426 protein-coding genes, 3 tRNA genes and 3 pseudogenes (2 of these 432 only partly in view) are annotated in these 454,079 nt (G+C 70.6%); 249 read left to right on the top strand and 183 right to left on the bottom strand.

Going from position 1 to position 454,079, the window contains the following annotated elements:
* Positions 1 to 367, bottom strand: partial view of a helix-turn-helix transcriptional regulator gene (locus tag JIAGA_RS0103365; RefSeq protein ID WP_084469440.1) — the start only. Its footprint begins 479 nt before the window's first position; only the first 367 of its 846 coding nucleotides appear in the window; it begins with the start codon at positions 365 to 367; its stop codon lies beyond the left edge, outside the window.
* Between the two features lie 159 nt (positions 368 to 526).
* Here JIAGA_RS0103365 and JIAGA_RS32725 point away from each other — a divergent pair, with 159 nt between their 5' ends.
* From JIAGA_RS32725 to JIAGA_RS36320, 5 genes and pseudogenes are all read left to right on the top strand, one after another.
* Positions 527 to 2,122, top strand: coding sequence for a serine/threonine-protein kinase (locus tag JIAGA_RS32725; RefSeq protein ID WP_051425649.1), 1,596 nt, complete (start codon positions 527 to 529; stop codon positions 2,120 to 2,122).
* 92 nt (positions 2,123 to 2,214) lie between these two features.
* The gene (locus tag JIAGA_RS0103375; protein WP_026874575.1) at positions 2,215 to 2,826 is read left to right on the top strand and encodes a DUF47 domain-containing protein; all 612 of its coding nucleotides are present in this window, start codon (positions 2,215 to 2,217) and stop codon (positions 2,824 to 2,826) included.
* Positions 2,827 to 2,830: 4 nt separating this feature from the next.
* Positions 2,831 to 3,838, top strand: a complete 1,008-nt coding sequence (locus JIAGA_RS0103380) for an inorganic phosphate transporter (RefSeq protein ID WP_026874576.1) — start codon at positions 2,831 to 2,833, stop codon at positions 3,836 to 3,838.
* A 552-nt stretch (positions 3,839 to 4,390) separates the two neighbouring features.
* A pseudogene (locus JIAGA_RS27295) lies at positions 4,391 to 7,849 on the top strand (ThuA domain-containing protein); the annotation flags it as partial.
* A 45-nt stretch (positions 7,850 to 7,894) separates the two neighbouring features.
* Positions 7,895 to 9,349: pseudogene (locus JIAGA_RS36320) on the top strand (3-keto-alpha-glucoside-1,2-lyase-like domain-containing protein); the annotation flags it as partial.
* A 99-nt stretch (positions 9,350 to 9,448) separates the two neighbouring features.
* Here JIAGA_RS36320 and pstB read toward each other — a convergent pair.
* The 12 genes from pstB to JIAGA_RS27310 form a co-directional block, all read right to left on the bottom strand.
* Positions 9,449 to 10,228, bottom strand: coding sequence for a phosphate ABC transporter ATP-binding protein PstB (gene pstB, locus JIAGA_RS0103390; RefSeq protein WP_026874577.1), 780 nt, complete (start codon positions 10,226 to 10,228; stop codon positions 9,449 to 9,451).
* A gap of 17 nt (positions 10,229 to 10,245) precedes the next feature.
* Positions 10,246 to 11,346, bottom strand: coding sequence for a phosphate ABC transporter permease PstA (gene pstA / locus JIAGA_RS0103395; RefSeq protein ID WP_026874578.1), 1,101 nt, complete (start codon positions 11,344 to 11,346; stop codon positions 10,246 to 10,248).
* Positions 11,346 to 12,299: a phosphate ABC transporter permease subunit PstC gene (gene pstC / locus JIAGA_RS0103400; protein WP_026874579.1), complete on the bottom strand. Its 954-nt coding sequence runs from the start codon at positions 12,297 to 12,299 to the stop codon at positions 11,346 to 11,348. The genes pstA and pstC overlap by 1 nt, the downstream gene beginning before the upstream one ends.
* 121 nt (positions 12,300 to 12,420) lie before the next feature.
* On the bottom strand, positions 12,421 to 13,569 hold the full coding sequence (gene pstS, locus JIAGA_RS0103405) for a phosphate ABC transporter substrate-binding protein PstS (protein WP_035812037.1): 1,149 nt from the start codon (positions 13,567 to 13,569) through the stop codon (positions 12,421 to 12,423).
* Positions 13,570 to 13,784: 215 nt separating this feature from the next.
* Positions 13,785 to 14,678, bottom strand: a complete 894-nt coding sequence (locus tag JIAGA_RS0103410) for an NUDIX hydrolase (RefSeq protein WP_035813342.1) — start codon at positions 14,676 to 14,678, stop codon at positions 13,785 to 13,787.
* Complete coding sequence (locus JIAGA_RS34260) at positions 14,675 to 16,228, bottom strand: CYTH and CHAD domain-containing protein (protein ID WP_051425652.1); 1,554 nt, start codon at positions 16,226 to 16,228, stop codon at positions 14,675 to 14,677. The genes JIAGA_RS0103410 and JIAGA_RS34260 overlap by 4 nt, the downstream gene beginning before the upstream one ends.
* A complete protein-coding gene (locus tag JIAGA_RS27305) occupies positions 16,225 to 18,303 on the bottom strand; it encodes an RNA degradosome polyphosphate kinase (RefSeq protein ID WP_051425653.1) in 2,079 nt (692 codons plus the stop codon). Before JIAGA_RS27305 ends, JIAGA_RS34260 begins: the two co-directional genes overlap by 4 nt.
* Positions 18,304 to 18,363: 60 nt before the next feature.
* Positions 18,364 to 18,753, bottom strand: coding sequence for a type II toxin-antitoxin system VapC family toxin (locus JIAGA_RS0103425; RefSeq protein WP_026874582.1), 390 nt, complete (start codon positions 18,751 to 18,753; stop codon positions 18,364 to 18,366).
* Positions 18,750 to 18,977, bottom strand: a complete 228-nt coding sequence (locus JIAGA_RS0103430; RefSeq protein WP_026874583.1) for a type II toxin-antitoxin system Phd/YefM family antitoxin — start codon at positions 18,975 to 18,977, stop codon at positions 18,750 to 18,752. Before JIAGA_RS0103430 ends, JIAGA_RS0103425 begins: the two co-directional genes overlap by 4 nt.
* A gap of 157 nt (positions 18,978 to 19,134) precedes the next feature.
* On the bottom strand, positions 19,135 to 20,061 hold the full coding sequence (mshD, locus tag JIAGA_RS0103435; RefSeq protein WP_026874584.1) for a mycothiol synthase: 927 nt from the start codon (positions 20,059 to 20,061) through the stop codon (positions 19,135 to 19,137).
* Positions 20,058 to 20,423, bottom strand: coding sequence for an alpha/beta fold hydrolase (locus tag JIAGA_RS33635; RefSeq protein WP_084469444.1), 366 nt, complete (start codon positions 20,421 to 20,423; stop codon positions 20,058 to 20,060). The genes mshD and JIAGA_RS33635 overlap by 4 nt, the downstream gene beginning before the upstream one ends.
* A 74-nt stretch (positions 20,424 to 20,497) precedes the next feature.
* A complete protein-coding gene (locus tag JIAGA_RS27310) occupies positions 20,498 to 21,271 on the bottom strand; it encodes a response regulator transcription factor (protein WP_035812039.1) in 774 nt (257 codons plus the stop codon).
* Between the two features lie 92 nt (positions 21,272 to 21,363).
* On the opposite strand from JIAGA_RS27310, the gene JIAGA_RS27315 reads away from it, so the two are divergent.
* The 7 genes from JIAGA_RS27315 to JIAGA_RS0103480 all read left to right on the top strand — a co-directional run bounded on the left by JIAGA_RS27315 (position 21,364) and on the right by JIAGA_RS0103480 (position 25,797).
* Positions 21,364 to 22,230 carry an alpha/beta hydrolase gene (locus tag JIAGA_RS27315; protein WP_084469445.1) on the top strand — a complete coding sequence of 289 codons (867 nt, stop codon included), beginning with the start codon at positions 21,364 to 21,366 and terminating at the stop codon, positions 22,228 to 22,230.
* Positions 22,231 to 22,238: 8 nt separating this feature from the next.
* A complete protein-coding gene (locus tag JIAGA_RS27320) occupies positions 22,239 to 22,532 on the top strand; it encodes a MoaD/ThiS family protein (protein WP_211239493.1) in 294 nt (97 codons plus the stop codon).
* Between the two features lie 84 nt (positions 22,533 to 22,616).
* Complete coding sequence (locus JIAGA_RS0103455) at positions 22,617 to 23,477, top strand: hypothetical protein (RefSeq protein ID WP_157552638.1); 861 nt, start codon at positions 22,617 to 22,619, stop codon at positions 23,475 to 23,477.
* A gap of 54 nt (positions 23,478 to 23,531) precedes the next feature.
* Positions 23,532 to 23,945: a thioredoxin domain-containing protein gene (locus JIAGA_RS0103460; protein ID WP_026874586.1), complete on the top strand. Its 414-nt coding sequence runs from the start codon at positions 23,532 to 23,534 to the stop codon at positions 23,943 to 23,945.
* 261 nt (positions 23,946 to 24,206) lie between these two features.
* A complete protein-coding gene (locus tag JIAGA_RS27325; protein ID WP_035812041.1) occupies positions 24,207 to 24,650 on the top strand; it encodes a DUF4395 domain-containing protein in 444 nt (147 codons plus the stop codon).
* Positions 24,647 to 25,495 carry a sulfurtransferase gene (locus tag JIAGA_RS0103475; protein ID WP_026874587.1) on the top strand — a complete coding sequence of 283 codons (849 nt, stop codon included), beginning with the start codon at positions 24,647 to 24,649 and terminating at the stop codon, positions 25,493 to 25,495. The genes JIAGA_RS27325 and JIAGA_RS0103475 overlap by 4 nt, the downstream gene beginning before the upstream one ends.
* 5 nt (positions 25,496 to 25,500) lie before the next feature.
* Positions 25,501 to 25,797: a DUF1416 domain-containing protein gene (locus tag JIAGA_RS0103480; RefSeq protein ID WP_026874588.1), complete on the top strand. Its 297-nt coding sequence runs from the start codon at positions 25,501 to 25,503 to the stop codon at positions 25,795 to 25,797.
* Between the two features lie 177 nt (positions 25,798 to 25,974).
* Here the strand turns inward: JIAGA_RS0103480 and JIAGA_RS0103485 are convergent, their stop codons facing one another.
* Positions 25,975 to 26,337 carry a DsrE family protein gene (locus JIAGA_RS0103485; protein WP_026874589.1) on the bottom strand — a complete coding sequence of 121 codons (363 nt, stop codon included), beginning with the start codon at positions 26,335 to 26,337 and terminating at the stop codon, positions 25,975 to 25,977.
* A 156-nt stretch (positions 26,338 to 26,493) separates the two neighbouring features.
* Here JIAGA_RS0103485 and JIAGA_RS0103495 point away from each other — a divergent pair, with 156 nt between their 5' ends.
* The gene (locus JIAGA_RS0103495) at positions 26,494 to 27,012 is read left to right on the top strand and encodes a heme-binding beta-barrel domain-containing protein (RefSeq protein WP_026874590.1); all 519 of its coding nucleotides are present in this window, start codon (positions 26,494 to 26,496) and stop codon (positions 27,010 to 27,012) included.
* 53 nt (positions 27,013 to 27,065) lie between these two features.
* Positions 27,066 to 28,070: a CAF17-like 4Fe-4S cluster assembly/insertion protein YgfZ gene (gene ygfZ, locus JIAGA_RS27330; RefSeq protein WP_051425656.1), complete on the top strand. Its 1,005-nt coding sequence runs from the start codon at positions 27,066 to 27,068 to the stop codon at positions 28,068 to 28,070.
* On the opposite strand, the gene dtd is transcribed toward ygfZ, so the two are convergent.
* Entirely contained in the window at positions 28,033 to 28,464 is a 432-nt protein-coding gene (gene dtd / locus JIAGA_RS0103505) for a D-aminoacyl-tRNA deacylase (RefSeq protein WP_026874591.1), read from the bottom strand. The two genes, ygfZ and dtd, sit on opposite strands and share 38 nt — an antisense overlap.
* Before the next feature lie 89 nt (positions 28,465 to 28,553).
* Here dtd and JIAGA_RS0103510 point away from each other — a divergent pair, with 89 nt between their 5' ends.
* The 6 genes from JIAGA_RS0103510 (at position 28,554) to JIAGA_RS0103535 (ending at position 33,151) form a co-directional block, all read left to right on the top strand.
* A complete protein-coding gene (locus JIAGA_RS0103510) occupies positions 28,554 to 29,306 on the top strand; it encodes an SDR family NAD(P)-dependent oxidoreductase (protein ID WP_026874592.1) in 753 nt (250 codons plus the stop codon).
* Positions 29,307 to 29,390: 84 nt separating this feature from the next.
* Positions 29,391 to 30,344: an asparaginase gene (locus tag JIAGA_RS0103515; RefSeq protein WP_026874593.1), complete on the top strand. Its 954-nt coding sequence runs from the start codon at positions 29,391 to 29,393 to the stop codon at positions 30,342 to 30,344.
* A gap of 70 nt (positions 30,345 to 30,414) precedes the next feature.
* On the top strand, positions 30,415 to 31,731 hold the full coding sequence (locus tag JIAGA_RS0103520; protein WP_026874594.1) for a glycoside hydrolase family 15 protein: 1,317 nt from the start codon (positions 30,415 to 30,417) through the stop codon (positions 31,729 to 31,731).
* Positions 31,732 to 31,865: 134 nt separating this feature from the next.
* A complete protein-coding gene (locus JIAGA_RS27335) occupies positions 31,866 to 32,255 on the top strand; it encodes a helix-turn-helix domain-containing protein (RefSeq protein WP_035812042.1) in 390 nt (129 codons plus the stop codon).
* Positions 32,256 to 32,261: 6 nt separating this feature from the next.
* The gene (locus tag JIAGA_RS0103530) at positions 32,262 to 32,723 is read left to right on the top strand and encodes a hypothetical protein (protein WP_026874595.1); all 462 of its coding nucleotides are present in this window, start codon (positions 32,262 to 32,264) and stop codon (positions 32,721 to 32,723) included.
* Positions 32,724 to 32,815: 92 nt separating this feature from the next.
* Positions 32,816 to 33,151, top strand: coding sequence for a DUF2516 family protein (locus JIAGA_RS0103535; protein WP_026874596.1), 336 nt, complete (start codon positions 32,816 to 32,818; stop codon positions 33,149 to 33,151).
* A gap of 34 nt (positions 33,152 to 33,185) precedes the next feature.
* On the opposite strand, the gene JIAGA_RS0103540 is transcribed toward JIAGA_RS0103535, so the two are convergent.
* Positions 33,186 to 34,607 carry a Cpe/LpqF family protein gene (locus JIAGA_RS0103540; protein ID WP_035813354.1) on the bottom strand — a complete coding sequence of 474 codons (1,422 nt, stop codon included), beginning with the start codon at positions 34,605 to 34,607 and terminating at the stop codon, positions 33,186 to 33,188.
* A gap of 334 nt (positions 34,608 to 34,941) precedes the next feature.
* Between JIAGA_RS0103540 and JIAGA_RS27340 the strand changes: the two genes are divergently transcribed.
* Positions 34,942 to 37,494: an ATP-dependent Clp protease ATP-binding subunit gene (locus tag JIAGA_RS27340; protein WP_035812044.1), complete on the top strand. Its 2,553-nt coding sequence runs from the start codon at positions 34,942 to 34,944 to the stop codon at positions 37,492 to 37,494.
* A 175-nt stretch (positions 37,495 to 37,669) separates the two neighbouring features.
* Here the strand turns inward: JIAGA_RS27340 and JIAGA_RS0103555 are convergent, their stop codons facing one another.
* Positions 37,670 to 38,065, bottom strand: coding sequence for a hypothetical protein (locus tag JIAGA_RS0103555; protein WP_157552641.1), 396 nt, complete (start codon positions 38,063 to 38,065; stop codon positions 37,670 to 37,672).
* 325 nt (positions 38,066 to 38,390) lie between these two features.
* Here JIAGA_RS0103555 and JIAGA_RS0103560 point away from each other — a divergent pair, with 325 nt between their 5' ends.
* Positions 38,391 to 39,134: an HAD-IIA family hydrolase gene (locus JIAGA_RS0103560; protein WP_051426576.1), complete on the top strand. Its 744-nt coding sequence runs from the start codon at positions 38,391 to 38,393 to the stop codon at positions 39,132 to 39,134.
* 63 nt (positions 39,135 to 39,197) lie between these two features.
* Here the strand turns inward: JIAGA_RS0103560 and JIAGA_RS0103565 are convergent, their stop codons facing one another.
* From JIAGA_RS0103565 to JIAGA_RS0103580, 4 genes are all read right to left on the bottom strand, one after another.
* Positions 39,198 to 40,913 (bottom strand): serine hydrolase domain-containing protein, encoded by a 1,716-nt coding sequence (locus tag JIAGA_RS0103565; RefSeq protein ID WP_211239495.1) that lies wholly within the window; start codon positions 40,911 to 40,913, stop codon positions 39,198 to 39,200.
* A gap of 20 nt (positions 40,914 to 40,933) precedes the next feature.
* Positions 40,934 to 42,247: an exo-beta-N-acetylmuramidase NamZ family protein gene (locus JIAGA_RS0103570; RefSeq protein ID WP_035812045.1), complete on the bottom strand. Its 1,314-nt coding sequence runs from the start codon at positions 42,245 to 42,247 to the stop codon at positions 40,934 to 40,936.
* Between the two features lie 55 nt (positions 42,248 to 42,302).
* Positions 42,303 to 44,144 carry a glycoside hydrolase family 3 protein gene (locus JIAGA_RS0103575; RefSeq protein WP_035812046.1) on the bottom strand — a complete coding sequence of 614 codons (1,842 nt, stop codon included), beginning with the start codon at positions 44,142 to 44,144 and terminating at the stop codon, positions 42,303 to 42,305.
* Positions 44,145 to 44,291: 147 nt separating this feature from the next.
* Positions 44,292 to 45,149: an HhH-GPD family protein gene (locus JIAGA_RS0103580; protein ID WP_035812049.1), complete on the bottom strand. Its 858-nt coding sequence runs from the start codon at positions 45,147 to 45,149 to the stop codon at positions 44,292 to 44,294.
* Positions 45,150 to 45,441: 292 nt separating this feature from the next.
* Here JIAGA_RS0103580 and JIAGA_RS0103585 point away from each other — a divergent pair, with 292 nt between their 5' ends.
* Entirely contained in the window at positions 45,442 to 46,647 is a 1,206-nt protein-coding gene (locus JIAGA_RS0103585; RefSeq protein WP_026874604.1) for a hypothetical protein, read from the top strand.
* 149 nt (positions 46,648 to 46,796) lie between these two features.
* Here the strand turns inward: JIAGA_RS0103585 and disA are convergent, their stop codons facing one another.
* From disA to JIAGA_RS0103600, 3 genes are all read right to left on the bottom strand, one after another.
* On the bottom strand, positions 46,797 to 47,855 hold the full coding sequence (gene disA / locus JIAGA_RS0103590; RefSeq protein WP_026874605.1) for a DNA integrity scanning diadenylate cyclase DisA: 1,059 nt from the start codon (positions 47,853 to 47,855) through the stop codon (positions 46,797 to 46,799).
* 221 nt (positions 47,856 to 48,076) lie between these two features.
* Positions 48,077 to 49,432 (bottom strand): DNA repair protein RadA, encoded by a 1,356-nt coding sequence (radA, locus tag JIAGA_RS0103595; protein ID WP_026874606.1) that lies wholly within the window; start codon positions 49,430 to 49,432, stop codon positions 48,077 to 48,079.
* A gap of 52 nt (positions 49,433 to 49,484) precedes the next feature.
* Positions 49,485 to 50,189 (bottom strand): class I SAM-dependent methyltransferase, encoded by a 705-nt coding sequence (locus tag JIAGA_RS0103600; protein WP_026874607.1) that lies wholly within the window; start codon positions 50,187 to 50,189, stop codon positions 49,485 to 49,487.
* A gap of 277 nt (positions 50,190 to 50,466) precedes the next feature.
* Here JIAGA_RS0103600 and JIAGA_RS32730 point away from each other — a divergent pair, with 277 nt between their 5' ends.
* Positions 50,467 to 51,984 (top strand): LPXTG cell wall anchor domain-containing protein, encoded by a 1,518-nt coding sequence (locus tag JIAGA_RS32730; RefSeq protein WP_157552644.1) that lies wholly within the window; start codon positions 50,467 to 50,469, stop codon positions 51,982 to 51,984.
* A gap of 684 nt (positions 51,985 to 52,668) precedes the next feature.
* Here the strand turns inward: JIAGA_RS32730 and JIAGA_RS0103610 are convergent.
* Positions 52,669 to 53,436, bottom strand: a complete 768-nt coding sequence (locus JIAGA_RS0103610) for a DUF3109 family protein (RefSeq protein ID WP_026874608.1) — start codon at positions 53,434 to 53,436, stop codon at positions 52,669 to 52,671.
* A gap of 52 nt (positions 53,437 to 53,488) precedes the next feature.
* Here JIAGA_RS0103610 and JIAGA_RS0103615 point away from each other — a divergent pair, with 52 nt between their 5' ends.
* The 16 genes from JIAGA_RS0103615 (at position 53,489) to JIAGA_RS0103700 (ending at position 71,420) form a co-directional block, all read left to right on the top strand.
* Positions 53,489 to 54,448: a Ppx/GppA phosphatase family protein gene (locus JIAGA_RS0103615; RefSeq protein ID WP_026874609.1), complete on the top strand. Its 960-nt coding sequence runs from the start codon at positions 53,489 to 53,491 to the stop codon at positions 54,446 to 54,448.
* A gap of 78 nt (positions 54,449 to 54,526) precedes the next feature.
* Positions 54,527 to 55,366: a M15 family metallopeptidase gene (locus tag JIAGA_RS32735; protein ID WP_157552647.1), complete on the top strand. Its 840-nt coding sequence runs from the start codon at positions 54,527 to 54,529 to the stop codon at positions 55,364 to 55,366.
* Between the two features lie 17 nt (positions 55,367 to 55,383).
* Positions 55,384 to 56,808, top strand: coding sequence for a recombinase family protein (locus JIAGA_RS32740; protein WP_051425664.1), 1,425 nt, complete (start codon positions 55,384 to 55,386; stop codon positions 56,806 to 56,808).
* A gap of 1,460 nt (positions 56,809 to 58,268) precedes the next feature.
* The gene (locus JIAGA_RS35875; RefSeq protein WP_281172660.1) at positions 58,269 to 58,391 is read left to right on the top strand and encodes a hypothetical protein; all 123 of its coding nucleotides are present in this window, start codon (positions 58,269 to 58,271) and stop codon (positions 58,389 to 58,391) included.
* On the top strand, positions 58,378 to 59,466 hold the full coding sequence (locus JIAGA_RS0103635) for an AAA family ATPase (RefSeq protein ID WP_157552650.1): 1,089 nt from the start codon (positions 58,378 to 58,380) through the stop codon (positions 59,464 to 59,466). Before JIAGA_RS35875 ends, JIAGA_RS0103635 begins: the two co-directional genes overlap by 14 nt.
* A 91-nt stretch (positions 59,467 to 59,557) precedes the next feature.
* Positions 59,558 to 60,127 carry a hypothetical protein gene (locus tag JIAGA_RS0103640; RefSeq protein WP_026874611.1) on the top strand — a complete coding sequence of 190 codons (570 nt, stop codon included), beginning with the start codon at positions 59,558 to 59,560 and terminating at the stop codon, positions 60,125 to 60,127.
* Between the two features lie 246 nt (positions 60,128 to 60,373).
* Positions 60,374 to 60,802 carry a hypothetical protein gene (locus tag JIAGA_RS34265; protein WP_157552653.1) on the top strand — a complete coding sequence of 143 codons (429 nt, stop codon included), beginning with the start codon at positions 60,374 to 60,376 and terminating at the stop codon, positions 60,800 to 60,802.
* 95 nt (positions 60,803 to 60,897) lie between these two features.
* Positions 60,898 to 61,308, top strand: a complete 411-nt coding sequence (locus tag JIAGA_RS0103650) for a hypothetical protein (protein WP_026874612.1) — start codon at positions 60,898 to 60,900, stop codon at positions 61,306 to 61,308.
* Positions 61,305 to 61,745 (top strand): hypothetical protein, encoded by a 441-nt coding sequence (locus JIAGA_RS0103655; protein WP_157552656.1) that lies wholly within the window; start codon positions 61,305 to 61,307, stop codon positions 61,743 to 61,745. The genes JIAGA_RS0103650 and JIAGA_RS0103655 overlap by 4 nt, the downstream gene beginning before the upstream one ends.
* A gap of 1 nt (position 61,746) precedes the next feature.
* A complete protein-coding gene (locus tag JIAGA_RS0103660; protein WP_026874614.1) occupies positions 61,747 to 61,992 on the top strand; it encodes a hypothetical protein in 246 nt (81 codons plus the stop codon).
* A gap of 480 nt (positions 61,993 to 62,472) precedes the next feature.
* Positions 62,473 to 67,719, top strand: a complete 5,247-nt coding sequence (locus JIAGA_RS0103665) for a hypothetical protein (protein ID WP_026874615.1) — start codon at positions 62,473 to 62,475, stop codon at positions 67,717 to 67,719.
* Entirely contained in the window at positions 67,719 to 68,624 is a 906-nt protein-coding gene (locus JIAGA_RS34270) for a hypothetical protein (protein ID WP_157552659.1), read from the top strand. Before JIAGA_RS0103665 ends, JIAGA_RS34270 begins: the two co-directional genes overlap by 1 nt.
* Positions 68,625 to 68,839: 215 nt before the next feature.
* Positions 68,840 to 70,204 (top strand): PKD domain-containing protein, encoded by a 1,365-nt coding sequence (locus JIAGA_RS0103680; RefSeq protein ID WP_157552661.1) that lies wholly within the window; start codon positions 68,840 to 68,842, stop codon positions 70,202 to 70,204.
* 8 nt (positions 70,205 to 70,212) lie between these two features.
* Positions 70,213 to 70,335, top strand: a complete 123-nt coding sequence (locus JIAGA_RS35880; RefSeq protein ID WP_281172661.1) for a hypothetical protein — start codon at positions 70,213 to 70,215, stop codon at positions 70,333 to 70,335.
* A gap of 627 nt (positions 70,336 to 70,962) precedes the next feature.
* Entirely contained in the window at positions 70,963 to 71,160 is a 198-nt protein-coding gene (locus JIAGA_RS0103695) for a hypothetical protein (RefSeq protein ID WP_157552664.1), read from the top strand.
* Positions 71,157 to 71,420: a hypothetical protein gene (locus JIAGA_RS0103700; RefSeq protein ID WP_026874619.1), complete on the top strand. Its 264-nt coding sequence runs from the start codon at positions 71,157 to 71,159 to the stop codon at positions 71,418 to 71,420. The genes JIAGA_RS0103695 and JIAGA_RS0103700 overlap by 4 nt, the downstream gene beginning before the upstream one ends.
* Before the next feature lie 93 nt (positions 71,421 to 71,513).
* Here JIAGA_RS0103700 and JIAGA_RS27370 read toward each other — a convergent pair whose 3' ends face one another.
* The 4 genes from JIAGA_RS27370 to JIAGA_RS34275 all read right to left on the bottom strand — a co-directional run bounded on the left by JIAGA_RS27370 (position 71,514) and on the right by JIAGA_RS34275 (position 73,088).
* The gene (locus JIAGA_RS27370) at positions 71,514 to 71,780 is read right to left on the bottom strand and encodes a hypothetical protein (RefSeq protein ID WP_035812053.1); all 267 of its coding nucleotides are present in this window, start codon (positions 71,778 to 71,780) and stop codon (positions 71,514 to 71,516) included.
* Positions 71,781 to 71,821: 41 nt separating this feature from the next.
* Positions 71,822 to 72,022 carry a hypothetical protein gene (locus JIAGA_RS0103710; RefSeq protein ID WP_026874620.1) on the bottom strand — a complete coding sequence of 67 codons (201 nt, stop codon included), beginning with the start codon at positions 72,020 to 72,022 and terminating at the stop codon, positions 71,822 to 71,824.
* Positions 72,023 to 72,247: 225 nt separating this feature from the next.
* The gene (locus JIAGA_RS27375; RefSeq protein WP_051425666.1) at positions 72,248 to 72,865 is read right to left on the bottom strand and encodes a tyrosine-type recombinase/integrase; all 618 of its coding nucleotides are present in this window, start codon (positions 72,863 to 72,865) and stop codon (positions 72,248 to 72,250) included.
* 85 nt (positions 72,866 to 72,950) lie between these two features.
* The gene (locus tag JIAGA_RS34275) at positions 72,951 to 73,088 is read right to left on the bottom strand and encodes a hypothetical protein (protein WP_157552667.1); all 138 of its coding nucleotides are present in this window, start codon (positions 73,086 to 73,088) and stop codon (positions 72,951 to 72,953) included.
* A 229-nt stretch (positions 73,089 to 73,317) separates the two neighbouring features.
* On the opposite strand from JIAGA_RS34275, the gene JIAGA_RS27380 reads away from it, so the two are divergent.
* A complete protein-coding gene (locus JIAGA_RS27380) occupies positions 73,318 to 74,202 on the top strand; it encodes a sugar phosphate isomerase/epimerase family protein (protein WP_425402776.1) in 885 nt (294 codons plus the stop codon).
* Between the two features lie 115 nt (positions 74,203 to 74,317).
* Here JIAGA_RS27380 and JIAGA_RS27385 read toward each other — a convergent pair whose 3' ends face one another.
* Positions 74,318 to 74,809 (bottom strand): hypothetical protein, encoded by a 492-nt coding sequence (locus JIAGA_RS27385; RefSeq protein WP_035812056.1) that lies wholly within the window; start codon positions 74,807 to 74,809, stop codon positions 74,318 to 74,320.
* Positions 74,810 to 75,276: 467 nt separating this feature from the next.
* Between JIAGA_RS27385 and JIAGA_RS0103735 the strand changes: the two genes are divergently transcribed.
* The 10 genes from JIAGA_RS0103735 (at position 75,277) to JIAGA_RS27395 (ending at position 83,376) form a co-directional block, all read left to right on the top strand.
* Positions 75,277 to 75,909, top strand: coding sequence for a TetR/AcrR family transcriptional regulator (locus tag JIAGA_RS0103735; protein WP_026874621.1), 633 nt, complete (start codon positions 75,277 to 75,279; stop codon positions 75,907 to 75,909).
* Between the two features lie 145 nt (positions 75,910 to 76,054).
* A complete protein-coding gene (locus JIAGA_RS0103740) occupies positions 76,055 to 76,813 on the top strand; it encodes an ABC transporter ATP-binding protein (RefSeq protein WP_026874622.1) in 759 nt (252 codons plus the stop codon).
* Positions 76,810 to 77,538 carry an ABC transporter permease gene (locus JIAGA_RS0103745; protein ID WP_026874623.1) on the top strand — a complete coding sequence of 243 codons (729 nt, stop codon included), beginning with the start codon at positions 76,810 to 76,812 and terminating at the stop codon, positions 77,536 to 77,538. The genes JIAGA_RS0103740 and JIAGA_RS0103745 overlap by 4 nt, the downstream gene beginning before the upstream one ends.
* A gap of 110 nt (positions 77,539 to 77,648) precedes the next feature.
* On the top strand, positions 77,649 to 78,578 hold the full coding sequence (locus tag JIAGA_RS0103750) for a proline dehydrogenase family protein (RefSeq protein WP_026874624.1): 930 nt from the start codon (positions 77,649 to 77,651) through the stop codon (positions 78,576 to 78,578).
* Positions 78,575 to 79,381 carry a pyrroline-5-carboxylate reductase gene (gene proC, locus JIAGA_RS0103755; protein ID WP_035812058.1) on the top strand — a complete coding sequence of 269 codons (807 nt, stop codon included), beginning with the start codon at positions 78,575 to 78,577 and terminating at the stop codon, positions 79,379 to 79,381. The genes JIAGA_RS0103750 and proC overlap by 4 nt, the downstream gene beginning before the upstream one ends.
* Positions 79,382 to 79,388: 7 nt before the next feature.
* On the top strand, positions 79,389 to 80,564 hold the full coding sequence (locus tag JIAGA_RS0103760) for an acetoin utilization protein AcuC (RefSeq protein WP_026874626.1): 1,176 nt from the start codon (positions 79,389 to 79,391) through the stop codon (positions 80,562 to 80,564).
* A 335-nt stretch (positions 80,565 to 80,899) separates the two neighbouring features.
* Complete coding sequence (locus JIAGA_RS0103765; RefSeq protein ID WP_026874627.1) at positions 80,900 to 81,118, top strand: helix-turn-helix domain-containing protein; 219 nt, start codon at positions 80,900 to 80,902, stop codon at positions 81,116 to 81,118.
* A gap of 151 nt (positions 81,119 to 81,269) precedes the next feature.
* Positions 81,270 to 81,371, top strand: a complete 102-nt coding sequence (locus JIAGA_RS33640; protein ID WP_074946526.1) for a 30S ribosomal protein bS22 — start codon at positions 81,270 to 81,272, stop codon at positions 81,369 to 81,371.
* Between the two features lie 63 nt (positions 81,372 to 81,434).
* Positions 81,435 to 82,469, top strand: a complete 1,035-nt coding sequence (locus tag JIAGA_RS36325; protein WP_211239497.1) for an NAD-dependent epimerase/dehydratase family protein — start codon at positions 81,435 to 81,437, stop codon at positions 82,467 to 82,469.
* Complete coding sequence (locus tag JIAGA_RS27395) at positions 82,459 to 83,376, top strand: lysophospholipid acyltransferase family protein (RefSeq protein ID WP_084469448.1); 918 nt, start codon at positions 82,459 to 82,461, stop codon at positions 83,374 to 83,376. Before JIAGA_RS36325 ends, JIAGA_RS27395 begins: the two co-directional genes overlap by 11 nt.
* 14 nt (positions 83,377 to 83,390) lie before the next feature.
* On the opposite strand, the gene JIAGA_RS0103780 is transcribed toward JIAGA_RS27395, so the two are convergent.
* Positions 83,391 to 84,260 (bottom strand): HAD family hydrolase, encoded by an 870-nt coding sequence (locus tag JIAGA_RS0103780; protein WP_026874628.1) that lies wholly within the window; start codon positions 84,258 to 84,260, stop codon positions 83,391 to 83,393.
* Between the two features lie 55 nt (positions 84,261 to 84,315).
* Here JIAGA_RS0103780 and JIAGA_RS0103785 point away from each other — a divergent pair, with 55 nt between their 5' ends.
* The 16 genes from JIAGA_RS0103785 (at position 84,316) to ccsB (ending at position 100,220) form a co-directional block, all read left to right on the top strand.
* Complete coding sequence (locus JIAGA_RS0103785; RefSeq protein WP_026874629.1) at positions 84,316 to 84,561, top strand: glutaredoxin family protein; 246 nt, start codon at positions 84,316 to 84,318, stop codon at positions 84,559 to 84,561.
* Positions 84,562 to 84,757: 196 nt separating this feature from the next.
* On the top strand, positions 84,758 to 85,492 hold the full coding sequence (locus tag JIAGA_RS27400) for a redox-sensing transcriptional repressor Rex (protein ID WP_051425667.1): 735 nt from the start codon (positions 84,758 to 84,760) through the stop codon (positions 85,490 to 85,492).
* Positions 85,489 to 86,871: a glutamyl-tRNA reductase gene (locus tag JIAGA_RS27405; RefSeq protein WP_035812061.1), complete on the top strand. Its 1,383-nt coding sequence runs from the start codon at positions 85,489 to 85,491 to the stop codon at positions 86,869 to 86,871. The genes JIAGA_RS27400 and JIAGA_RS27405 overlap by 4 nt, the downstream gene beginning before the upstream one ends.
* Positions 86,868 to 87,815 carry a hydroxymethylbilane synthase gene (gene hemC, locus JIAGA_RS0103800; RefSeq protein ID WP_026874630.1) on the top strand — a complete coding sequence of 316 codons (948 nt, stop codon included), beginning with the start codon at positions 86,868 to 86,870 and terminating at the stop codon, positions 87,813 to 87,815. The genes JIAGA_RS27405 and hemC overlap by 4 nt, the downstream gene beginning before the upstream one ends.
* A gap of 14 nt (positions 87,816 to 87,829) precedes the next feature.
* Positions 87,830 to 89,440 carry a bifunctional uroporphyrinogen-III C-methyltransferase/uroporphyrinogen-III synthase gene (locus JIAGA_RS27410; protein WP_035812063.1) on the top strand — a complete coding sequence of 537 codons (1,611 nt, stop codon included), beginning with the start codon at positions 87,830 to 87,832 and terminating at the stop codon, positions 89,438 to 89,440.
* Between the two features lie 87 nt (positions 89,441 to 89,527).
* On the top strand, positions 89,528 to 90,511 hold the full coding sequence (gene hemB, locus JIAGA_RS0103810; RefSeq protein WP_026874631.1) for a porphobilinogen synthase: 984 nt from the start codon (positions 89,528 to 89,530) through the stop codon (positions 90,509 to 90,511).
* 62 nt (positions 90,512 to 90,573) lie between these two features.
* Positions 90,574 to 92,103 carry a sodium-dependent transporter gene (locus JIAGA_RS0103815; protein WP_026874632.1) on the top strand — a complete coding sequence of 510 codons (1,530 nt, stop codon included), beginning with the start codon at positions 90,574 to 90,576 and terminating at the stop codon, positions 92,101 to 92,103.
* Positions 92,100 to 92,222, top strand: a complete 123-nt coding sequence (locus tag JIAGA_RS33645; RefSeq protein WP_084469449.1) for a methionine/alanine import family NSS transporter small subunit — start codon at positions 92,100 to 92,102, stop codon at positions 92,220 to 92,222. The genes JIAGA_RS0103815 and JIAGA_RS33645 overlap by 4 nt, the downstream gene beginning before the upstream one ends.
* Positions 92,223 to 92,288: 66 nt before the next feature.
* On the top strand, positions 92,289 to 92,744 hold the full coding sequence (locus JIAGA_RS0103825; protein ID WP_084469450.1) for a Fur family transcriptional regulator: 456 nt from the start codon (positions 92,289 to 92,291) through the stop codon (positions 92,742 to 92,744).
* Between the two features lie 13 nt (positions 92,745 to 92,757).
* On the top strand, positions 92,758 to 94,206 hold the full coding sequence (locus tag JIAGA_RS0103830; RefSeq protein WP_026874634.1) for a catalase: 1,449 nt from the start codon (positions 92,758 to 92,760) through the stop codon (positions 94,204 to 94,206).
* Between the two features lie 80 nt (positions 94,207 to 94,286).
* Positions 94,287 to 95,603 carry a glutamate-1-semialdehyde 2,1-aminomutase gene (gene hemL, locus JIAGA_RS0103835; protein ID WP_026874635.1) on the top strand — a complete coding sequence of 439 codons (1,317 nt, stop codon included), beginning with the start codon at positions 94,287 to 94,289 and terminating at the stop codon, positions 95,601 to 95,603.
* Positions 95,600 to 96,247, top strand: a complete 648-nt coding sequence (locus JIAGA_RS0103840; RefSeq protein WP_026874636.1) for a histidine phosphatase family protein — start codon at positions 95,600 to 95,602, stop codon at positions 96,245 to 96,247. Before hemL ends, JIAGA_RS0103840 begins: the two co-directional genes overlap by 4 nt.
* Complete coding sequence (locus JIAGA_RS27415; RefSeq protein ID WP_035812064.1) at positions 96,247 to 96,849, top strand: TlpA family protein disulfide reductase; 603 nt, start codon at positions 96,247 to 96,249, stop codon at positions 96,847 to 96,849. Before JIAGA_RS0103840 ends, JIAGA_RS27415 begins: the two co-directional genes overlap by 1 nt.
* Entirely contained in the window at positions 96,846 to 97,589 is a 744-nt protein-coding gene (locus JIAGA_RS0103850; RefSeq protein ID WP_026874637.1) for a cytochrome c biogenesis CcdA family protein, read from the top strand. Before JIAGA_RS27415 ends, JIAGA_RS0103850 begins: the two co-directional genes overlap by 4 nt.
* Positions 97,590 to 97,602: 13 nt before the next feature.
* Positions 97,603 to 99,222: a cytochrome c biogenesis protein ResB gene (resB, locus tag JIAGA_RS27420; RefSeq protein ID WP_051425669.1), complete on the top strand. Its 1,620-nt coding sequence runs from the start codon at positions 97,603 to 97,605 to the stop codon at positions 99,220 to 99,222.
* Positions 99,222 to 100,220: a c-type cytochrome biogenesis protein CcsB gene (ccsB, locus tag JIAGA_RS0103860; protein ID WP_026874638.1), complete on the top strand. Its 999-nt coding sequence runs from the start codon at positions 99,222 to 99,224 to the stop codon at positions 100,218 to 100,220. The genes resB and ccsB overlap by 1 nt, the downstream gene beginning before the upstream one ends.
* A 16-nt stretch (positions 100,221 to 100,236) precedes the next feature.
* On the opposite strand, the gene JIAGA_RS0103865 is transcribed toward ccsB, so the two are convergent.
* Both JIAGA_RS0103865 and JIAGA_RS27425 read right to left on the bottom strand, forming a co-directional pair.
* Complete coding sequence (locus JIAGA_RS0103865) at positions 100,237 to 101,061, bottom strand: alpha/beta fold hydrolase (protein WP_026874639.1); 825 nt, start codon at positions 101,059 to 101,061, stop codon at positions 100,237 to 100,239.
* A 12-nt stretch (positions 101,062 to 101,073) separates the two neighbouring features.
* Entirely contained in the window at positions 101,074 to 101,520 is a 447-nt protein-coding gene (locus tag JIAGA_RS27425) for a PLD nuclease N-terminal domain-containing protein (RefSeq protein ID WP_084469451.1), read from the bottom strand.
* A gap of 357 nt (positions 101,521 to 101,877) precedes the next feature.
* Between JIAGA_RS27425 and JIAGA_RS0103880 the strand changes: the two genes are divergently transcribed.
* The 3 genes from JIAGA_RS0103880 (at position 101,878) to JIAGA_RS0103890 (ending at position 103,857) form a co-directional block, all read left to right on the top strand.
* The gene (locus JIAGA_RS0103880; RefSeq protein WP_026874640.1) at positions 101,878 to 102,348 is read left to right on the top strand and encodes an Lrp/AsnC family transcriptional regulator; all 471 of its coding nucleotides are present in this window, start codon (positions 101,878 to 101,880) and stop codon (positions 102,346 to 102,348) included.
* Positions 102,349 to 102,433: 85 nt separating this feature from the next.
* Entirely contained in the window at positions 102,434 to 102,904 is a 471-nt protein-coding gene (locus JIAGA_RS0103885; protein WP_026874641.1) for a Dps family protein, read from the top strand.
* The gene (locus tag JIAGA_RS0103890) at positions 102,901 to 103,857 is read left to right on the top strand and encodes a threonine ammonia-lyase (RefSeq protein ID WP_026874642.1); all 957 of its coding nucleotides are present in this window, start codon (positions 102,901 to 102,903) and stop codon (positions 103,855 to 103,857) included. The genes JIAGA_RS0103885 and JIAGA_RS0103890 overlap by 4 nt, the downstream gene beginning before the upstream one ends.
* Before the next feature lie 22 nt (positions 103,858 to 103,879).
* On the opposite strand, the gene JIAGA_RS0103895 is transcribed toward JIAGA_RS0103890, so the two are convergent.
* Positions 103,880 to 104,776 (bottom strand): LysR family transcriptional regulator, encoded by an 897-nt coding sequence (locus tag JIAGA_RS0103895; protein WP_026874643.1) that lies wholly within the window; start codon positions 104,774 to 104,776, stop codon positions 103,880 to 103,882.
* A gap of 137 nt (positions 104,777 to 104,913) precedes the next feature.
* Between JIAGA_RS0103895 and JIAGA_RS0103900 the strand changes: the two genes are divergently transcribed.
* Entirely contained in the window at positions 104,914 to 106,113 is a 1,200-nt protein-coding gene (locus tag JIAGA_RS0103900) for an MFS transporter (RefSeq protein ID WP_026874644.1), read from the top strand.
* On the opposite strand, the gene JIAGA_RS0103905 is transcribed toward JIAGA_RS0103900, so the two are convergent.
* Both JIAGA_RS0103905 and JIAGA_RS34280 read right to left on the bottom strand, forming a co-directional pair.
* Entirely contained in the window at positions 106,085 to 108,475 is a 2,391-nt protein-coding gene (locus tag JIAGA_RS0103905) for a helicase C-terminal domain-containing protein (RefSeq protein WP_026874645.1), read from the bottom strand. The genes JIAGA_RS0103900 and JIAGA_RS0103905 overlap by 29 nt on opposite strands.
* A 49-nt stretch (positions 108,476 to 108,524) precedes the next feature.
* Positions 108,525 to 108,665, bottom strand: coding sequence for a hypothetical protein (locus JIAGA_RS34280; protein WP_157552670.1), 141 nt, complete (start codon positions 108,663 to 108,665; stop codon positions 108,525 to 108,527).
* A 113-nt stretch (positions 108,666 to 108,778) separates the two neighbouring features.
* On the opposite strand from JIAGA_RS34280, the gene JIAGA_RS27430 reads away from it, so the two are divergent.
* Positions 108,779 to 110,083, top strand: a complete 1,305-nt coding sequence (locus JIAGA_RS27430; RefSeq protein WP_157552673.1) for an MFS transporter — start codon at positions 108,779 to 108,781, stop codon at positions 110,081 to 110,083.
* On the opposite strand, the gene JIAGA_RS33650 is transcribed toward JIAGA_RS27430, so the two are convergent.
* Both JIAGA_RS33650 and JIAGA_RS0103925 read right to left on the bottom strand, forming a co-directional pair.
* On the bottom strand, positions 110,080 to 111,321 hold the full coding sequence (locus JIAGA_RS33650; protein WP_026874646.1) for a S8 family peptidase: 1,242 nt from the start codon (positions 111,319 to 111,321) through the stop codon (positions 110,080 to 110,082). The genes JIAGA_RS27430 and JIAGA_RS33650 overlap by 4 nt on opposite strands.
* 150 nt (positions 111,322 to 111,471) lie before the next feature.
* Positions 111,472 to 112,695, bottom strand: a complete 1,224-nt coding sequence (locus JIAGA_RS0103925) for a S8/S53 family peptidase (RefSeq protein ID WP_026874647.1) — start codon at positions 112,693 to 112,695, stop codon at positions 111,472 to 111,474.
* Positions 112,696 to 113,192: 497 nt separating this feature from the next.
* Between JIAGA_RS0103925 and JIAGA_RS0103930 the strand changes: the two genes are divergently transcribed.
* From JIAGA_RS0103930 to JIAGA_RS32750, 3 genes are all read left to right on the top strand, one after another.
* Complete coding sequence (locus JIAGA_RS0103930; protein ID WP_051425675.1) at positions 113,193 to 115,352, top strand: CHAT domain-containing protein; 2,160 nt, start codon at positions 113,193 to 113,195, stop codon at positions 115,350 to 115,352.
* Positions 115,353 to 115,430: 78 nt separating this feature from the next.
* The gene (locus JIAGA_RS0103935; protein ID WP_026874649.1) at positions 115,431 to 116,045 is read left to right on the top strand and encodes an HAD family hydrolase; all 615 of its coding nucleotides are present in this window, start codon (positions 115,431 to 115,433) and stop codon (positions 116,043 to 116,045) included.
* Between the two features lie 193 nt (positions 116,046 to 116,238).
* Positions 116,239 to 118,074, top strand: coding sequence for an HNH endonuclease signature motif containing protein (locus JIAGA_RS32750; RefSeq protein WP_026874650.1), 1,836 nt, complete (start codon positions 116,239 to 116,241; stop codon positions 118,072 to 118,074).
* 7 nt (positions 118,075 to 118,081) lie between these two features.
* Here JIAGA_RS32750 and JIAGA_RS0103945 read toward each other — a convergent pair whose 3' ends face one another.
* Together JIAGA_RS0103945 and JIAGA_RS0103950 are read right to left on the bottom strand one after the other, a co-directional pair.
* The gene (locus JIAGA_RS0103945; RefSeq protein WP_051425677.1) at positions 118,082 to 118,450 is read right to left on the bottom strand and encodes a DUF3037 domain-containing protein; all 369 of its coding nucleotides are present in this window, start codon (positions 118,448 to 118,450) and stop codon (positions 118,082 to 118,084) included.
* On the bottom strand, positions 118,447 to 119,238 hold the full coding sequence (locus JIAGA_RS0103950; RefSeq protein ID WP_051425679.1) for a HipA family kinase: 792 nt from the start codon (positions 119,236 to 119,238) through the stop codon (positions 118,447 to 118,449). The genes JIAGA_RS0103945 and JIAGA_RS0103950 overlap by 4 nt, the downstream gene beginning before the upstream one ends.
* 130 nt (positions 119,239 to 119,368) lie before the next feature.
* On the opposite strand from JIAGA_RS0103950, the gene JIAGA_RS36065 reads away from it, so the two are divergent.
* Positions 119,369 to 119,752 (top strand): cold shock domain-containing protein, encoded by a 384-nt coding sequence (locus tag JIAGA_RS36065; RefSeq protein WP_026874653.1) that lies wholly within the window; start codon positions 119,369 to 119,371, stop codon positions 119,750 to 119,752.
* A gap of 4 nt (positions 119,753 to 119,756) precedes the next feature.
* Here JIAGA_RS36065 and JIAGA_RS27440 read toward each other — a convergent pair whose 3' ends face one another.
* Positions 119,757 to 121,184, bottom strand: a complete 1,428-nt coding sequence (locus JIAGA_RS27440; protein ID WP_211239498.1) for an MFS transporter — start codon at positions 121,182 to 121,184, stop codon at positions 119,757 to 119,759.
* A gap of 98 nt (positions 121,185 to 121,282) precedes the next feature.
* Between JIAGA_RS27440 and JIAGA_RS27445 the strand changes: the two genes are divergently transcribed.
* Complete coding sequence (locus tag JIAGA_RS27445) at positions 121,283 to 122,056, top strand: DUF3027 domain-containing protein (protein ID WP_051425681.1); 774 nt, start codon at positions 121,283 to 121,285, stop codon at positions 122,054 to 122,056.
* A gap of 14 nt (positions 122,057 to 122,070) precedes the next feature.
* On the top strand, positions 122,071 to 125,553 hold the full coding sequence (locus JIAGA_RS27450; protein ID WP_051425682.1) for a sacsin N-terminal ATP-binding-like domain-containing protein: 3,483 nt from the start codon (positions 122,071 to 122,073) through the stop codon (positions 125,551 to 125,553).
* 887 nt (positions 125,554 to 126,440) lie between these two features.
* Here the strand turns inward: JIAGA_RS27450 and JIAGA_RS0103980 are convergent.
* From JIAGA_RS0103980 to JIAGA_RS0103990, 3 genes are read right to left on the bottom strand one after another with little or no spacing between them, the layout of a single operon-like run.
* Positions 126,441 to 127,496 carry a hypothetical protein gene (locus JIAGA_RS0103980; protein WP_026874655.1) on the bottom strand — a complete coding sequence of 352 codons (1,056 nt, stop codon included), beginning with the start codon at positions 127,494 to 127,496 and terminating at the stop codon, positions 126,441 to 126,443.
* Positions 127,487 to 128,077: a dienelactone hydrolase family protein gene (locus JIAGA_RS0103985; protein ID WP_026874656.1), complete on the bottom strand. Its 591-nt coding sequence runs from the start codon at positions 128,075 to 128,077 to the stop codon at positions 127,487 to 127,489. Before JIAGA_RS0103985 ends, JIAGA_RS0103980 begins: the two co-directional genes overlap by 10 nt.
* A gap of 37 nt (positions 128,078 to 128,114) precedes the next feature.
* A complete protein-coding gene (locus JIAGA_RS0103990) occupies positions 128,115 to 129,566 on the bottom strand; it encodes an NCS2 family permease (RefSeq protein ID WP_026874657.1) in 1,452 nt (483 codons plus the stop codon).
* Positions 129,567 to 129,690: 124 nt separating this feature from the next.
* On the opposite strand from JIAGA_RS0103990, the gene JIAGA_RS34285 reads away from it, so the two are divergent.
* The 4 genes from JIAGA_RS34285 (at position 129,691) to thpR (ending at position 133,111) form a co-directional block, all read left to right on the top strand.
* A complete protein-coding gene (locus tag JIAGA_RS34285) occupies positions 129,691 to 130,560 on the top strand; it encodes a DUF2530 domain-containing protein (RefSeq protein WP_157552676.1) in 870 nt (289 codons plus the stop codon).
* A gap of 159 nt (positions 130,561 to 130,719) precedes the next feature.
* A complete protein-coding gene (locus JIAGA_RS0104000; protein WP_245597109.1) occupies positions 130,720 to 131,199 on the top strand; it encodes a MarR family winged helix-turn-helix transcriptional regulator in 480 nt (159 codons plus the stop codon).
* A 53-nt stretch (positions 131,200 to 131,252) separates the two neighbouring features.
* A complete protein-coding gene (locus tag JIAGA_RS27460; protein ID WP_245597110.1) occupies positions 131,253 to 132,548 on the top strand; it encodes an MFS transporter in 1,296 nt (431 codons plus the stop codon).
* Positions 132,545 to 133,111 carry an RNA 2',3'-cyclic phosphodiesterase gene (gene thpR, locus JIAGA_RS0104010; protein ID WP_026874659.1) on the top strand — a complete coding sequence of 189 codons (567 nt, stop codon included), beginning with the start codon at positions 132,545 to 132,547 and terminating at the stop codon, positions 133,109 to 133,111. Before JIAGA_RS27460 ends, thpR begins: the two co-directional genes overlap by 4 nt.
* Positions 133,112 to 133,618: 507 nt before the next feature.
* On the opposite strand, the gene serC is transcribed toward thpR, so the two are convergent.
* Together serC and JIAGA_RS0104025 are read right to left on the bottom strand one after the other, a co-directional pair.
* Entirely contained in the window at positions 133,619 to 134,746 is a 1,128-nt protein-coding gene (gene serC, locus JIAGA_RS0104020) for a phosphoserine transaminase (RefSeq protein ID WP_026874660.1), read from the bottom strand.
* A 139-nt stretch (positions 134,747 to 134,885) separates the two neighbouring features.
* Entirely contained in the window at positions 134,886 to 135,992 is a 1,107-nt protein-coding gene (locus JIAGA_RS0104025; RefSeq protein WP_026874661.1) for a citrate synthase 2, read from the bottom strand.
* Between the two features lie 143 nt (positions 135,993 to 136,135).
* Here JIAGA_RS0104025 and pdxH point away from each other — a divergent pair, with 143 nt between their 5' ends.
* On the top strand, positions 136,136 to 136,774 hold the full coding sequence (gene pdxH / locus JIAGA_RS0104030) for a pyridoxamine 5'-phosphate oxidase (protein WP_211239499.1): 639 nt from the start codon (positions 136,136 to 136,138) through the stop codon (positions 136,772 to 136,774).
* 325 nt (positions 136,775 to 137,099) lie between these two features.
* On the opposite strand, the gene JIAGA_RS0104035 is transcribed toward pdxH, so the two are convergent.
* The gene (locus JIAGA_RS0104035; RefSeq protein ID WP_026874663.1) at positions 137,100 to 137,789 is read right to left on the bottom strand and encodes a hypothetical protein; all 690 of its coding nucleotides are present in this window, start codon (positions 137,787 to 137,789) and stop codon (positions 137,100 to 137,102) included.
* A 60-nt stretch (positions 137,790 to 137,849) separates the two neighbouring features.
* Between JIAGA_RS0104035 and nagA the strand changes: the two genes are divergently transcribed.
* Entirely contained in the window at positions 137,850 to 138,983 is a 1,134-nt protein-coding gene (gene nagA / locus JIAGA_RS0104040; RefSeq protein WP_026874664.1) for an N-acetylglucosamine-6-phosphate deacetylase, read from the top strand.
* A gap of 21 nt (positions 138,984 to 139,004) precedes the next feature.
* On the opposite strand, the gene JIAGA_RS27465 is transcribed toward nagA, so the two are convergent.
* Positions 139,005 to 139,289 (bottom strand): hypothetical protein, encoded by a 285-nt coding sequence (locus JIAGA_RS27465; protein WP_035812069.1) that lies wholly within the window; start codon positions 139,287 to 139,289, stop codon positions 139,005 to 139,007.
* Positions 139,286 to 140,086, bottom strand: coding sequence for a ParA family protein (locus tag JIAGA_RS27470; protein WP_051425684.1), 801 nt, complete (start codon positions 140,084 to 140,086; stop codon positions 139,286 to 139,288). Before JIAGA_RS27470 ends, JIAGA_RS27465 begins: the two co-directional genes overlap by 4 nt.
* Before the next feature lie 212 nt (positions 140,087 to 140,298).
* Here JIAGA_RS27470 and JIAGA_RS0104050 point away from each other — a divergent pair, with 212 nt between their 5' ends.
* Together JIAGA_RS0104050 and JIAGA_RS0104055 are read left to right on the top strand one after the other, a co-directional pair.
* Complete coding sequence (locus JIAGA_RS0104050; RefSeq protein WP_026874665.1) at positions 140,299 to 140,982, top strand: iron-dependent transcriptional repressor DtxR; 684 nt, start codon at positions 140,299 to 140,301, stop codon at positions 140,980 to 140,982.
* Positions 140,979 to 141,299: a rhodanese-like domain-containing protein gene (locus JIAGA_RS0104055; protein WP_026874666.1), complete on the top strand. Its 321-nt coding sequence runs from the start codon at positions 140,979 to 140,981 to the stop codon at positions 141,297 to 141,299. Before JIAGA_RS0104050 ends, JIAGA_RS0104055 begins: the two co-directional genes overlap by 4 nt.
* Before the next feature lie 17 nt (positions 141,300 to 141,316).
* Here JIAGA_RS0104055 and JIAGA_RS0104060 read toward each other — a convergent pair whose 3' ends face one another.
* The 4 genes from JIAGA_RS0104060 to JIAGA_RS0104075 form a co-directional block, all read right to left on the bottom strand.
* Complete coding sequence (locus JIAGA_RS0104060; RefSeq protein WP_026874667.1) at positions 141,317 to 141,583, bottom strand: hypothetical protein; 267 nt, start codon at positions 141,581 to 141,583, stop codon at positions 141,317 to 141,319.
* A gap of 76 nt (positions 141,584 to 141,659) precedes the next feature.
* Positions 141,660 to 142,604 carry a ribose-phosphate diphosphokinase gene (locus JIAGA_RS0104065; RefSeq protein ID WP_026874668.1) on the bottom strand — a complete coding sequence of 315 codons (945 nt, stop codon included), beginning with the start codon at positions 142,602 to 142,604 and terminating at the stop codon, positions 141,660 to 141,662.
* Positions 142,605 to 142,617: 13 nt separating this feature from the next.
* Positions 142,618 to 143,091 carry a MarR family winged helix-turn-helix transcriptional regulator gene (locus tag JIAGA_RS0104070; protein ID WP_026874669.1) on the bottom strand — a complete coding sequence of 158 codons (474 nt, stop codon included), beginning with the start codon at positions 143,089 to 143,091 and terminating at the stop codon, positions 142,618 to 142,620.
* A gap of 83 nt (positions 143,092 to 143,174) precedes the next feature.
* Positions 143,175 to 143,714, bottom strand: a complete 540-nt coding sequence (locus JIAGA_RS0104075) for a GNAT family N-acetyltransferase (protein WP_051425686.1) — start codon at positions 143,712 to 143,714, stop codon at positions 143,175 to 143,177.
* 100 nt (positions 143,715 to 143,814) lie between these two features.
* Between JIAGA_RS0104075 and JIAGA_RS0104080 the strand changes: the two genes are divergently transcribed.
* Positions 143,815 to 144,153 (top strand): hypothetical protein, encoded by a 339-nt coding sequence (locus JIAGA_RS0104080; protein WP_051425688.1) that lies wholly within the window; start codon positions 143,815 to 143,817, stop codon positions 144,151 to 144,153.
* Between the two features lie 4 nt (positions 144,154 to 144,157).
* Here JIAGA_RS0104080 and JIAGA_RS0104085 read toward each other — a convergent pair whose 3' ends face one another.
* Together JIAGA_RS0104085 and JIAGA_RS0104090 are read right to left on the bottom strand one after the other, a co-directional pair.
* Positions 144,158 to 144,580, bottom strand: coding sequence for an Hsp20/alpha crystallin family protein (locus JIAGA_RS0104085; protein ID WP_026874672.1), 423 nt, complete (start codon positions 144,578 to 144,580; stop codon positions 144,158 to 144,160).
* Positions 144,581 to 144,689: 109 nt separating this feature from the next.
* Complete coding sequence (locus tag JIAGA_RS0104090) at positions 144,690 to 145,565, bottom strand: class I SAM-dependent methyltransferase (RefSeq protein WP_026874673.1); 876 nt, start codon at positions 145,563 to 145,565, stop codon at positions 144,690 to 144,692.
* 265 nt (positions 145,566 to 145,830) lie between these two features.
* On the opposite strand from JIAGA_RS0104090, the gene JIAGA_RS0104095 reads away from it, so the two are divergent.
* Genes JIAGA_RS0104095 through JIAGA_RS27475 form a run of 4 tightly spaced genes read left to right on the top strand, consistent with a single transcriptional unit; the run spans position 145,831 to position 149,867 of the window.
* Entirely contained in the window at positions 145,831 to 146,919 is a 1,089-nt protein-coding gene (locus tag JIAGA_RS0104095; protein ID WP_084469456.1) for a FecCD family ABC transporter permease, read from the top strand.
* 1 nt (position 146,920) lies between these two features.
* Positions 146,921 to 147,709: an ABC transporter ATP-binding protein gene (locus JIAGA_RS0104100; RefSeq protein ID WP_026874675.1), complete on the top strand. Its 789-nt coding sequence runs from the start codon at positions 146,921 to 146,923 to the stop codon at positions 147,707 to 147,709.
* A complete protein-coding gene (locus JIAGA_RS0104105) occupies positions 147,706 to 148,692 on the top strand; it encodes an ABC transporter substrate-binding protein (protein ID WP_026874676.1) in 987 nt (328 codons plus the stop codon). The genes JIAGA_RS0104100 and JIAGA_RS0104105 overlap by 4 nt, the downstream gene beginning before the upstream one ends.
* The gene (locus tag JIAGA_RS27475) at positions 148,689 to 149,867 is read left to right on the top strand and encodes an MFS transporter (protein ID WP_035812073.1); all 1,179 of its coding nucleotides are present in this window, start codon (positions 148,689 to 148,691) and stop codon (positions 149,865 to 149,867) included. The genes JIAGA_RS0104105 and JIAGA_RS27475 overlap by 4 nt, the downstream gene beginning before the upstream one ends.
* Before the next feature lie 300 nt (positions 149,868 to 150,167).
* Here JIAGA_RS27475 and JIAGA_RS0104115 read toward each other — a convergent pair whose 3' ends face one another.
* Positions 150,168 to 150,374: an FmdB family zinc ribbon protein gene (locus JIAGA_RS0104115; protein WP_026874677.1), complete on the bottom strand. Its 207-nt coding sequence runs from the start codon at positions 150,372 to 150,374 to the stop codon at positions 150,168 to 150,170.
* Between the two features lie 71 nt (positions 150,375 to 150,445).
* On the opposite strand from JIAGA_RS0104115, the gene JIAGA_RS0104120 reads away from it, so the two are divergent.
* Positions 150,446 to 151,804 carry a dihydrolipoyl dehydrogenase family protein gene (locus tag JIAGA_RS0104120; protein WP_026874678.1) on the top strand — a complete coding sequence of 453 codons (1,359 nt, stop codon included), beginning with the start codon at positions 150,446 to 150,448 and terminating at the stop codon, positions 151,802 to 151,804.
* Positions 151,805 to 151,832: 28 nt separating this feature from the next.
* On the opposite strand, the gene JIAGA_RS32760 is transcribed toward JIAGA_RS0104120, so the two are convergent.
* Positions 151,833 to 153,002 carry a M23 family metallopeptidase gene (locus JIAGA_RS32760; RefSeq protein ID WP_211239500.1) on the bottom strand — a complete coding sequence of 390 codons (1,170 nt, stop codon included), beginning with the start codon at positions 153,000 to 153,002 and terminating at the stop codon, positions 151,833 to 151,835.
* A gap of 142 nt (positions 153,003 to 153,144) precedes the next feature.
* Here JIAGA_RS32760 and JIAGA_RS0104130 point away from each other — a divergent pair, with 142 nt between their 5' ends.
* From JIAGA_RS0104130 to JIAGA_RS0104140, 3 genes are all read left to right on the top strand, one after another.
* Positions 153,145 to 153,708 carry a helix-turn-helix transcriptional regulator gene (locus tag JIAGA_RS0104130; protein WP_026874680.1) on the top strand — a complete coding sequence of 188 codons (564 nt, stop codon included), beginning with the start codon at positions 153,145 to 153,147 and terminating at the stop codon, positions 153,706 to 153,708.
* A 184-nt stretch (positions 153,709 to 153,892) separates the two neighbouring features.
* Positions 153,893 to 157,831 carry an AAA domain-containing protein gene (locus tag JIAGA_RS0104135; RefSeq protein ID WP_157552679.1) on the top strand — a complete coding sequence of 1,313 codons (3,939 nt, stop codon included), beginning with the start codon at positions 153,893 to 153,895 and terminating at the stop codon, positions 157,829 to 157,831.
* Positions 157,832 to 157,967: 136 nt separating this feature from the next.
* A complete protein-coding gene (locus JIAGA_RS0104140) occupies positions 157,968 to 158,792 on the top strand; it encodes an endonuclease/exonuclease/phosphatase family protein (RefSeq protein WP_035813394.1) in 825 nt (274 codons plus the stop codon).
* A 106-nt stretch (positions 158,793 to 158,898) separates the two neighbouring features.
* Here the strand turns inward: JIAGA_RS0104140 and JIAGA_RS0104145 are convergent, their stop codons facing one another.
* A complete protein-coding gene (locus JIAGA_RS0104145) occupies positions 158,899 to 159,276 on the bottom strand; it encodes an MmcQ/YjbR family DNA-binding protein (protein ID WP_211239501.1) in 378 nt (125 codons plus the stop codon).
* Between the two features lie 87 nt (positions 159,277 to 159,363).
* Here JIAGA_RS0104145 and JIAGA_RS0104150 point away from each other — a divergent pair, with 87 nt between their 5' ends.
* Complete coding sequence (locus tag JIAGA_RS0104150) at positions 159,364 to 159,762, top strand: VOC family protein (RefSeq protein ID WP_026874684.1); 399 nt, start codon at positions 159,364 to 159,366, stop codon at positions 159,760 to 159,762.
* On the opposite strand, the gene JIAGA_RS27485 is transcribed toward JIAGA_RS0104150, so the two are convergent.
* Complete coding sequence (locus tag JIAGA_RS27485) at positions 159,759 to 160,406, bottom strand: TetR family transcriptional regulator (RefSeq protein WP_051426580.1); 648 nt, start codon at positions 160,404 to 160,406, stop codon at positions 159,759 to 159,761. The two genes, JIAGA_RS0104150 and JIAGA_RS27485, sit on opposite strands and share 4 nt — an antisense overlap.
* Before the next feature lie 157 nt (positions 160,407 to 160,563).
* On the opposite strand from JIAGA_RS27485, the gene JIAGA_RS0104160 reads away from it, so the two are divergent.
* Entirely contained in the window at positions 160,564 to 161,637 is a 1,074-nt protein-coding gene (locus JIAGA_RS0104160; protein ID WP_051425691.1) for a ferredoxin reductase, read from the top strand.
* A gap of 130 nt (positions 161,638 to 161,767) precedes the next feature.
* The gene (locus tag JIAGA_RS27490) at positions 161,768 to 162,907 is read left to right on the top strand and encodes a fatty acid desaturase family protein (protein WP_051426581.1); all 1,140 of its coding nucleotides are present in this window, start codon (positions 161,768 to 161,770) and stop codon (positions 162,905 to 162,907) included.
* 73 nt (positions 162,908 to 162,980) lie between these two features.
* On the opposite strand, the gene JIAGA_RS0104170 is transcribed toward JIAGA_RS27490, so the two are convergent.
* The 3 genes from JIAGA_RS0104170 to JIAGA_RS27495 form a co-directional block, all read right to left on the bottom strand.
* On the bottom strand, positions 162,981 to 163,946 hold the full coding sequence (locus tag JIAGA_RS0104170) for an IS481 family transposase (protein WP_084469459.1): 966 nt from the start codon (positions 163,944 to 163,946) through the stop codon (positions 162,981 to 162,983).
* Between the two features lie 108 nt (positions 163,947 to 164,054).
* A complete protein-coding gene (locus JIAGA_RS0104175; RefSeq protein ID WP_026874687.1) occupies positions 164,055 to 164,741 on the bottom strand; it encodes a helix-turn-helix transcriptional regulator in 687 nt (228 codons plus the stop codon).
* Positions 164,742 to 164,778: 37 nt separating this feature from the next.
* Positions 164,779 to 165,615, bottom strand: coding sequence for a helix-turn-helix domain-containing protein (locus JIAGA_RS27495; protein WP_051425693.1), 837 nt, complete (start codon positions 165,613 to 165,615; stop codon positions 164,779 to 164,781).
* 180 nt (positions 165,616 to 165,795) lie between these two features.
* Between JIAGA_RS27495 and JIAGA_RS0104185 the strand changes: the two genes are divergently transcribed.
* Positions 165,796 to 166,614: a phytanoyl-CoA dioxygenase family protein gene (locus tag JIAGA_RS0104185; protein WP_026874688.1), complete on the top strand. Its 819-nt coding sequence runs from the start codon at positions 165,796 to 165,798 to the stop codon at positions 166,612 to 166,614.
* On the opposite strand, the gene JIAGA_RS0104190 is transcribed toward JIAGA_RS0104185, so the two are convergent.
* The gene (locus JIAGA_RS0104190) at positions 166,602 to 167,447 is read right to left on the bottom strand and encodes an isocitrate lyase/PEP mutase family protein (protein WP_026874689.1); all 846 of its coding nucleotides are present in this window, start codon (positions 167,445 to 167,447) and stop codon (positions 166,602 to 166,604) included. The genes JIAGA_RS0104185 and JIAGA_RS0104190 overlap by 13 nt on opposite strands.
* A gap of 13 nt (positions 167,448 to 167,460) precedes the next feature.
* Positions 167,461 to 167,901, bottom strand: a complete 441-nt coding sequence (locus JIAGA_RS27500) for a nuclear transport factor 2 family protein (RefSeq protein WP_051425695.1) — start codon at positions 167,899 to 167,901, stop codon at positions 167,461 to 167,463.
* Between the two features lie 103 nt (positions 167,902 to 168,004).
* Here JIAGA_RS27500 and JIAGA_RS0104200 point away from each other — a divergent pair, with 103 nt between their 5' ends.
* The 4 genes from JIAGA_RS0104200 (at position 168,005) to JIAGA_RS0104215 (ending at position 171,022) form a co-directional block, all read left to right on the top strand.
* Positions 168,005 to 168,508 (top strand): winged helix-turn-helix transcriptional regulator, encoded by a 504-nt coding sequence (locus JIAGA_RS0104200; RefSeq protein ID WP_026874690.1) that lies wholly within the window; start codon positions 168,005 to 168,007, stop codon positions 168,506 to 168,508.
* Complete coding sequence (locus JIAGA_RS0104205; protein WP_026874691.1) at positions 168,505 to 169,749, top strand: NAD(P)/FAD-dependent oxidoreductase; 1,245 nt, start codon at positions 168,505 to 168,507, stop codon at positions 169,747 to 169,749. Before JIAGA_RS0104200 ends, JIAGA_RS0104205 begins: the two co-directional genes overlap by 4 nt.
* A gap of 6 nt (positions 169,750 to 169,755) precedes the next feature.
* Entirely contained in the window at positions 169,756 to 170,181 is a 426-nt protein-coding gene (locus JIAGA_RS0104210) for a nitroreductase family deazaflavin-dependent oxidoreductase (protein ID WP_026874692.1), read from the top strand.
* A 64-nt stretch (positions 170,182 to 170,245) separates the two neighbouring features.
* Positions 170,246 to 171,022, top strand: coding sequence for an SDR family NAD(P)-dependent oxidoreductase (locus tag JIAGA_RS0104215; RefSeq protein ID WP_026874693.1), 777 nt, complete (start codon positions 170,246 to 170,248; stop codon positions 171,020 to 171,022).
* Between the two features lie 9 nt (positions 171,023 to 171,031).
* On the opposite strand, the gene JIAGA_RS0104220 is transcribed toward JIAGA_RS0104215, so the two are convergent.
* Entirely contained in the window at positions 171,032 to 171,376 is a 345-nt protein-coding gene (locus JIAGA_RS0104220; RefSeq protein ID WP_245597250.1) for a YciI family protein, read from the bottom strand.
* 60 nt (positions 171,377 to 171,436) lie between these two features.
* Here JIAGA_RS0104220 and JIAGA_RS0104225 point away from each other — a divergent pair, with 60 nt between their 5' ends.
* From JIAGA_RS0104225 to JIAGA_RS0104240, 4 genes are all read left to right on the top strand, one after another.
* Positions 171,437 to 171,961, top strand: coding sequence for a hypothetical protein (locus tag JIAGA_RS0104225; protein ID WP_026874695.1), 525 nt, complete (start codon positions 171,437 to 171,439; stop codon positions 171,959 to 171,961).
* A gap of 632 nt (positions 171,962 to 172,593) precedes the next feature.
* Positions 172,594 to 173,205, top strand: coding sequence for an ArsR/SmtB family transcription factor (locus JIAGA_RS0104230; RefSeq protein ID WP_035812076.1), 612 nt, complete (start codon positions 172,594 to 172,596; stop codon positions 173,203 to 173,205).
* On the top strand, positions 173,205 to 173,924 hold the full coding sequence (locus JIAGA_RS0104235) for an SRPBCC family protein (protein ID WP_035812079.1): 720 nt from the start codon (positions 173,205 to 173,207) through the stop codon (positions 173,922 to 173,924). The genes JIAGA_RS0104230 and JIAGA_RS0104235 overlap by 1 nt, the downstream gene beginning before the upstream one ends.
* A gap of 9 nt (positions 173,925 to 173,933) precedes the next feature.
* Positions 173,934 to 174,500, top strand: a complete 567-nt coding sequence (locus tag JIAGA_RS0104240) for a putative glycolipid-binding domain-containing protein (protein WP_035812081.1) — start codon at positions 173,934 to 173,936, stop codon at positions 174,498 to 174,500.
* Here the strand turns inward: JIAGA_RS0104240 and JIAGA_RS0104245 are convergent.
* Positions 174,463 to 177,741, bottom strand: coding sequence for an ATP-binding protein (locus JIAGA_RS0104245; RefSeq protein ID WP_026874699.1), 3,279 nt, complete (start codon positions 177,739 to 177,741; stop codon positions 174,463 to 174,465). The genes JIAGA_RS0104240 and JIAGA_RS0104245 overlap by 38 nt on opposite strands.
* A gap of 100 nt (positions 177,742 to 177,841) precedes the next feature.
* Here JIAGA_RS0104245 and JIAGA_RS0104250 point away from each other — a divergent pair, with 100 nt between their 5' ends.
* On the top strand, positions 177,842 to 178,717 hold the full coding sequence (locus JIAGA_RS0104250; protein ID WP_026874700.1) for an NAD(P)-dependent oxidoreductase: 876 nt from the start codon (positions 177,842 to 177,844) through the stop codon (positions 178,715 to 178,717).
* Positions 178,718 to 178,741: 24 nt separating this feature from the next.
* Here the strand turns inward: JIAGA_RS0104250 and JIAGA_RS0104255 are convergent, their stop codons facing one another.
* On the bottom strand, positions 178,742 to 179,200 hold the full coding sequence (locus tag JIAGA_RS0104255) for an SRPBCC family protein (RefSeq protein WP_026874701.1): 459 nt from the start codon (positions 179,198 to 179,200) through the stop codon (positions 178,742 to 178,744).
* A 115-nt stretch (positions 179,201 to 179,315) separates the two neighbouring features.
* Between JIAGA_RS0104255 and JIAGA_RS0104260 the strand changes: the two genes are divergently transcribed.
* Entirely contained in the window at positions 179,316 to 180,341 is a 1,026-nt protein-coding gene (locus tag JIAGA_RS0104260; RefSeq protein WP_026874702.1) for a DNA topoisomerase IB, read from the top strand.
* A gap of 54 nt (positions 180,342 to 180,395) precedes the next feature.
* Here the strand turns inward: JIAGA_RS0104260 and JIAGA_RS0104265 are convergent, their stop codons facing one another.
* Complete coding sequence (locus JIAGA_RS0104265; protein WP_026874703.1) at positions 180,396 to 181,268, bottom strand: LLM class F420-dependent oxidoreductase; 873 nt, start codon at positions 181,266 to 181,268, stop codon at positions 180,396 to 180,398.
* 163 nt (positions 181,269 to 181,431) lie between these two features.
* Here JIAGA_RS0104265 and JIAGA_RS0104270 point away from each other — a divergent pair, with 163 nt between their 5' ends.
* On the top strand, positions 181,432 to 182,010 hold the full coding sequence (locus JIAGA_RS0104270) for a TetR/AcrR family transcriptional regulator (protein ID WP_026874704.1): 579 nt from the start codon (positions 181,432 to 181,434) through the stop codon (positions 182,008 to 182,010).
* A gap of 15 nt (positions 182,011 to 182,025) precedes the next feature.
* Here JIAGA_RS0104270 and JIAGA_RS0104275 read toward each other — a convergent pair whose 3' ends face one another.
* Complete coding sequence (locus JIAGA_RS0104275; RefSeq protein WP_051425700.1) at positions 182,026 to 182,673, bottom strand: DUF6518 family protein; 648 nt, start codon at positions 182,671 to 182,673, stop codon at positions 182,026 to 182,028.
* A 35-nt stretch (positions 182,674 to 182,708) separates the two neighbouring features.
* Positions 182,709 to 183,215 carry a YfcE family phosphodiesterase gene (locus JIAGA_RS0104280; RefSeq protein WP_026874706.1) on the bottom strand — a complete coding sequence of 169 codons (507 nt, stop codon included), beginning with the start codon at positions 183,213 to 183,215 and terminating at the stop codon, positions 182,709 to 182,711.
* Between the two features lie 573 nt (positions 183,216 to 183,788).
* On the opposite strand from JIAGA_RS0104280, the gene JIAGA_RS33660 reads away from it, so the two are divergent.
* The 3 genes from JIAGA_RS33660 to JIAGA_RS0104300 are packed head-to-tail and all read left to right on the top strand — an operon-like array spanning position 183,789 to position 188,051.
* Entirely contained in the window at positions 183,789 to 184,181 is a 393-nt protein-coding gene (locus tag JIAGA_RS33660) for a MerR family transcriptional regulator (protein ID WP_084469460.1), read from the top strand.
* Positions 184,141 to 185,088, top strand: a complete 948-nt coding sequence (locus JIAGA_RS27510; protein WP_035812083.1) for an aldo/keto reductase — start codon at positions 184,141 to 184,143, stop codon at positions 185,086 to 185,088. The genes JIAGA_RS33660 and JIAGA_RS27510 overlap by 41 nt, the downstream gene beginning before the upstream one ends.
* Positions 185,085 to 188,051: a glycoside hydrolase family 2 TIM barrel-domain containing protein gene (locus JIAGA_RS0104300; protein WP_026874707.1), complete on the top strand. Its 2,967-nt coding sequence runs from the start codon at positions 185,085 to 185,087 to the stop codon at positions 188,049 to 188,051. The genes JIAGA_RS27510 and JIAGA_RS0104300 overlap by 4 nt, the downstream gene beginning before the upstream one ends.
* 24 nt (positions 188,052 to 188,075) lie before the next feature.
* Here the strand turns inward: JIAGA_RS0104300 and JIAGA_RS0104305 are convergent, their stop codons facing one another.
* Genes JIAGA_RS0104305 through JIAGA_RS0104315 form a run of 3 tightly spaced genes read right to left on the bottom strand, consistent with a single transcriptional unit; the run spans position 188,076 to position 192,584 of the window.
* Positions 188,076 to 189,338, bottom strand: a complete 1,263-nt coding sequence (locus tag JIAGA_RS0104305) for a four-carbon acid sugar kinase family protein (RefSeq protein WP_026874708.1) — start codon at positions 189,336 to 189,338, stop codon at positions 188,076 to 188,078.
* The gene (locus JIAGA_RS0104310) at positions 189,331 to 190,587 is read right to left on the bottom strand and encodes a RuBisCO large subunit C-terminal-like domain-containing protein (protein WP_026874709.1); all 1,257 of its coding nucleotides are present in this window, start codon (positions 190,585 to 190,587) and stop codon (positions 189,331 to 189,333) included. Before JIAGA_RS0104310 ends, JIAGA_RS0104305 begins: the two co-directional genes overlap by 8 nt.
* Before the next feature lie 5 nt (positions 190,588 to 190,592).
* Positions 190,593 to 192,584, bottom strand: a complete 1,992-nt coding sequence (locus JIAGA_RS0104315; protein ID WP_026874710.1) for a glycoside hydrolase family 127 protein — start codon at positions 192,582 to 192,584, stop codon at positions 190,593 to 190,595.
* Positions 192,585 to 192,821: 237 nt separating this feature from the next.
* Between JIAGA_RS0104315 and JIAGA_RS0104320 the strand changes: the two genes are divergently transcribed.
* From JIAGA_RS0104320 to JIAGA_RS0104335, 4 genes are read left to right on the top strand one after another with little or no spacing between them, the layout of a single operon-like run.
* The gene (locus JIAGA_RS0104320; protein WP_026874711.1) at positions 192,822 to 194,138 is read left to right on the top strand and encodes an ABC transporter substrate-binding protein; all 1,317 of its coding nucleotides are present in this window, start codon (positions 192,822 to 192,824) and stop codon (positions 194,136 to 194,138) included.
* A 38-nt stretch (positions 194,139 to 194,176) separates the two neighbouring features.
* Positions 194,177 to 195,058 carry a carbohydrate ABC transporter permease gene (locus JIAGA_RS0104325; RefSeq protein ID WP_026874712.1) on the top strand — a complete coding sequence of 294 codons (882 nt, stop codon included), beginning with the start codon at positions 194,177 to 194,179 and terminating at the stop codon, positions 195,056 to 195,058.
* A gap of 1 nt (position 195,059) precedes the next feature.
* Entirely contained in the window at positions 195,060 to 195,974 is a 915-nt protein-coding gene (locus tag JIAGA_RS0104330) for a carbohydrate ABC transporter permease (RefSeq protein WP_026874713.1), read from the top strand.
* Between the two features lie 4 nt (positions 195,975 to 195,978).
* Complete coding sequence (locus JIAGA_RS0104335) at positions 195,979 to 196,641, top strand: aspartate/glutamate racemase family protein (RefSeq protein WP_026874714.1); 663 nt, start codon at positions 195,979 to 195,981, stop codon at positions 196,639 to 196,641.
* Between the two features lie 321 nt (positions 196,642 to 196,962).
* On the opposite strand, the gene JIAGA_RS0104340 is transcribed toward JIAGA_RS0104335, so the two are convergent.
* Both JIAGA_RS0104340 and JIAGA_RS0104345 read right to left on the bottom strand, forming a co-directional pair.
* Complete coding sequence (locus tag JIAGA_RS0104340) at positions 196,963 to 197,877, bottom strand: sugar-binding transcriptional regulator (RefSeq protein WP_211239503.1); 915 nt, start codon at positions 197,875 to 197,877, stop codon at positions 196,963 to 196,965.
* 188 nt (positions 197,878 to 198,065) lie between these two features.
* Positions 198,066 to 200,663 (bottom strand): alpha-L-rhamnosidase, encoded by a 2,598-nt coding sequence (locus JIAGA_RS0104345; RefSeq protein ID WP_026874716.1) that lies wholly within the window; start codon positions 200,661 to 200,663, stop codon positions 198,066 to 198,068.
* Positions 200,664 to 200,776: 113 nt separating this feature from the next.
* Here JIAGA_RS0104345 and JIAGA_RS0104350 point away from each other — a divergent pair, with 113 nt between their 5' ends.
* A complete protein-coding gene (locus JIAGA_RS0104350) occupies positions 200,777 to 201,604 on the top strand; it encodes an NAD-dependent epimerase/dehydratase family protein (protein WP_026874717.1) in 828 nt (275 codons plus the stop codon).
* Between the two features lie 25 nt (positions 201,605 to 201,629).
* On the opposite strand, the gene JIAGA_RS27515 is transcribed toward JIAGA_RS0104350, so the two are convergent.
* A complete protein-coding gene (locus JIAGA_RS27515; RefSeq protein WP_051425702.1) occupies positions 201,630 to 202,628 on the bottom strand; it encodes a glycoside hydrolase family protein in 999 nt (332 codons plus the stop codon).
* A 163-nt stretch (positions 202,629 to 202,791) separates the two neighbouring features.
* On the opposite strand from JIAGA_RS27515, the gene JIAGA_RS27520 reads away from it, so the two are divergent.
* A complete protein-coding gene (locus tag JIAGA_RS27520) occupies positions 202,792 to 204,801 on the top strand; it encodes a hypothetical protein (protein WP_051425704.1) in 2,010 nt (669 codons plus the stop codon).
* A gap of 430 nt (positions 204,802 to 205,231) precedes the next feature.
* Here the strand turns inward: JIAGA_RS27520 and JIAGA_RS0104365 are convergent, their stop codons facing one another.
* From JIAGA_RS0104365 to JIAGA_RS0104385, 5 genes are read right to left on the bottom strand one after another with little or no spacing between them, the layout of a single operon-like run.
* On the bottom strand, positions 205,232 to 205,552 hold the full coding sequence (locus JIAGA_RS0104365; RefSeq protein WP_026874718.1) for a type II toxin-antitoxin system PemK/MazF family toxin: 321 nt from the start codon (positions 205,550 to 205,552) through the stop codon (positions 205,232 to 205,234).
* Positions 205,546 to 205,746 carry a hypothetical protein gene (locus JIAGA_RS0104370; RefSeq protein WP_026874719.1) on the bottom strand — a complete coding sequence of 67 codons (201 nt, stop codon included), beginning with the start codon at positions 205,744 to 205,746 and terminating at the stop codon, positions 205,546 to 205,548. Before JIAGA_RS0104370 ends, JIAGA_RS0104365 begins: the two co-directional genes overlap by 7 nt.
* A gap of 58 nt (positions 205,747 to 205,804) precedes the next feature.
* Positions 205,805 to 206,692, bottom strand: coding sequence for a carbohydrate ABC transporter permease (locus JIAGA_RS0104375; protein WP_211239504.1), 888 nt, complete (start codon positions 206,690 to 206,692; stop codon positions 205,805 to 205,807).
* Complete coding sequence (locus JIAGA_RS0104380) at positions 206,689 to 207,642, bottom strand: carbohydrate ABC transporter permease (protein ID WP_051425706.1); 954 nt, start codon at positions 207,640 to 207,642, stop codon at positions 206,689 to 206,691. Before JIAGA_RS0104380 ends, JIAGA_RS0104375 begins: the two co-directional genes overlap by 4 nt.
* Positions 207,643 to 207,700: 58 nt before the next feature.
* Positions 207,701 to 208,939: an ABC transporter substrate-binding protein gene (locus JIAGA_RS0104385; RefSeq protein ID WP_169738817.1), complete on the bottom strand. Its 1,239-nt coding sequence runs from the start codon at positions 208,937 to 208,939 to the stop codon at positions 207,701 to 207,703.
* A gap of 159 nt (positions 208,940 to 209,098) precedes the next feature.
* Between JIAGA_RS0104385 and JIAGA_RS0104390 the strand changes: the two genes are divergently transcribed.
* Both JIAGA_RS0104390 and JIAGA_RS0104395 read left to right on the top strand, forming a co-directional pair.
* Positions 209,099 to 210,604 carry an apiosidase-like domain-containing protein gene (locus JIAGA_RS0104390; protein WP_026874723.1) on the top strand — a complete coding sequence of 502 codons (1,506 nt, stop codon included), beginning with the start codon at positions 209,099 to 209,101 and terminating at the stop codon, positions 210,602 to 210,604.
* A 1-nt stretch (position 210,605) separates the two neighbouring features.
* Positions 210,606 to 212,699 carry a beta-galactosidase gene (locus JIAGA_RS0104395; RefSeq protein ID WP_084469463.1) on the top strand — a complete coding sequence of 698 codons (2,094 nt, stop codon included), beginning with the start codon at positions 210,606 to 210,608 and terminating at the stop codon, positions 212,697 to 212,699.
* Here the strand turns inward: JIAGA_RS0104395 and JIAGA_RS27525 are convergent.
* The 6 genes from JIAGA_RS27525 to JIAGA_RS0104425 are packed head-to-tail and all read right to left on the bottom strand — an operon-like array spanning position 212,656 to position 219,122.
* Positions 212,656 to 214,425: a D-apionate lactonase family protein gene (locus JIAGA_RS27525; RefSeq protein WP_051425708.1), complete on the bottom strand. Its 1,770-nt coding sequence runs from the start codon at positions 214,423 to 214,425 to the stop codon at positions 212,656 to 212,658. The genes JIAGA_RS0104395 and JIAGA_RS27525 overlap by 44 nt on opposite strands.
* A 4-nt stretch (positions 214,426 to 214,429) precedes the next feature.
* A complete protein-coding gene (locus tag JIAGA_RS0104405) occupies positions 214,430 to 215,320 on the bottom strand; it encodes a phosphogluconate dehydrogenase C-terminal domain-containing protein (RefSeq protein WP_051425710.1) in 891 nt (296 codons plus the stop codon).
* A complete protein-coding gene (locus JIAGA_RS0104410) occupies positions 215,317 to 216,111 on the bottom strand; it encodes a sugar phosphate isomerase/epimerase family protein (RefSeq protein ID WP_026874726.1) in 795 nt (264 codons plus the stop codon). Before JIAGA_RS0104410 ends, JIAGA_RS0104405 begins: the two co-directional genes overlap by 4 nt.
* Positions 216,108 to 216,902 (bottom strand): triose-phosphate isomerase family protein, encoded by a 795-nt coding sequence (locus JIAGA_RS0104415; RefSeq protein ID WP_026874727.1) that lies wholly within the window; start codon positions 216,900 to 216,902, stop codon positions 216,108 to 216,110. Before JIAGA_RS0104415 ends, JIAGA_RS0104410 begins: the two co-directional genes overlap by 4 nt.
* The gene (locus JIAGA_RS0104420) at positions 216,902 to 217,372 is read right to left on the bottom strand and encodes a ribose-5-phosphate isomerase (protein WP_026874728.1); all 471 of its coding nucleotides are present in this window, start codon (positions 217,370 to 217,372) and stop codon (positions 216,902 to 216,904) included. Before JIAGA_RS0104420 ends, JIAGA_RS0104415 begins: the two co-directional genes overlap by 1 nt.
* Position 217,373: 1 nt before the next feature.
* Positions 217,374 to 219,122 (bottom strand): dihydroxyacetone kinase family protein, encoded by a 1,749-nt coding sequence (locus JIAGA_RS0104425; RefSeq protein ID WP_026874729.1) that lies wholly within the window; start codon positions 219,120 to 219,122, stop codon positions 217,374 to 217,376.
* Between the two features lie 94 nt (positions 219,123 to 219,216).
* Here JIAGA_RS0104425 and JIAGA_RS0104430 point away from each other — a divergent pair, with 94 nt between their 5' ends.
* Both JIAGA_RS0104430 and JIAGA_RS0104435 read left to right on the top strand, forming a co-directional pair.
* Entirely contained in the window at positions 219,217 to 219,957 is a 741-nt protein-coding gene (locus tag JIAGA_RS0104430; protein WP_026874730.1) for a FadR/GntR family transcriptional regulator, read from the top strand.
* An 81-nt stretch (positions 219,958 to 220,038) separates the two neighbouring features.
* Complete coding sequence (locus tag JIAGA_RS0104435; protein ID WP_026874731.1) at positions 220,039 to 220,629, top strand: dihydrofolate reductase family protein; 591 nt, start codon at positions 220,039 to 220,041, stop codon at positions 220,627 to 220,629.
* Between the two features lie 107 nt (positions 220,630 to 220,736).
* Here the strand turns inward: JIAGA_RS0104435 and JIAGA_RS0104440 are convergent, their stop codons facing one another.
* On the bottom strand, positions 220,737 to 221,732 hold the full coding sequence (locus tag JIAGA_RS0104440; RefSeq protein ID WP_026874732.1) for a YdcF family protein: 996 nt from the start codon (positions 221,730 to 221,732) through the stop codon (positions 220,737 to 220,739).
* Positions 221,733 to 221,854: 122 nt separating this feature from the next.
* Here JIAGA_RS0104440 and JIAGA_RS34290 point away from each other — a divergent pair, with 122 nt between their 5' ends.
* Entirely contained in the window at positions 221,855 to 221,995 is a 141-nt protein-coding gene (locus JIAGA_RS34290) for a hypothetical protein (RefSeq protein ID WP_157552681.1), read from the top strand.
* 35 nt (positions 221,996 to 222,030) lie between these two features.
* A pseudogene (locus JIAGA_RS36070) lies at positions 222,031 to 222,120 on the top strand (tautomerase family protein); the annotation flags it as partial.
* 44 nt (positions 222,121 to 222,164) lie between these two features.
* Here the strand turns inward: JIAGA_RS36070 and JIAGA_RS0104450 are convergent.
* The 4 genes from JIAGA_RS0104450 to JIAGA_RS0104465 form a co-directional block, all read right to left on the bottom strand.
* Positions 222,165 to 223,100, bottom strand: coding sequence for an aldo/keto reductase (locus JIAGA_RS0104450; RefSeq protein ID WP_026874733.1), 936 nt, complete (start codon positions 223,098 to 223,100; stop codon positions 222,165 to 222,167).
* A gap of 65 nt (positions 223,101 to 223,165) precedes the next feature.
* Positions 223,166 to 223,615, bottom strand: a complete 450-nt coding sequence (locus tag JIAGA_RS0104455; RefSeq protein WP_026874734.1) for a YdeI/OmpD-associated family protein — start codon at positions 223,613 to 223,615, stop codon at positions 223,166 to 223,168.
* Positions 223,616 to 223,641: 26 nt separating this feature from the next.
* Positions 223,642 to 225,399 (bottom strand): arginine--tRNA ligase, encoded by a 1,758-nt coding sequence (gene argS / locus JIAGA_RS0104460; RefSeq protein WP_051425714.1) that lies wholly within the window; start codon positions 225,397 to 225,399, stop codon positions 223,642 to 223,644.
* Positions 225,400 to 225,492: 93 nt separating this feature from the next.
* Positions 225,493 to 226,233: an SDR family oxidoreductase gene (locus tag JIAGA_RS0104465; protein ID WP_026874736.1), complete on the bottom strand. Its 741-nt coding sequence runs from the start codon at positions 226,231 to 226,233 to the stop codon at positions 225,493 to 225,495.
* 101 nt (positions 226,234 to 226,334) lie between these two features.
* Between JIAGA_RS0104465 and JIAGA_RS27530 the strand changes: the two genes are divergently transcribed.
* The 4 genes from JIAGA_RS27530 (at position 226,335) to JIAGA_RS0104485 (ending at position 232,644) form a co-directional block, all read left to right on the top strand.
* Positions 226,335 to 226,943, top strand: coding sequence for a TetR/AcrR family transcriptional regulator (locus JIAGA_RS27530; RefSeq protein ID WP_035813409.1), 609 nt, complete (start codon positions 226,335 to 226,337; stop codon positions 226,941 to 226,943).
* A gap of 256 nt (positions 226,944 to 227,199) precedes the next feature.
* Positions 227,200 to 231,798: a lamin tail domain-containing protein gene (locus JIAGA_RS0104475; RefSeq protein ID WP_026874737.1), complete on the top strand. Its 4,599-nt coding sequence runs from the start codon at positions 227,200 to 227,202 to the stop codon at positions 231,796 to 231,798.
* A 97-nt stretch (positions 231,799 to 231,895) separates the two neighbouring features.
* The gene (locus tag JIAGA_RS0104480; RefSeq protein ID WP_026874738.1) at positions 231,896 to 232,192 is read left to right on the top strand and encodes a transcriptional regulator; all 297 of its coding nucleotides are present in this window, start codon (positions 231,896 to 231,898) and stop codon (positions 232,190 to 232,192) included.
* Between the two features lie 2 nt (positions 232,193 to 232,194).
* Positions 232,195 to 232,644 (top strand): type II toxin-antitoxin system VapC family toxin, encoded by a 450-nt coding sequence (locus JIAGA_RS0104485; protein ID WP_026874739.1) that lies wholly within the window; start codon positions 232,195 to 232,197, stop codon positions 232,642 to 232,644.
* Here the strand turns inward: JIAGA_RS0104485 and JIAGA_RS0104490 are convergent.
* The 4 genes from JIAGA_RS0104490 to JIAGA_RS0104505 all read right to left on the bottom strand — a co-directional run bounded on the left by JIAGA_RS0104490 (position 232,641) and on the right by JIAGA_RS0104505 (position 239,772).
* Positions 232,641 to 233,396: a class I SAM-dependent methyltransferase gene (locus tag JIAGA_RS0104490; protein WP_026874740.1), complete on the bottom strand. Its 756-nt coding sequence runs from the start codon at positions 233,394 to 233,396 to the stop codon at positions 232,641 to 232,643. The two genes, JIAGA_RS0104485 and JIAGA_RS0104490, sit on opposite strands and share 4 nt — an antisense overlap.
* A gap of 182 nt (positions 233,397 to 233,578) precedes the next feature.
* Positions 233,579 to 237,103, bottom strand: a complete 3,525-nt coding sequence (locus JIAGA_RS32765) for a phosphodiester glycosidase family protein (RefSeq protein WP_051425716.1) — start codon at positions 237,101 to 237,103, stop codon at positions 233,579 to 233,581.
* Between the two features lie 366 nt (positions 237,104 to 237,469).
* A complete protein-coding gene (locus JIAGA_RS27540) occupies positions 237,470 to 238,696 on the bottom strand; it encodes an MFS transporter (protein ID WP_051425718.1) in 1,227 nt (408 codons plus the stop codon).
* Positions 238,693 to 239,772: a flavin-containing monooxygenase gene (locus JIAGA_RS0104505; RefSeq protein ID WP_035813413.1), complete on the bottom strand. Its 1,080-nt coding sequence runs from the start codon at positions 239,770 to 239,772 to the stop codon at positions 238,693 to 238,695. Before JIAGA_RS0104505 ends, JIAGA_RS27540 begins: the two co-directional genes overlap by 4 nt.
* A 64-nt stretch (positions 239,773 to 239,836) precedes the next feature.
* Between JIAGA_RS0104505 and JIAGA_RS0104510 the strand changes: the two genes are divergently transcribed.
* The 5 genes from JIAGA_RS0104510 (at position 239,837) to JIAGA_RS34300 (ending at position 242,385) form a co-directional block, all read left to right on the top strand.
* On the top strand, positions 239,837 to 240,181 hold the full coding sequence (locus JIAGA_RS0104510; protein WP_211239506.1) for an ArsR/SmtB family transcription factor: 345 nt from the start codon (positions 239,837 to 239,839) through the stop codon (positions 240,179 to 240,181).
* 79 nt (positions 240,182 to 240,260) lie between these two features.
* Positions 240,261 to 240,488: a hypothetical protein gene (locus JIAGA_RS0104515; protein ID WP_026874743.1), complete on the top strand. Its 228-nt coding sequence runs from the start codon at positions 240,261 to 240,263 to the stop codon at positions 240,486 to 240,488.
* Positions 240,489 to 240,511: 23 nt separating this feature from the next.
* Positions 240,512 to 241,861, top strand: a complete 1,350-nt coding sequence (locus JIAGA_RS0104520) for an NADH-quinone oxidoreductase subunit D (protein WP_035813415.1) — start codon at positions 240,512 to 240,514, stop codon at positions 241,859 to 241,861.
* On the top strand, positions 241,858 to 242,127 hold the full coding sequence (locus tag JIAGA_RS27545) for a DUF6343 family protein (RefSeq protein ID WP_157552684.1): 270 nt from the start codon (positions 241,858 to 241,860) through the stop codon (positions 242,125 to 242,127). Before JIAGA_RS0104520 ends, JIAGA_RS27545 begins: the two co-directional genes overlap by 4 nt.
* Before the next feature lie 111 nt (positions 242,128 to 242,238).
* A complete protein-coding gene (locus JIAGA_RS34300) occupies positions 242,239 to 242,385 on the top strand; it encodes a hypothetical protein (RefSeq protein ID WP_157552687.1) in 147 nt (48 codons plus the stop codon).
* Between the two features lie 371 nt (positions 242,386 to 242,756).
* Here JIAGA_RS34300 and JIAGA_RS0104535 read toward each other — a convergent pair whose 3' ends face one another.
* The 9 genes from JIAGA_RS0104535 to JIAGA_RS0104575 all read right to left on the bottom strand — a co-directional run bounded on the left by JIAGA_RS0104535 (position 242,757) and on the right by JIAGA_RS0104575 (position 248,568).
* Positions 242,757 to 243,881, bottom strand: coding sequence for a site-specific integrase (locus JIAGA_RS0104535; protein ID WP_026874745.1), 1,125 nt, complete (start codon positions 243,879 to 243,881; stop codon positions 242,757 to 242,759).
* Positions 243,881 to 244,090, bottom strand: coding sequence for an excisionase family DNA-binding protein (locus JIAGA_RS0104540; protein ID WP_026874746.1), 210 nt, complete (start codon positions 244,088 to 244,090; stop codon positions 243,881 to 243,883). Before JIAGA_RS0104540 ends, JIAGA_RS0104535 begins: the two co-directional genes overlap by 1 nt.
* Positions 244,091 to 244,145: 55 nt before the next feature.
* Positions 244,146 to 245,573 (bottom strand): replication initiator, encoded by a 1,428-nt coding sequence (locus JIAGA_RS27550; RefSeq protein WP_051425720.1) that lies wholly within the window; start codon positions 245,571 to 245,573, stop codon positions 244,146 to 244,148.
* Positions 245,570 to 247,045: an FtsK/SpoIIIE domain-containing protein gene (locus JIAGA_RS27555; protein ID WP_051425722.1), complete on the bottom strand. Its 1,476-nt coding sequence runs from the start codon at positions 247,043 to 247,045 to the stop codon at positions 245,570 to 245,572. Before JIAGA_RS27555 ends, JIAGA_RS27550 begins: the two co-directional genes overlap by 4 nt.
* Entirely contained in the window at positions 247,042 to 247,200 is a 159-nt protein-coding gene (locus JIAGA_RS34305; RefSeq protein ID WP_157552690.1) for a hypothetical protein, read from the bottom strand. Before JIAGA_RS34305 ends, JIAGA_RS27555 begins: the two co-directional genes overlap by 4 nt.
* A complete protein-coding gene (locus tag JIAGA_RS0104560; RefSeq protein ID WP_026874747.1) occupies positions 247,200 to 247,394 on the bottom strand; it encodes a hypothetical protein in 195 nt (64 codons plus the stop codon). The genes JIAGA_RS34305 and JIAGA_RS0104560 overlap by 1 nt, the downstream gene beginning before the upstream one ends.
* Complete coding sequence (locus JIAGA_RS34310; RefSeq protein ID WP_157552693.1) at positions 247,391 to 247,555, bottom strand: hypothetical protein; 165 nt, start codon at positions 247,553 to 247,555, stop codon at positions 247,391 to 247,393. The genes JIAGA_RS0104560 and JIAGA_RS34310 overlap by 4 nt, the downstream gene beginning before the upstream one ends.
* A gap of 87 nt (positions 247,556 to 247,642) precedes the next feature.
* Positions 247,643 to 248,170 (bottom strand): hypothetical protein, encoded by a 528-nt coding sequence (locus JIAGA_RS0104570; protein WP_026874748.1) that lies wholly within the window; start codon positions 248,168 to 248,170, stop codon positions 247,643 to 247,645.
* A 2-nt stretch (positions 248,171 to 248,172) separates the two neighbouring features.
* The gene (locus tag JIAGA_RS0104575) at positions 248,173 to 248,568 is read right to left on the bottom strand and encodes a hypothetical protein (RefSeq protein ID WP_026874749.1); all 396 of its coding nucleotides are present in this window, start codon (positions 248,566 to 248,568) and stop codon (positions 248,173 to 248,175) included.
* A gap of 203 nt (positions 248,569 to 248,771) precedes the next feature.
* Between JIAGA_RS0104575 and JIAGA_RS0104580 the strand changes: the two genes are divergently transcribed.
* The 3 genes from JIAGA_RS0104580 to JIAGA_RS0104590 all read left to right on the top strand — a co-directional run bounded on the left by JIAGA_RS0104580 (position 248,772) and on the right by JIAGA_RS0104590 (position 251,002).
* Positions 248,772 to 249,101 (top strand): winged helix-turn-helix domain-containing protein, encoded by a 330-nt coding sequence (locus tag JIAGA_RS0104580; RefSeq protein WP_026874750.1) that lies wholly within the window; start codon positions 248,772 to 248,774, stop codon positions 249,099 to 249,101.
* A gap of 126 nt (positions 249,102 to 249,227) precedes the next feature.
* Entirely contained in the window at positions 249,228 to 250,442 is a 1,215-nt protein-coding gene (locus JIAGA_RS0104585; RefSeq protein WP_026874751.1) for a helix-turn-helix domain-containing protein, read from the top strand.
* Positions 250,439 to 251,002 carry a flavoprotein gene (locus JIAGA_RS0104590; RefSeq protein WP_026874752.1) on the top strand — a complete coding sequence of 188 codons (564 nt, stop codon included), beginning with the start codon at positions 250,439 to 250,441 and terminating at the stop codon, positions 251,000 to 251,002. Before JIAGA_RS0104585 ends, JIAGA_RS0104590 begins: the two co-directional genes overlap by 4 nt.
* A 35-nt stretch (positions 251,003 to 251,037) precedes the next feature.
* Here the strand turns inward: JIAGA_RS0104590 and JIAGA_RS34315 are convergent, their stop codons facing one another.
* From JIAGA_RS34315 to JIAGA_RS0104625, 6 genes are all read right to left on the bottom strand, one after another.
* Positions 251,038 to 252,486: a hypothetical protein gene (locus JIAGA_RS34315; RefSeq protein ID WP_157552702.1), complete on the bottom strand. Its 1,449-nt coding sequence runs from the start codon at positions 252,484 to 252,486 to the stop codon at positions 251,038 to 251,040.
* A 1,049-nt stretch (positions 252,487 to 253,535) separates the two neighbouring features.
* Positions 253,536 to 253,859 (bottom strand): hypothetical protein, encoded by a 324-nt coding sequence (locus JIAGA_RS0104605; RefSeq protein ID WP_026874754.1) that lies wholly within the window; start codon positions 253,857 to 253,859, stop codon positions 253,536 to 253,538.
* Positions 253,856 to 254,143 (bottom strand): hypothetical protein, encoded by a 288-nt coding sequence (locus JIAGA_RS0104610; protein ID WP_051425723.1) that lies wholly within the window; start codon positions 254,141 to 254,143, stop codon positions 253,856 to 253,858. Before JIAGA_RS0104610 ends, JIAGA_RS0104605 begins: the two co-directional genes overlap by 4 nt.
* A 59-nt stretch (positions 254,144 to 254,202) precedes the next feature.
* Positions 254,203 to 254,496: a hypothetical protein gene (locus JIAGA_RS0104615; RefSeq protein ID WP_026874756.1), complete on the bottom strand. Its 294-nt coding sequence runs from the start codon at positions 254,494 to 254,496 to the stop codon at positions 254,203 to 254,205.
* Positions 254,493 to 255,044 (bottom strand): hypothetical protein, encoded by a 552-nt coding sequence (locus tag JIAGA_RS0104620; protein ID WP_026874757.1) that lies wholly within the window; start codon positions 255,042 to 255,044, stop codon positions 254,493 to 254,495. Before JIAGA_RS0104620 ends, JIAGA_RS0104615 begins: the two co-directional genes overlap by 4 nt.
* A gap of 288 nt (positions 255,045 to 255,332) precedes the next feature.
* Positions 255,333 to 255,405 (bottom strand) — tRNA-Arg (locus JIAGA_RS0104625).
* A 71-nt stretch (positions 255,406 to 255,476) separates the two neighbouring features.
* On the opposite strand from JIAGA_RS0104625, the gene JIAGA_RS0104630 reads away from it, so the two are divergent.
* Positions 255,477 to 256,454: a pirin family protein gene (locus JIAGA_RS0104630; protein ID WP_026874758.1), complete on the top strand. Its 978-nt coding sequence runs from the start codon at positions 255,477 to 255,479 to the stop codon at positions 256,452 to 256,454.
* Between the two features lie 72 nt (positions 256,455 to 256,526).
* On the opposite strand, the gene trpS (JIAGA_RS0104635) is transcribed toward JIAGA_RS0104630, so the two are convergent.
* Positions 256,527 to 257,579: a tryptophan--tRNA ligase gene (gene trpS / locus JIAGA_RS0104635; protein WP_026874759.1), complete on the bottom strand. Its 1,053-nt coding sequence runs from the start codon at positions 257,577 to 257,579 to the stop codon at positions 256,527 to 256,529.
* Between the two features lie 146 nt (positions 257,580 to 257,725).
* Complete coding sequence (locus JIAGA_RS0104640) at positions 257,726 to 258,268, bottom strand: hypothetical protein (protein ID WP_026874760.1); 543 nt, start codon at positions 258,266 to 258,268, stop codon at positions 257,726 to 257,728.
* Positions 258,269 to 258,482: 214 nt separating this feature from the next.
* Between JIAGA_RS0104640 and JIAGA_RS0104645 the strand changes: the two genes are divergently transcribed.
* The 3 genes from JIAGA_RS0104645 to JIAGA_RS34885 all read left to right on the top strand — a co-directional run bounded on the left by JIAGA_RS0104645 (position 258,483) and on the right by JIAGA_RS34885 (position 263,315).
* Entirely contained in the window at positions 258,483 to 262,589 is a 4,107-nt protein-coding gene (locus JIAGA_RS0104645; RefSeq protein WP_026874761.1) for a DUF4011 domain-containing protein, read from the top strand.
* Between the two features lie 89 nt (positions 262,590 to 262,678).
* The gene (locus tag JIAGA_RS27560) at positions 262,679 to 263,167 is read left to right on the top strand and encodes a CBS domain-containing protein (protein WP_051425725.1); all 489 of its coding nucleotides are present in this window, start codon (positions 262,679 to 262,681) and stop codon (positions 263,165 to 263,167) included.
* A gap of 10 nt (positions 263,168 to 263,177) precedes the next feature.
* Positions 263,178 to 263,315, top strand: a complete 138-nt coding sequence (locus JIAGA_RS34885; RefSeq protein ID WP_169738818.1) for a hypothetical protein — start codon at positions 263,178 to 263,180, stop codon at positions 263,313 to 263,315.
* 154 nt (positions 263,316 to 263,469) lie between these two features.
* On the opposite strand, the gene mscL is transcribed toward JIAGA_RS34885, so the two are convergent.
* The 5 genes from mscL to JIAGA_RS0104680 form a co-directional block, all read right to left on the bottom strand.
* Complete coding sequence (gene mscL / locus JIAGA_RS0104660) at positions 263,470 to 263,859, bottom strand: large conductance mechanosensitive channel protein MscL (protein WP_026874762.1); 390 nt, start codon at positions 263,857 to 263,859, stop codon at positions 263,470 to 263,472.
* A 75-nt stretch (positions 263,860 to 263,934) separates the two neighbouring features.
* Complete coding sequence (gene cpaB, locus JIAGA_RS0104665; RefSeq protein WP_051425726.1) at positions 263,935 to 264,561, bottom strand: Flp pilus assembly protein CpaB; 627 nt, start codon at positions 264,559 to 264,561, stop codon at positions 263,935 to 263,937.
* Between the two features lie 182 nt (positions 264,562 to 264,743).
* Entirely contained in the window at positions 264,744 to 265,109 is a 366-nt protein-coding gene (locus JIAGA_RS36075) for an FmdB family zinc ribbon protein (protein ID WP_084470200.1), read from the bottom strand.
* A gap of 118 nt (positions 265,110 to 265,227) precedes the next feature.
* The gene (locus JIAGA_RS27565) at positions 265,228 to 265,797 is read right to left on the bottom strand and encodes a hypothetical protein (protein ID WP_035812091.1); all 570 of its coding nucleotides are present in this window, start codon (positions 265,795 to 265,797) and stop codon (positions 265,228 to 265,230) included.
* Positions 265,794 to 266,378, bottom strand: coding sequence for a hypothetical protein (locus tag JIAGA_RS0104680; protein ID WP_026874765.1), 585 nt, complete (start codon positions 266,376 to 266,378; stop codon positions 265,794 to 265,796). Before JIAGA_RS0104680 ends, JIAGA_RS27565 begins: the two co-directional genes overlap by 4 nt.
* A gap of 148 nt (positions 266,379 to 266,526) precedes the next feature.
* On the opposite strand from JIAGA_RS0104680, the gene JIAGA_RS0104685 reads away from it, so the two are divergent.
* Positions 266,527 to 269,112 carry a penicillin acylase family protein gene (locus JIAGA_RS0104685; protein WP_026874766.1) on the top strand — a complete coding sequence of 862 codons (2,586 nt, stop codon included), beginning with the start codon at positions 266,527 to 266,529 and terminating at the stop codon, positions 269,110 to 269,112.
* A 245-nt stretch (positions 269,113 to 269,357) separates the two neighbouring features.
* On the opposite strand, the gene JIAGA_RS0104690 is transcribed toward JIAGA_RS0104685, so the two are convergent.
* The gene (locus tag JIAGA_RS0104690; RefSeq protein WP_211239508.1) at positions 269,358 to 269,945 is read right to left on the bottom strand and encodes a 5-formyltetrahydrofolate cyclo-ligase; all 588 of its coding nucleotides are present in this window, start codon (positions 269,943 to 269,945) and stop codon (positions 269,358 to 269,360) included.
* 81 nt (positions 269,946 to 270,026) lie between these two features.
* On the opposite strand from JIAGA_RS0104690, the gene galU reads away from it, so the two are divergent.
* From galU to JIAGA_RS0104735, 9 genes are all read left to right on the top strand, one after another.
* Positions 270,027 to 270,971, top strand: coding sequence for a UTP--glucose-1-phosphate uridylyltransferase GalU (gene galU, locus JIAGA_RS0104695; RefSeq protein ID WP_051425728.1), 945 nt, complete (start codon positions 270,027 to 270,029; stop codon positions 270,969 to 270,971).
* Positions 270,968 to 272,194, top strand: coding sequence for a molybdotransferase-like divisome protein Glp (gene glp, locus JIAGA_RS0104700; protein ID WP_026874769.1), 1,227 nt, complete (start codon positions 270,968 to 270,970; stop codon positions 272,192 to 272,194). The genes galU and glp overlap by 4 nt, the downstream gene beginning before the upstream one ends.
* Before the next feature lie 44 nt (positions 272,195 to 272,238).
* Complete coding sequence (moaC, locus tag JIAGA_RS0104705; RefSeq protein ID WP_157552705.1) at positions 272,239 to 272,667, top strand: cyclic pyranopterin monophosphate synthase MoaC; 429 nt, start codon at positions 272,239 to 272,241, stop codon at positions 272,665 to 272,667.
* On the top strand, positions 272,664 to 273,209 hold the full coding sequence (locus JIAGA_RS27570; RefSeq protein WP_051426583.1) for a MogA/MoaB family molybdenum cofactor biosynthesis protein: 546 nt from the start codon (positions 272,664 to 272,666) through the stop codon (positions 273,207 to 273,209). Before moaC ends, JIAGA_RS27570 begins: the two co-directional genes overlap by 4 nt.
* Entirely contained in the window at positions 273,206 to 273,826 is a 621-nt protein-coding gene (locus JIAGA_RS0104715; protein ID WP_211239509.1) for a GNAT family N-acetyltransferase, read from the top strand. The genes JIAGA_RS27570 and JIAGA_RS0104715 overlap by 4 nt, the downstream gene beginning before the upstream one ends.
* Positions 273,827 to 273,954: 128 nt before the next feature.
* Positions 273,955 to 274,587: a YceI family protein gene (locus tag JIAGA_RS0104720; RefSeq protein ID WP_026874772.1), complete on the top strand. Its 633-nt coding sequence runs from the start codon at positions 273,955 to 273,957 to the stop codon at positions 274,585 to 274,587.
* Between the two features lie 140 nt (positions 274,588 to 274,727).
* A complete protein-coding gene (gene sepX / locus JIAGA_RS0104725; RefSeq protein WP_483790125.1) occupies positions 274,728 to 275,633 on the top strand; it encodes a divisome protein SepX/GlpR in 906 nt (301 codons plus the stop codon).
* 67 nt (positions 275,634 to 275,700) lie between these two features.
* A tRNA-Ala gene (locus tag JIAGA_RS0104730) sits at positions 275,701 to 275,773 on the top strand.
* 136 nt (positions 275,774 to 275,909) lie between these two features.
* Complete coding sequence (locus JIAGA_RS0104735; RefSeq protein ID WP_157552707.1) at positions 275,910 to 276,500, top strand: hypothetical protein; 591 nt, start codon at positions 275,910 to 275,912, stop codon at positions 276,498 to 276,500.
* A gap of 321 nt (positions 276,501 to 276,821) precedes the next feature.
* Here the strand turns inward: JIAGA_RS0104735 and JIAGA_RS27575 are convergent, their stop codons facing one another.
* Entirely contained in the window at positions 276,822 to 277,343 is a 522-nt protein-coding gene (locus tag JIAGA_RS27575; protein WP_157552709.1) for a hypothetical protein, read from the bottom strand.
* Positions 277,344 to 277,658: 315 nt separating this feature from the next.
* Between JIAGA_RS27575 and JIAGA_RS0104750 the strand changes: the two genes are divergently transcribed.
* Genes JIAGA_RS0104750 through JIAGA_RS0104765 form a run of 4 tightly spaced genes read left to right on the top strand, consistent with a single transcriptional unit; the run spans position 277,659 to position 293,921 of the window.
* Entirely contained in the window at positions 277,659 to 280,580 is a 2,922-nt protein-coding gene (locus JIAGA_RS0104750; protein ID WP_051425730.1) for a helicase-related protein, read from the top strand.
* A complete protein-coding gene (locus JIAGA_RS0104755; RefSeq protein WP_026874778.1) occupies positions 280,581 to 285,224 on the top strand; it encodes an Eco57I restriction-modification methylase domain-containing protein in 4,644 nt (1,547 codons plus the stop codon). It begins immediately after the preceding gene.
* On the top strand, positions 285,221 to 291,688 hold the full coding sequence (locus JIAGA_RS27580; RefSeq protein WP_035812094.1) for a DEAD/DEAH box helicase: 6,468 nt from the start codon (positions 285,221 to 285,223) through the stop codon (positions 291,686 to 291,688). Before JIAGA_RS0104755 ends, JIAGA_RS27580 begins: the two co-directional genes overlap by 4 nt.
* Positions 291,689 to 291,692: 4 nt before the next feature.
* A complete protein-coding gene (locus JIAGA_RS0104765; RefSeq protein WP_026874779.1) occupies positions 291,693 to 293,921 on the top strand; it encodes a 3'-5' exonuclease in 2,229 nt (742 codons plus the stop codon).
* Positions 293,922 to 294,073: 152 nt separating this feature from the next.
* On the opposite strand, the gene JIAGA_RS0104770 is transcribed toward JIAGA_RS0104765, so the two are convergent.
* Positions 294,074 to 294,865 (bottom strand): GTP pyrophosphokinase, encoded by a 792-nt coding sequence (locus JIAGA_RS0104770; protein WP_084469470.1) that lies wholly within the window; start codon positions 294,863 to 294,865, stop codon positions 294,074 to 294,076.
* Between the two features lie 119 nt (positions 294,866 to 294,984).
* Here JIAGA_RS0104770 and JIAGA_RS0104775 point away from each other — a divergent pair, with 119 nt between their 5' ends.
* The gene (locus JIAGA_RS0104775) at positions 294,985 to 296,112 is read left to right on the top strand and encodes a hypothetical protein (RefSeq protein WP_157552711.1); all 1,128 of its coding nucleotides are present in this window, start codon (positions 294,985 to 294,987) and stop codon (positions 296,110 to 296,112) included.
* Positions 296,109 to 296,651: a hypothetical protein gene (locus JIAGA_RS0104780; RefSeq protein WP_026874782.1), complete on the top strand. Its 543-nt coding sequence runs from the start codon at positions 296,109 to 296,111 to the stop codon at positions 296,649 to 296,651. The genes JIAGA_RS0104775 and JIAGA_RS0104780 overlap by 4 nt, the downstream gene beginning before the upstream one ends.
* Before the next feature lie 169 nt (positions 296,652 to 296,820).
* Here the strand turns inward: JIAGA_RS0104780 and JIAGA_RS0104785 are convergent, their stop codons facing one another.
* Positions 296,821 to 297,003, bottom strand: a complete 183-nt coding sequence (locus JIAGA_RS0104785; protein ID WP_026874783.1) for a hypothetical protein — start codon at positions 297,001 to 297,003, stop codon at positions 296,821 to 296,823.
* 347 nt (positions 297,004 to 297,350) lie between these two features.
* On the opposite strand from JIAGA_RS0104785, the gene JIAGA_RS0104790 reads away from it, so the two are divergent.
* A complete protein-coding gene (locus JIAGA_RS0104790) occupies positions 297,351 to 300,713 on the top strand; it encodes a DEAD/DEAH box helicase (protein ID WP_051425731.1) in 3,363 nt (1,120 codons plus the stop codon).
* A 109-nt stretch (positions 300,714 to 300,822) separates the two neighbouring features.
* Here JIAGA_RS0104790 and JIAGA_RS0104795 read toward each other — a convergent pair whose 3' ends face one another.
* Together JIAGA_RS0104795 and JIAGA_RS0104800 are read right to left on the bottom strand one after the other, a co-directional pair.
* Positions 300,823 to 301,581 carry an ABC transporter permease gene (locus JIAGA_RS0104795; protein ID WP_026874785.1) on the bottom strand — a complete coding sequence of 253 codons (759 nt, stop codon included), beginning with the start codon at positions 301,579 to 301,581 and terminating at the stop codon, positions 300,823 to 300,825.
* Positions 301,578 to 302,459, bottom strand: a complete 882-nt coding sequence (locus tag JIAGA_RS0104800; protein ID WP_035812096.1) for an ABC transporter ATP-binding protein — start codon at positions 302,457 to 302,459, stop codon at positions 301,578 to 301,580. Before JIAGA_RS0104800 ends, JIAGA_RS0104795 begins: the two co-directional genes overlap by 4 nt.
* A gap of 51 nt (positions 302,460 to 302,510) precedes the next feature.
* Between JIAGA_RS0104800 and JIAGA_RS27585 the strand changes: the two genes are divergently transcribed.
* The 3 genes from JIAGA_RS27585 to JIAGA_RS0104815 are packed head-to-tail and all read left to right on the top strand — an operon-like array spanning position 302,511 to position 304,429.
* Complete coding sequence (locus tag JIAGA_RS27585) at positions 302,511 to 303,287, top strand: TetR/AcrR family transcriptional regulator (protein ID WP_051425732.1); 777 nt, start codon at positions 302,511 to 302,513, stop codon at positions 303,285 to 303,287.
* Between the two features lie 33 nt (positions 303,288 to 303,320).
* Positions 303,321 to 303,776: an ArsR/SmtB family transcription factor gene (locus JIAGA_RS27590; RefSeq protein ID WP_084469471.1), complete on the top strand. Its 456-nt coding sequence runs from the start codon at positions 303,321 to 303,323 to the stop codon at positions 303,774 to 303,776.
* Positions 303,773 to 304,429: an SRPBCC family protein gene (locus JIAGA_RS0104815; RefSeq protein ID WP_026874787.1), complete on the top strand. Its 657-nt coding sequence runs from the start codon at positions 303,773 to 303,775 to the stop codon at positions 304,427 to 304,429. Before JIAGA_RS27590 ends, JIAGA_RS0104815 begins: the two co-directional genes overlap by 4 nt.
* Before the next feature lie 77 nt (positions 304,430 to 304,506).
* On the opposite strand, the gene JIAGA_RS0104820 is transcribed toward JIAGA_RS0104815, so the two are convergent.
* On the bottom strand, positions 304,507 to 305,904 hold the full coding sequence (locus tag JIAGA_RS0104820) for a DUF2252 domain-containing protein (protein WP_026874788.1): 1,398 nt from the start codon (positions 305,902 to 305,904) through the stop codon (positions 304,507 to 304,509).
* 111 nt (positions 305,905 to 306,015) lie between these two features.
* On the opposite strand from JIAGA_RS0104820, the gene JIAGA_RS0104825 reads away from it, so the two are divergent.
* On the top strand, positions 306,016 to 307,254 hold the full coding sequence (locus JIAGA_RS0104825) for an MFS transporter (protein ID WP_026874789.1): 1,239 nt from the start codon (positions 306,016 to 306,018) through the stop codon (positions 307,252 to 307,254).
* Between the two features lie 263 nt (positions 307,255 to 307,517).
* A complete protein-coding gene (locus JIAGA_RS0104830; protein ID WP_026874790.1) occupies positions 307,518 to 308,105 on the top strand; it encodes a TMEM165/GDT1 family protein in 588 nt (195 codons plus the stop codon).
* Positions 308,106 to 308,151: 46 nt separating this feature from the next.
* On the opposite strand, the gene JIAGA_RS27595 is transcribed toward JIAGA_RS0104830, so the two are convergent.
* The gene (locus tag JIAGA_RS27595) at positions 308,152 to 309,735 is read right to left on the bottom strand and encodes a dolichyl-phosphate-mannose--protein mannosyltransferase (RefSeq protein WP_051425734.1); all 1,584 of its coding nucleotides are present in this window, start codon (positions 309,733 to 309,735) and stop codon (positions 308,152 to 308,154) included.
* Positions 309,736 to 309,827: 92 nt separating this feature from the next.
* On the opposite strand from JIAGA_RS27595, the gene rsmI reads away from it, so the two are divergent.
* Positions 309,828 to 310,703, top strand: coding sequence for a 16S rRNA (cytidine(1402)-2'-O)-methyltransferase (rsmI, locus tag JIAGA_RS0104840; RefSeq protein WP_026874791.1), 876 nt, complete (start codon positions 309,828 to 309,830; stop codon positions 310,701 to 310,703).
* Positions 310,704 to 310,839: 136 nt separating this feature from the next.
* Here the strand turns inward: rsmI and JIAGA_RS0104845 are convergent, their stop codons facing one another.
* The 3 genes from JIAGA_RS0104845 to JIAGA_RS0104855 all read right to left on the bottom strand — a co-directional run bounded on the left by JIAGA_RS0104845 (position 310,840) and on the right by JIAGA_RS0104855 (position 312,680).
* Positions 310,840 to 311,160 (bottom strand): hypothetical protein, encoded by a 321-nt coding sequence (locus JIAGA_RS0104845; protein ID WP_026874792.1) that lies wholly within the window; start codon positions 311,158 to 311,160, stop codon positions 310,840 to 310,842.
* A 183-nt stretch (positions 311,161 to 311,343) separates the two neighbouring features.
* Positions 311,344 to 312,270: a M56 family metallopeptidase gene (locus JIAGA_RS0104850; RefSeq protein WP_026874793.1), complete on the bottom strand. Its 927-nt coding sequence runs from the start codon at positions 312,268 to 312,270 to the stop codon at positions 311,344 to 311,346.
* Entirely contained in the window at positions 312,267 to 312,680 is a 414-nt protein-coding gene (locus JIAGA_RS0104855; RefSeq protein ID WP_026874794.1) for a BlaI/MecI/CopY family transcriptional regulator, read from the bottom strand. The genes JIAGA_RS0104850 and JIAGA_RS0104855 overlap by 4 nt, the downstream gene beginning before the upstream one ends.
* Before the next feature lie 84 nt (positions 312,681 to 312,764).
* On the opposite strand from JIAGA_RS0104855, the gene JIAGA_RS0104860 reads away from it, so the two are divergent.
* The 4 genes from JIAGA_RS0104860 (at position 312,765) to JIAGA_RS0104875 (ending at position 317,293) form a co-directional block, all read left to right on the top strand.
* A complete protein-coding gene (locus tag JIAGA_RS0104860; protein ID WP_026874795.1) occupies positions 312,765 to 314,252 on the top strand; it encodes a cytochrome ubiquinol oxidase subunit I in 1,488 nt (495 codons plus the stop codon).
* Positions 314,253 to 314,263: 11 nt separating this feature from the next.
* Positions 314,264 to 315,262 carry a cytochrome d ubiquinol oxidase subunit II gene (gene cydB, locus JIAGA_RS0104865; RefSeq protein WP_026874796.1) on the top strand — a complete coding sequence of 333 codons (999 nt, stop codon included), beginning with the start codon at positions 314,264 to 314,266 and terminating at the stop codon, positions 315,260 to 315,262.
* A 70-nt stretch (positions 315,263 to 315,332) separates the two neighbouring features.
* Positions 315,333 to 316,958 carry a Na+/H+ antiporter gene (locus JIAGA_RS0104870; RefSeq protein ID WP_026874797.1) on the top strand — a complete coding sequence of 542 codons (1,626 nt, stop codon included), beginning with the start codon at positions 315,333 to 315,335 and terminating at the stop codon, positions 316,956 to 316,958.
* An 86-nt stretch (positions 316,959 to 317,044) separates the two neighbouring features.
* On the top strand, positions 317,045 to 317,293 hold the full coding sequence (locus JIAGA_RS0104875) for a hypothetical protein (protein WP_026874798.1): 249 nt from the start codon (positions 317,045 to 317,047) through the stop codon (positions 317,291 to 317,293).
* 7 nt (positions 317,294 to 317,300) lie between these two features.
* Here the strand turns inward: JIAGA_RS0104875 and JIAGA_RS0104880 are convergent, their stop codons facing one another.
* Positions 317,301 to 317,723 carry a PRC-barrel domain-containing protein gene (locus JIAGA_RS0104880; RefSeq protein ID WP_026874799.1) on the bottom strand — a complete coding sequence of 141 codons (423 nt, stop codon included), beginning with the start codon at positions 317,721 to 317,723 and terminating at the stop codon, positions 317,301 to 317,303.
* Between the two features lie 113 nt (positions 317,724 to 317,836).
* Between JIAGA_RS0104880 and JIAGA_RS0104885 the strand changes: the two genes are divergently transcribed.
* From JIAGA_RS0104885 to JIAGA_RS0104905, 5 genes are all read left to right on the top strand, one after another.
* The gene (locus JIAGA_RS0104885; RefSeq protein WP_026874800.1) at positions 317,837 to 318,178 is read left to right on the top strand and encodes a DUF3140 domain-containing protein; all 342 of its coding nucleotides are present in this window, start codon (positions 317,837 to 317,839) and stop codon (positions 318,176 to 318,178) included.
* A 115-nt stretch (positions 318,179 to 318,293) separates the two neighbouring features.
* Positions 318,294 to 318,488, top strand: coding sequence for a hypothetical protein (locus JIAGA_RS34320; RefSeq protein WP_157552713.1), 195 nt, complete (start codon positions 318,294 to 318,296; stop codon positions 318,486 to 318,488).
* A 292-nt stretch (positions 318,489 to 318,780) separates the two neighbouring features.
* On the top strand, positions 318,781 to 320,037 hold the full coding sequence (locus JIAGA_RS0104895; protein WP_157552716.1) for a YncE family protein: 1,257 nt from the start codon (positions 318,781 to 318,783) through the stop codon (positions 320,035 to 320,037).
* Positions 320,038 to 320,066: 29 nt separating this feature from the next.
* The gene (gene ligD, locus JIAGA_RS0104900; protein ID WP_026874802.1) at positions 320,067 to 321,281 is read left to right on the top strand and encodes a non-homologous end-joining DNA ligase; all 1,215 of its coding nucleotides are present in this window, start codon (positions 320,067 to 320,069) and stop codon (positions 321,279 to 321,281) included.
* 141 nt (positions 321,282 to 321,422) lie between these two features.
* Positions 321,423 to 322,289: an LLM class flavin-dependent oxidoreductase gene (locus JIAGA_RS0104905; RefSeq protein ID WP_026874803.1), complete on the top strand. Its 867-nt coding sequence runs from the start codon at positions 321,423 to 321,425 to the stop codon at positions 322,287 to 322,289.
* A gap of 61 nt (positions 322,290 to 322,350) precedes the next feature.
* On the opposite strand, the gene JIAGA_RS0104910 is transcribed toward JIAGA_RS0104905, so the two are convergent.
* Positions 322,351 to 323,583, bottom strand: a complete 1,233-nt coding sequence (locus JIAGA_RS0104910; RefSeq protein WP_035812102.1) for an MFS transporter — start codon at positions 323,581 to 323,583, stop codon at positions 322,351 to 322,353.
* Between the two features lie 68 nt (positions 323,584 to 323,651).
* Between JIAGA_RS0104910 and JIAGA_RS0104915 the strand changes: the two genes are divergently transcribed.
* The 7 genes from JIAGA_RS0104915 to JIAGA_RS27600 all read left to right on the top strand — a co-directional run bounded on the left by JIAGA_RS0104915 (position 323,652) and on the right by JIAGA_RS27600 (position 331,151).
* A complete protein-coding gene (locus JIAGA_RS0104915) occupies positions 323,652 to 324,650 on the top strand; it encodes an ArsR/SmtB family transcription factor (RefSeq protein WP_026874805.1) in 999 nt (332 codons plus the stop codon).
* Positions 324,651 to 324,723: 73 nt separating this feature from the next.
* Positions 324,724 to 326,313, top strand: coding sequence for a methionine--tRNA ligase (gene metG, locus JIAGA_RS0104920; RefSeq protein ID WP_026874806.1), 1,590 nt, complete (start codon positions 324,724 to 324,726; stop codon positions 326,311 to 326,313).
* Positions 326,314 to 326,317: 4 nt separating this feature from the next.
* On the top strand, positions 326,318 to 327,205 hold the full coding sequence (locus JIAGA_RS0104925) for a TatD family hydrolase (protein WP_026874807.1): 888 nt from the start codon (positions 326,318 to 326,320) through the stop codon (positions 327,203 to 327,205).
* A 341-nt stretch (positions 327,206 to 327,546) separates the two neighbouring features.
* A complete protein-coding gene (locus JIAGA_RS0104930) occupies positions 327,547 to 328,692 on the top strand; it encodes a resuscitation-promoting factor (RefSeq protein ID WP_035812104.1) in 1,146 nt (381 codons plus the stop codon).
* A gap of 39 nt (positions 328,693 to 328,731) precedes the next feature.
* Positions 328,732 to 329,604, top strand: a complete 873-nt coding sequence (rsmA, locus tag JIAGA_RS0104935) for a 16S rRNA (adenine(1518)-N(6)/adenine(1519)-N(6))-dimethyltransferase RsmA (RefSeq protein WP_026874809.1) — start codon at positions 328,732 to 328,734, stop codon at positions 329,602 to 329,604.
* A gap of 27 nt (positions 329,605 to 329,631) precedes the next feature.
* Entirely contained in the window at positions 329,632 to 330,546 is a 915-nt protein-coding gene (locus tag JIAGA_RS0104940; protein WP_026874810.1) for a 4-(cytidine 5'-diphospho)-2-C-methyl-D-erythritol kinase, read from the top strand.
* A gap of 140 nt (positions 330,547 to 330,686) precedes the next feature.
* The gene (locus tag JIAGA_RS27600) at positions 330,687 to 331,151 is read left to right on the top strand and encodes a cytidine/deoxycytidylate deaminase family protein (protein WP_051425737.1); all 465 of its coding nucleotides are present in this window, start codon (positions 330,687 to 330,689) and stop codon (positions 331,149 to 331,151) included.
* Between the two features lie 46 nt (positions 331,152 to 331,197).
* Here JIAGA_RS27600 and JIAGA_RS0104950 read toward each other — a convergent pair whose 3' ends face one another.
* The gene (locus tag JIAGA_RS0104950) at positions 331,198 to 331,656 is read right to left on the bottom strand and encodes a MarR family winged helix-turn-helix transcriptional regulator (protein WP_026874811.1); all 459 of its coding nucleotides are present in this window, start codon (positions 331,654 to 331,656) and stop codon (positions 331,198 to 331,200) included.
* Positions 331,657 to 331,715: 59 nt separating this feature from the next.
* Here JIAGA_RS0104950 and JIAGA_RS0104955 point away from each other — a divergent pair, with 59 nt between their 5' ends.
* On the top strand, positions 331,716 to 331,931 hold the full coding sequence (locus tag JIAGA_RS0104955) for a hypothetical protein (protein WP_026874812.1): 216 nt from the start codon (positions 331,716 to 331,718) through the stop codon (positions 331,929 to 331,931).
* A 15-nt stretch (positions 331,932 to 331,946) separates the two neighbouring features.
* Positions 331,947 to 333,698 carry an ABC-F family ATP-binding cassette domain-containing protein gene (locus JIAGA_RS0104960; RefSeq protein ID WP_026874813.1) on the top strand — a complete coding sequence of 584 codons (1,752 nt, stop codon included), beginning with the start codon at positions 331,947 to 331,949 and terminating at the stop codon, positions 333,696 to 333,698.
* A 156-nt stretch (positions 333,699 to 333,854) separates the two neighbouring features.
* On the opposite strand, the gene JIAGA_RS27605 is transcribed toward JIAGA_RS0104960, so the two are convergent.
* Positions 333,855 to 334,529, bottom strand: a complete 675-nt coding sequence (locus JIAGA_RS27605; RefSeq protein WP_211239511.1) for a M23 family metallopeptidase — start codon at positions 334,527 to 334,529, stop codon at positions 333,855 to 333,857.
* 539 nt (positions 334,530 to 335,068) lie between these two features.
* On the opposite strand from JIAGA_RS27605, the gene JIAGA_RS0104970 reads away from it, so the two are divergent.
* The 4 genes from JIAGA_RS0104970 to sucD all read left to right on the top strand — a co-directional run bounded on the left by JIAGA_RS0104970 (position 335,069) and on the right by sucD (position 341,284).
* Positions 335,069 to 335,482, top strand: coding sequence for a cobalamin B12-binding domain-containing protein (locus JIAGA_RS0104970; protein WP_026874814.1), 414 nt, complete (start codon positions 335,069 to 335,071; stop codon positions 335,480 to 335,482).
* Positions 335,483 to 335,735: 253 nt separating this feature from the next.
* The gene (locus JIAGA_RS0104975) at positions 335,736 to 339,062 is read left to right on the top strand and encodes a phosphodiester glycosidase family protein (RefSeq protein ID WP_211239512.1); all 3,327 of its coding nucleotides are present in this window, start codon (positions 335,736 to 335,738) and stop codon (positions 339,060 to 339,062) included.
* A 120-nt stretch (positions 339,063 to 339,182) separates the two neighbouring features.
* Entirely contained in the window at positions 339,183 to 340,370 is a 1,188-nt protein-coding gene (gene sucC / locus JIAGA_RS0104980; RefSeq protein WP_026874816.1) for an ADP-forming succinate--CoA ligase subunit beta, read from the top strand.
* Positions 340,371 to 340,384: 14 nt separating this feature from the next.
* A complete protein-coding gene (gene sucD / locus JIAGA_RS0104985; protein WP_026874817.1) occupies positions 340,385 to 341,284 on the top strand; it encodes a succinate--CoA ligase subunit alpha in 900 nt (299 codons plus the stop codon).
* A 65-nt stretch (positions 341,285 to 341,349) separates the two neighbouring features.
* Here sucD and JIAGA_RS36440 read toward each other — a convergent pair whose 3' ends face one another.
* The gene (locus tag JIAGA_RS36440) at positions 341,350 to 341,805 is read right to left on the bottom strand and encodes a hypothetical protein (RefSeq protein ID WP_211239513.1); all 456 of its coding nucleotides are present in this window, start codon (positions 341,803 to 341,805) and stop codon (positions 341,350 to 341,352) included.
* 39 nt (positions 341,806 to 341,844) lie between these two features.
* Between JIAGA_RS36440 and JIAGA_RS35175 the strand changes: the two genes are divergently transcribed.
* The gene (locus tag JIAGA_RS35175) at positions 341,845 to 342,402 is read left to right on the top strand and encodes a hypothetical protein (RefSeq protein ID WP_211239514.1); all 558 of its coding nucleotides are present in this window, start codon (positions 341,845 to 341,847) and stop codon (positions 342,400 to 342,402) included.
* Positions 342,403 to 342,463: 61 nt separating this feature from the next.
* Positions 342,464 to 343,051 (top strand): dihydrofolate reductase family protein, encoded by a 588-nt coding sequence (locus JIAGA_RS0104995; RefSeq protein WP_026874818.1) that lies wholly within the window; start codon positions 342,464 to 342,466, stop codon positions 343,049 to 343,051.
* A gap of 15 nt (positions 343,052 to 343,066) precedes the next feature.
* On the opposite strand, the gene kynU is transcribed toward JIAGA_RS0104995, so the two are convergent.
* Genes kynU through JIAGA_RS32770 form a run of 4 tightly spaced genes read right to left on the bottom strand, consistent with a single transcriptional unit; the run spans position 343,067 to position 347,797 of the window.
* The gene (gene kynU, locus JIAGA_RS0105000; protein WP_035812106.1) at positions 343,067 to 344,302 is read right to left on the bottom strand and encodes a kynureninase; all 1,236 of its coding nucleotides are present in this window, start codon (positions 344,300 to 344,302) and stop codon (positions 343,067 to 343,069) included.
* A 29-nt stretch (positions 344,303 to 344,331) separates the two neighbouring features.
* Positions 344,332 to 345,840 (bottom strand): hypothetical protein, encoded by a 1,509-nt coding sequence (locus JIAGA_RS0105005; RefSeq protein ID WP_026874820.1) that lies wholly within the window; start codon positions 345,838 to 345,840, stop codon positions 344,332 to 344,334.
* On the bottom strand, positions 345,837 to 346,343 hold the full coding sequence (locus tag JIAGA_RS0105010) for an RNA polymerase sigma factor (RefSeq protein ID WP_035812108.1): 507 nt from the start codon (positions 346,341 to 346,343) through the stop codon (positions 345,837 to 345,839). Before JIAGA_RS0105010 ends, JIAGA_RS0105005 begins: the two co-directional genes overlap by 4 nt.
* 5 nt (positions 346,344 to 346,348) lie before the next feature.
* Positions 346,349 to 347,797, bottom strand: a complete 1,449-nt coding sequence (locus JIAGA_RS32770) for a hypothetical protein (RefSeq protein WP_026874822.1) — start codon at positions 347,795 to 347,797, stop codon at positions 346,349 to 346,351.
* A gap of 187 nt (positions 347,798 to 347,984) precedes the next feature.
* On the opposite strand from JIAGA_RS32770, the gene JIAGA_RS0105020 reads away from it, so the two are divergent.
* The 10 genes from JIAGA_RS0105020 (at position 347,985) to JIAGA_RS32775 (ending at position 357,736) form a co-directional block, all read left to right on the top strand.
* Positions 347,985 to 349,388 carry a cell division protein PerM gene (locus JIAGA_RS0105020; protein ID WP_026874823.1) on the top strand — a complete coding sequence of 468 codons (1,404 nt, stop codon included), beginning with the start codon at positions 347,985 to 347,987 and terminating at the stop codon, positions 349,386 to 349,388.
* Positions 349,389 to 349,593: 205 nt separating this feature from the next.
* Positions 349,594 to 350,196 carry a phosphoribosylglycinamide formyltransferase gene (gene purN, locus JIAGA_RS0105025; RefSeq protein ID WP_035812110.1) on the top strand — a complete coding sequence of 201 codons (603 nt, stop codon included), beginning with the start codon at positions 349,594 to 349,596 and terminating at the stop codon, positions 350,194 to 350,196.
* On the top strand, positions 350,193 to 351,755 hold the full coding sequence (purH, locus tag JIAGA_RS0105030; protein ID WP_026874825.1) for a bifunctional phosphoribosylaminoimidazolecarboxamide formyltransferase/IMP cyclohydrolase: 1,563 nt from the start codon (positions 350,193 to 350,195) through the stop codon (positions 351,753 to 351,755). Before purN ends, purH begins: the two co-directional genes overlap by 4 nt.
* A 155-nt stretch (positions 351,756 to 351,910) precedes the next feature.
* The gene (locus tag JIAGA_RS34890; protein WP_169738820.1) at positions 351,911 to 352,087 is read left to right on the top strand and encodes a DUF5302 domain-containing protein; all 177 of its coding nucleotides are present in this window, start codon (positions 351,911 to 351,913) and stop codon (positions 352,085 to 352,087) included.
* A gap of 24 nt (positions 352,088 to 352,111) precedes the next feature.
* Positions 352,112 to 352,981 carry a bifunctional methylenetetrahydrofolate dehydrogenase/methenyltetrahydrofolate cyclohydrolase gene (locus JIAGA_RS0105040; protein ID WP_026874826.1) on the top strand — a complete coding sequence of 290 codons (870 nt, stop codon included), beginning with the start codon at positions 352,112 to 352,114 and terminating at the stop codon, positions 352,979 to 352,981.
* A gap of 73 nt (positions 352,982 to 353,054) precedes the next feature.
* Positions 353,055 to 354,182, top strand: a complete 1,128-nt coding sequence (locus JIAGA_RS0105045; RefSeq protein ID WP_026874827.1) for a citrate/2-methylcitrate synthase — start codon at positions 353,055 to 353,057, stop codon at positions 354,180 to 354,182.
* On the top strand, positions 354,179 to 354,532 hold the full coding sequence (locus JIAGA_RS27625) for a DUF3017 domain-containing protein (RefSeq protein ID WP_211239515.1): 354 nt from the start codon (positions 354,179 to 354,181) through the stop codon (positions 354,530 to 354,532). Before JIAGA_RS0105045 ends, JIAGA_RS27625 begins: the two co-directional genes overlap by 4 nt.
* 77 nt (positions 354,533 to 354,609) lie before the next feature.
* On the top strand, positions 354,610 to 355,596 hold the full coding sequence (locus tag JIAGA_RS0105055) for a malate dehydrogenase (RefSeq protein ID WP_026874828.1): 987 nt from the start codon (positions 354,610 to 354,612) through the stop codon (positions 355,594 to 355,596).
* A 64-nt stretch (positions 355,597 to 355,660) separates the two neighbouring features.
* Entirely contained in the window at positions 355,661 to 356,878 is a 1,218-nt protein-coding gene (locus JIAGA_RS0105060; protein WP_026874829.1) for an NADP-dependent isocitrate dehydrogenase, read from the top strand.
* A 231-nt stretch (positions 356,879 to 357,109) separates the two neighbouring features.
* Positions 357,110 to 357,736, top strand: a complete 627-nt coding sequence (locus JIAGA_RS32775) for a hypothetical protein (protein ID WP_051425741.1) — start codon at positions 357,110 to 357,112, stop codon at positions 357,734 to 357,736.
* On the opposite strand, the gene JIAGA_RS27635 is transcribed toward JIAGA_RS32775, so the two are convergent.
* The 6 genes from JIAGA_RS27635 to JIAGA_RS0105095 form a co-directional block, all read right to left on the bottom strand.
* Complete coding sequence (locus tag JIAGA_RS27635) at positions 357,717 to 358,844, bottom strand: glycoside hydrolase family 183 protein (RefSeq protein ID WP_084469473.1); 1,128 nt, start codon at positions 358,842 to 358,844, stop codon at positions 357,717 to 357,719. The genes JIAGA_RS32775 and JIAGA_RS27635 overlap by 20 nt on opposite strands.
* A 163-nt stretch (positions 358,845 to 359,007) precedes the next feature.
* A complete protein-coding gene (locus JIAGA_RS0105075) occupies positions 359,008 to 360,006 on the bottom strand; it encodes a substrate-binding domain-containing protein (protein WP_026874830.1) in 999 nt (332 codons plus the stop codon).
* A 182-nt stretch (positions 360,007 to 360,188) separates the two neighbouring features.
* Positions 360,189 to 361,286, bottom strand: a complete 1,098-nt coding sequence (locus JIAGA_RS0105080) for a glycoside hydrolase family 172 protein (protein WP_211239517.1) — start codon at positions 361,284 to 361,286, stop codon at positions 360,189 to 360,191.
* A gap of 44 nt (positions 361,287 to 361,330) precedes the next feature.
* Positions 361,331 to 362,218, bottom strand: a complete 888-nt coding sequence (locus JIAGA_RS0105085) for a carbohydrate ABC transporter permease (RefSeq protein ID WP_026874832.1) — start codon at positions 362,216 to 362,218, stop codon at positions 361,331 to 361,333.
* Positions 362,208 to 363,185, bottom strand: coding sequence for a carbohydrate ABC transporter permease (locus JIAGA_RS27640; RefSeq protein WP_035812113.1), 978 nt, complete (start codon positions 363,183 to 363,185; stop codon positions 362,208 to 362,210). The genes JIAGA_RS0105085 and JIAGA_RS27640 overlap by 11 nt, the downstream gene beginning before the upstream one ends.
* The gene (locus tag JIAGA_RS0105095) at positions 363,182 to 364,537 is read right to left on the bottom strand and encodes an ABC transporter substrate-binding protein (protein WP_211239518.1); all 1,356 of its coding nucleotides are present in this window, start codon (positions 364,535 to 364,537) and stop codon (positions 363,182 to 363,184) included. The genes JIAGA_RS27640 and JIAGA_RS0105095 overlap by 4 nt, the downstream gene beginning before the upstream one ends.
* 208 nt (positions 364,538 to 364,745) lie before the next feature.
* On the opposite strand from JIAGA_RS0105095, the gene JIAGA_RS0105100 reads away from it, so the two are divergent.
* From JIAGA_RS0105100 to JIAGA_RS0105110, 3 genes are all read left to right on the top strand, one after another.
* On the top strand, positions 364,746 to 366,155 hold the full coding sequence (locus tag JIAGA_RS0105100; RefSeq protein ID WP_026874834.1) for an L-fucose/L-arabinose isomerase family protein: 1,410 nt from the start codon (positions 364,746 to 364,748) through the stop codon (positions 366,153 to 366,155).
* A gap of 76 nt (positions 366,156 to 366,231) precedes the next feature.
* On the top strand, positions 366,232 to 367,710 hold the full coding sequence (locus JIAGA_RS0105105) for an FGGY-family carbohydrate kinase (RefSeq protein WP_026874835.1): 1,479 nt from the start codon (positions 366,232 to 366,234) through the stop codon (positions 367,708 to 367,710).
* Between the two features lie 50 nt (positions 367,711 to 367,760).
* A complete protein-coding gene (locus tag JIAGA_RS0105110; RefSeq protein WP_026874836.1) occupies positions 367,761 to 370,367 on the top strand; it encodes a tetratricopeptide repeat protein in 2,607 nt (868 codons plus the stop codon).
* Positions 370,368 to 370,427: 60 nt separating this feature from the next.
* Here JIAGA_RS0105110 and JIAGA_RS0105115 read toward each other — a convergent pair whose 3' ends face one another.
* Both JIAGA_RS0105115 and JIAGA_RS27645 read right to left on the bottom strand, forming a co-directional pair.
* The gene (locus tag JIAGA_RS0105115; RefSeq protein WP_026874837.1) at positions 370,428 to 370,754 is read right to left on the bottom strand and encodes a hypothetical protein; all 327 of its coding nucleotides are present in this window, start codon (positions 370,752 to 370,754) and stop codon (positions 370,428 to 370,430) included.
* Positions 370,755 to 371,390: 636 nt separating this feature from the next.
* A complete protein-coding gene (locus tag JIAGA_RS27645; protein ID WP_035812115.1) occupies positions 371,391 to 372,344 on the bottom strand; it encodes a siderophore-interacting protein in 954 nt (317 codons plus the stop codon).
* 204 nt (positions 372,345 to 372,548) lie between these two features.
* On the opposite strand from JIAGA_RS27645, the gene JIAGA_RS32780 reads away from it, so the two are divergent.
* A complete protein-coding gene (locus JIAGA_RS32780; protein WP_051425743.1) occupies positions 372,549 to 373,010 on the top strand; it encodes a GNAT family N-acetyltransferase in 462 nt (153 codons plus the stop codon).
* A 125-nt stretch (positions 373,011 to 373,135) separates the two neighbouring features.
* On the opposite strand, the gene JIAGA_RS0105130 is transcribed toward JIAGA_RS32780, so the two are convergent.
* The 6 genes from JIAGA_RS0105130 to pgm form a co-directional block, all read right to left on the bottom strand.
* A complete protein-coding gene (locus tag JIAGA_RS0105130) occupies positions 373,136 to 374,047 on the bottom strand; it encodes an aldose 1-epimerase family protein (protein ID WP_026874838.1) in 912 nt (303 codons plus the stop codon).
* Complete coding sequence (galK, locus tag JIAGA_RS27655; RefSeq protein ID WP_051425744.1) at positions 374,044 to 375,171, bottom strand: galactokinase; 1,128 nt, start codon at positions 375,169 to 375,171, stop codon at positions 374,044 to 374,046. The genes JIAGA_RS0105130 and galK overlap by 4 nt, the downstream gene beginning before the upstream one ends.
* Positions 375,150 to 376,106 carry a UDP-glucose 4-epimerase GalE gene (gene galE, locus JIAGA_RS0105140; protein WP_026874839.1) on the bottom strand — a complete coding sequence of 319 codons (957 nt, stop codon included), beginning with the start codon at positions 376,104 to 376,106 and terminating at the stop codon, positions 375,150 to 375,152. Before galE ends, galK begins: the two co-directional genes overlap by 22 nt.
* A gap of 49 nt (positions 376,107 to 376,155) precedes the next feature.
* Positions 376,156 to 377,238 carry a galactose-1-phosphate uridylyltransferase gene (galT, locus tag JIAGA_RS0105145; protein ID WP_026874840.1) on the bottom strand — a complete coding sequence of 361 codons (1,083 nt, stop codon included), beginning with the start codon at positions 377,236 to 377,238 and terminating at the stop codon, positions 376,156 to 376,158.
* Positions 377,235 to 378,026, bottom strand: coding sequence for a DeoR/GlpR family DNA-binding transcription regulator (locus JIAGA_RS0105150; RefSeq protein WP_026874841.1), 792 nt, complete (start codon positions 378,024 to 378,026; stop codon positions 377,235 to 377,237). The genes galT and JIAGA_RS0105150 overlap by 4 nt, the downstream gene beginning before the upstream one ends.
* 211 nt (positions 378,027 to 378,237) lie before the next feature.
* Positions 378,238 to 379,902: a phosphoglucomutase (alpha-D-glucose-1,6-bisphosphate-dependent) gene (gene pgm / locus JIAGA_RS0105155; protein ID WP_245597115.1), complete on the bottom strand. Its 1,665-nt coding sequence runs from the start codon at positions 379,900 to 379,902 to the stop codon at positions 378,238 to 378,240.
* Positions 379,903 to 380,010: 108 nt separating this feature from the next.
* On the opposite strand from pgm, the gene JIAGA_RS27660 reads away from it, so the two are divergent.
* The 4 genes from JIAGA_RS27660 to JIAGA_RS27665 all read left to right on the top strand — a co-directional run bounded on the left by JIAGA_RS27660 (position 380,011) and on the right by JIAGA_RS27665 (position 384,093).
* A complete protein-coding gene (locus JIAGA_RS27660; protein ID WP_051425745.1) occupies positions 380,011 to 381,405 on the top strand; it encodes a hemolysin family protein in 1,395 nt (464 codons plus the stop codon).
* Positions 381,406 to 381,468: 63 nt separating this feature from the next.
* A complete protein-coding gene (trpS, locus tag JIAGA_RS0105165; protein ID WP_035813454.1) occupies positions 381,469 to 382,479 on the top strand; it encodes a tryptophan--tRNA ligase in 1,011 nt (336 codons plus the stop codon).
* A gap of 4 nt (positions 382,480 to 382,483) precedes the next feature.
* Entirely contained in the window at positions 382,484 to 383,035 is a 552-nt protein-coding gene (locus tag JIAGA_RS0105170) for a 2'-5' RNA ligase family protein (RefSeq protein WP_026874844.1), read from the top strand.
* Positions 383,032 to 384,093 (top strand): YihY/virulence factor BrkB family protein, encoded by a 1,062-nt coding sequence (locus JIAGA_RS27665; protein ID WP_051425746.1) that lies wholly within the window; start codon positions 383,032 to 383,034, stop codon positions 384,091 to 384,093. Before JIAGA_RS0105170 ends, JIAGA_RS27665 begins: the two co-directional genes overlap by 4 nt.
* A 100-nt stretch (positions 384,094 to 384,193) precedes the next feature.
* Here JIAGA_RS27665 and JIAGA_RS27670 read toward each other — a convergent pair whose 3' ends face one another.
* Positions 384,194 to 385,351, bottom strand: a complete 1,158-nt coding sequence (locus JIAGA_RS27670; protein ID WP_169738821.1) for a D-alanyl-D-alanine carboxypeptidase family protein — start codon at positions 385,349 to 385,351, stop codon at positions 384,194 to 384,196.
* A 103-nt stretch (positions 385,352 to 385,454) separates the two neighbouring features.
* Positions 385,455 to 385,955, bottom strand: a complete 501-nt coding sequence (locus JIAGA_RS0105185; protein WP_026874846.1) for a MarR family winged helix-turn-helix transcriptional regulator — start codon at positions 385,953 to 385,955, stop codon at positions 385,455 to 385,457.
* 96 nt (positions 385,956 to 386,051) lie between these two features.
* Between JIAGA_RS0105185 and JIAGA_RS0105190 the strand changes: the two genes are divergently transcribed.
* The 4 genes from JIAGA_RS0105190 to JIAGA_RS0105205 all read left to right on the top strand — a co-directional run bounded on the left by JIAGA_RS0105190 (position 386,052) and on the right by JIAGA_RS0105205 (position 389,351).
* Positions 386,052 to 386,807, top strand: coding sequence for a trans-aconitate 2-methyltransferase (locus JIAGA_RS0105190; protein ID WP_026874847.1), 756 nt, complete (start codon positions 386,052 to 386,054; stop codon positions 386,805 to 386,807).
* A gap of 100 nt (positions 386,808 to 386,907) precedes the next feature.
* Positions 386,908 to 387,942, top strand: a complete 1,035-nt coding sequence (locus JIAGA_RS0105195) for a fatty acid desaturase family protein (RefSeq protein ID WP_026874848.1) — start codon at positions 386,908 to 386,910, stop codon at positions 387,940 to 387,942.
* A 65-nt stretch (positions 387,943 to 388,007) separates the two neighbouring features.
* Positions 388,008 to 388,568, top strand: a complete 561-nt coding sequence (locus tag JIAGA_RS0105200) for a DinB family protein (protein WP_026874849.1) — start codon at positions 388,008 to 388,010, stop codon at positions 388,566 to 388,568.
* 117 nt (positions 388,569 to 388,685) lie between these two features.
* Entirely contained in the window at positions 388,686 to 389,351 is a 666-nt protein-coding gene (locus tag JIAGA_RS0105205) for a hypothetical protein (protein WP_026874850.1), read from the top strand.
* Positions 389,352 to 389,364: 13 nt separating this feature from the next.
* Here the strand turns inward: JIAGA_RS0105205 and JIAGA_RS0105210 are convergent, their stop codons facing one another.
* Positions 389,365 to 390,021, bottom strand: a complete 657-nt coding sequence (locus tag JIAGA_RS0105210) for a TetR/AcrR family transcriptional regulator (RefSeq protein WP_211239520.1) — start codon at positions 390,019 to 390,021, stop codon at positions 389,365 to 389,367.
* Positions 390,022 to 390,046: 25 nt separating this feature from the next.
* Complete coding sequence (locus JIAGA_RS0105215) at positions 390,047 to 391,045, bottom strand: acyl-CoA desaturase (protein WP_026874852.1); 999 nt, start codon at positions 391,043 to 391,045, stop codon at positions 390,047 to 390,049.
* A 208-nt stretch (positions 391,046 to 391,253) separates the two neighbouring features.
* On the opposite strand from JIAGA_RS0105215, the gene JIAGA_RS0105220 reads away from it, so the two are divergent.
* The 17 genes from JIAGA_RS0105220 to JIAGA_RS27700 all read left to right on the top strand — a co-directional run bounded on the left by JIAGA_RS0105220 (position 391,254) and on the right by JIAGA_RS27700 (position 405,668).
* The gene (locus JIAGA_RS0105220) at positions 391,254 to 392,057 is read left to right on the top strand and encodes a hypothetical protein (protein WP_026874853.1); all 804 of its coding nucleotides are present in this window, start codon (positions 391,254 to 391,256) and stop codon (positions 392,055 to 392,057) included.
* Between the two features lie 40 nt (positions 392,058 to 392,097).
* Positions 392,098 to 392,168 (top strand) — tRNA-Gln (locus JIAGA_RS0105225).
* A gap of 130 nt (positions 392,169 to 392,298) precedes the next feature.
* Complete coding sequence (gene glmU / locus JIAGA_RS0105230; RefSeq protein WP_026874854.1) at positions 392,299 to 393,756, top strand: bifunctional UDP-N-acetylglucosamine diphosphorylase/glucosamine-1-phosphate N-acetyltransferase GlmU; 1,458 nt, start codon at positions 392,299 to 392,301, stop codon at positions 393,754 to 393,756.
* Positions 393,753 to 394,733 (top strand): ribose-phosphate diphosphokinase, encoded by a 981-nt coding sequence (locus JIAGA_RS0105235; RefSeq protein ID WP_026874855.1) that lies wholly within the window; start codon positions 393,753 to 393,755, stop codon positions 394,731 to 394,733. Before glmU ends, JIAGA_RS0105235 begins: the two co-directional genes overlap by 4 nt.
* Before the next feature lie 283 nt (positions 394,734 to 395,016).
* A complete protein-coding gene (locus JIAGA_RS27675; protein ID WP_035813459.1) occupies positions 395,017 to 395,658 on the top strand; it encodes a 50S ribosomal protein L25/general stress protein Ctc in 642 nt (213 codons plus the stop codon).
* A gap of 75 nt (positions 395,659 to 395,733) precedes the next feature.
* Positions 395,734 to 396,318 (top strand): aminoacyl-tRNA hydrolase, encoded by a 585-nt coding sequence (pth, locus tag JIAGA_RS0105245; RefSeq protein WP_026874856.1) that lies wholly within the window; start codon positions 395,734 to 395,736, stop codon positions 396,316 to 396,318.
* Positions 396,319 to 396,467: 149 nt separating this feature from the next.
* The gene (locus JIAGA_RS27680) at positions 396,468 to 398,003 is read left to right on the top strand and encodes an exopolysaccharide biosynthesis polyprenyl glycosylphosphotransferase (protein ID WP_084469478.1); all 1,536 of its coding nucleotides are present in this window, start codon (positions 396,468 to 396,470) and stop codon (positions 398,001 to 398,003) included.
* Positions 398,004 to 398,032: 29 nt separating this feature from the next.
* Complete coding sequence (gene rfbD, locus JIAGA_RS0105255) at positions 398,033 to 398,917, top strand: dTDP-4-dehydrorhamnose reductase (RefSeq protein WP_026874857.1); 885 nt, start codon at positions 398,033 to 398,035, stop codon at positions 398,915 to 398,917.
* Between the two features lie 207 nt (positions 398,918 to 399,124).
* Positions 399,125 to 399,931, top strand: coding sequence for a 3'(2'),5'-bisphosphate nucleotidase CysQ (locus JIAGA_RS27685; RefSeq protein ID WP_051425749.1), 807 nt, complete (start codon positions 399,125 to 399,127; stop codon positions 399,929 to 399,931).
* Positions 399,928 to 400,836: a sulfate adenylyltransferase subunit CysD gene (gene cysD / locus JIAGA_RS0105265; RefSeq protein ID WP_026874858.1), complete on the top strand. Its 909-nt coding sequence runs from the start codon at positions 399,928 to 399,930 to the stop codon at positions 400,834 to 400,836. The genes JIAGA_RS27685 and cysD overlap by 4 nt, the downstream gene beginning before the upstream one ends.
* Positions 400,837 to 400,838: 2 nt before the next feature.
* Positions 400,839 to 402,089 carry a sulfate adenylyltransferase subunit CysN gene (gene cysN, locus JIAGA_RS0105270; protein WP_035812118.1) on the top strand — a complete coding sequence of 417 codons (1,251 nt, stop codon included), beginning with the start codon at positions 400,839 to 400,841 and terminating at the stop codon, positions 402,087 to 402,089.
* 74 nt (positions 402,090 to 402,163) lie between these two features.
* Positions 402,164 to 402,427 (top strand): PqqD family protein, encoded by a 264-nt coding sequence (locus tag JIAGA_RS0105275; RefSeq protein WP_026874859.1) that lies wholly within the window; start codon positions 402,164 to 402,166, stop codon positions 402,425 to 402,427.
* Between the two features lie 105 nt (positions 402,428 to 402,532).
* Positions 402,533 to 402,667, top strand: coding sequence for a lasso RiPP family leader peptide-containing protein (locus JIAGA_RS36335; protein ID WP_157552719.1), 135 nt, complete (start codon positions 402,533 to 402,535; stop codon positions 402,665 to 402,667).
* 163 nt (positions 402,668 to 402,830) lie between these two features.
* A complete protein-coding gene (locus JIAGA_RS34330; protein ID WP_157552722.1) occupies positions 402,831 to 402,971 on the top strand; it encodes a lasso RiPP family leader peptide-containing protein in 141 nt (46 codons plus the stop codon).
* 200 nt (positions 402,972 to 403,171) lie between these two features.
* On the top strand, positions 403,172 to 404,245 hold the full coding sequence (locus JIAGA_RS27690) for an asparagine synthase-related protein (protein ID WP_157552725.1): 1,074 nt from the start codon (positions 403,172 to 403,174) through the stop codon (positions 404,243 to 404,245).
* Positions 404,242 to 404,697, top strand: a complete 456-nt coding sequence (locus JIAGA_RS32785; RefSeq protein WP_051425750.1) for a lasso peptide biosynthesis B2 protein — start codon at positions 404,242 to 404,244, stop codon at positions 404,695 to 404,697. The genes JIAGA_RS27690 and JIAGA_RS32785 overlap by 4 nt, the downstream gene beginning before the upstream one ends.
* Entirely contained in the window at positions 404,694 to 405,668 is a 975-nt protein-coding gene (locus tag JIAGA_RS27700; RefSeq protein ID WP_051425751.1) for a phosphoenolpyruvate carboxykinase (ATP), read from the top strand. Before JIAGA_RS32785 ends, JIAGA_RS27700 begins: the two co-directional genes overlap by 4 nt.
* A gap of 107 nt (positions 405,669 to 405,775) precedes the next feature.
* Here JIAGA_RS27700 and JIAGA_RS0105305 read toward each other — a convergent pair whose 3' ends face one another.
* The 5 genes from JIAGA_RS0105305 to JIAGA_RS27710 all read right to left on the bottom strand — a co-directional run bounded on the left by JIAGA_RS0105305 (position 405,776) and on the right by JIAGA_RS27710 (position 410,780).
* On the bottom strand, positions 405,776 to 406,189 hold the full coding sequence (locus JIAGA_RS0105305) for a hypothetical protein (protein WP_026874860.1): 414 nt from the start codon (positions 406,187 to 406,189) through the stop codon (positions 405,776 to 405,778).
* Between the two features lie 113 nt (positions 406,190 to 406,302).
* The gene (locus tag JIAGA_RS0105310) at positions 406,303 to 406,989 is read right to left on the bottom strand and encodes a GH25 family lysozyme (RefSeq protein WP_026874861.1); all 687 of its coding nucleotides are present in this window, start codon (positions 406,987 to 406,989) and stop codon (positions 406,303 to 406,305) included.
* A gap of 64 nt (positions 406,990 to 407,053) precedes the next feature.
* Complete coding sequence (locus JIAGA_RS27705) at positions 407,054 to 407,668, bottom strand: HD domain-containing protein (RefSeq protein ID WP_211239521.1); 615 nt, start codon at positions 407,666 to 407,668, stop codon at positions 407,054 to 407,056.
* A 77-nt stretch (positions 407,669 to 407,745) separates the two neighbouring features.
* On the bottom strand, positions 407,746 to 409,695 hold the full coding sequence (locus JIAGA_RS0105320; protein ID WP_211239522.1) for an ABC transporter ATP-binding protein: 1,950 nt from the start codon (positions 409,693 to 409,695) through the stop codon (positions 407,746 to 407,748).
* Positions 409,692 to 410,780, bottom strand: coding sequence for a nucleotidyltransferase domain-containing protein (locus JIAGA_RS27710; protein WP_169738824.1), 1,089 nt, complete (start codon positions 410,778 to 410,780; stop codon positions 409,692 to 409,694). Before JIAGA_RS27710 ends, JIAGA_RS0105320 begins: the two co-directional genes overlap by 4 nt.
* Positions 410,781 to 410,959: 179 nt before the next feature.
* On the opposite strand from JIAGA_RS27710, the gene JIAGA_RS0105330 reads away from it, so the two are divergent.
* Positions 410,960 to 411,484 carry a YdcF family protein gene (locus JIAGA_RS0105330; RefSeq protein ID WP_026874863.1) on the top strand — a complete coding sequence of 175 codons (525 nt, stop codon included), beginning with the start codon at positions 410,960 to 410,962 and terminating at the stop codon, positions 411,482 to 411,484.
* 33 nt (positions 411,485 to 411,517) lie between these two features.
* Here JIAGA_RS0105330 and JIAGA_RS27715 read toward each other — a convergent pair whose 3' ends face one another.
* Positions 411,518 to 411,841 carry a hypothetical protein gene (locus tag JIAGA_RS27715; protein WP_051425754.1) on the bottom strand — a complete coding sequence of 108 codons (324 nt, stop codon included), beginning with the start codon at positions 411,839 to 411,841 and terminating at the stop codon, positions 411,518 to 411,520.
* Between the two features lie 566 nt (positions 411,842 to 412,407).
* Between JIAGA_RS27715 and JIAGA_RS0105340 the strand changes: the two genes are divergently transcribed.
* The 6 genes from JIAGA_RS0105340 (at position 412,408) to JIAGA_RS0105365 (ending at position 418,286) form a co-directional block, all read left to right on the top strand.
* A complete protein-coding gene (locus JIAGA_RS0105340) occupies positions 412,408 to 412,812 on the top strand; it encodes a VOC family protein (RefSeq protein ID WP_157552728.1) in 405 nt (134 codons plus the stop codon).
* Positions 412,813 to 412,941: 129 nt separating this feature from the next.
* Positions 412,942 to 413,970, top strand: coding sequence for an NAD-dependent epimerase/dehydratase family protein (locus JIAGA_RS0105345; RefSeq protein WP_245597117.1), 1,029 nt, complete (start codon positions 412,942 to 412,944; stop codon positions 413,968 to 413,970).
* Complete coding sequence (locus JIAGA_RS0105350) at positions 413,967 to 415,196, top strand: class I SAM-dependent methyltransferase (protein WP_026874866.1); 1,230 nt, start codon at positions 413,967 to 413,969, stop codon at positions 415,194 to 415,196. The genes JIAGA_RS0105345 and JIAGA_RS0105350 overlap by 4 nt, the downstream gene beginning before the upstream one ends.
* A 24-nt stretch (positions 415,197 to 415,220) precedes the next feature.
* Positions 415,221 to 416,003, top strand: a complete 783-nt coding sequence (locus JIAGA_RS0105355) for a glycosyltransferase family protein (protein WP_026874867.1) — start codon at positions 415,221 to 415,223, stop codon at positions 416,001 to 416,003.
* Positions 416,000 to 416,638 (top strand): PIG-L family deacetylase, encoded by a 639-nt coding sequence (locus tag JIAGA_RS0105360; RefSeq protein WP_026874868.1) that lies wholly within the window; start codon positions 416,000 to 416,002, stop codon positions 416,636 to 416,638. Before JIAGA_RS0105355 ends, JIAGA_RS0105360 begins: the two co-directional genes overlap by 4 nt.
* A gap of 58 nt (positions 416,639 to 416,696) precedes the next feature.
* Positions 416,697 to 418,286: an HNH endonuclease signature motif containing protein gene (locus tag JIAGA_RS0105365; protein ID WP_026874869.1), complete on the top strand. Its 1,590-nt coding sequence runs from the start codon at positions 416,697 to 416,699 to the stop codon at positions 418,284 to 418,286.
* 3 nt (positions 418,287 to 418,289) lie between these two features.
* Here JIAGA_RS0105365 and JIAGA_RS27720 read toward each other — a convergent pair whose 3' ends face one another.
* Entirely contained in the window at positions 418,290 to 419,777 is a 1,488-nt protein-coding gene (locus JIAGA_RS27720; RefSeq protein WP_051425755.1) for an O-antigen ligase family protein, read from the bottom strand.
* Positions 419,777 to 420,781, bottom strand: coding sequence for a YveK family protein (locus JIAGA_RS0105375; RefSeq protein ID WP_026874870.1), 1,005 nt, complete (start codon positions 420,779 to 420,781; stop codon positions 419,777 to 419,779). Before JIAGA_RS0105375 ends, JIAGA_RS27720 begins: the two co-directional genes overlap by 1 nt.
* Positions 420,782 to 420,923: 142 nt before the next feature.
* Here JIAGA_RS0105375 and JIAGA_RS0105380 point away from each other — a divergent pair, with 142 nt between their 5' ends.
* From JIAGA_RS0105380 to JIAGA_RS36085, 6 genes are all read left to right on the top strand, one after another.
* A complete protein-coding gene (locus JIAGA_RS0105380; protein ID WP_026874871.1) occupies positions 420,924 to 422,213 on the top strand; it encodes a polysaccharide pyruvyl transferase family protein in 1,290 nt (429 codons plus the stop codon).
* Complete coding sequence (locus JIAGA_RS0105385) at positions 422,210 to 423,457, top strand: Coenzyme F420 hydrogenase/dehydrogenase, beta subunit C-terminal domain (RefSeq protein WP_026874872.1); 1,248 nt, start codon at positions 422,210 to 422,212, stop codon at positions 423,455 to 423,457. Before JIAGA_RS0105380 ends, JIAGA_RS0105385 begins: the two co-directional genes overlap by 4 nt.
* Entirely contained in the window at positions 423,457 to 424,302 is an 846-nt protein-coding gene (locus tag JIAGA_RS0105390; protein ID WP_026874873.1) for a glycosyltransferase family 2 protein, read from the top strand. Before JIAGA_RS0105385 ends, JIAGA_RS0105390 begins: the two co-directional genes overlap by 1 nt.
* On the top strand, positions 424,296 to 425,240 hold the full coding sequence (locus JIAGA_RS0105395) for a glycosyltransferase family 2 protein (protein ID WP_084469482.1): 945 nt from the start codon (positions 424,296 to 424,298) through the stop codon (positions 425,238 to 425,240). The genes JIAGA_RS0105390 and JIAGA_RS0105395 overlap by 7 nt, the downstream gene beginning before the upstream one ends.
* A gap of 65 nt (positions 425,241 to 425,305) precedes the next feature.
* Positions 425,306 to 426,445: a DUF222 domain-containing protein gene (locus JIAGA_RS0105400; protein ID WP_026874875.1), complete on the top strand. Its 1,140-nt coding sequence runs from the start codon at positions 425,306 to 425,308 to the stop codon at positions 426,443 to 426,445.
* A complete protein-coding gene (locus tag JIAGA_RS36085; RefSeq protein WP_342673689.1) occupies positions 426,414 to 427,070 on the top strand; it encodes a methyltransferase domain-containing protein in 657 nt (218 codons plus the stop codon). The genes JIAGA_RS0105400 and JIAGA_RS36085 overlap by 32 nt, the downstream gene beginning before the upstream one ends.
* Here JIAGA_RS36085 and JIAGA_RS0105405 read toward each other — a convergent pair.
* From JIAGA_RS0105405 to JIAGA_RS27730, 9 genes are all read right to left on the bottom strand, one after another.
* Positions 427,028 to 428,911 (bottom strand): asparagine synthase-related protein, encoded by a 1,884-nt coding sequence (locus JIAGA_RS0105405; RefSeq protein ID WP_026874876.1) that lies wholly within the window; start codon positions 428,909 to 428,911, stop codon positions 427,028 to 427,030. The two genes, JIAGA_RS36085 and JIAGA_RS0105405, sit on opposite strands and share 43 nt — an antisense overlap.
* Positions 428,912 to 429,004: 93 nt before the next feature.
* Positions 429,005 to 430,198, bottom strand: coding sequence for a right-handed parallel beta-helix repeat-containing protein (locus JIAGA_RS0105410; RefSeq protein ID WP_026874877.1), 1,194 nt, complete (start codon positions 430,196 to 430,198; stop codon positions 429,005 to 429,007).
* 4 nt (positions 430,199 to 430,202) lie between these two features.
* Complete coding sequence (locus tag JIAGA_RS0105415; RefSeq protein ID WP_084469484.1) at positions 430,203 to 431,924, bottom strand: oligosaccharide flippase family protein; 1,722 nt, start codon at positions 431,922 to 431,924, stop codon at positions 430,203 to 430,205.
* Positions 431,875 to 434,559 carry a beta-xylosidase family glycoside hydrolase gene (locus tag JIAGA_RS34335; protein WP_157552731.1) on the bottom strand — a complete coding sequence of 895 codons (2,685 nt, stop codon included), beginning with the start codon at positions 434,557 to 434,559 and terminating at the stop codon, positions 431,875 to 431,877. The genes JIAGA_RS0105415 and JIAGA_RS34335 overlap by 50 nt, the downstream gene beginning before the upstream one ends.
* A complete protein-coding gene (locus JIAGA_RS27725; RefSeq protein ID WP_169738825.1) occupies positions 434,556 to 435,515 on the bottom strand; it encodes a glycosyltransferase family 2 protein in 960 nt (319 codons plus the stop codon). Before JIAGA_RS27725 ends, JIAGA_RS34335 begins: the two co-directional genes overlap by 4 nt.
* A gap of 13 nt (positions 435,516 to 435,528) precedes the next feature.
* Positions 435,529 to 436,668, bottom strand: a complete 1,140-nt coding sequence (locus JIAGA_RS0105435; RefSeq protein WP_051425757.1) for a class I SAM-dependent methyltransferase — start codon at positions 436,666 to 436,668, stop codon at positions 435,529 to 435,531.
* On the bottom strand, positions 436,665 to 437,858 hold the full coding sequence (locus tag JIAGA_RS0105440) for a class I SAM-dependent methyltransferase (protein WP_026874881.1): 1,194 nt from the start codon (positions 437,856 to 437,858) through the stop codon (positions 436,665 to 436,667). Before JIAGA_RS0105440 ends, JIAGA_RS0105435 begins: the two co-directional genes overlap by 4 nt.
* Positions 437,855 to 439,069: a glycosyltransferase family 4 protein gene (locus JIAGA_RS0105445; RefSeq protein WP_051425758.1), complete on the bottom strand. Its 1,215-nt coding sequence runs from the start codon at positions 439,067 to 439,069 to the stop codon at positions 437,855 to 437,857. Before JIAGA_RS0105445 ends, JIAGA_RS0105440 begins: the two co-directional genes overlap by 4 nt.
* Before the next feature lie 41 nt (positions 439,070 to 439,110).
* A complete protein-coding gene (locus tag JIAGA_RS27730; protein WP_157552734.1) occupies positions 439,111 to 439,608 on the bottom strand; it encodes a hypothetical protein in 498 nt (165 codons plus the stop codon).
* 120 nt (positions 439,609 to 439,728) lie between these two features.
* On the opposite strand from JIAGA_RS27730, the gene JIAGA_RS0105455 reads away from it, so the two are divergent.
* The 3 genes from JIAGA_RS0105455 to JIAGA_RS0105465 are packed head-to-tail and all read left to right on the top strand — an operon-like array spanning position 439,729 to position 441,523.
* A complete protein-coding gene (locus JIAGA_RS0105455; protein ID WP_084469489.1) occupies positions 439,729 to 440,010 on the top strand; it encodes a PqqD family protein in 282 nt (93 codons plus the stop codon).
* Complete coding sequence (locus JIAGA_RS35180; protein ID WP_211239523.1) at positions 440,007 to 440,699, top strand: hypothetical protein; 693 nt, start codon at positions 440,007 to 440,009, stop codon at positions 440,697 to 440,699. Before JIAGA_RS0105455 ends, JIAGA_RS35180 begins: the two co-directional genes overlap by 4 nt.
* Positions 440,696 to 441,523 (top strand): glycosyltransferase family 2 protein, encoded by an 828-nt coding sequence (locus JIAGA_RS0105465; RefSeq protein WP_026874886.1) that lies wholly within the window; start codon positions 440,696 to 440,698, stop codon positions 441,521 to 441,523. The genes JIAGA_RS35180 and JIAGA_RS0105465 overlap by 4 nt, the downstream gene beginning before the upstream one ends.
* 193 nt (positions 441,524 to 441,716) lie before the next feature.
* Here the strand turns inward: JIAGA_RS0105465 and JIAGA_RS0105470 are convergent, their stop codons facing one another.
* From JIAGA_RS0105470 to JIAGA_RS0105485, 4 genes are all read right to left on the bottom strand, one after another.
* Positions 441,717 to 442,061, bottom strand: coding sequence for a hypothetical protein (locus JIAGA_RS0105470; RefSeq protein WP_026874887.1), 345 nt, complete (start codon positions 442,059 to 442,061; stop codon positions 441,717 to 441,719).
* Positions 442,062 to 442,144: 83 nt separating this feature from the next.
* Positions 442,145 to 442,969, bottom strand: coding sequence for a lysyl oxidase family protein (locus JIAGA_RS27735; RefSeq protein WP_157552736.1), 825 nt, complete (start codon positions 442,967 to 442,969; stop codon positions 442,145 to 442,147).
* Positions 442,970 to 443,032: 63 nt separating this feature from the next.
* The gene (locus JIAGA_RS0105480; RefSeq protein ID WP_026874888.1) at positions 443,033 to 443,866 is read right to left on the bottom strand and encodes an ABC transporter permease; all 834 of its coding nucleotides are present in this window, start codon (positions 443,864 to 443,866) and stop codon (positions 443,033 to 443,035) included.
* Positions 443,863 to 444,828: a daunorubicin resistance protein DrrA family ABC transporter ATP-binding protein gene (locus tag JIAGA_RS0105485; RefSeq protein ID WP_026874889.1), complete on the bottom strand. Its 966-nt coding sequence runs from the start codon at positions 444,826 to 444,828 to the stop codon at positions 443,863 to 443,865. The genes JIAGA_RS0105480 and JIAGA_RS0105485 overlap by 4 nt, the downstream gene beginning before the upstream one ends.
* A 92-nt stretch (positions 444,829 to 444,920) precedes the next feature.
* Between JIAGA_RS0105485 and JIAGA_RS0105490 the strand changes: the two genes are divergently transcribed.
* Complete coding sequence (locus JIAGA_RS0105490; RefSeq protein ID WP_026874890.1) at positions 444,921 to 445,658, top strand: TetR/AcrR family transcriptional regulator; 738 nt, start codon at positions 444,921 to 444,923, stop codon at positions 445,656 to 445,658.
* On the opposite strand, the gene JIAGA_RS0105495 is transcribed toward JIAGA_RS0105490, so the two are convergent.
* The 5 genes from JIAGA_RS0105495 to JIAGA_RS32800 all read right to left on the bottom strand — a co-directional run bounded on the left by JIAGA_RS0105495 (position 445,648) and on the right by JIAGA_RS32800 (position 450,152).
* Complete coding sequence (locus JIAGA_RS0105495; RefSeq protein ID WP_157552739.1) at positions 445,648 to 445,845, bottom strand: hypothetical protein; 198 nt, start codon at positions 445,843 to 445,845, stop codon at positions 445,648 to 445,650. The genes JIAGA_RS0105490 and JIAGA_RS0105495 overlap by 11 nt on opposite strands.
* A 121-nt stretch (positions 445,846 to 445,966) precedes the next feature.
* On the bottom strand, positions 445,967 to 447,181 hold the full coding sequence (fdhA, locus tag JIAGA_RS0105500; protein ID WP_026874892.1) for a formaldehyde dehydrogenase, glutathione-independent: 1,215 nt from the start codon (positions 447,179 to 447,181) through the stop codon (positions 445,967 to 445,969).
* Between the two features lie 175 nt (positions 447,182 to 447,356).
* The gene (locus JIAGA_RS32790) at positions 447,357 to 448,151 is read right to left on the bottom strand and encodes a hypothetical protein (RefSeq protein ID WP_157552742.1); all 795 of its coding nucleotides are present in this window, start codon (positions 448,149 to 448,151) and stop codon (positions 447,357 to 447,359) included.
* A 95-nt stretch (positions 448,152 to 448,246) separates the two neighbouring features.
* A complete protein-coding gene (gene cysC / locus JIAGA_RS33690; protein WP_211239524.1) occupies positions 448,247 to 449,521 on the bottom strand; it encodes an adenylyl-sulfate kinase in 1,275 nt (424 codons plus the stop codon).
* 10 nt (positions 449,522 to 449,531) lie between these two features.
* Positions 449,532 to 450,152: a TetR/AcrR family transcriptional regulator gene (locus JIAGA_RS32800; RefSeq protein WP_051425762.1), complete on the bottom strand. Its 621-nt coding sequence runs from the start codon at positions 450,150 to 450,152 to the stop codon at positions 449,532 to 449,534.
* 115 nt (positions 450,153 to 450,267) lie between these two features.
* Between JIAGA_RS32800 and JIAGA_RS0105520 the strand changes: the two genes are divergently transcribed.
* A complete protein-coding gene (locus JIAGA_RS0105520; protein WP_026874893.1) occupies positions 450,268 to 450,612 on the top strand; it encodes a PPOX class F420-dependent oxidoreductase in 345 nt (114 codons plus the stop codon).
* A gap of 2 nt (positions 450,613 to 450,614) precedes the next feature.
* Here JIAGA_RS0105520 and JIAGA_RS0105525 read toward each other — a convergent pair whose 3' ends face one another.
* On the bottom strand, positions 450,615 to 451,274 hold the full coding sequence (locus JIAGA_RS0105525; RefSeq protein WP_026874894.1) for an SDR family oxidoreductase: 660 nt from the start codon (positions 451,272 to 451,274) through the stop codon (positions 450,615 to 450,617).
* Between the two features lie 163 nt (positions 451,275 to 451,437).
* Between JIAGA_RS0105525 and tdh the strand changes: the two genes are divergently transcribed.
* The 4 genes from tdh to JIAGA_RS27755 form a co-directional block, all read left to right on the top strand.
* The gene (tdh, locus tag JIAGA_RS0105530) at positions 451,438 to 452,469 is read left to right on the top strand and encodes an L-threonine 3-dehydrogenase (RefSeq protein WP_026874895.1); all 1,032 of its coding nucleotides are present in this window, start codon (positions 451,438 to 451,440) and stop codon (positions 452,467 to 452,469) included.
* A 22-nt stretch (positions 452,470 to 452,491) separates the two neighbouring features.
* The gene (locus JIAGA_RS0105535; RefSeq protein WP_026874896.1) at positions 452,492 to 453,673 is read left to right on the top strand and encodes a glycine C-acetyltransferase; all 1,182 of its coding nucleotides are present in this window, start codon (positions 452,492 to 452,494) and stop codon (positions 453,671 to 453,673) included.
* Positions 453,674 to 453,746: 73 nt separating this feature from the next.
* Entirely contained in the window at positions 453,747 to 454,016 is a 270-nt protein-coding gene (locus tag JIAGA_RS0105540; RefSeq protein WP_157552745.1) for a hypothetical protein, read from the top strand.
* Positions 454,013 to 454,079: the beginning of a type II toxin-antitoxin system VapC family toxin gene (locus JIAGA_RS27755; protein ID WP_051425763.1), read on the top strand. The gene runs 332 nt beyond the window's last position; the window shows 67 of its 399 coding nt (coding positions 1-67); it begins with the start codon at positions 454,013 to 454,015; its stop codon lies off the right edge, out of view. The genes JIAGA_RS0105540 and JIAGA_RS27755 overlap by 4 nt, the downstream gene beginning before the upstream one ends.

A 454,079-nucleotide genomic window follows, 5' to 3' on the forward strand; every position in this document is an offset into this window, starting at 1 on the left:
CCTCGTCGGCGGTGAGGGTGAGCGGCCGCTGACCGGTGGGGTCGATGACGTACCCGCCCTGCGGCCCGCTGGTGGCCCGGATCGGGACGCCGGCCTGCTGCAGCGCCATGACGTCCCGTTTGATGGTGCGCGCCGAGACACCGAGCCGGTCGGCGAGCCAGGATGACGTCCGGCCCTGACCGCCGGCCGCCCTCAGTTCCTTCGTGAGCGTGTCGAGCCGGCTGGAGCGATTGACCGCGCGCCCCAACGCGTCGGAGACCTGTGTGGACGGCGGCAGCCCGGGGCGCCGAGGGTGCGGCAAGCGCGACGGCGCCGTCGCGCCGTCCGGGTCGTCGTGCTGAGCCGTCGCCTGGCCCTGGCTCCCCATCGGGTCGTCCTCCCATGGCCGCGCCTGGACCGGCGCGGCCGAACCACCATGATCGATACCGATGTACATAGCAAAGCAGACGGCCGGCCCCGACGTGCGGCTATACGTCGGCGCGCCTCGCACCAGGTGCGAATCCACGCCGTCGGTTACCGTCTACCTGTGAACGCAAGGCCGGCCGAACTCACCCAGATCGGCCCGTACCGGGTCCACCGCCAGATCGGCGAGGGCGGCATGGGTGTGGTGTACCTGGGATCCGCGCCGGACGGCCGCCAGGTGGCCATCAAGACCCTGCGGCCGTGGCTGGTCGGTGGCGCTGACGGCCGCCGCCGGTTCGAGCGCGAGGTCTCTACCCTCGTGCGGGTCCGCGGCCCGCGGGTGGCCGAGGTCCTGGACGCTGACGTCACCGCCGACCCGCCCTACGTCGTCACCCGGTTCGTCGATGGGGTACCGCTCACCCGGCTGGTGGCCGAGCACGAACCCCTGCACGGCAGCGATCTGCACCGGGTGGCCACCGGCCTGCTCGAGGCGCTGCGCTCGGTGCACGCCGGGGGCGTCGTCCACCGCGACGTCAAACCCGGCAACGTCCTGGTGACCTCCGATGGCCCAGTACTCATCGACTTCGGCATCGCGCACGCGGCCGAAGACACCCGGCTCACCGCCACCGGCTTCATCTCCGGAACCCCCGGCTACCTGGCGCCGGAAACCGTCATCGGCCAGAACCCGACACCGGCCACCGACGTACACGGCTGGGCGGCCACCGTCACCTACGCCGCGACCGGTCGCCCGCCATACGGCTACGGCCCCGACATCGCGGTGCTCGACCGTATCCGCCGCGGAGAACACGACCTCAGCGGTGTCGAGCCGGGTCTCGCGTCGGTGCTTGCCATGGCGCTGGAGGTCGACCCCGTCCGCCGCCTCGGCGTCGAGGCGGCCCTGACGATGCTGGCCGGGCCCGACGCCGCCGCGACGATGGCCATGCCTCCGGTGCCGCCGCCGGCCGAACCCGCCACCGACCCGGCCCTCGCCGCCACCGACGAGACCCCGGTCGTCACCGACGACACCGCGGCGACGGCGGCCTTCCCGCCAGTGCCGCCGCCATCACTGACCACGCGACCGGCAGGGCCTCCGCCTGCCCGCCCGGCCGCGCCGCCGCCACCTCCTCCGGCTCCATCGCCGCCGCGCGACCCCGGGGTGTGGCGGTCCCGGACGGCGCTGGTTCTCACCGGCCTGCTCGTCGCGCTGATCGCCGCGTGGGCGCCGTACGCCGGCGCCGTCGCCGGGCTCGGGATGTTGCTGCTCGGCCGCGTCACGTGGCGGATCCGCCGGCGGTTGTTCGAACGGCGTGAGCTGCGTGGGCAGCACCGCGGCGACCCCTTCCTCGCCGCGCTGGCCTCGCCGTGGGACCTGCTCGCATCCATCGGGCCGTGCGTCGGACAACTGGTGGTGGGGGCGGCCGGCGCGGTTGCCGTCGGCGGCCTGGTCGGCCTGACCGACGTGGGCGGTCTGCGAACCCCATATCTGGCCGGGGCGGTCGTGGGCACACTGCTGCTGTGGTGGGGACCGGGCACGGTGCGATCGCGGCACGGTCTGGCGAGTGTCGTGGCGCCGCTCGATCGAGCGCCGCGGACGGCGTGGGTGGTGCTCGGTGTGCTCGCGCTGGCCGTGTGCGCCGCCATGCTGAGCTGGGAGTCGCTGGGCACGGCGTGGTGGCCGGCCGACGGCCCGCCGAGTTTCGCCGAAGGATGGTTCAGCTGATGATCCACAGGTGGAACCCGGTGCGTGGCACGCGTCACACACTGTTCACCGTCTAGCATTCCATCGTTCGCCAACTCCGGCAGAGGAGCGTCGTGCGTTTATCTCCGCGAGACAACGCCTTCTTCGATCTGTTCGCCGCATCCGCACGCAACGTCCGCGACGGCGTCCACCTGCTGTCCGAGGCTCTTGCTTCCGATGCCGACCGGCCCGCCATCGCGATCCGGCTCAAGGAGGTCGAGCACCAGGGCGACGAGCACACGCACGAGATCATTCGCCGGGTGAACTCCACGTTCGTCACGCCGTTCGACCGTGAGGACATCTACCGCCTGGCCGGCGGCCTCGACGACGTGCTCGACGACGTCGAGGCCGCTCTCGACCTGATGGTCCTGTACCGGGTGGGCGATCTGCCCACCGGAGTGGGCGACCTCGCCGACGTCCTGGGCCGGGCCGCCGACCTGACCGCCGACGCGATGCCGAGGCTGCGCACCCCCAGCGACCTCAGTGACTACTGGATCGAGGTGAACCGGCTGGAGAACCAGGCCGACCAGGACTATCGGCGGCTGCTGGCGCGCATCTTCTCCGGCGAGTACGACGCGCTGACCGTGCACAAGCTCAAGGACGTGGTCGATACGCTGGAGTCGGCGGTCGACGGCTTCGAGACCGTCGCGAACATCGTCGAGCAGATAGCCATCAAGGAGTCGTGAGCCCGTGGAGCTCGCGCTCATCATCACGGTCATCGTCGTCGCTCTGTCCTTCGACTACACCAACGGCTTCCACGACGCGGCCAACGCGATCGCCACGTCCGTCTCCACCCGCGCACTGACGCCGCGTGCCGCGCTGATCATGGCGGCGACGATGAACCTCATCGGCGCGTTCCTCGGCACCGGCGTGGCACAGACCGTCGGTGCCGGCATCATCGAGGCGCCACAGGGCGACGGCGGACTGCTGGTGGTGCTCGCGGCCCTGCTCGGCGCCATCACCTGGAACCTCATCACCTGGTGGTTCGGTCTGCCGTCGTCGTCCTCGCACGCGCTGATCGGCGGCCTGATCGGTGCCGCGCTGGCGTCGATGAACGACGTCAAGTGGGATGGCATCCTCGACAAGGTCGTCATCCCCATGGTGGCGTCGCCCCTGGTCGGTTTCCTCCTCGCGTTCCTTCTCATGACCGCCATCCAATGGACCTTCCGGCGCGCCCACCCGGGCCGGGTCAACCGCGGCTTCCGGGTGGCGCAGACGCTGAGCGCGGCGGCGATGGCGCTCGGGCACGGGCTGCAGGACGCGCAGAAGACGATGGGCGTCATCACCCTGGCGCTGGTGGTCGGGGGGTACCAGAGCGGCTTCGACGTCCAGTGGTGGGTCATCGTGGCGGCGGCGTCGGCGCTGGCGCTCGGCACCTACGCGGGTGGCTGGCGCATCATGCGCACTCTGGGGCGGCGCATCGTCCACCTCGACCCGCCGATGGGCTTCGCAGCGGAGGCGGTGGCCTCAGGGGTGCTCTACACGACGGCCTTCGCGTTCCACGCCCCGATCTCCACGACGCACACCATCACCTCCGCGGTCATGGGCGTCGGTGCCACCCGGCGGCTGTCCGCGGTGCGTTGGGGTGTCGCGGGGAACATCGTCACCGCATGGGTGCTGACCATCCCGATGGCCGGCCTGGTGGCGGCGGGCTGCTACTGGCTGCTGCACATCCTCCCGGGCCTGAGTTCGATCTGAGGCGCGCCGGCTCCTTCGGCTCTCCGGGGACGTGCGGCGCCCGGCGCCCAGGTGGTCTGCTGTCAGCTACCACGATGCATGACAACGCTCCGAGCGTGCCGTGTCGTGCGGCCCGGCCGAGCTGGGCGAGGCGATGATCAGGTGACCGCTCGCGCTGAGTTGGTGTGTCGAGGTCATCTGATCGTGGCCGGTCCACATGCTGGAGACGATCAGGTGACCGGGCACGCACCGTCCCCGCGTGCGGTCGTCACCTGATCGTCGCCACTGACCTGATCAGGTGACCCATCGACGATCAGGTGGCAGTCGCGGCACCGGGCGACCGGGCATGGCGTCGCGGTCGGCGGGTGACAGGCTGCTCGGCGCCGACCGGATTCGGCGAATTGCGCGATGGATCACGTTGATCCCTTGACAGCGGGGACTGATCACGGCCACCCTCTCAGAGGGTAAGCGCTTTCCACATCCTGACGCCGACGTTGGATGGAGTACCGAATGCGCCGATCGAGCCTGTTGGCAGCCCTGGGTGCGAGTTCCCTGGTCATACCCCTGGCCGGAATCCAGGCCGCCGGGGCCGAAGACCCCGGTGTCGAAGTCCCCGCCGCCGAGACAACCGAGACGACCGAGACCGACGAGACGATCGAGGCCGGCTTCCGGGCCCTGGTCTTCTCGAAGGTCACCGGCGACGCGCACGAGTCGATCCCGGCCGGCCAGGCGGCCATCGAGCAGCTCGGTGTCGATCACGACTTCGAGGTCGTGCTCGCCGACGACACCGTCCTCTTCAACGACGCCGACCTCGCCACCTTCGACGTCGTCGTCTTCAACAACACGCACTCCACGGCGGACAGCGGCGACCTGCTGTCCGCTGAGGAGCGCGAGGCGTTCACCCGGTACATCCAGGACGGCGGAGGCTACGTCGGACTGCACTCCGCGGCCGACTCCGAACCGACGTGGGAGTGGTACGGGGGACTGGTCGGGGCACGCGTCTCCAGCCATCCCGAGTACGCCGAGACCGGCGGCACCCATCCCGGCCGGGTCACGGTGCTCGACCAGGTCCACCCGTCCACGCAGGAGCTGCCGCAGTTGTGGGAGCGCTCGGAGGGGTGGCTCAACCTGGAGCCGAACCCGACCGGTGACGTCCACGTCCTGGCCGAGGTGAAGCAGCGCGACGGCATCCCCGACATGGACACCGGCGTGCACCACCCGTTCTCCTGGTGTCAGGTCTACGACGGCGGCCGGTCCTGGTACACCGCCGGCGGGCATGCCGCCGCCGCGTTCGAGGAACCTGCCTTCGTGGGCCATCTGCTCGGCGGCATCCAGTGGGCGGCCGGCGCCGTGCCCGGCGACTGCGGAGCCACCGACGAGGACAGCTTCGCGATCACCCAGCTCACCGATGATCTGGCCGACCCGTTCGAGCTCGAGGTGACACCGGACCGCCGGGTCGTCTACATCCAGCGCACCGGGCAGATCAAGATGATCGACCAGGAGACGCTGGAGGTCAGGACCATCGGGGACCTCGAGCTGGGGCTCAGCACGGCCCGGCACTCCGACGGCCTGACCGGCTTCGCTCTCGACCCGGATTTCGCCGACAACGGCTGGTTGTACGTGATGTACTCCGACCCCGACGTCGCGCAGATCAACATCTCCAGGCTCACCTTCGACTTCGAGGCGGACCTGCTGGACATGGAGTCCGAGCAGCGCCTGCTGGAGTTCCCGACCTGGCGCAACGTAGGCCTGGCCAACGTGCACATGGGCGGTGCGGTCGAGTTCGGACCGGACGGCAGCCTCTACGCGTCGATGGGCGACAACACCGACTTCTCCCAGTCGGGGAACTTCGCGCCCATCGACGAGCGGCCCGACCGCGCTCCGTGGGATGCGCAGGCCACCTCCGCGAACACCAACGACCTGCGCGGCAAGGTGATCCGGATCGTCCCGACGGACGACGGCGGCTACGAGATCCCCGAGGGCAACCTGTTCCCGCCGGAGACCTCCGACCCGGAGCTGACCCGGCCGGAGATCTTCGCGATGGGCTTCCGCAACCCGTTCCGGATGACCGTCGACCAGCAGACCGGCGACGTGCTCGTGGCCGACTACGGCCCGGACGCCACCCAGCCCAACCCGAACCGTGGGCCGGAGGGCATGGTCGAGTGGAACGTGGTCAGTGAGGCCGGCAACTACGGCTGGCCGCACTGCGTCGGCAACAACATCCCGTACATCGACTACGACTTCGCCACCGGGCAGTCCGGCGAGCCGTTCGACTGCGCCGGCGGACCGGTCAACGACTCCCCGCACAACACCGGCCTGCAGCAGCTCCCGCCGGTCCAGGAGGCCTACGTCTGGTACTCCTACCAGCAGTCGCCGAACTTCCCCGAGCTCGGCGCGGGTGGCGCGGGTCCGATGAGCGGCCCGGTGTACGACTATGACCCGGAGCTGGAGTCGGACACGAAGTTCCCCGAGTACTACGACGGGAAGTGGTTCGTCTTCGAGTACGCGCGGCACTTCTACAAGACCATCACCCGCGTGGAGGAGGACCTGGCGTTCGAGAACGAGGAGTTCGACCCGGTGGCAGCCGGCGACCTGCTGGCGATCAACCCGTTCCTCGACTCCACGACCTTCCGCGGTCCCTTCGACGCGACGTTCGGCCCGGACGGCTCTCTGTACGTCATCGACTTCGGCTCCGGCAGCGGTGCCGGCCGCGGCGACGTGAACGAGGGCGCCGGGATCTACCGGATCGACTACGTCGGCGGCGACCGGCCACCCGTCGTCCAGGCGTCCGGAACGCCGACGTCGGGGCAACTGCCGCTCACCGTCGAGTTCTCCAGCGAGGGGACCAACCACCCGGCCGGGCTGCCGATGACCTATCACTGGTCCTTCGGCGACGGTGCCACCTCGGACGAGCCGAACCCGTCACACACGTACACCGAAGCGGGCAACTACACGGCGCTGCTGACGGTCACCGACAGCAGGGACCGCAGCTCCGTCGCGGCGGTCCGGATCTCGGCCGGGAACAGCGCACCGGAGGTGGACTTCAGCTGGCCGCCGCACGGCGGCTTCTACGACTGGGGTGACAACGTCGCCTACGACGTGACGGTGCAGGATGCCGAGGACGGGAGCACCGCGGACGGGTCGATCGCCTGCGACAGCATCGTCATCGGTGCGCTGCTCGGCCACGACCAGCACCAGCACCCGCTGGACAACTACCCGAACTGCACCGGCACCATCCCCACCATCACCGACGGCGGGCACGGGCTGGACACCAACCTCTACTACGTCCTGGAAGCAACGTTCACCGACGCGGGTGCGCCGGGCGTCCAACCGCTCACCAGCGGTGATTCGGTCCGGCTCAACCCGAAGCGGATGGAGGCGGAGCACTTCGCCGCCTCCGAGGGCGTCACCGTCTACGCCCGTCCGCAGGCCAGTGCCGGGGCGCGGCTCGGTGACATCACCGACGGCGACTGGATCCGGTTCGACCCGGTGAACCTGACCAACATCGACTCCCTCACGGTGGGCGCGTCCTCCGGCGGCCTCGGCGGCACCATCGAGGTGCGCCGCGACAGTCCCGACGGCGAGCTGCTCGGATCGGTCGACGTGCCGGTCACGGGCAACTACGACACCGTCGTCGAACGGACCGGCGATCTCACCGATCCGGGCGACACGTTCCCTCTGTATCTGGTGTTCCGCAACGACGAGTGGGCCTCCGGCGGTCCGGACCTGCTGGCTCTGGACTGGCTGCGGTTCAACGGCGCCGGTGTCACCGACCGGAGCGGCCCGCAGGTGACGGTCGAGGCGACGCCGGAGCAGGGTGAGGCACCGCTCGAGGTCACCTTCACCGGCTCGGCCACCAGCCCCGAGGGCGCCGCGATCACCGGGTACTCCTGGGACTTCGGCGACGGCGCCACCGCGGACGAGGCGAACGCCACGCACACCTACGCCGAACCCGGCGAGTACCTCGCGGTGCTGACGGTCACCGACGACGAGGGCCGGACCGGCTCGGCCGGCGTGCACATCACGGTCACGGAGCCACTGCCGGAGTGCCACGACGAGGGCGTGGACGAGTTCGACGCCGAGGCCCTGGATCTCGGCTGCTGGTCGTCGATCGTCCGCCACGACCCCGAGGGGTACCAGCTGTCGGACGGACAGCTGGTGCTGCCGACGGCGCACGGCGACATGACCGGGTCGCAGACGGACGCCCCGAACCTGATCATGCGGCCGGCGCCGGGCACCGCGTGGGAGGCCACCACCCGCGTCAGCATCGAGGCGAGCACTGCATTCCAGCAGGCCGGTCTGGTGCTGCACGCCGGCGACGACGACTTCGCGAAGGCGGTGGTGATGGCTCGTCCGGACGGCACCCGGAGGATGTCCTTCTTCACCGTCGCGGCCGGGCAGGAACGCAACACCGCCGCGGACTACGTGGCCCTGCCCTCCGATTTCCCGACCACCTTCGACCTGCGACTGACCAGCGACGGCCTGCAGGTGACAGCGTCGTACTCGGTCGACGGGGAGGAATGGACGCCGCTGGGCCGGCCGTACGGGCTGAGCAGCGGGCCGGCGTGGAACGTCGGGCTGGCCGCGATGTCCGGTGGAGGCGGCGACCCGAACATCCCGGTCGTGGACGCGTCGTTCGACTGGTTCCGGCTCACCGGGGCCGAGCCCCAGGTGTGCCCGGAGCCGGAGCCGCCGGCAGGCTTCACCTCGCTGTGGGACGGCCAGACACTCGACGGCTGGCAGATGGTGGGCAACGGATCGTTCACCGTCACGTCGGACTGCACGCTCATGAGCCGGGGCTCCGGTGGCCTGCTGTGGTACACGCCGGAGGCGTTCGGCGATTTCCACCTGCAGCTGAAGTACCGGATGAACAACCCGACCGACAACTCCGGTGTCTTCACGCGCTTCCCGGCGCCGGTGGACTGGGAAGGGCCGTGGGTTCGTCAGCCGGACGACAGCGTGCGCGGCTACGAAGTGCAGATCGAGGACAACCCGAACGGCGGTGACCCGCAGAAGACCGGCTCGATCTACAACTTCGCCACCATCACCGACGTGCTGGCGAATCCGATCGGGGAGTGGAACACCTACGAGATCCGGGCGGTGGGCCAGACGTACACGGTGACCCTCAACGGTGAGGTCGTGAACACCTACACCGGGGACGGCAGCCGGGACCTACTGGGCCACATCGGGTTCCAGAACCACCACGACGGCTCCGACGTGGAGTTCCGGGACGTGTGGATCGCCGACGTCGAGCCGTCGGCGTGCCCGGAGCCCGACACCCGGGAGACGGTCGTGGTGGGCGGTGTCGACAGCGGCGTACCCAACCGGGTCACCGCCGACGGCTGCACCATCAACGACCTCATCGACGACGAACGCGTCTGGGAGTCGCATGGTGCGTTCGTCCGCCACGTCGACGAGGTCGCGGCGCAGTTGGTTGCCGACGGCGTCATCGACGATCGGGAACGCGGCCGGATCGTGCGAGCCGCGGCGCAGTCCGGGACCGGGCGAGGAGCGGTGCCCCGGGTGAGGTGACCCCGTCGGCACAATGAGCGCCGGCCGCTTCGCCACGCCGCAGCGTGGTGGAGCGGCCGGCGTGTCGGCGCCCAGCCGCCGAACGACCGAGGCGGCCGATCAGCCGAAGCGGCCGGAGACGTAGTCCTCGGTGGCCTTCATCCCGGGGTTGGTGAAGATCTTCGTGGTGTCGTCCATCTCGATCAGCTTGCCCGGCTTGCCGGTGCCGGCGATGTTGAAGAACGCCGTGCGGTCGCTGACCCGGGCCGCCTGCTGCATGTTGTGCGTCACGATGACGATCGTGTAGTTCTGCTTCAGCTCGCCGATGAGGTCCTCGATGGCCAGCGTCGAGATCGGGTCCAGCGCCGAGCACGGCTCGTCCATGAGCAGCACCTCCGGCTGGACGGCGATGGCGCGGGCGATGCACAGGCGCTGCTGCTGGCCGCCGGAGAGGCCGGAACCGGGCTTCTCGAGGCGGTCCTTCACCTCGTTCCAGAGGTTGGCGCCCTTCAGCGACCGCTCGACGACGTCGTCGGCCTCCGACTTGCGCATCCGGGTGCTGTTGAGCTTCATGCCGGCCAGGACGTTGTCGCGGATCGACATGGTGGGGAACGGGTTGGGCCGCTGGAACACCATGCCGACCTGGCGCCGGACGGTGACCGGGTCGACGTTCGGGGCGTAGAGGTCCTCGCCGTCGAGCATGACCTTGCCCTCGACGCGGGCACCCGGGATGACCTCGTGCATCCGGTTGAGGGTCCGGATGAAGGTCGACTTGCCGCAGCCGGACGGCCCGATGAAGGCGGTGACGGAGCGGGCCTCGATCGCCATCGACACTCCCTCGACCGCGAGGAAGCTGCCGTAGTAGACGTTGAGGTCGCCGACGTCGATGCGCTTGGACATGTGGAGGATCCCTTGCTCTAGCGTCCGGTCTTCGGGGCGAACAGGCGGGCGATCAGCCGCGCGATCAGGTTGAGCAGCATCACGATCAGCACGAGCGTGAGCGCTGCCGCCCAGGCCCGGTCGAAGCTCGGTTGCGGGACCGAACCCGACAACGGCCGCATCGCCTGACTGTAAACGTAGGCCGGCAGCGACATCATCCAGTCGGAAAACGGATTGCTGTTGATCGACGACGTGAAGCCGGCGGTGACGATCAACGGTGCGGTCTCGCCGACGACGCGGGCGATGGACAGCGTGATGCCGCTGGCGATGCCGGAGATGGCCGTCGGCACCACCACCTTGACGATGGTGCGCCACTTCGGGACGCCCAGCGCGTACGCGGCCTCCCGCAGCTCGTTCGGCACGATCCGCAGCATCTCCTCGCTGGAGCGCACCACGACCGGGATCATCAGGACCGACAGTGCGACGGCACCGGCGAAGCCGTTTCGGGTGCCGACGCCGAACAGCACCGCGAACAGCGCGGCGGCGAACAGGCCGGCCACGATGGACGGGATGCCGGTCATGACGTCGACGAAGAACGTGATGTAACGGGCCAGCCGGCCGCGGCCGTACTCCACCAGGTAGATGGAGGTCAGCAGGCCGATCGGTACCGAGATCAGGGTGGCCAGGCCGGTGATCAGGAAGGTGCCGAGCAACGCGTGGTAGGCGCCGCCGATGAAGGCCGCCTCACCGTCGACGGCTTGCTGGTCGTTGAGGCCGGTCACGTTGCGCATGGACGTGGTGAGGAAGTCCAGGCTGAACCGGGCCATACCGTTGTCGACGACCGACCAGGCGACGGAGATCAGCGGGATCAGCGCCAGCCCGAACGCCGTGTAGACGAGCGTGGTGACCAGCTTGTCGGTGGCCTTGCGCCGGCCCTCGACGACCCCGGAGACCGCGGTGTTGGCCACCGCGAAGATCACGACGGCGAACGCGACGAACATCGCCCACGAGAAGCCGATGACGGCCGACAGCCCGGCGCCGGCGGCCACCGAGGCCGCCAGCACGATCGGCGTCGTGGCCCGGGGCAGCTGGTTGTGTGCCAGCGAGCTGGTGGTGGGGGTCCTGGTGTCGACGCTCATCAGTTGGCCCCCGAGAATTCCTTGCGCCGCGACACGATCCAGCGCGCGAACATGTTGACCGCCAGCGTGATGGCGAACAGCACCAGGCCGGCGGCGATGAGGGTGTTCGTCTTCAACCCCGAGGACTCGGGGAAGTCCAGCGCGATCTCGGCGGCGATGGTGTTGTTGCCGCTGGTGACCATGGACCAGGTGAAGCCGCCGGTCGACAGCACCATGGCGACGGCCATGGTCTCGCCGAGGGCCCGGCCCAGGCCGAGCATGATGCCGCTGATGATGCCGGGGCGCCCGAACGGCAGCACCGCCATCCGGATCATCTCCCACCGGGTGGCGCCCAGGGCGAGCGCCGCCTCCTGGTGCAGCGTCGGAGTCTGCAGGAACACCTCGCGGGAGATGGCGGTGATGATCGGCAGGATCATGACCGCGAGCACGACGCCGGCGGTGAGCATGGTGCGGCCGGTGGCCGAGGCGGGACCGGCGAAGATCGGGATGAAGCCGAAGTTGTCGGCCAGCCACACCCAGGCACCCTGGACCCGCGGAGCCAGCCACTGGATGCCCCAGAGGCCGTAGACGACGCTCGGGATGGCCGCCAGCAGGTCGACGACGTAGCCGAGGCCCTGCGCCATGCGGCGGGGCGCGTAGTGCGAGATGAACAGCGCGATGCCCAGCGCCAGCGGGGTGGCGACGATGAGCGCGATGATGGCCGCGGCCAGCGTGCCGAAGACCAGCGGCCAGACGTAGGAGAAAAAGCCTTCGCCGCCGTCGATCTCCGACGCGTCGGCCTGGAACGCCGGCAGCGCCTCGACGATCAGGAACGCAGCGACGCCGGCGAGCACGACGAGGATCAGCACGCCGGCGGTCCGGGTGGACCAGGTGAAGATCCGGTCGCCGGGGCGGGTCTTCGCCCGGGGTGTGTCGGACGCTTGCCGCGGCGGCGGGTTCGCGGTGGTGGTCACGTGGTCAGCTCCAGGTCGTGGAGATCACTCGGGTCATCCGGACACACCGCCGCGCCGGTCGGTCCACCCCGAGGGGCGAACCGGCCGGCGCGTCGGATTCCGGTCGGGCACGAACAGGGTCTCAGCCGACCTCGATGGCTTCGACGACGGCCTGAACCTCCGCCTGCAGCTCCGGCGAGATGGGCGCCGAGCCGGCCGCTTCGGCGGCCGCCTGCTGGCCCTCGTCGCTGGCCATGTAGCCGACCATGCCCTTCACCAGGTTGCCGGTGTTCTCGTCCGCGTAGGCGGTGCAGACCACCGTGTACGAGATCAGGACGATCGGGTAGGCACCGGACTCGGTGGTGTCCCGAGCCAGCTCGATGACGATGTCGTTGTCGGCCCGGCCCTCGGCGCGCGGCGAGGCGTCGACGACGGCGGCGGCGGCCTCCGCGGAGTACTCGACGAACTCCTCGCCGACACCGATGGCGGCGGTGGTGCGGTCACCGACCGCCGCGGCGCTGGCGTAGCCGATGGTGCCCTCGGCGGCGTCCACCGCCTGCAGCACGCCAGGCGTCTGGGCGCCGGCCTCACCCGGCAGCCCCGCCGGCCAGTCACCGCTGACCTCGTGGGGCCAGGCCGACGGCGCGGCCGCGGCCAGGTACTCGACGAAGTTCTCGGTGGTGCCGGACTCGTCGGAGCGATGCACCGGCGTGATGGCGAGGTCCGGAAGCGTCGCCTCCGGGTTGTCCGCCGCGATGGCCGGGTCGTTCCAGTTCGTGATGGTGCCGCCGAAGATGTTCGCCAGCGTCTCCGGGCCGAGCTGGAGGTTCTCCACGCCCGGGAGGTTGTACGGCACCGCGATCGGGTCGATGAACAGCGGCAGGTCGACGGCCGGGGCGCCGCACGCGGTCTCGGCGGCGGCCAGCTCTTCCTCGTCGAGGGCGGCGTCGGAGCCGGCGAAGGCGACCGCGCCGGAGGTGAACTGCTCGCGCCCGGCGCCGGAGCCCTCGGGTGCATAGTTGACGGTCACGTCCGGGTTCTGCTGCTGGAACCCGGCGATCCAGGCCTGCATGGCGGATTCCTGCGAGCTCGCGCCCGCACCGTTCAGGTTGCCGGACAGCTCGCTGGTGGTCTCGCTGCCGCCGTCGCCACCGGAACCTTCTGTCTCCGAGGACTCCGTGCTGTCGTCCGTGCTTGTGTCGGGGTCCGAACCACAAGCGGCCAGCACCATGGCTGCTGCACCGACCATGGCGACCGGCGCCAGCCGGCGGCGCGCAATGCTGAGGTTCACGTCTGGTGTCCTTCCTGGACCTATTCGTCCTTGCGTAACGCTAGAAACGTAGGTTTCCGAGATGACGCCGTGACCCGCCCCGAGTGAACGAGGAATGAACGGATGGCGCAGAGAAATCGACGTCTCCCTGACGTTGTGATGGCGGTCACGTGAACGGGCCGAGTGTCCGGTTGCGGTGAGGTCACGAACCGCCGCTGAGGGTGGTCACGGCACGGTCACGCCGCGTCGAGGCGGTGCCGGTCGACCGCGACCACGGCGCCGTCGTCATCGTGGTGCAGAACGGCGAACTCGGAGGGTTCCAGGGTGTCGCCGGGCTCGGCTCCGGCGGCCTCGAACAGCACGGGCAACAGCGGGCGATGCGAGCACACCAGCGCCGGCCCGTCGGCCAGCAGCGTGCGGATGAGATCGCCGGTCGGCTGTGCCGCGGATCCGGTGCGCAGGCTCTCCTCGGCCAGCGACGGCTCGAGCTCGAGCGTGACGCGGTGCTGCCGCGCGTAGGGCCGCACCGTGTCGACGCACCGCACGGCGTCGCTGGAGAGCACGCGGGACGGCGCCAGCGCGGCGAGCACCGGCACCAGGGCCGCGGCCTGGCGCTGGCCCGAGGCCGACAGCGGCCGCTCGATGTCCGGGCCGGACCAGTCGGGGCGGCGGACGGCCTGGGCATGCCGCAACAGCACCAACGGTGTGGTGCGCACCGGGGCTGCCAGGGCGGCACGTGCCAGGTCGGCGTCACGTTCGTACGTCAGACGCTGCAGAGCGTCCTCGACCGGCAGGAAGACGACCTCGTCGACCTCGTCGTCCGGTTCGCGTGGACCGGCGGTGGCGTCGGCCTCGGCCAGCCAGTAGTGCACGAGCTTGGGTCGGCCCGCCACGTCGTAGCCCTGTGTGGGGAGCCGGCGCCCCAGCCGGACTTGATGGCCGGTCTCCTCCCACACCTCGCGCGCCGCGGCGGCGAGTGGATGCTCGCCACGGTCGACCTTGCCCTTGGGCAGTGACCAGTCGTCGTACTTGGGCCGGTGGACGAGGCAGATCTCCAGGTCACCCGGTCGCTTGCCCGTCCGCCACATCACCGCCCCCGCGGCGACGACGGTGCCGCGGCGCGGGCTCACGTGGCAAGCCACCGGCGCCACTTGGCCCGCCGTACCCGCGGCCACACCTCGGCGAACCGCTCCCGCGCGGCATGGACGTGGCTCCGCTCCAGCGAGGCGAGCACGCCCAGCGCGAACGCGGCGTCGGACGACGCCTGGTCGGAGTTGGCCAGTTCACGGGCGGCGGCGGCCGCCTGAGCCGCGTCCTGGTGCTCGCCGAGGATGTCGGTGAGCTTCTCCACCTGCTTGGCGAACGCCGCGGCGTCGTCACCCATGGTCGGTGCGACCGCTTCCGCGGCGTACCGGGTCCGTTTGGCCGCCAGCCGGGCGGCGTGCCACTGCTCGTCCGGAGAGTCGTCCGCCAGCTCGGCCGCGGCGTCGTCCAGCCGGCGCCACGCCTTGTCGACCAGAGGTGGCAGGACCTCGCGGGCGGGGCGTTCGGCGTCGGTGCGGACGCGGGGGCGGTCGGCAGCCCGGACGAGCTGGTGCTGCAACGAGAGGTACCGGCGGGAGTCGAGCAGTTCCCCGATATGCGAGCGGGCGTCGGCGACCTTGCCGCCCAGCACCTCCGCCAGCACCAGCCGGACCTCGGCGGCGGGCAGGTCGGGCGGCAGGTCGTCGCAGTGCCGCTCGAGCCGTTCGCGGAGCACGTCGCCTTCGCGCACCGTGCCGAGGCTACGGGCGAACCAGGCCAGCTCGACGCGCAGCTGCTCTGCCCACGCCTTGCCGAGCAGCGGCCGGAACGTGCGCAGGCCGCTGCGCAGCCGGCGGGCCGCGACGCGCAACTGGTGCACCGCTTCGGCGTCGTCGGGATCGCGCCGGAACGCGATGTCGGCCGCGCGCAGAGCCCGGATGTGCTTGGCCAGATACGCCACCAGGGTGTCGCGGGCCGGGTCCTTCGGTCGCGGCGAGGCGGGTTCCGGCACCTCCGGGGGCGCGGCGGCGTTCGGTCCCAGCGCCCGCACCGCCTTGGCGACGAACTCGCCGCCCACGGCGCCGGCACCGCTCAGCTCGGCGGCGACGGCGTCGACCAGCGGGCCACCGGCGCGTTCCTCCAGTTCCAGCTCGCGGAATCGGGCCGCGACGGCGCCGTCGGTGCCGACGACGTGCACGGTGTCGTCGACCAGCTCGGCGACGTCGGCGTCGGCGGACCGGATGAGCTGACGGACCCGGGTGGTCCGCAGCGTGGACACCAGGCCGAGGGGCGCGTCGCGGACGATCACCCGGACGATCGCGGCCAGCCCCGGCGGCGGGTCGCCCGGCACGTCCAGCGGCAGCCGGACCTCGTCGCGTGCGCCCGGGCGATGGGGATCGACGGGGAGCTTGAGGTGCCACCCGTCGTCGTCGCCGCCGTGGGCGACCCTGCGGCGCAGCGTGATGCCCTCACGGGCCAGCCTCAGATCAGGAGTGTCGTAGTACGCCGATTCCAGCTCGACCTCGCCGAGATCGTCGATGGCGGTAACGCCCGGCAGCGCGGACAGGTCGGGGATGTGGAACAGGCCGTGCACGCGGAACTTCTGCTCGACCTCACGGACGGTGCGTGGTCGGGCGGTCTGCTCCGCACGGCTCACGTGGTGGCCTTCCGCCGCTGCTTGCGTTCGATCAGTACCCGTTGCAGATCGGTCAGCGGTTGGCCGTCGTCGGTGCTGTGTACCCGCTGCCAGGTGCCGTCGGACAGCAGGCGCCAGGACGCCGTGCCGGGATCGAAGGCGAGGTCGAACAGCCCGTCCAGCTCCTGCAGGTGTTCCGGCCGGCGCAGCCGCACCAGCGCCTCGACCCGGCGGTCGAGGTTGCGGTGCATGAGGTCGGCCGAACCGATCCAGTGCTCGATGTCGCCACCGTTCTCGAACGCGAAGATGCGCGAGTGCTCGAGGAACCGGCCGAGGACGCTGCGGACCCGGACGTTCTCGGAGAGGCCGGGCACGCCGGCGCGCAGGCTGCAGATGCCGCGCACCCAGATGTCGACCGGCACGCCGGCCGTGGACGCGTCGTACAGCGCGTCGATGATGGTCTCGTCGACGAGACTGTTGAGCTTGAACCGGATCCGCGCGGGCCGGCCGGCCAGGTGGTGCTCGATCTCGCGGTGGATCCGCTCGACGATGCCGTTGCGCAGGTAGTGCGGCGCCACCAGCAGCCGCTGGTACTGCGACTCCAGCGAGTACCCCGACAACGTGTTGAACAGGTGGTTGAGGTCTTCGGCCACCTGCTCGTCGGCGGTCAGCAGGCCGAGGTCCTCGTAGAGCCGCGCTGTGCGCGGGTGGTAGTTGCCGGTGCCGATGTGGCTGTACCGGCGGATGGTGCCGCCGGCTTCGTCGCGCACCACCAGGCACAGCTTGCAGTGCGTCTTCAGCCCGACCAGGCCGTAGACGACGTGGACACCGGCCTGCTCCAGCTTGCGCGCCCAGGTGATGTTCGCCTGCTCGTCGAAGCGCGCCTTGATCTCGACGACGGCGAGCACCTGCTTGCCGGCCTCGGCGGCGTCGATGAGGGCGTCGACGATGGGGGAGTCGCCGCTGGTGCGGTAGAGCGTCTGCTTGATGCCCAGCACCCGCGGGTCGGCCGCGGCCTGCTCGACGAAGCGCTGCACGCTGGTGGAGAAGGAATCGTACGGGTGGTGCACCAGCACGTCGGCCTTCGAGATGGCGGCGAACATGTCGGCCGGCGACGCAGACTCGACGTCGCGCAGGTCGCGGTGCGTGGCCGGCAGGAACGGCCGGTACCGCAACTCGGCCCGGTCGAGGTCGGCGATGGCGTGCAGCCCGGTGAGGTCGAGCGGGCCGGGCAGCGCGAACGTCTCGCCGTCGTTGACCCCCAGTTCGCGCTGCAGCAGGTGGAGCACATGCGGGTCGACCGTCTCGTCGATCTCCAACCGGACCGCCGGGCCGAAGCGGCGCCGCATCAACTCCCGCTCCATGGCGGTGAGCAGGTTCTCGGCGTCGTCCTCCTCGACCTCGACGTCCTCGTTGCGAGTGACCCGGAACGTGTGGTGCTGCAGCACCTCCATGCCGGGGAACAGCTGGGACAGGTGCGCGGCGATGACGTCCTCGAGCGGCACGAAGCGCTGCTCGGCCACCGGCAGGAAGCGCGGGAAGTTGGGCGGCACCTTGACCCGGGCGAAGTGCTCGGTGTCGTTGCGCGGGTTGCGCACCACGACGGCGAGGTTCAGCGACAGCCCGGAGATGTACGGGAACGGGTGCGCCGGGTCGACCGCCAGCGGCGTCAGCACGGGGAAGATCCGCTCGCTGAACAGCCGGCGCAGCCGCACGTGCTCGGCGTCGTCGAGATCGTCCCAGCGGGCGATGTCGATGCCCTCCTTCACCAGCGCCGGCAGCACCTCGCTGCGGAAGCACTGGGTCTGCCGGGCCATCAGCTCACGAGTGCGGTCCAGCGTGCGCTCCAGCACCTCGCGAGGCATCAGACCGCCCGCGGACGGGAACGCGACACCGGCGGCGATGCGGCGCTTCAGGCCGGCCACCCGGATCATGTAGAACTCATCGAGGTTGCTGGAGAAGATCGCCAGGAAGCGGGCGCGTTCGAGCAGCGGGAGATCGGGATCCTCGGCCAGCTCCAGCACCCTGGTGTTGAAGGCGAGCCAGGACAGTTCCCGGTCGAGGTACCGCTCCTCCGGTGTGATCGGCTCGGCCATGAGACAAATGCTGACACGTTCGGGTTAACGGACGGTAGCTAGGCCCGTGACCGATTCGGCCTATCGCCCGGTGACGACCGGCTCGCCGTAACGCAGAAGGGTCTGATCGAGCGTGACCAGACGCATGTTCTCGGCTCGAGCCTGGGCCACCAGCAGGCGATCGAACGGGTCGCTGTGTATCGGCTCGAGGGTCGCCACGTCCAGCACATGCGGCCCACGGACGTCGAGTTCGCTATAACCGGCCTCGATGGCGCCGTAGCGGAGCCGGCTCGCGTCCACGTCGAAGTCCGCCCGCCCGAGAGCTGTCTTGATGACGATTTCCCAGATCGAGACGACGCTGAACGCCAGCTCGTTCTCCTCATCGGTCAGAACCTCCCGCAGCCGCGACGACATGCGCGCGTCGTCGCGCGCCGCCCACAGGAGTATGTGCGTGTCCAGGAGGTATCTCATGTCTCCGAGCCGGTGAAGCCAGCCTCGATCTGCTCGGCGAACATGTCGTCGAAGTCGTCCGGCACCGGCGGGACCGACCGCAGGAATCCCAGTCTCCGATTCTGTGGCGGCTCCGTGATCGGGATGACGCGAGCGACCGGCTTGCCGGCCTTGGCGATGATGAACTCCTCGTGCACGAGCCGCGAGAGGTGTGTCTTGGCGTCGTGGATGTTGACCGTCTTCATGAGGCCTCCCCTCGCTGAGCCGAACTAACTACTTAGTTCACTCTAGCACCGCCGCTCCACCCCATACTCCCGTTGATCTTGGAGAAAGGGCGGAATCAACCGGACGAATCGGGCCGCGATTCCTCCATTACTCCAAGATCAACGGGGAGGGCCCGCGTCAGCCGCGGCGGTAGGCGACGTCGACGGCGTGACGGCCGAAGCCCAGCTTCTCGTAGAGCCGGACCGCCGCGGCGTTGTCGCCCTCGACGTAGAGCGTGACGGTGCGCACCGCGGCGGTCTCGGCGAGGTACCGCAGGCCGGCGACGGTGAGCACGGCCCCCAGCCCCCGCCCGTGCGCAGCCGGCGAGACACCGAGGACGTACACCTCGCCGATCGGCTCGTCGGTGCCGGCAGCGGCGGGGTTGGGGTCGTGCGGATGCACCTTCGTCCAGTGGAAACCCAGCAGCTCACCGGCGTCGTCCACGGCCAGCAGGAAACCCGCCGGGTCGAAGCCGGGTTCCGCCTCGGCAGCTCGGATGTCGTCGAGCGTCTGCCCGCCCTGCTCCGGATGCCAGCTGAACGCGGCGTTGTTCACCGCGAGCCAGGCTGCCTCGTCCTGGCCGGGAACGAACGACCGCAGCCGGACGCCGCCGGGCAGCGGCGGGTCGGGCAGCGGCTCCGTGCCGGGCCCGACGCCGCGGCGCAGTTGCAGCAGCTCGCGGGCACGGTCCAGGCCATGCCGGCTGGCCAGCGCGGCCGCGGCCGGGTGGTCGCCGTGCGACCACACCCACAGCTCGCCCGGCACCGCCGCCAGCAGGTCGGCCAGCAGCCGGCCGCCGATGCCCTGCCGGCGCCGCGCTGGGTCGACGACGAGCTCGGCCGCCAGCCGGTCGCCCTGCCGGGCCGCGTAGGCCGCGCCGGCGAGCGAGCCGTCCACCGTCGCCGTCAGCGCCACCGTCGTCGTGCCGCCGGGCGCCGCCGGCCACAGGTCGTCGGAGAACGGCGCTGCGCCGTCGGCGGCCCGGGCCCGATCGGCCAGAGCGGTGAGCTCGGGCAGAACCGCGACGTCGAATGAAGTGGACCGGTCGACCCGCACCGTGTTCAGCCCTCGGCCGGCGGCGCCTGCGCGGCTCGCCGCACCGGTGCCACCGTGGCCACCGGTTCCTTCGTCAGGAAGTCCAGGATCAGGGTGTTGACCAGTTCCGGCTTCTCCTGCGTCAGGAAGTGCGAGGTGCCCGGGACGACCGCCAGCTCCGCGTTCGGCATCGCGATGTACATCTCGTCGGCGGTGTGCCCGTGTGCGCGCAGATCCGGCGTGTAGACGCGGACCCGTTCGGCCAGCGCGCCGACGTTCGGCTCGAACCACCGGGCGTCGACCATGCCGCCGTGCAGCAGTACGAACGGGTCACCCGAGCCGTGGACGTCGTACCAGATCCGGGTCGGCCCTACCTGCACGTGATCAGCCATGTGGCCACGCCCCTTCGCCGCGTCCCTTCGAGACGACCCTAACCGCAGCGGGTGGCGTCGAGGCGGCTTCGCGGTCAGTCGGCCATGAAAGCGGCGCGCACCCGCTCGGCGGTGTCGTCGTCGGCGCCCTCCGGCTCAGGCAGCGCGACGTTGGCCGCCGACCGCGGGGACCGGCCCTGTTGCGGCGGGACGAAGCGGTAGCCGACGTTGCGGACGGTGCCGATCAGCGCGTCGTGGTCGGCGCCGAGCTTCGCCCGCAGACGCCGCACATGGACGTCGACCGTTCGGGTACCACCGAAGTAGTCGTAGCCCCACACCTCTTGAAGGAGCTGAGCGCGGGTGAAAACGCGGCCGGGATGCTGAGCCAGGAACTTGAGGAGCTCGAACTCCTTGTACGTCAGGTCGAGTGTGCGCCGGGCCACCTTGGCGGTGTAGGTGGCCTCGTCGATGACGAGGTCGCCGGAGCGGATCTCGTCCGGTGCGTCGTCGCCGACGGCGGCCAGGCGGCCTTGAGCGAGCCGCAGCCGCGCCTCCACCTCGGCCGGACCGGCGGAGTCGAGCAGGACGTCGTCGATGCCCCACTCGGCCGTGACGGCGGCCAGTCCGCCCTCGGTGACGATGGCCATCAGCGGTACATCGATGCCGGTGGTGCGGATGAGCCGAGTCAGGCCACGAGCCTGCGAGAGGTCGCGGCGAGCATCGACGGCGACGATGTCGCCGGTGGGCGCGTCCACGAGCGCGGAGGCCTCGGCCGGCAGCACCCGGACGTCGTGCAGGAGGAAACCCAAGGCAGGCAGGACCTCTGCGGACGGCTGCAGAGAGTTGGTCAGCAAGACGATGGTTGCCATGGTGCGACCTCCCGGCCTGATGAGTCCCATCGAACGCACAAGGGACCTGTCGGCGTCGTCGCCCAGGTCCCTCGTGGGGAAGAATAGCGGACATGTTGGGCCGTTTCCTCCGTCGCACTCCTGACGACGCCCCTCCCGGGGCCGGTGACGCGCGCCCGGCGGCGGTCCGGAGGCTGCTGGCGGCCGACGGAACGCTGCTGTACGCGCACCATTTCCGCCGCCGCGACGACGCCGCCGACGGCGGCGGACGTGGTGGTGGCGACGGTGGTGGCGACGATTTCGCCGTCGTCGTCGCCCACGGGTTCACCCAGAGCTCGCGCAGCCCGCAGATGAAGCGCATCGCCGGGTGGCTGAGCCAGCACGCCGGGGTGGTCCTGCTCGACCTGCGCGGCCACGGCCGTTCCCGCGGCCACTCCACGCTGGGCTGGCGCGAGGTCCTCGACATGGACGCCGCTGTCGGCTGGGCGCGCGCGTTGGGCTACCGGCGGGTCGCCACGCTCGGGTTCTCGCTGGGTTCAGCGGTCGCCATCCGGCACGCGGCCCTGCACCGCGGCGTCGACGCCGTCGCAGCGGTCAGCGTTCCGGGCGAGTGGCACTATCGCGGCACCGCGGCCATGCGCACGCTGCACCGGCTCATCCTGACCAGGCCCGGACGGGGCGTGCTGCGGCTGGCCCGGCGCACCCGGGTCTCGCCGGCCGGCTGGTCCACGCCCGACCCCATCGACGCGCGGGCCGCGGCCGCTGAGGTCGACGTCCCGCTGCTGGTGGTGCACGGCGACCGCGACGACTACTTCCCCCTGCACCACGCCTGGCAGGTCCACATGGCCGCCGCCCGGGGTGACCTCTGGCTGGAGCGCGGGTTCGGCCACGCCGAGGCCGGCGCCACCGAGTCGCTGGTGTCGCGCATCGGCGGCTGGCTGGACCAGCAGACCCGGCGGGTCGCCGCGGTCGAGGTGTGAGGCGGCCGGTGGCACAGGTGCGGTTGCGCTACTGGGCGGCGTTGCGGGCAGCGGCCGGCACGTCGTCACAGGTGGTGGAGGCGGAGACGCTCGCGCAGGCGTTGGGTGCGGCGCGCGCGGCGCACGCCGGCAGCCCGCGGTTCGCCGCCGTCCTGGACATCTGCTCCGTGGTGGTCGACGGCACCCCGGCGGGCGCCCGCGACCACGCCGGCATCGCACTGCGGGACGGTTCGGTGGTCGAGTTGCTCCCACCGTTCGCGGGCGGGAGCGGCGGAGCGGTCAGCCGGCCCTCGACGCGGTGACCGTGATCGGGGAGGTCCGCGACTGTTGTCGAGTTGTTGTCATTTCGGCCCAGGTGTGCCGCGCGCGTCTGGAAGCATTCAGATGTGCCCTCCCTCCAAGCCTCGCTGGCCGTCGCTGCCCTATCGGGCGTGCTGGCCCTCGCGTCGGCGTCCGGGAGCACTCTGCTGGCCGGCGGCGTCGCGCTCGTCGTCCTGATCTTCACGCTGGGCGCGGTGTCCGCGGCCCGGGTCCCGGCGGCCCGGTGGTCCGCCGCGGTGGCCGTCGCTGCCGCCGGTGGCGCGCTGGCATGGACGTGGGCCGATGAGACCTCGGACCTGACGCCCATCGCCGCGCTGCTGGCGCCGACCCTGCTGGTCTCGATCGTGGTCCAGCTGTTGCGCCAGGACGGACGTGCCCGTCTCACCGCGTCGCTGGCGTACTCCGTCACCGCCTGCGTGCTCGCTGTCCTTCCCGTGTGCTGGCTGGCCCTGCACGCCTCGCCCGACGGCCACTACGCCGTCGCGCTGGCGCTGCTCGGCGTCGGCGCGGTCGGCCTGACCGAAGTGGTGCCCATCTCACGGGCGGTGCGCCGGCTCATCGGCGTGCTGGTCGCGGCGGTCGGAACCGGGGTGCTGGTGTTGACCACCGGCTGGGTGTCCGAGGCCGTCCCGGCGGTCAGTGCCGTCGTCGTGGCCACGTTCGCCGGGCTGATGGCGGCGGTCTCGTTCGCGGCGGTGGACCGGCTGGCCGAGGAGTTCAGGCCGCAGCCGGTCCCGGTGTCGGTGAGCGTGGGCGAACCAGCCGGCGCGGACGACGGCTCGTCCGATCCCGGTGACGGCGTCGCCGCGGACCCGGGCGCCGCGCTGCCGCGTGGAGCCGCCGCGTTCCTCCCGCTGCGGGTCAGCCTCCCGTTCGTCGCCGCCGCCCCGGCCGCGTACGTGCTGGGCCGCATCTTCGTCGGCTGACTCACCTGCCGTCACCGGGAATCGGGCGCGCCGGGCGAGGCGTTGTCACCGGATGTGACAGGAGTGTTGATCGTCGTCGGCGTGCTGGCCGCGGCCTCGGTGTTCGGGCTGTGGTGGCGGCGTCGCGACGGACGCGTGGTGGAGGCGACGGTGAACGAGCAGCGACTCGGGCCGACGGAGCTCGGGACCGACCTGGGCTCGCGGGCAACGCTGGTGCAGTTCTCCACGGCGTTCTGCCAGCCGTGCCGGGCGGCGCGGGCCACCCTGTCCCACGTCGCGCGCGAGACCGACGGCGTCGTCCACGTCGAGATCGACGCCGAGCACCATCTCGACCTCGTCCGCCGGCTCGACATCCTGCGCACCCCGACCACGCTGGTGCTCGATTCCAGCGGCCGGGTGGTCCGGCGGGCCAGCGGCGCACCGCGACTGGCGGAGGTGCGGGCGGCGTTGCCGGCGCTGCCGGCCTGAGATTTCCGGCCATTTGGTCGCAGCGTGAGACGGACTGTCTCACGATCTGATCTGCACGGTGACGGCGGTGCAGCTTGCCCCTACTCTCGTGCCTATGTTCCGCACCGAGCTCTGGAAGCGCCGCGCCATCGACTTCGGTCGCGCCGCGTCCATGCTCTGTCGCATCTCCTGACAGGGAACGGCCGCGCCGTATTCGCCGGCGCTGATCACCCCTTCCGTTCCTGACGCACGTCTCACGTTCCGTCCCACGTCAGGAGGACCATGCCGAGCAGAATCGACCCACGCGGCCAGCGCTTCGCGGCCGCTGTCACCACGCTCGTCCTCGCGATCGTCCTGGTGACCGGCAGCGGCTGGCTGCTGGCCGCCCAGGGAGTCGTGTTCGCGGCCGGCGCGTTCGCCGGGCCGGCCCGCTCGCCGTACGGGCTGCTCTTCGCGCGCCTGGTCCGACCGCGGCTCGGACCGCCGGTCGAACTCGAGGACGCCGCACCGCCGCGATTCGCCCAGGCCGTGGGCCTGGCGTTCGCCGTCGTCGGGGTCGTCGGGTTCGCCTCCGGGCTGACCGTGCTCGGCTACGTCGCTGCCGGGGCCGCCCTTGCGGCGGCGTTCCTGAACGCTGCCTTCGGCTTCTGCCTGGGCTGTGAGCTGTACCTCGCCTACCGGCGTCTGTCCCCATCCCAACCCAACCCCACGGAGGTCGCGCCATGAGCCGCGAGTCCAGCCTCGTCTCGGCCGATTGGGTCGAGCAGAACCTCGACAACCCGAAGGTGGTGCTCGTCGAGGTCGACGAGGACACCGCCGCGTACGACAAGAACCACATCCGCGGTGCGGTGAAGGTCAACTGGTCCACCGACCTGCGGGACCCGGTGCGTCGTGACTTCGTCAGCAAGGAGCAGTTCGAGGCGCTCCTGAGCGGCCTGGGCATCTCGAACGACGACACCGTCGTCCTCTACGGCGGCAACAACAACTGGTTCGCCGCCTACGCGTACTGGTACTTCAAGGTCTACGGCCACGGCGACGTCCGCCTGCTCGACGGCGGCCGCAAGATCTGGGAGCTGGAGAGCCGCGAGCTCGTCGACACCGTCCCGGACCGCCCGGCCACCACCTACACCGCCTCGGACCCGGACAACTCCATCCGCGCCTTCCGCGACGAGGTCATCGCCGCCATCGGCGCGCAGAACCTCGTCGACGTCCGCTCGCCCGACGAGTACGCCGGCCGGCTGCTGGCCCCGGCCCACCTGCCGCAGGAGGTCTCGCAGGTCGCCGGGCACATCCCGACCGCGGCCAACGTCCCGTGGAGCAAGGCGGCCAACGACGACGGCACGTTCCGCTCCGACGACGAGCTGCGCCAGATCTACGGCGACGCCGGTGTCGACTTCGGCAAGGACACCATCGCGTACTGCCGCATCGGCGAGCGCTCCTCGCACACGTGGTTCGTGCTGCGGGAGATCCTCGGTGTGCAGAACGTGAAGAACTACGACGGCTCGTGGACCGAGTACGGCTCGCTCGTGGGCGTGCCGGTCGCCACCGGCGACGAGCCCGGGACGGTCTGATCGCGATGTGCGGAGCAACCACCGGCGGCGTGTCCCTCGACGGCGTCGACGTCTCGAAGCAGACCGTGATCCAGGGCGTCGTGCACCATGACGACGCACCGCTGGCCGGCGCGTACGTCCGGCTGCTCGACGCCACGGGCGAGTTCACCGCCGAGGTGCCGACCAGCGTCACCGGCCAGTTCCGGTTCTTCGCCGCGCCCGGCACCTGGACGCTGCGGACGCTGGCGCCCGGCGCCCAGCCCGTCGACCGCGCCGTGGTCGCCCAGTTAGGCATCACCGAGGTGGACGTCCGCGTCGCCTGAGCGCCCCCGAACGGGGTCGGCTACCGCCGGCCCCGTTCCGCTCTCCGCCGCCCCCACTCCCCGTTGATCTTGGAGTAACTACGGTATTGCTGGGCGATTTGCCCGATTGATTCCGCGCTTACTCCAAGATCAACGGGAAGTGGGGGGTGTCGGCTGGGTGACTGCGGCTGTCCGACGTCAGTAGACGAGGGCGCGGACGCCGTCGGCCATGATCTCCTCGACGAAGGTGGGCGCACCGGCGATCCGGACCCCGGGGATGACGTCGCCGGGGCCGATGTCGCGCCGCGCCGCGCACTGCGTGCACAGGGTGACGGTGCCGCCGGCGATCAATGCGTCCAGCAGGTCGGGAAGCGGTGCCGCGTGCGGCAGCGAGAACTCGGCCGCCCGGCCGGGCAGTGCGAACCACGCGGATTCGCCGGTCAGCCACAGCGATACGGTCGCGCCCGCGGCCAGCGCGGTCGACGCGACGGTGAATGCCTGCGAGCACCGCTCCGGGGCGTCCGAGCCGGCAGTGACCTTGACCACGAGCGTGCGATCCATGGGACGCAAGACTATGCCGCCCGGAGCCGACCAGTAGACTCTGTTCCGTGCTCGAACTCGTCTTCACCAGCATCCTGATCCTGGTCGCCGCCGCAGCCGGGCTGATGGCCGTGTTCGTGGTGTACAAGCTGTACAAGGGCCAGGCCTGACCACGCCGTGATCGAGATCCCGGACGACCTTCACCCGGCGTGCCTGCCCATCGCATGGCTGCTCGGCCGCTGGGAGGGCGCCGGCGTCGGCGACTACCCGACCATCGAGGCGTTCCGGTTCGGCCAGGAGGTCGAATTCACCTACGTCCCGGGCAAGCCGTTCCTCTCCTACACCAGCCGCAGCTGGATTCTCGACGACGACGGCAACCTCGTCCGGCCGGCGGCCCGTGAGACGGGGTACTGGCGGCCGCAGGAGAACGACGAGATCGAGGTGCTGCTGACGCACCCGACGGGGTTCGTCGAGATCTACATCGGTCAGATCGAGCCGGCCAAGGTCGAGATCGCGACCCGTGGCGTGCTGAAGACCGAGACGGCCAAGGACTACCGCACCGGCCACCGGCTCTACGGCCTGGTCAACGGCGCGTTGATGTACGTCTACGAGATGTCGGCCATGGGGCACGAACTGCAGCCGCACCTGTCCGCTGAGTTGAAGCGGGTGGCCGGAGCCTCCGACGCGCGGGACTAGCGACCCCGAGGCCCGAGGGATGGTTCCGGCCGCATCGGGTGTTCGATAGGAGCATGGAGTCCTACCGCAGCCCACTGCTCGAGCGGCCCGGCGCCGTCGAGGCCACCGAGCCGGACACGGGTGTCGCGGCGCATTACGGCGACCCGTTCCGTGAGCAGCGCCGGCTGGCCGGCGGGGACGGCGCCGTCGACCTCTCGCACCGCGGTGTCGTCCGGGTGAGCGGGCCGGACCGGCTGACCTGGCTGCACCAGCTCCTCACTCAGCACGTCGAGCGCCTCGAGCCGCACCGCGGCACGTCGGCGCTTGTCCTCGACGCTCATGGCCGGGTCGAGCACGCCCTGTACGGGGTCGACGACGGCGACGCCTTCTGGTTCCACGTCGAGCCGGGCACCACGGCGGGTCTCGCCGGCTACCTGGAGTCGATGAAGTTCTGGTCCCAGGTCGAGGTGGCCGACGTCACCGCCGACTACGCCGTCGTGTGGGAGCCGGTCACGTCGCCGGCCGACGGGTACCTCAGCCGGGTCACCGACCGGGGTCGCGACGTCTTCCTGCCGCGCGCGGAACTCGCCGGGTACGTCGAGGAGCCCGCGGGCGTCTGGGCGTACGAAGCGCTGCGCATCGAGGCGCACGAGCCGCGGCTGGGTCTCGAGACCGACGAGCGCACCATCCCGCACGAAGTCGGCTGGATCGGCACCGCCGTCCACCTCGACAAGGGTTGCTACCGCGGGCAGGAGACGGTCGCGCGCGTACACACGCTGGGCCGGCCGCCGCGCCGCCTGGTCATGCTGCACCTGGACGGGTCGGTCGACCACCTGCCCGACCACGGTGACCCCGTCGAGCTGGACGGCCGCACGGTCGGCACCGTCGGGTCGGCGGCCCGGCACCACGAGCTCGGGCCGATCGCCCTCGCCGTCGTCAAACGGAACACCCCCACCGACGCCGAGCTGCTCGCCGGTGGTGTCGCCGCCGCTCAGGAGGTCGTCGTCGACCCCGAGGCCGGGCTGCACGTGCGCGCCCAGCTCACGCCTCCAGGATCAGCGTCACCGGGCCGTCGTTGACGAGGCTGACCTGCATGTCGGCGCCGAACTCGCCGGTCTCGACCTGGGCGCCCAACCCGCGCAAGGCGGCGACGAACTCGCCGACGAGCGGCTCGGACACCGGGCCGGGCGCGGCCGCACCCCACGACGGCCGGCGCCCCTTTGCGGTGTCGGCGTACAGGGTGAACTGGCTGACGACGAGCAGCGGGGCGCCGACGTCGGAGGCCGAGCGTTCGCCGTCGAGAATGCGCAGCCCCCACACCTTCCGCGCGAGCTTCGCCGCCGTCGCGGCGTCGTCGTCGTGCGTGACGCCCACCAGGACCAGCAGTCCCTGACCGTCGGGATCGACGGCGCCGACGACCTCGCCGCCGACCTGGACCGACGCTGACGTCACCCGCTGCACCACTGCGCGCATGCCACCGAATCCTGCCAGTTCCCACCGACAGGTAGCGCCGCGTCCGATTGCCGCCAGCGTCGCGCCCGGTGTCCACGCAGGATCGAGGCATGAACACAACAACGACGCGGCTCACCGCTCGGGCCGCGATGATCATCGGAGGCAGCAGGGGCATCGGCGCGGCAGTGGCGCGTCGCTTGGCGAGCGAGGGCGCCGATGTCGCCTTCACCTACCGCGACGGCGCCGAGGCGGCTGCCGCGCTGGTCGCCGAGATCGAGGCCGCCGGACGGCGCGCACTGGCGATCCGCGCCGACAGCGCCGACGCCACTGCGGTGCACTCCGCCGTCGACACCGCGGCCGACCAGTTCGGCCGATTGGACGTGCTGGTCATCAACGCCGCGCTGTACCCCGTCGCCCCGATCGACGAGATCGGTTTGGAGGAGTTCGACCGCACCATCGCCGTCAACGTCCGGGGGCCGTTCGTCGCCGCGACGGCCGCGGCACGCCACCTCACCGACGGCGGCAGCATCGTCACCATCGGCAGTAACGTGGCAGAACGCATGCCCTTCCCGGGGCTCGGGCTCTACACGCTGAGCAAGACGGCACTGGTCGGGCTGACCAAGGGGCTGGCCCGCGATCTGGGCGGGCGGGGGATCCGGGCCAATCTGGTGCACCCCGGCCCCACCGACACCGAACTCAATCCCGCCGACGGGCCGTACGCGGACACCATCCGCAGCTTCACCGCGCTCGGCCGGTACGCCGAGCCGGCCGAGATCGCCGCCACCGTCGCCCATCTGGCCAGTGACGACGCCCGATACATCACCGGGGCGTCGTTGATGGTGGACGGCGGCTTCACGGTCTGACCGATTCGACCAGGTTCCACCCCCGCGGGCGCTCGGCGTGACAGGATCGACGGCGGCGTATCGGCGCGGGTCGAGGAGAGCGAGATGCACGCGGGCAGGGCGGTCCTGGTGGCGGAGGTGGTGCGGTCCGGACTGGTGGAGTCCCGGCACCATGGCACGGTCGTGGGGTTGGCCAGTGACGGCTCCCTGGCGTTCCAGGGCGGCCGTGCGGGCCACCCCATGTACCCGCGCTCGGCCAACAAACCGGCGCAGGCCGCCGCGATGGTGCGGCTGGGCCTGCCGCTCGACGGGGAACTGCTCGCGCTCGCCGCCGCCAGCCACTCCGGCGAGACCTTCCACCAGGACGGGGTGCGGCGCATCCTGGCCCAGGCCGGCCTGGGCCAGGGCGCACTGCGCAACACCCCGGGCTGGCCCATCGACCCGACGGTCATGGTCGAGTACGTGCGGTCCGGTGGCGCCCCGTCGTCGCTGGCGGCCGACTGCTCCGGCAAGCATGCGGCCATGCTGCTGACCTGCGTCGTCAACGGCTGGCCGACCGACGGCTACCTGAACGCCGAGCATCCGCTGCAGCGGGCCGTCCACGACACCGTCGCCGAGCTGGCCGGTGAGGCCATCGCCCACGCCGGCGTCGACGGGTGTGGCGCACCGCTGTTCGCGCTGACGCCGGGCGGACTGGCCCGGATGTTCCGCTCCCTCGCCACCGCCGCGCCCGGGACCCCGGAGCGCCGCGTCGTCGATGCGATCCAGACCCACCCGGAGTACACCAGCGGCACCACCCGCGACGAAGCCGAGCTGATCAACGGTGTGCCCGGACTGTTCTGCAAGGGCGGCGCGGACGCGGTCATGGCGGCCGCGCTGGACGACGGGCGGGCGGTCGCGGTGAAGATCGACGACGGTGGATCGCGGGCTCGGACGGTGGTGCTGGTGGCGGCGCTGCAGAAGCTCGGGGTCGAGGCGCCGGTGTTGGAGAAGCTGGCCACGGCGCCGGTCCTGGGCGGCGGCATCCCCGTCGGGGAGATCCGCGCCGCACTGCCCTGACGAACGGCGGGCGTCCACGGCGTGACACCGCGGCAAACGACAGCCGTCCCGGACCACGTACCCTTGTATCGTGCGTTCGTCCCGCCGCCTCCGATGGCGCATCGGACTTCCGGCGGTGATCATCGTCATCGCCGCCCTCAGCCTGGCCCCCTCCCGGGGGACTGTGCTGGATCTGCGCGCATCCGGCGCCATCGTCGAGCCGGGCGGCACCGTCGCTACCGTGCCGGCGGAGACCACCGAGACATTCATCCCCGGCACGAGCGTGCTGTCCTCGGCCGACCGCACCGATCCCGCCGTCGCGCAGCAAATCGAGGACGACCGCGACTGGCTCGCCGACGGCCACGTGCCGGGCGCCGGCACCCCGTATGCCGGCATGGCCGAACGCTCGCTACTCGACCTGCGGGTGCTGACGTCGGCATCCGGGGCGCTCATGGCGGCACCGGTCACCGCGTGGCGGCACGTCTGGCCGCGGGACGCGTCGTTCGCGGTGGCCGCCTACGCCGCCACCGGTCACCACGACGACGCCGCCGACGTGCTCGGCTTCCTGGCCCGGGTGGCGCCGGCCGACGGGCAGTGGGAGGCGCGGTACCTCGCCGACGGGTCCGGCACCCCCGACGACCGCCCCAAACAGCTCGACGGCACCGGCTGGGTGCTCTGGGCGGTCTGGATGTTCGCCGAGACGGCCGCCGACCAGGCACAGGCCGACGAGGTGCTCGAGCTGATGAGGCCCTCGGTGGTGGCGTCCGCTGACGCGATCATGGCCGAGCTGGGCGAGGACGGGCTGCCGGCGCCGTCGTCGGACTACTGGGAGAAGCGGGAGTCCGAGCTGACGCTGGGGGTGGCGGCACCGATGTCGCTGGGCCTGCGCGCCGCCGCCGCGCTGGCGCCCCGGTTGGGCGTCGACGCGACGGAGTGGAGCGCCGCCGCCCGCCGGCTCGACCAGGCCATCGAGGACGAGTTCGGCGCGCACGGCTACCCGCGCACGGTTCCCGACGGCGGCGCCGACGCGGCCGTCTCGTTCCTCGCCCCGCCGTTCGCACCGGCCACGCCGCAGGTCAGCGATGCCGTCCGCGAGACCGAGAGCGCCCTGCTGGTCCCCAACGGCGGCCACCGTCCGGGTGAGGCGTGGCGCAAGGACGTCGACGTCGCGTGGACCCCGGAGACCGGGCTGCTGGCACTGGCGCTGGCTGGCACCGGCGACCGCGAGGACGCCGAGCGGCTGCTGACGTTCCTCGACACCTACCGCACGCCGCTGGGTTCACTGCCGGAGAAGGTCGACTCGGAGGCCAAGCCGGCCTCCGTCGCGCCGTTGGCGTGGACGTCGTCGCTGGTGCTGCTCACGCTGGCGCAGCTGGAGGGCGGCCTGCCCGTCGTCCCCGCCGCCTGACCCGGAAATGATCACGTTCGGCATGGGTGTTCCCGCTCCTCGACGCATGCTTGCCTGGTGAAGCGGGAACACGCCTGAGCGCAGGCGCTAGCCACTGTTTGCATCTGCTTGCTCTTGTTAGCTACAGTCGAGGCATGACACGGCCCGGCATCGGCGAGTTCCTGAAGGAGCAGCGCCGCACCGCGCAACTGTCGCTGCGTCAGCTCGCCGACCTGGCCGGCGTGAGCAACCCCTACCTGAGTCAGATCGAGCGCGGCCTGCGCAAACCATCGGCCGAGGTGCTCCAGCAGCTGGCCAAGGCGCTGCGCATCTCGTCCGAGGCGCTCTACGTCCGGGCCGGCCTGCTGGACGAACCCAGCGGCGACCACGAGGTCGAGGACGCCATCCTCGCCGACCCGGTCCTCGACGAGCAGCAGAAGCGCGCGCTGCTCGACGTCTACCGATCGTTCCGTGCCGCCAAGCTCGGCCTGGACGCAACGTCGGGTTCCGACGCCACCAGCGACATTCCGAACCCGGAGAGGTGAATCATCATGCCCACCACGCCCACCACCGACCGCAAGCCCGTCTACGCTGTCGCCGGCGCCGCTGACGCCGCCGTCGCGGCCCTGCGTGAACTGCCGGCCAAGGTCTCCGAGGCCGTCGCCGACGACAAGCTGCGCGACGAGTTCCGCAGCCGCTTCGCCGAGCTCCCGGCCGACGTCAAGGCGTTCCGCGCCGGCTTCCCCGACCTGCTGCTGCAGGCCCAGTCGAAGGCGTCCGACCTGCCGCAGCGGGTTCGCGAGATGCTCAACCAGGCCGGTCGCGAGGCCGGCAAGGCCTACGAGGAGTGGGCCCTGCGCGGCGAGGGTGTCGTGACCCGGCTGCGCGGCCAGTACGGCCCGGCCGTCGACGGGGCCATCGCCTCGGTGCGCGGCCGTGTGGCCGACGCCGCCGACGAGGTCGCGGAGGCCACCGAGAAGGCCGCCGACGATCTCCAGGCGAAGAAGGGTTGACCCGCCCGAGATGACAACCGCCCGGCGCCGAGGAGGCGCCGGGCAGTTGTCGATCATGTCCGGATCGCCGCACGGTCACGTACAGTGGACGCGTGGACGGTTTCGGGAACTTCCAATCCGGGCTGATGCTGCTGCTGGGCGTGGCCGCGCTGGCGTTGAAGGGCTACGCCTTCATCGACGCTGTCCGGGTCCCCACCCAGTCCTTTCCCGCCGCCGGGAAGCTGACGAAGCCGATCTGGCTTGGCATCCTCGGCGTGGCGGTGCTGGTCGAGATCGCCGTGTTCCCGGCGCCCCTGTTCTTCGTCAACCTGCTGGGTGTCGTGGGCGCCGCGGTGTACCTCGTCGACGTCCGCCCGGCGGTCCGGGCCATCGGCGGCGGCGGGCGGCGCGACTCCAACACCCACGACGGCCCTTACGGGCCCTGGTAGGCCACCGGCTCCTGGCCGCCGGCCGGGACGCCGATTACTCCTCGGAGAGCAGCCGGAATGCGTCCTCGGCCAGCGAGAAGAACGCCGCATGGTCGGCCAGGGCCGCTTCGTCCGGCGCCGCGGCCTGCATGACGTAGACGAACCGCTCGCCGTCCTCCCGCTCGCCGTACCACGAGCCGGTGACGACGCCCGGGGCGCTGCCGCCCTTGTAGGCCACGTAAGGCCAGGCCGACTCGTCGATGGTCACGCCCCGGTTGTGGCCGAGGATCGTGCGCAGCATCTGCGCATCCGCTGGATCGGCGTCGGGACCCTCGCCGTCGTGCAAGGACGCCAGCACCGCGCAGATGTCCCTGGCCGAGCCGAACCAGTCGACGCCGAAGGTCCAGGCAGGATCGTCGACGTCGCGAGCTGACACCGTCAGTGCCCCGTCCGGCATCGCCCCGAGGAGGTCCCGGCGTTCGTCGGGGCCCGCGGCCTGCCAGTCGTCACGCAGGTCGTCCGGCCCCCAGCCGATGGTGAAGAAGTCGCGGGTGGTCAGGAAGGGCACGTTGCGGGCCGGGTCCGCGTGACCCATCTGCGCCATCGCCGTCTCGACGGCGTCCCGGCCGACCAGCTCGGTGAGCAGGTCCGACGCGGTGTTGTCGCTGATCGCGATCATGCCGGCGGCGGCCTGTGCCACGGACACCTGGGCGCCGTCGGGTTCGTTCTGTAGCTCCCCGGACGGCAGGCTGCGGGTGTCGGGGGTGATGGTCAGCTGGTCGTCCCAGCGAGCCTGGCCGGTGTGGACGGCCTGGGCGACAGCGCCCAGCACGTACAGCTTGAAGATGGAGGCCATCGGACGGGGCTGGGCGGAGTCGATCTCGGCGATTGGCTCGCACGTGTCGTCGTCGCCGACCCGGGCGGCGAGCAGGCTGACGTCGGCGTCCAGGCCGGTGAGCCGCTCGTGGACCTCCGCCCACGACTCCGCCGGGGCCGTGGTCGCGCCGGTGTCCGGCTGGAAGAACAGCGCGCTGATCGCACCGTCGTCGTCGACGGAGATGACCATGCGCCACGGCTCGCCGCTGCCGTCGTGCAGCCGGACGACGGCGTCCGCGCCGGCCTCGTCGACGTCGACGGGCCGCCACGGGCCGGCCGGGCGGAGTTGGTCGAACACCGCGGGGATGTCCTCCGCCGGGACCTCGCCGAGGAACACGTCGGCGAAGTGCTCTTCGGCTTGCGCCGGGGACGGGCCGGTGTCGGCGGCCAGCTGGTCGAGCACCCACTGGGCCTGCCGGCCGGCGGGCGAGTCCGGCAGCACGACCGGCGGCGCGACGGTGGCGGTGCCCTCGGTGGCGAAGGGCTGGCTGGGGGCGGGGTCAGACCCCGCGCCGCCGTCGTGAGTGCAGCCGGTGACGGCCAGGCCGAGGGCTGCCGCGACCGCGAGCGTCCGGGCGGCCGACGGCGACGACCGACGCATCCGGACCGCACCGCGCACTCGCCCACCCCGCCGTCGTCGACTCCGATCCCCGCCTGCCACCCTACGAAAAGGAGCCCCGGACGGCTGCCGGTGGCGCGCCACCGGCAGGCCGGTACGCTTCGCCAGCAGCGAACGAGAGGCTCCAGGGGCCTTTGGGGTGGAACATCGGGTACCAAGCATGGTGTTCTTGCAGGCACGGTAAGTACGACATCCGCCGCCGTCTCGATCCCGCCGTACCGCACGGGAGAGTGGCGGGCGACGGATATAGCATCGAGTGAGTCAGATGTGGAGCTCCCCGTCTCCACAGCCGACCGCTCGGCAAGGAGCGCCACTGATGTTCGAGAGGTTCACCGACCGCGCGAGGCGCGTTGTCGTCCTGGCCCAAGAAGAGGCCAGGATGCTCAACCACAACTACATCGGCACCGAGCACATCCTTCTCGGACTCATCCACGAGGGCGAGGGTGTGGCGGCGAAGGCGCTCGAGAGTCTCGGCATCTCGCTCGAGGCCGTGCGTCAACAGGTCGAGGAGATCATCGGCCAGGGGCAGCAGGCACCCAGCGGGCACATCCCGTTCACGCCGCGTGCCAAGAAGGTGCTGGAGCTGAGCCTGCGCGAGGCGCTCCAGCTCGGCCACAACTACATCGGCACCGAGCACATCCTTCTCGGACTCATCCGCGAGGGCGAGGGCGTCGCCGCCCAGGTCCTGGTGAAGCTCGGGGCCGATCTCAATCGGGTCCGGCAGCAGGTCATCCAGCTGCTTTCCGGCTACCAGGGCGGCAAGGAAGCGGCGACGGCCGGCGGCGGCCCACAGGGTGAGGCGCCGTCCAGCTCGCTCGTTCTCGACCAGTTCGGCCGCAACCTGACCCAGGCTGCTCGTGAGGGCAAGCTCGACCCGGTCATCGGCCGCGAGAAGGAGATCGAGCGGGTCATGCAGGTGCTGTCCCGCCGCACCAAGAACAACCCGGTGCTGATCGGCGAGCCCGGCGTCGGCAAGACCGCCGTCGTCGAGGGGCTGTCACAGGCCATCGTCAAGGGCGAGGTGCCTGAGACGCTGAAGGACCGGCACGTCTACACGCTCGACCTCGGTGCCCTGGTCGCCGGTTCGCGCTACCGCGGTGACTTCGAGGAGCGGTTGAAGAAGGTCCTGAAGGAGATCCGTACCCGCGGCGACATCATCCTGTTCATCGACGAGATCCACACGCTGGTGGGTGCCGGTGCCGCCGAGGGCGCCATCGACGCTGCGTCGATCCTGAAGCCGATGCTGGCCCGGGGCGAGCTGCAGACCATCGGCGCCACCACGCTCGACGAGTACCGCAAGTACGTCGAGAAGGACGCCGCCCTGGAGCGCCGCTTCCAGCCCATCCAGGTGCAGGAGCCCACGCTCGCGCACACCATCGAGATCCTCAAGGGGCTGCGCGACCGGTACGAGGCGCACCACCGAGTGTCCATCACCGACGGTGCCCTGGTGGCGGCGGCTCAGCTGGCCGACCGCTACATCTCCGACCGGTACCTGCCGGACAAGGCCATCGACCTCATCGACGAGGCCGGCGCCCGGCTGCGCATCCGCCGCATGACCGCACCGCCGGACCTGCGCGAGTTCGACGACCGCATCGCCGACGTCCGCCGCGAGAAGGAGTCCGCGATCGACTCGCAGGACTTCGAGAAGGCCGCGTCGCTGCGCGACAAGGAGAAGCAGCTCATCGCGCAGAAGATCGAGCGCGAGAAGCAGTGGAAGGCCGGCGACCTCGACGTCGTCGCCGAGGTCGACGACGAGCTGATCGCGGAGGTGCTGGCGTTCTCCACCGGCATCCCGGTCTTCAAGCTCACCGAGGAGGAGACCTCCCGGCTGCTGCACATGGAGGACGAGCTCCACAAGCGGATCATCGGCCAGGAGGACGCCATCTCGGCGCTGTCCAAGTCGATCCGCCGTACCCGCGCCGGCCTGAAGGACCCGAAGCGTCCGGGTGGTTCGTTCATCTTCGCCGGCCCGTCCGGTGTCGGTAAGACGGAGCTGTCCAAGACGCTCGCGGAGTTCCTGTTCGGTGACGAGTCGGCGCTGATCCAGCTCGACATGAGCGAGTTCTCCGAGAAGCACACCGTCTCGCGGCTGTTCGGCTCCCCGCCTGGCTACGTCGGGTACGAGGAAGGTGGCCAGCTGACTGAGAAGGTGCGACGGCGTCCGTTCTCGGTCGTGCTCTTCGACGAGGTCGAGAAGGCCCACCCGGACATCTTCAACTCGCTGTTGCAGGTGCTCGAGGACGGCCGGCTGACCGACGCGCAGGGCCGGGTCGTCGACTTCAAGAACACCGTGATCATCATGACCACGAACCTGGGTACCCGCGACATCGCCAAGGGTGTCAACCTCGGGTTCTCGGCGGGCGACGACGTCGGCGGCAGCTACGACCGGATGAAGGCGAAGGTCACCGAGGAGCTCAAGCAGCACTTCCGGCCGGAGTTCCTCAACCGTGTCGACGACATCGTGGTGTTCCACCAGCTGACCCAGGACGAGGTGCTGCGCATCGTCGACCTGCGGATCGCCGAGCTGGACGAGCGCCTGCGCGACAAGGACATGGGCCTGGAGCTGACCCAGTCGGCCAAGGAGCTGCTGGCCAAGCACGGGTTCGACCCCGTCCTGGGTGCCCGGCCGCTGCGCCGGACCATCCAGCGCGAGATCGAGGACACGCTGTCGGAGAAGATCCTGTTCGGCGAGCTCAAGGCCGGCGAGATCGTGCTGATCGACGTCGAGAGCGAGGGCCCCGGCGCCGGTACCACGTTCAGCTTCGCCGGAAGCCCCAAGTCCGAGCTGCCCGAGGCGCCGGCACCGGTCGCTGCCGGTGCGTCCGGTTCCACGGGAGGCACGTCCAAGCACGACAAGGCGCCGTCGTAAGGCGTCAAGGCCTTACCACAGAGAACGGCCCCGCCCCCGGACTCCGGTCCGGACGGCGGGGCGGTTCTCTGTTCGTCGGGCGAACTCCCGCTTCACCAGGCAAGCATTCCTGGGGAAGCGGGAGCAGCCATGCCGAACGTGATCATTTCCACCGAAGTGGAGAGGCGGATCGAGCTCAGCCGAACTCGATGTCGCACTCCTCGCTGACCTGGTCAGAGATGTTCTGCATCCGTGTGTCCATGTCCGCGTACTGCTCCATGCCTTCGAGCGACGCCGGGTCCTCGGGGTCGATCTCGGTGAACGCCTGGAACGCCTCGGCGGCGTACTCCCAGTCGCCCTGGACGTCGTCCGGAGCGGCGTCGGCGATCTCGTTCATCCGGTCCGCGAGGTCCTGCATCACGTCGGAGTTCTCGGGGTCGGTCGGGTCACCGCTGAGGGCGGAGGAGAAGTCCTCCTCGGTGTCGGTGATCAGGTCGCAGTACTCGGAGCTGTCGTCGCCACCGCAGGCGGTGAGCGCCAGCGCCATGGCGCCCGCGCCGAGCACGGAAACGGTCCTGGTGAATCGGCTCATTTAGTCGAACTCCTGAAAATAGTCCTCGTCACAAACGAGCTTCCCGGCGAAAGAAATCGACCCGGGAAGCCTCGTTGGACACTACCTGATCCACATCGGCGCCCCGGGCTGTTCAGTGTGCTTGCCGGTGATTGTCCGGTGCCGGGGGTGTGGGGATGGTCACGTCGGCTGTAAGTGTCTGATCCGGCCCGGTATCGCGAATGCCGCGAATGGGGTCGAATGATGCCATGTCCGGCTCATATGGCGGCCGCAGCCGCGGGCGTCGTCGTCGCCACCTTAGAGTGGCAGGGTGAGTAACCGTGAGATCGAGTGCTGGCTGACCGACATGGACGGCGTCCTCGTGCACGAGGACCGCGTCATCCCGGGTGCACCGGAGTTCCTGCAGCGGCTGGTCGACCGGGAACGCCGGTTCCTCGTCCTGACGAACAACTCGATCTACACGCCGCGTGATCTCCAGGCCCGGTTGGCCCGTTCTTCCGGTATCGATCTACCGGAGGAGGCCATCTGGACCTCCGCGCTCGCGACCGCCCAGTTCCTCGACGACCAGCACCCGCGCGGCTCGGCGTACGTCATCGGCGAGGCGGGTCTCACCACCGCGTTGCACGACATCGGCTATGTGCTCACCGACCGCAAGCCCGACTACGTCGTGCTGGGCGAGACCCGCACCTACTCGTTCGAGGCGATCACCCGGGCGATCCGGCTGATCGGTGACGGCGCCCGGTTCATCGCCACCAACCCCGACTCCACCGGTCCGTCGGCCGACGGTCCGCTGCCGGCCACCGGGGCGGTCGCCGCGCTCATCACGCGGGCCACCAACCAGGAGCCCTACTACGTCGGCAAGCCGAACCCGATGATGTTCCGCAGCGCCATGAACCGCATCGAGGCGCACTCGGAGACCACCGCCATGGTCGGCGACCGGATGGACACCGACGTCGTCGCCGGCATGGAGGCCGGGCTGCGCACGTACCTCGTCATGACCGGTTCGACCCGTCGCGACCAGGTCGAGCGTTACCCGTACCAGCCCAACCACGTCGTCAACTCGATCGCCGACCTGATCGACCTCATCTGACCGGGGTGATCGACAGGGGGCCGCTACCCCAAGAGCGGTAGCAACGCCCTGTCGATCACCGGGTCAGGACGACGCCAGGTTCCAGCCGTCGGCCTCGAAGCGCTCCGGGCTCCGCTCGCCGTGGAACGTCGGCAATCCGCGGGTCCGCAGCACGACGCCGTCGACGTACACGCCGCGGCCCTGGTACAGGTTGTCGGTCGTGTACCGCCAGCGCAGGACGGCCTCACCGTCGACATCCGAGAACTCGGCCCGGGCGCTCCACCACTGCCGGCCCTGATGGCCGCTGACGGTGCCGGCGTCGGCGTCGATGCGCTCGCCGCCCCGGCGGGCGGTGAACGGCACCGGCGACCAGGAGGCGCCGTCGTCGGTGGAGATCTCCAGTGTCAGCGGGTCGGTCGACTCGGTGTCCACGAAGAGGTCGAACAGCAGCGTCGAGTTCCCGTTCAGCTGGACCGGCAGGCTCAGCGTCGAGGTGCGGGCATCGCCCTCATGTGCCCGCCACGCATCGTCACCGGAACGCGGCGACACCGACAGCGCGTAGCCGAGCTCGTGTGCGACCGCGCGCCGGGCCGGGTTGATCGAGCCCCAGCTCCGGGACGGGTGCACCCGGTTGGACAGCAGGATCACGAACGAGCGCGACTGCGGATCGATGACCATGCTTGTTCCGGTGTACCCGGTGTGCCCGGCCGACGACGGCGACGCGAGCGCGTCCATGTACCACCGCTGGCCCAGCTCGAAACCGAGCCCATGAGCGTTCCCGGGGTAGGCGGTGTTCTCGTCGGTGAGCATCGCCTCGACGGTGTCCTGGCGCAGGATCCGCTCGCCGCCGTAGGCGCCGCCGTTGAGGATCGCCTGCGCCAGCAGCGCCAGGTCCTGCGCTGTTCCGAAGACGCCGGCGTGACCGGCCACCCCGCCCAGCGACCACGCGTTCTCGTCGTGGACCTCGCCGTGCACCATCCCGCGAGGCGGGGCCGCCTGGTACTCCGTCGCGGCGATCCGCGGCAGCAGCTCCGGGTCCGGGTTGTAGCCGGTGTCGACCATCCCCAGCGGCTCCGTGATGCCCTCGCGCACCAGGATGTCCAGCGGCTGCCCGCTGACCTCCTCCGCCACCAGCCCCGCGGTGATCATGTTCAGGTCGGAGTACAGGTAGGTGGTGTCCGGCGGGTTCGCCGGCGTGGTGGCGAGGACGGCGTCGATGCGGGCCTCGGGCGTCGGCCAGTCACGCCACAGCGGCAGCCACGACACCAGGCCGCTGGTGTGGGTGAGCAGGTGCCGCATCGTGATGTCCTGCTTGCCGTGGGCGGCGAACGCGGGCAGGTAGTCCGCGACGGGGGCGTCCAGGTCGATTCGGCCGGCCTCCACCTGCTGCAGCACCACGATGGTGGTGAACAGCTTCGAGACCGAGGCGAGGTCGTAGATGGTGTCGGGCGCGGTGGGCACCCACTCGTCGCGGGGCAGCTCGGTGCCGTCGCCGTCGGCGTAACGGAGCGCCCAACCGCTGGCTTCGTGTGCCACCACCTGCCCGTCGTGTGCGGCCAGCACGACGGCGCCGGCATACAGCGGGTGCGCGGCGCCGGGTGCGACCTCGGTGTACGAGGCGGCGGCGTCGACCAGGGCCTGGATGCGGTCGGCGTCGAGACCGACGTCCCCGGGGGCGGCCTGGCCGAGCACCGTCCGCGGCGACATGAACCCGTCGTGCGGGCGGTCGAACCGGCCGGCGTCGGGGTCGGCGCCGGCGGGGACGCCGCCCGCCAGCAGTGCGGTGGTGAGCGCTGCCACGACAGCGACCCTAGCCCGGCTCATCGACGGCCCCGGTACAGCAGGTACTGCTGGCGCAGCCGGTCGAACTCGGCCAGCTCGTCCTGCCAGGACGCGACGATTTCGTCGGCCGACGCGCCCGCGTCCACCATGATCCGCAGCCGGTCCGACCCGTGGAGCAGGTGGATGAAGCCGTCACTGGTGCCGCCCCCGCGCCAGGAGAAGTCATCCGGGTAGCGATGCTTGAGCGTGGTCAGCATGGTGACCCCGGTGCGGACCGCGTCGAACTTAGCCGGGTCGGTGAGGTGCAGTTGGACGCCGCCGCAGACCTGTCGGGTGAACTTGCTGAATGTCGGGACGAAGTAGGCCTCGCGGAAGTCGACGCCGGGCAGGTCGGCGCCGTTGAGGTCGTCGGCCCAGTGGTAGGTGCCGTACGGCGCGCCGATGAACTCGAACGGGCGGGTGGTGCCGCGGCCCTCCGACGCGGCGGTGCCTTCGAACAGGCAGGTCCCCACGTAGGCGACGGCGGTGTCCGGCGTCGGCATGTTCGGGCTCGGCGGTACCCACGGCAGGCCGGTCTCGGCGTACAGGGAGTCCGGCCGCCACCGGCGCATCGTCACGATCTCCAGCTCCTCGACGACGGCGCCGGCGTCGTCGGGCAGGAACTCGGCATTGAACAGCTGGGCCAGCTCCCCGACCGTCATGCCGTGCTGCTGCACGATGTAGCGCTGTCCGATGCCGGACTCGTAACCGGGGCGCAGCATGGGGCCGGCGGCGCTCCCGCCGATCGGGTTGGGCCGGTCGAGCACCACGAATTTCAGGCCCATCCGGGCGGCGGCCCGCATCGCCGACCACATGGTCCAGATGTAGGTGTAGAACCTCGCACCGACGTCCTGGATGTCGAAGACCACGACCTCGACATCGGCCTCGGCGAACATCCGCATGAAGCCCGCTTCCTGGGCACCATACGCGTCGTAGACGGTGACGCCCGTGCGGGGGTCTATGGTGGTCTCCTCGGCCTCGCCGGCCTGCGCGGAGCCGCGGAAGCCGTGCTCGGGACCGAACACGCCGACGATGTTCACGGCGCCGGAGGCGACCATGCTGTCGACGATGTGCGAGGCGTCGGCCAGGATGCCGGTCGGGTTCGAGATCACACCGACCCGGTGCCCGCTGAGCGCGCTCCAGCCGTCCGCGGCCCACTGCTGGGCGCCGGTGAGTACGCCCCTTCCGGCGCTGGTGCTCTGGGCCGAGGACGTGCCGGCGGCGGCGGACGCGGTTCCGGCGGCGGTCACGGCGCCGAGACCTGCGGTCGCTGCGCCCCATCCGGCTCGGGCGATGAACTGGCGGCGGTCCATGAGCGGCTCCTCGGGAGTCGGCGGATGGTGGGATGGACGTACGGGAGGACGTAGATCACCACGCGAGGCCGGTTCCGATCGGGTAGAGCACTGAGGCGTCGGCGGCGGGGACGTCGACCGGCAGCCGGCCGGCGGGCGAGATCTCCCCGGTGATGATCTTGGCGACGCTGCGCATCGAGACCGTCGTCGAGGAGTAGGCCGCCAGGAAGCCGGCGGACTCCGGCAGGTACGCAACGTCGTAGGGGTTGCGGACCGCGACGGCGGTGACCGGCGCGCCGGTCGCCGTCACCTCACGCACCAGCCGCTGCTGCCGGCCCTGCGGGTCGGTCGCCGTGGTGTCCGCGGCATTGGACGTGACGACGACGGTGAGGTCGTGGCTGCCCGCGGCCTGGACGGCGGCGGCGATGCTGGCGTCACTGGGCCGGGTACCGCTGGCGATGACGTCGACAGTGGCGCCTCGCTCACGCAGCGCGGCGGCGAGGTCGTTGCCGGCGGCCGTGTTGGCGGTGACGACGCTGACCGAGGTGCCCTCGGCGGTGACCGGCAGGATCGGTGCGCCGTCGCCGCCGGTGTTGCGCAGTGCCGTGACGGTGGGGTCGGTGATCCGCTCGGCGGCGATCCGGTGCGCCCGGTTGCCCACCACGCGGTCGACGGCGGCGACCTTGACGAAGGGGTCCTCGACGATGCCGCGCCGCCATTTCAGTTCCAGCACCCGCGTGACGCTCTCGTCGAGCCGCTGCTCGCTGATCTCGCCGCTGCGCACGGCGTTCAGCACCGCCTGGTACATGACGTCCATCTCGCCGTCCTCGGGCACCAACAGCTGGTCGACGCCGGCCAGCAGGGCCAGCACCGGGACTCGGTCCGGCCCGAAGTGCTCACGGATGGCGTCCATGTTGAGCGCGTCGGTGATGACGACGCCGTCGTAGCCCAGCTCGCCGCGCAGCAGGTCGGTGATGATCGGGCGGGACAGCGTGGCCGGGATGCCGGATGGGTCCAGACTGTCGACCACGATGTGCGCGGTCATGATGACGTCGATGCCGGCGTCGATGGCGGCCTGGAACGGCGGCACGTCGATGGTCTCCCACTCCTGCCGGGTGTGGTCGATCTCCGGCACCCCGTAGTGGCTGTCGGTGGTGGTGTCGCCGTGCCCGGGGAAGTGCTTGGCGGCAGCCGCGACGCCCTCGCCGCGCTGGTAACCGGCGACCTGAGCGACGACGAAGTCGGCGGCGAGCTGGGGATCGGAGCTGAAGCTGCGGACTCCGATGACGGGGTTGTCCGGGTTGACGTTGACGTCGGCGACCGGTGCGAAGTTCTGGTTGATGCCGACGGCGCGCAGCTCGCGGGCGGTGATGCGGGCCGCTTCCCGCGCGGCGTTCGTGCTACCGCCCGCGGCGAGTGCCTGGGCACCGGGGAACTGGGTCGCCGGCGCCGGCATCCGCGCGACGATGCCCGTCTCCTGGTCCGCCGAGATGAGCAGCGGCGGGCCGCCGTCGTCGGTGGCGGTGGCCTGCAGGCCGTTGGACAGCCCCGCGACCTGCCTGGGGTTGCTGACGTTGCCGGACCACGCGAAGTAGATGACGCCACCGAGGTGATACTTGTCGACCACCTCGGCCGGCGTGTCCACGCCGTAGGCGGCCTGGTTCAGCGCGGCCTCGGCCGGGGTCACCGTGGTCGCGTCGGTGCCGTAGACGTGGGTGACGAACAGCTGGCCGACTTTCTCCTCCAGCGTCATCCGGGCCAGCTGGTCGGCGGCGTACTCGGCCGCGGAGTCCGCAGCAGAGGGCGCGGTGCCGGCGTTCGGTGCCGGTTCGGCCAGGACGGCGCCCGGCGAGGCCAGTAACGCGGCACCCGCGACCGCGAACGAACGCAGAACGCGACGGCGGTGAATCGGGGACATGCGGGGCCTCCCCAGGGGTAGGCGGTTGCCGTTTTCAACGGACCGGCTTGTGGCGGAACGTAGCGAAATGATTACCGTCGGTCAAGGGTGGTCACATCGGCAGGACGATGCTTCGCCGGTGGGCGCCCTGCCAGAGGCGCCGATGGGTCAGCCGACCGGCAGCCGGAACAGGTCGTCGTCCAGCGGCTCGACCAGGCCGTCGGCGACCAGTCCGTCCAGGGCGCGCTCCCGCTGGACCGCCACCGGCCACGCGTCGTCCAGGCGGACCTTGGGCACTGGTCCGGCAGCGTCGCGCAGCACCGCCATCAGCCGGCCGCGGGCCTGCCGGTCGGTGCCGTGCCAGGCCTGTCCGCGCCGGGGTGGGCCGTCGTCGGGCCGCGATCCGCCGAGCCGCCAAGCGCAGTCGGTGCTGACCGGGCAGCCGTCACAGCGTGGTGACCGGGCGGTGCAGACCAGCGCGCCCAGCTCCATGACCGCGACGGCCCAGGTGGGTGCGTCCTCGGGCGGGAGCAGGCTCTCGGCCAGCCGGCGTTCCGCTGCCGTCGTCGACGGGGGCGGGTACTGGGTTCCGTTCACGGTTCGGGCCAGCACCCGGCGGACATTGGTGTCGAGGACCGCGTGCCGGGCGCCGAAGGCGAACGACGCCACCGCGGCGGCCGTGTACTCGCCGACCCCGGGCAGCGCGAGCAGGTCCTCGTAGCTCGACGGCACTCGGCCCGCGTGTGCGTCGACGATGGCCCGGGCGGCGGAGTGCAGGCGAAGCGCGCGGCGCGGGTAGCCCAGACGGCCCCAGGCGCGGATGGCCTCGCCGGGCTCCGCTGACGCCAGCCCGGCCGGCTCCGGCCAGCGGACCATCCACTCCCGCCACACCGGGAGGACCCGCGCGACCGGGGTCTGCTGCAGCATGATCTCGCTCACCAGGACCCCCCACGGAGTCCGGTCCGCCGCGCGCCAGGGCAGCTCGCGCGCATTCGCGGCGTACCAGGACATGACGGCGGCGTGCATCAAACGCGATTCTACGAGCTGCGCCTCGGGTGCTCGGCACTCGGCACCCCCGGAGAATGCCGCAGGGCAGACGACACCGGCAATGACGCTCAGGCGGGTCAAAAAGGGCGGTAGCGCATAAATGAGCTTCGTGCCGATAGCGATGCGAATGACCTGGCCGCAGACTTCGTGATGTCCGTTGACTCATCGCTCGTCTGAAAGTTAGCGTCTTCGCCGTGTGATCAACACGCACATCCGATAAAGCTGGCCGAGTCCATTTTGGCTGGAAAAGAGAATCGAAAGAGGAGTACGTATGACTTGTGGAACGGCTGACAGGCGGCGCTCCCGCCGAACTGCGGTCAAGGCGGTCGCGGGCGTCGCCGGTGCCGCTCTGGCCGTCACCACCGCCGGGTTCCAGGCGCAGGCGGCCGAGGCCGGCCAGGACGCGCGCCAGGACGGCGACTTCCGGATCGCCGCCGACGGCTACTACGCCACCGCTCGGGTCGCCACAGCCGGAAACGCTCTGATCCCGGTGCCGGTCCCCGAGGTCGACGCGCACGTCACCGTCGGTCAGATCGAGTCCGAGGCGAACTCCGCCGGTATCGAGGGCGAGGACGAGGGCGTCCACTCGCGCGCGTTCGGCACCATCGCGAGCGTCGGCGGCGCCGGCGCCGAGTTCGACGTGCCGTACCTGGTCGAGCAGGTCGCGCTGCCGGAGGAGGCCGAGTCGGCCAGCTACGGTGTGCACGACGTCGAGGTGCCGATCGTGGGCACGCTCAGCGCCATCTCCGGTGAGGTCAAGGCCAACTGGAACAACGACCTGGTGACCGAGGGTGCGCCGGGCGGCGTGCTCACCTCGCTGTACTCGGGCGTCGGCCAGGTCGACCTCCTCCACGTCGACGACCTCGGGCCGGTCACCGAGCTGCTGCCGATCGAGCTGCCCGCCGGGAGCCCGCTGATGACCGTCGGCGCAGGCCAGCTCCTGCAGGAGACCGGCACGTTCCCGAAGGACGACGGCACCCTGGGCGCCTACGCCGAGGTCAGCGGCCGGTTCGCCGACCTCAGCATCCTCGGCGGCGCCGCCGAGGGCGGCATCTCCCTCGGCTTCGCCGGCGCCGACGACGGTGACACCCCGAACGCCTGGGGCCGTCTCGAGGCCACCGGCGAGCCGGGCGGCGCGTCGTTCGACTACGAGCTGCCGGCGCTGGAGCTGCACGTCGCAGACGAGGAGGTCATCGACGTCGAGCCGGGCTTCGACGAAACCATCGACCTGGGCGGGGTCTCGGTGAACCTCAACTTCGCCGACTACCGCGAGGACGACACCGTCATCGCCGAGGACGGCACCGCCGCGGCGGCCTCCGGTGGCGGCCTGTCCGTGCGGATCACCCTCAGCGTCGAGGTGCCGGTCGTGGGCGAGGTCGAGATCGGTAGCGCCGAGGTCGGCCTGCTGAGCTTCCCCGAGCTGAGCGTCGAGGTTCCCGAGGGCGGCATCTCCGAGCCGGTCATCCTCGAGAACTGAGTCGATCAAGACATGGCGGCACCACCCACCGCCGTGGGTGCCCGAAGGCTCGTGGCCGAGGGCATCGCGTGAAGTGAACACCGCTTGTGGGTCCGCACCCCGACCAGGGGAGCGGGCCCACAAGCTCGTTCCCGGGCTGTCGGGGCGAGTCAGACGTAGCGTTCGAGGATGCTGGACTCGGCCAGCCGGGACAGGCCCTCGCGGACGCTGCGGGCGCGGCTCTCGCCGACGCCGTCGACGGCCTGGAGGTCGTCGACGCTGGCAGCCAAAAGCTTCTGCAGGCCGCCGAAGTGCTCGACCAGGCGGTCGATGACGCTGTCGGGCAGCCGTGGCACGCGGGCCAGGAGCCGGAACCCGCGCGGGCTGACCGCGGCGTCGAGCTGCTCGCCTCCGCCGGGGAACCCGAGCGACCGGGCCACGGCTCCGAGGTCCAGGAGGTCGGCACCGGACAGCGTGTCGAGTGCGCTGATGGCCTCGTCGAGGCTGCGCCTGCGCCGCCCGGACGGTGCCGGCAGGTAGTCGCGGATGACCAGCTCGCGGTCGGTGTCGACGCCGGCGACGAGCTCGTCGAGCTGGAGGCTGAGCAGCCGGCCGTCGGTACCCAACTCGACGACGTAGCCGTCGATCTCGACGGAAATGCGCCGGACCATCTCCAGCCGCTGCGCGACGGCGACGACGTCGCGGACGGTGACGAGATCCTCGATCTCGAGCGCGGACAGCGTGCCGGAGACCTCGTCGAGGCGCAGCTTGTACCGCTCCAGCGTGGCCAGCGCCTGGTTGGCGCGGGAGAGGATCTGGCCGGCGTCTTCCAGCACGTACCGGATGTCGTCGACATAGATGGCCACGATGCGCATCGACTGACTGACCGAGATGACAGGGAAACCTGTCTGCTTGGCGACACGTTCGGCGGTGCGGTGGCGCGTGCCGGACTCGGTGGTGGGGATGGACGGGTCGGGCACCAGCTGGGTGGCGGCCTTGAGGATCTTGGTACAGTCGCGGTCGACGACGATGGCACCGTCCATCTTGGCCAGCTCACGCAACCGGGTGGCGCTGAACTCGACGTCGAGGGAGAAGCCTCCGGTGCTCATGGCCTCGATGGTCTTGTCGTAGCCGAGCACCACGAGGGCACCGGTGCGCCCGCGCAGAATGCGCTCCAGGCCTTCGCGCAGGGCTGTGCCAGGCGCTACAGCTGCCAGAGCCAGGCGCAACTTCGCATCGGCGCCGGCTCGATCGTTGCCTTGCACGTGACCCCTGTCGTGACCTGACGGCTTTCGTGGAATTCAGTGTACGGGCGCTCAGCGCCGCGCCGCGGTGGGACGGCAGACGACGCTGGGTTGAACAGTCTAGGGCGTTTCGTGCCCTTCTGTGGCGACGAACGCGTCAATACAACACAACGAATCAGGTGCCGGCGAGCGAAATCATGGCCGCATCAGGCCACGCCACCGACGGCCGCGGCGAGCGCCTGGCCGACATCGGCCACTTCGATGACCTTGATGCCGGCCGGCACCGGACCGGGGTCGGCCGGAACGAGCGCCGTCGTGAAGCCCATGCGTTCGGCCTCGGCCAACCGTCGTTGCAGGCCGACGACACGGCGGATCTCGCCTGCCAGACCGACCTCGCCGAGCGCGGTGAGCGCCGGCGGCAGTGGCCGGCCGGACGCGGCGCTGGCCACGGCGAGCATCATGGCGAGATCGGCGGAGGGCTCAGTCAGCTTGGCCCCGCCGACGGTGGATGTATAGACGTCGCTGCTGCTCAGCCGGACATTGCCACGGCGTTCGAGCACTGCCAGCACCATGGCCACACGGGAGGAGTCCAGCCCGCTGTTCGCCCGCCGCGGCGTGGCCAACGCGGAGGTGGCGACCAACGCTTGCACCTCGCCCAGCAGTGGCCGGCGCCCCTCGAGCGTCACCGTGATGCAGGTGCCCGGCACCGGGGCGGCGTGCCGTGACAGGAACAGCCCGGTGGGGTCGGCCAGCGAGCTGATGCCGGTGTCGGTGAGGTCGAAGCAGCCGACCTCGTCAGCCGGGCCGTAGCGGTTCTTGATGGTGCGCACGAGCCGCAGCCGCGAATGGCGGTCGCCCTCGAACTGCAGGACCACGTCGACCAGGTGCTCGAGCACCCGCGGGCCGGCGATGCCGCCGTCCTTGGTGACGTGACCCACCAGGATGGTGGCGATGCCGCGTTCCTTGGCCACCCGGATCATCGCCGCCGCGACCTCGCGGACCTGGGTGACCCCGCCCGCCGCGCCGTCGGTCGCCGGGTTGGAGACCGTCTGCACCGAGTCGAGCACGATCAGCGACGGCTGCACCGCCTCCACGTGCCCCAGCACCGCCGACAGGTCGGTCTCGGACGCCAGGTACAGATGGTCGGCCAGTGCGCCCGTGCGCTCGGCCCGCAGCCGGACCTGGGAGGCGGACTCCTCACCGGTGACGTAGAGGGCGCGGCCCGCTTCGTGCGCCCAGCGCGCGCTCACATCCAGCAGCAGCGTCGACTTGCCGACGCCCGGCTCGCCGGCCAGCAGGATGACGGCACCCTGGACCAGCCCGCCGCCGAGCGCACGGTCGAACTCGCCCACACCGGTGGGCCGCGACCGCGCCACCTCGAGGCCGACCGCCGCGATGGGTCGCGCCGCCTCGGCTACCGGGCCGGCGGCGACGGCACCGGCCCGTGGCGCGCCGGCAGCCTCGACGGTGCCCCAGGCCTGGCACTCACCGCAGCGGCCGACCCATTTCGCCGTCGTCCAGCCGCACTCGCCGCACCGGAAGATCTGTGCTGCCTTCGCCATGCCTCGAACCGTAGCCTGGCCGTCCGACAACGTGGCGCGAACGCCGTCGTCGTCAGAAGCGGCGCCAGAACAGGTTGACCGCGTAGTCGACGGAGCTGCCCGAATGCTCAGCGAGTATGGCGTCCGCGGTGTCGGGTGCGAACTCGATGCGTACGACCGCCTCGAAGGTCCGCCGGTCGGGCATCGCCCAGCGCATCTCCAGGGACTCGCGGTGCCATCCCTGACGGGCCCAGAACCGTTCGACGGCGGCGGCGTCGTAATCGGGCAGGCCGGTGCGGAACCAGCGGCCGAACGTCGAGCGGGTGGCGTCGTTGTCGATGACGAACGCCGTGCCGCCGTGCCGCATCACCCGCGACAGTTCCGCCAGCCCGGGCTCGCAGCCCGGGCCGAAGAAGTACGCCCACCGCGCGTGCGCGACGTCCACCGTCGCCGGCGGCACGGGCAGCGCCTGCGCGGTGCCGCGCAGCACGGTGATCCGGGAGCGGGCGTCGGCCGGCAACTCACCCAGCCGCCGCTCCGCCCGCTTGAGCAGTGGGCGGTGCGGCTCGACCCCCGTGACGCGGCGGGCGTCCGCGGCGAACCATGGCAGGTGGAACCCGGAGCCGCAGCCGATGTCGAGCACGTCGAGCCCGCGCCAGTCGTGCAGGCGGCGCATCGCGGCCTCGATGACGCCGTCGGGATCGACGCCGCGGTTCTCCTGCTCGTACACGTCCGGGTAGGTCCAGATGTTCGGACTGGGGATGACATCACGGCGCACGGCCCAAGGATCGCAGAACCCGGACACTGGAGAACTCGAGGGGCAACTGCCGGCAATCGCTGACGCCGTGAGTGAATTCGGGCAGATGGTGCTATCTGCTGACCGGACGCCCAAACAATGCAAACTGGAAAGATTACTACCGGGGGCCTGTCAGCTATGTGAATGACCTTTTGTAGAGTACCTTGACACGTCTGGTCAGGGCGTCGAATGTACTCCCTGGCGGGCACCCAGAAAACAGGTTGCCTGGGGTAACACTTTCCATGATTTGAGGAGAATTGTGTTGAAGACAGTGCTGCGTGGCGCCGTTGTTGCCGGCGCTGCGCTCGCCGCCTGTTTCGCGCTCAGCGTCCCGGCGGCTTCCGCTGAGGAGCGGGAGGGGGTTGAGCTCCCCAACGAAATCACGAACGTGGAGGAGGCCAACGGCCTTCTCGACCAGCTGGGTCTCGGCGAGATCAACGTCGGCAACAGCCTCTGCGCGCTGCCGTGGCTGTGGCAGGGACCGTTCAACATCTTCGTCGGTGGCCAGGATGCCTACTACGAGGCCTGCAATGGCAACACGGGCATCTCGATCGGCGATGGCATCAACGTCCTGAACAACGGGGCCGACTCGTACGGTGACGGCATCAACGTCCTCAACAACACGTGCGCCGCGCCGTGGCTCTGGCAGGGCCCGGCCAACGGTGGCGTCGAGGACCAGGCCGCCTACTACGTGGTCTGCAACACCGAGGACACCACCTACGGCGACGGCATCAACGTGCTCAACGGCGCGTGCGCGCTGCCGTGGCTGTGGCAGGGTCCGGCGAACGTGTTCGTCGAGGGCCAGGAGGCGACCTACGTCGCCTGCAACAGCGACGGCACGACGTACGGCGACGGCGTCAACGTGGGCAACAACGTCTGCGCGCTGCCGTGGCTGTGGCAGGGCCCGGTCAACGGCTTCACCGATGGCCAGTCCGCTCACTACGCGGCCTGCAACAACAACGGCACGCTGACGGGTGACGGCGCGAACCTGCTGAACAACGTCTGCGCCGCGCCGTGGCTGTGGCAGGGCCCGGTCAACGCGCTGCTCGGTGAGCAGGAAGCGCACTACACCGCCTGCAGCGGCACCGAGGCACCGACGGCTGATGGCCTGCTGGCCGGTCTGCTCTCCGGCGACGGTGGCAGCCTGAACGTCCTCAACGACGCCTGCGTCCTGCCGTGGCTCTGGCAGGGTCCGATCAACGCGGTGATCGACAGCCAGTCGGCGTACTACACCGCTTGCGACGGACGCGCCGAGGCCGAGGTCGAGGTCGATGGGACCGAGGTCGAGGTCGACGGCGTTGAGGTTGACGGCGTCGAGGTCGAGGTTGACGGCGTTGAGGTTGACGGCGTTGAGGTCGAGGTCGATGGGACCGAGGTTGACGGCGTTGAGGTCGACGGCGTCGAGGTCGAGGTCGATGGGACCGAGGTCGACGGCGTTGAGGTTGACGGCGTCGAGGTCGAGGTGGACGGTACTGAGGTCGACGGGACCGAGGTCGACGGCACCGAGGTCGACGGGACCGAGACCGATGGCACTGAGACCGACGGCACCGAGACCGACGGGACCGAGACCGACGGCACCGAGACCGACGGCACCGAGACCGACGGGACCGAGACCGACGGCACCGAGACCGACGGCACCGAGGACGGCTCCGGCGACGGCGAGACCCTGCCGGACACCGGCTTCGCCTCCAGCCAGGTGCTGTTCATGGGCATCGTCCTGATGCTCGCCGGTGGGGTGGCGGCGTTCGCCGTCAGCCGGCGCAGCGCTCAGGTCTGAGGCTCGTCAGTGACGCGGTAACTCCCCTGTAGAGGTCGCCGGACCCGACCGTGATGGTCGGGTCCGGCGGCCTTTCGCGTTGTCCGCAGTGGGCAGCGGATGCCGGGGCGCAGATCCGTCGTCCTGCCCCGTATCCCGACGCGGGCAGCACGGTCCGCGCCACGGTCACCTGAGCCCTGACCGGACCGCCCCGCCGCCTCCCGCGGCGCTCCCGTGTTGATCTTGGACTAATCGCGGAATCAATCGGACATTTCACCCTGTGGTTGCGCGATCTCTCCAAGATCAACGCAGGGAAGGGAGGCGGGAGCATGGGCGGGCCCGGATGCGGAGTCGTGTCGACCCCGTTCACCGCGCCGACTCACGGCCACGCCGCGAGAGCCTGCCTCGTCGCACGTGCGGCGACCGTCACGTCGTCGTTCCCGGTGGCGCCTAACGGGCAGATGGCTGCGCCTACTGTGCACCCTTCGGGTCACGTCACTCGCCGCGCGGTCGAACTCTGGCGCGTCAACCGTCCGGTATGGCCCCGAGGCGAGTGACGTGTGACCCGCAGCCCGCTATGTGGCCCCGGCGACGGCTCACAGGGCGGCGGCAGCGGCGACCGACGGCCTCGGACTCCTGCAGGCGCTCTCCCGCTTCACCAGGCAAGCATCCATGGTGGAGAGGGAACACCCATGGTGGACGTGATCATTTCGGGGCGGGGTCAGGTGGGGTGGCGGCGGCGGTCGCGGGGTGCACCAGGAGGGGGAGCTGGGCGGCCATGAACGCCTCGCAGTGCCGTGCCAGTTCGTCGTAGGCCTTGTCGCCGATCAGCGCCCGCAGTTCCGGCTCGTTCGACACGTACACCGGCCGTGCGCCGACGTGCGCCTCGGTGGCCGTGGTGCAGTACCAGTCCATGTCATGCCCGCCGGGGCCCCAGCCGGCGCGGTCGTACTCGCCGATGGTGATCTCGAGGTAGGTGCTGCCGTCGGGCCGTTCGGCCTCGCGGTAGGCCCGCCGGATCGGCAGCTGCCAGCACACGTCGGGCTTGGTCTCCAGCGGGTGCTTTCCGACGCTCAGGGCGTACGCGTGCAGCGCGCAGCCGGTGCCGCCGGCGAAGCCCGGCCGGTTGTGGAACACGCAGGCGCCGTCGACGACGCGGGTCTTGCGCTCGCCGTCCTCGTCCGTCTCGACCACCCCGCCGCGCAGGCCGTCCTCGCGCAGGTGCCAGATGTCCGGACCCAGCTGCAGGGCGGCGGCACGGACGCGCTTCTCGTCGTCCTCATCGGAGAAGTGGGCGCCGTGTGTGCAGCATCCGTCGTCGGGGCGCTCGGCGTAGATGCCCGGACAGCCCTGGCCGAAGATGCACGTCCAGCGTGATGTGAGCCAGGTGAGGTCGCAGCGCACGACCTGGCCGTCGTCGGCGGGATCGGTGAACTCGACCCAGCCCCGGGCACCCTGCGTCCTCAGCTCCACCCCATCGAGAGTACGAGCGCGGCGGCCGTACGACACGGGTATCGTCGACTCCGTGCGCATGGGTGTGCTCGACGTCGGCTCCAATACCGTTCACCTGCTGCTGGTCGACGCTCACCGGGGCGCTCGGCCGCTGCCGGTGTACAAGCAGAAGACCGACCTGCGGCTGGTCGAGCTGCTCGACAAGTCCGGCTCCATCGGCAAACAGGGGGCTCAGCGGCTGGTCGAGTGCTGCCAGAGCGCGGTCGAGGTCGCCGAGGACAAGGGCGCCACGTCCATGCTGGCCTTCGCGACGTCGGCGCTGCGGGAGGCCGTCAACGGCACCGCGGTGCTCGACCAGGTGCGTGAGAAGGCCGGTGTCGACCTGCAGATCCTGTCCGGCGAGGACGAGGCGCGGCTCACCTTCCTGGCGGTCCGGCGCTGGTACGGCTGGTCCAGTGGCCGGCTGCTCAGTTTCGACATCGGTGGCGGCTCGCTGGAGCTGGCGGCGGGCATCGACGAGGATCCCGACGTGGCCGTGTCGCTGCCGCTCGGGGCGGCCCGGCTCACCCGTGACTGGTTCAGCGAGGACCCGCCGTCCAAGGACGAGGTCCGGGCGCTGCGCCGGCACGTGCGGGCCGAGATCGCCTCGATCGTGGGCAGCGTCAGCCGCTACGGCGACCCCGACCAGGCGGTCGCGTCCAGCAAGACCTTCCGGTCCCTCGCCCGGGTGGCCGGTGCCGCGCCGTCGGGTGACGGCCCGTACGTTCGCCGCACCTTGAGCAGGGACGACGTCGAGGCTCTGGTGAAGAAGCTGGGTTCTATGCCGGCGGCGGACCGGGCCAAGCTGCAGGGGGTGTCGGCCGGCCGGGCGGAGCAGTTGCTCGCCGGCGCGATCGTCGCCGACGCCGCCATGGATCTCTTCGACGTCGACTCGGTCGACGTGTGCCCGTGGGCACTGCGTGAGGGCGTCATCCTGCGCCGGCTGGACCAGATCGAGGGGGCCGGTTTCGGCGAATCGGACGAATCGGGTTAGAGTCGTCTGGCCGTTATCGTGCTGTGACCTGTCCTGGCCCTGACGTGGCCCTGACCTGACCCCGGAGGACCACCGCTCGTGCCAGCTCGACACGCCGCAGGTCGACGCGGCGGCCGCATCTCGAGGCACAAGCGGCGTCCCGCACCGCGCCTGTTGCGCTTCGTGCTGCCCGTCGCCGGCGCCGGCGCGGCCGCCGGTGCCGCCGTGGGGGTCACGACACTTCCCGCGCTCCCCGCCGACTCCACGGCCGCGATCGCGCCGGTGTCGCCCGTCCCGTTCGAGGTGGAGGGACTACGCGAGGAGGCCGCGGGCGACGCCGCTCGCTCCGACGACCGCGGCACCCCCTCCCCGCAGGCGGGCTCCGGCCCAGCCGCCACGCCGGCGCCCACCCCGACGCCGTCGGTCCCGGCCGCGCCGGCTCCGGCTCCCACGCCGGCGCCGACCCCGGCACCGACCCCCACGCCCACCGGGTTCCCGCCCGTCGAGGGTTGCGCGGCCACCGTCCCCGGCGACGACGTCGCCAACGGCGAGCTGGGCGACGAACACCTGTGCCCCATCGGAGAGGGCCATGAACTGCAGCCGGACGCGGCAGCGGCCTTCCTGGCGCTCGACGCCCACTACCGCGCCGAGACCGGCGAGAGCCTGGTGGCCTGCCTCACCGACTCCTACCGCAGCTACGAGGCGCAGGTGGACGTCGCCAACCGCAAGCCCGGGCTGGCCGCGGCGCCCGGCACCAGCAAGCACGGCTGGGGCCTCGCCGTCGACGTCGGCTGCGGCGCGAACTCCTTCGACGGCCAGCTGTACGGCTGGCTCGACGCCACGGCCGACGACTTCGGATGGCACAATCCCGGCTGGGCCCGGCCCGGCGGCTCCAACCCCGAGCCCTGGCACTGGGAATACTCTTCGAGCGGCGAGTAGCGCTACGCTCTCATGCCATGACTCCAAAGGTCAAGCACCAAAGCGGAACTATTCGAGCCTACGCCAGGATCTCGAAGCGCACCGACGAGTCCCAGTCGGTTGAACAGCAGCGATACAAGATCGAGCGCTGGCGGGACTACCACCACGAGGGCGAGGCCATCGAGTGGTACGTGGACGAAGGCGTGTCCGCCTCCAAGAAGGTGCGACGGCCCGAGCGTGAGCGCCTGACCGCAGAGCTGGGGCAGGGCGACGTGCTCGTGGCGCTCAAGGTGGACCGCTTGGCGCGGTCCGTCGGTGACCTCCTGGACATTGTGAAGCGCGCCGATGAGGTTGGCGCTTCCGTGGTGTTCGTAGATCAGCAGATCGACACGCGAGGCCCATACGGCAAGTTCACTCTGACTCTGCTGGCGGCACTGGCTGAACTCGAAGCCGGCATCATCCGGGAGCGGGTCAAGGGTGCCATCGAGACCTTCGACCGCGACGGCCGACACGGCTACGGGCGGCTGCCCTTCGGCTTCCGCAGTGTGCGCGACGACGTGAAGGGGTGGCTCGTGGTGCGGCCACACCCGGACGAAGGGCCACGGCTTCGGGATGCAGTGCTGCGGATCATTGACGGCGCGTCAGTCAACGGTGAAGCGCTCAGCCTCGGTATCCCACAGGTGAACCTGTGGAAGCTGGTGCGCAACCCCAGGCTCTACGGACGCGGGCCGTCAGGTCGCGTCGACAAGGACGCAGCACTCATCACCATGAGCCAATGGCAGACGCTACAGCGGCGCCTGGAGCAATCCGCACCACAGCGACGACAGGGCAGCAAGGCACCGGGCTACGGCCCGGTGTTCTTCTGCCACCACTGCGACAAGCGGCTCTACCTCAACCAGTCCATGCGTCCCCACCGTGGCGGCACGTACCTGTGCGCCGGCAACCACAAGCTCAGGGCCAGCATCCTCCGAGATGTGGCAGACCAGTTCGTCGAAGACTGGTTCCTCGGCTTCTACGGGGCAGCGCCGGTCATCAAGACCGAGCGCGACGAGCAAGAGCCAGACGACACCATCGAGCAGCTAGCCGAGATCGACGTTGAGATCGATGAGTGCTTCGCCGCCATGCGCAACAGGCCGGCTGACAGGCCGGCCCTCATGGAGCAGGTGGAGACCCTGGAGCGCAGGAAGACCGAGCTACAGCAGGGCAAGCCCAAGGGTGAGATGCGCCTCGTGCACCACGGGACCATGGCCAAGCACTGGGCGGAGTCCGACGACGACTACCGAGTGCATCTCATGCGCCAGGTGATGCGGGTCGTGGTGCACCCAGCATCAGCACCCCAGCGGCTCGTGGTCGAAGACAAGGAGTGGCCGCAGGCCACCAACGAGGAGCTGGAGCGCAAGGGCTTCGGTCTAGAGCTGTCCGTAGATGAGCAGGGCAGGACGATTGCCACTCAGACCCGCTGAAGCCAAGGCTCTTGAAGTGCTCAAGACGGACTCAATGGGGTGGGCGCTTTGCGCCATCCGCGCCTGAATCCCTACCGACTCAGTGGGTATTGCCCTGCATCCATGGTCATGAGCCAAGCATCTGTACGCACCTGACGTGCTTCTGAGGCCAAGCTGTACCGCTTCTGTCTGGAAGCGGTAGCCATGCGCCATGCACATATGGGTGCCTGGTGCCCAATAGCCAGAGCGGTACCATTTCCTGGCTGCTGTGCCCCTGGCCTGGGTGTTCGCCCCCTGGCAGGGCGCCGGCTGGTTGGCCGGCGCTGGTGGGAGCCTGCGGCTTTCGGCCTCGCGAGCAGGGGTCTTGACCCCCCGTTGCTTAATCCGGCGCCGGCCTTCTCATACTGAGCGCAGATCCAAATGCGCGTTAAATTTTGGGTTCTGGACCCCCGCATCCAGCCCCCCAACTACCCCCGAACGGGCGTCAAACAGCCCTGCAATATGGGGTCCGAACTGGGGGGTAGTTTTCGCTAGGCCACCGTTGGGTTCAGGGTGGCTTTAGGGGTTGGGTTCATTGGACTCTGGCGAGGCGCCTGTGGGCGCCTCCATGGCGCCCTGGACTACAGCGCATCGTTGCCCCACGACGCGCCTACGGCGATGCTGGTGACGCACTCATGCGCTACTGCGCTGAAGCGTTCCGGCGACGGGAAGAGATGTCAGCGACAAGGCAAAGCTACCGAGGCCCTAGGTCTAGGCCCTTGGCTGAAGCTATGGGCCGCCCTTCGGGGGCGGGCCGCTGAGGTCACCTGTTCTCATCGGGTCGCCGGCTCCGCGAAGCGGTCTCGGCGTGGCGATGGCTCCAGGACTCCTAGTGCCTAGCCCGTACCGTTCTTCCGTCGCTGCAAGCCGACGGCCGCGCCAGCGGACGGCGGCGTACTGAGAACTTAGAGCGCCGCGTCAGCGGAGCATGGCGTCGGGGCGTCGGCGAAGCCGGTTCCCCGTGACCATGGGCGCCGTCCGGCGCGCTATGGCTCTAGAGCCAGGTCCTGGGTCATGGCCAAAGCGCGCCTACGGGCGCGGGGCGCCCTTCGGCGCTGGCATAGAGCCTTGGGGGACCATGCGGCGGCAGGGCGCGGACTCCGGCGAAAGCCGGCCTCGCGGTGCGCCGATGCATGGCTCTAGAGCCATAGAGCCTAGGTGTCCCCGGGGCTTGTCCCCGGCCCTATATATAGGGGACACGGGGACAACGGGGACACGGGGACAAGCCTCGATCGGGCCGCCAAGATCTTTACAAATCTCTGCCGCCGCTGTGGCTCCGTGGGGCCGCCCGTCGCTGCACTTCGCCACCCATGACGTTGTTTCAACGACAAGCTCTATGGGCGCGACCTGGGCCTTTACCAGCAACGATGTCGGTTGCGGGCGCAGTTAGCACTCCTGGAGAATGGTGTCAAGAGGCAGGCAAGAGGGAGGGACTCACGCTCATGACCACCGCGATTCTGGACTACCCGCCCGAGGCGGTCCACGCCGTGAAGGAAGCCGAGGCGCTGGTGCGCTCGATGTACCGCCGCATCCTTCGGGAGGAGACCGCGCGTGCTGAACGGTGAGACGCTCATCGTGCCAGACCTGGCGGCGCCGATTAGGGCTTCCAGCGTGGAGCCATTCCCCACCCTGTGGGAGGCCGCGACGATGGCCATGTCCAGCCCGGAGCCACTGGTTCCCGGCTTCGTATCCGGTGCCTTGACACAGTTCGTCGGGCCGCCGAAGGCGGCGAAGAGCATCGGCGCCTGTGAGCTGATCCGCGCCGCCCTGACGGACACGGCGTTCTTCGACGTGCCGCTTAACTGGCGCATCGAGCGGGTGCTTTTGCTGACCACGGACCCCGGCGCCGAACGCGAGTACGCAGACCGCCTGGTGTCCGGTGGGGTGCCGGTGGAGTCGCTCGACAACCTTCTGACGGCCCGTGCGCCACGAGGCGCCACGCGTCAGGAACTGGACGAGATCAAGGCGAAGCTGGAGATGGTCGGCGTCGGGCCGGGAACCCTGGTGATCCTGGACCACTACGGCGGTCTAGTCGAGGAGCAAGTGTCGGACCCGTCCAAGACGGGGCCGGCCACGACGTTCCTGATCGAGTTGACCGATCTGGGTTGTGTGGTCGTGTTCCTGCATCACAGCTCCGAGAAGATCGGAGACCACGGCCAGACCAAGTACGGCATGGGCTCGACCTACATCAAGGCTGCTGTTCGCCAGTGGACCACCTTCAGGACCAAGAAGGAGACGTTCATCGTCAGGGGCAGCTCGCAGAGCGGCGAGCAGGCCGAGGCGGTCCGACGGTGGGTGACCCCCGGCATACCCAACACGTCTCTTGACCACGCCGCCGTTGACGGGACTGGCGCTCAGGGCGGGTCTCGACCCCGCCTCTCCGGCGCCCTGGCCGAGGCCTGCTTCTGGGTAGTCGAGAACCACGCCGAGAAGAGCAACGCTGAGATTGGTCAACTGGTCGCCGCCGAGCATCCCGGCATCTCCAAGGGCGTCGATAAGGCCCGATCCATAAGCAAGGGCCTGTCCGAGAAGAAGTTGCTCGGGAAGTACTTGCATCGCGTTGACGGTCGCCTCACCTGGCGACCGGAGTATGCCGAGGAAGCCAAGCGCGGCGGCTACGTCCAGCCCTCCGCCGCCTGACCATCAAGCACGGACCAACACCTGAGTGAGCAGAGCGTGTGACCCGCGCCGGTCCCACGGACACGTAACCCGAGTGAACGGATAACAGAAAATGGTCTTCCACTCCTACCTGTTCGACAGTGCGAAGTTCACCACCTGGTTCACGGCATTCGTGGACCCGTCCAACCACGTTGAGTGGGTCGAGCGGTGGGCCGCTCGTGGCCACGAGATCGAGCACTTCCCGACTTGGGCTGACCGGGTGACCAAGGGCATCCATGACGCCGCCTACGGCCAGCGTTACACGGTGCGCATGGATGCGGCACAGATCATGTGGAACTGGGTTGTCTTTAACCCGAGCGTCGTGCACGCCTGGGGTTGCCCAGACGAAGGCTGCGGTGCGGGGGACAAGCCGTACTCCTCGGGCAAGATGATCAACCCGCTTCGGCGGGTGGTGCGGGACGAGATCCGCAAAGTCAACGGTGACAAGAAAATCATGGTGGACGGGAAGCAGGTTCGCCTGGCGAACATGAACCTGGAAGTGCCGCTCAGCTACCTGGCTGTGAATGGCGAGACCATAGCGGAGACCGCCGATGCAGTCGCCTCGTATCAGAACGACTCTCTGAAGACCATTGTCCGCAGTGACCGGCATCGAGAAGAACGGCTCAACGCCGGAAGACTGTAACGCATATCACATAGAAAGTTTGGGGATTTCCGGGCGATTCCCAGAATCCTGGACCCTATGTATAAGTAGAGGGATCGAAGTGCTCCGCCCCGCTCTAGGCGTTGTAGTGCTTCGGTCCCTCTCCCTATGCCCGGTGCAGATCAGTCACGCAAAGGCGTGGCGTCCCGGCCCTGCCCGAGTAGAAGTCCGGATTGAGCGCGTCAGGATTCCTCCGTCCATGGCGCCGGCACTGATTGGAGAAGGCCCATGACGCATGACGAAACCCGAGAGCCAGCGGAAAGGCTAACGGCACTTCGACATGAAGACCGGGTGGCCCCGGATGATGTTATTGAGCAATACGCAAAGAGCGTGTTTGAGAGCATCCCGGTTGCCGAGGGCGAACCACTCACTGATTGGAACGACCCTCGCGCAGCTCGTTTCCGCCGAGCTGTGGCCGCTGAAGCCAATCGCAAGGGCAGGGCGAATCGCCGTGCTCGTGAGGCTGAGGCGCAGGTGCAAGCCCTGAGGCAAGAACTCGAATCAGCCTACGGGCTAATCGAGCAGACCGGCGCCAATTACAGGGCGCTGGAAGAGCGATACAAGGCGCTCTATGTCGAGCACGGAATGTTGCTCGCACAGCAGGACCAGGACGAAGGCGACGGCGACAGCCAGTCGCCCGCCGCCTCCCTGGACTGATCCCCATGAACCTCCCCAGCCCCCGTCTCTTCGGGTGGGCGCGGGGCTGGGGAACTCCACATCCGAAATCACCCGAGACACCCGAAGGAGTAGCAGTGACCGCGTTCAACGAGATCTATCAGGACGTTCCAGAGGACTTCGAGCTGAGCGAGTTGGAGCAGGCTCAGGCCGCGAGCATCCAGCAGATGGAGCGGGAGCTGGCCGAGCTGAAAGCCCAGGCTGCGAACCCGGCGACGGGTGCCGTGGAGCAGCCCGCCCAGCGGGACGACAGCGCCCGTGAGGCGGCCCTAGAGGCCCTGGGTAATGCCAGGACCCGCGAAGAGCAGCGCGCCGCCGTAGCGGCCTACAACGCCGCCGTAGCGCCGTCCAAGGCCCCTGTGGTGCCCCGGTTCAGCAGCCCTGCTGAGGCCCGGCAGTTCGCAGAGGTCCAGGACGGCGAGACTAAAGACGAGTACTACGCCCGACTGCGTAGCGCTGGCCTGGCGACGGGCGGTTACGTCGCATGAGCGTTGCTGTTGTCATCAAGCGCGGCATGAACAAGTCGACGTTGGCGCTCACCTTCGCAGACGAGGACGAGGCGCGAGCGTTTGTCGCCATGAGCCGGGGAACGACCAAGCTCACGAAGAAGGGCTATGACGGTGGCCCTGTCGACTTCGTCGAGGTCGTCACTCCTGATGAATATGGCGAGCTGACAGGACAGAGCGATTTCGTGGCCAATCTTGCCGCCCGCAAGGCGGCTAATGCGAAGGCCAATGCCGAGGCGGAGAAGCAGCGCCAGGCCGACAAGGCCGAGCGCGTGCGCAAGCGCGCCGACGATGAGCGTCAGGCGAAGCTCGATGAGCTGATCGAGAAGAAGCGGGCCACCGAGGCAGAGGAGTTTGAAGCGAAGCTCCGCAAGGAAGCCGAGGCCGAGCTGGCCAAGATTGAGAAGGCGGCGAAGTGAGATGCCTGACATCATCACGGGCAGGCCATCCCCGATGGATGACAAGTTCATCGCGGGTGCTCGGGCTGAACGCATCCAAGCTCAGGTTGATGCCGCCCGGTACACCCAGGCTGATCTCAACAGGGCTGCCGTCAAGGCGTGGAACGACGCCATCGATGCCGCTATCGAGGTCGTAGGCCGTGACGGTGGCTATGCAACTGCGGTGGCCTTCTCGAAGGCCGTCAATGTCCTGCGAGTGAACCCGTGAATGGCCTTGTTGCCCGTACGGGTGCCTGGCTGCTGGGAATGGCGCTAGCCAATGCGGCTGAAGACCGTGCCGCGCTCCGCCGGGACGGTTACGTCGCTGCCGTGGATGACGCTCTAGAAGTGGTCGCCACGGGTGAAAGCCGCCGAGAGATCATCGAGGATCTTCGAGCGCTCCGGGCGGAGGTTGCGCAGTGAGCAACCCAGCGCCCATTGAGGACATCGAGACCTGGCGCCAGTTCCGCAGGATTCAGAAGGCGCAAGAGCGCTACGAATGGGAACAGCGGAATTGGCGGATGGCTCGCCTAGCCGAATATTTGGGTTACGAGGTTCCTCGTGCGACGCCTGACGAGATATGGCATGAAATCTGCGGGGATCATCCCGAGGACGACTTGCCGCCAAAGCTAGATCTAGCTGACTGAACACCGGGGAAGCCCGCCACAAATAGTGGCGGGCTTTCTCATTACACCCGGATAGGATTTCAATGGCTACACGCCACAACACCTGGTGGGCCGACCGTGTCGGCGAAGCCGCTGCCGCTACGACCAGCAGCACGAGCCCTCAGCCGAACTACGGCGTGGCGTGGACCATTGGCACGTCCACGTTGCTGACCCCCACTCAGCGCGAGCAGGCAATCAACGCCATGCAGACGGTGGCCCAGACCGAGGCCACACGCCAGGCGTACCTGAACAACATGTTCGGCTGGATGATGAACCTTTCCAGCCAGGTGAACGGACCGCGTAAGCGGTCGTTCTTCGAGCGCGTCAGGGACACTGCCGGGGATCTGGTCGGCGGCGTGGGCGACGTGGTTGGCGGTGCCGTGGATGCGGTGCGGTCTCTCAACGATCAGCAGAACCGCTTTATGGGCACTGAGGATGAGTACGAGCAGGCCCGTGAGTGGGCCGGCTCCGGCCTTGGTGCCGGCATGGAGGCGTACGAGCGCTATGTCGGTGAGCCTGTCGAGCGGGGTCTTTCGGTCCCGCTTCAGCTCGGGAACGTGCTCGATGAGGTGCAGAAGTCCGAAAGCTGGGCTGATTCGTTCGAAGCGTGGCTTCAGGCTGAGACCTACGCCGAAGCGTGGCGCCGGACCGAGGATTCGACGTTCGGCCAGTCGGTGGCGGACATGTTCGTCAAGCCCGAGGTCCGCGAGGCTGGCTACGAAGGCGGCTTCGGTGAGGATGGCTTGCCGATAGATGCCACGTACCGCGAGCTGCGCGAGAGCGACACCGCCTACAACCTCACCAGTGGTACGGCGGACTTCCTTCAAGAGTGGTTCACGGACCCCCTGACCGTGGCCACGGCCGGTGTCGGCCGTGTGCGTGCGTACGTCAAGGGCGACCTGGACCGACTGCCGCGAGGTAGCGCCGCCACCATACGGCGCATCGTGGGCGCTCCGGATGAGGCACTGGAGGAGCTGCGTTCCCGGAGGTTCGTCAACCCCGTGGCAGCCAGAGCACTCCAGCTTAGAGAGCAGGTGGGCCAGCTTCGTGACCGGGTACGCGCCGGGGAGCTGGACCAGACCGGACTGATCGAACAGGTGCAGGCGTTTCGGCACGACCCCACAGCCGCAGCCCTGTTCCACGACCTGTCGACTGCCCGGAAGTGGGATGAGGCGAACCTGGCCTACGTCGATGAGTTCGACGACGACGTGTTCTACCACGGCGTTGGTGCACTGCTCGGATCTCCGACTGCCATTGACAAGCTACGGGCCGCCTTCGGCGACCGTGGCCGACAGATCGCCCAGCAGATCGACAACCTCAGCGACACTCGCATCCCTCAGCTCGATGACGAGGTTCGCCTTGCTGAAGCGGCCTGGGAGGAAGCGGCTACCAACCCGAACCTGTCGGGCTTCCAGCGCTACGAGCGCATGTTCACGGCGGAAAAGGATCTCGCGACCCTTCGCCGTGAAGGCGGCATGCTCAATGAGCAACTGGATGAGTACGACTCGCATCGCCGATTCTTGGCGGCGGTTGATGACCGTGTCGCCCAGGCGTCCACCAGCATGGTGCCCCGTGCCTCTCAGGAAGCTGGAGACATCGTCGGCGGCGTCGCCGCCCACACATACCGCAGTGGCCCGAACGGCAAGGCTCACACGTACGTCAAGGTGAAGTCGGGGTTCCTCCGGAACCGGCCGGGCGTCATGGACCTGTCGCGCAACATCTGGCAGCCGGCTGACAACTACCTAGGCGAGGCGTTCGCCATCGGTGGGCAGAAGGCCGTCGACAACCTGGCAGCCGCCACTGACGGTGGCCTCGACATCGACCTGTGGCGTCGGGACATGCTGAACAAGGCTGCCTCCGCCTCCACTGATGTGGAGCGGCGCACCATCGCCGGTCAGGTCGAGATGGCCGGCATTGAGCTGGTGGCTCGCAAGCACGGGCTCACCCCTGGTGATGCCCGCCAGATCGCCAGCATGTACAACCGCCGCCGTGGTGAGTTGTTCGCTGACATTGAGCGTCAGCACACGGAGAACCGCGCCTACAGCGCAGCAGCCAGTGACGACCCGATCAGGTACTCGTACAACAACAACAACACCGAAGAGACCATTGAGCTTCCGCTGACGCTCACGCAGCTCAAGAACTACCACGTGCCGATGGACCTTAAGGCCCTCGACAACATCCTGACCCAGCACGGCGGCGGCTTCCGTGGCCAGCTTGCCCGTGGTGGCGAGATGGCCGACTGGGCGATGAACATCTTCAATTCCTACTGGAAGCCCTTGGTTCTGTTCCGTGGCGGCTACGTGGTGCGCAACGTGTCGGACGAGATGATCCGTGGCGTTGCTGCCGCCAACACCTTGATGGTGATTCCCGACGCGGTGAAGGCCGGAACTATCGGCCTGGTCAACCTGCCGATCCGTGCGGCCAACCGGGTATCTCGGACGTGGAACGCGATGGAGCGGCGGCGTTACCGCCGCCGACAGGCGCAGGACCCTCTGTTGGTGCGTGAGGGCACCGAGGATGCCTACGAGATCAACACGTCTCGCCTGCCCTCGGTGGAGAAGAACCTTGCCGGGGTCGAGCGCTGGACCCAGCGGCGCCTAGGCGCCGAGGTTGGCGGCAAGAGGCTGCCCAAGGCACCAGCCATCATCACCAAGCTCAACGCAGCCATGGAGTCCGGGGAGACGTTCGCCTACGACCTGGCTTCCAACCGAGTGCGCAACGTTGACACGGTCACTCCGCTCGACGTGGGCGAAGCCGTAGTGCAGGACGTCACTGGCGTGGCCCGCTTCGCCGATGATCACGCAGACCTGCTGTCGCACGCCGATGGCGTGCTCATGGTGACCCCCGTCAAGGATGGGTTCAGGGTCAACGTGGGCCGTCGTGGCGCTCGCTATGCCCGCTTGTTCGGCACGGTGGATCAGCTCGGTTCCCGGTCCGGCACGGTCAAGGGTCGTAGCGGCGCGAAGATCGAGCACGCGGGAGCGTTCGAACAGGGTGTTGGTGACGTCTTCCGGACGGTCGCCAGCTCCGCACCGTTCCACAAGACGATGGTCTCCAGCTATGAGTCTGAGCTGAAGCGTCTACGCACTGAAGCTCGTGGCTTCTCCTCCACCATCGGGGACCAGGAGCACGCCGCCAACTGGCTGCGGATCATCAACGATCAGCTCCGCCCGGACCCTGCGGTCCGTGCTCGCCTTGAGGGTAAAGACCTGGCCACCTGGGTGAAGGGTGAAGGCCGGGACCACGCCGCCCGCATCAAGTGGCGCAGTGCGAAGCCTGACATCTGGCAACAGGAGCTTGATGCCAGTATCGACACCTTGCTGCCCACCGAAGCCCTCCGGGCGAAGGTGGCCACCGGGGAGCCGATCACCGAGGTGGACCTCCAGCACATCATCGATCAGCGGTTCGACGTGGCGCCCAAAGCCGTGGACTCTACGGCTGTGGACATGGCCGTTGGTGGCCGGCTGTCTCGGTCTGTGGCGTCCGCTCGGGACAAGGTCTACAACTGGATTGCGACCATTCCAACGGACTCCCTGGTTCGGCACCCGTTCTTCAACCGCATGTACCGAAACCGGCTGAAGGCTGCTGCTGACCAGCTTGAGGCTGGCCAGACCATCGGCAAGGAAACGCTCCAGATTATGGAGCGGCAGGCCCGCGAGTACGCGCTACGCCAGACCCGGCGGTACATGTTCGCCGGAGACGAGATGTCCGGGCTGACCCACACCCTGCGGCACCTGACGGTGTTCCAGGGCGCCTGGGCAGAATCGCTCCAGCGGTACGCACGCATCATCAGCGAGCGTCCCGAGCAGTTCGTGAGGCTCTACACCAACGGCTGGCAACAGCTCGATGACAACGGCTTCGTTGAGTTCGTCGACCAGAACGGCCTCGGCAAGGACGACCCGGACCACGGGGACCTGGACTACATCAGGATTCCCGGCGCCGGCAACGTGCTGAAGTTCATGGACAAGCTGGTGCCGGGGGACCAGTCGGCAGCGGCGGAGATCTTCGAGACGTTCAGCATCAACAAGAACGGCCTCAACACCGTTCTGCAAGGTGACCCGTGGTGGCTGCCCGGTGCGCACCCGTGGGTACAAGCGCCGGCTACGTTCATGCTGGCGGATCACCCGGACTTGGCAGACGAGAACTCCTTCTCGTCGTTCATGTACAAGTACCTGCTCCCCACCGGCCCGGCGTCGCTTCAGAAGACGCTGTTCCCGGCCGCCTGGATGACGGAGACGTTCCGGTACTTCAAGGGTGCCAACGATCCGGTCTTCAACCGGATGACCCTGACCAGGGTGCACCAGCAGCGCTACAACGATTGGGTAGCCAACGGTCGCCAAGGCCCAGAACCGGACTTCCAAGAGTCCCTGGACATCGGCAAGGGTGCGCAAGCGGCCTGGATCGCTGCCCGGTTCATGTCGCCGGCCTCGTTCAACCCCGAGGTCAAGGGCCAGATGTTCATTGACATGGCCAATCAGGTCCAGTCCGAACACGGCTTCGGTGAAGGGGGCTTCAAGGCGTACCTGGATCTGGCCGGTGACGACCAGGCCATCTGGTGGACGGCCACGACACAGAACAACTCTGGCGTGCCCGCCACATCGGCGGGCTTCCGCCAGTCCGAGCGGTACAAGGACCTGATCGCCAAGAACCCTGAGCTTGGCCTGGCCCTCGTCGGTCTCGATGCAGAGACGGACGAGTTCAACTACCAGGTGTACCGGCACCAGACCGAGACACCGATCTCCGACCTCAGCGACCAGAAGCACCGCGAAGCCCTCGGGCCAGAGGCGGTGGTGACTGCCACCGAGGAACGCCAAGGTTGGGCTGAGTGGAAGCGTTGGAACGTCAAGATCGACGCTGAGCTTGCCGCTCGTGGCCTGCAATCTGTGGACCAACGCGGCGCCGAGGATCTGAAGCTGATCAAGGCCGGCATCCGTGGCGAGCTGGCATCTACGTATCCCGGCTGGCGTGACGCCATGTCCCAGTTCGACACCGACCGCACCTACGGCATCGTCCGGTCCATCAGGTCGATCATCGAAAGTGGCGACGCGCCAGACCGTCCCGACTGGGACGGCTGGGCGGAGTTTGTGGACTGGGAGGCGCGTATCGGCGCCGAGCTTGATGCTCGTTTCATGGCGGGCGGATCTCGCAGCATCGAGCACAACGACAACGCGGACTTGCTTTTCGCTTACAACACCGGAGTTGGCCAAATCAAGCTGGCTAACCTGATGTTTGCGGAGGCGATGGACCGAGTCCTACCGGAGCACAACATGACACTTGGATCGGGTATCTAATGGATTTCACCCCTGGCGGCGGCCTCACCTATACGGGGGATGCCGACTTAGAGAACTACATCAGCCAGTATGCGGCGACCTTAGGCCCGGCGCCTATCGAAGAGAGTCCTTTCAAGACGGAATTGGCAGAACGCTGGGCACGCTACTGGGCACCTAAACCGAACATTCCGATGTCGCCTCGGTACAGCTACCGACGTCCAGGGAATCCAGGCTTCGGCGTCCTGGCGGAGTCGAAGCCTGGCGGCAAGCGCACCGGCAGCTTGAAGGGCCAGCAGGACTTCTACGTGGAGCGCGAGCGAGGCGGCAAGGAAGGCGGTTCGCTCAAGGGTGTCGACACCAAGGCCCCTGATCGAACAAGACTGCAAGCCCTCGCGGACCGGTTCTTTGGTCGCCCAGCGACACCAACGGAAGTGTCCGAGTTCTGGGGCATGGGCCTGCTGGACCTGGATGCGGCAGGCACCATTGGTGCAGACCCCAAGGACCCCTGGCACTGGCTCGAAGCTCGTGCCGCTCAGCAGGAAGCTGACCGCGCCAAGGCGGAGAAAGGGTCTGGCCCTCGGACCGAGACTCAGGTGCAGCGCACCATCAACCTCACTGATCCAGTCACCGCTGGGACCGTGGTTGATGTGACCCTGCGGAACGTCCTCGGCCGCCGCGCTACCTACGAAGAGCGCCAGCAGTTCCTGTCGACGTTGCGTGAACAGGAGGAGTCCAGCCCCGGCATCACAACCACGTCGTACGAGTACGACGGTGAGCAAGGTACTCCGGTCTCCGTGTCGTCTACGACGACGGGCGGCGCCCCGGACGCCGGCACGGCTGCTCAGGCTTGGGCCGATGAGGAACACATGGAAGAGCAGCAAGCGGTTCTGGCTGCGTCGTATCTCGACGTCTTGAAGGGCCTGTGATGGACCTCGATCTAAGGGACCCTGTCGTTGCCCGCGCCGTTGTCACGGCTGGCCTTGCTCACGAGTTAGGCCGCTGGCCTACCAAAGAGGAGATTAAGGCCACGGTGTTGACCTACCTCATCAACAACTGACCTAGCTCACCAGAAAGCCCCGGAGATCCACCACTCTCCGGGGCTTTTCCATGCCCGAAAACAATTTCGAATTGAGTTCATCACATGGCTTTCAGAAACGCTGGCGCGACTCCTGTATCGAGCGTCGTCTCTTCTGTCCAGATTACCCTAGGCTCCAATATTCAGCCGGGTGACATCATCACAGTTGGCGCTAGTTGGCAGGGTAACCACACCTCCAGCACTGGCCTCAACATCTCATCGTCCAATGCTGGAGACTTTGAGGACCTCTCGGGCTGGCAAATCATTGGGTCTGGTGCCGCTCGCCAAGTCTTCAGACGAGTTGCCATCGCCGGGGACGCCAACTCCACCATCACCATCTCCACCAACGGTGGCACGACTGGCCGGGTCATTGCCTTCTACCACGCGGCCAGTGGCCTTGATTCGACTGCGACGCCGGTTGTGGCCGGCTCTGGTGGAAGCTCGGGCACGGTCCTCGACTTCCCGAGTGCCCAGCCAACGGAAGGCTGGTCTGGGGGAACCGCTGTCTACCTGGGGATGTACACCGTCACCAGCGGTGGGCAGCCGACGTTCGACGTCGGCTCGTCCGGCACCACAATGCGCGCTCAGGGAACCACCGTCCATGGTTCGGGTAGCAATTCGGCGGCGCTGGTTGCTGACAAGACGTTCACTGGTGACGCGCAGATTCCCAGCGTCACAATGGATTCGGACATCGCAGTACAGAACCGCCTTCAGCTGGTCATCCTCTACCTGGAGAGTGGCGTTCCGAAGCCCATCGCCAACGCCGGCCCGGATCAGAACGTTGCCGCAGGCGCCACCGTCAACCTGGATGGCTCGGCTACCGCCAATGGCGGTGCTGGCGCACCGTACACGTGGCAGTGGACCCAGCTCTCCGGGCCGGCCGTCACGCTGAACGACCCCACGGCGGAGAACCCCAGCTTCACTGCACCCGCCGTGTCCAGCTCGGTGGTTCTCCAGCTCATCGCCACTGATGCGGGCGCCGTCGCCTCTGACCCCGCCACGGTCACCATCAACGTGCTGGGCGCTGAGGACACGGCGTACCCGAACGCTGACGTGACCGTGGCGAACTGGACGCCGAGCACAGGCAGCACCATCTGGCCGGTTCTCTCGGACGGCACTGACACCACGTACGCCACGAGTGCAGAGAACCCCAACGGTCAACTGCTTCGAGTCGGGATGTCTGAACTGACAGACCCGACGTCACCCGACGTCGTCAACCTGACGGTGCGGGCGCGTAAGCGAAGCGCCAGCAGCGGAACGCTGACGGTTCAGCTGATTGAGGGTGCCAGCACGGTGCGAGCCACGCTGCTCAACGCGCCGCTCCCCGACACCTTCTCCTCGATCCAGCTCAACATCACCCCTGCTGAGTACGACACGGTGACGGACTGGAATGACGTCGACGTGGTCCTGAGTGTTGAGGCGGCTGCGTGATGGGGACCGTGGACCTGAGCCAGTTCGTCCTTACAGTGACCAGGGCCGATGAAGAGCCTGCGGCCACCGTCGATCTGTCGCAGTTCATCATCACCGTTACCCCTGCGACAAGCGACGAGGCGGAGTCGTGAACCTCGTCCAGTACTGCGAGACGCACCGGTCCCCGCACTGCAAGCCGTCCAAGTGTCCTGACGTGCGGCTGTACCACTGGCAACCCCTCACCCAGCATGAGGCGAAGTGCCAGGGTCCGCACTGCTCCAAGACCTTCACGGCCTACCGCTCGACGGCGAAGTACCACGCACCTGCCTGCCGTCAGGCGGCCTACCGAGTCAAGCCGCGGTTGTCACGCTAAGACCCCTGGAATCGGCTGCCGGGTACTCGCGTGCCCGGCAGCTCCGCCAGGCCCCACCTGACCCCAGGGAGCGCCGGAAACAGGGGGTCTGCTCCCGACTTAGCGTTACGCCACTATCCCGGAGGGCAGCTCATGAATCGCAAGCTCTCGATGCCGGCCCAGCAGCTCCGCGACTTCGCCGAGTACCTGAGTGTCCCCGTCCGTGAGGACGGGGCGCTCGTCGTCTGTGCCGAGCTGTGTAGGCCGCCCAGGTGCGGCCACCAAAAGCTCAACGTAACGCCCATGGAGGGAAGCAATGATCAGCGGAGTTCTGCACTGTCCACCAGCCACCCCTTGCTGCCGGTGCGGGGAGGAGATCCAGGGCAGGGCGCGGATGGACGGACGGAGTCCGATCCATGCGTCGTGCGTGACCCTGAACGAGTGGAACCAGGCCCTCAGGGCCGGCCTGTGGTGGCCGACACCGACGCCCAAGCCGGTGGGAGTGCCGACGTTCTCGTGGCACGTCGAGGACTACGACGCCACATGGGTCAGTGGTTCGCCCACTGGCGAACCTCCCGAGGAGCCTGACGACGTTGCCTATGACGAGGAGCTGATCGCCGCATGAGCAAGCACGCGCCACTCGACGCGGTGCCGAAGCACCGCCAGGTGTTCCTGGTGCGCTGGGTCCTGCCCGGCAGGACCACTCAAGTGAGTTGGTACGGAACCGAGCACTTCGCCAGAGAGCGCGTCAAGTGGGTAACTGATCCCAGCCGTGGCGGTGAGGCCGCCGTCTACACGGCGGACGTTGGGACGTGGATGGCACTGGAGCACGCTCCAGATGCCGACCCCACCGGAAGGAACTTCCGGATGGGAAGAGCGGTGTAACTGGCCCCTGCACCCTTGGCGGCGCTAGGTCGTAGCGTCGTGCCCTGAGAGGCCATACGCACGGGGGCGGAGGCCTGGGGCGGTGGGTGGGCATCAACGGGTGAGGTCGCCTTGCCTCAGGATGCGCCACACGTCCGATGCCCGCACCCACGCCAAGTCATCGGCGCCCTGATGACCAGCGCCTTCGATCTTGACCATGACGTGTGTCTGCGTCCAACGGATGGCAACTGCCGGTCGGTAGTGCACGCCGTTGGCCTCGTTGATCAGGCGAACGATGACGGGTATGTGGCCCTGGTTGCGTGGAGGCACGCCCTGTGGCGGCATCTCCTCGTTCGCATAGTAGAAGTTCGGCGTGGGCACTAGGCCAGAGTAGAACTGGTGTTCGATCCCTGGCCAATGGATCAGCAGACCTCTTCAAGGAACACGACGGCCACCCAGTCATGGAACGGGCGGTCGGGCGGGTAGTTCGTCTTCATGGCGTCAACGACGAACTCACCGCCGTATTGCTCGAAGCCGTCGCACATGAGACGGCGTTCCCCGTCCGAGGCGTGGTCCCACAGGTCCATGAGCATGCTCGCGAACAGCATTTCGCTCTCGCTCATGGGTGGGGTGCTCGGTGGCGGTGGCGGGGTGCGTTCCGCCTCGATGACGCAGCCCGACAATGCCAGGACAGCAAGCGCTGTCACGAACCCCCGTGCCTTCATGATGCCCCCCAGCTCATGAACGGATGACCCACGCTACAGCGCAGGTCGGACAGAACGTAGACGACGAAGAGCCCCGCCCGGTTTACCGCCGGGCGGGGCCTTCTTTGCATTCAGGGTCTGCGGTCAGGCCGTCTGCCAGTCACGAGCGCGCATCGTCTGCACAACATCGGTAGGGCGAAGGTGGTCGACGTACCTACTCGTGATGGCCAGCGAGGCATGACCAAGCTGGCGCTGGATGCTGTGCACCGGGGTCCCGGTCTCAGCCATGTCGAACGCCAGGCTGTGGCGTAGCCCGTGCGGGTGCACCCTCTTGGCGATCCCGGCCTTCATGCCGAGCTTGGCCAGTGCTGCCCGGACGTAGCGGGGCGACATCAGGTCGCCCACGTGGCCCTTCGAGTAGCTGGCGAACACCGGGTGCCGGTGCGTCAGCCCGAGCTGTGCCCTGCGGTCCAGCCACGCCTGGATCAGGGATGCCGAGTACGGGTCGATCCCCACGAGACGGGACTTGCCGCCCTTCCCGTTGCGCACGCGGACGGTGCCCGCGTCCAAGTCCACGTCCTTGGGCAGTAGCGCCAGGGCCTCAGAGATCCGGAGCCCGGAGCCGTAGAGCGTGGCCACCAGGGCACGAAGCCGGACACCGGAGTTGCTACGCCGGGAGGCGGCGCCCAGCAGGGCGCCAACCTCGGCACGGGTCAACGGTTCCGGTGGGAACCGCATGCCCTTGTTCGACGGCGGGGTCATGGCTACCTCCCGATCAGTGAGGCGGCGACGAACGCCGCCATGCTGATGAAGACGAGGGCCAGGAGCAGGAGCGCAAAGTCCCGGTTCATCGCTTCAGGTCCTGGAAGGAGACCCGACGGCGCGGCTCCGGCGGTCCAGCCGCTTCGGGGGACCGGGCGAACTCGTCTAGCAGGTAGTACTCGTCGTCGTGCTCAGGTGCGTCGATGGGGAATACTGCGGACACGGCTGCCTCCCGTAAGGCGGTCGAGGGAGCCAGCGGGGGTGCTTCCCCGCTGGCCTCCCGCTCCGCTCGAAGGCAATCCCAAATGCTGGCACTGGGAATACGACGAGAGCCTGCTGCCCTGAGGTTCCCCCGCCTGCGGCGAACTCCTGCCGCGAGCGCGGCCCGGGCGACCCCCGCGCCGCTTACGCTTGGGAGCGTGTCCGAACTGCGCCAGAGTGCTTCCGGGGTGCTGCGCGTTCCCGAATCGCCGGTGGGGCTGTCTACGGCGTCGGTGTACCCGCAGGGAGTCGCGACCGCCTTCGAGATGGCGGCGTCGCTGGGTTACGACGGCGTAGAGCTGATGGTCTGGACCGACCCGGTCAGCCAGGACATCGACCAGGTCCACGATCTGGCGCAGCGCTACGGCATGCCGGTGCTGTCGGTGCACGCGCCGTGCCTGCTGATCACCCAGCGGGTGTGGTCGCCGGACCCGATGCAGCGGCTCACCCGCTCGCTGGAGGCGGCCAGGCGGCTCGGCTCGTCCACCGTCGTCGTCCACCCGCCCTTTCGCTGGCAGCGCGAGTACGCACGCAACTTCGTGGAGACGGTGGCGCGGCTGGAGGACGAGTCCGGCGTCACCATCGCGGTCGAGAACATGTACCCCTGGCGTGCGGCCGGCCGCGAGGTGGCCGCGTACGCGCCGGACTGGGACCCCACAGACGAGGACTACCGGCACATCACGCTCGATCTGTCGCACGCCGCGGTGGCCGGCATGGATTCACTGGAGATGGCCGAGTCGCTGGGCGACCGGCTCAGTCACGTGCACATGACCGACGGCACCGGCTCGTCGCGTGACGAGCACCTGATCCCGGGGCGCGGCAAGCAGCCGTGTTCGGCACTGCTGGAGCGGTTGGCCCGCATCGAGTGGTCCGGGGCGGTCATCCTCGAAGTGACCACCCGCCGGGCGCGCAGCACCGCGGAGCGCGAGGCGGATCTCGCCGAGGCATTGGCGTTCACCCGGCTCAACCTCGCCGCGTCGGTGCAGACGGCGTTCGCCGTCGGCCCCGACGGCACGGCTCAGATGGTCGCGCGGGCACGCGAACGCGCCGAAGGCGGCATGACCTCCGGCGCGTGAACAAGCGCCGCCGAGCAGCACGGGGGAGATTGCCGCAGGAGAATGCGGTCGGGCAACCTCCGCCCCGTGCTCTCAGCTGTCAGGCGTCGAACACCTGGACGGTGTCAGGCAGGGTTCAGTTGCCCTGCGGGAGCAGCTGCGTGCCCTCGGGCAGCAGGTCGAGCAGCTCCTGCTCGGTCAGCTCGTCCAGAGCAACACCCTCCGGCAGCAGCTCGGTCAGCTGCTCCTGCATGTCGGCCGGGATCTCCTCCGAGCCGTTGCAGGCCTCGTACTCGCCGTACTGGCTGCCCAGCAGGATGTTGAACGGGCCCTGCCAGAACCACGGCAGGATGCAGGCGTTGTCGCCGATGCTGCTGCCCTCGGTGTCCTCAGCGGCACCGTTGCAGGCCGAGTACGACCCGTCCTGGTTCTCGACCAGGAAGTTGATCGGGCCCTGCCAGAACCAGGGCAGGACGCAGGCGTTGTTCAGGATGTCGACCTCGGGCAGCGCGTCGGTGCCCGGGACCTCGACACGGTCGGAGCCGGTAGCGGAGGCCGTAGCCCCGAAGCCGACGCAGGCCGCGAAGGCGACGCCAGCGACGAGAGCGCCGCGCAGTACGTTCTTCACAACAATACTCCTCGAATGATCACACTGTGTTGCGGGCGGATGGTGCCGTGATGCGCATCAGCACGACAGCTTTGACGGGTCGAGCGCCTATGTCAAGCGTGTTGTCGGAGAGTCACCTCATTGGTGTGACAGGTCTGGTCGGATGTTTCTTCCCGCCGCCGGATTTCGGCCGCCCGAACTGCTGTGTCCTGCGGGTTTGATGCCACCAGTCCCAGTCTGGGGTGGTTTGCGGTGCGCGTTGGTCATTATCTGACGGCTGTCGGGAATGTGCCGAACCGGCTGCCCAAGCAAAGGCACGTTCCAGAACACCGAATTTCGGTGAGAAAGGGTTCGATCGGCACATTGAGGAGTTCTCGTAGCAGGTGCGGAATCGGGCGGCGCTGGATGACGTGTCGCGGCCGGTTGACGCGACGGTGCTGGCAGCGGCAGATTCATCGCATGCTGAATTGTGTGCCGGTGGGGCCGTCGTGACGAGCGAGCCGAGCCGTCGGAAGGGCCGGCCGGCTGGGCGCGGGCGCGCGGGCCGGCGTCGCGGCGCGCCGGACACTCGCGGCGAAATCCTGGCTGCCGCCCGTGCCCAGTTCGGCGAGCTCGGCTACGACGGTGCCACGGTCCGGGGCATCGCCGGTGCGGCGGGTGTCGATCCGGCTCTCGTGCACCACTATTTCGGTGCCAAGGAGAAGCTCTTCCTGGCCGCCATGGAGATCCCGTTCGACCCGGCGATCATCAGCGAGCGCATCGCCGACGACTCCGTCGGCATGGGCATCGGCGAGCGGGCGATCCGCACCTTTCTCGGCGTCTGGGGCGATCCCGCCGCGCGGGCGCCCATTCTGGCGATGCTCCGCTCGGCGATGCGGCACGAGGCCGCGGCCACGCTGCTTCGTCAGTTCATCACCCGGGCCATCCTCGGCCGGGTGCTGGTGGCGTTCGACGGCATTCCCAGCGGGCCGCTGCGGGCCGAGGCGCTGGCGTCGCACCTGATCGGCCTGGCCATCGTCCGGTACGTGGTGAAGCTCGAGCCGATCGCGTCGGTGTCGGACGAGGAGCTCATCGCTCTGGTGGCCCCCGTGCTGCAGCAGTACTACGACGGCGCCTTCTGAGGTTCCGCGCACCCCGTCGCCAGCGTTGATCTTGGAGTAACCGCGGAAACTTCGTCCGATTCGCCGGATTGATTCCGCGAATATTCCAAGATCAACGGGAGGGAGGGCGTTGACGGCTGCCTTGTGCATGCGCGATATTCAACACATGATGAATTACGCTTCGAACGCCGCCGCGCCACCGGCGGTGCGGATCCGTGGGCTGCGCGTGGTCCGCGGTGCCCGCACGGTGCTGGACGACTTCGGGCTGCAGGTCCGCCCCGGCACCCTGACGGGCCTGCTCGGGCCCTCGGGGTCAGGCAAATCGACGCTGATGCGCGCCATCGTCGGCGTGCAGAAGGTGGCCGGCGGGACCGTCGAGGTCCTCGGCCGCCAGGCCGGTACGCGGGAGCTACGCGACCGGGTCGCCTACGTCACCCAGGCTCCCAGCGTGTATGCCGACCTCACCGTCCGGCAGAACCTGCGCTATTACGCCCGGGGGCTGGGGGCTCCGGCCGCGGACGTCGATCGCGCCGTCGACCAGGTCGACCTGGCCTCCCACGCCGACCACCTGGTCGGCCGGCTCTCCGGTGGCCAGCGCTCGCGGGTGTCGCTGGCGACGGCCCTGCTGGGAGAGCCGGAGCTCCTAGTGCTCGACGAACCGACCGTGGGGCTCGACCCGGTGTTGCGGGTCCAGTTGTGGGAGCTGTTCCACCGCCTCGCCGCCGACGGCGCCACGCTGCTGGTGTCCAGCCACGTCATGGACGAGGCGGAACGCTGCGAGCGGCTCGTCATGCTGCGCGAGGGTGCGCTGTTGGCCGACGACACCCTGGCCGGCCTGCTGGCCCGCACCGGCGCGGCCGACGCCGAAGGTGCCTTCCTGGAGCTGATCGAGAAGGCGGAGACGACAGAGGAGAGCGGCCGATGAGCCCGCGCATCACCGTGGCCACGGCCACCCGGGTGCTCCAGCAGTTGCGCCACGATCCGCGGACCATCGCGCTGATGCTCGTGGTCCCGAGCCTGCTCATGGCCCTGCTGTGGTGGATCTACGACGGCGGGCCGCTGTTCGACCGGATCGGGCCGGCGCTGCTGGCGATCTTCCCGTTCCTGGTCATGTTCCTCGTGACATCCATCGCGACCCTGCGCGAACGCACGTCCGGAACGCTGGAACGGCTGCTCTCCATGCCCACCGGCAAGCTGGACTTCCTGCTCGGGTACGCGCTGGCGTTCGGCACCGTCGCGCTGGTCCAGGCGATCGTCACGTCGTCGGTGGCGGTCGGCCTGCTGGACCTGCAGACCGCCGGCCCCACCTGGGTGCTGGTCGCGGTCGCGGTGTTCGACGCCCTCCTCGGCGTCGCGCTCGGCCTGTTCGTCAGCGCCTTCGCGTCGACGGAGTTCCAGGTGGTCCAGTTCATGCCGGCGCTGGTCCTGCCGCAGTTCCTGCTGTGCGGCCTGCTGGTGCCGCGCGACCAGCTGCCCGACGTCCTGGAGGTCGTCTCCGACGTGCTCCCACTGTCCTACGCGGTGGACGCGATGAACGAGGTGCAGGCGTACACCGACCCGGCCGTCTGGGCGCAGCTGGGCGTCGTGCTGGGCTTCTCGGTCGCGCTGCTCGCCCTCGGCGCCGCGACGCTGCGCCGCCGTACCGACTGACGTCCGGGGTTCCGGCAAGGCGTGCCGTACCCTGGCGGAGTCCGTGCGGAGCGCAACTGTCGTCCCCGAGGCGACGGACGTGAGGAGAGGGCACCGACGTGGCAGGATCCATGGTGCGGTCGGCGTTGCTGGGTGCGTCGCACAGCGACCGGTTGCGGCTCGCGGTGGAGCGGTTCCCACTGACCCGTAATCTGGTCGAGCGGTACGTGGCGGGCACCGAGCAGGCCGACGCGGTCCGCGTCGCCGGTGACCTCGTCGACGACGGGCTGACGGTGACCATCGACCATCTCGGCGAGGACACCCTCGACCGGTCGCAGGCCACGGCGGTCGCGCAGGCCTACGTGTCGCTGCTCGAGGCGGTGCAGAAGAACGAGTTCGGCGCGGACGTCGAGGTGTCGGTCAAGCTGTCAGCGGTCGGGCAGGCACTGCCCGGCGACGGCGAGGCCATCGCTCTGGACAACGCACGGCAGATCTGCCAGGCCGCGGCCGACGCCGGCACCACGGTGACCCTCGACATGGAGAATCACACCACCACCGACTCCACCCTCGGCATCCTGCGCGAGCTGCGGCAGGACTTCCCGAGCACGGGCGCGGTACTGCAGGCGTACCTCAGGCGCACCGAGGCCGACTGCCGCGACCTGGCGCACGAGGGCTCGCGGGTGCGGCTGTGCAAGGGCGCCTACAACGAGCCCGAGAGCGTGGCCTTCCAGGACCGCGGCGAGGTCGACCGGTCCTACGTGCGCTGCATGAAGGTGCTGTTCGGCGGCGAGGGCTACCCGATGATCGCCACCCACGACCCCCGGCTGGTCGAGATCGCCGGGTCGCTGGCCGCCCGCCACCGCCGGGAACAGGGCAGCTACGAGTACCAGATGCTCTACGGCATCCGGCCGCGCGAGCAGCGCCGGCTGGTCCGCGCCGGCGAGAAGGTCCGCGTGTACGTCCCCTACGGCCAGGAGTGGTACGGCTACCTCGTCCGGCGGCTGGCGGAGAAACCGGCCAACCTGGCGTTCTTCCTTCGATCGGTGGCGAGCAAGAAATGACGACTGCGATCCTCGGGGCCGGAGTCATGGGCGAGGCCCTGCTGTCCGGCCTGGTGCAGGCCGGGCGGCAGGTCTCCGAACTCCTGGTCACCGACCGGCGGCCGGAGCGCGCGGCCGAGCTGACCGAGCGGTACGGCGTCGAGGTGGTCACCAACCCCACCGCGGTGAAGCGCGCCGACACCGTCGTCATCGTGGTGAAGCCGCAGGACATGGGTTCCCTGCTGGACGAGGTCGCCGAGGCTGCCCGGCCCGGTCAGCTGTTCGTGTCGCTGGCAGCCGGCATCACCACCGCCTACATCGAGTCCCGGCTGCCCAGCGGAGTGGCCGTCGTCCGGGTGATGCCCAACACCCCGGCGCTGGTCGACGAGGGCATGGCGGCCATCTCCGCCGGCTCCCACTGCGACGAGGCCCACCTCCGCGAGGCCGAGGACCTCATGCGCTCCACCGGCAAGGTGCTACGGGTGCCGGAGAAGCAGCAGGATGCCGTCACAGCGATCTCCGGCTCCGGTCCGGCGTACGTCTTCTACGTCGTCGAGGCGATGATCGAGGCCGGCGTGCACATGGGCCTGCCACGGGCCACCGCGACCGAGTTCGTCGTGCAGACGCTGGTCGGCTCGGCCAAACTGCTGCGCGAGACCGGTGAACACCCGACCGTCCTGCGGGAGCGGGTGACGTCGCCGGGCGGCACCACGGCGGCGGCGCTGCGGCTGCTGGAAGAGGGCCGCGTGCGGGCGGACTTCCTGGCCGCGATGGAGGCCGCGAGGGATCGCTCGCGCGAACTGTCCTCGGGCGAGCCCGTGTGACGTCACCATGACGCACGCCGTGCACGTCGCCTGGGACGAGTCGCTGACCAGCTACGACTTCGGGGACGGACATCCGCTGAACCCGTTGCGAGTCGACCTGACCATCCGGCTCGCGCGCGAGCTGGGTGTGCTGGACCGCCCAGGTGTGCACGTCGCCGCGCCGCAGCCGGCCGACGACGCCAGCCTCCGCACGGTGCACACGTCCGACTACATCGCGGCGGTGCGCGCGGCCGAACCGCACACCGTCGACGTCGCGCACGGGCTCGGCACCACGGACGACCCCTGCTTCGCCGGCATGCACGACGCCAGTGCGCTGGTGGCGGGCGGCACCATCGAGGCGGCGCGGGCAGTGTGGTCCGGCACGGCCAGCCACGGCGTGAACGTGGCCGGTGGCCTGCACCACGCCATGCCGTCCGCTGCGTCCGGGTTCTGCGTCTACAACGACCCGGCGCTGGGCATCCGGGCGCTGCTCGATGCCGGCGCCGAGCGGGTCGCGTACGTCGACGTGGACGTCCACCACGGTGACGGCGTCCAGGCGGTGTTCTACGACGACCCCCGGGTGCTGACCATCAGCCTGCACGAGTCACCGCGGACGCTGTTCCCGGGCACCGGCTACCCGGAGGAGACCGGCGGTCCGGGCGCGGAGGGCAGTGCCGTGAACGTCGCGCTGCCGCCCGGCACCACCGACCGGGGCTGGCTGCGTGCCTTCCACGCCGTCGTGCCGCCGCTGCTGCGTACGTGGCGTCCGCAGATCCTCGTCACGCAGCACGGCTGCGACAGCCACGTCGAGGACCCGCTGGCGCATCTCGCCCTCACTGTCGACGGGCAGCGCGAGTCGTACCGGCTGCTGCACGAGCTGGCGCACGAGCTGTGCGACGGGCGCTGGGTCGCCACCGGTGGCGGCGGCTACGCGCTCATCGAGGTGGTGCCTCGGGCATGGACCCACCTGCTGGCCATCGCCGCGGAGAGCCCGATCGACCCGGCGACGGCCACCCCGCAGGCCTGGCGCGACCACGTCATGGCCCGCTACGCCCGCCGCGCCCCGTCGCGGATGACCGACGGCGCGGAGCTGTCGTTCCCCGACTGGTCGGACGGATACGACCCCGCCGACTGGCTGGACAAGGCCGTCGTCGCCACCCGCACCGCCGTCTTCCCCCTGCACGGCATCGACCCGTCCTTCTGAACCGGCGGGCGGGCCTGAGCCGGGCGAGACCGCCGCGCCGTGGCGCCGCCGCCAAGCAAGCCGTCGGGTGAGGGATGCCGGCCAGGGGTTCGGTCGGGCATCGGGGGTGAGGGACGAGCCCCCGCGGGCGGGGACGGCATTCCTCACCCGACGGCGCAACCAGCGGCACCACGAGCGACCAAACATCACGAGAACGGATCAATCCGGGCGGGCGGCGAGTTCACTTCCCCATCCCCCTTTCCCATCCGTCACATCCGCCACTACCATCGAGGTCAGTAGCGATGCCGACCACGCGCGCCCGACCAATGGCGACGCCGGCACGTCGTGGAGGGGCGATGACGACCAACGGACCGGAAGCACCACTCGGAGAGGTGCGCTTCCTCACCGTCGCCGAGGTGGCGACGGCCATGAGGGTGTCGAAGATGACGGTGTATCGCCTGGTCCATGCCGGCACGTTGCCCGCGGTCCAGGTGGGCCGGTCCTTCCGCATCCCCGAGAGCGCGGTGCACGAGTACCTGCGCGAGTCGTATGTGCGGGGCATGCAGGCCGGCTGAAACATCACGATTGGACGACGCACCGGACCTGCCGGGTACTCTTACGCCAGTGCGCGCGCCCGTCGTGCGTGGCAGGTACCAGTCCGCGGGCCACGTCAACGGCCGGCGAGTGGACAACCGACTGACCGTTATTGACGAGTGAGGGTGCCCTGTGGGCTCTGTGATCAAGAAGCGCCGTAAGCGGATGGCGAAGAAGAAGCACCGTAAGCTCCTGCGCCGCACGCGAGTGCAGCGTCGCCGCATGGGCAAGTAAGCAGCTACACGCGGGCTTCGTGCCCGCACTCGGGGGAGTACGCGCGGCGGAGAGCGGGGCACGGTGTCCAGGGTCGTGATGGTCGTCGGGGTAGCCCGGTACCTGGGCGCCCGGCTGGCCGAGCTGCTCTCCGCCGATCCCGAGGTCGAGCGGGTCGTCGGCGTCGACGTCGTCGAGCCGGCCGAGAGCATCGGGTCCGCCGAGTTCGTGCGCGCCGACATCCGCACGTCCGACATCGGCCGCGCCATCCGGCGGACCGCGCCGGACACCGTCGTCCACATGAACATCCTGGCCACCCGGGCCGACGCCGGTGGCCGGGCGCCGCAGAAAGAGATCAACGTCATCGGCACCATGCAGCTGCTGGCCGCCTGCCAGCGCTCGGAGTCGGTGCGCAAGGTCGTGGTGAAGTCGTCCACGGCGGTGTACGGCGCCGGGCCGAACGCGCCGGCGCTGTTCTCCGAGGACATGGTGCCCGGGGTGTCCGTGCGGGGCGGCTACGAGAAGGACGCCGGTGAGGTCGAGGCGTACGTGCGCGGGTTCTCCCGTCGCCGTCCCGACGTCGACGTCACCATCCTGCGCTTCGCCAACGTGCTCGGCCCGACCATCCGCACGGCGCTGTCGGAGTACTTCGTGTTGCCCGTCGTGCCGGTGGCGCTTGGCCGCGATCCGCGGTTCCAGCTGGTGCACGAGCGGGACTGTCTCGACGCGCTGCGGCTGGCCACGGTCGCCGAGCGCCCCGGCATCTTCAACGTCGCCGGTGACGGCTTCCTGGTGCTGAGCCAGGCGCTGCGCCGCGCGGGCCGGCCGGCGCTGCCGCTGCCTACCCTCGGCACCCCGCTGGTCGGCGGGATGCTGCGGCGCACCGGGGTGGCCGACATGGACGCGGCCATGGTGAGGTTCCTCACGCACGGCCGTGGCGTGGACACCGGCCGGATGCGTGCCAGGCTCGGCTTCGAGCCGGCGTACAGCACTCTCGCGACGTTCGACGCGTTCGCCGCCGCGCGCGCCCAGGGCGGGCTGCTCGACCGCGACCGGGTGCGCACCGTCGAGCAGACGGTGCGCGGCGTGCTCACCGGGGAGGCCGGCCATGGCCGATGACCCCCAACTGACCGGCGCGGTCGACCGCGTCGCCACCTCCATCGGCCGGGTGCTGCGTGACCGACTCGGCGTCGATGCCGGCCAGCTCGACAAGCTGGTCGATTTCGTCGGCCGCCGGCTCACCGGTGACTTCGAGGTCGACGCCTTCGGTTTCGACGAGGAACTGACCGAGACGGTCCTGCTGCCGGTGCTGCGGCCGCTGTACCGGCACTGGTTCCGGGTCGACGTGCGCGGCATCGAGAACATCCCGGATGCCGGCTCCGCGCTGGTGGCCGCCAACCACTCCGGCACCGTCCCGCTGGACTCGCTGATGACCCAGCTGGCCGTCCACGACGAGCATCCCCGGCACCGTCATCTGCGCACGCTCGGAGCCACGCTGGTGTTCCAGCTTCCGGTCGTCTCCGACCTGGCGCGAAAGGGCGGCTCCACCCTGGCCTGCAACGAGGACGTCGAGGCGCTGCTGGCCGCCGGTGAGCTGGTGGGGGTCTGGCCGGAGGGGTTCAAGGGCGTCGGCAAGCCGTTCTCGGAGCGGTACAAGTTGCAGCGGTTCGGCCGCGGCGGCTTCGTCTCGGCGGCGCTTCGCACCGGAACGCCGATCGTGCCGTGCTCCATCGTCGGGGCCGAGGAGATCTACCCGATGATCGGCAACGCCGACTATCTGGCCCGGTTACTGGGGCTGCCGTACTTCCCGGTCACGCCGACGTTCCCGTGGCTCGGGCCGCTCGGGCTGGTGCCGTTGCCGTCGAAGTGGATCATCGAGTTCGGCGAGCCCATCCGCACCGACGAGTACCCGCCCGGTGCCGCCGACGACCCCATGGTGGTCTTCGAGCTCACCGACCAGGTGCGCGACACCATCCAGCGCACGCTCACCGAGCTGCGCGAGCTGCGCGGCCCCGCCTTCGGCTGACCTCGGCGGCCGGCTCAGCGGCGTTTGCGTGCCGCGACGATGCCGAGTGCCGCGCCGGCGACGGCGCCGGTTCCGGCCGCGATGCCCAGGGTGGCGTTGCGCCGGCGGCCCCGGTAGTCGCGAATGCGCCAGCCGTGCTTGCGGGCGTGCCGGCGCAGCCGCCGGTCCGGGTTGACCGCGCACGGGAAGCCGACCAACGAGAGCATCGGGATGTCGTTGGCGGAGTCGCTGTAGGCCGAGCAGCGGGCGAGGGTGAGGTCTTCGCGGGCGGCGAGCGAGCGCACCGCCGCCGCCTTGTCCTCGCCGTGGAGCAGGTCGCCGACCAGCCGGCCGGTGTAGTGGCCGTCGACGTGTTCGGCGACGGTGCCCAGGGCGCCGGTCAGCCCGAGCCGCCGGGCGATGATGGTGGCCACCTCGACCGGCGCAGCCGTCACCAGCCAGACCCGTTGCCCTTGGTCGATGTGGAGCTGGGCGATGGCTTGGGTGCCGGGCCAGATCTTGTCGGCCATGCGTTCCTCGAAGATCTCCTCGGCCACGTCGGACAGCTCCGCAACGGAGCGGCCGGCGATGAACGTCAGTGCCGCCGCCCGTGCCTCGACGATGTGGTCGGGATCCTCCGCGCCCAGCATGAACTGCAGCTGCTGCCGGCCGAAGCGCACGATGTCGCTGGTGCGCAGCAGGTCGCGCGCGTGCATGCCGCGGGCGAGGTAGAACAGCGAGGCACCGCGCAGGAGGGTGTTGTCGAGGTCGAAGAAGGCCGCGGCGCGGGCATCGGACGGCAGCTCGATACCGGCGATGGCCTCGGCCGTGCTGGCGGCGGCGTCGGCGCGCGCATCGGTGTCCGCCGCGCCGGTGCGGCGCCAGCGGGTACGCAGCCACGCCATGGTCGCCCAGCCTAGCGGCGCCCGGCCCGTCCCCGCCCGCCACTACTCTGGAGTCATGACCGAGCCGGTGCGGGTGCTGTTACTGGGCCGTCCGGGCTGCCATTTGTGTGACGATGCTCGCGTTGTGGTCGAACAGGTCTGCGCCGATCTCGGCGTCGGCTGGGAGGAGCGCAGCATCGTCGGCGACCCGGAGCTGGAGCGCCGCTATGGCGAACAGATCCCGGTGACCTTCGTCGACGGTGCTCAGCACGACTTTTGGCGGGTGGACCCGGATCGGCTGCGCCGGGCGCTGACGGTGTGACCGGCAACGGGGCCCTTAGCATCTCTGCGTCACCGGCGCCCGGCGGGGGCCCATATAGAGCATTCAGGCCGGAACAGCAACTTTGTGCATCCGTTCACAAGTGGCCTAGGGTAGAGCGCATCGTACGTTCTGCCGGTGCGGGTTCGACACCCGCCCCCTGACTGTCGCTATCCGCGCCGGCCTACCGGGGAGTGTCGTGACCCGAAACAGCCGCCCGTCGTCCGCGCCGACACCAGCCGCAGCGCCGCCGCGCGGCGTGCCGGAGGCGACGGTCGCGCGGCTCCCGCTCTACCTTCGGGCGCTCACCACGTTGGCCGAGCGGGGCATCGCCACCGTCTCGTCCGAGGAGCTGGCCACCTCCGCCGGCGTCAACTCCGCGAAGCTGCGCAAGGACCTGTCCTACCTGGGTTCCTACGGCACCCGGGGGGTCGGCTACGAGGTCGACTTCCTGCGGCATCAGATCTCCCGCGAGATCGGGCTGACGCAGGACTGGGCCGTGGTCATCGTCGGCATCGGTAACCTCGGCCACGCGCTGGCCAACTACGGCGGTTTCGCCTCGCGAGGTTTCCGCATCGCCGCGCTGGTCGACGCCGACCCGAACCGGGTGGGCGAGCTGGTTGCCGGGCTGCACGTCCGGCACGCCGACGAGCTCGAGCAGGTCATCGACGAGCTCGGTGTCTCCATCGGCGTAGTCGCCACCCCGGCCCGGGCCGCTCAGCTGGTCTGCGACCGGCTGGTCGCGGCCGGCGTCACCAGCATCCTCAACTTCGCACCGGCCATCGTCCAGGTGCCGGAGGGCGTCGACCTGCGCAAGGTCGACCTCTCCACCGAGCTGCAGATCCTCGCGTACCACGAGCAGCGCAAGAACGGCGCGGCACTGGCCCTGACGGCCGAGCAGGCCGCCGAGCTGGCCGAGGCGGTGAACGGATGAGCGTGCTGGCTATCGGCGTGTCGCATCGCAGCGCGCCGGTCGAGGTACTCGAGAGCGTCGCGCTGGACCGTCAGGGCGTCACGAAGCTGCTCGACGACGTCCCCTCCTCGGACGAGATCGCCGAGGCCGTCGTGGTGGCCACCTGCAACCGGCTCGAGCTGTACCTCGACACCGCCACCTTCCACGGCGGCGTCGAGGATGCCAGCGCGCTGCTGTCGCTGCACACCGGCGCCCCGATCGAGCTGCTGACTCCGTACCTCTACGTGCACTACGGCGATCGTGCGGTCTCCCACCTGTTCCACGTCGTCAGCGGCCTGGACTCCATGGTGGTCGGCGAGGCGCAGATCCTCGGCCAGGTCCGCGACGCGTTCCGGCTGGCGCAGACCTCCGGTGCCACCGGGCGGGTGCTGACCGAGCTGTTCCAGAGCGCACTGCGGGTCGGCAAGCGCGCCCACGCCGAAACCGGCATCGACGCGGCCGGCCGGTCCCTGGTCACGTTGGGCCTGGCCAGCGTGCTGCCCGAGGTGGGCGCCGAGGGCTGGTCCACCGGACAGGTCGGCGGGTCGTCCTGGCGCGAGCTGGTGCACGGCGCGCGGGCGCTGGTGATCGGCGCCGGGTCCATGGCCGCGCTGGCAGCGGCAACCCTGCAGCGTGAGGGCGTCGACGTCGTCGTCGCCAACCGGACGCTGGGCCACGGCGCCGGGCTCGCCGACGCCGTCGGCGGCCGCGCGGTGCCCATGAGCGAGATCCCCACGGTCCTCGACGACGTCGACCTGGTGCTGTCGTGCACCGGTGCGGCCGGCGTGGTGCTGCCGTACGACACCGTCGCCGACGCGATGTCCCGCCGGGGCGGCCGCCCGCTCGGCATCGTCGACCTGGCGCTGCCGCATGACGTGGATGCCGGCGTGGCCGAGCTGCCCGGTGTCGTCCTCGCCGACCTCGCCCGCCTCAGCACCGCCGCGGACGACGACGTCACCGACGCGCGGTCCATGGCCGACGACGTCGCCGCCGTGCGGGCCATCGTCACCGACGAGGTCGCCGCGTTCGCGTCCGCCCGGCGGGCCGCGCAGGTGGCACCCACCGTCGTCGCGCTGCGGTCCATGGCCGACGACGTCGTCGACACCGAGCTGACCCGGATGTCCGGTCGCCTTCCCGAACTCGACGAGCGCACCCGCGCTGAGGTCGCCCGGACGGTCCGGCGGGTGGTCGACAAGCTCCTGCACCAGCCCACCGTCCGCGTCAAGGAACTGGCCGCGCAGCCCGACGGCGCGTCCTACGAGGCCGCGCTGCGCGAGCTGTTCGCCCTCGACCGCCGCGCCATCGACGCGGTGGCCAAGCCCGACCCGGTCACCGACACGGAGGGGAGCACGAAGACATGAACACCGATCCCTCCACGGCGACGCTACGGCTCGGTACCCGGGGCAGTGCCCTCGCCATGGCACAGGCCGGGACGATCGCGGCGGCGTTGCGTGCGCGTGGCCACGAGGTCGAGCTGGTCGAGATCACCACCAAGGGCGACGTCTCACGGGCGCCGCTGGACCGCATCGGCGGCACCGGTGTGTTCGTCACCGCGCTGCGCGACGCACTGCTGGACGGGCGCGTCGACCTCGCCGTGCACTCCCTGAAGGACCTTCCCACGGCTCCGGCCGACGGTTTGGTCGTCGCCGCGGTCCCGGCGCGCGAGGACCCACGCGACGCGCTGTGCGCCCGCGACGGTCTCAAGCTCTCCGACCTGCCGTCCGGTGCCCAGGTCGGCACCGGCTCGCCACGCCGAGAGGCGCAGTTGCGGGCACTCGGGCTGGGGCTGGACGTCGTCGGGCTGCGCGGCAACGTCGACACCCGGCTGGGCAAGGTGGCCGACGGTTCGCTCGACGCCGTGGTGCTGGCCAGGGCCGGGCTGGCCCGGCTGGGCCGACTCGACTCCGTCACCGAGGTGCTCGATCCCATGCAGATGCTGCCGGCACCGGGCCAGGGTGCGCTGGCCGTCGAGTGCCGGACCGACCGGGACGAGCTCGTCGACGCCCTGGCCGTGCTCGACGACCCCGCCTCCCGGGCGGCGGTCACCGCAGAACGCTCCCTCCTCGCCGTGCTCGAGGCCGGTTGTACCGCTCCCGTGGGGGCGTACGCCGAGGCGGCCGAGGGTGAAGATGGCCTCGAGCTCTACATCCGGGCCGTCGTGGCATCCCGCGACGGTGCGATGAGTATCCGCAAGTCAGCTACTGGAACCGTCGAGGGGGCCGAACGACTCGGGCGTGAGCTCGCGCGCGAGCTGCTCGACGACGGCGCCGGGGCAGTCATCGATGCCGGGGATCCGGCGTCGTAGGAGGAGATAGTCACGTGACCACTCCGCGACGTGCGCAGCAGCGCACCGAAGAAGGTGGCGTCGCGTTCGTCGGCGCCGGTCCCGGCGACCCGGGGCTGCTCACGCTCCGGGCGGTCGAGGTGCTCGGTGGGGCCGACGTCGTCGTCATCGACGAACCGGCGCACCGCGCGATGCTCAGCCACGCGCCCGGGATCGTCGAGGTTGTCGACGTCAGCGCCGACGACGAAGGCGCCACCCTGACCGCGGCGGCGCGTGGGCGCCGCCTCGTACAGGCCGCCAAGGGGGGACGACGGGTGGTGCGGCTGCTCGGCGGCGACCCGTTCATCCACGCCACCGGCGCCGACGAAGCGCTCGCCTGCGTCAAGGCCGGTATCCCGTTCGAACTGGTCGCCGGTGTCGCGACAGCCACCTCGGTGGCGGCGCACGCCGGCATCCCGCTGGTGACGGGCCGTCGGCGCAGCGTCGAGATCCTCGACGTCGGCGGCAAGATCGACCTGCGGTCCTGTACCGCCGACACCATCCTGCTGACCGGTGTCACCGAGCAGCTCGGGCCCGTCGCCGACGCGCTGGTCGACGCCGGCCGGGTGCCGTCCACCCCGGTGGCGGTGGTGACCTCCGGCAGCACCGTCGAACAGCAGACCATCGTGTCCACGCTGGCCGACGTGGCGGCGGACACCAAGGCCGCCAAGGTGCAAGGGCCGTTCGTCGTCGTCATCGGCGACACCGTCGAGCACCGCGACGCGCTCTCGTGGTTCGAGACGAAGGCGCTGTTCGGCTGGCGGGTCCTGGTGCCGAGGACGAAGGAGCAGGCCGGCGTGCTGTCCACGGCGCTGCGTCGCTCCGGCGCGGTGCCGGAAGAGGTGCCCACCATCTCCGTCGAGCCGCCGCGCAACCCGCAGCAGATCGACAAGGCCGTGCGCGGCATGGTCGAGGGCCGCTATGAGTGGATCGCGTTCACCTCGGTGAACGCACTGCGCGCGGTCAAGGAGAAGCTGACCGCGTACGGGCTGGACGCCCGGGCGCTGTCCGGGCTGAAGGTCGCGGCGGTCGGTGAGAAGACCGCCGAGGCACTGCGGGCCTGGGGCATCGAGCCGGACCTGGTGCCGTCGGGGGAGCAGTCCGCGCTCGGGCTGCTCGCCGACTGGCCGCCGTACGACGAGGTGCTCGACCCGATCAACCGGGTGTTCCTGCCCCGCGCCGACATCGCCACCGAGACGCTGGCGGCCGGGCTGGCCGAGATGGGCTGGGAGGTCGACGACGTGACGGCGTACCGGACGGTGCGCGCCGCGCCGCCGCCGGCCGAGACCCGTGACGCGATCAAGACCGGTAAGTTCGACGCGGTCGCGTTCACGTCGTCGTCGACGGTGCGCAATCTGGTCGGCATCGCCGGCAAGCCGCACGCGTCCACCGTCGTCGCCTGCATCGGTCCGGCGACGGCGAAGACGGCCGAGGAGCACGGCCTGCGGGTCGACGTGCTGGCTCCAGAGCCGTCCATCGAGGCGCTGGCCGAGGCGCTGGCGCAGTTCGGGGCGGCGCGCCGGCAGGCGCTGGTCGATGCCGGCGATCCGGTGCTCAAGCCGTCGCAGCGGCGGCGTGCGTCCGCCCGCCGCAAGAGCGCGCAGTAGTTCGGAAATGATCACGTTGCGTTGGGGTGTTCCCGCTTCACCAGGAATGCAGGCATGGTGAAGCGGGAGGGAGCATACTTGACTTCCATGGGTTTCCCGGAGGTCCGGCCGCGGCGGCTGCGCCGCAATCCGGCGATGCGGCGGCTGGTCGCCGAGACGTCGCTGGAACCGCGGCACCTGGTGCTGCCGATGTTCGTCCGCGAGGGCGCCACCGAACCGCGCCCTATCCGCTCCATGCCGGGCGTCGTGCAACACACCATGGAGTCGCTGCGCAAGGCCGCACTGGAGGCGGTCGAGGCCGGCGTGGGCGGGCTGATGCTGTTCGCCATCCCCGAGCGCAAGGACGCCGTCGGCTCCGGCGGCGTCGATCCCAAGGGCCCGCTCAACGCCGCCATCCGTGAGGTGATCGCCGAGGTCGGCGACGCCACGGTCGTCATGGCCGACCTGTGCCTCGACGAGTTCACCGACCACGGGCACTGCGGCGTCCTGGCCTCCGACGGCACTGTCGACAACGACGCGACCCTCGAGGTGTACGGCCGGATGGCCGTGGCCCAGGCCGAGGCCGGTGTCCACGTCGTCGGACCCAGCGGCATGATGGACGGCCAGGTGGGGGTTGTGCGGCACGCGCTGGACGCGGCCGGTCACACCGACGTCGCCATCCTCGCCTACGCCGCCAAGTACTCGTCGGCGTTCTACGGGCCGTTCCGCGACGCGGTCGAGTCCTCGCTCAGCGGCGACCGCCAGACCTATCAGCAGGATCCCGCCAACGGCTACGAGGCCCTGCGCGAGACCGCTCTCGACGTCGCCGAGGGCGCCGACATGGTGATGGTCAAGCCCGCCATGTCGTACCTCGACGTGCTGGCCCGCGTGCGGGACGCCGTCGACGTGCCGGTGGCGGCGTACCAGATCTCGGGTGAGTACGCGATGATCCAGGCCGCGGCGGAGCGGGGCTGGATCGACCTCGACCGGGCCGTGCTGGAGTCGTTGACGTCCATCCGCCGGGCCGGCGCCGACATCGTCCTCACGTACTGGGCCGTCGATGTCGCCCAGCGGCTGCGGGCACGCGCGTGAGGGCTTCCCCGCTGTCGTAGGGTCCCGCTAATCTCGGACGCAACCTCGCCGAGGGAGTGTGCATGCAACAGCAACGGGAGCAATGGGGCACCCGGGCCGGATTTCTCATGGCGGCCGTCGGGTCGGCGATCGGCCTGGGCAACATCTGGCGGTTCCCCTATGTCGCGTACGAGAACGGTGGCGGCGCGTTCCTACTGCCGTACCTGGTGGCGCTGCTCACCGCCGGCATACCGCTGCTGGTCCTTGAATACGCCATCGGACACCGGTTCCACGGCTCACCGCCGCTGGCCTTCCGTCGCCTGCACCGACGGGCGACGGTGCTCGGCTGGTGGCAGGTGGCCATCTGTTTCGTCATCGCGGCCTATTACGCGGTCATCATCGCCTGGGCAGTGCGTTACGCCGGGTTCTCGGTCCGGCAGGACTGGGGCGACGACCCGGAGGCGTTCCTGCTCGGCGATTTCCTGCAAGTCGGCGACGCAGGGTGGGTGACGTCATACGTCTCGGGCGTGCTCTGGCCGCTGGTGGCCGTGTGGGTGTTCGTGCTGGTGGTGCTCGCGCTGGGGATCCGGCGCGGCATCGAGCGGGCCAACCGCATCTTCATCCCGCTCCTCGTGGTGCTCTTCCTTGTGTTGGTCGGCCGCGCGCTCTTCCTCGACGGGGCCAGCCAGGGCCTGGACGCGCTGTTCTCGCCGGACTGGGACGCCATCACCGACGGCGGCGTGTGGGTGGCCGCGTACGGGCAGATCTTCTTCTCCCTGTCGGTCGGGTTCGGCATCATGATCACCTACGCCTCGCATCTGCACCGCCGGTCCGACCTCACCGGCTCCGCCTTGGTGGCGGGGTTCGCCAACAGCTCGTTCGAGATCCTGGCCGGCATCGGTGTCTTCGCCACGCTTGGCTTCATGGCGGCGGCCAGCGGGGTCGCGGTCGGTGACGTCGCGCAATCCGGGATCGGCCTGGCGTTCATCGCCTTCCCGCAGATCATCTCCACGCTGACGAGCGGGGCCGGCGTTTTCGGCGTGCTGTTCTTCGCGTCGCTGGTCATCGCCGGCGTCACGTCTCTGATCAGCATCGTGCAGGTCGTGGTCTCGGCCGTGCAGGACCGGACCGGTATGGCGAGGGTCCCGGCGGTGCTCTCCGTGGGTGGCGCGGTGGCGCTGGTGTCCATCCTGCTGTTCCCGACGGCGCAGGGGCTGCACTATCTCGATCTCGCCGACCACTTCATCAACCAGTACGGCATCGCGCTCGCGGCACTGGCCGTCGTCATCGTCGTCGCCTGGGTGCTGCGCCGCCTGCCCATGTTCCAAGCCCATGCCAACCTCACGTCGACCGTGCGGCTCGGCGTGTGGTGGCAGATCGTCCTCGGCCTGGTGACGCCGGTGGTGCTGGGCTGGATGATGTGGGACAGCCTGCGGCAGGAGTTCGAGGAGAACTACGGCGGTTACTCCGACGGCTTCCTCCTCGTCGTGGGCTGGGGTGTTGCCATCGGTGCCATCCTCGTCGCCCTGCTGCTGTCGTTGGTGCCCTGGCGCGGACGTGACGAGTTCGTGCCGGCTGAGCTCGACGCCGTCGGCGGGAAGGAGCGAGCATGAGCACCGGAGCCGTTGTGATGCTGATCATCGCCATCCTGATCGTGTGGGGCGGCTTGGGCGCGAGCATCGCCCACCTGCGCCGCCACCCGGACCCTGGGCCGCCGGACGTCGAGGCGTAACCGGACATCCCGCCTGGATCTAGCCGCTTACTTGACTGATTCCAGAAAAGGGTCGAAGATCGTCGGGTGACCACCGACGAGCAGCTGCGCGACGATGCCGCGGCGCGGCTGCGCGCCGCGGGCCTGCGGGTCACTGCTCCTCGGGTCGGCGTCCTGGTGGCGCTGGAGCGCGAGTCGCACGCCGACGCCGACACCGTCGCCAGGCAGGTCCGCGCCTCGCTCGGCGCGGTGTCCACTCAAGCCGTCTACGACGTGCTGCACGCGCTCACCGAGGCGCGGCTGCTGCGGCGTATCGAACCGGCCGGGTCCCCGGCACGCTACGAGACCCGCGTCGGCGACAACCACCATCACATGGTCTGCCGGGGCTGCGGCGTCATCGTCGACGTCGACTGCTCCGGTGCGGCGCCGTGCCTGGTGCCCGCGCACGCTCACGGCTTCGACATCGACGAGGCCGAGGTGACGTTCTGGGGGCGCTGCCCGTCGTGCCAGGCGTCGCAGGACCACCCGAAAGACCACTCGTAAAAGAGGAGAACGGATGAGCTCCACCCCGCACACGACCACGAACTCCGGCGCCCCGGTCGCCAGCGACGCCCACTCGCTGACCGTCGGCCCCAACGGCCCGATCGTCCTGCACGACCACTACCTCGTCGAGAAGCTGGCCCAGTTCAACCGTGAGCGGGTGCCCGAGCGGGTCGTTCACGCCAAGGGCGGCGGCGCCTTCGGTGTGCTGGAGGTCACCGAGGATGTCAGCCAGTTCACCAAGGCCGCGCTCTTCCAGCCCGGTGCGCGGACCGAGGCGCTGGCTCGGTTCTCGTCCGTCGCGGGTGAGCAGGGCAGCCCGGACACCTGGCGCGACCCCCGCGGTTTCGCGCTGAAGTTCTACACCCCCGAGGGCAACTACGACGTCGTCGGCAACAACACGCCCGTGTTCTTCCTGCGCGACACCATCAAGTTCCCCGACTTCATCCGTTCCCAGAAGCGCCTGCCGGGCTCCAACCTGCGCGACCACGACATGCAGTGGGACTTCTGGACGCTGTCGCCGGAGAGCGCGCACCAGGTCACCTGGCTGATGGGCGACCGCGGCCTGCCGCGCACCTGGCGCAACATGGACGGCTTCGGCTCGCACACCTACCAGTGGATCAACGCCGCGGGCGAGCGGTTCTGGGTCAAGTACCACTTCCGGACCGACCAGGGCCACGAGTTCCTGACCCAGGCCGACGCCGACCGCATCGCCGGTGAGGATGCCGACCACCACATCCGCGACCTCTACGAGTCCATCAACCGCGGCGAGCACCCGTCCTGGACGGTGCACGTGCAGGTCATGCCCTACGCCGACGCCGCCGACTACCGGTTCAACCCGTTCGACCTGACGAAGGTGTGGCCGAAGGGCGACTACCCGCTGATCAAGGTCGGCACGCTGCGGCTGGACCGCAACCCGGAGAACTACTTCGCGCAGATCGAGCAGGCGGCGTTCGAGCCGAGCAATTTCGTGCCCGGCATCGCCGCCAGCCCGGACAAGATGCTGCTGGGCCGCATCTTCTCCTACGCCGACGCGCACCGGTACCGCATCGGGACGAACTACGCCCAACTGCCGGTCAACGCGCCCAAGGCCGAGGTGAACTCGTACTCCAAGGACGGCGCCATGCGGTTCTCGTACGCCGCTGCCGACCGGCCGGTGTACGCGCCGAACTCGCTTGGAGGACCAGCAGCGGTCCCGTCCTTGGTCGGCGACGCCGGGTGGGAGTCCGACGGCGAGCTGGTGCGTGCCGCGGCCACCCTCCACGCCGAGGACGACGACTTCGGCCAGGCCGGCACCCTCGTGCGCGAGGTGCTCGACGACGCCGCCCGGGACCGTCTGGTGGGCAACATCGCCGGCCACGTCGGCCAGGTGACGTCCGACGAGCTGCGCCAGCGCGTCTACGCCTACTGGCGCAGCGTCGACGAGACCCTGGGCAAGCGCGTCGAGGAGGCCGTCGGCCGCTGACCGTCGTGCCCGTCCCGCCCGGCGCCGGGCGGGACGGGGGTGGCGAGCAAGGCGTCCGTCCAGCTTGCGAGAATGAGCCGGTGACCTACGACGACGTACCGCGTAGTGCGGAGCTGTTCGGCCGTGCGCAGTCCGTGACGCCCGGCGGGGTCAATTCCCCGGTGCGGGCGTTCCGGGCTGTGGGCGGGACGCCGCGGTTCATGGAGAAGGGCGCAGGCCCCTACCTCTACGACGTCGACGGCCGCGAATACGTCGACCTCGTCGGCTCGTGGGGGCCGATGATCCTCGGCCACGCGCACCCCGCCGTCGTCGACGCGATCCGGGCCCAGGTGGAGCGTGGGACGTCGTTCGGCACCCCCACCCGGCCGGAGGTGGAGCTGGCCGAGGAGATCGTCGCGCGGACCAGCATCGAGCAGGTGCGGCTGGTGTCCAGTGGCACCGAGGCGACCATGAGCGCCATTCGGCTGGCCCGCGGCGCCACCGGCCGCGCCAAGATCGTGAAGTTCGCCGGCCACTACCACGGTCACGTCGACGCGCTGCTGGCGTCGGCGGGCAGCGGCGTGGCCACGTTCGCCCTGCCCGACACGCCCGGCGTCACCGGTGCGTCGGCGGGCGACACCATCGTGCTGCCGTACAACGACACCGCCGCGGTGAAGGCGGCGTTCGCCGAGTACGGCGACCAGATCGCCGCCGTCATCGCCGAAGCCGCGGCCGGCAACATGGGTGCCGTCCCGCCGGCCGACGGCTTCAACGCGTTCCTGCTCGACACCGCGCACCAGCACGGCGCGCTGCTCGTCCTCGACGAGGTCATGACCGGCTTCCGGGTGTCGCGCTCCGGCTGGCACGGCCTGGACGGCGTCACCCCCGACATCACCACGTTCGGCAAGGTCATGGGCGGCGGGTTCCCGGCCGCGGCGTTCGGTGGCCGGGCCGAGGTCATGCAGCTGCTCGCCCCGGCCGGCCCTGTCTATCAGGCCGGCACGCTCTCCGGGAACCCGGTGGCGACGACGGCGGGCCTGACCACGCTGCGGCTGGCCGACGCCGACGTCTACGCCCACCTCGACGCCACGGCGAAGACCATCGGCGGCCTCGTCGGCGAGGCTCTCACCGCGGCCGGGGTGCCGCACGTCGTCCAGTACGCCGGCAACCTGTTCAGCGTCTTCTTCGTCGACGGCGACGGCCCGGTCACCGACTTCGCTGCGGCCAAGCGCACCAGCACCCCGCGGTTCGGCGCATTCTTCAACTCCATGCTCGCGGCCGGCGTGTACCTGCCGCCGTCGGCTTTCGAGGCGTGGTTCGTCAGTGCCGCGCACGACGACCGCGCGCTCGACCGGATCGCCCAGGCGCTGCCGGCCGCCGCCGCGGCCGCTGCCTCCGCCCCGGAGGTGGCGTCGTGACCGAGACGACGAAGGTGCACCTGCTGCGCCACGGTGAGGTGCACAACCCGTCCAAGGTGCTGTACGGACGACTGGCCGGGTACCACCTGTCCGAACTGGGCCAGGCCATGGCGCAGCGGGTCGCCGACACCGTCGCCGAGCGCGACATCGTCCGGCTGGTCAGCTCGCCGCTGGAGCGGGCCCGCGAGACCGCCGCGCCGATCGCCGAGACGCTGGGCCTCGAGGTGCAGGTGGACGACCGCCTGCTCGAGGCGCTCAATGTTTTCGAGGGGCTCACGTTCGGTGTGGGCGACGGTTCGATGCGCCACCCCCGGCACTGGCGCAACCTGCGCAACCCGTTCCGGCCGTCGTGGGGTGAGCCGTACCGCGACATCGCCGCTCGCATGCTCGTGGCGATGTCCGACGCCCGGCGCGAGGCCGCCGGGCACGAGGTCCTGCTGGTGTCGCACCAGTTGCCCATCTGGACCGTCCGCAGCGCCATCGAGGGCCGGCGGCTCTGGCACGACCCGCGCCGCCGCGAGTGCTCGCTGGCCAGCCTGACCACCGTTACGTACGAGGGCGACACCATCGTGTCGGTCGCCTACACCGAGCCCGCCGGCGACCTCCTGCCCCGGGTCGGCAAGCCGTTCTCGGCAGGTGCCTGATGCGCCGCCTGGTCACCTGCACGGCCGCCGTCGTCCTGCTGGTGGCCGGCTGCACCGACGGCCAGGTCGAGCGCAGCGACAACGCCGACCAGGCCGGCTACATCGCCGGTGACGGCGCCATCAGCATCTACGATCCCGCCGACCGGCAGCAGGCACCGGAGTTCGGCGGCGAGCTGCTGGACGGCAGCAGGTTCGAGCTCGCCGACGCGGCGGGTGACGTCGTCGTCCTCAACGTCTGGGGCTCGTGGTGCCCGCCGTGCCGCAAGGAGGCACCGGACCTGCAGGCGGTACACGAGTCGGTGGCCTCCGAGGGCGTCCGGTTCGTCGGCGTGAACGTCCGCGACCCGAGCAAGCGGGCCGCGGAGGCGTTCGAGGACGAGTTCGGCATCACCTACCCGAGCGTCTACGACCCCAAGAGCGAAGCACTGCTGGCGTTCCGCGACACCGTCCCGCCGCAGGCCATCCCGAGCACGCTGGTGATCGACCGGGACGGCCGGATCGCCGCGCGGGTTCTCGGCCCCATCGGCGAGGCGTCGTTGCGCGACATCGTCACCGAGGTCGCCGCGGAGGGATCCGCTGAGGGGCCCGCTGAGCGCACGTGAACACCTTCGGCGACACTGTCCTGACCGGTTCGCTGGCGCTGGCCATACCGGTTGCGGCGCTGGCCGGGCTGGTGTCGTTCCTGTCGCCGTGTGTGCTCCCCCTGGTGCCCGGCTACCTCGGCTACGTCACCGGGTTGTCCGGCGCGGAGCTGGCCTCCGGGCGGCGTGGCCGCCTGGTGCTCGGGGTCAGCCTGTTCATCATCGGCTTCAGTGCGGTGTTCGTCTCGTTCGGCCTGCTCTTCGGCGGGCTGGGCAGTCTCCTGTTCGAACACGGCGACGTCATCATGCGGGTGCTCGGGGTGGTCACCATCGTGCTGGGGTTGGTGTTCGCAGGGTGGCTGCCGGGGCTGTCGCGCGACTGGCGCATCGAGCGCAGCCCGGCCGTCGGGCTGGCGGGCGCCCCACTGCTCGGTGTGGTCTTCGGGCTGGGCTGGACGCCGTGCATGGGGCCCACTCTCGCCGCGGTGCAGACGCTCGCCCTGAGCGAGGCCAGCGCCGGTCGCGGCGCCTTGCTGTCGTTCGCCTACTGTGTGGGGCTGGGACTGCCGTTCCTGGCCGCGGCGCTCGCCTACCAGCGGGCCACCCGATGGTTCCGGTGGGTGCGCCGGCACCAGCAGGCCGTGATGCGCGCCGGCGGGGTCATGCTCATCGTGCTGGGGGTGTTGCTGGTGACCGGGCTGTGGAGCGAGCTGATGGCGTCCATGCAGGGCTGGATCAGTGGCTTCGAGGTGGCGGTCTAGGGATGTGGGGTCGATGACGACGCAGACCGATGCACGGCCGCCGGTGGACAAGCGCCCGCCGCCGCTGAGCGGGTTCGAGCTGGCCCGCTGGGCGTGGCGGCAGCTCACGTCCATGCGGGTCGCGCTGATCCTGCTGTTCCTGCTCGCCGTGGCGGCCATCCCGGGCTCGGTGATCCCGCAGAGCGACGTCAACCCGCTCCAGGTCCGCGATTTCCGCGCTCGCAACCCCACCCTGTCGGAGTGGTACGACCGCTTCGGGCTGTTCGACGTCTTCTCCGCGCCCTGGTTCGCCGCCATCTATCTGGCTCTCCTGGTGTCGCTGGTCGGCTGCATCCTGCCGCGCAGCTGGCAGCACTGGAAGGCGGTCCGGGCGCAGCCGCCGAAGGCGCCACGCCGGCTGGCCCGGATGCCTGCCTACCGACGGGTGGAGGTCGACGCGACGCCGGAGGAGGTGCTCGCCGTCGCCCGCGCCGAACTGCGGTCGCGGCGCTACCGGGTGCGCCGGCGCCCCGACGACCCGGACGCCGCGGGCGAGAGCGACGCCGTCGCCGGCGAGATCGGGCACCTGCGCGAGACCGGGAACCTCGTCTTCCACCTGTCCGTCGTGGTGGTGCTGCTCGCGGTGGCCCTGGGCGGCCTGTTCAGCTACCGCGCGACGGTGCTGGTGCCGGAGGGCTCCGGTTTCACCAACCAGGTCATCCAGTTCGACAGCCTGTCCGCCGGTGCCCTGTTCGACACCGCCGACCTGCCGCCGTTCTCCATGGACGTCGACTCCTTCCGCATGGAGTTCCTCGAGGACGGCCCGCAGCGTGGCCAGGCGGACGAGTTCGAGGCGACGGTCACGCTGGTGCCCGAGCCGGGTGCGGACCCGGAGACCCACACCATCCGGGTCAACGAGCCGCTGGACATCGACGGAACCTCCGTGCACATCCTGAACCCCGGCTATGCGCCGGCGTTCACCGTGCGCTCCGCCGACGGGACGGTGCTCGCCGACGGCCCGGTGCCGTTCCTGCCCGAAGACGGGAGCTTCACCTCCACCGGCGTGGTCAAGGTCGAGGTGCCGCCCGAGATCGGCGACGACATCGGCATCCAGGGGTACTTCCTGCCGACGGCCGTCGTCGACGAACGCGGGCCGCGCTCGGTCTTCCCCGGCGCACGCAACCCGGCCGTCTTCTTCACCGCCTACCACGGCGACCTCGGCCTGGACGACGGCCAGCCGCAGTCGGTGTACCGGCTCGACCTCACCGACATGGAGCAGTACGAGCAGGACGGCGAGCCGTTCCGGGCGGCGCTGTCCGCCGGCGAGACCGTGGAGCTGCCCGACGGCAACTTCATTACCTTCGACGGCTACGTGACCTGGGTGAATCTGCAGATCGGCCGCAACTCCGGCCGCGAGATCGCGCTCATCGGCGCCGTCGCCGCCGTCATCGGGTTGATGGGCTCGTTGTACGTGCGCCGCCGCCGGGCCTGGGTGCGTGCCAGCGTCGGCGCGGAGGGGCGTACCGTGGTCGAGGTCGCTGGGCTGCACCGCACCGAAGGCTCGGGCGCGGACCGGCTCACCGACGAGATCGGTGCCGTCACCGATGGCCTGCTGCTGCGCCTGAACGGCGCGGAAGGGGAGAGGGAGAGCTGATGGACCTCGACGCCGTCGCCGAGTGGAGCCGCTACGTCGTCTCCCTCGCGGTCTTCGCGTACTTGGCCGCTTGGTTGGCGTTCTGTGCCGAAGCAGGTCAGCGCAGCCGCATCCGGCGCGCGCTCGAGGCGCCGGCGGCCGCCCCGGCGGCGGAGCTCGTCGGGGTCGGAACGGGCGCTGACAGCCGGCCGGCCGCCGGCTCGGGCGGCGCCGACGCACCGGCTCGTGTGCCCGACGGGCTGACCGAGCGTGCCGACCGCACCGGCCGCACCGGGCGGGCGCTGCTGGTGCTGGCCACCGTGGTGCTTGCCGCCGGCGTGGTCATGCGTGGGGTGGGCACCGGCCGCACGCCGTGGGGCAACATGTACGAGTTCTCCATCACGGGAGCGCTCGTCGCGTCCGTCGTCTTCCTCGTACTGGCCCGCACCGTGGTGGGCCGCGCGGTCGCCGTCTGGGCAGTTCTGCTGATCTTCGTGACCCTGGGGCTGGCCGTCACCCTGCTGTACGTGCCGCCGGGCCCGCTGGTGCCGGCCCTGCGCTCGTATTGGCTGGTCGTGCACGTGGGCGCCGCGGTGGTCGCGTTCGGCCTGTTCACCGTCTCCGCCGTCACCAGCGCCCTGCAGATCGTCTCCGAGCGGTCGGCCAAGCGCGGCCGCACCACCGGCTTCGGGGCCTCCCTCCCGGATTCGGGCACCCTCGACCGGCTGAGCTACCGGCTCACCGCCATCGCGTTCCCCATCTGGACGTTCGGTCCGCTCATCCTCGGCGCCATCTGGGCCGAGGTCTCGTGGGGACGATACTGGGGCTGGGACCCCAAGGAGGTGTGGGCGCTGATCACCTGGCTCGCCTACGCCGCTTATCTGCACGCCCGTGCTACCGCCGGCTGGAAGGGCTCGAAGGCGTCCGTGGTGTCGCTGGTGGGTTACGGGACGGTCCTGTTCAGCTACTTCGGCGTGAACATCTTCTTCAACGGCCTGCACTCGTACGGCGGCCTGTGACCTCGCTCCGTCGCCGCTAGGCGGTCGCGACGCCGGCGAACAGGTGCGAGAGCAGCTGCGCGGGCGCGTCCTCCTGCAGGAGGTGCCCGGCGTCGTCGACCCAGTGCAGCTCGGACTGGGGGATGCGTTCGTGCAACCAGGTGCCGTACTCCGGCGGCAGGATGCGGTCCTCGCGTCCCCAGAGCAGCTTCACCGGCACGGTGATCTGGCCGAGTCGCGCCTCGTAGGGGCGGGTGTCGGACTCCGAGAGCTGGCGGTACTGCCGGTAGTACGCCGCTTGCCCGTCCGGCCCGAGCCACGGTGCGAGGTATGCCCTGCGCACCTCGGGGCGGAACCCGAGGTGGGTGGCGTTGTCGAGGTGGCTGGCGACGAGGGCCTCGTGGGCATAGCCCGGTAGCTGGTCGAAGACGTCGGGGTGGGTGCGCATCAGCTTGAACAGGCCGCGTTCCCACGCGCCGCCGCTGACCGCGTCGAAGATCGTGAGGTCGCGGTACGCGGCTCCTTCGAGGAGTAGCGCCCGCAGGACGATGGCACCGCCGATGTCGTTGGCGACCACGCTGGGGCTGCTGATCTGCCAGTGGGCGAGCAGTTCCACGAACCGGCGTGCCTGCGCGGCCAGGGTGAGATCCTGGCCCTCGCTCTGCTCAGACTGCCCGTAGCCGAGGTGGTCGAAGACGAAGACGGTGCGCTTCTGGGCGAGCGCCGGCGCGATGTCGCGCCAGAGGAACGAGGAGTACGGCGTGCCGTGCACCAGGACGATGGGGTCCTCCCCGTCGCCGAAGCGTGCCCACCGGATGACTCCGCCGGCTGCCTCGAACTCCTCGGGCAGTGTCCAGCTCACGGAAGCCCTGGCTCAGCGAGGGTCGTCGTCGTCATCGCTGCCGTGGCGGGATTCGTCCTCCCGCTTACGCAGCTCGGCGTCCTTGCGTTCCTGCTCGGTCATGGGTTCGTCCGCGGGCTTGTCGGTGCCGCGCATCCGCTGTTCCCGGCGGCGCAGGTCGGCCTCCCACTCGCCGAGCATCTTCTCGTGCTTGGTGTCGATGTCGCGCAGCTGCCGGAGGAACTCGGGATCGTCGTCGGGAGCGACCGGACGGCTGGGTGGCGGGACCGGGCGGCGCTGCTCGCGGGCCTTGCCGATGGCCAGCCACAACAGCGGCCCGACAAGGGGTATCAGGACGATGATGGCGACCCAGATGAAGCGGTTCAGCGACCGGAACCTGGCGGAGTCGGTCTGCAGGCAGTCGATCAGCGCATAGACGAGCAGCGCGATCGCCACCACGATTGGTAGTACCCGACCCACCGTGCGACCTCCCCGGCTGATGTACTTCCGTGCCACCAGCCTAGGTGAGCGGCCGGTCGGCACGCACCCCGGTCGTGATCCGATCAGCCGAACAACCGGCGGCGGGGTCGCTCACCGGTCCGGGCGGCGGCCGCCCGGCGGGCCATCTCCGCCTCGCGGCGGAGGTCGTCGAGACGGGCCTTGGCGAGCTCCAGGCTGTACAACAATGCTCCTCAGGGAAAAATGCGAGAATATCTAAGGCAGAACGCCTCATTGCCTTTAGATTCTAAATTACGGCCACGTAACAGATCAATCTCAGGACGGGTGATGCTCACCACGTCGCCGGCCCACCGAAGCGCACTGCGAGGATGGAGCGTCATGGACACGGTGGATGCGCGTTTGGTAGCGGCGTTGCGAGCCAACGGCCGCGCCTCCTATGCCGAGCTCGGGCGGCTGGTCGGGCTGTCCGGGCCGAGCATCCAGGAGCGGGTTCGGCGGCTGGAGGAGCGCGGCGTCATCACCGGCTACCGGGCCACGGTCAACCCGACGGCGCTCGGGCTCGGCCTGACCGCCTTGATCGGACTGGTGTTGTCGGACTCGGCCGGGCACGACGAGGTCGGAGCTCGGCTCGAGGACGTTCCCGAGGTCGAGGACTGCTGGTTCATCGCCGGCGACGAGGCATACATGCTCAAAGTGCGGGTGAGCGACGTCGAAGGGCTCGAGCGGTTGCTCGGCCGGCTGGTACGGATCGAAGGCGTCGCGCGCACCCGCACCACGCTGATCATCTCCACCCGCTTCGAGGACCGGCAGGTGGCCGCCGCCGACGAAGAACTGGTCGCGAGCTCCTGACGCGTCTCGGCGTGGGATGGTGGGTAACGGGTTCGTTGTTGTACCGCACGGGTACCAGCGGGCACCACGACACGAGGGAGGGGTCATGCCCACCATCAACAGTCCGTTGCCGGAAGACGCCCACAAGGTCGTGACCGAGGCACTGCGGGACGCGCTCATCGACCTCGTCGACCTGTCCCTGCTGGGCAAGCAGGCACACTGGAACGTCACCGGCCCGAGGTTCCGCACCATCCACTTCCAGCTCGACGAGGTCGTCGACACGGCCCGCAAGCACGCCGACGTCGTCGCCGAGCGGTCGGCCACGATCGGCAGCCCGGCGGACGGCCGCGCCGAGACCATCGCGCGCGACTCGCGGATCACGCGCCTCGACGCCGGCTGGTTGCGTGACGACGACGTCGTGGCCGCGTTCATCAGCCTCTACGAAGGCGTCATCGCCAGGATGCGCCAGCGCGCCCAGGACGTCGAGCAGGCCGACGCCGTCAGCAACAACATCCTGCTCGACGTGGTCGAGGAGCTGGAGAAGCAGTACTGGATGTGGCAGGCCGAGCGGTCGTGACGGGCTTGGTCACGATCGACGATGTCCGCGCGGCGGCCGGCCGGCTCGACGGCGTCGCCGTGCGCACGCCGCTGTTGCCGGCCGCGTGGGCCGGCGGTGAGCTGTGGCTGAAGCCGGAGGGCCTGCAGGCCACCGGCGCGTTCAAGCTGCGCGGTGCGTTCAACGCCGTCGCCCTGCTCGACGACGACGAACGCGCCCGAGGCGTCGTCACCCACTCCAGCGGCAACCACGCCCAGGCGCTGGCCTGGGCGGCGAAGGCGCAGGGCATCGCGGCCACGGTCGTGATGCCCGACGCGGCCGCGCCGGTCAAGGTCGCGGCCACGCGGGAACTGGGTGCCGAGGTCGTCATGGTGCCGCCGGCGGAGCGGGACAGCCGCGTCGAGGAACTGCGCGCACAGCGCGGCCTGACGTTCATCTCGCCGTTCGACCACCCGGGTGTGATCGCCGGCGCCGGCACCGTGGGCCTCGAGATCGCCGCGGACGAGCCGAAGATCGACACCGTCCTGGTGCCGGTCGGCGGCGGCGGGCTGATCTCGGGTATCGCCGTCGCGATGGCGGCCGCGGCACCGAGCGCCCGCGTCGTCGCCGTCGAGCCCGAGCTCGCTGCGGACCTGGCCGAGAGCCTCGCGCGCGGCGAGCGGGTCCGCTGGGACCCGGCCGACACCTACCGGACCATCGCCGACGGCGTTCGGTTGCCGGTGGTGGGCGAGCTGACGTGGCGGCACATCCAGGCGTACGTCGACGAGGTCGTGACGGTGCCCGAGGACGCCATCCTGGCGGCGATGTCCACCATCGCCACCCGCGCCCGCGTGGTCGCCGAGCCCACCGGGGCGCTTGCCACAGCGGCGTTCCTGGCCGATCCGGGCCGGTTCGGCCGTGCGGTGGCGGTGGTGTCGGGCGGCAACGCGGACCCGGCGCTGCTGGCGTCGGTTCTCACGGCTGCTCGAGCGTGAACCCTTCGTCCAGCCAGTGTCGTCACGGGAGAGCCTGGCGCAGGGTCGAGGTGAATTCCTCGACCCGGGCGTCCTGCCGGTCGGCCCGCCAGGTGACGCCGAGTGCCGTCTCCGGGAGGCCGCGGACCGGCACGAACGCGATGTCCGGGCGGCGGTTGTAGGCGGCGGTTGCCGCGCACAGCAGCATTCCACCCCGTCCGGACGCCACCTGGGTGAGTCCTTCCTGCACGGTCGTGGCGCGGCCACGGGTGCGGATGCGCGCGCCGCTCGGTGTCACTGCCGGGGTGTGCACGCGACGCCAGTAGTCGGGTGCGGGTCCGACGATCGCCACCAACGGCACCTCGGACAGGTCGTCGGCGTCGATCTCGTGGCGCCGCGCCCACGGGTGTCCGGCCGCCAGCGCCAGAGTCTGCGGTTCGCGGGAGAAGACGAGGCCGGTGGTGAGCTCGGGTTCCTCTACCGGCAGGAGGACCACGGCAACGTCGATCCGGCCCGCCAGGAGGTCGGAGAACGGATCGGCGAGCGGCAGTTCCTTGAGGTCGACGCTCGGATGCGGGTGCTGCTCCTGGAACCGCGCGAGAGCGAGCGCGACCGGCTCGTACACGGCGCCCTGGAAACCAATCCGCAGCGGCGGCTGGGAGCGGTGCGCTTCGAGCCGGGTCTGCTCGAACGCTCGCGCCAAGGCGGCGTAGGCCGGCCGGAGGCTGGTCAGGAAGTCCTCGCCGAGGGGTGTGAGCCGGACCCGTCTGCTGGTGCGTTCGACCAGGGGCGCCCCGACGCGGCGTTCGAGTGAACGCAGCAGCTGGCTCACCCGGCTCTGTGAGACGTACAGCTGCTCGGCGGTGCGGCCGAAGTGCAGTTGCTCGGCGAGCACGAGGAAGCACTGCAGCTCGCGGGCCGGTAGGTCCGGGACGGTCACGATCGCCCTTCGGTGCGGTGGCGGCTTGGCGGCATGCTCACCGATTCCGATGACCGGCGTGCATCGATGAGCCTAGGTCATCGATTGGTGAGCGATTCGCCGTTGTTCCGCCGGCCGCCGACACGTGGACTGTGGCCATGTCCCGGACCACCGAGCCCCTGGCCGCCGCCCGCGAACCCGAACCCGAACCCGGCCAGGACCGCTGGCCCGCGGTCGCGATCGCCGCGCTGGCCACCTTCACCGTCGTCGCAGCCGAGATGATGCCCGTCGGTCTGCTCACGCCCATCGGGTCCGCGTTGGGGGAGTCCGAGGGGACCGTCGGACTGTCGCTGACCCTCACCGGACTCGCTGCCGCGGTGACGGCGCCGCTCGTCCCGGTGGTGATCGGCCGGGCCGACCGCCGGACCGTGCTCGTGGCGCTGATGGTGGCGTTGTCGCTCGCCAACGCGCTGACGGCGCTCGCGCCGACATTCCCGGTCATGGCGGTGGCCCGGGTCCTGCTCGGTGTCACCATGGGCGCCGTGTGGGCTCTGGCTGCCGGGCTCGCGCCGCGCCTGGTCCGGGAGCGCTCGGCAGGCTTGGCCACGACCGTGGTCTTCAGCGGGATAGCCGTCGCGTCGGTCCTGGGGGTGCCGGTCGGCACGTATCTCGGCGCGGCGGCCGGCTGGCGGGCGGCGTTCTGGGCGCTGGCCGCGCTGGGTCTGCTCGTGGCCGCGGCCATGGCGGTCTGCTTCCCGGCGCTGCCCGGGGCGCGCGGGCTGCGGCTGCGCGGCGTCCCGGGCCTGCTGCGCATCCCAGCGGTGACGACCGGCCTCGTCCTGACCGCCCTGCTGGTCACCGGGCACTTCGCCGCCTACACGTACGTGCGACCGGTGCTGGAGACCTTCGGCGGCATCGGTGCGGCGACCCTGGGAACGCTGCTCGTCGTCTACGGCGTCTTCGGCGTCGCCGGGAACTTCGCCGCCGGCCCGCGCGCCGCTCGCCGGCCGCGCCGGGTCGTCGTCGTTCTGGCCGGAACTCTGCTCGTCAGCTTGGCCACCGTGCCATGGCTGGGGACGACGGCGTTCGGCGCCGGGGCGCTGCTGGCCGTCTGGGGACTGGCGTACGGGGGTGTGTCGGTCAGCACGCAGGCGTGGATGGCGCGGGCCGCGCCGCGCGAACTCGGCACCGCCCTGTGGGTCGGCGTTTTCAACGCCAGCATCGCGGCGGGGGCGTTCGCCGGCGGTGCGATGTTCGACGCGCACGGCGCCAGGGCGGTGGTGTGGACGGCCGCGGGGCTCGTCGCCCTGGCGCTGGTGACCGGGACGCTCACGCGTCTACCGGGGCGACCCCGCTGATGCGGTGCACCGCGAACGACCTGACCTCGCCGCTGCGGTGGTCGAACGCGGACAGCCAGCCGCCTTCGAGCCGGGCGGGGTCGACCAGCCGCTCGGTGGTGGCGCCGTGGTGGTCGACATAGCCGATCCAGACGGTGGTGCCGGACTCCAGCGCCTGGCGCAGGTCGGCGAGCGTGGCGGCGGCGCCGGTGCGCCCGAGCCGGCCCGGTGCGGCGTCCGGTGGGCGTTCGGCGCGCGAACGGTCGCCGGCCCGCAGCGCTCGGACGGCCGCGCCCAGCAGCGTCTCCTCCGGTGCCGACAGCTCCGCGAACGGCGGCCGCGGAGTCTGGCGGGTGACCGCCCGCCGTGGTTCGGAACGTCCGATCACGATGGAACCGTCGGCAGCCTCCGGCACCGGGCTGAACCCGATCTGCCGCAGCCGCTCCACCAGGGTGTTCGGCGGCAGCGACGACGCGAGCACCGTGGGTGCGAGTCGCCGCAGGCCCAGGCTCGACGACCGCGGCTCGGCCATGATGGCGGCCAGGACAGCGTGGTCGTCGCAGCGGACGAAGGACTGCGCGCTGCCCACCCGCAGTTGCCCGTGCGTCCGCGCGACGTCGTCGACGAGGTACGTCAGTGGTTGCGGCACCGGGGTGCGGGAGATGGCGGCGAGGAACTCGTGCACATCGGCGGCGGTGCGGCCGGCGTCCAGGGCCCGGCGCAGCGATCCGGTGGTGAACCGGTGCACGGACGCGCCGCCACGGCTCTCGACGTCGGAGATCAGCGTCAGTTCGCGCTCGAGGTCGGAGCGCAGCGGCCCGGGCGCGACGGCGGTCAGGTCGGCCTGGAGCAGCACGTGGTCCAGTGGCTGCGGCAGGCTGGTGCGCACGGCGTCGGCGGCGGCCGCGACGGCCTTGTCGTCACCGCGTCCGGCCAGCAGCGGCCGGGCGAACGACGCCAGCGCGCCCATGCCGGTGAGGCCGAGCTGCTCCGCCTCTCGCAGTGTCCAGCGCACGAGGTCGTCACGGAACCGGCCGCCGCGCCGCGGACGGCGCCACTGCAGGGCGGCGAGCACGCCGACGAGGTCCGGCGCCGATCCCGCGGGCAGTTCGGCCAGTTCGCCGAGGGCCAGCCGGCGGTACTCCGGCGCGGCCGGACGTTCCAGATCGCGCCCGAGCGGCGCCACCGGCCGGTCGCGCTCGTCGCGGCTGCCGGCGAGGCCCGCCACCCGGCTGGTCGTCAGCCACGCCTGGGCCAGGGCCGCCCAGCGCCGGGCTGGTTCCTCCCGTTGCCAGGCGTCGAACTCCGGCGTGGGCAGCCACACCTCGTCGATGTCGTCGCTGATGGCCAGGAGTCCGGCCGCGAAGGCGACCTCGGCTATCAGCGCCGCGCCCGCCTCGTCGGTGTCGAGGAGCTCCGGCAGCCTGCGCAGGTCACGTACCCCCAGCCCACCGGTGCGCAGCACTGGTGGCGGCTCGGCCGCCCAGGTGTTCAGGAGCAGCTCCACCTTGCGGACCACGTCGAACGCGCCGGCGCCGGCCGTGCGGTCGACGATGTCGGGGGTGCGCTCGGTGACCGCCGGCCGCGGCGGCGACGTCAGCACGTCGGTGTGGACGCCGCCGCGCAGGTACAGCGCGACCTCGCGGGGCAGCACCACGGTGGCGGAGTCGACCGGCACCAGTAGACCGACCGCGAGCAGCAGGTCGATCGCCGTACGGGCGGTCTCCCGGTCGACCTCGCGCATGGCGTCGTCGATGCGGCCGGTCGGAGGGCCCGGTGTCAGCGCGGCGAGGGCCGAGCGGGCGTCGTCGGTCAGTGTGTCCAGCAGGGCACCGAGCGTGGCCGGGTCGGCCAGGTACGCGGCCAGCGCCTCGGCGGCAGCGCCGTGGTCGCCGTTGGACGGCAGCCCGAGGCCGCGCATGATGGTGGTGAGCCGGCTGGGCGACAGCGCCAGCAGCGCCTGCCGGGCCGGCGGCCCGAGCCCGGCCGGGTGCGGGCCGAGGATCTCCCGCACGATGTGCGGCACCCGGAGGTCGTCGTCGCGGCCCCACAGCAGCGCCTGCGTGCGCAGTGCCGTGACGGCGTCACCGACGGGGCCGGTCGCGGTTCCAGACATGGGCAGGGCCGTGCGAACGTCGTCGGCGGACACCGGCACCGGCAGCACGACGAGCGCGTCGAGCACCTGCAGGGTGAACCGGTCGAGCCGGTCCAGGGCGCGCACCGTCGACGCGCGGGTGGTGGCCCGGGCGGCGAGCTGGCCGACGTCGACCGGGACGGGGGCGAGCAGGTCGGGCCGGGCGCGCAGCAGTGCGGCCAGCTCGTCGTCGGCCCGTGCGCGCAAGTCTTCGGCGAGGCTGCGCACGGGTGTGTCGTTCCCGCTCATCCGCTCTACGGTACGGCGTTCATCAGGCGTGACGCGACCTGCGGTGCGCTCAGAGCTTGCGCAGACGCTCCAAGAGCTCGGCGCCGCGCGACGCCGCCTCGGCTCGCGCTTCGCTGTCCGCCGCCCGCAGCTCCTCCGTGATGTCGGGGTCTACAGGCACCTCGAGTGGTTTGCGTCGCTCGACCGTCACATGCTGGACATTACCGGGCACAGCCACGGACGGCCAAGGCGCCGCCCGCGCTCCGGCGCGCCGTTGTGGGGTCCCGTTGTGCATTTCCGCAATGTCCGATTCACTGTGCGACCGTGACACCGGGTCAGACACCGACGAACTCCAGAAGGCCACTCAACCCCCGCCAGGCACGGCACCGCTACCTCATCCTGCTCGGCCTGCGCTGGCTGCCGTCGGGAATGCTGCTGCCGGTCCTTACCCTGCTGCCGCTGGAGCGCGGGCTGACGCTGTCACAGCTGGGGCAGGCCGCGGCCGTCCAGGGCCTGGTCGTGTTCCTGATCGAACTGCCCACCGGCGGACTCTCCGACTCCCTGGGACGCAAACCCGTCCTGGTCGCATCGGGCATCGTGAGCCTCGGCGGCTTCGCCCTCATCTACACCGCCGACTCGTTCCTCCTGTTCGCCGTGGCGTTCGCCGTCCAGGGCATCTACCGCGCCTTGGACAGCGGGCCGCTGGAGGCCTGGTACGTCGACACCGTCCTGGCACACGACCCGGACGCCGACATCTCCGGTGGGCTGTCCGGCGGTGGTGTCGTCGCGAGCATCGCCATCGGCGGCGGGGCGCTGCTGGCCGGCGGCCTGGTCGCGCTGGACCCGTGGTCCTCGGTGGAGGCACTGGCCGTCCCCGTCATCGTCGCCGCCGTGTTCCGCGCCGTCTCCGTCGTCGCCACCATCGCCCTGCTCCACGAGGCCAAGCCGAGGACCGGCTGGGCTGCGACCTCGGCCGCGGTGCGCGATGTACCACGTGTGATCGTCGGCGGTCTGCGCCTGCTGCGCCGTTCCAAGGTCCTCCAGGTGCTGATCTGGGTCGAAGTGGTGTGGGGCTTCGGAATGGTGGCCATGGAGTCGCTCACCCCCATCCACCTGGCCGACATCGTGTCCAACGCGGACGATGCCGCCGCCATCATGGGCCCGGTCAACTCGGCCGCGTGGGTGGCGTCGGCCGTGGGCGCCTGGCTCGCCGCGGTCGCGGCGCGCCGGGTGGGCGCCGCGCGAGCCGCGATGGCCCTGCACGTCCTGCTCGGCGCGGCCGTGGTCGGCATCGCGCTGTCAGCCGGCGCGGTCGGGTTGATCATCGCGTTCCTGGTGGGCTACATCGCGAACGGTGCTGTCACCCCGTTGCACATGACGATGCTCCATGAGCGCGCAACCAGCGAGAACCGGGTCACGATCGTGTCCGTCGGTTCCATGGCCGGCCAGGCTGCCGGTTCGCTGGGCCTGATCGCGCTCACCGCCGTGGCCGACGGTGCTTCCGTCGCCGCCGCGATGGGGCTCGGCGGGCTCGCCCTCGCGTTGTGCGCTCTGCTGTACCTACCCGTCCGCCGGGACGACCGGCGCGCCGGCCGATCGGACCGGCGCGATCTGAAGGCGTCGAGTTAGCCGTCCTGTCCGGGGAGCGCCCGGGGTCCGATGCCGGTGACGGCCGCCGTGGCGGCGTCGGCCAGCACGGCGTCGCGGGCCGCCGGTGCGTCCACGTCGTCCTCGATCATGCGCCGGGCGATCATCCCGGCCACCACTGGGGTGGCGAAGGACGTGCCGGACCAGATCGCGTGGCCCTGGGTGAACTCGACCGACAACTCGGAGCCGAGATACTCGTAGCTCCCGTTCGGGTACGGCACGGTGACGTTGTCACCGACGGCGTAGACGTCAACCCACTCGCCGTGGTTCGACCAGTCTGCGCGGGCCGAGCCGTCCGTGGTGAGCCCACCGACACCGGTCACCCAGTCGAACGCGGCCGGCCAGAACTCGTCGTCCGTGCTGTTGTTGCCGGCCGCGGCGACGAGGACGGTGTCGGGGTGGTCGGTCAGCACGTCGTCGCGCAGTGCCGCGAACGCTACCGGCGGTTCGGCCTCCCGGGTGTACGCGCCCGCCTGCAGGCTGATAACGCTCGCACCGGAGCGCGCGGCGGCGGCGACCGCCTGCGCCACCGAGACCTCGTCGACGGCGCCACCGACGGCGCAGCTGCTCACGTGCACCGTGGTGGACTCCGCACCGGTGACGGCGAGCAGGCGCGCGGTCGCGGCGGTCCCGTGCCCGCCGTACGGCTCGATGATCGTCGTGTCCTGGACGTGGACGAGATCGTCGGGCTCGGAATCCGGGGCCACCGCGCTGAACCGGGCGTACGCGGAATCGTCGGCGACGGTGGCCGAGAAGCCGGTGTCGACGACGGCGACATGCGCGCGGCCGGTGCCGCGCGGTTCGGGGAGGTCGGTGACCGGGCCGTGCCAGGGCAGCGGCTCGGTGGCCGGGCACAGTCGCACGTAAGCGTGGGCGTCGAGGACGTGGTTCGGTGTGAGGACACCGTCGCCCAGCGTGGCCGCGAGCGTGTCAGCCAGCTCTGCGGCGTCCCGGTCGCCCACGTGCAGCACCCGCAGGCTGGGGAGCGGGCTGGTCACCCGCTCGGGGCGCTCCAGGCCGGTGTTCGCGAAGGCCGCCAGCACCAGGTCGAGGTCGGTGCCGCGGCACAGCAGTTCGCCGTGCTTGTACATGTATTCGACCCGGTCGCGGGCGTCGTTCCAGCGAACGCCGAGCCGGAACCGGCGGCCCCGGGAGCGCTTCTCGGCATTGATCTCGAGCCGACGGACCTCGCCGGCCAGCCGCTTTCGCGGGTCGAACATCGGCTGGCTGATGCCTGCCGCGCTGGCGTCGGCGGTCGAGTCGGAACGCTGCGGTATGGGGACCCCCTGCTGGGCCGGCGGCCGGATACGTCACGAAACGTACCGGCCGCCGAACCGTTGATCAAGGGGCCAATCGCGATGGTGGACGCGTCAGAGGATCAGCCGCGGGCCGGTCTCCGGCAGCGCCCCGATCGCCGCCTCCTGCAGCACGATGTGCCGAGCCACCCGCGCGTCGACGTCACGTTCGACCATCCGGCGTGCGATCAGACCAGCGACCACGGGGGTCGCGAACGACGTGCCCGACCACACCGCGTGCCCGTTGGTGAAGGCCGCCGAGGTCTTGTCGACGTACGTGTACGTCCCGTTCGGGAATGGGACGAGGGCGCTCTCACCCGAGACGTACGCGTCGACCCAGTAGCCGAAGTTCGACCACGACGTGCGCGCGTCGCCGCCGCGGGTCAGCGAGCCCACGGCCGTGGTCCAGCTGTACGCCGCCGGCCAGAACGGCACGTCCGTTCCGTGGTTACCGGCCGCGGCGACGACCACCGTCTGCGGATGCCGGCTGAGCACCCGCCGGTAGAACATGTCGAACGCCTTCGGGGTGTTGCCGGGGCGTGCGTAGAGGCCGGCCTGCACGCTGACGACGTCGACGCCGGCCCGCACGACGCGTTCCAGGTCCGCGACGATGGCCAGCTCGTCGACCGCGCCGCCGATCAGACAGTCTCGCACCTCCACACTCACCGACCGGGAACCGGAGACCGCGAGCAGCCGGGCAGTCGCCGCGGTGCCGTGTCCGCCGTAGGGCTGGATCCGGTCGGTGCCCGGCGCGTAGACGTCGTCGTCGACCTCGTACGTGCGGACCGCCGAGAACCGCTCGAAGCCGGACTCCTTCGCGAGATCGGGAAGGAAACCGGTGTCGATGACGGCTACTCGCGCATCGCCAGGGCCTATTGGCTCGCCAAGTTCCGGAATGGGCCCATACGCGGCCAACGGCTCGGTCGCGGGACACATCACGGCGTGGGACTGAGCATCCAGGACGTGGTTGGGCGCCACGATCCGCTCGTCGCCCAGCGACTCGGCCAGTTTGTCGGCGACCTCGGCGGCATCCGTCTCGGAAACGTGGAGGATGACCAGGCCGACGGGTCCTTCTAAAACTTCAGGCCGGTCGAGGCGCAGTTCCTCGAACGCGGCCAGCACGACATCGAGATCTCGCTCATCACAGATCAGCTGGCCCTGACGATAGAGGTACTCGATCTCGGTCTCGTCGCGATTCCACCGTGCGGCGAGCTCGAACCCCCGGTCCTTCGAGCGGCGAGCGCTGTTTTCCCGTAAGCGCTCGAACTCCAGGTGTAGCCGTTCGCGGTCGTGTTGCATCGGATTCCCCCTACCGTGATTCGGACAAACGACTACATGTCTAGCATCAGCACGTGGGCACCGGAAGTACGACGACGACATCGGGCGCGGCCGACCTGCCCAGTCTTGCCATGTCGCATCCTCGGGACGCCCGTCGTCGAGCAGAGGACCTGCTGCGCAGAGGCGCATCGGGCCTCGATCTGACGTTCGCTCTCCAAGCGCTCGCCATCGTCGAACGTGAGGAGGGGCGGACATCGCACGCCATCGCAGCCGCGCGTCGTGGCATCGCTGTCAGCCGTCGAAACAAGCTCACGGCCAGGGAATCCGACCTTGAGGCGAGTCTTGGTACGATTCTTTGCCTTGCCGGGAAAAGGGCATCTGCGCTACGCGCATTCGAGCGCGCATTGGCGTCGACCGATGACTCTGAACGAGCACGGATTCTCGTCCGGCGGAGTGGCGCACTCCTTCATCTCGGTGAGTTTGCCTGGGCCCTCCGGGATGGGTGCGACGCAGCAAAGATGCTGGCTCGTGACGGCGAAGTCACCTGGGAAGCTGGTGCCCGGGCCAACATCGCGTATGCCTTGCATGGCCTGGGTCAATACACCGAAGCTGACAGCCAACTCGCACTGGCCCAGAACCTTGCTCGGAGGGGGCAGCAGGACTATGTCGCCGCGATTATCGTCAACAACCGCGGTGACAACGCGCACCGCCGCGGTGATCTTCCTCGCGCGCTGCGGCTGTTCTATGAAGCGAGAGAGCAGTTCGAACAGCTTGGCGTCGTGCCGCCGGAGGTGGTGCGGGACCTGGCCGTCGTCCAGTTGGCGGCGGGGTTGACCGAGGACGCCGCAGCCACCGCCGACGAGATGGTGGCCAGGCTGGAGAGCACCCGTGACGCCGCCCTGCGCAGGGCGGACGGGTTCATCGCGGCCGCCATCGTGCACCTGGCCGCCGGCAATCCCGAGCGGGCCGTCGACCTCGCCAGACGTGCCGCCCGGTCCAGCGCGCGGCAGGGGCACGTCGACGCCGAGCGGCACGCACGCGTCGTCGTCCTCAGGGCGCAGGCGGCCACCGGGAAGGTCACCAAGCGCCATGCGAAGGCCGCCGCCGAGCTGGCGGCGGAGCTGACCGATCGGTATTCGTCCGAGCGGTTGGACGCTCTGGTGCTGGCCGGACGCATGGCGCTCACGGCCGGGCTGCCCGAGCTGGCGGCGCAGAATCTGCGGACCGCCGCGGCTGCCCGTCACCGCGGGTCGGCGTTGCGCCGGGCTTCGGCGTGGTACGCGCAGGCGCTGCTGGCCGACCAGCAGGGCGACCGGCGCGGCATGCTGGCCGCGTGTGCGCGCGGGCTGGACGTGCTCGATGCGCATGCGGTGTCGTTGGGCGCCACCGAGCTGCGGGCCCGGGCCACCGTGCACGGCACCGACCTGGCGATCCTGGCGACCCGTCGCGTGGCGTTGGACGGGACAGCGCGTGAGCTGCTGCGCTGGACGGAGCGGTGGCGCGGCACCCTGCATTCGCTGCCGTGGCCGGACGCCCGGTCCGACGGCGAGTTGGCGGCCGAGTTGGGCCGGCTGCGGTCGGTGGAGAGTGTGCTCGGCACGGGCGGCGACTCCGAGGCCGAGCGGCGCCGGGTGGAGGAGCGTATCCGCCGGCACGTGCACGGCCGGGCGGGCGACAGCACCGGCCGAAGGCGACGGTTCGGCGTCGGCGAACTGCTCGACACGCTGGGCGATCGGACGCTGGTGAGCATCGTCGGCGTCAAGGGCGAGCGGTTCCACCTGGTCGTGGCCAGGAACGGGCGGCTGCGGCACCTGGTCGCGGGGCGGGTCGCCGGTGCGCTGGAGGAGGTCGAGTACGCCCGGTTCGCGCTGCGGGGTGCGGCACTGGCAGCCGACGTCGTCGCCGGCCCGCTGCTCGCCGCGGCCGAACCCGGCCTCGCCCGGCTACAGGAGACCATGCTCGGCCCGGTGGCCGCCGAGCTCGGCGACGGCCCGGTGGTGCTGGTCCCGCCGTCGACGATGCAGGCGATCCCGTGGGGTGCGTTGCCGGCGTTGCGGGACCGGGACGTCACCGTCGCCCCGTCGGCGGCGGCCTGGCTGCGGGCCCGTACCAGTGCGCCGCCGGTACGCCAGCGGGTCGCGCTGATCGCCGGCGCCGATCTCGCGTCCTCCGGTGCCGAGGTGGGTGTGCTGGCCAGCACCTATCCGGACGCGACGGTGCTGGCCGGCGACGGCGCTACGGCTGACGCCGCCCTGGCCGCGCTCGACGGCGCGTGGCTGGCACACATCGGAGCGCATGGGCGGTTCCGCGGCGACAATCCCATGTTCTCGGCGCTGGAGCTGTCCGACGGGCCGTTGACGGTGTTCGACCTGGAGCGGCTGGCCGCGCCGCCGTACCGGCTGCTCCTGACCGCCTGTGAGTCCGGGGTCGGCTCGCCCACCGGGGCGGACGAACTGCTCGGTTTCACGACGTCGCTGTCGGCGTTGGGCACCGCGGGCCTGCTGGCCAGTGTCGTCCCCGTCAGTGACGCCGCGAGCGTCGACCTCAGCCTGACGGTGCACGAGCGGCTACGGGCCGGCGACGACCTCAGTGCCGCCCTGCTCGCGGCGCGGCGGTCGGCGTCCGACCCGCGTGGCCGGGCGACGGCGTGGGCGTTCCTGGCACTCGGCGCGGCGTGACGGTGGGTGAACAACGGATGTCACCAAGAGTGATCCGCATTACACGAATGTCATCAATCCACGCGTATGGTGACTCGGATGGGCCTCGTGATCGGATTCGACCTCGATCTGACGCTGGTCGATTCTGCTGACGGCATCGTGGCATCGATGACGGAGGCCGCCCGGCGTGTCGGCACCACGATCGAGCCCCAGGACCTCCGGCCGCTGATCGGCCTCCCGCTCGACGTCACGATGCGCACGTTCCTCGATGAGCAACGCGCCGAGGAAGCCAAGCACATCTACCGGGCCATTTACCCCGAGATCGGCATCCCCGCCACGAAGGCGCTGCCCGGCACGGCCGAGGCGATCGACGCCATCCACCACCACCGCGGCAAGGTCATCGTCGTCAGCGCGAAAATCGAGTCGGCGGTGCGGGCGGTACTTGCCCACGTCGGCCTGCCGGTCGACGACGTCATCGGTGAGCGCTTCGCCGAGACGAAGGGCGCCGCACTGCGCGAACGCGACGCCGACGTCTATGTCGGCGACCACCCCGGCGACATGATCGGTGCCCGCTCCGCCGGCGTCTACGCCATCGGAGTCACCACCGGCTCGCACGACCCCGTGGCGCTGCGCGAGGCCGGCGCCGATGTCGTCTTCACCGACCTGCTCGACTTCCCGTACTGGCTCGACGACTTCGTCGGCAACCCGACCTGAGCCGCGGTGGCCTCGGCCTGCGGACGGTATCCGTCGGCCGGGGCCGTTTGGATGAAGCTGCCCCGCGACGTTGTCGGTGGGGGCTGTTAGGGTCGTTCGTATGTTCGGAAACGGCGGTCTGGGTGGTGCGTTGCGGCATGCTGGCCCTGCGGCGGCGGGTCTGGTTGCCCTCGACCCACAGACGGGGGCATGGGTGAGTTTCGACCCCGGCGAGCTGCCCGACGGTGACGCCGATGTGGCTGGTGGCATGTTGCCGGACGGGGTTCTCGACGACGAGTTGACCGCCCTGCTCGACGAGCACGCGCGCGAGCCGGCGCCGGTGGAGGAGACGCCTGCGGGGCCGGGGCTGGCGCAGGTCCTGGCCGGAGTGCAGGTGGGGGTGGTGTCGACGTATGAGGTGGTGGAGGCGGTCGCGGGATGGGCCCGGTTGATCGCGTGGGCGCAGGCCGGGCAGGCGGCGGCGGTGGCGGAGCTGACCACCCGCCCGGAGCTGCGGCCCGATGAGTGCGGGTACCGGTCGGTGAACCCGGTGTCGAACACTGCGGTCGAGGTGGCCGCGCGCACCATGTCCACGGTGCGGCAGGCGGAGAACCTGGTCGGGCACGCGGTGCAGCTGGTGCGCGACTTCCCCGCCACCCACCAGGTCCTGGCGGGCGGGGTGATCGATGAGCGCCGCGCGAAGGTGATCACCGCCGAGCTGGGCGGACAGGACAAAGACGTGCGGCGGCGGGTGGAGGCGGCGGTGCTGCCGGTGGCGCCGGTGCTGGACTCGGTGGCGCTGCGCCGCCGCATCCAGCAGGTGTTGCACGAGTTGGCGCCGGTCCAGACCGAGCAGCGGTGCCGGGAAGCCAGGCAGCGGCGCGAGGTCACGGTCACCCCGGCACCGGATGCGATGGCCTATCTGGAGGCGTTCCTGCCCGCGGAGGATGCGATGGCGGTGAAGACGGTCCTGGACGCCGCGGCCGGCACCCTGAAACGCCGCGACCGTGCCGCCGGGCAGGGGGTGCGTACGGCGGCGCAGTGTCGCGCGGACGCGCTCGCGGCGCTGGCCTGGGCGGCGCTGGACACCCAACACATCGGCCCCGGTCCCTGCCCCGGCGGCAACCCGGACTCGCGTGGGGTACCGGGCCCGGTCACGTCCACGGCGCCGGAACCACGCCCAGCCCCGAGACTGGCCTCGCCGCCGGGTCCCGGGCAGGTCGCGCCCGGAGCGTCGGGCACGGCCGCGGCGGGGATGATGCATCGGCCCGGCTGTCCCTGCCGCTGCGACCGTGGACACGACACCTCCGAGACGCCGGAGCTCACACAGGCAGACGCCGGCGCCGCACCGCCACCGCCGGGTGCGGCGGGACCACCGCAGCCGGGTGAGGCTGGCGTGTCGTTGCCGGGCATGGCCGGCCCCTCCTTGCCGCGGGAGGGGGTGGCGATTCCGCTCGCGTCGGCTCAGGGGCGGGCGGTGGCGGTGCAGGTGACGTTCCCGTTCGGGTCACTGGCCGGGCTCGCCGACGAGCCCGCGCACCTGGACGGCTACGGCCCCATCCCCGCCCCCATCGCCCGGCACCTGGCCGCCGCCGGGGTCTGGCAGTGGGTGGCCACTGACCCGGCCAGCGGCCGCTACGTCGACCACGGCCACACCCGCTACCGACCCTCCCGGGCACTCATCGAGCAGGTCGTGCTGCGCGACCGGACCTGCCGGACCCCCGGCTGCCACCGCTCAGCATCCCGCTGCGACATCGACCACGTCGTCGCCCACGCCGCCGGCGGCCCCACGGCGGCGTGCAACTGTCAGGCGTTGTGCCGGACACATCACCTGCTCAAACACCGCGGCCGCTGGCACGTGCGGCAGGGTCCCGACGGTGTCACCGTGTGGACCAGCCCCACCGGGCACACCTACCGCAAACCACCCGAAACCGTCGGCCCCACCGGCCCCGACCACCCGGCCGCGCAACGAACCGGGCCCGACACCGCCGGCGACCAGAGCGACCACGCCGGCCCGCCACCCGATCCGGACGACACGCCACCGTACTGACCGCGGTTCACCGCACCAGGCGGTCTATCAGGCGGGCCAGCTCGGCCGCGGGGTCCTCCGTCAGCCCGGCGTGCACGGGCCCGGTCTGGACGATGGTGCTGCGCGGCGCGGTGAGCCAGCGGAACCGCTCGCCCGGCGCGGTGGCGGCAAGCGGGCCGGTGGGTGCCGCGCAGCTCTCGGCGAACGCCTGAACGGCGTCCACGATTGCCTCGACATCGGCCTGCGGGTCGAGTGCTCGCAGGCGGTCGTGGTCGACGTGTACGGCGGCGTCCAGGTAGCCGGAACGCTGGCTGTAGACGATCACTCCGACGTTGACGAACTCGGCCCGCTCGACCCGCGGCACCACGCGCAGCACGGCGTACTCGAACGGGATCATGCGGCAACCGCCGGCAGCCAGGAGGCCGACGCCGCGGCTCGGGCAGCCAAGTGGTCGACGTACAGCTCGCGGACCTGCGCGACCGACACGGTGCCCGGCGCCTCGGGCAGCCACGCATCCGGGACGATCGCCAGGATCTGCTCCAGCAGCTCGCGCGTCACCAGTGGCGCCAGCTCGGCGTCGACGGCGGCAAGGTGGCCGGCCGCGTGCCCGAGGACGTGGTCGTCGATGGGGTAGGGGCGGACCGCGAACGCCTCGGCGCCCGGCCACGTGTGCTGGAACAGCAGCGCGGCGCCGTGGTCGATGGCCCACAGCTCACCGTGCCAGGTCAGCAGGTTCGGGTTACGCCAGCTGCGGTCGACGTTGACGGTGAGGGCGTCCAGCCACAACACGCGGGCGGCGTCAACGACGTCTGCCGGACGGCTTCGGCCGTCGTACCCGAGCGCTCGCGGCAGGAAATCCATGCCGAGGTTGGTTCCGACGCTGGCCAACAGCAGCGCCTGGATCTCCGGATCCGGTTCGCGCCGCGCGATGGCCTCGTCGAGGTCGGCGAAGACGAGGTCGGGAACCCGCACGCCGAGCCGGCGGCCCAGCTCGCCGACGACGATCTCCGCCACCAGGGTCTTCGGGCCCTGCCCGGCGCCGCTGAACTTGACGACGTAGGTGCCGAGATCGTCGGCCTCCACCAGCCCCGGCAACGAGCCGCCCTCGCGCAGCGGCTCGACGTATCGCACCGCCCGCACTCGGCGCAATGCGGCGACCGGTGCCGAGATCGGAATGTCGACCATGAATGTCGACGGTACGTCATGGATTGATCGCCCCCGGAGAGGCCAGCGGACCGCTGTCGGCCTTAGTCTTGGTGGCGTCTCCCGGTGACGGGAGGAATGTCCGAGTACCCCGACATGAACGAGGTCTGCCGTGCCAACGGGCAAGGTCAAGTTTTTCGACACCGAGAAGGGCTTCGGCTTCCTCTCGAAGGACGACGGCGGCGACGTCTTCGTCCATTCGTCCGCGCTTCCTGCCGGTGTGACCGCCCTCAAGCCCGGCCAGCGGGTCGAGTTCGGCGTGGCCGAGGGCCGGCGGGGCGAACAAGCCCTCTCGGTGCGGGTGCTGGACCCGCTGCCGTCGGTGTCGGCGGCCACCCGCAAGAAGCCCGACGACATGGTCACCATCGTCGAAGACCTCATCAAGCTGCTCGATGGCCTGTCGAACACGTACCGGCGCGGCCGGCACCCGGAGCAGAAGACGTCGCGGAAGGTGGCGACCGTCCTGCGTGCCGTCGCCGACGACCTCGACCTCTGACCCGCTAGGACGGAGGGGCCGCGGGCGGGGGTGACACCGGCGGGACCGGGGCTTCCGGTCGCGGACGGGCCCGGACCGCCAGCACCAGGCCGGCCACCATGACGAGCGCCGCGACCGTCATGCCGACCCACGGGATCAGCGGCAGGACGATGCCGACCCCGCCACCGACCACCCAGCCGAGCTGCAGCAGGGTCTCGGACCGGGCGAAGGCGTTGGACCGGTTCTTCTCCGGTACGTCGCGCTGCACGATCGCATCCAGCGACAGGCGCCCGAGCTGCTGGGCGAACCCGGCCGCGAGGCCGACCAGCACCACGGTGAGCAGGCTCCAGTAGATCGCGGTGACGGCGGCGGTGACGGCGGCGAACCCGACCAGCACCAGCACGGCGCGGTCCGGGCTGCGAGCTTGGACGAGCGCGCCGACGGACGACCCCGCGGTGCTGCCCAGCCACGCGGCCGCGGCCACGATGCCGAGCAGGACGATGTCGTCGAGCCCGGCGACGGGCTCCTCGCGCAGCACGAACGCCATGAACATGGTGAGGAAGCCGGACATCCACCGCAGCGCCGCGTTGGCCCGCAGCGCGCGCACCACGCTGGTGCCAACCCGGAACTTCCCGGAGCCGTTCTCGCCGCCGTCGGACAGGGACGCCGGGGCCTCGCCGACGGACAGATCCACCTGCTTCGGCAGCAGGATGGCCAGCACCGTCGTGCCGACGTAGGCGAAGAACGCCGCTCGCAACGGCCAGTCGTCGCCGATCTGGGCCAGCAGGATGCCCACCGGCGCGCCCACCGCCGTACCGAACGTCGCGGCCAGCTGCAGCCGCGAGTTCGCGGCGACCAGGGTCCAGCCCTCCGGCAGCAGCCGGGGGACAGCCGCGGCGCGGGTGACGGCATACGCCTTCTGCCCGACCAACACGCCCAGTGCCGCCGGATAGAGCCAGACGCCGCCGTCCATGACGGCGTCGGCCGCCACCCACGCGAGGAAGCCGCGGCCGGCGGCGGTGAACCCGATCGCCCAGCGGCGGCCGTGGCTGAACCGGTCGAGGAACGGGCCGAGAACCGGGGCGACGACGGCGAACGGCGCCATGGTGAGCGCCAGGTACAGCGCGACGTTGCCGCGCGCCTCGGTGGTGGAGACGGAGAAGAACAGCGTGCCGGCCAGCGCGACGGTGACGAGGGCGTCGGCGAACGCACTGGCGGCGTTGAGTTCGATGAGCCGGGACAGGCCGGTCTTGCCGGCGCCCTTGGATTCGGCGGCCTGATGCAGCCGGTTGGCGCTGACCTTCGCCGCCCGGGACGTGCCGGCGGCGGCGGTGCGAGCTGCCCTGGCGGATGCGCCGGCCGCGCGGCGGAACTTCTGTGAGCGGCCCGGCCGCGCCGGATCACCGGCGCCGCCCCCTTCGGGCGCGCCGTCCGGCGGATCGGTCTGTGGCACACACCCATCCAACCGCATGCCGGTTCCCGGGCCGGACCCTGACCCGCCGGTGGACACCGAGTGTCGATCATGGCTGGAGTTTGCGAGAATCACTGTTCGTGAGCCCCGCATCGACCCGTTCCCGGGCATCCAAGGCCGACACCGTCCTCGTCCAGGCCGTCGACGACGCGCGCGCGGCCGCCGTCGACGTCGGCAGTACCGATGCCGTCGGTGACCTCATCGGGCACGACGCCGAGGGCGACCGCATCGTCACCCACTACTTCAGCTGCCTGCTGCCCGGCTACGTCGGCTGGCGCTGGGCGGTCACGCTCACCCGCGCGTCGCGGTCCAAGGCGGTCACGGTCAGCGAGTGTGTCCTGTTGCCGGGCGCCGACGCCGTCCTCGCCCCGGCCTGGGTGCCGTGGGAGGAGCGGGTCAAGCCCGAGGACCTCGGTCCCGGCGACCTGCTGCCCGTGTCGGAGGACGACTACCGGGTCGAGCCGGGCTACGTCACACCCAGCGATCAGGACACCCTCGAGGTGGTCCGCGACCTCGGGCTCGGCCGCGAGTGGGTGCTGTCTCGCGAGGGCCGTGACGACACCGCGCGGCGGTGGTACGAGGGCGACACCGGCCCGGGCACCGAGATCGCGAAGGCCGCGCCGGGGCGCTGCGGCACCTGCGGCTTCGCGGCACCGCTGGCCGGTTCGCTCGGCGCCGGCTTCGGTGTGTGCACCAACGAGCGCACCCCGTTCGACGGCCGGGTGGTCGCCCACGGCCATGGCTGCGGCGGTCACACCGACGTGCGGCTGCCGGCGCCGTCCGAGGACACACCGGAGCCGGTGGTGGACACCCTGAGCTACGAACTGGTCCCGCTGGAGCTCGACCAGTCCTGATCCCGGGCCGGCCTGTGGACGTCTTCGGTACCGCCGCGCTGCGCGACCGGGTCGTCGCCGCCTGGACGGCCTCGCCGGCCCGGTTCCGTGAGGACGCCAACGCCGAGGAAGAGCTGGCCCGCGGCGCCTACCGCGACCGGGTGGTCGTCGAGCTCGCCCAGAACGCCGCCGACGCGGGCAGGCGTGCCGGCCGTCCGGCGCGCCTGCTGCTGCGGCTCGGCAGTGGCTCCCTGCTTGCCGCCAACACCGGGGTGCCGGTGGACGCCGCCGGGGTGGAGGGCCTGTCGACGCTGCGTGCGTCCACGAAGCGTGACGGCGACACGGTCGGGCGGTTCGGCGTCGGTTTCGCGGCCGTGCTGGCAGTCACGGACGATCCCCGGATGTACACGGCCAGCGGTGCCGGGGTGCGCTGGTCCCGCGCCGACGCGCAAGCCACGGCCGCGGCGGTTCCCGGCCTGGCCGGCGAGCTGGAGCTGCGCGGGCACGCCGTCCCGGTGCTGCGGCTGCCGTTCGCGGCGCAGGACCCGGCTGCGGTGCCGCCCGGCTACGACACCGCCGTCGTGCTGCCGTTGCGCGACGACGCGGCGGCCCGGCTGGTCCGCCGGCTTCTCGACGACGTCGACGATGCCCTCCTGTTGGCGTTGCCGGACCTGGCAGAGGTGACCGTCGACGTCGACGGCGCCGCCCGCACGATCGGCGCCCAGCCGCCTGAAACGCGCCCGGACGGGCTGGTGCAACGGCGCATCGGGGACCGCACCTGGTGGCTGAGCACGCATTCCGGCGTCGCCGCGGACGACCTGCTGGCCGATCGGCCGTTCGAGGAGCGGTCCCGGCCGGCCTGGTCGGTCACCGTCGCGGTGCCGGTCGAACACGGTACCGTCGGCGCGCTGCCGTCGTCGGTCGCTGGTGTCCTCCACGCACCCACCCCGACCGACGACCGCACCGATCTGCCGGCGCTGGTCATCGCCGGCCTGCCGCTGGATTCCTCCCGGCGACGGGTGGCCTCCGGTCCGCTGACCGATCACCTGGTCGATCGGATCGGGGAGGCGTACGCGGCGCTCGTCGCCGCATTGGCTCCGGCGGTGGGGCCCGCGGCGGCCGACCTGGTCCCCGGGCCACTCGGCGTGGACGCCGTCGACGCTCAGCTGCACCGGGCCGTTCGTGCGGCTCTGGCCGCCACGCCGTTCGTCCCCGCCGTCGACGGCGGTTCGCTCCGACCCGTCGAGGTCCGGCTGGTCGACGGTCTGACCCGGGTCGGCGACGTGGCCATCCTGGCCCGCGCGGTCCCCGGACTGCCGGCACGGTCATGGTGGCGCGACGATGTCCCGCCCGGCCTGGGCGCCACCGTGACGCCGTTGGCCGATGTCGTGGATGACCTGGCCGGACTCGACCTGGATCCGGCCGGGTGGCGGGCACTGTACGACGAGTTGGACGGTTCGGACCCGGAGGCGCTCGGTGCGCTGCCGGTGCCGCTGGCCGACGGCCGCGTGGTCCGCGGGCCGCGCGGGCTGCTGCTGCCCGGCGACGTCGACCCGCTGCTGCTGGCGCCGTTCCGGTTGCGTGTCGTCGCAGCCGACGCCGTCCACCCGCTGCTGGGCCGGCTGGGCGCCGTGGCGGCCACGGCGGCGTCGGTGCTGCGCGATCCGATGGTCCAGAGCGCCGTCGACTCGGAGCGGGCCGTCGACGCGGTGCTGAGCCTGGTCGCCGAATCCGGCCTGACCTGGCAGGACGAGCCGTGGCTGGCTGAGCTGGCGCTACCGGACGCCACCGGCGAGCTCGGGCCGGCCCGTGATTTGCTGCTGCCGGGCTCAGCCATGCTGGCCGTGCTCGACGCCGACCCGGACGAGTTCACCGTGGCCACCGACCTGGTGACGCGGTTCGGCCCGGCGGTCCTGCGTGCGGTCGGGGTACGCGACGGATTCGCCGTGGTCCGTGACACCGATGTGCCGCTGGACCCGGACACCGAGCACGACCTCGACGCCGAGGACGCCTGGATCGACACGGCGCTGCGGCGGGCGGGCGCCCGGCCGGCCGAGGCATACATCGCCGAGTTCCAGGCGGTCGCCGACCTCGACCTCGTCCGCGACGACGCCTGGCCCGACGTCCTGAGCTGGCTGGCCGCTGACCCCGACACCCGCGCCGCCGTCGTGGAACCGGCGCTGATCACCCTGGTCGACGGCACCCGGCGAGCGGTTCCGTCGTACACGTCGTGGTGGCTGCGCCATCACGCCGTGGTCGACGGATGCCCGCTGAACCGTCTGAGCCTGCCGGACGCCGACCCCGCGATCCGGGCGCTGCTCCCGGTGGCCCGCGTTCCGGTCGACGACGTGTTCGCCGCCGCCGTCGGGCTGGTGCGCACCCTGGCCGACGCCGACCCCAACGGGCTGCTGGAGCAGCTGGCGGAGGCCGACCTGTCGCTCGCGGCGCCGGACCTGGCCGCCGTCTACGCTGACCTGGCTCGCCGCGACCCGTCGACGGTGTGGCCCCCGGATCGGCTGCGGGTGCTGTACGGTGCCGGCAGCCGGGTGGTACCCGCCGAGGAGGCCGTGGTCTGCGACGGCCCGCACTGGCTGCAGCTGGGCCTGAGCGGCGTGGTACGGGCCCCGCGGAACTGGCCGAGGTGCTCGACGCCGACCTGGCCGCCGACGTCGTGGACGTCGAGGTGTCCGCGGGTGGGCGCCCGCAACCGGTTCCGACCGCAGCCGCGCTCGTACTGGGCGCGCCGCCCGAGACGTACGTCGAGCACGACGACCTCCGTGTCGGTGGCGTCGACGTCGACTGGTGGGTCGACGGTGAGGTCGTCCACGCGGCGACGGCGGACGGCCTGGCTCGCGGGCTGGCGTGGGTGGCCGGGCGCTGGGACCGGCGCTGGTTGCTCGCCGAGGCGCTCAGCGAGCCCGGTGATCTGCCGCGGCTGCTGGTCGAGAACGCCTACGAGTAGCGCCGCCGCGCCATCCCTGCGGCGGTCAGAAGCGGCGGCCGCCGCCGGAGCGCCGCGACGACCGCCGGCTGGACCCACCGCCGAAGCTGCTGCGCCGTCGGCTGGACCCACCGCCGAAGCCGCCACCGGACCCGCCGCGGCGGTTGCGGTTGTTCGACGAGGACTCCGCCATCGCCGAGCTGATGCCACGGCCCACCGAGCGGGTGAGCCGGGCCAGCCGAGCCCGCGGCCGCCGCGCCGCCCGGCGGCTCCACAGGTCGCTGCGGGCGCGGGTGTGGTCGTCGTGCGGGAAGCGCCAGTAGCTGCCGCCGCCGGACCAGTAGCCCTCGATGTAGGCGACCAGGTCCTCGCCGGCCTCCCAGTAGCTGCGGTCGCCGGCCCGGCGGGCGGCCGGGGCCTGCGCGGTGTCGAGGCGGCCGGCGCACTCGTCGCAGACCGGCACCTCGCGTTCGGCGCCGTCGGAGGGAGTCCACTGCCGGCGCTGGGTGCTGGGGCCGTGCCGCGGGTCGAAGAAGCACGGCGGCGTCGGCTCCGGGACCGGCCTGCCCTCCTGTAGGGCGGCCAGACACGCCAGCTTGTAGCGGGCGGTCCCCAGCAGCGATGTGACGGCCTGGATGTCGGTGTCGCCCGTCAGCTTGTCCAACCGGTGCCGGGCCTTCTCGACGGTGTCGAGGACCTCGCGGCTGAGCTTCGACTGCTCGATGTCGGCCGTGGTGGGCAACTCGGACACCCGCTGTGACAGCTCGATGACCTCTTCGTTCAGCATCGGGCGCACGACGTCGAGGTGACGCTGCTCCTCGGCCTGGCGACGGCGGCGGGCGGACAGAGCGGTGCCGCCCCACCAGAGCCCGGCCACACCGGCCGCACCGCCGGCCCAGGGCGCGGCGTCGACGTAGAACGGATGGTCGACCTCGGAGGCACGCTCGATGAACCGCTCGATCATGGGGCCGTAGGACGGTGCGCAGCAGTCGACGGACTGGTCGAGGGCGTCCTCGACGTAGTACGTCGGCCCGTCCTCGCTGTGCTGGACGGCGTTGAAGCCGCGCCCCTCCCAGGAAGAGTCGGCGACCGTTATGACCGCGTAGACGCCGTCGACACCAACCCGGTCGTACAGCTGGGACGCCAGCTCCTCGCCCTCCCACAGCATCTCGCTGCCGGCCATGCTCTCCACGTCGCGCGGGTCGAGGGCGGCCGCCGGGACGACGGCGATGCGCATCTCGACCGGGGCCTCTGCGGCGGCGTCGTCGAGTTGGCTCTCCCACTCCGGGTCGAGCTCGTCGGCGACCTCCGGATCCACCCACACCCCGGGTCCGCCCAGCTGCAAGGCCACCTCGTCCAGGTACCGCTCGACGTCGGCCTCGCTGGCGGTGGCCGGCGATGTGGCGACGAAGGCTGCGGCCAAGGCGGTGGCCACGGTGGCCGTGACGGCGAGGCGGGTGAGAGTCATCGGCGGGCTCCGGCCAGACGTTCACGGCAGGCCGCGCAGACCGGCACCTCGCGGGCCCGGCCGCCGGGCGGCGTGTACATCCAGTCGGTCACCGACACTCCATGACGCTGGTCGAAGAAGCAGTCAGCGCGTCGCGTCGGCAGCGGCTGACCGGCCAGGCGCGCTCTGCCGCACGCCAAACGCCACCGACCGTACTCGACGGTGGCCCGGACCGCACGCAGCACGGTGTCGTCAGGTGTGCCGTCCACCGCCGGCCCGGCCTCGGCATACGCGTCCATGGCGGCCTGGACGTCGGCCGCCACCGCGGGGTCGTCGACGGGCAGATCCGCGGCGTCGAGCTCCTCGCCGAACCGGGTGACGTCCTCGCGGGCCAGCTGCCGCCGGTCGGCCAGCGAGTCGGCTTCGTCGTCGAGGACGTCGAACGACGGGCGGTACAGCGCCTGCCCCGCGGCGCCATCCGGCTGCCGCGACCGCCGGCGGCGCCACCACAGCAACGCGCCGGCCAGCGCCGCGAGGACCGCGACGACCACCAGCACCGGGACCAGCCAGCCACCGGAACCGTCCTCGGCCGGCTCACCGGGCAGGCCGAGCTCGGTGAGCACGTCGTCGAGGATGGCGACCTGCTGCGATCGAGTGTGCCGGCCGACCGCGGCGTCGAGGGCCGGACCGACCGGCGCGTCGACGCCCACGGCCATGCCGTAGCTGCCCGCCCCGCCGAACACCGCGAGATAGACGCCGTCCGGGGCGCCGGCGTCGGCGAGCGCGTCGAGGAACGCCCGACCCCGCTCGTCGTTGGTGTCGCCCGGCAGGTCCGACAGCGCGGTGGCCGGCACGACCGCGACGTACGTGGGCGGCTCCTGCTCGTCCACCCGCTCGGTGAGCCGGGCGGCGTCGTCCGCGGAGACGATCGAGGACTGACTCGGGTCGACGTAGACCGGGGCGGACTCCCAGCCGGCGAGCACGTCGGCAACGTGGCCGTCGGCAGGAGCGGGCGACGCGGCCCATGCCGTCGCGGCGAGCGTGAGCAGCGCCGCCGTGAAGGTCAGCCGCATGCCGCGAGGAACTCCAGCGCGCGGCGGTTCATCGTGGCGGCCGCCTCAGGGTGATGCTCCTTCGGCAGTGAGGTGTCGGCGAACAGGTGCGAGGAGACGCCCGGGTACGAGAAGTAGTGGTACGACGCGCCGGCCGCGCTGACCGTCTCGGCGAACTCGTCGTTGAGCTCGGCTTCCCGGAACGGGTCCTCCTCGCCCTCGTGCACCTGCACCGGCACCGACGACGGCCACAGCTCGGCTCCGATGGCGCGCAGCGGCACCGAGCCGTGGAACAGCAGCGCGCCGCGGGCACCGGGGCGGGTGGCGGCCAGCAGGGTGGCCGGCAGCACGCCGTTGGAGTAGCCGGCGTAGACGACGTCGGGCCGCAGCCCGTCCATCGCGGCAGTGGCACGGCGCAGCAGCTCCGGCAGCCCGCCGTAGGACTCGAAGAACTCGAACGCGGCGTCGTAGTCGTCGAACACCGCGCCGCCGTAGAGGTCGGGAACGTGCACCACGTGGCCGGCCTGCCGCCACTCCTCGGCAGTCTGCAACACACCGGGACGCAGCCCGAGGACGGAGTGGAAAAGCACGATCTCGCTCATGGTCTCAGGTTGTATCAGCCGGCTCCGACACCCGGGGTCAGCTCACGCCGAGCAGGTCCTCGATCGGCGCGATGGCGAAGTAGACCACGAACATCGCCGCCACCACCCACAGCAGCGGGTGCACCTGGCGGGCCTTGCCGCGGGCGGCCTTGATGATGACGTACGCGAGGAAGCCCGCCCCGATGCCGGTGCTGATGGAGTACGTGAACGGCATCAGCGCGATGGTCAGGAAGGCCGGGATGGCCAGCTCCAGGTCGTCCCACGGGATCTCGCGCACCTGGGTCATCATCAGGAGTCCGACGAGCACCAGCGCCGGCGCGGCCGCCTCGTTCGGCACCATGGCGACCAACGGCGCCAGGAACGTCGCCAGCAGGAAGCACACGCCGGTGACGACACTGGCCAGGCCGGTGCGGGCACCCTCACCGACACCCGACGCGGACTCGATGTAGGAGGTGTTGCTGGACACCGACGCGGCCCCGCCGGCCGCGGCGGCCACCGAGTCGACCACGAGGATCTGCGTGGTCCGCGGCGGGTTGCCGTTCTCGTCGAGCAGCCCGCCCTCGGCGCCGACGGCCACCATGGTCCCCATCGTGTCGAAGAAGTCGGCCAGCATCAGCGTGAACACGAACAGCAGGACGCTGACCACGCCGACCGCTTCCCACGAGCCCAGCAGGCTGAACTCGCCCAGCAGCCCGAAGTCCGGCACGTCGACGATCTGGTCCGGCACCTGCGGGGCGTTGAGGTTCCAGCCGTTCGGGTTCTCCGCCGACGGGCCCAGGTCGGCCACAGTCTCGACGATCACGGCCAGGACGGCCGTGCCGACGATGGTCCACAGGATCGCGCCGCGGATCTTCAACGCGTACAGCACCAAGACCGCGATCAGGCCGGCGCAGAACACCGCGACCGGCAGCGTCGTCAGCGAGCCGCCCTCGCCCATGCCGATGGGCGGTGACGGGGAGCCGGTCGAGCGGACGAATCCCGCGTTCACGAAGCCGACCAGCGCGATGAACAGGCCGATCCCGACGCTGATGGCGGTCTTGAGGTGCCGGGGAACCGCGCCGAAGACCGCCTGCCGGAACCCGGTCAGCACCAGCACCAGGATGAGCAGGCCTTCCAGCACCACCAGGCCCATCGCGTCGGCCCACGTCATCTGGCTGGCCAGCCCGAACGCCACGAACGCGTTGAGCCCCAGCCCGGCCGCGAGAGCGAGCGGATAGTTCGCGACCACGCCCATCGCGATCGTCAGGACACCCGCGACCAGCGCCGTGGTCGCCGCGACCGCCGCCAGGTCCGGTGCGTCGCCGCCGCCGAGGAAGGCGCCGTCGACATCCGGGACGGTGCCGATGATCAGCGGGTTCAGCACGATGATGTACGCCATCGTGAAGAACGTGACGAGGCCGCCGCGGACCTCCCGGCCGACGCTGGAACCCCGTGCGGTGATCTTGAAATACCGGTCCAGAGCCGAGGTCTCGGTGGTGGACTGGGGCATGGGGCTCCTCCGGGTGCTCGCGGTGGTGTCGCGGCGAGAATGCCAGAAGATCGCTTCGTGACGTGAGGCAGCTGACGATCGATTGGCTCGCCGTGCCGGGGCGGGCAGGACTAGCCTGGGTGACATGGGGAGACGGCGACGGCGTACCGAAGCGGCGCCCGAGGTCGAGCCGGACGAGGTCAAGCCGCTCGACGTCGACGGTGTTCGCACCGTCGCCGTCCTGACCATTCTCTGGGCGGTCGCGTTCGTCCTGCTCGCGTTGCGCATGGATTCCCTCGAGGCCGAGGGCCGCGGCTGGTGGCTGTGGACGTGCCTGGCTGGTGTCGGGCTCGGGCTGCTCGGGCTGGAGTACACCCGCAAACGGCGGGACGCGATCAACGAGCCCGAAGATGAGGAACAGTTCGACGCCGGACGACACGACGCCGAACCGGTCGAGGCCGAACCGGTCGAGACCGAAGCGGTGACGCGCCCCATCGACACCGGCGCTGACCTGCCGCCCGTCCGTACACGCACGGACCTGCCGCCGGTGCGCGACACCCGCGCCGATCTCCCGCCGGTCGATGGACCGGAACCGGGTCCGACCTATGGGCCGACCACGCGCCCCGGTCCGGCGGGCCCCGAGCGTCCGACCGACCCGGGCCGCACCGCCGATTCCGGTGCTGATCGGCCGGCCGGCGGCGAGCGCCCGCGGACTCCCGATCGTCCCTCCATGGACGATCGCCCGGCGTCCCGTGACTCGTCCCCGCCGACCGGCCGCAATCGAACGGTCCGCCAAGGCAGCGGATCCGAGCTCTTCGGCGACCTCGGGGTCGGCGCGACCCCACCGTCCGGCACTCCGTCCGGCGCTCCGTCCGGAGACGACGAGCCGCTCCTCGACACCACGTTGAGCGGTCGTCGTGCCCGCGATGACGACAAGGCCGAGGAGATCGACGAGATCACCGAGGGCGGGACGCAGTACCGCGGCCGCCGCGCCCGGCGCTCCGACACGGCCTGAACAGCGCGTTTTCGAATCGTGAAGCCCGAGGCCGGCGCTCGGGGCGGTCATGCCTGCCGTGGCCCGACCGCCAGGTCTGTCAACCGCCCCGCTGTGCCAGGAGCGTCATAGTGTTATGCGACTGGAACTTAGCAAGGGTAATGAGTTAACCTAAGCAAAGTGTCAGCTGCGAAGATCTCTCCCACCCCGCCGCCGGCCCGGTCCGGGTCGGTGAAGCCGCGTACCCAGGCCGGCCTCGCCAGCTCGTTGCGCATCGCGGTCGGCCGCTTGAGCCGGCGCATCCGCAACGAACGCGAGGACGACTCCCTCACCCTCAATCAGCTCTCCGCCCTGGGCGTGCTCGAACGCAAGGGCCCCATGCCGGTCGGTGAGCTCGCCGCGTGTGAGCGGGTACGCCCGCCGTCCATGACCCGCACCGTCTCCGCGCTGGAGGAACTCGGGCTCGTCGTCCGGGGGCCCCAGCCGGCCGACCGGCGGGTCGCCGTCGTCCGTATCACCGAAGCCGGGCTCGCCCGCACCGCCGCCGACCGCAAGCGGCGCGACGCCTGGCTGACACATCGGCTGCGCGAGCTCTCGCCGGACGAGCGTGAGCGCCTGCGTGCCGCGCTGCCCGTGCTCGAGAAGCTGGCGGGCCTGTGAGCCCGACATTCAGCTCCCTCCGGCACCGTGATTACCGGCTGTACTGGTCGAGCATGTTCCTGTCCAACGTCGGCACCTGGATGCAGCGCATCGCCCAGGACTGGCTGGTGCTGGTGGTGCTCGGCGGCGGCGCGCAAGCGGTGGGCATCACCACGGGCCTGCAGTTCCTGCCGTTCCTGCTGGTCGCGCCGTTCGGCGGGCTGCTCGCCGACCGGTTCCCCAAGCGCAACCTGCTGATCGTCACCAACGCGTTCCTCGGCCTGGTCGGCCTGGTGCTCGGTGTGCTCACGCTGACCGGCCTGGCCCAGATCTGGCACGTCTACGTGCTGGCGTTCCTGCTCGGCGTTGGTACGGCGCTGGACAACCCGTCCCGGCAGGCGTTCGTCTCCGAGCTGGTGCAGAAGGACGACCTCACCAACGCCGTCGCACTCAACAGCGCTTCGTTCAACGCCGCGCGGCTGATCGGCCCGGCGCTCGCTGGCGTGCTGATCGGGCTGATCGGCACCGGCTGGGTGTTCATCCTCAACGGCGCCTCCTTCATCTCACCCATCCTGGCGCTGATCCTGCTGCGCCGGCACGTCGACCGGCCGGTGCGCGAGCAGGGAAAGACGGGGACGTACTCGCAGCTGCGCGAGGGCGTGCGGTACGTGCGGTCCCGGCCGGACCTGATCATGGTCTTGACCATCATGTTCGGGCTCGGCACGTTCGGCATGAACTTCCAGATGACGATGGCGCTGATGGCCACCGACGTCTACGGCAAGGGCTCCAGTGAGTACGGCCTGCTCGGCTCCGTGATGGCCATCGGCACGCTGTCCGGTGCGCTGATCGCGGCCCGCCGGCGGGTGCCACGCCGACGGCTCGTCGTCGGTGGCGCCGTGGTGTTCGGCCTGTTCGAGATCCTCTCCGGCCTGATGCCGTCGTACACGCTCTTCGCCATCTCGCTGGTGCCGGTCGGCGTCATCGCCATGACCGTCATGACGGCGGCCAACGCGTACGTCCAGACGACGGTGCCGCAGTACGTCCGCGGCCGGGTCATGTCGCTGTACATGATGATCTTCATGGGCGGTACGCCTGCCGGCGCGCCGGTCATCGGCTTCGTCGCCGACGCGTTCGGCGCACGCTGGTCGCTGCTCGGCGGCGGCATCCTCACCGTGCTGTTCGCACTCGGCGCGCTGGTTCTGCTGGCACCCAAGAGTGGCGTGGTGGTGCGCACCCGGCTGCGTCCGCGGCCCGGGCTGGTCGTCGTCACCCGGCCGGTGAACACCGAACAGCCGGCGCCGGCGGACCCCGCCCGCGCACCGGTGGCGGCACCGCCGGCGGCGCGCAGTCCGGTGAAGTCCGCGCCGTGAGGCTGTTCGCCGCCGCGGTGCCGCCACCCGACGCCGTCGACCACCTGGTGCGGGCTCTGGGCCCGGTCCGGGCGCGCGACCACGACCGGCGGCTGCGTTGGGCCGAGCCCGCGGGGTGGCACGTCACCCTGGCGTTCTACGGCGAGGTCGGCGACGGGCTGCTGGCCGGCCTGAGCGAGCGGATCGGCCGTGCGGCCGGCCGGCACCCGCGCGCACAGGTGCGGTTCTCGGGCGCCGGGCGGTTCGGCGCGGCGGTGCTGTGGGTGGGCGTCCACGGCGACACCGAGGTGCTGCGCCGGCTGGCCCGGTCGACGATCGCGGCCGGCCGACGCGCGGGCGTCCGGCACGAGCCCGGTCGGACCCGGCAGCGGTTCCGGCCCCACCTCACGCTGGCGAGGTCGCGGCAACCCACGGATCTGCGGCCGTACGTCGAAGGGCTGGCGGACTACGCCGGTCCGGTGTGGACCATGAACGAGGTCACCCTGCTGTGCTCGCATCCCGGGCCGGTGGGCGTCGGGCCACGGTACGAGGCGATGGGCCGGTTCCCGCTGGCCGCTCGCTGACCGGAACGGTCAGAACAGGGTGGCGACCGCCACGACGACCAGCATCACGATCAATGTCGCCGTCACCAGTTGGCGGGTGGTCTTCGGCCGCACCGCCGCCCCCTCTCCACGCTTCCCGCGCTCAGCGTACGCGCCCGCCGCCGGCCGGTGATCGACGGGACCGGCGGCGACGCCGGAGACGCGGCGGATGCGATCACCCGACGGCGTTGACCACGAGGATGACTGGTGATCATCGCGGTGTGGACTTCATCGGCAAAGGAGCATGGTCGAGCCTGCGAGCTGCTCAGATGCTGGTAGCCGGAGCGGAATTCGCCGCCCACGCGGCCCATTCGCAGAGGACCGAACGGATGATCCCCAGCACCAGGTCACACACTCTATGGTGGTCTCAGGAACACGACGGGGGAATAAAAAGGTTCCAGCCGATGGCGGAACCAAACAACGCGCCCGGCCGCTGACGCGAATCGCGGCCGGGCGTTGTTTTGTGTCTCGCGCCGGGCGGGAGCCGCCTCAGCGGCCGAGCTCCTCCACGACGAAGTCGATGCACCCGGTGAGCGCTTCCACGTCGGCGGGGTCGACCGCGGGGAACATGGCGACCCGCAGCTGGTTGCGGCCGAGCTTGCGATACGGCTCCACGTCGACGATGCCGTTGGCCCGCAGCACCTTGGCGACGGCGGCGGCGTCGACGGCGTCGTCGAAGTCGATGGTGCCGACCACCAGCGACCGGGCATCGGCGTCGGTGACGTACGGCGTCGCGTACGGGCTCTTCTCCGCCCAGCTGTACAGGTGGTTCGACGAGGCCGTGGTGCGGCCTACCGCGAACTCCAGACCGCCCTGGCCGTTGAGCCAGTCCAGCTGGTCGGCCAGCAGGAAGAGGGTGGCCACGGCCGGGGTGTTGTACGTCTGGTCCTTGCGCGAGTTGTCGACGGCGGTCGGCAGGTCGAGGAACGCCGGGACGTACCGGTCGGTGGCCGCGATCTCCTCGACCCGGGCCGCTGCTGCCGGCGAGAACGCGGCGACCCACAGTCCCCCGTCGGCAGCGAAGTTCTTCTGCGGCGCGAAGTAGTAGACGTCGGCCTGCGAGACGTCGACAGGCAGGCCGCCTGCGCCGCTGGTGGCGTCGACCAGCACGAGAGCGTCGTCCGCGGCGCCCGCGACCCGGCGCACCGGCGCCATGACACCGGTGGAGGTCTCGTTGTGCGGCCACGCGTAGACGTCGACGCCGTCCTCGGCCGCCGGCTGCGGCAGCGAGCCGGGCTCGGCCTTGACCACGGCGGGCTCGTCCAGCCACGGCGCGGTCTTGGTGACGGTGGCGAACTTCGACGAGAACTCGCCGAAGGACAGGTGCTGTGCGCGCCGGCGGACCAGCCCGAAGGCGGCGGCGTCCCAGAAGGCCGTGGTGCCGCCGTTGCCCAGGATCACCTCGTAGCCATCCGGCAGCCCGAGCAGCTCGGCGACGCCCTCGCGGACGCGGTGCACGAGATTCTTGACCGGTGCCTGCCGGTGCGAGGTGCCCATGACCTCGCTGCCGCGGGCGGCGAGGGCGGCCAGGGCCTCGGGCCGCACCTTGCTCGGCCCGGAGCCGAAACGGCCGTCGGCGGGCTTGAGGTGGTCGGGGATCCGCACAGTGTCGGTCATGAGCCTCTCCGGTGTCGTGTCCGGTGGGTTACGTCAGGGTGACGACACTGTCAGATCGGCCATTGTGCCGCATCGCCCGGGCAGCCGCGAAGCCGCCCGGGCGAACTCGTCTCGGATACGTGCGATCAGCGTGGTGTGATCACGCCGCCCAGCTGGCGTTCCAGCCCGGAACGGAGTCGGGGGTACGCGGACCCGGCCCGGTGTATTTGGCCGACGGCCGCACCAGCCGGCCGGTCTTCTTCTGCTCGAGGATGTGCGCGCACCAGCCGGCGGTGCGGGCACAGGTGAACATCGAGGTGAACATGGACGCCGGCACCTCGGCGAAGTCGAGCACGATGGCGGCCCAGAACTCCACGTTCGTGGCGAGCACGCGGTCCGGCTTGCGCTCGTGCAGCTCCGACAGAGCCGCCTTCTCGAACGCCTCGGCAACCTCGTAGCGCGGCGCGCCCAGCTCACGGGCCACCCGGCGCAGGGTGCGAGCACGCGGGTCCTCGGCGCGGTAGACGCGGTGGCCGAAGCCCATGAGCCGCTCGCCGCTGTCGAGCACGCGCTTCACGTAACCCAGGGGATCGCCGGTGCGCTCGATCTCCTCGATCATGGCGAGCACCCGCGACGGCGCACCGCCGTGCAGCGGCCCGCTCATCGCCCCGACGGCCGCGGACAGTGACGCGGCGACGTCGGCGCCGGTGGAGGCGACCACCCGCGCGGTGAACGTCGAGGCGTTCATACCGTGCTCGGCGGCCGAGGTGAGGTAGGCGTCCACGGCAGCGGTGTGCCGCGGGTCGGGCTCGCCGCGCCACCGGGTCATGAACTGCTCGACGATGCTGCCGGCCTCGGCGACGACGGCGTCGGGCACCTGTGCCTGCCCGGTCGCCTCGCGGGCGGACTGGGCGACGAACGACAATGCCGTCGACGCGGTGCGCGCCAGCTGATCGCGGGCGTCGTCGTCGCTGGTGTCGAGCAGTGGCTGGAACCCCCACAGCGGGGCCAGCGTGGCCACCGCGCTCTGGGTGTCGACCCGGACGTCGCCGGTGTGCACCGGCAGCTGCAGTGGCTCGGCCGGCGGCAGGCCCGGGTCGAAGCTGCCGTCGACCAGCAGGCCCCAGACGTTGCCGAACGGCACCCGGCCGACGAGGTCGTCGATGTCGACGCCGCGGTACCGCAGCGCGCTGCCTTCCTTGTCAGGTTCGGCGATGTGCGTCTCGAAAGCGACGACACCCTCAAGGCCATGCATGACCTCGGACATTCAGTCTCCATTCGTGGTGCGCTCACGGCCCCCTCTCATCATGCCCCCCACCTGGTGGGTCTGGACAAGTTGCGACAATGTGAATGTGTGGTTTCCCACAGTGTGATACGCCACTGTGGGATCGAGGTGACACAGTGGGTGCCGTGGAGGAAGGACTGCCCCGGATGCGCCGCCGGTACACCGCCGGACGGCTGCTCGAGAGCGACGTCGCGGCCGATCCGTTCGAGGAGTTCCGCGCCTGGATGCACGACGCCGTGACCGCCGGCCTGGTCGAACCGAACGCCATGGTGCTGTCCACCGCCGGGCCGGACGGTCAGCCGAGCAGCCGGACGGTGCTGCTCAAGGGCATCGACGACGGCGGCTTCGTCTTCTTCACCAACCGTGGATCGCGCAAGGCGGCGGACATCGAGGCGAACCCACGGGTGGCGCTGTGCTTCCCGTGGATCGCGATGGAACGCCAGGTCCTGGTGTGCGGGGTCGCCCGGCCGGTGTCGCGCGCCGCGAGCCTTGCCTACTGGGTTACCCGGCCGCGGGAGTCACAACTGGGCGCCTGGGCCAGCCAGCAGTCGGCGGTCATCAGCAGCCGCGAAGACCTGGAAGCCGTCGCGGCCGAGGTGGCCGAGCGTTATCCCGCCGACGTGCCGCTGCCGGATTTCTGGGGCGGCTACCGGGTGGAACCGTCGTCGGTGGAGTTCTGGCAGGGCGGCGTCGCTCGCCTCCACGACCGGCTGCGCTACCGCCGCGAGGACGAGCGTTGGGTCGTCGAGCGACTCTCACCCTGACGGGGCGGCCGGAACGGGGTGCCCGGAACCGGCCAGAAACGGAACGACCCGTGGGCTGCTTCCACGTCCGTACGGATGTGGCCCGGGCGGACCAGCGCCGGGAGCCCACGGGTCGGGTGACTGCTCGGTATTGCCAGCCGCGAAGCCGGCGAACCAGGGGTCACCCCCGAGTCCTGCGTCGAGCAGGGCGGCTAGCGAGCAGCCACCTCACGAGTCCGATAGCTATTCACCGTTGGACCACCTCCTTTCCGTGTGCCTCAAAGCTATGCGGGTACCGACGCCGCGGCAACGGTTTTTTCAACCGGTGAACGCGGGCTGGTGAACGTCAGCCCGCGGCGGGCACGGCGATCCAGGTGGCGTGCGCGCGGCCCAGCAGCCGGCCGTCGGCGCCGTAGACGGTGGAGGCGGTCCAGGTCTTGCGGCCCTCGGTTCCCACGTATCGGCCCATGACCAGGCACGATTCGCCTGCTGCCGGCAGGTCGGCGACGTCGGCGGTCATGCGGCCCAGCACCATCGGCCGGCCCTCGATGGGTGCGGTCCAGCCGCCGGGGCAGTCCAGCGCCGCCCAGACCAGTTCCGGCCGGCCGGCGAACTCCGCCGTGACGTTCCACACACACGCGGTCCGGCCGTCGCCGAGGCGTCCAGGGAACAGCCGCAGCCCGTCGCCGGGCTCCCGGGCCGGGCCGCAGACGAAGCACTCGGGGAACGGATGGCCGGTCAGGCCCGGGTACCGGGTGGCCGCGTCGGCCGCCGCGTCCAGCGGGACGGGGTCGACCGCGGCCAGGTCGCCGTCGCCGGCGGGAACCGCCTCGGCCACCAGAGCCGCGCCGTCGACCAGCCGCAGACCGGCGCCGTCGTCGGGGGCGACCTCGAGGGGGGCGTCAAGCGGCGGCGGCGTGCGCAGCGTGACGGTGACCGGAGCGCCAGGCAGCCGCCCGGCCAGCAGCCCCGCGACGTATCCGCCGTTGCCGGACGTGGTGGGGCCGCGGAAGCGGCGCGGCACCGTCAGCGTCATGCCGACGACGGTAGCGGTACCGTGCCGCTCGCACCCTTCGACCCATGGGAGGCACCAGACATGACGGTGATCGCCGGTGCGCGGATCGTCACGCCGGACGGCGTGCTGGAGGACGGCTGGCTGGAGGTGTCCGGGCAGCGCATCGCCGGCCTGGGCACCGGTGAGCCGCCCCGGCCGGCCGACCGCGACGTGGCCGGCCGCTGGTTGGTCCCCGGTTTCGTCGACATCCACTCCCACGGCGGCGGCGGTGGCAGCGTCGTCGGCGCCGACCCCGGCCAGGTGCGCGCGTTCGTCGCCACCCACCGCGCGCACGGCACGACGTCACTGATGGCCAGCCTGGTCACCGGCAGCTACGACGACCTCGAACGGGACATCCGTGCGCTGGCCGGGATGGTCGACGACGGGCTCGTCGCCGGCATCCATCTGGAAGGGCCGTGGATCTCGCCGGCCCGCAAGGGCGCGCACGACGAGTCGGCGCTGCGGGCACCGGAACCGGCCGCGGTGCGCCGCCTGCTCGACGCCGGCCGTGGGACGGTGCGCATGGTGACGCTGGCCCCCGAGCTGGAGTACGGCCTGGACGCGGTGCGCGCGGTGGTCGACGCCGGCGCGGTCGCCGCGGTCGGGCACACCGACGCCGGCTACGACGTCGCGCGGCAGGCCATCGACGCCGGCGCCACGGTCGCGACCCACCTGTTCAACGCGATGGCTCCGGTGCACCACCGCAAGCCGGGGCCCATCGTCGCCCTGCTGGAGGACAAGCGCGTCACGGTCGAGCTGATCCTCGACGGAGTCCACCTGCACCCGGCCATCGCCCGGCACGTCCGGGCCGCCGCCGGTGCCGGGCGGGTGGCTCTGGTCACCGACGCGATCGACGCCACCGACATCGGCGACGGCGACTACGTGCTCGGCGGGCTCCCGGTGCGGGTCACCGACGGCGAGGCACGGCTGGTGGAGGGCGGCTCCATCGCCGGCAGCACGCTGACCATGGACCGAGCGTTCCGGTTCGCCGTCGAGCAGGGCGGGTTCACGGTGCCGGAGGCCGTCGAGGCGACGTCGGCCAACCCGGCCCGGGTGCTGGGCATCGGTGACCGGGTCGGCGCCCTGGCCACCGGGCTCCAGGCCGACCTCGTCGTCCTCGACGAGTCGCTGCGGGTCGAGGCCGTGATGTCGCGGGGGTCGTGGCTGCCGGCGTGAGCCCGCTCACGTCCTGCGGGCCTAGGAGTCCGACCAGGCCCGCAGGACGTGAGCGGCGGCCTCCTCGGCGGTCCAGCCGTAGGTCTCGGCCTTGCGGCGCAGTCGCTTGCGGTCGCGCTTGGAGAGGTGAACCAGCACCTCGGTGTCGTCGTCGGCGGAGTGGCCCTTCTTCCGGTGCTTCTTCGCCGACTTGGCGACGGCCGGCTCGCTGACGGCGAGCGACGACAGGTGGGCGGCGGCGGGCCGCACGGTGCCGTCGGGCGCGCGGACCAGGGCCGGACGGGGCTGCGGTAGGCCTGCGCTCATCGCGCCGCTCCCTTCGCGAACGGCCCGGCATTGGACCGGACGCCGGTGAGCAGGAGGTCGAGGTAGCCGGCGAACACGCGGGACACCTCGCGGGCACCCGGGGACGGCCAGCGCTGGACGGGCAGGCACGCACCCTGGGCACGGGTGATCGCGGATCGCTCCGGCACGACGGGGTCGAGCACCAGGTCGCGGTACGCCGCGATGAGTTCGTCCAACCGATAGCGGTGTTCCGCCGCACCCGCACGGAACCGGTTGACCACGATGCCCGCCGGGCGCAGCCGCAGGTTGTGCCCGCGGCGGACGGCGTCGACGGCGGCCAGGGCCTGCTGCGCCCCGGTGAGCGCGAACGCCGTCGGCTCGGCCACCACGAGCGCGACATCGCTGGCGGCGAGGGCGCTGCTGGTCAGCTCGGCCAGGCTGGGCGGGCAGTCGAGCAGGACGAGGTCGGCGTCGCGCAGACCCGCCAGCGCCGAGCGCAACCGGTGCCGTGCCGGTGCGCCGTCGGCCGGATGGTTGTGTCCCTCCAGCACCGGCTCACTGGCCAGCACCCGGACGGTGTCGCCCCAGCCGCTGGCCGTCACGGCATCGCCGACAGGCACGGCGCGATCGGCGGACAGGACGTCGTTGGCGGTGAAGCGCACCTCGGCGGGATCGAGCGCGGTGGTCGCGTTGCCCTGAGGGTCGAGGTCCACCACCACACACGGAACGCCGATAGCCCGTGCGGCACCGGCCAGGCCGAGCGTCACGGACGTCTTACCGACGCCACCTTTGAGGCTCAGCACACTCACGGTCGGCATCCCAGTGAGTTTGCCACGCCGCGGCCGTCTCGTCTGCACGCGCCGGCGCCGCGAACAGGGCTGTCCTGCACGATCGGCACCGGAAAACGAGACGCGGTCGCGATAAGCTCGTCACATCAGCCCGATGCGAGCCGGGCTGGATCACGACCGACGGCGCCCCCAATGCCCAGAGGTCGTCCGGTCTTCGTGAACAGAAGCTAGGAGAGCCGCCGGTGAGCGACCTCATCGATACGACAGAGATGTACCTCAAGACGATCTTCGAGCTCGAAGAGGAGGGCATCGTCCCCCTTCGCGCGCGCATCGCCGAGCGTCTGCACCAGTCCGGCCCCACCGTGAGCCAGACGGTCGCCCGCATGGAGCGCGACGGTCTGCTGCACGTGGACGAAGACCGCCATCTCGAGCTGTCGGAGAAGGGCCGGCTGCTGGCCATGCGGGTCATGCGCAAGCACCGCCTGGTCGAGCGGCTGCTCGTCGACGTCATCGGCCTGGACTGGGAGCTGGTGCACAACGAGGCATGCCGCTGGGAGCACGTGGTCTCCGAGGCCGTCGAGCGGCGCCTGGTCGACCTGTTGCACGAGCCGGCCTCCGACCCGTACGGCAACCCGATCCCCGGCCTGCGCGAGCTCGGCACCCAGATCGAGGTCGAGGACTTCCGCGCCGGTGTCCGGCAGCTGAAGCACGCCAGCACCGCCGACGGTGCCGAGGTCACCGTCCGGCACATCGGCGAGCCGCTGCAGGTGGACGAGAAGCTGCTGGCCCATCTGCGCGAGGCCGAGATCGTGCCGGGCCGCACGGTGCGCGCCGTCACCACCGACGGCGGCATCCAGATCCGCAGCGCCGAGACCGTCGAACTGTCGGTCGCCGACGCCTCGCACATCTTCGTGAGCGTGCCGTGAGCGGTCCGGACATCACCGTCGACGACCTCGCTGCGAAGTGGCGCGACGGCGCCCACATCATCGACGTGCGCGAGCCGGGGGAGTACGTCGAGGCGCACATCCCGTGCGCGCGGTTGCTGCCGATGGGCGCCGTCATCGCCGAGCTGGACCAGATCCCCCGCGACCGTACCGTCTACGTCGTGTGCGCGGTCGGTGGGCGCAGCGCCCAGGTGGCCGACTACCTCGGTGCCCAGGGCATCGAGGCCCGCAACGTCGCCGGCGGCACCCAAGCGTGGGTCCGTGCCGGCCACCCGGTCGAGACGGGCCTACCGGAGTAACTCGGAGCCGCGCCGGCTCAGAGCCGGCGGACGTGCCGCACCAGCATCGCCGGCGCCTGCCGGGCGGTGCGGCTCTGCGGCGCCACCACGCCGGTGATCTCCACGTCGTCTCCAGGCTCAGCGGCGTTGTCGAACGGGCCGAGCAACTCGAACCGCTCGCCGGACGCATCGAGCTCGAGGAAGCCTTCACGCTGGGCGTGGATGAGCTTCCCGCGTCGGGTCACCGCCGTCAGCGGGTCGGCGAACTCCGAGATGCCACGGGTATCGAACTGACTCCTCGTCATGAGGTACGAGTATGGATGTTCCGAGGCTCCCGCGCTTGGGAAATGCCCGAATTCGTCACGCTGCGTGAGCGACGTCTCACGTATCGTGGAACAGCGCGCTGACCGACTCGCCGTTGTGGATGCGCCGGATCGCCTCCGCGAGCAGCGGCGCCACCGACAGCACCGTGAGTTTGGGGTGCTGGTTGCCGTCGGCCAGCGGGACGGTGTTGGTGCAGACGATCTCCTCGACGTCGGGCTGGTCGCCGAGGCGGCTCAGCGCGTCGTCGGCGAACAGCCCGTGGGTGCAGGCGATCCGGATGGACCGCGCGTCGCGTTCCCGCAGCCGCTCCATCAGCTCGATCAGCGTGCTGCCCTTGGCGATCTCGTCGTCGAGCACGATGATGTCGCGCCCTTCGACGTCACCGATGATCGCGGTGATGGTGACGTTGTCGTCGGCGAAGCGCTGCTTCGCGCCGGCGGCCACCGGGACGCCGAGCATACGGGCGAACGCGGACGCGGGCTTGGCGTTGCCCAGGTCCGGGGAGACGACGACGGAGTTCGACAGGTCGTGGCCGCGGAAGTGCGACGCGAGCTCGCGAAGCGCGTGGAGCTGGTCGACCGGGACGCTGAAGAAGCCGTGCACCTGCGGCGAGTGCAGCGTCATCGCGAGCACCCGGTTGGCGCCGGCGGCGACCAGCAGGTCGGCCATCAGCCGGCCACCGATGGAGATGCGCGGCGCGTCCTTCTTGTCCGACCGTGCGTAGGCATAGTGCGGCATGACGACGGTGGTCCGCGCCGCCGAGGCGCCCCGGGCCGCGTCGAGCATGAGGAACAGCTCCACGAGGTGCTCCTGGACCGGTGGGACGATCGGCTGGATCAGGAAGACGTCGTGCTCGCGGCAGTTGGCCTGCAACTGCACTTCCAGGCAGTCGTTCGCGAACCGCTGGATGCGGACGGGGCTGAGGGTGGCGCCCAACTGGGCGCAGATCTCGGTGGCCAACTCGGGGTGGGCACTGCCACTGAAAACGGCGATGTCGCGCATGGTCGCGAGCATCTCACGCCGGCGGTCCGGGCCTGTCGTCGTGCGGCGCCAGCACCGCCGCGAGGATCTCCCCGAGCTGGCGCACCTGCTGCGCGGTCAGCGGGTCGAAGAGGACCCCGCGGACCTCTTCGACATGGCCGGGCGCGGCGTCGGCGAGGACGGCGAACCCCTCGTCGGTGAGCGTGGCGATGGTGGCCCGCCCGTCGGTCTCGTGCCGCCTGCGACGTACCCAGCCGGCCGCTTCGAGTTTCGCGACCGCATGCGACAGCCGGCTGGGCGACGAGCTGACCGTCCGCGCCAGCTGGGACATCGTCATGGAGCGTTCCGGCGCCTCGGACAGCATGGCGAGGACGATGTAGTAGGCATGCGGCATGCCCGCGTCGCGCTGGAGCTGCCGGTCCAGGGCGTCCCTGAGCAGCTGGTTGGCCTGCAGGTAGGTCCGCCAGACCCGTTGTTCGTCGGTGGTGAGCCACCGTGTCCCGCGCACCGCTCCAGCATAGGTAGAAGGTTGAGCGTTCAAGCGTGGGGGCCTAAGATGCGGCCCGGCGGAGGGTAAGCGGCGTGCCGCCGTCAGTCTGCCAGGCTCAGCCTGGCGCGACGGACCGGCGGCTCGCCCGCCCACGTCGTGCGGTTTCCGGTTCCGGCGGTCTCCGGGCCGATGGTGAACCCGAGCGCCTCCAGGAAATGGTCGCCGGCCGGCCAGGCGGTGCTCGACGACGCGGTGACCTCGTCCAGCCCGGCCTCGCGGGCCTCCTTCAGCAGCACGGTCGCGACCGCGCGGCCCAGCCCACGGCCACGGTGCGACGGCGCCAGCAGGAACAGGCCGACGGCGGCGGCACGGCCGTGCGGGTGCCCGACGACGGCGTCGACGAGGCCGACGATCTTCTCGCCGGCGCGGACGGTGAACAGCCGCTTGTCCTCGAAGGACGCGCCGTCCGGAAGGGAGTAGAACAGGCCCTGCACGTCGCCGGGGCCGGACGGGCCGCCGGTGACGGCCTCGAACCAGTCGTCGCACATCGCGAAGAGTTCCAGCAGGCCCGGCTCGTCGTCCGGCTCGATCTGCTCCCGCACGACGACGGGGCCGAAGTCGGTGGCAACGGTCCAGATCATGTCGTCACCATAACCGGCGGCCGGGGTGCGCTGGCGAGCCCAGGAACCCCCGCCACGCCCCGGACGTCCAAGTCGTGTGAGGACGAGTCGGGTCGGGTTGGTGGCCGTCGCAGCGGTGGCGGTGCTGCTCGCCGCCGGGTGCGGGGACGAACCCCGCACGTCCGGCGACGACCCGACCACGACGGTTTCGCCGACGGCCGAGATCCCCACGGCGACGCCCACCACCCTGCCCGATCCCGGGGAACTGACCGGGGTGCCTGAGCGCGGTGTCGAAGCGGGTTGCTGGCTGCTCGACGGGTACCTGCTGCTGGGCGGGGACGAGACCCTCCTCGCGTCAGGGCAGGAGTTGCGGGTCACCGGCCACATTGCCCGTGACGTCCTGACCACCTGCCAGCAGGGCACGCCGTTCCAGGTGGAGACGGTCGAGCCCGTTCAGTGAACGGTCAGGCCGCCCGCGTCACCTCGATGCGGGTGGGCGACGTGCCGGCGTAGGCGCCCGCCACCCGAACGGTCAGCACGCCGGCGTCGTAGGCGGCGCTGACGGCGCTCGGGTCGACCGGTGCGCCCAGCGCGACCACGCGGCGGAAGCCGCCGTAGCGGACCTCGCGGACGCGGCGGCCCTCGGACTCCTCGTCGCGGGTGTCGCGACGTTCGCCGCGGACCACGAGCTTGCGCCCCTCGACCTCGACGGTGACGTCCTGCTCCGGGTCGATGCCCGGCAGATCGAACCGGGCCACGAGGTCGTCGCCCTCACGGGCGACATCCGCGGCCGGAGCGAACCCCGTCGCCGGGCGGGCGGCCGGAGTCTCCCAGAACGAGCGGAACAGCCGGTCCACATCGGGGAACGGAACGAGAGTGGTGCTCATGGGTATCTCCTTCGTGTCGTAATCCTGGCGTGACCAGGTATGACACGTACAACTTGAGTCAGGGCGACTCAATTCCCAGGAGCCCGTTCGCCGACGGCGATCGCGACGGTCAGGTGCGGTGGCCGACGTGCACGCTGCGGGCGCTGAGGGAGAAGACGTCGTCGCGACGGCCGAGCCAGGCGTCGTCGCCGGGGTCGAGCAGACGCGCCCAGGTGCGGGCGTCGCTCGGGTCGAGCTCGCCGTCCGCGTCGGCGCGGCGGACCCGCTGCGCCAGCGTGTCCAGGACGCTGCGCAGGTCGGCGGCGCTGAGCGGGGTGGGCCGCTCGAACGTGAACGTGCGGGTGCTGACGTCGCTCAGCCCGGCCCGACGCAGCGCGGTCGGCCAGCCGTACGGCATCGGCACGCTGCCCGGCAGGCCGGCGCGCATCCGCGCGAACCACCGGTCCTCCGCGGCCAGCAAGCGCACCTCTAGCCCCGGCGTGCCGATGCCGATGTCCCACGGCAGGTGCCGGCCCGGCAGGCCGCCCTCGGCCAGCGCCAGCCGGCCGCCGGGCGCGAGCAGCGCCGCCAGTGCGTCGATGGCTCCCTGCTGGTCGGCGACGTGATGGATCGACGACGACGCCCAGATGACGTCCGCGCCGCGGGCCACCGTGGGCAGAACCGCGAGCTCGGTGTCGAGATCCGCGCGCAGGAGCCGGAGGTGCCCGTCGTCGATGCCGGACTCCACGATGCGGCGCCGGGCGGCGTCGAGCACCTCGACATCGCTGTCGACGCCCACGACGAACGCCGACGGCGGCAGTTCGGCCCCGAGCGCCTCGGCCATTCCGGCGCCGCCGCAGCCGACGTCGACGGCGAGCCGGTCGGCTGGGCGGACCAACTCGTGCGCGACGAGCCGGTACCAGGCGGCGTCGTCGGCGACGGCGGCACTGAGCCGCTCCGCTTCGTCGGCCCAGTTGATCATGACGAATGGTTGAGTGCTGGTCATGGCTCGGCCCCCCTGGGTGTTTCGGCCGCGGCCCGACCGGTTGCCAGCTGAGGACCGGTCACCGTGGTCGGCCAGCACCCATTGTGCGCCGCCGGCGGCGCCGTGGGTACCGGTCCGCGCGATCCGATCTGCCGAGAACGCCGGCCGGGCCTCGTGCGATCTTCTTGAGAACCACTCTCATTGAAGCACAGACCGGCGGCATGATAGAAGTGATAATCGTTCCCTATCTCAGATTTGTCCAGAGCCTGCCTGCGAGGAGCGCCGAATGCACCAGCGGATCCGCCCGGCGGCAGCGGTGGCCGCCGACCGGGCGGGCCGCCGCCGCGCGCCGGTCGCGGTGGTCGTCCTCGTGCTGCTGCCGGTGCTCGTCGGCTCGGTGCTGCTGGCCATCGGGCTGGGCCCGACGGTCATCGCACCAGGCGACACCGCCCACTACCTCTGGGCGGCGCTCAGCGGCGGCCGCATCGGCGTGGACGAATCGACGACCTACCAGATCATCTGGCAGGTCCGGACGCCTCGGGTGCTGCTCGCGGCGGTCGTCGGAGCCGGGCTGAGCGTGGTCGGTGTCGGCGTGCAGGCGCTGGTGCGCAACGCGCTGGCCGACCCGTTCGTCCTCGGGGTCTCCTCGGGAGCCTCGGTCGGCGCCGTCGCCGTCACCGTCGCCGGCGGGCTCGCGGCGCTGGGGATCTACGCGGTGTCGGTGGGCGCGTTCGCCGGAGCGCTGGCGGCTTCGGTACTGGTGTACGCCGCCTCGGCCGGCCGCGGCGGCACGAGCCCGCTGCGACTGGTGCTCATCGGCGTGGCCATGTCGTTCGGCTTCCAGGCGGTGATGAGTGTCATCGTCTACTTCGCGCCGAACAGCGAGGCCACCAGCACGGTGCTGTTCTGGACGATGGGCAGCTTCGGCGCTGCCACCTGGGGGTCGCTGCCGGCGGTGACGGTCGCGGTGCTGCTGGCGATCGTCGTACTGCGCCGGCTCGCCCGCCCGCTCGACGTGCTCGCCCTGGGCGACGAGACCGCCGCCAGTCTCGGCATCGACGCGGCCCGGCTGCGGACCGGTCTGTTCGTGCTGACGGCGCTGACGACCGGCGCCATGGTCGCGGTCAGTGGCGCCATCGGCTTCGTCGGACTGGTGATGCCGCATCTGGTCCGCATCCTCGTCGGAGCCGGGCACGCGCGGGTGCTCGCCGTCGCACCGCTGATCGGAGCCGTGTTCATGGTGTGGGCGGACCTGGTCTCGCGGACCCTGGTCGCGCCGCGGGAACTGCCCCTGGGCGTGATCACCGCGCTGGTCGGCGTGCCCGTCTTCATCGCGCTCATGCGCCGCCGCGGCTACCTGTTCGGAGGCCGGTGACATGGACCTGCGACTCGACGGGATCTCCGTCGCCGTCGACGGCGTCGACCTCGTCCACGACCTGTCCCTCGACGTGGCGCACGGCAGTGTCGTCGGACTCATCGGACCGAACGGCAGCGGCAAGTCGACCGCCCTGCGGTGCGTGTATCGGGCGCTGCGTCCCACTCGTGGCACGGTGTGGATCGGCGCCGACGACCTCTCCCGCCTGAGCCTGCGGCAGAGCGCCCGCCACATCGCCGCACTCACCCAGCAGGCCGGCAGCGACCTGGACTTCACCGTCGAGGAGGTCGTCGCCCTCGGCCGAGCACCCCACAAACGCGGCAACGACCCGCTGACCGGCGCCGAATGGGCGCTGTGCCGGCACGCGATGGAACGGTTGGACCTGCTGCATCTGGCCGGCCGCGGCGTGCTGTCGCTGTCCGGCGGCGAGCGGCAACGGGTCCTGGTGGCGCGCGCCCTGGTTCAGGAGCCGGAAGTGCTGGTACTCGACGAACCCACCAACCACCTCGATGTGCGTCACCAGATCGAGCTGCTCTCGATGCTGCGGGGTGCGGAACTGACGGTGCTCGTCGTCCTGCACGACCTCAACCTCGCGGCCGCTGCCTGCGACCGGCTCGGTGTGCTCCATCAGGGCCGGATCGTCGCGGCCGGGCCGCCCGCCCAGGTGCTCACCGAAGAGCTGGTGCGCGACGTGTTCGGGGTGGCCGCCCGGGTCGTCCCGCATCCCGTCACCGGGGCGCCGCAACTGCTGTACGACCTCACCACCACACCGGAAGGAAGCCCCGCATGACCACCCGTCACCGACGTACCGCGCTGGCGTTCACGGCCGGAGCGCTCGCGCTCGCCGGCTGCGGCGCCGAGGTGGAGGCCGCCGGCGAGAACGAGACCGTCACCGTGAACCGGTGCGGCGAACCGGTCGAGTACACCACCCCGCAGCGGGTGGTCGCCTACGAGGGCGGCAGTGCCGACAAACTGTTCGCCCTCGGACTCACCGACCACGTGCACGGCTACATCATGCCGCCGGCCAACCCGCCGGTGGAGGAGTCGCCGTGGGCCGCCGACTACGCCGAGGTCGAGTTCCTGAGTGACGACCTGCTCAACCGCGAGATCGTCGTCGATGCCGACGCCGACCTCGTCGTGGCCGGATGGAACTCCGGCTTCAGCGACCAGCGCGGCATCACCCCGGCCATCCTCGACGGCCTCGGCATCCAGAGCTTCATGCACACCGAGTCGTGCTTCAACTACCCGGGGCACCCGGAGCGCGTGACACCGTTCGAGGGGCTCTACACCGACCTCGAACGGCTCGGCCAGATCTTCGGGGTCGAGGACCACGCCGCCGACGTCGTGGCCGGCCTCCAGGCGCGGGTGGAAGCGGTGCGGTCCCAGGTGCCCGAGGGCGACCCCGTCCCCGTCTTCCTCTACGACTCCGGCACCGACCAGCCGTTCACCGCGGGCAGCCAGGTACCGCCGAACGAGATCATCGAGTTCGCCGGCGGCCGCAACGTCTTCGCCGACCTGGAGGAGCGGTGGACCCAGGTCGGCTGGGAGGCGGTCGTGCAGGCCGAGCCCGAGGTGATCATCATCCTCGACTACGGCGATCTGCCCGCCGAGGACAAGATCGAGTTCCTTCGGACGTCTCCGGTCACCCGGGAGCTGCCGGCCGTGCGCGCGGGCAACTTCTACGTCATGGACTACAACGAGGGCATCAGCGGACCGCGCAACGTCGACGGCCTGGAGGGGTTCGCGGAGTACCTGCGGGCACTCCGCGGGTGAGTCAGGTCCGCACTCTCTGGCCGGTCCTGCTCGCCGCGACGATCGGCCTGTTCCCGTTCACCATCTACGCAACGTTCCTGGTACCCATCGCCGACGGCGCCGGGGCGGACACCGCGGCCGTCGGCGCACTGCGTGGCCTGGGCGGGGTGGCGGCGCTGATCGTCGGAGTCGCGTTCGCGCCTCTTGTCGACCGGGTGGCCAAACACCGCTCCGGCGCCGCCGCCCTGGTGCTGCTCGCGGCGGTGTCCGCGCTCGCGACCGAAGGCAGCTATCCGGCGCTGCTGGTGTTCTGCCTCGGCATCGGGGCGGCCACGGCGGTGCTCACCCCGGCGCTGCTGGCGACGGCGGCCGATACAGCGGAGACCGAGGCCGCGGCGGGACGGGCGGCGACGCTCGTCACGGCGGTCGGTTCGCTCGCGGCTGTGCTGGCCGGCCCGGTCATCGGGGTGATGGCGGGCTGGCGAGGCTGGCAGGGCGCCATGGTGATCACCGCGGCGGTGGCGCTGGCGGTGGCACTGGTGCTGGGGACCCGGCGGACCGGTCGCGGCGGCGCGGCCGCGGCTGAGCGCTCGTCGTACCTGGGCGGGCTGCGGGCCGTGCTGGCGCGGCCCCGGCTCGCCGCTCTGGTGCTCATCGCGATGCTGCGGACGGCTGCGTTCATGGGGCACCTCGCCTACCTGGCGGCGGTGTACGACGAGCGGTTCGGGCTCGAGGCCCGAACGTTCACGCTGGTGTGGACCCTCAGCGGCGCGTCGTTCTTCGTCGGCAACCTGGTCGGCGGCCGGTGGGCCAACGACGCCGGTGCCCCCGCCACGCGGCCGTACCGGATGCTCGTGGCGGGCCTGCTGGGCGCGACCGTCGCCGTCGTCGCCGTCTTCCAGGTGACCGTGTTCGGGCTGGCGCTGGCGGCGACGGCGACGATCGCGGCGAGCCACGCCGTCGTGGCGGCGGCGGTCACCACGCTGTTGGTCCGGGACGCGGCGGCGGCCCGTGGCGCGGCCCTCAGCATCAACGCCGCCGGCATGAGCCTCGGGGTGTTCCTGGGCGCCGCGCTGGGCGGCGCGGGGCTCGCGGTAGCCGGTTATGCCGGCATCGCGGCCGCGCTGGGCGGTCTGACGTTGGCGGCGCTGGTGGTCGCGGCGGCGATCAGCCGACGGCCAGCTGAGCTGCGCTGATGCCGCCGGGTCACGGGTCCCATCGGTATCGGGGCGGGCGAGTGCAGGTCTGAGCGCACGGCCGCATTCAGAGCCGAGCGTCCGGGCTGTCGTACGGGCCTCTGACCACGCCCGTTCGGAGCGCCCGGTCCCGGGGTGTGCCGCTGCGACCTGGTCAGCGCGCGTCCGGGCAGCTCACGACCTTGATCAGTTGATCCTCGACGCACCTTCTGCGTGCGCGCGTGCGCTCAGACCTGCACCGCCTCGAAACGCTATGGCTGACGGTGACGGGCGATGCTGGAATCGCGGCGCGGTGAACTCTCAGCCGCAGCCGCAGCCGCCACCGCAGCAGCCGCCTCCGCCGCCGGTGGGTTGGTTGGAACGACCGGCCAGGCCCACGGTGGTGAGCAGTTTCACGGTGTCGTCGTGGCCGGCCGGGCAGGAGGCGGGTGCGGTCGCGTCAGCCATGGGGCGGACGACGTCGAAGGTGGAACCGCACGCGCGGCAGCGGTACTCGTAGGTCGGCACGTCATCAGGGTAGCCGCACCGCGGGCGACATGTATCGACAGTAGGCTCGGCGGGAACGAGTGGAGGGCTGCATGAGCGAGCAGGTCGATGTCGTCGTCCTCGGCATGGGTGTGGGTGGCGAGGCTGTCGCCGGTGCGCTCGCCGAGACCGGTCTGAACGTCGTCGGTGTCGAGGGCCGGCTGGTCGGCGGCGAGTGTCCGTACTGGGGGTGCATCCCCAGCAAGATGGCCATCCGGGCGGCGGATCTCCTGGCCGAAGCCGGCCGCGTCGACGGCATGGCCGGTCATGCCGAGGTGGCGCCGAGCTGGGAGCCGGTCGCCGCCCGCATCCGCGACGAGGCCACCGACGACTGGAACGACCAGGTGGCCGCCGACCGCTTCACCGGCAAGGGCGGCCGGCTGGTACGCGGCTGGGGCCGGCTGGCCGGACCGGGCCGGGTCGAGGTGGACGGCACCACGTACGAGGCCGGCCGCGCCGTCGTCATCGGCACCGGTACCTCCGCAGTCGTCCCGCCCGTCGACGGCCTCGCCGGCACGCCTTACTGGACCAACCGGGAGGCGCTGGAGGCCAAGGAGCTGCCCGCGTCGCTGCTCGTGCTGGGTGGCGGGGCGGTCGGGCTCGAGCTCGCGCAGGTGTTCGCCCGGTTCGGCACACGGGTCGGCGTCATCGAGTTCGCCGACCGGCTGATCGCGGCCGAGGAACCCGAGGCGTCCGAGCTGGCGGCGGCCGCGATGAGCGCCGACGGAATCGACCTGCGGCTGAAGAGCAAGGCCACCGCCGTCCGGCACGACGGCGAACTGTTCACCGTCACGCTGGATGACGGCGTCGAGCTGAGCGCCGAACGGTTACTGGTGTCGGTCGGGCGGCGCAGCGACCTGTCCGCGCTCGGGGTGGACACCGTCGGCCTGGACCCCTCGGCGCACAGCATCGACGTCGACGAACGCCTACGTGCCGGTGAACGCCTGTGGGCCGTCGGCGACGTCACCGGGCACGGCGCCTTCACGCACGTCGCCACCTATCAGGCCGACATCGTCGTGCGCGACATCCTCGGCGAGGACGGGCCGCCGGCCGACTACCGGGCGCTGCCGCGGGTGACGTTCACCGACCCGGAGATCGGCGCCGTCGGCCTCACCGAGGCACAGGCCCGCGACGCCGGGATCCGGGTCGAGACCGGGCTGGCGCAGGTGCCGTCCACCACGCGTGGCTGGATCCACAAGGCCGGCAACGAAGGCGTCATCAAGCTGGTGGCCGACGCCGACGAGGGAGTGCTGGTCGGCGGCACCTCGGCGGGCCCCACCGGCGGCGAGGTGCTCGGTGCGCTCGCCGTGGCCGTGCACGGGCGGGTGCCGGTCGAGACGCTGCGGCACATGATCTACGCCTACCCCACGATCCATCGGGGCATCCAGGACGCACTACGCGACCTCGGCTGAGAAGCCGAGGCCGCGCGGTGTCAGAAGCTCAGGAAAGCCAGTTCATCGGGTTGGTGAACTGGCCGTTCACGAGCACCTCGAAGTGCAGGTGGCAGCCGGTGGACGAGCCCGTCGTGCCGACCCGGCCGATCAGCTCGCCGGCCGCGACGGTCTGGCCGGGGCTGGTGCTGAACGCCGACAGGTGGCTGTAGGTCGTGGTGACCTCCATACCGCCGATGGTGCCGTGCGAGACGGAGATGCGGTTGCCGTAGGCGCCTTCGTATCCGGTGGATTCGACGGTGCCCGGGTACGCCGCGTGCACACCGGCGCCGCAGGAGGCGCCGAAGTCGGTGCCGCTGTGCAGCTTGTACACGCCGGTGACCGGGTGCACTCGCATGCCGTACGGCGAGGTGATCGGGCCGGTGGACGGCCGCTGGAAGGTGCCGTCGCCAGTGGGCGGCGGGGTGTCGGTGCCTCCGCCGTCGCCTCCGGTGTCGCCACGGTCGGGCTGCCGCTCGGCCTCGGCCCGCTCCCGCTCGGCACGCTGTGCCGCCGCGTGGATGTCGCGGACCTCCTGCAGCTTCGCACTTGCCTGCTCGGTGGCGGTCGCCGCCTCCGCCAGCGCGGTCTCGGTCTGCTCGGCGAGCTCGGCGGCGGACGCGGCGGCCTCGGCGGCGGCTGCGGCATGCCCGTCGGCGCGGGCGGCGGCGTTGGTGGCCTCCGCCCGGGATTCCGCGGCCTGCCGGATCATCGTCTCCTGGACCCGCATCAGCTCGTTGAGAGCGGCGGACTGGCTCTGGAACTGCGTCGGGTCCGACGCACCCAGCTGCACCAGCGAGCCGAGCTCGGAGTTGTTCATGTAGGCGTTGGCGGCCAGCCGGCCCAGGGACTGCCGAGCCTGCTCCGCCGCCTGCTCGGCGTCGGAACGCTGCCCGGTGGCCCGCTCCGCGCGTGCCGTTGCCTCCCGGGCCGCGGTGGCGGCGTCGAGAGCGGCCTGGCTGGCTGCCTCGGCGCGCTGCTGCGCCCGCTGCTCGGCCTGCTGCGCCGCCTCGAACTCCGTCTGGGCCGTCTCGAGATCGGCCGCCGCCTCTTCGACGGACGGGACCTCGGCGGTGCGGAGGGAGGATGCCTGGCTACGGATGACGGAGACGTCGGTGCCGACACCGGAAGCCGTCGCGACAGATGTGACTGCCGTCGACGACGGTATTCCCCATGTCACACATCCGACGGCTGCGGCCGTCACGATGGCCCCTAGAGATCTTTTCCTCACTCGGGGCTCTTCCTGTCCTGGATCATCGGCCGCTACTGTAGGCGACGTTTGCCCGGTATACAACCAATGGCTGTATCGATGGGGGTCCCGCATGCTCGACGCCGGTGCCGCGTTGCAGGCATCGCTGCGCCCGCTGACCAGGCCGGACGTCGAGCTCTTCGCGGGTGGCGGCAACTTCCTGCGCACCGGTGGGAGCTGGCTGTACACGGCCACGCGCGGGCCGGTTCCGGGCGCCGCCGACGTCACCCTCGAGCGGCGCTACTCAGGCGCCGCGCGGGTGAACCGCGGCGGCGTCATCCTGGTGCTGCTGGACCCGGCCTGGGTGTCCGGCCCCGACGCGCGGCCGGAGCTGGCCTGGTGCGCGGCGTATCAGGCGGATACCGGCCCGGTGGCGGTGCCGCTCGCGGAGTTCGAGGCGCGGGGGCCGGTGGTGGTGGGCCTGACGGCGCCGGAACTGGATCCCGCCGAGCTGCTGACCGCATCGGCCATCGCGCGGCTGCTCGGGGTGAGCCGCAGCACAGTGAACGCCTACCACTCGCGGGGTCAGATGCCGCCGCCCGTCGCGACGCTGAGCAGCCGGCTGCCGCTGTGGACCCGGCCGATCGTCGACCACTGGAGCGCGGGGCAGAGCCGCCGGCGCCGGCCACTGCGGTGACCGGGGCCTGCTTATACGCGAACGCGTCCTAGATCACCACGAGCCCCTCACCCGAGGCACCCATCGGGTGTTCGGACCATTTCCGCGTCAGATCCGACATACGCCGCGATGTGTACCTAGTCTGCGAGAGAACCGCAGGTGAACGGGGTGTTCGCCGCCGGCAGGCAAGACGCGAGGGGTCCTGATGAGCGAGCTGTCGATCCATATGCGGACCGAACCGGTCCGTGAACGATTCGTTGCCGTTCGTCCACCGGTCACCGTGGTGCCGGAGCCACGCACGTCGCCGACACCGGTGACCGCCCGCCGGCCGCTGGTGCTCCCGGGCGCGGCCGACGCCCCAGCCGCCGCGGACCGCCGCAAGCTGCCCGCCGGCGACCGTGCCGCCCTCCTCATCGGCACCGCGGCGCACGACCACGCCGGTTACCCGCCGCTGCCCACCGCGGCCGCCGGGGTGCGGCACCTCGAGCAGGTCCTGGAGCGGCAGGACGTCGGCATGGCCGAGACCGTCCGGACGGTGACCGACGCCACCCGCGCGGAGATGATGCGCGCCATCGAGACGTTCCTCGACGAGCGCGAACTCAGCGACACCGTGCTTGTGTACCTGGCCGGCTACGCCGGGGTTTCGGTCCGCGACGGCAGACTGTTCCTGGTCGCCGCCGACACCGACCCCGACGACCTCGAGGGCACCGCCGTGGCCGCGGAGTTCCTGCGCCAACGGCTCCAGGAGTGCCGCGCCGCCAGCAAGGTCGTCCTGCTGGACCACTGCGCGGCCGATGACCGGGCCCGGCTGTCGGTGCACGGTCGCGGTGTCATGCCCGAACCCGCCGGGGTGTACGTCATCTCCGCGTCCCGGACCCTGCGCCCGGCCGCCGAGCTGGCCGACCCGGCGTCGCCGCTGGGCACCACCATGTTCACCGAGGAGATCGTCGAGGGGCTGCGCAGCGGGCGGGTCAAGTCCGGCCTGGGCCCGTGGGTCACCGCGGACGACCTCGCCGGCTACGTCGTCGACCGGCTGGAGCAGCGGGGCGTGCCCGAGGACCGGCTGCCGGCGACGTCGACCCTCGCGGTGTCCGGCAACCACGTCATCGCGCGGTCCGCGGTCCGGGCGCTCAGCCTGCTCGACGGGGACCGCGCGGCCGAGCGCCCGGTGCCGGCCCAGCCGGAGCCGGAGCCCCGTCGCGAGGAGCTCGCCGACCCCGGCTGGCGCGACCTGATCACGTACTACCGGGCCTGCCTGACCGAGGCCCGCCCGCCGGAGACGACGCCGTCGCGGGACGCGGAGTCGGTCGACTGGTTCCCGATGGCGTCCGGCGCCGAGGTGCTGCTCAGCGGGACCGAGGCGCTGGCGTCGGCGCCCGCGGGTGTCGACACGTTCGACTGGAAGGAACGTGACGTCTGGTACGGCTACCCGTTCGTCTCGCTGGCCGGCGGCGGCCGCCGGCACTCGGCCAACCCGCTCGCGTCGCCTAGCGTGGCGGCGCTGCTGGTGCGCCGGGTCGAGGTCACCGTCGACGCGCGGGGCGCGGCGGCGCTGCGTCCCACCGGCCCCGTCGTGCCGCACGCCGGCGTCCTGCGGGCGTGCCTCGACGACCAGGAGGCGGCCAGCGTGCTGGCGGCCTGGCGGCAGAGCTGGAAGCCCGGCGATCACGAGCAGATGCTGGCCGCGATCCGCCAGCTCATGCGCCGCCTCGGGCTCACCGAGCTGGAGCCGCTCGACCCCACCGCCCTCGCGGCCGACGACCTGCGCACCGCCACCCGCACCGGGGTGCACAACGCCGCCTGCGTGCTCTACGTCGAGTCCGACCGGCCGGCCGCGCTGGCCGTCAGCGCCGAGCTGGGCGAGCTCGCCGACCGCGCCGGCCAGGTGGCCGGTACGGCGCTGGAGTTCCTGGGCAAACCGGTCGGGCTGCGCCGCGTCGACGGACCGGCCCCCGTGCCCGTCCAGCCGGAGGAGCTGGACGAGAATCAGCAGGCAGTCCTGGCCGCCGCGATGACCCGGCCGCTGACCGTCGCCGCCGCGCCCCCCGGCACCGGCAAGGAGCGCCTGATCGTCGACGTCGTCGCCACCGCGGTCGCGGCGGGGCAGCGGGTCCTGGTCGCGTCACCCGACGAGGCCGTCCTGCAGGAGCTGACCGACCGGTGCGGCGCGCTGGCGCCCGGGCTGCTGATCAAAACCGGTGACGCCCAGGCGCGGGCGGAGGAGAAGCAGCTGGTGCGTGAGCTGCTGCGGGCGGCCAAGGACGAGCCGCGCGGCCGACGGCGCGAGAACGTCGAAGCCGACCTCGCCGCCGTCCGCGGGCAGCTGCGCGACTGGCGGGAGCTGCTGCGGGAGCGCAACGCCGTGGAGACCCGGCTGCGCAAGACGACGTCAGCGCGTGCGGCCGCCGCCACCCGGCTCGGGTTGACCCCCGGGCTGCTCGGGGCGGCGTGGCGCGAGGACGACGCGGCCATGCGGGACTGGATCGAGCGCGGCCGCGAGCTCACCGACACGAAGTTCCTCGGCGGGTTCCGGCGCCGCAGCCTCGTCGTCAGTTACCTGCGCGCGCTGGACGAGGGCGGCATCGACACCGGGAGGTTGCGTCAGCCACTGCTGGAGCCGGCGGCGTTCGACTCGCTGCTGCTGTTCGCCCGGGCCGAGCAGCGGCTGCGGCAGGACCGACGCCGCGTCGAACAGCTCGACGACGACCTCCTGGACGCTCAGGGTCAGGCGCTCACCGAACGGCTGCGCCAGCTCTCCGCCGAGCTGCTCGCCGTCGTCGTCGCCGAGCAGGCGGCCGGTGCCCAGGACGAGCTCACCGCGCGCCGGCGGGCGCTCGAGCCCGGTGGCAAGGACCGGCTCGCCAGCCAGCGACAGCTCATGGAGCACCTCGGCGGATGGGCCGTCACCGTCGAGGCGGCACAGCAGCTGGCGCTGGAGCCGGGCATGTTCGACCTGGTCGTGCTTGACGACGCGCACCGCTGCTCGGTCGCCGCCGCGATGCCGGTCATGTTCCGCGCCCGCCGCGCCCTCGTGATCGGGGATCCGCGCCGCCGGCAGCAGCCGCCGGCCCTCAGTGACCACCGGGTCCGCAAGGCGCGCGAGAACTCCGGCATCAGCGCGGCCTGGCTGGAAGAGCGGCGGGTGGCGTTCGGCGCGCACTCCGCGTACGACGCCGCATCCGGCAACGTCGACCAGCCGATCCTGCTCGACGTGCACAACGGCTCCCACCCGGGCATCGCGCGCATCGTCGACGAGCACTTCTACGGTGCCCGGCTCACCGTCGTCACCGACGTCACCGGGCTGCGGCGGGCCAGCGACCCCGAGACCGGCGAGGCCACGCTGCTGCTGTGGGAGGACGTCAACGGCGCACCCGAGCGCGGGGCGAACGGCGGTTCGTGGCGCAACCAGGCGGAGCTCGACCGCGTCGTGTGGGCGGTCAACGAGCTGCGCGACCAGCTACCCGAGGGCGCCACCATCGCCGTCGCAACCCCCTTCCGGGCCCAGGCCGACGAGTTGCGTTCGCTGTTCCGGTTCGAGCCGGTGCGGGTGATCTCGGTCGACGACGACGCGATGGCCGGGTGCGACGCAGTGGTGCTGTCGCTGGTCGCCGGTGAGGGGACGCCCGAGCAGACCGTGCGCTGGGTGCAGAGCCAGGCGGACCTGTGGAGCGCTGCGCTGGGCGCCGTGCGAGCACAGGTCGTCACCGTCGGTCAGCACGGGTTCTGGTCCCGGCAGGCCGGGCTGCCGGAATTGCTGGCACGGCTGTCGTCGGTGCGCTCGTTCCACGTCCGGCCGATCCCGCCGTCGGCCGTCGAGCCGGCCGTCGAGGTCGACCCGCTGGTGCAGGCACTGTGCGAGCGTCTGACCGCTGCCGGGCACCCGGACGTGACACCGAACGCCCTGGTCGACGGGTACCGGTGCGACCTGCTGGTGCGGACACCGGCGGAGACCGTCGCGGTGCTGCTCGACCGCGGCTGGCCGGCCGGCGAGGACGCGGCGCGGCACGTGCGGCTGCTGCTGCGTCGCCGCCGGCTGTTGCGCGGATTGGCGCCCCGGCAGGGCGATGCGCCGGTGACCCGGGTGCTGCGGGTGCCGACCTGGCAGGTGCGTTCCGGCGAGCCGATCCCGGGACTGGTGGACTGAGTTCGTTTGCACCAGGTTTGACCAATTGTCACCGCATATGGGGCAAGATCGACGTCACACTGCCGTGACGTCGAGAGGACACGACATGCGCATCCACCGCCTCGCCGCCCCCGCGCTTCTGGCAACCTTGGCCCTGATGGCAGGAGCAACGGCGCCCGCGGCCTCGGCCGACGCTGGCCGGTCCGCCCAGGCCGAACCGTCGGCACGGGACCGGCCGCTCACCGTCATGAGCTTCAACATCCACCACGGGGTCGGCACCGACGGCCTGCTCGACCTGCAGAGGGTCGCCGACGTCGTCAAGACCGAGGGGGTCGACGTCGTCGGTCTGCAAGAGGTCGACCGGCACTGGGGTGAGCGCAGTGACTTCGTCGACCAGGCCGCCTGGCTCGCCGACGAACTGGACATGCACGTCGTCTACGGCGCCAACCTCGACCAGGACCCACTCCAGCCAGGCCAGCCGCGACGCCAGTACGGCACCGCGATCCTCAGCGAACGACCCATCCGCGAGTGGGACAACACCTTCCTGCCCAGGTACGAGGGCCACGAGCAGCGCGGCCTGCTGCGCGCGCGCATCAACGTCCGCGGGGTCTGGGTGACGGTCTTCAACACGCACCTGCAGCACAACGACGCCAACGAGCGGCTGGAGCAGGTGGCCGCCATCGAGGAGCTGATGGGTACGCCGGACGAGTCGGTCGTGCTGGTCGGCGACCTCAACGCGCGGCCGGATGCACCGGAGATCCGGGAGCTGATGGACGACCTCGTCGACACCTGGGAGGCCGCCGGCGTCGGCGACGGCGCCACCTATCCGGCCGAGGACCCCAACGCCCGCATTGACTACGTGCTGACCTCCGGCGACGTCATCACCCGCACGGCCGCAGTGGTGACCACGGACGCCTCCGACCACCTGCCGGTCAAGGCGGACGTCCTGCTGCCCGGTTCGAATGTCGGCCTCGGCAACTGACCCTCCGGCCTGGAAATGATCACGTCCACCATGGGTGCTCCCGCTCCACCAGGCATGAATGACCGGTGAAGCGGGAGCGCGCCTGGTGGTCGGCCCACCGACGTGATCAGCCGGCGTCCAGCGCCTTGAGCATCCGCTTGAGCGCCACCTGCCGGTAGGAGGCGTCCAGGAGTTCGCCGACCTCGTCCCAGTCGACATCCGCCGCGGTGAAGTCCAGGGCCAGCCAGCCGCTCGGGCCGAAATAGGCCGGGACGTAGAAGCGCGCGTCGTCGAGCAGTGCCGGCCGGTCGTCCGGGTCCGGCTTGAAGATGACCGCGAACGGGTGGTCGTCGTGCCCCCCGAACACGGCGAAGATCTTCTTCCCCGCCCGGAACGTCGGCCGGCCCCACGCCTCGACCTCGACGGCCTCTGGGAAGCGCAGGCAGGCCGCCCGCAGCTCGGCCAAGTACAGGTCGTCGTCGCGATACATCCGCGGGTGCGCCATGGGCCAACGCTAGCGGCCACAGCCCGTTCCGGTCCGCGTCCGATTCTTTCAAGACCGACACGTGCAACGGGCCGTAGCGTGACTGCCATGACACAACCACGTTTCGCTTCCATCGAGTTCGCGGTGGCCGACATGGGCCGGTCGCTGCGGTTCTACCGTGACCTCGGGCTGGCGGTTCCCGACGGCGCCGAGAGCGCCCCGCACGCCGAGATACCGCTCGCGCCGGGCGTGAAGCTGCTGCTCGACACCCACGAGTCGCTCGCCTCGTTCGTCCCGGACTACACGCCGTCGGAGGATGGCGGCGCGAGTCTCGCGTTCGACTGCGGCGACCCCGCTGGGGTGGACGAGGCCTACGCGAAGATGGTGGCCGCCGGGCACCCGGGCCACCTCGAGCCGTGGGACGCCCCCTGGGGGCAGCGCTACGCGGTCGTCCTCGACCCGGACGGCAACGGCATCGACTTCTACGCGGCCCTGCCGCCTGCCTAGAGTCCCGGCGACGCCGTCGACGAGCGCCAGTCGCGGAAGCCGATGACGATGACGCGCATCTCGCGGCGGGCGTCGTCCTTGATCCGCTCCTCGAGGTCGGGGCGCGCATCGGGCAGCGCGACGACGTCTTCGGCGTGGGAGACCATGTTGCGGACGAACAGCCGTGCCACCATCTGCACGTCGTCGACGGTCCAGGTCCGGATGTGCGGCAGGCGCGCGAGCACGATCGCCAGCTCGTTGACGAACAGGTCGAGTTCGTGCTGGATCGCCTGGCGTACGGCCGGCGATCCGCCGACCCGTTCCCGGGCGACGAAGCCGAAATGGCCGCGATTCTGCTTGACGGCTTCGACGAGGATCTCCGCCGACGCGTCGATGATGTTGTCGTAGACGTCCGGGTCGCGCTGGGCGTCGCGGATCATCCGGCGCAGTGTCGTGAACGACCGCTCGACCAGCGTGAGGCCGAGCTGGTCCATCGAGCCGAAATGGCGGTAGAACGCGGTGGGTACGACCCCGGCGTGGCGAGCGACCTGCCGCAGGCTGATCTGCGCGAACCCGTATAGCTCGCTCAGCTCGAGAGCGGCGTGCAGGAGCGTCTCACGAGTGCGTTCCTTCTGGGCCTGTCGCGTAGCGGCCGGGGCGGGCATGGCTCCGAGCATAGCTGCCGACTTTCGGTGAACGCGCGTTCTGCTGGTGCGCGAGGTCACAGCCGGCTTCCATTGCCATTCCTGCTCAGCCGGCCCACGATATGAGTGCACGCCTGTTCACTGAACGAGGGAGGTCGTCATCGGCGTCATCCGCCGGATGCTCGGCTCGCGGGCCGTGGCGGGGTTGACCTCACCTCACTCGGTCGATCACTACCTCGAGCAACTGCACCCGATGCTCACCGTCTCGTTGGTGCGAGCCCGGGTCGTGGACGTGATCCACGAGACCGCGCGGGCCAGCACCGTCGTGCTGCGTCCCAACGGGGCATGGGCCGGGTTCCTTCCGGGGCAGCACGTACAGTTCGGGGTGGAGGTCGACGGCACACGACGGGTCCGCTGCTTTTCGGTCGCAAGCTCACAGGCGCGGCGGGACGGCATGTTCAGTGTGTCGGTCAAAGCGCATCCGGACGGCTACGTGTCGCAGTTCCTGCATCGCCACCTGCGGCCGAAGACCATCGTGTACCTGTCCCAGGCCGAGGGCGAGTTCGTGCTCCCGGCGCCGGTCCCGGACGACCTGCTGCTGCTCAGCGGGGGCAGCGGCATCACGCCGGTGATGTCGATGCTGCGCACGCTGCGCGACACCGGCCACCGCGGCCGGGTGACCTTCCTGCACTACGCCCGTTCCCGTCAGGACGAGATGTTCGCCGACGAGCTGGACGAGATCGCCGCAGCCATGCCACGGACGCGGATCGTCCGCGTGTACACCCGCGAGCCGGCGGACGGCGTGGAACCTGCGGGCCGCTTCTCGGCCGGCCACCTCGACAATCTCGGCATCGAACCCGCCGGGACGCTGACCTACGTCTGCGGGCCGGCCGGGCTCATCTCCACGGTGCGAGAGGTCTACGACAGGCTCGGCGCCGCCGACATGCTGCGGGCCGAGTACTTCAAGGTGCCGAGTGTCGACGTCGACGCCGCCGATGCCACCGGCACGCTGACGTTCGACGACAGCGGCGTCAGCGCCGGCAACGACGGCTCGACCATCCTGCGGCAGGCCGAGGCCGCTGGCCTGACGCCGGCCTACGGCTGCCGGATGGGCGTCTGCAACACCTGCGCGGTCAAGAAGAACCACGGCGCCGTCCGCCACGTCATCAGCGGCGAGGTCGGCGCCAACACCGACGAGACCATCAAGATCTGCGTGAACGTGCCGGTCGGCGACGTGAGCGTGGCGTTGTGAGGAGCGAACCATGTCCAGGCGACGTAAGTACGCACCGATCGAACCGCTGAGCGCGTCGACCCACAACCAGGCGCCGCAGCCGCTGGTCGGTACGGACTCCGAAGAGCGCTCCAACATCGGTCTGGAGTACATGACGTACGAGGAGCTCGAGCGGTTCGGGGACGAGCTCGACGGCGTGCGTCAGCGTGTACTCGACGACCTCGGGCAGGCCGACGCTGACTACATCCGACGGGTCATCAAGGTGCAGCGCGCCTTCGAGGTGCTGGGCCGCGTCGGCCTGTTCTTCCCGTTCTACTGGCCGGTGTTCGTCGCCGGCATCGCGTTCCTGGCCCTCTCCAAGATCTTGGAGAACATGGAGATCGGCCATAACGTGATGCACGGCCAGTACGACTGGATGAACGACCCGATGGTCGACGGCAAGCGCTACGAGTGGGACATCGTCGCACCGGCGCAGGACTGGAAGCACGGCCACAACTACATCCACCACACGTACACCAACATCCACGGCATGGACCGGGACATCGGCTACAACCTGCTCCGCATTGACGACGGCCAGCCGTGGTACCCCAGCCACCGGTTCAATCTTCCCATCGCGTTCATGCTCATGCTGGTGTTCGAGTGGGGCGTCATGTACCACGGCGTCGAACTCGACGAGTACCTGGCCGGAAAGATGTCCAAGGAGGAGTTCCAGGCCCGGAAGCGGCGGGCGTTCCGCAAGATCCGCCGCCAGCTGTTCAAGGACTACCTGCTGTACCCCGCGCTCGCGCTCCCGCTGGTGCCGTTCACGTCGTGGTGGGTGCCGCTGGCCGTGCTGGGCGGCAACGTGATCGCCAACGTCATCCGCAACATCTGGGCGTTCAACGTCATCTTCTGCGGCCACTTCCCGGCCGACGTGCAGACCTTCGCCAAGCAGGACGCCGAGAACGAGACCCGCGGCCAGTGGTACCTGCGTCAGTTGCTGGGCTCGGCCAACATCAGCGGCAGCCGGCTGTTCCATGTGATGACCGGCAACCTCAGCCACCAGATCGAGCACCATCTGTTCCCCGATATCCCGGCGCGCCGCTATCCCGAGGTGGCTCACGACGTTCGCCGGCTGGTGGAGAAGTACGGCCTGCAGTACAACACCGGCCGGCTGTCCAAGCAGCTGCTCAGCGTGGCGCGGCAGCTGGCGACGCTGTCGGTCAAGCCGGACGACCCCTACCTGGTGGGCAACAGCCCGGAGTCCAAGGCACTGCGCAGAGCTCAGCGCGAGCGGCAGCGCGCTCAGTGATGGCCGAGTACACCTGACATGGAGACTTCTTGAGCAGTCTCGACGACCAAGCGAAGCTAGGTGTATCCGGCCATCACGTTGGTGGCAGGCGGCTGATTGGTGGGAGGCCGCCGAGTGCGCTGTGGCGTCGTCGAGTGTTGTAGTACTCGATCCAGGGGTCAAGAGCCGCGGCGCGTTCGGTGTTGCTGGTGAAGACCTGCCGGTAGGCCCACTCGGTCTGCAGGGTGCGGTTGAACCGTTCGACCTTGCCGTTCTGCCACGGGCAGTGCGCCTTGATGAACCTCTGCCCGATGTCCAGCTCCTTGCAGACCTGGCGCAGCGAGTACCGGTATGCCCAGGCGTTGTCGGTGATCAGGCGTTCGATCCGGGGGATGCCGTGTGCGGCGAAGTAGCCGGCTGCCCGTGCGAGGAAGGCCGCGCAGGTCGGGCCCTTCTCGTCGGGCAGGATCTCTGAGTAGGCCAGCCGGGAGTGGTCATCGACGAGTGAGTGCACGTAGTCGAACCCGACCCTGGTCGTGCGGTTGCGGGTGGCTTCGCGGTTCTCCCGGCCGTGGGCGCGCCAGCCGCCGCCGTCGGGGATCTTGCCGATCTTCTTCACGTCCATGTGGACCAGCTCGCCCGGGGCGTCGCGCTCGTAACGCACCGTCGTGGTCTTCGACGCCCGGATCACCTCACCCGTGAGCGGGTCGCACTCGCGCAGGTAGGGCACGTCGTGGCGGCGCAGGATCCGCGACACCGTCCGCGCCGGCACCCCCAGCTCGGGACCGATCCAGTCCTGCCCGCGGCGTTCGCGCTGCCGAAGGTCGATGACCTGCTGTTCGATCGCCTCGCTGGTCCGGCGCGGAGACGAATGTGGACGCGAGGAGCGGTCGTGCAGGCCGGCCACGCCCTCGGCGGCGTAACGATCCAGCCAGGACTTCACACACTTGCGGGAGATGCCCATCGCCTTGGCGATGTGCGCCTGCGCCCAACCGGCGCGGTGACGCTCAACGATCAACAGCCGGCCCTGGAACGTGGTGCGGGCGTTACGGTGAGACACGAGAGCCCTCCGGATGGGTCGTGCAGCCTTCGACAAGCCACACCCCACCCGGGGGCTCTCACCTGTTCAACCCGACACGCCCGCTACCAACCTCTTGGCCGGGTACAGCTAGGCGGCCACCAGCGACGAGATGGTGGCGCCCGCGAGCGACCGCACCTCGCGGGAGAAATGGGCCTGGTCGGCGTAGCCGCTGGACACCGCGGCCAGCGCCGACGGCGTTCCGGCGCGGCTGAGCTCCAGCGCGCGATTCATGCGCAGGATGCGTGCCAGCGTCTTCGGCCCGTAACCGAACGCGTCCACGCTGCGCCGGTGGAGCTGGCGGGCGCTGAGCCCCACCTCGCCTGCGACGGTGTCGACCCGTACGCCCTGCCCGAGCCGACGCGCCACGTGCGCGACGACGCCGTCGGGCGCCGGGTTCGCGATCAGCCGCGCCGTCGCGACGTCCTCCAGCACACCGGCCGGATCAGGGGCGCCGGCCAGCCGCTCGGCCAGCCGGCGGACGTCGGCGTCCGGCCACAGCTGGTCCAGCGGCACCCGTTGGTCGCGCAGCAGATGCGCCGGCGTACCGACGACCCGCGGGCCGAGCCCGGCGCCCAGCCGCAGCCCGACGAACGGCGTGCCCGGTTCCCACGACGCGAGATAGGCGACGGTGTCGGGCCCGGCGACGACCACGCGGCCGTGGATCCACAGCAGGTCGAGGCAGCCGTCGGGCAGCACCCGGTGCTGCTGGGCCGTCGAGACGGTGGACGACCACGCCACCGCGTCGTGGATGGCCGTCGGTCGTTCGGTGTACACGCTCTCCGGTCTACCACCTCGCGGTGACAGACGCCGATCAGCGACGGAAGAGTGCGCGGTAGGACCGCGGGGTCAGGTCTTTCAGCTCGCGGAATCGCCGGTTGAAGTTGGACAGGTTCCCGAACCCGCAGGCGGCGGCGATGTCGGCGACGGCGCGGTCGGTGTCGGCGAGCAGCCGGCAGGCCGCGCCGACCCGCAGTTCGGTGAGGTAGGCGGTGAATGTCCGCCCGGTCGCACGGCGGAAGAAGCGGCTGAACGCTGCAGAGGAGAGGTGAGCGACCGCGGCGACGTCGTCCAGCCGGATCGGGTCCGGGTAGTGCGCGTGCAGGAAGCCGAAGACCTCGTCCATACGCCGGCTGCTGTCGGGCCGCAGCGCCCGGTAGCCGGGGCTGGCCAGCTGACGGCCGGGCCCCCGCTCGGCCAGCCGGACGAGGGCGTCCAGCAGCGAGAGCGTGCCGGCGGCGCCGTCGGACGACGTCAGCTCGACCAGCCGGAGGGCGAGCTCGTCGCTGACGGTCAGCTGCAGCCCGTGGTCGGCGCCGGTGAGCAGCCCGCCGACGGCGCCGAACTCCGGGGCCTCGAACAGGCCGGTGCCGAGGAAGTCGGGCCGGAAGTGGATCACGGCGGCCTCGTGCCGGCCCGGTGCGGCGGACACGAACGCGTGTGGGACACCGGAGCCGAGCAGCGTCAGCTGGCCGGGTTCGTACGGCTCGATGTTGTCGCCGACGTAGCGCGTTCCGGTGCCCGCGGTGATCAGGGTCAGCTCGATCTCCGGGTGGAAGTGCCAGCTGAACGGGAAGGCGCGGCTGCGGTGCAGGTGTCGTTTCCACGACAGCCCGCCCGTCGTGCCGACGTGTTCGAACGCCGCGTGCATGGGTGCTGAGGATATCCCGGCACATACTGTGTGACGGAGTACTGCCGCTGGATGGCGCCGATGTGGGCATGAGAGTACCGGAAGTCGTCATCCAGGATGTGGTGGCGAGGGTGCGGCGCCCAGCACCATGTGAAGCGGGCGCCCATCCCGTAGACCCACACCGTCCGCTGGAGGACACCGATGACCACCACCTCGCCGACCGCGCTCGACACGCCGTACGACATCAGCCCGGACCAGGTCGCAGCCTTCGACCGTGACGGGTTCGTGCACCTCACCGGCGTGCTCGACCCGAACGTCGTGCGTCAGTACGAGCCGGAGATCACCGACAAGGTCATCGAGCTGAACACGATGCACCTGCCGATGGAGGAGCGTTCGACCTACAACAAGGCGTTCCTGCAGGTGGGCAACCTGTGGAAGCACAGCGAGACGGTGCGCGAGCTGGTCTTCTCGACCCGGCTGGCCAAGATCGCCGCCGATCTGCTGGGCGTCGAGGGCGTTCGGCTCTACCACGACCAGGCGCTGTACAAGGAGCCCGGCGGCGGCATCACCCCCTGGCACGCCGATCAGTACTACTGGCCGTTCAGCAACGACCGGTGCTGCACGATCTGGTTGCCGCTGCAGGAGACGCCGCTGGAGATGGGGCCGCTGTCGTTCGCCGCCGGCAGTCACCGCTTCGAGTTCGGCCGCGACCTGCCGATCAGCGACGAATCCGAGGCGGCGCTGCAGGTGGCGCTGGCCGAGCAGGACCTCCCGGTGGTGACCGAGCCGTTCGCCCTGGGCGACGCCAGCTTCCACCTCGGCTGGACTTTTCACCATGCCGGCCGGAACGTGGCCGCCGACCCGCGCCGCGTGATGACGGTGATCTACATCGACGCCGACATGGTGGTGGCCGAGCCGACCAACGAGCACCAGGCCGGCGACCTAACGGCATCCTTCCCGGGTCTGCGCCCCGGTGACCTGGCCGACAGCCCGCTCAACCCGGTGCTCTACCGGCCCTGAGGGCGCCGCAGCATCAGGGAGTTGACCTCGTCGTAGGACAGGCGCGTCTCCACCGCGGTGTAGGTGCCGGACTCGAACAGCTCACGGGCGGCCTGGCGGGCGACGGCGTAGGCCGCGCCCGTCACCGCCGACCCGAGGCTGACCCGGGCGACGCCGAGCGCGGCCAACTCGGCCACGGTGGGCGAGCCCGGTCCGGCCAGGATGTTCAGCGGCGCGTCCACCTCCGCGACCAGGCGGGACACCGTCGGCGCGTCGACCACGCCGGGGACGAAGATGCCGTCGGCGCCGGCGGCGACGTACGCCCGGGCCCGTTCCACCGTCTCGGCGAACCGGCCGGCAGGGTCGCCGACCGCGCGCAGGTAGGTGTCGACCCGGGCGTTGAGATAGATCGGCACTCCGGCAGCGTCCGCCGCGGCTCGGGCGGCGGCCAACCGGTCGGTCTGCTCGGCCGCCGGCCGCAGCGCGGCGTCGTCGTCGGGGTGCACGTCCTCGATGTTGACGCCGACGGCACCGGCCGCGAGCACCCCGTCGATGGTGGCCGCGACGTCGTCGGGGGTGGCGCCGAACCCGCTCTCGAGGTCGGCCGTCACGGGAACGTCGACGGCGGCGGCCACCCGCGCCACCAGGGCGAGCACGCTGTCGCGGTCGAGGTGGTCGCCGTCGCCGGCACCGAGACTCCACGCCACGCCCGCGCTGGTGGTGGCGACGGCGGACGCTCCGGCAGCCTCGACGAGGCGAGCGCTGAGCGGGTCCCACGCGTTGGGCAGCAGCACCGGTGTGCCCGGCTGGTGCAGGGCGGTGAACCGGGCCGCCCGGTCGCGAAGAGTGGTCATGCCGGGCAGTACATCACCCGCCACCGACAGCGGGGCGTGCTGCCGCCTGTCGCTCCAGGGCGGCGGCCAGCCGCGCGGTGTCCTCGAGCACGTAGTCGTCGACCATTCGGCCCCAGCGCAGGCGGACCCACTGGACGCCTTCGTTCGTGTAGGCGCTGCCGTCGGCCAGCGTGGCGGAGATGGTCAGCCGGACCACCACCGTGGTGTTCCAGGGCCAGCCCTTCACGACGATGTCGGCGGGCCGCAGCCGCAGGCCCGGCAGGTTCTCCTGGGTCTGCTCGAACCAGCGGGCGAAGGCGTCCCGCCCGCGCAGTTCGGCGCCGTACGGCGGGTCTCCCACGAACCGGAACCGCACGTCGGGCGCCGCCAGGGCCACCGCGAGCTGGAAGTCCCCGGTTTCGGCGATGCGGTCCCATAGCCGCCGCACCTTGGCTCGCACGATCCGGTGGTACACCGTGGTTCCTCTCGCTCAGCAGATCACTTGCGATTAGCAAGTGATAATGGGATCAGGCTAGTCACTATGACTTGCGATCCGCAAGCGACTACGCTGTGACCTCGTGGACAGAGATCGCTTCGCCGGTATCGCCTGTTCGGTCGCGCGGGCCGCGGGGGTCGTCGGCGACCCCTGGGCACTACTGGTCCTGCGCGACCTGTTCCTCGGGCTCACCCGCTACGACGAGCTGCGCCGCGACCTCGGGGTGGCCACCAACGTCCTGGCCGACCGGCTCGACCGGCTGGTCGCAGCCGGGCTGGTCACGCGCGAGGCCTACCAGGAGGCGCCGGTCCGGCACGAGTACCGGCTCACTGACGCCGGCCGGGACCTGTACGGCGTCGTCGTCGCGCTGATGGCCTGGGGTGACCGGCACCTGGCGCCGGACGGTCCGCCGATGCGGCTGATCCACGACGACTGCGGGCACCCGACAGTCCCGACGGTGACCTGCGACCAGTGCGGCGGCGTGCTGACCGACGCCACCGTCAGCGTGCGTCCCGGACCGGGTGGCCGGAACGCTCCCGGAACCGCCGTCGTCGCGGAGCGGTTGGCGGGTAGCGTGGCACCGTGACCGCGCAGCCATTCGTCATCGTCGGTGCCGGCCTGGCCGGCGCCAAGGCGGCAGAGGCCCTCCGCGAGCAGGGCTACACCGGTCCCGTCGTCCTCATCGGCGACGAACCCGACCTCCCGTACGAGCGGCCGCCGCTGTCCAAGGACTACCTGACCGGCAAGGCCGAGCGCGACGCCGCGTTCGTCCACGACGCCGACTGGTACACCGACCACGACATCGACCTGCGCCTCGGTCAGGCGGTCGTCGAGATCGACCCCGACCGGCGCACCGTCACCCTCGCCGACGACACCAGGGTCGGATACGCGCGGCTGCTGCTGGCCACCGGCTCCAGCGCGCGGCCACTGCGAGTGCCCGGCGCCGACGCCGACGGTGTCCACTATTTGCGCCGCCTCGGCGACTCCGACCGGATCAAGGCGGCCATCGCCTCGTCCGAGCGCATGGTCGTCATCGGCGGCGGCTGGATCGGGCTGGAGGTGACGGCCGCGGCCCGCGAGGCCGGCGTCGACGTCACCGTCGTCGAGTCCGGCGACCTGCCGCTGGCAGGCGCGCTCGGCCCGGAACTTGCCCGCGTCTTCGCCGGCCTGCACACCGAGCACGGGGTCACCCTGCGCACCAACGCGCAGGTCGAGCGGTTCACCGTCGACGGCTCCCGGGTCAGCGGCGCGGTGCTGGCCGACGGCACCCAACTGCCCGCCGACGCCGTCGTCGTCGGTATCGGCGCGGCACCGAACCTGCACCTCGCCGCGGCCGCCGGGCTCCGCGTGCGCCGTGGTGTGGTGGTCGACTCCGCGCTACGCACCAGCAATCCCGACATCACCGCAGCCGGGGACATCGCCGAGGCCGACCACCCGCTGCTCGGTCCCGGCGTCCGGGTGGAGCACTGGGCCACCGCGCTGAACCAGCCGGCGGTCGCCGCGGCCACCATGCTCGGCCGCGACGCCGTCTACGACGAGCTGCCCTACTTCTTCACCGACCAGTACGACCTCGGCATGGAGTTCCACGGCCTGGTCACGCCGGGCGGATACGACCGCGTCGTCTACCGCGGCGACGTTCCCGGCCGCGAGTTCATCGCGTTCTGGCTGCGTGACGGCCGGGTGGTCGCGGGCATGAACGTCAACGTGTGGGACGTCGGCGAACCGATCAAGGCGCTGATCCGCTCCGGGCAGCTGGTCGACGAGGTCCGGCTCATCCACCCGGACGTGCCGCTCGACCAGATCCTGGAGTCCGAGGAGACTCGGTAGGCGGCCATGCGCGACATCACCGCTCGGCGACTGTCCCGCCTGCACATCGCGCTGTATCGAGCCAGCCGTGGGTTGCTGGGCCGGCGGCTGGTGCGCAACGACATGCTGCTGCTCACCACGACGGGGTCACGCACCGGCCGGCGACACACCGTCCCGCTGCTCTACCTGCACGACGACGAGAAACTGGTGGTCATCGCATCCTGGGGCGGCCGACCCCGGCATCCGCAGTGGTACACCAACCTCGTGGCGAACCCCCAGGTCACGGTGCAAGTGCGCAGCAGCCGGTGGCGGGCGCGGGCCCGCACCGCCAGCCCCGACGAGCGCGCGGTCTGGTGGCCGCGGGTCCTGGCCGCGTACAAGGGCTACCGCCTGTACGAGTCCAACACCGACCGCGTCATCCCCGTGGTGTTCCTGGAGCCCCCGTCCCCTTGATCATCAAGGGTTGACCCGACTATGGCCGTATCAACTCTTGATGATCATGGGAGGCTGGGGTGTCATGGCACATTCCTACGTGGTGACCGGAGGCGGCCGCGGCGTCGGCCGGGCGGTGGTGGAGCGGCTGCTCGCCGACGGCGGCGTCGTCGTGGCCATCGAACTGGACCCGCAGGCGCTGACCTGGGTGGACGATCACCCAGCCGGCTCCCGGGTGGCCGCGGTAACCGGTAGCGCGGCCGATCCCGCCGTCGCAGAACAAGCCGCCGACCTGGCCATGACGGCCGCGCCGCTGGCCGGCTGGGTCAACAACGCCGCCGTGTTCCGCGACGCATCGGTGCACACGACCGATGCCGCCGAGCTCTCCCGGCTCATCGCGCTGAACCTGGACCCCGTCGTCGTCGGGTGTACGACGGCGGTGCGGCGGTTCATCGCGGCCGGGACGGGCGGCGCGATCGTCAACGTGTCCTCGCACCAGGCCCAGCGCGCCGTACCGGGCTGCACCCCGTACGTCACTGCGAAAGCGGCCATCGAAGGGTTCACCCGAGCGCTCGCGGTGGAGTACGGGCCGCGCGGCGTGCGCACCAACGCGGTGGCTCTGGGTTCGATCGCGACCGAACGCTACGCCGCGTTCCTGAACGGGCTGGACGACGCGGCGGCCGCGGGCGTGGAGGAGCAGATGCGCCAGCTGCACCCGGTGGGCCGGGTGGGGCGGCCGGACGAGGTGGCCGCCGTGGTCGCCCACCTGCTGTCGGACGAGGCCGGCTTCGTCAACGGCGCGACCGTGCCGGTGGACGGCGGCCGTGCCGCGCTGGCCCAGGACCCGGAGACGCCCGGCTGACGCGGCCGCTCACATGTCGGCCGGATCCATCACCCGGCGCACCTCGACCACGTTGAGCCGTGCCTCCGGGAGCATGGCGGCGATCTGCGCGGCCCGCTCGGCCGAGCGGCACTCGACCAGGTAGTAGCCCGCCAGCACCTCCTTGGCCTCGGTGAACGGTCCGTCGGTGACGGCGGTCGCGTCATCGCGCACCCGGACCGTGCGCGCCTCGGCCGTGGTGAGGCCGGCGCTCGCGACGAACTCACCGGACTCGCGCAGCTGCGCCGCGAGGTCGCGATGCGCCTGCATGTGTGCGTCGTACGCCTCACCGTAGACCTGCTGCCAGGTCTCGTCGTTGCCGTATATGAGCAGCATGTACTTCACGAACAGTCAGCTTAGGGGCGGGCACCGACACCCGTTCCTAAACTGGAGGTCGTGGCCCGATCCAACAGCACCGTGGTGGTCATCGCAGGCGAGGACGCCGGGCGCGTCGTCGCCGGGCTCGACGGGCTGGCCAACGTCCGCGCCGTCGCCGACGCCGGGGCCGTGCCCGCCGCCGTCGCGCAGGCACATACGGCCTACGTCGTGCACCCCTTCGACCCGCTCGCGGACGTCGCGGCCGCGTGGGCGGGGTTCTTCGACGGCACCGCACCGGCGGGCACGCTCGAGGTGGCGGTCGACGCCGCGCTGAGCGGGCTGCGCACCGACGCGATCACACTCCCCGACTACTACGTCGTCCTGGACCCCGACCTGCTGGGCGAGACCGCCAAGCACTGGTGGTTCGGTGTGCTGGCTGGTGCGTCGCCGAACCGCGTCGTGCCGGCCGCGGCCACTGTAGGCGCCGTCCGCGATGCGCTGTCGGCGCTGCCGGCGGGCCGCTGGTGGCCCAACCCGCCGGACGCATGGCTGCGTGGTCTCGACCATGTGGTCCCCGACCGGGCCGGACTGCCGACGACCTGACGACGGCGCCGGGCTCGCCTGATCGCCGCTGGCGGCGCCGGGCTCGCCTGATCGCCGCTGGGGCCGCCGGGCCGCCGGGCCGCCACCAGGATTCCTCTCGCCGCACCATGCCCACATGCCTGGTGAGGCGTGCACACCCATGCCGGACGTGATCGTTTGGGCCGTCGCGATCGGACCGCTCGCGCTGGCTATTGCCGGCCTTCGTCGGCGCCCCGCCGGACCGGCGGCACCGCCGCCCCGCCGGACCGGCGGCACCGCCGCCCGCCCGGGCAGCGGGTCCGACCTGCTGTCCGGCCTGTGGGGCCGCCGTGCTGTCCGGCCGGCGCTGACCGCAATAGCAGGCAGCAGCCCTCGATAGCCGCAACCGCGTCCGGCGGGCAGATCCGTCCTCCCGGCACGGATCGCGCTATCGATGTCGGACACTGCGATCAAAGTCCGCCCAGCCCGGCCCCGACGACGGCCTCTGATGCCGGTACCCACGGTGACGCCGCGCGCGGCCGGCACACCGGGCCACCCCAGGCGAACTCCCGCACCACCAGGCAAGCATCCATGGTGAAGCGGGAAGACCCATGGTGGACGTGATCATTTCGAGCTCAATTGACAAATTGAACTGTCAATTGGGAGGATGCGGTATGGCTGTTGGTGGCATCACCTATCTCGATCACCCGGACGAGGTGCGTTCGGCGCTGTCGCCGGTCCGGCGCGAACTGCTCGCCCGGTTGCGCGAACCCGCGTCGGCCACGCAGCTGGCCGCGGCGTTGGGGTTGCCGCGACAGCGGGTGAACTACCACCTGCGGGTGCTCGAGTCCGCCGGCCTGGTCGAACTGGTCGAGGAACGGCCGCGCCGGGGTTGTGTCGAGCGCATCCTGCGGGCCAAGCCGGGTTCCTTCGTCGTCGATCCCGCGGTCATGGATCGCGATCGGGACGATGACGACGACACCGCGGCCCGTTTCACCCACATCCAGGACCAGTACGCCGCGGAGCATCTGGTGGAGGTCGCCGCGCGGACGGTCCGTGACGTCGCCCGCATGCAGAGCGCCGCCGACTCCACCGGCAAGCGGCTGCTCACGTTCACCATCGAGGCCGACGTGCGGTTCGCCGCGCCCGGCGATGTCCACGACTTCACCGACGAGCTGGCTCAGGCGGTCCGCGAGACGGTGGCCCGCTTCGACACCGCCGGTGGCCGGCCGTATCGGCTGGTCGCCGGTGGCCATCCGGAACCCAGCGGAGGGAGACAGCGCTGATGAACTCCGACCACACGCCCACGATCCGGGTCACCGTCGCCGCACCGGTCGACGAGGTCTGGCGGGCACTGCGCAGCAAGGACCGCATCCGGCACTGGCACGGCTGGGACTCCGACAGCCTGGACGCCGAGATCGACCTGATCTACTTCACGCACTTCGTCGAGGACGCTGACGCGCTGACGTTGAGCGTCCAGGAAGGCGACCAGATCGTCCTCGAACCCGACGGCGATCGAACCCGCATCACGCTCACCCGGGCGCCCCGCGGGGTGAGCCCGGAGTGGGACGCGTACTACGACGACATCACCGAGGGCTGGACGACGTTCCTGCAGCAGCTGCGGTTCCACCTGGAGCGGCAGCCGCGGGCCGACCGTCGCACGGTCTTCGTGGCCGGCCACCCGAGCAGTGGTGCCCGGGTGGTCGAAGCGCTCGGGTTGTCCGGCGCCGCCGGCCTGCCGGAAGGGTCCGGGTACAGCGCGTCGGTGCTGGGCGAGCCGCTCAGCGGCGAGGTCTGGTTCCGGTCGGAGAACCAGGTCGGGTTCACCGTCGACGGCTGGGGCCCGGGGCTCCTGGTGCTGACGCAGACGCCGGCCGACGGCGGCGCGGACAACGCGACGGCGGTGCTGAGCACGTTCGGCCTGGACGACGCGCGGTACACGCTGCTGGCCGAGCGGTGGACGGCCTGGTGGGCTGGGCGCTACCCGGCCGCCGCGGATGTTTGACTGGCATCCATGGACACCCGTCACGACACGGAGTCGCCCGTCCGAGAGCTGATGTGGTCTGCTCTGGCCTGGCCGGCCACCGAACACCTCGCCCTGCGCTCCGATGCCACCAGCGTGGTGGCCGACGGCGTCGTGGTCGCGCTGGACGAGCGGCCCACCCGGCTCGCGTATCGGATCGAATGCGGGCCGGACTGGACGACGCGACGGCTGGAGCTGCGTCCGCACGGCGAGCCGGGCCTGGTGTTGCATCGCCGTGACGACGGCCAGTGGTACGACGACGCCGGCGCCGGCCGGCCCGAGCTGGCTGGGTGCGTCGACGTCGACATCGCCCTCACGCCGTTCACCAACACCCTGCCCATCCGCCGCCTCGGTCTGGCCGTCGGCGCCTCGGCCGACGTGCGCATGGTGTACGTCCAGCTCGAACACGGACTCGCGGTCAGCACGGACGACCAGCACTACACCCGGCTCGGCCGGGACACCTACCGGTTCCGCTCCGGCGACTTCACCGCCGACATCACGGTGGACGGCGACGGTGTCGTCACCGATTACCCGGGCCTGTTCCGGCGACTGACGTGACCAAGGCGTAGGCGTCGGCGGGCGACAGCACGTCACCGGCGGCGAACGCCGCGGCGAAGGCGTCCGCGCCGAGCAGCCTCTGGGCAGCCGCGCTGATGCGGTCGACGTCGCCGCGCTCAGCCGGCGGCAGCGGCACCCCGACCGAGGCGCGCTGCGCCGCCGCCGCGCCAAGCAACCGGGCCGCCTGTGCCGCGGCCACGGAGCGGCCGACGGCGACCCGGGCCCCGGCTAGCCCCTCCAACGCCAGCGCGATGGCGCGGTGGTCACCGGCCGACCGGGCACAAGCCAAGCCGTCCAGGTGCAGGGCGAGTGCGGTGTCCGCGTCGCCGCGCAGCTCGGCGACGAAACCCAGCTCGGCGAGGATTAGGGCGGCGCCCATCTCGCCGTCGATGTCCAGGCACCAGTCCAGCCAGGCCCGCAGGTGCCGCTCGGCGTCGTCGAGCCGGCCCGCGCGCCGGGCGCCCAAGGCGAGCCCGATCTCGGCGAACTGTTCACCACGACGGTGACCGTGGCGTGCGGCGAGGCGACGGGCGCGGTCGTGCAGGTCCGCGGCGGCCGCGAGGTCGCCGCGCAGGAGCGCGATCCGGCCGCGGCCGGACAGCCGATCGGACAGCTCGGTCCACATGCCCAGCTCGGTGGCGATGCGCACGCCTTCCCGGTGCAACCGTTCGGCCTCGACGTAGTCGCCTCGTGCCTCGGCCCACGTGGCGAGGGTGCTGCTGACCTGGAGGCGTCCCCATCGGTCGCCGAGTTCGGTGAAGATCGCGGCGGCGTCGTCGGCAGCCCGCCGCACGGCGCCGGTCGCCGGCCCGGTGCGGGCCTGTCCGGCGCGGAGGCTGAGCGCGGCCGCGACGCCCCAGCGGTCGCCGAGCCGGCGGAACGTGATCAACGCCGCGGCCACCCGGCGCTCGTGGACGGTGAGCGGCCCGGCACCGGACAGCCCCAGGCTGATGAACCACTGCGCCCTGGCCCGGCCGGCGGGGTCGTCGACGGTGTCGAACCCGGCCAGCGCCACATCGGCGCCGGCCGCGGACTCTGGATCGTCGCCGCGCAGTACCGCGAAGCCGGCCTGCCAGGCGGTGGTGCGGGCGCGGGCGGCCGGGTCGCCGCCGGCCATGGACTCGACCGTCGCTGCCGACCGCCGTGCTTCGGCGAGCCGCCCGCGCAGGAACCAGTACCAGGCCAGCGCGTCGACCAGCCGGTGCGCCGTGGCGGCGTCGCCGGAGTGGACGGCGTCGTCGATGGCCGCGCGCAGGTTCGCCGCCTCGGAGTCCAGCCGCTCCAGCCAGCGCCGCTGGTCCGGGCCGCGCAGCTCGGGATCGGCGCGTTCGGCCAGAGCCAGGTAGTGCAGGCGGTGCCGGCGCCGAACGGTGTCCAGCTCACCCGCGGCCCGCAACCGCTCGACGCCGTACGCCGCGACCGATTGCAGCAGCCGGTACCGCGGGCCGTCCGGTGCCGGCTCGACCGTGACAAGCGACCGGTCGACCAGGCGAGCGACCAAGCCCGCCACGGTGCCCGGCCGGATGTCGTCGCCGGAACCCACGGAGGCGCCGGGAGTCACGGCGTCGGCGGTACACGCGGCTTCGGCGGCCGCCAGGTCGAAGCCCTCCGGGTACACCGCGAGCCGGCGCAAGACCGCACGCTCGGCGTCGGTGAGCAGCTCCCAGCTCCAGTCGATGACCGCTCGCAGGGTCCGCTGCCGTTCCGGGGTGCCTCGCCGCCCGGCTGCCAGCAGCTCGAACCGGTCGTCCAGGCCGGCCAACAGGTCACGGGCACCGATCGCGCGGACCCGGGTCGCGGCGAGCTCGAGCGCAAGCGGCAGGCCGTCGAGTCGCTGGCAGATGGCCGCGACCACGCCGGCGTCGCCCGGACCGGCGACGAACCCGGACGCTGCGGCTCGCTCCAGGAAGAGTGTCGCGGCGTCGGCTGCGCGCAGCGTCGGTACCGCGTGCGCCACTTCGCCGGGCAGGCCCAGCGGCTCGCGGCTGGTGGCCAGGATCCGCACGCCCGGGGCAGCGCTCAGCACGCGGCCGGCCAGTATCGCGACCGGTTCCAGCAGGTGTTCGCAATTGTCCAGGACGAGCAGCAGCTGCCGGGTACGTAGCGCGTCGGCGATGCGGTCGGCGGGGTCGGCATGGGTGTCCGCCCGCAGATCGAGCGCGGCCCCGACGACCTCGGCCACGACGTCGACGGCGGCTGGCCCTCCGGGTGCGCGCTGGCCGGCCAGCTCGACCAGCCAGACGCCGTCGCGCGCGGACGCCGCCCGATCCAGCCGATCCGCGACGTCGAGGGCCAGCCGGGTCTTGCCGACTCCGCCGGGTCCGGTGAGGGTGACCAGCCGGTGATCGTCGAGCAACCCAGTGACTCGGTCGGTCTCGGCAGCGCGACCGACCAGCGTGGTGAGTGGTGTAGGCAGGACACCGGTGGGCCGTCTGGCCCCCAGCCCGCCGGTTTCAGACGGGGCGACCGGCCGCCGATTTCTCCCTGTGGGCGAGAGCGCCGGATCCTGCCGGAGCATCGCGGCGTGCAGGTCAGTCAGCGTCGGCGATGGGTCGACGCCGAGCTCATCGGCCAGCCGCTCGCGCAATCCTGCGTAGCCGGCCAGCGCGTCGCTCTGCCGGCCGGCCCCGTACAGGGCACGCATCCACGCCGCCCAAAGTCGTTCGCGAAGCGGATGCGCTGTTGCCTCGGCCGCCAGCTCGGCCGCGACGACGGCGTGCTCACCGAGCTCGAGGCGAGCCTCCGCGAGCTCTTCGACCGCGACCAGCCGCTGCTCCTCGAGCTGCCGGATGGCCGGTTGCAGGAAGGCGTGGTCGGCGACGTCGGCGAAGGCAGGGCCGCGCCACAGCTCCAGGGCCCGGGTCAGCAGCAGCGTCCTGGTCGCGGGGTCGTCGTGGCCGCGTGCCTGGCTGAACAGCGCCGTGAACCGGCCGGCGTCGACGTCGTCGGCCTCGGCCAGCAGCTGGTAGCCGGCCGGGCGGAACGCGACGAGCTCGCGGCCACCGAGTTCGCGACCGGCCAGCGCTCTGCGCAGCTGGGACACCTTGGTCTGCAACGCGCCGGTGGCGTCGACAGGGGGTCGGCCGGCCCAGAGCTCGTCGATCAGCCGGTCGGCACCGACCGGGCGGCCGCGACGCGCGAGCAGCGCTGCCAGCAGGAGCCGGACCTTCGCCTCGGGCACCCGCACCGTGTCGCCGTCGGCGGCCGTGACCTCGACCGGGCCGAGCACCCCGAAACGCACGCCACCACCGTAGTCGAGCGGTCCGACAGCGCACCGTGAGCGGATCGAAAGCGGGTCGGGTCAGGGTGGCGGACACCAGAACAGGAAGGAACGACCAACCATGACCGACCGTCACCCCGTCACCGTCGTCGGCCTGGGCGCGATGGGCCGCGAGATCGCCCGAATCCTGCTCGAGGCCGGTCACCCCACCACCGTGTGGAACCGGACGCCGGGCCGCGCCGACGACCTCGTGGCCCGCGGCGCCATCCGCGCCGGGACCGTGGCACAGGCCGTTACGAGCAGCCCGCTCGTCCTGGTCTGTGTGCTCGACTGCGCCGTCACCCGCGAGCTGCTCGAGCCGATCGCGGCGGAGCTGACCGGCCGCACCGTCGTCCAGTTCACCACCGGCACCCCGGAGCAGGCCCGGGGCCTTGCCGCCTGGGCGGCCGGTCACGGCATCGACTACGTCGACAGCGGCATGATGGCCACCCCGCCGATGATCGGGACGCCGGACTCGACCTTCCTGTACAGCGGGGACCAGCAGGCGTTCGAGCGGTACCGCCCGACTCTCGACCTGGTCGGCACCAGTCGCTATCTCGGTGCCGACGCAGGTCTGGCCGGACTGTACGACCTCGCGCTGTTGTCCGGGATGTACACCATGTTCGCCGGCTTCGTGCACGGCGCGGCCATGGTCGGGACCGTCGGAGGGACGGCCGCCGATTTCGCCGAGACAGCCGGCCACTGGATCCGTGCCACGTCGCACGCACTGCCGTACGCGGCACGGTTCATGGACAGCCGCGACTACACGACGGACGTGCAGAGTGTGGAGTTCAACAAGGCCGCGCTCGACGTCATCGTGCAGGCGAGCCGGGACCAGGGCGTCGCGATCGACCTGGTCGAGCCGATCCAGCGGCTGCTGGCCGAGCAGATCGCCCAAGGTCACGGCAAGGAGGCGTTCGACCGGATCATCGAGAGTATCCGGCCCAGCGCTGCCTGAGCCGGGCCCGGCGTGGTGACGTGCTCAGCCCTCTCGGGGCACGTCGCCACGCCAGGCACCGGACTCCATGCCGCGGGCCTCGATGAACTTCTTGAAGGCCTCCATGTCCTGCTCGGCCGCCCGCGAGACCATGCCGGCCTTCTCACCGATCGTCTCCACCATGCCTTCGGGCTCCATCTCCAACTGGAGGGTCACTCTGGTGGTGGTCTCGTCGAGTTTGTGGAACGTCACGACGCCGCCTTGGTCGACACCGCCGGTCGCGTGCCAGGCGATGCGTTCTTCCGGGTGCTGTTCGGTGATCTCGGTGTCGAACTCGCGCTTCACCCCGGCGATCTTCACCGTCCAATGCAGGTGACGGTCGTCGAGCTGGCGGATCGACTCGACGTCCTGCATGAACTTCGGGAACTCCTCGAACTGGGTCCACTGGTTGTAGGCGGTGGAGATCGGGACGTTCACATCGACGGACTTTGTGGCGGTGCTCATGGCTTTTCCTCTCGTTCCATTGTTGGTGTCTCTGTTCGTACCCGGCGCCGTCGACGGCATGCGGTGCTCCCGCCACGGGTATGCCGCAGGCACGAGGGTTCGGAAGGGGTGGCCGATGCGGTTGCGCAGGTGGGACCCGCAGGGCATCGCGATCGGGCGTCGCCGGCGGGGGCGCGGCTTCAGCTACGTGGACGTCGACGGGGAGCCGCTCACCGACGCCGAGGCACTCGCGCGCATCAGGGGACTGGCGATCCCGCCGGCCTGGACACAGGTGCGCATCTGTCCGTGGTCGAACGGGCACCTGCAGGCCGTGGGCACCGACGACGCCGGCCGCCGTCAGTACCTCTATCACCAGGCCTGGCGGGAACAGCGAGACCGGGAGAAGTTCGAGCGGGTGCGCGAGTTCGGCCGGGCATTGCCGAAGGCTCGCGCCCAGATCGCCGCCGACCTGGCGACCCGCGGCCTGAACCGCCGCCGGGTCCTGGCCGCGGCCGCCCGGCTGCTCGACATCGGGTTCTTCCGCATCGGTGGCGAGGTGTACGCCCAGGAGAACGGGTCGCACGGCTTGGTGACGGTGCTGCGCCAGCACGTGAGCGTGAACCAGGCAGGGTGCGTCGTCTTCGGCTATCCCGCGAAATCCGGGCAGGAGCGGGTGCAGGCGGTGGCGGACGACGAGGTCGTCGCGGTCGTACGGGCCTTGATGCGCCGCCGGGAACCGGACCAGACCCTGCTCGCGTACTACGCGCGGCGGGAGTGGCGTGCGGTGTCCTCGGCGGAGGTGAACGAGTATCTGCACCAGGTCGTCGGCGGCGACAACAGCGCCAAGGACTTCCGTACCTGGCACGGGACGGTGCTGGCGGCGGTCGCGCTGGCCACCGCCGCTCCGGACCCGTCGTCGCTGAGCCGCAGCGCGCGTAAGCGTGCCGAGACCCGTGCCGTCAAAGAGGTCGCCGAGTACCTCGGCAACACGCCCGCCGTGTGCCGCTCGGCCTACGTCGACCCGGCGGTGATGGAGGCGTTCGAGCAGGGCGAGACCATCCGCCCCGTGCTGCACCGCCTCGGTGTCGACGACGTGCTGGTGGACGACGCGGACCGGGAGCGCATCGAGCGGGCGGTCCTCGATCTGCTGGACGGCCGCTGACACCCGACCTTCCGCCCCAGAGCAACCGGGGTCGGGGCCGGAGGCGGGGTCGGGTCAGAACTTCTCGACCACGGGGATGACGTCGGCCCCGATGCGCTCGAGGTCGTCCGGCTGGGGGACGGTGGGGACGTGGCCGATTGCGGCCTGGATGCCGAGCTCGGCCAGGCGACCCAGCTCGTCGATGAGCGCCTGGGTGCCCTTGCCGTTCTCGCCGATGTCGAGCGGCTGGTAGACGGTCTTGGTGATCTCGTCGTAGTCGCGGCCTACGTCTGCGCAATGCTGGCGCAGGACGTCGAGCTTGTGCGGCACTTCAGGAGTGTTGAAGAGGTTGCAGGCCTGGCCGTACTGGGCCACCAGCCGCAGCGTCTTCCGTTCTCCGCCGCCGCCGATCATGATGGGCGGGTGCGGCCGGCTGAGGTTCTGCGGCGAGTTGAGCAGCCGCTCTGCGGTGATGTGCGCGCTGGCGAACGGGCCGTCGTCGTCCGACCACAGCTGCTGCAGGTAGCGCAGTGTCTCTTCGAGTAGTTCGAACCGCTGGGCGGTGGACGGGAACGGGAAGCCCAGTCCACGGGATTCCTCCTCGTTCCAGCCGGCGCCGATGCCCAGGACCGCCCGGCCGCCGGAGAGGACGTCGAGCGTGGTCACCGTCTTGCCGAGCAGGGCGGGCTGGCGGTAGTGGATGCCGGTGATCACGGTGAGCAGCTTCGCTCGCTCGGTGTGAGCGGCGAGGAAGCCGAGCGTCGTGTAGGCCTCGAGCATGTCCATCTCGACCGGCCCGACCTGCGGGATCTGGAAGAAGTGGTCCATGGTGGCGATGTACTCGAAGCCGGCCTGGTCGGCGGTTCGGGCGACGGCGGCCAGGTCGCGGCGGAGGGTCGCGGGCCCGTTCGGCCAGGTGAAAACGGGGATCTGCAAGCCGAGCTTCATGTAAAGCATCCTTCGCTTCTGGGGTGTGACGACTGCTCCGCGGCGGCGATGTGATGTGCTTCGGGGACAGAGAGAGCTGCAGCGGATAAAGTGGAGGCTGTCCTCCGGATAACTATATGGAGGGTAGCCTCCGGTTGCAATCGGTTCGTGGGAGGCCGCCGTCATGACGCATGCGGACGACGAGGTTGCCGCCGTCGCCGGCCGACGGCCCAGGCGTGCGGACGCGCAACGCAACTGCGAGAAGATCATCGCTGCCGCGCGCGAGACGTTCGCCGAGGGCGGCGTCTCCGCATCGCTCGAGGAGATCGCCCGACGGGCCGGCGTCGGCATCGGCACGCTGTACCGGAACTTCCCGACCCGCCGCGACCTCTTCGAGACGGTCTACCGCACCGAGGTCGAGGTGCTGTGCCAGGCTGCCGGTGAGCTGTCTGAGCGCCCGCCGTGGGAGGCCTTGGACGGCTGGTTGCGCCGCTTCGCCACCTACGCCGTCACCAAACGCGCCATCATCGAGGCGCTCAACCACGAGTCAGCGGTCTTCGAGGGTTGCCGAAACGCGATCATCAACTGCGGAGAACCGCTGCTGCGCAGGGCTCAGGAGGCAGGCGAGGCCCGGCAGGATGCCACCTTCGAGGACGTCGTGCGGCTGGTCGGCGGCATCACGATGGGCCAGTTCTCCGACCCCGATCAGGTCGACCGGGTACTCGGCATGGCCCTGGACGGGTTGCGCGCCCGGCCGCGCTGACAGCGGCGCCGCGGATCAGGGCAGTACGGCGATCAGGTCAGCGCTGTAGACCACGACGAACGCCACGGCGACGACGCCGGTGACGGCCGCTGCCAGTGCTACCGCCCGGGCCGGGAGCCGCCGCCATATCGCTGCCACGACCAGCGTCGACGCACCTGCCACGATGGATCCCCACCAGTGCGGCGGATACGTGGTATCGGCGATGTACCGCAGGCCGTAGACGCCCTCGCCGACCAGAACGCCGGCTACTGCGCCCGTCCCCAGCGCTGCTCGCGCCGGCGACCCGCGCCGTACCCAGGCGGCGGCGAGCCCCACCACCGGGCCGACGACCACCGCCGCGATGCCCCAGAACAGCATCAACGCCGCCGACGACGGGTCGCCGCGCAGCCCGGCTCCCAGGACGTATCCGGCGAGCAGCGTCGCCAGCGCCAGCGCGCCGCTCAGCGCACCCAGGGCAGGCGTACGGGCCAGCAGCGCCAGCCCGAACGCGATCAGCATCCACGTGCCACTGGAGTTCGCCAGCGAGCCGAGCTCGCTGGGCAACCAGCCCTGGGCGTAGGCGGTCAGCACGCCGCCGGCGACCCCGGCCGCGGCGACCAGGGCCAGGCCGGCGAACGTCCGGTTCGTCGTCGGAGCGGTGGTCTGCGGCGGGCTGGGCGGCACGGGCCGCAGACTAGCCGGTGCCCGCTCCGGCGCGGCTACGGTTCGGACGGATCGGTGACGCGGATCAGCTCCGCGGACAGTACGCGTCCCGCGGCGAGCTCGAGCATGCCGACGGTCCCGTGCGGCTGGCGCCGCTTGTCGGTGGGCGAGCCTGGGTTGAAGACGCGGAAGCCGTCGGCCTCCTCGTCCCACGGGATGTGGGAGTGCCCGAAGACGACGAGGTCGGCGTCGGGAAAGCGGCCGCGCAAGCGCGCCAGCCGGCCGGTCGCCGGGCCGCTGTCGTGGATCATCGCGATCCGCACGCCGCCGATGGTGAGGTGCGCCTCCTCGGGGGCGCCCCACGCTGCGACATCGTCGCCGTCGTTGTTGCCCAGCACCGCGTGGACCGGCGCGAACGTGGTCAGCTCGTCGAGCACGTCCGTGGTGCAGACGTCGCCGGCGTGCAGGATGACGTCCACGCCCTCGAGCACCCGCGCCACCGCGGGCGGGCAGCGCTTCCAGAACCGTGGCGCATGCGTGTCGGACAGCACCGCCACCCGGATCGGTTCGGCCATGGGCCCGGGTTCAGGTGATGGTCCTGGCCGAGCCACGTCGTCGTCGGAGTGCATCACTGCAGCGTAGGCACGACGTGCCCGCATCGGCACCCCCATTCCGTTCGGCACCCGGATCCGAGGGTTGACCGTTCGTCAGTTCTTGATCATGGTGATAGGGACAACCGAATAACAGAGTCCCGGCCGGGACTTCGAACGATGGTTCCCGGCCGGCCGTGCTCAATGGTCACCGGGCACCCCGAAGGAGGAAACGGAGTGGCGTATCCGGTGTCTGAATGGCACGAGTGGCGATGCGCACCGGCCCGACTACGTCGGTGGCTGGTGAGCCCGCGAGGGCAGTATCAGGTGGCGGCTGTGGCGCTGGGCCTGGTCCTCGTCCTGGCGGTCCTGTTCACGACCGTGGTCAGGTAGCCGGCTCTCTGGTCTCGGAGACCACCGTCGACGCCGTCCTCGAACGGTGTGGCGAGTCCTCCGGGACACGCGACGACCCGGTGCGCCCGGGTCGTCGTGCGTGGCGGCGGCACTGCTTGCCTTGACGTCAACGTCAACGTCTAGCGTCGAGACATGCGCATCGGTGACCTCGCCAAGCGGGCCGGCACCACCACGGCCTTGCGGTTCTACGAAGCCGAAGGCCTGCTGGCGGCACGCCGCTCGGCCAACGGCTACCGCGAGTACGGCGAGGACGACGTTCGCGTCGTCGAAGAGATCCTGACGTTGCAACGCATCGGCTTCAGCCTCGACGAGACCCGTCCGTTCGTCGACTGCCTGCGGGCCGGCAACCCCAGCGGTGACGCCTGCGCACCGTCCAGTAACGCTTCCGGCACGCTGTTCGGCGTTTCGCGTTACATGGAGCCAGGACGGGGCCTTCCGAGCACGCCCTATAATGGATATCCAATTCGCACCAGAATGGATATTCATGTCGAGCTTTCTCGGTTCCACGGGCATTCCGGTCAGTGATGTCACCGTCGGCACGTCGCCGCTCGGGCGGGGCACGAGTCCCGGGACCGCCGAGGAGGCCGCTGCGGTCGAGACCGCCCGGGCCATGCTCACCGGCCCGTTCGCGCTGGTGGACACGTCGAACGCGTACGCGGAGGGCCGCAGCGAAACCGTGCTCGGGCTTGCCCGCCGGGCGCTCGAAAGCACGACCAGCGCCACCGTCGTCACCAAGGTCGATCGCGACCCGGAGACCGGCGCGTTCGGGCGCGACCGGGTGCTCCGATCGTTCGAGGAGAGTCTCGACCGGCTCGGCGTCGACCGGGTGCCGGTGCTGCACCTGCACGATCCCTACACGGTGTCGTTCGCCGAGGCGACCGGCCCCGGCGGCGCGGTCGAGGCGCTGGTCGAGCTGCGCGAGGCCGGTGCCGTCGACGCCATCGGCATCGCGGCCGGCCCCATCCCGCTGATGACGGCCTATGTCGACACCGGCGCGTTCGACGTGGTGCTCAGCCACAATCGCTTCACGCTCGTCGACCGCAGCGCGCAGCCGCTGTTCGAGAACGCGCGCGCTCGCGGCATGGGGGTGTTCAACGCCGCACCGTTCGGCGCCGGCATCCTCGCGAAAGGTGCCGGCCCCGGTGCCAGCTACGGGTATCGCCCCGCGCCGCCGGACCTGGTGGACTGGGCCGGTCGAGCCGAGCGGATCTGTGCCGACCACGGCACGACGCTCATCGCCGTCGCGCTGCGGTTCTCGCTGCGTTCGCCGCTGGTCGATTCGACGGTGGTGGGCGTCTCCTCCGCCGGCCGGCTCGCCGAGCTGGACGCGCTGCGTTCCGCGCCAGTCCCGGACGAGGTGTGGCCCGAGCTGGACGCGCTCGGACCCGCGCCCACCCCCATCGCCGACCCGCCGCTGGAGGGACCTCGATGACCGAGTACTGGCAGAGCACCGAACCGGGTGCGGGCCGCCGGCCGCCACGCGCCGACGCGGTGAGCGACGCCCCGGTGCTGAGCCTGAACGGGACGTGGCGCTTCCGGTTGTCGCCGACGGCGGACGGCACCGGTGCCGCGTTCGTGGCGGACGACTTCGACGACTCCGCGTGGGACACGATGCGGGTGCCGTCGCACTGGGTCCTCGAGAAGTTCACGCCACTGTCGGGCGGTCCGGCACGGTCCATGCGCGGCACGGAAGAAGGCCCGCTCTACACCAACACGGCGTATCCCATCCCGCTCGATCCGCCGCGCGTCCCCACCGAGAACCCGACCGGCGACTACCGCCTCGTCTTCGAGGTCCCGGACGGCTTCGGCCCGGCCGTGCTGCGCTTCCAGGGCGTCGACTCCTGCGCGAAGGTGTGGCTCAACGGCCACGAGCTCGGGTGGTCCATGGGCAGCCGGCTGCCGTTCGAGTTCGACGCGCCGGTGCGTCCCGGCCGCAACGTGCTCGCCGTCCGCGTGCACCGGTGGTCGGCCGGCACCTACCTCGAGGACCAGGACATGTGGTGGCTGCCGGGCATCTTCCGCGATGTCGAGCTGCTCGCCCGGCCGTCGTCGGGGGCGATCGACGACCACCACGTCCACGCCGACTACGACCCCGCGACGGGGCTCGGCACGCTGCGGGTCGACTGCCCGGTGGACGCCGTGGTCGAGATCCCCGAGCTGGGCGTGCTGATGCCGGCGGGGGAGAGCGCGACTGTCGCGGTCGAGCCGTGGAGCGCGGATTCGCCCCGCCTCTACCGGGGCGTGCTGCGCTCACACAGCGAAGCGGGCGAGTCCGTTGAGCTCGCGGTCGGGTTCCGGCGGGTGGAGATCGTCGACGGCGTCTTCACCGTCAACGGCCGCCCGGTGAAGTTCCGCGGCGTGAACCGCCACGAGCACCACCCCGACACCGGGCGCACGCTGGACCGGGCGACCATGATCCAGGACATCGTCATGATGAAGTGCGCGAACGTCGACGCCGTGCGCACCAGCCACTATCCGCCGCACCCGGAGTTCCTGCGCCTGTGCGACGAGTACGGCCTGTGGGTCGTCGTGGAGTGCGACCTGGAGACGCACGGGTTCATCTACGCGGGGTGGGACGGCAACCCGCCCGCCGACCCGGCCTGGAGGGACGCCGTCATGGACCGGGTGTACCGCACGGTCGAGCGCGACAAGAACCACCCGAGCGTCGTCATCTGGTCGCTGGCGAACGAGAGCTGGACGGGTGAGACGTTCGGCGAGATGGAGCGCTGGCTGCGCGAGCGCGATCCGTCCCGCCCCATCGTCTACGAGCGGGACCCGAGCTACCGCAACTCCGACTTCTACTCCCTCATGTATCCCTCGCTCGACCTGCTCGAGCAGATCGGCCGGCGCGAGGAGCCCGCGCCCGAGGGCAGCACCGACGAGGAGGACGCGCGCCGGCGCACCCTGCCGTTCCTGCTGATCGAGTACGCGCACGCCATGGGCAACGGTCCCGGATCCCTCAGCGACTACTGGCGCATCATGGCCGCGCACGACCGGATGTGCGGCGGGTTCGTGTGGGAGTGGATCGACCACGGCTTCACCGCGGTGGCCGGTGACGGCACCCCGTTCGTCATGCACGGCGAGGACGTCGACTACGAGCCCTCCGGCCGGCGGTTCTGCCTGGACGGTCTCGTCTTCAGCGACCGGACGCCGACGCCCGGGCTGATCGAGCTCGCGAAGGCGTACGAGCCCGTCGCGATCTCGATCGGCACCGCCCGCGTCACGATCTCGAACACCCGGCACAGCGCCTCGACCGGTGACCTCGATTTCCGCTGGACCCTGGAGGACGACGGCGCGCCGCTCGCGACGGGCTCCCTCGCGGTGCCGCCGCTGGGACCGGGCGAGACGACCGAGCTGCAGGTGCCGGGTGACGCGACAGGCCGGCGCGGGCGCGGCGAACTGGTCCTGACGGTCGAGGCGGTGCTCGCCCACGGCACCGCGTGGGCGCAGGCCGGACAGGTCGTCGCGTGGGGGCAGGCAACACTGGCGACAGCACCGGAGCGGCAACGCCGTCCGGCGCCGGACGGGCGCGCCGTCGCCCTCGCCGTCGCCCTCGCGGACGGCGAGGTCGCGGTGGGCGAGGCGGTGTTCGACGCGGCCACCGGGCGGCTGCGCCGGCTCGGCGGGCTCGAACTGGACGGCCCGTGGCTCGACCTCCACCGTGCCCCGACCGAGAACGACCACGGCCAGGGGGCGCTCAACGACATCGCCTCGGTGTGGCGGAAGACGGCACTCGACCGGATGCTCCATCGCACCGACGACGTCAGCGTGGGCGATGGGTGGCTGCGAGTCACGGGCCGCACGGCGCCGCGGACGCACCCCCACGGTGTCGCCTGGACGATGCTGTGGACCGCGGACGGCGACGGCGTCGCTCTCGACGTGACCGCGGACTTCGTCGGCCCTTGGACGGACACGCCGTACCTGCACCGCGACATCTGGGTTCCGAGGCTCGGACTGCTGTTCTCGCTGCCCGGGGCCGTGCAGCGGGTCGAGTGGTTCGGCCGCGGGCCGGGCGAGACCTATGTCGACTCGCACGAGGGTTCGCGCATCGGACGCTACGCCCGGACGGTCGACCAGCTGCAGGTGCCGTACCCCGTCCCGCAGGAGAACGGCAACCACGTGCAGACCCGCTGGCTCGAGCTCGCGGGCCCCGGCCTTCCCACCCTGCGCGTCACGGGGGAGCCGTACGTCGACTTCACGGCGCGACGGTGGACCTCCGTCGCCCTCCAGGAGGCGCGCAAGCCGCACGACCTGGTCGACTCCGGCCGGGTGTGGCTCAACCTCGACCACGCGCAGCAGGGCATCGGCTCGGCGTCCGTCGGGCCGGCGTTGCCGGAGCGGTACCGCATCTCCCGCGAACGCACCGGGTGGCGGGTGCGGCTGGGAACCGCCTGAGGCGGGCCGGGCAGCTGACGCGGCTCAGCCGCCCAGCGCGCGCACGTCGGGGAAGAGGGTGTCGCCGCCGACCTGGCCGCCCTTGAGCAGCAGCTCGAGGCCGTCGATGGCGGGGTCGGCGGCGTGCGCGCGCAGGATGACCACGTTGCCCCACGGGTTCGCGGCCAGGGAGAGCGCCTCGACGCCCAGCCCGAGCGCGACCCGGCCGGACGTGTCACCGCCGCAGACGACGACGCGGCGGGTCACCCCGGCGCGGACGGCGGCGTCGACCACAGCGGTCGCGGTCGCGGCGACGACGTCGAGGACAGGCCGTCCGGCGGTTGCGGATGTGTCGGCGTCGTCCGAGGTCAGGACGGCACTGCGGCCGCTGCGCAGCGTGTCCACCGTCTGCCGGATCACCTCGTCGCGACCCCTCGGAGCAAGCGGCAGCGGACACACCAGCCAGCCGTCGGCCGCGGCCGCGTCCGCCTGCCGCCGGGTCCGCGCGGAGCGGCTGCCGGAGACCACGAGCACGGGTCCCCGGGCGGCAGTGGCGGCCGGCGGGGGTGGGGCGCCCATCGGAGCTGCCGCGGCGATGCCATGGCTGAGGCCGCCCGAGCCGATCGCGAAGACCGGTGCCGGGAGACGCAGCACGGCGTCGCCGACGGTGACCAGATGCTCGTCGGTCACCGCGTCCAGGACGAGTGCCGCCGCATCGCTGTCACTGATGCGGCCGGCGAGATCGCCGTCGTACGCCGTGACCGGCAGGGACCCGATCGGGAGCTCCGTCTGCCGTCCGACGTGGACGGCCAGCTCGGACTCGGTCATCGGTGTGGACGGGTGCGTCGACATGGTCGGCTGCCGGTCCAGCCGGTAGACGACGCCGTCCTCGGCGGCGAAGTGGTGGCCGAAGAAGGTGTACCGGCCGAAGTCCGGCTGGGCGAACAGCATGGGCACCGGCCGGCCGGCGACGATCGCGCGACCGAGTTCGACGATGCGCCCGAGGCTGCCGACAGTGGGCGACGAGTCCGCGGTGGAGCACGCCTTGTACTGGACGACGCGTGGCTCGAGGGCAGCCAGCGCCTGGAGCACCGGAGTCAGCTCGGCGTCCATGGTTGACGTCGGCAGTGACCGGGCGATGCCGGCGACCCCGACGACGTCGACCGACTCGGCGGCGCGGTGCAGCGCTTCGGGAGCCGGCAGGCGCGTGAAGAGCCGGCCCGTCCAGCCGCGCCGGGAGAACTGCAGCAACGCGTCCACGCTGCCGGTGAAGTCGTCGCCGTAGAACGCGGCGCGAGCTCTAGGCACGGACCGGGCCGAACAGCTCGGCGGCGCGGCGCAACGGCTGTGAGCGCGCGAACGCCGCGTCCGCCGTCTCGCCGAGCGCCGCGGACTCCCACGCTTCGCGCATGCTGGCCACACCCGCCGCCGGTCCGTCCGGATGGCCGTGGATACCCCCGCCCGCCAGCACGAGCAGGTCGGTGGTGCCCACGGCGGCATAGGTCGCGTGTGCCAGCCCGCCCCATTGGCCGGACGACAGCACGGGCACGGTCGGGGTGAGCCCGAGAAGCGGCTCACGAACCGCGGCGATGGAGTCGAGCACTTGCGCATCGCTTTCGTAGAACTTGTTGCTGATGCCGTTCGTGTGCAGGTGATCGGCGCCGGCCAGGCGGGCGAGCTTCTGCCACGCGCGGAACCCTATCCCGATGTGGTCGGACCGGCTGATCGCCCCGAGCATCGCCCGGTGCCCGTGGATCGGCACCGTTGCGTGGCGGCGGATGAACTCGAGCCCGGCCAGGCCGACCGGGTTGACGCACACCATGACGCAGGTGCCACCGGCCGCCACGACGAGGTCGTGGTTCGCGGCGAGCCGCCCGATGTCGTCGGTGATGTTGAACGCGTACATCGGCTTGGTGCCGGTGCGGTCGGCGTGGCGTTCGAGCACCGGCATGACGGCCCGGACCCGCTCGGCGAGCGGCGCGGACGGACCGTTGCCCTGCAGTTCGTCGTCCTTGATGAAGTCGACGCCCGCCTCGGCCAGCTGTGCCACCAGCTCGGCCAGCTCGGCAGGGGAGAGGCCGATGCTCGGCTTGATGATCGTCCCGATCATCGCCCCGTCGGAGCGGTTCATGAGCCGCCGGGTGCCCTCGACTCCGAACCCGGGACCGGGGTACCGCTGCGCGAACGCCTGCGGCAGCTCCAGATCGACGAGCTTGATGGCGGCGAACTGCTTGAGCTCGAACAGGTTGCCGGCGACCGCCGCGAGCAGGTTCGGCATCGACGGGCCGAAGTTGTCGAGGGGGAAGCGCAGGCTCAGCCGGGCCCGGCGCCGCTGGTCCGGGTCGCCGATCGACCCGGGAAGCGGCGAGCCGCCGGTGAGCGGCAGTTCCTCGAGCGCGTGTACCTGGGCGGCGAAGCGCGCGCGGAGGTCGTCGGACTCGCGTTCGACGCGGACGAACGTCCCGGTGGACTGCTCACCGGCCAGCACCTCGGCGGCGGCCGCGAGGGGCAGCGACGTCTCGACGACGTAGGTGGCGATCACGTGCTGACTGGTCATGCCGCTCACCAGACCACCGGGAGCCAGACGGACATCTCGCCTGGTCCGCGGTTGCCCCACGCGTAGTAGGGGACCAGCCGAGCCGAGGCGGCGGACACGTCGGCGTCGGCGAGGTCGGCGTACAGGGAGTCCGCTGCCGTGGCCGGGAGCACCGCCAGCTCGACGTCGAGGGCGACGACACGGTGGCCGTCGATGTCGGCGTCGACCGGGGTCAGCGGCACCCCGCGCCGCAGCGCCGCCTGCTCGAGCGACACCCCGCCCGGGAGGTCGGCGCTCTCGAGGCAGTAGACGAGCGGGCCACGGCGCACCGCGACCTGGTTGGTCGTCTCCTCGGCCAGGCGATGCGCGCGGACGACCCGCACCGGCATCGGCAGGGTCAGCTCGACTACGTCGCCGGAGCGCCACTCGCGATCGACCCGGGTGTAGGACCCCGGTGCGGTGACCGTGACGCTCTCGCCGTTGACGCGCAGCGCGGCGTCCGTCGCCCACCCCGGAATGCGCAGGTGCAGCGGCAGGCCCCCGCCGGCCGCCTCGGTGACGGTGAACGTGACGCGCTCGTGCCACGGGTAGTCGCTGTCCTCACGCAGCGCCAGCGAGCGGCCGCCGTCCGCCGAGACCCGCAGGTCGCTGCCGCCGTAGAGGTGTACGTAGAGGCCGTCGTCACCCAGTGCCGCGGCCCGTTCGTGGAAGCGCGCCAGCGTACGCGCGATGTTCGGCGGGCAGCAGAAGCAGGTGAGATACCCCTCGCGCAGCCGCGCGTCCGAGGGCGGCGGCTCGGGCGTGGGGTGGATGGCGGTGTCGCCCGGGCGTCGCAGCGGATACGGCAGGTCGCGCACCTGGCGCAACGGGTTCGTGTAGAAGTACTCGCCGCCGGCGAGGCTGATGCTGGCCAGCAGGCTGTTGAAGGCCACCTGCTCGATCACGTCGGCGTACTTCGCCTCACCCGTGAGCGACAGCATCCGCTCGCTCCACAGGATCATGCCGATGTTGGCGCACGACTCGTTGTGGGCCGTCGTGTGCGGCAGCTGGTACGGCCGGCCGTATGCCTGGTGGACCCGGCTGATCTGGTTCTGCCACGGATACCCGTCGGGTGACGCGCCGTCGTACAGCGCGCCGCAGCCACCGGTGAGGTAGAGCTTCGTGTCGACGACGTCGAGCCACAGCCGCTCCAGGACCGCGGCGAGCTCCTGGTCGCCGGTCTCGGTGACGAGATCCGCGAGGCCCGCGTAGAGGTAGTTGGCGCGAACGGCATGTCCGGCCACCACGGTCTGCTCGCGCACCGGCAGCCGGTCCTGGTTGTCGTCGCCGCCCTGGAAGTCGTCGCGTACCCGGACGAAGGCCTCGGCCAGCCGGAGGCAACGCTCGTCCCCCGTGGCCCGGTAGAGATCGACCACCGCCATGTAGTGCGACGGGCAGATCGCGCTGCGGGCGAGCTCGAGGGGCTTGTCGGCGGCGAGGTGTTCGAGGTAGCCGGCGGCCTTCTTCGCCACCTCGAGCAGCGTGGTCGAACCGGTGACCTCGTAGTGGCGCACTCCGGCGGTGATGAGGTGGCCCAGGTTGTAGGTCTCGAAGTGGAAGCGGTCGGCCAGCTCCGACACGCTCTCCTGGTTGCGCGCGGCGATGATGGTCGGCGTGTGCAGGTAGCCGTCCTCGCGCTGTACCGAGGCGATGAGCGCGGCGATGTCCTCGACGGTGGCGGCGAGCTCCGGGTCCGGGTCGGTGCCGAGGCACGAGATCGCCGCTTCCAGCCACTTGTAGAGGTCGCCGTCCATGAACGGCGGGCCGGAGTGACGGCCCGGCTCGAGGCCGGCGGCGATGCGGAAGTTCGCGAGGCCGGGACTGACCTGCGGGTTCCGCAGCGACGCCCAGATCTGGGGGATCGTCACATCGCGCGTACGGCCGCGGACCTCTCCCCAGAAGCCTCCCGTCCAGCGGGCGTTGTCGGCACCGAGCGGCCTCAGCCGGGCGTGCGCCCGGAGCGCTGTCGTGGCAGGCATCGAGGGTTCCTTCCGAAAGGGCATCAGTCTCGTCGTGGGGTCGCTGAGCCGGCAACCAGGCGTGGTCCTGCGGTCAGGTTACGGCCGCATGCAAGTTCTCGCAAGCCTGCATGGAAATGCAGAAAGCCGCGTTGAAATGAATAGAAATTCAAGATTGACTGTTGACACACCCGCATTCCGAGCTTACTGTCGTGCGTCGAACCCCGTAGCCGCGTGGTCGCCGTCAAGGAGGACGTCATGGTCAGCCGCCGTAACCGCCGGAAGCCGACGGCAGCCGGTCTCGCACTCGTCACCGTCGTGACCCTCTCGGCCTGTGGTGGCGACGACGCCACCGACGGTGGTGCCGGCGGGGATCCCGAAGCGTTCACAGTACTGACGGCCAACGAGAACGCGACGCTCGAGGCGCAGCTCACGGCCCTCGCCGAGAACCAGTGCAAGGCCGAGAACGAGGCCCTGCCGATGGAACACCAGAAGACGGCGCAGGCCGACACCGTCCAGAAGGTCACGCTGCTGGCGAGCCAGGACTCGTTGCCGGCGCACTTCATCGCCGGTACCGCGATGGTCCGGCCCGACGGCGACCTCGGCGCCGCGGGGAAGGTCGTCGACTACGAGGAACTGCTCACCGAGGCCGGGGCGTGGGACAACATCCTGCCCGCGGCCGCGTCGACGGTGGAGCACATCTACGGCGGCATGGTCTCGTTGCCGTACCAGTACAACCTCGAGGGCATCTGGTACAACAAAGCGATCTTCGCCGAGGTTGGGCTCTCCGAGCCGCAGACCTTCGACCAGCTGCTCGCCGCCGGCGAGGAACTCCTCGCGGCCGGCCACCAGCCGTTCGCGCAGGCAGGCGCAGCCGGATGGCCGCTGACACGGATCATCGGGATGTACATCTTCCGCAACGTCGGCCCCGACGCCATGGAGAAGATCCGCGACGGCGAGGCATCCCTCACCGACCCGGAGTACCTCGCCGGTGCCGAGGCACTCCAGCAGATGGCCGAGAGCGGCTTCTTCGGCGAGGGATTCATCTCGCTCGAGCCCGATGCGGCGACGGCGGCGTTCCTCAGCGGCCGGGCGGCCATGAAGTACGACGGCACCTGGGCGCTGAGCAACATCAACGACGAAGAACAGAACCAGATCGGCCTCGAGAACGTCGGCTTCATGCCGTTCCCCGACGTCGAAGGCGGCGCGGGCAGCGTCGACCAGTGGCCCGCGAACGCCGGCGCGGCGATGGCGGCCAACCCGGACACCGCCGGACCCAAGGTCACCGCCTGGTTGGAGTGCATCGCCGAGAACTACGGAGAGCAGGCGCTGTCCGACGCCGGCGTCCTGTCGGGCTTCCGCGTCAACGGCGAGGTCACGGACATCCCGGAGACCACGAAGCTCGTGCAGGAGAAGATCGCGGAGATCGACGAGACCGTCGCCTGGTTCGAAGCCCTCTTCGACGCCAAGTCCAACTCGCTCGCGTCGACGAACGTGACCCTGCTGACGACCGGTCAGATGACGCCCGAGCAGTACATGACCGAGCTCCAAGCGAGCATCGACGCCGCCCGCTGACCCGAGGAGCCGGACCGCCCACCACGAAGGCCACCGCCATGAATCGCGTATTCGGAGACCGCAAGACGATCCTGATCCTCTTGCTGCCGACGCTGGCGATCTACGTTCTCTTCAAGGTCGTACCCGTCGCGTGGTCCCTGGGCCTCTCGTTCTTCGAAGGCAACACCCTGCGCGGCTTCGAGTTCGTCGGCTTCGACAACTTCACGACGTTCTTCTCCGACGGGGCGGCGCTGCAGTCGCTGCGAGTCAGCGTCATGTTCGCGATCCTGGCCACGATCGGCCAGGTCACGTTCGGATACCTGCTGGCGCTGCTCTACGTCTTCGTGCTGCGCAAGGGTTCGGCGTTCCTGCGGACCGCGGTGTTCTTCCCGATGGTGCTCCCGACCGTCGCGGTGGCGCTGCTCTTCCGCAGCTTCGTCTCCGTCGGTGACACCCAGGGCCCGGTCAACGAGATCATCAACGCGGCGGGAGGCGAGAGCGTCGAGTTCATGGCGTCCACCTCGGGCACCATGGCCGTCGCGCTCGCGATGACGCTGTGGAGCTCCATGGGGTTCTACGCCGTCCTGCTGTACACGGGCCTCCTCGACATCCCCGACGAGGTGATCGAGTCCGGGCGGCTGGACGGTGCGAGCGGCCTGCGGCTGGTGCGCCACATCATCATCCCGCTGTCGCTGCCGATCCTGCTGTCCTCGATCATCTTCAGCCTGAACGCCACCCTGAAGGTCTTCGACAGCCTCCTCGCGCTCAACAACGGCGGCCCGGGAACCTCCACGGCGCCGCTGACCCTGTACATGTACCGGACCGCTTTCGAATACGCCGAGTACGGCTACGGCAGCACGATCGCACTCGTGCTGACCCTGCTGTGCCTCGTGTTCACGCTGACGGTCTTCCGGTCGTCCCGCCAGCGGGTGGAGGACTGACATGACCACCACGCCGAGCCTCACCGAGACCCTGCCGCCGGCCCCGGCACCGGGACTGCGGCCCCGGCAGCCGGCCCGCCGCCGGGCCCGGCGCGCGCTGCGTCGCGTTCCCGTCTGGGGCGCCGTCGCGCTGCTGCTCGTGATCGTGATGTACCCGATGGTGTGGATGATCTTCGGATCGTTCAAGACGCCCACCGAGTTCTTCGAGAACCCCGCGTGGGCGCTGCCGGAGAGCCTCAGCTTCGACAACTACGTCACGGCGCTCACTCGCGGCAATGTCGCCATCAACTACCGCAACAGCATGCTGGTGACGCTCCCGTCGGTGTTCCTCATCATCATCCTCGGGGTGGCGGCGGGCTACGCGCTGGAGATCATGATCTGGAAGGGACGGCACAACACCCTGCTGTTCGTCCTCGCCGGCATCATGGTGCCGGGGCAGATGATCCTCGTGCCGCTGTTCACGGTGTACTTCCAGATCGGGCTGACGAACACACTGTGGCCGCTCATCCTCACGTACACGGCGATGGGCCTGCCGCTGACGACCTTCCTGATGGCCGCCTACTTCCGGTCGGTGCCACGGCAGATCTTCGAGGCGGCGACGGTGGACGGGGCCAGCCCGCTGCGGTCGTTCTTCCTGATCGGGCTGCCGCTCATGCGCAACGCGATGCTCACCGTCGGCCTGATCCAGTTCTTCAGCGTCTTCAACGACCTGCTCATCGCGCTGACGTTCACCACCGATCCGGAGCTGGCTACGATCCAGCTGGGCTTGCTGAGCCTGAGCGACGAGTACGGCTCCACGCAGTACGGTCCGCTGTTCGCCGCCATCAGTGTCAACATCGTGGTGCTGCTCATCGTGTTCGCGTTCCTGAACAAGAAGATCATGGCGGGCCTGGCCGCCGGTTCGTTGAAGGGGTGACCGAGTGACCGAATCCGCACCGCGCGTCGCGTTCGTCCACACCGGGGCGGTGGTCATCCCGCCGGTGGCCGAGCTGGCGCGCCGGCACCTGCCCGCGGCCACGACGGTGAACTACCTCGACGACAAGATCGTTGCCGACCTCGGCGATCCGCAGCGGGCGACGTCCGTGCCCGCGCGGCTCGAAGCGCTGGTGAGCGCCGCCCGCGACGCCGGCGCGGACGTCGTCATGCTCACGTGTTCGTCCATCTCCGACCTGGCGGCTCCGACGGCGGCAGCCGCCGGCATCCCGGTGCTGCGGATCGACGAGGCGATGGCCGACGCCGCCGTCGCGACCGGTGAGCGCATCGCCGTCCTGGCCACCCTGCCGACTACCTGCGCACCCACCACTGCACTCATCGAGGAGCGGGCCGCGCTCGCCGGCCGCTCCCCGGCCATCACGAGTGAGGTCGTCGACGGCGCCTTCGCCGCGGTGGCGGGTGGGGACCGCGGAACGCACGACCGTCTCGTCGCCGAAGCCATCGAGCGGGCCGCGCGTGACGCCGACGTGGTCGTCCTGGCTCAGGCGTCGATGGCGAGCGCCGCTGAGGGTGTCGTCGTCGACGTGCCGGTTCTGACCAGCCTGGAGCCCGGCATCCGCCGGCTGCGCGAGGCCGTCGACGCGTTGTGACGCCCGGCCGGTCGCGCCCGCCCCGGGGGGGTACCGCGGGCTGTCCACCTGATCGTCGATGTGTCGCCTGATCGGGCTCGCGACGACGATCAGGTGACGACAGCACCGGGGGCGGGGCGGATTTGGGCACCTGATCGTCTCCAGCATGTGGACACGAAACGATCAGACGACGTCCGCACAGCAATCGGGCGCAATCGGTCACCTGATCGTTCTCGCCCGGACCCGGCCTCGTCGGAACGCGGAAAACGGGCCGCGGACGTGACACAGACCCACGACGCGGCGTACACCCAACACCCCGACACCCGACGCGTAGCGGCAGGGTCAGGCGCGAGCCGTGAGTTCGTTCGCCGTGCGGAGGTCGGTGACCAGGGTCGTGACCCACCCGCCGCTCAGAGCGCCGTGGATGGCGTCGAGCTTGCGGCTCCCGCCGGCGATGCCGACGCGGCGGGGGATGCGGGTGAGGTCGTCGACGGGGATCGCGATGATCCGGTCGTCGAGGTCACCGTGGACGAGTGAGCCGTCCGCACGGAAGATGCGGTGGCAGATGTCGCCGACCGCACCGTCGTCGACGAGCGCGCGGCGTTCCTCCGCGGCGAACGCGTTGCCGCTGGTGGCCAGGACGTCGGACGGCTCGATGCTGCCGATGCCCATGATGCTCATGGTCAGCTCGCGCCAGTGCCGGGTGACCTCCTGCATGGACGGATCGGAGAGCAGGCTGTCGCGGATGGCGGGACTCGCGACCACGCCGGGAGCCTGGACGTAGACGGGTTCCGCGCCCAGCATGCGGGCGAGCTCGCCGAGGATGCGGTTCGAGTGGCTCTGCGCCTCGGGAGCGCCGATGCCGCCGAGCAGCTGGACGACCTCGGTGGCGCCGCGGACGGTGAACGGCCGGAGGCGGTCGACCATCGCGAGCACGGTCTGGCTCCAGGAGGACACCCCGATGCGGTCGCCGCCGGACAGGGTCGCCTCGAGATACGCGGCCGCGCCGGCTCCGATGGCGGCCAGCAGTTCGGCTTCGTCGGCGTCGGACTCGACGTCGACGACGACCGCCTCGGCGATGCCGTACTGCTCCTCCAGCCGCTCCTCGAGGTCCGCGTAGACACCGGGGGCGACGGTGACGGTGGTGCGGACGATGCCGACGGCCTCGGCACGTTTGAGCAGCCGGGACACCTTCGCCTGTGAGATATTGAGCGCAGCCGCGATGTCCGCCTGGCGGACACCCCGCTCGTGATACATGCGGGCGACCTTCGTTAGCAGGCGCACTTGGCCGTCTTGGGGGCGCGAACTGCGCGCTTTGGACACGTCGGCTCCGATCGTGGCGACGATCCCGCCGCGGATGGTATCGGGATTCGCTGACGAAAGGATATTCATCCTGGACGCAGGGGCCAAGTCGCCGAACCGGCCGGCGCCGGACCGGCGCAGGGTCAGCGCGGGAGGGTGACGGTTCTGGTGTGCGTTCCCGGCGGAAGGGTCTCCTCGTCGCGTCCCTCCAGTTCGAGGATCGCTTCGGTACCGACCGGCACCACAGCCTCGACGTGCAGCACCGTCCCGTCGAGGCGCCACGAGATGGCCGCCTCGCCGTACGGGGTGAGGTGACGCGCGGAGGCCCACGTCAGCCCGCCGCCGGGCCGGGGCGCGAGGCGCAGGCGCCGATAGCCGGGCTCCGCCGGGGCCAGGCCCGCGACGACGCGGTGCATCCAGTCGGCCACGGCGCCCAGCGCGTAGTGGTTGAACGACGTCATGGTGCCGGGGTTGACGGTGCCGTCGGGCAGCAGTGAGTCCCACCGCTCCCACACGGTGGTGGCGCCCATCGCCACCTGGTACAGCCACGACGGGCACTCGCGCTCGAAGAGCAGGTCGTACGCGGTGTCGGTGCGGCCCGCGTCGCTCAACGCGTCGGTGACGAGCGGCGTGCCCACGAAACCGGTCGCGATGCGGTTGCCCGACTTGTGTACGAGCTCGGCCAGCCGGTTCGCCGCCGCGGACCGGCGGTTCTCGTCCGGGATCAGGTCGAACCGCAGCGCCAGGGCATACGCGGTCTGGGCGTCGCTGGTCATCGTGCCGTCGTCGAGAACGTACGCCGCCGCGAACGCCGCGGCGACCTCGTCGGCCAGAGCGTGGTAGTGCTCGGCCTCCGCACCGCGGCCGAGAGCCTCGGCCATCCGCGCGACCGTGCGCGCCGACCGCGCGAAGTACGCCGTCGCGACCAGGTAGCGGTCGGTGCGCGCGTCCGCCGGGTCTTCGGGAGGAGCGGCCGGGTCCAGCCAGTCGCCGAGCTGGTAGCCGGTGTCCCACAGTCGGGACGGACCGGACAGGCACTCCATAAGGTCCACCCAGCGGCGGGCGCTGTCGAACTGCGCGTCGAGTACACCGAGGTCGCCGAACCGCTCGTAGAGGGTCCACGGAAGCAGGGTGGCGACATCGCCCCAGGCGGCACCCGGGCGCAGCGGCGTCCACTTGTCGCGCGCCGGGATGACGGGCACGTACCAGGGCACCGTCCCGTCGGGAAGCTGCTCGACCGCGACGTCGCGCAGCCAGCCCGACAACATGCCGGCCACGTCGAACAGGTACGACGCGGTGGGGCCGAAGACCTGGATGTCGCCGGTCCAGCCGACCCGTTCGTCGCGCTGCGGGCAGTCGGTCGGGAGGTCGACGAAGTTGCCCCTCATACCCCACACGACGTTGTCGTGCAGGCGGTTGAGCATGGGGTCGGACGTCTCGAACCACCCGGTGCGCTCGAGGTCGGTGTGGACGACTCGGGCGACGATCGCGCCGTCGCGCGCCGCGGCGTCGAGATCGCCCGGCCAGCCGGACACCTCGACGTATCGGAAGCCGTGGAACGTGAAGCGCGGCTCCCACGTCTCCCCGTCCGCGCGCCCGGCGAACGTGTAGGTGTCGGTGGAACGCGCGTCGCGCAGGGGCCGCGTGTACAGCTCGCCGTCCTGGAGCACTTCCGCGGTGCGCAGGGTCACCGACGAACCGGCCGAGCCCGTCGCACGGATGCGGACGCGGCCGACGAGGTTCTGGCCGAAATCGACGATGCGGCGGCCGCTGGGGCTCGTGAGCACCGCGACGGGTGTGACCTCCTCGGTGCAGCGGACCGGCGGGGCCGTCGGGGCCACGAGGGTCGCGGGGTCGCGGTGGCGCACCGAGACGCCCTCCCAGGTGCTGTCGTCGAAGCCGGGGCCGGACCACCCCGGCTGTTCCTCGCGGGCGTCGTAGTCCTCGCCGTCGTAGATGCCGCTGCGCAGGATAGGGCTGGGCGCGGCGCGCCAGGAGGGGTCGGTGGCGATCACCTCGCGGGTCCCGTCGTCGTACGTCAGCTCCAGCTGCCCGAGGAACGACAGGTCGTAGCCGTAGAGGTTCCGGAAGCCGCCGCGCCAGCCCAGCCGGCCGCGGTACCAGCCGTCGCCGAGCCACGCACCGACGGCGTTCGCGCCGGGCCGCACGAGCGCGGTGACGTCGTAGGTGTAGTAGCGCAGCCGTTCGCGGTAGACCGTCCACCCCGGCGAGAGAGTGTCGTCGCCGACCCGCTCGCCGTTGATCTCGGCCTCGTAGAGCCCGTGCGCCGTCGCGTACAGCCGGGCGCGCACCAGGCCGGCCCGCGCCTCGAACTCACGCCGGACGATCGACGGGCGGCGCTCGTCGGAGGCCGGGTCCTCGTTCCACAACGCGCCGACCGGCCGCGCGACCCAGTCGGACGGCTCGAGGAGGCCCGCCTCGAGGGTGGTCGGCTCCGACACCGCGGACCATGACCCGTCGTGGCCACGCACCGCGACCCGGACCGTCGCCGTCTCCCGCGACCGCAACGGTGCCGCCGGCCACGGAACCAGCACCTGCTCGGCCGACTCCACCTCGAACGAGTGGGTGGCGCCGTCGCGGCCGACGTCGATGCGGTACGCGGTCTGCGTCCAACCGGGCGGAGCCGACCGGACCCGCCACGACAGCCGCGGCGTGCGTTCGCCGATGCCCAGCGCTTCCCGGAGGTGCTCGATGCGGGGCGCGTCGACGATGGCCGCCATGCCGGTCTCCCTCGTGGATCGAAACGATTCAAGATAGTCTAGAGGCCGCTGCCGTCGCCGTGCTGACCGGCGGCATGCGTCCCGTTCCACAGGCGGCTGAACAGGAGTTTCACGTGATCGGCGTCACCGGTAGCGGCGGCAAGCTCGGTCGTGCCACGGTCGCGCGTCTGCGGGCCGACGGCCTCGAGGTCATGGGCTTCGACCTGGCGGGCGCGCCGGGCGCAGGGTTCACCCGCGTCGACCTCACCGACTTCGGCCAGACGCTCGACGCGTTCCTGTCGGTCACCGCCCGCCACGACGGCCTCGACGCACTCGTGCACCTCGCCGCGATCCCCGTGAACGGGCTCGTGCCCGACGCCGCGACCTTCCACAACAACCTGACGGTCTCGTTCAACGCGCTCTTCGCCGCCCATCGTGCCGGCATCCGCACCATCGTCCTCGCGTCGAGCATCACGGCCATGGGGTTCCCGTTCGACGAGGCGCCGCCCGCTCTCCCCGTCGACGAGACGTACACCCGTGCCACCAACACCTACGGGCTGGGTAAGGTGGCCGAGGAGGCGATGGCGGCGCAGCTCGTCACGTGGGCGGACGGTACCTCGATCACGGCCCTGCGGTTCACGAACGTCGTCGCCGAGGACGAGTACGCCACCTTCGACCGCGCCGGCGACCCGGGCTACCGCCGCGACCTGCTCGGTTCGTGGATCGACGCGCGCGACGGCGCCCAGGCCGTCGCGCTGGCACTCGCGGCGGCACAGCCGGGATTCGAGGTGTACAACGTGGCGGCGCCGGAGTCCGGTTCGCGCATTCCGTCCCGCCAGCTGGCCGCGCAGTGGTTCCCCGGGACGCCGGTCGCCGACGACCTCGGCGAGTTCGAGTCGCTCATGTCGACCCGCAAGATCCGGGAGCGGCTCGGGTTCGCCGCCGTCCACGACTGGCGCTGACGGCGACCCGCCAGTCGCCGCGCCGTCACAGCGACGACCACGCCACCGCGATGCCCCGGCGTTCGGGGAGCGCGTAGCCGCCGACGTCCACCGGTGCCTCCAGCCGGTGGACCGCGCAGTAATAGTGGTGCAGCCGGTCGTGGTGGCGGATCACCGCGGGCTTGTGGGCGTGCCAGTCGTCGATGCCGCCGGCAGCTCCCACGTCGACCAGCACATCGCCGGTCTTGGTCCACGTGAGGAGGTCGTCGGAGACGGCGGCCAGCTCGCGCGCGTGGCCGTCGCCGCCGAGTCCGAAGTAGAACATCACCCACGTGCCGTCGGGCGCCCGCAGCACGCACGGGTCGGAGGCGAACCGCTCGTCCGGAGTGCCCGGCCCGCCGTGCGGCAGCAGCGGCTCGTCGCTGACGCGCCGCCACCGCACCAGGTCGTCCGAGACCGCCGCGCCGGTCTGCTCGACCCAGCGGCCGTCGTCGCGGTCCTTGGCGTTGTAGAAGAGCCAGTACCGCCCGTCGTGGCGCAGCAGCCAGGACTTGTAGAGCCCGCCCCGCTCCCAGCCGGCGCCGTCCTCGGGCCGCAGCAGCTCGCCGTACTCCTCCCAGTGCCGCAGATCGCGGCTGCGCACGATGCCGATGACGGCCGAACCGTGCTCGTACCCCACCTGCGGGTAGGCGTGGTAGGTGCCGTAGTACCAGCCGTCGACGGTGAGCAGTTCGCCGTCACCGGTGAGGTCGTTGTCCCGCATGATCGACGTCAGGGCGGTGTTGTAGCGGCGGTGCTCCGAGGCCGGGTCGCGGGGGAGGACGAGCTGGAGGCCCGACCACGCCTGGCCGTCGTGCCACGCCAGGCCGGTCTGGTAGCCGATGCCATCCCAGCCGACGACGGTCATGCCCAGCTTGCCGCCGCGGCGGAAGACGAACGGACAGTCGACGCCGTGGCTGTTCCAGTCGCCGGCTCGCCAGGTCGGGGCCAGGACCAGCTCCGCGGCGCGGTCCGTGGGTCTGACGTAGGGCGGCAAGACGGGCATGAGGCACTGCTCCAGAGGTGGTGAGCGCGTTGACACGGCCGAGCGGATCTGATCGGATTGAAACGTGTCAATGCATGATAGCGGGCCGGCCATCGACCGCCGCGAGCTCGTCGGCCGACACCGCGTTCATCTGACCTCACCTGCACCAGAATCCCCGCTCAGCGTGGGCAACGGAGACTTCTGCTTCACCGCGGACTGCACCGGGCTGCAGACCTTCGCCGACTGGCACACCAGGGCCAGCGCGCGGCGCGACGGTCGCAGCGCGACACCGCTCGGCACGCAGTCGTCCTGGGCCTTCCACTGGGCGCCGAACCCGGACGGGGTCACGCTCGCCGACACCGAGCGTCCCTACGCCGCCCCGGGCGGCCGCGAGCTGCGCTTCCCGGTGGCCTACGAGTGGCGGCTTTCCGACGAGGAGGCCCGGCGAGTCCAGCCCGCGGGTTACTACTTCTGGACCAACCCGCAGCGGCTGCACCTGGGCCGGGTCGCCTACGTGCTGCGTTCACCGCACACGCGGGAGCCCTTGCTGACGCCGGAGCCCATCGACGCGGTCGACCAGACGCTCGACCTGTGGTCCGGCGCCCTGAACAGTGCCTTCTCGCTCGAAGGGCGTCGCACCACCACCCGCACCGCCGTCCATCCGCACCGTGACGTCCTCGCCGTGCACGCCGCGTCCGAGCTGTTCGCCGCCGGGGATGCGCGGCTGCGGATCTCCTTCGGCGCGGTGGACGACACCTTCGAGGCCGAGGAGCGCCGCGACGACCCCGGGGCGCACGACAGCTTCGTCGAGATCAGCGACGACGGCCGGGCCGTGGTCGTCCGGCGGGCCGTCGACGACGCCCGCTACGCCGTGCGCGCACACGTCGCCGGCGCCAGGTTCGAGCACACCTCTCGCCACGCCATCGACATCGTGCCGGCGGCCGGCGACGTCCACCTGGTGGTCGAGTTCGCGCCGGAGCCCTCCTACAAGCCGCTCCCCAGCGCCGCGGCGGTGTTCGCGGCGTCCACGCAGCAGTGGGAGCGCTTCTGGACCTCCGGCGCCGTCGTCGACTTCAGTGGTAGCAGCGACCCTCGGGCGGCCGAGCTCGAACGCCGGGTGGTCCTGTCGCAGTACCTCACGGCCATCCAGTGCGCGGGCGCGCTGCCGCCGCAGGAGAGCGGCCTGGTCTGCAACTCGTGGGCCGGCAAGTTCCACCTCGAGATGCACTGGTGGCATGCCGCCCACTTCCCGATGTGGGGCCGGCCGGAACTGCTCGAACGAAGCCTGGAGTGGTACCGCGCCATCCTCCCGGCCGCGCGCCGCAACGCCGAACGTAACGGCTACCGCGGGGCGCGCTGGCCGAAGCACGTCGGCCCGGAGGGCGTCGAGAGCCCCAACGACATCGGGCCACTCCTGGTCTGGCAGCAGCCGCACCCGGTGTACTTCGCCGAGCTCGTGTACCGCGCCCGCCGCGACGACCCGGCCGTGCTGGACACCTACGCCGACCTGGTCGACGAGACCGCGCACTTCCTCAGCTCGCTGCTGTGGTGGAGCGACGGCGAGGCGCATCTCGCCCCGCCGGTCATGCCCGCGCAGGAACGCTACGACGCCGCCACCACCTGGGACCCGACGTTCGAACTGGCCTACGTCGCGTGGGCGCTGCGGGTCGCCTGCGAGTGGCGCCGTCGGCGAGGCCAGGAGGTTCCCGACGCGTGGGTGCGTGCCACCGAGGGGATGACCTCGCTGCCCGTGACGGCGGACGGGCGCTACGAGGCCGTCCGCGGGCAGAGCGCCGTCATCGACCACCCGTCGCTGCTGGGGGCGCTCGGCTTCGTGCCGGCCTCGCCGCTGGTCGACCGCGACACCATGTCCGCGACGCTCGACTGGGTCCTCGAGGCCTGGGACTGGCAGACCACGTGGGGGTGGGACTTCCCGTTGATCGCCATGTGCGCCCGCGAGCTCGGACGGCTCGACCTCGCGTTCGACATGCTGCTGTCGCCGCGGCCGCGCAACCGCTACCTCGCCAACGGGCACAACTTCCAAGTGCCGAATCGCCTCCCGCTGTACCTGCCGGGGAACGGCGGGCTGCTCGCGGCGATCGCCATGCTCGTCACCGACAAGACCGGCGCCGTCGCATCGGACCTGCCCGAGGGCTGGGCCATACGGGCCGAGGGTTTTCCCCCGCGCCCATAGACCCCCGGCCGCCCCGAAATGATCACGTCCACCATGGGTGTGTTCGCTGCACCAGGCATGCTTGCCTGCCGAAGCGGGAGTTCGCCTGGGGTGGCCCGGTGTGCCGACCGCGCACGGCGCCACCGTGAGTACCGGCATCAGCGGCCGCTGTCCGGGGCCGGGTTGGCCGGACTTTGATCGCAGCGTCCGACGTCGATAGCGCGCTCCGTGCCGGGAGGACGGAATCCGCCCGCCGTTGCGGTTGTGGCTATTGAAGTCCGCGGCCCGCTATTGCGGTCAGCGCCCGCCGGACAGCACGGCGACCCCTAACCCCCGCCTCCGGCGAAACGAAATGATCACGTGGACCATGGGTGTTCCCGCTCCACCAGGAATGCTCGCCGCGTGAAGCGGGACGGCGCCTGGTGTGGTGGCCGCTCCGCCAACACCAGTGTCATAGGCCGAGATAGTGCGCGACGGCGTGCTCCACCTCGGCGATCTCGTCGCGATCCAAGTAGGCGACCGGATCGCCATGAACGTAGGTGACGTCGATCGTGCGGATCTGATCGACCAGAAAACGTGTCTTCGTGCCCATGATTTCCAGCTCCGGGCGGAACACCGCAGGCTGGGCACCCGTCGACGTCGGCACCACCGTGACGACACTCCACGGCATCGAGCTGAGGCTCATCACCACCGCGTAGCGCCGCCTGCGCTGCTCGTGACCGCGCTTCGCGTCACCAAGATCCACCCGGTAGACCGCTCCGCGGATCACCACGCATCCTGTTCGGCGGTGAGATCTTCATCGCTGAGCCGCTCGGCGTCGGCACGAGCCTGCTTGACCCAGACCTCCCGTTCCAGCAGCCGCAAAGCGCGTCGGATCACGTCGCTCTTGCGCTCACCGCTGCGCATCGCGGCCCGGATGATCTGGTCATCCTCTTCCGTAGGTCTGAAGCCGATCGTTGCCGCCATGCGACCAGACTAATCCTCACGTGCAACAAGAGTCGAGCAATTGTTGCACAGCCGGAAGTCAGCCCTTGACGGCTCCCGACGTCACGCTGCTCATCACCATGCGGCGGAAGAACAGGAAGAGCACGATCAGCGGGATGGTCGCGAGCAGTGTCGCCGTCATGACGACCGGGTAGTCGCTGGTGCCATGGCTGCCGTTGAGCTGCTGCAGCGCCACCGGCAGCGTGTACTTGGCGGAGTCGTTGAGCACCAGCAGCGGCCACAGGTACTCGTTCCAGTTCCACATGAACTGGAACACCGTGAAGCCCGCGATGGCCGGCCGTAGCGCCGGTGCGCCGACGTGCCAGAACACCCGGAGGAACCCGGCGCCGTCGACCCGGGCGGCCTCGATGACCTCGTCCGACACCGCTTCGCGGGCGGCCTGGCGCATCCAGAAGATCCCGAACGCACTGGCCGCCCCGGGGACGATCAGCGGGAGGTAGGTGTTGATCCAGCCGAGTTCGACGTAGATCTGGAACATCGGTACCAGCATGACCCCGGTGGGAAGGGTCATCGTCACCAGCAGGATGGCGAACAGCCAGTCGCGGCCGGGGAACCGGAACTTCGCGAACACGAAGCCGGAGAGCGCCGCGATGGCGACGGTGACGGTCGTGGCCACGACGGAGACGAAGACGGAGTTGAGGAACGCCTGGTGGAAGTTGACGCTGCCGAACAGCCGGCCCATGTTCTCGAACAGCTGGCTGCCGGGGATGAGCCGGGGCGGGCTGCCGAAGATCTCCGACGTCCGGCTCGTCGACATCACGACCAGCCAGTAGAAGGGGAACGCGAAGAGTGCCGCGGCCGGGATCAGCACGACGTGCTGGACCCACATCCGCTGCCGCGGCCGCCGGGGACGGAGCTTCTCGGCGCGCGTCTGCGGAGGACGCGTTCTCACGGGGAGCGACGTCACGACAGCTCCTTCCGGCGCTTGGCGATCACCCGGGCGTTGAGGACGGCGAGCAGGATGAGCACCACGAAGATGCCCCAGCCGATGGCGGTGGCGAACCCGAGATCGGTCGGCACTGTCTGCAGCGTCGCGCCCATGTACCGCACCTGCAGGAACATCATGGTGACGACGGAGTCGTTCGGCCCGCCCAGGCCGTTGGTCAGCACCTGGGGCTCGGTGAAGATCTGGAACCCGCTGATGGTGCCGGTGACGGCGACGAAAGCGACCGTGGGCAGGATCATCGGGACGGTGATGGAGCGCAGGATCCGCCAGGAACCGGCGCCGTCGAGCCGGGCCGCCTCGTAAAGCGACGGCGGGATCGAGGAGATGCCGGCCAGGAAGATGACGACGAAGTAGCCGAAGCTGCGCCAGAAGATCATCAGGGAGACGACGAAGCGCACCCCCCACTCGGTGGTCATCCAGGGCACCGACGCCAGCCCGATCCACTCGAGGAACGTGTTGATGATGCCGTACTCGTTGGAGAACAGCGACTGGAACACGATCGCCACGGCGACGATGGACGTCACCTGCGGCAGGAAGAACATGGTCTGGTACCAGCCGCGGGCGCGCAGCTTCGGCGAGCTGAGCAGGGCCGCGGCGCCCAGAGACGCCAGGATCACGGGGATCTGCGCGCTCAGGAAGATGATGACCGTGTTGCCGAGAGCCTTGGTGAACTCGCCGGAGCTGAACAGCCTGGTGAACTGGTCGGCGCCGACCCACTCGATGTCGCCGAGGCCGTCCCACGACACCATCGAGAGGTAGACGGCGAACCCGAGGGGGAACAGCCCGAACGCCGCGAAGAGGATGTAGAACGGCGAGATCGCGAGGTATTCGCGCCAGTAGCGCAGCAGCGTCTTCTTGCGTCGACGGGTCGGGGTCGCCCCGGCGCGGCGCGGCGTTGCGGTCTGCGTCATGAGCCCCTCCGCGGCGACGGAGCCGGAATCGGCCCCGTCGCCGTCCGCGAGTGTCGGATCACAGTTCGGCGTTCGCCTCGACGAGCGACTCGTAGACCTCCGCGGGGTCGTTGTTCGAGCTCGCCAGGTCGTTGAGCGCCACGAAGAACGCGGCCGCGATCGTCCCGCTGTTGGGGGCCTGGTAGACCAGCGGCGCGTCGGTGGCCGTCTGGGCGAGGACGCCGAGGGTGTCCTGCCCGCCGTAGAATTCCTGCGGCGTCGCGACGTCGGGGTCGGAGTGGACACCCGTCGACGCCGGGAACAGCCCCTTGTCGAGGTAGCCCGCCTTCTGGAACTCCGCACCGCCGATGTACGCGGCGAGCTCACGCGCCTCGTCCGGGTGGTCGCTCGCGGCGAGGGCTGCGACGTACGAGCCGCCGGTGGCGACCGGGCCGCCGGGCACCGTGGTGACGCGCCAGCTGCCGGCCTGCTGCTCGCCGGCCGACTGCAGGATGCCGTCCTCCCACGCGGGTCCGACGAAGCCGACGATGTCGTCCTGCGTCATGGCCGCGTTCCACTCCGGCGTGTACGGCTCGGTATTCGTGCACAGGCCGTCCTGGGCGAGAGCTGCGGACTCGACGAAGGCCTCGCGCGAGATGGGCGAGTCGACGGCGTTCACGGCCTCACCGTCCTGCTGTTCGAAGTACGCGTAGCCGTGCTGCCCGAGCCGGGCCTGGTAGTTCTGGCCGGCGTGGTCGCAGACGTACTGGCCGGCGGCGGCCGCGGCCTCGGCGAGCTCGCGGTACGCCTCCCAGGAGTTGACCTGCTCGGCGACGGCTTCGGGCTCGGACGGGTAGCCGAGTGCTTCCAGCGCCTCCGCGTTGTAGAAGAAGCCCCACGGGCCGATGTCGGTGGGCAGGGTGAGCTGCTTGCCGTCTGGGGTCTGCCCGAGCTCGAGCGCCCAGTCGATCGCGTCGCTGTCGGCCGCCTCGTCGGCCAGGTCCAGGAACTGGTCGGAGACGGTGAAGAAGGACGGCAGGTTCCCGCCCATGACGACGACGTCGGGCAGGCCGCTCTGCGACCGGATCGCCGCACGCAGCTTGTCCTCGATGTCCGGGATGTCTTGGAACGTGATGTCGTAGTCGGGGAACTGCTGGTCGAGCAGCTGTTGGACGTCGTCGGGCACCGAGTTGCTGCGGGCCCAGAGCGTCAGCTCGACCTGGCCGCCGGAGGCTTGGTCGTCGCCGCCGCATCCGGCCAGGGCGCCGGCCGCCGCGAGGGCGGCTGTTCCGGCGGCGAGCATGCGAGAGAGTCTCATCGTCGTCTCCAGTCGTGATGAACAACGGCGTCCGTCGCGGATCTGTAACGTTTCAGTGACGCGGACTCGAAACGTGCGGCCGATGCTATGGTGCATGAACATTCACGTCAACAGGATTATGCACATCAGTGTGTCAGAGTCCGACAGGGAGGCCGCCCCATGCCCCATGAGCGCTACCGACCGATCGAGCTGTCCTTCGAGGGAGACGCCGTCATCCCGGCGGACCGCACGCCCCTGACAGTCCGGTTCACGCACGAAACCGCCGGTGAGGTCGTGGTCCCGGGGTTCTGGGACGGGGAGCAGATCTATCGGGTCAGGTTCGCGCCCGAGGCGGTGGGCACCTGGACCTGGCGCAGCGAGAGTTCCGAGGGCCGCTCGCTCGCCGGTTCCGAGGGAACGTTCGACGTCGTCGCGGGGCCAGACCACGGCCCGGTCCGGGTCGCCAGCCGCTTCCACTTCGCCCACGCCGACGGCACACCGTTCCGGCCGGTCGGCACCACCGCCTACAACTGGCTGCACCAGGACGAACCGCTGTTCTCCCAGACCGTGGACGCCGTCGCCGACGCGGGCTTCAACAAACTGCGCTTCATGGTCTTCCCGCAGGCCGGCGGCTACATCGAGCACACGCCCGAGCTGTTCCCGTTCGAGCGGCCGGACGGACGGTGGGACGTCACCCGGCCGGTGATCCCGTTCTTCCGGCGCCTGGATGCCGCGGTCGGGTCGCTCGGGAAGCGCGGCGTCCAGGCGGACGTCCTGATCTTCAACGCCTACGACCGCGGCTACTTCGGGCTCAACGAGCTCACCGAGGACGAAGACGAGGTCTACCTGCGCTATCTGGTGGCGCGCCTGAGTGCATACCCGCACGTGTGGTGGTCGCTGTGCAACGAGTTCGACCAGCTCCAGCGGCCGGCGCAGCGGTGGGACCGGGCCGGCAGCCGGCTCGCCGAGCTCGACCCGCACGCGCACCTGCGCTCGATCCACAACTGGGTCGAGCTGTACGACAACAACCAGCCGTGGGTCACGCACGCGTCACTGCAGAACGGGTCCGCCACGACCGACTTCGGCCGCGCGAACCTGTACCGCGACGTCTACGGCAAGCCGGTGGTGCTGGACGAGATCAAGTACGAGGGTGACATCCCCGAGCGCTGGGGCCACCTGACGGCGCGGCAGCTCGTGCACCAGTTCTGGATCACCACCGTCTCCGGGTGCTACGCGTCGCACGGAGAGAGCTTCGTGACCGAGAGCGGCAGCCTCCACATGGTGGAAGGCGGCCCGTTCCGCGGCGAGTCGCCGGCGCGGCTGCGGTTCCTGCGCGAGATCCTCGAGGACCTCACCGTCCCCGGCCTCGACCCGATCGACAAGTGGGACGACCCCGCGCACGTGGCCGGCGTGTCTCGCCGTCAGTACGTGCAGTACCTGGGCGAGTCCGCGCCGCCGGCCTGGGCGTTCCGCCTTCCGGTGAGCTTCCCCAGCGAGCGGCCGGAGGTCGGCGACGTCTTCGAGGTCGACGTCATCGACACGTGGAACATGACGGTGACACCGGCGGGCCGCCGGTTCACCCTCACGGAGGTATTGCGCAACGACGCCTACGACCGTGACTCCGCGCCGCTGGAGCTCCCGGAAGGCGAGGCGATCGCGCTGCGGATCACCCGGGTCGAGGACTGACGTGACCTCGACCCCGGTGGATCGCGCCCGAGCCTGGCGGGCCGGCCCGCGGCTCGGCACCGCGTACTACAACGAGTACCTGCCCGACCCGGGGCGGCTGGCGGACGACCTGTCGTTGATGCGTGACGCCGGGATCAGCTGCATCCGCGTCGGTGAATCCGTGTGGTCCACGTGGGAGCCGGCCGACGGCCGGTTCGACCTCGACTGGCTCACGCCTGTCCTCGACGGCGCCGCCGGCCACGGCATCGACGTGATCCTGGGGACGCCCACGTACGCGGTGCCGCCGTGGCTGAGCCGGAAGCATCCCGAGCTCGCCGTCGTCCGGGCCGACGGGCGCGCGGTGCGGTGGGGCGCGCGACAGGAGGTGGACTACACCTCCGAGCTCTTCCGCGGCTACGCCGAGCGGGTGATCCGGGCGGTGCTGGGGCGGCACGGCCGGCACCCCGCCGTCGTCGGCGTGCAGCTCGACAACGAGCCGGGCCTGCACCTGATCCACAACGACCACGTCGTCGTGCGCTTCCGCCGGTGGCTCGCCGACCGGTACGGCGACGTCGACACCCTCAACCGGGCCTGGGGGCTCGCCTATTGGTCGCACCGGCTGTCGGAGTGGGACGACCTGTGGGAGCCGGGCGGCAACACCACGCCGGCGTACGACCTCGCGTGGCGGCGCTTCCAGGCCGAGCTCACGGCGGAGTTCATCGGCTGGCAGGCGGGAATCGCGCGCGAGCTCGTCGAGCCGGGGACGTTCCTCACGACGTGCATGGCCTACCAGCGCCCGGCCATGGACGACGTCGCCGTCGGCTCCGAACTCGACATCGCCAGCGGCAACGCGTACTACCTGGCCCAGGACGCCCTGCACGGGGCCCGCGACGGTGCCGGCGGCCAGTGGTACGCCGACGACGTCGCGCAGCTGGTGCTGCTGGCCGACCGGATGCGGGCCACGCGCGACGACGGGTTCCTGGTGACCGAGACCGGGGCCGCCTCGATCGGGCCGGCGCACCTGACCCGGCCGCCGTACGACGGTCAGCTCGCCCAGGCGGCGTGGCTGCTCGTCGCGCGCGGCGCCCGGCTCGTGTCGTACTGGCACTGGCACACGCTGCACTCCGGGGCCGAGGTGCACTGGGGCGGAATCCTCGGGCACGGCCTGAAACCGGGTCGCATCCACGAGCAGATCGCCGGTATCGGCCGTCAGTTCGCCGCCGCCGCGCCGTGGCTGGCCGACGCCGAGCCCGAGGCGGGCGTCGGCATCGTCTATGCGCACGACAGCGAGTGGATGATGGCCTTCGAGCCGCCGCTGGCCGGGCCGGGGGGTGCCGCCGACAGGGGCTCGTATGCGCGCATCGTGGGCGCGTTCGGCCGTGCGGCGCTCGACGCGGGCCACCAGGTGGGGTTCGTCAACGAGCGCCGGCTCACCGATGCCGGTGACCTGGTGCGCCGCTACCCGGTGCTGATCGCGGCCGGTTTGATCGCGGCCTCGGACCACACGCTGGCGCTGCTCGCCGACTACGTCGAGGCGGGCGGGCGCCTCGTCGTCGGGCCGCGTACCGGGTACGGCGACGACGTCGGCCGGATGCGGCCGACCGCACCGGCCCCGGCGGTGCTGCACCGACTCGCCGGCGCGGGCTACGAGGAGTTCGCGGCGCTGCCCGAGCCGGTTCCGGTCGCGGGGGTCGGCGAGTCCGGTCACGCACGCGGGTGGATGGACGCGCTCGTCGCCGGGGACGCCGAGGTCGTGGCACGGTATCGGCACCCCCACTTCGGCCGTTGGGCGGCGGTCACCCGGCGCCGGGTCGGTCGCGGGACGGTGACCATGGTGGGCACCCTGCTCGACCGGACGCTGCTGGCCCGGATCGTCGCCGAGGCGGCCGGTGCCGTGACGCCGACGCCACCGGTCTCGGTGCGGCCGCTCGAGGTGACGGCGCACTCGCTCGCGGGGCCGCACGGGCGGATCTGGGTGGTGCACAACTGGTCGCCCGAGTCTCGGACCGTGCACCTGGACCAGGCCGTGGCCTCCGTCGTCGACGACTCCCGCCATGACGCGGGCACGCCGGTCAGTCTCGGGCCGTGGGCCGTCCGGGTGTGGCGGGTGCAGTGACCCGCAGGGCCTGCCACGACAGGGCCGGGACGACCACCCGTCGCACCACCCGGTCCAGGGCCACCGCGACCGTCCGCGCCGAGGTGTCGAGGTTGGACATGAACACGACGTCGTGATCCCACTGCCGGGCGCCGACAGCCCAGACGAATCCGTCCGGGCTCTCGCCGCCGAGCAACGTCGCTGCGTCCACCCGGGCCAGCGCGGTGATCGCCGCGGCGACGGGGTACGGCGCGCCGGAGGCCGAGCGGATGCCCCGTGGGCCCCACTCCTCGAAGTAGGTCAGTCCCGCCACCCCCGGCACCGCGAGGGCGGCCGCGCCGGCGATCGTCCAGGCGGCCAGTTCCGGCGCCTGCTGACGCGGGTCGACGGCACCGGTGAACTCCGCGCCGTAGCCCTCGGTGAGGTCGGAGCGGGCCGGCCCGGCCGCGGCGGAGGCCGCCGCGTCGTTGAACCGCGGGCGCAGGGTGATGGGGCCGATGTGCACGGGCACGTCGCCGGCGTACGAGACCGCCTGCCGGGCGACGAGCCGCTGCATCGCGACCGACTCGACCAGTTGGGCGGTGCCGAGCTCATGGAACAGCGGTGTCATGGCCACGGTGACGCCGGCCAGGTCGCCGGGGAGCTGGCCGAGCCGGCGGTTCAACTCCGTGAAGTGCGACCGCGAGCCGCCCACGACGGGATGCGTCACCCCTGCCCTGGCCATGGCGTCGCGCAGCGCCGTCACGACGTCCTTCTCGGACACGTGCGAGGCGGGGTCGAAGACCGCGACGCGCTCGACGGCGAGGGGGCGCAGCCGCTCGGTGAGATCGCGCAGCAGGCTCGGCTCCGGCGGCGTCGGGAGCACGACCCGTACATCGAGCGGCAGCCCGCGCTCAGCGGCCCGGACGAGCGCGGCCGGCCAGTTCGGCGTCGCGAGGTCGAGCTCCACCAGCATCGACCGGCCGACTCGCGGCAGTCCGCGCGGTTCCGGGTCGGGCGCGGTCGAGGCGGCGACACCGATGGCGGGGAACCGGCCACCGGGCGTCAGCTCGATGCGGTCCGAGACCCTGCCGGCCGTGCCGGACGGTCTTCCGGTGACGCGCACCGTCACGCTCTGGCGAACCTGCTCGCCCGCGGCCAGCCGATAGGGAAACGGCAGCGCGAGCGGGCGGCTGTAGGTCTTGAACGAGGCGTCGGTCCAGTTGCGCTGGTCCTCCATCTCGAAGACGTCGCCGGCGAGGTCGGCCCGGATCCGCATCCCGGCGTCGTTCCACGCCAGTGCGGCGATGTCGGAGACGGGCTGATGCGGGCTGATGGTAAGCGGGAACCGCGTCGTCTCGCGCGTCCCGTCGGGGTGGGTGACGACGAGGTCCGCACCGGCCAGCCGGGGTGGATGCAGCACGACCAGGCCGGTGCGGTTGGTGTCGAACTCCCCGCCCGACACCGCGACGAACTCGACCGACAGGGTGTCGCCCCGGGCCAGCACGCGGATGGTGCCGGTCAGGTCGGCGCCGAAGCTGCGTGAGCGGACCGGCACCTCGATGCCGTCGTCGCTTTCGGCCACGGCGCCGACGGTCCATTCACCGGTCCGCCAGTCGCGATCCCGGACGACGGCACGGACGCCGCGCAGCACCGTCCGCTCGTTCCACGCCACCTGGGCCAGTTCGTCGCCACGCAGGACGAGCGACCACGGCCCGCTGCGCCAGCGGCGGGACGGCCCGCGCGACGACTCCCACGCGGTCGGCACGGCCCTACCGTTCGATGGCGTCGAGGTGCAGCATGCGGGCGAGGTTCTTGTCGAGCTCGTCGTCGCGGAAGACCTTCTTCCAGTCCTCCCTGACGATGCTCTCCCGGCCGTAGTCCATCGCGATGAGGCACGCGTCGCTGAACGGGTTGTCGCCGCGCAGGCCGTTCGCGAGCGCCACCTGGGTGTGGCCGAGCAGGATGCTGCGGGCCGCGGGCTCGGGAACGCCCATCGTGTTCACGGCCTCGTCGAGAGCCTCCTTCAGCAGCGCGCCGACCATGCATGCGATCGTCTCGACCAGCGTCGGCTCCAGCTGGGCGAGCTGCTTGACCGTGACCCAGTGGACGTCGACCACCGGCGCGTAGATGGCCCGCACGGTGGCCTCGACGATCCGCGCGGCCGCCGGGTCGTCCGACTCGACCGCGGCGATCGCGTCCTGCGGTGCCGCGATGCCGCCGAAGGTGTCGGCGTACTCCTCGGGCGTCGTGCGCTGAAGGAAGATCGACGGGTGGCACGGGTGAGCGACCGCCTGCGTGACGTCGGGCCGGGTGGTGAGCAGCCCCGCGTACGCGGCCGCGGGATCGAGCGTCAGCGCGATGGAGCCGGGCCGCATCCGCGGCACCAGGTCGGCCGTGACCGTCCGGAGCGCGAGGTCCGGCACCGCGAACACCACGATGTCGGCGTCGGCCACGGCGCTCGAGGCGTCCGTGAGCTCGCGGCCCGCGTCGAGCGTGCGCTGCTGCCCGGTGGGGGAGTTCTCGACGTAGCGGACGCGGTGGGGTGTCTTCACGAGGTTGTTCGAGATGCGCATGCCCATCTTGCCGCCAGCTCCGATGACGGCGATGGTGTAGACGTCGGTGAACGGGGTCGGTGGGGTCGTGGGGGTCGTGGAGGTCACAGCGTGCTCCTGAGGTAGTCGACGGTGATGCGGGTCCAGTCCCGCTCGGTCCGGACGGTGGTCTGGGCGTCGCCCTGCCAGGGCAGCCAGTGCTCGACGATCTCGTTGACGTCGCGTTCGCGCGGCCGGACCGTGTCGAGCAGGTGCGGGTAGTCGTGCAGGCCGCTGCCCATGGGCGCGCCGCCGTAGGTGAAGCCCACCCAGCCCGGCTGCCGGGCGAAGGCGAAGTCCTTGACGTGCACGTTGACCACCCGGCCGGCCGTCAGCTCCACGGCGTCGCGGGGCCGCTCCAGCCGGGCGACGACGTTGCCGGGGTCGAGGCAGATCCCGAGGCTCTGCTCGGCGAACGACGACACCAGCGTCATCAGGTCAGCGGTCGCGACCTGCTCGTACGTCTCCAGGGCGAGCGTGACACCGGCCGCTTCGTACGCCGGCAGCGCGGTGCGCAGCCAGTGCTCCGCCTCGGCAAGGGTCGGGCGGGTGTCCGGTCCGTACAGCATGCTGCGCACCAGGGACGCACCGAAGACGTCGGCGAGCTGGAGGAACCGGTCGAGCCGGCCGGGCTCGATGCCCTTGGTGCCCAGCTCGATGGTCAGGCCCAGGTCGCGCGCGGCCGCCGCGGCGTGCCGCAGCTCGCCGTCGCCCATCGACTCCAGCGGCGGGTAGTCGCAGATCTGGAACAGCTCCACGCCCAGTTCGCGGGTCGCCTCGAACGCGCCGACGAGCGACAGCGGATCGTCGACCCGGTCGGAGTGCTGCCAGAAGAACGCGTAGGTGCCGAGCCCGATCATGCGGGGTCCGGGGCTGGAGCGCGGCCGGCGGCGAGCGCGGCCGCCTCGTCCAGGACGGCGGCGAGCGCGCCGGGCTGGTGGGCGAACCGGCCGAGGAACAGGCCGTCGACGGCACCGTCGACGGCGGTGAGCTCGGTGAGCAGCCCGGGGCCGGCGGACCCGCCGTAGACGACGGCGCTGCCGGCGCGCTCGGCCAGCCCGTCCAGCGCGGCGCGCAGCGCCCGCCCCACCGCGGCGATGTGTGGTGCCGGTGCGGGCTCGGCAGCGCCGATCGCCCACACCGGTTCGTAGGCGACGATCACCGTGCCGGGCGGAGCGCCGTCGAGCCCGCCGCGCAGTTGCGCGACGGTGGCGGCGGCCGCGGCGTCCGGGGCGAGCCGCTCGGTCTCACCGACGCACAGCACGGGCGTGAGCCCCTGGCGCAGCGCCGCGGCGGACTTGGCCGCGACGTCGACGTCCGTCTCGCCGAACAGCCGGCGCCGTTCGGCATGCCCCACCTCGGCCAGCTCGGCGCCGACCTCGGCGAGCTCGGCGGCGCTCACCTCGCCGGTGAAGGCGCCGGGGTCGTGGCCGGCGACGTCCTGGGCGCCGACCCGCACGGTCGTGTCGGCGAAGGCACGCAGCGCCGGCAGGATCTGCAGATAGGTGGGCAGGACGAACAGGTCCACGTCGCCCGAGGCGACAGCGTGATGCGAACGGGCCAGTTCGGCGACCCGCTCGCACCACCCGGCGGCCTGGCGGTGTCCGAAGTACGTCTTCAGGCTCACGCCCACCGTGACCGTCGCGGTCATCAGCAGGAGCCCGTGGTTTCGAACTCGTCGAGGACCGCGACCTTCGCCGCCGACGCCGACGCGGGGTCGAAGCGGTAGGAGAGCCACTCCTTGACCAACCGGCGTGCCAGTTCGATGCCGATGACGCGCTGGCCCATGGTCAGCACCTGGGCGTCGTTGGAGAGTACGGAGCGCTCCACCGAGAAGCTGTCGTGCGCCGTCACGGCGCGGATGCCGGGCACCTTGTTCGCGGAGATCGCGACACCGAGCCCGGTGCCGCAGATCAGGAGCGCGCGGTCGGCGTCCCCGGCGGCGACCTGCTGGGCAGCCGCGATCGCGACCTTCGGGTACGGGGTGTGCCCGTCGGCGTCCACGCCCATGTCCACGACCGATGCGACACCGGGGTGCTGCTCGAGGTCGCGCTTGAGGGTCTCCTTGTAGTCGTACCCGGCGTCGTCGCTGCCGACGACGATGCGCAGAGGCTGGAGCACGTCAGTTCCTTCCGGTGTCGTCGAGCACGCCCGCCACGGCGGTGACCACGAGGGCGAGGGAGTGGGCGCCGGGGTCGGGGGTGCCCAGGCTCTTCTGCGCGTGCGGCCGGGCGCGGCCCACCCGCGGCAGCAGGTCCGCGGTGGCGGCGGCCGCTCTGGTGGCGGCGGCCGCAGCGTCGGTCCATGCCGCCGGGAGCGACGCCCCGGCCTCGACGGCCCTGGTCAGCTCGGTGCTGAACGGGACGAGCGCATCGACGAGCGTCTTGTCGCCGACCGCCGCCTTGCCGTAGGCGGCGACATCCCGGGACGCGGAGGCGACGCCCGCGGCGACGTCGACGGCGGACGGCTTCCCCGTGTCGCCGAGCCGGTCGGCGACGGCGGCGAGCATGACGCCCCACAGCGCGCCCGAGGTGCCGCCGGCACGTTCGGCCCACGCGTCGGCGGCGCGTCGCAGCGTTGTCCGGGCGCCCGCTTCAGCCTGGATCGCCTCGGTGGCCGCGGCGACGGCGGCCTGGGCGCCGCGCCGCATCCCGATGCCGTGGTCGCCGTCCCCGGCGACCTGATCGAGCCGGCCCAGGTGCTCCGCGTGTGCGTCCATCGTCTCGGCGATGGTGCGCAGCGCCGTGTGAACGATGGCGGCGACGGCGCGGGCGTCCTCGTCCGACGGCGGAACCGCGCCCGGGCCGTCGCCGGTGGCCTGGCCGGCGCCGGGTGAGGTCGTCTCCTGCCGGGCGGCCGGGGCGACGGTGCCGCGCCGGTAGGCGGGCGTGTCGACGGGGGCGTACCACAGCCGCTCCAGCTCGTCGTCGAGCCAGAACAGCGTCAGCGAGGTGCCGGCCATGTCGAAGCTGGTGCAGTACTCACCCACGTGCGGGTCGACGACCTGGAGCTGTGCCTCGGTGAGCAGGTGGGCGATGCGCCGGTAGACGACGAACATCTCCTCGTACTTCAGTGACCCGAGTCCGTTCAGGATCGGCACCACCCGCGCACCGGCAGCCGCCGGCACACCGTCCGGGAGTTCGTCGAGCAGGCGGGCGACCAGCATCTCGGCCAGGCCGTCCGCGGTGGGCACCTCGGTCTCCTCGATGCCGGGCTCACCGTGGATGCCCAGCCCCACCGCCATCCGCCCCTCCGGGACGGTGAACAACGGCCGGCCGGCGCCCGGCAGGGTGCAGCCGCTGAAGGCGACACCGAACGAGCGGGTTCGCTCGTTCGCCCGCCGCGCGACCTCGACCACGCCGGCGAGGTCGTACCCGGCCTCCGCGGCGGCCGCCGCCGTGCGGAACACGGTGAGGTCACCGGCGATGCCGCGACGCTTGTGCTTCTCGGCCGGTGGCGCACTGAAGATGTCGTCGGTGACCACGACCGTCTCGCAGGCGATGTCGTCGGCACGCAGCTTCTCCTGTGCGGCGTCGAAGTTGAGCACGTCGCCGGCGTAGTTGCCGTAGCTGAGCAGAACTCCGCCGCCGCGGTGCGCCGCCGCGGCCACCGAGTACACCTGAGCGGCCGCGGGGGAGGCGAACAGGTTGCCCATCGCCGCCCCGTGCGCGAGGCCCTGACCCACCAGGCCGGCGAAGGCGGGATAGTGCCCCGATCCGCCGCCGACGACCACCGCGACCTGGCCGTCCGGGCTCGTGGTGCTCCGTACGACGCCACCGGGCACGCGCCGCACGTATCGCTCGTGTGCCGCGACGAACCCCGCCGTCATCTCGTCGGCGAAGTCGGCCGGGTCGTTCCACAGCCTGGTCATCAAGCCTCCTCCGACGGGTGGGTGCGTGGGAGTCCATACTGGCAAACCGGTTGACCGGTTTCAAGGTGACTGGGCGGCCAGATATGTTGGTGCGGTGCCCGCGTTCCGCACCGACCCGTCGTCCGAGATCACGGCCGCGCTCGGCACGCTCCCTGCCGCCACGCCCGTGTCGGAGGTCGCCCGGCGGCTGCTCGACCTGTTCACCAGCGGCGCGGTCGCTCCGGGCACGCGGCTACCCCCGGAACGGCAGCTGGCGGCCGCGCTGGGCGTCGGGCGCTCCGCGATCCGCGAGGCGCTCGCCGCGCTGGAGATCCTCGGCATCGTCGACGTCCGGCCAGGCTCGGGCACCTACCTGCGCGGCGCGGTCAGCGACCTGCTGCCGCAGACGCTGCGCTGGGGCCTGCTCGTCGGCGAGCGCAACACCGCCGAGCTGCTCGAACTGCGTTCCGGGCTCGAGATCTACGTCGTGCGGCTGGCCGCGCGGCGGGCCGTTGCATCGCAGCTCGACGTCATCGGCGGCCATCTCGAGCGCATGCGTGCCTCCACCGGCGAGCTCCCCGAGTTCGCCCGCGCCGACCGCGACTTCCACCAGGCCCTCGCCGACGCCGCTGCCAACGCCACGCTGATCGACCTGCTGCACGTCGTGCGGTCCCTGCTCCAGGTCTACGCCGACCGCGCGGTGCACGACCACGAGCAGGCGGTGGTCGCGCTGCACGAACACGAAGCCGTCTTCCGCGCCCTCCGCGACGGCGACGAGGACGCCGCCGCCTCGGCCATGGCCGTCCACATGGCCACCGCCTCGGCCCGCCTGGTCGCCGAAGCCGACTCCCCCTGACCGCAGCGATGAGTTCTCCCGGTGCCACTGGTCTACCCGGACAGCGAGCACGGTCAGGCAGCAGGACACCGAGGAGACGACATGAGCACCGTGATCATGCACAACGTGGTGTCGGTCGACGGCTTCATCGCCGACAACCACGACGAGGTCGGGCCGCTGTTCGAGTGGTACTTCAACGGTGAGGTCCCGCTCGATTCGGCCGGCAGGATGACGATCTCGCGCACGTCGGCCGAATACGTCAAGCCGGTGTGGGCGAACATCGGCTCGATGGTGATCGGGCGGCGCCTGTTCGACATCACGAACGGCTGGGAAGGGTCGCCGCCTGCGGGGGAGCACGTGGTCGTGGTGTCGCATCGGCCGAAGCCCGCCGGCTGGCATCCGGAAGCGCGCTACCACTTCGTCGACGACGTGGCGCGGGCGGTCGGGCTGGCCAAGGAGCTGGCCGGGGAGGATCGCACCGTCGCCGTGGCGGCGGGCGACGCCGGCGGGCAGGCGTTCGGTCTCGGCCTGGTCGACGAGGTGGCGATGGACGTGGTGCCCGTGGTGTTCGGCTCGGGCAAGCGGTACTTCGGGCCGGTCGACGCCCAGCACCTGCTGGAGGATCCGCACACGGTGATCCAGGGCGACCGTGTGCTGCACCTGGCGTACCGAGTCCGTCGTCCGGCGTCGTGACCGCTCGTTGCTTTCGCCTTGGTAGGCGATATCACCGCTGAGGTCGGACATTTCAGTCAGCCCAGTGTGGATCGCGTGCCAAGGCCGCAAGGCAGATGCCGGACGCGTCACCCCACGAGGTAGAGCAGAACGGGCCCGCCGATGAGGAGACAGATGATGGTTCCGTGCAGGACCTTGTGCTCGGCGAAAAGCGCGACGAACTCCCGCAGGAACGCGTTCGGTACGTAGTAGCGGGCGGTCGTGGCACCGGCGACCTGGGCCGGGAGGCGCAGCCGCCGGGACTGGATGGCGGCGCGTAGCGCGTGGTAGCTGCTGGTGACGACGAGCAGCCGGCCGTCGGCGGCACGTTCGGCGAGCAACTCCCGGCTCAACGTCAGGTTCTCCCGGGTGGAGGTGGAGCGGTCCTCCTCGATCAGGACATCGCGTGGGACACCGTGCTCCTGCAGGTACGCGGCCATGGCGTGGGCTTCGGAGACCGGCTCATCGGGTCCCTGCCCGCCGGAGGCGACGACGAACGGCGTGTAGCCGGCGGCGCGCTCTCGGTGGTAGAGCTGGATGGCCTTGTCCAGACGGCTGGCCAGCAGCGGCGGCACGGTGCCGCGCGCCACGCTCGCGCCGAGCACCACGATCGCGCTGTGCCCGGGCCGGGGCGTGAAGCGAGAGTAGACGACGGCGTAGAGGGTGACGAGGGTGAACACGAACCCGATGTAGCCGGCCACTGCCAGCAGGGCGAACAGGAGCGGGAAGAGGATCGTGGCGTCCTGCTGGCGGTAGGCGATCAGGTACCCGACGGGGACGATCACGACGACGGCGACGATCGCGGTTCCGGCCAGCAGGGACATGGCGTTGGACAGTCGCAGCCGTTCGCGGCGCAGCACGGTGATGCCGTTGGCGATGAGCAGGACCGCCAGGCCGATGACGAGCAGCGGCGAAATGGCCACCAGGATCACCATCAGCACCTGGGCGAAGTCGCCCAGCAATCCGACCAGCAGGAAGCCCGCTCCGAACACCAGGAGGAGCACGTTGCTCAGCCGGCGGGGTTCCCGCTGGAAGCGGTAGGCGAAGGCGGCGAGCAGGGCTCCGCCGACGGCGAGCGACGTCATGCGCGCACAGTAACCATGCGCCCGGGCGGCTCGCTGGGGGTTTCGGGCGACCCGCTGACGACGAACGGTCGTTCCCGAGGAATTCGTCGGCGGTAGGGTCACCGTTCCCGACGTCCTCCAGAGTGATCGAGAAGTCGTTCCTGGAGCCCGCCAGCTCGCCGTCGAGGTGTGTGTCCGGCTGGCCGGCGCCGCCTGTCCGGGAGCTCGGTTCGTTCGGACTGGACGACTTCACCGAGCTGACGACGATCATCGCGGAACTCTGACACACCCGCACACCGGTCCGAGGGGAACGACGCCCATGCCCAGCAGCACCGTCCAGCTCCTGCGCGGGCGCACCGTCGAGCAGAAGCGGGCCGTCGCCGCCGCCGTCACCGATGCCGCCGTCGAGGCACTGGGGGCACGCCCCGGCGGTGCCTGGCGGGCGCTTCGCGGTCAGGGCACCCGGTACCCGGCGGCGCGGAACAGTTCGTACCACTCCGGCCGGGTCAACGGGAGGTCGGAGCCCCGCGTGGCGCCCGCCACGCGTTCCGGTGTGGTGGTGCCCAGCACGACCTGCATGCGGGCGGGGTGACGGGTGATCCAGGCCACGGCGATCGCGATCGGCGGCACGTCGTACTTCGCGGCCAGCCGGTCGATGACGGCGTTGAGCTCGGGGTAGCGGGGCGAACCGAGGAAGACGCCGTTGAAGAAGCCCGCCTGGAACGGCGACCACGCCTGCACGGTGATGTCCTGCAGGCGGCAGTAGTCGAGGACGCCGCCGCCGTCGAGCGTGACCGACTGGTCCTCGCCGTGCATGTTCGCTGCCACGCCCTGCGCCACGATGGGCGCATGGGTGATCGACAATTGCAGCTGGTTGGCCACGATCGGCTGCCGCACCGAACGCTTCAGCAGCTCGATCTGCCGCGGCGTGTGGTTCGACACGCCGAACGCCCGCACCTTGCCCGACGACTCCAGCTCGTCGAAGGCGCGGGCCACCTCGTCCGGCTCGACCAGCGCGTCCGGGCGGTGCAGCAGCAACACGTCGACGTAGTCGGTGTCGAGGGCGCGCAGCGAACCCTCGACGGACTCGATCAGATGCTCGTACGAGAAGTCGAAGTACGGGCCCTCACGCACGATGCCCGCCTTGGTCTGGATGGTGAACTCCGCGCGCTGCGACGGCGTCAGCTTCATCGCCTCGGCGAAACGGCGCTCGCACGCGTGCAGCTCGCCGCCGTACACGTCGGCGTGGTCGACGAAGTCCACGCCCGCGTCACGCGCCGTGCGCACCAGCTCAAGCACGGCGTCGTCGTCCAGCTCGCCGATGCGCATCAGGCCGAGCACGACGTTCGGCACCTGACGGCCGGTGGCACCCAAGGGGACAGTCTTCATGCGGATTCTCCTCGTCGAAGGGTCAGGGTGCGGCGGGGGCACCGAGCAGGAACGACACCTACTTGTCAGGGTGCGTCGCGCAGCTCGGCGAGGATCTTGTCGACGCGGCGCTGGCGGGTCTCCTCCGCCTTGGCGCCGTCGATCGCCAGCGCGTGGGCGCGCTGCTTGCTGTAGGAGAGCCTGGACCAGGCCTCAGCCGCCTTCGGGTCGGACGCGAACGCCCTGGCGAGGGCCTCGGGAGTCTCGACCGTGCGCGGCGCGTCGTCGACTTCGAGGGTGACCTCGACCTCGTCGCCGGCTCCACGGCCGGTCGCCGCGCGGGTCTCGGCGTTGAACGAGATCAGGTACTGCCCACCCATGGACGCGATGGTGTTCCGGTAGGTGTAGGCGCCATCGATCGTGACGGTGACCGGCACCCGCTTCCCGCGTCCGAACGACAGCACGACCTCCTCCGGCACGACGATCCCGACGTTGTTGCCGCCGCTGGCCCAGAGCGTGGTGTGAAAAGTGACCATGCCGCACACGGTACGCAGGTTTTCCGTCACATCCGTTCTGGCGCCGCGATGCCGAGGAGACCGAGGCCGTGTTCGAGCGTGCGAGCCGTGAGCCGGCACAGCGCCAGCCGGTTGCCACGGACGGGTTCGCCGGCGCTGAGTACGTGGCAGGCCTCATAGAAGACCGTGAAGTCGCGGGCAAGGTCGTAGAGGTACCCGCAGAGGCGGTGCGGCTCGAGGGTGTCGGCCACCTCGGCAAGGGTGGTGCCGTAGGCGTCGAGCTCCAGGGCGAGGGCGCGCTCGGCCGGCTCGAGCGGGATGCTCGGGTCGACGGTGTCCCCGGCGTCGCCGGCCTTGCGGAGGATGGACCGGATGCGCGTGTGTGCGTACTGCAGGTAGACGCCGGTGTCGCCGGTGAACGACACCATGCGATCCACGTCGAAGGCGTAGTCCTTGACCCTGGACGTGGACAGGTCCGCGTACTTGACGGCGCCGATTCCGGCGTCCTCGGCGATCCGGTCGAGCTCCGCCGCGTCCCGGCCGGGATCGCGCTCCGCGACCACCGCACGAGCCCGCGCCACCGCGTCGTCCAGGAGATCCATCAGCCGCACGGTGCCGCCGGCGCGGGTCTTGAAGGGACGACCGTCCGGGCCGAGGACGGTGCCGTAGGCGACGTGTTCGGCATCGACGGCGTCGGCGAGCCATCCGGCGCGGCGCGCTGCCTCGAAGATCAACCGGAAGTGCAGGGCCTGGCGGGAGTCGGTGACGTACAGCAGCCGTTGCGCCTCGAGATCGCGGATGCGGTAGCGGATCGTGGCCAGGTCGGTGGTGTCGTAGCCGTAGCCGCCGTCACGCTTGCGCACCATGAGCGGAACCGGGTCGCCGTCGGGTCCGGTGACCTCCTCGGAGAAGATGACCAGGGCGCCGTCGCTCTCCACGGCGATGCCGGCGGCGACGAGCTCGTCGATGGTGCCGGCCAGCATCGGGTCGTAGAACGATTCGCCGACGGAGTCCTCCGGCGTGATCAGCACGCCGAGCCGGTCGTAGATGTCGCGGAAGGAGGTCTCGGACTCGGCGACGATCTCCTTCCACCGGGCGATGGTGGCGGGGTCGCCGGACTGGAGTGCGACCACCCGCGACCGGGAACGGTCGGCGAAGGCCGGATCGGCGTCGAACTCCTTGCGCGCGGCCTTGTACAGCTCGTCCAGGGCGGAAACGGCAGAGGTGTTGCCGGTGAGCTCGTCGTGGTGCCAGGTCGCCTCCGGATGCTCGTCCAGGTACTGGATCAGCATGCCGAACTGGGTGCCCCAGTCGCCGAGATGGTTCTGCCGGATCACGTCGGCGCCGAGGAAGTCGAGGACGCGGGCGAGGCTGTCGCCGATGATGGTGGTGCGGAGGTGGCCGACGTGCATCTCTTTGGCGATGTTGGGCGCGGAGTAGTCGACGACCGTCCGCACGCCGTCCTGTGGCGCCGTGACACCGAGCCGAGGGCTGGCCAGCCGTGCGGACACCTGCTCCCAGACCGCATGGTCGGGCACCTTGATGTTGAGGAAGCCCGGACCGGACAGCTCCACAGAACCGACCCGGTCGCCGCCGAGGGTGGTGCGCAGCTGGGCCGCGAGGTCGGCAGGCTTCGTGCCCGCGCGCTTGGCGAGAGCGAGCGCGGCGTTGGACTGGAAGTCGGCATGCTCGGATCGGCGCACCACGGGGTCGGCGCCTGCCAGGTCAGGGCGGGCGCGGTCGATGGCCGCGGACACGGCAGTAGCGACGTGGCCCAGCAGCGGCGGCACCTCGTGGTCACTCACGGACGTAAGTCCACCATGATCATCAACGGTTTGGTGTGCTATCACGCACCAAACCGTTGATGATCATGCCAGTGCTCGCCGCCGAGCCGGGTCTCAGGCCGCACCGCCGTTGACGAAGATCGTCTGGCCGTTGACCCAGCGGGCTGGCCCGGCCAGGAACGCCACCGCCTCGGCGATGTCCTCCGGCGTGCCCAGGCGCTGGAACGGGTTGTTGTCCGCGATTCGGTCGATCAGCTCTTGGCTCTTTCCTTCGAAGAACAGCGGCGTGGCGGTGGGGCCGGGGGCGACCGCGTTGACGGTGATGTCGCGGCCACGCAGCTCGCGCGCGAGGATCAAGGTGATCGCCTCGACCGCACCCTTGGACGCGGCGTAGGCGCCGTAGGCGGGTGCCTGGAGCCGGGTGATCGAGGTGGAGAAGTTGATGATCGCACCGCCGGCGCGCATCCGCTGGGCGGCGAGTTTGTCGACGACGAAGGTGCCGCGGACGTTCACGCGCTGGATGCGGTCGAAGTCCTCCAGGTCGAGTTGCGCGATCGGCGACAGCGGCATGATGCCGGCGGTGTGCACGAGCACGTCGATACCGCCCAACTCGCGTTCGGCGGTATCGAACAGGGCTGTCGCCGCGGTCTCGTCGGCGATGTCGCCGCCAGCGGCGACGGCCCGCCCGCCGGTCTCCGTAATCGCTTTCACCGTCTCTTCGGCGGGGGCCTTGTTGCTGTTGAAGTGCACCACCACGGCGATGCCCTCGCGCGCGAGGCGCAATGCGCTGGCCCGGCCGATGCCGCCCGAACCCCCGGTGACGATCGCGACCCGATCGGTGGTGTTGCTGGTCATGAGCGCGCCTCCGTAACTATGTGGACAGCAAGTACATTACGACCCGCATGGCTAAATGTACAAGCGGTCCAGATATGGTGGTGCCGGGAGAGGAGGTACCGATGTCCGAGCAACCCACGACCGTCCGGCGGGGACGCGGCCGCAGGCCCGCTGCCGAGGTGCGGGCAGGAGTGCTGGCTGCGGCGGCCCGGGTCCTGCTGCGGGACGGGTTGTCCGCGGTGACGTTCGACCGGGTGGCCAAGGAGGCAGGGTCGAGCAAGATGACCCTGTACAAGTGGTGGCCCTCGCCGGGCGCTCTTGCCGCGGAGGCCTACTTCGCCCAGAGCGCGCCGGTGCTGGCGTTCCCCGAGACCGGCGATGTGCGGGCCGACCTGATCTCGCAGCTGACCTCGTTCGTTCGGTGGCTGACTCGCGACGGCGCGGCCACGCCGGTGTCCGAGTTGGTCGGCGCCGCGCAGATGGACCCTCAAGTGGCGCACGCGTGGGCGGAACGGTACGCACGTCCGCGCCGCGAGCTCGCGTGCGAACGGCTGCGTACGGCCCAGCGGCAGGGGCAATTGCGCGGAGACGCCGATCTCGAAGTGATCGCCGACCAGCTCTGGGGCGCCTGCTACCACCGGCTGCTCGTGCTCAAGGTGCCCTTCGACGAGTCTCTCGTTCCACGCCTGGTCGACCAGGCGCTCTACGGGGCGGCCCGAGTCGAGCGGTGACTCGCCGTCACTCGATGATCCAGAAATGTCGTCGTCGGTCAGCTGCGCCGCTCACGGAAACTACCGCACGAACCGGCCCTGACCTGCGCTTCCGAACCACCGAGCATGCGCCTATGGGCAGCTGAGGCGCGGCGCGTTGCGGTCACCTCCCGACGCCCGACGCTCGCCGAGCGTTCACCGTCCCGACAACCTGCCTCCACGCAGCGCCCCTAGGTTGATTTGGCTCATCATGTCCCTTTAGTCAGAGAGACGACCCTTGCGCAGATCGCTCACGGGGAGCCTCGGCGCCGTGCTCGCCGCGGCCGTGGCCGGCTCCACACTCCTTGCCGGCCCGGCATTCGCCGCCACCCAGCCGACTCCGACGCCGATTCCCACGCCTTCGCCGACCGCGACGCCCGAACCCAGGGAACCGCTCCCCGACGGCCTTCCGCTCCTGGTCACCGAGATCGCGCCCGACAACGGCGGCTACGACCACTTCGAGTTCGTCGAGATCACCAACACCAGCGAGACCGATATCGACCTGCTGGCCGCCGGCGTGGGAATCCAGTACACCTACGTGGACACCGCCGACGGCGACGACCGCAACCGGCCGCTCGTCATCACCGAGGAGTCGGCGACCGTCGCCGCCGGCGACAGCGCTCTGTTCTGGCTGCAGTACACCTCCAGCACCGTCGACAGCTTCGCGCACACCGACGACGAGTTCCGCGCCGCCGTCGGCGCGGCGGCTGACGTCCCGGTCTTTCACCTCACCGGCCAGGCCGGGATGGCCAACGGCGGCAACCGGGGCATCCGGCTCACCGATGCCGGCGGTGCCACGCTGACCTGGTCCTACTACCCGGCCCGGACGTCGACTGCCGACGCCTCCACCCACTTCGGCGTCCCCAGCGACGACGGCGGCCCGCGCGCCCGGGTCCACGCCGACGTGGCGCCGTTCACCGCCGGTACCGTCGAGCCGGCTCAACTCGAGGCGCCCGACTCCGGTGAGCCCACGCCCACGCCGACTCCCACCGACCCGCAGGTGCCCGAGCCGGAACCGGTCCCGCCGGCCGACCCGGCGCTGGACGCGCCGATTCTGCAGGTCACCGAGGTCGCGCCGGACACGTCCAACACCGGCGGCGCGGACGCGTACGAGTTCATCGAGGTCTACAACGGCTCCGACGCTCCGGTCGCCTTCGCCGACTTCACGATCAACTACCTCTACATCAACGCCGACCACGACGTCACCAACAGCACGCTGTGGCCCGCCCAGCCGGCCGACCCGGTGATCCAGCCCGGCCGCACGCTGGTGCTGTGGATCAAGAACGCGCAGAACCAGGCGCTGACCGCCGCCGACTTCAACGCCCACTTCGGCAGCCGCCTCACCGCCGGCGTCGACCTGGTCGAGATCCACACCGGCGGGATGGCCAACGGCGGCCTGCGCGGCATCCAGGTCGAGACCAACACCGGCCACAAGGTCAACCGCGCCGACTACATGAACAACGAGCAGACGGTGCCGGACGAGCCGATCCAGTACCGCTGGGAGGCCGGCACCGAGCAGACCCTCGTCGGGACCGGCGTCGCCACCCCCGGCTACGCCGCGCCCGATCAGGTGCCCGCCGGCCTCGTCGTCACGCCGGCCGACGACACCGCGCCGGTCGTCACCGACCTGACCGGCAGCACCGACGCGCCGGACACCGACGGCCTCGCCCTCGACTTCGAGGTGACCGACGACCGCCAGGTGCGCACCGTCGAGCTGACCATCGACTCCGACGTCGACGAGCCGTCCACGCGGCTGCTCCGGTTCGACGCGCCCAACCGTTACGGCTACGTCATCCCCGCCGTCGACCTGTTCGGCAAGGCGTGGGTGGAATACACCGTCCGTGCCACTGACGGCAGCAACGAGACGGACCTCGGTCCGGTGCGCCGGGTGCTGCAAGAAGGCGACCCGGATCCGGTCCGCCTCGACCTGACCGAAGGCCAGTACGTCGCCGAGACCACCCGGATCACCGCCACCACCGAGGGCGACCCGGCCGGCCTGGCGGTCGACATCGACGGCACCGCCGTGACCGACACCGTGCCGTCGCTGGAGACCTCGCCCATCTTCGCCTTCGAGGCGACGAACACCGACGCGTTCTTCCGCAACGGCGTCCGCCTCGGCGACGAGGTCCTGCACATCTTCGACGAGGGCTTCTACAGCCGCATCGAGACGGTGGCCACCGAGCTGCCGGTCGACGCCGTCATCAAGGGCGAGCAGCTCACCGTCGGCATCTACGCCGGAACAAAGGCCTGGCCACAGCCGGACCCGAACGAGAACAACGACGACTTCGCCGCGTTCAACGTCCGGCTGGCCCTGCCCGACGGCCGCATCCTGCGCCCGAGCGTCTGCCGGACCGCCGCCGAGGGGACCGAGGAGGCCGAGGTCGCCTGCCCCGATCCGAGCGACAGGATCGGCTTCAGCGACGCCAACCTGGTCTACTTCCTGGCCACGTTCGACCTTCCCGACGACGCGTTCACGTCGATCGCTCACTTGTGGGACACGACCGCGGCGGCCGATGGCGAGCACCAGGTCCGGGCCACCGCGGGCACCGAGAGCGCGACCCGGACGGTCACCGTCGACAACACCGCGCCGAGCATCGAGCTGACCGGCCTGAGCGACGGCGAGCTGGTCCGCGGCGAGGTCACCGTGGACGCCTCGGCCACCGACACGGGCGCCGGCGTGAGCGACAGCGGGCTATCGGCCACGCTCGACGGCGAGCCCGTGACACTGCCCTATTCGCTCTCGGCCCTCGAGCTCACCCCGGGGGCGCACGAGCTGGTCGTCACCGCCGACGACGCGGTCGGCAACACCGCCACCCGGGCCGTCGCCTTCACCACAGCCGACGAACAGCCGGAGGTCCTGCTCGGCGGGCCGGAGGACGGCGCCGAGGTGCCGGCCGGCGACGTCGAACTGTCCGCCACGGTCGACTCCGCTGAGGACGACCCGCTCACGGTCCGCTTCCGCGAGGGGCAGACCTTCGTCCCGGCCGACGAGGAAGTCGTCGTCGCCGCCGGGGAGACCGGGACCGCCATCAGCACCGACCGCAGCGACGCCGTCGTGCTCGACGACGCGCAGCTCACCGCGATCAGCAACACCGACGGGGTGACCCACGAGGTCTCCTCGGACACCGCCTTCCCCTACCAGCTGTTCACCGTCGCGGTTCCCGACGACGCCGGGGAGGACGCCCGGGTCCGCGTCGCCTGGGACGGAACAGCCAACAGCAGCGCCAAAGTGCTGATGTACGTCAAGGACACCGCCGACGGCACCTGGGAGGAGGTGGACCGGCACGTCGCGACGGAAGGCGGCTCGTTCACGCTCGACGCCCTCGTCCCCGCGGCCGGCCACACGTCGTCCACCGACGGCGGTGCGGGCGAGTTGACGGTGCTCGTCCAGCACTCGGAGGGCTTCGCCGGCGAGGTGCTCTCGACGCGCGACTCGGACGTCACGCCGTACCACCCGGACGCGACACCGCGCTCGGCGTACGACTTCACCGTCGCGTGGGAGTCGGACACGCAGTACTACAACGAGACCGACAACTTCTACCCGCACCAGCTGGCGATCCACGAGTTCCTGCTGGACCAGCGCGACGAGCTCAACCTGCAGTACCTCATGCACACCGGCGACGTGGTCAACGTCTCCACCGAGGAGCACCAGTGGGTGAAGGCCGACGCGGCGTACCAGCTGCTCGACGATGCCGGCCTCCCGTACGGGGTCCTCGCCGGCAACCACGACGTCGGCGGCCACGACAACGACTACACGCACTTCTCACGGTGGTTCGGCGCGTCCCGCTACCAGGACAACCCCTGGTGGGGCGGCGACTACCTGGACAACCGCGGTCACTACGACCTCATCACCGCGGGCGGCATCGACCTGCTGTTCCTCTCGATGGGGTGGGCGCCGGGCGACGACGAGATCGCCTGGATGAACGAGGTGATCGCTAAGTACCCGGAGCGCAAGGTCGTCGTCGAACTGCACGAGTTCATGCTCACCACCGGCGGGCTCGGCCCGATCCCGCAACGGATCATGGACGAGGTCGTCGCGCCCAACCCGAACGTGTTCGCCGTCGTGTCGGGCCACTACCACGATGCCTACACCCGCGTCGACGACTTCGACGACGACGGCGACGGCACCGCGGACCGGCAGGTCTACTCGATGCTGTTCGACTACCAGGGCCTGCCCGAGGGAGGCCAGGGGTACCTGCGGCTGCTGCACTTCGACAACGACGGCGAGAAGATCCTCGTCCGGACCTACTCGCCGTCGCTGGACGACTTCGACTCCGACGACGCCGCCCTCAACAACCCGGCGGGCATGCAGGAGTTCGAGATCCCCTACGCCGCGGCCGGGATCGCACCGGCGACCAAGACACTGGCCACCGATTCGTTCCGCGCCGACGTCCTGACCGACCGCGACATCGCCGTGCTGACCGAGGTGCCGTCCGGCTCCACCGCCACCGCGACCTGGCCGGGCCTCGAGGCCGGCGAGCACGGCTGGTACGTCGACGTCACCGGCCCGTACGGCGGCGAGCGCATCTCCGAGGTCCGCACCGTCGTCGTGATGGACGACGAGACGCCCGTCCCACAGATCCACGGCAAGGTCGAGGTGGGCTCGACCGTCGTGGCCATGCCAGGGCGATGGGAACCCGGCACCAGGCTCTCCATCCAATGGATGGTGAACGGCGAACCGATCGAGGGCGCCACTAGGCGCACGTTCAGGATCACCGACGACCTCCTCGGCCAGCAGCTCGCCGTGAGGGTCACCGGTTCACGTGACGGCGAGGACGTGGTGGCGACCTCGGACCCCGTCGTCGTCGAGCCAGGTAGAGCGAGACCGCGGAGATAGCCCGTAACCGCACCGGCGGCGCCTTCACCTTTCGAAGGTGAGGGCGCCGCCGCCGTCGCGGGTGGTACCAGGCCGAATCGCCTGCTAGCATGCATGCATGAGTCAGATCACGTGGCGTGCACCCGACGAGCTGGTCGAGCGGGTACGGCGTACCGCTACGCGCGAAGGACGCAGCCTCAACGAGTACCTCACCCGGCTTGCGCGGGCGGCCACGGATCCGGAGTTCGCCGGAAGCGACGTGGAGCGGCTGCGCGAACGGCTCAGTCAGGCTGGCCTGATTGCTCCGGCAGGCGCCATTCGGCGGCGGCCGGACCCGGAGGAGGCTCGCCGTGCCCGGCGCGAAGCCGGCCACGGAACATCGCTCTCGGATCTCGTCGCTCGGGAACGCGGGTGAGTATGACGGCCTTCGCCGACTCGTCGGCGCTGGTCAAGCTCTACGCCGATGAGTCCGGCGCCGATGCCGTGCGACGGCTTGAGCTGATCGTGGTGTCGGAGCTGGCGCGCGTCGAAGTGCCGGCCGCCGTGTGGAAGAAGCACCGGCTGGGCGAGATCTCCGCTCACCACGCCGCGATTCTTGTCGCGGAGTTCGAAGCCGACTATTTCGGAACCGACGATGAACCGGCACGATTCGTCGTCATCACCGCCACTCCTCAGGTTCTCGACGAAGCTGCTCGCTTGACCGCCAGGCATGGACTGCGTGCCTATGACGCGGTCCAGCTCGCATGTGCCGGAGCGACGCGTGATGCCGCCGCGGAGCGCATCGCGTTCGCCGCCTTCGACAAGGCGCTGCTCGAAGCCGCGGCGGCCGAAGGGCACGATCTTCTCCCCGGCGACACCTCCGCCTAGGGTCGGCGGGCCTCGACGAGGTGGCGGGTCGAGTGGGCGACGAACGGGCCCTCGGCCTGGATGAGGTCGTGCAGATCGCGGAGACGGTCTCGGTACTTCTCGACGGAGAATCCCGGAACCCACCAGATCACCTTGCGCAGCAGGTAGACCACAGCGGCGACGTCATGGATCTCCATGCGCAGCTTCGCCGTCCGGAGGTCGACGATCTCGAGGCCTGCCGCCTCGGCCGCAGCCGCCTCGTCATCGGGATGCCGCCCTCGGCGTGCTTCGGGCTGCGGGCCGAGGAAGAACTCAATCAGTTCGAACACGCTCGCCGGGCCGACGTGCTGGGCGAAGTACGTGCCACCAGGGCGTAGCACGCGGGCGATCTCGTCCCACCAGATCGTCGCCGGGTGCCTGCTGGTGACCAGGTCGAATGCTTCGTTCCCGAACGGCAGTGGCGGTTCGTCCGGGTCAGCGATCACGACCACCCCGCGCGGATGGAGCAGCCGGGTCGCGTGGGCCACGTTCGGCGGCCACGATTCCGTCGCCACCGCCGTCGGCGGGAACGTCGCCGCTTCGGCCAGCACCTCCCCGCCACCGGTTTGAATGTCCAGCGACGCGGAGGCTGTGCCCAGCCGGGTAGCGAGCTGGCGGGCGTAGCCCCACGGCGGGCGTTCCTCGGTCGCCCGGCCCTCCAGCCAGGAGAAGTCCCACCCGGACACGTCCGCGGAAGACCCTGCCTCGATCAGCTCGTCGAACCCGCCGGTCATCCTCAGCTTCTCCCATGGCCCCGTCGTCGTGGGTCACCACGATAGTAGATCCGGGACAGGCGCCGACGGCGGCGGGTTGGTGCGCGAAAAGGGCTGCCGGCAGCTCGTGGAGAGTTGCCGGCAGCCCTCGTCGGGGGCCTCTCAGCCCTGATTCGCCGTTGCTGTGCGTGCCACGTCGACGATCAGTCGCGTGTCACGGTGAGCTCGAGGCTGCTGGTGATGCCACCCGTGGTCACCGAGATCGTCGTAGTGCCTGCCCGGACGGCGGTGACCTCACCCGTCACCGGGTCGATCGTGGCGACCTGCTCGTCCGAACTCGCCCAGACGTGCGACATCGGGTCGGCCACCGGCATCGTGGGTGGATTGCTGATGTCGCTACCGCCGGTGTTCACCGCCGTGGCGGTGAACTGCTTCGTCTCGCCGGCCACGAGAGTGTCGCTGCGTGGCGAGGCTGCATCGTCACCTGCGCTGCCCTGATCGATGGTCACCGACTGGAGCATCGGCTCGACGGTGTACTGAACCGTCCCGTCCTCGTTGACGTGGAAGAGCGCGAAGTGGAAGAAGCCACCTTGGTCGGGGGCCACGTACGGCTGGGTACCGATGTCGGCGATCGTGAACTGGGGGATGCCCGTCGTCGCATCGGCTGGGTTGCCCTGCGGATCGGTGAGCTGGTTGGCGAACCCGCGCGAATGGCCGTACATCACGACCACGTGCTTCTCCGGATGCGCCAGGCGGTAGTTCTGGATGATCTGGAGGAACTGCTCGGCCTCCCAGCGGCTCGTGAACTGGTTCGTCTTGCTCGGCGCGTGGTCGTAGGCCGGCCAGTGCAGGCCGACGAACACGACCGGCGTGTCCGCCTCGTCCAACTGTTCCACGAGCCATGGGTACTGCGGCTCGGCCGGCACCTGGAAGGGGTCCGAGTTCACGATCGAGCCGCTGGAGTTGTCCAGGCCGATGAACGTCGCATCTCCCTGCTCGAACGAGAAGTGCGTGTCCTGGCCGAAGACGTCGAAGAAGTTCCCGTTCTGCGGGTACGCGCCCTGACTGATCTCGTGATTGCCGACGACGTCGTACAAGGGCACGTCGAACTGTTCCCAGACGGCCTTCGCGAACGCGAGGTCCTCCGGCAGACCGGTGTCGGAGATGTCGCCGAGACTCACCGCCACCTCGGGGCGGGCCTCGTCCGGCAGCGGCGCGACCGTCTGGCCGGACGCGGTCTGGTAGGCCTCGCCCTGCGTCCGCCTGACCATGTCGCGGACGTTGATCGCGCTCGCCGAGGTCGGGTTCGACGCCACGAGGTGGCCGTCGTCACCGAGGACGAACGTCTGACCGCCGGGCTTGAACTCGGAGGCGTCCTGCACGTATTCCAGCCAGGACGGGTTGTTCGGGTTGATCGGCTCGTACGGCGTCTCCTGGGTCGGAGTGCCGACGTCGTAGCTCACGTCCATCCCGGCGAAGGTGAACGTGCCCTGGTCGGCGCCGGTCGCGAACTGGCCGACCAGGCTGATGTCCTGGATCGTGAGCGGGTAGGACGTGAACACACCGCGGTTGATGCTCTTGCTCATCGTGTTCCAGCGGTTGTAGTCGTCCGGCGACAGCGCGGTCCACAGGCCGAGGAGGTTCCCTTCCGCGTCCGAGACGTTGAGGACGATCCACGACTGCTGGGGAGTAGGACTGTCGATCTTGAACGTGAAGTACGCGTCCTGCGGCTTCTGCCCGAGTTCGTTCAAGTGGACCTGGACGCCCGCGCCGTTGTTGGGGCCGAGCCGCACCCGGTGCTGGTTGAGATCGTTCGGGAACGTGTATTCGACCTGCAACGACCGCTCCTGGTCGGACCCCGGCGGTACGTCGGTGGTCTCGGCGAGGCGGTCGGCGGGCACCGTGGTGGCACCGCCCTCGGCCCGCAACTGCCAGTCGGCGGCACTGTCGGCGGTGATGAGCGGCTCGATCACGGACCCGACGCTCAGTGTCGCTGTCGCTGTGCGCCCGCCGGCGGACGCGCTGACGGTGACCTCGCCGTTGCCGGAAGCGGCCGCGGTGAATACGCCGGTGGCCGGGTCGATCGTGCCCAGATCGCTGCGATCGAGCTGCCAGTCCACCGAGTCCGGCTCAACGGTGGCCGCCGGACCCGTGCGGCTCGTGCCCCGCACGGTGAACTGCTGCGTACCGCCGTTGGGCAGTCCCTGCTGGGCCGGCGAGATGCTCAACTCGTCGAACACCGCCGACACCCTCACCTGCAGCGGCTCGACGACGCGGCCCGACCGGACGATCAAGACACCCGAACCGGACGAGCCGCCGGTGAACCTGCCGTTCTCCCAGGTGCCCAGCCTGCTGGGCTGGACCGTCACCTGGACGTCGTCGGAGCTGGGATTGCCCGCGGAATCGGTCGCGAAGGCGTCGACCTGCGAGACGACGCCGGTGGCTGTGGACAGCGACTCGCCGCCGTTGACCGAAATGCTCGTCGCGGGCCCGGGCTCGGTCGCCGTCGAATAGACGAACAGACCGTTCGCGACGGGTCGTTCGGCCAGGTCCGAGGGCGTGTTCACCACGGAGGCCTCGGTGTCGCCCGGCCGCCGGACCACCATGTCGGTCGACCCGCCGCCGTCGAGCAGGACCGCATCGGTCACCCCGAGCGAGCGCATGTACGAGGCCACCTGCTCCCACCCGACGCCCAACGCGACGTCGGCCGTCTTCTGACCGTCGAACGCCGCCATGACGAGCTCGCCGTCGGCGGTGCTGCCGACCACCGACTCCGGGTGCAGGCCGCTGGGCATCTGGTTGATCGGGTCGTCGAACACCGCGCCGTCCTTGAGGATGCGACCCGGGCCCTGGATCAGCTGCGCGATGTCGTTGTTCGGGCTGATCTGCTGTGTCGTGGTCAGGACCGTCCCGACTTCGACGTTCTCCTGGATCCACCGGCCGCCCGCGCTGCCGGCGTCGCCGCCGATGAGGCCGTAGTGCTCACCCGAGATCGAGTCGCCGACGGTCACGTCGGTGATGGTGATCGTCGCGCCGTCGTCGTCGGACGTACCCAGCGCCATCACGCGCGTCCCGCCGAACCAGGTGCTCGACACGTCGCCGAGTCGCGGCGTGACCGCCGTGATGCCGTCTCCGCTGGCGTCGTCCAGCCGGTTCACCGACGTGAGCGCGCGACTCGGCCCGCCCTCCACGGCGACCGTGCCGCTGAACTCCTGCTTCCCGTACACCACCGAGCCGTCACGGAGCACCGACACCGTGCCTTCGTGATTCGCCGTCGGGCTCTTCCAGATCTCCCCGTCGACGATCTCGCCGTGATCCGCCTGTCCGGAGGCGTTGAAATCGAAGTAACCGCCGTTGATCCCGGCGACGGCTCCCGTCCGGTTCGCCATCGACGACACCGTCTCGTTCTCCGGATCGACCACGGAATCGTTGGACACGACCGCGCCGAGACGGACGTTGTCGTCCCGGGTATCCGCGGTCACGACGTGGATCGGCACGTTGCCGTCGATCGACGCGATCGACTCGGTCTCGTACGTCACCCCGTTCGTCACCGGCTCCGGCGCGGTCGTGGTGCGCTGGGTGATAATCGACCACGAGTCGAGCTGCTGGGGATACCACGACTCACCCGGCGCGGCCTGTGCGCCCGGCGCCGCCTGGGCGCTCGGGGTCGGCGGCGTCGACAGGCCTGCGAGGACGAGGGCAAGCGTGGCGACGATGACCGCCGCCATCCCACGACGGCGAACGACACGGGCGCGTTCGTTGTGAGGTGATATGCGCGAAATGGGCATAACTGCCAGCCAACCCGCGCGCGCTGAACGCTGAATCCTCCCGGGGGCGAGCAGCGGCCATCGAGTTGATGAACGTCGGGCGCTTCGATGGGAAGCCGGATGCCTCAACGCCGACCTCCGCGCCTGGATCCACACGTGAAACGAAACCCCTGGCCGTACCTGAGGACCAAGACCGCTGATCAGATCCGGTCAGTGGCGGTGGGATCGGCTCGTTGAGGCGTTCGATTGCGATGGGTTGCCGTAGGACGCCACCCAGATGGCCACCCGAGCATGGGGCCGCGAACACCTCCTGCCGGGACAGGTGACTCAGCTCGCGCGCTGAAATCTCGTCGCTGTCCCGATCGCGACCACGGCGGCGGCACCGGCGATCGCGGTGAGCACGGTGAACATGGCCGGATAGGAGCCGAGGGTGGACGCGATGGCGCTGCCGGCCCAGGGTGCGATGGCCATGGCGACGGTGGTCGGGGCGTTGAGGATGCCGTAGAGGGTGCCGAAGCCGGCGATGCCCCAGCGGTCGCTGACCGCGGTGGACTGCAGCAGGGTGAAGGCGCCGCGGGCGATGCCGAGGATGATGCTGGCGGCGACTAGGGCTGCGGCGGGTCCGGGGAGCAGGCCGACGGCGGCGACGGTGGCCGCGACGCCGGTGAGGATGAGAACGGAGCGGAAGCGTGGGGTGGTGCGCCGCGACAGCGGCGCGTAGCCGATGCGGCCGAGCAACTGCCCGGCGCCGGAGAGGCCGAGCGCCCAGGCGGCGAGCGTCATGGACAGGCCGCGGTCGGTGAGCATCGGGATGAGGTGGATGGTCGCGGCGAACATCGCGAACGCGGTCAGCGCCGAGGCAACGGTGAGGCACACGAACGCGCGGCTGGTTGCGACGGCGTGGACGTGGCCGTTGCGCATCCGGGTGTGTGCCGCGTGGTCGGTGGCCGGCCAGTTCGCGTTCAGGCCGAAGGCGTGGCCCGGGATGGTGGTGACGGCCAGCATGACGGCGAGCGCGACGTAGGTCTGCCTCCAGGAGAGGTAGTCGAGCAGGGCGGCGGTGGCTGGGGCGAAGATGGTGCTTGACAGGCCGGCGACGAGGGTCAGGACGGTCAGTGCGCGGATCCGGGCGGGCCCGTACCAGCGGGTGAGCGCCGTGAATGCGGGCGCGTAGAGCGTTGAGGCCTGGGCGATCCCGGCGACCACCCAGGCGGCGGCGAACCAGCCGACGCTCGGTGCGGACGCGACGGCGAGAGTCGCGGCGACGCCGATGACCGACCCGAGCGTCATCACCCAGCGTGGGCCGTGCCGGTCGATGATGCGGCCGACGGCGATGCCGGCGACTGCGGCGACGAGGAGGGCGGCGGAGAACGCGGCCGTCGTCGACGACTCGGACCAGCCGGTGTCGGTGGTGATGGCGGGCAGCGCGACCGGGAACGAGTAGTACAGGACGCCCCAGCCGATGATCTGGGTCAGGCACAGTGCGGCCAGGACGCCGCGGGGACCAGCGCGCTGGGTGTTGCGCTGGTCCCCGGTCGGGTGGGCTGGTCTCACAGGCCGATGGTGGCGGGTGCCTGCTGGACGTGGGCGGCCAGTGGTTGTACGACGTGTTCGGCGTCGCGACTGACTCCGCGGACGGTGTTGGAGGAGAAGGAGCGCTGGAACTCCAGGCCGAGGTAGGCCAGTCCGGGGTGGGTGGTGGAGATTCCGTCGGCGTGGAGGGGTAGGCCGTCGTCGTCGAGGGCGCCGAGTGGTCGCAGGTAGTCGACGTCGGGCCGGTAGCCGGTGGCGAAGATGACGGTGTCGACGGGTTCGCGCCGGCCGTCGGGCCACACGACGGTGTCGCCGTCGAAGGCGGTGAACATTGCCCGTCGGTGGATGCGGCCGGTCTCGATGCTCTCGCGGTAGCGGCCGGTGTCCAGCACGAGCGGTTTTCGCACGATGTGGCGCAGCCAGGCTGCGGGCAGGTGGTCGAAGCGGGTGACGTCGAGCCAGTGGTGCAGGTCGTGGCCGCGGGTGATCTGGGGGAGGAAGGAGATCGGCGCGAGGGTGGCGAGGGTGAGGTCGGCGACGTTCGTGAGCTCGTCGGCGATCTGGACGCCGGAGTTGCCGCCGCCGACGACGATGACGCGTTTCCCGGCGTACGGGGCGGGGGTGCGGTAGCCGGCGACGTGCAGCAGTTCGCCGGTGAAGGTGTCCTGGCCGGGCAGGTTCGGGACGGTGGGGTTGCCGAATGACCCGGATGCCGCGATGAGTCCCGCGGCGCGCAGGCTGCCGCCGTCGGCGGTGTGCACGATGAACGTGGCGCCATCGGCTTCCACGGCCGTGACTCTCGTGTGGGTGCGGATGTCGACGCCGAGGTGTTGGGCGTAGCGGTCGAGGTAGTCGGCGAGCTCGTTGCGGGTGGGGTAGCGGTCGGGGTCGCCGTCCAGCGGGAGGTCGGGCATGGCGCTGTAGCGGGCGGGAGAGAACAGCCGCAGGCTGTCGTAGTAGTGGGGCCAGGAGCCCGACGGCCGGTCGCCGGCCTCGAGAACGATGGGCTGTAGGCCGGCGTCGCGGCAGGCGCGGGCTGCGGCGAGGCCGGACTGGCCGGCGCCGACGACGATCACGGGGTGCTCTGGTGTGGTCACCACAACAACGTATCGTCAAATCGCGATATGTCAAAGTGGCGATATGTTGCGTATGCTCGGTGGCGTGAGCGAGGTCGTGACGGCGGGGGAGCGCAGGTCGCTGCCGCTGGTGGCCGACGATCTGGTGGAGCTGAGCGACGCCACGCTTGAGTTCCTCAAGGCGCTGGCCAGTCCGGCCCGGCAGAAGATCCTGCTGTTGTTCGCTCGTGGTGCGGAGCTTTCGGTGGGTGAGGTGGCGGAGCTGGCCGGGGTCGGTCAGTCCACGGCGTCGGAGCAGTTGAAGCTCCTGCGCCGCGGCGGCATCGTCACCTCCCGTCGCGACGGCAAGGCCGTCTACTACCGCGCCGACAAGACCGGCATGGCGCGGGCCCTAGCGGACCTGCAGGCCTACCTCGAAGTCTGCTGCTGAGGCGCCGCGGATAAATCGCTCTCACGTCACCGCCGCGGAGCTGGAGCCGAAGCTGGACAAGGCGCCGCCGTGGCTGCTGGTGTCGAACCTCGACGGCACACTCGTCGGTGTCGTCTGGCCGGACGACGTCCGCAACGCTGCCGCCGCCGAAGAGGCCGGATTCGAGCTGGCCGGCATCTCCGACCGCTACCACCCGTGGTCACCCGGCGAGGAGTCAGAGGCGCCGCGGCGGGTACGGCGCTCATCAAGATGCCCCGGCGACGGTCCGTGGCAGGCCGGTCGCGCCCGGGACGAGCGAAGGGCGTAGTGACAGTGAGCAGTGATGACGACGTGAGGTTCACCCCCGCCGGCGACGACAGCGCCGACGACCCGTACGCGGGCGTCCGTGAGACCACCGAGGGCCCGGTGTACACCGTCACCGGCGAGGACTGGGACGACGTGGTGAACGCCGCGGTGGTGGGTGAGGAGCGCATCGTGGTCAACATGGGCCCGCAGCACCCGTCCACGCACGGTGTGCTCCGGCTGATCCTCGAGCTCGACGGCGAGACCGTCACCGAGGCGCGGTGCGGCATCGGCTACCTGCACACTGGCATCGAGAAGAACATGGAGTATCGGACGTGGACCCAGGGGGTCACGTTCGTGACCCGCATGGACTACCTGTCCCCGTTCTTCAACGAGGCCGCCTACGTGCTGGGTGTCGAGAAGCTGCTCGGCATCACCGACCAGGTCCCGGACCGGGCGACGGTGCTGCGGGTGATGTTGATGGAGCTCAACCGGGTCTCCTCGCATCTGGTGGCGCTCGCGACCGCGGGGATGGAGATGGGCGCGTTGACGATCATGACGATGGGGTTCCGTGAGCGTGAGCGGACGTTGGATGTGTTCGAGTTGATCACCGGTCTGCGGATGAACCACGGGTACTTCCGGCCCGGCGGGGTGGCGCAGGATCTGCCGCCCGGTGCGGTGGAGGCCGTCCGTGAGTATCTGGGGTGGATGTGGGACCACCTTGGGCAGTACGAGGCGCTGTTGAACGAGAACCAGATCTTCAAGGGCCGCACAGTCGGGATCGGCTACCTGGACCTGCAGGCGTGTATGGCGCTGGGTGTCACGGGCCCGGTGCTGCGCTCGACGGGCCTGCCGTGGGATCTGCGCAAGTCGCAGCCGTACTGCGGCTACGAGACCTACGAGTTCGACGTCCCGACGCGTGACACGTGTGACGCCTATGGGCGTTATCGCATCCGCATCGAGGAGATGAAGGAGTCGTTGAAGATCGTCGAGCAGTGCCTGGACCGGCTGGAACCGGGGCCGGTGATGGTCGGTGACAAGAAGATCGCGTGGCCGGCTCAGCTGGCCATCGGCAGCGACGGTCTCGGGAATTCGCTGGACCACATCCGGCACATCATGGGTGAGTCGATGGAGGCGCTGATCCACCACTTCAAGCTGGTCACCGAGGGCTTCCGGGTCCCGGCCGGCGAGGTGTACGTGCCGGTGGAGTCGCCGCGCGGGGAGCTGGGCGCGCACGTGGTGTCCGACGGCGGTACCCGGCCGTGGCGGGTGCATGTTCGCGACCCGTCGTTCAACAACCTGCAGGCGGTGCCGGCGATGTGTGAAGGCGGCATGATCGCCGACGTCATCGTGGCCGTCGCGAGCATCGACCCGGTGATGGGCGGGTGCGACCGGTGACCCAGGACGGCGAGCCGCGGCCGCTGGATCCCAGTGACCATGAGCCGACCGGCACCGAGCCGGTCCAGGCGCGGTCGGCCTACCGTCTGAGGCTCGCCTTCGCGGCGGTCGGTTTCGCGCTCGGCATCGCCGGGATCATCGGGTTCGGCCGGCTGATGACGGATGACCGGGACCCGTCGGTGATGTGGTTGCTGGTCCTCAGTGCCCTGGTCGTCGTGACCGCGGCACTGGACATCGCCGTCATCCTCCGCCGGCGCATTCCGTAGCCACCACTTTCTGTACTCCGTCAAGGCGGCTCGCAAGCTCGCCGCAGCCGCGTGCGGCCTAGCGGCCGTTCCGGGCGACCGGACGGCGGCACGAGAAGGGCCGGTGACGGCGTGAGAGTCATTCTCACCGTCACCGGCCTGGTGATGCACATGCAGCACGACGACACCATCACGGACCACGACACCAGATCGGCCGGCCGGAACGACGAACGGCACGATCCAGCACCGCCGAACGCGAACCGTGGCCCGGCTGCGTGATCTCCCCATCCCCCTCATGTCTGGACGATCGGCCACCACTCCGCGAGTCAAGGGCACTCCTCTGCGCTCCGTGTCGCTTCGCGATCTACGACCCTTGACACGCTCCACTCCGGCCTTGAGGCGGCAGTTATGAGGAGGCCGGGGCGGAGTAGGCGCACGGGCGAGCGCGACGGCGGTCGTGCAACATACGTGCAACTTGCGGCGGCGATTCCCGGTCGGAACCGGTCTCTCACGGTCAACCAGCGTCGGACGTTCGCGCTGGTCAGAGAGTGCCCCCGGCAGGATTCGAACCTGCGACCCTCCGCTTAGGAGACGCATCCGAAACCGCAGGTAGATGACCATGATCAGGGTCATCGCGCCCTTCGCATGACTCACGATGCTTGATCCTCCGGGGCGTCCTCGCTGCTCGCTGCCCGTCGAGCAAGGTCGCTCAGGGCCTTGGCGACTTCGGCGTCACGACCGTCCAGAGCGTGAAGGTACCGGTTGGCGGCCGCCGTCGACGAGTGACCGAGCCGCTTCTTCAGATCCGCGAGCGTGGCGCCGGCAGCCGCCGCGAGACTCTGCCCGGTGTGGCGTAGGTCGTGGAAGGCGATGTCGACGCCGACCTTGGTGCGGGCACGCTTGAACGCCTGGTACACGGCGTTTCCGCGCATCCGCGAACCGTCGCGGCCGACGAAGAAGAACTCAGGGCCGGCCCACTTCTCGGCGTGCTCGATCAGGAACGTCAGCACATGCGGGGGCACCGAGATCTCGCGCTTGCCGGCCTCGGTCTTGGGATCCTTGTCGTAGCGGACCCGCGATTCCAGCAGCTCGACATGGTTGTTGCGCACCCACACCGTGCCCTTCTCCAAGTCGACGTCCTCTCGGCGCAGGCCGCAGACCTCACCGCGCCGCAGCGCACACCAGGCAGCGAGCACGACGGCGGCGCGGTAGCGCTCCGGGGTGATCGTCGTGATGAGCTCGGCCACCTGCTGGGGCGTGGCGATCTTGCGTTCACGTGCCTTGACCGACCCCGCGCCGGGGATCATGCAGGGGTTCCGAACGATGGCCTCGTCTCGGACAGCGGCGTTCATGACCGTACGAAGGAACCGGTACGACTGCGCGATCGAGGTCTTGCCGCCGGTACCTCGGAGGGCTTCGGCGTACCACGACCGCACGACCGGCGGCGTGATCGCGACCAACGGCACGTCGAGCAGCGACGTCAGGTGCAGTCGCATGTTTCGCCGGCACGTCTCTGCCCAGCGTCGCCCGACGTCCGGGTTCTCGTCGAGGTAGCTCTCGGCGTACTCACCGAACGTTTGCCGGCCAAGGTGATGATCCAGCCAGGTACCGCGGCTGAGATCCGCCTCGACTCGTGCCAACCACTGGCCGGCATCGGTCTTCGTTCGGAACGTGTCGGGCGCGTTCTGTCGGCGGCCGTTCGGGCCGATGAACGACGCCTGGTAGCGACCGGACGGCAGCTTGCGGATCTTGCCGAACCGGCGACGGCCAGCCATCAGCGCACCACCCGGCCGCCGTGCCAGCGAACCTCCATCGGCTCGACAGTGGAGTCGGCGATGAACGCGGCGAGCACGGATGAGGGAATCCGGACGTGCCGGCCGACCTTGACGAAGCGGATGCGCCGTTCGGCGATCAGCCGCCGGGGAAACCTGGATGTGGTGCCGAGAACTTCGGCGGCCTCATCGACGGTCAACAGCCGATCCATGAGTGTGTGTCCTTTCGTGAGACTGCGGATCTCTTGCTTGGCGGCGTGGCCTCGCTCATGCCGACGAGGCCGCGTCGGCGCGACGGATACGGGCGAGGTTGGCCGAGCGGGTGGCGTTAGCTGCGGCAGCGGTGTCGAGGTAGCCGCGTCCGGCGTAGCGCCAGTCGCCGATGACGAGGAGCGTGGTGGCGTCGTCGGTGTCGGCCTGGTCGACGTCGAGGACGTCCCGCACGTCGGCGTCAGCGGGGAGCTGGGCGCGACGCTGCCGCCAATGCCGGCGGGCGGTGCGGAGCGCGCCGAAGGTAACGCTGTAGGCGCGGCTCTTGGTGATGGGGTGGCCGCGGTAGCCGAGGGTGGCGTAGCGGTCCTTGAGCCGGGCGTAGTCGTCGTTGACGGGGACGAGCTGCTGTGCGGCCTTGATGAGCCGGACGGCGTGCGGGGTCGCGCCGTGCTTGGCAGCGTGCCCGGCGCTGTACAGCTTCCCGGAGACAGGGAGCCCGAAGTCCTCGGTGCTCTTCGTCAAGTACTTGGCGAGGTAGGCGGCGACCTGGTGCGGGTGCGCTGACCCTTCTCGGTTGTCGCGGCCGGCGCCGGGGGTGATGCTGCGCAGGTCGAGCTGCCGGCCCCACCGAAGCCTGAGTGTCTGCCCGCCGGGGAGGGGCACGTCCTTGTGCGCGTGGGCGGCGGCGTGCCGAACGGCGTCCTCGAGGTGCGTCACCGTGAGGTCCAGTTGCGGCGGGGTGGTGGGGCCGTCGGGTCCGTCGAGGCGGATGACGACGTGGAAGTGCACGACACCGCGCGCCTGAAACTCCACCACCCGCGTGTAGGAGACCTTGGCCGCGCTCGTGAACGTCTTCATCGACATGCCGGCGGTGCGGGCGAGGCGGCGGCGTAGCGCCATGGTGAAGTACCGCCACAGTTGCGGTGCCCACCACTGCCAGGCGGCGTGGGCGGTGTAGTCGTAGCACTCGAAGCACAGCGGCTGACCGACCTGTGGGTCGTCGGCGTCGTGCCGGCGCACACACGAGAGCGGGCGGCCGTGCGGGCAGCGCGGCTTGTCCCGCCTGGCCCGGCACGGGGCGGTCTTCCCGTTGGTGGGTCGGGTGTGGCGGTGCACGGCCCCGAACGACGGCGCGGTGAAGGTCGCGAACGTCGCCGGATGCTCGGCGACCGTGTCGGGGATGGTCTTGCCGCCGGCCAGGCCGCAGGACAGCAGGTGCCACGCGTCGCCCTTGTACTCACGTGAGCAGGACGGGCAGACGGCGGCGCGGCGGTTGCCGCAGCGCACGTAGGTGTGCCCGTCCGGTTCGTCGTCGGAGGAGTAGGTGCGCACGACCTCACCCGTGGCCGCGTGGACGGTGGTCGATGAGCCGGTGAGCCGGATCGGGTTGACGCAGCCGCGGGCCTGCTCCCCGGCCCGGGAGCGCGAGAGCGACGCCAGCTGGAACACCAGCTCCGTATGGGACAGCTCGCGTGTGCTCACGCGACCGCCCCCGTGTCGTCGTCCTGGTCGTCGTCGGTGACGACGGTGAAGCCGTGGCGCGGTGGTGCCGGCGGCGCGGCGGGGAACTGCTGGGCCATGGCGCGGATGTCGTCGTCGGTGACCCAGGTGAACCGGACCCGGACCGGAGCGGGGTCGCCGTCGACGAGCACGTACCCGGTGCCCGGCTGCGACTCGGGGATCGACTCAGCGTGTGCGCCGCGTTCCCAGGCGTCCTTGCCGAGGACCATCTCGACCTCGGACGCGGTGTCCAGCCGGAGTGCGACCTTGGTGGGGAACAGGTTGCGGGCGTCGACGACGGACTTGCGGGGGTCCTGGACGAACGCCAGCACCGACACCCCGGCCGCGCGGCCCTGAGACAGGACGACCTTGAGCGCCTTGTTGAACTGGTGCTTGAGTTTGGTGTCGTCCTGGTAGTCCGACAGGAACGCCAGCTCGTCGATGATCAGCACCACGAACGGCTCCACCGCAGTCGGGACGTGTTTACGACTCTGGCCGCGCAGCCGCTTCGACCGTGCCCGCACCAGCTCGGCGGCCTCGGTGACGAGGTCGACCATGTCGCCGGGCTCGTCGTCGGCGGCGAACCGGGTGAACAGTGCCCGGCCCATCGCCAGCTCGATGCCGCCCTTCGGGTCCGCGCCCCACAACTGCACCAGCCCGGACGGGACAGCTGGCGCGAGCGCGCGGACGGTCGACCACAGCGCGGAGCCCTTCCCGGACCCGGTCGCGCCGACGGTCAGGACGTGGCTGTAGAGCAGCCGCAGCCGATACGGGGAGCCGTCCTCGGTGAACCCGACTGGTAGCGCTTCGAAGTCGACGTCCGGTGCGTCGAGCGTCATCGCGGGGATGGGGTCGGTGAGCATGTCGCCGGTGCTGAACAGCAACGTCACCGTGCCCGGCTGATCACTCCGGACGCGGACCTGTGCGGAGCCGAACGCGTGCGCCAAGGCGTCGGCCCGGTCGGCGTAGTCGGCGGGCGATTGGCCGGCCAACATCCGCACCATGACGGCGTCGGCGGCAGGGTGGGCGGTCACGCCGATCAGCTCGGGCGCGACCTGGCGGCCGAACGGACCGGCCACGGTGAGGCCGCAGCCGGCGGCGACGGTCGGCCAGTGCTTGCGGTAGATCCGCCGGTAGCGCCACCGGCCCCGCACACTGGCGGCGACCTGGTCGGCGGATTCGGGGTGGGCGAGCCGCCACACCACCCATCCGACGGCCGGGAGCACGAGGAGCAGGACCAGGCCGCCGCCGCCGAGGACGGAGTAGGCGAGCAGCAGCACGGCCCCGGCGGCGAACACCTGCGGGAGTTTGCGCAGCAGCATCAGCGGCGTCAGCGTCACCCAGGCCAGGCCGCGCAGCAGCTGCCGGATCAGCGAGTCGTGGTCGAAGAGGTTCTGGATGAACGTCGCGAGGGTCTTGATGGTCTTCGGGGTCAGTACGGGTCGGGGGCTCATCGGAGCAGTCCTTCGGGGGCTGTCAGGGCCGCGTGCCGGGCGTGGGCGGCGGCGTGGCAGGAGTCGCAGACGGTGTCGCCGGTGCCGGGGTGGAACCACGCCTTGACGGCGTCCACGGGGCGGCCACACTCGGAGCAGGTCACGAGGGCCGACATCAGGCCGCCGCCTTGCGAGGCCGGCGACGCGTCGCCTTCTTCGGCTTGGCCGGCGGCGCAGCTGGGGTGCAGGAGTCGCACACGATGCCGGGCTGCGGCGAGCTGGTTCGGCCGCACGCCGTGCACGGGAACGAGTACGCGGCCGCGCTGGTGTCGAACGGCAGCATGCCGAACAGGACCGGCTGCCCGTTCACGGCCGATCACCGCAGCGCGTCACCGCGGCGTCGCGGACCGTGTCGGAGCGTTCGGCCTGGACCTCGTCGGCGCTGACCATGAGGACGACGACGGTCAACAGCTGGGCGAGGACGATGCCGAGGGCGGCGACGGGGAGTCGCCAGGTCGTAGGCTTGGACACACCAATCCCCTCCATTCGGGGGTGTTGATTGGGGCCACCGGGGACGGGGTTGGTTTCCTAGGCCTGTCACCCGTCCCCGGTGGGGTCTCATCGCGAGACGGCAGGGGGTCCTTCGCCGTTCGTCGCGTCGCTCACCGCGGCCAGCCGCACCACCAGTGCGTCATCCGACGCGGCCGGGTACATCCAGGCAGGCAATCGGGCGTGCACGATGGCCAGCCAGTCCGCGAGCACGGCAGCGCCGCGCTGGTCGAACGACACATCGTGCGGCGACCACGCCACCCGGCCACCGAGGGTTGCGACCAGCCGGACGAGGTTCTTCTCCCCGCTGGACATGACCCCGAACGCCTGCACCTCGTGCGAGGCCTGTGGGCCGCGTGCGTGCCACTCCCAGAACGCCGCGTCGTCGTCTGGAGCTGGGTGGCGGGCTTCGTACGCCTCCCACGCGGCCGCGTCCGCCAGCTGGCCGTTGACCGCCTGGGTGACGACGTCCAGCCAGCCTGGGTGTTCGTCGATGGGGCCGGCGATCCGCTCGGCCAGCTGCCGCACCCACGGATGCCGGACCGCCAGCCAGTCAGCCGCGGCGTACGCGTCGGTTGGGATCTCGATGACGGTCATCCTCAGGCCGCCTTGTCGCCGGACGTGCCCTTGCCGGTGTCCTTGCGCGGGGTGTGCGACGCGATCCCTCCGGCCCGCCACGACTCGACCAGCTGGCCCGTCTTGGTCACCCGTGCCGACGCCACCAGGTCGCCGAACTCGATGGGGGAGTAGTCCGCGATCTCCGGTCTCAACGGTGCTGGGACCGTCACCTGCGCCCGCGCCGTCAACTCGCGGTCGAACGACACCGTCCGGTAATTGACCTCGACCGCCCACAACGGCAGCCGCGTCTCCTCGTCGACCGCCTGCCGCTCCGACTGCCGACGTCCCTCCGGGGTGTCCTCCCACTCGTGCACCGAGTTCACGACCCCGGTCGCCGTCATCATCTGCCGCTTGCTGTCCACTGCATAGGTCGCCATGACCTCTCCTTCCGTTCGGGGACCTTCCCCGGCTCCGCGCTCGTGACGATGAGGCGAAGCACGACCATCCTGCACTATGTCCACATAGTGCGTCAAGTTGCCTCAAGGGCCAATTGGCAATTGGCAAGAGCCTCGTTACGGTTGTCGCCAACGCCCTGCACTTAGTGCGGCAACAGGTGCCGCGCATGAGGAGGAGGCTGGCGATGTCGACTGCACCGGCGTTCCGACAGCTCGCGGCTGATCTGCGAGCGCGGATCGCGGCGGGGGAGTTATCGCCAGGAAGCCAGCTCCCATCCATGGCACAACTCCGCGAGCAGCACCGCGTGTCCAGCACCGTCGTCCGGGATGCGCTCAACGAGCTGCGCCGCGACGGCCTGATCGTCGGACGCCAGGGCAAGGGCGTTTTCGTCGCCGACGACGTGAGCGGTGCGGATCGTCGGCCCGACGACACCCAGGTCCGGCTGGACCGCCTTGAAGAGGCCGTGCGCACCTTGACCGAGCGCGTCAACGACCTCGCCGCCGGCCAGGAATGACCATGGGCAGGCGTGCTTCGTCGGATGCTGCGGGCTGTCACGCCACCAGCAAAACCCGGCCTGCAAGTGCATGCCCGGACAAACTGTCCGGGTACCTGACTGGCCTGCTGACCTATCGTTGAGACCATGCGTGGAGCAGGGGACACCCTCAGCATCGGTGAGCGCATCGCGTTCTACCGAGTGCGGCGCGGCCTGACCCAATCCGTGCTCGCGAACCTCGTGGGCCGCTCCGAGGATTGGCTCAGCAAGATCGAGCGCGGTGAGCGCGACATCCGGCGACTCGACGTCCTCACCGAGCTCGCACGCGCTCTGCGCGTCACTCTCGGCGACCTGATCGGTCAACCCGTCTTGGTCGAGGACGATCGTGCCGGCGACGACGTGCCGGCCATCCGTGATGCACTGATGAGTCCACGTCGGCTCTCCCAGCTGCTGTTCCAGCAGACCGCCGTCGAACAGATCGACGTCACGCACACCGAGCGGCTGACCGTGAGCGCCTGGGACGACTACCAGAACGGCGGACTCGGCCGCGCCATCGCCGTCCTGCCTCAGCTACTGGCATCTGCTCAAGCGCTCGAAGCGGAAGGGACCCGCGCCGGTTGGCGGGTGTCCGCCCGAGCGCACCACCTGGCGGCCACGACGCTCAGCAAGATCGGTGAGGTCGACCTCGCCTGGATCGCCGCCGAGCGCGCCATGAGCGCGGCCGGCCAGTCCGACGATCCGCTTGCCCTCGCCTCAGCCGCCCGCGCCGGCACTCACGCGCTCCTGTCCGTCGGCCGCTACGACGACGCACTTCAGGTCGGGGACGCGGCCCGCAGCTGGTTGGCAGGCACGGTCCGAGCTGGCGAACCCGAAGCGCTCAGTCTGCTCGGCATGCTCGATCTACGCATGGCCGTGGCCGCTGCCCGCCGACAGGACCGTGCCACTACGACGACGCTCCTCGACCGAGCAACCGTGGCAGCGGACCGGCTGGGTCACGACGCGAACCACTGGCAGACCGCGTTCGGCCCGACCAACGTCCACGTGCATCGCGTCTCGACTGCTCTGGACCTCGGCGACGTCGCCTACGTGGCTGAGCACGGCCCGCTGATCGACCCGAGCCCGCTACCCATCGAGCGCCAGGTCTGTCACCGCATCGACGTGGCCCGCGCCTACAGCCACCTTGCCCAGGACGATGAAGCCGTCGACGCCCTGTTGACGGCCGAACAGCAGGCGCCCCAGTTCGTTCGTCACAACCCCGCCGTCCGCGAGACGGTGCGCGCCATCTACCGCCGCTCGCCCGTCACCATGGGCGGCCGGCAGTCCGTCGTCATGCAGCTCGCCGAACGCTGCCGAGCCGTATGACCAGGCCCGTCCTCGGACTCGTCGCCTGCGCAGCCGGCGGCCTCGAAGACCTCCGAACGCAGCTGATCGAACCCATGCAGGCCGACGGCTGGACCGTCGCCGTCACTGTCACGCCGACGGCGGCGACCTGGCTGCGCGCCTCGGGGGAGTTCGACAAGATCCAGAAGACCACCGGTCTGCCCGTGCGCGACCATGCCCGCCTGCCAAGCGAGACGAGCCCTCATCCAAAGGTCGACTGCTACGCCGTAGTACCTGCGACGGCCAATACGGTGGCGAAACTTGCGCTCGGAGTCGCCGATAACCACGCGCTCACAGCCTTGTGCGAGGCAATTGGGTACCGGCAACCGCCAATCGTGGTTTTCCCTCGAATCAACGCCGCGCACGCTGCCCACCCAGCTTGGCAGGGACAAGTGGATGTGCTAAGCAGCGCGGGCGTCCACCTCATCATCGGAGATGACGTCTGGCCATTGCACCAGCCGCGCACCATTCCTGGCAGGCCGTTGCCGTGGTCCACCATACGCGCATCCATCACTTCCGCCGCTGGGGGCCGTGCACTCTGACGGCTCGATATGATGGTCGCCTAACAGAGCTGGCCTTAAGAAGTACCATCGTCTTCGTCTGCTGCGGATTTTTCTTCAATGATGTCCTTAATGTCGTCCGTTCCAAGGGCACTCTCCGCTTGACCGCTCGCGGCAACTTTTAGCCATTCATCCAACGCCCCTGCTTCGCGCATCCACGAAAAGAGTGGCCAACTGTACAGGTCATAGAGGGTCCACCGGTCAGCGGCAATCAGACCTCTAATGCCGTCCTGCGCAGCAGAAACATCATCAAGGAGAACGAGTTTCGCGACCCTGTAATCCTCAACCGAGGCAGATACGTCCCATCGCTGAACTTCAAGACGAATTGACTCCAGTCCTAAGCGCTTGGCTTTAGCGATCCAGGCGTTCACCTTGCTGGGCATGCGAATCGATTCGCTTGCGCCGATAGCCGCTGTGCGCCTGGCGAAGTCTTCGGCGACCTCGAACCGCCCCAGGTCGATTAGTTCTAGGTGATATTCCGTCAGCTGATCGCAGAATTCCTCGAAGTGTTCATTGGACAGGATCTTTCGAGCGACGCAGAGCGAAGCTGCGATCCCGAATGCAAACAATTGGTCCAATGCGCTGAGCAGATACTCCTCAGTGACGCGCAAGACGTCACCAACGGACACGTCGGCCCGTGATTGCGTGGGTACGTCCCTTATGTACTGCTCACTAACAACACAATCGGTATGAACTACAAGATTTCGCCGCGCGAAAATCTCCCGGACAATCGGCAGATCCAGTGCAAGTTCTTTGAACTCCACCGAGTATTGCTTCTTGAACCACTTCTCCCAATCGTCCATGCTTTCGCGCATGAGCGAGTCTATAAACCTATCCGTCACACGTGAGTAGAGGTTCTCGATATCGCTCGCAGTAAGTATATCAGCTGCTTTCAGGTCAACCGTGCTGTTTCCAATAGACTCCGGATATCTCCAAATGTGCGTCTGTATCAGGCGCGCAATTAGTACCTCGAAGGCACTGACGGCGATAGTCAGTTGTGATCGAAAGAGAAGGCTTGCTTGATCATGGCTTAGTCCCAGATGTCGCTGGATATCATAAAGCGTAAACGCGACTGCGCGTTTCAGTTCCGACGACGCGTTGGTGCCAAAGACGTGGAAAACTCCGCCATCCCGCCAAACATTTAGCCTAAGATCTGATCTGAACTCGGGGTCCTTGCTGAAATCTGCCTCGCCCGCCATCACATCCCTCGGAGCGGATCGGCCTTCGTCGGTAAATGCATATAGGCCCTGAACTACGCCGTCGTTATAAACCAGTCGTTCTTCGGTGGAAAGAAACTGACCGCGTGACTTCATAATGGTGAAGAGCCACCCATGACTGTCTAGGAGTCTGGGGAACTTCGGCGAGATCTCGCTTGCAACTTTGTAGAACGCCAGGAACTGGCCATAGAAGCCGGTAAAGTTGCGCCGCATGCCAACCATTGCACGCTTTTCAATGTCCGAAACCACGTTCCCCCTCCACGGTCGCTAGATCTAGGGATGGTAGTGCAATCTGGACGTCACCGGAAGAACTTCGTGTCCGATCCCATAGTGCACGTTGTCCTATTGTCTTGAGGCGGTTGATGCTTGACGGATCTGTGTCGGCTGACGCTGGACAACTGGGCTGGCTCTCACAGGGTTCAGGTCCCCTGCTCTCAGTGAGAGGCTGTCTCCGTGGGCGTCGATACAACTAGTCGCATCCGGTACACCTGCCCGGTCTGTCGACGTACGGGGCTGACCGTTCGCCCGTACGCGACGTGGCCGCCACCAGAGGGCGTCCAGCTGAGCCCGCCGTACGAGAACATGCTTGGTCGTCCCTCATACGAGGTGTGCCCACGTTGCGGGTTCGAGTTCGGCAACGACGACAACCCTGGCACGGCGGAGCCCGTGTCCTTCGAGGACTACCGACGAGAGTGGGAGAACGACGGGCGTCCGTGGTTCGACCAGAGCGCCGGACGAGCCTAGACCGTCGTCGTCGTCCTGTGTCGGGCTGGCGTAGACGAGGTTGTCCTTCCCGGCCGTTGGGCTCGTTGCACCCCGCGGCACTGCTGCCATCAGGCGCGGTTCCGAGTGTCAATCATCAGCCGACACAGATCCGTCAAGTATCAGCCGAGGCGGGACACCGATGACGCTGGGGGCGTGGTGAGAACTTTCTCTACTCCGTCAAGGCGGCTCGCTGCGCTCGCCGCGCGGTCCGCCGGCTGCGGGCCGGGTCGGGCATGCGGCCTGGCGGCCGGTCCCTCCCGCGGCCCGGCCGGCGGCCGCCGGACATGCAGAAGGCCGGCGACGGTGAGTTGTTCCACCATCGCCGGCCAACCGTGAACCGGGTCTGCCTGTCAGGGGGCGTCCCCCTCACGCCGCCATCATCCGGCCTGCACTGCGCGAGTCAAGGGCACTTCGCTGCGCTCCGTGTCGCTGCGCGATCGACTACGTCGACCCTGGACACGCTTCGCTTCGGCCTCAGGGCGGCAGTTACGAGGGCGACGCCGGGGAGTGGGCACGACCCGAGCCAGCCGCAGCTATGCGGCGGGGTCCCGGTCGATGAAGCGGCGCAGCTCGTCGGCATCGGAGATGAGCCGGTTCACCGCGTCCTTCAACGTCGCGTTCTCCCGAGCCGCCAGGCTGTTGAGCACCCATCCACGGATCAGCGCCGACACCGGGAGCTCGGCCTCACGGGCGATCTGCTCGATCTTGGCGAACTCCGCCGCCGGCAACCGCACCGACTGCACCACTGACCCGGCCAGGTTCGGCTGGGTGAACTTCGTCCCCTCCGGATACGGCTCGTCCCTGGTCGCCTCGGACTCGGCCTGGATCTCCTTGATCTTGTCCTCGATCCGGCTCATCTCCTGCTCCTCTTCATGTACTCGCGCCGGTCGGTGCTGTTCGACACCCAGCCGTTCGCGCCCCACAACCACGACACCCGCGGATCGCGAACCAGGATCACTGTCAACAGCTCCTCCCTCGACCGGCACAACCCGATGACCCGGATGCTCTTCCCGGACTTGCTCTTGGTGTCCGGATCGAGCACCGCGGCCTGCGGGTCGGCCAGTGCTTCGTTCGCCTCCTGCTCGGTCACCCGGTGCTGCTCCCACATGTGCGCGGCACCGTGCGTCCAGTCCACATTCATCTACTACAACCCTACTACGAGTAGTGACAGTCGTCATCGGTCGTTCCTGTCGGCCGGCCTCATCCCAGTTCCGTGGCTCGTTCGGCGGCCTCGGTCAGCGCCGTCGCGATGTCTGGCACGGAAGCGGCGGCGAGCAGGTAGCCGGCGGTCGCCGCCCACGGGGTGGTCACCGTCAGCTCGACGCACACCGTCGCCTGCGGCTGGATGCGTTGCGCGAGGTTGACGCCGACCAGGCCGGCTCCGTTGATCCCGCCCTTGACTGATGCGAGGTACTTGCGGTGCACCGTGTGCGTGCCGGTCTCGTCACACCACTTCACCGAGCACGCCGCATTGCGATCCTCGGCCGCGGTCACAGCTGACGCTCCTGCTCCGCGACGTACATCTGCCTGACCTCGTCCAGCGAGGAACGCAGCTCGCCCAGCCGGTCGGCCAGCTCCGGGACTCCGGACAGCCTCTCGGCGTGCTCCTCGACCAGCGCGGCCGAGCGTTCCAGCGTCTCGATGTGGACCTCGACCGCGAGTGCGCGGGCGGCGGCACGATCCAGCCTGCCGCGGAACCCGATCACGAGGCCGCCCCAGCGGCGGTAGAGCCGGTCCAGGCGTTCGATGATCTGCTCGTCGGTCATGCCCGGCAGGTACTCCCGAGCATCGGTGAGGATGGTCGGTGTCCAGCCGGCCCGCTGAACGATGGTGCCGATGCGGTGCAGCTCGTCGGCCAGCTGGTGCGCGTCGATCGCGGTGAGGGCGAAGTGCGCGTAGTCCTCGCTGCCTTCCGGGCGGATCGTCACATCGATGGTCGGGCCCTCCTCGTCATGGAAGGCGACGATCTCGCCGATGTCGGGATGCACGAACGGAGCGCGGGTGATGATCTCTCGCTTCTTCGGCTTCGGTACGGTGACCATGGGTCTCCTCCTGGCTTGAACAGGGTGGGATCAAGTCCCCGGACCGGTGTTCACAGCACCGGCCGGGGGCGACTAAGGGATGAGGTCAATCCCGGCTCCAGGAGGGCCACGCGCCCGGCGCATCAAGACCGCGATACGGCGTGACCCGCAGACGAGGCCAGCGCGCCGATACAGGCGTCGCGACCAGTGCAATCGCCGTGCACTCCGCGTGACCCAGGCATTCGAGCCGAAAGGGAAGTCACGGTCGACGACGGCAACCAGCGGATGAGATTCACGCTGGTCAGAGCGTGCCCCCGGCAGGATTCGAACCTGCGACCCTCCGCTTAGGAGGCGGATGCTCTATCCCCTGAGCTACGAGGGCGGGCTGCGCCAGCATACCGGCCCCTGCCGGGCACCGGTCGAGGCGGTTGATTCAAGTCTAGGCTCGGCGGTGTGAGCAATCTCGATGCCCGCCCGGCGGAGACGGCGTGCCGGGCGAGTGAGCAGGATGGACCCACCGCTTACCTTCTCCAGCCGCGTGACGTGCCGTTGGGCGGGATCCGGGCGATGCGGGTGAGCCGTACGCTGCCGCACCGTGAGGTGCCGACGGTCGGGGCATGGTGCTTCCTCGATCAGTTCGGGCCGGAGCGCACGGACATGCGGGTGCTGCCGCATCCGCACACCGGGTTGCAGACGGTCACGTGGCCGTTGGCGGGTGAGATCCGGCACCGCGACAGTGTGGGCAGCGACGTCGTGGTGCGGCCGGGGCAGCTCAACCTGATGACCAGCGGCCCGGGGATCGCGCATTCGGAGATCTCGTTGGGCGAGGCGCCGCGCCTGCACGGGTTGCAGCTGTGGGTCGCGCTACCAGCAGACGCGGCGACGAGCACGGCACTGGCGTTCGAGCAGCACACCGAGCTGCCCCGGTACACGGCACCCGGCCTCACCGCCACCGTCGTCGTCGGGGAGCTGGGCGAGGCCATGTCGCCGGCGACGACGTACAGCCCGCTGCTGGGTGCCCAGCTGGACCTCGACGCGGGCGCGTCCGTGAGCATCCCGCTGCGGCCGGACTTCGAGCACGCGGTCCTGGTGCTCGACGGCCGGGCGGCGGTCGCCGGGCACGAGGACCTCGCGACCGGCCCGCTGCTGTATCTGGGGACCGGCCGCGACGAGCTCCGGCTCACCGCGGGCAGCGACGCGGACGCCACGCTGTTCCTGCTCGGCGGCGAGCCGTTCCCCGACGACCTCGTCATGTGGTGGAACTTCGTCGGCCGCAGCCACGAGGACATCGTCGCCGCGCGGGAGGAGTGGGAACGGGCCGGCCAGCAGCGCTTCGGCACCGTCGCCGGGCACGACGGCGAACGCATCCCGGCCCCGGCCATCCCGCCGCTGCGCCTCACCCCGCGCCGGCGGAAGCCGCCGACCGCGTGATGGCGGGTGGTCTGGTGGCGCCATAGGCCCACCAGACCACCCGCCATCGCCAGCGGGCAGCCCGACCACCCTTCAATACGTCATCCCCAGCGCCGCCTGCACCTCGTCCAACGTGCTCGTGGCCACCTCCGTCGCCCGGCGGGCACCTGCCGCCAGCAGCGACTCCACCAGCCCCGGTTCCGCGGCCAGCTCCGCCCGGCGAGCCCGTACCGGCCGCAGTTCCTCGTTGACGGCCTCGGTGACCAGCGCCTTCAGCGCCGCGGAGCCGCGCCCGCCCACCGACGCCGCGACGTCAGACGGGTCCGAGTCGAGACACAGTGAAGCCAGCAGCACCAGCGACGACACACCGGGCCGCTCGACGGGGTCGTACGTCACCGTGCGCTGCGCATCGGTGACCGCCCGCTTGATCAGCCGCGCGGTCTCGTCCGGGGTGGCCTTCAGCGCGATCGCGTTGCCGCGGCTCTTGCTCATCTTGTGCCCGTCGACGCCCAGCAGCCGAGGAGCCGGCGAGAGCAGCGCCTGTGGCTCGCCGAACACGACCCGCCCGCCGGCGTACCGTTCGTTGAACCTGCGCGCGATCAGCCGGGTCTGCTCGACATGCGGCAGCTGGTCGTCGCCGACGGGGACCAGGTTGCCGTGGCAGAACAGGATGTCCGCGGCCTGGTGCACCGGGTAGGTGAGCAGCAGCCCGCTGATCGCCGCGATCCCGGCCGACGCCGCCTCGTCCTTCACCGTCGGATTGCGCTGCAGCTCCGCCACCGTCGTCAGCGACAGGAACGGCAACAGCAGCTGGTTCAGGGCCGGCACCGCGCTGTGGGCGAAGATCGTCGTCCGCTCCGGGTCGACCCCGGCGGCCAGGTTGTCCAGCACTACCTCGCGCACGTTCGCGGCGATCTCACCGGGCGAGAGCCGGTCGGTGATGACCTGGTAGTCGGCGACGACGAGGTACGTCTCGACGCCCTGCCGCTGCAGCCGCGCCCGGTTGACCAGCGTGCCGAAGTAGTGCCCGAGGTGCAGCGGGCCGGTAGGCCGGTCACCGGTGAGGACCCGGTAGCGCGACGGGTTCGCCGGCACATCGGCCGGGTCGGCCAGCAGCGGGGTGTCGAGGACGGTGGTGATGGTCACGATGCTCTCCGATCGGTGGGCGGGCCACCGCGAGAGCTGTCACCGATCCGGCCGCCGTCGCGGCGGCCGGGGGACATGCTGAGGTGGGCCGCCTACGAAGGCAGCCACCACGCCAGCACGGAAAAGGTCACCCGCTGAGCATACCGTCAGCTGATCGGAGCGCAGGTGACCCCGAGATCCGTGATCCCGGCGACGAACGACGTGGTCAGCTGCGCGGCCTCGGTGAGCTGGTCCGCGGACGGCTGCTCGGCACTGTCGTTCAACGCGGCCCAGGCGTCGTCGGCCTGCTCACCGACGGCGACGGCGGCGGCCGCGCGCTCCTGTTCGACCTCGTCGACCGGCAGCGGAACCGCGCGGACGTCGCGGACCAGCACATGCACGCCGTCGGCGACGGGGGTGAGGTTCGCGGGGTCGAGCCTGACCTGCGGGTCCTCGGCCATCACCGGGTGTTCGGCGGCGACGGTGGTGCACACGTCGGTGGCACCGGCGGCCCAGTCGGCCACCGTGCCCGCGGGCGGCGGGAGTCCAGCATCGGCGGACTCGTCCGAGCCGTTGTCGGACGCGACGAGGTAGACCCCGAGGATGGCGGCCACCAGCAGGAACACCGCCGTGGCGGCGAGCGTCAGGCCAGTACGCCGCTGCGGTGCACGATGGGTGACAGCCGAGGGAACGTCCTCGAGCAGTTTCACGACAACTCCTCCGAGCCGGGTCTCGCCTCCAGCGGCCAGGCCGCCGGATCCTTACACCCCCCGTGGACCGGCGCCACTCTAGGCCATTCCACCGACGACCGGGGAGCGCACCCGGCCAGCACACCGCGATACCCGCGCATCCGACCACCCAAACCTCCACGACCCGCGGCTTGCCTCCACAAATGCGCGCGATCGGCGAACTAACCTCCGGAGTGTGAGGCAACCGGAGGTCACCGCCGGCCCGGTCCCGACGCGCGCGGAGCTCGTCACCGAGGCCGTCGAACAATGGAGCAGCGACCTGGCCGCCCTGGGCGGACGGGACCCGTTGCTGACGTACCGAGACCTCAAGGTGGGCACCCTCGATCTCGCCGCCGCCGAGCCGGAGGCCCGCCGGCTGTTGCTGGAGGGCCAGCCCGTCCTGGTCTCCAAGCTGTTCCCGTACGAACCGCTGCGCACGTCCGCGCTGCGGTCGGTACGGGCCATCCGCGACAAGGCGCGGGAGCTGGCGGAGGAGCGCGGCCTGGCCACGTGCCATCTCGCCGTCGGCATCGCCACCTGGGCCAACCCGTTCGCGGCCCGCCGCCCGACCGCCCCGGTGATGCTGCGCTCGGCGACGGTGGAGGCGCGCGACCCGGCCGAGACCGACTTCTCCATCACCATCGCCGACGACCCGTTCGTCAACCCGGTGCTGCTGCATGCGCTGGACGCCCAGCTCGGGCTGCGTTTCGCCACCGATGACCTACGTGATCCCGCCGGCCGGCTGCGATACGCGACCGTGGTCGAGCGGCTGCGGGAGTTCGCGCCGCCACACGTCGTCGACGGCTTCGCCATCGCGCACCGGGCGGTCCTGGCGACGTTCACCACCGCGCCGCTGAGCCTGGCCCGCGACCTCGCCGCTCTCGGTGTCGACCTGCAACAGCACGACGTGGTCGCCGCGCTGGCCGGCGATAGCCCGGCACTGTCCGCCGTGGCGCGCTCCGGCGTTCCGGCCGACCTGCGGTTCCGGGCCTTCGACACCGACACCGAGCAGGACGAGGTGGTGGCGGCCGCCGCCGGCGGCGGCCACCTGCGGGTCGTCGCCGCACCGGGAACCGGGCGCACGCAGTCCCTCGCGGCCATGGTGGCGGAGCTGTCCGGGCGCGGCCAGCGCGTCCTCGTCGTCGGCGAGAAGCGGGCCGCGTTGGACGACCTCGTCACCCGACTGCAAACCGCCGGCCTCGGCGACCTCGTCCTTGACGTCGGCCGGACCCGCCCGGCCGACGCGGTACGCCAGATCACCGACGCCGCGCGGCGGCTCGTCCGGAGCCGCCCGGGAGAGTTCGAGCACCCGACGCCCGGGACGGCCGCCCAGCTCGCCGCTGAACTCGACGCCTACCGTGACGCCATCCACAAGGTCCGCCAGCCGTGGGGCTCCACCGCGCACGAGGCAATGGTCCTGGTGGCGACCGCGCAGGAGCACGCCCGGACGTCCGCGCGAGTCGACCCGGACGTGCTGGCACGAGCCGGCAGCACCGCGCACGTGCGGGTCCAGCTGCGCGACTTCGCCAACATCGAGGGTCTGACGCTGACCGAGAGCGGCTCCCCGTGGTTCGGGTCCGACGTGCCGTCCATCCGCGCCGCCGACAGCCTGCTGGCCACCGTCACCGAGCTGCGCGAGCGGTCCCTGCCCGCGCTGCGCGACGCCGCCACGCGCGCCGCCGTCGAGGTCGGACTGGCCGGGCCGAACACCGTCGCCGAATGCCTCGAGACCGTCGACCTGCTGGCCGCGGTGAGCCGCACGGTCGAGCAGTACGGCGCGCAGATCTGGGACGAACCGATCGGCGACCTCGCCGTGGCCAGCGGCGACCGCGCCTACCGGGCGCAGCACGGCGACACCGTCGGCTTCCTGGCCCGCCGCAAGCTGCGTCGCCGGCTCGGCGAACTGACCGGCGCCACCGGGCGGCAGCACCGGCAGCGGCTGCACGACGGCCTGCTCGCCGCCCAGCAGCAGCTCGCCACCTGGCGCGACCGGTCCCGCGACGGGAAGTCGCCACGCACCGGCCCGCACCTGCCCGACGCGATCGCCGCGGCCAAGGTCGTCCGCCACGACCTCGCCGTCCTGGCGGCCGGCAACCCGCGGACCGCGGACCTCGAGACCCTGTCCTTCGCCGACGTCGCGAAGCGGCTGAACGAGCTCATCGCCGACAGCGGCCACCTGCGCGACCTGCCGCGGCTGTACGAGCTGCAGGCCGAGCTGTCCGCCGCCGGCCTGGACGACCTCCTCGCCGAGCTGCGCCGCCGCAACATGAGCGCCGACCAGGTCGAGGCCGTCTTCGACTTCGCTTGGTACTCGTCGCTGCTGGACCTGTGGCGCTCCACCGACCCGGCACTCGGCCGGTTCGACCGGTTCGCGCACGAACGCCGGCTGGAAGAGTTCCGCGCTGCGGACCTGCTCGAGGTGCGGGCCGCCGCGGGCCGGGTGTTGGAGGCCCGCCGCGAACGCTTCGCCGCCGTCGCCGAAGACCACGAGGGCCAGACCGCCGTCCTGACCGAGTCACCCGACGGCGCACTGCCGGACACGCCGCTGGAGCTGGTCGAGGAGGCGCCGGACCTGGTGCTCGCCGCCGTCCCGTGCTGGGTGGCCTCGCCGCTGACGGTCGCCGAGATGCTGCCGCCTCGCCGCCTGTTCGACGTGGTCGTGGTCGAGGACGCCGGCCGGCTGGCTGTCGCCGAGGCGATACCCGCCCTCGCCCGCGGCGCGCGGGTGGTGCTGTTCGACGACGACGAGGTCGCCCGGCCCGCGTTCACGACGGCCGTCGAGCCGGCACCGGACCCGGACGAGCACGAAGGGCCCTGGGGTCACGAGCCGCCGGCGTCGGTGGCCGACCTGCTCAAGGACGCGCTGCCCGAGCGGGTGCTCACCGGCATGCACCGCGTCCGCGACGACCGGCTGGTCCGGTTCGCCGCCCGCAGCACACACGCCGGCCGCCTGACCACCGTTCCCGGTGTCGGCGGCGCCGACCGCGTCACCATGGTGCTCGTCGACGCCGAACCGGTCGCCGACGACCCCGTCGACAGTTCGACCGCCGAGGTGGGACGGGTCGTCGAGCTGATCCTGGACCACGTCCGCACCCGCCCGCACGAGAGCCTGGGCGTCGTGACACTCGGCCCGCGGCACGCCGAACGGCTCGACACCGCCCTGCGGCACGCGCTGATCCGGGCCCCCGAAGTGGCGCCCTACCTGCGCGGCGACCGCGACGAGCCGTTCTTCATCAAGGACGTCGAGCGCGTCGCCGGCGACGTCCGCGACGCCATCATCCTCACCCTCGGGTACGGGCGATCCGTCGACGGCCGCATCCTCTACCGGTTCGGTGCGCTGGGCCGGCCCGGCGGCGAACGTCGGCTGGCCGCCGCCACCATGTGCTCCCGCGAGCGCCTGACCGTGGTGGGTACCTTCGGCGCCGACGACCTCAGCCCGCGCCGGTTGACGACGCCCGGGTCGCAGGCACTCGGCCGGTTCCTCTCCTACGCCCAGCACGGCGCGTCCCCCGACTGGGTCGAGGGCGGCGACAAAGCACCGGACAGCTCCGGAGTGCTGGCCGAAGTTGTCGCCGAACGGTTGCGCGAAGCCGGCGTCGCCGCCCCCGTCATCGTCGGATACGGCGGGCCGGGCGGTGCCGCCGTCGCCGTCGGGCACCCGACCCGCGTCGACCGGTACGTCCTGGCTGTCGAGACCGACGGCGAGACGTATGCGGCCCGGCACAGCGCCCGCGAACGCGAACGGCTCCGGCAGCACCACCTCAGCCGGCTCGGGTGGAGCGTGCACCGGGTGTGGTCCGCCGCGTGGGCCGCCGACCCCGAAGCCGAGACCGAGCGGCTGGTAGCGGCCTACGAGCAGGCGATCGCCGACGCCGACGCGTACGACTGGGCAGTGGCCGCGGCCGAAGCCGATGTCGTCGCCGGGATGCCCGAGGACGAGGCGGCGGCTGCCCCCTCGTCCTCGGAGCCGGCGCCGGAGGGGGCGCCGGAGGCCCCACTGGAACAGGGAGACGGGCCGGACACCGCAGCCGGCACCGACGCTGCCGCGGCGGACGCCGAGGAACCGCCGCAGCGGCAGGGCGCCCGCCCGCTCGTCGTCAGCGGCCGGCCGGTCAGCGACTACACCGGACGCGAGCTCGCGGCCGTCGCCCGCTGGGTGGAGTCCGACGGCGTCGGGCGCCGGGTGGACGACGTGATCGGCCTGCTCGCCGACGGCCTCGGCCTCGATGCCTCGCATGGACGCACCTACGACGTGCTCCGGCACGCGGTGCGGGTGGCCCGGGCCGGATCGCCGGCTGCCTGAGGGCGGGCGCGCGGGATGCGTGAGGGCGGCCGGGTTGGGTGAACCCGTGCCGGTAATGCCCCAGCGTGTTCTACGCTGGTGATCATCCAGTGGGTGTCGTTCAGGGGGAGCGGATCGCCGTGCGAGTCGCCGAGATCATGACCAGTGCCACCGTCACCGACTCGACCACGGGGACGCTGCGCAGCGCGGCGGAGCAGATGTGGCGCCAGCAGCTCGGGTCCTTGGTCATCGTGGACGGCGACACCATCGCGGGCATCGTCACCGAACGGGACGTCCTGCGCGCGGTGGCCCGCGGCGCCGACCCGGACGCCGCACCGATTACCGACGTCATGACCCGCGACGTCATCACCGTCTCGCCCGACACCCACATACGCGACGCGGCCCGGCTGATGGCGCAGCACTGGATCCGTCACCTGCCGATCGTCGACGGCGGCCGGCTGGTCGGCATCCTCAGTCAACGTGACATCACCGGGGTCTTCGCCGCACTCTGGGACGAGAGCGGCGTCACCGAGATCGACGTGGACAACCTGGTACGCGAACGCCGACTCGCCCGCGTCGAAGCCGGCGACCTGGACTGAGGGGGCTGACATGACCAGCGGAACGGGCTGGGAGGACGACTTCGACGTCCTGCCCGACACCACCACCGACGAACGACCCACCGGCTGGGGCGACGACGACAGCTCCAACGACGACCGCCTGCTCGAGGACCGCCCACCCCACTGGTGAACGTCCCGCCCCGCCGTTCCCGTCGCCCCGGCCCTAAATGATCACGTCCACCATGGGTCCTCCCGCTCCACCAGGCATGCTTGTCTGCCGAAGCGGGAGAAGCCCTCGGGTGGCGCGGTCCAGGGCGCGGGCCAGGGCGCGGGCCCGGCCGGATTCAGACGCGGTTGCGCAGCTGGTCGCGGATCTCGCGGAGCAGCAGGATGTCCTCGGGCGGCACCGCCTCTTCTTCGGCCTCCGGCTCCTGAGCCCGGCGCTCGCGCAGCTTGTTGATCGGCACCACGATGAAGAAGTAGACGGCGGCGGCGACGCACAGGAAGTTGAAGGTCGCGTCGATGATCAGGCCGATGGAGAACTGGGCGTCGTTGAGCTCGAAGGTGGCCACCTGTGTCAGGTCCGGCTCACCGAAGATGGCGGCGATCAGCGGGTTGACGAAGCCGTCCACGATCGCGCCGATGATAGTGGTGAACGCCGCTCCGATGACGACCGCCACCGCGAGGTCGACCACGTTGCCCCGGGTGATGAATTCTCTGAAGCCCTTGACCACGGATACCCCTTCTCGCTTGAGCCGATGTCCGGCCGGGCCACACCTTAACCGCTGAAAGGTGCCGGTTCAGGGAAATCAGGAGGCCGCGACGGTGAACGACAACCGTGCGGCGACCGCGGCGGCGGCCAGATCCGCGGCCTGCTCGGGGGTGGCGGCGACCATCAGCAGCGCGCCCTCGGCGAGTGCGCCGTCCGTGGCCGGCGGCAGCGCGACGACCGAGACGTTCGCGGCGACCACCGCGGTGGCGGCCCCGCCGTCGAGCGCGGTGGCGAGGAGGTCGATGCGGTCGCCGGCACGCAGGTAGCCGGCGGCACCGGGGTCGGCGACGCGCACCGGGGCGGCGACGACGTCGGGCCCCCAGCCGGACAGCAGGCCTGGGCCGAGCAGCCGGCGGTCGGTGATGGGCTCGCCGGCCCGGACCGGCCCGGCGAGCAGCGCGTCCGCGGCATCGGTAGGGCCGACCTGGCCGGACGGCACAGCGTCGGGCGGCAGGTGGGCGACGGTCAGGTCGTCGTCGGTGAGCCGGTGGCCGCCGTCGAGATCACGCGCCGCGACCAGGACCTCGACCGTGGGTGGTGGCGACGGCGACGCGGCTTCGATGGCCAGCGCCACGGCCGCGGCGGCCAGCCCGGCGGCGAGCAAGCGGCGATGCCAGCCGACGGTGCGGGCGAAGCGTTGCAGGGTGGGCCGGAGGTCGTCCATGACGGTCGACGCTACGGCCCTGTGCCCCCTGCCAGGCGGTTATCCACAGGTCGAATCCGACGAATTTAGCCTGCGCCGAGGACCCCCACCGCGGCCCAGGCGAGGCGTTCTCCCGCTTCAGCAGGCAAGCATTCCTGGTGGAGCGGGAGCACCCCAACGCAACGTGATCATTTGAGGCCGGGTCAGGCGGCGGAGGTGCTGGCCGCCTTGGAGCCGGAGCCGGAACTGGAGCTCGACGACGAACTGGAGCTCGACGAGGAGCTGTCCTTCGACGAGCTGTCCTTCGAGGAGCTGTCCGACGACGAGCTCGATGAGGTGGACGACTCCTTGGACTCCGCCGCCTTGGTGGTCCCGCTGGAGGCGCCGTTGCCGGAGCGGCTGTCGTTGCGGTAGAAGCCGGAGCCCTTGAACACGACACCGACGGCGGAGAACACCTTGCGCAGCCGGCCGCTGCACGCGGGGCACTCGGTCAGCGGGTCGTCGGTGAAGCTCTGCACCGCCTCCAGCGGTTCGTTGCATTCAGTGCAGACGTACTGGTACGTGGGCACGCGTTGGTCCTTCCGGGTCATGGTGAGGGCGCGACTGTTAGCACTCGTGACCCTCGACTGCCAATAATGCGCCTTCGGGGGCCACCTTGTCCACGTGAGGCGCACCTCATGGGACGGTTCAGGTGCGAAGTGTGTACACCGCCCCGACGGTGGCGACCGCCCACAGCACGCTGGCCAGCGTGCCGATGATGAAGCGTTCGGCTGCGACCGGGCGGCGCAGCTCCGGGTACCGGCCCAGTCCCTTGACGCCCAGGACCAGCGCCAGCCCTTCGGGCCACCCGGCCAGCAGGGTGACGACGACGCCGATGCGCTCGAGCGCGCCGATGGAGGTGCCTCCGCGCAGGGTCTGCGGATCGGAGATGTTCATGGTGGCGTCGCCGCCGATGGTGTCGTCGCCGATGGCGCCGCGGCCGCGGTCGGCGACCCGCAGCAGCGCCGTCGCCACCAGGCTGCCGCCGGTGACCGCCGTGACCACAGCCGCCGCGGCGGCGACGTCGCGCAACGTCGATTCTGCTGGCCCGCCAGCCAGCCCGAACAGCGCCGACGCGCCAACGAGCGCCACGGGTATGCCGGCGGCGGTCAGCCAGGTGGAGGTGGGCGCGTCGGTGCGCCGGTGTTCGACGACGTACCAGGCGACGGCCCCGCTCACGCCCGCCGCGGCCAGGAGGATCACCGCGACCAGGTTCACGCTGCCTCCCCGAGCAGCCGGGCCACGACGGGGCGGGTGTCGCGTTCCTGCTGCCACAGCGCGACGGCGAGCCGCTGCCCGACGGCCTGCCGGCTGATCCCGAGGATCTGCGCGGCCTCACCGAATGTGTGCCCGGCCTCCACGAGGTCGACGGCGGCCCAGCCCGCGGGGCTGCGCCGGCCGACGACGGCGGCGAGGAGGGTGAGGACGGCGTCGGTGTCGGCGGCGGCCTCGTTCATCCCGACGACGGCGACATGGTGCGGCCGCTGCTTGGCGGCGTCCAGGGCCGACCGGGCGTTGAGGAACGCCTGCCCGCGGGCGGAGCGGGTGCTGGCCGGCAACGGTTCGTCGATCGGCCCGGCCCCGATGCCGACACTCCACGCGTCCAGCCGCACCAGCAGCAGTGCCGCGTCGACCACGGCCTCCGGCTCTTCGAGCACCCCCTGGAATTCGTCGCCGGCCGTGCGTTCGAAGGACAGCAACGGCTCGTGGACGAGCTGCTTCAGCGTCGACAGCGCGTCCTCGACGAGATCGCGGCTGCGCCGGCTGCCGCGCTGGTCGACCGTCAGGACATAGACCATGCTGCAAGGCTACAACCTGGCGGCTCAACAGGAAAGCTCTCAACCTTGCTATCGACCATCGAAAGCTCCAGGCCTTGCAAGCCGTCCCAGAGCTTCCAGCCACGATCCGGGCCACGGGCGTCCGGGAACGGTCGCCTACGCTGTCCCGGTGACCCGTCGCCGCCTCGCCATCGCGTCGTCCGCCGTGGCGGGCCTCGTCGTGCTGGCGCTGGTGGCTACGGCGTCGCTGGGTGTGTGGTCCACCCGGCGGGCCTACCCGGACTACGACGGCACCGCCGAGATCCCGCGGCTCACCGCCGAGGTCGAGGTCATCCGCGACGCCAACGGCATCCCGCACATCTACGCCGACACCCCCGAGGACCTCTTCCGCGCCCAGGCGTACGTGCACGCGCAGGACCGGTTCTGGCAGATGGACGTGCGCCGGCACATCACGTCGGGCCGGCTGGCCGAGCTGTTCGGCGCCGACCAGGTCGAGACCGACGCGTTCGTACGCACCCTCGGCTGGGCGGAGGTGGCCCGCGCCGAGCTGCCGCTGATCAGCCCGGAGAGCCGGCGCTACTTCGACGCCTACGCCGACGGCGTCAACGCCTGGCTGGACGGGCACGACGGCGGTGAGCTCGGCCTGGCCTACACGCTGCTCGGGCTCACCGGCGGGGACGACGTGCCCGACCCCTGGACGCCGGTCGACTCGCTGAGCTGGCTCAAGGCCATGGCCTGGGACCTGCGCGGCAACATGCAGGACGAGGCGACCCGGGCGCTGCTGGCCGCCGAGCTGCCGGTGGAGCGGGTCGAGCAGCTGTACCCGCCGGCCGCCCCGGGCACCCCGCCGATCGTCGCCGACCAGGACACCTCCACGCAGCGGCCGCCCACGCTGGTCGGTCCCGACGGCGGGCCGGTGCCGCTCCCGGACGGCGCCACGCAGGCGCTGCGCTCGGCGACCGCCGTGCTGGGCAACGCACCGGTCACCTTCGGCACCGGGACCGGCGTCGGGTCGAACGCGTGGGCCGTCGCCGGCGAGCACACCGAGAGCGGCGCCCCGCTGCTGGCCAACGACCCCCACCTCGCGCCGGGGCAGCCGTCCATCTGGTACCAGGTCGGGCTGCACTGCCGCGACGTCGGCCCGGAGTGCCCGTTCGACGTGGCCGGCTACTCCTTCGCCGGCCTGCCGGGCGTGATCATCGGGCACAACCAGGACGTCGCGTGGGGCTTCACGAACCTCGGCCCCGACGTCACCGACCTCTACGTCGAACAGGTTCGCGACGACGACACCTACCGGGTGGGCGACCAGTGGGTGCCGCTGACGACCCGCGAGGAGACCATCGAGGTGGCCGGCGGCGACGACGTCACCATCACCGTCCGCGGCACCCGGCATGGCCCGATCCTCTCCGACCACGACGACCGCCTCGTCGACGTCGGCGAAGCGGCGGGCGGCGGGCCGGCCGACGACGCTGAAAGCGAGCCTGACGCCGTCGCCGGCGGCGAGTACGAGGTCGCGCTGCGCTGGACGGCGCTCGACCCGGGACGTACCGCCGACGCCATCTTTGCGCTCAACCGGGCGTCGGACTGGGAGACGTTCCGCGCCGCGGCCGCACTGTTCGACGTCCCGTCGCAGAACCTCGTCTACGCCGACGTCGACGGCAACATCGGCTACCAGGCGCCGGGGCGCATCCCGGTCCGCACCGCCGGCGACGGCCGGTACCCGGTGCCGGGCTGGACGGGCGAGTACGAGTGGGCCGGCTACATCCCGTTCGCCAACCTGCCCAGCGTGCTCAACCCGGACCGCGGCCTCGTCGTCACCGCGAACCAGCCGGTGACCGGCGACGGCTACCCACTCCAGCTGACCGCCGACTTCGACCCCGGCCACCGCGCCGCCCGCATCCACCAGCTGCTCACCGAAGCCGTCGAGTCCGGCGACCCGCTCGACGCGGGCATCATGGCCGCGATCCAGCGCGACACCCACAACGCTGCCGCCGACATCCTGCTGCCGCACCTGCTGGAACTGGACGCGCCGGACGGCTACTACGGCGACGGGTTGCGGCTGCTGGCCGACTGGGACGGCGCCATGGACGCGGACTCCGCGGCCGCGGCCTACTTCGCCGCCGTGTGGCGCAACCTCATGGAGCTGACCTTCTACGACGATCTGCCCGAGGACGAGTGGCCCGACGGCGGCGGACGCTGGTTCGAGGTGATGCGCGCGCTGCTCGACGCCCCGGCCGACCCGTACTGGGACGACACCGGCTCCGAGAACGTCGTCGAGACCCGCGACATCATCCTCGTCGAAGCCGCGCGCGACGCCCGCGACGAGATGACGGTCGAACAGGGCAAGGACGCCAGCCGCTGGGAGTGGGGACGGCTGCACGCGCTGCACCTGACCGAGCAGACGTTCGGCACCTCCGGCATCGGGCTGGTCGAGTGGCTGTTCAATCGCGGCCCGGTCGAGGTCGGCGGCGGCGGTTCCATCGTCGACGCCACCGGCTGGAACGCCGCCGACGGTTACGAGACGATCTGGGCGCCGTCGATGCGCATGATCGTCGACCTCGGCGACCTGGATGCATCCCGCTGGATCGACCTGACCGGCGTGAGCGGCCACCCGTTCCACGAGCACTACGACGACCAGACGCCGCTGTGGCGCGACGGCGAGACCCTCCCGATGCGCTGGTCCCGCGACAGCATCGACGCCGCCGCGGAGCACACGTTCACCTTCGTCCCACCGGAGCCCACCGCCTCCGATTAGCCCCGCGGGAGTCCCTCGCCGGCTCGGCCCGTCGCGTGTGTCACCTGATCGTCGACGCGGGAACGATCAGGTGGCAAAGGGGCGAGCGGCCAGGGCGCGGAGAACACTTGATCGCCTCCACGATGCGGACGGGAAACGATCAGCTGCACCAACCGCCCGGAAAGGGTCTACTAGGTCACCTGATCCACATGGACACTCCGCGGCGCCGAGACAACCGGTCAGTGCGGGCACAACGCCGAGGCGGGTCAGCGGAGGCGGCGGACTCCGGACGGGGACGCGGCGGCGTCGACGGGGACGTCGTGCGGCTCGCGGGGGACGGGGATGTCCAGTACCTCGCCGTCGTGCAGCAGGGCGCAGCTGAACCCGCGTCCGAGCCGCCGGGCCAGGACCCGGTCGTAGGAGCCGCCGCCGCGGCCGAGCCGGAAGCCGTGCCGGTCGACGGCCAGCCCGGGCACCAGGATCACGTCCGCGTCGAGCACCGCCGACGGCCCGAGCGGGACGCCGTCGGGCTCCAGCAGTCCGCGCGCAGCCGCGACCAGCGCACGCGGCCCGCGATACACGCCCCAGTCGAGATCGCCGTCGGGCAGCAGGATCGGCAGCAGCACGTCTACGCCGGTGTCGCTCAGCGCCTCGATCAGCGGCCCGGTGCCGGGCTCGCGGCCGACGGAGACGTAGCAGGCCACCCGGCGAGCCGCCGTGACCTCGGGCAATGCCAGCACGACGTCGCGCAGAGCTGCCGCCGCCGACGACAGCGCGGTGGCGTCCAGGCCGGCCCTGCCCTGCAGGAGGCGCGAGCGCAGCGCCCGCTTGGACTCCTTCACCGACACGCCCACGAACCCACCGTATGTGCCCAGCGCGGACGGTTGCGCCCGTCCTGCTTCTGCGCGACCGCCCGGGTTTGTAGGGTGACGCCCATGAGCGCAGAGCGAACGGGACGAGACGGAGCATCGGCCAGCCCTGTGACGAAGGTGGTCATCCCGGTCGCGGGCCTCGGGACGAGATTCCTGCCGGCCACCAAGGCGACCCCCAAGGAGATGCTGCCGGTGGTCGACAAGCCGGCCATCCAGTACGTCGTCGAGGAGGCGGTGACGGCGGGCTTGGAGGACGTGCTCCTGGTCACCGGCCGCAACAAGGACGCCATCGAGAACCACTTCGACCGCGCGTGGGAGCTGGAGGCGGCGCTCGAGGCCAAGGGCGACGACGAGCGGCTGCGCCGGGTGCAGAAGTCGCAGGTGCTGGGCGACATCCACTACGTGCGGCAGGGCGACCCCCGCGGGCTCGGCCACGCGGTGCTGTGCGGCGCGCGCCACGTCGGGAACGAGCCGTTCGCCGTCATGCTCGGCGACGACCTCATCGACCCGCGCGACCCCCTGCTGCCGAAGATGCTCGACGTCCAGCGGCGCTACGGCGGCAGCGTCATCGCGCTCATCGAGGTCGACCCGGCGCAGGCACACATGTACGGCTGCGCGTCCGTCGAGCCGGCCGAGGACGACGTCGTCCGGGTCACCGACCTGGTCGAGAAGCCGGAGCCGGGCACCGCGCCGAGCAACCTCGCCATCATCGGCCGGTACGTGCTGCACCCGGCCGTGTTCGACGTGCTGCGCGAGACGCCGCCAGGGCGCGGCAACGAGATCCAGCTGACCGACGCGCTCAAGACGCTGGCCGGCCGTTCCCGTGACGAGGACGGCGGCGGCGTGCACGCCGTGGTCTTCCGTGGCCGGCGCTACGACACCGGCGACCGCCTCGACTACCTGCGCACCATCGTCAGCCTGGCCAGTGAGCGCAGCGACCTCGGCGCCGACTTCCGCGGGTTCCTGCGCGAGTTCGTCGCCGACCTACCCGCCGAGGACACCCAGTGAAACGGGTCGCCGACCACCTCTCCGACGTCCTCGGTGCGGTCAAGCCGCTGTCCGAGCTCGATTTCCAGCTGCTCGACGCGCACGGCTGTGTGCTCACCGAAGACGTCATCGCTCCCTGGTCGCTGCCGCAGTTCGACAACACCGCCATGGACGGGTACGCGGTGCGGGCCGAGGACGTCGCGGGCGCGACGGAGGAGGAGCCGGTCGAGCTGCCCGTCGTCGTCGACATCCCGGCCGGCGACACACAGGTCAATGCCATCGGCCCGGGGCTGGCCGCGCGCATCATGACCGGGGCGCCCGTCCCGGCCGGCGCCGACGCCATCGTCCCGGTCGAGCACACCGACGGCGGCACGGTGCGGGTGCGCATCAGCACGCCGGCCCAGCCGAGCGCGCACATCCGCCGCGCGGGCGGCGACGTGCAGGCCGGCGACGTCGTCCTCGGCGCGGGGACGTATCTCGGCGCGGCCCAGATCGGGTTGCTGGCGGCGGTGGGCCGTGACCGCGTCGTCGTCCGGCCGCGGCCGCGCGTCGTCGTCATCTCCACCGGCAGCGAGCTGATCGAGCCCGGCTATCCGCTGACGACGGGGCAGATCTCCGACTCCAACTCGTTCACCCTGACCGCCGCGGCACGCGAGGCCGGCGCCGTCGCCTACCGGGTGCCGCCGGTGCCGGACGACAAGGACCGGCTGCTCGGGCTGATCGAGGATCAGCTCATCCGCGCCGACATGGTCATCACCACCGGCGGAGTCAGCGCCGGCGCGTACGACATCGTCAAAGAGGTGCTGTCGGGCCTCGGCACTGTGCGGTTCGACAGCGTCGCCATGCAGCCGGGCAAACCGCAGGGCTTCGGCACCATCGGCGAGGACAGCACGCCCATCTTCGCGTTGCCCGGCAACCCGGTCAGCGCGTTCGTGTCGTTCGAGGTCTTCGTGCGCCCGGCCATCCGCAAGATGCTCGGGTCGCCGCGGCTGCACCGGCCCAGCGTCAAGGCCGTCCTGCAGGAGCGGCTGCGCTCGCCGGAGGGACGGCGCCAGTTCGCCCGCGCCCGCGTCCAGACCACGCAGGACGGCACCTACCAGGTCCGGCCGATCGGGGCGCAGCAGTCGCACCTCATGGGCGACCTCGCCTACGCCAACGCGCTCATCGTCGTCCCCGAGCACATCACCGAGGTCGCGGCGGGCCAGGTCGTCGACACCGTTCTGCTGGAGAGGCGGCGGGAGTGAACTCGTCAGGCTTCACGCACCTGGATTCCGAGGGTGCGGCGCGCATGGTCGACGTCTCGGGCAAGGACGTCACGGTGCGGACGGCGACGGCGTCCGGTCGCGTGCTGGTCTCGCGTGCGGTCGTCGCGGCGCTGCGCGGTGACGGGGTCCCGAAGGGCGACGCGCTCGCCGTGGCCCGCATCGCCGGCATCCAGGGCGCCAAGAAGACGCCGGACCTGGTGCCGCTGTGTCACCCGCTGGCGTTGCACGGTGTGGACGTGTCGTTGTCAGTGGTCGACGACGCCGTCGAGATCGTCGCCGTCGTGCGGACGGCCGACCGCACCGGTGTCGAGATGGAGGCCCTGACGGCGGTCGCGACCGCCGCGCTCACCGTCGTCGACATGGTCAAGTCCATCGACAAGGGCGCCGTCATCAGCGACATCCGCATCGAGGAGAAAACCGGCGGGAAGTCCGGCACATGGCGGCGCGGATGAAGGCTCTCGTGGTCACCGTCTCGACGCGCGCCGCGTCCGGGGTGTACGAGGACCGCGGCGGGCCGCTGATCGTGGAGCGGTTGCGCTCCCTGGGCTTTGCGGTGTCCGACCCGACGGTGGTTCCCGACGGCGACGACGTCGAGCAGGCCTTGCGCCAGGGCGTCGCGGCAGGGTACGACGTGATCGTGACCACCGGCGGCACCGGGCTGAGCCCCACCGACCACACGCCAGAGATGACGCGGCGGGTCCTGGAGGCGGACGTGCCCGGGCTGGCCGAGGCGATCCGCGCCTACGGTGTCGCGGGCGGCGTGGCCTCCGCTGTGTTGTCGAGGGGCGTGGCCGGGCGGGCCGGACGAACACTGATCGTCAACCTTCCCGGGTCGACGGGCGGGGTCCGCGACGGGCTGGCGGTGCTCGCCCCGGTGCTCACGCATGCGGTCGACCAGATCCGGGGTGGCGACCATCCGCGGCCGGCGGCCGGTGACCACCCGGGGACCGGCGCGGACGTCGTCGACGGCGGGGGAGACGGGAGCGACCGGTGAGAGGAAGGTCCGGCGGCCGGTTGGGGTGGCCGGTCGAGATCACCGAGGGGCCGGTCGGGCTACGGCCGCTGAACGGACGCGACGCGCGAGCGTGGACGCAGATCCGCGCGCGCAGCGACGCCTGGCTGCGGCCCTGGGAGGCCACTCCGCCGCCGCCCAACGACCCCTACACCATGAGCTTCCGGCAGATGGTCCGGCTGCACACCGCGCAGGCCCGCGACGACGAGGCGCTGCCGTGGGCCGTCACCTACGAGGGGCGGCTGGCCGGCCAGTTGAACGTCTCGAACATCATCTGGGGCTCCGCGCGCATGGGCACCGTCGGGTACTGGCTCGACGTCGACCTCGCAGGCCGCGGCATCATGCCCACCGCGGTGGCGATGGCGGTGGACTACTGCTTCTTCGTAGCCGGGCTGCACCGCCTGGAGGTCAACATCAGGCCGGAGAACCGTGCCTCGCTGCGCGTGGTCGAGAAGCTCGGATTCCGTGAAGAAGGATTGCGGCCGCGATTGCTGCACATCGACGGTGAATGGCGTGATCATCGCTCCTTCGCGTTGACCGTCGAAGAGATCCCGGACGGGTTGTTGAGCCGTTGGCGATCATCCCGCATGGCGCCCTGACCTAGGCCGATAACGCTCGGTGAGTGGTATTCGCCATTCCGTCACGTTCTGTTGATGTTTTCCTGTGCGATTATTGCTGCGCTAGCTTTCTGCGCAAAGTGATATGAATTCGCCACGGGGGACGATTCATGAACGACTCGGCGGGTGTACGCCTCTGGAACGGTGCGATGCTCCCGACACCGGGGGTGTTCGAGATCGACGCATCGCACACCACGGCGGGCTTCGTCGCGCGCCACCTGATGGTCACGCAGGTGCGCGGCCGGTTCGAGAAGGTCGAAGGCACCGTCCACATCGCCGAGGACCCACTGGAGTCGTCGGCGTCGGCCGTCATAGAAACCGCCAGCATCACCACGGGCGCCGCCGACCGCGACGCCCACCTGAAGAGCCCCGACTTCCTCGACATCGAGGTCTTCCCCACCATGCAGTTCGTCTCGCGGCACGTGCACGGCGGCGAGTCCGGACCGAAGTGGTCCATCGTGAACGGTCAGATGGTGCGCCGGCGGCGCGGCGGCGCCGGCAAGTTCGTGTGCGTCGGCGACCTGACCATCCGCGGCGTCACCCGCCCGATCGAACTGGACGTCTCCATCGACGGCGTCAAGGGCGACCCGTGGGGCGGCGAACGGCTGGCGCTGAGCGCGACGGGCGAGATCGACCGCGAGGAGTACGGCATGACCTGGAACGTCGCGCTCGAGGCGGGCGGCTGGCTGGTGTCGCGGAAGATCCAGATCGAGATCCGGGCGCAAGCGATCCGGATGACCTGAGGGCGTCGTCGCTCGACTGGGTCGGTGGGCAGTTGGGGCCGTCGGCGGGGTGCTGTCGTCACACCAGTCACACCTGTTACCGACGACACACCGGTGCAGGTCCAACGTGCGGGATGCCGCGCATCGTAGCGTTCTATGGCATGGGGTACAGCGGACTCATCTACGCGGCGATCGTCGCAGCGTGGGCCGCCTTTCTCGTGCCCCGATGGGTCCGGCGCAACGAAGAGGTCGACCGGGCCCGAGAAGCCGACGCGGCGCGAGGAGTTCGCGTCCTGCCCCGTCGAACCGGCCCGCCCCAAGCACCACATGGGCGGGTCGTTGAACAATCCGTACTCGAAAGTCCGGTGGCGGGGGCGCCGGCTGTTCAGGCAGCTGCATCGGCAGCTACCTCGGAGGCGTCCGTGAATTCGGTCGATCAGCTGTTCGCCGCCGCGGCCAGGCGGCGACGCCGGCTGATGGTGGTACTGCTCGGTGCCTTTGTCGCGGCCGTGGGACTGGCCGTCGCCGGGCCGGTGCCCGGCTGGCTGCCCGGCGTGCCGGGGTTGCTGACGTTGCTGTTCGTGTTCAGCGCCCGCCGGGCCGTCGTCGCCCAGGCACAACGGCGACGGGTCCTGGAGCGTCGTCGGGCCGCGGCGCGGCGGCGGGCGGCGGCTGAGCAGGCGCGTCTCGATGCCGAGCTGGCGGCGGCGGAAGCGGCGGAGATCGAGGCCGCAGGCCGGCGACTGGTCCTGCCTTCGGACGAGGAGCCCGTTGCCGACGCCACGGACGACAGCTGGTCGCCGGTGCCCGTACCGCTGCCGACCTACCTGACCAAGCCGAAGGCGCCGCGGGCAGCCGCGCGGAAGATCGACCTCAGCTCGTCCGGCGCCTGGACGTCGGGACGGTTGGACCCCGCCAGCTCGATCGAGCTTCCCCGCCGCGAGCCTGCGGAGGCACCTGCTGACCGGCCGGCGGCAGCGACCGGGACGGACGGCGCCGCGGCGGACGGCGGCTCCGACGAGCAGTCCGCGCACGAACACCAGCACCGCCGCGCCGTCGGCGACTGACGGTCGCCCCATGGTCCTGCCGATTCGTTCTCGGCGTGGTCCGGATGGTAAAGTCTCCCAGGTTCCAGGGGCTGTGGCGCAGCTGGTAGCGCACCTCGTTCGCAACGAGGGGGTCAGGGGTTCGAGTCCCCTCAGCTCCACTTCTTACATCCAGTCAGACACAGGGCGAACCCATTCGGGTTGGCCCTGTTTCGTTTCGGGGGTCACGATGGCGAGCGCACGGATTCGGTCAGCGTGGTAGGGGCGAGAGGTCGCGAAACGGCCATCGCCGGTGCGGTGCATCGGTATCGGCTGTCGCCCGCGCGCTGGACGGCGGCGATGGCGCGAGAATGGCGGCGCGACTCCCCACCCGTGGAGGCTGCCGAGCGTGTGGCCGAGCAGCTCTGGGGTTCGGCGACCCTGCTGCCTATGGTCCGGTTCGTCTGCGCGAGCACGTTCCCCGTCGTGACCTGGGACAGGGACGCGTTGATGCAACGGAAGACTGCCGCGCCGCTGCTCCATCCCAAGCTCGTCGAGCAGGTCCTCACCGACGTCGCGACGTCGGCTGAGATACCGCCGGTGCTGCGGATCGTGGGGTTCGTCGGGGTATCGCCGCTCGCGACGGCGTACCAGGAGCATGCGTCGTTGCGCGGCATCGCCCGCACCGTCGTGATGGTCGCGCCGCACGGCAACCCCAGGACGATGACGTTGGCCGAATGCGACGCTCAGGGGACGGCGGTGGTTTCGGTTCGTGCCGCGGGGCCACAGGTCGTCGTTCCCGGTGACCCCGGGCCCCGAGCCGGCAGCGCCATGTCGCCGATCTGGTTGCGTCTGTTCGGGGAGCAACTATTCGACTGGGCGATCCGTTCCGGCCGACTACCTGAGTAGAGCGCCGGATTCCGCCCAGGCCTTCAGCAACGGCGGCCGGGTCCAATTGACCATTGTGCTCCTGATGTCGTCGTGGATGTCCAACGCAAGCGAGCACTTCGCTCGCCACGAGAGGAGGCTTTCTCTCCTGCCACCGCCATCGAGGACGTGTCGTACGACATCGACGATGGCGTGCGTGTTGTGGGCGTACGCATGGTCCCCGTCGAGGATGGTGTCCAGGCGAGCGTGCTGGCAGCGCACGCACATGCAACGCCAGTAGTGGCTCTCCGGAGAAAGGCTGATCGCCATGCTGACCTTCTCCGACAGGTGGTAGCTCAGCGCCTACGGAACCAGCACGGAGAAGTCATTGGACACTCGCGGGCCGCCCCTCGGAGGCATGATGTGGCGCAGGCTCGCGGTCGTTCCCATAGTGCTGAAGGCCGCGCCGGCAGCCAAGGCGCCTACCGCTGACTGATCTGTTCGTAGTACAGCCATTGGCGTCGGCGATTCGAGCAGATACAGGAAGCCGTGCACCGCATCTTTGGTTCGCAGCGGATCACCCACTGCACCGAGCATGACGGCGACCGGCCGGCCGTAGGAGTCGATGAGCGACCGAACGTACTCGGCGCCCTTGCCGAGCCAATATTCGTCCAGAGGTAGGGCCAGGATGAATTGGCCTTGGGTATCGCCCTCAAAAGCCTCCGCATGTCGGAACAGAACATTCAGGTCGTCGTAGGCAGCCTGGTCGACGTAGCCGCTGTCGGTGAGCGCCCAGGTGAGTCCGTGGGCCCATTGTTCCTCGACCCAGCGCGTACTGAGGGGTGCCGGCCGTTGGCACGTGTCGTAGTCGTCCCAGTATGCCACGAAGCACCGACAGTTGATCTTCAGGCGCGAGATGTGAAGCACGCAACGACGAGCCGAGCGAGGAAGCGGGCGCCGGCAGCAGGCTCAGATGTGACATAGGCGATGTGCTCGTCGAGTTGTGCTTACCGCGCGCCTACTGATAGGGCGCAGGTGCCAGCCATTGCCCCGGGAACATGGTTGGAGCATTAACCGCTCCCTGACCGAGACATACAGGTCGCTCCAGGCCGTACATCACCGCGGCCCTCCCTTTTGTGTCCTACATCCGACTGGCAAGATTCACCTATCGGTGGGGCGGACCGCAGAGAGGTGTGGCAAATGGGGGACGATGAGCTGACGATCGCGCCTGGCTCGGTAGTAGTGATCCGTGACGAGGACTGGATCGTGACCGGCATCGAGGGCACGCCCGGCGGCCGTCGGCGCATCGACGTCGTCGGCCTCTCCGAACTGGTCCGTGAAACTGAGGCGACGTTCCTCGAAGAGCTTGAAACCAAGATCGATGTCCTCGACCCCCGCCGAGCCGTCCTCGTCGCCGACGACTCCCCTCGGTACAGGCGCACCAGGCTATGGCTGGAGGCTACCCTTCGCCGTACGCCGGTCCCGTTCGGCGATCCAACCCTGCACGTTTCGCACACGATGCTGATCGACCCCCTGCAGTACCAGCGCAGAGCGGTTGCCCAGGCACTGTCGAAAGACAACCTGCGCCCGCGCATTCTGATCGCGGATGCGGTCGGCCTCGGAAAGACTCTTGAGATCGGCATGGTCATCGCGGAGCTGGCGCGTCGTGGTCGAGCCGATCGGGTCCTCGTCGTCACGCCAAGGCATGTCCTTGAGCAGATGCAGCAGGAGCTGTGGGCCCGGTTCGCGTTGCCACTGGTCAGACTCGACTCAGGCGGCCTGCAGCGGGTCCGCCAAGTACTCCCGGCTTCCCGGAACCCGTTCACCTATTTCAAGCGCATCATCGTCTCGATTGACACGTTGAAAAGCCCACGCTACCGCGCCTACTTGGAGCAGCAGCGCTGGGACGTCGTGGTCATCGACGAGTCGCACAACCTCACCAATGTGGGCACCCTCAATAACGAGCTGGCTCGAGTGCTCGCCCCCAACACCGAGGCGCTCATCCTCGCGTCGGCGACACCCCACAATGGGAAGAAGGAGTCGTTCGGCGAGCTGCTGCGCCTGCTCGACGCGACGGCCGTGGGCCCCGATGGCGAGTACGACGTACGGGATGTCTCCAGGCTGTTCATCCGCAGGCACCGCCACTCCGAGGATGTCGCGGCCGAGGTGGGCAACCATTGGGCACTCCGGCCCGCACCGAAGATCGTCTCGGTGACGGCGTCCAAGGCCGAGGACGCGATCGCCGACGAGCTGTCCCGCGCCTGGTTGCACCCGGCGAGCGGCGCCTCTCCGTACTCGGGCGCCACCACCGCCCTGTTCCCATGGACGCTCGCCAAGGCGTTCCTGTCGTCGTCGGCAGCACTGCACGCCACGGTCACCGAGCGGATCACGCGCATCGGCGAGGCCACCACCGAAGGCCAACGCCGCGAATTGGCTGCGCTCGAACGGCTCGGCGAACTCGCCGTCGAGGGCATGACCGCTGACCGTGCGTCGTTCCGAGGAGCGGAGCCCGGCGGCAAGATCGCCGCCCTCGTCCATCACATCAAGGGCATCGGTGTCGCGCATGATTCGGGGACCCGAGTCGTGTTGTTCGCCGAACGCATCCCCACGCTGAACTGGCTCCGCGAGATCCTGCCGACCGCACTCGGCATGAAGGGTGACCAGTTCGCGATCCTGCACGGTCAGCTGTCCGACGTCGAGCAGCAGCAGATCGTCGACGACTTCAAGAAGGCCACGTCACCGGTCCGCGTGCTCATCACTGGAGACGTCGCCAGCGAGGGTGTCAACCTGCACGCCCACTGCCACCATCTGGTGCATGTCGACATCCCGTGGAGCCTCATCCGCATCGAGCAGCGCAACGGCCGGATCGACCGGTATGGGCAACTACACCCGCCGCAGATCGCGGCCCTCGCACTCGTCCCGTCCGATGACCGTTTCAGCGGCGATATTCGCGTCCTGCAGCGACTACTGGCCAAGGAGCACGAGGCGCACACCACCCTCGGCGACGCTGCCTCACTGATGGGGAAGCACTCCGTCGCTCTCGAAGAGGACGAGATCAAGAAGACCCTGGCCCGTGGCACGGACATCGACGAGGTCATCCCCGCCCCGCACACCGCGGACGTCGACGACCCGTTCGCCGCCTTCGATGCGCTGTTCACCGCGGCGGGCGACGACGCGCCGCCGCCACCGCCGGTGAGCGATACCTACGAGTTCTTCGCCACCGATCTCGCCTTCCTGGAGCACGCCCTGGCCGAGGCTTACGACGACCCGGCACGGCCGCCCGCCGACGACGGGCGGACACGTAGTGGTGGCGTCGGGTGGACGGAACACCGGGGGAGCGGACTGGTCGAGCTACGGCCGCCGCACGATCTGCGCACCCGCATGGATGCGCTGCCGCAGTCGTACGTCTCCGAGCGACGGGTCAAAGAGCGCCTGCTGCTGGCCACGTCGACGGAGGTCGCGAACCAGCACCTGCAGGCGGCACGCAACAGCGTCGGCGGCTCCACGTGGCCCGAGGCGCACTACCTGTCGCCGTTGCACCCGGTGCTCGACTGGGCCGCCGACAAGGTACTCGCCACGCGTGGCCGCAACGAGGTGTCAGTCGTGTACGGCGCGGTGGACGATCCGCTGGTGCTGGTTCTCGGCACGCTGATGAACAACCGCGGACAGGTGGTCAGCCGGCAGTACCTGACCGTGGTGTTCCCCGGCGGCGACCCCACCTTTCCGATCGTCACCGCACAAGCCGACCTGTCCTGCCTGGACCCGACCGGGCTGCGCGCCGGGGGGATCAACTCCGGAGCGGTCCAGATCACCGACCGCCACCGCGACCTGGTGCCGGCCGCCGTGGATCGGGCCACGCAGGAACTCGAACGCTCCGCCGATGACCACGTGGCGCAACTCCGCGAACGGATCGATACGTGGTCGCAACGTGCCAATGGCTGGCGGGACAAGGCCGAGCAACTCGAGCTCGAGCTGTTCGGTTCGGGACTGAGCAAGGTGCGTCGCCTCTCCGACCGCGTCTCGCAGGAGCAGGAGATCGCGGATTCGCTGCGGCCGGACCACCGGCTGGTCCGACCGCTCGTGGTTATCGTCCCCCAGCCCTCGGACGGCGGTGACGCATAGATGGCGCGTTTCGACTCCGTCGTCGTCGGCGAGGAATGGATCTCCGAGCACTACCTCACCAGCGACGCCCGCAAGGACACGTTCCTCGCCCACGTCCTCAGGCTGCGCAAAACCTGGCAGGAGTACGAGGAACTCGGCAAATCCACTCCGCGATCGGACCTGACCGCCCGCGCGACCGACATCGCCGCCGCGGTTGCGGCGCTGGGCGACGTGACACCAGCTGCGACAGGCGACGAGGTCCACCGTCTGCACACCCTCCTACGCCGGGCGCTCCACCTGGACCGCGAGGCCGTCGACTGGCTGGCCGAGCGTTCTGGCGCCGAGATCCGTATCCCGGCGGCAGTCGCCCATCCGACTCCTACCGGCACCGCCCTGGTGATCCTTCAGGCGATGCCTGTCCACGCGGTGGAGGAGGTCCTGGACACCGACAGCGGGAGTGGCCGACTCCTCACTCCCGCACTCATCGACGGCAAGCCCGACGACGTCACCGCCCGCGTCGTCTCGACCGTCTTCCTCGCCGACGATCCGCCGCCGTTCGTCCTGGTGCAGGCCGGCCGATGGGCGCTGCTCGCCGAGCGCACTCGATGGCCGGAGGGGCGCTGGTTGGCCGTCGACCTCAGTCTCGTCGGGGAACGTCGCGACATCCGCAGCGGCGGTGAGATCGACCACGTCGCCGCACTCCTGGGCGGCGACACGCTGCTCCCCAGTGCCGACGGCAGCACGCTGTGGACCGCGATCCTCGACGAGTCTGTGCAGCACACGGTCGGTGTGTCCAAGGATCTGCGCGAGGGCATCCGGTTGTCGGTGGAGATCATCGCCAACGAGGTCGTCCGCCGGCGTCGCGGCCGCGGTCTGGCGGTCGAGGGCGTGTCCGGTCTTGCCGACGATCTCGCTCGCGAGTCGCTGCGGTTCCTCTACCGCATCCTGTTCCTACTCTATGCCGAGGCTGATCCGGAGCTCGGCGTCGTACCGTCGCGGACACCGGAGTACGAGAAGGGCTACGGCCTGGACCGGCTGCGCGACCTCACCCTCGTCGAGCTCACGTCCGAGCAGTCGAGGCACGGAACGCACCTGTACGCGTCGTTGCGCCGCCTGTTCGACCTCGTGGACACCGGCCACCCGTCCGAGGACGTCCCGTTCCACGCCCTGCGTGCCGACCTGTTCAAGAAGGACGCGACCCGGCACATTGCCGAGGTGGGCCTGGGCAACGATGCGGTCCAGCAGGTTCTGCGGCACCTGCTGCTGACGAAGGCGACGAAGGGCCGGGACCGGGGCTTCATCTCCTACGCCGAGCTCGGTATCAATCAGCTCGGTGCCGTCTACGAGGGGTTGATGTCGTACTCCGGGTTCATTGCCGAGACCGATTTGTACGAGGTGGCGCCGGGCGGGAAACCCGAGAAGGGGACGTGGGTAGTGCCGGTCGACCGGGCCGGCGACATCGCTGACGACGATTTCGTGCGGGACGAGGACCCGGCCACCGGTGAGCCGCGACCCGTGATCCACCGGCAGGGCACGTTCGTGTACCGCCTGGCCAGCCGCGAGCGTCAACGCTCGGCGTCCTATTACACCCCGGAGGTGCTCACCCGGTCGGTGGTGAAGCACTCTCTCGCCGAACTGCTCGACCAGAACGATGAGACGACACCGGCGCTGGACATCCTGCGTATGACGGTGTGTGAGCCAGCTCTCGGCTCGGGGGCGTTCGCGATCGAGGCGGTCCGCCAGCTCGCGGCGAAGTATCTGGAACGCCGTCAGGAGGAACTCAGCGAGCAGATCCCCGCCGAGGATTATCCGCGCGAGCTTCAACGGGTCAAGGCGTACCTGGCGTTGCATCAGGTGTACGGCGTCGACCTGAACGCCACCGCCGTCGAGCTGGCCGAGATATCGCTGTGGCTGGACACCATGCACGCCGGGCTGCAGGCGCCGTGGTTCGGCCTGCACCTGCGCCGGGGTGACTCACTGATCGGAGCGCGCCGCGCCGTCTACTCGCCGAGCAAGCACTTCACCAAGCGGGAGTGGCTCAAAGCCGTACCTCGGGACGTGCCGCTGCACGACACCGACGCGACAATGGACGGTGGTGTACACCACTTCCTCCTTCCGGCCATGGGCTGGGGTGCCGTCGCCGACACCGCCGAGGCCAAGCAGTATGCGCCTGAGGCCCGTGAGCGCTTGCGCGAGTGGCGGCGAGCGGTGCGATCGAACCCAACAAAGCGCGACCGTGACCGGCTGGTCCGGATGGCGCAGCGGGTCGAGACGCTGTGGGACTTCGCCCGACGCCGCTTGGAGATCGCCGAGGCCGAGATCCGACGCCACATCGACGTGTGGGGGGCCGACGGCGAGCTGCCGGAGACAACCGGCGCCGTCACCCGGGAGGACGTCGAACGTGTCCTCGAGGACGAGAACGGTGCCTACCGGCGGCTGCGCCGGATCATGGACGCCTGGTGCGCGCTCTGGTACTGGCCGGTGACACCTCGCACCGATCCCGACTCCGGCGAGGAGATCAAACCGCCGACGTGGGACACGTGGCTCGACGGACTCGAAGCCGTGCTTGGTGTGCAGGCCAAGGAGACCGACCGTGACCGCAAGGGCCAGGCGGCATTCACCGGGAACCTCGACTGGCACGGCTTGGACGACGCGGAGGACCACGACCGTGGCTTCACCTCGACACAGCAGATCGACCTGGCGAAGCAGAAGTACCCCTGGCTGCACGTCGCCGAACAGATCGCCCAGGAGCAAGGCTTCTTCCACTGGGAGCTCGACTTCGCCCCGGTGTTCGCCCGAGGCGGCTTCGACCTCCAGGTTGGCAACCCGCCCTGGGTCCGTCCCTTCTGGGATGAGCCCGCAGCTCTCGCCGAGTACGACCCGTGGTGGCAGCTGACCTCGAAGCCTGCCGAGCAGATCAAGCGCGAGCGGCGTGAGGTGACCCTCGCCCTCTCCGGCGCACTCGATGCCTTCCTCGACGAACGTGCAGCCCAAGCCGGGATGAACGAACACCTCGCCAGCGACGTCGATCGCCCAGTGCTGCGTGGCCTACAGCCGGACCTTTACCGCTGCTTCATGGAACGCACCTGGCGGTCCATGAGCCCGCAGGGCATCGCCGGGCTCATCCACATGGAGTCCCACTTTACCGAGCTTCGAGCAAATGGCCTGCGCCGGGAAGCCTACTCGCGCCTGCGTCGCCATTGGGCATTCAAGAACAACACCTACGTCTTCAGTGAGATCAGTGACAAGCGTAGTTTTGGCTTGCATATCTATGGTCAATCTCACGACGTGAGTTTCGTTCATGCTGGCTGGATCTATGATCCGTCTGTGATCGACCGATCCATGACTCACGATGGCTCCGGTGAAGCTCCGGGCGTACGTGATTTCGCTGACCGCTGGGACGTCCGGCCGCATGCCGAACGTATCGTCCATGTCGATGAAACCGTACTCGGCACATGGTCCGCTCTGATTGACGAACCTGGAACGCCAGCGCGTGAGGCTCGGATGCTGTATCCGGTCAACCGCGCGAGTGCCGACGTTCTCGCGAAGATGGCCGGATCGCCAAGACTAGGTGATCTTGAATTCGAGTGGACTGCAGGATGGCACGAGTCTGCCGACCGCAAGAGGGGCTATTTCGACGGCCGTTCCGCCACGCCGACGTCGTGGTCAGACGTCATACTGCAGGGTCCGCACCTGACTGTGGCAAATCCGCTCTATCAACAGCCGAACGAGAATGCCACAGGTCGACAGGACACGACTGAGAACAATCTCGAACGTATACCGGCAGACTTCATTCCACGGACGAACTACCAGCGAGCAAAGTCGTACCCGGAGTACATTTCCGGCTATCCCCGGTGGAGCGACCGCCCGAGCGCCGAGTACTTCCGCCTCGCCTGGCGCAGGATGGCGGACTCCGCGACAGTGCGAACCCTGCACGCCGCGATCATCCCTCCGGGACCGGCGCACGTCGACCTTATTCGGAGCGCACTTGTCGGCGCTGAATATTGCGACTTGGTGGTCGCCGCGGGATTATGGGTCTCATTGCCAGTGGACTTCTTAGTCAAGGCTTCTGAAACGAATGAACTCAAGCACGGGGTTGTTCAACGGTTTCCCCACATTCGGCGGCACCCAGTCGAGCAACAACTCGTTCTGCGGACGCTCCGGCTAAACTGTCTGGTGCGGCCGTACGCGCCCTTGTGGGAGGAACTGTTCGCTCAAGACTGGACGACCGACGTGTGGGCTCCGGGCGTTGGGCTGGACTCTTCGGTCAACATCGACAAACGGCAACTCGGCGATGTCGAGGCGGCGTGGTCGTGGGACACGCCGCTGCGCCGGGACGCCGACCGGCGGCAGGCGTTGGTGGAGATCGATGCGATCGTCGCCGTGATGCTGGGCATCACCGCCGACGAGCTGGTCACGATCTACCGGACCCAGTTCCCGGTACTGCAGAAGTACGAGCGGGAGGCCCTCTACGATGCACACGGCCGCCAGGTGCCGCGCGAGCTGGCGAAGGAGTACCGCAAGCACGAGGGTGCCATACCTGCCGAAGGGTTGACCGTCGCCGGCATGACCTATGCGACGCCGTTCCTCACGGTCGACCGCGAACGCGACTACCGGCTCGCCCACGACCACTTCAGCCGGCTTGCCGACGAGGCAGCGCCGTGACGTCGCTGCTGCCGTCGCTGCAGGCGGCCGACCTGCGGCGTGCCCTCACCGCGTACCTGTCTACGACGTTCGCGCTCACCGACGACGACGTCCGGACCGCACTCGAAGCGTTCCTTGCCGACCCCGACAACGGCATCTTCCGCGGACCCTATGTGCGGCTACGGCTGCCGTTCCGGCCCGCCGACGGCACCTGGTCGGTCCCGCTGGACTGGTACCCGCCCGAGTGGACGCCGTACGGTCACCAGGCGCGGGCATTCGAGCGGCTGTCCAGCAAGTATGCCGCGCCATTGCCGACGCTGGTGACCACCGGCACCGGTTCCGGTAAGACCGAGGCGTTCCTCTACCCGGTTATCGACCATGCCCTGCGCACCCGTAGCGCCGGTCAGCGCGGCATCAAAGCGCTCATCTTGTATCCGATGAATGCGCTGGCCAATGACCAGGCCGGCCGGATAGCCACACTTCTGTCCGAGGACCCGCGTCTCGGCGGCCTGACCGCCGGCCTTTACACGGGCGTGGGCGGCTCGCGCACGAAAGTCAGCAAGGACGGACTCATCACCGACCGCACGATCATGCGGGACGAGCCGCCGGACATTCTGCTGACCAACTACAAGATGCTCGACCAGCTGCTGCTCCGGTCCGACGACGTGGCGTTGTGGGATGGTGCGCCCGAGTCGCTGACATATCTCGTCCTGGACGAGTTCCATACGTATGACGGCGCCCAGGGTACCGATGTCGCCATGTTGCTGCGGCGCCTCGGCGCGGCGCTGGGGATCGCCCGCGACGGAGCGCCGCTCGGTGACGTCACTCCTGTCGCTACGTCGGCCACGCTCGGAACGACGGCGGGCGACACACGTCGCGCAGGAGACACGGCGGGCACGGAGGCGATGCGCGAGTTCGCCGCCACCGTGTTCGGCCGGTCCATGGATCCGGACGCGGTCATCACCGAGGACCGGGTCACGGTCGACCAGTGGCAGGAGGAGCGACGCCGGGCCGACGCAGCCGCCCGCTCCGAAACGGGAGACCGAGTCTCCTACCGTCCACGAGACCTCGTCGATGCGGCAACGACCGCGACGGCGATCCGGCAGGCCGGGCCGGATCCAATCGCCGCCATCAATGCGCTGATCGCACTGGTCGTCGAACGCGCTAACAGAGACCAGACCGAGCTGACGTCTCGCGAGGTCCGGCGGATCCGCGAATCGCGCGCACTGAGCGAGGTCGTCACCGATCATCCGCTCACGCTGGCACTGCTCGAGCATGCTCAGCGGCCGGTGGCATTGAGCGAGCTCGCCAGCGCCCTCTTTCCGTCCGACACCAGCGTGGGCCGCGCCGACGGGGTTGCCATCGTCGATGCCTATCTGGGCCTGCTGTCGCTGATCCGTGCCGACCTGCTCGATGGCCACGAGGCGCGACGGTTCCTCGGCGTCGACGTGCAACTGTGGATCCGCGAGGTGTCCCGCGTGGACCGGCTCGTGTCGTCGACGCCACGGTTCCGCTGGGGTGACGACGGCATGGCCGGCTACGACGCAGGGCTCTACCAGCCGGCGATCTACTGCCGGAACTGCGGACGTTCGGGGTGGGGTTCGCTGCGCAGTGTCACAGGCTCGAACCTCGACACTGACGCCAAGTCTGCGCGACAGGCGACACTCACCGGCAATGATCGATACCGCGCCCTGATCTTCGCCGGGGGCGAGGCGGCCGCCGTCGACCAGAGCGGCGGCTCAGTCACCGTCGACGGACTGTATTGGCTGGACCTGCGAAGCCGAGAGGTACTGGCCGAATCGCCATCCGACGACGACGAGGAGCTTCGGCACGTCCCTGTCCTCACCGATTGGGACGGTCGGTTCAGACCTCGCGATGAAGTCTGCCCGTCCTGTCAGCAGAAGGATTCGATCCGATTCCTGGGGACTCGCTCCTCCACCTTGGCATCGGTCAGCCTGAACGCACTGTTCGGATCGGAGTCGCTGGAATCGGCGGAGAAGAAGACGCTGCTGTTCACGGACAGTGTGCAGGACGCCGCCTACACAGCGGGATTCGTCCAGGCGCGATCACACACCATGAGCCGAAGGTCAGTCGTCCGGTCCGCCTTAAGCTCCGATCCGATGCCACTACCCGATGTCGCGGCAGACATGATGGCCGCCGCAGGCGAGGACCCCCACGCCCGGTACGCGCTCATCCCGCCCGAGCTCGCCGACCGCAAGCGCTTCGCTCGCTACTGGACGATGGAGGGCGACCGGCGGGAAGAGCGGGCTGCCCGTCACGCGGTGAAGGCTCGCCTGGACTTCGACCTGGCCCTGGAGTTCGGCCTCCAGTCACGCACTGGACGGACACTGGAGCTGACGGGCTCCGCCGTGGCCGAGGTCGACGTGGGCACCAGCGACCGGCTCCGACGCGCCGCCGCGGAAGCCCTGTCGAAAGCACGCGAGCAGCACAGCTTCTCGCCCGAGTTCGATGAGCTGTTGGGCGTGGGCATCGACGCCACCCTCGTGTCTGGTTGGGCGCGCGGTGTGCTCGAGCGCATGCGCGTGCAAGGTGGAGTCCACCATCCCTGGCTCGACGCCTACCTGCGCAGCGACGGGAATCGGTGGTTTCTGCTTGGCGGCCGGCGACGCCGCGACCGCGACGACGGCATGCCCGCGTTCCCCCGAGGTCGCCCCTCGCCCGCATTCCCCACCACGTCGGCTGCCCGCGAGAGCCTCGATAGTGTCACCGGGCACGCATCCTGGTACGCGCGATGGGCGGTCCGCCAGCTCGGCACCACACCCCGCGACGGTGGCGTCATCACCGGCGCCTTCCTGGCCCGCGCCGCCCAGGAGGGATGGCTCACGGAGACCGCCACCGACTCCGGCGCTCGGGTGTATCGCATCCCGCCCGATCTGGTGGTGGTTCACATTCCCGGCGACGGCGCTTTGGCCGACGGTGAGCATGCGCTGCGATGCTACGTGTGCCACACGGTCACGCCGGGATCGCAGGCGACCATCACCGATCTCGACGGCGCGGCCTGCCTACGTCAAGGTTGCCCGGGCCGCCTGCACAGGCACGCACTGGCTGCCGACTATTACCGCGAGCTGTACGACAGCAGTCGGATCCGGCGGGTCGTTGCCCGCGAACACACGTCACTCCTGCCGGACAAGGTGCGCCTGGAGCACGAGGAGGCGTTCAAGTCTGGCCGTGGCCCCAACGTCCCCAATGTGCTCGCCGCGACGCCGACGCTGGAGCTGGGCATCGACATCGGCGACCTCTCCACGGTCATGCTCGGATCGCTGCCCCGCGAGGTGGCGTCGTACCAGCAACGGGTGGGGCGGGCCGGTCGCCTGACTGGGAACGCGCTCGTCCTCGGGTACGTACGCGGTCGAGGTCAGAACCTTCAGCGGCTCAACGAGCCCACGTCGTTGATCGACGGCGAAATCCGACCGCCGGCCACCTATCTGGACGCGATCGAGATCCTTCAGCGCCAGTACGTCGCCTTCCTGATCGACCAGCGAGTCCGCAGCGGTGTACCCGATCCGCCGTCCGGGCGCGGTGCCACCCGTCAGGTTCTCGCCTCCGGTTGGGACACCGGAACCTGGATCGGTGACCTGCTCTCCGACGCCCGCATCAAAGCCAATGAGTACACGTCCCGATTTCTGGGACTCTTCGGGAACCTCGTCGCACCCGACACCGCCGCCACCTTGCGCGCGTGGGCCGGCGTTGAGCTCCCGGACAACGAGGTCAGCGGAGTGGAGCACATCTTTCAATCGGCGATCCGCTCGTACCAGCACGAGTTGGACGACCTGGGGCGACGGTCCGGCGCCTTGGCGGACTCGCTGCCCGAACTCATCCAGGCAGCTGAACGTGCCACCGCCACCGACGAGGACCAGCGCAACCGTCGTGCGGCCGAGGCCGAGCAACGCGCCCTCGACATGCGCCGGGCTGCCCTGCGTGGTCAATACTGGATTAACGCACTGGAGGAACGCGGTGTCCTGCCGAACTACACGCTGCTCGACGACACCGTGCAACTCGATGTCTCACTGCGCTGGTACGACCATGACACCGGAGACTTCCACCACGAGCCGCAGACCTACCAGCGTGGTGCCTCGGTCGCTCTCACCGACTTCGCACCCGGCGCCACGTTCTACGCCCAGAGCGTCGCGATCGCGATCGACGCCGTCGACGTCGGCCCCGGCCTTGACATGGTGCGCGAGCGTTGGATCGTATGCGCGCGGTGCGGATGGTCCGTGGCCGAGCAGGCCACCGTAGGTCCGCCGTCACAGGCATGCCCCCGGTGTGGCGACGCCGCGGTTCGTGACGTGGGTCAGCGTCTCGACGTCATCCCCCTCGAACGAGTCTCAGCTGAGGTCTTCCGCGACGAGGCGCTGATATCCGATGGCAACGACGATCGCGTGCAGACCTCGTTCTCGGTTGTCCCCCTCGTCGACGTCGACCCAGCGCGGGTGTCGGGCGCGTGGCGCCTGGACGGGTATCCGTTCGGCGCCGAGTACGTCCGGGAGTGCCTGGTGCGCTGGGTCAATCTCGGACTGGCGCAGCGTTCCGGCTCCGAACGGGTGCTGGCGGGCAATGAGATCCGGGCGCCCCTGTTCCGGGTATGTCCAGCTTGTGGGGTGGTCCCGTCGGCGCAGCGCCGCGACGAGAACGAGGCACGTCACCGTGGCTGGTGTCCACACCGTCGGGACCTCGATATCGACTGGCAGACGGTTGCGCTTGGGCGCAGCCTCCGGACACAGGCCGTCCAGCTCCTCATCCCGCCGCACTTCACCCGAGACACCTTCGCCGGCGCCTCATTCCGGGCGGCTCTGCTGCTTGGTCTGCGGGAAGTCATCGGTGGCGCGCCAGACCATCTCGACGTGGTAGAGGCTCACGCCCCGGTCGATGGTCAGGACCGGATCGTGCTCGTTCTCCACGACACCGTGCCTGGCGGAACCGGGTACCTGGCTGACTTCGCCCGACCGAGCCGCGTGCACGACGTGCTGTCCGCGGCACTGGACGTGCTCTCCACCTGCTCGTGCCGCGAGGAACAGGTGCTGGCGTGCCACCGCTGTCTGATGCCGTTCGCGCCACCACAGATGGTCGAGCACACGTCACGTGCCCGTGCCGAACAACTGCTCCGGGAGATCCTGGACTCCGGCCGGGAGAACGCCGGCGCCTCGGACGACTCGCCGTGGTCGGTCACCGAGATCTCGTCGCTGACCGACGTGGTGCTGGAATCGACGGAGAGCCACCTTGAACAACGGTTCCGCGCCACGCTGGTCGACGCACTCCGTGCGCGCGGCGCAGACATTCGTGAAGAGCCCCACGTAGATGGCACGGTCGTGCACATCGGCGTGCCCGGAGACATGCGCCGCCAGTGGGCGCTGCGACCACAACCCCGATTGCACGGCACGCGGCCCGACTTCGTGTTGATGACAGAGGACACATCCGTCCCGGCCATGTATATCTACACCGACGGACGGCGCTTCCACTCCCATCCTCGGGCGAACAATCTCGCCGACGACGCCGAGAAGCGCGCGATTCTGCGGCAAGCTGGGCATGTCGTGTGGGCGGTGACCACGGCCGATCTCGATGCCTTCGAGGCCCGTACCGAAGGCGCGGCTGTTCCACCGCCTACGTGGTTCACCGACCACGTCCGGACGAACCTCGCCCGCCTGCGCGGTCGGGAACTCGTGTCGGCCGGATCGGTCGGCGACGATGTGATAACCGCCGATGCGGTGACTCAGATCTTGACATGGGTCGCGAATCCTGAGCCCGCTCGGTGGAGATCGCTGGCATCGATTCTGCCGCTAGCTTTCATGGATCAGAACCGGCGCGAATGGAACCTCGAACGGCTGCCGGGTGTAGTGCTCGCAGCGCTTGCCGGTGCACCCGCACCGCCGACCGATCCCGGCGGTCTCGCCGGCTGGTGGTGGCAAGACTCGACCTGCGTGATCGCGGCCGCCACACCGGCGCCACCTGCGCTAGACATCACGACAATCTTGGCCGTCGATGACACCAGCGCCGCGCTGGAAGCTGACGAGTCGGGCGCTGCTTGGCGTACGTGGCTCGCGCTCTCCAATATCCTCGGCTTCGCCGCGCGGCCACCGCTGATCACCACCCAGTCACTCCTTGCCGGACCTGCGGTGTCACACCCGCCTCGCGCCGTCGACTACACGTTCACACCACCGGACGACACCGTCGCCGTCGTGTCCCCCGCCTGGCAGTCCTTGTTCGACACCGCCGTCGACGAGATCGAACTTCGCGTCCTGCGCGCCCTCGCAGAAGCCGGCGTCCCGCTACCGGAGCAAGGGCACGAGACCGGGACGGGCGTCACCATCGATATCGCCTGGCCGAATCACCGCGTGGCCGTCGTATTCTCACCGGTCCAGGGCCACGAACTGGCCGGCGAGGGGTGGACTGTCGCCGGTCTTTGGGACGATGACCTACCGGCTCGGGTGAAGACGTTACTCGGCACAGATACCACAGGAGGCGGCTGACGCGATGGCCTCGGTCACCATGTCGAAACAGTTCACAAAGGACATCGATGTCGACGGGTCGTTGAAAAACCGGGCGTGGGACTTCGTCCGCAAGGTAATGAATGATCCCACCGCTCCGGGCCTGCACATCGAGCCGATCGCCGGTTCGCGTGATCCTCGTGTGCGCACCGGCCGGGTCAACGATGGCTACCGAGCCGTGATGTTCCTCGTCCGCGACGATCCCGAGCAGGCGTACGTCCTGGCGGCCATCAAACAGCACGACGACGCCAACCGATACGCCGAGCGTGCGGTCTTGCGCACGAACCCCGTGAACGGTGTCCTGGAGGTACTCGAGGACATCGACGAGCAGGTGACCGGCACAGTATCCGCGTCGACGCCGATCGCGCGTCAGGCTACCGAGCCGGTCGGACCGTTGGCGTCGTTCCAGGCAATGGAATTCGAGGAGATTGGGATCACTCCGCGCTTCGCCGCGGCGGCGATAGCGGCCGCCGACGAGGACGCGCTTCTCGATGCGCTCCATGGCGCACCGTCGTGGCAAGCGGACGTGTTGCTCTCCGTGGCTACCGGTATTGCGATCGAGGACGCGCTCGAGAACGTCGGTGTGCAACGCCTCGACAAAGTTCCGCGATCAACAGACATCGATACCGCGCTCGCACAGCCAGGTTCACAGATGGACTTCGTCACCGTGCACAGCGACGATGCGCTCCGCGAGGTTCTCGAGGGCCCGTTCGAGGCATGGCGCACATTCCTACATCCCGAACAGCGACAGTACGCGGAGCGCCGAACCTATAACGGGGCATTCCGGCTTCGCGGAGGCGCGGGAACGGGCAAGACCGTCGTCGCCATCCACCGGGCCCGCGCGCTCGCCCGCCGCTCTGGCTCGCGCATCGTCCTAACGACGTATACGACCACCCTGGCGAAAAACCTCGCTCGCGACCTCGACGCACTCGACCCGTCGGTCCAGACGGGCGGGCCAGTCGGATCGGACGGCGTTGTCGTCCGTGGCGTTGACAAGCTCGCCAGAGAAGTTCTCTATGCCGTGGACTCGCGCGTGTTTGAGAAGATCGACTCGCCCCTGCTCAACGCCGGTCCGCGCGGTCTTAGCCCGCTTGGTGACGTCGATGACCGCAATCTCTGGCAGGACGTGATCGACCAGGCTGGCGTCGACCTTCCCCCGGAACTCGCGCGACCCGACTTCCTACGGTCGGAGTACCGAATGGTGATTCTCGGCCAGCAGATCGACTCTTCCGCGACCTATGCCCGGGCGCCGCGGCCGGGACGTGGCACGCGTCTTGGGCGCGCCCAGCGCCTCGCCGTGTGGTCGCTGGTCGAAACCTATCGCCGTCGGCTCGCGATGAAACGGCAGGCGAGCTTCCCCGAACTGGCCGCACTCGCCGCCATGGCACTCGACACCCACTTCGAGCTCACCGGGGAACGGCTGGCCGACCACGTCGTGATCGACGAGGCACAGGATCTGCACGCCGGCCATTGGCGGCTCCTCCGCGCGCTCGTGGCCGAGGAGTCGAACGACCTCTTCATCTGTGAGGATTCGCACCAACGGATCTATGGCGAGAAGGTGGTGCTGAGCAGATTTGGCATCGCGGTACGCGGTCGATCCCGCCGGCTCACCCTCAACTACCGGACCACGGCGCAGAATCTCTCCTTTGCCATCGGCCTGCTCGAGGGCCACGACGTCACCGACCTTGAAGGGGAACCGGAGACGATGGTCGGATACCGGTCCCTGATGAACGGTCCGGCGCCCAACGTAGTCGCGTGCAGCAGCATGAGCGACGAACTCGACGAGGTCGCCGCCCGGGTGAAGGCGTGGCAGACAGACGATGCTCTGGAGCCGCACACAATTGGCGTACTGGCGCGAAGCGCGCGGACCCGGGACCTGATACAACGTGGCCTCACCGACCGGGGTGTGCCCGTACACGCTGTCGTCGGCGACGAATCGTGGACAGGTAAGGCGCCGAGCCTACTGACCATGCACCGCGCCAAGGGCCTGGAGTTCCGCAAGGTAATTCTGGTCGGTATCGACGAGAACCAGATTCCCTCCATCCGCGCGCTAAACGGCATGCCGCCGGACGAGCGCGACGACGTCGCCAACCGCGAGCGTTTCCTGCTCTACGTCGCAATGACGCGTGCCCGAGAGGAACTCGTTCTCACCTGGCATGGCAAACCCTCTGGATTCCTCGACCCTCTGCCTACGGACCGGGGGGAGAGCAGATGAAGGTGAGCCGAACGCGATCGACCAGAGGCCGAGCTGCTACATCGGTCAGGGTTCTGTCACGAGGGTAGGTGACGGCCGACTTGTAGCGCCGGAAGGAGGCTGTCTCTGTCGAAACCCCAGCTCAAGAGGATTGCTGCGACGTCGGTCTCATGTCAGGGTTCGCGGAGGGCGGCGCGCTGGCGGAACAGTTGACTGACGACCTTCTCGGGGAGTTCGAGGCCGCCTGGTGTCGGTTCAACTGTTTCGTGCGGGTCGCCGTGGACTTCGCGGTGCAGGCGCTCCATGTCCTCGTCCAGCTTGGCGGCCGTCATCGCCGCTTCGTGGAGGCTGACCAGGAGTTCGTCGGGGACCTGCTTGTCGTACTTGTAGTAGATCTTGTGCTCGAGCGTGGCCCAGAAGTCCATGGCCACGGTGCGGAACTGGACCTCGACGCGGACCGGCGTCGGCCCGTCGGAGAGGAAGACCGGGATCTCGACGATGGCGTGCAGGCTGCGGTACCCGTTCGGCTTGGGGTTGCTGATGTAGTCCTTCACCGTGACGACGGTGACGTCCTCTTGGCCGGTGAGCAGGTCGAACACGTGGTAGGCGTCGGAGACAAACGAGCAGGTGACGCGGACGCCGGCGATGTCGGTGATCTCTTCGCGGATCCGCTCGAAGGTCGGCTCGCAGCCCTTGCGCTGCATTTTCTCGAGCACACCCTCGGGCGACTTGAGCCGCGACGCCACGTGCTCGATGGGGTTGTAGACGTGGATGGCCCGGAACTCCTCCTGGAGGATCCGCACCTTCGTGGTGATCTCGTCCATGCCGAACTTGTACGACAGCATGAACCGCGAGAACTCGTCCCTGAGCTGGCGAAACTCCGCGAGGACCTCGGTCGCCTCACCCACGATGGTGGAGATTGAAGGGGAGTTGCTGGCGTCGGCCCGCGCGAGTTCTTCCACCATTCCGATGGTACGTGCCACTGTATCGGCCCGCCCGAGATGTGACCGGCTGCACTTGAGCACGAGCGGAGGCGGCCCGGCCTCCCGTATCGTCGATCCCGCCTGTGCAGGGAGGAGTGGGCGTGGCGTTGGCGGGGTCGAGTAGCCAGGGTGAGCTGCGTGCTGCCATCGAGAGCCTGCTGCGTGCCTGCGTCGAGGTCGACCGGCAGGTCCAGCAGGTCGCCGACGAGTCACGCGAGCACGTACGCGACGTCGCGCGAGTCCTGGTGGGCGTCCGGATGCCACCGTGGGCCGGTCTGGCCGATGAGATCGCCGGCCTCGGCGGCGCGGTGAGCGCAGAACTGTCGCGGAACCTCGCCGACGCCCGGGCGCCGTTCGTCGCGGAGGTGCACCAGTTGCTCGGGCTGCTCGCGCCGCTGCACGGCCTGGGCCCGGTGCCGGCGTTGACGGCGTCGGCAGCGGCCGCCGACCTGACCCACGCCTTCCCGGCCGGCTTCGCCCGCGACTACGTCGCCGACCTGTTGAGGTCCGTAGAACGCAGCGTGACTCTCGACGTGGACGCGGCCGGCCAGGTGCCAATCGTCTCCGATGCCGCCGCCGACGACGTCAAGGTTGCGGTGGGTGCCAAGCTCCCGAACGATTTCCGGGAGGAATGCGTCCGGCTGTTGCGTGACAGCATCTGCCACACGGTGGAGCGCCACGGACCGCAGATCTCCGACCAGGCCCAGCTGGCCCGACTCCTGTGGGTCAAGGATCCCTCCGGTGACGAATCTTGGCAGATCACATCCGCGGGGCCGGTTGAGTCCACGCACTGGTGCGGTCCTGTCTCGGGTGGATTCACCTCTCCCGCGGCGCTGGCACGCCCGATCGAGGCTTTCCTGCGAGCTGCACACGAGCAGGCAGATGGGATCGACGAATTCTTGAAGAGAAACACCAAGAAGAAGGCGAAGGTCATCGGCATCCACGTCAGCGCGCAGCTGGCGGGACTCCAGGCCGGCGATGCCAGCGGATACCTCGGGGCTGGAACTGGCACCAAGCAGACGCGCCAGGATTGGTTGCTGGCACGTGAGCATGGCTTGGCTGAAGGGCGGCCGACGGTGTTCGGGGTGCCATACGATCCGATCGCCACCGGCACCGACCCAGGAGCAACGCTCGTGTTCAGGAGGGACGGGAATCGATGGCAATTGATCACTTGCTATCCGGTTGAGAAGCAAGGCCCGACCGACCGACGCCTGGAGGACCTCACGTGACGCCCCTGAGCCATAACTTCAAGGCATTCTTCAGCGGCTTCAGCATGGCTGATCATGAGCCGGGGCTCTACGTCGAAGCTTGCGAAGACGTCCCGGAGATGCTCGATGATGATGACGACGGCGACTACCGAGCGTTCCGGGATGAGTTCGCCGCGCACATCCGGGATTCGTCCTTCCCGCCCGCGTCGCCCGCCGATTCGCAGTGGATGACGGATGAGTGGTTGCGCGGCGTCTGGTACGACGCATTCGGGCCGGAGCCGCCGCCGGGCGACCCGTACCCCGTCCCGGCGGAACATTGGGGCCACCTGCGCCAGACCGACTACATGATCTACGCCGTGAAGGAGACCCCGGAGCGTTCCAGCCCGGGCGCCGCCGCCTGGTTGGAGCGCCGCGGCCTGACGAACGCCGAGGTTCGTGCCGGAATCCTGCGGCCGGCTGAGGAGTGCATCAATTTCCGACCGGCGCCGGAGGGGTGGTTGGAGCGGCTGCACGATCTCGTCGAGCGGGGTCTGCGGGAGGAACAGCCCGGCGAACGCTGACCTGCGGATCGGCCGCGCAGCCAATCCGGGCGAGTAGCCGTACCGGCGCCGGGGACGTCGACCCGAGAAGAGGAACAGGCCTGGGCGCACGCTGATGCCCAGGCCTGTCCGCCGCAACGGTCGGCCCGGTGCCCCCCGGACTCGGGCCGACGCGTTCGTCGCCGCGTGATTACCGCGGCATGATGAGGGCGTAGTTGCCGCTCACGTCGTCGTACAGAACGTAGGACCCGTCGGGATAGCAGATGACGGGGTACACGGCTGCGGAGGCGCCCGTGGCCCCCGCGACCGCGAGGCCTCCGGCGACGGCGATCGGCAGCAGAACCCGCCGGACAGTCTTGGTAGCGAACTTCATCGATCTGACTCCTTCAGTGTTCTCCCTGTGCCTGGTCGGCACCGGCCCGGAGCACATCCCACCCAGGGCCAACGCGATGCACCGCCGACAACGCCGTCGGCGACGCCGGGCGATCGTCTGGCCTGTGAACGCCCCCATGTCGAGATCTCGACCGCGGGAAGCCATGCGCTGTCAGTCCCGCGGCGACCGGTCTGCTCGAATCCTGCGGGCGGGGGTCCTGCGGTTCAACGATCCCGGACGATCCCGGACGCGGCGGCCCGCGCCTACGGGGGGACAGTACGGTGAAACTCTGACCCGCTGGCCTAGGCGAACGAGTCTGTCGGCGCCAGCGGCTAACGTGTCGGGGCATGTGGACGAACGTGCCGGCTGAGGACGATCTGGGGCTACGCGCCGTCGTGGGCCCGTCGGCGTATGTGCGCGGGCTGATGTATGCCCAGCAGGGCGCGGTGTCCGATATCGAGTGGGATCCGGCGCGCTGCATGTTCACAGGCAAGGTCATCGGTAGCCGCCGTGATCCCTACGTCACCGCGGCGGTGATGGATCCGCTTGACGACGCGACGTACACGTTCGCCGAAGGCTATTGCACCTGTCCGGTGAAGTTCGACTGCAAGCACGTTGTCGCATTGCTGATCGCCGCAGTGTCCGACGAACGGCCGACGGAGCAACCCACGCCCGAACCCGCTGTGCCGGCGTGGACGCGGGCGTTGGATTCGCTGTTGGGCGACGACGGCACCGGCCAGGGCCGCGACGACGACGCTGTGCCCCTGGCGGTGGAGCTGTCGCTGTACACGCCGCGGACGTCCACGCGGCGGCGCAACCAGGTCACGCAGCCGCAACTGCGGGCGCGCGTGGTGCGGCCGGGGCAGAACGGCTGGGTGGCGGGGCAGCTGAGCTGGTCCGGGCTGCGGCAGCCCTATGGGGTCCAACAGCACCGCGCCGATCAGGTGCAGTGGCTGCGCCAGTTCTACACACTGCACCAGGCCGGACGCCAGGCGTCAGCGTTCTTTCCGTACTACCAGACCGAGGAGAAGTACCTCGACCTGACGGCGTTCGAGTCCAGCCAGCTGTGGCCAATGCTGGACGAGGCAGCATTGCTGGGCATCCGGTTGGTGCATCGGAAGAAGAGCTGGGGCGACATCGACGGCTATCGCACCGCCCGGCTGTCGCTCGATGTCACGAAGGCCGCGGAGTCCGGCGACCTGGTCATCGCGCCGACGCTGGCCGTCGACGGGGTTGGCGAGGACGTCGTCCCGGTCCGGTTCATCGGCGACGACGCCCACGGCTTGGTCTACGCGAGCCGCGCCGACGCCGAGTCCGGCACCGACTCGCAGAACTGGCGGTTCGGCCTGGCCAGGTTCGACCGCCCCGTGGATCACCAGCTGCAGACCATGGTGCTCGACGGCAACCCGCTGACGGTGCCGGCCTCCGACGGCGACCGGTTCCGCGACGAGTACGCCCCACGACTGCACCGGCTGGTGACGGTCGAGTCGTCGGACGGTTCGTTCGCGCCGCCGGATCTCTCCGGGCCGAGGCTGGTCGTCCGCGCCGATTACGACGACGACCACGCGCTGGACCTGCACTGGGAGTGGCTCTACAGCATCGGTGACCAGGAACGACGGTACTCGCTGGGTGTCCATCACGAGGACGACGAGTTCCGCGACCGGGACGCGGAGCGCGCGCTGCTGGCGAGCGTCGATGCCGAGCTCGACGGCATCGAGCTGTCACCGGGCGAGACCGACGAGGCGATTCGACGCCTCACGCGGGGCTTCGGTGACCAGAAGCCGTCGGTCGTCTCGCGGCGCCGGCTGGACGGGCTGGACACCATGCGGTTCAGCACCGAGGCCGTCCGGCGCCTCGAGGACCTCACCGATGTCGACGTCGAAGTCACCGGCGACCCCGCCGACTACCGGGAGGTCGGAGACTCCGTCGTCATCGGCGTGTCCACCGAGGCATCGCCAGGCGAAACCGACTGGTTCGACTTGGGCGTCACCATCACCGTCGAGGGCCAGGACGTGCCGTTCGTCGACGTGTTCAGCGCACTGTCACGGGACGAGCCGTACCTGCTGCTGCCCGATGGCGCGTACTTCTCCGTCCAGAAGCCCGAGCTGCAGGCATTGCGCAAGCTCATCGAGGAGGCCCGCGCACTCGGCGAGAGCACCAGCACCACCACCAGGATCAGCCGGTTCCAGGCCGGGCTCTGGGAAGAGCTCATGGCACTGGGAATCGTGACCAGCCAGGCCGACGCCTGGCGACGCCAGGTCCAGGGGCTACTGACGGCCGATTCGTTCCGGCACACCCAACCGCCGAGCACGCTCCTGGCCGAACTGCGCCCCTACCAGCTGGACGGATACCGGTGGCTGACGTTCCTATGGGAACACGGGCTCGGCGGAATCCTCGCCGACGACATGGGCCTCGGCAAGACGGTGCAGGCGCTGGCGCTGATGTGCCACGCCAAGCAGACCGTCCCGGGCGGCGCACCGTTCCTCGTCGTCGCGCCGACCAGCGTGGTGTCGAACTGGGTGGCCGAAGCCGCGCGGTTCGCGCCCGGGCTAAGCGTCGTACCGGTCACGGACACGCTGCGCCGTCGCGGTCAGTCCATCGACGACGTCATCGACGGCGCGGATGTCGTGGTCACCACCTACACGCTGATGCGTCTGGACGCCGACGCCTACGCCCAGGTGTCGTGGTCCGGGGTGATGTTCGACGAAGCCCAGCACGTGAAGAACCACCAGTCGAAGACGTATCAGAGCGCGCGGAAGCTACCCGCGGCATTCAAGCTGGCCATCACCGGCACGCCGGTGGAGAACAATCTGATGGAGCTGTGGTCTCAGCTGTCGCTCACCGCGCCCGGCCTGTTCCCCAGCCCGAGCCGCTTCGAGCAGTACTACGCCCGTCCGGTCGAGCGGCGGGCCGACACCGGGCTCCTCGCCCAACTGCGCCGCCGCATCAGGCCGCTGGTCCTGCGCCGCACCAAAGATCAGGTGGTCACCGACCTCCCCGCCAAGCAGGAGCAGGTCACCGAGGTCGAGCTGCACCCCGCGCATCGCAAGGTCTACGAGAAGCACCTGCAGCGTGAGCGGCAGAAGGTGCTCGGACTGCTGGACGACATCGACAAGAACCGCTTCACCATCCTGCGGTCACTCACGCTGCTGCGGCAGCTGAGCCTGCACGCCGGGCTCGTCGACCCCGACCACGCCGGACTGCCCAGCGCCAAAATCGGCATGCTGCTCGAACAGCTCCGTGAGGTCGTCGATGGCGGCCACCGCGCACTAGTGTTCAGCCAGTTCACCGGGTTCCTCGGGGTGGTGCGTGAGCACCTGGGCGCCGCCGGAATCGACTACTGCTACCTGGACGGCTCCACCCGCCACCGCGAGCAGGTGATCGCCAGCTTCAAGGACGGAATGGCGCCGGTTTTCCTGATCAGCCTCAAAGCCGGCGGGTTCGGCCTGAACCTCACCGAGGCCGACTACTGCTTCCTCCTCGACCCATGGTGGAACCCGGCCACCGAAGCCCAAGCCGTCGACCGCACCCACCGCATCGGACAGACCCGCAACGTCATGGTGTACCGGCTGATCGCCGCCGACACCATCGAGCAGAAGGTCATGGCGCTCAAAGCACGCAAGGCGGATCTGTCCGCCAGCGTCATGGACGACGGCAACCTGTTCGGCAGCAGCCTCGGCATCGACGACATCCGCGACCTCCTCCAGTAGCACGCGCCGTCCACGGCGTCCCGCCGAGCGGTGAGCCCATGATCATCGGCGATCCACCCCGCCCAGGCGTGGCCGATCGCCGATGATCATGGAGGGCACACCGCACGGCTCACCCGCGCAGGGCGGCCCGGCGGAACAGCCAGCCCGTCGCCAGCGCCGCAGCCACGCCCAACCCGGTGAACCAGGCGGTGAACGCGACCAGGTCGCCGGCGGACGCGGACCCGGTCACCAGGCCGCGCAGCGCCTCGATGGCCACGGTCACCGGCTGGTGCTCGGCGAACCCCTGCAGCCAGCCCGGCAGGCTGTCGACCGGGACGAACGCCGTCGACAAGTACGGCAGGAACAGGGCGACGAAGCTGAACATGCCGGCTGCGTCCACCGACCGCACCGCGAGCCCCCATGCGGCCGCGACGAACGTGAGCGCCACGATGTAGCTGGCAAGCAGCGCCCCGGCGCCGACCCACTCCACGAACGAGCCGTCGGAGCGGAACCCGAGCGCCACCGCGACCAGCAGCACGAGCGCCGTCGACACCAAGTTGCGCGCCACGCTGGCCAGGACGTGCCCGACAACGACGCCGGACGCTCGTACCGGCATGGTGCGCAGCCGTGCCACGACCCCGCGCGTCACGTCCGTATGCACGGACGTCGCCGTCAACGCCGCGCCGAAGCCGGCGCACAGGAGCATCACGCCCGGCGTCACGTACTCCACGTACGACCTGGCCGACACCCCGGACAGGGCGGAGCCGAACACCGTCACGAACAGCAGCATGATCGCGACCGGGGCGACGATCGCGGTGACGAGGCTGTCCAGGTTGCGCAGCGAGTGCACCATGCTGCGCTGGGTGAAGACGAGAGTGGAGCCGATCATGCCGCGACCTCCTGGTCGGTCAGGGTGAGGAAGACGTCGTCGAGGGTGGGCGTACGGACGGTCACGGACGCGACCGGCCGGCCGGCCGCGTGGTAGTGGTTGAGCACGTCGCGCAGCCGTTCGGCGCTGCCGTCGGAGACGACCTGCTCGTGCGACCCGTCGGCGAAGGTGAGCTCGATCCATTCCTCCCCGACCTGACGTTTCAGCTCCGCCGCCGTCCCGGAGGCGACGATGCGGCCGCCGTGCAGGACGGCGACGTGGTCGGCCAGCGCCTCGGCCTCTTCGAGGTACTGCGTGGTGAGGAAGACGGTGGTGCCGGAGTCCGCCAGTCCGGCCACCAGCCGCCATAGGTCCTGCCGGCTGCGCGGGTCCATGCCGGTGGTCGGCTCGTCGAGGAAGACGACGGGCGGCGAGTCGACGAGGCTGGCGGCGAGGTCGAGGCGGCGCCGCATGCCCCCGGAGTACTGACCGGCGCGCCGGTCGGCGGCGTCGGACAGCCCGAACGACGCCAGCAGCTCGTCGGCCCGGGCGGCGGCGTCGCGCCGGCGCCGGCCCAGCAGCCGGGCGATCATCACGAGGTTCTCGCGCCCGGTCAGTTCCTCGTCGACCGACGCGTGCTGGCCGGTGACGCTGATCAGCCGGCGCACCGCCGCGGCCGAGGTCACCACGTCCTGACCAAGGATGCGCGCGCTGCCGCCGGTGGGCCGCCGCAGGGTGGTGAGGATCCGGATGAGGGTCGTCTTGCCGGCGCCGTTCGGCCCGAGCAGGGCGCAGACCTGACCTGCGGGGACGGTGAAGCTGACGCCGTCGAGAACGTTGTGGTTGCCGTAGGACATGCGCAGGTCGGAGACGTCGACCGCGACTTCGGAAGCTCTCATGCTGTATAGCGTAACACTTACGCAGTAAGGGTTACGCAGTAATCTGGTGACGTGACCACAGACGACTACGGCTTGTCGCGCGCCCTGCAGTCGGCGTGGGGGATCGCGCCGGCGCCGACGAAGGGGCCGCGGCCGCGGCTGAGCCTCGAACAGATCGTGACGACGGCGGTCGAGCTCGGCGACCGTGACGGCGTCGACGCCATCACCATGAGCGGTGTCGCGAAGCGGCTCGGCAGCGGCGTCATGTCCCTGTACCGCTACGTCGAGTCGCGCGAGGACCTGTTGATCCTCGCCGCCGACGCCGCCCTCGCCTCGCCGCCGTCGTCGTCCACGCATGAATCACTCGACGACGACGACGGCTGGCGGGTCCGCACCGCCGCCTGGGCCACCGCGATGCGCCGCACCTACCAGGCCCATCCGTGGCTGACCGCGCTCCCGATCACCAGCGAGCCCCTGATGCCGTCGCGGGTGCGTTGGCTGGAGGCGGGCCTGGCCTGCCTGGCCGGGTCGGGCCTCGGCGGCGCGGAGGCGATCTCCGTCGTCACCCTGCTGTGGACGTACATCCGCGGCGACGTCGAGCTCGGTGCCAGCATGGGCGCCTCGGTGCCCGAGGTCGACGACGTCAACGCGTTCCTGGCCGGCCGCTTGCGGGCGATGGCGCCGCCCGGGGAGTTCCCGCGGATGCTGGCGATCCTCGACGGCGAGGTGGCGGGCGGCTCCGACGACACCGACTTCGAGCTGGCGATCGACGTCATCCTGGCCGGCGTCGCGGCCCGCGCCGAGAGTGCGGATCGCCTCGCGACGGACGCACCCTCTGATAGGCGTTGACTTATATAAGCTGATGGCGATAACGTCGGGGACGTGCATGCGTTCGACGTGCTCGGCGATCCGGTCCGGCGCCGCATCCTGGAACTGCTCGCCGACGGCGAGCTGACCTCCGGTGCGGTCACGGCCGTGATCCAGCAGGAGTTCGGCATCAGCCAGCCCGCAGTCTCGCAACACCTCAAGGTGCTGCGTGAGTCCGGCTTCGCGACCGTCCGGCCGGACGGCGCGCGGCGGCTCTACGCGGTCGGCACCGACCCGTTGCGCGACGTCGACGCCTGGCTCGATCGCTTCCGGCGTTTCTGGACCCCGCCGCTGGAGGCGCTGGCGACGGAGTTGGCCCGCGGCAAGCGCGAGCGTCGGCTGCGCGCGGAGGTCGAGCGAGGCACCGCGGCCGCACCACGAGCCCCAGCTGAACCGGCGGCACAGGCAACGGAACCGCACAAGCCGGGTGAGCGTCCCGGCCACGAGACAGACCAGGAGAAGTCCTCATGATCGATGTCGTCCAGCAGATCAACGCCGTGCGCCGCCAAGTCGGCGGCCGAGTCCTCGAGGCCGGCGAGGCGCGCGCCGTCGTCGTCAGTCAGACCTACCCCACGACCGCCGATGACCTCTGGGACGCCTGCACCAACCCGGAGCGGATCCCGCGCTGGTTCCTGCCGGTCAGCGGTGACCTGAAGGAAGGCGGGCGCTACCAGCTCGAGGGCAACGCCGGCGGCGTCGTCGAGCGGTGCGACCCACCGAAGAGCTTCACCGCAACCTGGGAGTTCGGCGGCAACGTGAGCTGGATCGAGGTCCGCGTCGCAGACGAGGGCGGCGAGCGCGCTCGACTCGAGCTCGAGCACCTCGCCCTCATCAACGATGAAGCACTGCAGTTCTGGGACCAGTTCGGCCCGGGCGCGACCGGTGTCGGCTGGGATCTGGGGCTGATCGGCCTCACCCTGCACCTCGGCGGCGATGCCGAAGCGGCCGTCGACCCGGCAGCGGTCGAAGCGTGGACCACGTCGGAGGAAGGCAAGCGCTTCGTGGCACTGGCCAGCGAGAAGTGGCGCGACGCGAACATCGCCGCCGGCACCGCCGGCGAGGCCGCCGCCCAGGCCGCGGCCGACCGCACCACCGCCTTCTATACCGGGCAGCCCGAGACGTGAAGCACGTGATCATCAAGAGTTGATCCGGTTATGACCGGGTCAACTCTTGATGATCATGGGAGCGCGGCGGACACGAGTCAGACGCCGTGCTCAGCGGGCACGCATCCGGACTTCACCGCGGCGGCGAGTGCGGCGTAGTCGGCCTCACAGATGTCGGCGTAGCCGCGGGCCCACTGGGCCACTGCCCGGTCGAACGAGTCCGACCGGCCCAGGTAGCCGCGGACGGCCGCGCCGCCGGCCGACTGGCTGTGTGCCCGGGCGAGCATCCCCGCGCACAGTGCGCTGTAGGCGGAGAACTGCGACGGCTTCAGCGTCGACAGCTCGACCGATCCCTTCATGTCGCGGAACTGCCGCCAGAAGTAGTCGACCCGGGGGCGGTGCTCCGCCTCGCCGGCCCAGCCGGTGATCCAGCCGAGGAACGGGTCGGACTGCGCCTGCAGGATGCGCTGACCGGCGACGACGCGGTGCCCCTGCGTGTGTGGCTGGTCGCCGTCCGGCACGCCGTCGGGGAGCATGTCGGGCATGCCGCCGTAGGTGGACAGCGCTGATGCCTGCGCCTCTTTGGCCTGCAGGAACAACGGCTCGCCGTGCGGGCCGACCAGCATCAGGACGTAGCAGCGGGTGCCGACACTTCCGACGCCCACCACCCGCAGCACGAAGTCGACCAGGTCGAACTGCGACAGCAGCAGTGCGATGTCCTGCCGCAGGGTGGCACGGTAGCGCTCGAACAGGACGCGTAGCTGGTCCAAGGTGGCGTGGTTGACGTGCCGGGTGACCGGCGGCTGGTCGGCGATACACGGCCGGCCGTCGGACTCGACGGTGACGATCTTGGCGAGAACCTGCTCCGACGTGCGACCGCGCGCCTTCTTCGCGGTCTTGCGCAGCACAGAGCGGCTGTCGGCGCTCACGAGGTTCTCCAGCCGCTCGACGTCAACCTGGTAGAAGTACCGTTCCAGCGCGGTCATCTCGTAGAGCTCGCGCAGGGCGTCGCGGTACGCGCGGACGGCGGTCTCCGTAGCCTCCTCGCATGCGTTCTCGTCCATGCCGATGTCGCGCCCGCCGACGTAGACGCTGGCGGCCAGCCGCTTGACGTCCCACTCCCACGGAGCGCTGCCGGCCTCGTCGAAGTCGTTGAGGTCGAACAGCAACTGCCGTTCGGGCGAGGCGAACAGGCCGAAGTTCGAGATGTGGGCGTCGCCGCACGACACCACCTCGACCCCGGTGCGCGGCTCGGCGGCCAGGTCGTGGGCCATGACGGCGGCCGTTCCGCGGTAGTACGCGAACGGCGACTGGAGCATGCGTCCGACACGTACCGGGACCAGCTCGGCCAACCGGCTGGCATGCTGCTCGACGAGGATGCCGACGGGGTCGCGTTCGGGCGGCGCGACCACGGCGTGCCCAGATCGCGGCAGAGTGCCCCGCAGTGCCTTGCCGGCAGCTCGATCGGCCTCGACCCTGGTCACGGTGACTGCCACGGCGCTTCCTCTCGTCGTTCGTGTCGGTGCGACGTCCATCGTCGCTGATCCGCGGACTCGGCGCTCGGCGAGCGCCGACGTTGTCGGTGCCGGGCCGTAGCGTTCCGCGGCATGGCAATCGCGGCGGAGACCAGTGCTGCCGTGACCGTGCCGCGCTGGCGGGGCGGCTACGGGCGGCTGTGGTCCGCGGCGGTGTTGTCGCGCTTCGGCGATGCCCTGCGCAACGTCGCATTGCCGGTAGTCGCGGCCGGCCTCACCACGTCGCCGCTGGCGTTGTCGCTGGTGTCAGCCGCGGGCTTCCTGCCGTGGTTGTTCTTCGGGCTGCTCAGCGGCGCGCTGGCCGACCGGCTCGACCGGCGGCGGGCCATGTGGGTCGTGGACGCGGTCCGGGGCGCGTTGGTCGGCCTGTTCGCGCTGGCGCTCGTGCTCGGGTACGCACACCTCGCGCTGCTGGCGGCGCTGGCGTTCGCACTCACCACGTTGCAGACCCTGTTCGACAACGCCGCGACGGCCATCCTGCCCACCCTGGTGCCCCGCGCGGCGTTGCCGTCGGCCAACGCGCGGCTCATGACGGGGCAGGCGCTGGCCGGCACGTTCCTCGGCGCCCCGGTCGCCGGGCTGCTCGTCGCGGCGGTTGCGCCCGTCCCGTTCGCCATCAATGCCGCGACATACCTGGTGGGCGCGGCTCTCATCGCGTCGCTGCCGAGAACTACGACGACGGCGTCCGGCCCGGTCCCGGCGCCGGGCCGGGCCGCCGGCTCGACGCTGCGGGCCGAGATCGCCGACGGCCTACGCCGGCTCTGGGGCGACCACCTGCTGCGCGCGATCTGCGTGGCCAACCTGCTCGGCAACCTGGTCATCGGCGGGCTGACCGCGCTGATGGTGCTCATCATCACCCGATGGGCCGGCGCGTCGGACGTCGTCTACGGGTTGGTGATGGCCGCGTACGGAGCGGGCGCGACGGTGGGCGGGCTGGTGGCCGCGCGGGTCGGCCGGTGGGTCGGCGGCGTCCGGGCGCTGGTGATCGCCCTGACCACGCAGACCGGCTGCCTCGCCGTCATCGGTTCGGTGCCGCACCCGGCAACGACGGCGGCCGCCCTGGGCGTCTTCGGGGTCGCCGGCATGATCGTCAACGTGCACGATGTCACGCTGACCCAGCAACGGGTGCCGGTCGACATGCTCGGCCGGGTCAGCGCGGCCAGCCGCACCGCGGGAATCGTCGGCGCACCCGCCGGCGCGGTGCTCGCCGGCGTGCTGGCCCAGGCCACCGACGTCAACGTTCCGGCGCTGGCCGGTGCGGGTGTGATGGCGCTCGCCGCGGTGGCCGTGGTCCGCGGCGGCCGCGCCTGACCGCATGATCAGGAGGAATGCCGGTGAGACTGGTGCGCCCGTGTGAGGCTCCCCACGTCGGCTGGCCTCCGGGCGTCCCGCACCGGTAGTGTTCACAGCAGCGAAGGGGAGTAGCCCCCAATGTCGCGGTCGACACACTGACGCCGAGTCTGGCGTCCGGCCGCGCGGCCTCGAACTCGAGGCGGGCGAGACCTTCGACCCATGGCAGCAATGCCGGGTCGGAGTCTCGCGTCTTCCGGTCCGGCGTGATCGGAAGGAAATCGATGGCCGACCTCTGGGCCGCGTTCCTCGTGAGCTTCGGTGTCATCTTCGTCGCCGAGCTCGGCGACAAGTCTCAGCTCATGGCCCTCACGTTCGCCACCCGCTTCAAGGCGTGGCACGTGATCCTCGGCATCACCATCGCCACCACCATCGTCCACCTGGCGTCGGTGGCCATCGGTTTCGGGCTCGGTGCGGCGCTGCCAACCGGCTGGATCAACGTCGTCGCCGCCGTCGCGTTCTTCGGTTTCGCCGCCTGGACGTGGCGGGGCGACACCCTGACCGACGAGGAGAAGGGCAAGGCCGAGCGGGCCACGCGGTCCGCGGTCATCGCCGTCGGTACCGCGTTCTTCCTGGCCGAGCTGGGCGACAAGACCATGCTGGCGACCATCACGCTGGCCACCGACTACGACTGGGTCGGCGTGTGGATCGGGTCCACCATCGGCATGGTGGCCGCCGACGCCCTGGCCATCGTCGTCGGGCGGATGCTCGGGCAGCGGCTGCCGGAGCACGTCATCCGCTACGGCGCCGCCGCCCTGTTCGTCCTGTTCGGCATCTGGCTGCTGATCGAGGGCATCGGCGAGCTGGCGTGACCCCGGTCGGCAGGGCCAGCCGGCGACCGGCGGTCGGCGGCCGGCGTCAGATCCAGCGGTCGAACCACATGCGTGCGCGCCAGTCGTCGTACGGGATGAGCTGGTCGACGTGGATCGGATAGAAGTATGCCGCCGCGGCGAGAACCACCAGCACGTAGCCACCGGCGATGGCCACCCCGATGGCCCGCCGGCTCGGTGACGCGTCCCGTGGACCGATGATCAGCCCGAGCGCGAACACCACCGCCAGCACCATGAACGGGATGACGGCCACGGCGTAGAAGTAGAAGATGGTGCGGTCGACGAAGATCAGCCACGGCACCCAGGTCGCGATGACCCCGGCCAGGATTGCGCCGGCCCGCCAGTCACGCTTGAACCACCACCACAGGCAGACCAGCAGCGCCGCGCAGGCTCCCCACCACAGCGGCGGCGTGCCCAGCGCGAGCACCGCCTGACTGCACCGCTCCACCTCGCAGCCGTTCTCGCCGAGGTCGAAGCTCTCGTAGTCGAACGAGACCGGCCGGCCCAGGTACAGCCACTCCCACGCCTGGGACATGTAGTCGTGGTCGTTGGTGAGGCCGGTGTGGAAGTGCCACATCTCCCAGTGGTAGTGCCACAGGCTGCGCAACCAGCTCGGGACGAGTGCCCCGAGCGTCGACGGCGGGTTGTCGGCCGCCCATTGCCGGCTCCACGCGTCGGCGGAGGCGATCCAGCCCGACCACGACACCAGGTACGTCGCCAAGGCCGCGCCGATCATCGACACGAACGCCATCGGACCGTCCCGCAGCAGCGAGTTGAGCACCGGGCTCTGGATGCCGGCCGCCCGGCGGGCACTGATCTCCCAGAGCACCGTCATGAGCCCGAACACGGCGACGACGTAGAGCCCGCTCCACTTGGTGCCGCACGCCAGGCCGAGCATCACGCCGGCCGCGATCCGCCACGGCCGCCAGCCGAACAACGGGCCGTCGCCCATCGCCTGGCCGGCGCTGACCTTCACCGCCGCCCACTCGGCGTACCTGGCTCTGGCTTGGTCGCGGTCGACCAGGAGGCAGCCGAAGGCCGCCACGATGAACATGGCCAGGATGCCGTCGAGTACCGCGGTCCGGCTCATCACGATGGACAGCCCGTCGACAGCCAGCAGCAGGCCGGCCAGGCAACCCAGCAGCGTCGACCGGAACAGCCGCCGGCCGATCCTGGCCAGCAGGATCACCGTGACCACGCCGGCCAGCGCCACCGCGACCCGCCAGCCGAAGGGGTCCATGCCGAACACCCGGATGCCCTGAGCGATCAGGAACTTGCCGACCGGCGGGTGCACGACGAACGACGGCTCGTCCAGGAACACGTCGAGGTCGCCGTCGAGGATGCGCTCGTTGGCGTCCTCGACGAACTTGCGCGCGTGGCCGAACTCCAGCTGCGACAGCGCGTCCTTGGCGTAGTACGTCTCATCGAAGATGATCTTGTGTGGCCGGCCGAGATCGACCAGCCGCAGCACCGCCGCGATCGCGCCGACCAGCAGCGGGCCGATCCAGCCCCAGACCCGGTCCGTCGGCATCGGCCGGTTCAACCGCGCGCGCAGCACGTCCGCGGCACGGCTGCCGCCGGACGCCTCGGGCGCGTCTACCGTCTGGGTCACCGGGTCATCCTACGAGCGCCCGCTGAGAACTCGCCGGACGTGTCGGTGCAAGCCGGTGTGGCCGCCGTCGCCGGTTGCGCGAGGATGGACCCGTGGACCGACCAGCGCTGACCGACCCGACCGACGGCGTCCTGGTGCTGGCCGGCACCCCGATCGGCGACGTCGACGACGCCCCGCCCCGGCTCGCGCAGGAACTGGCCGGCGCTGACGTCGTCGCCGCCGAGGACACCCGCCGGCTGCTGCGGCTGGCCTCCGCGTTGGGCGTGACCATCGGCGGCCGGCTGATCTCCTACTTCGAGGGCAACGAGGCCGGCCGCACCCCGGACCTGATCCGGCAGCTCGCCGACGGCGCCCGGGTCGTGCTGGTGACCGACGCCGGCATGCCCTCGGTGTCCGACCCCGGATACCGGCTGGTGGCCGCCGCGGTCGAGGCCGGGGTGAGGGTGACGTCGGTGCCCGGCCCGTCGGCGGTCCTCACGGCGTTGGCGGTGAGCGGCCTGCCGGTGGACCGCTTCTGCTTCGAGGGGTTCCCGCCGCGGCGGCCCGGTGAACGGTCCCGGGTCTTCGGTGCGCTGGCCGCCGAGCCGCGGACCATGGTGTTCTTCGAGTCGCGGCACCGGTTGGCGGCGACCCTGCGGTCGATGGCCGAGGCCTTCGGGGGCGACCGCCCGGCCGCCGTCTGCCGCGAGCTCACGAAGACGCACGAAGAGGTCAAGCGCGGCTCCTTGGCCGCACTCGCGGAATGGGCCGCCGAGGACGGGCCGCTGGGCGAGATCACGCTGGTGGTGGCCGGTGCCGTTCGCGACGCGACGCCCGTGTCGGCCGCCGACGCGGCCGCTCTGGTCGCCGAGCGCGAAGCCACCGGGGTGACCAGGAAGGAGGCGATCGCCGCGATCGCCCGCGAGGTCGGCATGCCCAAACGCGAGGTCTACAACGCCGTCGTCGCCGCGAAACCCCCGGCCCCCTGAGCCACGCCGGCCGACCTCGAAATGATCACGTTCGGCATGGGTGTTCCCGCTCCGCCATGAATGCTTGCCTGGTACAGCGGGAGATCGCCTCGCGCGCAACCCACGAAGCGACGCCACGCGCACTGACGTCGGCCGCTCAGGCCTGGCCGGTCTCCAGACGGCTGATCCTCCCGCCGACGACGGCGAACGCCCACGCCGTGCGCATCTCGCCCCAGGTGTCGTTGCGATACCGCGCCATGAGCGCCAGGCCGTCCGCCGGCTGCGTCTCGACGTCGAGGTGGCCGTGGACGGTGAAGATTTCGCGGTCGATCCACTCCTCGAGGTTCCGCTGGCTGCCGTCGTCGGTCAGGGTCGCGTCGGCGGTGAGGAGGTCGAGGAACGCGGTGCGGTCGCCGTCGTTGATCGCCGTGACGAGTGCGCGGACGGTCGGGTTCGTCAGGCCGGCGGTGGGGATCATCGAAAGCGCCCTTCGGGTCGACAGCGCCGTCGGTGGTCAACCTACGCCGGCCGACACCAGGCGTCCTCCCGCTGTACCGGGCAAGCATTCATGGTGGAGCGGGAAGACCCATGCCGAACGTGATCATTTGGGGGTCAGTCAGCGGGGCGGGGTCGGGCGGGGTCGGCGGGTCGGCGGGCGGCGTCAGGTGAGGGTGGTCGCGACGGCGGTGAGCCAGGGTGCAGCGACGGCGACCGTGGGGACGACGACGAGGGCGACCGCCGCCGCGTAGGCCAGGGCCGCCAGCAGCCACGCCGGCACCGCGCCCGCCACGCTGCCCGGACAGGCCGCGTCGCCGCTGGCCAGCCGGCGGATGCGTACCGCCGGCGACACCGCGCCCGACCCGAGTGTCCCGGCCGGGACCGGCGCGTCGGCCAGCCGAGCCAGCGCCCGCGCCAGCGGTACCGGGCCGCAGCGGCGGCGGGCGGCGTCGTCGGCGAGCATCTCGACCAGCCCCGCGGTGGCTTCCAGGGCGGCGCGGCTGCGTACGACGCGGGGGAACGCGTTGTGCAGGACGCTGAACGCTTCGAGCACGAGGTCGTGCCGGGCACGGGCGTGCGCCCGCTCGTGGGCGAGCACCGCGTCCACCTCGGCCGGCGCCAGGCCGTCCAGTGCGGGCGTGGACACCACGAGCCGCGACGGTAGTCCGGGGATGCAGTAGGCGACCGGCCGGGCGGCGTCGAGCACCAGGGCGCCGGGTGCGCGCTGGTCGGGCCGGCCGACGAGGTCGACGAGGTGGCGTTGGCGGCGGCGCCGGGCCCGCAACGCCATGCCCAGCGTGTGCGCCGACCACAGCAGCCGCGCCGCCACCACGAGCGTCAGGACCAGCGCCACGGCGTGCAGGACCACGACTCCGGGGCCGGGCGAGGAGTGCATCATGACGAGGGTTCCGGCCGATGCCCCCGCGCCCAGCGCGGACAGCACCGCCGCGAGGGCCAATGCCTGCCACAGGACGAGCGCCGCTCGCGGTACCGCGAGCGGCCACCGGGCGCGGGCGAGCAGTGCCGGTGCCGGTCCGGTGAGCAGCAGCGCCAGCACCAGCAGGACGACCGGGGTGATGGTCTCGTTCACGGCCCGCTGCCTGCGTCGGACGGCTGTGCGGTGTCCTCCACGGCCTCGACTGCCGCCAGGGCGGCCCGCAGCGCCTCGGCGTCGTCCACCGAGACGGAGCCGACGAACCGCAGCAGTGCCGCCGTCCGGTCGGAGCCGTCGACGGTGTCGAGCGCCTCGTGCATGAGCTCCGCGGTGAGCTCGTCGCGGGTCATCGCGGGCCGGTACCGGTACGCCCGGCCGTCGCGGATCTGTTCGGCCGAGCCCTTGCGGGCCAGTCGGTTGAGCACGGTCATGACGGTGGTGTAAGCAACCTCACGCGATCCGGACAGTGCCTCGTGCACCTGGCGCACTGTCGCGGGCTGGTCGAAGGCCCAGAGCTGCTCCATGGCTGCCCGTTCGAGCTCGCCCAACCTGGTCCGTCCTCTCATACCCCCCAGTCTACCGACCGCACGTCGTACTACGATGTGTCGTAGAATCTACGACAGGACGTAGTACCAAGCCGAGGGACGCGTATGGACGTGCTCGATCTGGCTCGTTGGCAGTTCGGCATCACGACGGTGGTGCACTTCTTCTTCGTACCGTTCACCATCTCCATGACGTTCCTCGTCGCCATCATGCAGACGGTCTGGATGAGGACGCAGAACGAGCGCTGGCTGCGGCTGACGAAGTTCTTCGGCAAGCTGCTGCTGATCAACCTGGCCGTCGGTGTCGTCACCGGGCTGGTGCAGGAGTTCCAGTTCGGCATGAACTGGAGCGACTTCAGCCGCTTCGTCGGCGACGTGTTCGGTGCGCCGCTGGCCATGGAGGCGCTGCTCGCGTTCTACCTGGAGTCCGTGTTCATCGGCGTCTGGATCTTCGGCTGGGGGCGCATCCCACCGAAGATCCACCTGGCGACCATCTGGGTGACGGCGTTCGCGTCGCTGCTGTCGGCCTACTTCATCCTGGCGGCGAACTCGTTCATGCAGAACCCGGTCGGCTACGAGATCAACGAGGCGGCCGGACGTGCCGAGCTCACCGACATCTGGGCCGTCCTGACCAACAAGGTCCTGCTCATCACGTTCCCGCACACCATCTTCGCGGCGTTCATGGTGGGCGGCGGCGTGGTCGCGGCGGTCGCCATGTGGCACCTGGTCCGCGGCGCCCGCGCTCCGGAACAGGGCGAACCCGGCGCCCCGTCGGACCGGACGGCCTTCCGCACCGCGCTGCGCATCGGCGCGGTCACCGTCATCGTCGGCGGCATCGGCGTCGCCATCACCGGCGACACCCAGGGCAAGGTGATGACCGAGGTCCAGCCGATGAAGATGGCCGCCGCCGAGGCGCTCTACGAGACCCAGCAGCCGGCGCCGTTCTCGCTGTTCACCGTCGGGACGCTGGACGGCAGCGAGGCGCTGTACTCGATCGAGATCCCGCAGCTGCTGTCGTTCCTCGGCACGGGGTCGTTCGACGGCGAGGTGCAGGGCATCAACAACCTGCAGGAGGAGTACGAGGAGCTCTACGGCCCCGGCGACTACAGCCCCAACATCCCGGTGACCTACTGGACGTTCCGCATGATGATCACCGCGGGCGGGCTGGCTGGCGTCATCGCGCTGTGGCAGCTCTGGGCCACCCGGCGCGGTCAGGTGCCGACGTCGCGGTGGGCGCTGCGAGCCGCCGCCGTCTTGCCGGTCCTGCCGCTCGCGGGCAACACATTCGGCTGGATCTTCACCGAGATGGGCCGGCAGCCCTGGCTCGTCTTCGGGCTGATGCCGACGGCGTCGGGCGTCACCCCCGGGTCCACCAGTACGACGGTGTTCGCCTCGCTGGCCGCGTTCACCGTCCTCTACGCCGGCCTGACCTGGCTGTGGGTGCATCTGCTGGTCAAATACGCCCGGCCCGGACTGCCCGACGTCACGCCGCCGGACTCCGCCGACGACGGGGAACGCGGCGGCTCGGCACCCGGTGCCCCCGGCGACGACGCCGACAGCGACGACGCCGACCGCCCGCTGACCTTCGCCTACTAGGGAGTGTCCCGATGGAGCTCAGCACTCTGTGGTTCGTGCTCATCGCCGTGCTGTGGATCGGCTACCTGGCGCTGGAGGGGTTCGACTTCGGCGTCGGCATGCTGACCCGGCGGTTCGCGCGGGACGATCGTGAGCGCCGCGTCCTCATCAACACCATCGGCCCGGTGTGGGACGGCAACGAGGTCTGGGTCATCACGGCCGTCGGCGCCACGTTCGCGGCGTTCCCGGAGTGGTACGCCACGGCGTGGTCGGCCTACTACCTGCCGCTGGTGGTGATCCTGCTGGCGTTGATCGGCCGCGGCCTGGCCTTCGAGTACCGTGCCAAGGGCGACACCGAGAGCTGGCGGCGGCGCTGGGACCTCGTCATCTTCGCCGGGTCCGCGGTGCCGGCGTTCGCCTGGGGCGTGCTGCTGGCCGTGTTCGTGCAGGGCCTGCCGCTCGATGCGAACCACGACTTCGTCGGCGGCCTGGGGGACATGCTGACGCCGTACACGCTGCTCGGCGGCGTCGTCACACTGATGTTGTCGCTGCTGCACGGTGCCCACTACGTGGCGCTGAAGACCGTCGGCGACATCCGCGACCGGGCCGGCCGGCTGGCCCGTCGGCTGGCGCTGCCGGTCGGTGCGCTGGTTGCGGCGTTCCTCGGCTGGACCGTCCTCCGCGACGGCAACGCTTCCTGGACGGTGGCGGCGTCCGCGGTGGCGGCTGTAGCGGCGCTTGCCCTGGGCGCGAGCGCGATCGGCCGGGCCCGCGAGGGCTGGGCGTTCACGGCGACCTTCGCGGCGGTGGTGGCCCTGGGTGCGACGCTGTTCGGCGGGTTGTTCCCGGACGTGCTGCCGTCGACGCTGGATGCCGCGGACGGCCTGACCACGGCCAACGCCTCGTCGTCGGAGTACACGCTCACGGTGATGACGTGGGTGGCGGTGCCGTTCGTTCCGCTCGTGATCGCCTACCAGAGCTGGGTGTACTGGATGTTCCGGCGCCGCATCGGAATCCAGCACATCCCGTAGGGCGGCGCTCGGTATCGTGCCGTCGTGAGCAGGCGCGATGCGCCGGCGTCGACGCGGGTGGGTGAGGGCGATCCAGCTTCTCCTGGTGGTCGTGGGCGCGATCGTGGTGACGGCGATCGCCAACCGCCGCGGCCTGCAGCCGTCGCTGGTGGTCGTGGTCATCGCCGCGGCGGTGTCGTTCATCCCCGGGGTGCCGCGGTTCGAGCTTGACCCGGAGCTCATCCTGAGCGTGGTGCTGCCGCCGCTGCTGTACTCGGCCGCGCTCGACTTCTCCGTCTACAGCCTGGCCCGCAACCTCCGGCCGATCCTGGCCCTCGGCGTCGGCATGGTGGTCGTGTCGATGCTGGTGACGGGCGTAGTGGCCTGGTGGGTGGTGCCCGGGATGGCGCTCGTGCCGGCCCTGGTGCTCGGTGCGGTGGTGGCGCCGCCGGACGCCGTCAGCGCGGTGGCCATCGGCCGCAAGCTCGGCCTGCCGAAACGCCTCATGAACATCCTGACCGGCGAGAGCCTGGTCAACGACGCCACCGCGCTGACCATCTTCAGCCTGGCCGTGGCTGCCGCCACCGGGAGCCACCCGTTCATCGACAACGCGGTGTTGCTGTTCCTGTACGCATCCGTCGTCGGCGTCGGGGTCGGCCTCGCGCTGGGCGTCGTCGTGCACTGGATCCGGCAGCGGCTGGGGGAGAGCGGACTGGAGACGGCGCTGGGGTTGCTGGTGCCGTTCGCCGCCTACCTGTTCGCCGAGGAACTGCACGGGTCCGGCGTGTTGGCGGTCGTGACGGCGGGCTTCTTGCTCGGTCACCGCGATGCGGGCGCCGGCTTCGCCACCCGGCTGCAGGGCCGGCAGGTCTGGAAGAGCCTGGATGTGCTGCTGGAGGCGTTCGTCTTCGCGTACATGGGGCTGCAGTGCCGGTTCGTCTTCGCCGATCTGTCTCTCGGCGAGACGTCGTGGTGGGCGTTCGCGCTGTCCGCGGCCGTGGTACTGGTCGTCGTGCTGCTGATCCGGCCGGTCTGGGTGTTCCTCGTCTGCGGCCAGCGGATCCTGCGCCGCCGCTGGCTCCCGTGGCTGCCGCGGGCGCCGTGGGAGAAGCGCACCGAGGCGTTGCCTCGTTCCCACCTGATCGTGATCTCCTGGTCGGGGATGCGCGGCGTGGTCACGCTGGCCGCGGCCGCGGGCATCCCCGCCGTCACCGCCGACGGCGAGCCGTTCCCCGGCCGCAGCACCATCCAGGCGCTGGCGTTCGTCGTCGCCGTCGGATCCCTGCTCGTCCAGGGGCCGACGCTGCCGCTGCTGGTCCGCCGGCTGAACATCTCGACCGAAGCCGAGGCGGAGGCCGAGGCCCAAGCCGAGCGACGAGCCCGGCAGATCGCCCGCGCGGCCGGCGACGACGCACTGCGGCGCATGCTGCACGACCCGCCACCCGGCGCCGACGCCGCCGTGCTGGCGCGGATGGAGGAGCGGATCGCCGCCGCCATGGACGCGCGCCAGTCCGCCGACGATCGCGACGCCGACGTCGAGGAGGAAGCCGAGCGCTCGCCCGTCGTCCGCGAGACGATGCTGGTGGTGCGCCGTGCTGTCCTCGCGGCACAGCGGCAGGCACTCACCGCGGCCCGCGACGCCGGCGAGCTCGATGACGAGACCATGCGCCGTGAGCTCGAGCGGCTGGACTACGAGGAGGCGGCGGCGTCGCAATGACGCCGTCGCGGGTGACCCGCCGCGGAACGGGTACGTACCCTCAATACAGGAGGCGGCGCTGCTCGCCGGCCGCGGCGCTGGGGGCCATGAAGGGTGACAGGGTCGAGATCGTCATCGACGCGGGCGACACCACCCGCACCTACGAGCTGGCCGCCACCCGTGCCGGCCGCCGGGTCGACGTCAGCATCGGCCGCGGCGTCGTGGTCGTGGCCGAGGTCACCCGGTCCGGCACGCCGGTGCGCACCGCCCGGTTCATGTCGGCGCGGGTGCTGGCGCTCGTAGAGCATCCGGCGTCCCAGGCGGCCATCGCCCAGGACGCCGGCGAGCCGGCCTGACCCCGTCTCACATGTACCGCGGGAACGGCGGGTAGACGTACCCGGGCGCCCAGAACGGCGGGTAGCCGTAGTAGCCGTACAGGTCCTCGTAGTAAGTGGGCTGCTCGTGGATGAGGTCCGGGTCGTAGGCCGGTGCGGAGGCCACTCGGGTGCGTTCGGTGCCCAGGTGCACGGTGTCGTCGTCGACGCGGACCACGGCGTCGACCGGGATGAGCTGCTTCTTCTCACCGATGCCGAGGAAGCCGCCCGACCCTACGTGCAGGAACCGGACCTTCCGCTCGTCGGGATCGATGAGGAGGTCGTCGATCTCGCCCACCTCGTCGCCGTTGCGGTCGACGAGGGTGCGGCCGCGGACGTCGTCGTCAGGGTCGGCCGTGGTCAGGTCCGTATCGGTGAGATGTACCAGCGCCTTGGGCGATTCGGTGGTCATCGGACTCTCCCTTCCTCTACTGGAGCCGTGCCCGCGCGCCCGGTGTCCAAACGGGCCGGGGTGGGTACGCGGACCAACGACGTTGGACACACGACGAGGATGGTGAGTCGCGAATGGCACGCAGCCCGCTCGAGACGGAAGAGCTCTGGCAGCGCTTTCACGACGTCGTGAACATGACCTCTCGGGAGCTCGTCGACTGGCTCGGCGTGCAGGCCGATCTGGACGCCCCGCGCCCGGGGCCGGTCGAGCGCGCCCAGTTGGGCGACGCCGTCGTCGGCATCCTCGGTAAGCGGCGGACCGATCTGACCGACGACGACCTCGACGCGATGCGGAAGGTCATCGAGGTCGTGGAGACCGAGACCGACGGCGTCACGAAGGAGCAGATCCTCTCCGACGAGCGGCGGCGGCACCGGCTCATGACCGTCGGGCACGACCCGTTCCGCGAGGCGGAATGACGGATTGGTGTGAGTCACGCCACATTTCCGGTTCGGGCGTGCTGACCGACCTCTCCGGCGGCTCATCCGTGGTGACGGCCGGCGTGGGGCGCGCCGGCGTCGCGGGAGGTAAGCGATGGCAGAGCCGAGGCGGGGACGGTTCCGGGTGCGGCGGCGCGGCCGCGACATCCTGACGGCGGAGTTCGCACGTGACCTGCGCCTGGTTCAGGTGCGTGTGCAGCGCTCGACGGTTCTCCTGGTGGCGGTGGTCTTCCTGTGCTCGGCCGTGGCGGCCGGTGTGGGTGCGATGGGCATGCGCGCCGCCGGCTGAGCGACTCGTCTGGGCGGCGCCGTCTGGGCGCCGCCGTCTTGACCGCAGTCTGATCTCCCCCGGGGCGTGGCTCGGCGCCGCACGGTGTGCGCGCCGGTCCTTGCCGACCAGCTCCGGGGATTGAGGATGCCGGGCCCGTCCGCCTCGGCTTCCTCGACGGCGATGGCTGCGGAGTCCGGGCTGCTCCCGTGGCCCGGAATCCGCAGCCATGTGTCGTCCAGCGGCCCCCTTGGACATTGAATGGGAATCATTCTCTATAGTCCTTCCCGAAGCCCACCGATCGGGAGGAACCGTGACCAGGACCCCATCGCGCGCCGTGGCCGTCGCCGCCGGCTGCGCCCTGCTCGCCAGTGCCGGTGCGGCGCTGCTGCCCGCCGCCGCCCACCGTGGCGTCGACCGCGTGCCGGAGGTGTGGACCGCCCAGGAGCGGCTTCTCGTCGTGGACTCCGACACCGGCGACCTCGTGGTCCTCGACGACGGCGACGAGGTCGAGCGGCTCTCCACCCCGCCCGCGCCGATCAGCCTGGCCCGCAGCGACGATGGCCGGCACGTGTTCGCCCTGCGTGGGCGCAACACCGACCGCGACCACGTCACCGTCATCGACACCGCATACGACGAGGTCACGGGCGAGGCGCGCCGTCCGTACGTGGCCCGCACCTACCTGGCGCAGTCGCCCGGCGGTGTGAGCGACGGCCGGCTGCCGGAGGTCGGCGGCGCCATCGGCGTGGCCGAGGAGGGGACCGGCGCGATGCATCTCCTCGACCCCGGTGGGCTGTCCGGCCTGGGCGACGCGGCCGCCGCCTCGCTCGAGCTCGCCGCGCCGGACCACTACGCGTTCGCCGTCACCCACGGCGGCGACGGTCGCGAGGTCCTGCACGCCGGGCACCTGCGCGCCGGCGGCGTCCAGGTGCTCGACCCGGCGACCGGCCGGCAGCGCGCCTGGTACGACGGCTGCACAACACTCCATGGCGCCGCCCCGGCCGGGGAGCGGGTGTTCTTCGGCTGCGCCGACGGTGTCCTGGTCACGCCCGCCGACCCCGACGCCGGCACCGAAGCGCGCCTCGTGCCGTACCCCTCCGATGAGCGGGTGGCCGCGTTCCACGCCGGCGCCGGCGGAACCCTCTGGGGCACCAGTGAGGGCGCGAACACCGTCGTGCACCGGATCGACACCACCCGCGACGTCCCGCTCATCGATCAGGTGTCGTTGAGCACCGGCAGCGGCGCGCTGCGCACCGCGCTGGCCACCACCACGACGCCGGACGGCAGCCGGCTGCTGGTCCTCACCCACCAGGGGTTCCTGCAGATCCGGGACGGTTCCGACGGTGCGCTGCTGCGCGAGGTCCAGCTGGGCGAGCGCTATGACCTGGACTTCCACGAGCACGTCGACCGGGCCGAGGCGCCGGATCTCGCTCCCGCCGACGGCCACGTGTACGTGTCGCAGCCGCGCGGCGGCCGGATCGTCACCGTCGACCTCGGCCGGGGCCGCGTCGTCGACCGGATGCCGGTGGCCGGCATGCCGACCCGCATGGTGCTGCTCGGCGGCGCCTGACCGTCGGAGCCGACCCCTATCGTGGTGGCATGTCGGCGTCGACGGTGCTCGAGGTGGCCGGCCGCGAGGTGACCATCACCCATCCGGACAAGGTGGTCTTCCCCGACGGCGGGCACACGAAGCTGGACTTGGTGACGTACTACCTGACGGTGGCCGACGGCGCCCTGCGCGGCGTCGCCGGCCGCCCGATGATCCTCAAACGGTTCGTCAAGGGCATCGACCAGGAGGCGTTCTTCCAGAAGCGCGCCCCCGAGAAGCGGCCCGACTGGATCGAGGTCGCCACGCTGCGCTACCGCTCCGGTACCTCCGCCGACGAAGTGGTGGTGCGCGACGCCGCGGCGCTGGCGTGGGTGGTCAACCTCGGCTGCATCGACCTCAACCCGCACCCCGTCCAGGCCGAGGACCTCGACCGTCCGGACGAGCTGCGCATCGACCTCGACCCGAACCCGGGCATCGAGTGGCAGCAGATCATTGATGTAGCAGTCGTGGCGTCGGAAGTCCTGCAGGACCACGGGCTCACCGCATGGCCGAAGACGTCGGGCTCGCGCGGCTTCCACGTCTACACCCGCATCGACCCGTCGTGGAGCTACCGGCAGGTGCGGCTCGCGGCCGAGACCGTCGCCCGCGAGGTCGAGAACCGGGCGCCCGGCATCGCCACCAGCAAGTGGTGGAAAGAGGAGCGCGAGGGCGTCTTCGTCGACTTCAACCAGAACGCCAAGGACCGCACCGTCGCGTCCGCGTACTCGGTGCGCGCCACGCCCGACGCGCGCGTCTCCATGCCGTTGACCTGGGACGAGGTCCCGTCCTGCCGGCCGTCCGACTTCACACTGGACACCGCGGCGCGGCGGTTCCAGGAGATCGGCGACCCCTGGGAGGGCATCGAGACGTCGGCCGGCTCGCTGGAGCCGCTGCTGGAGCTGGCCGACCGGCTGGGCCCGGCGGAGAAGCCACCGAAGGGCGTCGGGCGCCGGCAGCAGACCATGCCACTCATCGAGATCGCCCGCGCCAAGACGAAGGACGAGGCACTCGCCGGGCTCGAACGGTGGAAAGAGCGGCACTCGTCGGTGGTGCCGCATCTGCTGCCGGCGGACATCCTGATCGACGGGATGCGCGGGCGCAGCTCGCTCTGGTACCGCATCCGCATCAACCTGCAGCATGTCCCCGAGGCTGAACGGCCAGGTCAAGAGCCCCTGGAGGTCGACTACGACCCGTGGGCCGGGTTCGTTCCTCCGAGCCCGAAATGATCACGTCCACCATGCGTCCACCTGCTCCACGACGGATGCTTGCCACGGAAGCGGGAGAACGCCTGGGGGCGGCCCTTGACCTCAAGTTCGCTTGAGGTTGTTGCATGGATGGACAACCGAACCGCTGAGCGAGAGGTCCTCATGTCCGCCCCCACCCTGTACGGAGCCGCGCTCCCGGCGTCCGCGCACCGGCTGCCCGAACTGCTCGACGCGGCCCGCAGTGCCGAAGACCTGGGTGCCGACCTCGTCACCGTCGCCGACCATCCCTACCTGCCGACCGAGCTGGACGCCTGGACGTTGATCCCACTGCTGCTGGCGCGGACCCAGCGGGTGCGGGTGGCGCCCAACGTGACGGCGTTGCCGTTCCGGACGCCGACGGTGATCGCGAAGGGTGCGGCCACCCTGCAGGCCACCAGTGGGGGCCGGTTCGTCCTCGGGCTGGGTGTCGGCGGGCCGTACGACGGCATCCCCGGCTGGGGCGGCGCATGGCCGACCCTCGGGAGCGCGATCAGCGCCCTGGACGAGGCGATCCCGCTGATCCGGCGGCTCTGGGGCACCACCCCGGTCGACCACGACGGCAGCTACTACCAGCTCCGCGACGCGATCGCCGGACCGGCGCCGGACTCCGCGCCACCGATCTGGGTGGGCGCGTTCAAGCCCCGGATGCTGGCGGTGACCGGGCGGCACGCCGACGGCTGGCTGCCCACCAACGCCTACCTGTCGCTGGACGAGGTGCCGGGCATGCAGGCCGCCATCGACGATGCCGCGCGGGAGGCCGGCCGCGACCCGCGGTCCGTCCAGCGCATCTTCAACGTCATGGGCGTCATCTCCGAGACCGAGCCGGAGCGCAACGACCAGCTGCTGGTCGGGTCGCCGGGGTACTGGGCGGAGGCGCTGGCCGGCTACCGGGAGCGGCTCGGGTTCGACTCGTTCGTCTTCTGGCCGGTGCGCGGCGACACGCGGCCGCAGGTCGAGCTGTTCTTCGAGAAGGTGCGCCCGCGGCTCTGACTCAGGTTCTCCCATGATCATCAAGGGTTGACCCGGTCATGGCCGGGCAAACTCTGGATGATCATGAGAGCCGACGGAGGGCGCGGATCAGCAGCGGCGCGGCGACCAGCAGGGCGACCGCCCGGATAGCCGCCGCGATCAGGTACGGCGCCCGCAGCCCCAGCGAGTGCGCCACCAACCCGCCGGTCAGCGCACCCAGCGGGGTGAGCCCCAGTCCGACCATGCGGTACACCCCGGTCACCCGGCCGAGCAGGTGCGATGGCACCAGCTGCTGGCGCAGCGTGACGGTGACGACGCTCCACAGCGTGGTGGCGAACCCGGCGACGCCCAGCAGCGCGCCGAGCGTGAGCGGGTCCGGGCTCAGCCCGATGCCGGCGAACGCGACGACGTTCGTGCCGAGTGCGCCGAGGATGGCGCCGCGGACCCCGAGCACCGCGATGAGCCGCGCGCTGACCAGTCCGCCGATGACGCTGCCCACCGCGGCCGCGGCCAGCAACAGCCCGTAGGAGCGGGCGTCGAGGTCCAGGGTGTGGGTGACCAGCAGGACGAGTGTCGCGGTGGCGAGGTGGAAGCAGAACGTGTTCACCGCCAGCAGGACGGCGAGGAGGCGCAGCAACCGGTGGCCGGCAAGCCAGCGCAGGCCGTCGGCGATCGCGGTGCGCAGCTTCAGTGGCGGCGCGGCGGCGGGCGCTGCGCTCGTCTGGTCGCGGGTTCGGGGCAGCGTCGCCAGCAGCACCGCGGACACGGTGAGCGCGGCGGCGTCCACCCCGAACGGCAGCGCCGCCGCGGCGGCGAACAACAGGCTCCCCGCCGGCGGTCCGGCGAACTGCCGCCCGACGATCACGATGGTCTGGTGGTAGCCGTTCGCCCGGTGCAGATGTGGCCCGGCGACGAGGTCCGGCAAGAGCGCCTGCGCGGCGGTGCCGACGACGATCTGGCAGGTCCCGAGGCCGAACGCGAGCAGCGCGAGTGTCGCCATGCTGATCCGCCCGGTCCCGGCCAGCACCGCGACGGCTGCCACCAGCACCGCCTGAGCCGCTTGGGCTCGCCACATCAGCCCGGCCCGGTCGTGCCGGTCGACCAGCGCGCCGACGGGCAATGACAGCAGCAGCCACGGCAGCGACGTCGCCGCGGCGACCGCCGAGATCAGCCGTGCATCGCCGGTGAGGGTGGCGGCCAGCAACGGGACGGCGGCGGCGAACGCGCCCTCGCCGACGGCGTTGACTCCGGCCGCGCCGGCCAGCTGCCAGTACGAACGAGGGAGCGGGTGCCGGTCAGCGATAGGTGCGGTCATGCCGGCATCGTGACGGCGATGTGCGGCGGCGCGACACGATTGAGCTCATTGCTACATACTTTCGAACCATGGCGTTGGCGGTGGACCTCGGCGTGGCGGAGCTGGCCGCCACCCGGTTCGCCGTCTCGCCGTTGTCGGAGACGGTGGCCGCGCTGCAGCAGTTGGCCGGCCAGGACCGGCAGCCGGTTCACCGGCGCTGGCTGCGCTGGGCGGTGGCGGAACTGGACCGGGAACCCCTCGACCTCTCCGTCACCTGGCCGCTGCTGGTCAGCGACCGGCCGGGCTGGCCGGAGTTCCTCGTCCCGGCGCCGTCGACGGCGGGCGCCGGCATCGACGACGACCTGGCGGCGCTGCGGCGCACCACCGCCGACCAGGTCCGGGCCAGCCTGCGCCGCGTCTTCGGCGATGCGCTCCCGGACGCCGCCGCCGCGCTCGCCGCCCGCCCCGCCGCCGGTTTGCGGACCGTCGCGACCGAACTGCGCGCCGCGCACGACCGCCTGGTCGCACCGCACTGGCCGCGCCTGCGCGCCGTCCTGGATGCCGACATCGCCCACCGAGCCAGGCGGCTGGCGGCCGGCGGCGCGGCCGGCCTCTTCGCCGACCTGCATCCGGACCTGCGCTGGAGCGGCGGCCGGCTGCGGCTGGAGGGGGAACGCTGGCGAACCGACCGGACGGTGAACCGCGGCCCGGGCGGGCTGGTCCTGATGCCGGTCGTCCTCGGCTCGGCCCACGTGCTGATCAAGAAGAACACGTCGACGCAGACGACCGTCCGCTACCCGGCCCGCGGCGCCGGGGCGCTGTGGACCGCCGGGGCCAAGCCGCCGGCGGACGCCGCGGTGCGCCTGCTCGGCCGGGCCCGCGCCGAACTGCTCGACGTGCTGCGCTCGCCAGCCAGCACCACCGGCCTGGCCCGCGCTCTCGGCGTGACGCCCAGCGCGGTCTCGCAACACCTGCGGGTGCTGCGCGAGAACGGCCTGGTGGCCGGTGAGCGATCCGGGCGCGCCGTCCTCTATTCGACGACGGCGTTGGGCTCGGCTCTGCTCGACGGTTCCGCCGCCTCCCCATGATCATCGACCGCCGCGCGTCACCACGCACCCAACCGTTGATGATCATGGGCGGCCGGGGACTACGATCGGGGCCATGCCCAAGGCGTTCTACGTCACCACACCCATTTACTACGTCAACGACGCGCCGCACATCGGGCACGCGTACACGACGGTCGCCACCGACTTCATCGCCCGCTGGCATCGGCAGCGCCAGGAGGACGTCTGGTTCCTGACCGGCACCGACGAGCACGGCGAGAAGGTGCTGCGGACCGCGGAGGCGAACGGCACCAGCCCGAGGGAGTGGGCCGACCGCCTGGTCGAGTCCGCCTGGAAGCCGGTGCTGCGCACCATCGACGCGTCGAACGACGATTTCATCCGCACCACCGAGGACCGCCACGTCGAGCGGGTCAAGGAGTTCATCCAGGGCCTGTACGACGCCGGCGAGATCTTCGAGGGGACGTACGAGGGCGCCTACTGTGTGGCTTGCGAGGAGTACAAGCAGCCCGCTGACCTGGTGGAGGGCACCGGCGAGTATGCCGGCCAGATGGTCTGCTCAATTCATGGCCGGCCGGTCGAGATGCTCGCCGAGACGAACTACTTCTTCCGGATGTCCGCGTACACCGACAAGCTGCTGGAGTTCTACGAGCAGAACCCCGGCTTCGTGCAGCCGGAGAGCGCCCGCAACGAGGTCGTCAGCTTCGTCAAGCAAGGCCTGCAGGACCTCTCCATCTCGCGCTCCACGTTCGACTGGGGCGTCACGGTGCCGTGGGACCCGTCGCACGTCATCTACGTGTGGATCGACGCGCTGCTCAACTACGCGACGGCGGCCGGATACGGCGCGGACGAGGAGAAGTTCCAGCGCACCTGGCCCGCCGACATCCACTTCGTCGGCAAGGACATCCTGCGCTTCCACGCCGTCATCTGGCCGGCCATGCTGATGGCGGCCGGGCTGCCGTTGCCGAAGAAGGTGTTCGCGCACGGCTGGCTGCTGGTGGGCGGCGAGAAGATGAGCAAGTCGAAGCTCACCGGTATCGCGCCGGCGCAGATCACCGACACGTTCGGCTCCGACGCTTTCCGTTACTACTTCCTGCGTGCCATCGCGTTCGGCAACGACGGCTCGTTCTCGTGGGAGGACATCGCCGCGCGGTACCAGGCGGAGCTGGCCAACGGGCTGGGCAACCTCGCCTCGCGGGTGACGGCCATGGTGGGGCGCTACTTCGACGGTGTACTGCCGGCACCCGGCGCGAGCACGGACGCGGAAGAGCAGCTCGCCGCCGTCGCCGCCCAGGCCGCGCAGGACGCCGACGCCGCCGTCGACAGCGTGGCGCCGCACGACGCGCTGGCCGCGGTGTGGACGCTGGTCGAGGCCGCCAACGGCTACATCACCGAGCAGCAGCCGTGGGCCGTCGCGAAGGCGGCCGCCGACGACGAGTCCCAGCGTGAGCGGCTGGCCACCATCCTCTACTCGTCGGCCGAAGCGTTGCGGGCACTGGCCGTGCTGCTGAACGCCGCGATGCCGAAGTCGTCGGCTCGGCTGTGGGAGGCGCTGGGTGCGGAGAAGGCGCTCGGTTCACTGGCCACGCAGCCGGTCGGTGACGCGGGACGCTGGGGTCAGCTGGTGCCGGGCACCGAGGTGACGAAGGGCGACGCGCTCTTCCCGCGCATCGACCCCGACGCGCAGTAGCGGCATGCGTGCCAGCCAACGCCGTTCCGCCACCGACGAGTCCGGGCGGCGGCGCGACCGCAGCCGGCCGCCCGCGCCGGAGCCGTTGCCCTACCCCGTCACCGACACCCACTGTCACCTGGACATCGCCGACGGCGAGGACGGCGACGAGCTGACCGTCGACCAGGCGATCCGGGCGGCGGCCGACGTCAACGTGACCCGGATCGTGCAGGTCGGCTGCGACCTGCCCGGTTCCGCGTGGGCCGTCGACGCTGCCAGCCGCTATTCGAGCGTCGTCGCCACCGTCGCGCTGCACCCCAACGAGGCGCCCGGGCTGGCCGAGCAGGGCAGGCTGGACGACGCGCTGGCCGAGATCGACCGGCTGGCCGGGTCCAGCCCGCGGGTGCGAGGGGTCGGCGAGACCGGCCTCGACCACTTCCGTACCGGGCCCGACGGCCGGGCCGCGCAGGAGGCGTCGTTCCGCGCGCACATCGAGATCGCCCGGCGCCGTGGACTGGCGCTGGTGATCCATGACCGGGACGCGCATGATGACGTCCTGCGGGTGTTGGACGACGTCGAAACGCCGGAACGTGTCGTATTTCACTGTTTCTCGGGGAACGAGACCATGGCTCGCCACGTCGCGGAGCGCGGCTGGTTCCTGTCCTTCGCCGGCCCGGTGACGTTCCGGAACGCGGCCGAACTGCGCGCCGCGCTGGCCGTCACGCCATTGGAGAACCTCCTCGTCGAGACCGACGCGCCGTTCCTCACGCCGCACCCGTACCGCGGCCGGCCGAACGCGTCGTACCTGGTCCCGGTGACGGTGCGAGCTGTCGCCGAGGCGCTGGCGGTGGACGTCGAGGTGGTCTGCCGGGCTGTGCACGACAACGCCGAGCGGGCTTTCGGGGCCTGGTGACGGCGAGTCGTCGCCGCTGGTCACGGCTGGGGTCCGGGACGGCCGGACGGGCTGGGGGAGGACGGCCCGGAGGTCCGCGTCGCCGGCCCCGCCAGTGTCACAGCTGGGGCGGAATCGGATGATATGTCGGATTCGCGGCGTAGCTTCAGTTGTCCGGCGGACAGACTTACGTTACCGTCCCGAGATGTTAGCCGGGGTCGGGGAACCTTCGGATGGCACACGAACGGCCAGACACGCCAGCTGGCAAGCTCCGCGAGCACGATGCGACACGGTAGCTTGACGCGTTGGGGTGGCTGGTTCTGCCACCGTCCCGTGCCCGGACGGTACGACCAAGGAGCACAGTGCGCCTGTCCGCGAAGACGATGGCGATCAACACCGCCGTCGTCGCTGCTCTGGTAGGCGGCGGAGTCGCCTACATCACGCTCGACAACGCCGTCACGCTCACCGTTGACGGCCAGACCGAGACCGTGCACACCTTCAGTGGCAACGTCGAGGACGTCCTCGACGAGCAGGGCATCGAACTCAGTGCGCGCGACGAGGTCATTCCCACGTTGGACAGCGACGTCGAGGACGGCACGGAGATCTCGGTCCGGTACGCCCGGCAGATCACCGTCACGGTCGACGGCGAGGAACAACAGCTGTGGACCACGGCGCTCTCTGTCGACGAGGCGCTGGCCGACCTGGACATCCGGCACGAAGGTGCCGACATCTCCGTCGCTCGGTCCCAGTCCATCGGCCGTGGCGGCCTGGACTTCGAGATCCGAACCCCGAAGGAGATCACCGTCGTGGCCGACGGTGCCTCCAACCCGGTGACCACCACGGCGCTGACCGTGCGTGAGGCGCTCACCGAGGCCGGGATCACGCTCGGCGATCGCGACCTGGTCGAACCAACCCTGGAATCGGTGGTCGCCGACGCCGCGACCGTCACCGTCCAGCGGGTCACCGTCGAGACCGAGACGGTCACCGCGGCGGTGCCGTTCGAGACCACCGAGCAGGAGGACGACTCCCTCGAGGTCGGCAAGGAGTCCGTCGCGACAGAGGGTCAGAACGGCTCGGTCGAACGAGTCGTGCAGAAGACCTACGTCGACGGCACGCTCCACAACGAGAAGGTCCTCTCCGAGACCGTCGTTGCCGCGCCGGTGGACGAAGTCGTCCTCATCGGCACCAAGGAGCCCCCGCCGCCGCCCGCCGAGGACGACAGCGACAGTGGCGGTGGCGGCGGTAGCGACGACAACGTCGACGGCGGTGTGTGGGACCGGCTGGCACAGTGCGAGTCCGGCGGCAACTGGTCCATCAACACCGGCAACGGCTACTACGGCGGCCTGCAGTTCTCGCTGGGCACCTGGCGGGCCTTCGGTGGCTCCGGGTACCCGCACGAGAACAGCAAGGCTGAGCAGATCCGCATCGCCGAGAAGGTCCGCGACAACCGTGGCGGTTACGGAGACTGGCCGGCCTGCGCCCGCAAGCTGGGCCTGCCGCTCGGCTGACGGCCGACGCGGCGCGGGCAGTACGCTCGGCCCGTGCCGATGAATGACGACGAGACGTCCGCCGGCTCCAGACTCCTGGGGCCGGCGGACGTTCGTCGTCTGGCCGCGGAGCTCGAGCTGCGGCCCACGAAGACGCTCGGGCAGAACTTCGTCATCGATCCCAACACCGTGCGCCGCATCGTCCGGGTGGCCGGGGTCGGTGCGGACGACGTCGTGGTGGAGGTCGGCCCCGGCCTCGGCTCGCTGACCCTGGCACTGCTGCCGGTGGTGCGCCGGGTGGTCGCGGTCGAGGTCGACCCGGTGCTGGCCGGGCGGCTGCCGTCGACGGTGTCGCAGTACGCGCCCGCGGTGGCCGGACGCCTCGAGGTGGTGGAGGCGGACGCATTGCGGATTCGGTCGCTGCCGGGGCCGGCGCCGACCGCGCTGGTGGCCAACCTTCCCTACAACGTCTCGGTGCCGGTCCTGCTGAACCTGCTGGAGGCGTTCCCCAGCCTGTCCCGGGTGCTGGTGATGGTGCAGAAGGAGGTGGCCGACCGGCTGGCCGCGCCGCCGGGGTCGCGCACCTACGGCGTGCCGTCGGTCAAGGCAGCCTGGTACGCGACGGTCTCGGGGGCCGGGGCGGTCGGGCGCAACGTCTTCTGGCCGGCGCCCAACGTCGACTCCGGGCTGGTGCTCATGCAGCGCCGCGCGGAGCCCCTCACCGGCGACCGGGCCGCCGTGTTCGCCGTCGTCGACGCCGCATTCGCCCAGCGACGCAAGACGCTGCGGGCGGCGCTGAGCGGCTGGGCCGGGTCCCCGGCGGCCGCGGAGACCGCGCTGACAGCCGCCGGTGTCGATCCGCGGGCCCGCGGCGAGCAGCTCACCGTGGACGATTTCGCCCGGATCGCGGCAGCCACCTCGCTCAGTTCCTGAGCGGGCTCGTCCGGTAGCGTCAGCTGGGTGCTACAGGTGATCGCCCGCATGCCGGCGAAGATCAATCTGCTGCTCGCGGTCGGCCCGGTACGCGCCGACGGCTTTCATGAGCTCGCCACCGTCTTCCACGCCGTCTCGCTCTACGACGAGGTCACCGCCTCCGCCGCCGACGACGACGGCGTCAGCGTCACCCTGAGCGGCCGCTACGGCAGCGGCGTGCCCGACGACCAGAGCAATCTGGCGGTGCGGGCGGCACACGCCCTGGCGAAGCGCCGTCCGGCGGTGCGGCGTCCGGCGGTGCGCTCCGGCGTCCGTCTCGGCATCCGCAAGGAGATCCCGGTGGCTGCCGGTCTGGCCGGTGGCAGCGCCGACGCGGCCGGCGCCCTGCTCGCCTGTGCCCAGCTGTGGCAGCTGCGGCTGTCCAATGCCAGGCTGGCGACGGTGGCCGCCTCGCTGGGCAGCGACGTGCCGTTCTCGCTTCTCGGCGGGACGGCGGTCGGCACCGGTCGCGGCGAGCGGCTGCGTCCTGTCCCCGTCGGCGGGTCCCTGCACTGGGTGCTGGCGGTCGCCGACGGCGAACTGTCCACACCGGACGTGTACCGCCGCCTGGACGAGCTGCGTGCCGGCCGGCCGGTGCCGGACCCGACGGTGCCGGATGAGCTGCTGGCCGCCCTCGCGGCCGCCGACGCGCCGACGCTGGCCGGGCTGCTCCACAACGACCTCCAGGAAGCGGCCCTGTCGCTGCGCCCGCAGCTGGCGGACACGCTGGCGGCCGGCCGCGACCTGGGCGCGCTGGCCGGCATCGTCTCCGGTTCCGGCCCCACGTGCGTCTTCCTGGCTCCCGACGCGGACGCTGCCGCGGCCCTGGCGTCCGGCCTGGCCGCATCGGGAACCTGCGCGGACGCCGTCGCCGTCGTCGGGCCGGCGGCCGTGGGCGCATGACGTCGACGTTCTGATCGCCTTGGCACGCGAAATCACCACACCGGCACCCGATATGCACCGGTTTCAAGGACGATTTCGCGTACCACGGCGCGCGGCGACGCGTGCTGGTGCGCACGGTTGCTGTGTGATTGGGTCCGGGGATGAACAGCGGGCCGCAGACCCTGACTGATACCGACCGCGAGCTGATCGAAGCCGCCAGGTCGACAATTGACGCCCACACCGACGCGTCAAGCCTCGCCGACCCCGGCGTGCACACGATGGGCGCCGCGGCTCGTGACGTCGACGGCCGGATTCACGTCGGCGTCAACCTCGCACACTTCACGGGCGGGCCGTGCGCGGAATTGGTCGCGCTAGGTGCCGCCCGCGCCAACGGTGCTCGGCACATCGAGACCATCGTCGCTGTGGGCAACTACGGGCGCGGCGTCGTCGGGCCCTGCGGCCGGGACCGGCAGATCCTGTTCGACTATCACCGCGGTGTACGTGTACTGGTGCCGACAGCTGACGGCGTCCGTGCGCTCCTCATCGAGGACCTCATGCCCTATGCGACGGCATGGACCATCGAGGGCGGTACGCAGCCCTACGACCGCGAGCGGTTCGGCCCATGATCATGGCGCCCTTTGTACTGCTCAGGCGACACGAAGGCCGCCATGATCAAGGTCGGTTCGCGTCGGCGGCGCCGATGACGCGGGTGAGGGCCGCGTGCAGGGCCTCGAGCTCCGCGACCGGCATGCCAAGCCGCTCGACGACGCGATGCGGGATCTTCTCCGCTTCCGCGCGTAGCGCCCGGCCGGTGTCGGTCAGCTCGACGACGAGTAGGCGCTCGTCGTCGGCGCTGCGCCGGCGGGAGATGTAGCGCGCCGCTTCCAGCCGCTTGAGCAGCGGCGACAGCGTCGCCGATTCCAGCTGCAGGGTGGTGCTCAGGTCCTTCACCGAGCGGGGCTCGTGCTCCCAGAGTGCCAGCATCACCAGGTACTGCGGGTGGGTGAGGCCCATGGGTTCGAGCATGGGGCGGTAAAGGCCGATGACGCTGCGCGCCGCGACCGCGAGGGCGAAGCAGACCTGCCGGTCCAGGGCGAGCGGGTCGTCGCCGAGGTCGACCTCTGTCGTCATGCTCACACTCTATCGAGCGCTATTGATTAGTGCGCTAATGATTAGCATACGATGGGGCTATGAGCAGACGGCGAGACCGAGGCAAGCTGCCCTGGTACGGCCGGCTCACCGAGGCGCTCATGCCGCTCCTGGGCCCGGCGGACGTCGGTTCGCCGGACGAGCCGCCGGCGTCGCGCGCGACCCGCGACACCATATGCCCGCAGTGCCACCAGCCCATGTCCCTGCATCGCCGCGAGCGGGTGGGCGGCAAGAACAGGCACTACTGCCCGGCGTGAGAAACTGGTGCCGACATGGCGCCCCGTAACCTCATCAACCTCGAGACGGCCTCACTGGCCTACGGCACTCGACACGTTCTCGACGGCGTATCGCTAGGGGTGGCCGAGGGGGACCGCATCGGCGTCGTCGGACGCAACGGCAGTGGCAAGTCGACGCTCCTGCGCGTCCTCGGCGGCCTGGAAGACCCCGACTCCGGCCGGGTGAGCCACGCCGGCGGGCTCCGGGTGGCGCGGCTCGGTCAGAGCGACGAGCTCGACCCGTCCGCCACTGTCGGGCAGAGCGTCGTCGGCGACCGCCCCACGCACGAATGGGCCGGCGACGCGCGCATCCGGGAGATCCTGGCGCATCTGGTGCCGGGCATGTCCATGGACGCCCCGATCGGCCCGCTGTCCGGCGGTGAGCGCCGGCGGGTGGCGCTGGCCCGGCTGCTGATCGGCGACCACGACCTCGTCCTGCTCGACGAGCCCACCAACCACCTCGACGTCGAGGCGATCGACTGGCTCTCGCAGCACCTCGCCGCCGGTGGTACGTCCCTGGTCATGGTGACCCACGACCGCTGGCTGCTCGACACCGTCGCCACCACCACGTGGGAGGTCGCCGACGGCGCCGTGCACACCTACGAGGGCGGTTACGCGGCCTACGTGCTGGCCCGGGCCGAGCGCGTCCGGCTCGCCGCGGCCGACGAGGCGCGGCGGCAGAACCTGCTGCGCAAGGAGCTGGCCTGGTTGCGGCGCGGCCCGCCGGCCCGCACCTCGAAGCCGAAGTTCCGCATCTCCGCCGCCAACGCGCTGATCGAGAACGAGCCGCCGCCCCGCGACCGGTACGAGCTGGCGCGGATGGCCACCACCCGCTTGGGCAAGAGCGTGTTCGACGCCGAGGACGTCACCGTGTCGCTCGGCGGGCGCACTCTGCTCGACAACATCACCTGGCGCCTCGGTCCGGGCGACCGGGCCGGCATCGTCGGCGTCAACGGCGCCGGGAAGACGACGCTGCTGCGGTTGCTCGGCGGCGAGATCGAACCGGACCAAGGTCGGGTCAAGGTCGGCCGCACGGTCGCCGTCGCCCACCTCGAGCAGGAGGTCACCGGCCTCGACCCGAGTCAGCGGGTCCTCCAGTCCATCGAGGAGGTCCGCGGCGAGATCCACCTCGGCGGCGGTGACACCGTCACGGCCGGCCAGATGCTCGAACGGTTCGGGTTCGCCGGACAGCGCCAGTGGACGCAGGTCGGCGACCTTTCCGGTGGCGAGCGCCGGCGGCTGCAACTGCTCCGGCTGCTCATGGGCGAGCCGAACGTGCTGCTGCTGGACGAGCCGACCAACGACCTCGACGTCGAGACGCTCACCGTCCTCGAGGACGTCCTGGACGGCTGGCCCGGCTCCTTGGTCGTCGTGAGTCATGACCGGTGGTTCCTGGAGCGGGTCACCGACGCCGTCTGGGCGCTGCTCGGTGACGGGCAGGTCGTCCAGCTGCCGCGCGGCGTCGACCAGTACCTGGAGCTGCGTCGCGCCCAGGCGGAGGCCGCCCCGATGACGTCGGCGGCACGGGAGCGTGCCGGTGACACCCGGGCGGCCCGGAAGGAGATCGCCCGCATCGAACGCGAGCTCGACAAGCTCGAACGGCGCGAAAAGGACCTCCACACCCGGATCGCCGAGAACGCCACGGACCATGAGAAGGTGCTGGAGCTCGACACCGCGCTCCGCGGGGTGCACGGCGAGCGGGAGGCGCTGGAGTCGCGCTGGCTGGAGCTCGCCGACGAGGTCGGCTAGCGGCGGCCACGATGGGCGGCCAGCCGCCGGCTGGGTCAGGAGCGGGGCGGCCGCCGGACGTCGTCACCGGCGAATCACGTCTCGGCGCGCATGGACGAACCCGTGGCGGGTAGTGCCCTAGGTGATGTGGGAGAAGCGAGGAAGCTGGACGGCGGGTCAGACCCCGACGCCGTGCTCCTCGAGCCAGGCGCGCGGGTTGACCGGGTCGCCGTCGTTGGGGCGGACCTCGAGGTGCAGGTGCGGGCCGGTCGAGTTGCCGGTGGAGCCGACCCGGCCGATGACCTCACCGGGGGCGACCTCGCCGGAGCGCAGGACGAAACGGGAGAGGTGGCAGTACCAGACGACAGTGCCGTCCCAGTGCCGGACGGCGATCTTGTTGCCATACGGGCCGTCGTACTCGGCGAAGATGATCTCGCCGGAGGAGATGGCGCGGACCTCGGTGCCGGACGGTGCGGCGAAGTCGAGGCCGGTGTGGCGGTTGCTCCACATGGAGCCGCCGGCGCCGAAGCCTGCGGTGATGCGGTAGTCGGAAACCGGGGCCAGCCAGCGCTTGGATTCGCGCTCGGCGCGGGCCGCTTCGGCGGCGGCCTCGGCGCGCTGCTGCTCGACGAGCTGTGTGTGCGCCTGCTGCGCGGTCTCGGTGGCCGACGCGGTCAGCGACTGCTCGGCTGCGGCCAGCGTGTCGAGGGCGCCGCCCCCGTTGCTGCTGACCTGCCCCTGCGGCCGCTGGGCGATGGCGCTGAGGTCCTCGGGGTCGGTCGGCGAACCGGCCGCGTGTGGCATGGCCAACGCGCCGGAGGCCGCTGCTGCCACAGCTACGGAACCGACCACCGATGGGACACTGACGTGTCTGCGGCGGCTACGGTGACGCCCGCTGCCGGAGCGTTGCGACACGCCAGGACCTTTCGCCGGGGATGTGGACTCGCAGGACCATAGCCCTCCCCTAGGGGTGGTGCCAAACGCCTCCGGGGTGGTGTTTCACCCGGTGATCACGGTGCGTGACGACGGAAACGGGCGCGCTGACCTCGTGATCTGGCCGTGACCTCGGCGGACGGTGCTCTGGTGATCGCTTGGGCATGATCACGCACAGTGACGCTCTGTGACATGTGATCTGCATCACATTCGTCTGTTCTCATCCGGGTGGCGGCCGCCCATCGTCCGGATGGCCGGTGTGGCGGTCGTTCGCCTGTCGTTCACGGCGTGGTAGCGGGCGGTCCGCAGGTGGATAGTTCGTATTGCGGGTGAAATGCCCGATGTCACTCAGTGCGACGGGCCGTCGTCGTCGCTGCCCTCCGTCGTGGCGACGTGTGATCGTGCGCCGAGTTACTGTGCAGTCAGCCGTAGGAACAGTGCCGCTCCTGGAGGTAGTCATGGCAGAAGGTCGTCCACTCCGTGTGGTGGTGGCCAAGCCCGGCCTCGATGGTCACGATCGTGGCGCCAAGGTCGTGGCGCGGGCGCTGCGCGATGCCGGGGTCGAGGTCATCTACACCGGTCTGCACCAGACTCCGGAGCAGGTCGTCGAAGCGGCCATCCAGGAGGATGCCGATGCCGTCGGCCTGTCCATCCTCTCCGGCGCCCACATGACACTGTTCAAGCGCGTGCTCGAGCTCCTGGCCGAACGGGACGCGTCCGACATCGTCGTGTTCGGCGGCGGCATCATTCCGGACGCCGACATCCCGCTGCTCACCGAGATGGGAGTGGCGAAGGTCTTCACGCCGGGGGCGTCGACCCAGGACATCGTCACCTGGGTGCACTCCCTGCGCGACCGCGCCCAGGCCTCGTAGCTCCCGGCGCCGTCCGCGCCCGCCGTCCGTCCGCCGCGGCCGGCGTCTGTCGCGCACCCTAGGGCTGTGTTCGCTCCACCAGGCATGCATGGGTGGTGGAGCGGGTGCACCCATGCCGAACGTGATCATTTCGATGAAAATTGTTCACGGGGGTATCGGGTTTCTGTCGTGAGTCGGTAAGGTTTGCCGGAAATTCACCGGTATGCGGCCCGGCGCTCCATCCTGGGTCGTCCGACCCCGATGAGGTGGCCCCGTGTTGAATCGACGCGTCCACGTGGTCCCCGCCGCCGTCGCCGCCGTGCTCACCGCGGCGTTGCTCACCGCCCCACCGGCCGGCGCGGTCGAACCCGACGACCTGTTCCGCCCGGGCGAATCGGTCCTGGTCGACACCGACCAGCTCACCATCGCGCCCGGGATGGAGCTCACCACGTTCTCCCGGCTCGAGGACGGCGGCTGGAACGCCGGCTCGGTGCTGGAGGTCGACCTCGACGCGGGAGTGACGCTCGACTACCAGTACTCCGGCCAGGTCACCCGCACCGCCACCGTGCGGTCGCTCGCCGAGGCCAGCGGCGCCACCGCTGCCATCAACGGCGACTTCTACGACATCAACAACTCCAATGCACCGCTGGGTGCTGGCGTCAGCCGCGACGAGGGCATGGTCACCGCGCCGACCGCCGGGCACGAGAACGCCCTCGCGGTCGCGAACGACGGCGCCGTGCAGCTCGCGCAGGTGTTCCTGGAGGGCACGGCGGTGACCGGTGACGGCGAAACGCTGCGGCTGGCCGGGGTCAACACGTTCCGGCTTCCGGCGGACGGCATCGGCGTCTTCACGTCCGCGTGGGGCGAGTACACCCGCGCCAACAGCGTCGGGTCCGCGGCGGCCACGGCGGAGGTCACCGTCGTCGACGGCGTGGTGACCGCCACCGGCACCACCCCTGGCTCCGGGCCGATCCCCGCCGACACGATCGTCCTGGTCGGCCGGGATTCCGGGGCGGCCGCCCTGCTGCGGCTCGAGCCCGGCGACACCGTGGACGTCACGTACGCCCCTCGCTCCGACCTGGGCGAGGTGGCGGTGGCCGTCGGCGGTAACCACATGCTGGTCGAGGACGGCGTGCAGCGCCCGTTCACCGACACCGAGCCGGCCGCGCGCTCGGCGATCGGGCTGTCCGAGGACGGCCGCACCATGTATCTGGTGTCCATCGACGGCAAGCAGGCGCACTCGCGCGGCACCACGCTCGGCGAGACCGCCGAAATCATGCTCGACCTGGGTGCCCACGACGCGCTGAACATCGACGGCGGCGGTTCGTCCACCCTGGTGGTCCGCGATCCCGGCACGGACGAGCGCAGCGTCGTGAACAGCCCTTCCGACGGCAGCGAGCGGTCGGTGGCCAACGGTCTGGCGCTGTTCGCGGCCGAGGGCTCCGGTGAGCTGGACGGCTTCCGCCTCACCGCCGGCTCCACCGGGGTCGCTGCCGACGGTGCCGATCGGGTTTTCCCCGGGCTGACCCGCACCGTCCAGGCCCTCGGCCACGACGAGACGTTCGCGCCGGTGGCCGCCCGGCCGCGCTGGCTGAGCTCGGATCGCCGCGTCGCCAGCGTGACCCGCGGCACCACCGCAACCGAAGCCGTCGTCACCGGGGTCCGGCCCGGCGACGCCGACATCGAGGCCAGCCTGCGCGGCGCCGACGGCGAGCTTGCCATCACCGTCCTCGGCGACCTGCGGCGGCTCGAGCCGACCGCCACGCTGGTCCCGCTTGCCGGTGCCGACGACACCGGCCGGATCGAACTGACCGGTTACGACATCGACGGCTACCGGGCGCCGGTCGAACCCGGCGACGTGACGGTCACCGGCGACGACGGCGTGGTGGAGTTCGTGCCCGACGGCGACGGGTTCAGCGTGCGGCCGCTCACGGACAGCGGCTCGGCGCTGGTGACCCTCGAAGCTGCCGGCGTCGAGACCAGCGTCGCCGTCACGATCGGCCTGGAGGAGACCACCGTCGCCGACTTCGCCGATGCCGACGACTGGACCATCAGCTTCGCCCGCGCCACCGGCGCCATCGAGCCGGCCCCCGGCCCGGACGGCCGCGCCGGCATCCGGCTCACCTACGACTTCACCGGGCCGAACACCCGGGCCGCCTACGCCGCCCCGCCGGCGCAGTTCGAGCTGCCGGGCCAGCCGCAGGCCATCAAGGCGTGGGTCGAGGGCGACGGCCAGGGCACCTGGATCCGGATGCGCGTCTACGACCCGAACGGCACGCTGCTCACCCTGAACGGCGGCTACACCACGTTCACCGGCTGGCGGCAGCTCACCTTCCCGGTCCCGGCGGGCACCGAGTACCCGCTGCGCCTGCGCGACGTCTACGCCGTCGAGGCGTCCGGGGCGCGCAGCTATCACGGGCAGACATCGTTCAGCGACATCAGCGTCGAGGTGGCGCCGGACGTCGAGCTGCCCGTCACCGAGCGGTTCGAGGACCCGGTCATCGTCACGAACGGGACGGTCGACGGCGCCACCCAGCGGGTCGCCGTCATGAGCGACTCGCAGTTCGTCGGCCGCGCCCCGGACAGCGACATCGTCGCCGCGGCCCGCCGCACGCTCCAGGAGATCGTCGCCGCCGATCCGGACGTCCTGGTCATCAACGGCGACCTGGTGGACGAGGCCGCGCCCATCGACTTCGACCTCGCCCGCCGGGTGCTCGACGAGGAACTCGCGGACGCCGACTTCCCCTGGTACTACGTGCCGGGCAACCACGAGGTGCAGGGCGGCCCGATCGGCAACTTCATCGCCGAGTTCGGCCCCACCCAGCACACCGTCGACGTCGAGGCCGCCGGCGGCACCACCCGGATCATCACCCTGAACTCGGCGTTCGGGACGCTGCGCGGCGGCGGGTTCGAGCAGATCGCCGCGTTGCGTGCCGGTCTTGACGAGGCTGCTGAGGACCCGGAGATCACCGGCGTGCTGGTCTTCGCCCACCACCCGCCGAACGACCCGCTCCCGACGGCGAACAGCCAGCTCGCCGACCGGCGCGAGGCCGCCATGCTCGAGACGTGGCTGGCCGACTTCGAGGCCGCCAGCGGCAAGTCGGCGGCGTTCGTGGGAGCCCACGCCGGCGTGTTCGACGCCAGCTCCGTCGACGGGGTCCCGTTCCTCGTGAACGGCAACTCCGGCAAGGGCCCGGCCAGCACGCCGGACAACGGCGGCTTCACCGGCTGGACGATGCTCGGCGTCGAACCGTCCCGCGGCGACCGGGGGAACGACGACGCCTGGCTGCGGGCCGAGGTGCTCGCCCGGGTCGACACGATCGCGCTGGAGGCCCCCGCCGAGCTGGGTGTCCGCGCGACCGGCCAGGTGGCCGCCTCCGTCGTCCAGGACGATGCGCGCACCGTCCCCGTCCAGTGGCCGGTGACGGCGCAGTGGGGTGGCGACGGCGTCCACGTCGGCGCCGCGGCGGACGCACCGCGCGACGCCGTCGTCGCGGTGGACCCGGCGGCCGGGACGATCGAGGGCCTGCGGGCCGGGACCGTCACCGTCACCGTCACGGTGAACGGCGAGACAGCGTCGCGCTCGGTCAGCGTCAACTGACGACCCCACTCCACTTCTGGAGACTTATCCACCCTTCGGACCGGCTTGAAGGGTGGATAGGTCTCCAGAAGTGCGAGGGGGATAGGCTGCGCACGGACCGAGACCGAAGGATGGATTCGCGTGGACCTGATGGAGTACCAGGCGAAGGAGCTCTTCGCCAAGCACGGAGTCCCGGTACTGCCGGGGACCGTGGTAGACACCGCTGACGAGGCCAAGCAGGCCGCCGCGGCGATCGGTGGCCAGGTCGTCGTCAAGGCGCAGGTGAAGATCGGCGGCCGTGGCAAGGCCGGCGGCGTGAAGCTGGCCGAGAACCCCGACGAGGCAGCCGAGAAGGCCGGGGCCATCCTCGGCATGGACATCAAGGGCCACACGGTCCATCGGGTGCTCGTCACCCAGGCCAGCGACATCGCCGAGGAGTACTACGTCTCCTTCCTGCTCGACCGCGCCAACCGCACCTACCTGGCCATGGCCAGTGTCGAGGGCGGCGTCGAGATCGAGCAGCTGGCGGTCGAGCGGCCGGAGGCCCTGGCTCGCATCGCCGTCGACCCGCTCGCCGGTGTCGACGCGGCGAAGGCGGCCGAGATCGCCGACGCCGCCGGGTTCGGTGCCGACGTCCGCGACCAGGTCGTCGAGGTCCTGCAGACGCTGTGGACGGCGTTCATCAGCGAGGACGCAACCCTCGTCGAGGTCAACCCGCTGGTGAAGACGCCGGACGGCAGGGTCGTCGCGCTCGACGGCAAGGTCAGCCTGGACGAGAACGCCGAGTTCCGCCACGACGACCACGCCGCGTTCGAGGACAAGGCTGCGGCGGACCCGCTCGAGGCGCGCGCCAAGGAGAAGAACCTCAACTACGTCAAGCTGTCCGGCGAGGTCGGCATCATCGGCAACGGCGCCGGCCTGGTCATGTCGACGCTGGACGTCGTCGCCTACGCGGGCGAGGAGGTGGGCGGTGTCAAGCCGGCCAACTTCCTCGACATCGGCGGCGGCGCGTCGGCCGAGGTGATGGCCAACGGCCTGGAGATCATCCTCTCCGACGACGAGGTCAAGAGCGTCTTCGTCAATGTCTTCGGCGGCATCACCGCCTGCGACGCCGTCGCCAACGGCATCGTTCACGCGTTCGACCTGCTGGAGAGCCGTGGCGACCAGGTCACAAAACCGCTGGTCGTTCGCTTGGACGGCAACAACGCCGAGGAAGGCCGCCGCATCCTGTCCGAGTTCGCCGCGAAGGCGCCGGACGGGCTGATCGAGCAGGTCGACACGATGGATGGTGCCGCGCGACGCGCGGCCGAGCTCGCGGCAGCGAAGTAGGGGCGACGGCAACCATGGCAATCTTCCTCGACGAGAACAGCAAGATCATCGTCCAGGGCATCACCGGCGCCGAGGGCACCAAGCACACGCAGCGGATGCTGAAGGCCGGTGCCAAGATCGTCGGCGGCGTCAACGCCCGGAAGGCCGGCCAGGAGCTGGACTTCACCGAGTTCGCGCCGGACGCCGTGCTCACCGTCTACGGCACGGTCGCGGAGGCGATGGACAAGACCGGCGCGAACGTGTCGGTGGCGTTCGTGCCGCCGAAGTTCACCAAGGACGCCGTGATCGAGGCGGTCGACGCGGGCATCGAACTGCTGGTCGTCATCACCGAGGGCATCCCGGTGCACGACACCGCGGAGTTCTGGGCCTACGCGTCGTCGAAGGGCAACAAGACCCGCATCGTCGGGCCGAACTGCCCCGGCGTCATCAGCCCCGGCAAGTCCAACGCCGGCATCATCCCGGCCGACATCACCGGCGCCGGCCCGATCGGCCTGGTCAGCAAGTCCGGCACGCTGACTTACCAGATGATGTACGAGCTGCGTGACATCGGCTTCTCCACCGCCGTCGGCATCGGCGGCGACCCGGTCATCGGCACCACGCACATCGACGCGCTCGAGGCGTTCGAGGCCGACCCGGACACCAAGGCGATCGTCATGATCGGCGAGATCGGCGGCGATGCCGAGGAGCGGGCGGCCGCGTACATCAAGGAGCACGTCACCAAGCCGGTGGTCGGCTACGTCGCCGGGTTCACCGCGCCGGAGGGCAAGACCATGGGCCACGCCGGCGCCATCGTCTCCGGCTCGTCCGGCACCGCGCAGGCCAAGAAGGAGGCCCTCGAGGCCGCCGGGGTCCGCGTCGGCAAGACCCCCAGCGAGACCGCCCGGCTGCTGCGCGAGATCTACCAGCAGCTCTGACTGGCCCGGCCGTCCCCATGATCATCAACGACTGGTGGCGTGATAGCTCGCCCACCCGTTGATGATCATGGGGAACGGCTGGAAGTTGTCCACAGATCGTCGCCACCCTCTGGCGTCGGCAGCTCGGCGGCGCCACGCTCGGCTACATGGACCTGCCGGCCGGCCTCGAGGAACTGCGTGTCACCCAGTGCGGGCTGGTCAGCTTCGACCAGGCGCGTGCTTGTGGCCTGAGCAAGGGCCGGATCGCCTGGCTGCTGCGGCGCGGACACTGGCGGCGGGTGCACCGTCGGGTGTACGCGACATTCACCGGCCCGCTGTCGTTCGAGGCGCAGGTGTGGGCGGCGATCCTGCGCGCCGGCCGCGGCGCCGTCGCGAGCCACTGTACGGCCGCGTACCTCGATGGACTCTGCGACGAACCAGGGCCCCTGATCCACCTCACTCTTCCGGCGGATCGGCATGTCCGAAGCCGGATCGACGGCGCCCGCATCCACTACGCGCACCGACTCGACCGTTCCCGACACCCCACCCTCTCCCCGCCGCGGACACGTGTCGAGGACACCGTGCTCGACCTCGTGGATGCCACCACGCGCCCGCGGGAGGTCGAGACATGGGTCACCGCGGCCTGCCAGCGTCGGCGCACCACGCCGGAACGTCTCGCCGACGCGCTCGGCCGGCGCAAGAAGATCCGCTGGCGGCCCATGCTCGAAAGCATGCTGAGCGATGTCGCCGCGGGCGCACAGTCACCGCTCGAACTCCGCCACCTCCGCGCCGTTGAGCGTGCGCACGGCCTGCCGACCGCCCGCCGTCAGCGGCGGGTGGCCGGCGGACGCGTCATCTGGGTGGATGTCGACCACGACGAGTTCGCAATCCGGATCGAGCTGGACGGGCGCGTGGGGCACGCCGACGAAGGCCGGTTCCGGGACCGGCATCGTGACAATCGTGCCACGGTGGACGGCAGGGCGACGCTTCGGTACGGCCATGCCGACGTCTTCGGCACGCCGTGCGAGGTGGCGGCAGAACAGGCGCGTGTGCTCGCGGCTCGAGGCTGGGAGGGTTCGCCGCGACCATGCGGTCGGGACTGCACCGCGTTCGTTGATCATCAACGGTTGGTCGCATGATGGCACGTCCAGCCGTTGATGATCATGGCTAAGAGGTATGAACCTCAGGAGGAGGAGCACCATGAGCAAGCTCGTCGTGATCGAGAACGTGAGTCTGGACGGCGTCATGCAGGCGCCCGGCGCCCCGGAGGAGGACACTCGCGGCGGCTTCGCGCACGGCGGATGGGCCGCGCCCTACAGCGACGATGTCGCCCTCGCCGAGATGAGCGAGGGCATGTCCGTGGGCGGGCCGTTGCTGTTCGGCCGCCGCACGTACGAGAGCTTCCACGGGTACTGGGGCCAGCAGGCCGACGACAACCCGTACACCCCGGTGCTCAACGCCGCCACGAAGTACGTCGTGTCGACGACGCTGTCCGAGCCGCTGCCGTGGCAGAACTCCAGGTTGGTCAGCGAGGACGTCCCGGCCGCGGTCGCCGCGCTCAAGGAACGCGAGGAGCGGGACGTCGGCGTCCTCGGAAGCGGTGAGCTGGTCCAGACGCTGATCCGGTACGACCTCATCGACCAGTACGTCCTGTCGATCCACCCGCTGGTGCTCGGCCAGGGCGCCAGGCTGTTCCGCGAGAGCGCCCCGCTGACCAAGTTCCGGCTGGCGAAGTCGGTGCCGACCACGACCGGCGTCATCATCGCGACGTACGACCGCGCCCGGTAAAGGCGCCACGCACGGTCACGTCACCGCAGCTCGGGCGGTGTTCTCGGGGCGCTCGTGCTCCCGGCCGGCCAGGACCTCGACCATGTGCGAGACCGCGTCGTACACGTCGGCGAACCCCACGTACAGCGGCGCGAAGCCGAACCGGGCCAGGTCCGGCTCGCGGAAGTCGCCGATGACCCGCCGGCCGATCAGTGCCTGCACGAAGCCGTACGCGCCCGGCAGGCGAAGGCAGACCTGAGACCCGCGCTCGGCATGCGCCCGCGGCACTTCCGCCACCACGCCGTACGACGCCAGCCGTTCCGCGGTGAGCTCCAGGAACAGGTCGGTCAGCGCCAGCGATTTGCGCCGCACCTCGGCCATGGAGACCCCGGCGAACGCGTCCAGCGCGGCGTCCAGTGCCGCCACGCCGAGCACCGGGGTGGTGCCGCTGAGCATCCGGCGCACGCCCGCCGCCGGCCGGTAGTCGCGCTCCAGCGCGAACGGGTCGGCGTGCCCGAACCAGCCGGTGACCGGCTGCTCGATCGCGTCCAGCCAGCGCGGCGCAACGTAGACGAAGGCCGGCGCGCCCGGCCCGCCGTTGAGGTACTTGTATCCGCAGCCCACCGCGAGGTCGGCGTCCCATCCGGCGAGGTCGACGTCCACCGCGCCGGCGGAGTGGCACAGGTCCCACAGCATGACGGCACCGGCCTCGTGGACCGCGGCGGTGACCGCGGGACCGTCGTGCATCCGTCCGAGCCGGTAGTCGACGTGGCACAGCGACACCACCGCGACGTCGTCGTCGAGCACGGTCGCGAGGTCCGGCGAGTCCGCGGCGGACCACCAGCGCACCGTCAAGCCGAGCAGCCGGGCCACCCCGTCCACCACGTAGGAGTCGGTGGGGAAGTTGCCCGGTTCGGTGACGACGACCCTGCGTCCGGGCCGCAGCCGGGCCGCGGCCACGAGCAGCTTGAACAGCTGAACGCTGGTGGAGTCGCCGACGGTGACGGTGCCGGGCGCGGCGCCGAGCAGCGGCTCCAGCTTCGCGCCCACCGTCGCCGGCAGGTCGTACCAGCCGTGGGTGTTCCACGAGGTGATGAGGGCGTCACGCCACTCGTGCCCGACCAGCCGGCTCATCCGCTCGGCGACACCGCGCGGCAACGGACCCAGCGAGTTGCCGTCGAGGTAGATCACCCCGTCCGGCAGTTCGAACCGTTCCAGCAGGGAGCGCAGCGGGTCGTCGCGGTCCAGAGCCTCGGCATGTGCGCGGTCCATGAGCCGCAGCGTACGACGGCCCCGGCACCTCAGCGCACGGCGCGCTGCAGGGCGGTGCCCAGCAGTCGGGCCGCGAGACCGGGCCAGTCGCCGTCGGACGGGTCGCCGAATGCCCGGAAGGAGACGACCACGACGACGTTGCCGACCCGGGCCATGCCGTTGCCGGTGAACGACGGCTCCGAGCCGGGGTTGTCCGGGGTGGGCGAGTTCAGCACGCTCCACGCGAGGGCGTCGTCGGCGCCGTCGACAGAGACGGCGACCGGCTGGGTCACCGACTCCTCACGCTGCTCGCCGACCTCGCCGCAGACCTCCGGCCGGACGGTGTGCGCGGAGACCACCCGGAACGCCGAGTCGGCGTCCGGCATCCGCAGCACGTACTCCTGCACGCTGCCCTCGCCGAGCTCCTGGAAGTAGTGCATGTCCAGTGCGGCGTCGGCGCCGGCGGCGGAGAGGTCGTCGATGCAGCGTTCGGCCGGCGGCTCCGGGTCCTCGTAGTCGGAGCTGCGGGTGAACCCGGTGTAGGTGCCAACGGAGGCGAGGTCGGCGTCGGTGAGGAAGGGATCGTCAGCCAGGTCGAGCAGGTCACCTGGCGGCTCGGTGGGGTCGCCGGGACCGGTGGGGTCGCCCGTCGGCTCGGGGTCCGTGGTGGGTGTGGGTTCGTCCCCGGGTCCGGTTTCGGTGCCGGTCGGCTCGCCCCCCGGCTCGGTGCCGGGCTCGGTGAGATCGGCGGTGGAGACGTCTCCGACGCAGTCGGCGCCGAACAGCGTGTCGCAGACGCGTTCGGTGGCGCGGACGGGGGTGTCGATGTCGATGTCGCCGCTGGTGTTCTCGGTGGGCTCGATCCGGGTGGTGACGCTGACGACGTCCTCGACCCGGGTCAGGGCGACGGTGACGGCGTCGGCCTGCGGATCCGCCGGGTCGGCGTAGTAGCGCAGCATGAAGCCCTCGTCGCCCACGCCGTCGATCTGCAGCGTGTCGACCACCTGCGGCAGCTCGCCGCTGGTGGGGTCGGGCAGGCAGCCGTCCACCTCGTCGAAGAGCGGCCGCAGCTCGACGCCGCCGCCGATCCGGACCAGTTCCTGGCGGATCTCGCCGGCGCCGTCGGCCCGGTACGCGACCTCGGCCCGGTCGGTCACCGCGCTCAGGGTGTCCACGACGCCGGCCGGGTCGCAGGCCACCTCGGGACCGGCCGCGGTGGCGGCCCACGTGGTGCCGGTGTCGCCGGCGAGGTCCTCCGGCGTCAGCAGTGCCGCCGCGAGCTCACTGGCCTGCGTCGCCGGTGCCTCGGTCGCCGGCGGCGTGGACGCGGCGACCGGCGGGTCCGGCTCCGGCGTCGTCGTCAGCTCCGGTGGGTTGATGGCGAACACGGCCGCTCCGACCACCGCGATGCCGGCGACCACCCCGCCGGTGACCTGGTGACGGGTGCGGCGGGCGGCGCGGGCGCGAGCGGCGGCCGGTCCGGGCAGCGGGGCGGCCGGGACGTCGTCGCCGAGGGAGCCGAGCCTGCGTTGCAGGACCTCGTCGAAGTCGTCCGTCATGGCGCACCTCCCGCGGGGACGTCGTCCTCGGTGAGCAGCTGGGCGAGCGCGGCCCGGCCACGGGACAGGCGGGCCTTGATGGTGCCGGTGGGCGTGCCGGTCTCGTGAGCGATGTCGTCGACGCTCATGCCGACCAGGTGGTGCATCACGATCGCCTGCCGCTGCGCCTCCGGGATCTGCCTCAGCGCGGTGACGAGCGCGACGTGGTCGGGGTCCGGCGACGGCGTGTGCTGCGGTGCGCCGTGCTTGACCAGTGCGGTGAAGCCGTTCTTCGTCTTGCGCCAGCGGCTCGCGGCGATCCGCCAGGCGACGGTGCGGATCCACGCCTCGGGGTTGGTGGTCTGGCTGACGGTCTTCCAGCGCTGCCAGGCACGGGCGTACGCCTCCTGGGTGCATTCCTGCGCGTCGGCGAGGTTGCCCGTCATGGCGTACATCTGGTGCAGGACGCGGCGGCTGGTGGCGTTGTAGAAAGCGTCGAAGTCAGCGGTGTTCGTCTCGGCCATCGTCCTCACCCCCCGAGCCTCTGGCCGGCCCGATCGAGCAGCAGGCGGGCCTGTTCAGGGGTGACGTCGTACGAGAGGCCGTCGCTGTGGCTGGCGATGAAGTGGAAGACGACGGCGACGGTGTCGTCCCGCAGTACCGCGCCATAGACGGAGACGACGCCGTACTCGCTCTCGGAACGCCAGGTCATGCCCTCGTACCCGTCGCCGGAGATCGCCCCGGTGTTCTCGATGACGTCCCCGGGCTGGGTGAACACGTCGGCGGCCGCGACCAGCGCCTCGTAGTGGGCGCGGGCGGTGGCAGCGTCGGGGAAGTGCGCCCGCAGCTCGTCCAGGCTGGCACCACCCGGCTCCATCGGATCAGCGTAGCCGCGGTGTTCCAGGGATTCGGCGCCATCGGCGAGCGGGTCGCGGGGCAGTCCGACGTGACCGTATTCCTGCCACCCGTACTCGTCGGTGTTGTCACTGACCTCGCCGCCCTCGGTGATGTCGGCCAGCCCGATCTCGGCGATGTCGTCGATGGTCAGCCAGCCGTCGACGTCACCCTCCGGCTCGGGGTAGAGCCGGTGTTGCTCCGGGGTGGTGGGGCAGTCGGTGCCGAGGGCGTCGCAGAGCCTTTGAACAGCGCGTACGGTCCGGTCCGGTTCGGGCACGCCGTTGTAGTCCTGGCCCTCGCCGCCGTGGAAGATGGCGCTGACATAGTCGCCGGAGCGGGCCAGGCCGGCGGTGACGTAGGTCTGCGTCTCCGCCGTCAGCGGCGGCCCCCGCCAGACCAGCAAGTAGGCCTCGTCGCCCACCCCGGCCAGCTCCCACACCTGGATCAGGTCGTGTTGGTCGTCGCCCTGCGCGCAGGCGGTGATCTCGTCGCGGATCGCGCCCAGCCGGTCGTCCGCCGCTCCGGGCTCGGTGGGTTCGACGACGTGGTCGAACCGGGCGCTGTCGCCGATGCCGAAGCTCGCGACCGCCGCCGTCGCCGGGAACACCGGGACGCAGGGGAGCCAGCCGTCCTCGGGCGGCAGATCCGCCCAGTCGACGCCGCTGTCACCGACGACGTCGTCCAGGACGAGGAGCGCGCCGGGCGGGACGGTCAGTTCCGTGCGGGCGTCGGTGTCGGGTTCTTCCTGGCCCGACGGGTCCGGATCGGCCGGCGGCGCCGTGGGCGGGGTGGTGGGCTCGTCCGTCGGGGTGGCCGGTGCGGTCGGCGTGGCCGTCGGGGTCGCACCGTCGGAGGCAGGCGGCGCCGGTTGCGGGCTCGCGGTGAACTCCGGGGTGCTGATGGCGAGCACACCGGCCGCGATGACCGCGACCCCCGCGAGTACCCCGCTGGTGACCTGGTGCCGGGTGCGCTGAGCGGCCCGGTGGCGCGCGGCTACGGCCCCCGGGAGCGTGACCCCGGTGAGATCGGATTCCAGCCTGGCGAGGCGCCGGGCCAGCCCGTCGTCGAGGCTGTCAGCCACACCTACCTCCGTGATGACGACGTCATGGGCTACACCAGACAGGACCCGCCAGCGCCGCCTACGGTTGCACGACGAAACGGTGAACGCGGTCCATTCCCCGTATTCCGGCCCGGAAAATGCGGCCTGATCAGCGGCTTGTCGGCGTGGTGACCACGGATGCGGCGGAACTTCTGGTGACCATGGAGGCGTGGCCGACCTGCTGACCCGACCGCTGCTGCGCCGTGACGAACCGGCGTGGGGGTCTCGGGTCCCGTGGCTGGCGGCCATCGTGGCGGCCGCCTGGGCTCTGGTGGCGGGCCTGGCCATCTGCGTGTTGCCCGGGGTCGCGGTGTGGATCGGCGAGGGCGCGGTGGCGCCGCTGGGCGACCCGCTACGCCTGGGCGCCCGGCTCTGGCTGTCCGCGCACCGCGTCGGACTCGACGCCGGCGGCGCCGACATCACCTTCGCGCCGCTCGGGCTGACGCTCGTCATCCTCTTGCTGCTGCACCGCTGCGCGCGGTGGGCCGCCCACTCGGCCGGGGTGGCGACGACGCGCGGCGCGGTCACCGTCGTCGTTCCGGCCACGCTCGTCTACGGGCTGGGCGCCGGCGCGGTCGCCGGGTTCGCCACCACGCCCGACCTGACCGTCCTGCCGCTGGCGGCGGTGCTCTGGGCCGCCGGGTGGTCCGGCGCCGCGGTGACCCTCGGCACCGCGCACGAATCCGGCCTGCTGATGGGCTCGCTGGTGCGGCTGCCGCGGTACGCACGCGCCGGCGTGGCCGGTGCCGTCGCGGCGGTGGCCGGGCTGATCGTCGTCGGCGCGGGGTTGACGGCGCTGAGTGCGGTGCTCAACACCGACCGGGTCGGCGCGCTGGCCTCGGCGCTGGACGCCGGGCTGCTCGGCGGCACCGTCCTGGCCCTGGCCTGCGCGGCCATCGTGCCCAACGCCATCGTCTGGAGCACCGCGTTCGCGCTCGGGCCCGGCTTCGCCGTCGGCACCGGGACGTCCGTGGCGCCCGACGGTGTCACACTCGGCCTGGTGCCCGCGGTGCCGGCCCTGGGCGCACTGCCCGCCGACCTGCCCGGTGCGGTCGCCTGGCTGGTCGTGGCCGGTCCCCTGCTCGCCGGAGCGGTCACCGGCCTGGTGGTGCACCGGTGGATGGACGACGACGACCTGTGGCCCGCGGTGGGCGTGACCGGCGGCGCCGGGGCGGTCGCGGCGGTGGCGATGGCGGTGCTGGCGCTGCTCTCCGGCGGCTCGGCCGGTGCTGAGCGGCTCACCCAGATCGGCCCGGTGCCGTGGGAGATGGCCGCCGCGACGCTGGCCTTCATCAGCGTGCCGGCCGCGCTCGTCGTGGTCGTGCTCCGCCTGCGCCGCGTCGCCCCCGCCCAGGACCCCGAAGCCGAGCCCGCCCCGGACGGCGACCCCGTCCCCGAACGTGACCTCGGCGGGGATCCCGAGCCCGAAACCGCCCTCGGCGGGGATCCCGAGCCCGAAACCGCCCTGGACCCAGCCCCCACCGGAGACCCGGACCCCGAGCCCGGTGGGCCCCCCGAAACGGCCCCGGAGGCCGACCCCGGCCAACCCCCGCCCCCACCCAGCCCCCGTTGATCTTGGAGTTTCCGCGGAATCCATCGGACATTCCGGGCGGCGAATCCGCGATTGCTCCAAGATCAACGAGAGTGGGGCGGATGGTGCGCCGACGCGGGCAACGTGCGGGGGACGGCGCCGAGGTATTGTCGCCACGCCGCCTCCCGCGCGTCCGGAGCGGTGACGACGATCGAGGAGTTTGACGGTGCCTGAGCGGCCGGGACGGATGTGCCGGATCGTGGTGCTGGTGTCGGGGACGGGCAGCAATCTCGCCGCCCTGCTCGAGGCCTGCGCCGACGAGTCGTACGGAGCCGCGGTGGTGGCCGTCGGCGCCGACCGGGACGGCATCCGGGCCCTGGACATCGCCGCCGAAGCGGGTGTGCCGTCCTTCGTCGAGCGGGTCAAGGACTATCCCGAGCGCGCCGACTGGGACCGCGCCCTCGCCGAACGCACCGCCGAACACGAACCCGACCTCGTCGTGTCGGCCGGTTTCCTCAAGCTGGTCGGCCCGGCCTTCCTCGCCCGGTTCGGCGACCGCTACCTCAACACCCACAATGCGCTGCTGCCGTCGTTCCCGGGCATCCACGGCCCGCGCGACGCCCTGGCCTACGGCGTCAAGATCACCGGCGCGACGCTGTTCTTCGTCGACGAGGGCGTCGACACCGGTCCCATCGTCGCCCAGGTCGCCGTCCCAGTAGAGGACGGCGACACCGAGGAGACGCTCACCGAGCGCATCAAGGCCGCTGAGCGCGCCCAGTTGGTCGAGTACGTCGGGCGGTTGGCCCGCGACGGCTGGACCATCACCGAGAGAAAGGTCAGCATTCCGTGAGCGAGGCACGTACGCCGATCCGGCGGGCGCTCATCAGCGTCTACGACAAGACCGGCCTGGAAGAGCTGGTCCGGGGGCTGGCCGCGGCCGGCGTCGCCATCGTGTCGACGGGGTCGACCGCGCAGCGGATCGCCGCGGCCGGGGTCGAGGTGACCAAGGTCGAGGACCTCACCGGGTTCCCGGAGTGCCTCGACGGCCGGGTCAAGACGCTGCACCCGAACGTCCACGCCGGCCTGCTGGCCGACGTGCGGCTCGACTCGCACCGCACGCAACTGGGTGAGCTGGGGATCGAACCGTTCGAGCTGCTGGTCAGCAACCTGTACCCGTTTGCGCAGACGGTCGCGTCCGGCGCCGGTCCGGACGAGGTCGTCGAGCAGATCGACATCGGCGGTCCGTCCATGGTCCGTGGCGCGGCGAAGAACCACGCCAACGTGGCCGTCGTCGTCGATCCAGCACGCTACGGCGACGTGCTGGCGGCCGTGGCCGCGGGCGGGTTCACGCTGGCCGAGCGGCAGCGGCTGGCGTTGCAGGCGTTCACCCACACCGCCACCTACGACGTCCACGTGGCGTCCTGGCTGGGCAGTGTCGTCGCGCCGCCGGCCGACGGCTCGGTCTTCCCGGAGTGGCTCGGCGGCACCTGGGAGCGCGGCGCCGTGCTGCGATACGGCGAGAACCCGCACCAGGCCGCGGCGCTCTACCGCACCGGGCACGGTGCGGCCGGACTGGCCGGCGCTGAGCAGTTGCACGGCAAGGAGATGTCGTACAACAACTACGTCGACGCCGATGCCGCCTGGCGCTCCGCCCACGACTTCACCGAGCCGGCCGTCGCCATCATCAAGCACGCCAACCCGTGCGGCATCGCCGTCGGCGCGGACATCGCCGAGGCGCACCGGCGCGCGCACGCCACCGACCCGGTGTCGGCCTTCGGCGGCGTCATCGCGGCGAACCGGTCGATCACCGCGGAGGCCGCGCAGCAGATCGCGAAGGTCTTCACCGAGGTCATCGTGGCGCCGGACTTCGAGCCCGGCGCCCTCGAGGTGCTGACGCTGAAGAAGAACGTGCGCCTGCTGCGGCTGCCCGAGGCCGACCAGCGGCCGGTCGAGACCCGCTCGATCTCCGGTGGCCTGCTCATGCAGCAGGTGGACCGGGTGGACGCGGCCGGCGACGACCCCGAGTCGTGGACCCTGGCGACCGGTGATCCCGCCGATGACGCCACCCTGGCCGACCTCGCCTTCGCCTGGCGCGCGGTGCGGTCGGTGAAGAGCAACGCGATCCTGCTGGCCGCCGGCGGCGCCGCGGTCGGCGTCGGCATGGGCCAGGTCAACCGGGTGGACTCCGCCCGGCTGGCTGTCTCGCGCGCGGGCGAGCGGGCGGCCGGGTCGGTGGCCGCGTCGGATGCGTTCTTCCCGTTCCCGGACGGGCTGCAGGTGCTGGTCGAGGCCGGGGTGCGAGCCGTGGTCCAGCCGGGTGGTTCGGTGCGCGACGAGGAAGTCGTGGCCGCGGCCCGCGAGGCGGGTGTGACGATGTACTTCACCGGCACTCGGCACTTCTTCCACTGACGCCTTCACCGACGCCCTCGCCCGGCTCGGAAATGATCACGTCGAGCATGGCTGCTCCCGCTTCACCAGGAATGCTTGCCTGGTGAAGCGGGAGAACGCCTGGTGGCACACCGGATCGCGGATGATCATGGGACCGGACAGGCTAGAGTGTGACCATGGCAGAAGCCAAGAAGTCCGGCGGCAATGACGACCTCAAGGCCAAGTTCCGCGAGGCCCTGGAGCGTAAGAAGTCCGCCGACCACGAGCACCCGCACGACGACGCCGCGGGCACCGGTCCCACGCACGAGGACGCGGCCAAGACCCAACGCATGTTCCGGCGCAAGAGCGGCTGATCGATCCATGCGAGAATCGCCATCGTGAGCGCGACGATTCTCGACGGCAAGTCCACCGCAGCCAGCATCCGCTCCGAGCTCACGGGCCGCGTCAAGGCATTGGCCGACCGCGGCGTCGTGCCGGGGCTGGGCACCGTCCTGGTCGGTGACGACCCCGGCAGCCATGCCTATGTCGCGGGCAAGCACCGCGACTGTGCCGAGGTCGGCATCGAGTCTCTCCAGGTCGAACTGCCGGCCACGGCCACCCAGGCCGAGGTCGAAGCCGCGATCGCCCAGCTCAACCGCGACCCCGCCTGTCATGGCTTCATCGTGCAGCTGCCGCTGCCGAAGGGCCTGGACGACGACGGCGTCCTGTCGGCCATCGACCCGGCCAAGGACGCCGACGGGCTGCACCCACAGAACCTCGGCCGGCTCGTGCTCATGCAGCCCGCGCCGTTGCCGTGCACACCGCGCGGCTGCCTCGAGCTGCTGCGCCGCTACGACGTCCCGATCGACGGCGCCGAGCTGGTGATCGTCGGGCGGGGCGTCACCGCCGGCCGGCCGATGGCCCTGTTGTTCTCGCGACGCAGTGAGAACGCCACGGTCACCATCTGCCACACCGGTACCCGTGACCTCGCCGAGAAGCTGCGGCGGGCCGACATCGTCATCGCCGCGGCCGGGGTGCCGGGGCTCATCACGGCCGACATGATCAAGCCCGGGGCTGCCGTGCTCGACGTCGGCATCACCCGCGTCGTGGGCCCGGACGGCAAGGGCCGCTACACCGGCGACGTCGCACCCGACGTGCGTGAGGTCGCCGGTCACCTGGCCCCGATGCCCGGCGGCATCGGGCCGATGACCCGGGCGATGCTGCTGGCCAACGTCGTCGAGGCGGCGGAGGCGTCGACAACGGAGTGAACCGCACCCCGCGCGGGTGCAGCGACTCGGTAGGGTGACGCCGGCTCGCTCTTCGAGAAGGAGGACCCAGTACATGGCCGAGAAGTCTCCGCGCGGCCTCGCCGACGTCGTGGCAGCGTCCACGTCGATCTCCGACATCGACGGGCGAGAAGGACGGCTGTCCTACCGCGGTTACGACATCCACGACATCGCCGGGCGCATCTCGTTCGAGGAGTGCGTCCACCTGCTCCAGCGTGGTTCGCTGCCCACTCAGGCCGAGCTCGATGGCCTGACGAGGGAGTTGTTCGAGGGCCGGCAGTACGGTTCGGTGGCGATGACGCTGCTGCCGCATGTGGTGCAGAGCGGGACGCCGATGGAGGCGCTGCGCACCCTGGTGTCGTCGCTGGCCATCGACGACCCCGACGCCGCGGACGCGTCCATCGAGGCCGACCGGCGCAAGGCCACCCGGCTGGTGGCGCAGCTGCCGATGCTGGTGGCGGCATACGAGGCCCAGCGCAGCGGGCGTGAGGTGCCGGACCCGGACCCGGAGCTCGGCATCGCCGGCGCCTTCCTGCTGCAGATCACCGGTGAGCGGCCGGCAGCGCGGGCGGCGGAGATCTTCGACGAGTGCCTCGTGCTGCACGCCGACCACACCATGAACGCCTCCACGTTCACCGCCCGGGTTATCGCCGCCACCCTGTCCGACATGCACTCGGCCATCACCGGGGCCATGGGTGCGCTGCGTGGCCCGCTGCACGGCGGCGCCAACGAGGCCGTCATGAAGACGCTGACGTCCATCGACGGAGACGTCGACGACGTCGACGCGTTCGTCCGGGCCGAGCTCGACGCCGGCCGCAAGATCATGGGCTTCGGGCACCGGGTCTACAAGACCGAGGACCCACGCGCCACCCACCTGCGCAAGATGAGCGAGGAACTGGCCGACCTCACCGGCAACCGCCGCTACTACGAGTTCTCCCGCCGCATGGAGCAGGTGGTGCTCGACGCCAAGGGCCTGTACCCGAACGTCGACTTCTTCGCCGCCAGCGTCTACCACGCGCTGGGCATCCCGACCGACCTGTTCACGCCGGTGTTCGCCATCTCGCGGATGAGCGGCTGGACCGCCCACGTCATCGAGCAGCACGAGGACAACCGCCTCATCCGGCCCGACAGCGACTACACGGGCCCGCAGGACCAGCGCTGGGTGGAGATCTCGCAACGGTGAACACGCGGTCCGGAAACCACCGGGCCCCCGCCACGAGCCGGTGGGCCCAGGCCGCCGAGCGCAGGCTGACCCCCGCAAGCTGGTTGCGGGCGGTGTTCCGGCAGTGGCCGCTGCTGCTGGTGCTTCTGGTCATCGCCATCGGCGCGGTGGTCGTCGCCGACGATCACTTCCGTCGCGGCACGTTCATCATGGCCGGCGGAGTGTGCCTGGCCGCGTTCCTGCGCGCGGTGCTGCCCAGTGAGGTGGCCGGGCTGCTGAAACTGCGCTCCCGGTTCCTCGACATCCTGACGCTGGGGTTCCTCGGCGCCGGGACGCTCATCGCCTGCCTCATCGTGCCGCCCCCGTCCTGACCCGCACCGGCGCCTCTCGTAGCATCGCAGACGTCCGTAGTTGCGGCGCCGCGTTCACTCATCGAGGAGAAGTTGTCATGGCCAAGGCCCCAGTCACCGTCACCGTCACCGGCGCGGCCGGTCAGATCGGCTACGCGCTGCTGTTCCGGGTGGCGTCGGGGCAGTTGCTCGGTCCCGACACCCCGGTGCGGCTGCGGTTGCTGGAGATCCCGCAGGCGGTGAAGGCGGCCGAGGGCACCGCCATGGAGCTCGACGACTGCGCGTTCCCGCTGCTGTCCGGCATCGACATCACCGACGACCCGCGCACGGCGTTCGACGGCGTCGACGTCGCTCTGCTGGTCGGGGCGCGGCCGCGGACGAAGGGCATGGAGCGCGGCGACCTGCTGGAGGCCAACGGCGGCATCTTCAAGCCGCAGGGCGAGGCCATCAACGCGGGCGCGGCGTCCGACGTGCGAGTGCTCGTCGTGGGCAACCCGGCCAACACCAACGCGCTGATCGCCCGGTCGCACGCGCCGGACGTCCCGGCCGAGCGGTTCACCGCGATGACCCGCCTCGACCACAACCGGGCGCTGTCGCAGCTGTCGGCCAAGCTGGGCGTCGGCGTCGCCGACATCTCGAAGCTGACGATCTGGGGGAACCACTCCGCCACCCAGTACCCCGACGTCTTCCACGCCGAGGTCGCCGGCAAGCCGGCCAGTGAGCTGGTCGACGAAGCCTGGCTGGCTGAGGACTTCATCCCGACCGTCGCCAAGCGCGGCGCGGCCATCATCGAAGCTCGCGGCGCCTCGTCCGCGGCGTCGGCGGCGAACGCGGCCATCGACCACGTCTACGACTGGGTCAACGGCACCGCCGAGGGCACCTGGACGTCGGCGGCCATTCCGTCGGACGGCTCGTACGGCGTGCCCGAGGGCCTGATCTCGTCGTTCCCGGTGGTCTCGCGGGGCGGCGCGTGGGAGATCGTCCAGGGCCTCGAGATCAACGACTTCTCCCGTGGCCGCATCGACGCCTCTGTCCAGGAACTCACCGAGGAACGCGATGCCGTCGCCGCCCTGGGCCTGATCTGAGGCCCGTCACCTCGGTCTGTTATCTTGACGTCGAGACACCCTCACACTCAGGAGCACTGACACCATGGCGAAGATCAAGGTAGCCGGGCCCGTAGTCGAGCTCGACGGCGACGAAATGACGCGGATCATCTGGTCCTTCATCAAGGATCGCCTGATCCACCCGTACCTCGACGTCGACCTGCGCTACTACGACCTGTCGATCCAGCACCGCGACGCCACCGACGACCAGGTGACGGTCGACGCCGCCAACGCCATCAAGGAACACGGCGTCGGCGTCAAGTGCGCCACCATCACGCCGGACGAGGCGCGGGTGGAGGAGTTCGGCCTGAAGAAGATGTGGGTGTCGCCGAACGGCACCATCCGCAACATTCTCGGCGGCGTGGTCTTCCGCGAGCCGATCATCATCTCGAACATCCCGCGGCTGGTCCCGGGCTGGACCAAGCCGATCATCATCGGCCGCCACGCCCACGGTGACCAGTACAAGTCCACCAACTTCAAGGTGCCGGGCGCCGGCACGGTGACCATCACCTACACCCCCGCCGACGGCTCGCAGCCGATCGAGCACGAGGTCGTCCGGATGCCCGACGACGGCGGTGTCGTCATGGGCATGTACAACTTCAACAAGTCGATCGAGGACTTCGCCCGGGCGTCGTTCTCCTACGGCCTGCAGCGCGGCTACCCCGTCTACATGTCGACGAAGAACACCATCCTCAAGGCCTACGACGGCGCCTTCAAGGACATCTTCGCCGACGTCTTCGAGCGGGAGTTCAAGGCCGACTTCGAGAAGGCCGGGCTGACCTACGAGCACCGCCTCATCGACGACATGGTCGCCGCGGCGATGAAGTGGGAGGGCGGCTACGTCTGGGCCTGCAAGAACTACGACGGCGACGTCCAGTCCGACACCGTCGCGCAGGGCTTCGGCTCGCTGGGCCTGATGACCTCGGTGCTCATGACCCCGGACGGCAAGACGGTCGAGGCGGAGGCCGCGCACGGCACCGTCACCCGGCACTACCGGCAGCACCAGGCCGGCAAGCCGACCTCCACCAACCCGATCGCCTCCATCTACGCCTGGACCGGCGGCCTCAAGCACCGCGGCAAGCTCGACAACACCCCCGAGGTCACCGGTTTCGCCGAGGCCCTCGAGGACGTCGTGGTGAAGACGGTCGAGTCCGGCGCCATGACGAAGGACCTCGCCCTCCTGGTCGGTCAGGACCAGCAGTGGCAGACCACCGAGGAGTTCCTCGCGACCCTCGACGAGAACCTCTCCAAGCGCCTCGCCTGAGGTTCTGTCACCTGATCTCCGATTCGTCACCTGATCGTTCCCACGGGGGCGATCAGGTGACGAATGCGCACCGACAGAGGGTCCGGACGCCACCTGATCATGTCCGTGATGTGGATGCCGAACGATCAGGTGCACTTTGGCGGTGAAACCCGGCCGCATGGTCACCTGATCGTTCGCAGAGCGCGGCATCCCACTGAGACCGTCCGGGCGTGGATCGATCGTCCCGGCCGGATGCGGGTCGAGGGCGAGTCCGGCCGCGTCACGTCGTACGACGAGTCCCGCCGCGAGCGCACCGACCGGGGCGTCTTCGCGGTCAGTACGGCAGGCTCGAACGGGGCGCCGCCGACGGAGCTCGCGCAGCCTGAGTACCACTTCCCGCAGGACCCGGACGCGCCGCCACCGGTGCGCCGTCCCGACGGCCTGGTCGCCGCGCGGCCCACGGACTTCTCCGTGATCTACGACGACCCGATGCACGTCAACTACCTGTGGGTGGTCATGCTCGACCCGGTCGAGCTGGCCGACGGTGCGCCGCCGGACGGACCCCCGTCGCCCGACGTGCCCGCTCTGGACGTGCTCGCACTGACCGCCGGGACCCGTGCCGGCCGTCCCACGGTCGAGGCGACCGTGCGCCCGACCCCGTCGTACAGCCCGCGCTGCACCTGCTGCGCCCTGCTCGACGGAGAGGTGGTCGCTTGGCTCCTGCGCGATGAAGGCGGGCCGGTGCCGCCGCGGCGGGCCTACCCCGACGTCTTCGAGGTCGCGCTGGACACCGGGACCGGGATCTGCGTCTGGCTTCGCGAGCTCGGCGGCGACCACGACGGCGCCGGTTTCGACGTCGTCATCGAGGCGGCACGCTGAGGGACGTGCGCATCAGCGTGACGTTGTACGGCGCCCACTGGGTCATGGCGAAGTAGAGGTCCGGGCCACTCGACCACGGGTGCAGGAACGCTCCGTACAGCGCCGGGTACTCGCTGCCGCTGACGATCACCTGCTCGTTGCTCCACGGCCCAGTGGGCCGGGGCGCGTCGCGCAGCACGATGGCCGCGCGGGACTCGTCGAGATACGTCATCAGCCAGCGGCCGGTGTACTCGTTGTACTGCACTGACAGCTCGCCCACCGTGCCGGCCGCCACCGGCGCGGCCGTGGCTTCGTCCGGCGACCACCCGGAGCCGTTCCAGTACCGGTACGCGTCCTTGTCCAGGACCTTCCCGGCCGGTACCCGGGCGAGGTGCGCGTCGCCGAACCGGCCGTTCGGCGTGCCGAACAGGTACACGTGTCCGCCGTGCCGGGCGAAGGCGGCCAGCTGGAACGCGCTGCTCCACTCCGGCGTGTTCGTCCAGACCGCGTCCGGGTCCTTCGTCCACGTCTCGCCGTTGTCGTCGGAGTAGGCGATGCCCGCGTGGTTGGTGAACCACTGCCCGGGCGGGCCCCAATGGTGCACCGACATGTAGTGCAGGTAGCTGCGGCCGTCGACCGTGACGCCCGCGGTGGGGATGACGGTCTCCTCGTCGTTGTTGACCTGCTTGCAGTCGAGCAGCTGCCCGGCGTGGCCGGGCCGGTCCTGGACCATGGTGTCGAACGTCATGCCGTCGGCGAGGTCGGTGTCGGACGAGCGGGCCAGCACGTTGCATCGCCAGTCGGCGTCGCGCGGCCCGGCGCCGTTGCCGCCCCAGCCCTCGCCGTAGGTGTCGCCGAACGCCATGAGTACCTCGCCGGCGCCGTTGTCCCAGATGATCCCGAGATCGGTGCCGTGGACCTGGTAGCGGGCGGCGGTGTGGTTGACGGAGCCGGCGCCGGTGAGGCGTGCGACCGGCACTGCAGGGTCGGCCGTGACCGCGGATGTCGGTTCGGCCCGCGACGGTGCGGGGTTCCGCTCCGCGTGGGGCACGCCGTCTGAGGCCATCGCGGACGACGCCACCAGCAACAAGGCGACGGCTCCGGTTGCGGCGAGCAGCTGGACTCTCATGCGGGCCTCCTTCGCCGGCGGTGTCGCCAAGCAGGTGAGAAATCGATTTCCAGCCTAGAGTCGGTGCGCTGGACCCGTCAACGCCCAGCCCTCCTCCCCATGATCATCGGCATTCGACCCCGCTATGACGGGGTGGATCGCCGATGATCAAGGGAAGAGCGGGTCAGCGGCGGGTGGAGCTGGCCCGGATCTGCAGCTCGGTCGGCAGCACGACGTGGGTGGTGTCGGCGTCGGGCTTGGAGAGCCGTCGGGAGAGCAGCTGCGCCGCCTGCCGCCCGACGTCGTAGGCCGGCTGGGACACCGTGGTCAGCGTCGGCCGGATGAGGTCGGCCCAGGGGATGGTGTCGAAGCCGACGACGGCGATGTCGGAGGGCACCGTGAGCTCGCGCTGGACCAAGCACTCCATGGCGCCGACGGTCATCAGGTTGTTGGCCGCGAACAGGGCGTCCGGCGCGGCATCGTCGTCCAGGAGTGAGGCCATTGCGTCGTAGCCGCCCCGTTCGCGGAAGTCGGCGAACCGGACCAGCGATTCGTCCAGCGGCAGGCCCGCCGCGCCCAGGGCTCGCCGGTAACCGTCGTAGCGGTAGGTGGCGGTGCTGAGCCAGCGGGGACCGCCGATGCACGCGATGCGCCGGTACCCCTGGTCGATCAGGTGGGCGGTGGCCTGCTCGGCGCCGTGCTCGTTGTCGACGAGGACGGTGTCGGTGCGCAGGCCGTGCAGTTCGCGGTCGATGACGACCACCGGGCAGCCGGAGTCGAGCAGCAGCTTGACGTCGTCGACCCGGTTGGACGACGGGGAGATGATGACGCCGGCCATCTGCTCGCTCAGCGCGGCGAGGATGTAGTTGGACTCCTTCTCCGGGTTCTCGTCGCTGTTGCAGAGCACGACGGAGTACCCGGCGGCCAGTGCGATGTCCTCGACCCCACGGACCATCGAGGTGAAGAACGGGTTCTCGACGTCGGAGATGATGACGGCCCACAGGCTGGTGCGGCTCTTGCGCAGGTTGCGGGCGACGGCGTTGCGGCGGTACCCGAGCTCAGAGACCGACGTGGTGACCCGCTCGGCCAGCACGGGGTCGACCTTGGCATGCCCGTTGAGGACGCGCGAGACCGTCGCCGCGGAGACGCCGGCGTGGCGCGCCACATCGTAGATGGTGACCACCCCGTGCCCCTCTCCTGCACCGTCGACATGGGCCCGATCATCCTAGACGATCGTGGAATCGATTTCTCATCGACTTCCGCCCTATGGGCCTCGGCGCACCCCGGTCACTATCCGTCATACACCTCCCGGTCGGCGATGGCGGTGAAGCTCGCCGAACCGGTCCGGGCAGTGCGGCACATCGGTCAGTTCACCTCCATGGTCAGCAGGTCCGGCGCGGGCGGCCGGTTCGGCAGCGACGGCGCGTCCAGGTAGAACAGCGCGGTCGAGGCGAGGTCGTCGCTGGTGGGCCGGTACCGGTGCGCGAGCCCGTTGTGGTGCCCGGGCCCGATGCCGAGGCTTTGGACGGTGACCCGGAGGTTCTCGGTGAACCGGATCGGGTCCGGGATGTGCCAGCGGTACATGCCGAAGCGTTGCTGGCTGGCGTAGAGACCGTCCGGTCGCAGCACCTGGTTGAGGCCCAGGTACGGCGTGGTGAAGGGGGTGTAGCCCTGCCCCGGGACGTCGAAGTTCCAGGCGCCGCCGAAGTAGTCCTCCGTGCCGGTGCCGCAGATAGTGGGGAACTCGACGTCACCGTCCAGGAAGAACTTGACCTCGCCCTCGCCCCACCAGCCGGGGTCGTTGGTGGCCCAGGCCAGGTAGGTCCCGACGTAGTGGCCGCTGCCCTCGACGCGGTCGAGGATGGTGTGCACCTCGCCGCGCGGCACCGGGTGGCTGCGCCGCCAGTGCGCGTGCAGGTACGACGCGTCGTCCGCGACGTCGCCGAGCTCGTAGTCGATCTGGTAGTAGAGAACCACCTCTTCGGCGGACACGTTCTCCAGCGTCAGGCGGGCCGAGCGGCGGAACGGCATCGGCCAGTAGGCGTTGAAGCCGCCGTTCGGGTTCGCGGCCACGGCCAGTGAGGAGACCTGGCTGAACGTGTTCCAGCCGTTGCAGAAGAGGTCGCCGAGCGGCACCTCGACGGCCGGCACCTGCTCGCCGTCCCAGTACATCCGCAGGATGGTGCCCCGCCAGGCGCGGTGCGGCGCGGTGGTGCACCAGATGTGCTTGATCACCCCCGGGCCGCCGATCTCGCCCAGGACCGCGGTCTCGCCGGCCGGGATGTGGATGCTGGGCGAGATCTTCCAGCCCTGGCCGAGGTCGCCGGCCGCACGGGCGCCGGTGCCCTCGGTCGCCATCCCGCCGCGGCCCTTCTCGCCGGTGGGGTTCTCCGCGCTGATGGAGCGGCTGACGCGGGACGAGCGGCGGGACAGGGATTCCAGGCCGATCGGGTCGTCGAGCAAGGTCGTCTCCTTCGTCTAGCTGGTTGTGCGTCACCGGGCGCCGTTCACTTCAGGCCCGAGGTCTTGATGGACTCCACGATTCTGCGCTGGAAGATGGCGAACGCGATCAGCGTGGGTATCGCCGCGATCGTGGCCGCGGCCAGCACGTACTGCCAGTCGGCGCTGTTCTGGTCCTGGAAGCTGGCGATGCCCAGCTGCACCACCTGCAGGTCCGAGTCCGTCGTCGCCACCAGGGGCCACAGGAACGCGTTCCAGTTGGCCAGGAAGAACAGCACGGCCAGCGCGGCGAAGATGGACCGGCTCAGCGGCAGGATGATCGACCAGTAGATGCGCCAGTACCCACAGCCGTCCAGTACCGCCGCCTCCTCCAGCTCGGCCGGAATGGACAGGTAGAACTGCCGCAGCAGGAAGATGCCGTACGCGCTGAAGATGGCCGGCAGGATCAGCCCGGCGTAGCTGTTGAGCAGTCCCAGGCGGTGCACCACCAGGAACAGCGGCACCAGCACCACCGGCCCGGTGACCAGCAGGGTCGAGAAGATGCCCAGGAAGATCGCGTCGCGGCCGGGGAACTTCAGCCGGGCCAGCGCGTAGGCGGCCATGGAGTGGAAGAACAGCGCGGCCACCGTCACCGTCACCGACACCACGAAGCTGTTGAACAGGTACCGGCCGAACGGGGCGGCGGTGAACACGTAGTCGAAGTTGTCGACGGTGGGGGCCGACGGCAGCAGGTTGGTGCTGAGCACCTCGTCGGCGCCCTTGAACGAGCTGGTCACCATCCACACCAGCGGGAACACCGTCAGGATGGTGATGACGCCGACGACGACGAAGAGCGTGGAGGACTTCCTGCGCCGCCGGGACATGCGCCGGCGTGGTTCCGACGAGGCCGCGGCGGACCCGGCCGGACGGGGGAGGGCGGCGGTCTCACTGGGCATGGCTGAATCGGCCTCCCTTGGTGACGGCGAACAGCAGCGCCGACCACGCCAGCAGGATCAGCACGATGAACGACCCGATCGCCGCGGCGTAACCGAACTCCCCGTACACGAATGCCTGTTGGTAGACGTAGTAGATGACCAGCGTGGTCGAGTTGGCCGGGCCGCCGCCGGTCAGGATCACCAGCAGGTCCAGGCCGCCGGTCATCACCGCGATCGTCGACGTGAGCAGGATGAAGAAGCTGGTCGGTTTCAGCAGCGGCCAGGTGATGTTGCGGAACGTCGTCCACGGACCGGCGCCGTCGAGGCTGGCCACCTCGTAGTACTCGCGCGGGATGTCCTGGAGACCGGCCAGGAAGATGAGCATGTAGTAGCCCATGGAGAACCAGATCGTGATGATCATGACCGTGGGCAGCGCGAACGTCGGATCGCCCAGCCACGACGGTGCAGTGAGCCCGACGCGGGCGAGGACCCGGGCGATGAAGCCGACGTCGTCGGTCAGCAGGAACTGCCAGATGAGCGCGACGACGACGAGGCTGACGACGTTGGGGGCGAACAGCGCGGTGCGGAACAATCCGACCAGCGGGAACTTGTGCCGCACCAGCAGCGCCAGGCCGAGGCCGGACAGGAACAGCCCGGGCACCAGGACCACCAGGTAGACGAGGGTGCGCCCGAGGCTGGCGAGGAAGTACGGGTCGGCGAACATCCGCTCGAAGTTCGCCAGGCCGACGAAGTCGTAGCCGCCGAACCCGTCGACGCGGAAGAACGCCAGGATGATGGAGAGCACCATCGGGATCGCGACGAAGATCGTCAGCCCGATGAGGTTGGGGGCCATGAACAGATAGGCGGCACGTCGTTCGCGCCGTTCCCGCGCGGTGCGGGTGCTGGCGTCGGGAGTGCCGCCGCCGCGGGCTCGGTGTGCGCCGGCGGGGGCGGTGGGCTCCGCCGGGCTCGTGGTGGGAGTGCTCATGCCAGGTCTACCCCCTCGTACGTGGTGAGGTAGGCATCGATGGCCTGCGCCGCGGTGGCCGCCTGGTCCTCGGGGTCGCCTCCGGCCAGCTGGCAGGACTGGATGGCGTCGGACACCGCCTTGTAGATGACCGGTGGGTAGCGTGGCTCGCCGCGGCCGGTGGGGAAGATCTCGTCGCGGAACAGGCGCATGTGCTCGCTGTCGTAGCCGCCGGCCTGGCTGCCGTCCTCCAGGCTGCTGCGGCGCGGGGAGATGTCGCGCTTGGCGTCGGTGCACCAGTTGGCGACCCGGGCGATGCCGTCGTCGTCCATGGAGCCCAGCGCCCAGGCGCAGAACCGGGCCGCTTCGTCCGGGTTGCGGCCCAGCGCGTTGGCGGCGAAGGCCCAGCCACCCAGGACGGTGGCCGGCTCGCCGCCGTCGGGAACGGGTAGCGGGATGACGCCGTAGTCGAAGTCGGGCGCCTTGCGTTCGAAGTCCTGGATGGCCCAGATGCCGGTCTGCCAGATGGACGCGTAGCCCTCGCCGAAGGAGGTGACGATGTCGTCGGAGGCCGGTGGGACGCGCGGGGTGAGGCCCTCCTCGACGGCGTCCTTCCACAGTCGCAGCGCGTTGACGGCGGCCGGGGAGTCGAAGCCGCTGCGGGAGCCGTCGACGACCTCGCCGCCGCCCTGCCACATCCACGGGTACCAGACGAAGTTCTGGTAGTAGTCCTGCGCGGTCGGGACCACGAACCCGCCCTCTCCGGCCGACAGGAGGCGGTCGGTGACGGACAGCAGGTCGTCCCAGGTGGCCGGCAGGTCGCCCTCGGACAGTCCTGCTCGCTGGAACGCCTCGCGGTTGTAGAAGAGCGCCAGCGGCTCGATCTCCATGGGCAGGGCATAGACACGGTCGCCCACCATCCGGGTGGCCAGGTTGTCGGGGTAGAAGTCGTCGATGGCCTCCTGGCTCAGATGCGGGGTGAGGTCGGCCAGGACGTTCCCGTTGAGGTAGCGGGCGATGTCTCCCGGGCTGATCAGGAAGATGTCCGGGCCCTCGCCCGCGGAGAACGCGGTGCCCAGCTTCTGACTGCCGAGGACGGGCGCGTAGACCAGCTCGATCTGCTGCTCGTTCTCGGCGTTCCAGCGGTCGACGGTGTCCTGCATCCACGCCGCTCGAGCGATGACGACGGGGTCCTCGTTGGGGGCCGGCGCGTAGAAATTCCAGAACTGCAGCGGTGCGGATGCCGAGGCAGTGCCGCCGCAGCCGCTCAGCATGCTCGGCAGTGCGACGGAGCTGGTCAGGCCCGCGGTGAGGCCGAGAAATCGGCGCCGGGACAGCGGCCCGGCGGGGGGTGTCGCAGGGGGAGGTGGCACGGCCACTCCTCTCAGCAATCGATTACTTGCTGTGGCCGAGAGGTTAACCACACGTCACGTGCCGGTCAACACTCTGCACAGGACAAAAGCCGTCATTGCAGGACCATCGCCGTGCGAGCGGCGGCGCCGTCGTTGACATCGCAGGGGGCCTCACCTAGCGTGTCAGCAATCGATTTCTAGATGGTTCGAGAACGATGGGAGTGCCACCGTGGCGCGTATCGGTGTGTTGACGATCTCCGACGGCCGAGACTTCGTCCATCGCGACATCGCGGATTGGGCACGGTCGTCGGAGGATGCCATCGTCACGGCCCTGGAGGGTGCCGGGCACGAGGTGGTGCGCGCGCCGGAGCTGGTGAGCACCAACGAGCTGGCCACCAGCCAGGCCCGTCTCGTCGCGGAATCGCGCCCGGACCTGACCATCTTCAACTACTCCGTCTGGGCCTTCCCGCACTTCTCCATGCTGGCCGCCGACTCCACGCCGGGCCCCCTGGTGCTGCTGTCGAACATCGACCCGGTGCAGCCGGGCATGGTCGGCATGCTGGCAGCCGGCGGCGCGTTGGACCAGATCGGCCGGGTGCACGGCCGGGTCTGGGGCGACGTCGCCGACCCGGCCACACTGGAACGCCTGCTGGTGCACGTGCGTGCCGCCCAGGCGGTCGGCGGCCTGAGGGGCAGCACGTTCGGCCGGTTCGGTGGCCGCCCGATGGGCATGTACACCGCCGTCGCGAACACCGACCAGTGGCTGTCGACCTTCGGCGTCGATGTCGAGGAGATCGACCAGTGGGAGATCGTGCGGCGGTCCGAGCTGGTGTCGTCCACCCGGGCCAGGGAAGGCCGGGAATGGCTGGAGAAGCACGCCAACGTCCACTACGACGGCAAGCAGCTCACGCCCGAGGTGCTCGAGCGGCAGATCCGCTCCTACCACGCCGTCCGAGAGCTCATCGACGAGTGGAACCTCGACTTCTCCGGCATCAAGGGCCAGCCGGAGCTGACCACGCACTTCACCACCATGGACATCACCGAGGCGTTCCTCAACGACCCCTACGACTGGGAGGGTCCGAAGCCGACCCATGTCACGGCGACGGAGTCGGACATGGACGCCGCGCTGACCATGCAGATCCTCAAGCTGATCTCCGGTGACCCGGTGCTGTTCGCCGACGTGCGGCACTACCACGCCGACCGCGACATCTGGGATCTCGCCAACTCCGGCCAGCACGCCACCTGGTACGCCGCCCGCAGCGACGACCCGGCCGAGAACCTGCGCCGGGTTCACCTCTACCCGGAGGTGTTCTTCTTCCCAGCAGGCGGGGCGTCCGTGCACCACATCGCGGCGCCGGGCGACATGACGCTGGCCCGGCTGACCCGGCACAGCGGCCGCTACCGCATGCAGGTGGTGCGCGGCGCGTTCGAGGACTACGGCGACGAGGTCAACGAGTCCTTGGCCCGCCAGTCGACGTTCGAGTGGCCGCACGCGTTCACCCGGATGGAGGTCCCGGCCGACGAGTTCCTGTCCCGGTTCGGCGCCAACCACATCCACGCCGTCCCGGGCGACTACGTGGCCGAGCTGAAGCAGGTGTGCAGGCTGCTCGACGTCGACTTCGAGCCCCTGGGCCGCTGATGAATGATCACGTCCGGCATCGGTGTTCCCGCTCCACCAGGGATGCTTGCCCAGTGACACGTGAGGACGCCTGGTGATGAGCGAACTCGTCCTGGGCATCGACATCGGGACGGCCAGCAGCAAGGGCGTCCTCGCCACCGTCGACGGCGAGGTGGTCGCCGTCGAGGTCGTGGAGCACGAGACGGCGCGCCCGCGGCGGGGCTGGGTCGAGCACGACGCCGACGGCGTGTGGTGGTCCGACGTGTGCGAGCTCAGCCGCAGGCTGACCGGAGCCGTCGACGCAGCCCGTATCCAGGCCGTCTGCGTCAGCGGCATCGGCCCGACGGTGCTGGCCGCGGACGCCGACGGCGTACCGCTGCGGCCGGCCATCCTGTACGGCGTCGACACCCGAGCCGTCGGGGAAGCCGCCGAGCTGTCGGCGCGGCTGGGCGACGACGCCGTCCTCGACCGGTGCGGTTCGCGGCTGTCGTCGCAGTCGGCCGGGCCCAAGCTGGCCTGGCTGCGCCGCCACGAGCCCGAGGTGTGGGCACGCACCCGCTACTTCTTCATGGCCAACAGCTACGTCGTCCACCGGCTGACGGGGCAGTACGTGCTGGACCACCACTCGGCCAACCAGGCGCAGCCGCTGTACGACCGGCGCCGCGGCGAGTGGATCGAGGAGTGGGCCGACGTCGTCGCGCCCGGGCTGGAGCTCCCGCGGCTGCTCTGGCCGGCCGAGATCGCCGGCACCGTCACCGCCGACGCCGCGGCCGTCACCGGGTTGCGGGCCGGCACGCCGGTCGCCGCCGGGACCATCGACGCCTGGGCGGAGGCCGAGAGCGTCGATGTTCGGCACCCCGGCGACGTCATGATCATGTACGGCTCCACGATGTTCTTCATCGCGGTCACGTCCGCACCGGTCGCCGCCGCCAACCTGTGGGGCACCGTCGGCCAGCACGCCGGCCTGCACACCCTTGCCGGCGGCATGGCCAGCTCCGGCTCCGTCACCGGCTGGTTCCGATCGCTCACGGGGGACCGGCCGTACGAGTCGCTGGTCGCGGACGCGGCCGCCGTCGGTGCCGGTGCCGACGGGCTGCTCGCGCTGCCGTACTTCGACGGCGAGCGCACGCCGTTCGCCGACCCCGACGCGCGCGGCGTCATCGCGGGCCTCACCCTGCGGCACGGCCCGGGCCACGTCTACCGTGCGCTGCTGGAGGCGACCGCGTTCGGCGTGCGGCACAACCTGGAGGCCTTCGCGGCCGCCGGGGTGACGCCGTCGCGCGTAGTCGCCGTGGGCGGCGGCACCAAGGGCGACCTGTGGACCCGCATCGTCAGCAGCGTCGCCGGCGTGACGCAGGAGGTGCCGGCGGTCACGGTTGGTGCGTCCTACGGCGACGCCAAGTTGGCCGCCGTCGCCGTCGGAGCCGCCGAGCGGGATACCCGGTGGAGCGGCGGCGGCATCACCGTCGAGCCCGACCCAGCCGACGCGGCGCGGTACGACAAGCTCTACCCCCTGTACCGAAGCCTGCACGAGCGGACCAGCGACATCCAGCACGCACTGGCCACCAGAGCGTGACGCGCGCCCGGCGATCGCCTAGGGTGATCAAGGGCGTACGAGGGGGCATAGTGGCGCGGCGGCTACAGGGGACGGGCGAGAACGCTGCCACCGTCGTCGGAGCCGATGTCGGCGTCGATGCCGACCGTCGTTGGACACTGGAGCGCCTGGCGCTGGAACTGCGGTCGATGCGCTCGGCGGCCGGCCATCCCTCATACGCCGAGATCGCGCGGCGAATTGCCGCGCACCGCGCTGGCAGGGGAGTGCCGCCAGCCGAACGCAGACCCGCCAGGGCCACCGTCTACGACTGCTTCCGCACTGATCGTCGCCGCGTCGACGTCGACCTCGTGGTCGACATCGTGCGGGCGCTCGGCGCGTCCGAGTCGGAGTGTGCCTGGTGGGTTCGTGCGTGCAGCGCGGCCCAGCGCCAGGCCGACGCGGCGACCGTCGTCTCCGTGCATGCGGACCTCCCGGCTGCCGTCGACGAGTTCGTGGGTCGCGACCGTGCAGTCGACCTCATCGTGAGCTCCGGCGCGGCGGGCACCGGCCCCCGGCTGTTCTCGATCGAGGGCCTGGCAGGCGCTGGGAAGACCCAGCTGGCCGTCCGAGCCGCGCGCCGGCTCGTCGACCGGGGCGACGTGGACGCCGCTATCGTCGCGGACTTGCGCGGCTTCGACCGCGACAGCCCGCCGGCGGACCCGTACGCCGTCATGGCGGCCTGCCTGCGCGTCCTCGGCGTCCCCGCCCGGCAGATCCCGGCCGACAGCCAGCGACGGTCTGCCCTTTTCGCCGAACGGCTGCGGGATCGCAGGTGTGTCGTGATTCTCGACGATGCCGCTGACGCCGACCAGGTACGCCCGCTCCTGCCGGACGCCCACGATGGCGTCGTGCTGATCACCAGCCGGACCGCGGTGAGCGAGCTCATCGGCGCGGTCCCGGTGGCGCTCGGAGCTCTGTCCACCGACGAGTCGGTGAGCCTGCTCCGGCAGGTGGCCGGAGCGGAGTTGGTCGAAGCGGATCCGGATGCCGCCGCTGACCTCGTCGAAGAATCCGGGGGCTTGCCCCTGGCGGTCGGCCTGACCGCCACCCGGGTCGCGGCACGGCCCGGGTGGTCGCTGAGGGACCATGTGGCCGTCCTGCGCGAGCGGCGCCGCACGCTCCGTCTCGACGACGCCGTCCGGGCCTCGCTCGACCTGTCGTACTCGGCCCTGCCTGCCTCCGCCCGCGCGGTGGTCCGCCTGCTGGCCGTGCATCCGTGCGACGACCTCGACCTGCCCTCGATCGCCGCTCTCACCGGGCGCGAACTCGCCGACGTGCGCGGGGACGTCGACGATCTCACCCGCCACCACCTGCTCGACCAGCCGCGCCCAGGCCGGTACGCCATGCACGCACTGGTACGGACCTATGCCCTGGACCGTTCGCACGATGAGGACCGGCCCGCGGATCGGCGAGACGCCATGCTTCGACTGTGTGACCACGTCGCCGCCATGGTGTGGGGTGCGTATCACGCTTCTCACCGGGCCGAGGGCGAAGGGCCGCGACGGCACCCCGCGCGGCTCACGGTGCCCGCTCTGAGCGAGGACGACGCCCGCACCTGGCTGTCCGCCAATCTCGCGACCATTTTGACGCTGGCCGGGCACGGGAGCGACACCGGTCGTGACGGCCTGGTCGTCGAGCTGTCCGAGGGCGCCGCCTCGTGGCTCAACACGTTCGGGCATTACCGCGAGGCACGGCTGCTGCATCAGATGGCGCTGGACCACGCAACGACAGCCGGCGACCGCCCGGCCGCGGCGCGGGCACGGCTCGACCTGGGGATGACCCTGGTCAGGCTCAGCGAGAACGCACTGGGCAGCCGCCAGCTCCACCGGGCTCTGAACGTGTTCGACGACATGGGCGACGTCAGGGGCGCCGGGGTGGCGATGAATGCCCTGGCGATCATCGACGTCCACGAGGGCCGGCTCGACGACGCGATCGAACGGTTCCAACGTGCTGGTGAGTACGCCCGCGCCGCCGGCGACGGCGTCGGTATCGCCACCGCACTGGACAACACCGCGATCGTGCTGCGCCGAGCCGGCCGGCTCGACGAAGCCGCCCACCACCACGAACTCGGACTCCAGCAGGCAGAACTGATCGGCGACACGTATCGCGTGTCCACCGGGATGATCAATCTGGCCGAGGTGCAGCTGCTGCTCGACCGGCCCGAGGACGCCCTCACGTCGGCCGGCCGTGGCCTCGAGCTCGCTCGCGCTCTGGCCAATGCGCCGGCGATCGCCTACGGCAACGACAACCTGGCCACTGTCCTCTCGACGCTGGGTGATCACGCCGCCGCCCTGACTCACTACGAGGAGGCGCTGGCGCTGAGCCGGGACATCGGAGACAGGCACCTCGAGGCGGGCGTGCTCAACAACATCGGCACGGCCAGCTTCAAGCTTGGGGACGTGGAGCGAGCCCGCAGCCATCACAGCGACGCGCTGATCGTGAGCTCCGGCATCGACGACGATTTCGAGAAGGCACGCGCGCTGGGCGGGCTCGGCGCGGTCCTGGCGGCCGGCGACGACGTCGACGAGGCCCGCCGGATGTGGACCGACTCCCTGGCGATCTTCGAACGGCTGGGTGCCCCTGAGGCCACTGATATCCGCGACTGCCTGAACCGTTTCCACGAGCGACCGGAGGCGTGACGCAGCCGCGGCCGCACCGGTGAGGTGGGCCGGGCTCCCGGCTCACCCCACCGGTGGGTGCTACTTCGGCAGGGTCTCCACCGTCACCGGCTTGCCCACGTGGACCGTGCCCGTGCGAATCGGCGTGAAGCTACTGGGGAACAGCGTCCATCTGCTGCTGGTCCGTGGTGCGTTGACGTCCACGCCGGCACCGACCTGCGGGGCGAGCTCATCGATCTCGACCGGGTCATCGTTGTCCAGGTTGTCCTCGTAGTACGTACAACCGCCGTCTCTGGTGAAGACGTAAGGACGTCCGCCGGTGGTCTCTCGCCAGACCTCGGCCCGGAAGCTGTGGCCGTCGCTGATGAGGTAGCGCTGGTACCGGTAGTTTCCGGACGCCCAGGGCACGCCTTGTCGGAAGCTGTAGTTCTGGATCGCGTCGTAAGATGCCGTCGGGCACTGACCTGCGGCATTGGCTGTCGGCGCCGTACCGATCAGGACCGTGGCGGGCGCAGTAGCCGCGAGAGCCGCGGCCAGGAGACGGCGGCCCGGCCGCCGGGATCGTCTGGACGATGCAGACATCTGACTCCTTGCCGTGGGCCGTCGGCTGCCTGCGCTCGGGTGTGCGGCTCGGCTCACGCGGCACCGCACTGCCGCGAATTGGAGATGGAGCCGTAGTACGTGCCGTCTAGGCCATAGATGTGCGCTGTGCTCCCGATGCAGCGGACCTGATGCCCGACCGCGCTCGCCGGCGCCGCGGCCCCGGCGAGCGCGACAGTGGCCAGAGCTGCGACCGCCAGTCCGGATGTAAGACGTTTCATCGGTGAGACTCCTCTGTTCGACCTGACATTCCAGCCGCCCGCGTTTCGCAGACGCGGACGTCCCATGCAGCATCGCCGCGGGTGGGGGTCGGCCGATACTTCTCCGGACGATCCCGGACGCCCGGCCGGGCCGTCGGCGTAGGAGGTCGTCGCCGAAGCGGTTTCGCGGTAGGGGTGGTCGCGCCTTGGGCGTGGCGCGGTCGAGTGGAGTGGGACCGAAGTGTCAGTCCTCGGAGCGACCGGCCCGCCAGTAGCCCATGAACGTGACGGCGCCCTTGTCGATGCCGCGCTCGCGGACCAGGTGCCGCCGGATGGTCTTGATCGCGCCGGCCTCGCCGGCGATCCACGCGTAGGCGCTGCTGCCGACGCCGGCGGCGACCTCCCACAGCACCTCGAGGTCGATGTCGACGGTGTCGACGGCACTGGCGTCCAGCGCGGCCGCCCGGGCACCGCGGCCGAACTCCGCCCCGCACACGGCATCGACCAGCAGCTGGCCGTTGGGCGCGACCGAGCCGTCCGGACGCAGCCGGGGCAGCCACGTGATCTCGGCCTGGTGCGGTGCGGACAGCGTCAGGGCGTCGGCAGCCTCGGGAACCTCGAGGAACACCTGTAGGCGGGCGGTCTCCGGCAGCGTGCCGCGCAGCCGCTCGAGGATGCCACCGATGGCCGGGACCGCGGTCTCGTCGCCGGCGATGAGCACGTCGCGGGCGTCGACCGGCGGGTTCCACTCGTGCCCGCGACAGTCGGAACCGTACAGCCGGTTCGGGCCGATCAGCGCGACCTCCTGGCCGACGACGGCGCGGCCGGCCCACGCCGAGGCCGGGCCGGCGTCACCGTGCAGCGCGAAGTCGACGTCCACCTCACGGGCGGCCGGCCGGACCGCCCGGATCGTGTACGTGCGCACGTAACCACGTTCGGCGGGGTCGGCGGCGCGGTAGTGGGTGTACCAGTCGGTGGCGGGCAGGTGTGGGACTGGCCGGCCGGCTGGCGGCAGGTGCAGCTTGATCCGCTGGTCGGGGCCGTCGTGACCGAACTCGTCGAGGTCGTCGCCGGTGAACGTGATGCGCAGGAAACACGGGCTCAGGCGCAGCACCCGGGCCACGGTGACCCGGAACGGCCGCCAGGACGGAACGTCGGCGGCGCGTCGGTCGGCGCGTGCGGTGGTCACGGTGGTCATGGTGTCCCCGGTTGATCCCCGTCGGAAGGTTGCGTTCGCCTAACTTAGGCGAGGCTAACCGATGGCCTTCAAGATCGCACCCCTGGGGTGGCAGATATTTCGTGGACAGCGTCATTAGCCTGGTTCGGTGCTGACGACCTCGCTGACCGAACTGCCCGGCCACTCCGCACCGGTGGCGCACAGCGGCGGTCACCCGGTGCCGCGGTGGCATCTCCCGCCGGCCGTGCACTGTTCGTCGTCGCCCCCAGTGCCGAGGCGGGTCGGCTGGCGACGGCCGCGTTGGAGCTCGACCCCGTGGCCCGGATCATCGTGCCGGCCGGCGCGGAGCCGGACGTGGGGGCGCCCCTCGGTGAGGGCTGGGAGTGGATCTGGTTCTGGGCCGACCAGCCGCCGGCGTGGCGCCCAGGCGAAAGCGCCGTCCACCGCCTCACCGCCGCCGATCTCGACGCCGCCGCCGCCCTCCTCCGGGTGGCGTCGCCGCGGACGTCCGTGCTGCCCGGCGACCCCGGTGTCCGCTCCTGGTTCGGCGTCCGCGACGACGACGGCGCCCTGGTCGCGTGCGCAGCCGAGCACGAGCGCGCCCCGGGCGTGTGGCACCTGCAGGCCATCGCGTCGCATCCGCAGCGCCGGGGCCGGGGACTGAACCGTCCCGACCTCCCCCGTTGATCTTGGAGTTTCGGCGGAATCCATGCGACATTTCGGGCCGCGAATCCGCACTTTCTCCAAGATCAACGCGGAGCGGGAGGGGAGGGCGGGGTCCAGCGCTGTGTCGACCCCATGGGGGCGAGTGGTCAGAGGGCCGCGATGGTCCAGGTGGTCTCGTGCGACTCGCCGGGGGACAGCTTCACCAGGTCGGTGCCGGAGTTGAACGCGTCCGGCGGGCAGGTCATCGGCTCGACCGCGAGCCCGGCGCGGTGGCCCGGGTCGCCCGGCCGGTCGGCGGTGTGGATCTGCACCCACGGGCAGGTCGCCGGGTCCCACGTGCACACCACACCGCGGCCGTCGGCGGCCCGCAGCCGGACCCGGGCCCTGCCGTCGGACTCCGGCGACAGCGAGGTGAACGCGTGGTCGATGAAGACGTCGTCGAGTGTCCGCGACGCGCGGAAGTCGAACGCCGAGCCGTCCACCGTCGCCCGCGACACCGGCAGCAGCCGATCGGGCGTGACCTCGAGATACTCAGCCGCCGGCAGTTCCAGCGACCAGTCGTCCACCCGGCCGTCGCCGGCCACCAGGTAGGGGTGCGGTGCGGTGCCGTACGGTGCCGGGCCGTCGCCGGCGTTGGTGGCCGCCACGGTCCAGTGCAGGCCGGCGTCGTCCAGGCGGTAGCGGACCCGCAGCTCCAGCGGATGCGGGTAGAACGGCTGCGGCACCAGCCGGTGCGCCAACTCGACCGCATCGGACGACTGCGCCGCCACCTCCCAGCGCACCCAGGTGACCAGGCCGTGCAGCGCGTTGTGGCGGTCGGGCTCGGTGAGCGGGAGCTGCCGGGTCTGCCCGCCGAACGTGTACCGCCCGTCGGCGATCCGGTTCGGCCACGGCGCCAGGACCGCGCCGCGGTGCGCGGGCCGGATCTCGTCGGCGCCGAAGCCGACCACCAGTGGCCGGTCGCCGTGGTGCAGGGTGCGCAGAGTGGCGCCGACCTGCGTCACGACGGCGGAGTAGTCGCCGTGCCGCAGCTCGACCTGGGTGCCGCTGGGACTCACGTGGGGTTCTCCTCGATGCCTGCGCCCGCTGCCGGGCGGACGGTGAAGACGGACGGTGCGGGGTAGCCCCGCTCGTCGAAGGCGGAGCGGACGGCGTCGGCCACTCGGTCCGAGTCTGCCGCATCGGTCAGTGCGACGACCGACCCGCCGAAGCCGCCGCCGGTCATCCGGGCACCGAGTGCGCCGGCGTCGAGGGCGCTCGACACCGCGACGTCCACCTCGTCGACGGTGATCTCGTAGTCGTCGCGCATGGAGGCGTGCGACGCGGTCAGCAGCGGACCGATCTCGCCGACCCGGCCGGCCCGCAGCAGCCCCACGGTGTCCAGGACGCGGGCGTTCTCGGTGAGCACGTGCCGGACCCGCCGGCGCATGACGTCGTCGCCGAGCTTGCCGAGGACGTCGTCGACGGCGTCGTCCTGCACCTCCCGCAGGGTGGGGACGCCGAGCAGCGCGGCGGCCTCCTCGCAGCTGGCGCGGCGGGCGCCGTAGCCGCCGCCGGTGTGCTCGTGATGGACCTTGGTGTCGACGACCAGCAGGTCGAGCCCGGCGGCGGCAAGGTCACACGGCACCGGCTCGGCGGTCATGGCGCGAGCGTCGAACAGGATGACGTGGCCTTCCTGTCCGTGGAGCGAGGCCATCTGGTCCATCGCGCCGGTGGGTGCGCCGACGTAGACGTTCTCGGCCCGCTGCACCAGCAGCGCCAGCGTGGTGCGGTCCAACCCGAGCCCGCACAGGTCGTTGAGCGTCACCGCCACCGAGCACTCCAACGCGTGCGACGACGACAACCCGGCACCCGACGGCACGGTGCTGTCGATGTGCACATCCGCGCCGGGGACGTCGTGACCGGCGTCGCGCAGCGCCCAGAACACGCCGGCCACGTACGCCGCCCAGCCCTCGACGTCACCGGGCGAGCTGTCGACGCCGAACGTCACCGGCTCGGTGCCGGACGCACTGGACGAGGCCACCACGACACCGTCGGTCCGAGGCGTCACCCGGGCGGTCGTGCGGAACGCGATGGCCAGCGGCAGCGCGAAGCCGCCGTTGTAGTCGGTGTGCTCGCCGATGAGGTTGACCCGCCCGGGCGCGGAACCCGTGCGCGCGCTCACCGCTGCAGGAACGTCCACGCGTCCTCCACGATCGTCTCCAGTCCGTGTTCGGCCCGCCAACCCAGGTCGGCCGCGATGCGCTCGGCCGACGCGACCAGCACCGGCGGGTCGCCGGCGCGGCGGTCGCGGTCGCGGGTGGGCACCGGGTGGCCGGTGACCCGTCGTGCCGCCTCGATCACCTCGCGCACCGAGTAACCGGTGCCGGAACCGAGGTTGTAGACCCGGTGCGTGCCCGGCGCGCCGCTGGTCCCCGTCCAGTCCAGCGCCAGCAGGTGCGCCCGGCCCAGGTCCTCCACGTGCAGGTAGTCGCGCACCGCCGTGCCGTCCGGGGTGGGGTAGTCGGTGCCGAAGACGTCCACCGCATCGCGGCGGCCGGCCGGGACGGCCAGCACGTTCGGGATCAGGTGGGTCTCCGGGTCGTGCCGCTCGCCGTGCCGGCCGAATGCGCCGCCGACGTTGAAGTAGCGCAGGCTCACCGCGGCCAGGCCATGCGCCGTCGCCTCGCCGGCCAGTGCGTGATCGACGGCGAGCTTGCTCTGGCCGTACGGGTTGATCGGGAGCGCCGGGGTGTCCTCGGTGATCGGGCTGACCTCCGACTGGCCGTAGGTGGCCGCCGTCGACGAGAACACGAGCCGCCGCACGCCCGCGGTACGCATCGCGTCGAGCAGCCGCAGCGTGCCGACGACGTTGTTCCACCAGTACAGCTCGGGCTGCTGGACGGACTCGCCGACCAGTGAGCGGGCTGCGAAGTGCAGGACAGCGTCGAAGCTGGAATCGATGGCGTCGGCAGCTTCTTCTATGCTGCCGCGGACGAACCGCGCCCCGTCCGGCACGGCTTCGTCGTGTCCGGTCAGCAGGCTGTCCAGGACGACGACCTCGTGTCCGGCGGCGACCAGCTGCGCGCCCACCACCGAGCCGATGTACCCGGCACCGCCGGTCACCAGGAGCTTCACAGATCCACCTCGCTGTTCGTCCGGTCGCGCTCGGTCCCTCGTCCGTTCCTCACTCGGGCACCTCGCTGCTGCGCAGGCGTGCGGCCACGTCCTCGGGCAGCACGTCGGTGATGAACGCGCCCATCCCGGATTCGGACCCGGCCAGGTACTTCAGCTTGTCCGCCGCCCGTTTGACCGAGAACAGCTGCAGGTGCAGGTAGGCGAGGTCGCGGCCGGTGGAAACCGGAGCCTGGTGCCAGGCCGCGATGTACGGCAGCGGCGCGTCGTACAGCGCGTCGAACCGCTTCAGCACGTCCAGGTAGAGGTGCACGAACTCGTCGCGCTCGGGGTCGTCGAGGTCGGCGATGGCGGCCAGCTGACGGTGCGGGTACAGGTGCACCTCGACCGGCCACCGCGCCGCGGCCGGAACGAACGCCGTCCAGTGCCGCGTCTGCGCGACGACGCGCACGCCGGCGGCCTGCTCCTCGGCCAGCACGTCGGCGAAGAGGTTGCGGCCGGTGCGTTCCCGGTGCTTGCGCGCCGACTCCAGCATGCGTGCGGTGCGCGGCGTCACGTACGGGTAGGCGTAGATCTGCCCGTGCGGGTGCGACAGCGTCACCCCGATCTCCTGGCCGCGGTTCTCGAAGCAGAACACCTGCTCGACGCCGGGCAGCGCGGACAGCTCGGTGCTGCGGTCGGCCCAGGCCTCGACGACGAGCCGGGCCTGTTCGGGCGCCAGGGTGGCGAACGACGCGTGGTGGTCGCTGCTGAAGACCAGCACCTCGCACCGGCCGACGCCGGGCCGGATCGGCACCAGCTCGGTGCCGGTCGCCTCGGTAGCGGCCGCCATGGACAAGCTGGGGAAGCGGTTCTCGAACGCGACGACGTCGTAGTGGTCCGACGGCACCTCGGTGGGCCGGTCCGGGGTGGACGCGCACAACGGGCACAGGTCGGCCGGCGGCAGGAAGGTGCGGGTCTGCCGGTGCCCGGCCATGGCCACCCACTCGTCCAGGACCGGGTCGTGCCGCAGCTGTGAGGTCGTGCTCACCGGAGGCAGGTCGCGCGGGTCGTCGAGCCGGTGCGTGGCGTCGTCGCGACGGTCGAAGTAGATGATCTCGCGGCCGTCGGCCAGCCGCGCCGTGGTGCGTTTCATTCCGGTCCGTTCTCGTGTGCTGCGGTGGGGGCGAGGATGAGTTCGCCGACGTGCTCGGCGAGCTGCCGGCGGGCGTCGTCCGGGAGGCCGTCGTCGGTGACGAGGACGTCGGCGTCCTCCAGCCGGGCGATGGTGCTGATGCCGACCGTGCCCCACTTGGTGTGGTCGGCGACGACGCCGAGGCGCCGGCCGGCCGCGACCAGGGCGCGGTCGGTGTCGGCCTCGAGCAGGTTGGGCGTGGTGAAACCGGCACGCGGGTCCATGCCGTGGACGCCGAGGAACACCAGGTCGAGGTTGAGCCGCTCGAGCGAGGCGACGGCCACCGGGCCGACCAGCGCGTCGGACGGAGTGCGCACGCCACCGGTGATGATGACGTCGATGTCGCCGTCGCCGTGCAGCACGTCGGCGATCTGCATGGAGTTGGTGACGACCGTCAGCCGGGGGATCCCGCGCAGCTGCCGGGCGAGTGTCCACGTCGTGGTGCCCGCGGACAGCCCGACGGCCCAGCCGGGCTGTACCAGGGCCGCGGCCGCCCGCGCGACGGCTTCCTTCTCCGCCTCCTGGCGCAGCCGCTTCGCCGCGAAACCGGGCTCCTCGGTGCTGGGCGCCCGCCGCGAGGTGGCGCCGCCGTGCACCTTGTCCAGCGCGCCGCGGGCCACCAGGGCGTCGAGGTCGCGGCGGATGGTCATGTCGGAGACGTCGAACCGGCCGGCCAGCTCGCTCACCCGGGCGGCGCCGCGACGATGTACCTCGTCGAGGATCAGCGCCTGACGCTCCGCAGCCAGCATCGCGCTCCTCGGTGGTGTGCGGGCTTGTGCGTTCCTGTGCGAAAGGTTAGCACTTCGCGTGCGATGCCGTTCGAGCTGTGCTGTCGGCGTGGCGCTGGCGGGCCGGGATGCGGCCAGGCGTCCTCCCGCTCCACCGGGCAAGCATTCATGGTGGAGCGGGAGGACCCGTGCCGGACGTGATCATTTGGGGGCCTGGTGCCGGGGCGGGCTGTCAGGAGGCCGCGAGGGCCCCGTCGACGACGGCGCGGGCCTCGGCCTGAAGCTCGGCCAGATGGTCCGGGCCGCGGAAGCTCTCGGCGTAGATCTTGTACACGTCCTCGGTGCCGGACGGGCGCGCCGCGAACCAGCCGGACTCCGTCACCACCTTCAGCCCGCCGATGGGGGCGTCGTTGCCCGCCGCCCGGGTGAGCTTCGCGGTGATCGGCTCGCCGGCCAGCTCGGTCGCCGTCACCTGGTCCGGCGACAGCGCGCCGAGCGCCTTCTTCTGCTCGCGGGAGGCGGGCGCGTCCACCCGGGCGTATGCCGGGTCGCCGAACTCCGCCGCCAGCCGGCGGTAGTGCTCGCTCGGCGTCGACCCGGTCACCGCGGTGATCTCGGCGGCCAGCAGGCAGGCGATGATGCCGTCCTTGTCCGTGGTCCACACCCCGCCGTCGCGGCGCAGGAACGACGCGCCCGCGGACTCCTCGCCGCCGAACCCGACCGACGCGTCGATCAGCCCCGGCACGAACCACTTGAACCCGACCGGCACCTCCACCAGTGGCCGGCCCAGCCCGGCCGCCACCCGGTCGATCATCGACGAGCTGACCAGCGTCTTACCCACCGCCGCTGTCGCGGGCCAGGCCGGACGGTTGCGGAACAGGTAGTCGATGGCCACCGCGAGATAGTGGTTCGGGTTCATCAGCCCGCCGTCCGGCGTCACGATGCCGTGCCGGTCGGCGTCGGCGTCGTTCCCGGTGGCGACGTCGAACGTGGCGCCGTCGTCGGACATCCGCTGGATCAGCGATGCCATCGCGTGCGGCGACGAGCAGTCCATGCGGATCTTGCCGTCCCAGTCCAGGGTCATGAACCGCCAGGTCGGGTCGACCAGCGGGTTGACGACGGTGAGGTCGAGCCGGTGCCGCTCGGCGATGGCCGCCCAGTAGTCGACCGACGCCCCGCCCAGCGGGTCGGCGCCGATGCGCACCCCGGCCGAGCGGATGGCGTCGACGTCGACGACGGCGGACAGGTCGTCGACGTACGTGCCGAGGAACTCGTAGGAGTCGGTGGTGGGCGCCTTGCGCGCGGACGCCAGGTGCATCCGCTTCACTCCGGCCAGGCCGTCCTCGAGGTATCGGTTGGCGGCGTCCTGGATCGCGCCGGTGATGTCCGAGCCGGCCGGGCCGCCGTCCGGTGGGTTGTACTTGAACCCGCCGTCCCAGGGCGGATTGTGCGACGGGGTGACGACGACGCCGTCGGCCTGCCGCCCACCCGGGCCGGAACCCGCGTTGTGGCGCAAGATCGCGTGCGAGACCGCGGGCGTCGGCGTGTACCGGTCGGCGGCGTCGACCAGCAGCGTCACCTCGTTGGCGGCGAACACTTCGACCGCGGTCGCCCACGCCGGCTCCGACAGCGCGTGCGTGTCCTTGCCCAGGAACAACGGCCCGTCGATGCCGTTCGCGGCCCGGTAGTCGCAGATCGCCTGCGCCGTCGCGGCGATGTGGTCGTCGTTGAACGCGGCCGCCAGTGACGACCCGCGGTGCCCGGACGTCCCGAACGTGACCCGCTGGCCGGGCTCGGCCGGGTTGGGGTGCGTGGTGTAGTACGCCCGGACCAGCTGGGCGATGTCGACGAGGTCCTCATATGCGGCGGGCTGCCCCGCGCGCGGGTGGTTCGTCACCGTCATCCTCTCGCGCCGTCGGTCGTGCCGCTGACACCAGGCACTCTAGGATTTTCGGATGGACGACTCCACCACGGGCCGACATAGACCTTCCCAGGTGATCCCGTCGTGAACCAGGACACCCTGCTCAACTTCGGCCTCGTCATGCTGTTCATCCTCGTCGGCGGGCTCTTCGCCGCCACCGAGCTGGCGCTGGTGTCGCTGCGCGAGAGCCAGTTGGCGCAGCTGGCGCAGCAGGGCCGCCGCGGCGAGCGGGTGGCGGCACTGGCGCACAACCCCAACCGCTTCCTGTCAGCGGTTCAGATCGGCGTCACCGTCGCCGGCTTCTTCTCCGCCGCCTACGGCGCCTCCACGCTCGCACCTGACCTCGCGCCGGTGCTCGAGGACTGGGGCCTGCCGGCCCCCGACACCCTCGCGTTCATCGCGTTGACCCTGTTCATCGCCTACCTGTCCCTGGTGTTCGGCGAGCTGGTGCCCAAGCGGATCGCGTTGCAGCGCGCCGCCGGGGTGTCGGTACTGGTGGCGCCCCCGCTCGACCGCTTCGCCATCCTGATGCGGCCGGTCATCTGGTTCCTGTCCCGCTCCACCGACGTCGTCGTCAGGCTCATCGGCGGCGACCCGTCCGCACAGCGCGAAGAGATCAGCGAAGAAGAGCTGCGCGAACTCGTCTCCGGCCACGAGGGCCTGAGCGAGGAGGAACGGCGCATCGTCGGCGACGTGTTCGCCGCCGGCGACCGCCAGGTCCGCGAGGTCATGCGTCCCCGCACCGACGTCGACTTCCTCGACGCAGACCTGCCGGTGTTCAAAGCGGTCAAACTGGCCGCCGCCATGCCGCACTCCCGGTACCCCGTCGTCGGCGCGTCCACCGACGACGTCGTCGGCTTCGTACACGTGCGCGACCTGTTCGACCCCGAGGTGTCGCGGCGCAGCATCCGCGTCGAGGAACTGGTCCGCGACGTCCTCGTGCTGCCGGGCACCAAGCGGGTGCTGCCGGCGATGACGGAGATGCGCCGCGAAGGCTCGCACCTGGCCGTCGTCGTCGACGAATACGGCGGCACCGCCGGCATCGTCACGCTGGAGGACCTGGTCGAGGAGCTGGTCGGGGAGATCCGCGACGAGTACGACACCGACGAGCTGCCCGCCGCAGCGGCGTTCGGGGGTGTCGTCGACGTCGACGGCATGTTGAACATCGAGGACTTCGCTCAGCGCACCGGCGTCGAGCTACCCGACGGCCCCTACGAAACCGTCGCCGGCTTCGTGGTGGCCCGGCTGGGCCGGCTGCCGGACGTGGGCAGCACCGTCGAGTTCGACGGCATCAGCATGGAGGTCCTGGCCGTCGACGGACGACGGGCGTCGCGGCTGCGAATCCATCCGCGACCCGAACCGGACACGGAACCGGGCGACACGGCGGCGCGCGGCGGGGAGCCCCCGGACGGCGCTGACCAGGCCGGACCGGACGACGGCACGCGGCCCGGAACCTCGCCCGAGGGGCCGGCCGGGTGACGGCACGCGGCGATGGGCCGCTCCGGCGTGTTCTCCGCCTCGGCGGCTGACAGAATGGCGGGCATGACGACCAGCCGCCGCCCACGTGTGCTCTCCGGGATGCAGCCGACCAACGCGTCGCTGCACCTGGGTAACTACCTCGGTGCGCTGCGGCAATGGGTGGCGTTGCAGGACACGCACGACGCCTTCTACTGCGTCGTCGACCTGCACGCCATCACCGCCGGGCACGACCCCGCACAGCTGCGCGAGCGCACCCGCGTCACCGCCGCCCAGTACCTCGCCGGTGGCGTCGACCCCGAGCGCAGCACCCTGTTCGTGCAGAGTCACGTGCCCGAGCACCCGCAGCTGGCCTGGGTGCTCAGCTGCATCACCGGGTTCGGTGAGGCCAGCCGGATGACGCAGTTCAAGGACAAGTCAGCCCGTGCCGGCGCCGAGAGCACCTCCGTCGGACTGTTCACGTACCCGATCCTGCAGGCCGCCGACATCCTGCTCTACAACGCCGACCAAGTGCCGGTCGGTGAGGACCAACGCCAGCACATCGAGCTCACCCGCGACCTCGGCGGCCGCTTCAACTCCCGGTTCGGTGAGACGTTCGTACTGCCCAAGGCGTTCATCCCCGAGGCGACGGCGAAGATCTACGACCTGCAGGACCCGACCGCCAAGATGAGCAAGAGCGTCGCCGGAGCCGGCCTCATCGAGCTGCTCGACGCACCCAAGACCATCGAGAAGCGCATCAAGAGCGCCGTCACCGATACCGGCCGCGAGGTGGTCGTAGATGTCGAGAACAAGCCCGGCGTCACGAACCTGATCACTATCCTGTCTGCGTTCAGTGGTCGCTCGGTCGCCCAGATCGAGCACGACTTCGCCGGTCGCGGCTACGGCGACCTGAAGAAGGAGGTTGCGGCGGCGGTGCTCGACGTCGTGGTGCCGTTCCAGCAGCGGGTGCGTGAGCTGCTCGACGACCCCGCTGAGCTTGATGCCGTCCTGGCCAGGGGGGCCGCGAAGGCCCGCGACACCGCCGCGCCGACGCTCGCGGCGGTGTACGAGCGTGTCGGATTCCTTCCAGCGCGGTGACCTGGTGACAACCGATTCCAAACCTGGCGGCCAGACCATCGGTCTGGCCGTGCCGATACCGGAGCCGTACGGCAGCGAGCTGCAGGATTGGCGGCGCTCGTTCGGCGATCCGCTGGCCGACGCCATCCCCGCGCACATCACGCTGCTGCCGCCGACGTTTGTCGCCCACCGCGAACGCGACGCCGTGTACGCCCACCTCGACGAGGTCGCCAGCCGCTTCGCGCCGTTCCGGGTTCACCTGCGCGGCACCGCGACGTTCCTGCCGGTGTCGCCGGTGGTGTTCGTGGCCCTGGCGCAAGGCATCTCGGCGTGCGAGCGGTTGTCCGACGCCATCCGCACCGGGCCGCTGAAGGTCGAGCTGTCGTTCCCGTACCACCCGCACGTCACGGTCGCCCACCACGTGTCCGAGGAAGCAATGGACAACGCGTTCGACACGCTGGCCGGGTACGACGCCGGGTTCGACGTCGCCGCGTTCAGCCTCTACGAGCACGGCGAAGACGGCTACTGGCGCCGCGAGCACGACTTCGTCCTGACAGGAGAGGCAGCGCGGGTGTGATCGCTCGCCTCCGCGCCGTCTGGGGGAGGTTGCAACGCACCCTGCCGCTGCGGGCCTGGTCCCGCTACGGCGACCTTCGCGGCAACCGCCTGGCCGGTGCGTGCAGCTTCTACGGCTTCGTGTCGCTGTTCCCGCTGCTGGTCCTGGCCGCGGCGGTCGTCAGCGCGGTGGCCGGGCCGTCCGGCGTCGAGACCGTCCAGGAGATCGTCGACGACAACCTGCCCGGACTGCGGGTGGACGTGAGCGAGTTCCACGAGCGCGCCGGCACCGTCGGTGTCGTCGGCGCCGGGACGCTGCTGTTCACCGGCCTGGGGTGGGTCGACAACGTCCGGGCGGCGGTGCGTTCCATGTGGGGCCTCAACGACCAGCCGGGCAACCTCGTGGTGCGCAAGGCCCTCGATGTCGCGTCCCTGGCCGGGTTGGGCGTGCTGATCGTGGTCTCCTGGGGTACCAGCGTCCTGGTCGTCTCGTTCGCCGGCGATGTCCTGGACTGGCTCGGACTCGGCGACGGCGGCTGGGCGCTGCGGCTGGTCAGCGCCCTCGTCAGCGTCGGCGTCAGTACCGCCCTGTTCGCGTACCTGCTGTCCGGGTTGCCGCGCATCGTGGTGCCGTTCCGCAACCTGGCCGTGGTGTCGCTGCTGGGCGCCGTCGTGTTCGAGCTGCTCAAGCAGTTCCTCGTCCAGTACGTCGTCGGCACGGCGACACAGAACTCGTACGCGGCGTTCGCGACGCCAGTGGCGATGCTGGCCTGGATCTACCTGGTGACGCGGCTGCTCATGGTGTGCGCCGCCATCACGGCCGAGACCGCCATCGACCAGCTGGAGGCTGACCAGCGCGACGCGGTGGCGCTGCATTCCGCCGAGCGCGGTCCCTCGCCGTCAGCGGACGTGGGCAGGCGGCCGGACGCGGTGGCCTCCCTGACTCCGTCCCAGGTGAACACCGTCAGCGTGGCCGCCGGCGCGGTCCTCGGCGCCGCCGGTCTGGCCCTCGCCGTGTTCACGGTCCGCGCCACCCGAGCCCTCGCCTCGGTGACGGTCCGCCGCCCGGGTGGGAAATGATCACGTCCACCATGGGTGTGTTCGCTCCCCCAGGAATGCTTGCCTGGTGAGGCGGGTGTACCCATGGTGGACGTGATCATTTCCAGGGCGGCGGACGGCGTCAGCGGCGGGAGGAGTAGCGGCCGGTGCCTTTGGGGCGGCGGCGCAGCGCGAAACCGATGCCGCCGGCCAGTGCGGCCGCGCCGAGGCTGAGCCACACCACCGGCGGCACGCCTTCGGAGCTGCCGCCCGGGCTGCTGAGCACGTCCTCGTAGTCGCTGAGGGGATTGCGGCCGATGACGTCGCCTTCGTCGCCGGCTTCGATGAGCTCGGGGATGTCCTCCGGTGCCACGAGATGTCCGACCGGTTCGAGGTCGGGTGCGGCGAATGCCCAGTCGAACAGGGCCGCGGCGGCGTCTTCGGCCCGGCCCTCCGCGCCGAGCACGGTGGCGATGAGGGTCCGGTCGCCGCGTTCGGCGGCACCGACGAAGGTGTGGCCGGCCAAGGTGGTGAAGCCGGTCTTCAGGCCGATGGCGCCGTCGTACGACCCCAGCAGCCGGTTCTGGTTCTGGATCTGGAAGGTGGCGCCGTCGGTGCCGGGGAAGTCGTAGGCGGGGGTGGTGGCCAGCTTGGCGATGGTGTCGTCGCTCAGTGCCTGCCGCCCGATCAGCGCGAGGTCGTACGCCGACGACAGCTGGCCGGGGCTGTCCAGACCGTGCGGGGTGACGGCGTTGGTGTCGAACGCGCCGAGCCGGCTGGCTTCGTCGTTCATCAGGTCGACGGTGTAGGTCTGGCCGCCGGCTGCAGCGGCGATGGCGTGGGCGGCGTCGTTGCCGGAGGCCAGCATCAGCCCGTGCAGGAGGTCGCCGACGGTGTAGGTCTGCGCCGTGACGAGCCCGACCCGGCTGCCCTCGACCGAGGCGTCGGTCTCGGTGGCGACGTAGGTTTCGTCCGGTTCCAGGGAGTCGCCGACGGCCAGGGCGGTGAGCAGCTTGATGGTGCTGGCCGGTGGGCGCCGCTCGTGCGGGCTGAACGCCGCGAGCACGTCGCCGGTTTCGGCGTCGGCCACCAGCCATGCCTGCGCGTCGACGGCGGGCAGGGGCGGCGCGGACGGCCCGACCAGCGGCACCCCGATGGTGCCGAGTTCCTTGCCGCCGACGACCTCGTCGACCGGGGCGTCCTCCGGCGGTCCGAGCACCGTCGGCGACGGCATCGACGACGGCGGCGTCGTGGCTTCCGGGGAGGCGTGCGCGGGGGCGAGGGCACCCAGTCCGAGCACGGCAAGACACGCCACCGGCGCCAGCCACGCCCGGTGGCCGCGTCGGAATCGCGCACAGCCGCCCATGGTCGAGGTCAGACTAGCCAGTACCGGCGAGAACCGGTCAGCTCGGTGCGTCGTCGAAGGGCAGGACGAGGGTGCGCAGCAGGTCGGCGAGCTGGACACGTTCGTCGTCGGCGAGCCCGGCCAGCAGCTCGCGCTCGCCCGCCAGCAGGCCTTCGAGAGCCGCGTCGACGGAGCGTTTGCCAAGTTCGGTGAGGCGGACCCGGACGGCGCGGCGGTCGTCTTCGTCGCGTCGCCGGCTCACCAGGCCGCGGGCGGTGAGTTTGTCGACCCTGGCGGTCATGGTGCCGCTGGTGACGAGTGTCTGGCCGAGTAGGACGCCGGGGGAGAGCTCGTACGGTTCGCCGGCGCGGCGCAGGGCGGCGAGCACGTCGAACTCCCAGGGCTCCAAGCCGTGTTCGGCGAACGCCGCGCGCCGGGCGCGGTCGAGGTGCCGGGCCAGCCGGCTGACGCGGGAGAGCACTTCCATGGGGCTGACGTCGAGGTCGGGCCGCTCGTGCCGCCACGCCTCGGTCAGCCTGTCGACCTCGTCCTGCGCCATGGGACGACTCTACGTCCTCGGTCAAGTATCTTGACGTCGAGATAGTATGCATGCTGAGATATGTCTTGACGTCAAGATTTCTGGAGGTGTCTACGGATGTGGGATCCGGACCGCTATCTCGTGTTCGCCGGCCAACGGGCCCGGCCGTTCCGTGACCTGATCGCCCAGGTGGCGGCGACCGACGTCCGCGAGGTCGCCGACCTCGGCTGCGGACCCGGCAACCTCACCGTCGGCCTGGTGGAGCGCTGGCCCGACGCGCACGTTGTCGGCGTCGACGCGTCCGCGGACATGATCGCGGCGGCGCCCGCGGACGGCCCGGTCGAGTTCGTCCACGCCGACCTGCGCGACTGGACGCCGACGCGGCCGGTCGACGTGCTGCTCAGCAACGCAACGCTGCAATGGGTGCCCGGTCACCTCGACCTGCTGCCGCGGCTGGCCGGACAGCTGGCCGCCGGCGGCTGGCTCGCCTTCCAGGTTCCGGGCAACTTCGGGGAGCCGTCGCATGTGCTCCTGCGGGAGCTGGCCGCGGCCGACCGCTGGAGCGTGCTGCACGACCTGACCTGGCCGAGCGTCCACGAGCCGGGGACGTACCTGGAGGCGCTGCTCGACCTGGGCCTGGAAGTCCAGGTGTGGGAGACCACGTACCACCATCTGCTCCATGGCGACGACGCGGTCCTGGAATGGGTGAGCGGCACGGCGCTGCGGCCGGTGCTCGCCGCCCTGGAGAGTCCCGACGAACGGGAGCGCTTCGTCGCCGAGTACCGCGAGTTGCTGCGTAGCGCATACCGTCCTGGCAGGTACGGAACCGTGCTGCCGTACCGGCGCATCTTCGCGGTCGCCCAGAAGCCGTGATCACCGCCGCGCGCCGTCCGCGGGGTGGGGCTGTCCCCCGTACGGTCCGGGGTGATGGCGGGATGTCGTCCGGCCTGGTCGGGCACGCAGACTCGACACCATGTCGATCAACAGTGCAAGCTCGACCGCCGAGCCGCGGCCCGGGAGCGATTTCGCCGGTCTCTCCCGGCAGATCGCCGCCGCCGGACTCCTCGACCGGCGGCCCGGCTACTACGTCGTCCGCATCGGGCTGGTCGCCGCCGCGTACGCGGCCGGGTGGAGCGCCTTCGCCGTCATCGGCGACTCCTGGTGGCAGATCCTGGTGGCCGTCGGGCTCGCCGTGGTCTTCGCGCAGGTCGCCCTCGTGGCACACGACCTGGCGCACCGGCAGGTGTTCCGCAAACGGCGGCCCAGCGAGATCGCCGGGCGGATCGCCGGCAACCTCGCGATCGGCATGGCCTATGGCTGGTGGCAGGACAAGCACACCCGCCACCACGCCAACCCGAACCACGAAGAGCTGGACCCGGACGTCTCACCCGACATCCTGGTGTGGTCGAAGCGGCAGGCCGGCGCGGCGTCGGGCCTGACCAAGGTGATCGCCGCCCGGCAGGCGTTCCTGTTCTTCCCGCTGTTGACGCTCGAGGGGTTCAACCTGCACGTGGCCAGCGTCCGGGCCACCCTCGATCCGCGGACGAAGCGGCGGCACCTGGAGCTGGTGCTGCTGCTGGTGCATTTCGCGATGTTCCTGAGTGCGCTCTTCGTGATGCTCTCGCCGGGGAAGGCGATCGTGTTCCTGCTGGTCAACCAGGCTGTCTTCGGCGTCTACCTCGGCTGCACGTTCGCGCCGAACCACAAGGGGATGCCTACGCTCACCCGCGAGGACGAGCTGGACTATCTGCGCAAGCAGGTGCTGACATCGCGCAACGTCAAGGGCGGCCCGGTGATGGATGTCGCGCTGGGCGGGCTGAACTACCAGATCGAGCACCACCTCTTCCCCAGCATGCCCACCCCGAACCTGCGCAAGGCCAAGCCGATCGTGGAGCGTTACTGCGCCGACCTTGGCGTGTCGTACCAGGAGACCGGGCTGGTCGAGTCGTACCGGCTGGCCCTGCGCCACATGCACGACGTGGGCGAACCCATCCGGGCGGGTCGCTGAGCAGCGCCACGCCGGCCGTCGAAAGTCACTTGCGCGCGGTGCGGGCGCCGAGCATCATCAGCCCGATGAGCCAGCCGCCCGAGCGGTGGACCCGCGCCACGGTCTACCCCGACATGTGGACGGATCCGGACGATGACCCCCGCAACAGCGACGGCGTCAGTCCCGACGGCGAGTTGGCGACCCTTCAGGACTTTTTCACGAACTACCGGCTGACCCTGACGATGAAGTGTGACGGGCTGGACCCGGAGCAGCTGGCGCGTCGGTCCGTGCCGCCGTCGACCATGTCCCTCCTCGGGCTGTTGCGCCATCTGGCCGAGGTGGAGCGCGACTGGCGCAATTGGCTCCGGGCGGAGAACCCGGCGCCCACGCTGTACGGGGCGGACGGCGCGGACTTCGACGGAGCCGTCGCCGAGCAGGCGGTCGTCGACGGCGCGTACGCCGATCTGGCTCGCGAGCAGGCGGCCACCGACGCGGCGCTGGCCGAGCACCCGGATCTGGGCGAGCGGGTGGGGAAGGACGGCTTCGCGATCCGGGAACTCTGGGTCCACCGCGTCGAGGAATACGCCCGCCACTGCGGGCACGCCGATCTGCTCCGTGAGTGCATCGACGGCCGGGTGGGGCAGTAGAACCCCTTCGTGTGAATTCCGCCGAATTGCCGCGAGCGATGATCGTTGCGCGGTAGGTTCTGATCTGTGGGGGGAGATCATCGCCGCCGGGTTCAGCCTGCCCGGCCACGGAATCCGTTGCGCCGGTACACGGTGTCGCTGGCCGGCTTCGCGGTGCTGACGACAGCCGTGGTGGCGGCCGTCGCCGACCAGCCCGGGCCCGCGGCCCACGGCCAGGTCGGGGACCTCGACCGGCAACCGGTCCCGATGGTGGCGCCAGGTACCGAGACGATGGCGTCGCCGGGCGCTTCACCGACGCGACCCGCGACCAGCTCGCCGGCCCACACGGACGGCCTCGGTGACATCGCCGGTGGCGCCGTCAGCCCAGACGCCGGGACCAGCGGGCGGCCGGAGCCGCCGCCGCAGGGGTCCACACCCGCGGCCGACACCACGCCGGACTCCGAACGGCCGCCGGAGGCCCCGTCCACGGACCACCCGTCCAGCGAGTACCCCGCGGACGATCCCGGCGCCCCGGAGGACGAGCCGACCGGCGGTGCGTCGGCGGAACCGCCCGCGGAGCAGCCTGACCCGGAGCCCACGCCGTCAGGTCAGCCGTCGCACCCGGACGTGCCGGACCCGTCGCCGACGACCACCCCTCGGCCCCCGATCGTCGTGCCGACGCCGCGGCCGACGGTCACGCCACGCCCGCCGGAGGAGCCGGAACGACCCAGCAAACCGGAACCACCGGACGACGACGGGTCGCTGATCTGCCTGGACGTGCTGGGTCTGCAGATCTGCCTGTGAACGCTGGACGGGTTCAGTCGCCGCTGAGCCGGGGCTTGTGTTCCAGACCGGACAGGCCGTTCCAGGCGAGGTTCACCAGGTGTGCGGCGACGTCTGACTTCTTCGGCGAGCGCACTTCCAGCCACCACTGCCCGGTCAGCGCGACCATGCCGACCAGCATCTGCGCGTACATGGGCGCGTGCTTGGCGGCGAAGCCGCGGGCTTTGAACTCGGCGGCCAGGATGTGTTCGACCTGGCTGGCTGTGTCGGAGATGAGGCTGGCGAAACCGCCGGTGGCATGCGCCACCGGCGAGTCGCGCACCAGGATGCGGAAGCCGTCGGTGCACGTCTCGATGTAGTCGAGCAGGGCCAATGCGGCCCGCTCGAGGATCACCCGGGGATGGGTGGCCGAGCCGAGCGCCGTCGTGATGCGGTCGAGCAGGCCCTCCATCTCGCGGTCGACGACAACGGCGTAGAGGCCTTCCTTGCCGCCGAAGTGCTCGTACACGACCGGTTTGGAGACGCCGGCGCGGGCCGCGACCTCCTCGATGGAGGTGCCGTCGAACCCGCGCTCGGCGAAGAGCGCGCGCCCTACGTCGAGCAGCTGCTCGCGGCGCTGCTTGCCGGTCATGCGGACTCGGCCGGGGGTGGCACGCGGCCGGGCCGCGACGTCGTCGGTCACGTGCCTCATCATGCCCCCGCGGCCCGACAGCGCGTCAGGGGGCGATGAGGGTGGATTCGCCGCCGTAGTCGTCGACGCGCTTGGACTCGACGCGTTCCGGGCTCGGCCAGCGGACGTCCCAGACCCAGCCGAGCTTCTCGAACGCCCAGATGATGCGGGCGCTGGAGTCGATCTGGCCCTTCAACACGCCATGCCGCGCGCAGGTCGGGTCGGCGTGGTGCAGGTTGTGCCAGGACTCGCCCATGGACAGGAAGGCCAGCCACCACACGTTGCCGGATTTGTCGCGGCTCTCGAACGGACGCTCGCCGATGGCGTGGCAGATCGAGTTGATGGACCAGGTGACGTGGTGCAGCAACCCGACACGGACCAGCGTGGCCCAGAAGAACGCCGTCAGCGCGCCGTGCCACGACCAGGTCACCAGCCCGCCGATGATGGGCGGCAGCAGCAGCGACAGCGCCACCCACAGCGGGAAGAGCTTGCTGACGATCCGGATGTCCTTGTCCTTGATCAGATCCGGTGCGAACTTGCGCTGGTCGGTCTGCTCGACGTCGAACAACCAGCCCATGTGGGCGAAGAACATGCCCTTGATCAGGGCGGGCACGGAGTCGCCGTAGCGCCAGGGCGAGTGCGGGTCGCCCTCCTTGTCGGCGAACTTGTGATGGCGGCGGTGGTCGGCGACCCAGCGGATGACCGGCCCCTCGACGGCCATGCTGCCGGCGATGGCCAGTCCGATCTTGACGCCGCGGTTGGCCTTGAACGACCGGTGCGTGAAGTGCCGGTGGAAGCCGACGGTGACACCGTGCCCGGCGATGGCGTAGAAGACCACGGCCAGGACGACGTCGAGCCAGCTCAGGTAGCCGCCCATCCAGGCGATCGGCATGGCGGCCACCAGCGCCACGAACGGCACGGCGATGAAGACGCCGATGGTGATGCGTTCGCCGAGCGTCTGCGTGTCGCCGGAGAGTGTGCCCAGCGGGAGATCGGCCTGCGCGGGCGGGGACTGTGGGCCCTTGGCCGTGTCCGTGGAAGCCATGGAGTCTCCGTCGTTTAGGGGGACCTTCCTTACGGAACCGTAACCTACGATCCCGTAAGTCGTATAGTCCGGATCTTCCTATCTGTACCCACCTCGGTCGGGACGATTCGCGGACGTCTGCGGCGATCCGGCACAGGTCGCATCGGCGGCGTGATCCAACATAAAGAGGCGAGTTGCCGGTTTCCGCGTTCGGCCCGAAGGTCGTCCCATGACGGCGCGACTCATCGACGACATCGACCTGGCCGAGCGGGTGCGCGAACTCCGCGCTGCCGGCTCCACCTACGACGAGATCATGGCCGAGTTGCACATCGGCGCCTCGACCATCAGCCGCATCCTCGGCGTGTACGGCAAGGGCCGGGCGCGGCCGAGGGTAACCGACGACCTGCGCGGAAGAGCGAGAGCGCTACGGCGGGAGGGGGCGTCCGTGCCGGAGATCGCGCGCGAGCTCGGGCTCGCCAGGAGTACAGCCTGGCTGATCACCAAGGACATCGCCTGGACGCCGGGCCCCGACGGCGCCAGCCGGCGGGCCGAGGCCGAGCGGGCACGCATCGCCGGCGACATCGCCGAGAGCTTCGGCACCTTGAGCGAGCGCGAACTGATGATCGCCGGTGCCGTGGCCTACTGGGCCGAAGGAGCGAAGGCGAAACCATGGGACCCACGGGAACGGCTGACGTTCGTCAACAGCGATCCGGACATGATCCGGATGTTCGTCGCCTGGCTGAGCGCTGTGGGTGTGGAGCGGGAGCGGCTCAGGTTTCGCGTCTCCATCCACGAGTCGGCTGATGTGCCGGCGGCCGAGGCCTACTGGGCGGAGGTCGTCGACGTGCCGGTCGAGCGGTTCGCCCGGGCGACGCTCAAGAAGCACAACCCGAAGACGGTGCGGAAGAACGTCGGCGGCACCTACCGGGGCTGCTTGACCGTCCAGGTGATCAAGAGCGCTCCGGAGTACCGGGTCATGGTCGGACTCTGGTCGGCCATCGCGCAGGGGGCGTCGCGCGAGGCGATACCGTAGAGGGGCCGCGCTTGGCGATGTGACAGCCGAGCGCAAACTGTCCCGGGTAGTGTAATGGCAGCACCGCTGGTTTTGGTCCAGTTAGTAGGGGTTCGAGTCCTCTCCCGGGAGCCGGTGCGAATGGGGCTGGTCAGCCGCATTCGTGGCCGCTTCGTCGTCGAACGGCGGCGTTTCTCGTCGGCCCGGCTGGGGAGGTATCGTCGTGCCCGGTCCCGCCACCGAAGCCGAGGAGCACGAACGCGTGACTACGCGCCCGGCAGCCGTCGTTGTTCTCGCCGCCGGCGAGGGCACCCGGATGAAGTCGTCCACCCCCAAGGTCTTGCACGAGGTCGCCGGCCGCTCCCTGGTGGGGCATGCCGTCGCCGCGGCTCAGGATCTCAAACCCGATCACCTCACCGTCGTCATCGGGCACGGCCGTGATCAGGTCGCGGCGCACCTCGAGCAGGTCGCCCCCGGCGTCACCACCGCGGTGCAGGAGCAGCAGCTCGGTACCGGGCATGCGGTCATGGTGGCCTTGGAGCAGTTGCCGCCGGCAGACGGCGTGGTCGTGGTCACCTACGGCGACGTCCCGCTGCTCACCGGCGACACCCTGAACGCTCTGGTCGACACGCACGTGGCCGACGGCAACGCCGTCACGGTGCTGACCGCCCACGTCGCCGACCCGACGGGGTACGGCCGCATCGTGCGTGCCGACGACGGCGGCGTGCGCGCCATCGTCGAGCACAAGGACGCTGCCGCCGACGTCCTGCGCATCACCGAGATCAACTCCGGCATCTACGCCTTCGACGGTGCCGTGCTGCGCGCCAACCTGCAGCGCGTCACCAGCGACAACGCTCAGGGCGAGCTGTACCTGACCGACGTGCTGGGGCTGGCCCGCGCCGACGGTCTGCGGGTGGGCGCCGTCGTCACCGACGATCCCTGGCAGACGGAGGGGGTGAACGACCGCGTCCAGCTGGCGGCCATGAACCGCGAGCTCAACCGCCGCGTCACCGAGCGCTGGATGCGTGAAGGCGTCACCATGATCGACCCCGCCACCACGTGGATCGACGTCACCGTGACCCTCGCCCGCGACGTCGTCCTGCGGCCGGGCGTGCAGTTGCTGGGCGCCACCGAGGTGGGCGCCGGGGCGGAGATCGGCCCCGATGCCACGCTGCACGACACCGTCGTCGGTGCCGGCGCCAGTGTCGTGCGCACGCACGCCACCGGCGCGCGCATCGGCGAGTCCGCCGCCGTCGGGCCCTTCACCTATCTGCGTCCCGGCGCCGTGCTGGAGGCCAAGGCCAAGGCCGGCGCGTACGTAGAGATCAAGAAGTCGACGGTGGGCCGCGGCGCCAAGGTGCCGCACCTGACCTACGTCGGCGACGCCACCATCGGCGAGGGCGCCAACATCGGCGCCGGCACCATCTTCGCCAACTACGACGGCGTGGCGAAGCATCACACCGTTGTCGGGCGGCACAGCTTCGTCGGCAGCGACTCGGTGCTGGTGGCACCGGTCGAGCTGGCCGACGGCAGCTACGTCGCCGCCGGGTCCACCGTCGTCGCGGGGACCGAACCGGGCCAGCTCGCCGTCGCGCGGGCCCGTCAGCGCAACATCGACGGCTGGGTCGAGCGCAAGCGCGCGGGTACGGCCACCGACGAGGCCGCGCGGCAGGCGAAGGAACAGCACAGCGCCGACCAGGCTGAGGGGGAGCAGGCGTGACGGGGATCCGGGCCACAGGCACGAAGACATTGATGCTGTTCGGGGGACGCGCACATCCCGAACTGAACTCCGAGGTCGCCGACTGCCTCGGCGTCAGTCTGGTGCCGAGCAAGACGTACAACTTCGCCAACGGCGAGATCTACGTCCGCTTCGAGGAAAGCGTGCGCGGCAGCGACGCGTTCGTCATCCAGAGCCACACCGCGCCCATCAATGAGTGGATCATGGAGCAGCTCATCATGGTCGACGCGTTGAAGCGGGCGTCGGCGAAGCAGATCACCGTGGTCATGCCGTTCTACGGGTATGCCCGGCAGGACAAGAAGCACCGCGGCCGCGAGCCCATCTCGGCCCGGCTGATCGCCGACATGTTCAAGACCGCCGGTGCTGACCGGTTGATGGCCGTCGACCTGCACACCGCGCAGATCCAGGGCTTCTTCGACGGTCCGGTGGACCACCTGTGGGCGCTGCCCATTCTGGCCAACCACGTGTCCGAGCACTACGACGCCACGAACATGACGGTCGTGTCGCCCGACGCCGGCCGGGTGCGGGTGGCCGACGTCTGGGCCGACCGGCTCGGAACCCCGCTGGCCATCATCCACAAGCGCCGCAACCCCGATGTCGCCAACGAGGTCAAGGTGCACGAGGTCGTCGGCGACGTCGAGGGCCGCACCTGTCTGCTGGTCGACGACATGATCGACACGGCCGGCACCATCACCCAGGCGGCCGAGGCCCTGGTGGAGGCCGGGGCCGAGTCGGTACTCGTCGCAGCCACGCACGCGGTGCTCTCCGGCCCGGCGGTCGACCGGCTGAAGAACTCGGCCGGCATCAGAGAGGTCATCGTCACCAATACGCTCCCGATCCCCGAGGACCGTCGTTTCGACAAGCTGACGGTGCTGTCGATCGCGCCGCTGATCGCCCGGGCCATCCACGAGGTCTTCGAAGAGGGCTCGGTCACCAGCCTCTTCAACGGCAACGCGTAAACGGACCGGGCGACGGGGAACGGCGCCAGGGTTCGGCCGGGCATCGGGGCGAGGAACGAACCGACGCGGGCGAGGCGGCGTCCCCCGTCACCCGGGTCCGGCACGATGCACGGGGCCGGTTTCACATCGGGGCTGATCGGGGGCTAAACTTCGAGGGTTGCCTCGGCGAGGGTGCTGTCCATCCGACGGCACCGTGATCGACGCGGTGCGCAGTCGGTGCGCGCCCTTGCCCGAGCCCGACGTGCCGCTGACCGCCCACCGCATTCTCCGAGGAGTTCTCACCGTGTCCGACGTCAAGATCGCCGCCGAACTGCGCACCGAGTTCGGCAAGGGCGCCGCGCGCCGTCTTCGCCGCGCCGACAAGGTTCCCGCGGTCCTCTACGGACACGGGACCGACCCGGTTCATCTCGCCCTGCCGGGCCACGACACGATGCTGGCGCTGAAGACGGCCAACGCGCTGCTCACGCTCGACATCGAGGGTCACGGCAACGAGCTGGCCCTGCCCAAGCACGTGCAGCGCGACCCGCTGAAGGGCTTCATCGAGCACGTCGACCTGCTGCTGGTCAAGCGCGGCGAGAAGGTCACCGTCGACGTGCCGGTGCACCTGGTCGGCGAGGCCGCGCCGGGCACGCTGGTCAACCTGGACAGCCCGACCCTCTCCGTCGAGGCCGAGGCCACCCACCTGCCCGAGGGCATCGAGGTGTCCGTCGAGGGCCTCGAGGAAGGCACCCAGATCCACGCCAAGGACCTGACGCTGCCGAGCGGCACCACGCTGGCCGCCGACGACGAGCTCCTGGTCGTCAACGTCACCGCCGCTCCGACTGCCGAGCAGATGGAGGGCGAGGTCGAGGAGGCCGCCGAGGAGGCGCCGGCCGAGGGCGCCGCGGAGGCGCCGGCCGAGGACGAATCCAGCGACGAGTCCTGAGCACCGCAGCCTGAGCACGGCAACCTCTGAGCACGACAACCTCTGAGCACCACAACCGGGCCGGGGAGCCTGCAGATGTCCGACAACGCGTGGCTGGTGGTCGGGCTGGGCAACCCCGGCCCGACCTATGCCGGCACTCGTCACAACGTGGGCGCCATGGTCATCGACCTGCTGGCGGCGCGTGCCGGCGCGAAGCTCAAGTCGCAGCGCCGGTTGCGCGCCGACGTGGCCGAGACGCGGCTGGGCGGCGTGCCCGGTTCGCGCGCGGTGCTGGCCGTCCCCCACTCGTACATGAACGAGTCCGGCGGGCCGGTGGCGCAGCTCGCCGACTTCTACAGGATCCCGGCCGAGCGGCTGCTGGTGCTTCACGACGAGCTCGACCTCCCGTTCGGCACCATCCGGTTGAAGCGCGGCGGCGGTGACAACGGTCACAACGGGCTGCGTTCGGTGCGTGCGCGCGTCGGCACCGGCGACTATTGCCGGCTGCGCTTCGGCATCGGCCGGCCGCCGGGCCGGATGGACCCGGCGGCCTTCGTGCTCAAGCCCTTCTCCGCTGTTGAAAAGCGGGAACTGGAGCTGGAGGTCGACCGGGCCGCCGACGCCGTCGAGGCGGTCGTCGTCGACGGCTTGGTGTACGCGCAGAATCACTACAACACCTGAGGCGAGCGCTGTCGCCGGCGCATGGCCCGGCATGTCCGAAATCACCCGAACGATCGGGTGGCCCCATTAGGCCCATTGCGCGTATAGTCCCTTCCAGTTCGTCGGCTTGGACATGAGCCGGTGGGGGGTATCGGAGCCTTGGGGGGGCCATGGCTACGGTCGGTTTATCGTCGACTGGTGCGCGCACGCGACCACGGAGATCGTCATCGCATTCCGATGGCGATAGGAGTGGTGGCGATCCCGGGTATGCGATCAGGCGGCCTTTTCGTTACCGTCGCGCGACGGCGGCCGGTGATGCGTTCACCGGGCTGACGGCGCTCGCCGCGATCTGGTTGCCTGGCGGCCCGGTTCAGGTGCCGTCGACGGCACAGGCGGTCGCGCTCAGCGTGATAGCGCTGGCCTACCCTTGTGTGCTGACCGTCAAGACCGCGCATGCCGACCGCCTGTTCGGCAGTGGCAGCCCGTACGGTGATGTGCTACGCGCGCTTGCGGCGGTCGTCGCCGTCGTGGCCATCGGCTGCGCGGCACTCGGCGTCCGGTTGCTCGGCGGGCCATTCCTGGCCGCGTCGGCGATCCTGGTCGTCGGCTCGCTCGCGGTCCGCGTCTACGTGCGGCGCCGGCTTCGCACGCTGCGGCAGCTCGGCCGCGCCACCCGGCGCACTCTGGTCGTCGGCCCGGCGGCAAGCATCGCGGCGGCGGTTGACCGGTTCGGCCGTGATGGGAACCGCCCGCTGACGGTCGTGGCCGCCTGCGTGGAGGATGACGGCACGGCCCCTCCGGCGACGGTTCCGGTGGTGGGTCGACTGGAGAAGGGGCTGCCCGGCCACGACGACGACGTCCGCGACGAGGCGCTGATGAGGTCGGTTCGGGAGTCCGTGCTGCGAGTCCGAGCCCGGACGGTGTGCGTGACGCCTGGTTCGGAGTTCACCGGTGACCGGCTGCGGGCGCTGAGCTGGACGCTCGCGGACATGGGGGTCGACCTGGTGACCGATCTCGGGCTCTCCGATGTCGCGACCCACCGGGTCGGTGTGGGGTCCATGGGGTCCGGGATGCTGCTGCACGTGCGCCACGCGCGTCCGACCGGTGCTCGGCTGGTGGCGAAGGTCGTGACCGACCGGCTGGTGGCGGCGGTGCTGTTGCTTCTGCTCTCGCCGCTGATGGCGGGCATCGCGGCCGCAGTGCGGCTGTCCGGGCCGGGGCCGGTGATCTATCGCCAGGTGCGGGTGGGGCAGGACGGCCTGTTCTTCACCATGATGAAGTTCCGCACCATGCACGTCGATGCCGATCTGCGCCGGACGGAGCTGCTGGGTGAGGCCGACAGCGACGGGCCGATGTTCAAGATGCGGCAGGACCCCCGCATCACCAGGGTCGGCCGGCTGTTGCGCAAGTACTCGCTGGACGAGTTGCCGCAGCTGATCAACGTGGTGCGTGGCGACATGTCGCTGGTCGGGCCGAGGCCGGCGTTGCCGGAAGAGGTGGCGGCCTACGACGGTGTCGCGCGCCGCCGGTTGCGTGCGACGCCGGGCATGACCGGTCTGTGGCAGGTGAGCGGACGCTCGAACCTCTCCTGGAGTGAGACGGTGCGGCTCGATCTGCGCTATGTCGACAACTGGTCCTATGGTGACGACTTGCAGTTGCTTGGCCGGACTGCTGGCGCGGTGGTGCGCAGTACCGGCGCGTATTGACCGAGGAGACGACCGCCACGGGAGGCAGGGTGGCGACGTGGCTGGTCACGGGTGCTGACGGTCTGCTCGGCCGCGACCTCGTCGCCATGCTGCGCGCGATCCGGGAGCGCGTGATCCCGACCACTCGCGAGGTCCTGGACCTCACCGATGCCCGCGCCGTCGACGCTGCCGTGTCGACGATCGCCCGGATCGGCGACCACGGCGCCGGCTCCGTCGTCGTCAACCTCGCCGGCCGGGCCGACGTGGACGCCGTCGAGGTCGAGGAGGACGGCGCGTGGGCCGTCAACGCCGACGGGGTGACCAACCTGGCCCGCGCCTGCGAACGCACCGGCCTACGTCTCGTGCACGTGTCGACCAGTTACGTCTTCGACGGCGGCCGCGTCGGCCCGTATCCCGAGGACGCGACGGTGAGCCCGACGACGGCGTACGGACGCACCATGGCCGAGGGTGAGCGGGCGGTGCTGAAGATCCTGCCCGAGTCCGGCGTGGTGCTGCGGACCGGTTGGCTCTACGGGGAGTCCGGCCGGTGCTTCGTGCGCACCATCGCCGCCGCGGCGGCCGAACAGGAGTACGTCGACGTCGTCGACGACCAGTACGGTCAGCCGACGTGGACCATGGACCTGGCGGACCGGATCGTCGAGACCGCGCGGCTGCCGCAGGTCGTTGGGGTGCTGCACGCGGTCAATTCCGGGTCCACAACGTGGTGTGGCCTGGCCCGCGCCGTGTTCGTGGAACTCGGTCTCGACCCTCGCCGAGTCCGGCCGGTCACCAGCGACGACGTGCCGCGGGTGGCGCTGCGTCCGGCCAACTCGGTGCTGTCGCAGGAGCGGTGGGCGCAGTTTGGGCTGCCACCGCTGCGGCCCTGGCGGGAGGCGCTGGCCGACGCCGCGCCGAGTGTGCTGGGCCGCGAGTGATCAGGTGTGCCGGCCGTCCCCCTCTCGATGCGTTCTCCCGCTGCGCCAGGCAAGCATTCCTGGTGACGCGGGAGCACCCCAACGCCACGTGATCATTTGGGGCGCTCACATCGTGGACGGGATGTCTCGGATGGTGGGCGGGGTCGAGAACTGCGGGGCCGGAGGTCCTACGCTGGGGCGTTCGACGACCTGGCTCGAGGAGTCCCCGTGGCATCGACCGACGCGGCACTGGCCGCCCGCCTCGCCACCGAGGCGGGCGGGTTGCTGTCTGAGCTGCGCCGCGGTCACCTCGATGCGAACGAGCCGGGAACGGGCACTCGTGAGCTGCGCGACGCCGGGGATCGCGCAGCCCAACGATTTCTGGCCACCGAGCTGGCCCGTGAACGGCCCGGCGACGCGGTGCTCAGCGAAGAGGACGACGACGACGCCGCCCGGCTGTCGGCGTCGCGGGTGTGGATCGTCGACCCGCTCGACGGCACCCGCGAGTTCGCCGAGGGCCGCGACGACTGGGCAGTGCACGTGGCGTGCTGGGCCGGCGGGGACCTGGTCGCCGGTGCCGTCGCGCTGCCGGCGCTCGACACCACGCTGGTGAGCGAGCCTGCACCTGGAGTCCCCGCGCGCCGCGGCGGGCCCGTGCGCATCGCCGTCAGCCGCAGCCGCCCACCGGCCGTCGCCGAGCACATCGCCGGCGTCCTGGGCGCCGAGCTGGTGCCGATCGGCTCGGCCGGTTTCAAGGCCGCCGCCGTCGTACGCGGTGAGGTGGACGCCTACCTGCACGCCGGCGGCCAGTTCGAGTGGGACTCCGCAGCGCCGGTGGCGGTCGCCCGCGCCGCCGGGCTGCACGCCAGCCGCGTCGACGGTTCCGCGCTGCGCTACAACCAGCCCAGCCCGTACCTGCCCGACCTGCTCGTCGCCCGCCCGGAACTCGCCGATGCGCTCCTGGCCGCGACCGCCGGCCACGACGCGCAACCGGCCACGCCTGACAGTCGCCGGACTGGGAGGTCCGCCCCATGACGATCCACGAGTACCAGCTCTCGCAGCTCGACCTGCTCGAGGCCGAGGCCGTGCACATCTTCCGGGAGGTGGCCGCCGAGCTCGAGCGCCCGGTATTGCTGTTCTCCGGCGGCAAGGACTCCATCGTCATGCTGCGGCTGGCCGAGAAGGCGTTCTGGCCGGCTCCGATGCCGTTCCCCGTCATGCACGTCGACACCGGGCACAACTTCCCCGAGGTGCTGGAGTTCCGCGACCGGCGGGTCGGCGAGCTGGGCGTCAACCTCGTCGTCGCGTCGGTGCCGGAGGCCATCGAGCGCGGACTGGTCGCCGAGGAGCCCAACGGCTCGCGCAACCGCATCCAGACGCCGGTGCTCCTGGAAGCGGTCGAGAAGCACCGGTTCACCGCGCTGTTCGGCGGTGCGCGCCGCGACGAGGAGAAGGCCCGGGCGAAGGAGCGAGTGTTCTCCTTCCGCGACGACTTCGGCCAGTGGGACCCGAAGAACCAGCGCCCGGAGCTGTGGAACCTCTACAACGGCCGCATCCACCTGGGCGAGAGCATCCGGGTGTTCCCGCTGTCCAACTGGACCGAGCTCGACGTCTGGCACTACATCCAGCGCGAGAACATCGAGGTGCCGTCCATCTACTACGCGCACGACCGCGAGGTGTTCGAGCGCGACGGCATGCTGTTCGCGAACAACGAGTTCTGCCGCCCGCGCGAGGGCGAGGCGACCTTCGTCGCGAAGGTCCGCTACCGCACCGTCGGCGACGCCTCGCTGACGGCCGCGGTGAAGTCCGACGCCGACACGGTCGAGAAGGTCATCGACGAAATCGCCGCCACCCGGCTCACCGAGCGCGGCGCCACCCGTGGCGACGACCGCGTCAGCGAGGCGGCCATGGAGGACCGGAAGAAGGAAGGCTACTTCTGAGCATGGATCTCCTCAGGTTCGCCACGGCGGGGTCGGTCGACGACGGCAAGAGCACGCTGATCGGCCGGCTGCTCTATGACTCCAAGGCGATCTTCACCGATCAGCTGGAGAGCGTGGAGCGCACCAGCCAGCAGCGCGGCGACGAGTACACCAACCTCGCGCTGCTCACCGACGGCCTGCGGGCCGAGCGTGAGCAGGGCATCACCATCGACGTCGCCTACCGCTACTTCGCCACGCCGCGGCGCAAGTTCATCATCGCCGACACCCCGGGCCACATCCAGTACACGCGGAACATGGTGACCGGCGCGTCCACCGCGGACCTGGCGATCGTGCTGGTCGACGCCCGCAAGGGCATGGTGGAGCAGAGCCGCCGGCACGCGTTCATCGTGTCGCTGCTGCGGGTGCCGCACCTGGTGCTCGCGGTGAACAAGATGGACCTCGTCGACTGGTCGCAGGAGGTGTTCGAGGAGATCGAGCGCGAGTTCTCGTCCTTCGCGACGAAGCTCGACGTCCCCGACCTCACCGTGGTGCCGATCTCGGCGCTGCACGGCGACAACATCGTGAGCCGCTCGCCGAACATGCCGTGGTACGAGGGCCCGTCGCTGCTGCACCACCTCGAGCACGTGCACATCGCCAGCGACCGCAACCTCGTCGACGTGCGGTTCCCGGTGCAGTACGTCATCCGGCCGCAGTCGCTGCAGCACACCGACTATCGCGCGTACGCCGGGCAGGTCGCCGGCGGGGTGCTCAAGGCCGGCGACGAGGTCATGGTGCTGCCCAGCGGTTTCACCACCCGGATCAGTTCCATCGACACCGCCGACGGGCCGGTGGCCGAGGCGTTCGCGCCGATGTCGGTGACCATCCGGCTCGAGGACGAGATCGACATCTCCCGTGGCGACCTGATCTGCCGGCCGCACAACCAACCCGCGGTCGCGCAGAACATCGACGCGATGGTGTGCTGGATGGCCGAGACGCCATTGGTGCCGGGGCAGAAGCTGGCGATCAAGCACACCACTCGGACGGCACGGGCGCTGGTGAAGGAACTGCAGTATCGGCTCGACGTCAACTCGCTGCACCGCGACGACACCGCCACCCAGCTCGGGCTCAACGACGTCGGCCGGGTGCGGCTGCGCACCACGGTGCCGCTGCTGGCCGACGAGTACCGGCGCAACCGCTCGACCGGCGGGTTCATCCTCGTCGACGAGTCGACGAACCGCACCGTCGGTGCCGGGATGATCACGTCTGCCAACTGAGCGAACGCTCCTCCGAGCGGCGACCGTCCGGGGTATGCGATACAGTCGCCGCAGCAGATTCTGTTGGGGGGCCTATGAAGCTGCGTACCGACGGCGTGAGCTGGCGTGAGATCGACGGCGAGACCGTCATCCTGGACCTGTCGTCGTCCACCTACCTCAAGACCAACGAGTCCGGCTCGACCCTGTTGCGGTTGCTGGCCGAGGACCGTTCCGCCGACGAGCTCGCCGACGGCTTGGTCGACGCCTTCGGCATCCCCGCCGACCGCGCGCGCGCCGACACCGAGGCCTTCGTCCGGATGCTCCGCGAGCGCAATCTGCTCGATTCAGTCGACGAATGATCACGTCGAGTGGGTCCACCCGCTTCATCAGGCAGGCATTCCCGTAGGGAAACCGACGCCTGGTGATATCCGCAGCACGCACACGAGAAGAAAGGTGGGTATCCGATGACGTATGAGTCGCCAGCCCTGGAGGAGATCGGGTCCGTTCGCGACCTGACCCTTGCGGCGAGCGGTCGTGGCCGGTCGGACCAGGTCCAGTGGTTCAGGTACGACAACGACCCCGGTGGCGTCCTTTCCTGACGCCCTACCTGGGCAAGGGCAGAGAACGCACCTAGGGAATTCGCTCGAATTGCCTCCATAGCGGCTATCGACACGCTACGCTCTGGTTTGTTGTATATGCGGAGCTTTGGTGGAAGCTCCGCCGTCTGCCCTCGGTGAGGGCACCAGAAAGGGGGGCACGGCTATGGCATATCAGCCACCCGTGGTCGAAGAAGTGGGTTCCGTTCGCGAGCTGACACTCGCGCACGGCGGCAAGGGGTCCTCGGACCAGATTCTCTGGTTCACCTGGGGCAACGACCGTCCGCCCGGCGGCGGCCTGTCCTGACGCCGTCACACCCGAGAGCACGTGGGGCCGTTGCGCCGTGGGGCGGCTCCACGTGCCGGGTGGCTGTGAACCCGGGGGGCACGTTCGTGGTTCGGGAGAGCTGGCCGCCGCAGTCGGCTGACGCCGCGGCAGCACCGTCACCGTATTACCGGCTTTCGGAGTTCGAACTGGCGACATCGTGGGTGCACGGCGTGCATCCCATGGCGGCATTGCCGGACGCCGACGTGTCGGCTCGCGCCGCTTTCGAGGCGGCCATCCGCCGTGCGCTTCTACGCCCGCCCTGTTACGTCTCGTTCTCCGGCGGCCGTGACTCGTCCGCGGTCCTGGCCGTTGCCACGCATGTTGCGCGCCGGGAAGGCCTCGCCGACCCGATCCCGGTGACCGAAATCTATCCAGGCATCGAAGCCGCCGATGAGTCACGCTGGCAGCGGCTGGTGATCGACCATCTCGGCTTGCGCGAGTGGGTGCGCATTTCCATCAGTGGGGAGAGCGACCTGCTCGGCGACGCGGCCCGAGCGAGTCTGCTGCGCCGCGGAGTGCTCTGGCCGCCGTCCTTCCACGTCAAGGACGCCCTCTTCACGACGGCGTCCGGTGGCACCCTGCTGACCGGCGAGGGCGGCGATGAGGTCATCGGTCCGCGCCGGGTGACCCCGGTGACGCTCCTGGTGCGCAAGCGTCGGCGGCCGAGCCCGGTTCTGCTACGGGCGGCGGCCTCGGCTCTGGCGCCGGCGCAGCTGCGACGGGTTCGGCAGCGCCGCGACATCGCCCGATACGACCAGCAGCCCTGGTTGCGGCCGCTAGTGGCTCGCGAGCATCGCCGGCTGCTGGCCGCGGACGAGGCCGCCGAGCCGCTGGCCTGGGACCGTTCGATCTGGTGGGCCCGGCACCGCCGTGCAGTCGACGTCGTGCTGACCAACTACCAGGCATTGGGTGCCGAGCAGGACGTTGTCGTCGGGCATCCTCTGCTCGACGACGGCTTTCTCGCCGCGCTGGCCCACGCCGGCGGCCGGTGGGGCTACGCCGGCCGCACGTCGTTGATGCGGATTCTCTTCGCCGACGTGCTCCCGGACGAGATCCTGCGCCGGTCGAGCAAGGCCAGCTTCGACACCGCGTACATGGGTGAGGCCACTCGCGAGTTCGCCCGCGGCTGGGACGGCTCCGGAGTCGACACCAGCCTCGTCGACCCGGAGGCGTTGCGCGCGGGCTGGCTGTCGGACCGTCCGTCCACGCTGAGCGGCGCGCTGCTCCAGCAGGCCTGGCTGGCGAGCCGATGATCCGCGCGGTCCCGCCGCGGGAGTGGCCGGCGGTCCTGGCCGCGGCCGGGGTGGCGCTCGTGGTCGAGGTGGGGCTGCGGGTGACGACGCTGCCCAGGCTGGCGCGGCTGGTGGGTGCGCCGTTGCGGTTGGACAGCGGCGGCGACCTGATGCCGTCGTCGTCGGAACGGCTGGGAACGGGGCTGACCGCGCGGCTGGACCCACGTCTGCGGCGCCGCCTGCGCAGCGCGCGGCGGGTGCTGCGGCACTGGCCGTTCGGCGACACCTGCCTGCGCCGCGCGTTGGTGACCGGGTACGTCCTGCGCCGGCGGCGTCCCGTGCTGCGGGTCGGGGTGGCCAAGGTGGACGGCCGCATCCAGGCGCATGCCTGGCTGGAGGTCGACGGCGTCAGCCTCGATCCGGCCGGTGCGGCGCTGTATCAGGCGTTGGAGACGATCGGTGGTGAGCGATGACGCTGGACCGGCAGTTCCTCTACGGCCTGCGGGTCGCGTCCGAAGTGCCGCTACACCAGGAACGGACGGCGGCAGCCGACGGCGAGCCGGACGTCGCGATCCGGTGGGGCCGGCCCATTCCGGGCCGCGAGGCGCCGCCGCCCGGCCGGGTGATCGCGCACCTGGAGACCGACCAGCCGTATTACACGTTCACCGCCACCGACGACGGCGGTTACCACCTGCGCTTCTACCGGACCTGTGACTTCGTCGTCGCACCGGGACTGCGTTCCGTGCGGGTGGACCTCGTCGCCGGCGCGGACCCGGGGATCGCCGGCATCCTCACGGCCGGTGCCCTGCTGTCGTTCCTGCTGACGGTCCGCGGCGACGTGGTGCTGCACGCCAGCGCCGTCCAGGTCGGCGACAGCGTGGTCGCCTTCGTCGGCCGCTCCGGTATGGGCAAGTCGACCATGGCGACACTGCTGTGCGCCGACGGAGGCGCGCTCGTCACGGACGACGTGCTGCGCCTCGACCGGATCGCCGGGGACGGCGGGTACGGCTGCCGGCTGGGGGCGACGGAGCTACGGCTTCGCAAGTCCGCGGCCGAGCTGACCGAACGGTTCGCCGCCGCCCCGACCGCCCGCGTCACCAGCGACGCCCGCGACGCACTGCGGGTCGAGCCGGCCACCCGCGACCAGCTGCCGCTGGCCGGCATCATGATCCCGCTGCCGGACCACGAGCACGACACCGTCGAGGTCACCCGCCTGGGCGCGATGGACGCCCTGATCACGTTGCTGCGTTTCCCGCGGCTGCTCGGCTGGACCGACCCGGCCGTCCTGGACCGTCAGTTCCAGCAGGCCGGCGAGATCGTCGAGCGGGTGCCGGTCTATCTGGCGCGGGTGCCGTGGGGGCCGCCGTTCCGTTCCGGGATCGCCGCCGCCGTCACCGCCGCCGCGGGCCTCCCAGCCCCGGTCCCGGTCTCCGCCCCGAAATGATCACGTCCACCATGGGTGTTCCCGCGTCACCACGCATGCTTGCCCGGTGAGGCGGGAGAACGCCTGCTGGTGGCCGCCGCCGCGCCCCGCAGACGGGCATCAGCGCGTCAGCCCTGCTGCGCCCGGTACAGCGGCTGGGCCTCCTGCGCCGGCGCGCCGACCCGCGTGTGCTGGTGCGCCTGCCCGAGCCAGCCGCCGACGTCGTCCCCGTGGTCGCGTCGGTCGGCGCGAGGAGCCTCGTCCTCGTCGCGGCCGGCCTCCCGCTCGTGCGCGGCGACCTTGCGCCGCAGGTACTCGATCTCCTCTCGCCGCTCGCGGGAGCGCCGCACATCCGCCCGCAGCGCGAGGATCCCGAGGAGCCCGATCAGCCCGGTGCCGATGCCGGCGGCGAAGACACCCCACAGCGGGAGCTCCAGGTCGACGTCGAAAGCGCTGACCGCCACCTGGCCGCCACCTTCCAGGACGGCGACGACGAGCGCTGCGGCAGCGACGGCCAGCAACAGCAGTCCGAGCACGATCATGGGCAGGTCCTCCGTATCTCGGCCGGTCGACTACACATCTCTTCCCGGCGGGACATCCGGGCAAACCCGGACGGGTTGGTCGCCGGTGCTGATCTGTGCCGCTCGCTGGTCGGTCAGCCCGGACGCATGACGTCGAGGTCGACGTCGCCGTCGATGCCGTCGACGTCGGCGAAGATGTTCACCTGCCACACCCGCCACCGTTCGTCGGTGGGGCGGCGAAGGAAGCGGAAGTCCCAGAGGTCGCGGTCCAGCCCGTCCCGCACCGGATAGAGCGATTCCCAGTCGGGCCGGACGTAGAACAGCAGGTCGCGCCCCCACGCCTCCTCGACCAGGTCGACGAACGCCTGGACCTGGTGGGCGACCTCGTCGGCGGGTGGCCGCTCGCTGCAGTTGCCGCTCAGCTCCAGGTCGATGGCCGGCGGGAGGGCGTCGTCGTCCGGCGGCGCGACGCGCAGGAAGTTGCGGGCCTGCGCCTCGCCGGGCGCGCAGAGGGTGAAGAAGTGGTAGGCGCCGCGCTCGATGCCCGCCCGGGCCGCTCCGTCCCAGTTCGCCACGAACCAGTCGTCCACCCAGCCCTGGCCCTCGCTGGCCTTGATGTACGCGAACTCGATGTCGTCGCCGGCGACGAGGTCCCAGTCGATGCGGTCCTGGTGCGCCGAGACGTCGATACCGAACCGCTCGCCGTCGTCGAGCCCGGGCCGCCAGTGAGGAACGAACACGAACCAGAACACCGCCGCGGCCACGGCCAGCACGCCCAACGCTGCCAGCAGACCGACGATGACGCGTCGTCGACGGCGCACGGCTCCGCTCCCTCCCTGGACCTGTCGTCGCGCCACTCTAAGGGGTGGGAGGGGCCCGGCGGCGCTACGCCGGCTCGTCGCCGAGATAGTGGTAGGTACGTTCCCAGTCCGCGTAGAGGGCGGCGAGACGAGGGTCGGCGGCGGCCAGCGGGACGAGGTAGCGGCGGGTCTCCGCATAGTACGAGCGTTGCTTGGCCGGCCGGGGGTGGGTGTCCAGGTGCTGCACGTTGCTGTAGCGGTCGGCCAGCTTCAGCCGCAGCGCGTCCAGGGGCAACTCCCGCAGCCCGTGCAGGTAGCGGTGCCGTGCGGTGCCCGGCTCGTCGTCGGCGGCGGGGGCCGGCATGGTGACGTGACCGACGAGCTCGGCCACCCGTGGCCCGAACTCGTCGGCGACGTCGGTGAGCGTCGCCGGGGTGTCCTCGACGACGTCGTGCAGTAGCGCGGCGACCAGCAGGTCGGTGTCGGTCACGGCGAGCTCGTCGGCGAGGATCTCCGCCACCTCGAGCAGATGCCACGGGTAAGGCTCGCCGGCGGGCCGGGTCTGGCCGGCGTGGCGCTCCGCGGCGAACGCGTACGCCGCGGCCAGCCGGTCGAGCTGCTCGGCGGACAGGCGTCCGGCCAGGGCGGACCGGGCATCTTCCCAGGACCGCCAGCCACCGAACGTCCTCAGGTCGGACACGTCACTCACTCCTCATCGCCCGCGGATCTCGCTCCGGCACGAGCGTAGGTGCCCGCGGGCTCCCGCCTGTGACGCGGTCAGGCCTGCGGTTCCGGCGCGAGGTAGGCGGCCGCCTGCAGCCGGAACAGCTCGGCGTAGTGGCCGTCACGGGCCATCAGTTCGTCGTGCGAGCCGTGTTCGGTCACCCGGCCGCCGTCAAGCACGTAGATGCGATCGGCGGTGCGGACGGTGGAGAAGCGGTGCGAGATGAACAGCACCGTCCGCCCGCCCAGCAGTTCACGCAGCGACTGGAACAGCGCGTGTTCGGCCCGCGGGTCCAGCGAGGCGGACGGCTCGTCGAGGATGACGAAGGGCGCGTCACGGAAGAACGCGCGGGCCAGCGCCACCCGCTGCCATTGCCCGACGGAGAGATCGCGGCCCCCGGTGAACATCTTCGACAGGTAGGTGTCCCAGCCGTGCGGCAGGCCGTCGACGACGGTGTCGATACCGGCCCGGCGGGCGGCCGCGGCGATGGCCGCGTCGTCGTCGATACGGTCGACCTGGCCGAGGCCGACGTTGTCGCGGGCGGTCAGGTGGTAGCGGACGAAGTCCTGGAACACCACCGCCACCGAACGCCGCAGGCCGTCGCGCGCGTAGCCGGACACGTCGACGCCGTCCCAGCGCACGGTGCCGGCGTCCGGCTCGTACAGCGCCGCGAGCAGCTTGGCCAGTGTGGTCTTGCCGGAGCCGTTCTCGCCGACCAGAGCCACGATCTCACCGACGTTCAGGCGGATGGAGATGTCGTCGAGCGCGGGCGCGGTGCTGCCGGGGTACGTGAACGTCAGCCCGTCGGCGGCGAGGGTGCGGAACGACGACGGCGCGGGCGCACCCGCCTCCGCGGCCTCGGCCGCCGGGCGCATGGCGACGAAGCCGGCGAGGTCGTCGAGGAACAGACCGGACTCGAAGATCTGCTGCGCACCCCGGAACACGGTGTTGACCTGCGCGGCGAGCAGTCGGATCGCGATGATGGCCGCGCCCGCCTCGGCCAGGGTGACCCGCCCCCGCCCGATCAGCCACACCAGCGCCAGCAGTGTCGCGGCCAGGAATGCCGCCGACGCGAGGTTGCCGGCCACGGCGACGCGGGTGCGCCGGCGCAGGTGGTCGCGCAGGTCGCTGGTGTACTCGGTGTAGACCGCGTCGAAGCGTTGCCGCAGCGCGTCGGCGAGCCCGTACGCGCGGACCTCTTTCGCCTCGTCGCGGCCGGTCTGCACCATGCCGAGGTAGTGGCGCAGCCGTAGCCGAGGGGTCTGGGCGACGGCGAAGTCGAATTCGAGCCGGCTCTCGCGACGCGAGCTGAAGAACAGTGGCAACCCGGCGAGCAGGAGCAGCGGCAGCAGCGCCGGCTCGAGGCTGACGATGGCGATGGACAGCCCGACCGTCCCGGCGACGCCGCCGGCCAGCCCGATCAGGCCCTGGGTCAGCTGATACGGGCGGCTCAGCGCGTTGGTCTGGACCCGCTGCAGGCGGTCGTAGAAGCCCGGCGACTCGAACGCGCGCAGCCCGACCGCCCCGGCGACGTCGAGCATCTGCTGCCAGGTGGAACGCATCACCAGCTCGGACAGCAGCCGCTGCTGGTTGGTCTGCACCGCCGCAGAGACCGCGACCAGCGCCGTCACCCCGGCCAGCAGCAGGATCGGTGCCACGACGCGCTCGGTTCCCGCGTCGCCCGACGTGACGTCGAGGATGGCGTCGAGGACGAGCTTGACGATGAGCACCTGGGCTGCCACCACGGCGGCGCCCAGCAACTGCAGCGACGCGGTGACGAGGAACGCGCGCCGGTCGGCTGCCCACGACAGCCGGACGCTGTGCCCGATCAGCCGGCGCAGACGCTGGACCGAGCGCCGCTGCCGGCGAGCCGAGGCGGCCAGGCCGACGTAGTCGTCGCTGGCGGGCACGTCGTCACCGGCAGGTGTAGCGTCCCCGGCCGGCCGGGCGTTTCCGGCCGCCCGCTCGTCGTCGGTGCTGTGCGTGCGACGGTGGCGGCTCACGGCGCTGCCGCCTGGGCTTCGACGGCGCGCAGGTACGTCTCGAGTGCTTCGCGGTCGGCCGGTTGGCGAGCCGCCGGAGGGCCGGAGCGGGAGCCCGTCAGGCCGACGCGCTCGGTCAGTCCGCGCAGGCCGCGGCTGCCCACCGCGGTGAGGGTGCGCCCACCCGTGGGCCGCACGGAGCGGGCGACGAGCCGGGGGAGCGAGGCGTCCTGGCGCAGCCGCGGTACCGGCTGTAGGCGGTCAACCGTGCCGGTGACCAGCCGGAATCCGTGGGAGATGCCGAGGCGTTCGGCCAGGTCGTCCGGCAGCGGCGTGCCGAGCAGCGCCCGAGCCCGGGAGAGCACCAACGCCACGGCGGGCCCGGCGCCCCACTCCTTGGCCCGCGCGACGACGTCGTCCCACCCCTCGATGCGACGGGCCAGCTGGTCGGCGTCGAGCAGCCAGAGCATCTTGTGCGCGCCGGTCAGCGCGGCGTGCAGGCACACGTGGACCAGGGAGTCGGCGGCGTCGAGGGTCCAGGTGTCCGACCCCGCCACCGGTACGGTGCGCCGGCGGCCGAGCAGCTGGTCGGTGTCGACCGAGAAACGGCGCCGGGTGGGCGACATGTTGATCAGCGACCAGTGCAGGTCGACCAGCACCCCGGTGGGGCTGACGAGGTGCATCTCGCCGGGCGTGTTGACATTGCGGAGCATGTCCCGGAAGTCCACGACCTGCCAGTCCGCGTCGAGCAGCCGGCCAGCGGCCTCGCGCAGGGCGCCCGGCGACACCAGGATGTCGACGTCGGTGTACGACCGCAGGCCGGGAGCCGGATGGGCGTGTTCGGAGAGCACCGGGCCTTTGACGGTGGCCCACGGCAGCTCACCGAACGTCGCGGACAGCTGGTCGAGGACGATGCCCGCGGTCAGGTGGCGGATCATGGCGGCGTCGCGGTCGGGCTTCAGGACGGCGGCGAGGTCGGGATCGTCGTCGCGCAGCAGCACATGCGCGAGCGGGGCGACCCGGTGGTACCGGGCGGCGTCGGCGAAATCGCGACGCACCGGCTGCGCGGCGGGAAGCGACGGCGTGGTGCCGCGGCATACGTCCACGACCGCCGCGGGCACCTGATGGCGACGGCGCGGTCTCCCGTCGCCAGCCCTGGTGCGCATCGACCCCGCCATGTGGCCCCCCACGCGAGTTGATCGCCGCACAACCCCCAGCTGCCGGCAGATGCCTCATCGTAGACCGGGTTCGCGAATCAGGACAGTCGAGACCATATGCTCACGGTGTGCGCTGGCCTGGGGGGAAGCGGCGCCGTGCCGTCATCGCGGCCGCGGTGCTGCTGGTGGTGCTCGCCGTCGAGGCGCGGCTGTTCGTGTTCCCGCCCACCGACACTCCGACGCGGGCCGACGCGATCGTCGTCTTCGCCGGACCGGGTGAACGCACCGCGTACGGCTGGGACCTCGCCCGCGCCGGCCTGGCGCCGGCCGTCGTCGTCTCGATCCACGATCCCCGCCGCTGCGAACCGCTGGACGACTCGCCCGAGGAGATCTGCGTGGTGCCGTCGCCGCCGACCACCCGGGGTGAGGCGAGGATGCTCGCCGACCTCGCCCGCGAGCGCGGCTGGGACCACGTCGTCGTCGTGACGGCGGCGAGCCAGAGCCGGCGTGCACGGCTACGCATCGAGCGCTGCTACGACGGTGAACTCGAGATGGTCGCCGTTCGCGAGGACGGGCCGTTCCAGCAGCTCTACCGTGTCGTCTACGAGAACGGCGCCCTGCTCAAGGCCCTGCTCGTCGAGCGTGGCTGCTGATTGGACTGAGCGCGAAGCCGGTAGGCCCTGTCGTCACGCGGTCTGTTTGGCGGTGGCGCAGCGGGTGTGCTCGCTGGTCAGGGCGGTGGGTGTGAGGTCGTTGTGCGTGGTGTCGGCGTGGTTGGGCGGGTCGATCCAGCGGATCTCGGTGAGGCCGCCGTGGCCGTGGATGCGTTCGATGTCGTCGATGGTGTCGTAGACGGCGATGGACTGGATGTCCGAGCAGCACCAGGCGAGGGTGACGCGGCCGCTGGGGTATTGGGTGCCGTAGGCGACCAGGCCGGTTCCGGAGATTCCGGTGAGGTCGTAGCGGCGGTGTAGGGCGAAGCGGTGTGGGAGGTGAGCGGGCTGGCTCATGGAGTCCTCGTTCCCCGTGTCGTGATCAGGCGTGGCGGCCGGGTGATGCGTCCGACCGGCCGCCACGCCGGTCTGTGGTGTCGGCGGCCCGGGCGGGTTCCCCTCCATCACCGACCCTGGCCGACCGCGTTTCGCTATAAAAGGTGTCACCAGAGTGACACCGACCGAATCCACGTGGGGCGTCACTGCGGAACGTGTGACACTGAGAAACATGTGCGCGTGGCCGGCGGCTGCGTGGGCGCAGCGCATCCGAACCGAGCGGTGGGCGGGCGGCTGGGAGCAAGCTGCCGCGGTGCGCAGCCGGCGATCACACGCCGCGCGAAACTGACCATGTACAGCGTCGATGGGTGCTGCATGTACCGGCGACGCCCAAGCTGTCCGGCACTACTCGCTCCCGGGTGCCTCCGGCGCCTAGGCGCCGATCCCGTGACATTGAGGCCATGACTGTGACGGGGACGGGCGCCCTGCAGATCTTGACAAGGCGGCGGCGTCGCGCGGCTCCGGGACTATCGTGATCAGCTCGAGGGGCCTGGCACAGGCCTGCCGGACGGACCGAGGAGGCAGCAGTGGAGAAGCCGGAACTGCGCGTGACATCGGTGACGATCGGGACCTCGCAGCCGCGTGAGCTGGCGCGGTTCTACTCGAGGCTGCTCGACTGGCCGGTGACGGCTGACGCGGGCCCGGCGCCGGACGACCCACCGGAAGCCGGGTGGACACAGGTGCGGCCGCCGGACGGAGTGGGCGGTCCGACGCTGAGCTTCGAGTTCGAACGGCATTTCACCCGGCCAGTGTGGCCCGCTGTGGACGGGCACCAGACGGCATCGCAGCACCTGGACATCCATGTCCAGGATCTCGCCGCGGCGACGGAGTGGGCGGTGTCCTGCGGCGCGGAGCTGGCCGACTTCCAGCCGCAGCAGGACGTCAGGGTGCTCTTCGACCCCGACGGCCACCCGTTCTGCTTGTTCGTGTAGCGGCTCTCGGCGGTCCGTGGGTCGACTGCGGCGATTTGCGCAGGTACATTCCTCGTGGGGCTTTGTTCCGGGCGGGGGGTCCGGAATTTCGAGGGCCTTCATGCCTTGGGGGGCAGTATGCGCGTTCTCGTGACGGGCGACCGCGGCTACATCGGCGCCGTCCTCGTTCCGTTTTTCCGCCGGCACGGTCATGACGTCGCGGGACTGGACGCCGGCTGGTACGACGGCTGCGATTTCGGCGACCTGCCGCCCGACGGCGCCAGCCGCTCCGGCGACGTACGAGACGTGACTCCGGCCGATCTCGCGGGGTTCGACGCGGTCGTGCACCTGGCGGCCATCTCGAACGATCCGATCGGGCATCTCAACCCGGCCGCCACCCTCGCGGTCAACGCGACTGCCCCGGTCCATCTCGCGCGCGTCGCCAAGCAGGCCGGCGTGCCGCGCTTCCTGTTCTCCTCGTCCTGCTCGCTGTACGGCGCCGCTGGCAGTGCCGCCGTCGACGAGGAGGCGCCGTTCAACCCGGTGACGCCGTACGGCGAGAGCAAGGTGGTGGCCGAGCGGGAGCTGTCGAAGCTCGCCGACGACGACTTCAGCCCGACCTACCTGCGCAACGCGACGGCGTACGGCTCGTCGCCGCGGCTGCGGGCGGACATCGTGGTGAACAACCTCACCGGCACCGCGCACACCCGCGGCGAGGTGCGGCTGCAGAGCGACGGCACGCCGTGGCGGCCGCTGGTGCACATCGAGGACATCTCGCGCGCGTTCCTCGCTGCCCTGGAGGCGCCCCGCGAGGTCGTGCACGACCAAGCGTTCAACGTCGGTCGCGACGAGGACGTCATGCAGATCCGCGACATCGCCGTCCAGGTGTCCGAGATCGTCGGCGTGCCGGTCACGTTCGCCAAAGACGCCGGCCCCGACCAGCGCGACTACAAGGTCGACTTCACCAAGATCCACGACGTGCTGCCGGCGTTCGTGCCGGCGTGGACCGTCCCGGACGGCATCCGCGAGCTGGCCGCGGACTTCCAGCGGGTCGGCCTGACCGCCGACCATTTCGAGGGGCCGCGGTTCGTCCGGCTGGCCCGCATCCGCGAGCTGATCGACGCCGGCCGGCTCGACGACGAGCTGCGGCTGCAGCAGGTGGCGGAGGTCTCGCGATGACGACACCCACCTGCCGGCTGTGCTCGGCCGAGCTGACCCACACGTTCGTCGACCTGGGCATGTCGCCACCGTGCGAGGCGATCCTCGAGGCCGGCCAGCTCGACCAGGGCGAGACCTTCTATCCGCTGCACGTGCGAGTGTGCCCGCAGTGCCTGCTGGTGCAGCTGCCGGCGTACATCCCGGCCGAGGACATCTTCAGCCACTACGCGTACTTCTCCTCCTACAGCGACTCGTGGGTGGCGCACGCGCGGGCGTTCGTCGACGGTGCCATGTCGCGGCTGGGCCTCGGTGCCGGCTCGTTCGTCGTCGAGGTGGCCAGCAACGACGGCTACCTGCTGCAGCACGTGGTCGAGCGGGGCATCCGGTGCCTGGGCATCGAGCCGGCCGCGAACGTCGCGCAGGCGGCCGTGGACAAGGGCATCCCGACCGAGGTGTTCTTCCTGGGCGAGGAGACCGGCGCGGACGCCGCCACCAGGCACGGGCGGGCCGACCTCGTCGTCGCCAACAACGTCTTCGCGCACGTGCCGGACATCGTCGACTTCGCCAAGGGCCTGCGCGCCCTGGTGGCCGACGACGGGTTCGTCAGCATCGAGATCCCGCACCTGCTGCGGCTGGTCGAGGGGCGCGAGTACGACACCATCTATCACGAGCACTACTCGTACCTGTCGTTGCTGACGACGTCGAGGGTGCTGGCCGCCGCCGGCCTCACCGTCGTCGACGTCGACGAGCTGCCCACCCATGGCGGTTCGCTGCGCACATGGTCGACGCCGACGGACTCCGCAGGAGAGCCGAGCGCCGCGGTTGCGAAGGTTCTGGCCGACGAGGCCGCGGCCGGGCTGCACACCCTCGACGGACACGCCGGCTTCAGCACCGCGGTCGCCGAGGTCCGCAACGACCTCGTCGAATTCCTCGTCGAGTGCCATCGCAAGGGCGCGACGGTGGCCGGCTACGGCGCACCGGGCAAGGGCAACACGCTGCTCAACCACTGCGGCATCCGTGCGGACCTGTTGCCGTTCACCGTCGACCGCAACCCGTTCAAGCACGGCAAGTTCCTGCCCGGCACGCACATCCCGGTGCATCCGGTGGAGCGGCTGGCCGAGGAGAAGCCCGACTACGTGCTGATCCTGCCGTGGAATCTGCGCACCGAGATCGCCGCGCAGCTGGAGTACGTCCGCTCATGGGGCGGGCGGTTGGTGGTGCCGCTGCCGGCACTGGAAGTGTTCTGAACCAACGGGTGCCGGGGGGCGACCATGAAGGTTGTGCTGTTCTGCGGAGGGTACGGGCTGCGCATGCGCAGCGGGGTGGACTCCGCGCCCAAACCGATGATGACGATCGGCGACCGCCCGGTCCTGTGGCACGTGATGCGCTACTACGCGCACTTCGGGCACACCGAGTTCATCCTGTGCCTGGGCTACGGAGCGCGGTCGGTCAAGGACTACTTCCTGGACTACCGGGAGACCGCGTCCAACGACTTCGTCCTGTCCAAGGGCGGGCGCAGCGTCGAACTGCTCGGCTCCGACATCAGCGACTGGCGCATCACGTTCGTCGACACCGGCCTGGACTCCGAGATCGGTGAGCGGCTGCGCCGCGTCCGCCAGTACCTCGGGGACGACGAGGTGTTCCTCGCCAACTACGGTGACGTGCTCACCGACGCGCCGATGGACGGTATCGTCCAGCGCTTCCTCGGCACCGACGACGTCGGCAGCATGCTGGTGGTCAAGCCGCGCAACTCCTTCCACGTCGTCGACGTCGACGCGGACTCCAAGGTGACCGGGTTCCTGCCGGCCGAGGACATGGCGCTGCGCATCAACGGCGGGTACTTCGTGCTGCGCCAGAGCATCTTCGACTACCTCGAACCGGGCGACGACCTCGTCATGCACGGGTGCGTCCGGGCCGCGAAAGAGGGCCGGATGGCGGCTGTTCCCTACGATGGCTTCTGGGCACCGATGGACACTCTCAAGGAGCGCGCGATGCTCGAGGACCTGCACGCCAAGGGCACCGCACCGTGGGAGCTGTGGCGGTCCGGCCGATGATCGACCTGGCGCTGCCGCCCGGCCGGCTGCAGGTGCTCTGTGTCGGCGCGCACCCGGACGACATCGAGATCGGCTGCGGCGGCACCCTGCTCACGCTGGCCGCGGCCCGCGAGGTCAGCGCCACCGCCGTCGTGCTCACGGGCGCCGGCGACCGGCACGACGAGGCCCTGAAGTCCACCGGGCGGTTCCTCCCCGGCGCCGCCGTCGACGTCCGCGTCATCGGCTTGCGCGACGGCCGGTTGCCGGCCCACTGGGACGAGGTCAAGGACGCCCTGGAGGCCGTCGCCCGCGACGTCCGCCCGGACGTCGTCTTCGCCCCTCGCCGCGACGACGCCCACCAGGACCACCGGCTGCTGGCCGAGCTTGTTCCCACGGTGTGGCGTGATGCGCTGGTCCTGGGTTACGAGATCCCCAAGTGGGACGGCGACCTCGGTACCGTCACCCACTACGTCCCCGTGCCGCCCGAGCTCGCCCGGCGCAAGGCCGAACTGCTCGACGAGTGCTTCCCCTCCCAAACCGGCCGCGACTGGTGGGACGACGAGACTTTCCTCAGCCTGATGCGGCTGCGCGGCGTGGAGTGCCGGTCCCGCTATGCCGAGGGCTTCACCGTGACGAAGGCGCGGCTGGCGTTCTGACGTCGGGCTCGGCAGCACTCGGCCGACCTTGTCAGTGAGCGGGATTAAAGTAGTTCGCATGTTCGAGAAAGCACTCCTGGGTGCTGATACGTACCTGGCTCAGGATCCGCGGACCGGCGCGTGGGTCACGTACGACCCGTGGGAGCTTCCCGACGACGGCATGCTCGCCTGCGGCGTGCTCCCCGACGGTCTGCTGGACGGCCTCGACTTGCCTGACGACGCTCCACCCGGCAGCGTGTCGCTGGAGGCGACGCCGACAGGGCCGGGGCTGGCTGCCCGCCTGGCGGAGGTAGAGCTGACCGCGGCGTCGACCTATGACGTGGTGGAAGCGGCCGGCGCGTGGGCTCGGCTCGCGTCCTGGGTGGCTGCCGGTCAGGCCGCCGCATTGGCGGAGCTGACGGGCCGGCCGGAATTGCGGCCCGGCGAGTCCGGGTACCGGTCGGTGAACCCGGTCACGAACGCCGCGCTGGAAGTCGCCGCCCGCACTGTGACGACCACCCGGCAGGCCGAGAACCAGGTCGGGCACGCTGTGCAGCTGGTGGAAGACTTCCCGGCCACCTGGGCCGCGCTGAGCGCTGGATTGATCGACGAGCGCCGTGCGAGGTTGATCACCGGTGAGCTGGGTACGCACGATGTTGCGATCCGGCGTCGAGTCGAGGCCGCGGTGCTGCCCGCGGCGCCCGATCTGGACACGGTCGCGCTGCGGCGCCGGATAGTTCAGCTGCTGCACCAGCTCGCCCCGGCCACGGCCGAGCAGAGGTGCCAGGAGGCGCGGGAGCGTCGCGACGTCACGCTGACTCCGGCTCCGGACGCGATGGCGCATCTGGAGGCGTACCTGCCTGCCGAGGACGCGATCGCGGTGAGGAAGGTCCTGGACGCCGCGGCGGACACCCTCCAGCGCCTCGACACCGCGGGCGAACGTCAGCGCCGCACCGCAGGCCAACGGCGCGCGGACGCTTTGGCGGCCATGGCCTGGCAGGCCCTGAACACCCAGCAGATCGGCGGGGCCGGCCACCGGCTTGGCTGCGCGTGCACTTGTGGCCGCGCGCATGACGAAGCCGCCGGGCCGCCCGATGGCGAGGCGCTGTCCTCCACCGCACCGCCGCCCATCCCGCTCGCCTCGGCACACGGGCGTCCGGTCGCTGTGCAGCTCACGTTCCCCTTCCGTGCCCTGGTCGGGCTCAGCGACGAACCGGCCGAGCTGGCCGGGTACGGCCCCATCCCCGCCCAGGTCGCCCGGCACCTGGCCGCGGTTGGCATCTGGCAATGGGTCGGTACCGACCCGGTCAGCGGTCACCTCGTCGATCACGGCGCCGGCCGATACCGTCCGACGCAGGCACTGATCGACCACGTGGTCCTGCGCGATCGGACCTGCCGCGCAGTGGGATGTCACCGGCCGGCGATCCATTGCGACATCGACCATCGTGTCGCTCACGGTGCCGGCGGGCCGACCAATGCGTGCAACTGCCAGCCGCTGTGCCGGCTGCATCACCTGCTCAAACATCGCGGCGGCTGGCGGGTCGATCGCCTGCCTTCCGGCGCCACGGCCTGGCTCAGCCCGACCGGCCACCGATACCTGAAGCCACCCGAACCCATCGGTCCCACCACCGCGAAACCACCCGATCCCGGCGACCAACCACCGTTCTGACCGTCACCGCTGCTGGTCGTGTGCCGAGCGCTTCCAGAGGGCCATCAGCGGCGTGGCGACGTACTTGTCACCGGGTGCCGCGACCTGCAGGACCCGCTCGTGCGGCGACTCGTGGTCCAGCCGCCACAGCGCCCCGATCGCTCCTGTCACGACGAAGACCACACCGACGAAGGTGGCGAAGGAGAAGGAGTCAAAGGTCGCGCTCACCAGCAGGCTCACCGGCAGCGTGACGGCAAGAGCCTGGGCCAGGTGCCGGGTCTCCTGGTCAGCTCCGCGCAGCCGGACACTGCGGGCGACGAAGTACGGAGCGAGCAGGAAGATCACCAGTCCGGCGACGCCGACCACGCCGCCGGCCAGAAGCGTCATGTAGAGCTGGTTGTCCAGCAAGATGTACTGCTCCGGGAGGACGGTCCCGGCGCCGCGCCCGAACCACGGGCGCAGCGACCACAGGTCCATCACGTAGTCGGTGCGGGCGATCCGATCCTGGATGCTGGGGTCGTCGTCGGCGTTCGAGAACAGCGACCGGATGGTTCCCAGCACACCGGGCTGGACGACGCTGAACGCGGCAGTGGCGATCACCGCGATGACCGCGGCGTTGTAGCGCTGCCGCCACGGCCATACCGTCGCCAGCAATACCAGGCCCAAGGTGACGGCGAGGGTGGCCGAGCGGGACAGCGAGAACGGGATGGCCGACGCGATCAGCGCCACCGCGGCCCAGCGCCACTGCCGCTGCCGACGTCCGGCGGCGAACAACGCATAGTGGAGTGCCAGCGGCAACACCATGGACAGAACGACGCCGAACTCGATGTAGTGTGTCGCGGTCGACGCCACCCGGGCGAATCCAGGTCCGCCTCGTTCGCCGATGCCGATGAGTTCGGCGTTGTTGCTCAGCCCTGGAAGCCGCAGGTAGCGCGTGAGGTCCGCGATGCCGAGGAACTGCAAGATGCCGATCAGCGCCATGACCGTGGTGAGGCCGACCAGCACTAGGAGGAAGCGGTCCAGCTGTGCACGGGTCGGTATGCCATCGGCGATGGCAAGGGTCAAACCCGCCATCGCGATGGTTAAGATCATCCACCGGTCGGCGCTGCTGGCTTCGATACCTGGCAGGCCGCGGTCGAATCCAACGGCGTAGCCGAACAGTTGCACGGCCACGTACAGGGCAACGATCCAGCGAATCGGCTGCCGAGCGCCGGGAATCTGTCCGCGCAACGCCGACAGCGCCCAGATGAAAGCCAGCAGGATGCCGAGTGCCACGGTCGGCCGGCCCACCGCGCCCATGCCGCCGATGACCAGCCGGGCCGGGATCAGGAACTGCAGTGCGAGGAAGGCGATCAGCACGGTGAGGGTGGTGATCGGCTTGAGCAATGCTGGTTCCCGCACGCTGCGGGCGTTTCGGAGGCTGTCAGGTTCGACGAGCAGGGCCGGCCGCCAAGTGGATACTCTGGCCCGGCGCTTGCTCGCCGCCGGAGCGGCCGGTGGGGCCGCGCTCATCAGCGCCGCGCCGCACCTGACGATGTCGGTGCGCCGACATCGGCATCGACATCAACGGTCGACAGCTCGGTGGTGGCGTCGTCGGATGCTGTCGAACCGAACGCTTCAACGTGCTCGTCGTGCGGCAGCCTCTCGCCCTGTGGGCCGATCCAGCCAGGGCGCCGCGATATCTCGGATTCGACGTTCTCGTTCGGCGAGGGCTGCTGCCGAAGACTGTCGGCACGGCGGCGCGCGGCCGCTTGACGCTGGGACTTCGCCCGCGACTTGCCGCGCCGGGGAAGGTCGGTTCCGTCCCGGCCAGTGTCTACGCGACGGACCGCTCGCTGGACTGTGGCTGGCGCGGCGTCGTCAACGTTGACCGGCTCAGTGGCGCCTCTGTCCGCGGCTGGTCGGCGGTTCCCTGAGGAGCGCTTCGCGCGGGCGCGCCGCCACAGTCCGACTATGTCGTCGAACAGCACCGCCACCAGCAAGGACAGTCCGCCTCCAAGCACGGCTACTACCGCTTGGACCCGCACAGACCCGGTGTCGACAACCGCGGTGACCGCCGGCGGCTCCAGGACCGAGAGCGTGAACTGCGCCTCGGCGGGCAGGCCCGCCTCGGTCTGCCTGGTGGCGAGTTCCTGTGCGGCCAGGTCGAGCACCGCTTGGCCGGTTCCGACGGCGACCTCCGGGGTGTCCGCCCGGACCGACATCTGCAGGATGGTGCTGCGCGATGCAACGCCGATCTCGAAGGCGGGCGACAGGCCTTGCTCGGCCACGGTCCGTCGAGTGTCGACGCTGTTCAGGACGATGCCCAGGGCCTCGTTGGCGTTGGTCAGGCTGCCGTATGGGTTGGCCAATTCCGCCTCGGCTCGAGGTGGGGTGATCATGGCGCCGGCCTGAGCCTCGTACTCGGGCGCGACGCGATCCCCCATCGTGAGGGCGGCGAAGCCGGTGAGCGCGAGGAGTGGCAGAAGGACGTACCACCTGCGCAGCGCAGCAAGTGTGATTCGCCAGACGTCCACCGATGCCCCCCAGCACGTGCACCACCTCATGACGAGGTTTGGTCCAATGGTAGGCCGGTGTGGCAGATGCGCAAAGTGGAACAGTCGCGCTAACCGGCATTGTCGGACATACTTGCCCTGTCTGTTCTCAGTGGGGGGCCACGTGGGGGGAATTCGGCTGTGCCTTGCCGGCGCGTCGATCGGCAACGGCAACCGAGGTGTCGAGGCGCTCGGCCGTTCGGTCATCGATGTCATCGACGCTGTCGCGCCGGGTTCGCGGATATCGGCGTTCGACGACGGCTGGGGCGTACGGCGCGACGCGTCCGGGCGCTACCCGTCGACCGATCTGGAGTACGTCGGCGTGCGGTTGTCGCGGCGCTGGCACCGGCCGGAGAGCTGGACGCAGATCAGGGTGGCGCAGGCGCTCGGCGGGCTGGGCAACCCGGTGGCCGGGCGGATCGCGCGGTCGGACGCCGTCATCGACATCAGCGGTGGCGACAGCTTCACCGACATGTACGGCCCGGTACGGCTGCAGTCCATCGCGGCGCCGAAGCTGGCCGCGCTGCGGGCGGGCCGGCCGCTGGTGCTCCTGCCGCAGACCTACGGCCCGTTCTCGACGACCGACGGGCGGGCGCTGGCCGGGCGGCTGGTGCGCTCCGCCGCGCTCGCCTATGCGCGAGATCCCAGGTCGTATCAGCGGCTGCTGGAGCTGGCCGGACCGGACGCCGACACGGCCCGGTTGCGCGACGGCGTCGATGTGGCGTTCGCGCTGCGGCCGCGCCGCCCGGATGCCCAGGTGGCCGATGCGGTCGAGGCGGCCACCGACGGTGAGGTCGTCGCCGGGGTCAACGTGAGCGGCCTGCTGCGTGACGCGGCAGGGCGGGAGCGTTTCGGGCTGGCCGGCGACTACATCGCGACCATGACCGGCCTGGTGCGCGCGTTGATCGACGAGGGCGCCCGCGTGCTGCTGGTCCCGCACGTGCAGGTGCCGGGCGGGCAGGGTGAGAGCGACATCGCCGCCATCGACGAGGTCGTGGCCGCGCTGCCGGCCGTCCAACGCTCGCGCGCCACCGTCGTCCCATCCGAGCTGGACGCCGCGGAGCTGAAGTGGTGCATCGCGCGATGCGACTGGTTCACCGGCAGCCGGATGCACGCCACCATCGGAGCGTTGTCGTCGCAGGTGCCGGCGTTCGGCTACGCGTACAGCGACAAGACCCGGGGCGTCTTCGAGACGTGCGGCATGGGTGAGCACGTGGGCGACGCCCGCGAGGTGGCCGGTCCGGCCGCCGTCGAGGCGATGACGGCGTCCTTCGCAGCCCGTGACGTGTCCCGCACCCGGCTCGGCGAGACGGTGCCCGGTGTCGTCGACCGAGCCCGCGGGCAGCTCGCCGACATCGCCGACGAGATCCGGCGCTGGCGCGACGACCCGGCCGGCCACGGGGCGATCGCATGACCGCCCGGGTCAAGTCCATCCAGGACGTCGTCGACGCCCACCTGTGCACCGGCTGCGGCACGTGCGCCTACCTGGCACCGGACGCGCTGCGGATGGCCGACGTCGCGGACACCGGCCGGCGCCCGCTCCCGATCGCCAGCGTCAACGGCCGGGTCGCCGGGGACGCGCTGGCGGCCTGCCCGGGCGCGCGCCTGGGCCACGAACCCGCGGCGTTGGACGGGGCACCGTTCGGCGGCGCGTGGGGTCCGGTTCTCGCGCTGTACGAGTGCTGGGCCACCGACCCCGAGGTCCGGCACCGCGGCTCATCGGGCGGTGTGATCAGCGCGCTCGCCGCGCACGCCGTGACGTCCGGCTCAGCGGCGGGGGTGCTGCAGGTGCAGGCGCGCGAGGACGCGCCGCTGGAGAACGAGACTGTCCTCAACCACAGCTATGCGGACATCGTGGGGGCGGCCGGCTCGCGATATTCGCCGGCCAGCCCGGGTGAGCGGTTGGACCTGGTCGAGGGCGGGGAAGGCCGCAGCGTTGTCGTCGGTAAGCCGTGCGACATCGCCGCGACGAAGCGGGCTACCGACCTGCGCCCGCTGCTGGCTGAGAAGCTCGCGCTGACCATCGGGATCTTCTGTGCCGGCACGCCGTCCACGCGCGGCACCGAGGAACTGGTTCGCCGGCTGGGTGCCGAGCCCGACGACGTCGTGCGGCTGGACTACCGCGGCGAAGGCTGGCCCGGCCGGTTCCGCATCCGCACCCGTGACGGGCGGACGCCGTCGTTCAGTTACGAGGAGTCGTGGGGCGAGACGCTGCAGAAGCACCGGCAGTGGCGGTGCATGATCTGCCCGGACCACACCAGCGAGTTCGCCGACCTCGCCGTCGGTGATCCCTGGTACCGGAAGGTGCGAGACGGCGAGCCGGGACGGTCGCTCGTCGTGGTGCGGACGGAGGCGGGCCGGCACGCGTTGGAAGCCGCACTGCGCGACGGCGCCGTCGAGGGCCATCCGATTCCGCTGGATCGACTGCCGCAGTCGCAGCCGAACCTGGCCTCGACCCGGGGAGCGGTGTGGGCGCGCGTGCTGACGATGCGCCTGGCCGGCCTGGCGGCGCCGGACTACTCCGGCCTGCCGTCGTTCCGGCTGTGGTTGCGGCTGGGCTGGCGGGCCAAGGTCAGCTCCGTCGGCGGGACGCTGCGGCGTATCAAGCGCAAGCGGCTGCGCGAGCCGGAGTCTCGTCAGCTGGAGGAGGTGGGCTGATGGGGCGGCGCGCCGACATCGTCATGATCACGTACAAGAGCGGCGGCTACCTGCACTTGAGCCTGCCGCGCCTGCTCGAGACCTGCGGCGAGGACGACCGTGTCTGGCTGTGGCACAACGGCGACGACGAGGAAACGCTCGAGGCGCTGCGGCCCTACCGCTCGGACCCCCGGGTCGAGCGGTTCCACCACAGCCGTGAGAACGTCCGGCTGCGGCCGCCCACCTGCTGGCTGTGGAGCGAGTCCACGGCCCGATTCGTGTCCAAGGTCGACGACGACTGCCTCGTCGCTCCCGGGTGGCTCGACACGTTCACCGCGGCGCACGAGGCCAATCCGGACTTCGGCGTCATCGGCAGCTGGCGGCACCCGGACGAGGACTTCTCGTTCGAGCGGGCGCGATGGAAGATACAGAAATTCCGCGGCGGCCACCAGCTGATGCGCAACCTCTGGGTCCAAGGCAGCGGGTACCTGATGCCGCGTGCGTTCGTCGACCGCCTGGGGCCGCTGGGCGAGACCGAGTCGTTCACCGGCTACTGCCTACGCGTGGCCCGGGCCGGCGGCGTCAACGGGTTCTACTACCCGTTCGTCCCCGAAGACCACATGGATGATCCACGATCGCCGCACACCCTGGTGCGCACCGACGCGGAGCTGGCAGCGCGGATGCCGCTGTCCGCGCAGGCCAACGGGGTGCGGACGGTGGACGACTGGCGCGCGCAACTGGTGCAGAGCGCGTACATCCTGCAGACGGCGTCGCTCAACCCGGACGCCTACCGCGGCTGGCGGCGCAAGGCCAAGAGCGTGCGTAACCGGGTCCGACGGTTGGCGGGGAGGCCGGCAACATGGTGAGTCCTGTGCTGGAGATACCGGAGGCCGTTGCCTCGGCCAGCGCTGGAACGGAGCCGGAGGTGGTCGTCGTCGCGGTCACCTACAACAGCGCGGCGATCGTCGAGTCCTTCCTCGGGTCGTTGCCCGCCGCGCTGAAGGGCATCGATTCGGCGCGCATCGTCGTCGTCGACAACGCGTCCGCCGACGGTACGCCGGACGTGGTGCGCGCGCTCGCGCCATGGGCCGTGGTCATCGACGCTGGAGCCAACCTCGGCTATGGCGCCGGCATCAATGTCGCCCTGCGCCAGGGCGTAGGAGCGCGTGGCGTACTCGTTCTCAACCCGGATGCCGTTCTTTCCGCCGGGGCAGTGCGTAGCCTGCTCGATCAGGTCTCCGAGCGCCACGAGTTCGGCATCGCCGTCCCGCGCATCGTCGACGCCAGCGGGAAGCTCAAGTTTTCGCTGCGCCGCGAGCCGACCTTGCTGCGTGCCGTGGGAGAGGCCGTCCTCGGCGGGCATCGAGCGGCACGGTTCCCCCGACTCGGCGACATGATCCGCGATCCTGAGTACTACGTCCACGGTGCCACCGCCGATTGGGCCACAGGCGCGGCGATGTTCATCTCACGCCGCACGCTGGATGCCGTCGGGTTGTGGGACGAGGGATTCTTCCTGTACTCCGAGGAGACCGACTACGCCCTGCGCGCTCGCGACGCCGGGTATCGGCTGACCTACGTGCCCGATGCCGTGGCGTCGCATCCGGGTGGCGACATGGAACGGTCACCCTGGTTGTGGAGCCTCGTGGCGGTGAACCGGACGAAGCTCTACCGCAAGCGGCACGGCCCGGTAGCGTCTGCGGCCTTCTGGTGCGTCGTGGTGGCCAACGAGGCGGTACGGGCGGCGCTGGGGCGGCCGACCAACCGGGCGGCGCTCCGTGCACTTCTGCGCGGCGGCGTTCTCTGAGCGAATGCTCGCGAAGGTCTACGCGTGAGGATGTGGAATCGAACAGGCGTCCGTAGGGTGAGGGCATGGTTGCAGAGCTCACCCCGCCGGCGCCCGAGTGGGCGGCGCTGCCGGTCGGGGGTGAGCTGGCGGGGGTGCTGGAGCGGGTCGATCCGGCCGCGTTGGGGGATTCGGGTGTCATCGATGTCGTGCTCGCCGCGGAGCGGCAGATCGCGCACCTGCGGGCGCTGCAGCTGCGCTCGATGGCGGAGCTGACCGGCCGGGGGAACTATGCGTCCTGCGGCGGACGCGACGGCGCTGGGTCGCCGCGGCACACTCATGACCCGGTGCGCGCCGCAGGGTCGGAACTGTCCGCGGCGCTGGCCTGGACACCCGGTCACGCCGACGTCCGGGTCGCGCTCGCGGTCGAGCTCGTCGAGGATCTCCCCGCCACCCTGGAGGCGCTCGACGCCGGCGCCATCGACGAGCGGCGCGCCGAGCTGATCGCGGCGAAGACCCGCGTGCTGGACCCGCCCGCCCGCCAGCGGATGCAGGCGCGGGTGCTGCCCACCGCCGGTGCCCGGACCCTGCGGCAGCTGTCGCGCAGCCTGGACCGGCTGGTCATCACCGCCGACCCGGACGCGGCCGAGACCCGCCGCCTGCAGGGCCGCGAGCAGCGGCGCGTGCAGCGCCCCGGCCCGTACGGTGACGCCGACTCCACCAGCATCATGAGCCTGACCGGCCCGGCCGAGGATCTGGCCGCCCTCTGGACCGCTCTGGACGCCGTCGCCCGCGCCGCCCGGGCCGACGACGATCCGCGCACTCTGGACCAGTTGCGCTTCGACCTCGCCACCGCCCTCGGCTGGACGGCGCTGGCCACCGGCCGCCTGGGCGGCTGCGGCACCCAGCACACCAGCGGGCAGCGACTGGGCACCCGGCAGGGCCGGCCCGCCACGGTGAACGTGACCATGCCGTTCGACACCCTCGCCGACGCCGGCGACGAGCCGGGCTGGCTGGACGGGCACGGCTGGATCACCGCACCGGCCGCTCGGCGCGACGGCATGAACTGCGCGCCGCGTGTGGACGCGCACGAGGGGAATCAACCACGCATGTCGCGCTCGGAACCCCTGTTCCGTCGACCCAACCAGCGGTACGCTGCGGGACGACCCTGGGGGGACCATGGCGATCTTGCGCATGCTCCGTGGACCGGCACGCCGTCTCAGTGAGTCATCGCGAAAACGCAAGCTAGAGACGTTGCGGTCCTGGATTCCGCAGGATTCAACTGTACTGCTGGTCGGCGCCAGCGATGCAGCCGGCGTGGGAACCGAGTCATTCGTAGAACGCGGCCTGGCGGGCCACGCACGGGTCGTTGCCCTCACCTATGAGCCGGTCGCAAAGCCGATCTTCGGGATGCCAACCGTTCGTGGTGACGGCCGGTACCTGCCATTTCGTGACGCATCGTTCGACTATGTGGTTTCGAACGCGGTCATCGAGCATCTAGGCGGCTATGACGGCGCTCGACGCCTGTTGCTGGAAAGCCAACGTGTCGCGCGGTGTGGTTGGGCTCATACGACACCGAACCGGCGATTCCCGATCGAGGTTCACACGGGAGTTCCGTTTCTGCACTGGCTACCCGAGAGGGCGCGGGTGCGGGCCTTCGCGGCGCTGGGAAGACAGTTCCCCGTGTCACGCTTCTGCCTGTTCACAGCCGCGAGCTTGCGCCGGCTCAGCGGGCCGGCGCTAGTCGTGCGGCGCGCCACCGGTCTAGTCCCGGCCATGACGCTCTTCGTCGCATCGCCCTCGTTCGATCAACGACCGAAGGTGGACGCGACACGCGCTCGTGCGTCATAGTCCGCGATCCAACGAGCCGCTGTTGCCGCACGGGCAAGGGCTGCAACGGAGCCGGAGAACCGGCCACCGCGAAGATCGCCGGCAGCCCGCTCGAGAGCGTCCGGGGAGAACAAGGAATGTGGCGCGCCTATCGACTCGAGAAGGGTGGCCATGCGCTCGCCGAAAACCGGCCGTGTTGTGCTCCAGAGCTGGATCGGGAAGACCGATGTCCGTTCGTCCCACCTTCTGGCCGGGCTCTGGAGAGGCGTGTGCCGCCCGAGGGCGTGAGTCCCAACCTGAACGGCTCGGCGAAGAGCCCTCCGGCTACCGGACAGCGGGTGTCGAACGGTAAGTCGGACCAGTTGCTGCAAATATGAACTCTCGCCTGACCAATAGGCGTGATCGAGATGGCGTGGGCTGTTCCCGTCGTCGCTTCGGGGTACGCCTGCGGTCGCCGTGAAGAGGTCGCGATGGATTTGAAGGTGGAGGCGCCCGTTCAGCCGTTGCTCAGCCCCGAGCCTGGACGCGAAGTCCATGAAGCGCGAATCCAGAAATGGACTCTCGAGACGCAGCCCCGACCGGCGGGCAGCGTTGATGAGCATGTTGCCCCATCGGACCTGCCGGTTGGCGATCCGCCAGAACACTGTCATGTCAGCTCGTTGGGCGAGATCCCATTCAGCAAGTGACTCGGAGATGCCGCCGCGTACTTCAGATTCCAGATCGGCTCTCGCTTCCGCTGAGAGGTATGGCGCCACAGCCAGCGCTGCGTCGTGATACCGATGCCAGACGTTAGCGGCAATTGCTCGGTGGTCGGTGAGTCCCAGGGACTTCTCATCGCCCCAGAGCTGGCCCCCGCCGGCACCGTTGACGAGAACGCCGGCGAATGAGCGAAGTGTCTCGGCGAACCACGATTCGTACATCTCGGCAGGGCTGTGTGCACCATCGAGGTGGTCGGCGATGATCTCTGGCCGAGGCATGAGGTGGTCGTCGGTGACGGGCAAGCGGATGAACGGCATGCCGAGGTGATCAGCAATGTCGCCCGCGATACGAGTGTCCACGTTATTGCTGGTGCCATACGAGAATACGAGCGGCCGGTGGCCGACTAGCGCAGCGCCAGCTACGATCGCTCGACTGTCCAAACCGCCGCTCAGCCCGACGGCTATGCGTTGGGACCGGTTGCGGCTAAACAGATCCTCGAGAACTTCCGCCCAGACATCCCGGCACGTGGCGATGGCCTCGTGATCGCTCATGGGTGCGTTAGACGGCGCGAAGATGGGCACAGCCGATCGATGGGCGACTCGGCCCCGCCGCCATTCGATGACTTCGCCCGGCCTGAGAATGCGTGCTCCCCTAAGCGTCGTTCGGTCCTTCAGGGGATGGAGCATGACCAGGTACTCGTAGAGCCCTCGCTCGTCGACCACGGCCGGCAGGCCGAGGCTCACCAGACTGGCCAGGTGCGTGGAAAGGATCAGGTGATCGTCGTGCTCCGACCAGTACGCGGGCACGGTAGCGATACCATCGGTTGAAATGACGACACCACCGCCGTGCGCGAGGCGCACGGCTACGTGTCCACTCTCGGAGGCGGTAGCGCGTGCCTTGGCGGGATCTTGAGCGGCGGCCTCGAGTCCAATGTCCGTGATAGCGAGCGCGACGCGCACGGTGTCACCGTCCCGCTCGACAGACGCCAGCGTTCCCCCGGAGACCTCCGTCTCGACCAGGGCGAGCGTCGCATGCGACGTCTCGATGACGTCGTGTCTGACTGCGCCGGGGAGGCTGATGGCCGCCTGCCCTATCAGACCGGCACGACGGTACGTCGATGCCGTGTCATCGCCTCCGGCGATGAGCAGCACCTCGAGGGACATCTCATCGCTCCGGCAGAGCAGGACGCGGCCGGCCGGCCACGGCTAAGGACCACCGTGCGGCCGACCGGCCGAGTCGTGCACTCTTGAGTGTTCTCACTCGATCAGTTTTCCACTGTCAGCCCACACATTGCCCTCCCAAACGAAGCCAGGCCCGCCGTTGCTGTCTCGACCAGAGACGGGACCGTACCGTCCACATGTGTCGAAGTACTTCTGGCCGAAGTGGTTGTCGATGTAGCGGACGTCTTCGGCTACTGGGTGCTTCTTCGCGTCGAGCGAACCGGCGTACGTGCAGTAGGAACCGGTGGTGTTGAGCAGGTTGTGCTCGATCAGGACGTTTTGGACCTGCGCGAAGTCGCCGTACATCACGAAGGCGCCGGAGCAGCCCGGTCCTTCGCAGTCGATGTTGTTGTTGACGATGACGTGGTCAGCGCCGCCGTTGAGCCCCAGAGCGGACCGGTGCGTGCCGGAGTCAGGGTTGTAGAAGTTGCCGCGCAGGTAGTTGCCTTCGATGTGTGACCCGTTGGTGATCCGGACTGCGGAGCCGACGTCGTAGATGCGCGATTCTTGCAGTGTGAACGGGCATGCCCCGTAGAGCGCGATGGCATCGTCTGCTAGTTCGGACTTGTCGCCGACGATCTCGATGTGCTCGATGACGACGTTCTGCGGGCATTCACCGTTGGACTTCTCGGCGATGTGAAGGGCGTACTGGCCGCCTGTGCTGCCTGTATGCGTGATCCGTACGTCACGTACGGTGACGTCGTCATGGACGATCCTGATACGGCCATCGACGTCGAGGCCTTCGACAACCTGGCCTGCCTCTGAGGTCGTAATGCCTTCGCTCGGCTTCAGGTCGGAGGTCTGGGGCCCCGTGGTCTCCATCGTGGGGAACGGGCCCTGCTCCTCGGGGACGCTCGGCTCCTCGGTCTCCGGCTCGGCGGTCGCGGTAGGTTCCGGCTCCGGCTGTGGATCCTGGGTCGGTTCCACAGTGGGCGTCGGTGTCGGTGCGGCGGTCTCCGTCGGGGTGGGAGTCGGCTTCGGGCGTTCTGCCTTGTACCAACCGTGCTTGTAGGGCGGCTCGGTCTTCTCCTTCGGCGGGGGAGTGCCCACCTGCCGGCCTACGGATCGGGAGTCGTCGGCAACGGCCTGCGGCTCGGATTGGCCCGGCTGCAGCGCGTTCGATGCCAGCGCCCCGCCACCGAGGAGGGCGGAGGCGACGAGGGTGCTGAGGACGATGGTGCGGCGGCGCGACGCCTTGCGTCGCGCGGGGGAGCCACCGTACTTCGGCATTGAATCAGTCCCTGCTGATAGACGTCGGCCCGGGCTCGAAGGCCCGTGACCGTTTTGTGACGTGGCCCAATGAAGCACGACGCCCGATCCGGCGCAAGCCCGTGACCTGCAGCAAAGGCGTCAGAATGGTCCGTACCACCGGGTCGAAGAGCGCCAAGATCGCCAGCGACACCATTGCCGCTAACAACCCGGCGAGCACTCCGGCGACCAGTGGGGACGTAGCTAGCGACGATGTGATGCCGGCGGCCACTGCGGCAGCCGCGAGACCGGCCAGGACGGCCGGTAGAATGCTACTCAAGATCTTCACAATTCGGATGCCAAACGTTCTCGAAGCGGTCGCAAGGAGTGTGACGCCGGCCACTCCGGAGGCCGCGACGATGGCCCAGCACAGCACCACGAGACGGTCGACGCCGTTGATGTCGAGTGCTGCCGCGGCGACGAGTGCGGCGGCTGTGAGGCCACTCCACAACCAGAGGACCCACGCGAGGGTCCCCGGCTTGCCGCGAGCCTGAAGAGCCGGGCCGAGCAGGAGCGTCAACGCCGAGAAGCCCTGGCTCACCGCGAGGATGCGGATGGCGTCCGTGGTCCCGGCCCACTCGGGACCGAGCAGATCTTCCACGATCGGCGCGACACCGGCGACGATGCCCAGGACCGGGAGGGCCAGCGCAGCCGTGAGCCGCTGCATTCGCAAGAGGCGGGCGTTGAACGCGGGCTGGTCGTCCTGAAGGGAGGCCAAGCCGGGCAAGGACACCGCCTGCATCGAGCGGGCCGTGACGTCGACGACCATGGTCGCCAGCCGTTGCCCCATGCGGTAAAGGCCGACGAGCACCGGCCCGAAGAGCGCACCGGCCAAGACGACGTCCAGGCGCCCGCCCAGGAACAGGCCCAAGCTGGAAGCCGACGAGCGGACGGAGTAGCTCCAGAGTTCTCGAGCCGCTGCGTAGCTGAACCGGGGCCGCGGCCGCCAGGACGAAACCCGCCAGAGCACGAGCACGGTCGTCAGTGTGGTGACGAGTTGCTGTGTGACCAGTGCCCAGACGCCCCATCCCGACACGGCGGCGATGATGCCGGCCGCGCCGCCGGCGAAGACGGACGACCAGCTGCGAAGGGCGAGCCTCCGGAAATCGAGCTCCCGGCGCAGCATGGCCTCGTGCACGACCACCGAGGAGCTCAGCGGGATGCTCAACGCCAGGACCTGGATCACCGGCGCCAACTCCGGGAGATCATTGACGCCGGCCCACCATGGCGCTGCGACCACACCGAGCACCGTGCCGATCGTTCCGGCCCCCAGGACCAGCCAGAACGCCGTGTCCGCATGCAGGGCCGACAGGGTCTTGCGCGCGATGATGGCAGGCATCAACCCCTGCTGCTGGATCATCTCGATGAAGTTGGTGAACACCAGCGCCATCGCGATCACGCCGAACGCACGCGGGCCCAGCATCGCAGCCAGGGCCAGTGACAGCCCGGTCGTGATCGCCATCTTGCCGACGGTCAGCGAGTACGACCACACCGTCGCCGAGCGGAGCTTGGACCTCGGCTTCGCACGCCGCCTCGCCTCGTAGCGGCGGGGAGTTCCCGCGCCACGTCGACCGGGAGCAGCGTGGCGTCCCGGGGCTGACCGTCGCACCATCGTCTCCGTCGTCATGCGGACCTCACGTCCGTCCCCGGCAGGCAGATCACGGCGACCCAGCGAGCGGAGTGAACTGGACGTTGCCGAACGTGGCATCCAGTTGGTGCGCGATCAGCACGACGGAACCATGGGCGACACTGTCGGCGTCGTCGATGGTCGCGGTCCATGCCGCCGGCTCGGCGGTGCCGGTGCGCCACCACTTCATCGAGTAGCGCGCGCCTTGAGCCAGGCTCTCGACGCGCACCTTCATGGTGTAGCTCGTGTTGAACGCGATGCCGCTGCCCTCGCGGATGCCGCGCTTGGCGGGCGAGTAGCCGTTGCCGAAGAGCTCCCACCGTGCACCGGACTCGTGGAAGCGATACCAGCTGTAGGCGCCGACCGGGAACCAGTCCCATGCCGGCTGCGAGCTGTCGACCGCGGTGTGACCCTGCCAGCGCACGCCTAGACCGATCATCGGGGCTCCGGAGAGGTGCGAGTACGCGCCCGGCCCGAAGCCGTACACCGTCATCGGCACGGTGACCTCGTAGTCTGTCCAGCGTTCGTCGCCGACGGCCACCAACCGGTCGTAGCCGGTGCTGCCCGTGCGCAACGTGCCGTTGCCGGCGGCCCACAGCCCGTCGACGACCTGAGCCTGGGACTGCAACGGCGTGCTCGCCGACCAGGCGACCGTACGTGGCAGCGCCAGCACGCCCGGATTCGCCACCGACACCGTGACCGTGGCGATCGCTTGGTGCCCGCCCTGATAAGTGGCGGTGATCTGGACGGTGTTCTCGCCGGCCGCGAGCGCGGTGCGAGCGATGTCGATGTTGAAATCGCCCTTTTCCTGAAGTCGGCGATTGTCCGGACCGACGCTCAACGCCCGCACGGTGCCGCCGTTCAGCCGATACGAGAAGCCGGTGAGCGCATCGGAGTCCGCCACGTTGCCCACGATGTTGATCCACCGCTGAGTATGGGAAGGGGAGCCGAACGACTGGTCGGTTCCGTACCAGACGTCGATCTCGTCGCCGGTACCCGCGGATGCCGCCGTGGTGAAGGTGCCGGTGACCGGTGCGGCCGAGTTGCCGGCGAGGTCGTTGCCTCGGACCCGGTATTGGTACGTCGTCTCCGGCTCGAGCCCATCGAGCGTGACGGTGTGGGTGAGCGCGGTGCCGCTGTGGGACGCCGAGCTTCCGTACGACGTGGTGGTTCCGTAGTCGACGGCGCCGGTAGCCGGTTCGTTCGTCTGCCACTGCACGGTTGCGCTGCTGGACGTGGCCGTGACCGTCACGCCGCTGATGACGGGCGCAGTGTCATCCGGTGGCAACTCGTGGCCGTCCTCCGGGTCGACGGGGTTGACCGGATCGAAGACGTAGTCGACCAAGGCGGTGTGGGCCGGTGCGCCCGAGCCGCCTGCGTTGCCCGCGTGCGGACCCACCCGGGTGAGTTCGATGGCCTGGGTGAACGTGGCCGCCGTCGTCCAGCTCTCTCCGTCGGCCGACCATCGGAGTGTCCACGAATCACCGGTCCGGCTGACCCGCAAGCGGATCGATCCGAGTTCGGAAATCGCCTGGTTGAGACGGCTTTTCGCCGAGCCGTTGACGGTGCTCGAGGCGAACAGCCGCGGGCCGTTTCCGTCGTGGAGAACGTCGAAGCGGGTGAACGTCGTCGGGTTCTGCTCGAAGATCAGGCCCTGGGTCTGGTTCCGCACCGTCGGCATGGAGTCGAACTTGACTTCGACCGCGATGTCGTCATCGGGAACGGTCTGGACGACGCGCAACGAGTCGGCACTGCGCCAAGGATTGTGGTCGGATCCGGCGGGAACGCTGAGGCTCAGCCTGGCGTCTGGTGTGCCTGCGCCTGTGAGCGAGACCGAGCCATCAGCGGCGGGGTCCACGACGGTCCAACGTTGCGGATCCAGCACGCCGGTCGCGAAGTCGTCGGACACGAACCCGCCGGTCGGCTCGGGTGTCGGTTCCGGGTCGGGTGTCGGTTCCGGGTCCGGTGTGGGCTCCGGCTCGGGTTCGGTGCCGCCGTCTTCGGGGACGATCGGGCTGGCGGGGTCGAAGACGTAGTCGACGGCCGCGGTGAACGCCGGTGACGAGGAACCCCCGGCATTTCCCGCATACGGGCCGACGCGGCTCAGGTCGATCGCCTGGGTGAAGCTCGTCGCGGTGGTCCAGGTCGCCCCGTCGCCGGACCAGCTGAGCGTCCACGTGTCGCCGGTTCTGACCACGCGAAGGCTGATGGAGCTCAACACCGGCAAGGCCTGGTTGGTGCGGCTCTTCGGCGCGCCGTTGACGGTGCTGGAGGCGAACAGTCGCGGGCCGTTTCCGTCGTGGAAGACGTCGAAGCGAGTGAACGTCGTCGGGTCCTGCTCGAAGATCAGGCCTTGGTCCTGGGTTTTCGCGGCCGGCATGGAGTCGAACTTGACCTCGACCGTCAGGTCGGCGTCTGTCACGGACTGCATGACCCTCGGCACGTCGGCGCTGCGCCAGGGGTTGTGCTCCGAACCGGCGGGCACGCTGATGTCGAGCCTCGCGTCCGCGGTGCCGGCGCCACTCATCGAGACGTCGCCGTCGCCGCGTGCGTCCACGACGGTCCAACGGGTGGTGTCCAGCGTCCCGGAGGAGAAGTCGTCGGAGACGATGCCCGTGCTGTTGGCTCCGGCGAGTTGCGGCACCAGAAGGGCGGCGCTCAATACTCCTGCAGCGGCCAGGCCCATTGCCCTGGCCGCTCGGCCGTGGATGTTCATGGCGCCTCCTTGGTCGCCGGCGCCCGTGTCCGGTCCAGCAACGCGTGCTTGAGGTGGCTCGCCCTGATGTGGGTCTTGCGATAACCCCATACCGACAGGAATGCGGCCGCGGAGCCGATACGGTCGTGCCAAGCCAGTGGAGCGGACAGCAGCGCTGACGTCACCCGCCGCGGAAGGCGGACCTTTGGCGGCCGCGCGTCGGCAGGGCGACGGGTATCGAACCAGTGCGCCGCGGCGGCGAGGTCCTTGCCGCTCTGCCGGCTCGAACCAGCGTGGATCCGGCGGTGGAACAACCGCTCGGGGATCTCATGGAACTGCCCGATCGCGGCGAGCTCCGCCAAGAGCACCACGTCGGACGAAAGGTACGGCCGGATCATCCCGGTGGACCGCAGCACGTCTGTCCGAATCACGCCGAAGACCGCATTGCACAGGCTCCAGTTGCGCGCATAGGTGGCGACTCGCCGGAACGCGTGCGACGACCGCAGGTCCAGTCCGTCGCGGTACGGCCCGATCTCGACGCCGTCGTCGTCGATGAGCAGCGTCCGCGGGTAAGCCAGGACGACCCGCGGGCCGGCGGCATCGAGGGCGGCGACACACCTGCTGAGGAGCGTGGGCGAGCAGACGTCGTCGTACGCGACCCATTTGAACAGCGGCGCCCTCGCCAGTTCGACGGTGCGGTTGTAGTTTCGAGCCGCGCCCAGGTTCTCGGTGTTTCGGTACAGGCGGATCCGCGGATCGCGGGCGGCATAGTCCTGGCACAGTGACCAAGTGCCGTCAGTCGATGCGTTGTCGGAAACCACGATCTCGAAGTCGCCGAAGTCCTGTGCCAGCAGACCGTCGAAGGCTTGGGCGAGATAGCGCTCGGCGTTGTACAGCGGCATACCGAGAGTGACCCGCGGCGGCCTACGCCTGGTGTCCAGGTCCAGTTGCTCGACGCTCGCGGTCTCCGGGGGCATGGTGTCCACCTGTTCAGACCGCGATGACGTCGGCGGGGACACCGAGCTGGCCGAGCTGCCCGGAGATCTCATGCCGATAGGCGGGGTTGGTGACGAGGACGGTCCTGATTCGGTCGCCCGGCAGCGCCTCCGGTGCGATCACCTGGTGGCCGCTGCCGGGAAGGTAGCGCTGCCACTTGCGGGGGTTCAGGTCGACGACGGTGAGTGTGCCGGCCGGGTCGACGGCGTTGAGGAAGCTCACGCCCTTGGAGCCGGCGCCCCACACGGCGGTGCGGGCGGCGTCGCGGGTGACGTCGTCGCGCCAGCGCCGCACCTGGTCGCGGTGCCGGGCGGCGAAGCTGGCCAGCAGTTCCAGGTGGGACGTCGCGTCGGTGCCAGCGGCGTCCGGTGCCGTCGCGCCGGCCCGGGCCTCGACCCAGAGGAACTGGTCGGAGAAGGACCGGCCGGCGGCGACGACCTCGAATCCGCAACGGCGCAGCAGGACGTCGAGGGAGCCGGCCGAGAAGTACGACACGTGCGGGTAGATGAAGTCCCACATGCCGGTGGGGCCGAAGTCGAACTCGGCCGCGGGAACCTCGAAGTAGTGGATCGCGCCGGCGGGCGCGGCGGCGCTGAGCGAGCGCAGGATCGCCGCCGGGTCCTCCAGGTGCTCCAGCACGTGCCGGCACACCAGCAGGTCGTACGGTTCGACGTCCTGTCCCGGGTGGTAGTAGTCGCTGACCAGCCGCACATTCGGGATCTGGCGGTCGGGCATGGTGCTGGGGTCGTATCCCACGCCGGTGCCGCCGGTCCGGCGGGTGATCGACTCCAGGAAGTCGCCCTTGCCGGAACCGATCTCGACGACGGCGCCGCCGCGCAGGTCGTAGGCGTCGACGAGCCGGCCCGCGAGGTCCTCGGCGTAGGACTGGAACGTCGGCGAGAAGTGCAGCGAGTTGTCGTACTCGGCGTCGTAGTCGATCAACCCGGGGTCGAAGGCGACGTTCATCGCGTGGCCGCAGTCCTGGCAGGCCGCGATGTCGAGCCGGCCGAGCACCGCGGCCCGCGCGGTGTCGCGGTCGTCGAACATGACGCCGTTGAGCACCGGCGTCACGCCGAGGTCCGCGACCGGCGCGAGCCGATCGCTGTCGCAGGCCAGGCAGCGGCTGATGGTCACAGTGCCTCCAGGGCAGTGGGAATCCGCATGGTCTCCAGGTCGCGGGCGATCTCCTCGGTGTACGCCGGGTTCATGGCGATGACGAGCTCCGGCGCGATGTCGATCAGCTCGACCGGCCCGACCACGCGGTGACCGGTGCCCGCGAGATACCGGTTCTGCTTGTGCGGGTTGATGTCGACAGCAGCCGCGACGTGCCGCGCGTCGTCGCCGAGGGTGGCGAGGAACCCGACCGCCTTGGAACTGGCACCCCACAGCACCACCCGGCCGCCGTCCTCGGCGACCTTGCGCACCCGCTCCCGCCACTGCGTACGGCTGCGCTCCACCTGGGAGACGAACTGGCGGGCCGCCGCGAGCACCTCGTCCCGGTCGCCGGGCGCGGCGGGTTCGACCGCTCCCACCATCGGCCAGGTGCCGGCCACCGGGCGGGCTTCGATCACGAGGTACTGGTCGTCGTAGGTGCGCCGCAGCTCGATCGGTTCGAACCCCGAACGCCGGAACAGCCCCTCCAGCGACCCGGGGGAGAAGTAGGAACAGTGCTCGTAGTACACGTCCCAGAACGCGCCCTCGCGAAGCACCCGCAGCACGTCCGGCAGCTCGAACAGCACCACCGTGTCGGTGCGTGGGCCGATGGCCGCGCGGACCGACCGCAGCCAGGCCCCGACCGGCCCGATGTGCTCCAGCGTGTGCCGGCATACGACGGCGTCGGCCTCGATGGTCTCGAAGTCGTCCGGGAACAGCCCGGTCACCCAGCTGGTGCGGTGCAGGATGGCCGGGTCGATCCGGTCCAGCCGCACGGCCGGGTCGACCCCGATGCCGTACCCGACACCGGCGCGGATCAGCCCGGTGAGGAACTCGCCCTTGCCGCAGCCGAGCTCGACGACGGTCTTGCCGACCAGGTCGTAACGGTCCACCCAGGAGGCGGTGAGCTCGGCGGCGTAATCGCGGAACCGGGCCGAACAGGCCTGCGACTCCTCGTAGGCGTCCGAATAACGGGTCAGCGCCGGGTCGAACGCGGTGTTGGTGACGAAACCGCAGTCGGCGCAGGCGGCGATCCGCAGTTCACCGGCGGGGAAGGCCAGCGCGGCTGTCTCGTCGTCCAGCATGAGGCAGCTGCTCGCCGGGACACGGTCCACCGCGTAGAACTCCGTCAGCGCGGCCCCGAAGCAGGCCGGGCAGGTGCGCGCGCTCACCGCAGCGCCTCGTACAGGCCGACGTACCGACGCGCCTGGTCCGCCCAGGCCAGGTCGGTTTCGATGCGCTGCCGCCCGGCCGCGCCCATCCGCGCCCGGCGGTGCGGGTCGTCGAGCAATGCGGCGATGGTCTTGGCCATGACGACGGGATCGCCGTCCGGCACGTAGTCGGCGGCCGGGCCGGCGCAGCGCATGGTCTCGCGCAGGTCGGTCGCGACCACCGGCACCTCGTGCGCCATGTACTCCAGGGTCTTGTTCATGGTGGATCGGTGGTTGAACTCGCACGGCGGGTCCGGGGTGACGCCGGCGTCCGCGGTCGACAGCCACTGGCCGAGCTCCGCCTGGTCGACCCGGCCGGTGAAGTGCACCCACTCGTCCAAGCCCATCCGTGTGCACTGCGTGCGCAGGTCGTCGAGGCTGTCGCCGTAGCCGAGTAGCGCGAACCGGGTGTCGCGGCGGCCCAGGACGTGTACGTAGTTCGCGGCCGCCTCCAGCAGCCGGTCGACACCGTCCTGCGGCCCCATGATCCCGACGTAGACGACGAGATGCTTCCGGCCGCCGCGCAGCTCGGGACGGGCGTCGCCGCGTTTCATGCGCTCGGGGTCGGGGGTGCTCATCACGACGGTGGTCCGCTCGGCCGGCACGCGGCCGCGGGTGAGGGCGATCTCCTGATACGACGGGTTCGGGCTGACGACGCGGTCGGCGACGGCGTACGTCGCGCGCTCCAGCAACAGCAGCGCACGGTGCAGCGGGCCGCGGCGGCCGAACCGCGCCTCGTACACCTCCGGGCACAGGTCGTGCTGGTCGTACACGAACTTCTTGCCGCGCAGTTTCCACAGCAGGCCCAGCAGCCAGTACGTGTCGGGCGGGTTGCATGCCTGCAGCACGTCGAAGCCCTCGGCGCGGGCCGTACGCACGGACAGCCGGGCCGTGTGCAGCCAGCACACGATGAACTCGATGACGTAGCTGGCCAGCCCTTTCGTCGCAGGCGGCGGCTGATACGAACGGACGACGACGCCGTCGAGCTCGTGCCGGTCCGGCTCGCCCGGGTGCTCCTTCGGGCAGATGACCGTCACGCCGTAGCCGGCGTCGAGCAACGCCCGGCACTCCGTGCGCACCCGGCGATCGATACGCACCGGGATGTTCTGCACGACGATCAGCACCCGCCGCGTGGTGTGTGCTCGCGAGCGCGCGCCGCTGAAGACCCCCATATTTCGTGCCCCCCCAGGCCTGTCAGGTCAGTGTGTCGCGCTCAGGCCGTCGCCTCCGGCGCGGCGGCGTCGGTGTCGTCCGTGGGCCGTCGAGAGGCGGCGACGGCGGCCGCGCCGCCGGCGGCGAGCAACCCGCCGAGTGCGACCGTCCGCGCGACGTCACCCGGGCCGGTGTCGGGCAGCTGACCCGCACCGACCGTAGTGTCGTCGTCATCCGGCGTACCGCGCGACGGCGTCGGCCGCGGGGTCGGATGCTGGCCGGGGGGCGCGGTCGGCTCCTCGCCGGGCGGTTGCGTCGGCGACGGCTTTCCCGGTGGCTGCGACGGCTCGCCCGGCGTGGGCTTGTCGGTGGGTAGCTCCGGCGGCTTGGTCGGCGGCTTGGGCGGCTCGCTCGGCTGGCCACTGGGCGATGCGGCGTTGGCCGGGGTCAACGTGATGGCGGTGACTGTGGGTACGGTCCAAGCCGCGGTCCCGACGGCGACCCCTCGCCTCAGCATCTGCCGGCGGCTGAGCCCTCCGGCGATTTCGTTATGCGGCATCTTCGGCCCCATCAGTAAGTACGCACGCCCCCCGTGCGTGTTGAGCATCATAACGGCATATGACGCGATTTGTCGTGTGGAGCCGGGCGGGCCTATTGGATTGCCGCTAGGCTTTGCCGCATGAGCCCCTCCTCGGCCTTCGCGCCGGCGGCAGCGGTGCGTGAGCTCGACGTCGACGGCGAGGTCACGCTGTTCCACGCGCCGACACACACCGCGCTGGTGCTCAACGACACCGCCAGCGACGTCTGGCGGCTGCTCGATGGCGAGCGCACGGTGGCCCAGATCGTCGAGCTGCTGGCACGCGCCTACGACGCCGATGCCGACACCGTCCGGGCCGGCGTGCACGCGGCGCTGGAACAGCTGGCCGCACATCGCGTTCTCGACGGTCACGCCCGCCCATGAGCGCAGGCCGGGTGCTCGACGTGCTGGGCGTCCGGGTGCGGTTACCGGCAGACGACGGCGGGTCGCCCGAGGAGGTGTACGGCGCGGCGGTGTTGGCCGCGATCGAGCGCTCTCCTCGTCTGCTGCTGCACGCCGGCGCGGTCGCGCTCGACGGCCGGGCCGTGCTCTTCCCTGGCGCGTCCGGGACGGGCAAGAGCACCACGGTGGCCGCGTGCGTGCGTCGCGGCCTCGGCTACCTCAGCGACGAGATGGTGGCGCTTGACCTGCGCTCCGGCGAGGTCGAGGGCTGGTCCCGGCCGCTGATGCTGACGTCGTGGGCAGTCGGTGCGGTGGGCCTTCCCGATGCGCGTCCGGACGGCCGCGACGGCAACGGCAACGGCGACGGCGACGGCGGCAAGGCGGCGGTGCCGTGCGAACTGCTCGGCGGTGTGGTCGTCCCCGGAACCTTGCCGGTGGGTCACGTCGTCGGGCTGCGCCGCGGCGGTGCGGAGACGGCGCTGACGCCGATGCCGGCCGGTGAGGTGCTGACCCAGGTCCTCGCCGCGTCGTTCAACCACTACCGGCACGGCGCCGCGGCCTGGGAGGCTGCCGCCGTGGTCGCCAGGCAGGCGCGGGGCTGGTGGCTCGACGTCGCCGACGTGCATGCCGCGGCCGAAGCCGTCGCCGGGCTGCCATACTCGCCGGCGTGACCAGCATCGTCGTTCCCGCCCACAACGAGGAGCGGGTTCTGGGCCGGTTGCTGTCGGCCTTGGTCGCCGACGCGGCACCCGGTGAGCTCGACGTCGTCGTCGTCGCCAACGGTTGTTCCGACGCCACCGCTGAGGTCGCGGCCGGCTTCGGCGGCGTTCGGGTGGTCGAGACACCGGTGCCGTCGAAGAGCGGGGCACTGCGGCTCGGCGACGCCGCCGCCGCGGGCTATCCGAGGCTGTACGTCGACGCCGACGTCGTGCTGCGGACCGCCGACGTGCGAGCGCTGACCCGCGCTCTGGCGACACCGGGAGTACTGGCCGCCGGCCCGGTGCGGCAGCTGCCGATGGACGGCGTGCGATGGCCGGTGCGCTGGTACTACGACGTGTGGCAACGGCTGCCCGCGGTGCGCGACGAGCTGTTCGGGCGCGGTGTCGTCGTGCTCGCCGAGGCGGGGCACGCCCGCCTCGGCGAATGGGGCGACGTGATGGCCGACGACCTCGCCGTCGCGACCGCCTTCGACGCCGCCGAGCGCGTGGTCGTGCCGGATGCCGTCGTCGAGATCCGGCCGCCGCGAACCTACGCCGATCTGTTGCGCCGCCGGGTCCGGGCGATGACCGGCAACGCCCGGCTCGCGGCGGCGCGTCCGGCGGGCCGGCGACTGCCCAGGACGGGGGCGCGGACGCTGGCGCGGCTCGTGGCCGCCGACCCGCGGCTGGCACCCAAAGCCGCGCTCTTCCTGGTGACGGCCGTGGTGGCGCGGCTGCGGGCTCGGCGCGCGGATCCCGGGACCTGGCTGCGTGACGAGAGCAGCCGCACGCCTTAGGCCCGTTCGGTATCAGCCGCCGTACGAGCACACGCGAAGGCCCCGCTGACGCAGGGTCAGCGGGGCCCTCTGTCGAACGAGGTCCGGCACCGATCACTCGGAGCTGCGGAGGGCTGTACAGCGCCCATGGACTACCACGCTGACACTGCGCACCAGACCACGAGCTGGGCACAACGAGTACCGGTGACTCGTGTCAGTCCTTCTTGACGTCGCCGCAGGAGAAGTCGGAGAGCACCAGCCGACCGGCCAGGTCGGTGCTGGCCGAGACCAGAGCACCCTCGGACTCGACGATGAAGTGCTGGGTGTTCCTGTTGACCTGCGACGCGCCGACGACCCAGACGGTGCCATCGGAGAACGTCGCCGTGAGTGTGCCGGCGGCCGCTCTTCCGGTTTGGTTGTTGACGAAGTGGTAGGTTCCGACCGAGCCCTCCGGGCACGACTGTCCCGAACCGTTGGACAGATCGGCCGCCACCACCGGCGTGGCGATGGCTACGGTTGCCAGTGTCGTCAGACATGCGACGGCGAGATACTTGCGCATGAGCTTGCCCCCCTTGCTGCGCCGCGACCCCCTATCGCGGCTGGTGAGCGACATTCTGGCACCATCGCGGCCATCGCACCAGACTAATCAGCGCGCGGGCTCTCGCCCGGCGTAGGGCCGACGCCGGCGACCACGGCGGTGCGCGCGCCGTCGTCCGTCGTCGAGAGGTCGAGGTCAACCCAGGTGTCGTTGTTGTCCGTGGTCGCCTCGACGAAGTGGCCGCTCTCGTCGGCCTCCGCCCAGAGGCGGTACGGGCCGTCGGGCAGGTCGGTGACGTCGATGCTCTGGCCGGGCAGGTTCCATTCATACGTGTCACCCCAGCCCGAGGAGAGCCCCATCGTCAGCGTGAGCGCGTCCTCGGGCTGGCAGCCGTCGCGGTCGAAGACGGGGTCGTCGGGGCCCAGGTCGTCGAGTTCGCGGCCGAAGTCGTAGATGCAGAAGCCGACCTTGGCGTCCGTGAGCCCGTCCGGGGCCGGCGTCCCGCTGCCGTCGATGGCGACGAGCCGGTACGTGACGACCCGGCGGACGTGCCAGTGGTCATGACCGTCGCCGCCCCACTCGATTTCGGCATCGGTCGGCACCTCATCGATGCCGCCGCCGGAGTGGGTGATGACCTGGGTGACCACCCAGTCGTCGTCGACCGTCGGGCGGTCGACGACGAGCCTGAACTCGCCCTCGCCCACATTGACGAGCACCGAGCTGAACTCGATCTGCCAACCAGCGCCATGGTTCTTGGTATGGACGTCGACGGCCGGCGCGGGCGCGAAATCAGGCAGAACCGGATCGCCCACCGGCGAGCCGGAGGGCTGGGGCACCGCCGGCTCGGCCGGGTCATCAGAGGCGTCGTCCTGGCAGCTGGCGAGAAACACCGGAAAGGCCGCGACGACCACCATGCGCCGAAGGTTCACCGCCCGATCATTACAGACGGAGACGCGATCGCACCCAGGTCGGCCAGCCGGTTTTCGCGCGCGTCACCGGCTCAGGCGCTGGAACCGGCGGACGGCGAGCGGCACGAAGACCGCAGTGATGATCAGCGGCCAGACCACCGCCATCAGCATCGCGTTCTGCTCGATCCAGGTGTCACCGGTGGCCACCGGGTTGCCGAACAGCTCGCGCGCGGCCGTCACCGTCGACGACACCGGGTTCCAGGCCGCGATGGTGCCCAGCCAATCCGGCATCTGCGACGGCGCCACGAACACGCTGGAGATCATCGCGAACGGGAACGCCACCGCGAACAGGTTGCCGGCGGCCTCCTCGTTCGGCGCCATCAGCCCGAGCAGGATCCCGATCCAGATGAGAGCGAAGCGCAGCAGCAGGAACAGCCCGAACGCCGCGAGCGTCCCCAGCACGCCGCCGTCGGAGCGCCAGCCCACGACCAGTGCCGTCGCCGCCAGCACCAGCAGGTCCAGCCCGGCGCTGACGATGTCGGCCAGCCCGCGCCCAGTGACCGGGGCCGACGGCGCCATCGGCATCGAGCGGAACCGGTCGGTCACACCCTTCGTGGTGTCGATGACCACGGCGTACGCGGTGTTCATGAACCCCATCGCCATGGTCATCCCGAACATGCCGGGCATCAGGTACTCGCGGTAGTCGCCGCCGCCGGGGACGCTCATGGCGCTGCCGAACACGTACCCGAACAGCAGTACCGAGACGATCGGGAAGCCCAACTGCCAGGCGATGTTGGCCGGCTGCCGGATCAGGTGGGTGAGGGTCCGCCGGGCGACGGTCCACCCGTCGACGATCGCCCAGTACAGCCGCCGCTCCGGTGCGTCGACGTCGATGCGGTCCAGGGTGGGCGTGCTCATACGGAGGCCTCCTCGTCGGTGCGGTGGCCGGTCAGGCGCAGGAACACCTCGTCCAGGGTGGGCCGGCGCAGGCCGATGTCGTCGACGGCGATGCCCTCGTCCTGCAGGATGCGGGCCACCTCGGTGAGGGCGGACACCCGGTGCTCGACCGGCGCGCTGATGCGCCGGTTCTCGTCGTCGACGTCCGGCGCCGCCGCCGCGACCTTCCCGACGATCTGCAGCGCCACCGGCAGGTCGACGGAGTCCTCGAGGACGACCTCGATCTGGTCGCCGCCGATGCGCTGTTTCAGTGCGGCGGGAGTGTCGTCGGCGATGACCTTGCCGTGATCGATGACGGCGACCCGCTCGGCCAGCTGGTCGGCCTCGTCGAGGTACTGCGTGGTCAACAGCACCGTGGTGCCACCGGCCACCAGGGAACGCACCGCGTCCCAGACGTCGCTGCGCCCGCGCGGGTCGAGGCCTGTCGTGGGCTCGTCGAGGAACAGCACCTTCGGCGCCAGGATCATGCTGGCGGCCAGGTCGAGCCGGCGGCGCATGCCGCCGCTGTACTCCTTGGTGCCCTTGTCCGCCGCGTCGGTGAGGCCGAACTGTTCCAGCAACTCGTCGGCCCGCGCCGACGCCTGCTGAGGGCTCAGGTGGAACAGCCGGGCGAACATCCGCAGGTTCTGCCGGCCGGTGAGGATCTCGTCGACGGCGGCGTACTGGCCGGTGAAGCCGACGCGCCGGCGGACCTTGCGGGGCTCGCGGCTGACGTCGTGCCCGGCCACCACGGCCCGGCCGCCATCGAGGCGCAGCAGGGTCGCCATGATGCGCACCGCGGTGGTCTTGCCGGCGCCGTTGGGGCCCAGGAGGCCGTAGACCATGCCCTGCGGCACGGCGAGGTCGAAGCCGTCCAGGGCGCTCTTCTCGCCGTACCGCTTCTGCAATCCCTCGGCGAGGATCGCATGTGTGGAGGTGGACAAGACGCTCCTTCCAAAACTGAGTACGTCGTACGCACTCTACCACACCGCGTACGGCGTACCCGATTTTCTGCCACAGGCTAATGTTCGTTCTGATGGCGGCAGAACACAGCGGTGGCGGCGACGTCAACAAGAGCCTGGAACTCCTGTGGGACATGCAGGAGAAGCCCACGCGCGGGCCGAAGCCCGGGCTGACGCTCACCCAGATCGTGGAGGCGGCGGTTGCGGTCGCCGACGTCGAAGGGCTCGCCGCGGTCTCCATGCGCAGGGTCGCCGCCGAACTCGGCGTCGGGACGATGTCGCTGTACCGCTACGTGCCGGGCAAGGCCGAACTGCTGGACCTGATGCTCGACCATGTGGCCGGGCCGGTCGACAGCGAGCCGGAGCCACTGCCGTTGCGCGACGCCCTGGAGCGGTTGGCGCACGGCATCTGGAAGCTCTGCCTCGACCACCCGTGGTACCCCCAGGTCGACCAGGTGCGCCCGCTGCTGGGCCCGAACAACATCGGCGCCATGAACAGCATCCTGACGCAGCTCAAGCCGTCCGGTCTGCCGGACAAGGTGCTGGTCATGATGGTGTCGGTAGTCGAAGGGTTCGTCGTCGCGGTCGCCCGGGTCCAGGTCAACGGCCTCGAGGCGGAGAAGCGCACCGGCATCTCCGAGGAGGAGTTCTGGGCCGCCCAGGAACCGGTCCTGGTCAAGATGATGGAGACCGGCCGGTACCCCGCGCTCGCGGCCGCCGACGACGACACGTTCACGTTCGGCTACGAGGAGGTCATGGAGTTCGGACTCCAGGCCTTGCTCGACGGCCTGGAAGGCTACGTCACGACATAGGCGGTGCGTCCGGGCCGTGGGCCGGGTGGTGCACCCACGTCACCCGGTGCGACCCGAAACCGGCGGCGTGCAGGCCGCCGTGGCCGAACGGGCGCCGGCACCGGTAGGACGGTGAGTACAGGTCGCGGCACGACTCGTCGTAGCTGGTGTAGGCGAACTCGAGGTCGAGACGCTCGTCGAGGCTCATGGGAGCCACCGCCTTCGCGGGGGTGCTGTGCAGGGCCGACCGCGACGATGCGGACCATTCCATGCTAATCACGCCGACCACCGCGACGGAGGCGGCGGCTCCCACCTGGTTGAACGCCCCCTCAGGCGATCATGCCGTGCGGGTCGAGGATGTACTTGCGGGGCGCCCCGTGGTCGAACTCGGTGTACCCCTGCGGTGCCTGGTCCAGCGGGATCACGGTCGCGTTGACGTTCTTCGCGATCTGCACACGGTCGTGCAGGATCGCCATCATGAGCTGCCGGTTGTACCTCATCACCGGGCACTGGCCGGTGGTGAACGCCAGCGACTTCGCCCAGCCCAGACCGAGCCGGATCGACAGCGACCCCTCCTTGGCGGCGTCGTCGGCGGCCCCAGGATCGCCGGTGACATAGAGCCCCGGAATGCCCAGGGCGCCACCGGCTCGGGTGACGTCCATGACGGTGTTGAGCACCGTGGCCGGCCGCTCCTGCTGAGCCTCGTTGCCATGACCACGAGCCTCGAAGCCGACCGCGTCGACGGCGCAGTCCACCTCCGGCTCACCCAGGATCTGCGCGATCTGGTCCTTCGGGTCGCCCTGTGAGACGTCGACGGTCTCGCAGCCGAACGACCGGGCCTGGTCCAGCCGGTCCTTCTGCAGGTCTCCGACGATCACGACGGCAGCGCCGAGCAGGAACGCCGACGTGGCCGCCGCGAGCCCGACCGGGCCGGCGCCGGCGATGTAGACCGTCGAACCCGGGCCGACGCCCGCGGTGTAGCAACCGTGGAAGCCGGTCGGGAAGATGTCCGCCAACATCGCCAGGTCGCGGATCTTCTCCATCGCGCGGTCCCGGTCCGGGAACACCAGCAGGTTCCAGTCCGCGTACGGCACCAGCACGTACTCGGCCTGGCCGCCCACCCAGCCGCCCATGTCGACGTACCCGTACGCTGAGCCGGGCCGGTCGGGGTTGACGTTCATACAGATGCCGGTCTTGCCCTCCTTGCAGTTGCGGCAGCGCCCGCAGGCGATGTTGAACGGCACCGAGACCAGGTCGCCGACCTTGACGTACTCGACGCCGGGACCGGCCTCGACGACCTCGCCGGTGATCTCGTGACCGAGGGCGAGGCCTTCGGGTGCTGTGGTGCGGCCGCGGACCATGTGCTGGTCGCTGCCACAGATGTTCGTGGCGACGACCTTGAGGATGGCGCCGTGCGGCAGTTTGCGCCCGACATTGCCTGGATTCACCCCCGGGCCGTCCTGGAGCTCGAACGTGGGGTAGTCGACGGACTCGACCTCGACGTGGCCCGGTCCCCTGTAGATGACAGCCTTGTTCTCAGGCATGTCGGTGCCTCTCCGGCCACGGTGGCGGGGCCGTCCACACTCGTCACCGTGCCCCCTCGAACTGACCTGGGACGGCGACGGGCAAGGGAGCGACCTCGAAGACGGGGGCGGTTTCACTCGCCCGCACCTTCAACGTAGACCCGGTCCGTCAGGGCCGTCAACGGGCCTGACGGCCTCACACCGCGAGATCGTCGGCTCGGACGCTGCGAGCCAATTTGCGCACCGCCCGACTGGCCCGCTGGCGCGCGGCCGGCCAGCTGATCCCGTGCCGCTCGGCGGCCGCCCGGCCGCCCTCCTGGCCCGGTGCCGGAGCGTAGATGTCGAGGACGAGGGTGGCGTCGGCGGCGCTGATAGTGCCCGCGTCCACCGCCCACGCCATCAGCTCGAGGAGCTCGAGGTCGCCGGTGCCGTCGTCGCCGCGCGCGGCCGCTTCGCCGAGGGCGTCGGCGACGGAGCCCGGTTCGGCCGGCGTCTCGGTGCGTGCGTGCGCCAGCTCGCGGCTGACCGCGCCGAGGGTGTCCATCGCGAGGTTCGCCGCCACCTTCGCCGTCCGGCGGTCGGTGGGGTACGTGGCGATGGTGGCCCACAGCGCGGCGACCGCGGCGTGCTCGAGGTTGTCGCGGCTGTCGCGGCCGATGTGCCCGGAAGCGATCCGGATCGCCTTGCCGAGCATCAGCTGCAGCACCGTCCGGCCCGCGAGTGCGTCGCCGCCCTGGGCCAGCCGCAGCAGCGCCAGCAGGATGCCGTCGGCGTCGCGCCGGCCGGCGGTCTGGACCGCGAGCTCGACGTCGTCCAGACATCCGCAGCCGGCCAGCGGCGGGCTCTCGGCGGCCCAGCGCGCGACCGCGGCCGCGGTGCCGGCGTCGGTGCGCAGGCGGGCCCACTCGTCGTTGAGCCGGCCGGTGACACCGGAGCCGGTGCGACGCCGGGCGCCGGTGCGGGTGCGGGTGTCCTCGATGGTGACGCTCATGCGTCCCACGGTGCTGACCAGCACTTGCCCGCCGGCTTGCCCGGACGGCGTTGACCTGCGGGCAAGGACTTGCCCGCGGGTGAGGGGCGGTTGCCCTAGAGGCGGCCGCCCTCGTCGAGCAGGGTGATGACGGCATCGCGCGCCGCGGTGACCGTCATGGCCGACGTGTCCAGCACGAGGTCGGCGTCCTCGGGCGGCTCGTACGGGCTCGAGATGCCGGTGAACTCCGCGATCTCGCCGGCCCGCGCCTTCGCGTACAGGCCCTTGCGGTCACGTCGCTCGCACTCCTCGAGCGGCGCCGCGACGTACACGAGCAGGAAGTCGCCGTGTGCCTCGGCCATCCGACGGACGGTCGCGCGGGTGGCCGCGAACGGAGCGATCGGCGCGCAGACGGCCACGCCGCCGTGCTTGGCGATCTCGGCTGCCACGAAGCCGATGCGCTCGATGTTGCGGTCGCGGTCCTCCTTCGAGAAACCCAGCCCCGCCGAGAGGTTGCGCCGCACGACGTCGCCGTCGAGCAGCGTCACGGTCCGGGTGCCGATCTCGGCGACCCGCTCGGCCACCGCCCGGGCGACGGTCGACTTGCCCGACCCGGACAGCCCGGTGAAGAAGAGCACCAGACCGCGTTCGTGTGGCAGCGGCCGCCACCGGCGCCAGGCGTGCAGGCTCGCGGTCGGCCAGCCGGCCGGTTCGGCCGCGGTGCCGTCGAGCCAGCAGTGCAGGGCGACGCGATCGGGCGGCTCGGCCGGTACGACCCGGGTGCCGCCGTAGGCCGCGGCGATCCGGTCGGCCAGCTCGTCGTCACGGGCGTCGCCGTACTGCGGCGCCGGCACCACGACCACCTCGGTCTGGCGGCCCTCGCGGCGCAGCTTGTCGCGGACGGTCAGGGCGCCGGACGTGACGTCGGCGGTGTCGGGGCCGGGTACCGTGCGTGGCCCGTCCAGCACGACCAGCAGCACCGGCTGGCTCGGCTTCGCGGTGGCGGCGGCCAGCGTCGGCAGGTCGATCGGGTCGCGGACGACGACCGCGGCGGCATCGCTCAGCCGCAGCCGCCGCGGTGGCACCCGCAGCTGCGGGTAGGGGCCGCGCGGCTCGCCGCCGTCGGCGTCGGCGTGGGCTCGCCGGACCGGGCCGGTGACGGTGGTGCGGCGCTTCCGGGTGGCCGCCGACTCGACCGTCAGCGACGCCACCGGCGCACCTTCGGCGTCGGTGAGGGTCAGCTCGGCGCCGGGTTTGAGGCGTCGTCCGAGGACGGGTGGGACGTCGACGGCGACGGTGTCGGGTTCGATGCCGAGCAGCGCGAGCTCGACGGTCGCCAGGACGGCGGGGTCGGGGGTCAGGGTGGGACCGGGGGTCGGTTCGGCGGCCACGGCGCCCAGCTTAAAGCCGTCGCGAGGGGTCCACGAACGTGGCGGTGAGCAGAGCCGAGTACCGGCCGGCGAACTCGTCCGTCGTCCACGTGCGGTCGATAGTGAGGCGTTCCAGGAGGTCCCAGGACATCAGGGACCAGATCATGTCCCTGGCCGCGTCCACCGTCCAGGCCGGGTGCAGGACGCCGTCGCGCTCGAGCCACTCGGCCAGGCGGGTGCAACCGCGCAGCCAGTTGTCCATGGTGAACTGCCACATCGCCGCGGCGCCGGGGTCGTCGTGGCGGGCGGTCTCGACGGCCCGCGAGACCGAGAGGATGCGCGGGTGCGCGCGGGCGATGTGCGCGGCCCACTCCGTGAGCGCGCTGACCGCGTCCGGCGCGTCCCAGACCGCCTGCAGGGACTCGCCCAACCGTTCGGTCTCGCCGAGATGCCGGTACAGGGCGATGATCAGCTCATTGCGCGAGCCGAAGTGCAAGTACGCGGCGCGCCGCGAGACCCCGGCCCGCTCGGCGGCGGAGGTCATGGTCAGTGCCGGGAGGCCGTCCTGCTCGATCAGTTCCCGGGTGGCCACCAGCAAGGCGTGACGGGTGCGGCGGCTGCGCGCGTTGCGTGGGTCCTCGATCGAGGGCATGGGGCGCTCCTTGCTGAACTACATGCCATGTGAACTTTACCTCGCGGAAATTGCACGTGCTGTGTACATTAAACTACACGGCACGTGCAGTTCATGACTCGAGAAGGAGGGTCCGATGAGCGCGTTCTCCGAGGCCGAACTGGCCTACTTCGCGTCCGGCCCAGGGCTCGGCCGGCTGGCGACGGTCGATGCCGCCGGCCGTCCCCGAATCGTCCCGCTGGGCTGGCGCTACAACCCCGACGAGGACGCGCTCGACCTCGGCGGCCACGACGTCGCCGCCACCCGAAGGTTCCGCGACGTCCAGCTCAACGCAGACGTCGCCTTCGTCGTCGACGACGTCCTGCCACCCTGGCAGCCGCGCGCCGTCATCGTGCACGGCCGGGCCGAGGCGATCCGGGAACCGGAAGCGCTGATCCGGATCCGGCCGGACCGGGTGATCAGCTGGGGTCTGGACGGGTGAGCTCAGCCGCCGGCGACGGCCGCGACGGCCTCTGCGACCGGGATGTCGCCGCCGATCAGCTCGAGGGTGGAGCGGGCCGTCCGCGGCTCGTCCAGGAGCGCGAGCAGGACGGCGGCCACGTCGTCGCGGGTGACCTTGCCTCGTCCGGTGGAGTCGGCCAGCGTGACGGTGCCGGTTCCAGGGTCGTTGGTCAGCGCGCCGGGCCGCAGGATGGTCCAGTCGAGGTCGCGGCGGCGCAGGTCGGCCTCGCTGTCGCCCTTGGCCTTCTGGTAGACGGCGAAGACGTCGTCGGGGTCGCTCGGCGGCTCGGTCGTCGCTCCCATCGACGAGACCAGCAGGTAACGGCGCACCCCGGCGGCTTCGGCCGCATCGGCCAGCAGGGCCGCCGCCGCGCGGTCGACGGTGTCCTTGCGCGCCGCGCCGCTGCCCGGGCCCGCGCCGGCCGCGAAGACGACGGCGTCGGCATCATGCAGCTCCCGGGCCAGCTCGTCGACGCCGCAGTTCTCCAGGTCGAGGACGACCGCGGTGGCGCCGGCGGAGGCGAGATCGGCGGCATGATCGGGATTGCGGATCAGGCCGACCGCCTCGTCACCTCGCAAGGTGAGCAACCGCTCCAGCCGGAGCGCGATCTGACCGTGTCCGCCCGCGATGACGACCTGCATCCACGTACGTTAGCCGACCGTCATCCGCCGGGAAGCCCTGTGGCCGCCTTTGCTCATTGCAAAAGGCGCGCGAACAGCTTGTTGACCTGCGCCGTCGTCGCGCCTCGAGGTCGCGGCGGCGAGTGGGATACGCTCGCCACGCCGTCGATTCAAAGGGGCAGCGGTGAGAGCACTGGTCAAGGTCGGGCCGGCGGCCGGCGTCGAACTGGCCGAGGTCCCCATGCCGGAGGTCGGTGCCGGTGAGGCGCTGGTCCGGGTGCTGCGCACCGGCATCTGCGGGACCGACCTGCACATCGTGAACTGGGATCCGTGGGCGCAGGCGAACGTCCGCCCGCCGCTGATCGTCGGGCACGAGTTCGTCGGCGAGGTGGTCGAGGTCGCGCCCGGCAGCCGTGGTGTGCACGTGGGCGACATCGTCAGCGGCGAGGGTCACATCGTCTGCGAGCGCTGCCGGCACTGCCGGGCCGGCCAGCGGCACCTGTGCCCGCAGACCGAGGGCATCGGCGTGCACCGCGACGGCGCGTTCGCCGAGTACGTCGCGATGCCGGCCGGCAACCTGTGGCGGCACCCGGACGACATCGACCTCGACGCCGCCGCCGTCTTCGACCCCTTCGGCAACGCCGTGCACACCGCGCTCAAGTTCCCGGTCCACGGCGAGGACGTGCTCGTCGCCGGCGCCGGGCCGATCGGCATCATGGCCGCGCTGGTGGCCCAGCACGCGGGCGCCCGCAACGTCGTCGTCACCGATGTCAACCCGTACCGGCTGGAGCTGGCGGACAGGCTGGGTGCCGGCACCACCGTCGACGTCCGCTCCACGTCGCTGGCGGAGGTGCGCGACGGCCTCGGCATGGCCGAAGGCTTCGACGTCGGCATGGAGATGTCCGGCGACCCGCAGGCGCTGCACGACATGATCGACAGCATGGCCAACGGCGGTCGAATCGCCATGCTCGGGCTGCCGTCGAAGGAGAGCAGCGTCGACTGGTCCAGCATCGTGCTGCGCATGCTGACCATCAGCGGCATCTACGGCCGGGAGATGTACGAGACCTGGTACCAGGCGTCGGTCCTGGTGGCGGCAGGCGTGGACATCTCCCGGGTGGTGACGCACCGGTTCGCCAGTACCGAGTTCCAGGCCGCGTTCGAGGCCGCCGGAAACGGGCACAGCGGCAAGGTCATCATCGAGTGGGCGTCGAGGTAACAGAGGTAACAGGAGGTCGGCGATGTACGGCGCGATGCGCGAGGAACTGCGGAAGAACCTCGACGAGATCCGGACGGCCGGGCTCTACAAACCCGAACACATCATCGGCAGCCCACAGAGCGCCCGGGTCACCCTGGCCGACGGGCGCAGCGTGCTCAACATGTGTGCCAACAACTACCTCGGCCTCGCCGACGACCCCGGCCTCATCGAGGCGGCGAAACGCGGCCTGGACGAGTGGGGCTTCGGGATGGCCTCGGTGCGGTTCATCTGCGGCACCCAGACCATCCACACCGAGCTGGAGGGCAAGATCTCCCGGTTCCTCGGCACCGAGGACACGATCCTGTACGGCTCCTGCTTCGACGCCAACGGCGGACTGTTCGAGACGCTGCTCGGCCCGGACGACGCGATCATCTCCGACGCGCTGAACCACGCGAGCATCATCGACGGGGTGCGGCTGTCCAAGGCGAGAAGGCTGCGCTACGCCAACGCCGACATGACGGAGCTGGAGGCCCGGCTGCGGGAGGCGAAGGACGCGCGGTTCCGGCTGATCGCCACCGACGGCGTGTTCTCCATGGACGGCTACCTCGCGCCGCTGGACCGCATCTGCGACCTCGCCGATCAGTACGACGCGCTGGTCATGGTGGACGACTCGCACGCCGTCGGGTTCGTGGGCGCCAACGGCCGGGGCACACCCGAGCACTTCGGCGTCGCCGACCGCGTCGACATCGTCACCGGAACCCTCGGCAAGGCGCTGGGCGGCGCGAGCGGCGGCTACACGTCCGGGCGGGCGGAGATCGTCGAGTACCTGCGGCAGCGGTCGCGGCCGTACCTGTTCTCCAACTCCGTCGCGCCGTCCATCGTGTCCGCGGCGCTGGCCGTGCTGGACCGGCTCGAGAGTGGCGCCGAACTGCGTGAGCGGCTGCGGGAGAACACCGCGTTCTTCCGTTCCGAGCTGACGGAGCAGGGCTTCGACGTGCTGCCGGGGGAGCACCCCATCGTGCCGGTGATGATCGGCGACGCCACCCGCGCGGCCCGGTTGTCGGAGCTGCTGTTCGCCGAGGGTGTGTACGCGGTGAGCTTCTCCTACCCGGTGGTGCCGCAGGGCGCGGCGCGCATCCGCACCCAGGTGTCGGCCGCGCACACCCTCGACGACCTCCGGGACGCCGCCCGGGCGTTCGTCCGCGCCCGGGCAGCGCTCGGCTGACGAGTCCCGGCGGTGCATGCTAACCTGTGCATGCAGAGTGATGCATGCGCTGATTGAGGGCCGGGAGAAATCAATGGCGACGGTCCAGGTTCGTGATGTTCCTGACGAAGTGGCGGAAATCATCGCCGAAAAAGCCAGCGCCGAACACAAGTCCGTGTCGGCGTATCTCCGAGACCTCATGGCGGCAGACGTGAAACTCGAACTCCAGAAGCGGGCCATCGCCCGGTGGGACGATAACTTGAAGCGGCTCCACGCAGAGCTCGGTATGCCGACGGCGTCTGATATCTCGGGCGCGGAGGTGATTCGCGAGCTCCGGGACGAGTACGAACGGGGCGACGGTTGATCGTCGTCGATGCCACGATCTGGGTCGACAGGCTGTGCGGAACGCTGCCGGAGGAACTCGCGG

Origin of the sequence: Jiangella gansuensis DSM 44835, assembly GCF_000515395.1 — a bacterium.
In the GTDB taxonomy this organism is placed as follows: domain Bacteria; phylum Actinomycetota; class Actinomycetes; order Jiangellales; family Jiangellaceae; genus Jiangella; species Jiangella gansuensis.

Excerpts from the sequence above, each read along its gene's own strand:
- pstB (WP_026874577.1), bottom strand. The coding sequence starts at position 10,228 with ATGTCCAAGCGCATCGACGTCGGCGACCTCAACGTCTACTACGGCAGC.
- JIAGA_RS27690 (WP_157552725.1), top strand. The coding sequence starts at position 403,172 with ATGGCGGCATTGCCGGACGCCGACGTGTCGGCTCGCGCCGCTTTCGAG.
- JIAGA_RS27405 (WP_035812061.1), top strand. The coding sequence starts at position 85,489 with ATGAGCGTGCTGGCTATCGGCGTGTCGCATCGCAGCGCGCCGGTCGAG.
- JIAGA_RS0103945 (WP_051425677.1), bottom strand. The coding sequence starts at position 118,450 with ATGATCCCGTTCGAGTACGCCGTGCTGCGCGTGGTGCCGCGGGTCGAG.
- JIAGA_RS27640 (WP_035812113.1), bottom strand. The coding sequence starts at position 363,185 with ATGAGCACTCCCACCACGAGCCCGGCGGAGCCCACCGCCCCCGCCGGC.
- JIAGA_RS0104135 (WP_157552679.1), top strand. The coding sequence starts at position 153,893 with ATGAGCGAGCTGTCGATCCATATGCGGACCGAACCGGTCCGTGAACGA.
- JIAGA_RS0105525 (WP_026874894.1), bottom strand. The coding sequence starts at position 451,274 with ATGCAGGTCGTCATCGCGGGCGGACACGGTCAGATCGCGCTCCGGCTG.
- JIAGA_RS36335 (WP_157552719.1), top strand. The coding sequence starts at position 402,533 with ATGACGTATGAGTCGCCAGCCCTGGAGGAGATCGGGTCCGTTCGCGAC.
- JIAGA_RS0103905 (WP_026874645.1), bottom strand. The coding sequence starts at position 108,475 with ATGAGCGGGAACGACACACCCGTGCGCAGCCTCGCCGAAGACTTGCGC.
- JIAGA_RS0103575 (WP_035812046.1), bottom strand. The coding sequence starts at position 44,144 with ATGTCCCCGATTCACCGCCGTCGCGTTCTGCGTTCGTTCGCGGTCGCG.
- JIAGA_RS0103980 (WP_026874655.1), bottom strand. The coding sequence starts at position 127,496 with ATGCGGCTGACCTTCACGGCGGCGCTGCTCACGCTCGCCGCGACGGCA.
- JIAGA_RS0104970 (WP_026874814.1), top strand. The coding sequence starts at position 335,069 with ATGGCAGAAGGTCGTCCACTCCGTGTGGTGGTGGCCAAGCCCGGCCTC.
- JIAGA_RS0104605 (WP_026874754.1), bottom strand. The coding sequence starts at position 253,859 with ATGAGCCGGATCGAGGACAAGATCAAGGAGATCCAGGCCGAGTCCGAG.
- JIAGA_RS0104910 (WP_035812102.1), bottom strand. The coding sequence starts at position 323,583 with ATGACCGCACCTATCGCTGACCGGCACCCGCTCCCTCGTTCGTACTGG.
- JIAGA_RS0104145 (WP_211239501.1), bottom strand. The coding sequence starts at position 159,276 with ATGGCGCACCCGCGGATGTATCGCGACGACGACCTGTACTTGGCCGAG.
- JIAGA_RS27375 (WP_051425666.1), bottom strand. The coding sequence starts at position 72,865 with ATGACCCCGCCGTCGAACAAGGGCATGCGGTTCCCACCGGAACCGTTG.
- JIAGA_RS0103530 (WP_026874595.1), top strand. The coding sequence starts at position 32,262 with ATGCCCACCACGCCCACCACCGACCGCAAGCCCGTCTACGCTGTCGCC.
- JIAGA_RS27600 (WP_051425737.1), top strand. The coding sequence starts at position 330,687 with ATGAACAGCGGGCCGCAGACCCTGACTGATACCGACCGCGAGCTGATC.
- JIAGA_RS0104720 (WP_026874772.1), top strand. The coding sequence starts at position 273,955 with ATGAACGACTCGGCGGGTGTACGCCTCTGGAACGGTGCGATGCTCCCG.
- JIAGA_RS27720 (WP_051425755.1), bottom strand. The coding sequence starts at position 419,777 with ATGAGCGCGGCCCCACCGGCCGCTCCGGCGGCGAGCAAGCGCCGGGCC.
- JIAGA_RS0104540 (WP_026874746.1), bottom strand. The coding sequence starts at position 244,090 with ATGGATCGGCTGTTGACCGTCGATGAGGCCGCCGAAGTTCTCGGCACC.
- JIAGA_RS33635 (WP_084469444.1), bottom strand. The coding sequence starts at position 20,423 with ATGGCTGATCACGTGCAGGTAGGGCCGACCCGGATCTGGTACGACGTC.
- rsmA (WP_026874809.1), top strand. The coding sequence starts at position 328,732 with ATGAATGACGACGAGACGTCCGCCGGCTCCAGACTCCTGGGGCCGGCG.
- JIAGA_RS27645 (WP_035812115.1), bottom strand. The coding sequence starts at position 372,344 with ATGACCACCGTGACCACCGCACGCGCCGACCGACGCGCCGCCGACGTT.
- JIAGA_RS0104300 (WP_026874707.1), top strand. The coding sequence starts at position 185,085 with ATGACCGAGTACTGGCAGAGCACCGAACCGGGTGCGGGCCGCCGGCCG.
- JIAGA_RS0104260 (WP_026874702.1), top strand. The coding sequence starts at position 179,316 with ATGCGGTTGCGCAGGTGGGACCCGCAGGGCATCGCGATCGGGCGTCGC.
- JIAGA_RS0104995 (WP_026874818.1), top strand. The coding sequence starts at position 342,464 with ATGAGCAAGCTCGTCGTGATCGAGAACGTGAGTCTGGACGGCGTCATG.
- JIAGA_RS0105495 (WP_157552739.1), bottom strand. The coding sequence starts at position 445,845 with ATGAGCCTCGACGAGCGTCTCGACCTCGAGTTCGCCTACACCAGCTAC.
- kynU (WP_035812106.1), bottom strand. The coding sequence starts at position 344,302 with ATGGACCGCGCACATGCCGAGGCTCTGGACCGCGACGACCCGCTGCGC.
- JIAGA_RS0104950 (WP_026874811.1), bottom strand. The coding sequence starts at position 331,656 with ATGACGACAGAGGTCGACCTCGGCGACGACCCGCTCGCCCTGGACCGG.
- JIAGA_RS0104485 (WP_026874739.1), top strand. The coding sequence starts at position 232,195 with ATGACGGCCTTCGCCGACTCGTCGGCGCTGGTCAAGCTCTACGCCGAT.
- JIAGA_RS27715 (WP_051425754.1), bottom strand. The coding sequence starts at position 411,841 with ATGAGCCAGCCCGCTCACCTCCCACACCGCTTCGCCCTACACCGCCGC.
- JIAGA_RS0104610 (WP_051425723.1), bottom strand. The coding sequence starts at position 254,143 with ATGAATGTGGACTGGACGCACGGTGCCGCGCACATGTGGGAGCAGCAC.
- JIAGA_RS35875 (WP_281172660.1), top strand. The coding sequence starts at position 58,269 with ATGACCACCGCGATTCTGGACTACCCGCCCGAGGCGGTCCACGCCGTG.
- cysN (WP_035812118.1), top strand. The coding sequence starts at position 400,839 with ATGGATCTCCTCAGGTTCGCCACGGCGGGGTCGGTCGACGACGGCAAG.
- JIAGA_RS0104315 (WP_026874710.1), bottom strand. The coding sequence starts at position 192,584 with ATGCCTGCCACGACAGCGCTCCGGGCGCACGCCCGGCTGAGGCCGCTC.
- JIAGA_RS0104845 (WP_026874792.1), bottom strand. The coding sequence starts at position 311,160 with ATGATCCCCACCGCCGGCCTGACGAACCCGACCGTCCGCGCACTCGTC.
- JIAGA_RS27340 (WP_035812044.1), top strand. The coding sequence starts at position 34,942 with ATGTTCGAGAGGTTCACCGACCGCGCGAGGCGCGTTGTCGTCCTGGCC.
- JIAGA_RS27490 (WP_051426581.1), top strand. The coding sequence starts at position 161,768 with ATGACGTACGAGGAGCTCGAGCGGTTCGGGGACGAGCTCGACGGCGTG.
- JIAGA_RS34270 (WP_157552659.1), top strand. The coding sequence starts at position 67,719 with ATGGATTTCACCCCTGGCGGCGGCCTCACCTATACGGGGGATGCCGAC.
- JIAGA_RS0103430 (WP_026874583.1), bottom strand. The coding sequence starts at position 18,977 with ATGAAGACGGTCAACATCCACGACGCCAAGACACACCTCTCGCGGCTC.
- JIAGA_RS0105400 (WP_026874875.1), top strand. The coding sequence starts at position 425,306 with ATGGTTGCAGAGCTCACCCCGCCGGCGCCCGAGTGGGCGGCGCTGCCG.
- JIAGA_RS0103570 (WP_035812045.1), bottom strand. The coding sequence starts at position 42,247 with ATGGACCGCCGCCAGTTCATCGCCCGAGCCGGATGGGGCGCAGCGACC.
- JIAGA_RS33650 (WP_026874646.1), bottom strand. The coding sequence starts at position 111,321 with ATGTTCGACCCGCGAAAGCGGCTGGCCGGCGAGGTCCGTCGGCTCGAG.
- JIAGA_RS0105220 (WP_026874853.1), top strand. The coding sequence starts at position 391,254 with ATGACGGCGCGACTCATCGACGACATCGACCTGGCCGAGCGGGTGCGC.
- JIAGA_RS0104440 (WP_026874732.1), bottom strand. The coding sequence starts at position 221,732 with ATGACGTCGCTCGCCGTCGGCGGAGCCCTGCTCGCCGCCTTCGCCTAC.
- JIAGA_RS0103785 (WP_026874629.1), top strand. The coding sequence starts at position 84,316 with ATGACCGAGCCGGTGCGGGTGCTGTTACTGGGCCGTCCGGGCTGCCAT.
- JIAGA_RS0104100 (WP_026874675.1), top strand. The coding sequence starts at position 146,921 with ATGGACCTGCGACTCGACGGGATCTCCGTCGCCGTCGACGGCGTCGAC.
- JIAGA_RS0104105 (WP_026874676.1), top strand. The coding sequence starts at position 147,706 with ATGACCACCCGTCACCGACGTACCGCGCTGGCGTTCACGGCCGGAGCG.
- JIAGA_RS0103700 (WP_026874619.1), top strand. The coding sequence starts at position 71,157 with ATGAGCAAGCACGCGCCACTCGACGCGGTGCCGAAGCACCGCCAGGTG.
- sepX (WP_483790125.1), top strand. The coding sequence starts at position 274,728 with ATGGGGTACAGCGGACTCATCTACGCGGCGATCGTCGCAGCGTGGGCC.
- JIAGA_RS0105010 (WP_035812108.1), bottom strand. The coding sequence starts at position 346,343 with ATGGCCGAGACGAACACCGCTGACTTCGACGCTTTCTACAACGCCACC.
- JIAGA_RS0105490 (WP_026874890.1), top strand. The coding sequence starts at position 444,921 with ATGGCGGCAGAACACAGCGGTGGCGGCGACGTCAACAAGAGCCTGGAA.
- serC (WP_026874660.1), bottom strand. The coding sequence starts at position 134,746 with ATGACCGACACTGTGCGGATCCCCGACCACCTCAAGCCCGCCGACGGC.
- JIAGA_RS0105540 (WP_157552745.1), top strand. The coding sequence starts at position 453,747 with ATGGCGACGGTCCAGGTTCGTGATGTTCCTGACGAAGTGGCGGAAATC.
- JIAGA_RS27305 (WP_051425653.1), bottom strand. The coding sequence starts at position 18,303 with ATGGCCGAGCCGATCACACCGGAGGAGCGGTACCTCGACCGGGAACTG.
- ygfZ (WP_051425656.1), top strand. The coding sequence starts at position 27,066 with ATGGAGTCCTACCGCAGCCCACTGCTCGAGCGGCCCGGCGCCGTCGAG.
- JIAGA_RS0104330 (WP_026874713.1), top strand. The coding sequence starts at position 195,060 with ATGACCACCACGCCGAGCCTCACCGAGACCCTGCCGCCGGCCCCGGCA.
- dtd (WP_026874591.1), bottom strand. The coding sequence starts at position 28,464 with ATGCGCGCAGTGGTGCAGCGGGTGACGTCAGCGTCGGTCCAGGTCGGC.
- JIAGA_RS0104490 (WP_026874740.1), bottom strand. The coding sequence starts at position 233,396 with ATGACCGGCGGGTTCGACGAGCTGATCGAGGCAGGGTCTTCCGCGGAC.
- JIAGA_RS0103580 (WP_035812049.1), bottom strand. The coding sequence starts at position 45,149 with ATGCACGCCGCCGTCATGTCCTGGTACGCCGCGAATGCGCGCGAGCTG.
- JIAGA_RS32790 (WP_157552742.1), bottom strand. The coding sequence starts at position 448,151 with ATGAGCGTCACCATCGAGGACACCCGCACCCGCACCGGCGCCCGGCGT.
- JIAGA_RS0103935 (WP_026874649.1), top strand. The coding sequence starts at position 115,431 with ATGGGCCTCGTGATCGGATTCGACCTCGATCTGACGCTGGTCGATTCT.
- JIAGA_RS0104035 (WP_026874663.1), bottom strand. The coding sequence starts at position 137,789 with ATGACGCTGACGGTGCCGCGCCGCTTCCGCGGCCCCACCACGTCCGGC.
- JIAGA_RS0104265 (WP_026874703.1), bottom strand. The coding sequence starts at position 181,268 with ATGAAGCTCGGCTTGCAGATCCCCGTTTTCACCTGGCCGAACGGGCCC.
- JIAGA_RS0104860 (WP_026874795.1), top strand. The coding sequence starts at position 312,765 with ATGGACGTGCTCGATCTGGCTCGTTGGCAGTTCGGCATCACGACGGTG.
- JIAGA_RS0104855 (WP_026874794.1), bottom strand. The coding sequence starts at position 312,680 with ATGAGAGGACGGACCAGGTTGGGCGAGCTCGAACGGGCAGCCATGGAG.
- JIAGA_RS0104240 (WP_035812081.1), top strand. The coding sequence starts at position 173,934 with ATGGACACCCGTCACGACACGGAGTCGCCCGTCCGAGAGCTGATGTGG.
- JIAGA_RS34305 (WP_157552690.1), bottom strand. The coding sequence starts at position 247,200 with ATGTCGGCCCTCGTGACCTGCTCCGAGTGTGGCCGCCCCGTGGACGCC.
- JIAGA_RS0104750 (WP_051425730.1), top strand. The coding sequence starts at position 277,659 with ATGGGGGACGATGAGCTGACGATCGCGCCTGGCTCGGTAGTAGTGATC.
- metG (WP_026874806.1), top strand. The coding sequence starts at position 324,724 with ATGCCCAAGGCGTTCTACGTCACCACACCCATTTACTACGTCAACGAC.
- JIAGA_RS27485 (WP_051426580.1), bottom strand. The coding sequence starts at position 160,406 with ATGCCCGCCCCGGCCGCTACGCGACAGGCCCAGAAGGAACGCACTCGT.
- JIAGA_RS0103665 (WP_026874615.1), top strand. The coding sequence starts at position 62,473 with ATGGCTACACGCCACAACACCTGGTGGGCCGACCGTGTCGGCGAAGCC.
- JIAGA_RS0104880 (WP_026874799.1), bottom strand. The coding sequence starts at position 317,723 with ATGACCACCGAATCGCCCAAGGCGCTGGTACATCTCACCGATACGGAC.
- JIAGA_RS0104465 (WP_026874736.1), bottom strand. The coding sequence starts at position 226,233 with ATGACCAGCAACACCACCGATCGGGTCGCGATCGTCACCGGGGGTTCG.
- JIAGA_RS0105055 (WP_026874828.1), top strand. The coding sequence starts at position 354,610 with ATGGCCAAGGCCCCAGTCACCGTCACCGTCACCGGCGCGGCCGGTCAG.
- JIAGA_RS0105480 (WP_026874888.1), bottom strand. The coding sequence starts at position 443,866 with ATGAGCACGCCCACCCTGGACCGCATCGACGTCGACGCACCGGAGCGG.
- JIAGA_RS0105395 (WP_084469482.1), top strand. The coding sequence starts at position 424,296 with ATGGTGAGTCCTGTGCTGGAGATACCGGAGGCCGTTGCCTCGGCCAGC.
- JIAGA_RS0104140 (WP_035813394.1), top strand. The coding sequence starts at position 157,968 with ATGGCAGGAGCAACGGCGCCCGCGGCCTCGGCCGACGCTGGCCGGTCC.
- JIAGA_RS0104480 (WP_026874738.1), top strand. The coding sequence starts at position 231,896 with ATGAGTCAGATCACGTGGCGTGCACCCGACGAGCTGGTCGAGCGGGTA.
- JIAGA_RS0103485 (WP_026874589.1), bottom strand. The coding sequence starts at position 26,337 with ATGGATCGCACGCTCGTGGTCAAGGTCACTGCCGGCTCGGACGCCCCG.
- JIAGA_RS0103510 (WP_026874592.1), top strand. The coding sequence starts at position 28,554 with ATGAACACAACAACGACGCGGCTCACCGCTCGGGCCGCGATGATCATC.
- JIAGA_RS27415 (WP_035812064.1), top strand. The coding sequence starts at position 96,247 with ATGCGCCGCCTGGTCACCTGCACGGCCGCCGTCGTCCTGCTGGTGGCC.
- JIAGA_RS0104795 (WP_026874785.1), bottom strand. The coding sequence starts at position 301,581 with ATGATCGGCTCCACTCTCGTCTTCACCCAGCGCAGCATGGTGCACTCG.
- JIAGA_RS0104570 (WP_026874748.1), bottom strand. The coding sequence starts at position 248,170 with ATGACCGTCATCGAGATCCCAACCGACGCGTACGCCGCGGCTGACTGG.
- JIAGA_RS0104785 (WP_026874783.1), bottom strand. The coding sequence starts at position 297,003 with ATGAAGTTCGCTACCAAGACTGTCCGGCGGGTTCTGCTGCCGATCGCC.
- JIAGA_RS27555 (WP_051425722.1), bottom strand. The coding sequence starts at position 247,045 with ATGAGCCCCCGACCCGTACTGACCCCGAAGACCATCAAGACCCTCGCG.
- JIAGA_RS0104905 (WP_026874803.1), top strand. The coding sequence starts at position 321,423 with ATGTCCGCCCCCACCCTGTACGGAGCCGCGCTCCCGGCGTCCGCGCAC.
- JIAGA_RS27725 (WP_169738825.1), bottom strand. The coding sequence starts at position 435,515 with ATGCCCCCGGAGACCGCGAGCGTCGAGCAACTGGACCTGGACACCAGG.
- JIAGA_RS0104380 (WP_051425706.1), bottom strand. The coding sequence starts at position 207,642 with ATGACGCAGACCGCAACGCCGCGCCGCGCCGGGGCGACCCCGACCCGT.
- JIAGA_RS0103475 (WP_026874587.1), top strand. The coding sequence starts at position 24,647 with ATGAGCCGCGAGTCCAGCCTCGTCTCGGCCGATTGGGTCGAGCAGAAC.
- JIAGA_RS0104235 (WP_035812079.1), top strand. The coding sequence starts at position 173,205 with ATGAACTCCGACCACACGCCCACGATCCGGGTCACCGTCGCCGCACCG.
- JIAGA_RS34285 (WP_157552676.1), top strand. The coding sequence starts at position 129,691 with ATGGGGAGACGGCGACGGCGTACCGAAGCGGCGCCCGAGGTCGAGCCG.
- JIAGA_RS0104085 (WP_026874672.1), bottom strand. The coding sequence starts at position 144,580 with ATGAGCACCACTCTCGTTCCGTTCCCCGATGTGGACCGGCTGTTCCGC.
- JIAGA_RS0104370 (WP_026874719.1), bottom strand. The coding sequence starts at position 205,746 with ATGGCGGCAACGATCGGCTTCAGACCTACGGAAGAGGATGACCAGATC.
- JIAGA_RS0104415 (WP_026874727.1), bottom strand. The coding sequence starts at position 216,902 with ATGACCGCGACGGTCACGGTGGGCGTGAGCCTGAAGACGTACTTCGGA.
- JIAGA_RS34885 (WP_169738818.1), top strand. The coding sequence starts at position 263,178 with ATGACCAGCGGAACGGGCTGGGAGGACGACTTCGACGTCCTGCCCGAC.
- JIAGA_RS32740 (WP_051425664.1), top strand. The coding sequence starts at position 55,384 with ATGACTCCAAAGGTCAAGCACCAAAGCGGAACTATTCGAGCCTACGCC.
- JIAGA_RS0104095 (WP_084469456.1), top strand. The coding sequence starts at position 145,831 with ATGCACCAGCGGATCCGCCCGGCGGCAGCGGTGGCCGCCGACCGGGCG.
- JIAGA_RS0103655 (WP_157552656.1), top strand. The coding sequence starts at position 61,305 with ATGAGCGTTGCTGTTGTCATCAAGCGCGGCATGAACAAGTCGACGTTG.
- pstA (WP_026874578.1), bottom strand. The coding sequence starts at position 11,346 with ATGAGCGTCGACACCAGGACCCCCACCACCAGCTCGCTGGCACACAAC.
- JIAGA_RS0103710 (WP_026874620.1), bottom strand. The coding sequence starts at position 72,022 with ATGAGCGAGAGCGAAATGCTGTTCGCGAGCATGCTCATGGACCTGTGG.
- JIAGA_RS0104255 (WP_026874701.1), bottom strand. The coding sequence starts at position 179,200 with ATGAGCACCGCCACAAAGTCCGTCGATGTGAACGTCCCGATCTCCACC.
- JIAGA_RS27335 (WP_035812042.1), top strand. The coding sequence starts at position 31,866 with ATGACACGGCCCGGCATCGGCGAGTTCCTGAAGGAGCAGCGCCGCACC.
- purN (WP_035812110.1), top strand. The coding sequence starts at position 349,594 with ATGTGCCGGATCGTGGTGCTGGTGTCGGGGACGGGCAGCAATCTCGCC.
- JIAGA_RS27530 (WP_035813409.1), top strand. The coding sequence starts at position 226,335 with ATGTCCGAGCAACCCACGACCGTCCGGCGGGGACGCGGCCGCAGGCCC.
- JIAGA_RS0104190 (WP_026874689.1), bottom strand. The coding sequence starts at position 167,447 with ATGACCACTCTTCGCGACCGGGCGGCCCGGTTCACCGCCCTGCACCAG.
- JIAGA_RS0105390 (WP_026874873.1), top strand. The coding sequence starts at position 423,457 with ATGGGGCGGCGCGCCGACATCGTCATGATCACGTACAAGAGCGGCGGC.
- JIAGA_RS0104220 (WP_245597250.1), bottom strand. The coding sequence starts at position 171,376 with ATGCTGCTCATATACGGCAACGACGAGACCTGGCAGCAGGTCTACGGT.
- JIAGA_RS0103765 (WP_026874627.1), top strand. The coding sequence starts at position 80,900 with ATGACGACCAACGGACCGGAAGCACCACTCGGAGAGGTGCGCTTCCTC.
- proC (WP_035812058.1), top strand. The coding sequence starts at position 78,575 with ATGACGACTGCGATCCTCGGGGCCGGAGTCATGGGCGAGGCCCTGCTG.
- JIAGA_RS27680 (WP_084469478.1), top strand. The coding sequence starts at position 396,468 with ATGGCTACGGTCGGTTTATCGTCGACTGGTGCGCGCACGCGACCACGG.
- JIAGA_RS0104755 (WP_026874778.1), top strand. The coding sequence starts at position 280,581 with ATGGCGCGTTTCGACTCCGTCGTCGTCGGCGAGGAATGGATCTCCGAG.
- JIAGA_RS0105190 (WP_026874847.1), top strand. The coding sequence starts at position 386,052 with ATGTGGGATCCGGACCGCTATCTCGTGTTCGCCGGCCAACGGGCCCGG.
- JIAGA_RS0105350 (WP_026874866.1), top strand. The coding sequence starts at position 413,967 with ATGACGACACCCACCTGCCGGCTGTGCTCGGCCGAGCTGACCCACACG.
- JIAGA_RS0105045 (WP_026874827.1), top strand. The coding sequence starts at position 353,055 with ATGGCCGAGAAGTCTCCGCGCGGCCTCGCCGACGTCGTGGCAGCGTCC.
- JIAGA_RS33660 (WP_084469460.1), top strand. The coding sequence starts at position 183,789 with ATGCGCATCGGTGACCTCGCCAAGCGGGCCGGCACCACCACGGCCTTG.
- JIAGA_RS27310 (WP_035812039.1), bottom strand. The coding sequence starts at position 21,271 with ATGGCAACCATCGTCTTGCTGACCAACTCTCTGCAGCCGTCCGCAGAG.
- JIAGA_RS0105415 (WP_084469484.1), bottom strand. The coding sequence starts at position 431,924 with ATGCCACGTTCGGCAACGTCCAGTTCACTCCGCTCGCTGGGTCGCCGT.
- JIAGA_RS27730 (WP_157552734.1), bottom strand. The coding sequence starts at position 439,608 with ATGCCGCATAACGAAATCGCCGGAGGGCTCAGCCGCCGGCAGATGCTG.
- JIAGA_RS0104875 (WP_026874798.1), top strand. The coding sequence starts at position 317,045 with ATGAAGGGTGACAGGGTCGAGATCGTCATCGACGCGGGCGACACCACC.
- JIAGA_RS0103990 (WP_026874657.1), bottom strand. The coding sequence starts at position 129,566 with ATGCCCCAGTCCACCACCGAGACCTCGGCTCTGGACCGGTATTTCAAG.
- JIAGA_RS0105405 (WP_026874876.1), bottom strand. The coding sequence starts at position 428,911 with ATGTCCCTCGAGGTGCTGCTCATCGCCGGAGGCGATGACACGGCATCG.
- JIAGA_RS0104960 (WP_026874813.1), top strand. The coding sequence starts at position 331,947 with ATGGCGCCCCGTAACCTCATCAACCTCGAGACGGCCTCACTGGCCTAC.
- JIAGA_RS0104800 (WP_035812096.1), bottom strand. The coding sequence starts at position 302,459 with ATGAGAGCTTCCGAAGTCGCGGTCGACGTCTCCGACCTGCGCATGTCC.
- JIAGA_RS0103540 (WP_035813354.1), bottom strand. The coding sequence starts at position 34,607 with ATGCGTCGGTCGTCGCCGTCGGCCGCCCGGACGCTCGCGGTCGCGGCA.
- JIAGA_RS0105060 (WP_026874829.1), top strand. The coding sequence starts at position 355,661 with ATGGCGAAGATCAAGGTAGCCGGGCCCGTAGTCGAGCTCGACGGCGAC.
- JIAGA_RS0104830 (WP_026874790.1), top strand. The coding sequence starts at position 307,518 with ATGGCCGACCTCTGGGCCGCGTTCCTCGTGAGCTTCGGTGTCATCTTC.
- JIAGA_RS0104230 (WP_035812076.1), top strand. The coding sequence starts at position 172,594 with ATGGCTGTTGGTGGCATCACCTATCTCGATCACCCGGACGAGGTGCGT.
- JIAGA_RS0104025 (WP_026874661.1), bottom strand. The coding sequence starts at position 135,992 with ATGTCCGAGGTCATGCATGGCCTTGAGGGTGTCGTCGCTTTCGAGACG.
- JIAGA_RS0104215 (WP_026874693.1), top strand. The coding sequence starts at position 170,246 with ATGGCACATTCCTACGTGGTGACCGGAGGCGGCCGCGGCGTCGGCCGG.
- JIAGA_RS0103680 (WP_157552661.1), top strand. The coding sequence starts at position 68,840 with ATGGCTTTCAGAAACGCTGGCGCGACTCCTGTATCGAGCGTCGTCTCT.
- JIAGA_RS27465 (WP_035812069.1), bottom strand. The coding sequence starts at position 139,289 with ATGAGCGCAGGCCTACCGCAGCCCCGTCCGGCCCTGGTCCGCGCGCCC.
- ccsB (WP_026874638.1), top strand. The coding sequence starts at position 99,222 with ATGGACCTCGACGCCGTCGCCGAGTGGAGCCGCTACGTCGTCTCCCTC.
- JIAGA_RS0104390 (WP_026874723.1), top strand. The coding sequence starts at position 209,099 with ATGCCCCATGAGCGCTACCGACCGATCGAGCTGTCCTTCGAGGGAGAC.
- JIAGA_RS0105275 (WP_026874859.1), top strand. The coding sequence starts at position 402,164 with ATGAAGCTGCGTACCGACGGCGTGAGCTGGCGTGAGATCGACGGCGAG.
- JIAGA_RS0104580 (WP_026874750.1), top strand. The coding sequence starts at position 248,772 with ATGTCGACTGCACCGGCGTTCCGACAGCTCGCGGCTGATCTGCGAGCG.
- JIAGA_RS0105470 (WP_026874887.1), bottom strand. The coding sequence starts at position 442,061 with ATGCGCAAGTATCTCGCCGTCGCATGTCTGACGACACTGGCAACCGTA.
- JIAGA_RS0104130 (WP_026874680.1), top strand. The coding sequence starts at position 153,145 with ATGCTCGACGCCGGTGCCGCGTTGCAGGCATCGCTGCGCCCGCTGACC.
- JIAGA_RS0104090 (WP_026874673.1), bottom strand. The coding sequence starts at position 145,565 with ATGACCAGCACTCAACCATTCGTCATGATCAACTGGGCCGACGAAGCG.
- JIAGA_RS27515 (WP_051425702.1), bottom strand. The coding sequence starts at position 202,628 with ATGCCCGTCTTGCCGCCCTACGTCAGACCCACGGACCGCGCCGCGGAG.
- JIAGA_RS0104320 (WP_026874711.1), top strand. The coding sequence starts at position 192,822 with ATGGTCAGCCGCCGTAACCGCCGGAAGCCGACGGCAGCCGGTCTCGCA.
- resB (WP_051425669.1), top strand. The coding sequence starts at position 97,603 with ATGACGACGCAGACCGATGCACGGCCGCCGGTGGACAAGCGCCCGCCG.
- JIAGA_RS0103425 (WP_026874582.1), bottom strand. The coding sequence starts at position 18,753 with ATGAGATACCTCCTGGACACGCACATACTCCTGTGGGCGGCGCGCGAC.
- JIAGA_RS32785 (WP_051425750.1), top strand. The coding sequence starts at position 404,242 with ATGATCCGCGCGGTCCCGCCGCGGGAGTGGCCGGCGGTCCTGGCCGCG.
- JIAGA_RS0104590 (WP_026874752.1), top strand. The coding sequence starts at position 250,439 with ATGACCAGGCCCGTCCTCGGACTCGTCGCCTGCGCAGCCGGCGGCCTC.
- galU (WP_051425728.1), top strand. The coding sequence starts at position 270,027 with ATGAGCGCAGAGCGAACGGGACGAGACGGAGCATCGGCCAGCCCTGTG.
- JIAGA_RS27570 (WP_051426583.1), top strand. The coding sequence starts at position 272,664 with ATGAAGGCTCTCGTGGTCACCGTCTCGACGCGCGCCGCGTCCGGGGTG.
- JIAGA_RS34890 (WP_169738820.1), top strand. The coding sequence starts at position 351,911 with ATGGCAGAAGCCAAGAAGTCCGGCGGCAATGACGACCTCAAGGCCAAG.
- JIAGA_RS0103815 (WP_026874632.1), top strand. The coding sequence starts at position 90,574 with ATGCAACAGCAACGGGAGCAATGGGGCACCCGGGCCGGATTTCTCATG.
- JIAGA_RS27325 (WP_035812041.1), top strand. The coding sequence starts at position 24,207 with ATGCCGAGCAGAATCGACCCACGCGGCCAGCGCTTCGCGGCCGCTGTC.
- JIAGA_RS0104885 (WP_026874800.1), top strand. The coding sequence starts at position 317,837 with ATGGCACGCAGCCCGCTCGAGACGGAAGAGCTCTGGCAGCGCTTTCAC.
- JIAGA_RS0104955 (WP_026874812.1), top strand. The coding sequence starts at position 331,716 with ATGAGCAGACGGCGAGACCGAGGCAAGCTGCCCTGGTACGGCCGGCTC.
- JIAGA_RS0103740 (WP_026874622.1), top strand. The coding sequence starts at position 76,055 with ATGATGAATTACGCTTCGAACGCCGCCGCGCCACCGGCGGTGCGGATC.
- JIAGA_RS0105360 (WP_026874868.1), top strand. The coding sequence starts at position 416,000 with ATGATCGACCTGGCGCTGCCGCCCGGCCGGCTGCAGGTGCTCTGTGTC.
- JIAGA_RS0104915 (WP_026874805.1), top strand. The coding sequence starts at position 323,652 with ATGGCGTTGGCGGTGGACCTCGGCGTGGCGGAGCTGGCCGCCACCCGG.
- JIAGA_RS0105085 (WP_026874832.1), bottom strand. The coding sequence starts at position 362,218 with ATGCCCAGTGAGACCGCCGCCCTCCCCCGTCCGGCCGGGTCCGCCGCG.
- JIAGA_RS0104075 (WP_051425686.1), bottom strand. The coding sequence starts at position 143,714 with ATGATCTGGACCGTTGCCACCGACTTCGGCCCCGTCGTCGTGCGGGAG.
- cysD (WP_026874858.1), top strand. The coding sequence starts at position 399,928 with ATGACGATCCACGAGTACCAGCTCTCGCAGCTCGACCTGCTCGAGGCC.
- JIAGA_RS0104790 (WP_051425731.1), top strand. The coding sequence starts at position 297,351 with ATGTGGACGAACGTGCCGGCTGAGGACGATCTGGGGCTACGCGCCGTC.
- hemC (WP_026874630.1), top strand. The coding sequence starts at position 86,868 with ATGAACACCGATCCCTCCACGGCGACGCTACGGCTCGGTACCCGGGGC.
- JIAGA_RS0104425 (WP_026874729.1), bottom strand. The coding sequence starts at position 219,122 with ATGACCAGGCTGTGGAACGACCCGGCCGACTTCGCCGACGAGATGACG.
- JIAGA_RS27315 (WP_084469445.1), top strand. The coding sequence starts at position 21,364 with ATGTTGGGCCGTTTCCTCCGTCGCACTCCTGACGACGCCCCTCCCGGG.
- galT (WP_026874840.1), bottom strand. The coding sequence starts at position 377,238 with ATGAAACGCACCACGGCGCGGCTGGCCGACGGCCGCGAGATCATCTAC.
- JIAGA_RS0103885 (WP_026874641.1), top strand. The coding sequence starts at position 102,434 with ATGCCCACCATCAACAGTCCGTTGCCGGAAGACGCCCACAAGGTCGTG.
- JIAGA_RS0104120 (WP_026874678.1), top strand. The coding sequence starts at position 150,446 with ATGAGCGAGCAGGTCGATGTCGTCGTCCTCGGCATGGGTGTGGGTGGC.
- JIAGA_RS27495 (WP_051425693.1), bottom strand. The coding sequence starts at position 165,615 with ATGCACGCGGCGTTCGAACACGTCGGCACGACGGGCGGGCTGTCGTGG.
- JIAGA_RS0103515 (WP_026874593.1), top strand. The coding sequence starts at position 29,391 with ATGCACGCGGGCAGGGCGGTCCTGGTGGCGGAGGTGGTGCGGTCCGGA.
- hemB (WP_026874631.1), top strand. The coding sequence starts at position 89,528 with ATGGGTTTCCCGGAGGTCCGGCCGCGGCGGCTGCGCCGCAATCCGGCG.
- JIAGA_RS0103950 (WP_051425679.1), bottom strand. The coding sequence starts at position 119,238 with ATGGTCGACATTCCGATCTCGGCACCGGTCGCCGCATTGCGCCGAGTG.
- JIAGA_RS0104345 (WP_026874716.1), bottom strand. The coding sequence starts at position 200,663 with ATGGCGGCCATCGTCGACGCGCCCCGCATCGAGCACCTCCGGGAAGCG.
- JIAGA_RS0103480 (WP_026874588.1), top strand. The coding sequence starts at position 25,501 with ATGTGCGGAGCAACCACCGGCGGCGTGTCCCTCGACGGCGTCGACGTC.
- JIAGA_RS33645 (WP_084469449.1), top strand. The coding sequence starts at position 92,100 with ATGAGCACCGGAGCCGTTGTGATGCTGATCATCGCCATCCTGATCGTG.
- JIAGA_RS27395 (WP_084469448.1), top strand. The coding sequence starts at position 82,459 with ATGGCCGATGACCCCCAACTGACCGGCGCGGTCGACCGCGTCGCCACC.
- JIAGA_RS34330 (WP_157552722.1), top strand. The coding sequence starts at position 402,831 with ATGGCATATCAGCCACCCGTGGTCGAAGAAGTGGGTTCCGTTCGCGAG.
- JIAGA_RS0105200 (WP_026874849.1), top strand. The coding sequence starts at position 388,008 with ATGAGCCAGCCGCCCGAGCGGTGGACCCGCGCCACGGTCTACCCCGAC.
- JIAGA_RS0105385 (WP_026874872.1), top strand. The coding sequence starts at position 422,210 with ATGACCGCCCGGGTCAAGTCCATCCAGGACGTCGTCGACGCCCACCTG.
- JIAGA_RS0105105 (WP_026874835.1), top strand. The coding sequence starts at position 366,232 with ATGAGCGAACTCGTCCTGGGCATCGACATCGGGACGGCCAGCAGCAAG.
- JIAGA_RS0104925 (WP_026874807.1), top strand. The coding sequence starts at position 326,318 with ATGCGTGCCAGCCAACGCCGTTCCGCCACCGACGAGTCCGGGCGGCGG.
- JIAGA_RS0105365 (WP_026874869.1), top strand. The coding sequence starts at position 416,697 with ATGTTCGAGAAAGCACTCCTGGGTGCTGATACGTACCTGGCTCAGGAT.
- JIAGA_RS0104270 (WP_026874704.1), top strand. The coding sequence starts at position 181,432 with ATGACGCATGCGGACGACGAGGTTGCCGCCGTCGCCGGCCGACGGCCC.
- JIAGA_RS0104680 (WP_026874765.1), bottom strand. The coding sequence starts at position 266,378 with ATGGTCTATGTCCTGACGGTCGACCAGCGCGGCAGCCGGCGCAGCCGC.
- JIAGA_RS0104815 (WP_026874787.1), top strand. The coding sequence starts at position 303,773 with ATGATCGATGTCGTCCAGCAGATCAACGCCGTGCGCCGCCAAGTCGGC.
- JIAGA_RS0104455 (WP_026874734.1), bottom strand. The coding sequence starts at position 223,615 with ATGGTCACTTTTCACACCACGCTCTGGGCCAGCGGCGGCAACAACGTC.
- nagA (WP_026874664.1), top strand. The coding sequence starts at position 137,850 with ATGACGGTGATCGCCGGTGCGCGGATCGTCACGCCGGACGGCGTGCTG.
- JIAGA_RS0104585 (WP_026874751.1), top strand. The coding sequence starts at position 249,228 with ATGCGTGGAGCAGGGGACACCCTCAGCATCGGTGAGCGCATCGCGTTC.
- JIAGA_RS0105210 (WP_211239520.1), bottom strand. The coding sequence starts at position 390,021 with ATGAGGCACGTGACCGACGACGTCGCGGCCCGGCCGCGTGCCACCCCC.
- JIAGA_RS0105195 (WP_026874848.1), top strand. The coding sequence starts at position 386,908 with ATGTCGATCAACAGTGCAAGCTCGACCGCCGAGCCGCGGCCCGGGAGC.
- JIAGA_RS0103555 (WP_157552641.1), bottom strand. The coding sequence starts at position 38,065 with ATGAGCCGATTCACCAGGACCGTTTCCGTGCTCGGCGCGGGCGCCATG.
- JIAGA_RS35180 (WP_211239523.1), top strand. The coding sequence starts at position 440,007 with ATGAGCGCAGGCCGGGTGCTCGACGTGCTGGGCGTCCGGGTGCGGTTA.
- JIAGA_RS0105215 (WP_026874852.1), bottom strand. The coding sequence starts at position 391,045 with ATGGCTTCCACGGACACGGCCAAGGGCCCACAGTCCCCGCCCGCGCAG.
- sucD (WP_026874817.1), top strand. The coding sequence starts at position 340,385 with ATGGCAATCTTCCTCGACGAGAACAGCAAGATCATCGTCCAGGGCATC.
- JIAGA_RS0104060 (WP_026874667.1), bottom strand. The coding sequence starts at position 141,583 with ATGACGAGGAGTCAGTTCGATACCCGTGGCATCTCGGAGTTCGCCGAC.
- JIAGA_RS34320 (WP_157552713.1), top strand. The coding sequence starts at position 318,294 with ATGGCAGAGCCGAGGCGGGGACGGTTCCGGGTGCGGCGGCGCGGCCGC.
- JIAGA_RS0105150 (WP_026874841.1), bottom strand. The coding sequence starts at position 378,026 with ATGCTGGCTGCGGAGCGTCAGGCGCTGATCCTCGACGAGGTACATCGT.
- JIAGA_RS0105410 (WP_026874877.1), bottom strand. The coding sequence starts at position 430,198 with ATGCCGAAGTACGGTGGCTCCCCCGCGCGACGCAAGGCGTCGCGCCGC.
- JIAGA_RS0104535 (WP_026874745.1), bottom strand. The coding sequence starts at position 243,881 with ATGGCTGGCCGTCGCCGGTTCGGCAAGATCCGCAAGCTGCCGTCCGGT.
- JIAGA_RS32800 (WP_051425762.1), bottom strand. The coding sequence starts at position 450,152 with ATGCCCTCGATCGAGGACCCACGCAACGCGCGCAGCCGCCGCACCCGT.
- JIAGA_RS0104825 (WP_026874789.1), top strand. The coding sequence starts at position 306,016 with ATGGCAATCGCGGCGGAGACCAGTGCTGCCGTGACCGTGCCGCGCTGG.
- JIAGA_RS0103560 (WP_051426576.1), top strand. The coding sequence starts at position 38,391 with ATGGACGGCGTCCTCGTGCACGAGGACCGCGTCATCCCGGGTGCACCG.
- JIAGA_RS27700 (WP_051425751.1), top strand. The coding sequence starts at position 404,694 with ATGACGCTGGACCGGCAGTTCCTCTACGGCCTGCGGGTCGCGTCCGAA.
- cydB (WP_026874796.1), top strand. The coding sequence starts at position 314,264 with ATGGAGCTCAGCACTCTGTGGTTCGTGCTCATCGCCGTGCTGTGGATC.
- JIAGA_RS0104435 (WP_026874731.1), top strand. The coding sequence starts at position 220,039 with ATGAGCACCGTGATCATGCACAACGTGGTGTCGGTCGACGGCTTCATC.
- JIAGA_RS0104385 (WP_169738817.1), bottom strand. The coding sequence starts at position 208,939 with ATGAGACTCTCTCGCATGCTCGCCGCCGGAACAGCCGCCCTCGCGGCG.
- JIAGA_RS0105535 (WP_026874896.1), top strand. The coding sequence starts at position 452,492 with ATGTACGGCGCGATGCGCGAGGAACTGCGGAAGAACCTCGACGAGATC.
- JIAGA_RS0104150 (WP_026874684.1), top strand. The coding sequence starts at position 159,364 with ATGACACAACCACGTTTCGCTTCCATCGAGTTCGCGGTGGCCGACATG.
- JIAGA_RS0104325 (WP_026874712.1), top strand. The coding sequence starts at position 194,177 with ATGAATCGCGTATTCGGAGACCGCAAGACGATCCTGATCCTCTTGCTG.
- fdhA (WP_026874892.1), bottom strand. The coding sequence starts at position 447,181 with ATGCCTGAGAACAAGGCTGTCATCTACAGGGGACCGGGCCACGTCGAG.
- JIAGA_RS0105305 (WP_026874860.1), bottom strand. The coding sequence starts at position 406,189 with ATGATCGTGCTCGGACTGCTGTTGCTGGCCGTCGCTGCCGCAGCGCTC.
- JIAGA_RS32775 (WP_051425741.1), top strand. The coding sequence starts at position 357,110 with ATGCGGGTCGAGGGCGAGTCCGGCCGCGTCACGTCGTACGACGAGTCC.
- JIAGA_RS0105185 (WP_026874846.1), bottom strand. The coding sequence starts at position 385,955 with ATGGCGCAGGACGAGGTCGACAGGCTGACCGAGGCGTGGCGGCACGAG.
- JIAGA_RS34335 (WP_157552731.1), bottom strand. The coding sequence starts at position 434,559 with ATGAACATCCACGGCCGAGCGGCCAGGGCAATGGGCCTGGCCGCTGCA.
- JIAGA_RS0104065 (WP_026874668.1), bottom strand. The coding sequence starts at position 142,604 with ATGCGCGACATCGCCGTTTTCAGTGGCAGTGCCCACCCCGAGTTGGCC.
- JIAGA_RS0103925 (WP_026874647.1), bottom strand. The coding sequence starts at position 112,695 with ATGCAACACGACCGCGAACGGCTACACCTGGAGTTCGAGCGCTTACGG.
- JIAGA_RS0103745 (WP_026874623.1), top strand. The coding sequence starts at position 76,810 with ATGAGCCCGCGCATCACCGTGGCCACGGCCACCCGGGTGCTCCAGCAG.
- JIAGA_RS0105355 (WP_026874867.1), top strand. The coding sequence starts at position 415,221 with ATGAAGGTTGTGCTGTTCTGCGGAGGGTACGGGCTGCGCATGCGCAGC.
- JIAGA_RS0104250 (WP_026874700.1), top strand. The coding sequence starts at position 177,842 with ATGACCGACCGTCACCCCGTCACCGTCGTCGGCCTGGGCGCGATGGGC.
- JIAGA_RS0104765 (WP_026874779.1), top strand. The coding sequence starts at position 291,693 with ATGGCCTCGGTCACCATGTCGAAACAGTTCACAAAGGACATCGATGTC.
- JIAGA_RS0103900 (WP_026874644.1), top strand. The coding sequence starts at position 104,914 with ATGTCCCGGACCACCGAGCCCCTGGCCGCCGCCCGCGAACCCGAACCC.
- JIAGA_RS27635 (WP_084469473.1), bottom strand. The coding sequence starts at position 358,844 with ATGAGAGTCCAGCTGCTCGCCGCAACCGGAGCCGTCGCCTTGTTGCTG.
- JIAGA_RS0103585 (WP_026874604.1), top strand. The coding sequence starts at position 45,442 with ATGACTTGTGGAACGGCTGACAGGCGGCGCTCCCGCCGAACTGCGGTC.
- JIAGA_RS0103830 (WP_026874634.1), top strand. The coding sequence starts at position 92,758 with ATGAGCTCCACCCCGCACACGACCACGAACTCCGGCGCCCCGGTCGCC.
- JIAGA_RS0105445 (WP_051425758.1), bottom strand. The coding sequence starts at position 439,069 with ATGGGGGTCTTCAGCGGCGCGCGCTCGCGAGCACACACCACGCGGCGG.
- JIAGA_RS0103985 (WP_026874656.1), bottom strand. The coding sequence starts at position 128,077 with ATGAGCGAGATCGTGCTTTTCCACTCCGTCCTCGGGCTGCGTCCCGGT.
- JIAGA_RS0104575 (WP_026874749.1), bottom strand. The coding sequence starts at position 248,568 with ATGGCGACCTATGCAGTGGACAGCAAGCGGCAGATGATGACGGCGACC.
- JIAGA_RS0104160 (WP_051425691.1), top strand. The coding sequence starts at position 160,564 with ATGCTCGGCTCGCGGGCCGTGGCGGGGTTGACCTCACCTCACTCGGTC.
- JIAGA_RS27460 (WP_245597110.1), top strand. The coding sequence starts at position 131,253 with ATGTTCCTGTCCAACGTCGGCACCTGGATGCAGCGCATCGCCCAGGAC.
- JIAGA_RS0103780 (WP_026874628.1), bottom strand. The coding sequence starts at position 84,260 with ATGGCGTGGCTGCGTACCCGCTGGCGCCGCACCGGCGCGGCGGACACC.
- JIAGA_RS0103880 (WP_026874640.1), top strand. The coding sequence starts at position 101,878 with ATGGACACGGTGGATGCGCGTTTGGTAGCGGCGTTGCGAGCCAACGGC.
- JIAGA_RS0103660 (WP_026874614.1), top strand. The coding sequence starts at position 61,747 with ATGCCTGACATCATCACGGGCAGGCCATCCCCGATGGATGACAAGTTC.
- JIAGA_RS0104310 (WP_026874709.1), bottom strand. The coding sequence starts at position 190,587 with ATGACCAGTCAGCACGTGATCGCCACCTACGTCGTCGAGACGTCGCTG.
- JIAGA_RS0104210 (WP_026874692.1), top strand. The coding sequence starts at position 169,756 with ATGCGCGACATCACCGCTCGGCGACTGTCCCGCCTGCACATCGCGCTG.
- JIAGA_RS0103640 (WP_026874611.1), top strand. The coding sequence starts at position 59,558 with ATGGTCTTCCACTCCTACCTGTTCGACAGTGCGAAGTTCACCACCTGG.
- JIAGA_RS0103760 (WP_026874626.1), top strand. The coding sequence starts at position 79,389 with ATGACGCACGCCGTGCACGTCGCCTGGGACGAGTCGCTGACCAGCTAC.
- JIAGA_RS0105005 (WP_026874820.1), bottom strand. The coding sequence starts at position 345,840 with ATGACGGACGACTTCGACGAGGTCCTGCAACGCAGGCTCGGCTCCCTC.
- pth (WP_026874856.1), top strand. The coding sequence starts at position 395,734 with ATGTCCGACAACGCGTGGCTGGTGGTCGGGCTGGGCAACCCCGGCCCG.
- JIAGA_RS0104620 (WP_026874757.1), bottom strand. The coding sequence starts at position 255,044 with ATGGTCACCGTACCGAAGCCGAAGAAGCGAGAGATCATCACCCGCGCT.
- JIAGA_RS27510 (WP_035812083.1), top strand. The coding sequence starts at position 184,141 with ATGTCGAGCTTTCTCGGTTCCACGGGCATTCCGGTCAGTGATGTCACC.
- JIAGA_RS27470 (WP_051425684.1), bottom strand. The coding sequence starts at position 140,086 with ATGCCGACCGTGAGTGTGCTGAGCCTCAAAGGTGGCGTCGGTAAGACG.
- JIAGA_RS34265 (WP_157552653.1), top strand. The coding sequence starts at position 60,374 with ATGACGCATGACGAAACCCGAGAGCCAGCGGAAAGGCTAACGGCACTT.
- JIAGA_RS0104185 (WP_026874688.1), top strand. The coding sequence starts at position 165,796 with ATGACCACCACCTCGCCGACCGCGCTCGACACGCCGTACGACATCAGC.
- JIAGA_RS0105455 (WP_084469489.1), top strand. The coding sequence starts at position 439,729 with ATGAGCCCCTCCTCGGCCTTCGCGCCGGCGGCAGCGGTGCGTGAGCTC.
- JIAGA_RS0103930 (WP_051425675.1), top strand. The coding sequence starts at position 113,193 with ATGCTGGCTCGTGACGGCGAAGTCACCTGGGAAGCTGGTGCCCGGGCC.
- JIAGA_RS32765 (WP_051425716.1), bottom strand. The coding sequence starts at position 237,103 with ATGGCGGCGGTCATCGTCGCCACGCTTGCCCTCGTCCTCGCAGGCCTG.
- JIAGA_RS0104340 (WP_211239503.1), bottom strand. The coding sequence starts at position 197,877 with ATGTATCACGAGCGGGGTGTCCGCCAGGCGGACATCGCGGCTGCGCTC.
- JIAGA_RS0105520 (WP_026874893.1), top strand. The coding sequence starts at position 450,268 with ATGAGCGCGTTCTCCGAGGCCGAACTGGCCTACTTCGCGTCCGGCCCA.
- ligD (WP_026874802.1), top strand. The coding sequence starts at position 320,067 with ATGTCGGCGTCGACGGTGCTCGAGGTGGCCGGCCGCGAGGTGACCATC.
- cpaB (WP_051425726.1), bottom strand. The coding sequence starts at position 264,561 with ATGGACGACCTCCGGCCCACCCTGCAACGCTTCGCCCGCACCGTCGGC.
- moaC (WP_157552705.1), top strand. The coding sequence starts at position 272,239 with ATGGTCGACGTCTCGGGCAAGGACGTCACGGTGCGGACGGCGACGGCG.
- JIAGA_RS36085 (WP_342673689.1), top strand. The coding sequence starts at position 426,414 with ATGCTCCGTGGACCGGCACGCCGTCTCAGTGAGTCATCGCGAAAACGC.
- JIAGA_RS0104450 (WP_026874733.1), bottom strand. The coding sequence starts at position 223,100 with ATGAAGACTGTCCCCTTGGGTGCCACCGGCCGTCAGGTGCCGAACGTC.
- JIAGA_RS0104410 (WP_026874726.1), bottom strand. The coding sequence starts at position 216,111 with ATGATCGGGCTCGGCACCTACGCGTTCTTCTGGCAGCACTCCGACCGG.
- trpS (WP_035813454.1), top strand. The coding sequence starts at position 381,469 with ATGACGACCAGCCGCCGCCCACGTGTGCTCTCCGGGATGCAGCCGACC.
- JIAGA_RS0104770 (WP_084469470.1), bottom strand. The coding sequence starts at position 294,865 with ATGGTGGAAGAACTCGCGCGGGCCGACGCCAGCAACTCCCCTTCAATC.
- JIAGA_RS0103750 (WP_026874624.1), top strand. The coding sequence starts at position 77,649 with ATGGTGCGGTCGGCGTTGCTGGGTGCGTCGCACAGCGACCGGTTGCGG.
- radA (WP_026874606.1), bottom strand. The coding sequence starts at position 49,432 with ATGGCGAAGGCAGCACAGATCTTCCGGTGCGGCGAGTGCGGCTGGACG.